Source organism: Ruegeria sp. CDSA236 (assembly GCF_059611285.1).
Genome location: NZ_JBXWPG010000003.1, coordinates 57,173 through 387,138 on the forward strand (window position 1 = coordinate 57,173; position 329,966 = coordinate 387,138).

Consider the following 329,966-nt stretch of genomic DNA (forward strand, 5'->3'; position numbering starts at 1 on the left):
TGAAATCTGCGATCACCGCGTCCAGCGGTACACCGTCACCGGTGATCAGAATGCCAGTCTGGCCAGTAGCTCGGAAGGTCGACTTCATGCCACGCTTGCGCATCTCGGCATCCATGGCCATCGCGGTGTACATCTTGCCAACCGAACAATCGGTGCCCACGGCAAGACAGCGCTTACCTTTACGTTTGATTCCGTTGGCGATTGGATAGTCGACCGACGGAACCCGCACATCATGCAGCTTGCGGCCTGTTGCTTCGGCGACTGCGACTAGATCGGGTTCATCACACAAAAGGTTGTGCAGGCCCGAGGCCAGGTCGAAACCTTCCTCCAACGCCATGACCAGCACCTTTTTCCATTCCTGACTGATCACACCGCCACGATTGGCCACGCCAATGACCAAAGTCTTGGCCCCGGCCTCTTTGGCCTTAGCAAGGGACATGTCGGTCAGGCCCAGATCGGCTTTACAGCCCTCCATCCGGTATTGACCCACGGCGTTTTCCGGACGCCAGTCCTTGATTCCAACGGCAACCTTGGCCGCCAGCTGGTCGGGCGCATCGCCCAAAAACAACAGATACGGTGTCTCGATCATTGCGGTGCACTCCTTTGATTCTGGCGCAGGCTATGGGACGGGCAAGGCGAGTGTTTCTCGATTTCGCCCAGCATCGCTGGATCCCGCAGGAAAATTTCGCGCAAATATCGTAGCTTGCGCAAAATTCTTTCAAGTTTTTAAAGCGATTAAACTTTAATCACCAGAGACATGGCGCATTGCGGCGAATGCTGCGACTGCATTGCCGCAGATGCACAAACGTGCTTGCGGAGACCTGCGCAATTTAATACCTCATAAGACAACAAAATCGCAATTTCCTTTCCTGCACGAGGTCCAGATGAGCTTTCGCATTCAACCCGCCGCCCCCGCGCGCCCTAACCGTTGTCAGTTGTTCGGCCCCGGGTCGAACACCAAGCTCTTCCCCAAGATGGCGGCCTCTGCGGCGGATGTGATCAATCTTGATCTTGAGGATTCGGTTGCACCATCTGACAAGGACACAGCGCGTGCCAATGTCATCGAGGCGCTGAACACCCTCGATTGGAGCACTAAATACATGTCCGTACGAATCAACGGGCTGGATACGCCTTACTGGTACCGCGATGTCGTGGATGTGATGGAGCAGGCCGGAGATCGACTGGACCAGATCATGATCCCCAAGGTCGGTTGTGCGGCGGATGTCTATGCGGTGGACGCGTTGGTCACCGCCATCGAACGCGCAAAAGGCCGTACTAAACCGATCAGCTTTGAGGTCATCATCGAATCCGCAGCTGGCCTCGCCCATGTCGAAGAAATCGCTGCCTCGTCCCCCCGGATGCAAGCCATGAGCCTTGGGGCAGCCGACTTTGCGGCCTCGATGGGCATGCAGACAACTGGCATCGGCGGCACGCAGGAAAATTATTACATGCTGCGCGAAGGTGAAAAACACTGGTCCGACCCGTGGCACTGGGCGCAGGCCGCCATCGTTGCCGCCTGCCGCACCCATGGCGTGCTGCCGGTGGATGGACCGTTCGGCGATTTCAGCGATGACGAAGGCTATATCGCGCAGGCCAAACGTTCTGCCACTTTGGGCATGGTCGGCAAATGGGCAATCCACCCCAAACAGATCGCGCTGGCCAACCAGGTCTTCACCCCCTCGGACGAGGCGGTGTCAGAGGCCCGCGAAATCTTGGCCGCCATGGAGCAAGCCAAGGCCATTGGCGAAGGTGCGACGGTCTACAAAGGGCGTCTGGTCGATATCGCCTCGATCAAACAGGCCGAGGTGATCGTGGCCCAGGCCGAATTGATCGCGGCCAACAGCTAAACGTAAAAAGGCGCCCCACCGGGCGCCTTTCTCTTACCGTCCGAAGACATCATTGGGTGTCCAGGTGAACCTTTCGCCCTTTTTCCCAGATTTCATCATCAGACAGGATGTCCCGAGCTTCTGGAAATAGATGATCTTGAGCGCGTACCACCCGGCTTTGGGCACATCGACTTCGGTCCGCTGATTGGCCTCGCAGCCCTGAATGCCCGAGACTTGTCCAATGTTCTGGCCTCCGACGAATGCCTCTATCCCGTCATTTGACCACGTTTCCAACTCGTAGATTCCAGCAGAGTCGAACCGCATGTACCCCGTAATTTCGGCGGCGACATTGTAAGCGCCGTCAAACGTCATGACGTCCTGACCCTTACTGGTGTCCCTGTAATCCAAGCCCCGCAACGGTTGTCCGGGCTGCGCTTTAGACAGCATGCTTTTTGCATGGCTCAGATCTCGGATCTTCTTGTGTTGATTGCCAGTGCCAAAGTAGTTCACATTCAATCCCGCCTTGGGGCTGGGCTGTGGGTTGGCAGGTTGCAGCTTTAACGGAGCTGCCAAAGATGCTCCCGCAATCATCACCAAAGTTGCGACCAGTGCTCCGGTCCGAACAAGTTTCATCGTCTTCTCCCTGAATACGACCGGTTGGGGTTGTCCCCATTTTTGGTCAAATCTTTGGCAAGACAGTAAAACGTGAATCCAACTCCGGCAAGCCGGTACAGAATCATCTTTCCAATGTCAGGCCCGCATATCCTTGGGCGAGCCCATGACGACATAGGACGTGATCGACGTGACATGGGGCAAAGTCCCCAGAACTTCGGTGTGAAAAGTTTTGTAAGACGACAGATCGGCACATTCCACGCGCAACAGGTATTCGATCGTGCCGGTGATGTTATGGCACTCCACCACCTCAGGCGCGCGCTGCAATGCACGCTCGAACCCTTCCTGAGCGGCCTTTGTATGTTCGCCCAGCCCCACGCCAATATAGGCGACAAAGCCGATGCCCAGCGCAGGTGGGTTCAATACAGCACGATAGCCCGAGATCACGCCCGCGCGCTCTAATTCCTGAACACGGCGCAAACAGGCCGAGGCTGACAGCCCGACCCGATCGGCCAATTCAAGGTTGCTTATCCGCCCATCACGTGTCAGCTCACGCAATATATGGCGATTTATATCATCCAACTTGATCATTAATTGCAGAATTACCGCAATAACCAGCGCAAACGCAATTTCATTTGGGCGGATTCCATCAATTATCTGCGCTATGAACCCTGAATTGCTATTTGCCCTCGTCACCTTTGCCTTCGTCTCGTCGATCACGCCGGGACCCAATAACCTGATGCTGATGGCCTCGGGCGCGAATTTCGGGTTTCGACGCACAATCCCACATATGTTCGGAATCGGGTTGGGCTTTACAGTCATGGTCCTTCTGGTCGGAACAGGGCTGGTACAGGTGTTTGATGCCTATCCGATCAGCTATACCGTGTTGAAAGCGGCTTCAGTCGCATACCTGCTGTATCTGGCATGGAAAATCGCGCATTCGGTCCCAGCCGAAGCGGGCGCGCCTGCGGGAACACCGATGACGTTTTTACAGGCCGCAGCATTCCAATGGGTCAATCCAAAAGCCTGGGCCATGGCCCTGACAGCAACAACCGTATACACCCCCGACCGCACCTTGAACGCCATCGTCATTGTCGCGATTGTTTTCGGCGCAATCAATTTGCCCTCGGTCAGCACGTGGACGGTGCTTGGGCAGCAAATGGCGCGAGTACTCACGAATCCGCGCCGGTTGATGCTGTTCAACTGGGTGATGGCGGGGCTGCTAGTCGCGTCGCTCTACCCTGTTCTGTGGTCGGGGTAAGAGCGTATACAGGCCTGCAACTGCTTGACGAATGCCGGCACCCTTGCCAACCCTTCAGATCTTGCTGAGTTGCATCCGACGCGACGTCAGGCCATATAGCAGAGAACTTCCGCGTTAAGAGGCGTCATGACCCAGTATTTGGAATTCGAAAAACCCTTGGCCGAGATCGAAGGAAAGGCCGAGGAACTGCGTGCACTGGCGCGCGCCAATGAAGAGATGGATGTGGCCGCAGAGGCCGCCGCTTTGGACGCCAAGGCTGAAAAGCTGTTGGACGAACTCTATGCCGATCTGACGCCATGGAGAAAATGTCAGGTCGCTCGTCACCCTGGACGTCCCCATTGCAAAGACTACGTGGAAGATCTGTTCACCGAATTCACACCTCTGGCAGGCGATCGGAATTTTGCTGACGACCTGGCCGTGATCGGCGGTCTGGCGCGGTTCAACGATCAACCTGTTATGGTGATCGGCCACGAAAAGGGCAGCGACACCAAATCGCGCATCGAACGCAATTTCGGAATGGCTCGCCCCGAAGGGTATCGCAAGGCTGTCCGACTGATGGAGATGGCAGGACGCTTTGGACTGCCGGTTATCACCTTGATCGACACGGCTGGCGCCTATCCCGGCAAAGGCGCCGAAGAGCGCGGCCAGTCCGAGGCGATTGCCCGCTCGACCGAAATGTGCCTGAAGATCGGCGTCCCGTTGGTCTCGGTCATCATCGGCGAAGGTGGATCAGGCGGTGCGGTGGCTTTTGCAACGGCAAACCGTGTCGCGATGCTGGAACATTCGGTCTATTCGGTCATTTCACCCGAAGGCTGCGCCTCGATCCTTTGGAAAGATTCAGAGAAAATGCGCGAAGCAGCCGAAGCGTTGCGGCTGACCGCGCAAGACCTGCACAAGCTGGGCGTTTGCGACCGGATCATTTCGGAACCCAAAGGCGGCGCACATCGTGATCGCGCCGCGACCGTGGACTCCGTGCGGGATGCAATTACGGCGATGCTCAAGGATCTGGACGGCAAGGATTCTGCCGCCCTGATCAGAGATCGTCGTCAAAAATTCCTCGACATCGGCTCAAAAGGGCTGGCTGCGTAACCCTCCTCAGCCCCCCAACTGCCTCAGCAGCGCAACTGAGGGCTCTCCGGTCGCGGGCAGCCCATTGGCCCGCTGGTACGCAGAAATCGCGGATGTCGTGTTTTTACCGACTACACCATCTGCGCCTTCGGTGTCGTACCCGGCGGATGTCAGGCGGCGCTGTAGCTCTTTGCGATCTTCAAGCGTCAGACCAGTCGCATCCGGTCCGAAAGAGGCCTGGAACGGCGCGCCTCCGGCAATCCGGTCTGATAGATGCCCTACCCCGATCGCGTAGCTGTCCGAGTTATTATACCGTTTGATCACCTGAAAATTGCGGAACACGGCAATGCGGGGCCCTGGTACCTGAGGTTGCAGCACGGCAACCGGCGTGCCCGAGACCGTCCCGGCCTCACCGCCCCAGGGCTGTCCACGCACCCAACCGGAACGCGCCAGATAAGCCGCCGTTGATGCCAGCGAATCCGTTGGATCGTCGGACCAGATATCGCGCCGTCCATCGCCGGTGAAATCCACAGCATAGGCCAGATAAGAGGTCGGGATGAACTGCGTGTGCCCCATGGCACCGGCCCAGCTACCTGTCATGTTGGCAGATGTCGTGTCACCGTTCTGCAGGATCTTCATCGCCGCTATCAGCTGGCTTTCAAAGAACTGCCCGCGCCGACCGTCATAGGCCAACGTCGACAGGGCCGATACAACAGGCACATCACCGCGCCGCGCACCATAGCGGCTTTCCAGCCCCCAAATCGCCACGACAACTTCTTTGTCGACGCCGTACTGCGCCTCGATCTGAGACAGCGTTCCCGCATGACGCACCAGCATTTGCTTGCCGGTCGCGATCCGTTCATCCGAGGTTGCAATCGCCAGGTAGTCTTCAAGCGACCTCTTGAACTCGACCTGATTTCGGTCCCGCTCGATCACTCCGGGCAGATATCCGGCGCCCTGGAAGGCGCGGTTAATTGTGCTTTGCGAAATCCCTTGTGCGGCCGCGCGGCTTTTGAAGCCCGCGACCCAGGCGTCCCAGCCCGCGTTCCGAACCGGTTGCATGCGCGCGGCCGGCGCCGAAGAAGGCACGCCATCCGTACAGGCAACCAACAAGCCGGAGCCCAGCCCAAGGGAAAATAACCGTCGATCAATCATGGTTGAAAACTGCTCTTATTGTGATTTCTCACAGCCTAGCGCAGAGAAATCGCCGGGGCCAGAACAGCGATACCGAACCGGGCGATTTCGGCAGCTTCGGCAACAAGCCGCTTAGCTGACCAGCATCCGCAGGCCCTGTGTAACATCCGAGCGAACCGCAAGGCGCAAACCCGGCTCATCCCCGGCCTTTAGCGCCGCAATTATCAGCTTGTGGTGATGCGGTGGTTCCGTTCGCCGCAGCCGCCCATAAAGCGCGCGCATCGTCGGCCCAAGCTGCAACCACACGGTTTCGGCAATCGCCAGCATCGCAGGGGCCTGCGCCCGCAGATACAGAGTTCGGTGAAACTCCAGATTGGTGCGAATATATCCAACGGCATCACGTTTGGTGACCATCTCGGCCACCGTCATGTTGATGCTCTGCAATCGGTCAATCAGGGCAATATGCGCACGCGGCAATGCCCGGCTGGCCAGCTCGACCTCAAGCAAGGCCCGCAGCGCAGCAAGCTCCTCGATCCGGTCATTGGTCAGCTCGGGCGTCGAGACGCGGCCCGAGGAAGACAGAAACAACGCCCCTTCAGCCGCAAGCCGACGCACCGCCTCTCGGGCCGGTGTCATTGAGACACCAAACTCTTTGCCAATTCCCCGTAAGGTCAGTGCCTGACCGGGGGCGATATCACCATGCATGATGCGGGATCGCAGGGCCCGGTACACCCGGTCATGCGTTGCGGTCTGCGTTTCCGAGGGGCGTGCGTTCAACATGTCTCTATGTGATCACAAACACCGCACAGGTCAACTCGCAGGCGTGTCAAATCTGTACTGGTGCAGCTGCGCCCCGTTGTCGCGCAGCCAGCGCCGCTGTTCTTTGTAATCTCCGAATAACCGCTCGACCTGGGCCCAAAAGGCTGGGGAATGGTTCATCTCGGCCAGATGCGCCACCTCATGTGCAGCAACATAATGCAGGACGTCTGGTGGAGCGAGAATCAGCCGCCAGGAAAACATCAACCCACCCTCAGAACTGCATGATCCCCAGCGCGATCGGGTATCCCGAATAGAGATGCTGGCATAAGCCCTACCCAACATCGCTGCGTAGTCATCACATGCGCCGGTCAGCCGGTCGCGTGCCAGTTCTTTCAAAAAGCGCGCCAAACGTCGCGCTTCAGCGCCTTCAGGTACTGAAATCTGATCCGCCTGCAACAGAACGCGTCGGCCCGTTGCCCGGACAATGCGCCGTTGGGTGCCCTCAACAGGAATATGCTGCCCAAATTGAACCACCGAGGGGTCTGGCCGATCACTCAGGTGCTGCCGAATCCAGCTTTCTTTTTGGCGGGCAAAGTTCAACGCATCGGATTCAGCAACGCCATTTGGATAGGTCAGTGTAACACGCCCGTCCAACTGGGATATACGCAGACTGATCCGCCGTGCCCGCGCCGATTTGCGCAATGTCAGCGGCACCGGAGGCGATCCTGGCAGTGCGTGATCTCCCATAGGTCTGTTTCTCCTGCTCAAAGGCTTTGACAGTGCCCGCTGCTTGTGGCACCTGACCTGAATCGTCGATACGACTCACCTGATATCAAGGGGATTGGACATGCCCAAGGAAGAATGGGGTGTAAAGCGCGTTTGCCCGACCACCGGTAAACGGTTTTATGACCTGAACAAAGACCCGATCGTTAGCCCTTATACCGGCGAGATCGTGGAACTCGAAACCGGTAAAAGCCGGATGATCGCAGCAGATGCAGAAGATGCTGCATCGGCCAAGGCGCGTGAAAACGCGCCTGAGGAAGAACTGGTTCTGGATGACGACGACGAAGTCGAAGTCGATCTGGATGATGATCTGCTGGATGACGATGATGACAGCAGTGATGAAGTTCCGCTGGACGACATCACTGACATTCCAGCAGAGGACGATAGCTGATCACGGTCAGAGGCGGCCTCGCGCCGCCTCGCGCCATTTGCAATCTGGTTTCAAAATTTTAACGGCGACGCCTGTTTTTGGACTTGCGCTTAGCGCCACTGTCTCATAAACGTCCGCCCACTGCTTCTGCAGTACCTGTATGGGGCCTTAGCTCAGTTGGGAGAGCGCTTGCATGGCATGCAAGAGGTCAGGGGTTCGACTCCCCTAGGCTCCACCAAAACCTAATTCAGATAATTTGCGTCACTTAAGAATCTGAATGGAAAAGATAATTCACCGGTTCGAAGATCCGATTTGGAAGAGTAACTTCCCTTCTGAACAAATAGCATTCTAAGCAGAGCTCTCTTGCCCCTATAGTCGCTTTTTTCCATACTTTCCAAGATTTTGACAGAATTTCGGCGACCGGTTCGAACATCTCTTCAAAATTCCTTTGCGGAACTTCGAAATTTTCCAACTTCCGCTTGAGCTCTTCCTGCTTCATCGTCTGTCTGGCTACAGGAATGGCAACCCACACGTTGCGGACTTTTCCGCCGCTCCACCCATGATTGACAATATCTGGTCTGTAGCACATTGCGACAATAGTGACGTGTGCTTGTTTCAAGTTTCAATCCTGGCCGCTTTGATCGGATTGGGCCTTGTAGTAAGGAATCTTGGAATTGCGGCCTGATCCAGGCAATATTGCCAAATCAAAGCGGTCTCAATCGAGTGCTGCGCCCACCCCAGAGTTTGGTGCGGTAATGTTTACCGCTGTCAACTCAGCCAAGGATGGGCGAGACAGACATCCCCTAGCCCAATACTGCTGTAACCGCGCGCAGAGTTGCCGCGACGACGGTATCAGCTTCTTCACGACTCAGGCAAAACGGTGGCGCGAAGCCCAAGATGTCGCCTTGCGGCATAGCGCGTGCGATGACCTTATCCTGTGCCAAAAGAGCGGCTGAGACTTGCGGGCCGATCTTGTCCGCGGAGTCAAAGAAGGTGCGGCTATCTTTATCCTTCACGAACTCGACCGCGCACAACATTCCTTCGCCGCGCACATCACCGACATTGGCGTGTGCTGACAGTGCATCCTTCATCGACTGCTTCAGATAAGCACCGACTTTGCCTGCGTTTTCGATCAGGTTCAGATCATCAATCAGTTTGAGGTTTGCCACACCGGCCGCGGCCCCGATCGGGTGTGCCGAATAGGTCCAGCCGTGGCCGATGGCGCCGTTTTCATCCGTGCCCTGTTCCAGCACCTTCCACACTTTTTCAGAAACAATCGAACCTGACAGCGGCGCGTAGGCCGAGGTGAGGCCTTTGGCGATGGTGATGATATCGGATTCCAAGCCGTAATGCTCAGAGCCGAACATGCTGCCCAGGCGGCCAAACCCGGTCACAACCTCATCGGCAACCAACAGGATGTCATGCTTGCGCAATACGGTCTGGATGGCGGCCCAGTAACCTTCGGGCGGGGGCACGATACCACCGGTTCCCAGCACCGGCTCGCCAATAAACGCGGCGATTGTATCAGCGCCTTCACGTTCAATCAGCGCCTCCAGTTCAGTAACGCAATGCGCGACGAATTCGGCTTCGCTTTGGTCCAGATTATCGCGGCGGAAATAATAGGGCGCTTCGGTATGAACCACCTGCGTGAGCGGCAGATCGAACTTTTTGTGGAATAGTTCCAGCCCAGTCAGCGACCCGGTGACAAGGCCCGAGCCATGATACCCGCGCCAGCGCGAGATGATCTTTTTCTTTTCGGGGCGACCCAGGATATTGTTGTAATACCATATTAATTTGACGTTGGTTTCATTTGCATCTGAACCACCCAGGCCGAAATAGACCTTGGACATATTCGAAGGCGCGCGATCAAGGATCATCTTGGACAGGGTGATGGAGGCTTCTGTGCCGTGGCCTACGTAGGAATGATAATAGGCCAACTCGCGGGCTTGATCCGCAATCGCTTCGGCAATTTCCTGACGGCCATAGCCCACATTCACGCAATAAAGTCCTGCAAAGGCGTCCAGCAATTTGGTACCATCACGGTCTTCGATATGGACCCCGCTTGCGGTTTTGATCACACGGGTCGCTGTTTCGCCCCGCGCGTGCTGGGCCAGATGAGTGGAGGGATGGAAGAAGTTCTCGCGGTCCCATTGGTCAAGTTGATCGTTCTTCAGCATCTTTTCACTCCTCATGCCCAGTCGCGGCAGACATATTTGATTTCGGTAAACTCTTCCATTCCCCGTCTTGCCCCTTCACGGCCCAGACCGGATTGTTTGGTGCCGCCAAAGGGGATCGGCGCGCCGGTGACCTTGGTGCGGTTCACCGCCACCATGCCAAATTGCAATTCACGAGATACGCGGTAAATACGGCGTGGGTCATGGCTGTGCAGATACGCAACCAGACCGTATTCGGTGTCATTGGCCCGGGCGATCACCTCTTCTTCGGTATCAAAGGGCGCAATGGCCGCCACAGGGCCAAATGTTTCCTCTGACATAAGCACGGCATCGGCGGGCACGTCGGTCAGAACCGTGGGCTGATAAAACAGCGGGCCGAGAGGATCCCTTGCACCTCCGCACGCCAGTTTGGCCCCCTTGGCCAGCGCATCGGCGACATGTTCTTCCTGCTTTTGAACCGCCTTTTCATTCATCAGAGGGCCGATATCGGGGTCGTCCATACCGATGCCAAGGGACAGCCTGCGGGTCGCTTCGGTGAACTGCGAGCAGAATGCGTCATAAATTGAGCGCTCCACAAATATCCGATTGGCGCCAAGACAGTCCTGCCCGGATGTGGCGAATTTGGCCTTGATCGTTTCAGAAACCGCAATTTCAAGATCGGCCCCTTTGAACACAATCACCGGTGCATGCCCGCCTAGTTCCATTACAAGTTTTTTCACTGTGTCGGCGGACTGACGGTAAAGTAACCGTCCGATTTCGGTGGAGCCTGTGAACGAGAGTGCCCGAACACGGGTGTCTTTCGTCCAAGGTTCGACCACGGTCGAGGCCTGGCCGGTGACCACGTTGAACACGCCCGCCGGAATACCCGCCTTTTCCGCCAGTTCAGCCAACGCGAGGGCCGAAAACGGGGTTTCACCTGAGGGGTGAGCCACAACCGTACATCCCACTGCCATGGCTGCTGCTGCTTTGCGGGTCAGCATGGCAGCAGGGAAATTCCACGGTGTGATCATTGCCACCACCCCAACCGGCTCTAGCCAAACCTCGACCTCGGCATCGGGCAGATGGCTGGTGACGCCTTCAACATTGGGTCGCTTGGCCTCTTCGGCGTAGAATTCTACAAAAGACGCGGCATAATCAATTTCACCGCGCGCCTCGGACAGGGGCTTGCCCTGTTCCAGTACCATGATCCGTGCCAGATCTTCTTTGTGGTGCAGCATCAGGTCGAACCAACGGCGCAGAATGGCGGATCGGTCTTGTGGCAAGAGGCCCGACCAGGTCGGAAAGGCAGCTTGTGCCGCATCCACGGCGGCTGAGGATTCCTCTGCCGAAAGGCTGGCGGCCTCACCGATAACATCGCCAGTTGCCGGATCGGTGACGCGGATGGTGTAACCCGACGAAGCTGCACACCATTTACCATTCACATAGGAAAAACTGCGCGCCAAAGATTTGTCAGCAATATCATCGCGCGCAGAAAGTGCAGTGTCTTTCATGGATACCTCTCCCTCGATGCCCGACAATGTCGGGCATTACAGGCAAAGGATGAGACCAAATTTCAGGGCCAAAGCAGAGTATTCTACTGCCAACCATCTCTCAGGCAGAGGGTTACTCCTGCCATCCAGCAATGAGGGAAATCGGCGGAACGCCCTGCCCCTTCACTGGTTTGGTGACAATATAGGTAAAATATTTTTCCAGACCTATGTCAGCATTGAGCATTTCATCAATCAGGCGTTGATAGGCATCGATATCGCGCGTCACGATTTGCAGGATGTAATCAAATCCTCCGCCAAGCGCCCAGCAGGCCAACACTTCTTCATAGCGTTGCATTGCGGCCTCAAAAGCCTGAAAGCTGGCAGCGGTATGATCGGACAGTTCGGCCGCAACAAAAACAGTTACATGTGGCCCAAGTTTGCGCAGGTTGATCTCGGCTCTATATCGCTTGATCAACCCGGCTTTTTCCAACTTTTTCAGCCGCTCCCAGCAGGGGGTGGGCGACAGGCCAACGCGGTCGGCCAAAGCCGTTTTTGTGATGCGCCCGTCGGTTGAAAGCACCCGTAGAATATCCAGATCGCGGGCGTCTAGCCGCATGGTCTCACCTCCGGGGAATAAAGTTATCCAACGTTCAACCCGATCACCGCCGCGCAATCGCCCGCTTTGATGAGACCGGGAAAGTGGCGACTGATCAAAAGGCCCGTAACTTTGGCACGGTATTCAATCGGGGCAATCCCGGTGCGATCAACGGGCCAAATGCGGGCCACAACATCGCCTTGGTTGACCTGTTCACCAAGATCAACCATCGGCTCGTAGAGGCCATCGTTTTCCGAGAACACGAAGCAGTTACCATCGGGCATATCCAGGCGCACGGTTGGATCAATCTGCATCTCGCCCTTCAGAATTCCTGCGTGGATCAGCACATTGCGCAGGCCCTTTTTTGCAACGGCAATCGACTTGGCTGTGGCAGAGCCACCACCGCCCAATTCTGTTGAAACCAGAACCTTACCCATATCTTCGACCGCGGTGTCGTACATTCCGACATTGTCGATCTCCAGTAGCTGCACCGAATAGGGGGCGTTAAAGGCGGCCATCGCGGCGAAACAGGCCGCTTCATTGGCTTTATCTTCAAGGATATGGGCCGCCGCGAAGGGCACGAAATCCAGCGTTTTTCCGCCTGAGTGAAAATCCACCGCAATATCGGCCATTGGCAAAAGAACGCGCTGGAAATAGTCGGCAATCTTTTCGGTTGGGGTGCCATCTGGCCGGCCCGGAAAGGCACGGTTCATATTGCCTTTGTCGATGGGGGACGTGCGTAACCCGGCGCGAAAAGCGGGATAATTGAAGGCAGGCACGATGATCACGCGTCCGGTGATGTCCTCGGGCTTTAGCGTAACCGTCAGTTCTTGCAACGCCACGGGCCCTTCATATTCATCGCCATGGTTGGCGCCGGTCAGCAAAGCCGTAGGCCCATCTCCGTTTTTGATAACCGTTAGCGGGATCATAATTGACCCCCATGCACTGTCATCCCGGCTGTAAGGCAGCCGTAGGAAACCGTGGTGGATACCATCGCTATCCAGCGGGATCGTCGGGGAAATTGGGTTGGGTGTCATTACTCAGTCCTTCACAACCATTTTGCGGGGCACGTTGGCCAGGCACTCATGGCCGGTTCTGGTGATGCGGATGCTTTCAGTAATCTCAAAACCCCAATCCTCCATCCAGAGGCCGGTCATGAAGTGCAGGGTCATGTTCTCCTGCAGAACCGTCTTGTCGCCAGGGCGAAGCGAGAAGGTCCGCTCGCCCCAGTCAGGCGGGTAGCTGACACCGATCGGGTAACCGGTGCGGTTATCTTTGGTGATCCCGTATTTCTTTAGCACGCTGAAGAAGGCATTGGCGACATCCTCGCAGAGGTTGCCCTCTTTTGCAGCCTCCAGCCCGGCCTCCATGCCCTCAAGCACAGCCTTTTCAGCGTCGAGGAATGTTTGCGTGGGCTTTCCAAGGAAGACCGTGCGCGACAGCGGGCAGTGGTAGCGTTTGACGACACCTGCGATCTCGAAAAACGTGCCTTCGCCGGATTTCATTGGCTGATCGTCCCATGTCAAATGCGGGGCTGAGGCATCCGCGCCTGAGGGCAAAAGTGGCACCAGCGCGGGATAGTCTCCGCCCGCACCGATCTGTGCGTCATAGCGTAAGGCCGCATCATAGATTTCCGCCACCAGATCGCATTTGCGGATGCCCGGCTCGACCTTTTCAAAGATACGTTCATGCATACGGCCCACAATGCGGCCTGCTTGGCGCATGTATTCCAGCTCGGTTTCAGATTTTACCGCGCGCTGCCAGTTGACCAACGCAGTCGCATCGGAAAATTTGGCATTTGGCATGTGGTGCTGTAGCGCGGCAAAGGCCGCAGCTGTGAACCAGTAGTTGTCCATCTCAACGCCGATATGGCCCTTATCCAGCTTACGATCGGCCAGCTGTGCCGACAGGTAGTCCATCGGGTGACGTTCGGTGGATTGTACATAATGGTCCGGGTAACCGATGATATTGGCGGGATCCATAAAGCAGGTGCGAAGCGCGCCATTGGCATCTTGTCCACGGCCGTACCAGACCGGCTCGCCAGTGAGACTCAGCACTACGCATTGATGCACGTAAAAAGACCAACCGTCATAGCCGGTCAACCAGTTCATGTTCGAAGGGTCCGTCACGATCAGAAGGTCAAGCCCACGTTCGGCCATGGCGGCGCGGGTTTTTGCAATGCGCTGGCTGAACTCATCGCGTGAGAAGTGGAGTTTTGGTTCTGGCATAGAATTAATCCGTTGTTAGCTTGAAAACGTGGTGCCTTTGCCTGAGTTTTCCGCGCGCTGGCGAGCAAGCGTGGCAATGGCGGTGTCTTGGACACCCGTACCTGTCAGGTCAGCAATAATGATGTCACTGTCGGATTGTCGCCCCGGCGCCTTGTCGGAGGTGATATCACCCAGTTCAGCAAACCTGCCATCAGCCGGGAAAATGCCTACCGCAATGGCGCTGCGCAGCTCGCCTTTGAGGGCGCATTGGGCTTGGCTGTCGGGCACATAGAGCGTTGCCTTGGCAAGACAACCCGGGTCAAGCTCGACCTTGTGTTCCTGATCCGAACCCATCGCAATGACAAGCTGCCCCGGTTGCAGCCAGTCCGCTTTGATCAGCGGAATGTCCGAAGGGGTTGTCGTGACGATGATATCTGCCGAGGACACGGCACCCGCCCTATCAGTGCTGGCCGTGACGTCGACCCCAAGTTCTTCGCGAAGGCTGGAAGCCAAGGTTTCGGCCTTGGCCGCATCCCGCGCCCAGATCACAGCGCTTTCGATGCCGCGCACAAGGGTCAGCGCCTTGAGTTGTAGCTTCGCCTGCACACCAGCACCGATGATACACGCGCGTGTCGCGTCCTCGCGCGCAAGGTGGCGCGCAGATACCGCTCCTGCAGCGGCGGTGCGCACATCCGTGAGATAACCATTATCCAGAAGCAAAGCTTCCAGGACGCCAGTGGTGCTTGAGAATAGCACCATCAAGCCTGATGTGCTGGGCAGGCCCAGCTTGGGATTATCGAAAAAGCCGGGACTCATCTTCATGGCAAAGCTGTCTATGCCGGGGACATAAGCAGACTTTACACATACCTCGCCATTATGATCGGGGACCATCAGTGTCATGATCGGCGGCATGATAACCTTGCCCCCGGCGAGCGTCGTAAAGCCCTGTTCGATGCAGTCCACCGCGTCCATATCCAGTGGCACCAGATCTCGCAGTTCGGCCTCGGTCAGTATTTTGATCTCCGGCATCCTACCCCTCCGCCGTCACATCTACATCTTCGCCGGAAATGATCCGGTGATGCAGCTGCATGTCGATGTTTTGCCCCGAGATCAGCGCGACGCACCGACCTGGGTCTTTGATTTTTCCCGCCAGAAGCGCGGCAATGCCGACGCTGCCGGACCCTTCAATGATCTGACGTTCCTGCCAATAGGCGTGACGGATGGCAGCAGCAATCTCGGTCTCGGTCACAAGAATCAGATCATCAACAAAGGCACGAGTCATGGCAAAAGTGTGCTGGTTGTCCAATCCAACCCCACCGCCCAGCGAGTCGGCCAGTGTCGACAGTTCTTCGACCAGAACCGGTTTCCCCGCCTTCTGGCTTTCATACATAGCCGCCCCGCGCTCCATCGAAATTCCGATAACGCGGACCTGCGGATTAACCGCCTTCATCACCATCCCGACGCCGGAAATCAGCCCGCCGCCCGACAGCGGCACCAGAACCGTTTCAAGATCCGGGGATTGTTCCAGCATTTCCAGTGCAACGGTGCTTTGCCCGGCAATGATATCGCGATGATCAAACGGGGGAAGCATGACCATCCCATCGGCGACCAGCCTGTCAACTTCTACCTGTGCGTCATCCTGAGAACGCCCGACAATGCGCACCTCTGCGCCTTGCGCCTTGATGCCGTCCACCTTGTTTTGCGGCACCAGTTCCGACATGCAGATGATACACCGCACCCCGGCCTGCTTTGCCGCATAGGCCAAACCGCGCCCGTGATTGCCCGTCGATACACCCACCACACCTTTGGCGCGCTGCGCATCGCTAAGTGACAACACAGCATTGGATGCCCCGCGCAGCTTGAAACTGCCGGTAATCTGGCCTTGCTCCAGCTTGAGGCGAATATCACCGCCGGTGGCTTTGCTGAGCGCGTCTGACGACACCGTCGGCGTGACCCGGATCGACTGTGCGATCCGCGCGCGCGCAGCAAAACTATCCTGAAGTGTGATTTCAGAGCTCATCTCTTGTCCTGACTTTTTTCCTATTTACTGAACAACATACCGCCCGCGGGATAATCCGAAGTAATCCCAAGATGCCTCATGCAGCGCCAAACCATCGCCTGATTGGAGGTAACAACCGGTTTGCCAAGTCGGGCCTCCAATTGTGCGACACATGGGGCGGCACGCACCGCCGTACAGGAAATAAAAAGCGCATCAGCATCGGGATCGCACGCAGCAACACCACCTTCGATAATGCTGTCCATTGAGACGCGCGCCATGTCGCGATCATCGGACAATCCAAAGCAAACAGCGTTCACCACGTCGAGGCCGTGTTGCGAGAAATAGGTGACCAGAGAATCCGTCACATCCTGCGTATAGGGCGTAAGAACGCTTACTTTTTTTACCCCCAAAGCCTCAAATGCATCAAAGGCTGCCGAGCTGGGTGTGACGCATGGCGTGCCCGGCTTTGCGCTGTTCATGTGCTCGGCCACTTTGTCGTTCCCCAAAACTACCGAAGCTGCCGTGCATCCATAGACCAATACATCTAGCGCCTCGCCAGGCAGGATCTCTGCTGCGGCATCGGTCAGCAGCGGCCCTGTCTTCAAAAGGCTTTCATGTGTGGTTGGGTTTTCAAACCCGATCCGGTTTACATATACGCCCACATCATGCCCTTGCAGAATGCGTGCGAAGTCAGTTTCCGTCGTATGATCCGTGGCCAGCGTGACCAGCCCGATACGATGTGTGACAGGGCGAGCATCCAGCGCGAGAGCCACAGACGAAGTCGAAGATTGTATATCCAAAGCCATTGCCATCCTCACACCACCAGAACCGGGCATTGCGCAAGGCTGGTCACTTTGTGAGAGACGCTGCCCAGCAAATAGCCCTCAATCGATCCCAATCCCCGGCTGCCCATGACGATCAGGTCATTCTCATGTTCTTTGGAAAAGCTGACGATAGTCCGCGCCGTTGGCCCGCCTTTGACAAAGGCCCGGATGTTCTCGCACCCCGCCTCGCGCGCAATGGACGCGCCGCGTTCAGCAGTTATCTTTGCGTGATCGCGCATGATCCCGTCAATATCATCAGGCTTTTCTGCATCGATGACATACATCGATCCTTCCAGTATCGAATGATGACGGTAGAGCGTCAGTACCAACATTTCCGCATCACACAACCTAGCCAATTCAGCGGCTTTGCGAAGGGCGGCCTCTGATCCTTCAGACCCGTCAAAAGCAGCGAGTATTGATTTGAACATTTGTCGCTCCTTTTATTTGTTAAATGCGATGTCGCGCAAAAACAGTGCCACCTGCGGGAAGAAGATCATCAAGACCGAGACACTCAAAAGCATGATCACGAAAGGCGGCGTTCCTCTGATTACTTCCAGATAGGGACGTTTGAACACCGCTACCGCCGTGAAGATATCGCATCCGAACGGCGGGGTGGCCGAGCCGATGGCGGCCTGCAATGTGATCAAAGTGCCGACCAGAATTGGGTCCAGCCCGGTTTTCTCGACCACGGGCGCAAAGATCGGAACAAAGATCAAGATGACCACGATGGGATCCACGAACATACAGCCGATGAAGAACGCAATCGCGATTGTGAACAGGACGCCGATCTGCCCCATTTCATCAATGCCAAGAGCGCCCAAAATCTGTTGCGGTATCTGCGCGAATGACAGAACCCAGGCAAAGGCAGCACCTGCACCCACCAAAATAAAAACTACCGCCGTTACCATGCCCGTTGACAGGGCGACCTGGTATAGGCCGGTGATTTTCATTGTTTTGAAAATGAAGACTTCCAGCAACACCGCATAGGCCACGCTGATTGCTGCGGCTTCGGTCGGGCTGAAAACGCCGAAGAAGATGCCGCCGATGATCAGAACCGGGAAACCCAGCGGCCACAAGGCCCGTTTCACCGCTGCCGCGCGTTCGCACCATGTGGCGGCCGGTTCAGTGGGGACGTCATTTATTTTGGCGTAGATCATACTGTAGACCGAGAACATGAACAGGATTAACAATCCGGGCCCTATGCCCGCGATGAACAGTTCAGGGATGGAGGCCTTGGCAACTACACCGTAGATGATCATCCCAATACTGGGCGGGATCAGGAACGCGATGTCACTTGAGTTGACGATCAGGGCCAAAATGAAAGAATCCTTGTAGCCACCTTTCAGCATTCGGGGCCTGAGTGGCGTTCCCACCGCAACGACCGTGGCTTGGGTGGACCCGGACACGGCACCGAACAATGCGCAAGCCGCAGCTGTACTGACGGCCAACCCCCCTCGAACATGGCGAACAAAGGCCATGACCATATCAATCAGCCGCCCTGCGGACTGGCCACGTGTCATGATATCCGCTGCCAGAATGAACATAGGCACGGCGATCAATGAAGAGGGCCGGATACCACCCAACATTTGCTGAATCATAAACTCGGTTTTGTCGATTGTGCCAAACAACTCGATCACGCCGATGAACGCGCCGGCAATGAGGGGTACCATCATCGGGAAACCCATAAGCAGCAGGACAACCATTGCGGAAAACATTAAGAGTGCCATGGTTAAAGCTCCACTTCCAGTTCCCGCGCATCTGCTTCTCGCAGATCAGTTGACAGGTAGATTTCAGGTTCCTGAAGATTTTTGATGAAAGTGAGCGCGTATTGAACCCCGGTCACAAACAGCCCAATTGGCACCCAGAGGTAGCTGAGATAAACAGGGAATCCGAGGGCAGGATAGACCCGCCCCTTGGCGTACATGCTGATGATGTATTGCACAGCGTACCACGCCAAGAGCAGCAACAGCACAGCGGTGACTCCCGTGACTACAACCATCAAGATTTTTCTGACCCGTTCGGGTAACGCGTCTGAGATGGCGGACATGCGGATATGCCGACCATGGCGCGCGGCGTAGCCGATACCAGCAAATGTCACCAACAATATGAATATACTGTTCAACTCTTCGGCGAATATAATGGAGTGGTTGAAAACAAACCGGCTGATGACATTTGCGATGGTGTTGACTGCCATCAGAATGACGCCTGTGGCCATGATCACCCGCTCAAGCGCAGCGATCCCCTTGTCAATGCCATCAACAATTCCGGCAAGGCCCGACTTTTTCTGCGTCGTTTCGCTCATATTCCCCCCGAACATTCGCAATATAGGCTGATCGCCGGTTTACTATTTCCAAATTGCAGGCCCGAACTATGGTTCTGGGCCTGCACCGATTTTTCAGATGAACACATCGCAAACGTGATGGATGCCTGTGGCAAAGCGCTACTGCTGCGCAGCCGCTAGATCCTTCTTCATTTGCTCGAGGATGGCAGCGCCACGTTCGCCCGCTCTTTCGACAAAGGCTGCTTCGACCGCTTTTGCACGTTCTTTAAAGGGTGCACGCTCTTCCTCGGTTAGCCGGTTTATTGTGTAGCCCGGATTGCTCTCCTGAATTTTTGCCAGACCGGTTGCATCCAGTTCGACGGCAACATCAAGAATATAATCGAGTGCGACTTGCGACGCATTCTGAACAAGTTCTTTGTCCGCATCGCTTAGCGCGTCGTAAAACTCTGCATTTGCCATCACAGCAGTCGTGTACTGACCATGTCCGGTATAGGTCATCACATTAGTCAGGTTATCCAGATCATAGGCCTCGATCCAAATTGCCGGGTTTTCTTGCCCGTCAACCATTTTAGTTTTCAGTCCGCCGATCAGCTCGCCCCAAGGCATGGCAATCGGGGAAGCGCCAAAGGCCGTGTAAGTCTCCAAAAGCAATGGTGAGGTCATGGTCCGAATTTTCATACCTTCCAAATCGGCAGGTGTCCGAAATTCCTCCATTGTGGTGACCACCATTTCACCTTCCGGGAACACCGACAACAATTCCAATCCCTGTTCGCGATAGATATCGTGGAACATCTCGTTTACAGCGACGCCTTCTTTGAAAAACTTGCGCACGACTTGAGGGTCCGTCGGCTGGATATATGGCACCAGAAAGGCTTCGGCTTCTGGGATCAACGCACCAGTGAAACCTGGAGATTGATCAATGAACTGCAGCAATCCAGCCTGTGCCTGCTCCATGGCGTCGGCCGATTCACCAAGCGTACCCACAGGATAAATCTGGACTGTGTGATCCGAGTTGGCTTCGATTTCCTCTTTGAACTTGGTGGCGTACAGGCCTTGCGGATCTGTCAGCCCCTCTTCCATCGCATAGCGCCAATTGTCCGCATAAGCGGCAGTTGAGGTTAGCAATGCAGCAGCAAGGGGTGCGCAGACGCGCAGGGCAAAACGTGCAGTCTTGGTCATCATATCCTCCCAGATATCACCTTCTTTGTTAGTGATGTTCCACCACATCCCGAAGATTGTACTGCGAGTCAATTATTATATTGTTGCGCTACATTCTAATAAGCGAATTGCGGCAAAGGCTCGCGTGGGCGCAAAAGTAAACCGGCCAGAAGCTTCAGAGCTTGGCGAAAACGTTCGATTTCGCGAATGCTTCCCACCGAAATGCGCACTGCATTTGTTGCGGTAGCCTTGGGAGAAAGGAATGGGCTTTCGGGGGACACCGCAACATTTAGTTCGCGGGCATGGGCGACAAAACTGTTGGAATCCCAATCTGGAGGGAGCTGCAACCAAAGATGCAAACTGGCCGGATGGCCCGTCCATTTAAAACCAGCAAGCTCTTGCGTTGCTATGTGATACCGCTTGACTATTTCTGCGCGCTGCCAATCCGCCAGCGCTTGTGCTGTGCCATCTTCCACCCAGCGTGAGGCAAGTTCGCAGATTAGCGGCGTTGCCATCCAACCAAATACGATCAGTCTCGCTGTCAAGGCAGGAAGCAAATGGTCCGGAGCAACGGCATAGCCCGCACGCAACCCGCTGACCGTGCATTTGGTGAACGTCGTCAGGTAGACCGACAGTTCTGGTGCGAACATCGAAACAGGCGGCTGGCGATCCACTGCGACCGGACCAAACGCATCGTTTTCAATAATATGCAGCCTATGTTTGCGGGCGATTGCAGCAATTTGGCGCCGACGTTCCTCTGGCATCATATGTACATTAGGGTTGGCAAGAGATGGCAATAAATACAATGCTTTAGGGGACTTATCAACGCACGCCTTTTCCAATGCATCGGGCAGGATTCCGTGCTCATCAGTTTCAAGGCCAACATGTCGGTATCCGAAATATGCGACACTCGAAACCAAGAGGTGATGCGTGACCATATCTGACAGAATGACGTCGCCAGGACGCAATATCGCAGACATTGCTGCCGACATTCCATGCGTTACCCCGTTCGTCATGAGGACTGAATCTGCATTTGTCTCAAGGCCGCAATGTGAAAGCCATTTGACTCCCGTTTTTCGGTGAGTTTCGTGGCCTACATTCGGGCGTGTAGAAAGATATATTGCCGGGTCGAGCCCGGCATGCAAAGTCCTCAGCGTTGATTGCATCGCCTCAACATGCAGGCCATTAAACAAGGGGCGCGAAATCGACATGTCGAACAAGTTTCGAGGTTCTGACTCCAACTTGAATGGCTGTCCGTCGGTTTTGTCAGTGTCGACAACATAGCTGCCACGCCCAATCTGACCATCGATCAGGTTTTGGCGACGCAGAATGTCGTAAGCTTTGCTGACGGTATTAACGCTCAACCTCAGGTCATCGGCCAGTTTCCGGTGTGTGGGTAATTTCTGTCCAGGTGACAAACTGCCGTCTTCGATCGCGCCTGCAATCATCGTGGCAAGGCTCGTATGCAGCGGTGAACTCAGCGTATCTCGGGATGGTTTCCAATTTGTCATGCGACAATAGTAACCAATTCGAATTCGCGAACAAGCAGATCAATCACCAAGAGCTTCACAGGGGTCGGAATTACAGCTTTTTCTATGTGTCTCCCTTGAAAAGAAAGTAATTGCTGTGACCGTGGATCTATCACTTAGTTTTCCTGAAGATCTCAACACGTCAGTATGCGCGGATTGTCCGGGACTGGATGAAGCCCATTGGCTTCGAGGCCAGCGCCTAAGGAACTCCATCAATGCGCCGGACCAAAGTCACGCAGTTCTACAAGAAAAGACAGAAAGTCTTCGGGCGATTCAGTTGCTCTTGGTTCATGCAAAGATGGTAAGCACGGTTCGGCATCTGAGCGTCGAGCTTGAAGACGCCTTTGCCATCGCAGCAGCAATCGAGATCAAGAGCTTGTAGACCAATTTTGAACCGGCCATCTGCTGCTGCGCATCTCATCGAACCTGCTGTTCGTTGCTAGCGCAAATTCTAACCCACCCCCAACTCGCAAGTTGAGGGATTTTTGCTCCGCGTCGCATAGAGAACAGACACGCGTTTAGCGACGTTTCTACAAGATGAGATGTCCTCGGCTGATTCCATACCTCAATCTACGGATCGCATCCTTGCAGGAGTTGCACTGATGCTTGGATTTTGCCTCACCGCTCCTTTGCTGGACGTAGCTGCAAAACTCGCGTCGGCTAGCGTACCAGTTGGGCAGATTACGGCTGCTCGCTTTGTAGTGCAGTGCGTGTTGATGGCCCCGTTCGTCTGGATAATGGGGCTGTCGTTGCATGTAGCGCGAGGCAAATTGATCGTACTCGCATTCCGCTCATTACTTTTGCTGTTCGCAACTTTTTGCTTCATTGCTGCCATCCGTGTGATGCCACTCGCCGATGCGTTGGCAATCGTGTTTGTGGCCCCGTTCATTGTCTTGTTGGTTGGTAAGTTTTACCTTGGTGAAGACGTAGGTCCGCGTCGTGTCGGGGCAGCTCTTGTCGGGTTTGTTGGAGTAATGTTCGTCATCCAGCCCAGTTTCGCGGCCTTCGGCGCGGTTGCAATAATTCCGCTTGGTACGGCAGTTGCTTTCGCTTTCTACATTCTTGTGACGCGAGGATTGTCACGTCGGATGCATCCCGTGGCTCTGCAATTCCACACTGGCCTGATTGCCAGCCTGTTTTCCATTCCAATCTTAATATTTGCGCAAGGCTCTGGTTCGGAGCTGTTCGATCCTGTTTGGCCGACAGACATCGCTTTGTTGTGGCTGTTGGGAGCTGGTTTTTTTGCAACGGTGAGCCACATGATGATGACCTATGCGCTTTCGTTCGCGCCTTCAGCCACATTGGCACCTTTGCAGTACTTTGAGCTGCCGGTAGCGACCCTGTTCGGCTATCTTGTCTTCAATGACTTTCCGAACACGCTTAGCCTACTTGGTATTGCAATCATCATCAGTGCAGGGTTGTACATGATTCATCGCGAAAGAGTCGTAGCCAGACAATTGGTCACAGAACGTGCAGCACCTCCAATCTAAAACTACTCTCTCTCGCGGCCCATTTCAGACATTTAAGCAAAGCAGAATTTGGGATCACCGCTTCCGCCGAGCTAGCCCCCGGTACATTGCACAACATCGAACGGCTACGGCCCTTCACAAACCAGCGGGAAGGCACCGATTTCCGGAATCGTGAGCGTGCCTACAGTGACGGATTTGTCTCCTTCGACAGCGGTTATCAATCGAACCGAGGCAACGATCCGACTGTATTCGGGATCGGCAAAGTCGATTACAGTACGCATATCGACATCGGCCCCCTGTGCCACGATGATTGGTATCGCACCATCGACTTCAGTAAGGCTCCAGTGTTTGCCGTCTGCGTGAATGGTCGCGCTTACAACTGCGAGACCAGGGACAGTTCCCAATCCGACATCAAATACAGCGCCTGATCCATAAGGGGCCTCGCAATACAGCCCGACAGTTGCGAATGCCGAGGTTGCCGAGAGGAGAGCTAAGAGCGTCAGTGCAGTAGTTCTGATCATGAACTTTCCTTTTCGTTCGCAATCCGGTCAAAATATATCTTTGGTTCAAAGTTCTCAATAAGCGCGTCTGAACGCAGATCAAAGAAGCAGAAACACCGGCACCCTCAAACCACTACGTTGCCCCAAATTAATGGCACCGCACGGCTGGAACTTGGCTGGTTCCAGTGAGATTCTGCGCGTCGGAGCGGACATCCAACTTCAGCGCAGCAGCGAAAGCAAAGATTTGCATCATCCATTTCTCTGGATGTCGACATTGTCAAAAATGTGGACAACGCTCCGCCCGGCTTTCTAGGTGAAGTTGGACACGACCTCACACACACGTTAGCCTTAAATTCAGAGCGGTACGACAAACGTTAAGGAGACCGTTTTGCGTTTATTTATGTGGATCGCCGCCACACTGCTATGCGGTTCGCTCGCCACTGCCGAGGAACGGCTGGCGATGGTTATTGGGATCGACAGCTATGAAAATATTAACGACCTGCAAAAGGCAGGCAATGACGCTCGAGCCGTCTCTGCCACGCTGAGCGAACTCGGATTCGTGGTCACCGAACTGATCGACCCCGAGCGGCTGGACCTGCGGCGCGGCCTTGTAGATTTCTCTCGCCAGATCAGTCCTGGAGACGAGGTCGTGTTCTACTTTGCAGGACACGGCATCGAAGTAGAAGGTCGCAATTACCTGCTGCCCACCGACGTACCCCAAGTGCGTCCGGGCGAAGAAGATTTTGTGACCGGCGAAAGCATCGCTGCTGACCAGATCCTTGATGTAATCCAGTCCCGCGGTGCGCGCGTGGCACTGATGATACTCGATGCCTGCCGCGACAACCCATTCCCCACCCAAGGTACCCGGTCCGTGGGCCGCTCGAGCGGGCTATCGCGAATGGAGCCGGCCGAAGGGGCCTTCGTCCTCTTTTCTGCCGGTACAGGCCAGACTGCACTGGACCGACTGTCGGACAATGACCCAAACCCCAACTCGGTCTTCACTCGCTCCCTGCTGGAGCGGATGACCACACCCGGCCTACCTCTGAACGAGCTAGTGCGCCTTGTGCGGACCGACGTGCGTAAACTGGCTGCCAGTGTGAACCACAACCAGTTCCCAGCTTACTACGACCAGCTACAGGGCACATTTACCTTTGAGCGCGGCGGCCCCGCCCCGCTCCCAGTAACTGTTCCAACGCCCCAACCCTCTGCCCCTCAGATCAGCCCATGCGACGCGGCACGCGCTGACTGGGAAGTGCTACAAACCACGTCTAGCACCTCCGCGCTGGAAGCGTTCATGACCATGCACGCGGGCTGCCCCATCTATGCCGCCGCTGCTCAGGACCGGATCGACACGCTCAGTGCCGCTACCCAACCCGCCGAAAGGGCCGTGGCACCAGTGCCTTCGCCGCCCAGCACCTGCGAACAGCTTTGGTACTCGCGCAACCTCATCTTTCATAACAACGGCTTCTGCTTTCAGTCCACGCGTGCGCGGGCTGCCTTTGACACAAGCCAATGCACCACTCGAAACCCGCGCCTGACAGCAGCCGAACAAGGCGAGGTGCAGCGTCTGCAAGCGCTCGAAAGGGCCAATGGATGCTAATATCGCGGCTAGTCGCTGTCTCTCTTGCGCTTGGACTCTTGCCGAGTTTTGCGCGTGCAGATGGCTGCGTCCCCCGCGATTTTCTGGCGATGCCATTACCGCAGGGTCGGTCCGCAATCGCCACAGCACTTGAGACCGCATATCCCGGCCTGACCGTCGACGAAGCAGCGAAAACGCTGACAACGGGCGGCCAGACGCTGCCACTTGGCGCGGCTCATAACGGTCCGCCGAAGGAACGGCTGGCGAACGCCTCCATCATCGACCAGTTCGCGCAGATTTATCCGTTGACCTTTGACCTCGCGGCGCGTGACACACCCTGGTTCGACCCAGGCCGCGCCCGCAACGACGCCTTCTTCCGCGCACTTTATGGGCAAACAGAAACTCAGGTTGCAGCCCGGCTCTGGCGCGCAGAATACCAGGGGCCGAAGCGCCGCGCCCGTTTTGCCTTGAACAGCCACCACTGCGCTGCACATCAATTACAAGCTGCGTTCGATGCGATGGCTGCCAGTGGTGAGGATTTTGACCCATATTTCACCCAAGTCGGCGGAAGCTTTAACTGGCGTCGTATCGCTGGCACGCCACGGCTAAGCGCGCACAGTTTTGGTATCGCGGTCGACTTCAACACGCAGCTTGGCGGCTATTGGCGCTGGTCAGGCGCTCCTGAAGGCAACGCCGGGGCCTACGAAAATCAATACCCAGTTGCGCTCGTTCAGCAAATGGAACGCTTTGGGTTTATCTGGGGAGGCAAATGGCACCACTTCGATGGAATGCACTTTGAGTACCGACCCGAACTCATCTTATACGCACGCCTCAAAACGGGTTCACAAAACAACTGAGTCGCGCTTATCCTTGTCTGTCAAGACTCCTGGGTGGACACACACAATGAAGAACCTGACATCAGCGGCCTCCATTTGCATCGCGTGTGCCCTCGTCGCACCGCCGGTTTTTGCGGATTGCGGGTTTTGCGCCGAAAAGGTCACTTTGAACGAACTGCTCGCGAAATGCTATCTCAAGCGGCTGAACGACGAACGCTTGGCGGCATCACAGAACAACTCAGAGGTGCACCTTGTTGATTTGTCCGCATGTGGTTTAGATCGCAGTGCGACTGCGCTTCCGGACGTGCAAACCGATGGAGGGGGGCCGGTGCAGCTGGACCAGGCGTTTCTAATACCCGAACCGGCGCTTGATTGTCTTGCGCGCGAGGTCGAAACCGCGCAATTCGAAAAGGACAAAACACTGACATTTGAGGTCCGCGTTGACTGCTCCAACTGACAAACGGTCGATTAGGCGTACGCGTTCCAATGATCTGGACCCGGGCGCAGCCGAACTTTCCGGTGTTCTTGAATCTGTACAGGCGGACGAGGATGTCGAACCAGGAGACGACGGCCCGCTTGGCCGCCGAATTGCCACCGCCGACACGGCCCCCGCGCCTAAAACCGCATGGGAACGAATTGAGAGCACCTTTCGCCTTTTGTCACTGATCGCTATTGCCGCCTCGGCCGGGGTCTCGGCGTTGAACTTCTATCAGGGCTACCTCGACACAAAAAAGGAGCGCTCCATCGAGTTGATGTCGGACTGGCAGAAAACCGGTGCACGCGAAACATACACCCAACTAGGCAACGTTCTGATCCCCGCAATCAAAGCTGCGGGCGAAGTACCCGCGGACTTGCCCGAGCGAGCACGGCAACTGGCCCGTAAGCAGATCGGTGCGAACCTATTGGAAAATCTCAAAACAGGCGATGCAGATACACTCAAAGAAATCGAAGCGCAGATCGACACAGTAGTTGTGTTTTTCAGCGAGGTTGAATTTTGTTTACGTGCCGACCTTTGCAATACTCCTTTGCTCAAAGACTATTTTGGCACGGAAGTGACCTTATTTTGGGACTATTTTCAGGCCTACGCCTTTGAACAACGCGCCGGTCTATACCCAACCTACGGGGACGCGGTAGAAGCGCTGGCTATCAGCTTTGCAAGCCCATGAACGACGTTACGAAACGGCGCATATACTGAGGACCAACTTTTCCCAATAAAGATAATGTCGGCCCAAAAGAGACATTCCCCACCCGCGCGCGATGCTACGTTCGCAACCAGCGCTGCCCACCCCAGCCAGACACCGCAGCGCGTCAGACATGAGTTTCGCCAGAATATCGCCGGTAGCCGGCCAGACCGATGCTCTCGCCAGCAAGGGCAGTTACAACATCTGGATCAATACACAAACTCACGCGTCGATGAGCAGGTCTTGGGAAACCATATTTCCGACTTGGAGTATTTGCTGCGAGAGTGGCGAGAAGACCTCGACTATTCGACGGATTGAAATGCAGCAAATCGAACAACGGCCAATGCACAAAGCAAATACGATGTGACTAACCTTCCAGAAGATTGATGCGACCACTGAATCCCAACGTAAGTTCCTCTACTATGCGATCGTCGGCGTTGGCACTGCTGCGACCTGTGTTGCCGTTTGGCCGCTAATCAGTTGCTAGGCCCGACTGATAGAAATCAAAATAGACCCGGACTCTCTGCATCTGATGAAAATCGCGTGTCGGACAAGAGCGGCGAATTCCCCATCACGGAAATCAGCGTTGTAATTTCCTTTAGAACGGCGTGGCGCATAATGAAGCCGCAGGCGTTGTCTTGTGTGTTCCGCTGCATTAGCGTCCGGAATCATGGTCATCCGACGATACACATTTGCGCTATTGACGAGTCTTCTGGTCATTCTCGCCGGATTTGGTGGCGAGTCTCATGCCTGCGTCGGGCTTCACTGCGGGGACCATATGCAATCGGCAGGACACTCCGCCGCGGTGAAAAGCATCCCTGACATCTCGGCCCAAAGCAGCCATCACGACACGGATAATGCCGGTACCGGAGAGTGTAACCCCTTGCTTTGCCAAGCCGTCGTACTGATCTCGCAGAACAGCCAAGTCGTGTGGAATCAATATCAGCTTGACCGAGAGTTCCAGATTGGATCCCAATCCAAGTTGACTGAACCAGATAGCCCCTACAGACCCCCTGACCTTTGAAGCTGCCAAGATCCGCGCGCGCCTAAGTGACCGGCCCTTGCGGCTGTTTGCGATGTGCCGCAGCACTTCCAGCCTCCACAAAGTCAGGTTCAACCCATGAAGAAAAGTCACTTGTTAATCGGCGCTTGCGTCGTCTCGGCTGTTGCCGCTTTCATAGTTTTTCGTTCAGACCCAATCGAAGAATCCAGCCTTCAGGCGACAGTTTCAAGAGTCGACCTAGTCGCAATTCAGATGCCACCTATTGAGGGCAATGCAGCAATCGGCCAGCGGGTCTTTGATGCCTCCTGTGCCACTTGCCACGGAGTCAATGCGGTCGGAATTGACGGCGCAGGACCGCCACTGATCCACAAGATATACGAACCTAGTCACCACGCTGATGAAGCGTTTCAGAGGGCGGTTTCACAGGGTGTAAGAAGTCACCATTGGCAGTTTGGAGACATGCCGCCCGTCGACGGCTTGACGCGAGGTGACGTCGCTATGGTGATCGCCTACATTCGTGAAATCCAGCGCGCCAACGGAATAAATTGAGGATAGGCCCATGAAGAAGATTGTAATGCTTATACTCTTGGCTGCGCTCCCCAGTTTTGCGCTGGCGCATTCCAAGGTCACAGAAACAACACCTGCAGACGGAACCACAGTAACGACTGTGCCTGCTGAAGTTGGCCTCAATTTCTCGAAAGACATCCGGCTGACCCGGATAGAGATGGCACACGAAGAACACGGGGCAGTACGACTGGATTTGGGCGACCAGGCAAGATTTGCTCAGAAGTTCAAAATTCCATTGCCAGGCAATGGCGCGGGCACCTATGTCATCGAGTGGCGCGGTTTAGGTGAGGACGGTCATGCGATGCAGGGCGCGTTTACCTTTACTGTGGAATGAGCATGCCAGACATCTGGGGAATTGCTGCAATCCTCGCAAAGCTAGCACTCTATATCGGCTTTGCGGGGGCCACTGGCCTTGTGGTCGTTAAGTGTCTCTATTCCAGCTTGGTCACACCGATAAGCCTGGCGATGAAACGCCAATCCATGGCCTTGGCATGGCTTGCTCTCATTGCGACGGCACTGGGGTTCATGCTTCGTGGAGCCCTCTTGACGGGCGGAGCGGATGGGCTGGTCGACCCCGAGATGCTTGGATTACTCTGGCAGACATCCGTAGGCGATGTATTTGTTTATCGAGTGATAGGCGCAGCAATGATCCTTGTCGGATTGTCTGTTCCGCGCTTTGGTTTAGGGATCGCACTTGTGGGTGGCACGATGGCTCTGTGGTCCTTTGCACAGATCGGGCACCTATCGGATCTAGAGAATTTTGGTACCCAACTCTTGTTACTAGCACACCTGCTCTGTGTAGCTTTCTGGGTAGGCATCTTCAGCCCGCTGCGGAGTATGGCTCTTCAACCTGAGCAAATTGCAGCTGCTGCTGCACTTGGGCATAGGTTTGGCCAAGCTGCGGCACTGATGGTACCCGCATTGATCGTCGCAGGTTTCTGGATGGCTTTGTTGCTTGTTGGTGATATCCGAGCGCTCATTTCCACTGGTTATGGGCAGGCCCTGTTGCTCAAAGTACTATTTGTAGGGCTGCTATTGATCCTAGCCGCCGCGAACAAGCTTCGATTTGTTCCGGCAATGCTGGACGGAGATACCAAGGCAGCGCAGCACCTCGCCCGATCCATCGAAGTTGAGGCGCTGATCGTTCTGGCGGTGCTGACAACTACGGCTACACTAACAACCGTTCTGACGCTTCCGAATTGAGGTAGGTGGAGATGACCAGGCACTTATTTATTTTGGTCCTATGCAGCATTTATTCCAGCGTTGCCGCGGATCATACGTTTACAGACAGAGACGTGGCGAATGGACAGAGGCTCTACGTAGATCAATGCGCCGCGTGCCACGGCGTTAACCTGGAAGGCCAACCCAACTGGCAAACACCGGGTGAAGACGGTGTGTTGCCTGCTCCACCACATGACGTGACCGGGCACACATGGCACCATGATAGCCTGCTTTTGTTTGACTACACCAAATTCGGCGGTGCAAAGACACTGGCCGCACGCGGCGTCAAGAATTTCAACAGTGGCATGCCAGGTTTCGAAGGCACTTTGACTGATGACGGTATTTGGGATGTTCTGGCCTATATCCGTTCCACATGGCCGAAAGATATTCAGCAGGTACAAGCCAGTCGCAACCTCGCACACGACTAGAGGCAGGCCAACACGATTATCACAGACATCATCTGTGCGGGATACCTGAACGTTAGCAAATCGCAATGTTCAGGAGGAACTATTTTCCGGAGCTCGAAATCCCAAAAGCCTTTCGATATTTGGGAATGAAAATATCTTTCCCCTTTATCTTGCGTGTGATCCAGTCACCCACTGTCGCAAAAAGCCAACTGCTGCCGATGACTGGGCCAAGGGGCACCAGAATGGGTGCTTTTTTCCAGGGCGCGTAGGGTTTTTGACTTTCAACGGGTGCGCCCTCGATTACTTTCTTAAGCGTTTTGATCAGCCACGGATTCTGCCGTGCCGTTGCTACGATTGTCATTCCGTCGCCAATGTCGGCAATGTCACCGCCGACGAAGACATTCGGATAGCTTGACGGTCGCAACCATTTGTCGGTTTTGACCCTACCCAATGCATCAGCCGACACGCCCGGAAGGCTTTGAACCAAAGACGATTGGGGTTTCGATCCAACCACCGGAAATATAAGATCTGCCGCAATCACTCTACCGTCGGTCAAGCTCACGGATCCTTCGTAGGGCCGATCCAAATGGCGTAAATCCTGCGCCCTCTGGCCGAGAATGACAGTGACGCCCAGCCGTTCCAACTTACCTTTGAGCTGCGCGCCTAGCTTGGCCGGGTACTTGGGAAACAAGGTATCATCCGACGAAACCAGGGTGATGGATTTACCCGGATGTGCCGAGGCTGTTTCGCCCGCAAGCTCTGTACCGACAGCGCCTGCCCCTACGATCACAACTGAATTCGCCTTGGCCAGTTGCGCGCTGACGTCTTTGCTCGCTTGCTGAAAATCCGCAATGCTGCCACCCGACGGCTTGAACGGCGCTGCATAGGATGATCCGGTGGCGATCAGGATATAGTCCGCCGGAAAGACAGCTCCAGATTCTAAAGTGACCTCGGTTTCAGAAACCGAAACGGCGCGCCCGCGCACGACCTTACCCGATTGCAGCAGATTGTCGTATGGCAGGATGATCTGGTCCAGCAAGGCGGGTTCAACCAGCGCGCGGATCGCTGCAGGCGGATGCACGAACGCTTCGCGTTGCTCAATCAGGGTGACGTCCGCGCAAGCGTCCAGTTCCCGGGCAACTTCAAACCCGACATAGCCCCCGCCAATGATCACAATTTTCTTCTTCGCCATAGGGTCCCCCCGTTGCGGCATAACGTTCTGACCACTATCTAAAATTGCACGTTCACACGAACAAGTACGGTCATCTAGGATACTGCCTTGAAACATGATGAGTTATAGGATCATTGTCAGATCGAAGCATTGATCTCGGCGATCTCAGGTCGATGGAAGCTGTTGATCATCTACTGGCTTTCGCAGGGGGACTGCCGGTTCAACCAGCTTCAGCGAAACCTCGGGCGCATCACACATCGAACGTTAACGCGCCAGCTGACCGAGTTGCAGACGACGGGCTTTGTCTCTCGCAAAGACTTCAAGACCATACTGCCGCATGTCGAATACAGCCTCACACCTCTGGGTCAAAGCCTGCTTCCACTGCTGTATGAGATGCATCAATGGGCGGCGCAGAATGCGGACAAGTTACCGGAACCGAAAGATCTTTCGAAACAACTAGGGCGATGACCCAGCCCCTTGAACCGGGGCCAGGCATCTGAAGGGGTAAGACCAAGATCTATGTCAAAGACCGACCAATATCTCTGGCAACCATGTCGCCACTTCGGGGATCAGGATGATGACCACAAGAACCAGCATTTGCGCCCCTACAAAGGGCAACACGCCGCGATACATCTGCCCATAGCTCATGTCACGCGGAGCGATTGATCGAAGATAGAAAATCGACGGTGCCATTGGCGGTGTCAGATACGAAGTCTGAATCACCACTAGAACCATCATGGCAAACCAGATCGGATCAATTCCGGCGGATTTCACGATCGGGGCAAAGATCGGAATGAAAATCAGAACGATCGACACCCAGTCCAGTACAAAGCCCGCGAAAAAGACCACCAACAAAAAGAATGCGATGATACCGGCATTGCCATACCCGATCCCGGCAACGGTATCGCGCACCAGCTGTCCGCCTCCGGTGACCGCAAAGATGCTGGTGAACATCGTTCCTCCGGCCACGATCAACATGATCATAGCGGTGATGCGCAGGGTCACATTCAGTGCCTCGGACATCAGTTTCAGGTTTAGTTCCCGAAACATCAAAGCCAGCAGGATCGTACCGGCGGCCCCGACTGCGGCAGCTTCGGTGGCCGAGGCAACACCGGCCAGAAGCGAGCCCAGCACCAGGACAATCAATGCCAGCGGGGGCAACAATGCCGTCAACGTCACCTTCATCTTACGGCCGGTTGGCATCGCGCGCTCTGCCTGTGGCAACGGAGGAGCGTCAGCAGGTCGGACCATGCTGCGCACCAAAATATAAAGCACGAAGAACACCACCATCAGCAAGCCGGGCAGGATAGATGCGGCAAACAGCTTGCCAATCGACAGCTGCGCAATCGACGCATAGACGACCACAATGACCGAGGGTGGAATTATTGTCCCCAGTGAGCCCCCTGCACAGATTGTTCCCGCGATGAGGTCATTACGATAACCCGCTTTGGTCATGGCTGGGATGGCCATCAACCCCACAACTATCTCGACCGCACCTACAACGCCGGATGCGGCGGCGAAAACTGCGCACATTGCAATCGTCGACAGCGCCAATCCACCGGGCAAGCCGCCCAGCCACAACTGCAGTGCAAAGAACAGACGTTTCGCGATCCCCGAACGCTCAAGTATCGCCCCCATGAAAATGAACAGAGGGATTGCTGCCAGTACGAAATTCGAAGCCGTATGAAGCAGCGGACCATAAAGCTGCAAAAAGATCAGCTCACCGAACACCATGTAGCCAAAGGCGACGGAGATGATGATGAGCGAAAAGGCCACCGGCACTCCGGCAAAGACCAACACAAAAAGGGCTGCAAACATCAGTAATGGTGTCATTGGTTTTCTTCCATGCCGTCCAGTTCGCCCGGTGCCTCACCAGGGTTCTTGCGCCCCGAAAGCAACTTGATCGCCTCAGCCAGGAATTGCAGCGCCAAGGCCGCCAGACCAACGGCGATGACCGTGTAAAACGGCCAAACAACCGGCGCCCAGGGGCTGACGCTTTCGACCTCTCCGGTGTTCAGTGCTTTCCAGGCTTTTTTGCTTGCAACCCAGGCAAAGATGGTCGTGATCGGTGTCATGACCAACAGAAAGACAGCACCGTTCAACAGCTGCTGCGCCCGCATCGGCATACGCTGAGACAGAAAGTCGATCCTGACATGCACGTCACAGCGCAGGGCATAAGCCGCCCCAAGCAGAAAAACCGAACCGTTCAGCATGTACGAGATATCAAACGCCCAAAGCGTCGGCGCACCAAACGCATAGCGAGCAACAACCTCGTACAGCATTGCCACGATCAGGGCAAAAATTACGCATCGACCCAGCAGGGCCAGCGCCCCGGCAATCGCGTCGATGACTCTGAGAATAGTGGTCATGTATGTCCCCGGAAACGGATGACCGGCACGAATATCCGGTCATCCAACCAATGTCAGGGCAGAGCCTATTCGGCGCTGTCGCGAACCAAATAACCCGAATTCTCGGCCCAGTTCGCTTGATAGGTGAGGTAGCTGTCCAGAACCTCTTGCATCCGGGCGCTTCCGTCTTCGGCTTTTTTGGCAGCCTGGCTACGGGCCCAATCGCGCCCGGCGGCGCGGATCTTTTCGGATTCCGCTGGTACCATGTTGATGATTTCAACTTTGGTATCGCGGAAGGCAGCCATGGCTTGAATGTCCGCGTGACCGAAATGTGTGAAGCTTTCGTATGTTGTCAGCTTGGCCGCTGCGGTAACCTGAAGCTTGATATCCTCGGGCAGAGCATCCCAAGTTTCCTGTTTGACGAAGACTTCCCACAGAAAGGACGGCTGATGCACGCCGGGCATGATCATATAGGGCGCAACCTCGTGGAAACCTTCAGAGATATTGCCTCCTGGTGTCGACCATTCGACCGCGTCCACACCCTTACGCTGCAGCAAAGTGTAGATTTCATTTCCCGGGACAACCGTCGGAACGCCGCCAAAGCTTTCCTGTAGAACAGCGGCCCATGCGCCCGAGGTCCGGTATTTGACGCCCTTCAGATCGCTGGTTGTTTCGATCTTGACGTTCGAATGCGCCATCACTTCGGACGTACCGACCCCAACGACCAGCGTGTGCAGACCCATTTCTTCGCGGCGGAAATCCTGCAGCATCTGCTCACCGCCGCCTTCATAGATCCAGTGCAGGGTCGCCTCGCCGGACATGCCACCGGGGAAGCTGGCGAAAACGGCATTGGTCGGGTCCTGGTTTACCAGATAAGACGGCGTGGAATGTCCGGCTTCGACGATGCCGTCCTGAACTACTTCATACGCCTTGAAGGCCGGGGCCAGAACGCCCGCGCCAAAAGGTTGGACATGCATGCGCCCCGCGGTCAGTGTGTCCACATTAGCCGCAAATCGTTCCATGAAGTTCTGGTAAAAGAATGAACCTTCACCAATCGCTGCGGTCATCTTCCATTCAATTTCTGAGGCGCTTGCGGGCATTGCAAGCGTGGCTGTTACCGCCAGGGCGGCAAAGTTCGAGAAGAGTTTCATCTTGTCCTCCTGTTATGGGCCAAAGCCCGATTTTGCACGTCGAATGACGCGGAATTTCCGGTGATCTGCTTCTATGGCAGAGTGTTGCGGATGATACGGAACAGCCGATCTTGGTGTCCCTGCCCGGCCCCGTTCACCGGGGCCAAAGCCTTTGATATGGCCGAGGAAATTTCTAGCCTCTGCCCTGTGGTTCACCGCTTATTGCGTCGAGCCTTCCAGATCTTCGGGGCTGAGTGCGGCGGGCATGTTCTGATATGCTACGGGTCGCAGCCAACGGCGAATGGCCATTGTGCCGACGCTTGTTGCGCCGAAATTCGTGCTGGCAGGATAAGGCCCCCCGTGGACCATGGACCCCACCACCTCGACCCCGGTTGGGAAGCCGTTGAACAGCAACCGCCCGGCCTTGCGCTCCAGAATCGGGAAGAGTTGCTGCGCCAGCGCAGTGTCGCTGTCATCCATCTGGATCGTGGCGGTAAGTTGCCCGTCCAGCTGGGCTGACAAGGCAACCATCTCTTTTTCCGAGCTGACGCGCACAATCAGCGATGCGGGCCCAAACACTTCTTCGCTGAGGCTGGGATCAGCCAGAAACGCTTCGGCATCGGTTTCGAATAGCGCCGGTTCAGCTGAACGGCCTGCCGTGGAACCTTGATGGATCGTGCGCACGGCAGGATGTTCGGCCAAATGCGATTGGCCGGATCGAAATGCCTCGGCAATCCCATCGGTCAGCATGGTCTGTGACGGCACTGTACTCAGGGCACTCGCAGCAGCATCGATAAATTGGTCAGCATCATCGCCTGTGATCATCACGGCAACGCCCGGATTGGTGCAAAACTGCCCTGCCCCCATGGTCATCGACCCCGCCCAGGCTTTGCCGATCTCTTCACCTCTGGCGACCATAGCGTTTGGAAGAACAAACATCGGATTGACCGAGCCCAATTCACCAAAGAACGGGATCGGGTCTGGGCGGCTTGCGCAGAGGTCAAACAGCGCCCTGCCTCCGGCCAGCCCACCGGTAAAGCCCACGGCACGGATTGCCGGATGCTTTACCAATGCTTCTCCGATGCTGCGGTCCCCACCTTGCACCAATGAGAATACGCCGTCGGGCATACCGATCGCCCTGGCCGCCGCGTGGATGGCATCAGCGACGATTTCGCCGGTGCCCGGATGGGCGGGGTGGCCTTTGACCACGACCGGGCAACCTGCGGCCAGTGCCGATGCGGTGTCACCTCCGGCAACCGAAAATGCCAAGGGGAAGTTCGAGGCGCCAAAAACAGCCACCGGGCCAACCGGGCGCTGCATCATCTTGATGTCAGGACGTGGGGCGGGTTGGCGATCCGGCATCGCCAGATCATGGCGGCGCTCTAGATACGCACCATCCTGGACGAATTCGGCAAACATGCGCAACTGACCAACCGTGCGTCCCCGCTCGCCTTGAAGACGCATCTCGGGCAGACCGGTTTCTGCACTGCCAATGCTGGTGATGGCCTCGGCACGGGCCTCGATCTCATTCGCGATAGCATTCAGGAACCTGGCCCGATCCCCTCGGCTGCGATTGGCGTAATCTCCAAAGGCGGCCTCGGCCAGGGTACAGGCCTGATCAACCAACTCAGGCGTTCCCGCAGCAAAGTTGCTCCCCTCACCCGAAACGGGGCTGGAGGCAAAGCTTTCATCAGCTCCAACCCACCGACCGCCAATCAAGTGCTGACCGCGAAAAACATATCCATTATTCAACGACATACCCAATCCTCACGCTGCATTTTGCGCCGAAGAACCGGCCTGACTGCTCCAGTTCTCGTACCAGGTACGGAACAGTATGAACTGTTGTTCAACATAGCCGCGCTGGCTGTCAGTAAGGGCATCTGTTTCGTTGAAATGATGCGTGTATTCGGGATGACCCGTCATAACCATTAAGTGTTTGTAGTAGAGCACAAGATCGGTGCCTTCGTCGAAGGACGACAAAACGCCCAAAGCCGCCTCAAGCTCCAACGCCCGGGCACGCGCGTTGGCATTGCCCTTGGCCGCCGCCTGACACAAATCCACCAGATGCAGAATCTCATCGGGCAGCACATTCCCGATCCCAGTGATGGCGCCGGTTGCGCCACAATTCACGATCCCGTGGAACACCGCGGTATCCACGCCGACCATCAGGGAAACATTGTCATCACCGCTGGTGATGTTTTCGGACGCATAGCGCAGATCTTCGGCGCCGCCGAATTCCTTGTAACCGATCAGGTTCGGGTGGTCCTTGCGCAGATCAAAGAACAGGTCCGCACGGGTGGTAAATCCGTAATAAGGGCTGTTGTAGATCACTGCGGGAAGATCCGGTGCTGCGGCCAGAATGCCTTTGAAGTGGTGCCGCTGCGCAGTCATGGACGCGCCGCGTGACAGTACACGGGGAATGACCATCAAGCCGCTGGCGCCCACTTTCTGCGCGTGTGCGGCATGCTGGATTGCCAAGGCCGAATTGATCGCGCCTGTTCCCACGATCACCGGGATACCAGCCCCGACCAACGCCTCGACGCCCTGCATACGTTGCGCATCGGTCAAAAGGGGCCAATCACCCATCGAGCCACAATAGACAACCGCGGACATGCCCGTCTCGATCAGCTCATGACCTTTACGCACAAGCGCCTCAAAGTCAGGACTGCGATCCGCGCGACAGGGCGTCATCAGGGCCGGGATGCATCCGGAAAAGACATTCGGGTTCACGATTTGGGTCTCCGTATTTTTTTGCCGGGCCGGTGGATTGCCCCACCGGGTTAGGGATTCGTGTAATCTTGCCGTCAGTCTACTTTAAATATTTTATTTGTCGACAAATTTTCGACAAGAAGGAATAAGGCCCTAAAATACGTGAAAACAACCGGTTTTTGGCTGGGATTAACACTCGACTTAGCACCGGTACGTGTGGCAAAATTGATGTGCGAACGCAGATGGACCGCGATCCAGCGGCTAGGGAATGCTCTGACATGGAAAAACGAAAGCCGGTCGAAGCCGGCCGCAAACGTGGATCAGGCGTTCAGTTCGTCTATGAAACCCTGCGGGACGAAATCATCGACCTCGCCCTTGCGCCCGGCAGCGCCATAGACGAGGCCAAGCTGAGCGAGCGGTTCTCGATGTCGCGCACCCCGATCCGTGAAGCCCTTGTCAGGCTGACGTCGGAAGGGTTGGTGGCGACACTGCCAAACCGCGCGAGCATCGTGGCGCCCATAGACTTTTTGAATCTTCACACATTCTTTGATGCGATGACCCTGATGTATCGCGTTACAACCCGGCTGGCCGCCGAATACCGAACGGACCAGGATCTGTGCGACATTCGCATGCGGCAGCAGGAATTTTCGGATGCAGCTGCCAAAAATGACGTTCTGACCATGATCGCAAAAAATGCAGAGCTTCATAATGCAATCGCCAAAGCAGGGCGCAACCCATATTACGAAAGCCTGACGCGCAGATTGCTGAACGAAGGGCAACGGATCATGCGGCCCTATTATTCGTCTTTTGGGGATCGGTTACCGGATCGGTATTCCCTGGAACACGACGACATAATCGCAGCTATAGCGGCCCAGGACATCACCGAGGCCGACCGATTGGCGAGCGCCCATGCGGAACAAATCGTACAGAACATCCGCGACATGATCTCGGCGGATCGGCGTCACGCTATCAAACTCTGATTTTGTTTCGCTAGATACTAAGCCGTTGGAAAAATTGAGGGGTTTGAAGGCTTATATCCAGATCTTCCCAAATAAATTTACCTCTGCTAAAAAAAATTTTGATATTTCCTCTGCGATCCGGTTGAATGCGCGGCAACCCACGATTCCGGGAGACAGGGAATGAACGCAGCAAACGCGCGCGACAAATCAAAGCCGAAGGGCACGCCGACCGAGCTGGGGCAGGCAATTCGCAGGCGGCGCAAGGCGATGGGCCTGACTTTGGACAAGGTCGCACAGACCTCTGATCTGACAACGGGCTTTCTGTCTCAGGTCGAGCGCGGCCTGAGCTCACCCTCGCTGACCTCGCTGATGGCGATTGCCGCTGCACTTCAAACCAGCATCGAAAAGCTGCTCAGCGTACCCGAGGTGTTCAGCGAATATGTGGCAAAGGACAACCGCCAGACATATTCCCTGGGTATGCGGGGCAGGTTTTATGAGAAGCTGGGCCCTGGTTTTACCGGTGCATTGTTCAACCCACAGATCGTTCATCGCCCCCCGGGGCACGTTTCCGAAAAGATGCGGCATGAGGGCGAGGCGTTTTGCTATCTGATCTCGGGACGGCTTGAATATCACCTTGGTGACAAGGTTTTCATTATGTCGCCAGGTGACGTCGTTCACCACGACACATCTACCCGTCATTTCTCAGTCGTATTGGGGGACGTAGAAGCCGTAGAGCTTTGGGTAACAACCTCTCCGATCAATGATTCCGGCTTTGTGGCAAGTTAAATTGACCAACCGAACAGAGGTCAGCCTAAATACATTTGGCCATTTTTCACCCACTACTAAAAAAAGCTTTAGTATTGTTAAGAATCGGATATGGTCGCCCCGAGCATGAATTCATTCTGCGGGAGGACTGATTATGAAATTGAAGACGGTTTTGGGACTAACCGTTGCCGCCACCCTGGCCATGCCTGCTTTGGCACAGGAAAGAGGCGGCACACTCAACTTTGCACGCTATGACGGGTCGCGCCTGATTGATCCGATCTATGCGGATCGCAACCCTGATATCTGGATGGTCGGCAGCCTGTTCGACACCCTGCTGCGGAGCAGTGCCGACGGCAATTCCGTCGAACCCGGCCTTGCTGAGACCTATACAGTCTCTGACGATGGTAAAACGGTTTCGCTGACCCTGCGCGAGGGGATCAAATTCGCAAACGGTACGCCCATGTCAGGTGACGACGTAGTCTTTTCCCTCGACCGAGCGCGCAATCCCGACCTGAGCCCCTGGGCTGGCTTGCTGGGTGCGATCGACGCGGTTACCGCCGATGGAAACGCGATCACGGTTGCCCTTGGCAGCCCGGATCCAACCATCCTGTCCATGCTGGCCACATTCAACACGGCAATCGTGTCCAAAGCGGCCTTTGAGGCCGCAGAAGGTGCAACAGATCAGGAAAAATCCGCTGCGATATTTGCCGCCACAGCCGCCGGAGTAGGCTCTGGCCCCTTCTATCTGTGTGGCTTTGAACAAGGTGCATCGATGGATTTCTGCGCCAATGAAAACTATTGGCGCATGGGCGCAGACGGCAAAGCTCTGCCGTATCTGGATGCCGTACATTTTGAGATCATCCCGGATGACGCTACCCGCATCCTGAGTTTGCAGGCCGGAGAAGTTGATGCCGCAGAATTCATACCATTCAGCCGTGTGGCCGAGCTGGAGCAGGATTCCAACATCAACATGAACCTCTATCCGTCGACGCGGATCATCTATTCGCCAATCAATACGCGCGATAGCCGAGCCGATGGTTCTGCCAACCCACTGGCCGACGCCCGCGTCCGGCAGGCGCTGAACTATGGCACCAACAAAGAAGCGTTGATCGGGCTGGTACTGCATGGCGCGGGTCAACCGATGAGCTCGCCGTTGATGGCCAAGGCTACCCAATATGCCGCCGACATGACCCCGCTCTATGGCTATGACGTGGACAAGGCCAAGGCATTGTTGGCCGAGGCCGGGTTTGCCGATGGAACCGAAATCACCTTTACCACGCTGGCAGGTTCTGCGGACGATGCGACCATCTTTGCGGCGCTTCAGCAGATGTGGGCTCCTCTGGGCGTCGATCTTGTGGTCGAGCAAGTGGACGGCGCAACACGCGGCGCAAAGAACCGATCAGGTGAGTTTGACATTCACACCTATGGCTGGGTCAACGATGTAAATGATCCCAGTCAGGTGGTGGGCTGGCTGGGCCACACACCCACGGCCAAGGCGGTAGGAACCGGCTGGGAAAACGCCGAGTTTAACACCCTGTTCGACGAAGCCGCCGGTGAAATGGACGCCGAGGCGCGCAAAGCGAAATTCGCCCGAATGCAAGAGCTATATGCCGAGGCAGCCCCCCTGCTGTTCATGTATGAGACCCCCTTTGCCGTTGCAGTTGGCTCGGCTGTCGAAGGCTATGTCCAGACCCCTCTGGGCAACAATATCTTCGATCAAGCAACCGTCAGCCGCTAAGGTAAGACCCCTGGTCCCGCCGCTTTCAGGCGGCGGGACAAATTTGCGGAGCTCGCTTTGTCCAGCCTGTCCTATATCTTCAAACGACTCCTGATGATGATCCCGACCTTTTTCCTGGTCATGATTATTATTTTTCTTCTTGTTCGATTGCTACCGGGGGACCCTGCCATTGCGATGGCCGGTGATCGTGCCTCGGACGCCGACATCCAGGCCATCCGTGAACGGCTTGGGTTGACCGAACCTATGCTGGTGCAATTCTGGCTGTTCCTTACCAACACCGTGCAGGGCGATCTGGGTCGGTCCATCCTGATGCGCTCGGATGTGATCAATGTGATTTCTGACCGGCTTCCTATCACTGTCTTCCTGACTGTGTATTCGGTGGTTTTGTCGCTGCTGATTGCCGGTCCGCTGGCCTTTGTTGCTGCGCTCAACCGGGGCCGCTGGCCTGATGCGGTGATCCGCACCGTCTTTCAGATCGGGCTGTCGATGCCGGTGTTCTATATTGGCCTCGTTCTGTTGACCTTTCTGGCAGCACAGCTGCGCCTGTTTCCGGTCGGAGGATATGGCGACACCTTTACCGAGCGGCTCTATCACCTGTTCCTGCCTTCAGTGACCGTAGCGCTTTACACCTCGGCCATCATCATGCGGAACCTGCGCAGCGCGATTATCGAGGTTCTGGACGCCGAATATGTCCAGTTCGCGCGTGCCAAAGGCCTGCCGCCTCGTTTGGTTCTGGGTCGCCACGTCCTGCGCAATGCGCTGATTTCCACGGTAACCCTGCTGGGCCTGTCCATCGGCAATCTGATGAGCGGGACATTGGTCACCGAAACCGTATTCGCCGTGCCCGGAATGGGGCGCCTGATGCTCGAGGCTATCTTTGCCCGCGACTACCCCCTGATTCAGGGGCTGACCCTGACATTTGCTGTTCTGGTTTCCGTGGTTTTCCTGATGACCGACCTGTTTCAGAGTCGCCTTGACCCAAGGATGCGCCTGCAATGAGTGACGCGACCTTCAACAGCACCTCGCAGCGCCCCACCTTCATGCAGCGGGCCTTGCGCAAACCTGGGTTCGTGGCCGGGTGCATCATCATCGGGTTTTCGGTGCTGCTTGCCCTGTTTCCCGGCGTATTCGCGCCCTATGACCCAAGCGCAATCGACTATCTGGCCCTGCGCCAACCACCATCCTGGGCACATCCGTTCGGCACAGATCTGTTAGGGCGCGACAGCCTATCCCGCGTCATCTGGGCCTATCAGGTCAACATGCAGATGGCAATTTTCGGGACTGTATTCGCATTGGTCACTGGTATAACTGTTGGCGCGCTGGTCGGGTATTATCGCGGCATCGCGGACATGATCTTTGGCCGCATCGTTGACGCTGTAATCACCTTTCCTTTCCTGGTTCTTGTCATTGCCGTGGTTGCGGTTCTAGGGCCGGGCCTGATCAACATGTATATCGCGATTTCAGTTGTTTACTGGGTCTATTATGCGCGCCTGATGCGGGCCGAGGTAATCGCTCAAACGGGGAATGACTATGCCTCGGCCGGGGTGGTGATGGGATATTCCGACAGCCGCATCATCTTCCGCCACCTGCTGCCAAACGCGATAACACCGGTTATTGTCTATTGGATGACTGACATGGCGCTGGTGATCTTGCTGGGGTCATCCCTTGGCTATCTGGGGTTGGGGGCGCAACCACCGCAGGCCGAATGGGGCGTGCTGATCGCCGAAGGGCGCAACTTTATCTCGACCGCCTGGTGGCTGAGCCTGATGCCCGGCATCGCCATCGTTCTGACCGGCCTTGGCTTTTCGCTTTTGGGCGATGGGCTTGCCGATCTGCTGAGACCGCGGGGATAGCGATGCAGGACCAAACGAAACTTCTAGAAGTAACCGGGCTAAGCACAACCTTTCACAAGAACGGTCGAGCGTTGCCTGCGCTTCGCGATGTCAGTTTCGGCGTGAACCGGGGTGAGGTTTTGGGGCTGGTCGGCGAAAGCGGTTCGGGCAAGAGCGTCACGTTGCGCTCGATCATAGGGCTGGCGCGCCGCTATGGCGACGTGACCGGCCAGGTGCGCTGGAATGGGCGTGATCTGATATCCATGTCAGACAGGGCTCTTCGTCGGTTTCAGGGTCGCGAAATCGCGATGATTTTTCAGGAACCGATGACCTCGCTGAACCCGCTGCTGACAGTGGGACTGCAACTGGAAGAGACCCTGCGTGCCCATACCGACCTGCCCCGCGCCGCGCGCTTGGATCGGGCAATCGAAATGCTGGACCTTGTCGGCATTCCCTCGGCAGCGCAACGCTTGAAGGATTATCCTCACCAATTTTCCGGCGGAATGCGCCAGCGGGTCATGATCGCAATAGCGCTTGCCGCAGAACCCAAACTGTTGCTGGCGGATGAACCCACCACAGCACTGGACGTGACCATTCAGGCGCAGATCCTCGATCTGATCCTGCGACTGGCGCAGGATATGGATATGGGGGTTGTGCTGGTCACCCATGATCTTGGCGTGGTTGCCCAGACTTGCGACAACGTGGCCGTTATGTATGCGGGGCGGATCGTCGAACAAGGGCCGGTCCGCGATGTGCTGCGGGCACCGCATCACCCCTACACTGTGCGTCTGATGCGGTCTGTGCCCGAAAACATCGCTCCTCGCACGCCGCTATATTCTGTTCCCGGAGTGCCGCCGGCACTGGATGCCCTGCCTGCCGGATGCGCGTTTGCACTGCGCTGTGCCGCCTGCATAGAGGCCTGCACGCAAGAGCGCCCAGCGATGACCCTGATCACCGATCAAAGACGGGTCGCCTGTTTCAACCCGATAACCAAAACCCAAGGGAACGCCGCATGACTGCCCTGATGCAAATCCGCGACCTGCATCTGCGGTTCCCAATGGGCCGCAGCATCGGCGATGTCATTACGCGGCGTCCTGGTCGCGAAGTACGGGCGCTGAATGGTGTCAGCCTAGATTTGACCCGCGGCGAAACTTTGGGCGTCGTCGGAGAGTCCGGGTGTGGAAAGTCCACACTAGCCCGGTGTATCGTGCGCCTTCATAAGCCCAGCGACGGTTCAATCCACTTTGAAGGTCAGGACATATTCGACGGCGAAATCAAAGCTGACCGCACCTATAACCGCCGGGTTCAGATGATGTTCCAGGACCCCTATTCATCGCTCAATCCCCGGATGACGACAGGGCAAATTCTGGCCGAAGCCCTGAGCGTTCACAACATGCGCCCAGAAGCAGAAATTCCCGACCGTGTGGCCGAGTTGCTTGATCTGGTCCGCCTTCCGAAGGACGCGCAAGACAAGCTGCCGCACGAATTCTCCGGAGGTCAGCGTCAGCGGATCGCCATTGCGCGCGCATTGGCGGTCGAACCCGAAGTTCTGATTGCGGACGAACTGGTCTCGGCACTAGATGTTTCGGTTCAGGCGCAGGTGGTAAACCTGTTGCTGGACCTGCAGCGGGAACTTGATCTGACAATCCTGTTTGTGGCCCATGACCTGCGGCTTGTCCGTCATGTTTCAAACCGGGTCGCGGTAATCTACCTTGGGCGGATCGTTGAAATCGGCGACAGCGAAACCTTGTTTTCCGCCCCCTCCCACCCTTACAGCCAAGCTCTGCTTTCAGCCGCGCCTTCGCTGAACCCCGACAACCGGGGCACCGTCAAGCGGCTTGAGGGAGAGCTGCCTTCACCGCTGAACATGCCCTCAGGGTGCCCATTCCATGTCCGGTGCCCTCACGCCAGCAACATATGCAAAGCCAAAGTGCCTGCCCTGCTGCCTTTTGAAAATCGTGGCGAGGTCGCCTGTCACCATGTTGAAGAGATAAATGCCGATGCTTGATGCCCCCGGAACCGACCGATCCGCGATTGTTTCGGCCTTGCGCGCAGAGCTTAAAGCACAAGGTCTGGATGCCTTTATCGTGCCCCGCTACGACGCACATCAGGGCGAATATGTTGCCCCTCATGATGAACGCCTCGCCTTTGTAACTGGCTTCAGCGGCTCGGCAGGCATGGCCATCGTCACACCCGAAACTGTCGCTTTATTTGTCGATGGCCGCTATGTGGTGCAGGCTGCAAACCAGTGTGCCGAGGCTGTTTTCTCGCACCATCATCTGTTTAACGAGCCGCCCGAATACTGGCTGGCCGCCGTTGCACAGAAAGGATGGAAAATCGGCTTTGACTCGATGCACCTACCGCCGGTCTGGTTTGACCGATTTGAGCACGGGCTGGAAGGCAGCGGTGCCGCGATGGTAGCGACGGCTTCAAATCCGGTCGATGCAATCTGGACCGACCAACCCGCTGCCCCCCAAGGACAGATCGAGCCATTTCCACTTCAGTTTTCGGGCCGGGCGGCGGGTGATAAGATCTCGGATCTGGCCACAGAGCTAACACGCCGAGAGGCCGACTTGCTGGTGGAAACTCAGCCCGACAACATCGCCTGGCTGCTTAATGTGCGTGGCTCAGACGTGGCTTTCAACCCTGTTCCCAACTCTTTCCTTCTGTTGCAAAGCTCGGGCCAAGTGCACTGGTTCGTGTCTGACCAAAAACTGGATGCCGATGTCACTGACCACATGCCGGAAAATGTTTCGGTTCAGGCGCCGGATGGTTTTCTGTCTACACTCAGTGATCTCACAGCGCCCGGCCAGGCTGTGATTTTCGACCCCGATTTTTCGCCGACGGCGGTCAAACAAGTGCTGGAGCGTACCGGAGCGAAGGGCGTGCCGGTCAACGGATTGTTAAGCAAAACCAAAGCCCGCAAGAATACAACGGAACTGGAAGGGTTGCGCGCTTGCCATATCCGGGACGGGATCGCCTGGACCGAATTCTGCGCCTGGCTGGCGGGTCAGGTACAGAAACAGGCTGAACCGGTGACCGAGCGTAAAGCAGAACAGCGGGTATTGGCCTTCCGCCGCGCTCAGGATGGGTTCATCCACGAAAGCTTCAACACAATCTCGGCCGCCGATGGCAATGCCGCGATGTGCCATTACGCGACCGAGGTCGACAATACCGTTCCGATCCAACCGCGGGGCACATACCTGCTGGATTCCGGGGGGCAGTACGACACCGGCACAACGGATGCCACGCGCAGCTTTTCGTTCGGGCCTCAGCGGCCTGATGGATATGACCGGGCCTATACCGCAGTGTTCAAGGCCTTTCACGCTCTGGCCACGCTGCGCTTTCCTGCAGGCACACAGGGCCATCACATTGATGCAATCTGTCGCCGCCCGCTGTGGGATCTGGGATTGGATTATGACCACGGTACGGGTCATGGAATTGGCCACCGGTTGTCTGTCCATGAACATCCGCAGCGCATTGGCAAACCTTACAACCCGGTCGACCTGATGCCTGGCATGGTTATGTCGATCGAGCCGGGATATTACGAGGCCGGCAGGTTCGGCATTCGCATCGAAAACCTGTTCGAGATTGTCGAGGCAGATGACGGATTTCTGGAGTTCTCGAACATGACCTGGATCCCGATCCAGACGGATATGTTGATGCCAGATATGCTGAACCAGTCAGAAATTGACTGGATCAATGACTATCATGCCAAGGTTCTCAGACAGGTCGGGCCGCATCTTTCGCCTCTGGCCCTTAGATGGGCCCAGACGGCCTGTGCAACGCTGACCAAATAAACCTGAGTTTTGCCATCAGACCACCGTTCGAGGCGTCTTTCCGGCAAATACAGGCTGGACCCGGGCACCCTGATATTCGCCTACGTTATCCAACCAGTCCAGAAACAGGCGCGTGTTTCCAACGATGTAAGGGACAAAGCCGAAATCCGGTCGATTACCGGCCAGCTTTTGAACCAATGAACCCGTTTGCAACACGAAGATCGCGCCCCCTACCACAACGGCGGCGCTGATTGTGGGCGAGGCTGCGATCTCATGGCTTTGGGTTCCGGCCACCCAAAGAGCAAATGCCAGACGCGTCATCGCCACCGTATCCGTGACGCGGCGCAAGCCTGGAAGGAAATAGGTGGATAGAGCCGTCGTGCATACAATGACAGCCATATAGATCAGGCCGACAACAACCGGGACGGGCAATCCGAAACGCGTTGCATCTATATGTGAGTAAAGAGCGAAACCTGAGGCAAAAGCCAGAGCCGCAATCAGCGACAACCGCCGTCTTTCGAGACTTAGATGCCTTGTGACTCTATTCACTGCGTCGACCCTCATGTTTTGTTGAGGATCTGTTTGAAAGATGAATTTGTGATTGATCTGACGAAATAGCGGCGGAAGTTTGTCTTTGTCTCCCCTCACCATTCAATCGGTCGCCCAAATGACTTGGTTACGCCCTGCACGTTGGCCTTTTCACTCTGGTACGAGTACTAAATCCAGCGCGATTTAGGCCGCTGCTACTCGCTTCGGCGGCCCTGTGATTTCAGAAAAGAAGTTTGGCAGAATTCTCACCTCCTATGGTGAAAATCGCTCATATTCATTCCGCTGGGCCCGTTTCAATGTCGCTTGCCTTCAGGATAAATGTGCTGTCGCTTCAATTTCCAACAAGGCCTCGTCTTCGACCAAACCCGCCACGATGATCATTGACATCGCAGGAAAATGCCTGCCGAAAACCTCACGATAGGCGGCCCCAACTTCGGCTTGCAGGGACAGATATTCGCGTTTGTCTGTTACGAACCAGGTCAGGCGGGTCACATCGCGGGCCGAGCCACCAGCGGCCTCGACAATATCAACGATATTCTGCAGCGCCTGTTTCATCTGTCCGATGAACCCGCCGCTGACAAATTTCTTGTTCGCGTCCCATCCTATTTGCCCGCCGATATGTAACGTTCCATCTTTGGTCAAAACGCCATTGGCATATCCTTTGGCAGGCAACCAGCCGTAGGGGTGAATTGTCTTGTGGCTCATAGCGCGTCGTCCCTGAATGCCTCGAGTTTTTTACGGATGTCTGCGGGCCAGGCCGTTGGACCGCCCTTTGAATCTACATGAACAAGCGTTGCTACGCTTGTCAGTCGCTCCTCTTGCGCACAACTGGCCACGACCGAGTATTCGGCTGAACTGCGTCCGATCTTTGTGATCTTCATCCGGAATATCAAATGGTCACCGTGACGGCTGGGCGCTGAAAATCGGGTTTGTATCTGTGCGGTAGGCACTGCGCCAACAGGATGAATCTCTTCAAACGGTTTGCATAGCACCTGTTCGAAATAGGTCTCAACGCAATCATTGATCATCTCGAAATAGCGCGGAAAAAAGACAATCCCCGCCGGGTCGCAATGTTTGAACAGAACCTTTTGGTGGAATTCAAAAGTCATCAGACCCCCACATATTTTTCTGTGATGTCATGACCAAGATCCACCATCGCGCCAGACCAGACTGTTTTACCGCGCTCAAGAATGACCGCGCGGTCAGACACCAGCGCCAACTCTTTCAGAGACTTGTCGATCAACAGGATCGAAACATTGGTTTCCTGTTTCAGGCGATGCAAGACCGACCAGATTTCCTGTCGCACGATCGGAGCCAGCCCTTCGGTTGCTTCATCGAGGATCAAGAGCTGCGGATTTGTCATCAGGGCGCGCCCGATAGCCAGCATCTGTTGTTCTCCGCCGGATAGTGAGGCTGCCCCTTGGCCCTGACGTTCCTCTAGCCGTGGGAACAGTTCAGCCACCTTCTGCAATGTCCACTCGCCGGGTCTGGCAGCGGCGATCAGATTCTCGCGCACCGTCAGGTCGGCAAAGCACCGGCGCCCCTCGGGTACCAGCCCGACACCAAGACGCGCGACCTTATAGCTGGGTAGAGCGTGCAGATTCTGATTGTTCAGCGACAGGGTGCCCTCGGACCGGATCATCCGGCAAATGGCTTTGACAGTCGTGGTCTTGCCCATCCCATTGCGCCCCATAAGGGCTGTAACCTCGCCCTGCGCCAGAGAAAGATCGACACCAAATAACGCCTGACTGACACCGTACGTCGCGGTCAGGTTTTTTACCCGCAACAAAGTCATGCCTCATCCCCCAGATAGGCATCGCGCACCTCACGGCTTGCGCGGATTTCATCTGCCGTCCCGGTTGCAATCACCTTGCCATAGACCAATACGCTGATCCGGTCAGCCAGCGCAAAAACGGCGTCCATATCATGTTCGACAAGCAGGATGGGCGCCTCTTCCCGCAGACCGTCAAGAAACCCGGTCAACCGCTTGGACCCTCCAGCGCCAAGCCCGGCCATCGGTTCATCCATGACAAAGACCCGAGGTGACAAAGTCAAAGCCACGGCGACTTCAAGCTGGCGGCGTTGACCATGGCTGAGATTTGCGCAACGCGTTTCGCGTTCATCGCCCAGGCCCACCCTTTCCAGCGCAGCCTCGGCCCTTTCGAGCAGCTCTGGCCGTTTCAAGGCAGGTTTCCAGAACCGCCATACGAGGTTTTCCGCACCCATGGCGCTCAACACGACGTTTTCCAGAATCGTATCTTCCATGCACAGTTCCGATATCTGGAACGTCCGCCCCATCCCTGCCCTTGCCCGCTTTTGCGTGCCAAGGTCCGACACATCCTGTCCGCACAGCAAAACACGCCCCGAATCCGGTTGCAAACCTCCGCAGATCTGCTGGATCAACGTGGATTTTCCCGCTCCATTCGGACCAATGATGGCGTGGATCTCTCCTGGCCTGAGATCAATCGAGACGTTATCCGTAGCCTTTAACGCACCAAAGCTTTTGTTCAGACTCTCGGTGGCAAGGACCGGATCAGACATGTGCCCCCTCTTTCCCGGTTAGCAGCCCAATCAGGCCACCGCGACCAAACAGAACGATGCACAGCAGAACAACACCCAAATATACATGCCAGAAATCGGTTAGTTCGCCCAGAAAATGCTCGAGCGCGACAAACACGCAAGCCCCAATTACCGGACCCATCAGGCGTCCGACACCTCCGATGATTATCAGCACAATCAATTCGCCCGAAAGCTGCCAACTGAACATAGACGGCGAAACGAACCGGTTGAGATCGGCAAACAGCGCCCCGGCCAGACCAGTGACAGCGCCGGACAGAACAAAGGCCAGAAGTTTCAGCCGCATGGGGTTCAATCCCACGGTCTCGACCCGCGCCGTAGATTGCCGCGTCGCATTAAGAGCCAGCCCGAATGGCGCGGCTTGCATCCGCGCAAACAGGAACAGGACGAGACATAGCAGCGCGAAACAGATGCCGTAAAACTGGATCGGATCCAATGTGTTGAGGCCGGGAAAACCGTTGCGAACATAGATGGATAATCCGTCTTCGCCCCCGTATTGCGCCCAAGAAATCGCGAAGTAGTAAAACATCTGTCCGAAGGCCAGCGTAATCATGATGAAATAAACGCCTGACGTTCTTAGGGACAGAAGACCGACGAAAAAGGCAGCAATGCCCGAAGTAAGCATCGCAACTATCCAGATCACGGGCATGGATTTACTGCCTTCGATAGAAATCAAGCCCAGATCCAGTGCCGTGTAGGTCTGCGCGTGATAGGTCAGAATGCCCATCGCATAGCCGCCGATCCCGAAGAAAACAGCATGGCCAAAGCTGACCAACCCCCCAATTCCCAGGATGACATTCAGACCAACCGCTGCAAGCGCCAAGATCACCGCCCGCGTCACAAGCGTGATTGTGAAGGGCTGGTCCACGGCCAGCGCCCAAAGGGGCAGCGCCAGCAGGCCGGCGATCATCAGGCCATTGATGTATCTTTCATTCATTCTCATGCGCGGGCTCCGAACAGACCTGTTGGGCGCCAGATCAGGACCAATCCCATCAGGACATAGATTCCCATTGATGCCAGAGCCGAGCCGCTTTTCTGAGCGGCTCCCGGTTCCATGAACAGTTTGAACAGCTCGGGCAGGAAAACCCCGCCCAGCGTGTCGGTTAGCCCAACCAACAGCGCCCCGATGAACGCCCCTCGAACCGAGCCTATGCCACCGATTACGATAACCACGAAGGCCAGGATCAGAACAGGTTCACCCATGCCCACCTGTACCGACTGAATTGCCCCAACCAAAGCACCGGCAAGCCCCGCCAGCCCCGCCCCTAGTGCAAATACCAACGTGTAAAGTTTCGAGATGTCGACGCCCAGTGCGGCAATCATTTCCCGGTCGTTCTTACCGGCCCGTATCTGCACACCCAAACGCGTGCGTTCGATCAGGGCCCACAAACCTACTGCAACAGCAAGACCAGTCCCGATCAGGGTTAGGCGATAGAGGGGATATTCGATCCCGCCCTGCAGCGTGATCGGACCCGAAAGTGCCGCTGGAATATCCAGGAACAATGGGAAAGACCCAAAGACCCACCTTGTCCCTTCGGAAAAGATCAGGATCAGTGCAAAGGTGGCCAGAACCTGATCCAAATGTGGTGCCTGATAAAGCCGCCGGATAACGAGCATTTCTACGATCACCCCTGCCAGTGCGGCCGCAGCCAGAGCAGCAATCAGAGCAAGCAGAAATGACCCGGTCGCCCCTGCAACTGCTGCAGCGGCAAATGCACCCACCATGTACAAAGAGCCATGGGCCAGGTTGATCAGGCCCATCACCCCGAAGATCAGCGTCAGGCCAGCAGCCATCAAAAACAACATGACGCCGAACTGCAGCCCGTTCAGGATCTGCTCGATAATCAGGATCGAGGACATGGAAACTCCGGTGATCTGCCCGCCCACTTTTAGGGGCAGGCAGAAATTCAGTTACATTTTGCAATCGGCCGCGTAGGCATCAGAGTGGTTTTCAAGAGCTACGCCAAGGATCTTATTGGTAAATACATCACCTTCTTTGATCACTTCGCGCGCATAGATGGTCTGAACCGGATGATGGTTCGGGCCAAAGCTGAAATCCCCTCGTGTGCTGTTGAAATCCGCCGCCCTCAGCGCTTCGCGGAAGGCATCCGCATCTGACGGGTCAGCCTTGTCAAGCGCGGCAAGCAACAGGTTAGCGGTATCGAATCCCTGACTGGCGTAAAGCGAGGGCAGACGTCCGTATTCTGCCTGAAAGCTTTCAACAAAGGCAGCGTTGGTCGGGTTGTCGATATCCTTGTTCCACTGCGAAGTGTTCACCACGCCCAGCGCCGCATCGCCTACCGCCTGCAGAATGCCCTGATCAAAGCTGAAGGCTGGGCCAACAACTGGAAGATCGATCCCGCTGTCGGCATATTGCTTCAGAAACGAAATCCCCATCCCGCCGGGCAGGAAGAAAAAGACGCTATCCGCATCGCTTGCGCGGATTTGCGCGATTTCAGCTGCATAATCAGTCTGGCCAAGCTCGGTATAGATCTCACCGGCCAGATCACCTTCGAAAAAGCGTTTATAGCCAGTCAGCGCGTCGACACCCGCCGGGTAATTCGGAGCAAGTATGAAGCTGCTCTTGTAACCCGCACCATTGGCGTATGCGCCCGCGGCCTCGTGCAGGTTGTCGTTCTGCCAGGCAACGTTGAAATAGTTCTGGTGACAGCCCTTCCCCGCCAGAGGTGACGGGCCCGCATTGGGTGACAGATAGAAAACGTCCTGGTTCACGGCGGCTGGCACAACCGCCATCGCCAGGTTTGACCAGATGATACCGGTCATCACATCTACACGTTCGGATTGGATCATCTTGTCTGACAGCTGTACCGCGATATCCGGTTTGCGCTGGTCGTCTTCGATCACCACCTCGATATCATCCCGCCCCGATTGAGCAATCGCAAGCATGAACCCATCCCGTACGTCGATGCCCAAACCGGCCCCGCCGCCTGAAAGCGTTGTGATCATCCCCACCTTAACTTCCGCTGTAACACCCGTCGCGCACAGCGCAGTGATCGCTGCAGCCGCCAATAGTCTCTTCATCGTCTTCTCCCTTCGTTGGCCCTATGAACGCGATTTATGTCATTATTCTCAACGTTCGGTCTATGCCTTTGGCAATTCGGTCTTTTTCTTACATTCTTTCTGCCCGCTATATTCTACATACATTGATCATGATTTCAGGCGGAAACGCTGGATTTTTCCGGTCGCGGTTTTGGGCAAACCATCGCAGAACCGGATCGAGCGCGGGTATTTATACGGGGCAATCATAGATTTCACATGAGCCTGAAGGGCTTCGCGCATAGCGTCATCAGCCGTACCTGAAGCCAGAACAACATGTGCTTGGACAATATGACCCCTCTCAGCATCTGGGACGCCGATCACCGCGCATTCCGCAACGGCTTCATGCGCCAGAAGTGCGGCTTCGACTTCGGGTCCGGCTATGTTGTATCCGGCCGAGATAATCATGTCGTCATTGCGCGCAGAAAAATGAAAATACCCCTCTGCGTCCCGATAAAAGCTGTCACCAGTGATATTCCACCCATCTGTCACATAACCCGCCTGCCGCTTATCATTCAGATACCGGCACCCTGTCGGACCACGAACAGCCAGGCGTCCGATATCCCCAACTGCAGCTTCAGTTCCGTCTGGGTTTAGTACTTTGGCCTCATATCCGGTAACCGGCCTGCCGGTACTGGCTGGGCGGTGATCGTCAAACCGGTTTGAAATAAAGATGTGCAACATCTCGGTCGCGCCGATCCCGTCGAGCATTGGTTTGCCTGTCTTGGAAATCCACTCGTCATAGATTGGCTGCGGTAAGGTCTCGCCCGCCGACACAGCCGCACGCAGACTAGACAGATCTACACCGTCATCCATCGCCTGCAGCATGACCCGATAGGCGGTTGGCGCAGTGAAACAGACAGTCGCTTTGTATTTTTCGATTATCTCGATCATGCCCGCAGGCGAGGCTTGTTCTAACAGGGTTGCAGTCGCGCCGAACCGCAACGGAAACACCGCCAAACCACCCAACCCGAATGTGAAGGCCAAAGGTGGAGAACCAACAAAAACGTCCTCCGGAACGACCTGCAACACCTCACGCGCATAGCTGTCGGCAATGATCAGAATATCTCTGTGAAAATGCATGGTGGCCTTGGGCTCACCTGTCGAGCCGGAGGTGAAACCCAACAAGGCCACGTCGTCGCGCCCGGTTTTAACGCAATCGAACTGTACCGGTTTTTCAAGTGCTAGACGATCAAGCTCGGCATCGTGGTTTGAAGTTCCGTCGAACCCGACAACCCGCTGCAGGAACCGGCTATCACTGGCGCAGGACTGCATTTCGTCGATCAGCCGGGTATCACATAATGCAAACTGGATTTCCGCCTTATCGACAGTTTTCATCAGTTCTGCAGCGCGCAACATCGGCATAGTATTGACGACAACCGCTCCCACCTTGGTTGCGGCAAGCCAGCACGCAACCATTGCCGGATTGTTAGCCGATCGGATCAGCACCCGGTTTCCCGGCTCGACCCCCAAGTCATCGACCAATACATGTGCCAGCCTGTTGGTCCAGTCGCTGAGCTCTTTATATGTTCGTTGCCGACCATTGCCGATCAAAGCGGTATGATCACCAAAGCCCTTGGCAACCATGGCATCGGTCAGCTCATATGCTGCATTCACATGATCGGAATATGCAAAACCCGCCAACAGGAAGTCGGGCCACTGATCCTGGGGGGGCAGGTTATCGCGGCTGAACGTGTCGGTATGTGCAGACGGTCCAAGCATCACCTTCCCTCCATGTGCGCGGCCATCGTCTGACGTGCAATGATTACTTTTTGAACGTCCGAGGCGCCCTCGTAGATGCGCAAGGCACGGATTTCTCGGTACAGAGATTCAACCGCCATCCCAGAACGCACCCCGTCGCCACCAAACAACTGAACCGCCTTGTCGATAATCAACTGTGCCTGATCGGTAGCAAACAACTTGGCCATCGCCGCCTCACGTGTGATGCGCGCCGCTCCGCTGTCCTTGGCCCACGCTGCCCGATAGATCAAAAGCGCCGAAGCATCGACATCTAATGCCATCTCGGCGATGTGCCCCTGCACCATCTGCAAATCAAACAACGGGGCGCCTTGCACCTGCCGTTCCGATACCCGTGTCAGCGCCTCATCTAGCGCGCGTCGTGCAAATCCCAGGGCAGCGGCGGCCACTGTCGGGCGGAACAGATCTAGCACAGACATTGCAATACGAAATCCTGCGCCAGCTTGACCGATCATCGCGCTAGCCGGCACACGCACTTCATTGAAACGCAAAGTCGCCAATGGGTGTGGCGCGATTGTGTCCAGGCGCCCGACAACTTCGAAACCCTTCAGATCAGGAGTGATGATAAAAGCTGACAACCCTTTGGCCCCGGGTGCCTCGCCAGTACGGGCGAACAGGGTGTAGACATCTGCGATACCCCCGTTCGATATCCATGTCTTTTCACCGTTCAGGACAAAGTCGTTGCCATCACGGATAGCCGTCATTGTCGAATTTGCCACATCCGACCCCGATTGAGGTTCAGTCAATGCAAAGGCCGCGATAGCCTGACCAGAGCGCGTTTGCGGCAGCCAATGCGCCTTTTGGCCTTTTGAGCCGAACAACGAGATCGCTCCGGTTCCAAGCCCCTGCATTGCAAAGGCGAAATCGGCCAACCCATCATGGCGGGCAAGTGTTTCACGGCTGAGGCACAGCGTCCTGACATCCAAATGGCCGCTTTCGTCCGAAGTAGGCTGCAGCAGCCCGGCGTCGCCCAGCTGGCGGACCAGATCGCGACAAGCCTGGTCCGGGTCGCCATGGTCAATAGTCAGTCCCCGAGCAACCTCTTGCACCCGATCCGCCCAGCCCCGGTGATGAGGGTCAAAGAATGGCCACGAAAGAAAGCTCTGATCTGCCATCAATCGCCCTCGAATACTGGTTTGTCTTTTGCAACAAAGGCCTTGTAGGCGCGTTCAAAATCTCCGGTTTGCATACAGATCGCCTGGGCCTGCGCCTCTGCTTCGATTGCCTGTTCGATCGACATAGACCACTCCTGCGCCAGCATGGTCTTGGTCATCATATGCGCAAAATTGGGGCCAGCCACGATACGGTCAGCCAGAGATTGCGTGGTAGCGTCAAGCTCGGATGGATCAGCCACCGCATTGTAGAACCCCCAGGAAAGCCCCTCATCAGCGGTCATGCTGCGTCCGGTATAGAGCAGTTCGGCCGTACGCCCCTGCCCGATGATACGGGGCAGGATGGCGCAGGCCCCCATATCGCACCCTGCCAGCCCCACCCGAGTGAACAGGAATGCACATTTGGCCTGCGGGGTGGCGATACGCAAATCCGAGGCCATAGCGATGATGGCCCCGGCCCCCACGCAAATACCGTCCACCGCAGCAATCACCGGCTTGCCACAATTCACAATCGCCTTGACGAGATCTCCGGTCATTCGCGTGAAGAGCAACAGGTCCTTCATCTTCATGCGCGTTAGCGGACCGATGATTTCGTGCACATCGCCGCCCGAGCTGAAATTGCCACCATTTGAGGCGAACACCACTGCATCTACCTCTTCTGAATAGACCAGATCCCTGAACCAATCGCGCAGTTCGGCATAGCTGTCGAAGGTCAAAGGGTTCTTACGCTCTGGTCGGTTCAGTGCAATCGTTGCAACCCGGTTCCGGATTTCGCAGCGAAAATGTTTGACGTCACTAGCCATCGATTTCCTCCGAAATAGTGAGTTCGGTTGTCAGAGTGCGGGCGTCCTCGGCGGAAAACTGACCAAGCATATCGGATATCCACGCCTCATGCGCCGCGGCCTGACGTGCGAATTCCTCGCATCCTTTTTGTGTCATGCGTACGCGATGGGCACGACGATCTCCAGGCACAGGTACGCGCACTAGCAGGCCGTCATCAGCCAGCCGATCCACGATTCCGGTCACATTCCCGTTCGAAACGCGCAGCGCACCCGAGATTTCGCTCATCTTCAGCCCATCTTCGAACCGCGACAGGGCTGCCATCACGTCGAAGCGCGGCAGTGTCGTGTCGAACTCTACCCTGAGGTTCTCTCTTAGCGCAGCCTCGATGCCACGCGTGGTCTTGAGCAGCCGCAGCCATAACCGCAATCTCTCTTTGGATGGATCTTCCAATGGTGCTTGAAGCGGGTTTGGGTTCATATCTCGCCTCCGGACAGGCTAAGCGCGTGGCCATTGACTGAATTTGCCGCATCCGAGGACAACCACCGCACGGCACCTGCTACGTCTTCGACCTGGATGAAACGACCCTGTGGGTTTATCTTTTTCAGACTTTTCACCGCATTTTCCGCGCTCATTCCCGTCTTCTCGACGATGTTCGCAATCGAACGATCCAGCATCGGCGTTTCCACAAACCCCGGACAAACCGCATTGACAGTGATGCCCGTCGCCGCAAGTTCGACCGCCAGAGACCGCGTCAGCCCGACCACCGCATGTTTTGTCGCACAATAGCCGGATACATAAGGATAGCCCTTCAAACCGGCGGTGGACGCGATGGCAATCAGACGGCCCGCTCCAGCGGCGTGCATGTCAGGTAAAGCCGCCTGCCAAAGATTGAAAACACCCACCAGATTCACATCCGTCAGGGTCCGCAGATCATCGGCTGTCATCCGATGAAACGGAAGCGAATGGGCCGCGCCGGCATTCGCAATCGCTATTGAAATTGGGCCGCGTTCTGCCCGTGCTGTTTCAATAGCAGCTAGGACCTGCTTGTCATCGGTCACATCACAAAGGACATACGGCAAAGCTTGCTGCTGGAGCTTGGCCTCTGTACGGCCCAAAATGGTAACGACTGCTCCGCCATTCGCGAAATCTTGGGCTATAGCCGCACCAACGCCGGTGCCGCCGCCGGTTATGACGACATGTTTCATACTTCACCCGCCGTTTCCGCCATGCGATCTGCCAGGCGCCAAGCCTGATCCCGCCCGGCTTCATAGGGGCGGGGCCAAGTTTCCTGCCGGTCCCCCAACGCCGTAGCCGCGTGCAAGGTCCAGTACGGATCGTCCAGATGAGGCCGGGCAAGGCACACCAGATCCGCACGACCGGCCATGAGAATCGAATTTACGTGATCGGCTTCATAGATGTTCCCCACCGCCATAGTACTGATGCCGCATTCGTTTCTAATGCGGTCCGCGAAAGGGGTCTGGAACATACGGCCGTAAACCGGGTTGGCATCGGTCGAAGTCTGCCCGGCGGAAACATCGACTATATCTGCACCCGCCGCATCGAACATCGCCGCTATATCCACAGCTTGTTGCGGCGTCACACCAGTAGGTCCGACCCAGTCATTGGCAGAAATGCGCACCGCCATCGGCTTATCTTTGGGCCAGATCGACCGCATAGCTGAAAAAACTTCAAGCGGATAACGCATACGGTTTTCAAGACTACCCCCATACATGTCGTCGCGCGTGTTCGACAAAGGAGAGATAAAGGACGAGATGAGGTAGCCATGCGCCGCATGCAGTTCGATCATGTCAAACCCAGCACGATCTGCCATCCGGGTTGCGGTCACAAATTGGGACGTGACCCTATCCATATCTGCACGATCCATCGCGCTGGGCACAGCGTTACCGTCGGACCAAGGGATCGCCGAAGCTGATATCAAAGGCCAGTTTCCTTCCTTCAGCGGCTGGTCCATTCCTTCCCACCCGATGCAGGTTGAACCTTTGCGGCCCGAATGGCCGATTTGACAGCATATTTTGGCGTCGGTTTCCGCATGGACAAATTCGGTGAGTCGAGCCCATGCGGCCTCGTGTTCGGGCTCATAAAGCCCCGGGCATCCTGGAGTGATCCGGCCTTCGGCGCTGACACAGGTCATTTCGGTGTATACCAGCCCGGCGCCACCTTTGGCCCTTTCACCGTAATGGATCAGGTGCCAGTCAACCGGGCACCCATCAACCGCCTTGTACTGTGCCATGGGTGACACCACGATCCGGTTCTTCAACTGCATCCCCCGCAGGCGAAATGGCGCAAACATCGGGGGCCGGGCCGGACCATCAACCGCGCCCCCAGACTGTTGCATGAACCATGCCTCGGCATGCCCCAGCCAGTTGGCATCGCGTTGGCGCAGGTTCTCGTGGCTGATCCGCTGAGACCGTGTCAGCATCGCGTAATTCAACTGAACCGAATCCTGATCGAGGTAACGTTCGACATTCTCGAACCATTCGACCGAGTTCCGCGCTGCCGATTGCAGGCGCAACACTTCAAGACGACGCTCGTCCTCATACCGCGCGAAAGCCGCTTCAAGCGTATCTTCTTTATGGAGGAAGTCAGCCAGCGCTATAGCGCTTTCCAGTGCCAGCTTTGTTCCCGAGCCAATGGAAAAATGTGCAGTCGCTGCGGCATCTCCCAGCAATACCAGGTTTTTGTAACTCCATTTTTCGCACAAGACCCTAGGAAACCGCAGCCAGGCCGAGCCGCGGATATGACTGGCATTGCTCATCAAGGGATGGCCGCCCAAATGATCTTTGAAAATGTCTTCGCACAAAGCGATGGACTCTTGCTTGGTCATCTCACCAAACCCAAAAGCATCGAAGGTCTGTTGCGAGCATTCCACGATGAAAGTCGCCGTATCCCGGTCGAACTGATAGGCATGTGCCCAGACCCAGCCCTTTGGCGTTTCCTCAAAAATAAAGGTGAAGGCGTCGTCAAACTTCTGATGCGTACCCAGCCAGACGAACTGACACCGTCGTTGGTCTATATCGGGTCGAAAAACATCTGCGAACTCGGCCCGTGATTTGGAGTTCAGCCCGTCCGAAGCCACAACGACGTCGAAGTTCATCATATAGTCCGAGGCTGATGCCGCCTCGGTCTCAAAGCGCATCTCGACACCAAGCTCGCGCGCTCGGTCTTGCAAAATGAGCAGCAGTTGCTTGCGTCCGATCCCGCAAAATCCGTGGCCGCTGGACACGGTGCGCTGACCTTTATGCACAAGTGCTACGTCATCCCAATAGGCAAAGTGTTTACGTATCACCGCCGCGCTGGCTGCGTCATTGGCTGCAAGATTATCCAGCGTCTCATCTGACAACACGACGCCCCAGCCAAAGGTGTCATCCGGGCGGTTTCGCTCGATAACAACCACTTCGGCATCCGGATCGCGGAGCTTCATTGAAATCCCGAAATAGAGGCCAGCCGGCCCGCCGCCGAGACATGCAACACGCATCGTTACCTTCCCCCCATTCGCAGCTTTACCTGAAACGCTAGACCAGGTGGCGCATCCCTTCAAGTAAAAATATTTTATACTTGAAGTTTCTACATTCTGAATATCCAACCACAAAATCGCGACGGGTTGGTATTTTCCTGAGCCTAGCCCGCACCGGTTTGCCTGCGACAAAGCAATCAATCTCTGTAAGCGGTTACATTTCGCTTTCGCCTAGACGGCGCAGAGCTTACACATATTTGCAAAATCAAATTTCAGGTTTGACAATGCCAAAGGCAAAAACTGCACCGACCCTGGAGGATGTTGCGAAACTCGCGGGCGTATCGACCGCCACGGTTTCACGTTGCCTCAATTCTCCGAACCTGGTGGTGCAGGCTACGCGTGATCGGGTTCAGTCTGCCGTTGACGCTTTGGGATACACGCCGAATTTTGCCGCACGTGTTATGGCTGCCAGACGGTCGCACACCATCGGCGCCATCATTCCCACCATGGAAAACGCGATCTTTGCGCGTGGACTTCAGGCCTTTCAGGAAGAGCTGCGCCAGCATGGCTATACCCTGCTTGTCTCTAGTTCGGCCTATCAGCCTGAGATCGAAGAAGAGCAGATACGCAACCTGGTCGCACGGGGGGCGGATGGGTTGCTGCTGATCGGGCATGATCGAGACTCGCGGATCTATGACTATCTCGCAAAGCGCAGGATTCCAGTTCTGATAGCCTGGTCGTTTCAGGCAGACGCACCAGTCCCTTCGGTCGGATTTGACAACCGTGCGGCCATGGCCGAACTGGCAAATCAAGTGATCAAGCTGGGTCACCGAACCCTGGGTATGATTTCTGGTGTCAGCACCGGAAACGACCGTGCCCGACTGAGGATCGAAGGGGTGCAAGAAGCAATGCGCCGCAACAACATCCCAAATGACCGGCTGACGATCGTAGAAACGCCATATGAAATCGAAAACGGGGCAGAGGCGTTTTCCCGTCTGATGTCTCGGCAAGATCGACCAACAGCGGTGCTGTGCGGGAACGATGTTCTGGCTATCGGTGCGTCGCGCCGGGCCAAGGAGATGGGGCTTAGAGTTCCTCAGGACGTCTCCGTCACAGGGTTCGACGATATCGAACTGGCGCAGATCACCGATCCAGGCTTGACGACCGTGCATGTCCCACATCGGGAAATGGGTCGACGGGCTGCGCTGGAACTGGTTGGATTGATCGAAAAGCCCACCGAAAGTTGCAATGTACAGTTGCGAACCAATTTGGTCGAACGCCAATCGCTGGGGCGCCCCGGCTGACTTCAGGCGGCCTCATTCTCCATGGTGCGAAACTCACCTTTCAACCAGGCGTGACTTGCGCACATCGGGTCGGTAAAATGTTGACGAATAAGCTTTCCCATCGCTCTCTGGATTAGCTTCGAAGTGGTCTCGGGGTATACGTCGGTCGTGAATAAAGACACTGTTCTTACAAAGTTTCGGCCGGGAAATGGCACCACCCGAACTTGGTCGTGAAATCTGTGGGCCCTATGAAAACTTGCGGCCGTGGTGATGGTCCAACCGGTGCCTTCAGCGACCAATCCTATGATCGACTGATTGCATTCCAGTTCGAACCTGTTGGGCAGATCAAATTTACCTCGCCTGAGCTGTATCTCAATTTGCTTGCCGATCACGTAATCACGCGAATAGCGCAGCAACGGCAATTCTGCGTTTGATGAAAACATCTCCTCGGGCATGCCACTGAACGCTCCGGGCAAAACAACGATAAAAGGGTCGCGCATCAACGGGTATTCGATCAGGCCCTCGGTCCGTTCGAACGGTCGGGTCGCCACCCCTGCATCCAGCTTATGTTCCTGCAACTTGGCAATGATCTCATGGCTGGGGCGTGTGAAATGCCGAAAACTGCAGCGCGGCAAAGCATGCGCAAGAAACCGAAACAGGTCTGGCGAGATTTGATTGTCGAAATCATCAATCAGTGCCAGCCTCAAATCCGTCGCATGGCGCCAGTTACCCGACCGGATCTCCGCCTCGGCCTTTTTCAAAACAATCAGCCCATCGCGGACATGGCGCGCATAGACTTCACCGGCAGGTGTCAGACCCATTGGACGACGCCCGTGATCCACCAAATCAATGCCCAACGCGGTCTCAAGGCTTCGTAGGTGATTGGAAACCGTGCTGATAGACAAACCGGTTTCCGATGCGACCTGTTGGATCGATCCTGACTTTGCGACCAACTGAAAAACTTCCAGCCAGCGGAGGCTTAGCGACTTTGGCACATTTACAGTCCGTTGTTTCGATTACATCAAAACTAGCGAAACAAAGAACGCCCCTCATTGCAATGAGGAACTTGCAACCCGTTCTGCCTCAAGCCCGGAGCCTGCTATGGTCCGGGTCATAGGGCGAAGGTGCGATCACCGTTGCGTTGACCCGTATTCCACAGTGATCCAACTCTATCTTGCACCCGAATTCTGCAAGTTGCGGATCGACAAATCCATGGGCAAGATTGAGGCCGGTGCGGTGCCCCCACTCGCCCGAGGTGATTGTTCCGACAACCGTGTCACCCAGCATCAGCGAAGCCCCGGCATGGGCAGGTCCCTGTCCTGTTTCCAACCGGAGCGGCACGAGTTTTCTCCGCGGCCCATCAGCATCACGGTTCAGCAAGGCATCGCGCCCGATGAAGTCGCCCTTTTCCAACCTCACAAACCGATTCAGTCCTGTTTCAAAAGGATTAAACTCGGTGATCAAATCAGCCTTCCAGTGCAGGAACGTCTTTTCCATCCGCATGGAGTCAATCGCCCGAGCGCCAAACAACTTGAGGCCGAAGCGCTCTCCAGCCCGCCGCAGCGCCAGATATGCGCTATAAAGCGAAGGGTTGGGAACGTGGATTTCATATGCCAGTTCGCCAGAAAAACTTACCGCCATCACCGTTGCTGGAGCGAAGCCAACAAAGCACTCCCTGACGCTCAGCCATGGAAAAGCTGCCGGGGACCAATCACCGCGCGCGCTGGACGCCAGCACATCACGTGATTTCGGGCCGGCAAGGATCAGAATGGTGTAGTCGTTGGTCAGACTGCGTAAATGCACGTCTTCATCAGGGTAGCGGTTATGCTTTAGCCAATCCATATCGTGGAATTCACTTGCCGCCGCCGAGCCATACCAGACCCGGGCAGGGCCGCGATCGCTGGCGGGCAGGTTCGCCACAGTCGCTTCGGCTTTGACCATCCCGTGATGGTTCAAAAGATAGCCCAGCCCAACCCTGCCGTCGCGGCGCGTGACAGCACCGCAAAACAGACGATCCAGAAAGGCATGCCGATCCGCGCCAGTAATCTCGATACGGTTGAAACCATTCACCTCGGACAACCCGACATTGGACTGAACATTTGCCACCTCGGCCCCGACCAAATCATAGGTTTCGTCAAAATCGAAACTGAGGGTCGGTTCAAAGCTGGGGTCAGGCTTGATGTAATCCACCCTTTCCCATCCATTGACGACAGTGAATTCGGCGCCCTCGGCCGCCAGAACCGGGGTCAAAGCAGTGGTCTTAGCAGGCCTCCCCGCGGGGCGGTGTTCATGCGGGAGATGAAAGCGAAATTCGTTTTGATAATCCTCAACTGCCTTCAGTGCCGTCAGCTCCACATTCGCGTGGTCTGTGAACCGGCGCGGATCCAGGCACCAGGTGTCATAACAGGCCTCTCCATGCACAATCTGCTGGGCCAGCAACCAGCCGTGGCCACCGCCCTCACCTAACCCCGCCCGCAGGCCGATGATACAGAAGGCGTTGCGCTTGCCCGGGATCGGCCCGACAAGCGGCGCACCATCAATCGTGTAGGTGATCGGCCCATTGACGACGGTGTGAATCCCGGCCTCCAACAGAGCAGGCATCCGGGCAAAAGCGCCCTCCAGCACATCCGAGACACGGTCCAGATCGTCCGGGCACAGTGCATTGACAAAATTTGGATCGATCCCGTCCATGCCCCAGGTCTTGCAGCCCTGTTCATAGAACCCCAGCAAGAGGCCGTTCTTTTCTTGTCGACAGTAGAAATCGCTGATCGGACATCGCAGCAAAGGCATTCGGTGGCCGGCATCGCGGATTTCAGGAATATCTTCTGTCAGAAAATACTGATGCTCCATCGAGGCCACGGGGTGGTGCACCCCCATCAAGGCGCCCACTTCGTTCACACGATATCCGCAGGCATTCACCACGATGTCACAGTCGATATCACCGTGTTCGGTCTGTACCGTCCAAGTGTCATCCTTGTGCTGGATCAACCCGACAACCGGGGTATTCCGGTACACTTCGGCCCCGGCCAAACGTGCAGCCCGGGCCAACGCCTGACACAGCTGAGCCGGATCAATATCCCCGTCCGAGGGATCCCACAGCCCACCAATCAGGTTTTCGGTCGAGATCAGAGGGTGCCGCCGAGCGCATTCTTCGGCATCAATAACCTCGAAATGGACATCCATCCCCCGGGCCATCGAAGCGAAATGTCGGTATCCCTGCATTTGCGCTTGGGTGTTCGCCAACCTGATTCCGCCGTCACCATGGTGGTAATTGATGGGATAGTCGGGATTCGCAGACAGGTCTTGGTACAGTTTGATCGAATGGGATTTCAGTCCAACCATGGTCTGGTTTGTTCCAAAATTCGTCACCTGCGCGGCTGAATGCCAAGTGGTACCAGAGGTCAACTCGTTTCGTTCGACCAGGACGACATCTGCCCATCCTTCTTGCGTCAGGTGATACAGAGTTGAGCACCCTGCGATCCCGCCACCAATTACCACTACTTTTGTCCGCGACTTCATTGGCTTTGCTCCTCTGAACCCCAATAGGTTTTGCTGAAAACGGGTCTTCGCAACAGCTTACGAATGGCTTGTGCTGAAAAATCGAAACTACGATTGAGGATTCTGAAAGGCGCATTTCTCTTTTGCAGAGACCCCGCATCGCCCTTTACGGTTCCGGGAATTCTGACATGAAAAGGATTGGGCGTTGTCAAAGGGCAGTAAAAGAAGCGGTCGAAATGCGCGTCTTGCGCAACGCGCAGCAGAGCCCGCCATAGATCCGTGCCCCCCCGGTCAAGCCGGTGGTCGCTTTCAACCTTTGACACAGTCCGAAGTCAAACAAATATACAATACCGCCTTAAGGCTGCTGGAAACTCTCGGCATGGGCGAGGTCCCGGACAGGCTGGCCAACGATCTGCGGTCAGCCGGTGCACAATCCGGACAGCAAGGGCGGCTGCTATTTCCTCGAAACATGGTTGAAGACGCTATTGGGTCCGCTGCCAAGACTTTCTCGTTTCATGGCCGGGACGAAGCGCGCTCGATCGAAGTGGGCGGAAATCGTGTGTTCTTTGGCACCGGCGGTGCGGCGGTGCAGACGCTGGATCTGGAGAGCGGTCACTATCGCCCCTCCACGCTGGCCGATCTGCATGATTTCACGCGGCTTCAAGATACGCTGGCCAATGTCAGCTGGTTCACGCGCTGCTGTGTCGCAACCGATTTGCCCGATGTTTTCGATCTGGATGTGAACACAGTTTACGCGCTGGTGCGCAATACCACCAAACCGATTGCCACATCGTTTACCCTTGCCGAACATGTGGCCCCGATCGTCGAAATGCTCGACATCGTTGCAGGCGGGCCGGGTGAGTTCGCCAAGCGACCGTTTCTGAAGGCCCATATCAGCCCGGTGATTTCACCGCTGCGCTATGGCGAGGATGCGGTGGACGTTGTCTATGAATGTATCGCCCATAACATCCCGATGTCCTGTATCACCGCCGCACAGGCGGGCGCCACTGCACCGGCGACACTCGCCGGGTTTCTGGCGCAATCTTTGGCCGAGACGCTGGCCAGCCTTGTCATGGTCAATGCGATCAAACCCGGTTTTCCGATGGTGTTTTCCAACTGGCCTTTCATCGTTGATTTGCGCACGGGTTCTTTCGCAGGCGGCAGTGGCGAGACCGCCATTCTAAACGCGGCGTCGGCGCAGATCACCAACGCACTGGGGCTGCCTTCGGGTGTGGCCGCCTCGATGACTGATGCGAAAGCTGTCGACGCACAGTACGGAGCCGAGAAAGGAATGACTTCGCTCGCTGCGGCGCTGGCTGGCGGCAATCTGATCTACGAAAGCTCGGGCATGACCGCTTCGTTGCTGGGCGCCAGTTTCGAAGGGTTCGTTCTTGACGACGAAATGCACTCTCACACCTATCGCGCTTTGCGCGGCATCGAAGTGACCGACGAAAACCTGGGATTCGACGCCATTTGTCATGCGGTACTGGGCGACGGTCATTTTCTGGGAAGCGCCCACACCTATGCTGCGATGGAACGGGATTACTTCTATCCAGCGCTGGCTGACCGGAACGAACCCCGGACATGGCAGACCGATGGGGCCGCCGATGCGTGGACGGTTGCCCGCCGGCACGCAAAGGACATCCTGGCACGACATCATCCGCAATACCTGACCGAAGAACAGGACGCTGAAATCCGCAGACGGTTTCGCATTCTCTATTAGACTTACGTCGACCGACTCTAGCCAGTAGGCTTGCAGCACATACACTCAGATGAGGCCCTCATGACAAACCCCTTCTTTCAGCCGGTCTCGGCAATGGAGCTTGCGCGTTTCGCTGGTGTCCCCACGTTCATGCGCCTTCCCGAACTGACCCCCAAGGACGACCGGATCAACGAAGTTGATATTGGGATCATCGGGATCCCGTGGGATGGCGGCACCACAAACCGCCCCGGCGCGCGGCACGGGCCTCGGCAGTTGCGCGACTATTCGACCATGATCCGCGCAATGAACCCGGTCACCGGTGTAGCCCCTTTTGCCATGGTGAATTGCGCCGATCTGGGTGATGTCGCGCCGAACCCGGTGGACATCGAAGACACCATGAACCGAGTCACGTCTTTCTATGACGATCTGACCGAACGGGGCATAACGCCGCTAACCGCGGGCGGCGACCACCTGACCACCCTGCCCGTCTTGCGCGCTCTGGCCAAGTCGGAGCCATTAGGCCTTATTCAATTCGACAGCCACACCGACCTGTTCGACAGCTATTTCGGTGGCTACAAATACACCCATGGCACACCGTTTCGTCGTGCCGTTGAAGAGGGCCTTGTGGACCCCAAGCGCTTTGTCCAAGTCGGCATACGCGGGACGGCCTATAACACAGACGATATCGATTGGGCCGAGGCACAGGGCATCCGCATCATCCGCATCGAAGAACTGTTCGACCGCGGCATTGACGATGTCATGGCCGAGGTGCGCGGGATCGTCGGAACAGGTCAGACCTATTGCACCTATGACATCGACTTTGTGGACCCCACCTATGCCCCCGGCACCGGCACGCCAGAGATCGGCGGGCCGAACAGTTTTCAGGCGCAGCAGGTGATCCGCCAGTTAAGCGGTGTCAATTTGGTTGGTGCTGATCTGGTTGAGGTCGCGCCACCCTTCGATGCCGCTGGGGGCACGGCCTGGCTGGGCATCTCACTAATGTTCGAGCTACTGTGTGTTCTGGCACAGGCCGTAGACGCCCGCCGCTAACCGGTGTTTTCGGCAATCATCGAGATCATCTCGAACATCACCGCCGCCGCAGTCAGGGCGGTGATGTTGTTGGGGCTGTCCTTAGTGGGCATCATGCAAACAACGTCACCGCCGACAATGTTCAAACCGCGCGCGGCACGCAGGATACCCACGGCTTCGTCAATGTCGAACCCCTTTTCGCCCGGCTCCAGATTGGACACCGCCGGAGCGATTGTCGGGTCAAGGCAATCCAGATCGAAGGTGATATAGACCGGGCGATCACCTAGAACCTCTTTGGTCTGCGCCACTACATCTGCAAGCCCGCGCTGACGAAATTCGCGCATGGTGACGATGTTGTACCCATAGTCGTAAGAAGGCTGCAACCAGTCCAGGCTGCGCGGATGGCCTCGCAGGCCGATCTGCATCGAACGGGTAGGATCAACCTGCCCCTGATCAGCCAGATAAGCCCCCCAATGAGCGGCCGACTTCTTTGCCCCCAAAAAGTGATCGACCTTTGTAAACACATCCGTATGGGCATCCAGGTGCAGAAAACTGATCGGCTCTCCTCCGGCCAGCTTCCCACATCCCAGCGCCTGTACGATCCCGCCGGTAATGGAATGGTCACCGCCAACGGATACCGGGCGCGCACCTGCCGCATCTATGTCCTTGTAAAAGGCGGTAATGCGTTCGATGCAGTCTTCGTTATCGTTGGCGCGCGGAAAGGGTACATCACCGACATCGGCAATCTTCGCGCGGCTCCAGGGGTCGATCTCAAAAACCGAATGGACCCTGCGCTGTACCGCCGAGACATTCCGCAAGGCGCGCGGGCCCAGATGCTGATCCCTTTCGGTTGTCCCGTTTCCGGTCGAATGCGGCACACCGACAAGTGCAATATCCCGCCCCTCAGGTCCGATATTGGGGCAGCGAAACATCGTCGGTATGCCCCACCAGTACAAATTGTCCATCATGGACTGCTCATAGCGGTCGACCATTTCATCCTCCGGTAAAAAAATGCCCCCGGCCTGGGCCGAGGGCATAGAAGTTCAGATTCTTTCGTCTTCTCGCCGGAATGCACCCTGAACAATACGGTCCATGACCATAGCAAGGAACAAAATGGCAAAGCCGCCCAACAGGCCGGGACCCTTGGCTGCGTATTGCAACGCCTCAAGGATTTCCTTGCCCAGCCCTCCGCCACCGATCAGCGAAATGATCACCACCATCGATAGGCACATCAGGATGGTCTGGTTCACCCCGGTCATAATCGACGGCAAGGCCAGAGGTATCTCGACATCCTTCAACAGCTGCCATTTCGAGGCCCCAAAAGCCACAGCAGCCTCTTTGATACTGTCGGGCACTCCGCGCATGCCCAGCGCGGTCAGTCGGATGACCGGCGGCATGCCAAAGATGATCGTTGCCAGAATGCCGGGCGGGTTGCCGGTGCCAAAGAAGGCGATAATCGGGATCAGATAGACGAAGGCCGGCAAAGTCTGCATCAAGTCCAGCACGGGCTCTGCCGCGCGGTAGGCACGCCTGGACTTGCCAAACCAAATGCCCAGTGGAATGCCAAAAACAACGCATAACAGCACCGCCGCACCGACCAGCGCCACGGTTTCCATCGCCACATCCCAATATCCCAGCAAGGCGATATAGGCCAATGAAGACGCCGTGAAGATCGCCACTCGGGGGCCTGCAGCCCGCCAAGCCGTCACACATATCACCAACATCACAACCGGCCAAGGCGACCCGATCAGCGCAATGGTCAGGGCATCCAGAACCGACCGAACCCCAGCGACGATCCCATCGAATACGTCCCCGCCAGCAAGAGCGGCCGCATCTATCTGCGCCTCCATCCAGCTTGCAAGGTTTGAAAACAGGGTCCCGCCGCCCTCACCCAATATCAGTGCGGACACTTCTTTTTCGGGGAATGCATCCAACATGGCCATCGACGCATTGACCGTGAATTTGTAGACAATCAACGGCCCAATCGCCGCAACAAGCACAGCCCCCAGCACCATATTTCGCCTGGACTGGCCACTTTCGGTACTATCCGGATCGGTCCGCCATTTTGAATACTGTTTTTCATAGACGCGGTCGGCATAGAAGCCCTGTGCCAGTTTGAAGACCAGCAGCATCAGCAATCCGGTGATCATGATGCTCAGCGCTTCAGACTGCGCGGCCGCGGCTTTTCCAAAGCTGGTATCGGCGGCTTTCTGGATGTTCTCTGCCAGCTTGGTAAAGCGGTCGATATCGGCCTTTTCTGTCGCGTCAGCCGCCCGGGCCAACAGCTCGTCTGCGCGCGCTTGCTGACGTTCGGCACGTTCCGCCATATCAGCACCCGGGTTGCCCCAGGCACCGCGCCCGATCTGTACCCAGGCGATGATTTCAAGGATCAGGAAGGTCCAGAACATCCCCCATATCGCCCGCGATGCCGACCAAAATGGCCCCAGAACCGCAGCCCAGCGGTTGAACGTATTCGGAACCGCACTGGTTGCGTCATGGATCTTGTGAAACGCCCTGACGTAATAGTCCCCGTTCGGACCTGCGAATTCGTGGATCGAGCGATCCAGCGCCTCGTGGTCGACCTCGATATCCGAGGCGGCGGTGACTTTCACTTCGGTGGTTGCATCAGTCATTTTTGCCCCCCTGAATTCCGCGCAGCAGGCGCGGTTTGGTGACGACGCCGACGTCTTGCCCTGCATCGGTGATGATCACCGGCAGGTCCGTGTCGACAGCCAGGTCGATCAACTGATCCAGATCGGCCCCCTCATCCGCGCGCGGCGCGCCGTCGGTCGGGCCGGAATAGCTGTCCAGTGGCTCCATGATCGAGTGTGCCTTGACCAGTTTCAACTTGGAAATGCCCTGAACAAACTCGCGCACATAGTCATCGGCCGGATTCATCACGATGTCTTCCGGTGTGCCGATCTGAACGATGACACCATCTTTCATGATCGCAATCCGGTGGCCAATGCGGATAGCTTCGTCCAGATCATGGGTGATGAACAATGTGGTCTTCTGCAACTGGGCGACCAGCGCTTTGAACTGGTCCTGCAACTGCAGCCTGATCAGCGGATCGAGCGCAGAAAAGGGCTCGTCCATTAACAGGATTTCCGGATCAGAGGCCAGCGCGCGGGCAATTCCAACACGCTGCTGCATCCCGCCCGACAATTCTTTGGGCAGGCGATCTTCGTACCCGGTCAGGTCCACCAGACCCAGCGCATGGTCCGAGACTGCCCAGCGCTTGGATTTGGACACTTTTCGAATTTCCAAAGGATAGGCCACATTGTCTCTGACAGATCGGTGCGGCATCAGCGCCATATGCTGGAAAACCATCCCGATCTGCTGCGCGCGGATACGGCGCAGCTCAGCCTCGGATATTTTGGATACGTCCTGGCCCAGAATCTCGATCTTGCCTGAGGTCGGCTCGATCAAGCGGTTCACGTGGCGCACCAGCGTGGATTTCCCGGATCCCGAAAGACCCATAATGCAGAAGATTTCGCCGCGCGGGACTTCGAAAGACGCACCCTGTACGCCGACCACACAATTATACCTTTCAAGAACTTCAGGCTTTCCAATCCCTTCATCCCGTACTGCGGTCATGGCCTCCTCTGCCCGCGCACCGAAAATCTTCCAGACATCTGTCAGCTTAACGACTGTTTCGGTCATACTTGCCCCTTCAATGCAAAACAGGCCGCCAGGCATTCCCGGCGGCCTATCTGTAATTCAGTTCCGAGCGTTACCGATCACTCTGACATCCAGTTCAGAACCGCATCTTCGTTCGCACCGACCCATTCTTCGGCATATGCGAGCGGCTCTTTGCCATCTATGACAAGCGCATAAGTCATGGCCGAGACAGCGGCAGTATCCAGTTTCATGTTGGACAACAGCCGAGCAACCTCGGGGTACTCATCCTCAAGAGATTTGGCATAGTGAAGGTGCAGATAGGCCAAATCCCAGGCGACACCTGCTTCGGATTTCTCCAGCCAATCCGGATCATCCGTGGGCTGCAGGACATTCCATTTTGCCGCGTCATAGGCTGGCTCTTCCAGGATCTGAAGATCATGCAGTTCAAACACGTAATGCGGCGTATAGCAGAAACCCACCCAAGGCTCACCCGCTTTGATCGCGTTATCAAGGTTCGCATAGGCGACGGTTTCGTCTATCTCGGTCAATTCCATGACCTGGTCATAGCCATATGATTTGGCCCGGATTTTCTCGACATTGGTCGACGCCCAGCCGGGGGCACCGATCCATACTTCGCCCTGCCCGTCGCCATTGCTGTCGAACAGTGCCGCGATGTCGGGATTGGTCAGGTCGTCAATGGACCGGATATCATTGGCATCAGCGGTCGCTTTGTCGACACACATTCCTTGAAACGCCTCAACGCCATTGGAATTGAAGGTAACTGTACCCTTTTCGGTTACATAGGTGTCATGCAGGTTCTGCTGGTTCGGCATCCACACTTCGGGGTGTACGTGCATGGCGCCGGAATCCATCGCCTCGAACACGATCGGGTTGGTGCCATTCTGAAGCTCGACCTCTAGCCCCAGATTTTGTTCGATCGCAACCTTTAGAATGTGCGCTGTTGCATTTACCGATGGCCAGTTCGGCACACCGATCACAATGTCAGCAGCAAAAGCAGGCACAGCGACCATCATCGACGCGCCTCCCAGTAACATAGTGAGTTTGTTCATATTATTTCTCCGTGTTGGGCGTTCGAGGCGCTGTTCTTCTTACCCTCTGGGCAGCGGTACGCCTGTCAAACGACATCGGGATGACGTTCCATCCCCCTTTCTTAGCCAGTTACCGGGCGCGCCGGTTTGACAGGAAAATTCAAACATGCCGACACATGACCCATCAAGAACAACATGCCACAAATCGATATATGCGTCTTTCTCGAATATTAGTTTCGGTTTATTCTGATCTTGATCGATATGACGCCTGAAATAGGTGCAGCCGATTCTTGAGTGGGCTTGTCTGCCATCAATATCCCCTAAGCGGCGCCATCTCAGACAGGGGCACAGATTTTATCCAGTCAGTCCTCAGATCCCAGTACAAGATCCTGCTTCAGGATGAAGTCCCCAAACGCGTCCGTCAGCGTTTGAAAGCGCGAGCGTTGCGAGACATAAAGATACACCTGCCTTTGATCTTCGAGATCAGCTATAGGACGGAAGACGATAGCCTCAGGAAGAGACCGTGCAACGGTTTGCGGCAAAACCGTCACCCATTCCTCGGTGCGCACCAATGCGATCAGTGAATGGGTGTTCTGAATGGTCACACCGGCCTTCGAAATCGCCGCGTGAAACCGCGGGGACTGAACCAGATCGCACAGAGCATTGCGTATGAAGGGAACCGAAGCCACCTGTTCGATGGTTGGCATCTCCGATTGCTGTGCCAGCGGGTGAGCAGCCGTGCAAACCACCCCAAACCTGTCTTCGAACAAGGGCGTGGCTGTGACCCCGTTTAGCGCAAGATATCCGGATGCAATGCCGATATCCGCTTTTCCTTGCACAACCGCGTCCAGTACCTGCTGTGTATCGGTATCGCGGAGCTCGATCCTGATATCGGGGAAATGGCTATTCATGTGACTCAGCACCTTGGGAAAGGCAAGAGCCGCCACCGACGGCACAGACACGATCCGCAACAGGCCGTACTCTGCGCTGGCTATTGCCTCGATATCCTGAACTGTTTGATCGAACTGTCTGACCTGCTTCAAAGCCAAATCATGAACCTGCCGACCCACTTCTGACAGTCGATTTTTGCGCTCTCCCTCGAACAGCTTCTTACCCAGGTGCTCCTCAAGCTGCTTCAGCGTCATCGACACCGCCGATTGCGTTCGTCCAAGACGGTCGGCGGCCTCGGTCAGATTACCAGTCTGCACAACCGTGCAAAAACTGCGCAGTGTTTCAATCTTGATCGCCATACTTCAGTTTTTCTGCAATTTGTTTCATTTAATTGAGTTTGACTGATGTTCGCCAAAAAATCCATCCTAGGTCAAATGAAATCGCACTGGGGCGTAACGTGACACAACTGAATCTGATTGCTGGCGAATGGCTGGCAGGTGAGTCTGAAATCGAAAACCGCAATCCTTCGGACCTGAGCGATCTGGTCGGCATGTTTGCACAGGCCAGCGCTGACCAGCTTGAAGCGACGCTGGATCAAGCCCGTGTTGCACAGGCTGAATGGGCCGCCTATGGCATCGAACGGAAGCAAGCCGTTCTGAACGCTATCGGCAATGAAATGATGGCCCGGGCCGAAGAACTGGGTACGCTCTTGGCGCGCGAAGAAGGCAAGCCGCTGGCCGAAGGCAAAGGCGAAGTGTTCCGCGCCGGGCAGTTCTTTACCTACTACGCAGCTGAATGCCTGCGTCAAATCGGTGAGAACGCGGATTCTGTGCGCCCCGATATCGAAGTAGACGTTCGCCGCGAAGCTGTCGGCGTTGTCGCCATCATCAGCCCATGGAACTTCCCTACCGCGACTGCCTCGTGGAAGATTGCTCCAGCACTGTGCTATGGCAACGCGGTTGTGTGGAAACCCGCCAACATCACCCCGGCATCCGCTGTCGCACTGACCGAAATCATCGAACGTCAGGACATCCCCAAAGGTCTGTTCAGTCTGGTCATGGGTTCGGGGCGCAGCATCGGGCAACGCCTGGTCGAAAGCCCCAAGGTCAATGCAATTTCCTTTACCGGGTCAGTCCCGGTCGGCAAGGGTATCGCAGCAGCCGCCATCCAGAACCTGACCAAAGTTCAGATGGAAATGGGATCAAAAAACGCGCTGGCTGTGATGGACGATGCCGATCTGGATCTGGCCGTTACTCTGGCATTGGGAGGAGCGTTTGGCGGCACCGGACAGAAATGTACGGCGTCTTCGCGCCTTGTTGTGCATGCGGGTATCCATGACGCGTTTGTCGAAAAGCTGGTGGCCGGTGCGCAAGCGATGAAGGTCGGCCACGCTCTGGAGGAAGGCGTGCAGATGGGTCCCGTCGTCAGCCAACAGCAGCTGAGCGAAAACCTGGCCTATGTTGATCTGGGCAAATCCGAAGGGGCCGAGCTGGCCTGTGGCGGAACCCGGCTGGAGATGCCTCATGACGGGTTCTACATGTCGCCGGGCGTGTTTCTGAACACCAACAACGACATGCGCATCAACCGCGAAGAAATGTTCGCGCCCCTGACCAGTGTCATCAAGGTTGGCAACTATGACGAAGCGCTGAGCGTCGTCAACGACACCAACTTTGGCCTGACCTCGGGCATCGTGACCAAATCGCTGGCCCGCGCCACGCATTTCCGTCGCAATGCGCGCACTGGTGTTGTGACTGTGAACCTGCCCACTGCAGGCACCGATTACCACGTGCCTTTTGGCGGCCGCGGCGACAGCTCTTACGGGCCGCGCGAACAGGGTAAGGCTGCGGCCGAGTTCTATACCACGGTCAAAACCGCCTATATCAGCGCGGGCCCCGTGTGATGCGGATCGACGGGCTACAATATGCCAACTGGTCGGAAAAGATTTTCCGCCAACTGCGTGACGGGGGCGTGGACGCGATCCACGTCACCATCTCGTACCACGAGAACTTTCGCGAAACGGTACTGAATTTCGAGAAATGGAACCGCTGGTTCGAACAATACCCGGACCTGATCATGAAAGGGCGCTGGGCCAGCGATATCGATACGGCTCGTAAAACGGGCCGGACGGCTGTGTTCTTTGGCTTTCAGAACCCCTCGCCCATCGAAGACGATATCGGGCTAGTCGAAATCCTGCACGATCTTGGCGCCCGTTTCATGCAGCTGACCTATAACAACCAGTCCTTGCTGGCGACCGGCTGTTATGAGGCCGAAGACACAGGCATCACCCGTATGGGCAAGCAGGTGATCAAAGAGATGAACCGCGTAGGTCTTGTAGTGGACATGAGCCATTCGGCGGACCGTTCCACCATCGAGGCCGCTGAATTGTCCGAGCGTCCCATAGCCATCACACACGCGAACCCGTATGATTGGTCGCCCGCGCTGCGTAACAAGCGCGACGATGTCATTCGTGCGGTGACGGAAAACGGCGGGATGCTTGGCTTTTCGGTTTATCCTCACCATCTGAAAGATAAATCCGACTGCACGCTGGACAGTTTTTGCGAGATGATCGCACGCGCCGCCGACAAATACGGCGCGCAGCATCTGGGGATCGGCACAGACCTGTGTCAGGATCAACCCGACAGCATTGTGGAATGGATGCGGGTTGGCCGCTGGACCAAGGAAATCGACTATGGCGAGGGATCCGCTTCGGCACCAGGCTTTCCGCCCATGCCGGGCTGGTTTCAGGACAACCGAGATTTTGGGAACATCGAACAAGGGTTACGCGCGACCGGCCTGAACGATGACGAAGTGGCCGGGATCATGGGCAGGAATTGGTATCAGTTCTTCGCCGAGAACTTCGTCCCACAAGGGTAACACTATGAATACACGCGTGCAGACTGAAAATGTCAGACGTGATCCCGCGATGGTCATGCGGCTGTCGCGGCTGGGATCGCTGCATCAATGCCGTCTCAGCTTTATGCGGCAACTGACCCGCCGTATGGCGCAGGAAAACTGGAGTTTTTCCCGCCCTGCGTTCGAGATTGACGAACACGGCGTCGGCCATGCGGTCTATACCGCGCAAGGCCCTGATCACGCATATTCTCTTGTGGCGTTTGCCCATGATCTGCCGCCCGAAAAACGCTCGGACCGGGTCATCGCCGAGGCCTGGGATGCCACCTTCGCGCTATTTGACGGCATTCCGACGGCGGATGATATTCACCGCCTGTCGCAAAATGTACCAGTGCAAGAGGCCGGTCGCGTCAGCGAGTCAGAACTGTCATTGTCGCGCGCCAACCGGTCAGTCCGCCTGTGGGCACATGTGGTCGACCGTCTGGCCGCTGGTCAACAACCTGATCTGGAACAGATTTATCAGGTTGGCTACCTGATGCGGACAACCGCCGTGTATGGTTCCGGCAAGTTTGGGGCTGCAGATCGCGAGAAAACAGCCAGTCGCCCCGAGGTCAACGGCCCGTTCCAGACCGAGATGTTGTCGGTCTACCTGACCCGGACCTTTGTGCGCGATCTGGTGCAGCATATGGCCCAAGTGAAGGGCGGCGATCAAACCGCGCAGTTAGATCCGCAGATCGCCAGTTGGCTCGGCATTGGCAATTCCACAGGTCTGGGCATGGCCCCGTTCATCGTCAACCATCCGATCTTGTTCAATAACTGGATCATGGCGCGAGAGGAGGCCATCGCCCGTGTACGGTCGCTCTTGAGCGCCTCGGAAGATGAGGCCCGTCAATTCCGTGGCATCTATGATCGTAGCAAACTCTCGATGTCCTGGTGGCAGTCTGAGCATCCGGTCCAGCGCGATAAGCTGGCGGCGCTCGACAACGATCTGCAGGCAATCTCTGGGTATCTGGACAGGGATGATCTGACGCAGAACCAACCCTGGGATCGGTTGATCCTGTGGTCGCAATCCGCGCTGAGCGAGGAGGGCCAGGAACTGCTCGCCTCGCTTATCCTTGAGCCCTATGGCGAATTGGTCGATGGGCTGAGCTGTTGTATGGCCGACAGCAATTCAAGTGCCCATGTGATTGATGGATCAATGTCGGTAGGCGCTGCGCGCGATCTGATCAGTAACAGTTTTGGCTGGGCCTTGGATCTGGATTGGAACGCAGCGGAAAACTGTGCGCGGGCCTGGTATGTCTCCGAGGAGAAGCTGGAGCCGCGACTGGGTGAGCGCTTTGAGGAACCGATAGCCGGTTACGAACAGCCCCTTGCCCCGGCCCGTGACGCCGCGATGGCGTTTAAGGCACTTGCCGAATGGGATACTCGCTCCTCCGTTGCAGAGTTTCTGCTGCGCCATCCTGAACATCGCCACACCCTGCGCCGCGCTCAAATGAGCCGAGTAGCCCCCTATGGTGAAATCCACGACAATACGATCAGCGCCACTGTCCTGCCTATCGACATGCTGCGGGCCAAGCTGTCGTTTTTTGGGGCAACCCATTTTGACCCCCGGTCGGACCGCTGGGTGCGGATCTGCATGTATTCCGGCGCACCATATCCTGATGAGTTAACGCCGGAAAATGCCGATCTTTGGGTTTATCCGGAGTTGCCGCAATGACCTATTCACTGAACGAGATCGAAGCCACCTCTAAACGCGCCGCCCGAGGGGCAGGTTATGCCTGGGGTCTGGCAGAAGAGGCCGCCAAGGCCACACGCTGGTTGTGCGGGCATGGGCTGGACGGGACTACAGAGCTGGCCCACCTGCTGGACTTGGGTTTGGCTGCGGCGCCGGCAGATCACAGACCAGATGCGATGCAGGGCCCATGGCAGGGCAAGGGCGCTTTGTGCCCTCTGGCCACTGGCACCTTGCTGTCGGATTGTGCCGAACAGCTGCGCGCCGGACCGGTTGAGATGGCCAACATTGCAATCCCTGCACTGTTACTGCCCTTTGCTGCCTATGCGGCACGTGAACTCAAGGGCTGTGTGGTGCTTGATTGTGATGGGCATCTGGCGGCATGTGATGGGTATTCCGTGTCGACCCCAGATACCTTACCCGCCCAGGCGCGCAGGGTGGTGGTTTCGCTGGGGGAACAGCGCACAGGCCCCCGCCCACATCAGACCCGCGCCGCCCCGACTGATCAGGCTTGGGCAACGCTGAATCGCTTTGCCCACCGCACCTATGCCCCCGCAACCGAGGAATCCCGCCTGCTGGGTGCAGGGGCCGGGCTTTCTGATAATGACTGATGAGGTACTGATTTGACCGAGACCCGGACCCTTACTCTGAACGAAATCGAAGACCTGTCGTTTCGCGCGCTTGTTGCTGCGGGGACTTCACCGGAAAACGCCCGCCCGCTGGCGGTTGCGACCGCGGCAACCGAGGCGGACGGCGTGGCAAGCCATGGGCTGGCCTATATCCCGATCTATTGTGAGCATGTCCAATGTGGCAAGGTCGACGGTCTTGCCAAACCGGTCATGACACGGCCCAAGCCAGGTGTAGTTACCGTAGATGCCGCAACCGGATTTGCCCATTCAGCCATCGATCTCGGGTATGAGACGCTGATCACCGCTGCGCGCGAACAGGGCGTTGCCGTGCTGAGCATCTGCAACAGCTATAACTGCGGCGTGCTGGGCTATCACACCTATCGTCTGGCACAGGCCGGGCTTGTCGGGCTTGGTTTTACCAACGCGCCAGCCTCGATCGCGCCATCGGGTGGCGCAAAGCCGGTTGTAGGGACCAACCCCTTTTCCGTTGCCGTACCCGGTACAGATGGGCAACCCGCCCTGCTGATCGATCAAAGCGCCAGCACAATCGCCAAGAGCGAGGTCATGAAACATGCCAGAGAAGGAAGGCCGATCCCCGTTGGGTGGGCATTGGACGCCGAGGGCAATCCGACCACTGATCCCAATGTGGGCCTCAAGGGCTCCATGGCACCTTCTGGTGGGTACAAGGGCGTCGGTGTGGCCCTTCTGACCGAAGTTATGGCGGCCGCTCTTACAGGGGCCACTCTGGGCATCAACGCCTCGCCCTTTTCAGGAACCGCTGGCGGCCCGCCCAAGACCGGACAGTTTTTCATTGCGATCGACCCTGTGGCGACATCGTCGTCGGGTGGCTTTGCTCAGGGCATCGAGGAACTCGTCGGCGCCATTCGATCGCAAGACGATGCACATTTGCCTGGCGATGGCCGACGCGCAAAACGCGTCGCATCGGCCACACAAGGCGTGGCTGTAAATATTGCGACCCTTGAAAAGATCGAGACCATCTTGGGATAAGCCGGTTTTATTAGCCCGCAATCAGATTCTTTCTGGTTCGGGCACCCTTACTCAAACCTTCTGACCCAGCACCAATTTTCAGAACGGCTTCTAGGCCTTTAGCCAAAATTCGACCCGGACGCAGCAGGCTCATTTTTCGTATTTCATGCTTTAGCGCAGAAAAAAACGGGGTTGACTCAAATCGCACTCCATATTTAGTTCGGTAACAGAACGAATAAATGGAATCGACGTGGCAACGCAGACAAAAATCTCTCGACGAATGTCTCAAAGTGCGGTCGTTCAGGCGATTGCGACCTATGGGCCCATTTCGCGCGCCAGCGTGTCGAAGCTGACCGGTCTTTCGAAACAGACAATCTCGGAAATTGTCGGAAACCTAGAAAGCGATGGCTGGGTGCGGACAGTCGGTCAGACCGAGGGGCATGTCGGGCGCCGCGCCGTGGTATATGAAATCGCTCCGGATGCGGCAACGGTCGCCAGCGTCGATCTGGGTGGAACAAAGATCAGGGTCGCACTATGCGATTTGACCGGTCGCGTTCTGGCCGAGCGCGTAGAGCCGACAGAACAAAGCGGCGGCAGACAAGTGGTCGATCAGGTTGCCCGTATGGTTCGCGCAACCGCTGACGACCCCCAATGCCCGTCAGGCGAATTGAAAATAGCTGTCGTCGGTGTCCCAGGCGTGCCGGACAGCAGGACCCGCGCGGTCCTGATGGCGCCTAACATAGCCGGGCTGGATCAGATTGATCTTGCTGGCACTTTGAACGAACGGCTTGGGATAGAAATCCTTGTCGAAAATGACGTGAACCTTGCCGCTCTGGGCGAGCATTGGATGGACCATCGAAGCGACCAGGATGATCTGGTCTTCGTTTCCGTCGGAACCGGAATTGGTGCAGGAATCGTCGTCGGAGGTATTTTGCTGCGTGGCGCATCTGGTGCAGCTGGCGAAATAGGTTTTCTTCCCTTTGGTGCCGATCCCATTGCAAAGGAAAGCCATAAAATAGGCGCGCTGGAACGCGTAACCGCCACCGATGCAATCATCGGCGAATACAGGATGCTTACGGGCAAAACTTGCTCAGTTCCTGCGATCTTTGAGGCTGCCAATAACGGCGACAAAGCAGCCGAGCAAACGCTGGACAATGTCGCTTATCAGATCGCGCGGGCTTCGGCGTCGATTGTAGCGGTCCTTGATCCGTCCCTTATCGTGATGGGGGGCTCTATCGGCGCGCGTGACGAGTTGATGCACCGGATCAGACGCTTTGCCGCCCAGTGCTACCCCCGTGAAATAGAGATCCAGCCCTCAAAGCTGGGTCCGTATGCTGCCCTTGCCGGAGGTGTGTCTATAGCCCTGTCGCACCTACATATTTCTCTTTTCGCCGAGGGTCAGAAGGGTGCCGAGATCAACGTACCACCTCCAGCGCTCGATACCTTCAAGGCAAGTATGTCATGACCGCTATGGCTCTTTCAGAACGCTTGCGTCAAGAACAGGATGCTGATGCAGACCTGACTCTGTTGCGCAATGCCCTGTCCATCGAAAGCGTGACGGGCAATGAAACACGTTTTGCGCGTTTTCTGGACCAGCAACTTATGGCCCTGGGCCTGAATACCGGACGGGGCTGTTTCGCGGGTGAACGCGAAAATGTCTGGGGAATTGCTTCTGTGGAGGGACCCAACCTCATGATTTTGGGCCATACGGATACGGTGCATGTCCGGGGCTGGGAGGAATATTGGGAAGACGATGCACGCAAAAATCCATTCGGCGCGGCCCAACAGGACGGGCACATCTGGTCGCGTGGGGCAAGCGACCTCAAGGGTGGGATTTGCGCTGCGATTGCCGGGTATCGCCTGCTGCAAAAACTTGGCGTTATGCCTTCAGCCAGTCTGACCTTTGCCTTCATCGGTGACGAAGAAAGCGGTGAACCTGGCAGCGGCGTCAGCGCCGGGGCGAAAGATCTGGTTGGACGTATCAAGTCCGACGAAATCCCCCGTCCTGATTTCGCGATCTATGTCGAGCCAACGAGTTTGGACATTTATTCCGCCCAGATCGGGTTCTTTATCGCCGAGATCACGATAACTGGAAAAACAGCGTATTTCGGCCGACCCGAATTGGGGGTCGATGCATTGAAAGCAACGCATACGCTTCTGTCGAAAATCTGGGATCATGAAAAAGAACTGAACGCGGGCCCGCGTCATGACCTTGTCGGTGCCTCTTCTGTTCTGGTGACGCATATCAATGGCGGCGGGTTTATCGCAGTGCCCGGAGAATGCAGGCTCTCACTGATCCGGAAACTTAGACCTGGCGAAATGCTTGATGATGCAGTGGCAGCATTGGAAACAGCGCTTGGCCTGGATCGCCTACCTACAGGTATAGAGGTGTGCATCGACTACCCAGCCGGTCGTGATCATCCCAAGGGCGGCTCACCAGTTGAAAACGACCCCGATACTGAGGCGGTTCGCCTGTTGCAGAGCTGTGTACAGCAAACTCAGTCCCGAAAAGTAGAAATCGGCGGCGCGCCCTACTGGTCTGAGATGCCATTTTTAACAGAACAGATCGGCTGTCCAACCGTTTACTGCGCACCGGGTGATATCGCCGTGGCGCATACTTTTGAAGAACGAATTGAGGTCGAAGAATACCTCGCCGCCGTCCGGGCCTTTGCGCTTTTCATAGCGCAGTTCGGTGCGTCGGACACGCTCGTAATGCATCCAACCTGAGGAGGACAAACATGTCACTTGTTAGAAGCACATTTGCCGCTACCGCGATGTTCGCGCTGGCGGGCAGCTTATACGCCGAAACCATCGGTCCAGCGGGGGAAAGTGCCACCCCTTCATCAATGGTTGTTGTCGCTGATGATGATGTCGAAAAGGTGAAAGAGGCTGGATATTCAGCTGCTTTGCTGTGGCATGACCAATCCGACTTTGTGAATGCGGTAACAGCAGGTGCCAGCGATGAATTTGCGCGTCTGGGGATCGAGGTCGTCGCCGTGACAAGCGCAGGATTTGATGCTGCAAAACAACGTAGCGATATCGAGACGGTCATGGCCAAATCGCCCAATATCATTCTGTCGCTTCCTCTGGACCCGGTGACCTCTGCCGCAGCGTTTGCAGAGGCAAAAGAGGCCGGAGTTGCCCTAAGTTTCCTCTCGAACCTGCCGGCCGGCTACAAGCACCCGGACGACTATGCGGCAATCGTGACGGATGATCTGTTTCAGATGGGCAAACAAGCGGCGGATGCGCTTGCGGCTGCCATGGGCAATGAAGGAACAGTTGGATGGATTTATCACGACGCAGATTATTATGTGACCAATCAGCGCGACAACGCTTTCAAGACCACGATTGAGAACGACTATCCGAACATCACAATCGTTGCAGAACAAGGCATTTCTGATCCTGCGCGCGCCGAAGAGATTGCCAATGCTATGCTGCTGAAAAACCCAGACCTGGGTGGAATCTACGTAACCTGGGCTGGTCCGGCAGAGGGTATTCTTGCAGCGCTGCGGACGAACGGAAACACCTCGACCAAGATCGTGACATTGGATCTGTCAGAGCCGATTGCCCTTGATATGGTTCAGGGTGGGAATGTCGCGGCGATTGTTGCCGATGAAGCCTATGAACTGGGGCGTGCAATGGCCGCCAGTGCCGTGCTCGACCTGCTGGGCGAGGACGTACCATCCTTTGTTGTAGCCCCTGCATTGACAGTGACAGCGGACAACGTTGCCGATGGATGGCAAAACTCGCTGAATATTGATGCACCAGCCAGTCTGACATCGAAGTAGAGACCTGATGGGCAGGTCGCCTCTGGCGACCTGCCGCAACCGGATATTCCCAGAGGCATCCATGGAACAGGCTTTTCAACGTATGCGCGACTTGGATCTACAGCGCTGCGTCATTTATTTCGGCTTTCTTGCGATCTTTCTGTTTTTTGGGATCACTCTCTACGATGACGGGTTTCTGACCAGTCGGAATCTGACAAATATCGTCCTTCAGACAGCCCCAGCCACGATCATGGCCATCGGATTGGTCTTTGCCCTGTCAGCCGGAGAGATCGACCTGAGTTTTGGCTCTGTCGTTGCAGTTGCAGCCCTCTCGGCAGCTGTTGCGATGCAGAACGGCCCAATGATCCTGGGTGTCGCAGCGGGGCTTGGCGCAGGCATTCTGATCGGCGCGTTCAATGGTGCATTGGTGGCCTATCTGCGGTTGCCATCATTTCTGGTGACCTTGGCCACCATGGGTTTATTTGCCGGAATTGCGCGTTCGATGACCAATCTGCGATCCATTCCTGTAGTTAACGGGACTTTCACCGGGGTCTTCGGCTCGGGCAAGCTGTTTGGTGTACCTTCACTTGTTATCTGGACCGTGATTGCAGTGCTGATTGGCCATGTCATCTACCGACACACACGTTTTGGCGCACACGTTCTGGCCGTTGGAGACAATGCCCGCGCAGCCCAAGTCTCTGGCATCAGGGTTCCCCGTATCCGGCTGATGGTTCTAACCTTGTGCGGTGCAACCGCTGGGCTGGCTGGTTTGCTCTATGCCGGGCGTATTCAAGCCGCCAAATATACAATGGGCGAAAGCGATCTGATGACGGTCATTGCCGCTGTCATCGTAGGTGGCACTGCGCTTAATGGCGGCAAGGGATCCATAATAGGTGCGCTTTTGGGCTCGCTCATGATGGGAATGCTGAATAACGGGCTGATCCTGATGGGGCTTCAGGTCTCGGACCAGATGATCGTACGCGGGCTGATCATACTGATCGCCGTAGCAATTTCACTCCGCGAAATCCGCCGATAGACACCGGAGCAACCCAATGTTTCTTGATCTTCTCATACGCCGCAACCCCAAGTTCATCGAGGCTGCCATGGCCTTGCATCAACAAGGGAAGATCCCCGCAAACGCCTATTTGCTTGACCTGGATGCCGTCGAACGCAACGCGCGCCTTTTCTCTGATGTGGCCCGTAGGCATGGCCTTACAACTTTTGCCATGACCAAACAGGTGGGCCGCCATTCCGGCTTTTGTCAGGCGGTCATGCGCGGTGGCATCAGCCGGTCCGTCGCCGTGGATATGGCCTGCGCCTTGGCATGTGACCGCGCTGGCTTAAGGACAGGTCATTTGGGTCACCTTGTACAGGTGCCCCGCCAAGAAGCTCTCTTCGCCGCAGCCAAACTACGCCCGGACTATTGGACGGTATTCTCGGACAACAAGGCAAAAGAGGCGGCAGACGCCTCTGCTCGGGCCGAGAGAGAACAGGCACTGATGGCGCGCATCCAGACCGAAGGGGATACGTTCTATCGTGGCCACGAGGGGGGATTTGACGCGAATGATATCTTGGCGGTGGCCGACTGTTTGGATGCGCTGCAGGGCGGGCGCTTTGCAGGCATTACGACCTTTCCCGCCCTGCTTTTCGACCAGGATGACCGCAAGGTTGTGCCGACCCCAAACCTCCACACGCTCAACATGGCTGCAGAAGCTCTGGCGCGTGCTGGGCGTACGGAGGTCGAAATCAATGCCCCCGGAACGACATCTTCAGCTGTTCTTCCAGCATTAGCCGAAGCCGGGGCCACGCAGGTTGAACCGGGCAATGGCCTACATGGCACGACGCCTCTCCATGCGGTAGAAGACCTTCCTGAGGATCCGGCCGTACTTTACCTTTCCGAGGTCTCGCACCATCACGGCGGGAAAGCCTATTGCTTTGGCGGCGGGCTCTATATCGATCCGGTTTTCCCGAAATACCAGGTTCGGGCGCTGGTCAGCAGCAGCCCGACAATCAGCCGGTCAGCCCTGCGAAATGTCGAAATTCCTGATTATTCCGCAATAGATTACTACGCCATGATCGACAGCGACAGTGATCAAAACCCCGCACCAGGCGACACGGTTGTCTTCGGTTTCCGTGGGCAGGCCTTTGTGACCCGCGCTTTGGTTGCCGGGATAAAAGGCGTAGACAGCGGAATGCCAGAGCTTACCTCAATCGAAAACGGCTTTGGCGACCACGTCAGCTGGCCGGGAGCATTTGCGCAATGACTCCGGTTCTTTCCCTCAAGCAAATCCACAAATCTTTTGGCGGAGTGGTCGCAATCCAGAATTTTTCACTGGACCTCTACCCCGGTGAAATCGTGGCTCTGGTCGGTGATAATGGCGCGGGTAAATCCACGCTCGTCAAGATCATCTCTGGCGTGCATCGACCAACCAGCGGCGAGATCGCGCTCGACGGCGAAGAAGTCGGTTTTTCGGATGCTAGCGCGGCTCGATCACATGGTATTGAGGTGGTCTATCAGGACCTCGCATTGGCTGACGAACAGCCGGTTTATATGAACATGTTTCTGGGCCGCGAACTGACGCGCAAACCCTTTGGACTGCTGGATAAAGCACGCATGCGTGCCGAAACCCAAAGCCTTGTTGATCAGCTTGACGTGCGCATCCCCTCTGAGCGCGCAGCCATACGTGATTTGAGCGGAGGCCAAAGACAGGGCATTGCTATCGCGCGAGCAACCCATTGGGCCAGCAAATTGATCCTTCTGGATGAACCCACTGCAGCACTTGGCGTTGCAGAGACTGCGAAGGTTGAGGACCTTGTCGCGTCACTTAAGGATCGCAATCTGGCAATTTTGATAATCAGCCATTCCCTGGATCAGGTTTTTCGTCTTGCCGACCGCATCTGCGTTTTACGCCGGGGTGAACAGATAGGCGTCAGGACAACTGCCGAGACCGACAAGAACGAAATTGTCGCCATGATCACCGGTGTTCATAGTTGATGGCGCAAAGCGCAGCCGTGTCCCCATCTTTACGAAGGGGCCCTTTGGCTCGATCGGATATGACACCTATCGCTGCCCGATGATTTCGAAAGTATAATCTCGTCTCACCCCTGCCGGAGGTGGCGGGAAGGGTGCAGCCGCTTTTACCTGGGCAAGGGCGACCTGATCCAACCGCTTTGATCCTGAACTGCGTACTATTCCAACCGCCTGCAATGTCCCGTTCTCAGCTATTCGAAAGACCACCAACGCGGCACCTCGAATATTGGCGCTCTTTCTCCGGGCGCGGATAATCTTGCGTTTAATCTGTCCGGCATAGTTGCTGGCGTCAGCATTGCCGGATGCGGTCAGCGCTGACGTGGATGTAGCAACATTTGCCGCGCCTTTCGTGGTTTTCCCGGTGGCGTCACCTTTTTTCCCCGATTGTTTCGCGTTGCCATGCGCGGTGGCAGTTTGATTGCTTGCCTGTTTCTTCGGTTCCGGCGGCTTGGCATCCTCGGTCGGCGACACCGAAGCAGCATCACCCTGTCTGTTCGGTGTTTCAGCGTCCTGAGGCCTGAGAGGGCTTGGCGCAACAGCGGTCGCGGCCGTAGCGCTGCTCACAACCGGGCTGAGAGTTTGCGGCGACGTTGTGCGCTGCTGCTTGACAGGGCGGGCCTTGGGTTGCAACCGATGAGGTGCTGCCGGTTTCTTGCGCGTGCTGGCCGGTGCTGGTGCATTTGTTCCGGCGACGAAGTCCTTGAATACAGATCCCAGCGCGGCGGCCCTCTCCTCTCCGCCACCTTCGACCTGCACCTGTTCAGCGGTCGAATAATCCAAAAGCGCAAGGCCATGTGTCGCTACGGCCAATGCGACAGAAATCACAACTACCACGCGGGATTTGGTTATCACCGTAATCCCCTTTCGGTCACGACATAAACCTGACTTGCACCCAACCCGCTCAAGTCATCGCTGATCTGTTTGAGCGTGACTGCAGGCAAGGATCGATCCGGCACGATCCGAACCGCATCAAGGGGCAGATCAACAGCCGCCCTCTCGACATAGGCCGCAGCATTGGTCAGCTCTGCCCCGCGATATTCAAGTGTGCCATCGGCGCGAATAACCAAAGCATCAGGCGGCTCGCGTCCCTCCAGATCCATCGTTTCGACAAGCTGAACCGATCCGTTGAGCGGCGGCGTAAGGGTGCCTGCGATCATGAAGAATATGAGCATCAGGAACACGACATTGATCAGCGCGATGGTTGGATCTCGGCTTTGTCTGGGCTTCGATTTCAACTGCATCAGCCCAAAACCTGAGTGCGCAGGTTTTCGACAGGTGCCAGCCCGATGAGCAGATCAATCAGCTGCTGAGAGGTTGCCCTCGGACCCAGGCTGATGAGCGCGATTTGGGATTTGGCGTCGAGCAGCATTGGAGCCACCTGCGCCAATGGTACAGGCGCACCATCGACCAGAATTCGGTCTGCATCCAGTTTAATAAACCGGATGGCTTGGTCTGGCTCCGCGCCGCCGACTGAGGCCGTCGAAAACTGAATCTCGGCGAATTTCGAGAATGTGGATGTCAGCATGAAAAACAACAGCAGCAAAAAGATGACATCTATAAGCGACGTCATTGACAGGCGTTTGCGCCGCTTTCTTTGCACATTAAGCGCCATGTACCAGCGCCGTAATTGACGCCCCTGCCGTTTGCTCGGTCTCCTCGGCATGGCCGGGGGCAAATATTGTTCTGAGCGCACGGTTGGCAAAGACGCGTTCCCGGTTCACGCGGGCCTCAAACCAGGTCAGGATCAGTGACGTCGGCATGGCTACAGCCAGCCCTGCTGCTGTTGTCATCAGCGCCACCCAGATGCCCCCAGCCAGCAACGATGGGTCAACAGCGTTGCCTGCCCCCTGCAGGGTCTGGAAGGCTTCGATCATGCCCAGCACTGTGCCGAACAATCCAAGCAGGGGCGCAAGTTGCGAGACGATGTCCAGCACGTTGAGACCCTGTTCCAGTTTTGCAAATCGCGTCTCAGCCTCGGCATCGACCCGTTCGGACAAGGTGCGATCATTCCCGGACAATGCCATTGCGATCACCGGCGCCAGGTAACTACGGCTTTTGTTCAGGTATATTCTGGCGGCCGTGGGGTCTTCTCGGTCCCATGCGTCGATCGCCCTTGACAATTCGACGTGACGGCCGACTCCCGCCGCTTTGTATTGCCAGATTTTGTAAAAGACCAAGGCGAGGGTCGCGATTGAGGCTGCAATCAGGATCGCCACCACCGGGCCCCCTAATTGCAGGATTTCCATCAGTTTTTGCAGCATTTCGGACATAGCTTTATCCAATCATCTCAGTTTCAAGGCGGCTTTTTAGACTGAGGCCATTCATGCAGGCATCTTTGTTACCGCTCTGGGTCATGCATTCCTGCACGCCGTTGAACAGAATCCGGCTGATCTGGTCACAGGCCATGTCGGTGAATTGAAACTGCCTGACCCGTGGGCGGCCTGCGGGCAGTTCTTCGAAATCCAGCAGGGTAATTAACGCGACCGCACCGTTTTTGCCAAACAGGACGGTTTCATAGACCGCACCGTTGATGTCGACCTCATGCATATTTTCGGCGACAAAGCTGAGCAGACAGTTTTGCCCCCTTGCTTCGGCAGAGCTGAGTTCGATTGATACGCCGCCAGTCTTGGGCACGTCTTCTGCGCTGGCGATCCCTGCCCCCAAGACTGAGAGCAGGGTCGACAGGACAGCGCTGGCTTTGTTTGCTGCCGCACTTCGCATAACGGGTCCTTTCCTTGGGATCAGAAGGTTTTGGCCAGGCCGAGCTTGAAGGTCCGGCCCGTCGAATTGCGGGTCGACAGGTTCGGGCGGTAGTCCTTATCAAGGATGTTCTCGATACCGGCGCGCAGCTCAAAGCCTTCAAACACACCCTCTTGCGGCATGTAGGTCGCACGCAGAGAGTTTACTCCGTATCCCGCGGTCGCGTCCCCGCTCGAGTCCGTTCCGGCCCGGGCACCGAAGATTTCCCAGCTGACGTCCAACGTCTGACCGAACCGCTTGCCCAATGTCAGGCGCGCGGAATCCGACGGCTCATTCCGCCAACGCGAGTCATCGCCGGTGGCGCTGGTTTCCGTACCCGTCACGATGTTCGAGTTGAAATCGACGTAGAACCCACCCGCATTGGCATAAGAGGCTTCGATCTCGGCGCCTTTTGTTTCCACTTCGGACAGAGGTTGAGACGGGGTGCCAGAGACGTAGGAGGTGATATCCCACAGGGTCGTTTGATAGAAATTGACCTTGGCGCGGATCACGTCGCCCTCGGCAAACACGTCACCGCGATCATAGGAAAAACCAGCTTCCCACGTGCGGGATCTCTCGGGTTGCGTCATGTAAAGCGGCGTGCCCAGATCATCGATGATCGGCAGGCTTTCCGTGTAGGCCGCACCACCAAAGATCGCGAAACCGCTGTTGAACGCGTACCGCGCCGACAACCCGCCCATAAGCGCGTTGTTGTCATAGCTTTCGTTGAACGGGGCCGCGGCGTCATCATCACCGTCGATGTCCTGCGTCTCATATCGCACCGCGGGGGTAATCGTCAGATTGTCACCGATCTGCACATCGTCCACAGCAAACAGGGCAAATCGACGGTCGGTTCCACCCGGCGCCGATGCCGCGTCCAACCGTTCGCGGTTGATGAATTCAATCCCTGCCCGCAGATCATGCGAGGCGATGCCGGTCTGGAAATACGACGTGTTCTTGATCGTCAGCTTTGTCGTTTCATAGTTATGCGTGGCATCAGCCAGAGCCTGAATTCCAGGGAAGAATGGCGTGCCCTCAAGGCTGGAAGACCCGGAAACATAGCTGCTTTCGATCGCCTGCTCAGAATAGCTGAGGTTCACATCCAGATCGACCAGATCATTTCCAACGGGTTGATATTGATACCGCAGGATACCGATCTTTGTTTCGATATCACGGTCTACATTACCAAAGGCATCCGACGTGGTGCCAAACGAGTCATAAGGGACGTCGCGCTCTTCAGATGTGGACTGGTTGTAGGATGCGGTGAACGAATGTTCGAGATCGTTGCCGAAGCTGTATTTGCCCTTAGCCAGAAGCGACGGCAGCGTGAACGCGCTGTTGCCGATCGTATTGCCGTTTCCATCCTCCTGATCGTCCTGATCCCGATAGGCGTAGTTGAACAGAAATTCCGTTTGGGTATTCGGCTGCCAAGCCAGGATAGAGGACGAGGCAAATCCGTTACCGTTGGAATACCCTTCAAAGGTTTGACGGAAACGGAAACCCGGCTCTCCACCGGTGAAATCTGACGCGCCCTTGGTTTCCAGCTGAACGACACCACCAACAACCCCGGACCCATATTCGAATGAACCGACAGTGCCCCGAATGACCGAGACGCTTTTGTAAAGCTGGGGGTCAGTAAAAAGCTGGTTGCCGATCCGATACAGCTCTTCCGCGCCCGTTGTGGCACCATCGACCAGGATCAGTACCTTCTGGTCGGTTCCGAACGTGCCGTTTGCACCATAGCCGCGAATATTGATGCCCGATCCCTGAGGGGTCGAGCCGTTCACCAGGCTTACCCCCGGAACCGAGTCGATCAGCTCTGCAACCGTATTGGCCTGCCGGTCGTTGATCTCTTCCTGATCAATATTTGTGACCGGCACGGCAGTGTCTGTCTGAATCTCTCGTTTGCTTTCCCCAAGTATCAGGGTGCCCAGGAAACCATCGTCTTGTTCTTGCGCCATAGCGCCAGCCGCAATCATGCTGAGGCACGAAGCCGTTCCCAGCAAAGCTATCTTCCGTATTTGCACACGCATCTCTGTCCCTTCGAAACAGTAGGAGGACCTGAAATGCTTGCGCCATGCTGGCTTTGGTCAGTCTGTTTTATTGTTTTTTAGACTCGCCGATTTTGGCGACTTGTGCTCGTTAATAAAGGTTACTAAAACAGTCAACAATAAATCGCAGTCGTTCTGACGGCTCTTGCCAGCGGGCAGCCGAGGAAATCGGCAGCCGGGCCAGCACCTCCGAAAATCAACTCGTAAGATGGGAAACCCCATGACGGAACAGGTGCCTAACACCCCCGATCAAATTCGCGCAGCCTATGCGCAAAACAGCGGTAAGCGTGACCGCGATCTGGCAGAATCGCTTGGATTGACCGAAGGGCAGCTGGTTGCAGCCTTCGCTGGGCTGGACGTAACGCGGCTGTCGGCTAGCCTTGATGACATTTTCCCAATGCTCAACGGGTTGGGAGAGGTCATGGCGTTGACGCGCAATATCTCCTGCGTGATCGAAAAGGTCGGACAATACGACAATTACCATTCGGGCGCGCATGCCTCGATGGTTCTGACGGATGAGATTGATTTGCGCATGTTTCCCAGCCACTGGGTCCATGCCTTTGCGATCGAACGCAAAACCGACAGCGGTGTGAAACGCTCGCTTCAGGTCTTTGATGCCGCAGGCGATGCGGTGCACAAGATATTCCTGCGCGAAGGATCGGATCTGGACCATTGGGATAAGCTTGTCAGCGCCCTTGCGTCTGAGGACCAATCGCAAACTCTTGATTTAGAACCGCGCCGACCGACCGAAGCGCCCAAGGCCAACCCCGAAAAGACGGAAATCCTACGTGCGGAATGGGCCAAGATGACGGACACCCACCAGTTCATGCGCTTGACCTCAAAGCTCAAGATGAACCGATTGGGGGCCTATCGCATCGCCGGCCAACCGCTTGTCAGGGAACTGACGCCGTCGGTAATATCACCAATGTTCGAACAGGTGTGCGACAAGGAAATTGAGGTGATGATCTTTGTTGGCAATCGTGGATGTATCGAAATTCACGGTGGCCTTATCGGAACGATCAAGCAGATGGGACCCTGGTTCAATGTGCTTGACCCGCGTTTCAATCTGCATCTGAGGACGGACCATATTGCAGAGGTCTGGGCTGTCACCAAACCGACTCAGCGCGGCCCCGCCGTCTCGGTCGAGGCGTTCGATGCAGAAGGTGGGCTGATCTTCCAGATATTTGGTCAGCGCACCGGCGATACCGACCATCGCCCAATCTGGAATGAGTTAGTTGCCGCACTTGAACCCCAACCCGAGGCCGCGCTGACATGAACAGGATGCGAGTGATCTGGCCTGCCTTGGCTATGCTGCTAAGTACACAGGTCGCGCAGGCTGCGGACGACGAACCAAAGCGGATCATCGCGATCGGCAGTTCCATCACTGAAATCGTCTACGCTCTGGGTCAGCAAGACAGGCTTGTTGGTCGCGACCGAACATCAACCTACCCGACAGAAGCGATGAACCTGCCCGATATCGGATACCGACGCGCGCTGTCGCCCGAAGGCGTTTTGTCGGTAGAACCAGACTTGGTCCTGGCGCTTGAAGGTTCAGGACCACCAGAGGCGATTGCGGTTCTGCAGGAAGCGGGCGTGCAATACGTCACGATCAAGGATGGGTTCTCTCTGGAAGGCGTGGTCGAAAAAATCCAAACCGTTGGGGCCGTGCTGGGAGCTGACGTTGCTGCCGAGGGATTGGCAGCGCAAACCATACGCCAGATCAATCAGGCGGAATTGGCGGCTAGTAGTGCCGCAGGATCCAACCCGAAACGGGTTCTGTTTGTTCTGTCGGTGCAGGATAACCGGATCACAGTGGGAGGTGTGGATACCCAAGCAGACAGCATCATTCGATTGGCTGGCGGTGTAAATGCCGCCGCCAAAGTGTCAGGTTACAAGCCAATGACGCCCGAAGCGCTGGTGTCGGCTGCGCCTGATGTCATCCTTATGATGGATCGGCGGGGTGATAATAATACCGAGGATGCCGCGCTCTTTTCACTGCCCGCAGTCAAGCTGACCCCGGCGGGCCAGAACAAGATGCTGATCCGCATGCAGGGTGCATATCTTCTTGGGTTTGGCCCTAGAACCGCCAGTGCCATTTCTGATCTGTCAGCAGCCCTGCAGGATGAAGGTGGCTCATGACGCTGACGTTGGATCATATGAGCGCCGAGGCACCTGGGTACAATCGGCGAGCAACCGCACGGCGGGTTACTTTGGCCTTACTGGTATTGCTTGGCCTAACCAGCGCCGCAAGCATTTCAGTCGGTGCTTCGGATGCGTCGTTAAACATGGCGGTGATCGACCTAATCAATGGGCGGTCCCTGTCTGACCTGAATCGGATTGTCCTTTGGGACATACGCTTGCCCCGGCTTGCCATGGGGATTCTGGTCGGTGCCGCACTGGCTGTTTCAGGGGTGGTCATGCAAGGGCTTTTCCGAAACCCGTTGGCGGACCCCGGAATTGTCGGCGTCAGCGCGGGCGCAGGTCTGGGCGCAATTTCAGCCATCATGCTTGGCAGCCACGTGCCAGTGTCGGTTTTGGTCTGGACCGGAAACGGGTTAGTGGCCATTGCTGCTTTTCTTGGTGGCTGGGCGTCTGTTCTGATCCTATACCGTGTCTCGACCAGCGGAGGGCGGACATCGGTCGCAACTATGCTACTGGCCGGCATTGCATTAGGTGCCTTATCCGGCGCTGCATCGGGTGTTCTGGTCTACATGGCCGATGATCAGCAATTACGCGACCTGACGTTCTGGGGAATGGGATCGTTAGCTGGGGCAACCTGGACCAAAATCGCCTCGGCTGCGCCTATCATTTTGGTTGCCCTTGCAAGCACACAATTTCTGGCTCGCGCGCTTAACGGTCTGGCGATGGGAGAGGCGGTGGCCCATCACATGGGCATCCCGGTTCAGCGCAGCAAGAACATTGCCATTCTGGCCGTTGCCGGGGCCACCGGGGCCGCTGTTGCCGTGTCCGGCGGCATCGGGTTCATCGGAATTGTGGTCCCCCATTTGCTACGGCTGGCCACGGGGCCGGACCACCACAGGCTTTTGATGAATTCCGCCCTGCTGGGTGCCAGTCTGCTGCTATGCGCCGACATGATCAGCCGGGTCGTGGTGGCCCCGGCGGAACTGCCAATCGGGATCGTCACGGCAATTCTCGGCGCACCGGTCTTTCTTTGGATCCTCCTGCGCCGCCACGGCATTATGGGAATGTAAATCATGCAAGGTAAGAACATCTGCGTCAGCCTGGGCCGAAAGGACATCTTGCACGACGTGAATTTCAAGGCCGATCCCGGTCATGTCACCGCAATCATCGGGCCCAACGGATCGGGCAAATCGACCTTACTAAAGGCATTGGCCGGAGAGATTGCCTCGACCGGAACCGTCACCCTGAACGGCCACGACATCTCAGAGTTAAAGCCCTGGCAACTGGCCGCGAAACGGGGCGTGCTGCCACAATCGACCAGCGTGGCCTTTCCTTTCAAAGTGCACGAGATTGTCAGACTGGGGCTGGCAAACGGGTTGGCCGCACAAGATGACGGTTCGGTCACTACCGCCCTGGCACATGTCGACCTAGCCGGGTTCGAGCAGAGGTCTTACCAGACCCTGTCCGGGGGTGAGCAGCAGCGCGTACAGTTAGCCCGTGTTTTGACGCAGGTCTGGCAGGCACAACGGGCCGATCATCCCAGCTGGCTTTTACTGGACGAACCGGTTGCCAGCCTGGATATCGCGCATCAATTTACGGTCCTTGGTATCGCAAGCGATTTTGCCGCCCAAGGTGGAGGTGTGGTGGTGGTGATGCACGATCTGAACCTCACCGCGCTATTTGCAGACTGTGTTTACGTGATGTCACAGGGCACTGTCTGGGGCTCTGGCACACCTTCAAATATCCTCACCGATGACCTTATGCAGCAAGTTTACGGCATCAACCTACCGATCGGCATGGTGCCGACCGGCCCGCTTCCTTTTGTGCTGCCTCAGGCAATGCGTAAATGCATTGAGGCTTGATGTTGTGCAAACAGATACGTTGCCTCAGACAGCGCGGGTCAATCCTCCGTCAACGCGCAAGTTTTGACCCGTCATATAGCCACCGCCTTCAGACGCCAGCCATGAGACAAGCGAAGAGACCTCCGCAGCATGACCGTAACGTCCCATCGGAATCCGAGCTTTGCGGTCTTCTGTTTCGGGCAAGCTGTCGATGAAACCTGGCAGGATGTTATTCATGCGAATATTCTCTGCGGCATATTTATCGGAATAGAGTTTGGCAAAGGCGGCCAATCCTGCCCGGAAGACGCCTGATGTTGGAAACAGCGGATCGGGCTCGAACGCCGCGAAAGTAGAGATGTTGATAATCACCCCCCTGCCCTGTTGCTGCATCAAGGGTGTCACCAGCCGTGTTGGGCGGATCACATTCATCAGATAGACCTCCATCCCCTGATGCCAGTCATCGTCACCGATCTCTAATACGGGCCCTTTCGGGCCATGACCGGCGGAATTGACCAAGACATCGACGCGGCCCCAACGCTCCGTCGCGCCCGTGACCAAAGCAGTCAGATCGTCACCACTGAGGTTAGAACCAGTGACGCCAAAACCACCCAGCTCGGCGCCGAGTGCTTCGCCTTTACCCGAAGAAGAGAGGATCCCGACTTTGAAGCCATCTTTGGCAAGCCGGCGTGCCGCGTCAGCCCCCATGCCACTCCCGCCCGCGGTAATCAAAGCTACTTTTTCTACTGCCATCTGACGATTCCCCTTATGTATTCTGCGAAAATATCCTGTTTCGATGGGTCGTTCGATTGAGATTTGATGTTTCATTACAGTAGAAATACTATTGTCTCATGGCTGATCTTCCTCCCCTCAACGGTTTACGGGCTTTCGAAGTCGCTGGGCGCCGCCTCAGTTTCCGCGCCGCTGCCGATGAGTTGGGCGTAACACAAGGGGCGGTGGCGCAGCAGGTGCGACTGCTGGAAGCTCACCTAGAAGTCACATTGTTCGAAAGGGTGCCCAAAGGATTGGAGTTCACCTCGGTTGGCCGTAGCTATCACGCACGTATATCGGTTGCCTTTGCGAGCCTTAGATCAGCAACCGCCGAGCTAAAGCCGGAACCGGACAAGGTTATAATAAGCGTCACCCCGACTTTTGCTGCCAGATGGTTGATCCCGAATTTGCCGGACTTTGCTGAGAGCCATCCGGAAATCGACTTGCGGATCATGGCCACTGAAAAAGTTTCCAGCTTTCACAGCGACGGGATCGACCTTGCCGTCCGGCAGGGATCGCCGCCGTTTGGCGCCGCGCTTCGGGCGGCGCTTATTTTCAGGCAAGAGGTGATTGCCGTCGCCGCACCCGAGTTTATCAGCGACGGATTCAATCCGTTAACACCAGATGACCTTGCACGCCTGCCCAAAATTCATGACACGCATGACCTTTGGCCGCGATACCTTGCAGACCTTGGGGTTCGTGACAAATCGCAACGCGGCCTTCGATTAAGCCAGACAGCGCTTGCGGTTGACGCTGCGATCGCGCGGCAGGGTGTGGCCCTTGTCAGCCGTTTCATGGTTTCCCGAGATCTTGAGGCAGGACGCCTGGTAGAGGTTGGTGCGGCAAGAGACATCGGTGGTAGCGATTTTTACCTCCTCATAGAGCGTTCGGCCGCAAACCAACACGCGGTGATGCAAGTCGTAAACTGGCTAAAATCGCGGTCGGCGAAAGAAACGTGATCGGCTTTCGATTCCTGCAAAGCGCACGCATGCGCGTCTGAAATGAAGGGCTGCTTAGGTTTCCCAACGCTTCCCAATTCAGGGTCTTAGTGCTCTCGAACCTGCGGGCAAACACCTCGAGCCGCTGGCGTAGTCGAACACAGCATCCGGGGCAAAATAGTTCGTAACGGCATCCGGATCGTGTGCGTTAGAGGCATTACCGACGGCATTCACATTTGTTCAGTTGCTTCAGGTCAGTTTCGTCCGACCAACCTGAGCAAGCGCACTGGACAACTCTTCGCTGAGGATATTCCACAGTCTATGCAAACCTTCTTCGCCGGCCGCGGCGATGGCAAATTGCAATACGCGGCCAAAAAACACGTAATTTGCACTCTGATCGAGGGCTTTCAGAACGTCTTCGCCAGATCGTAAGCCACTGTCGTAGAATAGCGGAAAATCCGCACCAACGCTGTCTCGTATCCGGCCCAGCGCGTGAACGGCAGCGGGTGCGCTTTCAAGTTGCCGTGCGCCATGATTTGACACTTGAATGGCGTCAACGCCTTCGGATTTCAGCTGCAGCGCATCCTCGGCGTTGGTCACGCCTTTTACTACCAGGTTGCCCTGCCACAAATCGCGCAGAGCCTTCAATGTTGTCCAAGTCGCCCTCGCGCGGCTTTCGGTGCGGTCGAATTCAAAGCCCGGCATCTCGAAATTTGCCATCTGCGGACGACCTGCGGCAAGTGACATAAGCGACCATTGCGGGTGCAGGGCAAAGTCCAGAAACTGGCGTGGGCCGATACGAAACGGCATGGTAAAACCATGGCGCAACTCACGCGGTCGGCGACCAACCTCGGGCACGTCGACGGTTACGATCAGGGTTTCGTATCCGGCATCTTGCGCCCGCTTTGCCAGCTTGAATGACCCCGTTCCGTCCCCGCTGAAATAAAGCTGGAACCACGCGTGCCCTTCGGCAACCTCAATCATTTTTTCCAGCGGGGTTGAGGCCACGGTCGAGACCCCCAAAGGCACGGATTCGCGCGCGGCCAACCGCGCCAGCATCAGATCGGCACCGGGTCTGGACAAATTACACATGCCCATCGGCGCAATGCCAAAGGGCCGCTTGGCGATCTTGCCAAACAGCGGCATGTCCAAAGACCGATGGCTGACATCTTTCAGTATCCGGGGTTCAAGGCAAATGTCATCCAGAGCAGCGCGGTTACGCGCAGCCCCCGTTTCTGACCCTGCGGCCCCATCGATATAGTCAAACACCATCCAAGGCAGACGTGCCTTGGCCAAACGCCGCGCATCCTCACTGGAATGAATTCGCGCGGCGCGGTTCATCAACCAGCCACCGCTTTCATAAAGCGATCCTTGATGATCACCGGGTCCATTGTAATGACTGGCATCTTGGCATTTCCGCTGTCGCATTTCACGATCATGACCGTGCCGACCTGTGCGTCCATCGCCTCTTGCAATGCTTTGCCGGTATCAACATCCTGTACTTCAACGACATTATCACATCCGGCCGCACGCGCCATGCCCGCCAGATCGGTTTTACGCCCTGTATAGGTCGGCTGATCACCGGTTGATCCATATGATCCGTTGTCGATAACCATCAGGATGAAATTCGGAGGCATATTGTTCCCGATGGTTGGCAAGGTGCCCAGATTGGTCAACACCGACCCGTCCCCATCGATTGAGATCACGGTTTTAGGCTGCACCAGCGCCAGACCCAGCCCGATGGACGAGGCAAGGCCCATAGTGCCCAGCATGTAGAAATTCGTTGGTTGATCGTCGATGGCATGCAGCTCTTGGCTGGGAATGCCGATGTTACACACCACCAGCTGATCTCGGAGTTGAGGTGCAATTTCCTTGAGGATTTCAGAACGGATCATTGGTCGCCATAGCCTCCCCAGAAATTGGCATCGGTCAGGATTGCCACGGGTTTGTTGCACATAAAGGTATACTTCAGGATCATATCCAGCTCTTCCACATCCTTCTGGTGATGGAAGTGGTAGGTGGGGATATTCATCTGCGCCAGCAGCGCCTTGGTATGCACCGCCATTTCCACCTGGCACGCCACAGGTTCGCGGAGCTCTCCGCGGTAGCTGATCAACATCGGCAGAGGCATCCGGTAATACTGGATCAACGTCGCAAGAGTGTTGATCGTCACCCCAATGGCTGTGTTCTGCATGATGATCGCAGGGCGTTTTCCACCCATCCACGCACCGGCACACAGGCCCATGCCCTCGTCTTCCTTGTTCGACGGAATATGGAAGATATCGGGGTGTTGGTCAATTTCCTCGATAACGCCCGCAAGCTGTTTGCAGGGCACCGTCGTCACGAACGAGATGTCATTCGCGACAAGATCGTCGGTGATCTTCTTGTCTATGTTCATGTTACAGAAAGGCCTTTCTTGAAAGGAGAGGAGAGCGTCATCAAGAGGACGCGCGATGCACATGGACGGCACAGCCTGCGTGCCGCACGACGCGAGCAGCTGTGGAGCCCAGGAAATAATCTCTCAGACCAGGTTTGTGGGATCCAAGCACGATGCAATCGATGCCATGAGCCTCGGAATAGTCAATGATAGTGCGGGCCGAATGTCCTTTTACAATCACAGGCGTGACACCGGGATGTCCAGACAATTTGCCCTCAAGATCAGCACGCGCTTTTTCAAACCCGGCGGCAACCATTTCTTCGTCCAGATACGCACTGACAGAGCCTTGGGGCGCCTCATGAACGTGAAGGGCGAAGATCTGGGCATCTTTTGCACGCAGCGCGTTGGCTATCTCAAGTGTATGAGTCGACACGCCATGGTCCAGCGCCATGGGGACGAGGATTTTATGGTACATGAAGTGTCTCCATTTGGTTGGTGATCATAAGTGTCAGGCCCACGGGTCGAGGATGATTTTGGGGGCTGCAACCACTCCCGATCGTAGATCGGCAAATGCCTGCGGTCCATCATTCAGGCTGCGATGTTCTGCCCAGTCTAGCGGGCCAAGCGCACCATCGAAAAGCGCGGTGCAGGTTTCCCGGAAGTCCTCCGGTGTGTAGGTATAGGTTCCGATGAACGTCACCTCTTGCAAGGTCATCCGCCGGATATCGAGGCCACCCGTGTCTTCGCCCAGGCCGATGTGGACAATGACACCCCCCGGTTCAGCCATGGCAGAAGCTGCCGCGCGTGTTGCCGCGTATCCGACGGCGTCGACCACGATGCCGTACTGCCCTGCCCCTGCGGGTACAGATTTCACTAGGCATTCATCTTCCAGGAATGTGCGTCGCTTGTCGCTTGGTTCAGCAACGGTTACGTCATCGACCCCTTGTGCCTTGAGGGCAAGGGCCGCAGCAAGGCCAATGGCCCCGCCGCCCAGCACAAGCGCCGTGCGGCTGGCACCCGGATCAAGCGCCATCAGTCCCAACCGTATGGAATGCCAACTGACGGCCAGAGGTTCGGCCAGTGCAGCCTTTTGCAACGGAACATGATCCGGCACCACGATAAGATTGCTGCCTTGCATTGCCACATATTGAGCAAAGGCTCCTTCGCGCGGCGGCATGGAAATGATCATACGGTCCGGGCACAGATTATCGCGGCCCGTCTGACACGCGGGACAGGTGCCACAACTGACCAGCGGGTTGATCGTGACCCGTTCGCCGTCACGGGCGCCGCCTTCAATCACACCTGCGGCCTCATGGCCAAGGATCAGGGGCGCAGGGCGCCTGTCGTCGTGGCCAAGATAGGCATGCATGTCCGATCCGCAGATGCCCGAGGCTTCGATACGAACCAGCGACTGGCCCTGACCGACTGTCGGGTTGGGGACTTCGCGCACACCAAGCGTTTCGACACCTTCGTAGACCAACGCTTTCATTTTGCTGTGAACCCTCCGTCGACCATCAAGGTTTGTCCGGTCACGTAACCGGACGCGTCCGAGCAGAGAAACAGCATGGGGCCGTCCATGTCATCCAAACGGCCATTGCGTCCGATGCAGGTCTGGGCGGCATTGCGCGTGGCTCGGTTCGGATCGGCAAAGACGGTCTCGGTCAGCTCTGTCGGAAAAAACCCAGGCCCAATCGCATTGGCTGTGATGCCATAAGTCGACCACGCCTCGGCCATAGCGCGGGTCAGTTGGGCAATGCCCGCCTTGGTCGTCCCATAGGCGATGCCACCGGGAAAAGCGCGCGTGGTTTGGAGCGATGCAAAATTCACGATCCGCCCCCACCTCTTGGCCTTCATCGCGGGCACCAACGCCTGGCTCAGAAAAAACGGAGCCGAGATGTTTAGCGCCACGGTCTGATCCCAACCTTCTGGTGTCACGTCATCCGCCGTCTGACGGGTGTTGATGCCAGCGGCGTGCACAATGATGTCTGGCGCTCCGAACGGTGCGCTGACCGCTTCTACCAAGTGTGGGAGTGCATCACGGTCGGCGACATCCGCTGCAACGTAGTCCACATCTTCGCCGACCTCGTTTTGCAAGCGCTGCAGGGCGTCCTCGCGCCGGGCTACGCCCACCACGCGGGCCCCGGCACTTGCCAGTGCGATGACCGCACGCCGCCCGAGGCCGGAGCTGGCGCCGGTTACACAGGCCACGCGGCCAGTCAGGTCGAACAGAGATCGTGGATCAGCCATTTGCAGTCAGGTCGAACGCTTCATCCGGGAAATACTTGGCCAGACGAACATCCGCAGCACGGGCGTGCCCTTCCATCCCCTCAAGGCGGGAAATGCGCGCTGTGGCTTCGGCCACCTGCTTGGCACCTTCGCGTGTGGCGCGCTGCCAAGTGACGATCTTCATGTATTTATGGACCGACAAACCGCCGGTATAATTCGCGGCCCCTGACGTTGGCAGCACATGGTTGGTGCCCGTTGCCTTGTCGCCATAGGAAACGGTTGTCTCTTCCCCAAGGAACAGCGAGCCGTAACAGGTGAGCCGATCAAGCCACCAATCCAGATCTTCGGCCTGTACCGTCAGATGTTCGGGCGCGTAATCATCGGAGCACGCGGCCATTTCCTCGCGGTCTGGACATACGATTACTTCGGCATAGTCGCGCCAGGCGGCAAAGGCGTTGTCGCGGTTCACTTCGGGCAGATCATCGATCAGGGCAGGCACAAGCTCCATCACCTTTTCGGCCAACACCCGGTCATCTGTGACCAGCCAAACAGGCGAATTATAGCCATGCTCGGCCTGGCTGACCAAATCCGTTGCCACGATATGTGGATCAGCGGTCGCATCCGCCAGGATCAAACTGTCCGTTGGGCCCGCGATCATGTCGATCCCGACACGGCCAAAAAGAATGCGCTTGGCTTCGGCAACAAACTGATTGCCGGGGCCCACGAGGATGTTGGCCTTGGGCAGGCCAAACAGTCCGAACGTCATTGCAGCCACACCCTGAACGCCACCAAGTGCCATAATCTTGTCCGCGCCACATAGGTTCGCGGCATAAATGATGGCCGGGGCAACTCCTACACCGGGACGGGGTGGCGAACAGGCGGTAATGTGACGACAACCTGCAACTTTGGCCGTTGTTACAGTCATGATGGCCGATGCAATGTGGCTATAGCGACCGCCGGGCACATAACAGCCCGCCGCATCAACAGGGATAGCCTTTTGCCCCGCAATCATGCCCGGTACGATTTCAACCTCGACATCGGATACTGTGGCCTTTTGCGCCTCGGCAAACCGTTTGACGTTGTCATGCGCAAACCGGATGTCCGCTTTCAGCCTCTCCGGCACAAGCGCTCCTGCCGCCTCGATTTCTTCGGCGGTCAACAGGACATTGCCCTCGTACCGATCGAACTTGGCGGCGTATTCCATAGCCTTTGCATCTCCGCCTGCCTCAATATCAGCCAGAATTGTCCTGACCGTCTCGTGGACTTCGGAAGCATCCGATTTAGCGGTTAGGGTCGCTTTTTTCAGGTATTCACGTTTCATCTTAGCGAGGTCCTACTTGTAGATTTCGGGCAAGAACGTAGTCGAAATCGCTGGCATATAAGCAATCAGCAACACAACCAAGAACATGCAAAGAACAAAGGGAACGGCACGGGCGGCAATCTTGAGGATGGATTCCCCGGTTATGCCAGACACCACGAACAGGTTGAGCCCCAATGGCGGCGTGATGAAGCCTACGCCAAGAGCTGTGATCATCATGATGCAGAACTGTATCTCGTTCATGCCGATGTTGTCCGCGAGTGGTTTCAGGATAGGCGCAAGGATCACGATATTCGGCGTGGTTTCCATAACGCAACCGGCGGCGATCAGGATTCCGATCATCAGCAGGATCAGTAACCATGGTTCATCCGTCAGCCCGGTCACCGATGTCACAAAACCTTGCGGAACGCCCATGATGGCCAGCGCTTCGGCCAGCGGAGCCGAGAAAGCGATTATGGGAAGGATGACGCCGTTCACCTTTGCCGAACTGACCAGCATGGCGGGAAAATCCGCAAGGGACAGCGTCCGCAGAATAAAGCCCATGATGATTGTCACGACGACGGCCGTTGCACCCGCTTCTGTTGGTGTCAGGCGGCCCGAGAATATGCCGTAAAAGATGATGCCCGGCACGATAAACGCATACCAACCGGATTTTAGAGCACGGCCCAAATTACCCAACCATTCGGCCATCGTCATCTGTCCGCCACCTTCATAGGCGTAGATGCGGTTCACGATCAGGTTCGTGATCAGGATCGACAACAGGATCGCGATCCCCGGGATCAAGGCCGCAAGGAACAGGGTCGATGCGGATATCCCCAGAACAAGGCCGATGATGATATAGGCGATCGACGGTGGGATCAAAATGCCGGTACAGGCGCCCGCCGCCACCAGAGCGCAGGCATAGGGACGCGGATAGCCGCTTTCGACCAAGCGTGCGATAGTCATACGTCCGACCGCGGCCGCACCAGCTGCGTCCGATCCCGAAATGGCCGCGAACATGCCACAGACAAGAACCGTCGCAGACCCGAAACCACCTTTGGTGAAACACGTCAATGCCTCGGCAACATCAAGGAATTTTCGACTGAGCCCGGTTCGGACCAGCACGTCCCCTGTCAGGATAAACAGCGGCACCGCGGTCAGCGCAAAGGCATCAATGCCGGTGAACAGCTTTTCACCAACAAGGCTCAGGGGAAGGTCGCCGGACATGACCAACATCAGGATCGCCGAGGTCCCGATGGCGGCCCAAACCGGAACCGCCAGAGCAATCAGCGAGACGAATATGATAACGGGCAGATAGAAATCCCAACCCAGCTCGACGGTTTGATCAAAGGTTTGCCAAAGCATTCAAATCATCCCTCAATCAAAGAGTGTGTCGCCCTCAAAAACGGGTTTGCCCGTTCTGAGAGAATGGATGTCGCGCAGTAGGGATTGAATCAGCCGCAATATGATCAAGCCGAACCCCAATGGAACCGCCATCAGGAACCATACTTTGGAAATGCGCAGCCCGTCCGTGACCGACCCGAATTTGGCAGACACATGCACGGCTTCGTAGGACCAATAGAGGGCAATCACAGCAACACCGAACATCACCAGGTCGCCAAAGATATACAGCAAAGCCTTCGGACGCGGCCCAAGGTAGTGCATCAGCACGTCAATGCGGATATGCGCGCGCTCTTTCACTGCAGCCGCAGCACCAATCCATGCGAGATAGATGAAGGAGTACCGCACAATTTCTTCGCCCCAGATCGAGGAAAAAGAGAATATTTCCCGGCGCAGCACCTCGATCGCCATGGTGATGACAAGCATCACGTAGAAGACCAGAAGCAACCAACGCTCGGCGTCTCTATCAATTCGGCGCAAAAAGCTCATGTGAGAACCTGCTGATTTGCCTAGCAAAACGCACCGCGCTGACGCGTTTGGATTTCACTGAGGCGGGAGAATATTGGTGATCGGGCGCGCGTGGAGGCACGCCCGACCCGACAGTTAAGCGTCATGCACGTAGTACTTGCCTTGGGTACCTGCGGCTTCTTCCATCTTGGCGAAGTTGTCCATGGACCCGGCCAGATCGATCTTGAACTCGTCCCATTCGGACCGTTGGTAGCCACCAGCGGCTTTCCATTCGGCCAGTTGCTCTTCGCTGAGCGAGTGGAATTCGACACCTGCTTTGATCAGTTCGGCCATAGCGTAGGCGCGGGCCGATGGCACTTTGGCAAGGTTCTGGTGCGAGGTCATCTCGGACCCCCACATGATCCCTTCCTGCACGTCGGCGGGCATTGAGTTAAACCATTCCAGGTTGCACGAATAAACTTGGCTGTCTGGCACGGCCTGGGTGAAAGTCACATGGCTCAGGATATCTTTGAAACCAAAGACTTCGAGCGCACCCACGGACGGGTCAAGCGCGTCAGCGACGCCCTGTTTGATCGCAGACGGGGTTTCTCCCCAGGCCACAGGCGTCGGATTTGCACCAACCATGCGGTAGTATTGCTGCAGCATCTTCGAGCCGGGAACGCGGAACTTGACGCCGGACAGGTCGCCTGGTGTCAAGACCGGTCCGGGGCCACCCTTGCGGATGGCAACGACACGGGGGTCGATGTTGATATAAAACAGCGCCTTGAAGCCGTTCTCCTCAACCTTCGGCTCGACCGTGTCCTTCCAGAACTGCGAGTTGACGAGGTTTGTGAAACGCTGGTTTGACCCGCACAGATACGGCATGTTGATCAGGTCAACGGTCGAGGCAAATGGCGCGAAGTTCGAAAGCGAATGCTGTGCTGCCTGAATTGTGCCACCCTGCACCGCCTGCACCAGCGCGCCGCCTGCACCCAGCTGCCCGCCAGGCGCGAGTTTGACATAGACCTTGCCGTTGGTCGCGTTCTGGATGTTTTCCTTCAGGTCCAGCTGCATGATTGGATAACCACGCGACGCACCGACCGGATAGGCAGTTGCCAGAACCATGATATGGTCCGCTGCAGCCTCGCGGTCGCGCTCTTCGCTGGCACTTTGCGCTGCAGCTTCAGTTGACCACAACGTCCCCGCAGCACCAGCTACCATGGCCGCCGTGAAGCCGCCTGTTGCCGTCAATTTCAGAAAATTTCGGCGTGCTGCCGACGCAAGGTCCTTGCGATCTTTGTCCATTATGTTTCCTCCCAGAAATCCTTAGCTGCCGTTCTTTTTGTTTCGGTCAGCCTCTTTTTGAAGAATGGCGACGACAAACAATATCGACGCGGCAAACAGAACCAGCATTTCGCCCACGTCCCCAAGGAATGCGCTTGCTGCAAAGGCCCCCAGAGCGACGTTGGCGAAGTAGATGACAAAGACGATCAGCGAGGCGGTAAGGAACATAAAACAGGATCCGAAAAGGTTGCAGTTCTGAGCGACACTGTAAGCGCTTACATTTGATTCGTGCAAGCGCTTACATTTGAGGCACATTTTTTGGCGCTCTCGGCGATTGCGGACAGGAAGACCCCAAGCAGCGACCAAAGTAATACTATTATGGTCGGATACATTCTGAAAATTCATCATGTTAGCCAAGTCGCCGTACAACAAGAACGGTGGGCCGGGTTCCACACCGCTGCATCAGCCGATGCGCGGGATGTCAAAACCCCCGACCGTGAACTTATGGAGAAATTCAATGAATGAGATGACCAATCTGCAGGCGGTAACGAGTATCTCGCCCTTTGCATCCCGCTATGGCAATTTGATCGGAGGCGAATTTTGCAAGCCAAAGGCAGGCCGGTACTTTGACAATCTAAGCCCGATTCCCGTCCAGCCCATTGGCCAGATCGCACGGTCTGATGCTTCAGTCGTTGAGGCCGCGCTGGACCCAGCGCATTCGGCTGCCGATACCTGAGGTTCGACCAGCGTGACCGAGCGTGCGAATGTTCTCACGCGGATAGTGCAAAAGCTGGCAGACAATCTGGAGCTGCTAGCTATTGCGTGGTTCTGAATCCGGCCAAGCAACGCCAGCGACAATCATGGTGATCTGTGAACTGATCGCGGATATCCTGCCTGCTGGCGTGTTGAATGTTGTTAACGGATTTGGCCTTGAGGCGGGTATAGGGCCCTGCGGCGTTCATTTCGCATATAATACGTTTTCTTCAATTCTGATTGAATTCTCTCAAGACACTGAAGCCTGACGGTTTTGACCGCCAATCAATGCCTAACCTCGTTACGAACCATGACGAACTCAAAGCCAAACTATATGGCAGAGCGGTTGGAGAAGGCTCATGCCATCGCCGAATTCACTGACCTGTATATGACAGAAATTGCATTGGCCTGTGGATTTGTTTCCTGTACGACGCTTTCGCAGCGATACAAGCAAAGATTTAGTAGAACGCCAATCGATCAGCGCATAAAGCAGAGCGCATAGAGGTGCAAAATCATATGTGTCTACAAGGCGTTTTCGCTGATTGCGACGAGTTATGACAGTACATGCGATCCTCATCGTACTGTTTGCGGCTTTCCTTCATGCGCTGTGGAATGCGGTCGTAAAGGGCGCGCCTGACAAGGCCATTATGTTGGGATTAATCTCGATCGGGCATGCCATACCTGCGCTTGCCGTGCTTCCTTTTACGGGCTTTCCAGTAATGGCTGCAATTCCATACATTATTGGTTCCACCTTGATTCATTGGGGATACTACTGGTTTCTCAACACCGCCTACCGTTACGGCGATTTATCGGTGGTGTACCCCATCTCGCGCGGGATAACGCCCATATTAGTGGCGTTGGGAGCGGTCTTTCTTGCCGGTGAATTCCTTCCTCCGGGCGCGTGGATCGGTATTGTCTGCATTTCGGCCGGCATCGGTTGCCTGTCTTTTGGCGGACTTGGAAAGGGAACGAACTGGGTAGGCATCGCGGCGGCATTCGGAACTGGTTTGATGATTGCTTCCTACTCTCTGGTTGACGGTATTGGCGTGAGACTCTCAGGGAATACGCTTGGATATATCACGGTATTGTTCGTGGCCGAGATCTTCGTGGCGGGGTTCATCTTCTCGACTCGGTGGGACCGCCTCATCGCACTTCCAAAGAGATATGTCTGGTCAGGTTTAGCAGGAGGAATCATTTCCGGCTTAGCCTATGGTCTGGTGCTCTATGTTAAGAGTTTCGCGCCGTTGGGTGTTGTATCAGCGCTCCGAGAAAGTTCGGTCATCTTCGCTTCAATAATAGGTGTGATGTGGTTTGGTGAGGGTCCAAAATCCAACAGGCTCCTGGCGGCGATAATCGTGGCAGTTGGAATTGTGGTTCTGGCCCTAACAAGATGACGTACAAGTTGGACTAAGGAGAAGGAAGTTGCGGGATAACGAGTCCAAGGCGCAGGTCTTTAACTTCGGATAAGGTCGCCGCACGTATCTTATAGCCCGCGAGGCGCTTCTTGCCAGCTTCAGGGAGTTCTTTGGACCAGCTATAGTACAGACTCTGAGCAATGCCTGCCCGGCAGCACAGCTCCACAATGCTGCCTTCGCCCTTGCGCTTGTCCAGAACGATCCAGATCTTCTCTTCCGCTGAATAGTGCTTGCGGGTAGCACGACGGATATCCTTGACGATCTTTTAGCCGTGGCTCTTACGTGTTCTGGGTTTCTATCTCACCTCCACTCCTTGGCGGGTACGATGTGCCAGAAAATCTCTCTTATCAAATCGACCTGTACTGTCCCGCAAGTGCTGACGTCAGACATTTGCGAAGGTATTTGCGAGCACTATGACAGTCATGTTCGATTGGCGGCTGGTCAGTCGACAGGTAGCAGTATGTAGCCTCGGATTTCGTAGCCCACCGCCCGTTCGATGGGCCAATGCCGAAGCGCACTGATTTGAACGAAACTCCTGGGTGACTGGTGCAGGGAGAGTTCCTATCTCATATCAATGGGGTATGACACTCAATTCCGAGCGCTAAGGCGGATTGCCTTACATAGGTTTTGCTTATGATGTGGAAGGTATAATCGATTTTTCTTGATCTATTTATCTGTCACACTGCCGGGGCATGGAACTGCAAATAAGCGCTGCTCAAGAATGGCGTTCCCGAGAATAATCAACCGACAGAGGATCACGATGAAACATAAGACCAAATTTCTTGCAGCCCTGGCCGTAAGCTCCTTGACTGCTACAGTTGCGTTATCTGAAACCGAATTGACAGTTTACACAGCCGTCGAAGCTGAAGACCTGGCGCGCTACGCTGAGACGTTCAATGCGAGCAATCCGGACATCAAAATCAACTGGGTCCGGGATTCGACCGGGATCATCACCGCCAAACTGTTGGCCGAGAGGGACAACCCTCAGGCAGACGTCGTGTGGGGTCTCGCAGCCACTTCGCTTTTGTTGCTCAAGTCCGAAGGTATGCTGGAGCCTTACGCGCCTGCGGGTGTTGGCGACCTAGACGCGAAATTTGTCGATGGCGACAATCCTCCGGCGTGGGTTGGCATGGACGCTTGGGTTGCCGCAGTTTGCTACAATACCGTCGAGGCCGAGAAAGCGGGATTGACGCCGCCGACATCGTGGAAGGATCTTACAGACCCCATGTATAAGGATCAGGTGATTATGCCAAATCCGAACTCGTCGGGCACTGGTTTCCTTGATGTTTCAAGTTGGCTGCAGATGTTCGGCGAAGAAGGCGGCTGGGAGTACATGGACGGATTGCACGAGAACATCGCGCGATATACCCACTCTGGTTCAAAGCCGTGCAAACTGGCTGCTGCAGGTGAGATCCCGATTGGCATCTCTTTTGCTTTCCGTGGTGCTAAGTCGAAAGCTGATGGTGCGCCGCTTGAGATCATTGTCCCGTCAGAAGGTGTCGGCTGGGACATGGAAGCGACCGCTATTGTTGCCGGTACTGCAAATCTCGAAGCCGCGCAGAAACTGGTTGATTTCACCGTCACCAAGGAAGCCAACGAGATGTACAACACAGGGTACGCCGTTGTCGCCTATCCTGGCGTCGCAAAACCGGTCGAGCACTTCCCTGAAGGTCTTCTGGATGCGATGATCGACAACGACTTTGAATTTGCCGCCAACAACCGCGCGGCGATACTGAAAGAATGGCAGTCTCGCTATGACGGGAAGTCTGAAGCGAAGTAAACCAACCTGCAGAAGAGGTGTAAGCACCTCTTCTGCACACCACTCTATTTTTCCAAACAACGCGACCAGCGCGCCCGGCTTCAACCGGCCCAGATCGGCCGTTCCCGAGGTGCAGATATGAGGACCGCTCCCGTGCTTCAGAAAACCCCACCCGGTGAACTGTATCTAAGCATCCAGAATTTGTGGAAGGCGTTCGGCAGCTTTCTTGCACTCAAGGACATATCCCTCGAAATCAATGAAGGCGAATTTGTCTGCTTTCTGGGGCCGTCGGGTTGCGGCAAAACAACCTTGCTCCGGGCGATTGCGGGTCTCGATCTGCAAACCAAGGGCACTGTCATGCAAGACGGCAAGGATGTGTCAAATCTGCCGCCGTCAGAGCGTGATTTCGGGATTGTTTTCCAGTCTTACGCCTTGTTCCCGAACTTGACGATCGAAAAGAACATTGCTTTCGGCCTGGAAAACACTGGTCGCAGCAAATCGGATATTGCCGTTCGTGTCAGCGAACTGCTTCATTTGGTCGGGCTGTCTGAACAGGGTAAAAAGTATCCTGCGCAATTGTCCGGTGGCCAGCAGCAGCGGATTGCGTTGGCCCGCGCCATTGCGACCAACCCCGGTCTCTTGTTGCTGGATGAGCCGCTTTCGGCATTGGACGCAAAGGTGCGCGTCCATCTACGTCACGAAATCAAAGAGCTGCAGCGCAAACTGGGTGTGACTACTGTGATGGTTACGCATGATCAGGAAGAAGCGCTGGCGATGGCGGACCGGATCGTGGTCATGAATCATGGGGTTATCGAGCAGGTGGGGTCACCTACAGAAATTTACCGAGAACCCGCAAACTTGTTCGTGGCAGACTTCATCGGGGAAATGAACCAGATCCAGTCTCAGGTCACCAAGGGTGGTCGACTGAGTGTCGGCGAAAAGACCTTTGCGTGCCTCAGCCACACGTACAACGACGGAATGCCAGCGATTGCGGCGATCCGACCGGAGGATATCATCCCGCATGAGGCTGGTTATCTCGATACCGGCGGCAACAGGAATTGCATCGACGTCACTCTCGATGAAATGGAATTCCTCGGTTCATTCTGGCGATGCCGCTTAAGCAACGAGCGATTTGGATCTTCGGAACTGATCGCAGATTTTTCGATCAATGCCGTGCGCCGCCTAGAACTGGAAGAGGGTAGGACCATGGTGATTGAACTGCCCGAAAACCGGCTAATGGCCTTTGATGTTCCGGAGACGGCAGCATGAGCGAGATTTCAACCAACCCGGGGACTCTTCCAGCTGGGCCTGACATCAAACCCAAGCTCAGCAGGGATGACATCCTGATGCGCGGCAGCATGTTCGTGATCGCACTCTATCTGGTCGCGACGTTGGTCCTGCCGCTTTACACGATGCTTTCCAAGTCATTCTCGACCTATCGGATGGAGTTGTCACAATACGAGTTTCAGGTCAGTGACGAAGCGGGGCAATTTGACGGAACCATCCTGTCAGCCGACACACTGAACGAACAAATCGGGGCTTTTTCAGGCACCGATCTGTCTACCGGCTCAGACGGGCGGCTATCGGTAACCGAGCTTTTTCCCGATTTCAGCTTTCGCAGTCCGGTCATGTACCAAATCCGTAACACAAGCGACACCGGGCGGTTTCTTGTCGGTTCTACGCTGCAAGACAATACGGATTGGGTCACGCTCGATTCCAATCAGTTCCGGCGGGTTCAGCTGAGGCCAGTTCAATCGCGAGGCTTGGAAAATTTCGTCAACTACTTCTCAACCCCGGCACTGTTCAATTCTATCAAGAACTCCCTTTGGATTTCTGTAATTAGCACCATTGTCACAGTAACTTTGGCGTTCTGGTTCGCTTATGCGCTGAACCGGAGTTGCATGCGGTTCAAGGGTGTGTTTCGTCTGATTGCGATGGCTCCGATCCTGGTGCCTTCGCTGTTGCCCGGGATCGCGCTGGTCTATCTGTTCGGCAATCAGGGCATGATAAAAGAGTTGCTGTTCGGCGCCAGTATCTATGGTCCGATTGGCATCGTGATAGGCTCGGTGTTCTTCACCTTCCCGCACGCCTTCCTAATCATTTCAACGGCACTGGCGATCTCTGATGCACGACTATACGAAGCTGCGGTCAGCCTGCGTTCAACGCCGTGGCGTACTTTTTGGACGGTCACCGTTCCCGGCGCGCGATATGGTCTGATCTCGGCCGCTTTCGTTGTATTTAATCTGGTCATAACTGATTTTGGTCTGCCAAAAGTGATTGGAGGTCAGTTCAACGTTCTGGCAGTTGATATCTACAAGCAGGTGATCGGCCAGCAGAACTTTGAAATGGGTGCCGTAGTCTCGGTCGTTCTGGTGATCCCGGCAATCCTGGCGTTCGCGATCGACCGCATGGTGCAATCAAAGCAGGTTGCCTTATTGTCGGCCCGGTCGGTCCCGTACCAGCCAACCCCAAATCGAAAGGCAGATCGGTTCTTTCTAGTCTATTGCTGTCTGATCGGTTTGTTCATCGTTGGGCTGTTGGCTGTGTGCCAATTCGCGGCGCTCATCAAGTTTTGGCCCTACGACCTGAGCCTGAGCCTGAAGAACTACGATTTCAACAAGATGGATGGTGGCGGTTGGGGCTCCTACATTAACTCGATCAAGCTGGCGCTTTTGACGGCGGTGATCGGTACTTCAGTCGTCTTCTTTGGTGCCTATCTGGTTGAAAAGTCGAACGGGTTCAGAACAGGTCGATCGATCTTTCAGATGTTCGCGATGCTGCCAATGGCGATCCCGGGCATGGTACTGGGGCTGTCATACATCTTCTTCTTCAATAGCCCGTCTAATCCGCTGAACGGTATCTACGGAACAATGGCAATTTTGGTGATCTGTACGGTGACACACTTCTATACTGTGTCGCACCTGACGGCAGTGACAGCGCTCAAGCAGATGGACAGAGAATTCGAGTCGGTATCAGCCTCGCTCAAGCAACCGACGATGAAGTTGTTTGCCCGTGTCACGGTCCCTGTTTGCCTGCCAGCCGTGCTGGACATATCAATCTATCTGTTCGTAAACGCAATGACGACGGTATCTGCGGTTGTGTTCCTATACTCGCCCAAAACCACGTTGGCATCTATTGCAGTGCTAAACATGGACGATGCGGGCGATATTGCGCCGGCTGCCGCAATGGGGATGATGATCTTCTACACAAACGCCGCAGCGCGGATCATCCACCTGATTGCTTCCAAAGGCGTCCTCGGTCGCACGCAAGCCTGGCGAACCCGCTAACAAGAAAACCCATTTAGGCATCTCCCCACCGATCACTGATTGGTGGGGTTTTGTTTTTCTTCTAGAACAGAATTGGCGAATTTCATGAAGGCGCGAATGGTCTTCACCTCACGCCGTTGGGAGAGATAGATCATACTTTCTCCCATTTGCAGGTCGACGTCTTGCAACTTGATTTGTCTGAGACGGTCGTCGTGACCGTATTCTGCCTGGGACACGAACCCGATACCTGCACCTGATGCCACCAACTCTCTGACGGCCTCTCTTCCTTCGGCCACAATCGCCGGTTTCAGCGGCACCCCCCGTTTACTGGCTTCATCTTCGAGCTTTTGACGTGTTTTTGATCCCTGTTCCCTGAAGATGAGAGGCAACTCCGCCAACTCTGCGAGGGACAATGTAGGTTTTGAGGCGAGAAGCAAACTGCGGGCCGTGAATGCCACGATCTCGGTCGAACCGAGGCTAAGAACGCTCATGTCCTTGCCGGGAGACACGCTGCCAACAACACCAATTTCTGCGTTGTAAGATCTGAGTTCCTCCAAAATGTCCTCGGTGTTGCCAGCGCGGACGGTAATCGTAATGTTTGAATATTTTTCTCGGAACGGCCCCAGAAAGTCGGTCAAGTGGTGCGCGGAATCGGCAAGGATCCGCAGCTCGCCGTCGATCGCAGCCCTCGTTTCTGACAGATAGTCCTCTATCTGATCCTCGATCTCAAAATACTGTTTGGTGTACCGGTAAAGCTGCGTCCCCTCCGGGGTTAGGTTCACTCTTTTTCGCTCACGCTTGAACAACAACAAATCATGATCCTGCTCAAGTTTGCGAACCTGCTCTGAGATTGCTGGCTGCGTCAAAAAAAGCGCCTCTGCAGCACGCGAAAACCCACCATATTTGGCCACGAAATGAAAGGCTTTGAGCTGGCTATGTCGCATTTCAAACTCCTGAAGGTTCGAGCATAGGCTGAGCTTATAATTAGATTGATATTTGCAATTTCACATATAGCTGCGGTTGCTGCAACTGTGTCTTTGAAACGTTGATCTGGAGCTTGGTTATGACGTCTTCTTTTCCTCAAATTGAACAACCGCGTCTCGGCGAGCCCTATCTACTAACTCCTGGCCCCTTGACCACGTCATACGCCGTGAAAGAAGCCATGTTGAGGGATTGGGGAAGCTGGGATGATGACTTCCGGGGTATGACCCAGGAGTTGCGCTCCAGTCTTTTGGCATTGCTTGGCGAGGGCGCCGATGAGTTTGACTGTGTACCGATGCAGGGGAGCGGATCGTTTTCAGTAGAGGCGATGCTGGCTTCGTTCATTCCGCGCGATGGCAAGGCATTGGTGCTGGCCAATGGCGCTTACGGTCAACGCTCGGCGCAAACGCTCGAGTATCTGGAACGCGATCATGTTGTCTTGGACAAGGGCGACTATCTGCCGCCGCGTGGTTCAGAAGTTGCCGAGATTCTGGCGAATGATTCCGCGATCACCCATGTCGTTGCTATCCACTGCGAAACAAGCTCGGGCATTCTGAATCCGGTAGAGGAAATATCGGAGGCGGTTTACGCCGCTGGTCGCAAACTTCTTGTCGACTCAATGTCAGCCTTTGGTGCGATCGAGTTGAAGCCTACGGAAGTCCGCTATGAGGCAATGGTTTCGTCCGCCAACAAGTGTATTGAGGGTGTTCCGGGGTTTGGGTTCATAATCGCGCGCAAGAACGAGCTTGAGGATGCCAAGGGTAACAGTCATTCGCTGTCTCTGGACGTTCACGCGCAGTGGGCGCATATGAACAAAACCGGTCAATGGCGATTTACGCCGCCCACCCATGTGGTTGCCGCTTTCATCGAAGCCCTCAGGGCACATGCGGCTGAGGGCGGCGTTTCCGGTCGCGGAGCCCGATACACCAGCAACAGGGATGTTGTGGTCGCCGGCATGCGTGAGCTGGGTTTCGAAACTCTGCTCGACAATCGCTGGCTGAGCCCAATCATCGTAACATTCTTCTGCCCGGCCGATGAAAACTTTGTCTTTGATCAGTTCTACAAACTGATGAAAGAAAAAGGGTTCATCATTTACCCGGGCAAGTTGACCGTCGTCGACAGCTTCCGCGTTGGGTGCATCGGTCAGATGGACGACAAGGTTATGCGGAAAGTTGTAATTGCCGCCAAGGAAACTCTGGAAAAAATGGGTGTGTCGAGTGCCACACCTCCTCTCCAAGCTTTAGAAGAACGCGCCAAACTGGCCGCTTAAGGATCAAGGAACAAACCAAATGACCATCCACACCCCTGTTGAAGCCAACGAGCGTGTCTACCCGATGCCCAAAGTGCCCGCCATTGCCATCTGCCTTGACGGCTGTGAGCCGGAATATCTGGACAAAGCTATTGCTGACGGTCTGATGCCGACGCTCAAGCGGATGCGCGAAACCGGCACTGACCGGCTGGCCCATTCGGTGATCCCGTCGTTTACTAACCCTAACAACCTCAGCATTGCGACTGGCCGTCCGCCTATCGTGCACGGCATCTGTGGAAACTATCTGATTGATCCGGACAGTGGTGAAGAAGTGATGATGAACGATGTGCGCTTTTTGCGTGCACCGACCGTGTTCAAGCAGTTCTATGACGCTGGCGCCAAGGTGGCCATAGTCACCGCGAAGGACAAGCTGCGCGCGTTGTTGGGGGCGGGTCTAAAGTTCGACGACGACCGGGCCAAATGCTTCTCTGCGGAAAAGTCCGACACGTCGACCCAGGCTGAGCATGGTCAGGAGAAAGCAAGCGCATGGTTGGGCATGGCCCAACCCGAGGTCTATTCGGCAGAGTTGTCCGAGTTTGTCTTTGCTGCGGGTGTCAAATTGCTGAAAGAGTGGAAACCAGATGTGATGTATCTGACCACCACCGACTACGTGCAGCACAAATACGCACCCGATCAGGCCGAGGCCAAGGCATTCTATGAGATGTTTGACAAATATCTGACCGAACTGGACGCCATGGGCGCTGCCATCGTGGTCACCGCCGACCACGGCATGAAGCCCAAGCACCACGCCGATGGCTCGCCCAGCGTGGTATATGTGCAGGATCTGGTGGATGAATGGCTGGGCAAGGACGCGGCCCGTGTCATCTTGCCGATAACGGACCCCTATGTGGTGCACCACGGCGCACTCGGGTCGTTTGCCACCTGCTATCTACCCGAAGACGCGGATCGCAATGACATCATCGGCAAACTGAAAGCTACACCCGGCATCACTCATGTTTTGACCAAAGAAGAGGCGATCAAGCGTTTTGAACTGCCCGGTGACCGCATTGGTGATATTGTGATGGTCTCGGGTGAGAACATCTGTATCGGTACCTCTGAAGACCGCCACGATCTGGCCGCTCTCAACGAGCCGCTGCGCAGCCACGGTGGACTGACCGAGCAGGAAGTTCCTTTCATCGTAAACCGGGTTATCGACTTGGGGACTGCGCCCGAGTTGCGCAATTTTGATGCGTTTTTCTATGCAACCACAGCGGCGGCGCAGTAATCCATGAAAGATCAAACCATGTCGAAAATCGAAATCCGCAATGAAGGAATGCGCATCGGGGGCGAGATCGTCTTTACCGACGAAACGGTGCCGGTTCTGTACCCATACACAAACGAGATTGTCGGGCATGTACCCGCCGGCAAGGCAGAACATGCGCGCAAAGCGTTCGAAATCGCGGCGAATTACACTCCAAAGCTCACACGGTATGAGCGCAGCCAGATCCTGCAGCGTGCGGGCGAGTTGATTGGTGAACGTCGTGAATACCTTGCCAAATGGCTGACGTTGGAACTGGGTATCTGTCACCAGCATGCGATTTATGAGACCAAGCGTGCACAAGATGTCTATCAGTTCGCCGCCGCTGAGGCGATGAAGGATGATGGCGAGATCTTTTCATGCGACCTGACCCATAATGGCAAAGATCGAAAAATATTCACCATGCGCGAGCCTGTGAATGCGATTTCGGCAATCACACCATTCAATCATCCGCTTAACATGGTCAGCCACAAGATCGCGCCATCAATCGCGACCAACAACTGCATGGTGTGTAAGCCGACGGAACTGACGCCACTGACGGCGCTGACATTAGCTGACATCCTCTACGACGCGGGTCTGCCACCCGAGATGTTCCAAGTGGTTACCGGCTGGCCAGGTGACATTGGCGATGAGATGATCACCAATGACAACATCGACATCATCACATTCACCGGCGGCGTGCCGGTGGGTAAGATGATCGCCGAAAAAGGCGTTTACAAGCGGCAAGCTCTGGAACTGGGGGGCAATGACCCTCTGATCGTTTTGAACGATCTTTCTGACGCGGACCTTGAGAAGGCCGCGACCATTGCAGTGGCAGGCGCCACAGGCAATTCGGGTCAGCGCTGCACTGCGATCAAACGTATTCTGGTGCAAGAAAGCGTGGCCGACAAGTTTGTGCCATTGGTTCTGGAAAAGGCGAAGCAGATCAAGTTCGGCGACCCACAAGACCCCGAGACCGAACTGGGCTGTGTCATCCATGACAAGGCAGCTGAACTATTCGAAAAACGCGTTTACATGGCCGAGGCCGACGGCGCAGAAATCCTCTATCATCCGGGCCGTCAGGGCGCACTACTGCCGCCCATCGTTGTCGATAAGGTCCCCCATGACAGCGAGCTGGTGATGGAAGAAACCTTTGGCCCCATTGTGCCCATCGTTCGGGTTCCGGACAATGACGACGAGGTGATGCGTATTTCGAACGGTACCGAATTCGGCCTCAGCTCAGGCGTCTGTACGAACGACTTGAACCGTGCGATTGCCTTTATCAACGGTCTGAACGTGGGCACCTGCAACATTTGGGAACAACCCGGATACCGTATCGAAATGTCCCCCTTCGGAGGCATCAAGGACAGCGGTAATGGGGTCAAAGAAGGTGTCATCGAGGCAATGAAGTTTTTTACTAACGTAAAAACTTACTCGCTGCCCTGGCCACGCTAGTTTTTGTGCCCCGTCCCGACCCGGGTCGGGGCACCACAAGTTCCTCCCTGGTACTGGCGGACTTTGCGAGGTCCGCATTTTTTCACAAGCGGCGTTGAGGAAAAAGCATGTCACAAATCGTCCACACGGAAGGCGAATCCAATACTTCCAGCGCGCGAAAAGCATGGATGAAGGAATCTATAGGGCCTAAATCTTCACCCTTGCTGAAACGCGACGCTAACGCGTTTCTCCACCAGTCACTGTCCTCGCCATGCGTTAGCACCATTGCCAAAGCTGAGGGGATTTGGGTCGAAGACCTGGACGGCCGCCGTTACATGGATTTCCATGGCAATTCAGTGCATCATATCGGTTACGGACATCCCCGTTTGATCACCGCGATCAAGGCGCAACTGGATGACCTGTCTTTCGCACCCCGTCGCTTCACCAATGATCCCGCGGTTGAATTGGCCGAAAAGCTCGCCGAAATCGCGCCAGACGACCTTGGGAAAATGCTGTTTACGACCGGCGGCTCTGATGCAAACGAGGTCGCTCTCAAGATAGCGCGCGCTGCCACCGGTCGGTTCAAAACAATTAGCTTCTGGGATGCCTTCCACGGTGCCGGTTTTGGCGCCGCAAGCGTCGGCGGCGAGGCGACATTTCGCAGCCATATAGCCGGCCCGCTTCTCCCGGGTGCAGAGCACGTGGCACCTTTTGCCTGTTACCGATGCCCGTACAATCACGCCGGCCCAGATACCTGTGGGTTGGCTTGTGCAAAAATGGTCGAGTTCGTTCTAGAACGCGAGGGAGACGTAGCTGCGGTCATCGCTGAGCCTATGCGCGCGGTGCCTTATGTGCCGCCACCGGGCTTCTGGAAAGCTGTGCGGGAGGCGTGTAATCGTCACGGGGCTCTCTTGATCATGGACGAGATTCCCACGGGGCTTGGAAAGACCGGCAAGATGTTTGCCTTTGAGCATGACGAGATTATCCCTGACATCGTCACCTTGGGTAAGGCACTTGGCGGAGGCATCCTGCCGATTGCAGCTTGTATCGCGCGAACCAAACTAGACGTCTGCGGAGACTTTGCCATTGGACATTATACACACGAAAAAAACCCGGTGACTGCACGCGCCGCGCTTACCACAATACAAATCATCGAAGATGAAGGGTTGGTTGACCGGGCGGCTGAGTTGGGCGAGCACGCTATGGATCGTCTGATGGGCGAGCTTCAGAACATCCCGATCGTCGGTGACATTCGCGGCCGTGGTCTGATGTTTGGTGTCGAAATTGTCGATGACCGTGCCGACAAGACACCTGGAAATGCACGAGCCGAGCGGATCTATTATGCTTGTTTGGAAGCTGGCCTAAGCTACAAAATCAGTCAGGGGTGTGTGCTTACATTGTCACCGCCGCTAACGATCACGCGCAAGGATCTCGACTGTGCAATCGGCATTGTTGTCAACGCGATTAAGGACGAATGTTGATCTTTGTGGCCATACCTTTAGAGCAATTCACGCCGTTGCTCTCTCTGCTTCCAGGAAAACAGTGGTCAATGGACGTGGAGATCAATTCTCAATTATGGTGCCAAGGGCCACTGCCTACCACCAAGAAAGTGTATGCGTTTCCCCGATGGAACAGACGCGTCCGATTTATTTCAGCAAACTCGGGCGCTGAGCGTTTTATCGAAATTACTCGGCCGCAAAATCACCGGGTCGGTCTCCGGTCGTTGGTTGGCAGGATTGCAGCGCACCCTGTTATTCCAAGCAAACCGTGGGAGTGAGGTAGAGCATGGCGATAGTCAGCTTTTTAATCAGCCTTGCTGGCGCGACGATGTTGCTGCTTTTTGCAGTTCGAATGGTACGCACTGGAATTGAGCGCAGCTATGGAGCGTCGTTCCAGCGCGTTTTGACGCGACAGCACAGTTACCTGCAGGCCTCACTTGTGGGTCTGATGATGGCGGTTGTACTGCAAAGTTCGGCGGCAGTGGCGCTGTTGACCTCTGGGTTTGCTGCCAGTGGAATGTTGAGTTTTCCTGCCGGTCTGGCGATTGTGCTCGGAGGCGATCTGGGTTCAGCACTGATCATCCAGATTCTTACTTTCCGGTTGGACTGGCTTATTCCAATGCTGCTGGCGATTGGCGGTTATCTATTCGTCAAGACCGAAGCCAAAAAAGCCCGACAGCTAGGGCGCATTCTGATGGGCGTTGCCTTTATCCTGATCTCACTTCGGTTCCTTCGTGAGGCGATGGATCCAATTCGGGACAGTGCATTTTTACCCGCAGTGGCGGATTACTTGTCGCGCGACTATATCACTGCATTTCTTGTCGGGAGTGCCTTAGCCTTCGTCATGCATTCCTCGGTAGCGGCCATCCTTATGTGTGTGACACTTGTGCAAATTGGAGCGATCCCATTTGCCGCCGGAATGTCTTTGGTTTTTGGCGCGAACTTTGGCTCGGCCTTCATTCCGGTATGGCTAACCCGAGGAATGCCAGTGACGGCCCGACGAATACCCTATGCAAATTTGGCGCTGCGAGGAAGTTGGGCGTTGGCTAGTTTGTTTGCAGCAAATTTTGCCCTACGAACCGGGCTTTTGGGCGACCCGCAAGGGGGGCAAATGCTAGTCAACGTGCATCTTGCTTTCAACCTGTCGCTTTTGGTTTTAGCCCTTCCGTTTTGTGGACACTGGCAGAACTTGCTCGAAAGGCTCTTGCCAAACCAGCAGAAAGTACAGAAGTCGCAACCCGCACAACCGGTCAGCGCATTGGACATGAAAGACGTGGCAAATCCCAATCAGGCCTTGCCGAGCCTCAAGCGTGAGCTGCTGCGGATGAGCGATCTTCTCGAAACCATGTTCCGTCCTGCTCTTGAACTTTACCGCAGCGGAGACAAAGAACAGATCCGGTCAGTTCAGGCCATTGACGAGGACGTAAACCGGTGCCTCTCGGGTATTCGAGCCTTTGTCGCCGCGATACCCCCTGAGCTATATGAAAAACACGATGCTAAAACCGCGCGCGACCTTATGGAGTTTGCGATCAGGCTTGAAACGGCGGGTGACGTTGTCGCCAAACGCCTGACTGTATTGGCCGGTGAAATGCGGGCCAAAGGCTCTAGCTTTTCGCAAGATGGCTGGTCTGAACTTGTTCAGATGCATGAAGGTATTCTTGCAAACATGAAACTGGCATCAAATGTACTTGTTTCAGACGATCTGGAAAGCGCCCGGCTTCTCAGCCTTGAGAAAACCGAAATCAAACGCGTGGAACGTGAAAGCCGCAAGCGTCACCTGCGCCGGTTGCAGCATGGAACAACGGAAAGCTTCGAAACCAGTGATATTCATCTAGAGACATTGCGGGCTTTCCGGGAGTTCAACAGTCATATTGCATCGATTGCTTACCCGGTCCTTTACCAGAACGGTCAACTTCTCGAGACACGATTGATCAACGAAATTGCTGAATAGGCCCGGGCCGGTCTCAATGCGAAGACAAGAAAAGCGCGAGAACAAAGGCGACTGGAAACACCGAAGTGAGTTCGTTCTCGAAATCAAATTTTGAAATTGTTCAGTGTCTTCCAAAACCTGAGCCCAACACTGCGCAGTGCACAAGGGTCTAAGTAACCGGATCGAAGGATCCCACCAATCAACCCGAAAACGCGAAAAGATCATCGGTCCCGACAAGTCACTCTGGCAGACTCAGAGATTTCTGGTTGCCCATGACCAGATCACCATCAGCTCCCGTCTCCCCGCTATCAACTTACTTCAGCTTTATACCACCATGCCCGATCAGATGCCTGCCAGTTTTGGATCAGCTATGCCCGCGAAATGTCCTCCTGACGACATAGGCGCCGACGTTCTTCAATCTTGCTCAAGCAAGCTGGCAATCCCGGCAGAGTTCTTAGGTATTGGATATTCCGTTCTAGTACCATTCATCCGGCATTCGCGCTTTGCGTTCTGACACGAAGTCTTCAAGCGCGGCTTGTATGCCGGGTTTCATTTCAGGACGCTGGTAATCGTTCAACATCTGATGCCACCGCGCAGTGGCGCGTTGATCTGACGTGAGAGCACCATTTTCAGACCAGGTCTCGAATGGCCCTGCGTCAGAAATTTGTGGCTCATAATTTGCTGCCGCATAGTGGCGCAGCGTGTGTTTGGTCGACAGGAAATTTTCGCCCGGGCCCGTTTCAAAATAGGCATCACGGCCAAATGCCTCCTCATTCGTTTCGAAGCCCTTCAGCAGTTTCAGCATCGCGCCACAGTGGTCTAGATCCATGATGAATTTCTCGTAGGACATCACAAGCCCACCTTCGAGCCAGCCTGCCGCATGCCAGACCTGATGGGCTCCGGACAAAAGCGTGGACCACATGGCACCGGTGCTGTCCTGCATCGCTTGCCCATCTGGCGCATTGGAGGCGGTGATCTGCCCACCGCCAGAGCGCACAGGTACGCCAAGCCTTCGTCCCAATTGTGTCAGCGCCATCGTGGTCATGTTCGCCTCGGGCGATCCAAAGGTTAGAGCGCCCGTGCGCAAGTTCATTGTGGAGTGGAACGAGCCGAACACCACCGGACAACCGGGGCGCACCAGTTGCGCAAGCGCAATGCCAACCATCGCTTCTGCCAGAGTTTGCGCCGCCACCGCCGCTGGCGAAAGCGGCCCCATGGCACCCGCGAAAATCGCAGGGGAGACGCAGACACATTGGCCTGCCTCCGCATAGATACGCAGAGCCGTCGACATGGTATCATCATAAATCAATGGCGAATTGACGTTGATATTGGCCTGCATCACCGCGTGGTGCTCCATGAAGTCGCGTCCAAAGACGAGGCGTGCCATCTCGATACCGTCACGCACGCGCTCGGGTGCCGTAACAGAGCCCATAAAGGGCTTGGTTGAGAGTGTCAGATGCGCCAGCATCATGTCCAAATGCCGTTTATTCACCGGCACATCTGTCGGTTCGACAACCGTGCCGCCGGAATGATGCAAGGCAGCCGCACTGTAGGCCAGTTTGACGAAATTGCGGAAATCCTTCAGCGTCGAATATCGTCGGCCCTTCACCAGATCGCTGACAAAGGGAGAGCCGTATCCCGGCATCAGCACAACGTTGTCACCACCAAGTGTCACCGTTCTGACCGGGTCTCGGCCATGCAATTGAAATTCACTTGGGGCCGTAGCGCAAAGCGCGCGGACGTGCCCCGGTTCAAACCGCACGCGTTCGCCATCGATGCGGGCACCCGTTTGGGCGAAGTGATCCAGTGCCGTTCGATCCCCCCGAAACTCGACGCCAATATTGCTTAGAATCCAATCGGCTTGATCTTCGATCCGGGCCAATACCGTTTCACTTAGTAGATTGTATGCAGGTATCCTGCGACCCGTGAACGGTGTGCTCTCAGAAGGGGCAATACTACGGGCCAAGCGGCGCCTGCGCGCGCGGCCGCGGTGCCCCGCCGGTGTCGGTGTTTTTGCTTTTGCGTTCAACAAGTCCAACGTCATCTCATTGCTCCACGAGCTAGAGTGCGGTTGTCGACCTTAAAAACATGTTTGAAAATCGAAAAAAACTACTCTTAACGTTTAGAAAATTTGTACACTAAGAATATGAGTACCCGATTTCATCACCATGACTTACTCAGGCTATTTGCCGAGATTGCTCGTTATTCCAGCTTCTCGACGGCAGCATCGGCGCTCAACATGACAAAGGGCGCCATCAGCTATCAGATCAAAACGCTTGAAGCCGATCTTGGGATGATCCTGTTCCAGCGCACATCGCGTGGTGTCACACTCACTGGTGAAGGATTAAAACTGCTCGCGATCTGCCAGACCCGATACGAAGAAATCGAAGCTGAAATTCATGCATTAAAGGGGATTTCAACGCGTTCTCTAACCGTTGGGGTCTCGACCTATTTCGCTGCGCGCTGGCTGTCGCCACGCCTGATGTCATTCATGCAAAGCCACCCGGACGTGCAGATTCGCATTCAACCGATGATCGAGTTTTCAGAAGCTGAGATGCAGGATGTGGATCTTGCAATCAGGTGGGGTAACGGGAATTGGATCGGCGGCACCGTTACTCCGTTCATGCCCATGCCGCCCTATCCTGTGGGTGACCGGGCGGCAGCTGACCTAGTGATAAAGTTAGGAATGAAAGAGGCAATATCGCATCTTACGCTGCTGAGAGATCGTGATGACAGCAACGCCTGGTCTGATTGGCTGAACGTCGCAAAGCTTCCCCGACAATCAAGGCGAGATGCGCTAATCGTTCCTGACCCAAATGTCCGGGCGCAAGCAGTCATCGACGGACAGGGAATAGCTTTGATGGATGATCTGGTTCGGGACGATCTAAATGCTGAAAGACTGTTTCGGTTGTCGGAAACCGATCTGCCCGACTATGGGTATTTTTTGGTTCAACCGCATAGCTCCGCTCCAACCGGCGCAGTTCACTCCTTCTCGGACTGGATTCTGGGTCAATCGTAGCAGTCATTCCCCTTGAGTATCCTCAGAGCCGTTATTATACGACATATAAATAAATCACAGGGACCCAGAGGATGCCCACAGGACATATCATGATGGCAATGAGCCTAGACGGTTTTGTCGCAAGGCCAGATCACAGGCTGGACTGGTTGGAAAAGCAACCCACTGCCGACGAAGATCACGGGTTCGCTGCGTTTCAGAGTAGCGTCGACGTGATCGTGATGGGGTCCGGATCGTACCGGACAGTTCTGGGATTTGGGGAGTGGCCTTACAAGAAACCAGTGGTGGTTCTCAGTCGCTCAATGAAACCCTCAGGCATTCCAGATGAGCTGCGCGAAAGAGTTGAAGTTTCAGACAAAACACCCACCGATTTGATGGAGGACTTTGGCGCGCGTGGTTACAATCGAGTTTATGTGGATGGCGGTGCAATCATCCAATCCTTCCTCAAAGCCGGGCTGATTGAGGACATGCGGATTACCTTGGTTCCCATTCTGATTGGTGAAGGCATTCGGATCTTTGGTGAAACAGAAGGTGACGTTGATCTGGAATTGGTTTCGGTTAGCAGCTTTTCCTCCGGTCTGGTAGATCTCGATTACAGACTGAAAACCAGGTGACGAAAGCTTCTCCACCAGGGCGACCGTCAAAGGCTGCACAGCGCCTTTCGAAGCAAGTGATCCTGCAGGCCGCATTGCCGATCGTCCAAAGCAAAGGTGTTGATGCGCTATCGTTTCGCATACTTGCCGATCAGCTTGACGTCACTCCGATGGCCGTGACCTATCACGCAGGTAGCAAGAAGCAACTATTGTCCGATCTGGTGGAACTTGCCTTTGCAGGCGTCTTGGATGGAGTGAATGGTGGCAACCCGGTCAAACGCGCCCGCTGCATTATGGCGGCTTACCATGGTTGCGCTTTGAAGAACGCCAATCTACTCCGTGCAATCCTAGACGATGTAACGCTCATGAGCGCGGACCTCATGAACGTGGCCGAGGAATTAAAGGTCAGCACGGACCAACTCGAATACAGCGATGGCGGTGATGTTCTTGTTCACGTGCTGATCGACTATGCACATGGGTTTGTGCTCTCAGCCTCGAGCGGAGAAGACAATCCCCTGACAATAGACGATTTTCTGCGGGGGGTTGACTGGATTCTTGCGCAAGCGGCGGGTGACTTCGCGGAGACGTGATATGAAAACATGCCCATCAGAGGGTGTCCTCAAGCAATGAGCAGTTTGCGTCATTCAATTCTGACCCTAACGTCAAGTATTTCTGCCCCAAGGCTACTAACTTTCATCGAGGCTGAGGCTTATGTCTCAAATGAGTTCGGTTTGCCAAAGGACTGATAGTAGGTGGTTAGCTGCTTTCGTGTTCTCGATTGTTTTCGGCTCGAGGGAGGTGCGTTATCGCCAACCACGGCTTAAATGCTTCATACGATGCCTCAGGCACCTAGCCTCGCCGATGTATCCTCTATGGCGTTGCCTTCCGCCATTCGGCAGAACGCTTGTCGCCAACCTTGAGCCAGTTCTTTCATCTGAGACAACACCTCGGCATCTTCTGGCAGAATGCGACGAGTCAACCTTGCACGTGTGACGGCCAATACAGACCAATTTGGATTTAACCTTTCAACCAAGGTGATCCGATCACCGGTGCCAACTTCGCCAGGTTCGAGCACACGATAGTACCATCCGGTTCGGCCCGTCTTCTGAAACTGGTAAGGCATTTCCTTGCGCCCCGTATGTAGCCCGAGTTTCCAGCACGGTTGCCGCCCCTGACTGATTTGAACAACCGCCGTACCCAGAGACAGGATGTCGCCAATGCAGAGGTTTTCCTCGGTCAGCCCCGTTGTTGAAATGTTCTCACCGAACGCCGCTGGCAGTGTGCCGGGTGCCATTAGGCCCTCTGCTTGCCAAGCCGAATAGTGATCAAAAGCATAATGATGGATGGCTTTGTCTTCGCCTCCATGCACGGTCAAATCTGCCTGTGCATCCTCGGAAAATCCGAGCGAGGTAATCAACTGCCGCCCGTCCACCCTGTCTTTTTGAATGGCCGATGGCGGTTTGCCTTCCCAACAATCTTTGACCGCTCCGACAAATATGCCGTCGATGTTCGCCGATAAATCAAAATGGTTCATCTGGCTTCCTCGTGCTCGATACAGATCTTGTCTTTTTCACCGACGTCCAATGATACACCCAACAGTTTGCAGAAACCGTTTTCCGTCGTGGCATCATGGTATGTGCAGGATTTGCATTGGCCGAATGACCGACCTCCATTTGCGGCCAAAGCCAGACTGAGGCTTTGCATCAACCCCTGCTCAAGCATGGCTTGGTTTTCTACGGGCATATCTCCAATTGCCTGTGCAACAGGGTTCGGCTGACGTACAATTTTGACCCCCTCCTTGGTCAGGTCATAAGAGATCGACCGTTGATCAAGCTCTTTGCGTTGCTCTTCTACATAGCCCTTGCGCGCCAAAGCCTTGAGCGTTTGTGACATCGTTCCACGGGTTGTTCCGATATACTCTGCAACTTGCGACGGCGAGCGCGAAAACATGTTCGCCTCTGCGAGGTATTCCAGCGCCATCCTCTGAGTCGGGTTCAAATCTCCCGCCCATCCTTCGGAAGCATCAATACGGGCCAAACGGTTGATTAGCGTGCGTATGCAGTGGTCTGTGTTCATAACACTTTTAGTAGCGAGTCGAAATTATAGTTGCAATGCATTTCTCACTATAGTAGCGACTCGATATTATTTGATTGGAGACACTCATGAAACTCTCAACGCTCACTTCTACTTTGGCGCTGGTCATCGGAAGCACGGTTCTTGCTGATGGGAACCATGCCATCCATCAAGATGGCGCCATCATATCTTCGCCGGACGCCAGTAAAGTCGCGGACTTTGACATTCTGGCAGCGCATGCGCATCGCAATGGAAACACGGTCACTTTTCACATGACAACGAATGGGACGGCTGGCGCCTCGGTTCCGGTGGCAACCGGAGAGGTCGGTGGATCAGACGTCTGGTCATATGTCTGGCCTACTTCTTTGGACCCTTCGGCCGTTGGGTTCGAAGGCGGCACAGGCATCCTTGCAATGGCCGCAACCAGTCATCCAGATTTTGATGACACACCGCTTTTTGACGAGAACGGCGACGGAGATCCGGCGAATGACGGTATCGAATGGCACAGCCACTGGGTTGTGTTGACCCCGACCGAAGCGTGCGGGCCCGACGCGCTTGCCGTACGGGACATCCCCGAAGGTTCCACGCCGAAGCTACCTGCAACATGGCCTGGGTTCCCGATCTTTCTGGACAGCCCAGGGTTTACACCGCTGTTTGATGGGCCCGAAATTGTGGTGAACGCAGACTTTGCCAGCGACGTAGAACTGGATGGTGTCGCTTACGATGGTGTCACTTCTGCATTGCGAGTGAACGCTAACATCCATGCGCCCTTGCTGTGCGTCACAGATGTTTTCGACGTCGCATCCGGCGACCTGAGCCTGCCGGGGAAGCTTCACTGACATTCGACTACGCAGCCGCCGAACCCAAGACGGCTGCGTGTTATTGAGGGCAATGAAAATGCAAACACCAGAACTAGACGTTTCGGAATGGTTTAACACAGACACACCCCTTACCTTAGGCGGTCTAAGGGGACGGGTTGTTGTTATTGAGGCATTTCAAATGTTGTGCCCGGGATGCGTCCTGCATGGTATTCCCTTGGTGCAATCAATTCAAAAAACGTTTCCTGAAGAAAAGGTAGCCGTGATTGGCTTGCATACTGTGTTCGAGCATCACGACGCCATGACACCGGTGTCTCTGAAAGCCTTCCTGCACGAATATCGCATCACCTTCCCTGTCGGCGTGGACAGGCAGGGGGTGGGGCAATTGCCAAACACGATGTCCCGCTTTCGCATGCGCGGTACACCAAGCCTTGTCTTGTTGGATCAGTCGGGACGGATCGTTGTGCATCACCTTGGACAGGTCTCAGAACTGCAGTTGGGGTCTGAGATTGGCAGTCTTCTGACACGACGGGCCGCATCGGTAACAAGCAATCCCGCCACCGTCAATCAAAGCGAAGGCGCATCAGGTAGCTGCAATGTGTGAGCCGGCCAATGCGCCCGCGTATGGAAACCGTCTTTCCCCAAGGTCGTCGCCAAAAGGCTGTTTAGCCACACGCAGCGACGGAATACCCGATCACACCAAACGGTGCCCGCCGTCGAATACCCCGCAGTATCAGGCAGGCCCCCGAAGATCGGGGGCTTGCCAATTGTCTTTACGCGGGGAACCCACTTTCATCGGTCAAACCAAGAGCCCTTGCTACACCGGCACCATATGCAGGATCTGCCTTGAGACAGTTCGATATGTGGCGGATCTGAATTTCTCTTTGTGCAGCCCCGATTGCGCGGGCAGTGTTTTCGAACAGTACTTCTTGCTGCTCTGGCGTCATCAGGCGGAACAAATCACCGGGCTGCGAGAAGTAGTCATCATCCTCGCGGTGGTTCCAATGATCCGCAGCACCTTCGATGGACAAAGGTGGTTCAGAGAAATCCGGTTGCTCGGACCATTCGCCATGCATGTTGGGCTCATAGCCAATCCGAGATCCGGCATTGCCGTCGACCCTCATCGCGCCATCACGATGGTAGGAATGATACGGGCAACGAGGCGCATTCACAGGGATCTGGGAATGGTTGACACCCAACCGATACCGCTGAGTGTCACCATAAGAAAACAGACGTCCTTGCAACATCTTGTCCGGCGAAAAGCTGATACCAGGCACGATTGTAGAGGGGGCGAAGGCTGCTTGTTCAACCTCGGCAAAGTAGTTCTCAGGGTTCCGGTTCAATTCCAGCTCGCCAACCTCAATCAACGGATAATCCCCATGTGGCCAAACCTTGGTCAGATCAAACGGGTTGAGGTGATATGTACCCGCATCCTTCTCTGGCATGACTTGGACATAAAGCGTCCATTTAGGAAAATCGCCGTTTTCAATTGCGTCAAAAAGATCACGCTGGTGGCTTTCACGGTCACCGGAGATGATCTGTGCTGCTTCCTCGTCGGTGAGGTTTTTTATCCCCTGTTGCGTTTTGAAATGGAATTTGACCCAGAACCGCTCGTTGTCCGAGTTGATAAAACTGAACGTGTGGCTGCCAAAGCCGTGCATGTGTCTGTAGGTGGCCGGAATCCCCCGATCAGACATAACAATCGTCACCTGAAGCAAGGCTTCGGGAAGGCTGGTCCAGAAATCCCAATTGTTATCCGCACTGCGCATGTTCGTCCGCGGATCGCGTTTGACGGCATGGTTGAGATCGGGAAACTTCAGCGGATCGCGAAGGAAGAACACAGGGGTGTTGTTGCCCACAAGATCCCAGTTGCCCTCTTCCGTATAAAACTTGATAGCGAAGCCGCGGATATCCCGTTCTGCATCCGCTGCGCCGCGTTCCCCTGCAACGGTCGAGAACCGCAGGAAGAGATCCGTCTTCTTGCCAACATCAGAGAACATTTTGGCACGCGTATACTGGGTGATGTCATGGGTCACTTTGAATGTGCCGTAAGCGCCGGATCCTTTGGCATGCATCCGACGTTCGGGGATCACCTCGCGATCAAAGTGGGCCATCTTCTCGAGAAACCAAACATCTTGAAGCAGCGCAGGTCCACGCGGCCCCGCCGTCAGTGTGTGTTGGTTGTCAGGCACTGGCGCGCCAAATGCGGTGGTCAGCTTCGATTTACTCGTCATGTCAATCTCCTGAGTTGGTATTGGCAGGACAAAACCGAAAACCGCCAAATTACTCCAACTTATATAAATTATCCGATCGATAATCAGAGGTGATGCATGGTTAGAAGAACCTCAGTCGCCGGCCTTTCACTCAGAGATCTTGAGTACATTCAAAGCATTGCCGAAGAAGGTCATTTTGGCCGGGCGGCTGATATCTGTGGGGTTTCACAACCTGCAATCAGCCAACAGATATCCAAGCTGGAGGCGCGCCTTGGCTTTTCGATATTCGAACGCCACGGACGGCATATTTCGTTGACGCAAAATGGCCAGATAGTTCTGCAAAAAGCAGAAATCCTTCTGACAGAAGCCCGTGAACTGCTGGAATTGTCGCTGAGCCTAAGTGACAATCTGGAGGGAGAGTTAAAATTTGGTGTACTTCCAACACTTGGGCCTTACTTGCTGCCGCTTATCCTCAAGTCTCTCAAAAATGCGTACCCCAATCTCCAGTTGTCATTGTTCGAAGAACCCACTCACGTTCTTGAAGAGATGCTCGTCAGGAGGACGCTGGACGCTGCACTGATTGCGACGGCCCCGAAACAGCCTGTACTGAGAGCGCTTCCGTTGTTTCACGAACCATTTGTTTTTGCCTGCCCCAAGGATCTGGACTTCAGACCCAATGAGAAAGTTCGCTGGTCCAAGGTTCTGTCCTCTCAGCTCGTTCTGCTTTCTCAAGAGCACTGCCTAAGGGATCAGACCGTAGCATTTTGCGATCGGATTGACCGACCTAGACAGAGGGTGGCGAGCAGCCTTGAAATGCTCCGGCAAATGGTCGCACTCGGAGAGGGTTGTGCGCTGTTTCCGGCATTGTCTGTGAGTGGCCCTGATCGTTTCGGCGGCTTGGCAACGACACATCCCATTGCTGATGGGATCTTTGGCCGTTCTATCAGACTGGCATGGCGCGACAGCGACCCGCGCGCAGGGTCGCTTGAACACTTCGGGACTTTCATTCAGACGCTTATGGCCGCTCCGGATATGACGCGATATTTGAACGGAAATGCCTAGAGCGAGACCAGCCAAGGTTGGGATAGGCTTTGCTGATGACGTGGGTGCCTCCTCCCGACGACATCGCAATGTGCTAATGTGATGTTTGTTTAAGCCATCAACAAAGCCACCCAAAGATCAAATTCGGCTGATGCCCTACATTGAGCCGCCTTCTGACGTCGAACGTTCATCACATTTTTAGTCCAACTGTGACGGTTGGGTCTGGTTCATTCAATTCTGACCCAAACATCAAGGATTTCTAACCCAGAACGAACATCAACCCCTCATCGACGCTGCGATAAATGTCTCAAATGAGCCCAACCTGTCCCTTGCGCTTTCTCACAGCCAACTTGCAGTGGGAGAAATAGTCATTCATGCGGCGAGCAGCTATACTGGCACTGGTTTTTCATAAGCACCCGGACTTTCCTGCCTTTCGGTTGGAAGGCAAAAAGTGTGCTCGACCACGGTTTTCCGTTGGAGCTCTTAAGGTGAAAATTCTGTGATCTAATAACCCAATAATTGGGTGAGTTTTTTCCGATCAACTTTGGACCTGTGCCGTTTGTCCATAGGCATTTTTTTCACATGGGTCACATTGGCAACACCGAATTCCTGCGCCAGGCTATTCCAGTTTGAAAGCTGATCCGCGTCGCCTTCAATGCATAAAATCGGACGCCCATCGAAACTCATGAGCGCGCTGTTCGTCACGCTCGGCCATTGCCGGGCAGCTACTTCGATTGCAAAAGGAAAGGTTTGACCAGCCGGGGTTGTCACATCGCTCCCCAGTCTGCCCCACAGCCACAATCGCCCCTGATCATCTAACCGACCCGCGTCACCGGTTCGATGCCAAATCGTAGTACCGTCTTTGATTTTGTTTTCCTTGGAGTGTGCGAGATCAAGATAGCCATCATTTACATGATCGCCCGCCACCTGAACTTCATCGTCCTGAATTCGGAGTTTGATTTTCGAAACCGGATGCCCAACAAGAAGCCCCTTGCCCGCCGCCATTTCAAGTTGATCAACTTCGGTGATTTCCCGCGCATCAAGATGCGCAATCGGTTCAGCTTCGGTTGACCCATAGACACAGACCACGTCCAGACCGGAATTGGCGAGAAGCCTTTCAATCAGGTCAGGGAATACCGGACCGCCGCCGGTGAAGACTGTGTGCAGCCGGCCCGTATCCTTACGCTGTGCAAGTTTTTCGCACAACGACGGAGGGATCAAAAGACGGGTCACTTGCTGCTTCGATATCCAGCCCGCAAACTGTTCGGAGGATAGTCGATCCAGATTGCTCATTCTCCAATTCGGCAGAACTGTCGTGCGCCCAGCCGCCAGGTTGATCAGGGTGAACACCGGAAACGCTACCAGATCCCGTTCAACTGCATCACTGTCCAGAAGCGGCGCAATGGCATCATGTTGTGCCATCAGAAACGCGTGGCTGCGGGGGATGGCCTTGGCCTGACCTGTAGTGCCGGATGTAAAGGAAATGAGCGCCGTGTCACCGTCTTGAACGGGCGCGACGCTCAGATCACCCCGGGCGGTGCCTGGTAGTAAAAGGCGCAGCCTCAAGAGTTCCGGCACAACAAACCTGAGCAACGCAAAATAACCCGACGCGCAAAAAGCCTTGGGCCGGGTCGTTCTCGCTGCATGACGCAGCCCCGCGAGTCCCATCGCGGGTTCAGGCAAAACCACCGTTGCGCCCAACGACCACAAGGCCGCAAGACTAGCGTAGAGATCAGCGTTGACCGGCATCGCCAGAAGAACGCGGTCGCCACGCCCAATCCCCTTACGTCTCCACTTTCTGGCTATTTGCTGCGCGCGTATCTGCACATCACGAAAGGTGACTTCGCGACCGCTGCCTTCAACAATGGCCGTCCGGTCCGGGTGTCTATCAACCGCTACGGCAAATTGATCCAACAAGTTAGTCATCCAGGCGCAGTCCTAACAGGTTGTACCGTCGAAATACGGTGGCCCCTTCAACAACACTGCGATCCGCGGATTGGTTGTCATCATGGATCAGCGCGTGGATAGCGGAATCAAAGCCTAGCTTCAGAGCAGACTTGTGGAAATGACTGGCCAAATGGCGACCCGCACCACGCTCAAGGCTTGCATAAGTTTTCAGGATCGCGGCTGTTGGGTTTGGGCCTTCAGCATAGTTCGGAATACCAAACAGAAAGCCCGCTAATGAGCTGTCGGGACGGCGGGCAAAAAAGATAAGCTCGCGCTTCAACATCGGAACGACAGGCATATACATTGCAAGAAAATCGCGCTCAGAAATAGGTTTATAGAAAGCGTTTCGAGAAAAAGCCTCGACAGATAGTTGATACACCTGCCGGAACAACTCCTCAGGGTTGGTTCCGTCCCAGGGTTCTACGTCGAACCCATCAACTGCAGCTAGAGACGAATTGGCCGTTTGCGCCAATGATACTCGCGCCGAGAAATACTTGCTGATGGCGGCAAATCCTGCCGCCCTAAACACATCGGGCTCATGTGACTTGTGCGTCGGCTCCATTAAAAAGGGTGCTGATCCGTCACTGTCCGATACAAACCGATAGCTGTGCCATGTATCACCGGACATAGGTCCAATTATCCGATCAACCCCGGCGTACCGGACCCGTCCAATAGCCGTTTGTAGTACCTCCAGACCGGCCTCTGGGGTCTCGCACGAGAAGTCGCCTATTGTTGCAGCTGGGGCACCATCCCAATCAGGGCCCTGCAGATAAACAGATAGTTTGGCGCCTTTGGTCTGAATGTTTTCTTTCGTCATGATACAACTCCGGCAACAATCCCGCCGTCAATAGACCCTGCTATGGACCAGATGTAATAGGCAAGCGGAGGTAACAGCGCCAAAAGCGTGAGCCTCGAAACGCGATTCTTTTGGAGCCAATGCGGAAGCACCAAGGGCACAATCGCCATAAATGCGAGTGATACAAGTGAGAACGCGGTCAAAGGCTCGGCCCAGTTTGATTGGTCAGAATTCAGGGAAACCGCCCAGGTACGGATTAGAAACAGAACAGCGGCAGCAAGCGGTATCGCAATAGGAATGGCACGCAGCGCCACAGCTGTGAGCCCCATGGCCAACCCCATTGCACTCATTCCAAAAAAGGATATTGCATCCCATCCCGTTGCATTTCCCGCTGCAAGCCAGCCGAACCCTATTAGCCCCAAGGCGGCTACGATGTCCAAATCGGGGAACTTACTGTCACAAGGAGAAGCAGTACGCGCCCAGCCGTGTGCCGCGAGAACCATGATCGGCAGTACTGTATTTTGCAGTTTCGCGGTCGCCAGCAGCAGAAAAACCGCAACAACATACACACGGGTCGTATGTTTGGTCAGGCCCAGCTTGGTTCCCACCACCCCAAAACTGGCAAGTGCGGCAAAGAACAAAATGGCCAGCAAAGCCAGCTCTGCCAAGGAGCTGTAGTAGTGAACTTTCAAAAAAATCAGCAAGCCAAGCGGCAGGAACAAGTTGTCAAACCCCCGCCAGCTTTGTGCCTCGACCAATGTGCCAAAGGCCGCAACCATAAGGCACAGCATCATGATGTTGGACGGTGGGAGTTTCGACGAAAACAAGAAGCAGATGATCGCAACCAATAGAGTTACGACAAAAAACACCACTGACCCTTCTAGGCTTTTTTCGCCATCTTCGACCACATAGCGTTTGGTCCCGTACGTGGTCCCGGCAAGCGCGGCTGCGGCATCAGCCAGTGTTAAAACGGCGATCGGAAGCACGTAATACAGGGTGTTTTCCCCGGCCAGCAACAAGCAAAGCCCAACGGATAGCGCCAACAGGAAATCGCCGTATGACGTGCGCTCGACGCTGTGTAGGGTTGCGCCCAGACCTTGTGAGAACCGGGGCAGGCGCAAGATCAGCATGACGATCAGCGTTACCCCGATTAGCATGTATATTGGCCAGCGTTCCGGAAAAATCCACGGCAGAACCAGTGTAAAGAGTCCGGTTCCAACATGCATCAGTTTACGTTGCACTTCTGCGCTCAAGCCGACCTTTTGCGCCAGCCATCGGACAACGGCCATCAATCCCAACAGGGCCGCAACAGACGCCAAGGCCAGTAAAATCTGGGCCTGGATGCTCACGAAAGCACCTCTTCCACGACGAAATCCGAGTAGAAAAACGCCATGTCACGTGACTTCAGTCGATCCTCAGTCGTGCGATGTGTTTCAACTTCGCTCCTGTATCGCGCAGGCACGCGGCGCGGTGCCATCATGTTCCAATACACGAGACGTGCCTTGGGCGCGGCAGCTGACAGGATCGAGCCATAGACTTGCTCAAATACATCGGGCGACATGTATTCGAAAATGTCAGACAGGTTGAACCCATTGGCTTTTTCACCGGTCGAGACAAAAGCCTCTAATGATCCCGGACGGATATCGAGACGATCCAGGCGGGTGCGGATCGTATCAAAATGCTCGGGCCGCCATGCCATCGGCAACGCGTCTCCGTGCGTGCCTTTCAGAATCCAGTGCAAATAGGGATTCTGTGACGGGTCGGTATCAACGCCCGCATGGCGAATACGACGAGCCACATGCTGGGCCGGGCTGCCCTCGACGTGATCGAAAAACGCCTTATCGCGGCCCATGCGCCCCATCACAAAGCGGGAAAAGAACACATTCAACAACAGCCGCCATCTGAAGGTGTCAAAGCGCGTATCGAAAAAAACCTCGCGCGCCTCAGGTGACCGAGGCGTAAAAACGTCATCAATCGTACGTCGGGAATGCACAAACGGCAAAAGCCGGGTGCGGAAGATGCGAAAATACCGCTCGAACTTGCCAACCCCGCCTGCCCCGTAACGTTCCACGTCAGGGACAAAATTTCTCCAGAAGGTTCGGGTTTCAGGGTCGGTATCCTGCAAAGCTCGCTCCAGCAGGGCTGCTCTCCTCTTGCTGGGCTGCGATCCCGTCAGCTCCAGAAACTCGGGATGTGTCAGGGTCTGGAAAGCGCCAATTCGTAGCTTTAGGCAGGCGATTTGTGCTGGCGACAAATCGACAACCACAACTTTCGCTGGATCGAGTATCAACATAGCCAGCGCATTATCCCCGGCCGAGCAGATGGATACCAGCGTCCCCCCCGCACAATCGCCCAGCGCGTCGGTCAAAACGTCTGCATCTTCCCACAGCTGTGCATAGCGGATGTGATCAAAATCAGCCTTGCCTTCGATTTCACTATGCCCCATCGCACCGTTCCACCTTGCCACTTGCCCCGTCGACCGACAGGGTTTCGCCATCCTTGATCCAATGAGTGGCCCCTTTCAGACCGACCACACATGGGATTCCCAACTCTCGCGCCACTATTGCGGAATGCGACAAAAGTGACCCCCGTTCCACAACAATGGCCGAGGCGTTCGAAAATACTGCGATCCAGCCCGGATCGGTGTAACGCGCCACGAGGATGTCACCAGGTTGCAGCGCCTCAGTCCGCGGGTCACGGATCACACGGGCCTTTGCGATAACTTGTCCAGCTGAACAGCCGGTACCGGATTTTATCCGCTCCGGATCACTGTCTACCTCTTCTATTTCCGCCCAAATCGGAGCAATGGCGGGACCTCGAATTTCTATACGTTCTGGCGGATCCGGACGCTGGGACGCAGCGGATTCTTCGCGCTGACGCTGCGCGACTATGGTTTTCAGATTAGGCGATAGGCTGAACCCTTCGACGGCTCCCAAGACTTCATACGTCGTCAGATGAAATACGTCGCGGGGTTCCGCAAGCAGCCCCCTTGCCGAAAACTCTCGACCAATTCCCAGAAAAACACGTCTGGCATGGCCAAAAATACGGGTGCGTTCAAAGCGCAGGTTTTCACGGTCACGTACGCGGCCCTTGGCCCAGCCTACGAACCATTTGGATAGGTAGCGTTTCAGCGGATTGCCGGGAAACAGGGTTTTCCAATCCGGCTCGGTGCCGATGTGTCGCTTACCCTCGGGACGGGCGGCACTGGCTGCGACGGCCATCAACAGGCTGGTGGGATCATCGCGCAGCGGAATGCTCTCCAGCTTCAACTCCTCAGTGCATCGATCCCCGAATTTATCGAGATAAGATCTAACCTCGGCTTCGATCTCAGGGTAAGGAGCAAGGGTTTCCAACCGGCATTCCGCGCCTAGCTGATCAGCAATCCCGACCTCGCGGACCAAGCCGGCCATGCGGGCAATACGCTGCGCCGGTTCGGCTGAGACGATATCACCCTGACCAATCATGACGTCGTTATGCAGCAACAGCCCGTCTTCACCCAACCACTTGAGCAGCAAGTTGCGCGATGCCCCAAACGCGATCATGCAAAGGAAATCATTGATAAGCGGCGCATCCCAGCGATCTAGAAGAGTGCTTTCGATCTGACGATACTCGGCGACCAGTTCGGTCGCATTCGCAGCTTCTATGTCCAGACCACGGTCCAGAACATCGTTCAGCCTGACATAGAATTTACGCCGCGTGCGCGGCAAACGCACGGCCTGCCAGATCAGACTGCCCGCTACCGTCGCTAGTTTGGCGTATTCCAGTATCTTGCGCACACCTCTGGCAGGAGCAGGTCCAATGCCATCTGTAATCTCGCGGGGCATGGGTTCGGACACACCCATCATCGTTTCCATGTAATCGCGATTCAGCGAGAACCCCGGCAGCAACGCCAGCGCCCGATACCAGTTGACCAGATTGTAGTAGACACGCCCATCAATACGCCCAAGAAAATTGTCGAATATGGCTGAGTTCTGCGCGACGGTTTTATTCGAAACGCCCAGAAGCCGCACAAAAGCGCGATAAACCCGTGAGTAGACGTGCAGTGCAAAAGAATAGGTCAGTGGACTGACCATGCCCGGATAGCTTTCGACGATGTTCGAATTGTCAAAAATGGTAAGTACATCATCCGGCACCGCCACTGGTCGCAGCTCGGTCGTAATCGGCCGAGCCTGAAGAATGTGCAGCCCATCCGCATCGAACGCCCATTCGATGTCTTGCGGGACGCCAAAAGCCTCTTCCGCTTTGCGCGCCAGCATCGCAACCTGCAGTACCTGATCCGGTGTCAAAACCTGAGGCGTGGTTTGTGCGCACTCGGGCTGTTTGGCTTGATCAATAATCCAATCCTCACCATCGACTTCACCTGCTACCAGCGCATCGCCTAAACCTTTGATGGCAGACACGACAACGGTGTTTCGCTGCCCTGTCACTGGATCGGCCGAAAAAGCAACACCCGCGGTCGTCGCCTCAATCATGCGCTGTACGATTATCGCGGGCGCTTCTGCCTCGCCCCCGGATTTGACCGAGCGATAAGTGGCGATTGTATCCGCAAACCCCGATTGCCAAACCTGTTTTGCCGCCTGTATGACCTTGCTACCGGTGACATTCAAAACCGTATCAAACTGACCTGCATGGCTGTGTTCTACACCATCTTCGGCCCGACCGGAACTACGCACTGCATAATACCCCGGACCCAACGCATCCAGTGCAGCGCCAAGCGCCTTACTCAACCCACGTGCTGCGACAGGCCCTGTCTTACCTGCACGGAATGCGGCATCGGTGATAACAAAAAACGCAGGTGGATTGAATCCGCGACGAGCGAGGTTTGATAGCGCAGCGGCTTTTCCTCCGACCACTGTTGGGTCAGTCGCATCGGATTGATTGATGATAAGGGTCATCTAAAGCCTCCGATCAGGAACGGCAGAAAGCCCGCAGTGGCATAGCAGAAAAATACCCATAGTCCCGCGATTGCGTCCATCCTGTCCTGTGCCTTGGGTGTTGGAGCTTTCGCATAGCTGCGTGCCGCAAGACCACAAGGCACGAAAGCAGCGGCCCCGACCAATACGGTTAACCAACCAGCTCCAGACGCAAACCCCGTGCCAACCAGAAACACGAATGACAGCACAACGCAGCACAGCCAAATGATAGCGGCGCGGCGATACCCCCAAAGACCGGAATAGGTGTCCACCCCGACAATTTCGTTTTCGGGCGACCATAGCTTGCGACCGATCTCAAGAACGCAGCCATTCACGAAAGACAACGCCAGAAATAACCACAGCTTTGATGCGGCCCCTCCGGCCGGAAGCCATTCGATGCTGGTCAGCAGCAAGTCGATCAGCGGCATGATCGCCATATGACTGACGAGATAAAGAACTGGGCGCGCCTTTAACCAGGTTGGCACCCCGAACTCGGCCGTCATTGCCGCCAGCCATACCCAAACCAAAAAAAGGCACCACAGAACCGGGAGGTACCAAAACCATGCAGCGGCGGCGGCCATGGGTAGAGTCAGCAAGCCAAGGACAAGCACCTCAGCCGGGGACACCAGCCCTCGGGGTATCGGTCGCTCGGGCCGGTAGCGGCGGTCGTCCTCGGCATCCTTGAATTCGTCGCAAACGCGCATCTGGAAAAACAGCGCCATCGCCAGTACGAACCCCACCACAAAGGCAGACCACTCGGGCAATGGTCGATCAGCAAGCCGGGCCGATACGCAGATACTTGCTGCTGAAAACACCAGCAAAAGCGGTACAGTTTTCTTCAGTGGGAAGCGTTCGGATTGATATATCCACAGTCGAGCCAGCAGAGTCATCTTTGGCGGGCCAAACTTTCATGGGCTCGCGTGAAATGCCCCGCAGCGATTGCAGCGACAATCGATATTTCTCCGCACAGGCATATGGCGGCAGCCACTTCGGCCAGCGCCGTGCCGTGGCCGGCGCCTTTCAATCCCAGAATGTTCAGTGCCGCAGTCTGGCTGGGCAAACCGGTACCACCGCCCACGGAGCCGACAAGGATGTTCGGGAGCGTCACGGAGCAGAAAAGATCATCCCCTCTGGGCTCCATCCGCGTCACCCCCATCGCGCTTTCAGCGACACAAGCCGCGTCCTGCCCAGTTGCTATGTAAAAGGCAGCAAGCCCATTGGCATAATGGGCCTGAGCTCCAAGCTGACCCGACAGATGTGACCCAAGATTGGCGACCCGACCATAAGCCAGCATGGCATCCACGGTGGTGCCAAGCGTCTTTTCCACGACGTCCGCAGGCAAGGTTACCGACGCGCTAACCTTTCGGCCACGACCCGTTACCAATCCAAGCGCCGAGGCTTTTTTGTCGCCTGAAAAATTTCCCTCAATATACCAGTTCTCAATTGGAACTGGACAGTCTTTGGTGATGGTGCAACACAGAGCATCCGTTGCAATGGTTACCATGTTCTGACCGGCCGCATCACCTGTGGTGTAGCGGCAAATCAGAAAGACGATATTTGTGTCTATGAAAGGCTCCAGCGAGACAAGTTTACCATGCCAGGTTGTGGCATCAGCCGCCGCCTGGAGTTCATCGACATTGCTGACCACCCAATCCACGAACTGACCGGCCTGCAAAAGGCTTTCGAACACAAAGGCCGGCGTACGCAAAACACCTTCATACAAAACAGCTGTGCTGACCCCACCAGACCGGCCAGCTGCAAAGGCCCCCCGCGCATAAGAGGCAACAAGCGCGGCCTCAGTCGTCGCCAGAGGCACATAAAAATCCCCGTTGGCGTTCATACCGTTCATGCGCAAAGGCCCGACGATGCCAACTGGCACTTTCACAGTTCCAATGAAGTTTTCAATATTGGCGCTGTAGGTTTCAGATGCCTCGACTGTTGCAGGATCCGCAATCAATGCCTGATCTGCGCCGCTTGCCTTGGGCTTTAGATGATCCCAGAACCGCGCAACAGTCTTACGGTCAGCCTTGCGAGAGGGGCGTAAAGGCGAAAACACTTCGTCGCTTGGGGCCATCTGCTGTGGCGTGCGTTCAACATCATATCGCATTTTGATGCGCCGCAGCATCTCCCGCACATGAAATGGAATGATCAAATGGCAGCTCCAATAAACGCTGTGCAAACGGCTGCAGATTGAATTCTGCGCCGGCTGCACCCTAACAAGAAAGTATGCGATTTCCAGCGAATACATCCAGTTGGAGATTGTGAGTGATCCTACCTTTTTGAGTTGCTCGGCCCCAGACACAGGCCCGGCATTTGCTTATCGGTCTTTGGAGACGGGGATATTGACAGGTTGTGTCACGCTCATGATCACGCCCTCACTAGACAGGATGTCTGGTTGACGCGGGCGTCGCGATACCCTTGACCATGGGCTTCGACGCCGCTCGCCAATAGCCGTAGCCCATGATCCCGGCACCGGCGAATGCGTTGCCCAAGGTGACATACGTCAAATTGTGGGCGGCTCCGGCCAGAGTGATGCTGTCGGGATGATCAGAGAGCAGCGCCAGTGAAAATACGGTCATGTTCGCAACGCTGTGTTCAAACCCGGCAGCGATAAATGCATACAGGCACCAGAAGATGACGATGCATTTGGTAACATCGTCTTTTGCGCGCGCCGAACACCACAAGGCGAGACAAACCAGCCAATTGCACAGGATCGCTTTGGCGAACAGCTCCAACTCAGTGCCGTGCATCTTCTTGGCGGCTACCTTGTAAAGCAAAGCGTCTTCTCCTGCTCCCAGGATAAGTCCGCCACCGCCTACGACGAACAGCAACGTCAACAATATGGCCCCGATCAGATTTCCTGCCCAACTGACAAACCAACAGCGCAGCACATCCGACCACGCAATACTTTTGGCAAGCAATCCGTGCGTCATGTACATGGTGTGACCGGTGAACAGCTCGGCCCCTGCAAAGACCACAAGGGTCAAGGCGATACCGAAGCTAGCCCCCATGACGATGGGACGGATGGATGGATCCCCGCCCTGCCCCACGGAAAAGATCAGCAGGATGCCCGCCCCAACAAACGCGCCTGCCTTTACTGCGAGGATCAGAAAGGCGATTGGATCTGCTCGCAGGTTGACGCTTTTCTTTTGCGCCAGTTCTGCAAACCCAATGACTGTGTCAGCATAGGTCATTTCGTATTACACTCCACAGCTTGCGCAGCTGGTCGCATTCGACCTTTGGCCGTTTGGAATTCCAAACAGGATCGGGATAGCCCAGAGACAGGCCAAGCCAGCAGCGAGGTAGAGAAAGGCCATGCCCAGATCCTTCTGAGCCGAGACCAGGTAGGAGTTGCAGATCCTGACAGGTGCATGCGTGTACAGAAATCCCAGCACGCCCAGCATCGACAGCGCATTCGCCTTCAGAAACCCCCTCAGGACCGGGCCCAGCCTGGGCCAGGACACCCTTAGAGGAACGCCCAACAACAGTGGCAAGCTTAGGTATTTGGCAATTTCGCCCGTCGATGTCAGCGCCCAATCGACATTTCGCGGAAGCATCCAGAACAGAAAGACGGTTAAGGCGACAAGCAGCAATGGAACCGCCCATTCTTGCCGAACCTGCCTGTTCCAGGCTAACAAAACCCCGGCCAAAACCAGCAATGGCATCTGCACCAAGACATGCTGGATCGGGCTTTCAATGACCGCATAACGAAGTGCGACAGCTTCGGCCGCCGCGAGGAAGGCACGACCAAGCAACTTCATGAGTTGCGCTCCTCCAAATGGTTTAGAACAGCGTCGATCGCATCGGTATCAAACACCGCCGAAAATCTGCCGTCGCTGTCAATCACATGGATCGCGGCATTGTGCTGAAACCCGCCCCACTCATCCGGGATGACAGTCACGTCAAACAGCTTCAACAATGCCGGCAACTCTTCCGGCCTAGGCCGCGCGACGGTCCACATTTTGCCATCTGCCTCATGGGCCTCTCCATAAACTGCCATCTGCTCTGGTGTATCCCGCTCAGGATCGAAGCTGACCGAGATCATCCGGACGGGCATTTCACGCAGCTCCAGTTGATCCCGGATCTCGGCAAAATCCGCTGCAGCAATCTGACAGATGTCGCCACAGACAGTGTAGATGAACTCGACCAGAACCACCTCTTTCCCTTGCGGTGACAGAGGCAGCAACTGACCTGACATATCTTCCAGTTGCAGGGCTGGAACTGGACGTGGAGCGCGTTCCACATCCAGTCTCCGCGCGGCTTCGCTAGTGAATGCCTGCACTCCGTCAGTGGCATGCCAGAGTGTTCCCAAGCCTATGCTTGCGACAAGAACCGAGGGAAGAGCGCGGACCATCATCAGCCGTTGCTCCGCCCAAGACGCAGCACAAAGCGCAGAACAAAGAGCAACGTTCCCAACACAACAAGCCCGCTGAACAAAGTGCCAATGCGGTCATGGGTCAGCCATTCTTCGTAGTGCACCGCCCAACGGCGGGGAATCGAAGCCGCGCCAGAGAACAGAAACACTGTCACAAACCCAGCAGCACCCGCGAGGTAGGTCACAAAGGCGACACGGTCCAACCCGCTCATCTGGGCGATCGTTTTGCCACGGACCAGCCAGGCCATGAAACCAAAGGCCATCGCCACCTCGCCCAGCAGCAGGTAGGTGTGGAAATGCCCCGGGACCCACATAGTGTTGTGCATCACCTTGTTCACGCTGATCATTCCATCGATCGACGCGGGGATTGAGCCAACCGCCCAGCCTGCCACGGACAGAACCAGCAGCGAGGACGTCAGATCCCAGGTCATTTTTGAGCCGCGCACGTAGAGGAATGTGGAAAACGCCGTGACCGCGATGAGGGGAATGCCGCTGAAGTAAGAAACCAATTGCCCGACCACCAACATCCAGGGTGGCATGACCACATCCTGAAGCAGATGGTGCCAGTATACAGCCATCACGAAGATCAATACCGCATTCCAGGCTATCGCAAACAGTCGGTTCGATTTCCAAGGCTTGCCGGTGTATTCCGGCAGGATTTCATAAACCGCAGTCACTGCCATATAGATCGAGGCATTGATGAAAACGTGGCCAAAGAAATAGATCAGGTTCTTGGCCAGCAGCGCATTTACTTCAAATCCTGGGACCAGCAGGTGGACAAGGCTTGCCACCAAAACCGCTGCGCCCAGGATGATCCCGATCGAATTGAATACGGTCACTGCAGCTGCTGCGACGATGGTTGGCGGTGGAGGGTTCTTGTCCTCACGCCCAAGGATCAGGTTCCAGCCCAAGGCCCGTACAAGGCTACCATAGCGGGCATGAATCTGGCGACCGAGCTCCAGATAGTACAACAAAAATCCTACGCCGATCGAAACATATCCAAGCATAAACGCAGCCGCTGCACCTGCCTCCCACGCTCCGCCGGACATTGCCGGTAACGGATACAGGAATGTCCATGCGCCGCCATATCCGCCGATGAAGATCGAGCCCAAGATCAAGGCCACGCCCAACAAAAACAGGGCAAGGAATGCCCAAAAAATTCTTGGCGTCAGAACTATGTGACGTCCGCAAAAATACCACATGATCGCGGCGCCAGACAGCGCCGCTGTACCGACCATTCCGGCACCATGGGCCGTCAGGAGCTGATAGAACAATGCAGGATCCACTTCTATCCATTGACCCTGCGCGGCGCGCATGATCAGGCCAAAGACCATCATCAAGGCAAAAACCACGCCTGAAAGGATCATCGTGAGCTTGACCGCTCCGGTTTGAGGTTCAGCGGCGATTGATTTCCCCGCAAAAGGTTCAGATGCAGTGCTCATTCAGTCCTCCACCGCGACGACTTCGAATTCGTTGACCATGTCCTGATGCGCCACTCCGCAGAACTCCATGCACAGGATTTGGTAGGAGCCTGGATCATCGAACGTATACGTAACTTCGGTTGTGTAGCCCGGGATCACCTGGACCTGCGTCAGAAGGCGAAGATCTGAGGTGTAAATGCCCAATCCGTGGGTAACGTCTTCGGTCGTGGCGCTAAAATTTATGGGTATTCCAGCGGGGATCTCGACGGTGTCGATATCCCACCACCACTGCCCGCTGGTGATAGAGACGGTCAAGGCGTCGTCTGTGCTGGCTACGGCATGCGGCCACGGTCGCAATGTGCCAACCGCAACAATTACGCCGACAATCGTCATTGCCCAGATCAAGCCCGAACGTTTCGAGTTGGCCTTGGGTCCGGGTTCCGACCCATCCGAAGCCCGCACGGCCAACCAGAAGACAAGTGACAGCACTGCCATCAGGATCAGCGAGATCAATAACACAACGGGCTGCATGAGCCATCTCCTATATTAGGTATTATAAATACCCAATATAAAGGTAAGAAAAAGATGTCAATAAAATAGGCATTTTCAAAGCCTATTATTTATGGGAAGAATAACCATGCAAATTACCAAGTTCTCCGACTATGCCCTGCGCATCCTGATCCATCTTGCCACCCACGAAGAAGGGTTGATGTCGACGCGTGAGATCGCGGCTATGCAAAACTTGCCCTTTAATCACCTGGCCAAGATCTCGCAGTGGCTTACACACGAGGGCTATGTAGAATCCATGCGTGGGCGCAACGGTGGCATGCGTATGGCCCTACCTCCCAATGCGATATCGATTGGCGGCCTGCTGCGTAAATCCGAACGCGGCACACCTTTGGTGGAATGCATGAAGGAAGACGGCGGCTGTTGCGTAATGACGCCCGCTTGTGGATTGTTGCCAATTCTGAACGAAGCTCAGGAGGCGTTTTTTGCTGCCTTGGACACCAAGACTTTACAGGACGTATTGGAAGGAAACCGTGGCATGAAAAACCTGATCCGAGCGTTGGAAGTCAGTCATGCGCTGGCATCAAGCGATTAATACGCAAACTGTAGTCCTATAATAATTTGATTGTTACTTGACCGCGCCAGGCACAGCCTTTTCAATCGCCTGCCCTTCCCATGCCTCGAAAGCCATGGAAAGGTGCCATGCTTTGAACCCGATGTAGCCGACCAGAAGGACCAGTATCATCAGATACATTGCCCTTCGGAAACGTGGATTTTCTTCAACTTGGTGCATCTTCTGCATTCCACAGTAGATACAACGTGAGCATTCGAATCTGGGCGTCGCTCAGACGTCCTTCCCACGCAGGCATCACACCTTGCCGACCGTGATAAATGCTATGGTAAATCTCATCCCGGTCGCCTCCATAGATCCAGCGCTCATCACCCAGATCGGGCGCGCCGATTTCATAGCCCCCGCGCCCGTCATCGCCATGACAGGCCGCGCAGTTTTCTTCGAAGATCAATCTACCGGCGCCAGCCGCCGTCGCATCATGCTGCTTTCCAGAGAGGGCCAAGACAAATTCTGTAACCTCTTCAACCTGCTGCTTTTCGATCATGCCGTCTGCGCCAAACGCCAACATCTGTGCAATCCGTGTATCGTCATGCTGCGCATTGATCCCATAACGTATGGTCGCCTCAACCTCTTCCGGTGCGCCTGACCACAACCAATGTCCGTCTACCAGATTGGGAAAACCAGGTTGCCCTTTCAGATCATTCCGGTGACAAGCGGCACAATTGTCAGCGTAAAGCTTGGAAATCGACGCGCTATACCTTGCCTCCAGTGTTGGGTCTGCGGCCAGTTCTTCGAGATCCTGTGACGCAAAAGGCGCAAATGTCATTTCACGATCAGCATTCGCTTGCTGAATTTCTGCAACAACCTCTGATCGGGATGAATACCCCAACAGCCCTTTTGCATAGTCGCGCGCACCTGGGAAGGATGGGTAGAACACCCAATACAGTGCTGCGATGATGATACTGATCCACAAAGCCCATCGGGCCGCCCAGGGAACAGGTGTGTCCAACTCTTTGATACCGTCCCACTCGTGGCCGGTCAGATCAGTACCGGAAACCGGATCCTTTTCCTTTAGCGCCACGGCTGATCCTCCTGATGGTCCAGCGGAGATAGCGCAGCGTCATCGTAGACTTTTCGCCGTGAGGGCCAGTAGGTCCAGACAACTGCGGCAAGGAAGACGACCAGCAGGTAGATTGCACCCCAGGTCTTGGAGAAGACAAGAACGGTATCATGTGTCATCGATTAATCTCCTCGTGATCTACCGAATCCAGATCGGCCAATGTGCCAAGAACCTGCAGATAGGCCACAAGGGCATCCATTTCCGTCAACTCACTCGGGTGCCCGTCGTAATCCCTGACCTGAACGTTTTCACCGTAACTTTCTTGCAGTTCACCTTCATAATATTGCTCGGCATCTGCTTGCCATGCAGCATCCTTTTCCGCATTTTCGATCTGAGCATCTGTGTAAGGCACCCCGGCGCGGCTAAGGGCTCTTAAAGAGGCAGGCAGGTGGCCTGTTTCCAGCCGCGCGTCAGACAAAAACGCATAACCAGGCATGATCGAGCCTTCCACCAGCTCTCGTGGCGCTTCCAGATGCGCCACATGCCATGCGTCAGAGTATTTACCGCCAACTCGCGCCAAGTCCGGCCCTGTACGTTTCGAGCCCCATTGGAACGGGTGGTCATACATGCTTTCGGCGGCCAGGCTGTAGTGCCCATAGCGTTCGATGTCCGACCGTAGGGTGCGGATCATTTGACTGTGGCAGGCATAGCAGCCCTCGCGCACATAAATATCGCGCCCTGCCAGTTCCAGCGGAGTATAGGGCCGCATACCGTCGACTTCTTCCACCGTGTTTTCGATGGTGAACAAAGGGGCGATTTCAACAATGCCACCGATTGATGCAACCAGCAGGATGGCCATGGCAAAGCCAAGTGAGTGGCGTTCGAGCTTTTGGTGTTGTGTACTCATGGGCTGCTACTCCGCCGGCTGGACCAAAGGTCCGGATTGCCTGGTCTCGGCTTGCTGCGGCCCACTGACCGTCATGTAGATGTTGTATGCACCGATGCACGCTCCGATTAGATACAGCAGCCCCCCGATCGCACGGGCGACATAGTAAGGATGCATCGCGATCACACTGTCGAGGAAGGAATAAAGAAACGCACCATCCGCATCATAGGTTTGCCACATCAGTGATTGTGTGATGCCACTGTTCCACATTGCGCCGACGTAAATCAGCGTCCCGCTCAGGGCGAGCCAGAAGTGCCATGCCTCCAGCCGCATTGAATACACGCCATCTCGTTTCCAAATCCAGGGCACCATTTTATACATGGCACCAAAGGTGATGAAGGCGACCCAGCCCAACGCGCCGGCATGTACGTGGCCGACGGTCCAATCCGTGTAGTGGCTCAGCGAATTGACCGGACGGATCGCCATGAACGAACCTTCGAATGTCGACAGTCCGTAGAACAGAATCGCGACCATCATGAACCGGACCGCCGGATCCGTCCGGACCTTGTCCCAAGCCCCGTTGATCGTAAGGATTCCGTTGAACACAGAGGCCCAGCTGGGGACCAGCAGGATGATCGACATGGTCATGCCAAGGTACTGAACCCAGTCCGGTAGTGCCGTGTAGTGAAGGTGATGTGAACCAGCCCAAAGATACAAGAAGGTGATCCCCCAGAAGCCAACAATTGACATTCGGTAAGAGTAGATCGGCCGGTTCACAGCCTTGGGCAAGAAGTAATACAGCATCCCTAGGAACCCGGCGGTCAGCAGGAAGCCAACAGCATTGTGCCCATACCACCATTGCGTCATTGCATCCTGTGTGCCGGAAAATAGCGAGTAGCTTTTGGGATAGGCAATGGAAACCGGAACCGAGAGGTTGTTCACCGTATGCAGCATCGCGATGACGACGATAAAGGCCAGGTAGTACCAGTTAGCCACATAGATATGCGGTTCAGCCCGGCGAGAGAGCGTCTTTAGGTACAGACCTAGATAACCAACCCAGACGATCAGCAAAACCAGATCCATATACCATTCCGGTTCGGCATATTCCTTGGATTGGGTGATCCCCAAGGGGTAGCCGGTCGCCGCAAGGACCATGAACAGATTGTACCCCCAGAACACCATCCAGGGCAGCGATTCACTGGCCAATCTGGCGCGCGAGGTACGTTGGACCACATAAAACGACGTCGCGATTAACGCGTTGCCGCCAAAACCAAAAATCACGGCAGATGTATGAACCGGGCGCAAACGGCCGAAGTTCGACCAGAACATATCGCCGTTCAGTGCTGGAAACGCCAACTGCCAGGCGAGGATATCGCCAACCGTGAACCCTATGATTGCCCAAATCAGCGCGGCGATGACACCAAACCGAATGACCTTGTCATTGTATTCTAAAGGGATGTCCTTTGGGGCCTCGCTCAAACGGTTGATCATCCACATCAACCCCCAACCAGCGGCTATTGCGATCAACCAACCATGCAGCACGTAGGCGGTAGGAACCCCCCAGCCAAGTATGGCTACGCCACCGACAAAGATCAAAGCAAGGGCACACAGGACGGCAGCATCCTCAAGAAAACTCTCACGCTGCATCGGGCGCCTCCTGCCGGTGGAAGCGTACTTCAAACTCGACTTCGCCAATCGGATTCACCGAATGAGTTTCCTGTGGTGCGAACACAGCAGTATCCCCTGCGCCCAGAAGTAGGTCATCCTTGTCATCCCGGCACAGTAGAAGCTGCCCATGTTGCACAGCCAATTGACCCCAGACACCCGCTTTGGTGCTGTGATCTTTGCGCAGCTTTTCTGGCAATGTCTCATGCGTGAACCGCGAGGTCGCATAGTGCACCACGCCTTTTGGAAGCGCTTCGGTCATTTATGCATCTCCATGAAAAAGCTCGACATAAGCATGCCAGGTCGCGTACCCGAGCAATGGGAACACCACGACCAAACCCAGTAGCCCGGACAGTATTCCAACCAAAGTCAAAAGAGTGATGATGGCTCCCCAGCACAAGCAAAGCTTGAAGTTGTGAGTGGTGGCGTTAAAGCTGAGCCCCATAGCCGAGAAGCCATCGATCTGGCGGTCGATCAGCATTGGCAATGAAAACGCTGACACCGCAAACCCTAATGCCGCAAACAGCCCGCCAACGAATGATCCTGCGATCAACAGCGCCCATCCTGATGACGTAGTAATCAGCAAAAGCAGCGTATCTGCGAAGCTTGAGAATGGGCGCAGCCCGTAGACTATGGCGAACATAACTGTGGCCGCGCGAATCCAGATTAGGGCAAAAACCATCAGTATGACGCCCACCAACGTAATCTGACCCGTGGCCGCTCTGAGCCCTGTTTTACCGCTTGCTACGGAATAAAGACCAATCGTTGCAAGTGGTCCGACCAAAACGCCGCCAGCTAGCAAAGGCAACAAAACCCAACCAAGATCGTTGAGCATCAGGGCCGCAATGCAAATCCACCCCAGAACTACGAGTGAACCACCGTAAAGCAAGGAATATCCCGGGTTGCGTTTCACGTCGCCCCAGCCCGCCTGCAGCCAACGTTTGACAACGCGTGCGGGAGGATCAGAGATGACCTGAGCTTTGGTATAGACAGAGACCGTCATGACAACACCGGCGGAGCGTCAGCCTCTCGACGAAAGTTCTCAATTCCGAATGACAAGCCCTTACCGATCCTCCTGGCCAAATGTGAGAACGCTTCGGCGGTTGCAGGTTTAAGGGCTTTTTTTGCGGTGTCTTCGAACAGGTCGAGCCACACGCGAAAATGTTCTGGCAGGATTTCAGAGTTCGCCAGGTGAACCTGCATCGGGTTACCCGAATAGCCTGTCTCTCGTAGAATGGCGCCGCGCCAAAAGGCTGCGATCTTTTCTTCGTGTTCCGGCCAATCTTCGATTGCCCTGTCAAATACCGGCCCCAGATCAGGATGCACTCTGATGCGCGCATAGAACCGGTTGACCAAAGTCGCGATTTCATCCGCTGTGATGTCAAACATATGTGGCCGAATTGGCATGGTACGAGTCATCGGATCTACCTTAACGATACGCCTCACTATCTGCGCACGATAATAGGTATTGTCAATACCTATTATCGTGTGAATGGTACGACCTACATCAAGGGGAAAGGCGCGTGGGTCTATCTTTACCCAGCCGTCGACAACCACGGCAAAACGCTCGACGGAATAGAAGTGGTTCACATAATCCGCAAAGGACAAATCACGCCCGGTGTCTGTCCGTTTCGGCAATTTAAGGAGCTGTCGGCTTAGTCCGCCGGTGCAAAGATATCACTGTGGCAAGTTAAAACTTCGCAACAGATCCCGTCCGGTTTATTGCGCCGATGATAACCTGATTTGCCGACGGAAGCCGGCAGGTGAGAGGCCGATTTCCCTCTTGAAAACGCGTGCAAAAGCAGAATCCGATGCGTATCCAGCGCGTTCTGCCGCATCCGAAACAGAACTTGATGGGTCAGTAAGACAGCGTTTGGCGATCTCCAGCCGCCAAGCTGTTACGTATTGCATTGGCGACATCGCCATCTTTTTCTGAAACTGAACGGCAAAGTTTGTTCGTGACATGCCTGCAATGCGCGCCATTGTTTCTATCGTCCAGGATGCGCTTGGATCCTTGTGAAACGCGTCAAGAGCCCGAGCCAGATGGTGATCAGAGAATCCGTTCAAGCCCCACCTCGAGGATTCGTCACTTTCCACAAACGAACGTATGGCCTGCGCAAGTATGGCTTCTGACATCTTCAAAGCAATGAGATCGCCACCGAGGCGAAGACCCCCGGCCTCATCTCCGATCATGCGCAGTGTCGCCTCCATCCATTTTCCAGCGGATTCCCCGTAATTCCTGAGGTGAATGATCGGTGGAAGGCGTTCCAACAGTATATGTTTTGCATGAGGGTCGAATGAAAAATGGCCGCAGATAAGTTGCGTGTCACGTTCATCGCCGTCGCCGCCGTAAACCAGAACCCCAGTCCCAGTGTATCCCGACCGTTCGATGACCGTGTCCAGCGGCAAAACTGCATCTCTCGTTTCAGCCGCGCAGTACAACTTGTGTGACGCGCCATGCGGAACAATCAACAGATCGCCCTGCTCCAGCCCCACCACTTTTTCATATCCTTCAACTTCGATCAGGCAATTGCCCCTATGAGCAAAATGAAATCGGGCGACGTTATTGAACTTGGGAACTTCAATCCCCCAAGGGGTGGTCAACGAAGTTCGAAAATAGAGCGCGCCTTGAACAGACAGTTTCGTAAGGATATCGCTAAGCAAATCAAGCATGCATTTTCATGGCAGTATTTGGCGTTTTTGTACAGTAGCTTGAACGATCTGCACAGAAAATCGAACGTTCCCGCATATATCTCACTTCCCGGTTCGGATTACTCCTATTGCCATCGTAACACTCAGTGGAGTCTCCAAAATGAAGAAACTGATTTCCGCATTTGCTGTGGCACTTGCCATGACTGGCGCTCAAGCCTCTGCGCAGGACGTCGCCGAGATGAGCGATCTCGAATACGCTCACATTGCCTATACGGCCGATAACATCGACATTCGGTATGCCTATCTGGCGCTGGCTTTGTCGTCGAACCCCGACATCCATGAATTCGCAAACACGATGATCCGCGACCATACTGCCGTGAACGAAGCGGCCTTGGGCCTGCTCGAAAAACTGGGCGCGTCAGCGCAGGACAATGCGTTCAGCCAAACGCTGAATGCCAATGCCGAAGAGATCATCGATGGCTTCGTCAAGCTGCGTGGAGCAGAGTTTGATGCCGCTTATGCAGCCAATGAATTGGCCTATCACCAGGCGGTGAATGATCTGGTGGAGAACACAATGATCCCCAATATCGACAATGCCGAGGTGAAGGCTCTGTTCGAGCAGGGACTTGAGATCTTTAAAGCCCATGAAGGCCACGCCGAAATGATGGTCGAGGCACTGCAGTGATGGGAAAAGCCCATTCACGCCGTCGCGTAATGGTTGGAGCGGTCGCATCGGCGGCCGTTCTCGCTTTAACCCGAACGCGGGCCCTGGCGGCAGAACCAGTAGTCCACGAAGTCAGCATCAAAGCATTCGCATTCACGCCAAAGCTTCTGAACGTGTCTGTTGGTGATACCATTCAATGGACCAATGAAGATCTGGCGCCACATACGGCCACGGCAGATGAGTTCGGATGGGACACTGGGGAGATCCCAAACGGTGTCAGCGCCAAAGTTGAGGTTACTAAAGGTATGGAAACAAAATATTTCTGTGCGTTTCATCCACATATGAAGGGAACAATAGTGATCATGTGATTTGACTCATTGGATCGACTGAACGAAAGCGGACTATGATGCAGGGCGCAGCATATGGAGCTTTGGGCTTCGCGCCTTCCAGCTTCTGTTGGGGCACACAAAGATGGACAGCACGGTCAGGTATCTTGGTGTTGAACTTGAAGATGCCCTGGCTATTGCTGAAGCCATTGAAATACAATATCTCTGGGCCGCTCTCGCAGGCAGCCCGATGCGGACCGTCATCGCAACTTCAAGTGCTGCGATGCAGTGTTCTCAAAATCCGGCGATGGTCACGAGCAATATGCGACTTCACTGCACGGAAGTGAATGAGTGCTTTTATTGGCATATTCTTTCGACAGAAACTCGGGTGACTCGAAGAAAGTGGATTTCTGTCTGGCAAACACTGTTTTGTGTTCTGACACCCTATCCACTAGGGATGGTGTTGCATTTAGCAGGAAGCGAGCCGACCTATGCATAACATCATTGCACGAAGAAACTTCGCCGTTGCGGTAGCCGAAGAGGCGGGCGCGCTTGCACTAGAGTATTTTGCTTCCAGAGACACCTTGGTCATTGATCAAAAAGGCGCACAAGACTGGGTCAGCGAGGCGGATCGCAACGTCGAAACCTTCATTCGTCAAAAGATTATGAACTCTTTTCCCGATGATGGGATTTATGGCGAAGAACACGCCGAAAAAGCTGGCTCCAGCGGTTTTGACTGGGTGATCGATCCGATTGATGGGACAACGAACTTCGTCAATGGCATTCCGGCCTGGACGATTGTCTTAGCGGGCGTCTCAGACAGTCAGACGCAGGTCGGTGTGATTTTCGAGCCAAACGTTGGTGAAACTTACGTGGCGGTCCGAGGCGAAGGTGCCACTTTGAATGGACACGCCATGCAGGTTGCCTCAAGCGTGGAACTTGCAAGTGGAACCGTCTCAATTGGCTATTCGAACCGGGTCGAAGCATCAAAGGTCATTCCGGTGATTGCGGCCCTTATCGAACGTGGCGCTCTCTATCATCGCAATGCAAGCGGTGCGCTTTCGCTGGCCTATGTCGCGGCGGGACGTCTATTGGGGTACATTGAAGAGCACATGAACGCCTGGGATTGCCTCGCCGGTCAGTTGATGATCGCCGAAGCAGGTGGCGAGATCGAGGATCAAGACGCCGACGGGATGATCCGGGACGGTGGTCGCGTGATCGCTGGCACACCGGCCGTGTTCGAGACCTTGAAAATGATCTGCGACGACGCTTGGAACGAATGACGTCGTTCAGGTAATCGGGCTCGACCCGAATTCAGGTTGAAGAGTTTTAATATCCGCGCGCCAGAAGTGGCCCTGCCCAGGTTGCACAAACAGCCGATCGATTTTCTTCCCTGCAAGATGGCATCAAAGCGGTGTTCCGACCGCGCCGTGGTTTAAAATGGCCAAGTCTCTTCTGTCGTGGTTTTTGACGATTGACAGGACTGTTCGAACGATACGCAGTTGCGCAGCATGGGCAGTTTCCCAACTGCAGAAGCTGGACTTGGGGGCCTTGAAGAAGGTGTAAGCAGCGGACCTTGAATATCGAGGGAGGAAGGAACCCGGTAGTGCTTCGGTCGTTCTCTCCCAACCCAGGTTCGGAATTCGTGACCAGCCCCAAAGGCTTTGCAAGGATAGCGTCTGTATCGGACGCTTTTCGCTCGGTACTGGACCAGATATCTGTCACGCTAGACATGGTCTTACTTTGTGAAAATGTGTCGGCTCGGGCGCGGCCAATTTCACTCAAACCCTATTCGGTGACTGGTTTCTCTGGCTCAAGGACGACCTCCGGGTGAGAGACGACTAAAAGTTTACCCACGTCACCCTTCCGGCAACAGAACGGGGCCACGTTCGGCAAAAGACATTTTGACTTCCGAGCCGATTTCCAGTGGCTCGTCCACGTCGTCCTGCACAGCAAATACCTGCCCGAAGGCACCGGCCAGAGTGTACTCCATCCGCACGCCAACATAGGTCGCCTTGGCAACTTTGGCCGGGATGCCGATATCAGATCCAATCAATATCCGTGACGGGCGCACGGCCAGTGTTGCGGGACCAGGCGTTAGGCCACGAGAGGGGAGTGTGTGTTGATAGCCCTCGATTTCGATCGTGGCTAAATCGCCTTTGACGGAATAAATAGTGCAGCTGATCAGGTTAGCCTCACCAATGAAATCGGCCACAAACCGGTCAACCGGCGCATCATAGAGTTTACGCGGCGTGCCGATCTGTGCGATGGCAGCGTTGCGCATGACGACAATCTCATCTGAAACGGCAAGGGCTTCTTCCTGATCGTGAGTCACATAGACGACGGTCAAACCGAGATCTTGCTGAATGGCGCGGATATCTTCGCGCACCTGGCGGCGCAGTTTTGCATCGAGGTTTGAGAGAGGTTCGTCAAAGAGCAAAACCTGCGGTTCCAAAACCAACGCACGAGCGACGGCAACGCGCTGTTGCTGCCCCCCGGAGAGTTCACTTGGCAAACGGTTGTCGAAGCCCTTCAGGCCAACCAAGTCTAACCCATGCAGCGCGCGCGATCGGGACTCGCGCTTGTCGAAGCCGGAAAAGGTCAACCCATACATGACGTTTTCCAGCACGCTCATATGAGGAAAAAGCGCGTAGGATTGGAATACCATCGACACGTCACGGTCGGTAGCGGGTAATTTGGTCACGTCTCGGTCGCCGATCAGAATTCGGCCCGAGGTCGCCATTTCCAGACCTGCGATCATGCGCAACGTCGTCGTTTTGCCGCAACCAGAAGGGCCCAAAAGCGTCACCAACTTGCCGGCCTGGACGTGTAGATCGATGCTGTCGACAGCCACCACATCCCTGCCGAACACTTTCGAAACCCCCTCGAAACGAACAGGCGCGGCTTTATTTGCTATAGTCGTTTCGGTCATGTCGTTTTCTCTGTCCCGAGTTGTGTACGTCGCCCGATCTGAACACGGCCCACGAGGATTTGTAACATCCCGACTGCCGCCAACATCACGAAGATCAGCGTTGTGGAATATGCGATTGCAAGACCGTAATCGTTGTTTTCGACCCGACCGATAATGTAGCTGGTAGCCATGTCATACTCTGCTGAAACAAGGAATATCACCGCCGAAATCGCCGTCATGGCCCGGACAAAACTGTAAACCAGCGCAGCTAGGATAGCGGGCCGTAAAAGAGGAAGAATTACCCGCCTGAAAGTCTGCCAGGAATTTGCACCGAGCGTCAGCGAAGACTCGTCAAGCGACTTGTCTAATTGTGACATAGACGCAATACCCGCGCGAACCCCAACCGGCATATTGCGGAAGATAAAGCTGACGACAAGGATAACGCCTGTGCCAGTGATCTCGATCGGGGGCACGTTGAATGCCAGGATATAGCTGACGCCAATAACCGTGCCGGGAATGGCGAAAGAGAGCATCGTACCAAACTCAAACGCATTCTTTCCCGCAAAACTTTGCCGTGTCAGCAGATAGGCAGTGACCAACCCTACGGCGGCCGTCAACGGTGCGGCAATGGCAGCAATGGTGATTGTGGTCCAGAAACTGTCCCAGGCGGCTCCGGTCCAGCGAATACCTTCTTCTTCGAAGCGAACCGAAAAGGCTGTGACGTAGTGCTTGAACGTCAGCGAGTTATCAACGCCCCACAGTTCGACGATACTTCCATAGATGATCATCCCGTAAACCACGGCAGTGAAAACCGCCCAGGCAATTGCAATGCCCAGAACCGGTATGGCAAGGCCGCGCGGCATCAAGGGGTGCACACCCGCGTCGCCCTTGCCGGAAACGGTGGTATAACTCTTTTTCCCCAGCCACGCGCGCTGCGCATAGAAGGCGGAAAGTGTGAAGAACAAGAGCACCATGGCCAGAACAGCAGCACGGCCCTGATCGTATTGCGCTCCGACGATGGCGAAGAAAATCTCGGTCGACAGCACATCGAAATTCCCGCCCAAAACAAGCGGGTTGCCAAAATCGGCCATGGATTCGATGAACCCAAGCAGGAAGGCATTGGCCAGGCCGGGACGCATCAGAGGCAGGGACACGGTTTTGAATGTTTGCCAACGATTGGCTCGAAGGGTTTGGGCGGCCTCTTCCATCGAAGGTGACACCCCTTCGACCACCCCGATCAAAACCAGAAAGGCGATCGGCGTAAATGCCAGAGTCTGAGCGATCAGCACCCCGGGCATGCCATAAAGCCAGCGCGTAGGCTGCACACCAAATATCTCAGCAACAAATTTGGTGACCGAACCGGAAAGCCCAAACAGCAGGATCAGTGCAAGACCAATCACGAAGGGCGGTGTGATAATCGGCAAAACTGTCAACGCGCGCATCCCGCGTTTAAAACGAAAACCTGACCGTGTGACGACAAGTGCAAAACATAGTCCAAGTGCCGTCGTGATGAAGCCCACAAGAACTGCAAGAAACAGAGAGTTCCACGCGGCGCCGCATTTGGCACCGGCAAAACAGCCCAAACCCCAAAGTCGGTCATCAAAGAATTTCGAGGCAAAAACCGAAACTGAATAGGCACCATCTTCGGTAACGAAGGCGGCAAACAACATCTTCGCAATTGGAAAGAAGACGAAAATTGTAACAATGGTGATTACGCCGCCAATTGCACTGACGACGAAAACGTCGCCGTTGATGGCACCGCGCGCCGCAATACCCTGAGTTAAAAGGAACAGGAACGCTGTGGCGCAGATCATCGCGCCGTATCCCATGCCGAACTGGCGGATCTTCGGTTCTCCGAACAGCGCCTTCATCCAGTCGAAATTGAACCCGCGAATGCCAATTGAGAACCCTTGCGCAATCAGCCAGCCAAAACCCAAGGCACCAGCCAAAATCAGGATACGTGCATATTGTGGATCGGACTTTGGTTTGCCGAGTATCAACAAAGGCAAGGTAAGCGGGACCAAAAGCGGCGTAAGCCACAGCTTTTCGCCCTGTCCGATCAGGAAAGCGGCAGGCGCATAATCTTCATCGAACGGATATCCATCGACCAGCCATACGAATGACCAAATGCCATCCTCCACCATGAACCATGGCAGCAGGCAGAATCCGACCCACCCGGCAACAATCCAGAAGATCAGAACCGGGTGGTTCGTTTTTGGTGTGGTGTCAGTCACTTACTGTGGCAGTACTGAGACCTCTTCGTCCCATTTCTGCAAGAGACGCTTGCGTTCGTCAGACGAGCCGTACTTTTTGAAGTCATAGTCAATAAGCTTGATCTGGCTCATGTCAGGTGCGCTTTCAGAGGTCTCCGAATTTTTGTTGGACGGAACCTGGAAGGCGTTAACCTCAAGCGCAAGGTTCTGGGCCTCGGGGCTGAGGGCCCAGTCATAGAACTTTTTGGCTTCTTCTTCATTTCGAGCGCCATCAATGATCGACATCGAGCCGATCTCATAGCCTGTGCCCTCGCATGGGGCCACGACCTTGACCGGAAAACCTGATACGGCCTGCTTGACCGCATCATGCATGAAGACGATACCGATGGTGTTCTCACCCCGGCCGGCGGCCTTGATTGGGGCTGAACCCGACTTGGTGTATTGGTTGATATTCGAATGTAGGCCCTTCATGAACTCAAAGCCGTCGTCTTCGCCAAATATCTGAACCATCGAGGCAAGCGTCGTATAAGCGGTGCCCGAGGAATTCGGGTTCGCCATTTGCACGTGCCCTTTATACTCGGGCTTCAGCAAGTCTTTCCAACATGCGGGCTCGGGCAAGCTGTTCGCGGCCAAGAGGTCGGAGTTATAACCGTAGCCGAGTGCGCCTGAATAAATTCCGATGGTTTTGTTACCTGCACTTTCAGCCTGCGAGATCGCCCAGTCGTGAAGCTGGTCACGCATCGGCGACACGTATTCCATCGTCAGGCCTTCTTCGGCGGCTTGCAAATGGGGATCACCGGTACCGCCCCACCATACATCGCCTTTAGGGTTAGAACTTTCCGCGCGAATTTGTGCAAACGTCTCGCCCGAGGACTTGCGGGTCATATTGACGTCTATGCCGGTGGCATCCTCGAAACTGCGCGCCATGAGTTGACACCAATCTTCCTGTGCCGAGCAGTAAAACGTCAGCTTCTCAGCTTGGGCCGCAGTTAGCGAAGCCGCAAATGCTATCAGCGATCCCGCCAGCGTCGTCGTCAGATTTTTCAATTTCTTTCCTCCCCTATGTGTCGTGCCGAAATTTTCAGCGCGATACTCGTCAATTCGTCGCTAGTGGCGGTCGCTCTAAGTCGCTAGTTGATCTAATTGCGTTGGCCAGATCAACATCCGACCAGCCTCCCAATGACAGAAGCAATCTCAACACTGTACTGCTGGTTCTGCAAGAAAATTCAACGAGCATTGGTTTTCTGCACCGGTGGGTTTTGAACCGCCAAGCCTGTTTACAGCACCAAGTTTGAGTATCGGGAGCGTATTTTGATGTCGCATTGTTTAGGCAGCCCTTTGCTGAGGCGGCCGCTTCCTCCAGCGTAGAGCAAGCATCGTATTTCGAACTTAAGATCTGCTTTTCGTCTGCAAACTAGGTCTCTGTGCGAGTGCTGCGAACTTCTGCTTTCCTGAAGGTTTTTCGATGCGGGCCGAGGTACAGCTTTGCCTTCGCCGCAACTGATGAAAAATGCTCGAAGCGCAGCTCAGGCTGAACAGCAAATACGCATAGCGTCGAGAATCGCGGCGTGCATATTGCGGCCTGCGATCGCGTCACCAATTCGGGCCAGATAGAACTGGCCATCCGGCTCGTCTTCCCTGAACGGGAATGAACCATTGATCAGCGCCTTGTGATCAACCTGCCCAAGGTTTCGCGAACTTGGCTTTAGATCGTGATAGAGCGCGTCCGTCGGGATTAGACCTTGCTCGACAACCACGTGGTCGACAAGACGCTTGGTGATATCACCGGTCAAGACATTGCGCAGGCTGGCGCACACCCGGTTTCCCTCTTGGCTTAGAGCACGGAGTTCGTGGAGGCAGGTAAAGGTCACCCCGTTGGCTGCCAGATCGCGCAAAGCAACGGCAGAGGTCGTTGGGCCAAGGTCATGCAGAATCGCCCGGTCGGGGGTCACAAGTTCGACGCTGTGGCCAGCGCCTGCCAACATGTCGGCAGTGACTGCCGCGGGATGGTCTCCAATCTCGTCGAACAATAGAACTTCGCCCGAGACACGCGCTTCTCCTGACAGAACCTCCCAACTGGAGAGCGCCAGATCGCCGCCCGGAATGGATACTGGCTCGGGCCATCCTCCGGTAGCAACAATGACTAATTCCGGGGCTTCTCTAAGCACGTCACCAGCCTCGACATAGGTATTCATGCGAAGATCAACACCAAGGGTGGTAACCTCGGAAATCAACCAATCGGCAACACCCCATATCTGCCTGCGTGTCCCGCCCTTGGCTGCCAAAACAAGCTGCCCCCCCAGCCGATCTGACGCCTCGAACAAAACCACATCGTGACCGCGCAAGGCACTGACCCGCGCTGCCTCCAGCCCGCCAGGTCCGCCGCCGACGACAACCACCTTCCTTCGGGTGCGGCTGGCAGGAATGACATGGGGTAAAGTTTGCTCCCGCCCGGTGGCGGCATTGTGTCCGCACACGGCGGGCTTGCCCTGATTGACCCGGTCCACGCAATACCCGAGGCCAACACAGGTACGGATACGATCCTCTTCCCCGCGTGCCAGTTTTGCCACCAAATAAGGATCAGCCATTTGGGCGCGCGTCATGCCGACCAGATCGACATGGCCGCCTGTAACCGCGTGGCGAGCCGTTGCAATGTCTGCGATGCCGCCTGCATGCAGAATCGGCAGGTTGACGGCTTCGCGGATGCGTCCGGCCACAGTAATATGCGGAGCGGCTGGCAGACCCATAGGACGCACCCATTCAGCAAGGCCAAGGTCATCGTAGGGTGCCCCGACCAGGATGTTGAGCAGGTCGACATGGCCACTATCTTCCAGCATCCGGGCGGCGGCAATGCAGTCCTCGGCGCTCAGCCCGCCCTCAATCAACTCATCGCCGGTGATGCGCATGGACAGTATGAACTTCGGACCGACCTCTGCGCGCACCGCATCCAATACCTGCAGGGTCAGGCGCATGCGGTTCTTCAACGTTCCACCAAAGGCATCGTCGCGTTGGTTGGTGAGTGGAGACAGAAACTGGCCCAGCAAATGCGAGTGGGACAGAAGCTCGATCCCATCGAACCCGCCCCGCTGACAACGTCGCGCCGCAGCGGCATAATCGCCGATCACTCGTTCAATGTCCTCTTGTTCCATTGCTTTGGGAAAGGCGCGGTGCGCGCGTTCGCGAACGCCGGACGGGGCAATAACCGGCAACCAATGCCCATCATCCCAAGCAGTGCGGCGTCCCATATGAGTGATTTGACACATGATAGCGGCCCCATGCAGATGCACGCCATCCGTGAGCTTCCGAAACCAGGGAACGATACTGTCGTCGCCGGCATAAAGCTGGCCGAATACCGAGGGGCTGTCGGCAGCGATATTTGTCGATCCTCCGATCATTGTCAGGGCGACGCCACCCTTGGCCTTTTCTTCGTGATACAGCCTGTAACGGTCTCGCGGATGACCATCTTCGACGTAATTGGGCGCGTGAGAGGTGCTGACGATACGGTTGCGCAGCGTCAGGTGCTTGAGCTGAAACGGATCAAGTAGTTTCGCCATGATCAACTCCCTTCGGTAATGACACCGGTCTAAAAACAGCTCCGGGTCGGGCCCGTTTGACAGCTTCTGTGACTGACAACGTTCGCTGTCAAAGCTATGCTACTTGGGAAATACGGGGAGAGAGTTCACTGTTTCCGACACTGATCCACAAAATGACGACCAGACCAAGAAAGGTGGAACGTCACTGACCTTTGACTCAATTGACAGCCAAAACCTCAATGAGTCGGAGGATCACGTCATTCAATTCTAACCTAAACATTGGGCATTTCTGACCCAGAAAGTATACGGTTAGAGTCTCAAATGAGCCCTAGCCATGGGGTCCAATCCTATTGAGACATGGCGTTAAGGATGAAAAGGGTAATACTCAAGGAGTTTCATGAACGCGTTGCTTAGCCGCCGAACCCCGCCGCCTCGGGAAGCCACGTGGATAAAGATGGGAATGCAAAGACGAGGATCAGGCCCAGCAGCATTAGCGCTGCATATGGCAAGGCGCCGCGAATGACCTCGTACAAAGGGGCTTTGGCAATGCCCTTGATGACGAAGAGATTCATCCCCACGGGAGGTGTGATCAGCGCAAGTTCGAGGTTGATCATTAGAAGGATGCCGTACCAAATTGGATCGATCCCCAATGCCAGCATGACAGGAAAAACGATTGGCGTCGTGATCAGGATGATCGAGATGGTCTCCAAAAACATGCCCAGCACCAGAATGAGTAGCATGACGGCTACGACAAACATGGCGGGGCTGAGGCCCATTGCCGTCACTTGTTCGACGATCTCTATGGGCAGGCGAATAATGGTTACGGCGTGACCAAACAGTGCCGCAGCAGCCAGGATCATGAACAGCATCGCCGTTGTGCCTACAGTCTCAAACGCAGTCACCCAAAGGTCGTTCAGACCGAAATTGCGGTAAACAACTACGCTGATGAACAGCGCGTAAAGGCAGCCAATAGAAGCTGCTTCAGTGGCCGTAAATACTCCGAGGTAGATTCCACCCAAAACCACCGGTGGCATCAACAAAGCCCAGATCGACTGTCTCATACGTGACCAAATAACGCCCATACCTGCAAATGGTTGAGAGACAACTGTGCCCCCAAACCCAGCGCTGACCATCGCCCAAACCGCGAATATGACAGCCATCATGATACCCGGCACCAACCCGGCTGGGAAAAGAGCTCCGATCGAGGCCTCGGTTACAATGGCATAGAGAATAAGAGGCCCAGAGGGAGGAATTAGAATCCCGAGCGTACCGCCCGCTGCAATCACACCGTAGGAATAGCTGGGGCTGTAGTTGAAGCGCTTCATCTACGGGATAGCGGTCGAGCCAATAGTTAAGTGCTGTGGCTACAGACGAACCGGAAATGGCTGCGAATATGGTGCAGGAGAGGATCGTGGCGACCCCAAGTCCACCACGCAAATGGCCGACCATTGCATTTGCTGCATCGTAAAGGTCCTTAATTGCCCAATAGCAGCCATTGATCGTGTATGCAGAGAACGTCAGCGATGAACCCATTTTGTGAGTCCGGTTTTCATGCTGCGTGCGCTCGCGGCGTGGGAAATGCTGCGGTAGCGTAAAGTATGGTGCTGTCGGGCAGCGGGAAAAGCCGCCATTCATGCAGAGTGCAGCAAGGATCAGGGACTGAATTTACGCACTGCGGACAAAGCGGACTTCTGCCGATAGTTTACTATCGTCTTCTGATCACATACTGGTATCATCAAGCCCGGCAAAAGGTCTGATCTGTCCGGAGGAGCAGACGCTCGCTTAAATGCCGCGAATATTGGCATCGGACCCAGGTGAAATCAAAGTGCAACCGTGCATAACACCGCGCAGTTCGGCGAGGCCGCGCATTCTGCCTATGAGCGGGTAGCCGGGCTGGGAAGGACGAGTGAGATCGTCCAGCAAAGCGTGGCCATGGTCCGGGCGCATGGGAATCTCATAATCTGATCGCCCCTGATTGCGGCGCCGCGTTTCTTCGACCATCAAGGCGCGAATTGTTGCAACCATATCTGTGTCTCCTGCCAAATGTTCAGACTCGGAAAAACTATGGCGATTGCGGTCGCTTGAACCGTCCCGCACGGTATTGCGAAGATGTACAAAGTGGATCCGATGGCCGTGCTGAGCAATGAAGGATACTGGGTCGAAGTCTTCGGCAACACCCAATGACCCGGTGCATAGCGTTGCTCCGTTTGCCGGGCTGTCAACGGCATCCAACACGGTCGCGTAATCACTTTGCGACGACATGACCCGTGGAAGCCCAAGCAGTGGAAAAGGTGGGTCATCTGGATGGCAACAGAGCCGGACACCGAGGTCTTCGGCCGTTGGAACAACCTCGGAAAGGAAATCAACCAGGTTGGAGCGGAGGGTTTCGGGCGTCACGCCAACATATGCGTCGAGGTTTCGTTTCACGTCCTCAAGAGACCAATTGTCGTTCGCCCCCGGCAAACCAGCGACGATATTGTTCGACAGTTTCAGGCGATCTCCATCACCCAGATCTGCAAACCGGGCCCGTGCGGCTTCTATGATCACCGCTGAATAATCTTGCTCCGCGCGTTGCCTGCATAGGATGAAACAATCGAACATGACAAAATCAAAGAGATCAAACCGCATTGCGTGCCCACCATGTGGCAGCGGATGGCTCAGGTCTGTGCGCGTCCAATCCAGCACTGGCATGAAGTTGTAGCAGACTGTGTGAATGCCACATTCGGCCAAATTACGTAGGCTTTCCTTGTACATTTCAAGGTGTTGCCTTACCGGGCCGGTTTGCGATTTGATCGCTTCGGACACCGGAACGCTTTCAACAACGTCCCAGGTCAATCCAGATGGAACGCCTCCGGGCTGCTCAATCTGTTGCTGCCGCTCTTTGATGTGCTCGACTGACCAAACCTCTCCTGTTGGAACATGGTGCAAGGCTGAGACGATGCCGGTTGCACCGGTTTGCCTGATTTCGCCAATGGAGATCGCATCAGAAGGGCCAAACCAGCGCCAAGTCTGTTTCATGATCTTGCTACTCCTTGATCAAGACGTATCACTAACCCGTCTCATCCTTACCAAGATCTAAGTTAACCGGGACGAGTGCGCCTTTGTGACGGACGACATGGCCTGCCAGACGACACCCCTTGCGTATGCCTGTTGCCAAATCATCCTGCCTAACAACGCTTACCAAGACACCTGCATTGAAACTGTCCCCTGCCGCAGTGGTATCGACAATGCCCCTCGCTGGATCAACGCCTACCTCTCCACGTTGACCTGCTTTTTGAAAAACCACAGGCTGCGCGCTGTTCTTGACGACAATCTGATCGACACCAGCCTTTGCATACCGATCCAGCGTCGCAATTGAATCGCCGTCCCCGAACCATACGGCTTCGTCATCATAAGATGGCAGAACGATATCGGATTGCGCAGCAGCTTTCATAACTGTGTCTGTCATTTCCTGCGGCGTAGACCAAAGCTGTGGTCTTAGATTTGTATCAAAGGCAACAGTCGTTCCGGATGCACGTGCACGACGCAACGCATCGAACAGCATTTCGCGTGATTGTGGATCGAGAATAGCGAGGGTTATTCCAGAAAAGTAGATTAAGTCTGCGCCCTTAACTGCCCGCCCGAGTGCAATCTCGTCGACCGCAAGTTGCCTGGCGGCAGAGTCGCTGCGCCAGTATGAAAAACTGCGCTCACCATTGCTGAGATGGATGAGATATAGCCCAATCGTTTTGCCCGCAATGACTTGGACGTGCGTGTCGGATATCCTGCTGTCTTTCATGAACGCCCGCAGATCCTGCGAAATCGCATCATCTCCGACAGCCGTCAGATAGTTGACGTCGATATCTGCGGCGATTTGTGCAAGATACCATGCTGTATTGAAGGTATCGCCCGCAAAACCAAGCTTGAATTCACCAAACCGTTCAGATGGGGCAAGTTCTGCCATGCATTCGCCGATTGCCAGTACACGCATATCAGTTACAGAAAATCATCGCGGCGGGGCGTGAAACTGTCGACCAATGTCCCAGGTTCCAGGCATGTGCAGCAATGGGTTTGGCCGGGCGGGATGACAAAACTTTCACCGGGGCCAAACTCTTGTTCGTGCTCACCCAATGTAAACCGAAATCGACCGCTTTCGACATAGGTCGCCTGCACATGCGGATGGCTGTGTAGAGCACCAATCGCCCCGGTCGCGTAAAACCGGAAGGCAACAACCATGAGGTCAGAATGATCAGATAGCACCTGCCGCGTGACATGTTCACCTGTAGAGACGATCGGGAAATTGGGCACAGGTTCTCTCCTTGCTTGTTAGGAAAACAGCATGCCACCGTTGAGATCAATGTTTGCGCCCGTGATGAAGGCACTGTCCTCGCAGGCCAGAAATAAAACGAGATTTGCAGCGTCATCGACATGACCCTGACGCTTTAGCGGTGCGTTGGCTTCAAAGCCGCGTCGACCAGCATCAGGTGTATGAACATTGTGAAAATCGGTATCGATCATGCCAGGACAAAGTGCATTCACACGAATGTCTGGGCCGACCTCTTTTGCCAAACCGCGTGTCATGGTCATGACCGCGCCCTTGGCTGTGGCATAGGCGACGGCACCCGGTCCACCACCATCGCGCCCGGCCTGACTGGCGAGATTGACGATAGTTCCAGACGTCATCCTGGACAGGCAAGCCTGCGTCATCAGGAATGTGCTGGTCAGATTCAGGCTCATCACGGCGTCCCAATGTTCAACAGACATTTCCGCAATGGTTTTGCGGGCGATCAGACCGCCTGCATTATTGACCAGAATATCGACGCCGCCAAAGGTTTCGACCGTGCGATACACAAGCGCGTCAACATCCGCCTTCTTGTTCAGGTCACCCTGCACGGCAATCGCCTTACCACCGTTGGCTTCGATTGCGGCAACAGCTTCATCCGCGCCGTTTGAGCTGGAAAAATAGTTGATCGCAACATTTGCGCCTTCAGAGGCGAGTTTGATCGCAACCGCGCGGCCAATATCACGGCCTCCTCCGGTTACAATGGCGGTTTTACCTGCAAGTTTCATGTCGGTCCTTCCTATTACAAAGCGCCAGCTTCGCTTGTGTCACGGGTTTCAGTTGGCGGCCCTCTCAGAGCGCTCACAGCGCAAGTTGAGACGCCATTATCGGAACGCCCCCGGCATAACTGCCTTTGGGAGCCACAGAATGATTTCGGGGAATGCCGCCAACAGAATGAGGATGACCAGCATTGGGGCAAGGATAAGCACGACCTCACGCAGGACTTGCACAACGTTTAGGCCGCCGATCGCTGCAGAGATGAGCAAACACAAGCCGTATGGCGGTGTCACCAGCCCGAAGGCAAGCGAGACAATGCCGATGATAGCGAAGGCGATCGGATCAACCCCACCCGCCTGCGCCACGGGCATCAGAACCGTGCCAAGAATGATGATTGTCGGGATTGCATCGATGAACAGGCCAAAGAGAAGAAACAGAAGGGCAATCAAGATAGCCGTTCCAAATGCCCCGAACTCCCAAGCAGTCAGAACACTGACAATCAGGCGCGGCGCATCGTAGAACGACAGTAGCCATCCGAATGCCGAGGCGGTGCCGATCGCAAACAGAGAGATGGCTGCAAATCGTGCGGTGTCATAGAGGATCGAACCCAAATCTCTGACAGTGACCGTCCGATAGACAAACATACCCAAGATCAGCGCATAACCCGCCGCAATGATTGCACTTTCAGTTGGTGTGACAAGACCACCTACAATACCGCCAATCACAAAGACCGGTGTCAAAAGGGCCAGTGCGGCGCCTTTCCAAGCGGCCCAGAATTCACCCCAGTTCGGCGTCGCCGTCACCGGGTAATTGCGGGCTTTTGCGAAACCATAGACCGTAGCCATCAAGGCGAGGCCAATCATCAGGCCCGGAATCGCGCCGCCCAAAAACAATGCGCCGACAGAGACCTGCATGACTCCGCCCCAAACGATCATCAAAATCGACGGCGGGATGATGACCCCCATCACCGAAGAGCAGGCCGTGATAGCAACGGCAAACCGCGTGTCGTACCCCTCTTTCTGCATGGCTGGGATCAGGATTTTTCCGATACCCGCCGCATCTGCTGTGGAAGATCCGGAGATACCAGCGAACAGCATCGACACAGCGACATTTACATGACCCAATCCGCCGGGCATCCAGCCGGTTAGCACACGGGCCAGTTCGATCAGCCGGTCGGTTACTTTGCCGGAATTCATCAGGTTGGCCGCCAGTAGAAAGAATGGAACGGCCAATAAGATGAAGGAGTTATAGGATTGGAACATCCGATCCAGCACGATGAACGGGGTCAGCCGCAGCTCAAGCAACACAACCGGGAGGGTCGCCAAACCCAATGCGAATGCCACTGGGATGCGGATGAAAATCAGCACCAGAAAGCCAGCAATAAGCATCGTGGCGGCAGTTGCAGTATCGAGGATCATGTCTGGCTGCTCTCTCGGTTTAGATATTTCGCGATGGTTTCGGACAACCGGTAGCCTGACAGGAGAAACCAAAACCCTCCAGCAATCGGGACCGATACGTGCGTGATCGCGAGGTTTGCACGCATCATTACAGATCGTTGGTTGCCCCCAAATTCGGTGTACTCGATGCCGTAAAATAGGAAGAAGCCCCCAAAAATCATGATGGCAACATGCACAACACCGTCTTGGAGGAGCCGCGGGAGTGAGCCAGTCGCATCCCGGGTGATCCGCACGTCAAAATGCGTGCCGTCCCAAACAGCGACAATAGACCCGATCATCACAATCCAGACGAACAGGAACGTCGCCAGTTCTTCGGTCCAAAGATAAGTTGGGATCAAACCGGTGTAGCGAGAGACAACTTGCATCGCGACCGGTATCGCCAATGCCCCCATCATCACGCCAAGCAATATACGAAGCCCAGTGCAGAACCTATCCAGATATTTTCCAAGCATGTTCCACCCTACATCGCAATGTGACGCGCCAAGCGCATCGGGATTTATGCCAACGGGCGAGTTTGATTACTTACTCGCCCGTCAGCTGGGAGATCACATTCCGCGAACGTTGTTGAGCAGTTCTGTCGCGCCCAGCTCTTCGGCATAGGCGTCCTGCACTGGCTGAACCAGTTCCAGCATTTTCTCGCGACCCTCAAACTCATGCACTTCGATCTGACCTGCGTCGATCATTGCCTGAAGTTTTTCGCCGTCCTGACCGCTCTCCAACGCGCGGCCAAAAGCACCGGCCTCGGTGCCGGCATCCATGATAGCGGCTTGCAACTCAGCAGGCAGTTCATCGAAGATTTTTGCTGACATCACAATTGGGCGCACAGTGATCGTGTGCTGGGTCAATGAGACATGCGGCGCGACTTCGTAGAACTTCAGGTTCTGGATCGAGGCTGCTTCGTTTTCGAACCCGGCAATAACGCCTGTTTGGATTGCGTTATAGACTTCGTTGTAGGCAATGGCAGATGGTGCCGCGCCAACAGCTGAGAAAGTCTGCGCCTGAATTGGGGCCCCCATGACGCGCATGCGGTGTCCGGCAAGTTCATCCATGTTTGTGATGGGCTCGGCTGAGGCCAGGTTCCGCACACCGCCGCCATGATACCCAACAATCACAATGCCAGCGGCTTCGCGCAGATCATCCTCAAGAGGTTTCAGCGCATCCGATGAAAGCACCGCATCCCAGTGTTCAAGATCACGGAACAGGAAAGGCATATCCATCAAAGGAATGGACTCTGAAAACACCGCCATGTTGGACGGGGCAAGGATCGTATAATCTACGGCGACACCTTGGTTGAGGTAGGTGACGTAATCGGATTCAACCCCAAGCTCACCATTCAGGCGCAGATCAAATTCGACCTCGCCATCATATTTCTCTGCGACCAGTCGTTCAAACTCGCGCAAGGTCTTAGTGAATGCATGTTCTTCATCAAACATGCTTGCCCCGCGCAGTGTGACATCAGCTTGCGCGGTCGAAACCCCGCCCAACAAAACAGCCGTCACAGCCAACGTCTTTAGTGAAAAATTGAACATTCTATCCTCCCAGATCAGGTTCAGGTCTTGTTTTCTTCCAGTCGTCTTTGACCGGCGATCGTGTTCGAAACCTTACAAGTGTTCACGCCAGATCAGCCTTCACCCCAATTTGGATGATCTGATTTCCTCCCAGCTAGCACACTTGCTCCGCCCTCGTTGATGGGCACACCCAACACGATAACTGGGATACTAGTCAACATAAATTTTCTAGATGCTCTTTAGATATGTGATATTTTCCTTTTAGAACAATGAATATAATGTAACCTAGTATCCTAATTTGCTCTATTAATTCTCTCTCTGATCTGCCACAATGTCGCCAAACAGAGGTTGGAAAACAAAAAATGGCAGCTTTGGGAACCCTTGAACGTACGACAAGTAGCGATGTCGTCTTTGACGAACTGTTTGGACAAATCACCCGTCTGGAGCTGCTTCCAGGGACAAAGATATCCGAAACGGATGTTGCGAAATCATTCGGGTTTTCACGCCAGCCTGTGCGCGAGGCTTTCACGCGACTTTCCAACCTCAATCTCCTTTTGGTGCGGCCACAACGCGCGACAGTTGTTCGACCGTTCTCACGCCAGCTCATCGCGAATGCCCGCTTTGTGCGTGCCGCAGTCGAATTGGAGGTCATCCGCACTGCCGTGTCAGATCGCGACAAGTCGGTAGACGCGGCATTAAAAGCTAACCTTCGTGAACAGGCGGATGCAATCTCAGCAGAAGATGTCAATTTGTTCCATGATCTGGACTACCAGTTTCACAAACTGCTTTGCGCCTCGGCCAAACAGGCGTTTGCGTTTGAAATCATCGCCGAAAACAAAGCACAGGTTGACCGCCTTTGCATGCTGGCGTTAACCAGCAAAGAAGCAATGGATGATTTGTATCTGGATCATCAATCTCTTTTAAAGGCCCTGTTCAGCGGGGATGCGTGGGCGGCGGATCAAGTCCTTCGTACGCATCTTGACCGTTTGACGCCAACCATTCAGGCGATCTACACAACGCATAACGCATACTTTGATGAATAGGTGGCTAGATATCGGATGGCTTTTCGCCTCATTGCCCTAGTCTAAATTCATACATATTAATATCGAGTAGTTTAAAAAAACCGCATGAACAAATTGCGGGTCAGCGGTTTTTCCCGCCTTTCACAGAAACTGATCCTGTCAACCACGCAAATGTTGCGGACTAGGGTATCTGCAACGCCAGCTTAACGCTTGGCAAAAGAAAGCAGCAAGGAGCTCTCAAATGTTTGATCTTGTTGTGGGGATCGCAACGTCGACTGCCGTATTGGTGCGACCAAACATCTTTGGAATGTGCTGTTGAGCCTGACGCAAGTTCTATCGGGCTGCTAACCCAGCGCAATCAGCCTAATACTTACAATGAATGACCGCTATCGCTAGAGTGTTGGCCTTGTTCGCCACCGCAGCGAAAGTCCGATTTCCGCCCCTTGTGCCGAAAGCTATGTGTTGCAAATGGAGATAGCGGTGGCTTATCCCCCGCACCACATTCTACCGCTGGTATGATCGGTATCTGCAGCGCGGTGAGGCTGGTTTGCATGATCAATCACCAAAGCCAAATCATGTCTGGAACCGGGTGCCCACCGAAGTGAAGCGCAAGGTTGTGGATCTCGCTCTGAAAGAGACGGAGCTGTCGTCGCGCGAGCTGGCCGCCACGTTCACCGATCAAGAGCGCTATTTTGTGTCGGAATCTACAGTGTATCGCACGCTCAAGGCGCATGACCTGATCACCAGCCCTGCCATCATCGTGCTGAAAGCCGCGAATGCGTTTGAGCATAAGACAACAGCCATCAACCAGCTTTGGCAGACCAACTTTACCTATCTCAAGGTTCTGGGTCGGGGCTGGTTTTATCTCAGCACAATTCTGGACGATTACAGCCGCTACATCATCTCATGGAAGCTCTGCACGAACATGCGGGCTGAGGATGTGACAGAACCCTCGATTTAGCCTTGCAGGCCTCCGGATGTGATCAGGCCCATATCGTCCACAAACCAAGACTGCTCAGTGACAACGGCTCAAGTTATGTCTCTGGCGATTTGGCTGAATGGTTGAAGGACAAAGGCATGAAACACAGTCGTGGTGCGCCGTGTCATCCGCAGACCCAAGGTAAAATCGAACGATGGCATCAAACTTTGAAGAACCGCATCTTATTGGAAAACTACTTCCTGCCAGGTGATCTCGCGGCCCAGATCGAAGCCTTCGTCGATCACTACAACCATCAGCGATATCACGAGAGCCTAAACAACGTCACACCCGCCTATGTCTACTTCGGGCGTGACCAAGCCATTCTGGAATAACGAGAACGGATCAAACGGAAGACGTTCGAAGCTCGGCGTTTGCGTCACAGCCAGCGCGCAGCTTAATCACACAAATCAGATGAGCCGAACACTCACTTAGTTTACGCCGCTCTTGGTTCCAAAAACTCTGACGACGGACACTCAATATGCGGAAAAGCTGATGGCACAGGAAACCGGCGGGAAAGACCCGGACCAACGCGACGGGTCCTGATCCCGGGTTTGCGTGCAAATTTGAAAAGGAATTGCTGGACCTCGCTCTTCCCACAGTAAGCAGCAAAAGCAGCGGCGCCGAAAAACATCAACAGGGACCGCCAATGCTTTTGGGCCAGCATCTTCACCTCCTCCCGAAGATGCTGGCCCAATCCAAGTCTGCAATCGGAGCGACAAGGCGATGGTCCATCTCAGACATCATCAAGACTTTGCCATTCGCCGACTCTATCCAGCCGACCAAAACGAGATCTGCGAGCACTTTCGACGGCTCGACGCCGAAGCTCGGCGCGCGCGGTTCTGGTGGACTGTCAGCGACGAGAGTCTGACGACCTACGTTCAGAGCATTCCTCATTATGACAGCATTCTCTGTGGCGCGTTTGCAAAAGGGCGTCGGAGGGGCGTCGCCGAACTCCGCGGTGACGACCAGACCGGATCTACAAAGACGGAAGCCGCCTTTTCTGTCGAACCTGATTGGCAAAACATCGGAATTGGTGATGCGCTGTTCGAGCGTATTATCGCAATCGCGCGGAAGTGGGGCATCAGTTCAATTGAAATGATGTGCCTGCGAGAGAACCGCCGCATGAGGCATCTTGCAGCAAAGCACAATGCTCGGCTGTGCATCGATCAGGGCGTTGCTAAAGCCGTTTTGCATCCAAACTGGTCATCGCCCTCCTCCCAAGCCGCAGAAATCGTTGGTGAAGTCAGGGGATTTCGCTTGTTCATTTGAGTGGGGGGAGAAGCAAACGTCCCGAAACGTTGCGTTAGCACATACTCGAAAACTCTCAAAGTCCCGCAAAGTGGACCAAGCACCGTTCTTGCCGGCTAGGCTCTCATCAAATGCCCGAAAGAGATCTAAGGTGCGACACGACCTCGTCCGAACCGTGGCCGGCTTTCAGGCAGGCAAATACCACCGGCAGATCGCCCCGCATTCTCGCGGCGTCTCGGCGCATGACGTCCAAAGATGCCCCCACATGAGGGGCAAGGTCGGTTTTATTGATGACTAGGATGTCTGACCTGGTGATTGCGGGGCCACCCTTGCGTGGGATTTCCTCGCCTGCGGCCACGTCGATCACATAGATTGTCAGGTCCGCCAACTCCGGGCTGAAGGTGGCCGATAGGTTGTCGCCACCGGATTCGATCAGGACGACCTCTACGTCGGGGTGACGCAGCCGCATCTCGGCCACGGCAGCCAGGTTGATCGACGCGTCTTCGCGAATCGCCGTATGAGGACAGCCACCGGTTTCCACTCCAATCACGCGATCCGAAGGCAGGATTTGCATGCGCATCAGAGCTTCGGCGTCTTCTTGTGTGTAGATGTCGTTGGTGATGACGCCGATCGAGTGATCGTCTTTCAAAAGTTCGGCAAGCCTCGCGGTCAGGGTCGTCTTTCCTGCACCGACCGGGCCGCCGATACCGATGCGCAAGGGGCCGTTGAGTTGTGTCATGATTGGAAGAGCCTCGGTTCAAGAGTTTCGTGGGCCATCGCGGAGATGTCTGAGAAAAAGGCGTTGCCAAAAACGTCCGTGGTGTCCGCATTTCTCGTGTCTTCGGCGACCTGAAGGCAAAAGGGCTGCAAGTTCAGGATCACCCGTTGACCGGCCGTCTGCCCGATGGGGCTCAGGCGGATGGCCGAGGAGGTCAGGTTTGCGACAAAGGCCTGCAGATAGAGAACGGCAGTCGTATCGATATCCAGCTCTGCCAATCTAGCGGCGCGACCGACGGCAACGGGCAACAGCATGTCAGGCAGCGCCAAACCCCAGACAGCATTAACCGTCGCAACAAAGGCAGCGCCCTGCCTTTCAGCTTCGCGCAGACGCTCTTGAGCGGTGGCAAAGGATCGTGCTTTCGCGTCCATCTCCAATGGGTCGTCGGCAGCATAAGCCAGCCGCATCCAGATCGCATCAGCGCGACCTGAGCCATCACTCAGGCAATCTCTCAGCCAGTCTTCCAAACTGGTCGCGTCGGCAATCCAACCCTCGTTGATCGCTGTCTCAAGTCCGTGCGAATAGGCGAAGGCCCCCACTGGAAACGCGGGCGACAGCCATTGGGTCAGCGTCAGTAAGTGCGCATCAATGGGCGTGGGCATGGGCCGAGTGTCCGTGATCGTGCGCATGGGTGCGCCCGTGACCATAGGCGCCGCCTTCCGGAGTGAAGGGTTCGGTGACTTGGGTCGCTGTGGCACCGAGGTGGCTCAGCATATGAGCGATGACGGGATCATCCTGGATCAAAAGGCGGGTCGCCTCGATCTGACAAGGTGTGTGGCGGTTGCCGATGTGCCAGGCGAGGCGGGGCAGGTCTTGCCCGGAAACGGCCAAGAGGTTTTCGGGTGCCGCCGTCACTTTAACCAGACGTCCATCGCCCAGTTCCAGCACGTCGCCATCGTTCAGAGATACGGTCTGTTCGAAGTCCGCGACAAAGGACCAGCCTTCGGTCGTTGTCAGTTTCTTTCGCCGGAAAAATCGGGCGTCGTAGGTCAACGCGCAGTCCGCTATCGCATTGTCTGATGTGCCAACGGGATGGAGCGTTTGTGCAAGTGGAAGATCGGTCATGGGGCCTCAATATAGAAAATACCGCTGCGCCATGGGCAGCTCGGTTGCAGGTTGGCAGGTCAGCAATTCGCCATCAGCCCGCACCTCATAGGTTTCGGGGTGCACTTCGACCTCGGGCATGGCGTCGTTCAGGACAAGATCCGCTTTGCCGATACCGCGCGTGTTCTCCACCGGCAAACTTGTCTTGGCCAATCCAAGCGCATCTCCCAGTCCTTCGGAGTGTGCCGCCTCGGAAACAAAGGTCACGGCATTGGCTTCCAGAGAGCGGCCAAAGGCCCCGAACATCGGGCGAGTATAGACCGGCTGCGGTGTCGGGATTGAAGCGTTTGGATCGCCCATCTGCGCACACACAATGCTGCCGCCCATAAGGATCATCTCAGGCTTCACACCGAAAAACGCCGGGTTCCATAGGACCAGATCGGCGCGTTTGCCTTCTTCGATCGAACCGATGTGCTTTGACAGCCCGTGTGCAATGGCCGGGTTGATCGTGTATTTCGCGATATAGCGACGGACGCGGAAATTGTCGTTGTCGCCGACCTCCTCGGCCAAGGCGCCCCGCTGTTTCTTCATCTTGTCAGCGGTTTGCCAGGTGCGAATGATCACTTCGCCCACACGCCCCATGGCCTGGCTGTCTGAAGCGATGATCGAGAACGCCCCCATGTCGTGCAGGATGTCTTCGGCGGCGATGGTCTCGCGCCGGATGCGGCTTTCGGCGAAAGCCACATCCTCTGGGATGGATTTGTCCAGGTGATGGCAGACCATCAGCATGTCCAGATGTTCGTCCACTGTATTGACCGTAAAAGGTCGGGTCGGGTTGGTCGACGACGGCAGAACATGGGCCTCGCCACAGATCTTGATGATGTCAGGGGCATGGCCGCCCCCTGCGCCTTCGGTGTGGAAGGCGTGGATGGTGCGGCCCCTTATGGCGGCGATGGTGTTTTCGACAAAGCCGGATTCGTTCAGCGTGTCGGTGTGGATCATCACCTGAACGTCCATGTCGTCCGCCACAGATAGGCAACAGTCGATTGCGCCGGGCGTCGTGCCCCAATCCTCATGCAGCTTCAACGCGCAGGCACCGCCCTTGACCTGTTCCTCTAAAGCGGCGGGGAGCGACGCATTCCCCTTTCCCGCAAAGGCGAGGTTCATCGGAAACGCATCCGCCGCCTGCAGCATCCGCCCAATGTGCCACGGTCCCGGTGTGCAGGTCGTGGCCAGCGTGCCATGGGCCGGGCCAGTGCCGCCGCCCAGCATTGTGGTTAGACCAGAATACAGAGCATCCTCGATCTGCTGCGGGCAGATGAAATGAATGTGGCTGTCGAACCCACCGGCCGTCAGGATCTTGCCTTCGCCAGCGATGGCTTCAGTGCCAGGGCCGACGATGATGTCGACGCCGGGTTGTGTGTCTGGGTTGCCCGCCTTGCCGATCTTGTGGATCTCGCCGTCTTTCAAACCGACGTCCGCTTTGTAGATGCCGGTTGCGTCCACGATCAGCGCGTTGGTGATAACGGTATCCACCGCACCCTCGGCGCGCGTGGTCTGAGCCTGACCCATGCCGTCACGGATCACCTTGCCGCCACCGAATTTGACTTCTTCGCCGTAGGGACCTGTCAGGTCCTTTTCCACTTCAATGATCAGGTCAGTATCGGCCAGTCGCAACTTGTCGCCGGTGGTGGGGCCGAACATGGCGGCGTAGTCAGAGCGGGGGATTTGGGTGGGCATCAGAGATCTCCCATCACAAGCTGGTTGAACCCGAAGACACGCCGTGCGCCGCCAATCTGGATCAGTTGCACCTCGCGCCGTTGACCGGGTTCAAACCGCACGGCTGTCCCGGCTGCGATATCCAGACGCATGCCGCGTGCGGCGTCGCGGTCGAAATCGAGCGCCGCGTTGGCCTCGCCGAAATGGTAGTGTGAGCCGACCTGCACCGGTCGGTCGCCCGTATTGGCGATCATTAGTGTGATCGGCTCCGCCCCTGCGTTCAGAGTGACCTCACCCTCCGCCGGAAAGAGTTCGCCGGGGATCATTGGCGTCTGCGGACACGGACCGCCTTGCGCTTGGCCAAAACAACCGCAGCGCCGATCAGCATCAAGGCGACGGGCACAGCCCAATCCCCCGAATGCTCATGTGGGAGGCTTGCGGGGTGGGCCAAGGCGGGCGAGGCCAAAAACAAGGCGGGAATAGCGTAACGCATGAGAGACTCCTATCGGATGGGATTGTGGACGGTGACCAGCTTGGTGCCGTCCGGAAAGGTGGCTTCGACCTGCACTTCGTGGATCATCTCGGGGATGCCTTCCATGCAGTCATCGCGGGTGATGACCACGGCGCCTACCTCCATCATGTCGGCGACCGAGCGGCCATCGCGAGCGCCTTCGACGACCGTGTCGGTGATCAGCGCGATGGCCTCGGGGTGGTTCAGCTTGACGCCACGGGCAAGGCGCTTGCGGGCCACTTCGGCAGCCATGGCGATCAGCAGTTTGTCTTTTTCGCGGGGGTTGAGTTGCATGGATCAAAGGCTCCAGGATTTCGGCAGGGTGGTTTCGGTCAGGCGTTCCAGCACCGGCACCAACCATTGGCGCAACAGATAGGAATCGGCGGCAAGAAGTCGGATGGTCAAAAGATCGGGCGCGACAAGGCTTGCGCCGCCCGTCTTTGGCAACAGCTGTCGGATGATCAGCAAAAGCGCCTCGGCACGCGGGCCGAAGTAAAGGGCGCTGGCAAGGGCGGTCATGCCGCCTGCGATGGCCGGACGGTCAAGACTGGCGCTGATTGATCCGGTCAGGTTGATGCGATCCCAATAGATTGGGCGACCATCGTGGCGCAGGGTGATCCGGTCGCGAAAACTGCCCGAGATACGGGTTTCGCCCATGGCGCGGCGACCGAAGACGACGGGTTCGACCAGCACGGCCTCGGTTCCGTCGGTGACGTCCACGTCAAGGCGACGGTTAAGACAACCGCCGTCAAACATGATCAACTCTTGCGGCAACCAATGCAGTACCGCGCCCTTGGCGACAGACAGGCGCGTGCTGACACACGCAGCGCCAGAAGTGCTGCGATAGGCACGTTCTGCGGCTTGGGTTGTCAGGATCAGGTGGCTGTCCGGCCCGGCGCTGGCCGAAGCCTCAAACCGGTCGCCGCCTGTTAATCCGCCCGAAGTGTTCAGCACAATGGCTTCGACGGCATCCTTGCGACGCGGAAAAGCCACCTTGCTAGCGCCCGAGGTTCTGAAGCGGTCTATGCCCGTACGTCCGTCACGGCATTTGGTCGACAAGGTCATGGCACCGATGGATCTCGGGGCGGTGTTCGCCTCTCGTGATGCCAGATGTGGTTGACCCATGCGTTTGTCGCCCCCGGTACTCGACCCGCATGGTTCACCATGCAGATTGGGGGGTGATCCACCGCTGCGCGCCGGGAAAAAGACCAATCCCGGAGTTCTGCCTATTTGCTGTGCGAAAGTAACCCCACTCGCCCAGAAGTTCAGCAATGATGAGATGCCGACACGGAAATGCCTGAATGACGTGTCGAACGGGTGACAGGGACTTCGTCTGTTAAGTGTGCGTTAGCCATAAGGTGGCAGAAAGCTTGATTGCTGACTTCTAGGTCGTTCATGATCGGATCATGAGCAGTTTGAAAACCTTTCTGGTCCTGCTTCTTATCCTACCGAAGCAAAGTCTGGCGGCAGATGATCCCCTGATGTCTTCATTCGCGGCATGTGCAGGACGGTTCTCGGCCGAGTTGGAACATTCCTGGCTTATGAATGATGACCGCACGGATCAGATCGCGCATCGCCGGGCGCAGTTCATCGACCTTCTGAACGCGACGGTGCCCGACGATCAACGACGTCATGCGCTTCACCTGCGTATCGACGCCAAGATGGCGCATGCGCAATTGCTGACCGCCGCCAGCTTCTCACGCGATGCGGATCGCTCCAAATGGGCGGTGCGGCGTGCCCGGGCCGAGATCGGCTATTGCACAGGATTCTTGCTTGAAAGCTGAAACGCCCAAAGATTTGGCGTTTCTTTCGCACAATAAAATGGCGAACCCGCGAAAGTCTGCGCAATTTTTGACGGATTGACGCCAGGGGCCGTTTTTCAACCCCCGCCGATCTCGCAGTCGCAGCAATTTCCATGGAACGACTTCTTCCGGGATCACACAAATCCCGTTGAACGTGCGATGGTGCTGGCCTTGCAATTCCAAAACACCACCGCACTCCGCAATTAGATTGCGTGGGGGGCATATGGGGGATCACACCCTTGAAAGCAACGCTTCCCCGCGCAGTGCCTGAAGGAAAACTGCGATGAAAAAGACACTTCTTAGTTCTGCCGCCGTCCTGGCCGCTTCGATGCTGCCGGCCATGGCGCAAGACTGCCCGATCAAGGTGGGAGTGCTGCACTCCCTGTCCGGAACCATGGCGATTTCAGAAACAACACTAAAAGACACGATGGAAATGCTGATCGAACAGCAAAACGCCAAAGGCGGCGTTCTGGGCTGCGAGTTGGAGGCCGTCGTGGTCGACCCGGCGTCGGACTGGCCGCTCTTTGCCGAAAAAGCGCGCGAGCTGATTTCGGTACACGAGGTTGACGTGATTTTCGGCAACTGGACATCCGTGTCGCGGAAATCGGTTCTACCTGTGATCGAAGAGTTGAACGGACTTCTGTTCTATCCGGTTCAATATGAAGGCGAGGAATCCTCAAAAAACGTCTTCTACACCGGCGCCGCCCCCAACCAGCAGGCAATCCCGGCGACGGATTACTTTCTGGAAGAACTTGGCGTTGAGAAATTCGCGCTTCTGGGCACCGACTATGTTTACCCCCGGACGACGAACAACATTCTGGAAAGCTATCTTCAGCAGAAGGGCATCGCCGAGAACGACATCTTCGTCAACTACACGCCCTTTGGTCATTCTGACTGGTCCAAGATCGTCTCGGACGTCGTGGCTCTTGGTGCGGATGGCAAGAAAGTCGGCGTGATTTCAACGATCAACGGCGACGCAAACGTGGGCTTCTACAAGGAACTCGCGGCTGCTGGCATCAGCGCCGACGACATTCCCGTTGTGGCCTTCTCGGTCGGCGAGGAAGAATTGTCGGGTCTCGACACCACCAACCTTGTTGGTCACCTCGCAGCCTGGAATTACTTCCAGTCAGCAGATACCGATGCCAACGCCGAATGGGTCGAGGCCTGGAAAGCCCGCATGGGCGACGAGCGTGTGACGAATGACCCGATGGAGGCGCATTACATCGGCTTCAACATGTGGGTGAATGCGGCGACCGAAGCAGGTACCACCGACGTCGATGCCGTGCGCACCGCCTTGTACGGGCAGGAATTCCCGAACCTGACTGGTGGCACCGCTGTCATGCTGCCGAACCACCACTTGGCCAAGCCGGTTCTGATCGGCGAGATCACCGAGGATGGTCAGTTCGACATCATCAGCCAGACGGAGGAAGTGCCGGGCGATGCCTGGACGGATTTCCTGCCGGAATCGGCGGTGCTGAAATCCGATTGGGCGGAACTCGATTGCGGGATGTACAACACCGAAACGTCGTCCTGCGTTCAGATCAAGTCGAACTACTAAGCATGGTGGGTTGAAAACCCACCCTACGGGTGCGGCGCATGTCGCCCCCAGAACGCCTTACGGGGGCTGAACTATCCATGTCGATTATACGTCGGTTCAACATCGGTTTCATGTCGGTGCTTCTATGCGCTCTTGCCTTGCCACTTTCGGCGCAGAACGCCGAGGCGCCGATCCAGCAACTCTTGCAAGAACATGGCGAAATCATCGCCAAATCCTCGCGCAAGACCATCGGTCCTGCCATCGACGCGCTTGCCGCCAGTGGTCTGGCCGAGGCCCAGGTCGTGCTGGAACGCTGGCAAAACAAAGAGATGTGGCGCGACAAGGACACCGGGCTTTTCGTCTATGGCGAAGCCTCGGGCAAGGAATTGACGGCGTTTGACTTTGCCGATGGCGCGGAACTTGGCACTTTCGTTGCCCGTGACTTCAAACAGTTGAAACCCAACAGCGGCATTCGCGGCATGATCGGCGCGGCCCTGGTGCAATTCCAACTATCAGGGTCCTTTGCCGAAAAGATGCAGGCCCTGAATGCGATCGAGCGTGACTCGGAGGTGTCCCATCTCGCGGCCCTGACCAAAGTTCTGCCCAACGAAACGGACCAGTCTGTGCAAAGTCGCATGGAACGCCTTCAGGGACTTTTGACAATCCGCTTCGGCGCGACCGACGAGGAGAGGATTGCTGCCATCCAGCGGTTTGACGGCGATCTTGGTGTCGATGTCCGGGCCGCATTGAACCCGCTTTTGGCCGTGGAGGTCGAGGCTTCGGCACAAGCACCCGAGGGCGATGACATCGCCCGCATCCTGACCGTCGGCAGCGACGACCTGCCGCGCGAGTCCGCCTATGATCTTCTGGTTGCCGCCGATCTGGCGAAACCCCGGATCAGCCGGTACGACAAGCGGAACGCGCTTTTGGCCAACATCTCGAAGGGATCGGTCGCGGGGGTTCAGGTGGCGACCCTGAACAGCGAAGACGCACGCGACCTTGCTTATGAAGCTTTGGCCGAACAGGGCGTGGTAGACCCCGTGGCCACCGAAACCGAGGTGGACGAAACGCTGGCAGGCTTCACGTTCTACGAACGCTACAGCGGCTCGCCTTCAGTGGCCGTTGCCGCGGCGGCGGTGCTGACGGGCATCGAAAACAAGGTGGCATTCAACCAGGCATTTGACCTTGGCCTTGACGCCCTGTCTCTCGCTTCGATCTACTTTCTTGCCGCCATCGGTCTTGCTATCACCTTTGGGGTGATGCGCGTGATCAACATGGCCCATGGCGAGTTCATCATGATGGGCGCCTACACCGGCTACGTCGTCCAGCAGATCATCCCGGATTACACGATTTCCATTATCGTCGCCTTGCCGCTGGCCTTTGCCGTCACCTTCGGCGCAGGGGTCACGATGGAACGGCTAGTGATCCGCCACCTCTACCATCGCCCTCTGGAGACGCTTCTGGCGACTTTCGGGATTTCCATTGCCATGCAACAGATCGCCAAGAACATCTTCGGCACGCAAGCGCGGCCCCTCACCTCGCCCGGTTGGCTGGACGGATCGCTGGTGTTCAATGACATCGTGTCGATCAGCTATATCCGGATCGCGATTTTCGTTTTGGCGCTTTCGTTCATGGCGCTATTCCTTTTCGTCATGAACCGCACTCGATTGGGGCTGGAAGTGCGGGCGGTGACGCAGAACCCCCGCATGGCGGCCTCGATGGGGATCAACCCCGACAGGATCAACATGCTGACATTCGGCTTCGGCTCGGGTATTGCCGGGATTGCGGGTGTGGCGATTGGGCTTTACGCCAAAGTGACCAGCGAGATGGGCGCGGACTATATCGTGCAAAGCTTCATGACCGTGGTCGTGGGCGGCGTTGGCAACATCTGGGGCACGCTTCTGGGCGCGACCATGGTTGGCTCGCTGCAAAAAGGGATCGAATGGCTGAACCCCTCGAACACACTGGCCGCACAGACCTATATGATCCTCTTCATCATCCTCTTCATCCAATTCCGGCCGCGCGGGATCATCGCGCTTAAAGGCCGGGCGGCGGAGGCATGAGCATGGCGGAACTGACAGCAGGCCCTGTGCGTCGCACACCTTTCGTGGTGCGTTATCCGTCGGTGCTTATCTTTCTGGCCTGTCTGGGGCTGTTCACCCTGGGCGTGACGATCCTGTCCGAAGGGTTCGGTATCGGCGTCATCTCGACCAGTTTCGTTAAGACCCTGGGCAAGACCCTGTGCCTCTGCCTCGTCGCGCTGGCGATGGATCTGGTCTGGGGCTATTGCGGTATCCTGTCCCTTGGGCACATGGCCTTCTTCGGAATGGGCGGTTACGCGATAGGCATGTGGCTGATGTACGAGCGGACGCGTCTGATCGTCGTCGAAAGCCTCGCCGCCGGAGGGCTGCCGCCAACGCCCGAAGAGGTCTCCAGCGGGATCGCTGGCCAGATCTTCGGTGTCGTCGGAGCCTCGGAATTTCCGCCGATCTGGGCCTTTGCCCATTCTCTGCCGCTGCAACTGGCCGCCGTCGTACTGGCGCCGGGGCTTCTGGCGCTGGTCTTTGGCTGGCTGGCCTTCCGCAGCCGGGTGACAGGTGTGTACCTTTCGATCCTGACGCAGGCGATGACGCTGGCGCTGTCACTGTACCTGTTCCAAAACGACAGCGGATTGCGCGGCAACAACGGTCTGTCAGGCCTGCAGAATCTGCCGGGGTTGGAGAGCACTAGTCAGGCCATCGTTTCGGTCTGGTTCCTTTGGGCCTCGGCCCTGGCCTTGGGGCTTGGATACCTGCTGGCGACATGGATGGTGTCGGGCAAGTTCGGCTCGGTCCTCAGGGGCATTCGGGACGACGAAGCGCGGGTGCGCTTCCTTGGCTATCCAGTCGAGGCGTTCAAGCTGTTTGTCTTCACCGTATCGGCCGTGCTCGCTGGCATTGCAGGCGCAATCTACTACCCACAGGCGGGCATCATCAACCCGGCGGAACTGGCGCCGATTGCCTCGATCTATCTGGCGGTCTGGGTGGCCATCGGCGGGCGTGGGCGATTGTACGGAGCCGTGATCGGCGCAGCTTTCGTCTCGCTCTTGTCGACCTGGTTTACCGGCGGGCAAGCCCCTGACCTGAACATCGCCGGGTATCGCATTCAATGGGTCGATTGGTGGACCGTCCTGTTGGGGCTGTCCTTCGTGGCGGTTACGCTTTTCGCACCGAAAGGCATTGGAGGGCTGGTCGACGCCTTGGCAGCGCGTCGCAACCCCAATCGGCATGGGCGCGACCTGGGGCCGGGCCACGGTTCTTTGAGAGAAAAGGAGGCAGATGCATGAGCGCGCTTCTTGAAGTCTCGGGCGTGTCGGTCAGCTTTGACGGGTTCAAGGCGCTGAACAACCTGTCGTTCAGCATTGACAGGGCCGAATTGCGGGCGGTCATCGGCCCGAACGGCGCGGGCAAGACCACCTTCATGGATGTGGTGACCGGTAAAACCCGGCCTGACGAGGGCCATGTGCTTTGGGGCGAACCGCCCGTGTCTTTGCTGGGCAAATCGGAAAGCAAGATCGCCATGGAAGGGGTCGGGCGCAAGTTCCAGCGACCCACGGTGTTTGAGGATCAGACGGTTCAAGACAACCTGATGATGGCGCTGAAAAAGTCGCGGTCGCCGCTGGCCGTGCTGCTGTTCAAACCCGAAACACCGGACTTTGCCCGGGTCGAAGAACTGGCGGATGTCATTGGGCTGGACGCGGTTCTGTCACGGAAATCTGGCGAGTTGTCCCACGGGCAAAAGCAATGGTTGGAGATCGGGATGCTCTTGGCACAGGAACCGAAGCTGTTGCTGGTGGACGAACCTGCGGCAGGCATGACGACCGCAGAACGTCAGAAGACCACGCAAATTCTGCGGGACGCGGCGAAGACCCGCGCTGTCGTCGTAGTGGAACACGACATGGATTTCGTGCGGCGTTTGGATTGCAAAGTGACCGTGCTGCACGAAGGCTCGGTTCTGGCCGAAGGCTCGATCGATCACGTCACCAAGAACCAGCAAGTCATCGAGGTGTACCTTGGCCGATAGTTTCCTCAGCATCCGCGATCTGACGCTGCACTATGGCGGCAGCCAAATTCTGAACGGCGTGGATTTCGACGCGGCCCAGGGCGAGGTCACCTGCTTGATGGGCACCAATGGCGTAGGCAAGACGTCGCTGTTAAAGGCGCTGGCGGGCACCCATCCCCGGTCGGGGGGCGACTATGATCTGGACGGCCAAAGCATCGGAAAGCTGAAGGCCTTTGACCTTGCGCGGAAGGGCGTTGCCTATGTGCCCCAGGGGCGCGAGATCTTTCCGTTTTTGACGGTGCAGGAAAACCTTGAGACGGGATTTGCCTGCCTGCCAAGTGGCGAACGCAAGGTGAAGGACGAGATTTTTGATCTGTTCCCCATTCTGAAGAAGTTCCTGCAACGGCGGGGCGGTGACCTTTCAGGCGGCCAGCAACAGCAACTGGCGATCGCGCGCGCGCTGGTGTCGAACCCGAAAGTGCTTCTTCTGGATGAACCGACCGAAGGTATCCAGCCGAACGTCATCCAGCAGATCGGCGGCACCATCCGCATTTTGAAGGAACGCGGGAACATCGCTATCGTCCTAGTCGAACAGTATCTGTCCTTCGCCTATGATCTTGGGGATGCCTTCGTCGTGATGGAGCGCGGTGCCGTCAAACTGAGCGCGCGAAAGCCGGAACTATCACTCGAAAAGCTGACCGCAAGCACGTCTTTGTAGTACGCAATGGCAGGGTGATCTGTATACTATTCTTCCCTTCATAACCGGTTTCGCCGCTTCAAGGCCGTAAGTCTGTTCCAAACCGGCGAACGGCAAGTGCCATTCACCGACGCGGGTCAGATTTCAATCTGCTCCGCAATAGTGAGAGCATCTTCCAACTCAACGCCAAGGTAACGCACTGTACTGTCAATCTTAGTGTGACCCAGCAAAAGCTGCACTGCACGGAGATTCCCTGTCTTACGGTAAATCTCCGCTGCTTTGGTTCGGCGGAGTGAATGGGTTCCGTAACCGCTCGGTTCCAATCCAATCGCTGTCACCCAATCCCGGACAAGCCGACCAAACTGACGCGTTGAGATATGGGGTCGCTCGAGGAAACGGCTCGGAAACATGAAGCTACAGCCCATCATCTTTGGCGACTTGACCCAAGCATGAACCGTATCCCGTGTGTTTTCCGTCAGTTCGAATTGTACTGGTTTCTTGGTTTTGCTCTGGACCACTGAAACCCGTTCTCGAGCACGATCATCTTTGACCAGATCGGTCACGGCAAGCCTAACCAAATCGCATCCACGCAGCTTGCTATCAATGGCGACGTTGAACAGCGCAAGATCGCGCAGATTTCCGGCGAGTTCGAGCCGAGCACGGATCGCCCAGACCTGCTTGGGAAACAAGGGGCGTTTCTGGCCGATGATCCGCCCCTTGTTCCATGCTCTGCGCTTTGGGGTGACTGCGGGAAGTTGAGCTCTAGGCATAATGTGCCCTCCAATCCGCCCTCCGCACCCAATCATCGGCACCGCGCCAACGAGGCACTTGTACAATCGAATCGGATGCCTGCTGTCCGAAGCCCACTCTACTTGAGTTCTCGGTGCAGGCATTGAACCGCTTTGAGTTCGTTGGCGGACATAGGTTGTGATGCACCCCAGAACGGAATCAAGGCGCGTCAGCCCCACCGTGGAAGCACCGGTCCGGTGGGCCGACGCTTGCACAGATTTTCACGGATCACTGCTTCAGTCTACATCCCGTGAATCCGGGCGCACATTCTTGCTATGCAATATTTGAATGGCCGAATTCAGCGCTGCGCCGTGACACAAGAATTTGTGCGTGCCCAAAATTTTCCGTGTTGCGAGCGCACGCAGCGAAAAAATCCAAGGTACAGGTTGGGCTCTGAGCGATGGTCGCTACCCGTTGCCGGAATTCCCGCTGCCAGACAGCGAACGACGCATGCTCACTTTTGCGGCCTGAGAAACACGAATTTATACAGGTGGTTCGGACGGAAATGCGTTGTCCAGACGAAGGGACGCTATCAGACCGCGAAGGGACCCCGGGTTTCTGCGGCACCGCATGGCCGTGAAGAGCCCAGTTCGGCCAAGGCTGCAAAGTCGAAGAACGGCTGCTCATGGGGTTTAAAGAGATGTTTCCAACCGTTCGCAGAAAAGCCCCTTTGGCTCCGAGGCGAACGTCAAAAGCATGCGGCCAACCATTCACAAAATGCCGCTGACGCCTGTTTTTCGCGGAGGCCCGTATTTCGTTGGATGACATAATGTGACTGACCATTCGCGATGGGGTCACCGACAATATTGATGGCGCGCCCTGCGGCGATGGCCTGTTGTGCGAACCGTTCGAACATAATCGCGCAGCCGTTCTCCGCGGCGGCCAATTCACAGGCCGCGACCGAGGTGTCAACGATGATGCGGGGAGAAATCCTGTCAATTGGCAGGCCGTTGGCGGATAAATAACGCGCCCAATGGTCGTCAAAGCCCAGAACGTGAATGGCATCAAGTTGCATCAGATCCGCGGGCCTTTGGACTTTCGTTGATGTCTGCACCCCGCAGACGGGCAGGATTCTCTCGTCCGACAGCTTGACCATGCGTGGGTTTGCGTGGGTCTGCGCGGCGAGCAAAATCTCGACATCGACGGGGTGTTTTTCCAGCACATTTTGCCACAGCGACGTTTCAAGCTTGATCACGATTTGCGGGTGTTCATCTTGAAAGGTGGACAGCTTCGGCGTCAGCCAGATGATCATCGCCGCAGAGGCGCGCACAACGATGGTCGTTTCTAGCTCCGGCCCAAAAAGCCCGCTGGTCGAAAACGCGATGTGTTCAAGCGCCTCACGCACCGAAATCAGATAGGCTTGCCCGATATCCGTAAGCTGCAGGCTTTTGGCGCGGCGGATGAACAGGTTTTGCCCCAGCTTGGTCTCCAGCGCCTTGATATGTTGGCTGACGGCGGTTTGCGTCAGGCCCAATTCATGGCTTGCGGCGGTAAAGCTCTGGTGGCGGGCCGCGGCCTCAAACGTGCGCAGCCAATTCAGATTGAGATTCTGTTTCACCCGTGTGGCATAAGATATTTATGTGCTTGAGGGCAATTCGTTTCGTTTATCTTCTGCCAACTGCTCGTCTATCAATGGGTAACGGGCCCGCGTCTGCCCGATTTCCAAAGGAGAGTGCGATGTCAAAGACCGTTTTTGGTACCCATGCTGACATGGCCCTGAACCTCGTCGATCTTGCGCGTTATCCAATTGCTGATCTGGATAAGGGCGCGGGTGCGGCGTTCCTGAAGGACTGTCAGGACCACATGGAGGCGTACGGCTGGTGCAATCTGGATGGCTTCATCCGCGCGGACGCATTGGCCGCCCTTGAGGACGAATCCAGCAGCCTTTTGCCCGGTGCCGAGGTGCTGACAATCAAACGCAACATCTATCAAGGTGCGATTGATCCGTCCTTGCCCGAAGATGATCCGCGACGTCGCGAATACACCCATGTGGCTACTCAGCTTGCCGATGACCAGATACCGGCAGATACGTTGATCCAGCAGTTATATAAGTCGGATGTCCTGACGGACTTCGTTCGCCGTGTGCAGAAAAAGACCGTGTTGCATCGTTGTGCAGATGAGTTTCAGGCACTGAATGTTGTCGCACTTTACCCCGGCAGTTGGCATGCATGGCATTATGATACAACCGAATGTACCGTGACGTTGCTTTTGAAAGCAGCTGAAAGCGGTGGCGATTTTGCATTCTTGCCAAATTCGCGCACAGATGAGGCCGAAGACCGTGACGCCGTGGACCGGTTATTGGCGGGGGATATGTCCCATGCGCATAAATTCGATCGTGGGGCCGGGACGTTTACACTGTTCCGTGGCGGATATTCCTTGCACGGTGTGACCGAAGTGTTCGGCGCGCATCCCAGAGTTACGGCAATTATGACCTATGATGAACAAAAAGGTCGTGTCATCAGCGACGACATCAACGTACGCATCTATGGCACACGCGTTGAAAAAATCCTTGAGGATCGTAGGGCCGCACTGGCGCAGGCTAAAGGAATATCACAATGAAAACCGCTCTCCTCGTTATTGATGTGCAAATGGCGCTCGCCCATGACGATGCTGCTGGGGCCGCGCGGTCTTGCCCTGAAGCGTCTGACAATATTGGACGTTTGCTGTCGCAATTCCGCGCATCTGGTGACAAGATCATCCACATCCACCACCACGGCACAGATGCGGATGATCCGTTTCACCCAGATGCACCGGGTTCTGCCGTTCAACCGTTTGCCGCACCTCAGAACGGCGAACAAGTGATCGTCAAACACGCCTCTAGTGCATTTGGTGGCACCACGCTTTTAGCTGATTTGCAGGGCGCGGGCATTGAACGGGTCGTCATCTGCGGTGCGACCGCCAATCATTGTGCTGAATCCGCCGCACGCTCGGCCAGCAGCCTTGGGTTTGATATGATCTATGCCTCTGATGCGGTCTGGGCCTATGACGCAACCGGTCCAGACGGGGTTGCCCATACCGCCGCGCAAATCCACTCGGTGACCCTTGCAAACCTTCACGGCGAATTTGGTGCGGTCCAATCGACCGACGAAATCCTCGCCGCTTGATTTCAGGAGACGCACACATGCGCATTGGTTTTATCGGGCTTGGCACGATGGGTGGGGCGGCGGCCCTGAACCTGATCAAGGGCGGGCATCAGCTGGCCGTTTGTGATCTGGACGCTAAGCGCGCCGAACGGCATCTGGCGCTTGGGGCGACGTGGGCTGATACGCCCGCCATGGCCGCCAAAGATGCCGATATCGTCTTTACTATGGTGTTTGGTCCCAAGCAGATCGAACAGGTGGTTCGGGGTCAAAACGGTCTACTGTCGGCGATGGGGGCGGGGCAGGTTTGGGTTGATATGACAACCAACCAACCGACCCTGGCACGAGCACTTGGAAGCGCATTGGCAGCCAAGGGCGTCCAGCCGGTCGACGCCCCGGTATCAGGCGCGGTTGATGGCGCACGTGCAGGCAATATGCCGCAATTTGCCGGCGGCGACGAGGACACGATCGAGCGTATCCGCCCCGTGATGGAGCTGATGGGGCCGATGCACTACATGGGCCAAAGCGGCAACGGGTCAATCACCAAACTTGCCAGCAACCAACTTTGGGCGATCCACGCCACCGCGATGGGAGAGGCATTGGTCATGGCCGTAAAATCCGGCGTTGAATTGCCCCGAGCATGGGAAGCTCTGAAAATTGGGGCCAGCGATAGCTGGTGTATGCACCATGATGCGCCGTCGGTCTTTGCAGGGCACTACGATCCATCTTTCACGCTAGACCTGTGCCAAAAAGACTTGGGGCTCATTGTCGAGGCCTGCGATGACGCAGGAACACCGGCCCCCGCGACACGTCTGGTCTGCGCGCAATTTGAAAAAGCGCGAAAAACCTACGGCGGCGACAAGGGCGAACTGCACGTAATCAAGCTGGAAGAAGATGCCGCCGGTGTGTCACTGCGTACGGATGGTGACTGGGTGCCCCATTGGGAGAAATAGCGATCCAGGCCACTTTGGTATGCCCCAACCGAAGTCAGTTGCTGACTTTGGCACCGTTTCAGCAAAAGTCGGCATTGTCCGCGACCTGTAAATTCCCACCTTAAAGAATGCTGCGCGGTGCGCGAACGGCCAGAATGGCCGCCGCACCGCAACATGAGAAGTTGCGCGGGTGCCGAAAAATCCTAGCTGCGAGCGCACGCAGAAAAAAATAGCAACGACTGGTGGGGGCTCAAACCAGTCATCTGACGGTTTCAGTAGGTTATCGGTTCGGTTCAGACAGTATGAAGGCCTGCTATGCAGGACAATGCCGACATTGGATTTTCCTGCTTTGCTGATGCAGCATTCTCTCGCACGTGCGGCACCACCATTGATACGATGCAGCGCATGTCGCCGAACCAGTCGTTCGCGGTCGTTGATTTGCAGCAAACCGAAAACATTTCGACAAGTTTTCAATTGGCGACTTGAAATAACAACTCGTATCCCACAAGCATTCAGCAAATCATTTTCGCTTTCGTTGAACGCCTAACGACGGACGTTATTTGGCTTAAGTGAAATAGTTTAAAGGATAATAATGCACGCAGTCGTTTTGTTTTTTTCGCTTGTCCTCTTGGTGTTTGCTGGAGCTGCTCAAGCTCAGAGCGTTATCACTCTTTCTGAGAAAGGCGGATTACACGCAGCTTACGTAGTTCCGGTAGACGACCTCGACCGTGTGGACGTGCAGCTAATTGTTCTCTCGGGGGCGTATGACGATCCGGAACCATCCGGTACGGCGCATCTGACTGAACATCTGGCCGCGTTTTCAGCGGATGCTACCATTCTGAGAAAGCCCCGAGAGCGTGATATCCATGCGACAACGCACAACGTATCTACTGTCTACACTAATTCTGGCGTTCCTTCCGACATAGAAATGCTGTTGCGGCTGTCTCGGGCGGTTCTTGACACCCCAACACTGCCGAAAGGATTTGCGGAAAGCGAAATTGATATCGTTCAGCGTGAAACACTGCTACGCGAAAGACAGTCTCCGCTTCGCTGGCTCCGAAGAATTGCGCTTCAAAACCTCTATGGCACTCTGCGTGGTCGGGCAAATAACACCATTGAAGATCTTCCCAAATTGAACCTTGAGAAGGCCTATCAGTTTCACGAAACACACTATGTGCCATCCAATGTGACGTTAATCGTGTCGGGGAAAATTGACCCTGATAAAGCCGAAGAACTCGTTGCACGTATATTTGGGGACACAGAACCTTCTGAGGTTCCTCAGAAGCCCTGGTTAGACCACAAACCGGATCCCGAGCTCAAGTTTATTGAGCGCATTAGGTCGGACAAGCTGGCGCATGACACAGTCCAGTTTGCGAAATTCGTGGACTTCGAAGATCGGTCAACCAGCATCGAGATGCAGGGCGCATTTTTCATCGCCATCGATATTTTGAACGAAAGGCTATACAAGGCCCTGTACTATCAAGACGAGCGTGTTTTCAGCGTCGATGCTGACTGGTATTTTGCCAAGAATGCTGATCTAGAACTTACCATAGATTTGCACCTGATGCCTGGCTTCAGCTTGGACCCGGCGCACAGCCATCTGACAGAAACTCTGGCGAATTTGTTGAACGAACCAATCACCAGGGACGAAATCAATCAAGCACGCCAGACGCAGGTCGTTGGAGCCCGGAATGCCGCGCGCCGACCCGTAGAGTTTCTATCATTTCTGAAGAATGTGGCTTCTGATGGCTTCCCACCTGTCACACCGTCAGTATTTGTCGAGATCTTGAACGATACGACAGATCAGGACGTTATTGATTTTGCCGAAAAGGTCATCAAGCCATCAGCCACATCAGTCGTGTTGGCCGAAAAAGCAGAGTAACATGCAAGCATTCAAAAGCCGGTTCACTTCCTCTCTCTTAATGGTTCTCAGCCTGCTGTCAGCGCAGCAGGTCCGAGCAGAGCTGATCGCAACGACTGGCGATGCGAATATTGTTTATCTGATGCCACTAGAAAACGGCATCTCAGAACTCACCTTGGTTTGGCCAATTGATCGGCCAACAACAGAACGGGTGGCCGCGTTGCGCGCTGGTCTCGCAAGTATCGTGTCAGGAGGAACATCAAGCCGTTCCTCCCACAAAATTGCTAAATACAAGCAGTTGAAGGGGATCAGGTATTACGTCGAAACAAGTCGCCATAGTCTGATGCTCACTGTTTCGGCGCCAAATGAAGTCTTTCCAGAGACCATCGTCCACCTCGAAAATCTATTGCTTGAGCCGGAATACTCCGACGGCTGGTATGCAAGAGAGCTGCGGTATTCCAGCCCAATCAAGTCTACCAGGACCAGAATGCCAGAACATGTTCTGGATGAAGTGGCGGATTTCCTAGAGTACGAACCTGACGAAGCAGAAACCGAGGTTTGGGATGGCCAATTTCGTTTCGGTCAACCCATTCAGGCAATCCTAAGATCTGGAGATGAAGAAGTAGAACGCCGCACCATTCGACTGGTTAACAATCTTCCCCGCCCGAAGGGAAAGTGGGAACTGCCTTTTGCAAAATGGGCTGAAGCGTTGATTGGCACGGATGTGGATGACTTCACCCTTCCAGCGGGTGTCATTCACTTTGCCGATCCCGACTCTTCCGAGATGCTGATCCTTTTTGTCAAAGCAGAGGAGTTTGCGGACGAGGCTGACCAAGTTGGAACAAATGTCTTGGTGGATTACATTGGCGCAAACCAAGGGTCTGAGATGTTTCGGATAATCCGCCAGGAAATGCGTGCGGCTTACGATCCACGTTCAGATTTCGTTGTCATGGGGAAGAGAAAGGCGATTATCTCACTGAGCGCAACAGTTGAGGCGGTAAGATGGCCAGAGATCTATGAGAAAATAAAGGAAATCTATCAGAGTGTCCGCAGCGGGAAGATTGAACAAGAAGGTTTAGAGATTCAGTTCGGTCAGTTGGACCGGGCTTACTATCGCGATTTTTTCACTGAGCCTGTCTGGGGAACGCGGCAATACCTGCACGAGTACCCCGAGGGCGCTGACGGGACTATCGAAATTCCACTTTTTGGCGTGTTCCAAACACTGTCATTGGAGGAGACGGCAGCAATCTCACATGAGCTTTTGCCGCCTTTGGAGGATTTCCTTCTTATTCTGATCGGAGGAGGAAACTCTCCTCTGGACCCCTTGCAATCAAAAGGTTTCTGCTCGATGCCGAAAAGCACCCCATTGAGGTTTTGCCTTGATGTGCTTTCGAATGCTGAAAACCTATAGGTCAAATGCAATTGTAGTTGGCCTTTAAAAGGAAGCACTAGCCCCTGCAAAGCTCAATTGCCGCGCAAAGCAGTCATAAGTGTTTAGTGCTGTATTGTGCAAATTGGGCGCAGAGCCAGGTTTCGCCGCTTGCGGCGCCAAAGTTCGCTCCTGCCATGCGAACGACAGTACATCGACCGTGACAGTGGAAGATAAGAGGCTTGACCTATTCTGCCGATGGCTGGTTCCGTTCCATCTGCGCCAAGTTGCCTACTGCATTGGCAATCGGCCGCAGCGAGCCCATAGCGTGAATACGATTTTCACGCTGCGCGTGCTCGCAACGCCAATTTCACTCCGTCGTCTTTGTGTCCCATGCTGGGCATCCAGCATTCGACTTGGAGCACCTGCCACAAAACGACTCAGCGGATCACGTGGACAGAACAATTGGCGTGGTGAACGACCCGGTTCGCAGTCGACCCAATAAACATGTTCTCGATCCCCGGCTTGTGTGAGGCCAGCACTATGCAATCGATGCCATTTTCATTTGCGAAATCAACGATCGCTCGGCCAGCGCTCCCCGAGATAAGCCGCGGTTTCGCCCCCGGTAGCTCTGCAGCGTTCCGATGTAAGCCTTCCTGAAGCTCTTTTCGCGTGTTGGCCAGAACTTCCTCGGGTATCTGGGATGCCACATATGCAGGGACCGGCTCCTGCACATGGAGCACTGTGAATTCCGCATCGGCATTCGCTAGCAAACGAGCAGCTTCAAAAGAGGCCTGTGTATCGTGATCTTTGTCCAGCGCGACTGGAATCAGAATGTTCTTATACATGTTAGTGACCTTCGATTGCTCCAGCTACGATCATTCCGGCCTCCGCGGTGATACGGCACTCTAAACCGGTTCGGATTTCGAAGACTTACCCGCTTTCTTTGCTGTGCTTGCAACATCATCTATTGTTTTTTCCACAGCTTCGGCTTCGGTTTCCGCTGCAAATGCTGCACATCGGGCAACTGTTTCGAACCATTCCTGAGCGTCAGCCACGAGGCGTTCGGCTGAATGCTTCTGCCACTCTGCTATGGATTGCAGTGCTTTCGCCCGATCAGTCGGGTCTGCAGCAGACGCCGAGCGCGCAGCTTCTAGCGCGGTTCGAACAGCCTCGTGACGCCTCTCAAACCAATGTTGAGCAAAGGCCTCTGCCTCTTTCAGTGATTTCTCCTGCGTGTCCCAGAATTGCTCAAGCTGAGCGCCTAAAAACGGATTGGCCGTAGTAGTCGGCTGCATCTGCTTGAAAACATCCACAAGTGGGTTGGAGTAACTTGATTTTGGCTTCTCTTCAGGCATCGGAGATTCCTCCTCATCTTCCCAATGCTGAATCTTACCATATCCAGTAGAAAATAACCTTAATGTAGATCAACCGGCGTCAACAAACGTGGGCAGTGGTGATCTACAATCTAATGGCAGCATTTGTACCAACCTACTCGATTTGAATAGACTCCAGATAATAGATCACATTTGCCAACGGCACACCTGCGAACATCGGCTGGCCGTCAGGCATGGTCAGCGCAACTTTTTGATCCGAATCCAAAGCCGGTCCAAAAATGGGCATTTCTCCGCCATGCGCGAGCAATGGTGCGCGACCATCGATTTGACGCGCCACCGCCTCAATCGGAAAAACACCGTCGTTTTGGGCCGCAAGCCTGGTCAAATCAGGCGTCCTTATTGCCAGCATCTCCGCCATTGGACCATCTCCAGTGGCCTCGAAACCATGGCATTGCCAGCAATAGGTTCTGTAGAGATTGTTTCCGTTTTGAAGGTCAATATCCTGCGCCAGTGCAGCACTTGCAGCAAATATTGACAAAAGAAGTCCGCGATAAACTGGCATCTGTACCTCCTCGAACGTCAGCATTTCGCGTTTAGACTACGCGGTAATGAATGAACGCTTCATTGATCTCGCTCATATTCAGCATTTGAGTACCAGCTGGGAAAGACTGCGACGAAAGTAAGTACACTGCAGTCGGTTCCGCTTGGCTGGTCGGTTCTTGGCGACCAATGACATAGATCAATTCAAAAAGGTACATTACATAGTAAAGCATGAATGTTTCAGCGGGATTGCCGTTCATCGCCTGCATCCAAATCAAACATGGTGATAAGCGGAATTGCAAAAGCGTGGAAATTCCACCGCAGGGGCTCAGAATGAATGGTGGCGAGCCCCTCGTTAGTGACTGGTGTACTTAACCGCGCTGTAGCTTCGGTACACAGGCGTTTGTTCATTGAGGAGTGAAGCCAATGCATACGGCCGATCCACCGACACCAAAACTCCGACGCGCGCTTACTGCCCCGTTGCTTACGCTTTACGGGCTAGGTGTCACCGTCGGTGCGGGAATCTATGTGCTTGTCGGTGCTACCGCCGAGGTCGCTGGTCCTTACGCCGCTGTTTCGTTTCTCATTGCAGCGCTCGTCGTTTCGCTGACGGCTTTGTCGTACGCCGAACTCGCGACACGTTATCCCGTAAGCGCGGGAGAAGCGGCATACGTCGAAGCGGGGTTTCAAAGAAACTGGATTGCCGTGTTGGTGGGTCTCGCCGTCGCTGCTTCGGGAGTGATATCGGCTTCGGCCGTTGCGATTGGAGCGGCCTCCTATCTTCACACCCTGACCAACCTTGGCACCACGTTGCTTACGATCGGCATCGTGTCGGTTATGGGACTGATTGCACTCTGGGGCATTGCGCAATCAGTATTTGTGGCGGCAGTGATCACGATCATCGAGATTTCGGGGCTTCTGTTTGTGATTGGCTGGGGCATGTCCGTGCAAGATCCGCAAGGCTATGCGTTCAGCGCGACGATTCCAAGTTTTGAGATCAACGCTTGGCGGGGCATTTTCGCGGCGTCGCTTCTGGCTTTCTTTGCCTTTGTTGGATTCGAGGACATGGCAAACGTCGCCGAAGAAGTAAAAGACCCAGTTCGCACAATTCCTAAGGCAATTCTGCTGACGCTCGTTCTGGCGACGGGTCTGTATCTGGCGACCTCAATTACGGTCCTGCTTGTTGTTCCTATCGATACCTTGTCGACTTCGACTGCCCCGCTTGCTTTGGTTTTTTCAAATGCACCCGAAGTAATCAAACAGGGGTTTGCCGCAGTCGCAGTCGTTGCAACAGTCAATGGCGTCCTGATCCAGATGATCATGGCGTCGCGGGTAATCTACGGCCTTGCCGACCGGGATCATCTGCCAAAAATACTGGCGAGTGTCCCGCAGGTAACCCAGACACCAGTCGTCGCAACCCTGCTGGTTGTGGCGCTAATCCTTCTACTGACCCAAACACTGCCGATCAGCACCCTAGCAGAACGCACATCTCAGATCGTCTTGGGGGTGTTTGTGCTAGTCAATTTCTCGCTGATCTTTTTGAAGTTGAAACCGGATTCAACCCGACAACATTTCCACGTACCTCTTGTCGTGCCAATCCTTGGTGTGCTGACCAGCACCCTGCTTTTCGGCGCCGGGTTTCTTTGAGAGAAAATCCGACGGCGTTAGGTCGCCAGAACGGGATCCGAATAACGTATGAACACTGATCGACCTACACTTGGAAGGCGGCTCTCTGACTGGTGGCACCGGACATTCGTTGATCTGGTCGCGCAATTACAATGGTCCTACATGCCACCGTTAATGGTGTACTTCGCGGCCGGAGTTTCAGGACTGACATCCGTCGTTGGCGCGTTTTTCCTCAAGGACTATCTGAATCTATCTGCTGCTTTCGTGGCGGGCTTGGCATTTTGGGCCGGATTGCCCTGGATTTTGAAAATGCCGCTTGGGCATCTGGTGGATCTGTTCTGGCGTTGGAAATCGCTGCTGATATTGGTTGGCGCGTCTCTTATCACGGCCTCGTTGCTTATCATGTATGGACTTGTGACCGCGCCTGCCCAGATGGCCGGGGTCATGCTGCCTGAGCATTGGTATGTCGTTGCCTTGATACTGGCACCTTCTGGTTATGCCATTCAGGACGTCGTGGCAGATGCCATGACGGTCGAAGCGGTACCACAAACCAACCAAGACGGGTTCGCGTTTACGCATGAAGAAGTTCGTGCCCGCCACACTACCATGCAGACCCTGGGCAGGATTGCGATCATATCCGGGTTTGCGGGAGTCGCAGCGGTTAACATCTGGATTTTTTCGGGCGCGGAGGATCTGGATAAAAGCGATCGTTTGGTTCTCTACGGTCAGGTCTATCTCGTCGCTCTGGTTGTCCCCTTACTGTCGATCAGCGGAGTGGTTCTTCATGCTCTGATACAGCGTCGCCTCGTTAGTCTTGGGCACCTTCCACACAAACCGGATCAAGCCACCGAAGTAAGGTGGCCAATACTGCTGGGAGGTCTCGCGTTTGTTGTACTCAGCGTTGTGTTGGGAACCGCAAATTTCGCCTTTGCGCAAGAGACTGTTTTTGCGGTTTCGCTCACGGTCATTCTCTATCTCATGTCACGGCTGCTAAGGGAACTGGAGTCGAAACAGGCCAAGGTTCTGATCGGGACGGCGACAATCATTTTCGTTTTTCGCGCGGTCCCGTTGCCTGGTCCGGGATTGACCTGGTTCGAAATCGACGAGCTTGGGTTCGACGAACAGTTTCTGGCAATTCTTGCGCTCCTGACCTCACTACTAGCGCTGCTTGGCCTGATCATCCTCAGGCCGTTTATGGCCAGTCGTTCCATCGCGCAGGTGGTGGTACTGCTCACCATTGCCGCCGGAGTGCTGGCCCTGCCTAACCTTGCTTTGTACTACGGAGTGCATGAATGGACGGCCACGCACACAGGCGGGGTCGTGGATGCAAGGTTCATCGCCATACTCGACACAGCCGTCGAGTCACCGCTGGGTCAGATCGCGATGGTCCCGATGCTGGCCTGGATCGCACGTAACGCCCCGACACACCTCAAGGCGACCTTTTTTGCTGTCATGGCCTCTTTCACCAACATGGCATTGTCGGCAAGCAGCTTGGGCACAAAATACCTAAACCAGGTATTTGTCGTGACTCGTGTCGTTACCGAACCCAGAACGGGTACAGTTGCATCCATCGCTGACTATAGCCACTTAGGGAATTTGCTGATTACCGTGGGCCTGATCTCTGTCATAGTCCCACTGATTATGGTTCTTCTTGTGCAAAATTCACCATATCGGACAGGCGAATGAATACGCGGATCAGTCGCTTTCATTGAGAAGTGTCTTGAGGTGCGACACCGGAACGCCAATATTCGAACCACCAAACTCGGGTAAGATTGCGGCGTTGATCGCAACCACCTTACCGTTTCGGTTCAACGCAGGTCCCCCGCTTCCTCCAGTTGTGGTCTCTGCATCATAAACAATGGCGCCGGGACTGGTCTGGGCTACGATTCCCCGGCTGGCCAGGGGCCGGATTTTATTTTGTTCCGAAAGATGGGTCGCAATTGTCCAGAAATCCACGGCGCCTTTATTCTCTAGCGTTTTCAGAAAGCCCGGACCGGCCTGCGCGATAAGAGCCTTCAGGCCGGTTGGATATCCAAGCAGGAAAACTTCCTCTCCCGCTCGCGGCGGCTCATCTGCAAGTAACAGCCCAAGTCCCCGAACGCGTGTGGAGTCGATAGAGAGAAGCGCCAGATCTGCGGTTTCGCTTGCTTTATGCAAGACAGCCTTAATTGGTACAGTTTGATCAGGCAAATAGACCAGCAAACTCAGCATCTCGGCCTCCAGCGCTGCGGCCTGAAGGGCTTGTGCACGGTCGCCAGTGGTCCAGGGCAAGGCGACATGACGGTTGGTCACCAACAGAGGCGGGTCCTGTAGAAGAAACCCGGTTCCGGTAAACTGAAACTCAGCAGGTTCGCCCATCGCATCTGGTTCGAGCCACGGTTGTCCAAATGGCGTTTGCAGATTCTTTCCATCGGGGCCAACCACATGCCGCAGCAATTTCCCGCTTTTGATCTGCCGCAATCCATAGGCGCCCTGGACGAACGCGACGGAACGTGTAGAGGCTGTGATAATCCGCGTTGATGCGCCTGCGCGTTCCTCCAGCGTGCCAAGACGCTGCTCAGTGGACAGCACCTGACTCTCGAAAGCATCTTTGAGTGCACCCAAATCCTCTGGCGTCAACGAGTCTTCCCGGGTCTGTGCCAGCATAACGGCAACCGCTTCGATCTTATGGGATTCTCGTTCCAGGCTGTCCGCCAGCTTCCTGTCGTTCTGAAACAGTAAATACCCAAATACGGCGATCAGAAGAATTGCGCCAATAACGGTGATCCTGAAGAGAATTGTGGTTTGTGATGCTAGCCGACGCCCACTGTCGCGCAGTGCACCGGAAATTTTTCTTGGAAAGGGTCGACGGCTTGTTCTCGCATATGCGTACGCGTCGCTTAGGATATCCTCGACCGTGCGATGTGCAGGGAATGAGTGGTCGCACACCCTGTAGCGGGACATCGGGCCTTTTTCGCCGAATTCGATCATGTCGCCGTGCCTGAGGTCAACCGAAGCGACCTTGTGACCATTGACCCAGATATTCCGATCAGACAACGCGTTTAACGTGTAACCGTCATTTGACCACTGAAGAGTCGCAATGTCTTCGTCATAAGCTGGCACATCTTCTTTCGGTCTCAGCCTCAAGGTACGGTCCGGACTAACCGAGGCTGACACAGCGTTGTCGGCAAGCCAGACTACAGTCCCACGAGACGGGCCGGTCAAGCTCTCCAGGAATGCACGGACATTACCTGTATCAACTCCTGTGTCGCCTTGGTCCGGTGTCCGCATGGCCCATCTCTGTTTAATAGCGCTATACCCACTCTATCATGGGCAACCTCGAAACTTCCACGTTTGGCAATAAAGCACACAATCAGAGTATGCCCGGGCGCGGTTCTCCGGCGGTTAATTGTTACCGTCGAGTTAATTGCAAATAGGTGATGCTATCAGGAGAGGTCCAATGACCGACAGGCCTTCTATACATGTTGACCCGATCATGGTGAACGTGCGTGATCTTCTTCTGGCCACGTAGTGTCAATCGATGGTCCTTGATTTGGATGTTTTGCTGGGACTGTTTGCCTTCAAGCATCTGAACCTCCTCCTTTAGTGCTATAACGGCGAGGCAGTATTGTGCCAAAATACGGGCGCGGCCATTGATCTTACGCAAGCGGGTGTTCTGTCAGCCGCCTAGTTTTGCTCAGGTGCAAAAACTTATTTAGGTCTCTTGCGCAACCGAGCGTCTAAAAAGCAGCAGACTTGTTGCCAGAAGGATCGCGCCCAAGCACGCCATCCATACGAACTCTGCCCAGACCGTCTCGATCCCGGCACCTTTGAAAATGATGGACTGACTGGCTGACATGTAGTGGCGGGATGGGAGGATAGATGTTCCGATCTGAAGCCAGCCGGGCTGCCCTTCGATTGGCGTCTCTCCTCCTGACAGCATCAACATTGGAAGCACCGTCAGCATAACCAAAAGTGCGAATTGAGCCATTGAGCGCGCAATCGTCGCAAGAAACACCCCAAGCGCCGTCGCCGTGAAGAGAAAGAGAGCTGTGCCAATTAAAAACAACACCTTCGATCCCGCGATGCTGATCCCCAGGAAGTCTTGCATAACAAAGGTCAGCGATAGGGCGGTCGCTACCAGAACCACCGCAGCGTTTGCCCAGATCTTGGCGACCGCAATGTCAAATGGGGTAAGCGGCATCGCCAGCAGGTGTTCGATTGTTCCATGCTCGCGCTCACGGATCATGGCAGCACCGGTAAGGATTGTGGTCAGCCACATGATCTGGCCGATCAACGCGACGATACCGGCGAAACGAACAGTGTCGCGATTTGGATTAAATGCGCTGCGCACAATGATATCGATGGGCGGCGGGTCTAACAATTCTGCACCGATGGCAAAGCGCTGGATCTCGGCGCTCAAGATATTGATAATGTAGTTTGCTCCAATTCCGGCCTGCTCCATCGCTGTCGCATCGATCAAAACCTGAATTTCTGGCGCGCGCCCGGCTCGAACATCTTTCTCGAACCCTGGTGGCACTGCGACTACAAACAGGAAATGCCCTGCATCCATCTTTTCGGCCCCGGTGCCCGGTGCGATCTGAACAACGGGTTGGAATTCAGGCGGAAAAAACGCTGAGGCAAGCGAGCGTGAAAGCGGCGAGCCATCTTCGTCGGCAAATGCAATGGATGCATTGTTGACCGAGTTTGAAACGCCCGTTGCCTCCATTACGGGCGCCAGCGTGAATGACCAGACAAGCAGCGCCATCATCACCCAGTCGCGCCGAAGGCTCATCATTTCTTTCAAACCAAGCCAGAATATGCGGGACAATCGTTGCATTCACTTCTCCTGCGCTCGGAGTAACAGTGCAGCGATCAAGGTTAGCGCGGGCCCGAAACAGGCTAGGGCCAGAAGGTCGGGGGCAAGTGCATCCCAGCTAAGACCTTTGGTGAACGCGCCGACGTTTAGATGCAGGAAATAGGATGAAGGCCAAAGCGATCCAATCGTCTGAGCGCCGCCTTCCAACGTCGAGATCGGTTGTAGCAGCCCGGAGAATTGAATGGTCGGCACCACCGACGCGATAGCGGTGGCAAAAGTTGCGGCCACCTGGCTCGACGTTATGGTCGCAATAAGCAATCCATAAGATGTGGTTGCCCAAACATATAGGAAAGCACCAATTGCAAGCGGCACCGGATTTCCTTTTAGGGGCACGCCAAAAATGAAGATCGTCATCGCTGCCAAAAGTAGGAAATTGACGAACGCTATCACAATGTAGGGGATCTGTTTGCCAACCAGAAATTCGAGCCGCGTCGTTGGCGTTGCGTAGAAATTGGTGATCGTGCCCAACTCTTTCTCCCGCGCGACACTAACAGCCATCAAAACGGCCGGCAGCATTATCAACAGGATCGCAGGCATGGCAGGGGCCATTGCAGCGATACTTTCAAAGCTTTGATTGTATCGGAAGCGCGGTTCGATGCGGGCGATTTCGACCGACTGCTCGCCACTTTGGCGGGCCATTACTTCCAGAAACGTACTGTGAAGCCCGGCCACATAGCCCTCTATTGTCTCACCCTTGAACGGTATCGCACCGTCCACAATTGCCAAGACTTCAGTTGGCTCGCCGGCGCGCAACTTGCGACCAAAATCGGGTGGGAGTTCGACAACCAGCGAGATGTCTCCTTTGGCCAACCGCTCGCGGCCGTCTTCAAAACTGGCCAGAGGCACCGTGGGGTTGAAATAGCGGGAACCAGAAATCTCGGCGATATAGGTACGACTCTCAGGCGATTGAGACAGGTCGAGCACCGCGAAATCCAGGTCTTCTATGTCCAAAGTGATCCCATAGCAAAAGACCAACATCAGGATCACCGAGCCAAGGAAAGCAAAAGCCAAACGGACGCGATCGCGCAGAACCTCGGTTGTTTCGCGCCGTGCATAGGCCAGTATGCGCCCGATACTTCCGGCAGCGCCCGGGTTGACAGCATCAACCGAAATTTTGGGTGCTGCTACCGGCTCAGGCGGCTCGACGGCCTCCAGGACAGAGATGAACGCACCTTCCAGACTGTCCGACTGCGCCGTTGCGATCAACTCATCTGGTGTACCTTCAGCTAATACCCGGCCTGCATGCATGAAAGAAACGCGATCACAGCGCTCTGCTTCGGTCATGAAATGTGTCGAGACGAAAATCGTTACATCATCGTCTCGCGACAGCTCGATTAACAGCGCCCAAAACGAGTCGCGCGCCTCGGGGTCCACGCCCGAGGTTGGCTCATCCAGGATCAACACCCGAGGCCGGTGGATCACGGCGACGGCAAGGGAAAGACGCTGCTTGATACCCAGCGGAAGCGCCGACGCCAGCGTGCCCATATGTGCCTTAAGGCCGAAACGTTCGGCCAATTCATCAATGCGTTCTACACGATCTTTGATCGCAAAGATGCGGGCGTGCAACTGGAGGTTTTGTTGAACGGTCAGCTCACCATAAAGCGAGAATGCCTGGCTCATATACCCGATCTCGCGGCGCATCCTAAGATCGCGCGCATCCACCGGTCTGCCGAACAGCAGCGCCTCTCCCTCACTTGCTGGCAGAAGACCTGTCAGCATTTTCATGGTGGTTGACTTGCCGCAGCCGTTTGATCCGAGGAAGCCAAAGATTTCGCCTCGGTGGATCGAGAATTCGACGTTGTCGACGGCAGTAAAATCGCCAAAGCGCCGGGTCAACCCACGCGCCGTGATTACCGCGTCTGCGCCTTGATGGTGCATAGGTACCTTGTTCGACACAAACCGGGGTTCCCCTCGTGCCTGTAGCTGCCTGTAAGATGTTTCAAGATCCCGGGCTTTACCCTTCAGCTTGGCAGGGGGGCCGTGAAATATCACCCGACCGGCATCCATCGCTACTATAAAATCGAATTGTTCGGCTTCCTCCATATAGGCCGTTGAAACCAGTATGGAGAGACCGGGCGTTTCTTCTCGGACCGCGTCTATCAGCGCCCAGAATTGGCGCCGCGACAGGGGATCAATTCCGGTCGTCGGTTCGTCCAGTACCAGAAACTTAGGGTCGTGGATCAGCGCACAACACAGTCCAAGTTTCTGCTTCATTCCGCCCGAAAGTTTGCCCATAAGCCGGTCCGAAAAGGGCGCAAGTCCGGTCGCTGACAGCAAGGCCGCGATCCTGATTTCACGCTCCTGTTGCCCTTGTCCGAAAAGACGTGAAAAGAACTCGAGATTCTCACGCACAGACAGTTCCGCGTATAAGTTGCGGCCCAACCCCTGCGGCATAAATGCGATCGCCGGGCACACGCGGTGACGGTGCGCGCGGTCACCTATTGATCCCCCGAGAACATCAATTTCCCCGGACTGAAGTTGCTTTGCGCCGGTAATCAATCCCAGCAGCGTTGACTTGCCAACCCCGTCTGGCCCGATCAATCCGATAAGCTGGCCAGTTGGCAGAACCAGCGAAAGGTTATCCAACGCAACATGCTGTCGGTACGTGTGTGTGACACCGTTGATGCAGAAACCCGATGAGCCCCCCTCGGCGCTCATTCGAACAGCTCGGGTGGAATTCGTCTATCCAGATCGTCTGGCCACGCGCCATCGGAAGTAAGTCGGATCACTGCAATGCCGCGAAGGCCGGTCTTCACATGCTCAATCCGCGCCGTAACCAAATCCCTGGGAATGCGAACCCGAACGCGAAACACCAGCTGCTCCCGTTCGCTCAAAGTTTCTACCTGCTTGGGAGTGAATTGAGCTTCGGGAGAGACGAAGGTTACGGTTGCTGGGATGGCAAATTCCGGCAACGCATCAAGCACGATGCGCGCCTCGGCACCGATGGGCAAAAGCCCCGCTTCGCGTGCAGGCAGGAAGACCTCCATATAGACGTTTTCCAAACTGAGTAACGTCAAGATCGGTTCGCCCGCTCCAACGACCTCGCCGGGCTCGGCCAGTCGATACAGAATACGCCCCGGCATGGGAGCGATGAGGGAACCATCCTCTATTTGTTCCGCAATCCGGCGCACCTCGGCCTCTGCGGCGGCAATCTGGCTATCCGCCGTTGCAACCCGGGCCTTGGCCGCGCCCAGCACGGCATCCGCAACCTGAAACGCGGTTTCACGATCCTCAAAGACAGTCATCGAGATATTCTGACCGGCCAGCAACGCCTTGGCCCGGTCAAGCTCCTGCGAAGCGCGACGCTGCTGGCTTTCTCGCTGGATGACCACGGCTTCGGCTTCGGCCTTGGTTTGGCGCGCCAGCGCAACCTGGGCACTGGCACGGTCAAGGGCTGCAGATAATTCATCTGTATCCATTTCAACCAGCAGTTCACCCGAAGCAACCAGGCTGCCCTCTGCTGCTATGACCCGAGCAACGCGCCCGGCAAAGGTTGGAGCGATTTCTACTTGTTCAGCCTCGATCCGCCCATTGCCCTGTACAAACCCAGCCGGCAATTCATCACTGTCTTCTGCGACGAAAAAATAAACAGCTGCACCTGCAAGTAGGAGCGCTATGGCGATCAGAATTGCGCGTACGTTCTTTCTCATGGCCCCGCGCACATTAGTTAATTTTCTATTCTAATTTAGCTCGCTCTCGAAGTGATGCCTTGAGTTGGATCAAACAGGTTCTATCTGATGATTGTCCAAGTGCTTATCGGGTACGAAGTTGAGGCACAGGTCTGGTTGTTGACCCACATCCATGGCCCAATGAGGCTTTCGGGGTGTGACTCTCTATGACGGCTGCGCCGAATTGGTCGCAATGATGCGCAAGGGCAAGCATCCCGTAGTCGAAATAAATGCCCAGTTGTCCATCTGTCGTGTCAAAGCTCTTACGAGTCACGCTTCCAACGTTCAGGTAAAACCAACACTGCGTCAGCGTTGCTGGCTGTCGTTCCTACTTCGGCAACATGAAGAACTCTTCAAGTACAATTTTCCCATCTGCTACCGAATAAACTGCGATCTCGCTCAAGGTCATGTGTTGCCCTGTAGCCTTCTGCGTTACGTTAACCTTATATCGTACACCGAAGCGGTTTGGGGGATGAACATAGGGGCCATCCACGTCGAATTCGACGATTTCATGAGCTGCCAGCCAGTCCTCTCTTTTTCCCTTGATAGCATCCCGGCCCTTGGTGATGCGAAACTGTCGAACCGGAGGCACAACCGCCTCAATAGATTGAGCGTTTTCTGCATACATTTCACCAACGTTTGCAAGACCTCTGCGATCCCGCATTGCCTGAACGAATGTTCGTCCAATCTCGACTAATTCTTCCATAATAGCCCCCCAATTTCAGCCTCAACTGTATCACATCTTACCTTTGCCAATCTTGACAGGGATCAATAAAATTAGATGTTCGCGAAGGATTCAGATCAGGATCGAGAGGACGACTTGCACAGTGGAAATGAGCGGCCCAATTCCCGGCGCCGTCTTCAGCCAGTGCGCTATTAGACAACGCCTTCAGAACCAACTGTTTCCGTTCATTTCGCTCCGGTGGGTGCTTAAATCGAAGAAGCGGATCTTACCGATTTGTTCCGCCAAGATAAGCAAACCAATAGGCCAAGGCAACTCCTCCCGCCCCGCCGACAATGTTACCCAGAGTGACCCATAGCAGATTGGCCGCCGCTGCGAAAACCGGCACAGTTGCTCCCGCAGCCCAGCCCTGCGGGAAGAAATACATGTTCGCAATCGAATGCTCGAGCCCCAGCAGCACAAATGCTGAGACGGGCCACAAGACCGCTAGAATTTTTCCAGCGACGCTGCGGGCGGCGAAGGACAGCCATACGGCAAGGCAAACCAGCCCGTTGCACAATGCGCCGCGGGCGAAAGCCTCCATCGGTTCCAACCCCGCTTTGGCATCGGCTACCCTTATGGCAGTGCTACCCATCGGCCCATCAAGCAAGCCGGTCAGGGCGAAAGCTAATGCAAGCACAACGGCACCCACGAAGTTACCAACGTAGACGATACCCCAACTTCGGAACAGCAGCCGCAGCGGTATCTTGCGATCGACCGCTGCTATCACCATCAGAACATTGCCGGTGAATAATTCTGCACCACCTGCGATCACCAGGATAAGGCCCAGGGAAAACACTGCTCCTCCCAGAACGCGGATCGGCCCTGAAGCGCTGTCTGCCCCCGTGACCGCCATCGTATAGGCCGCTGCGCCAAACCCTATGAATGCTCCAGCCAGCATCGCAAGAACGAACATGGGTGCTAGTGGCAGCTTTGCCTTTGCGACCCCGGCAGTCTCAACTAACGTTGCAATTTCAGCGGGTTTATGAGCATCGAACAGGGCCGGGGGGTTCATGTGGCGCTCCAGAGTTGGCACGAGTTTACGTAGCAGGAAGTTTAAGCCTGTCTTCTGACCTTGAACTAACGCGCAAATAAAACCGGAAGCCTATCTGTTCCCTCTGAGTTCGGATAGTTCCACCTAACACAGTTTGGCGCGCGGTCATGGCCATAGGTACCCTTGAGATCCACTTCAGCTTCCGCTTTCGCGAGATCTCAATGCAGAACTTTTCGATCCTCATCGTTTAGCGCCGATTGGGGCCAAGTTTGAAATTCAGGCAACGGTTAAAACAGCACAAGTGGCATTCCGACTGATGCCTAGAGAGGTGCTCCCTTGAATTAGGCTACCAATGCTTCCCAATCCACGGCGGCCCGTCACAATCAGGTCAGCTGTGCATTGCTCCGCACATGCGATGATCTGGTCGACGGGATCACCGCGTTGGGTATGCGTTTGCGAAACCGTCTGATTGTACTCTTCGACAATCTCTCTACCAGCGGAAATAATCTTGTTTGCTGCCTGATGCACCTCTTCGTCTGAAGGCATTGTCGTGACGGCGTGATAGCCAGCCAATGCGCCCATTGCGAACGCCACGGTTTGGGGTTGAGGTGTATGAACAAGGTGAATTTGGGAGCCATATTTGCTTGAAATATCACAGGCAACGCGCAGAGCTGCTTCTGACGCCTCAGATCCATCCAAGCCAACTACGATCTTTTTGAACATGTTGCACTCCCTCCTTAGTGAGGGGTTAGTATGGGCGAGCTTGCAGTAGTTAACTTTGACTCAAATCAACACATTTCACTGCAGGTTCGAGCGTAGTCGTCCGTCTATTTCCAGAAGATATACGGTAACTGAACCAATTTTGAAAAATGTTAGGAGTTGCAAACGGGTCATCTCAAAGGGGTAACAGCGCATAATTATTGCGAAAAACCTCGCGCAGACGCTACATTTTTTCAAAGGGTATCAAGTTAAGCCCAATGATAAAGATCAAGGGAAATGGCGAGAAGAATTGCTATTAGGGGCGTGCGTTTCAGTTCGTTTGGTAGATTGCCCACGACACGAGATTCAATCTTATTTCTGAGGAAAACAACGATGCCTTCCTCTCCGCCTTGGGTTCGCCCAGTTACGATAGCCGCAGCACTCTTTGGTCTCCTTACCATTTTCTCAGGAGGAACAGCCCTGTTTGGGGGCGCTGCTGCCAGTGCTGCAGTCGGAGATGCAGTTCCATTCGTGCTTTGGTTCAATTTTCTGGCTGGATTTATCTATTTGTTAGGCGCTTTTGCGCTCTATAAATCCACAATCTGGGCACAACGAATTGCCTGGTTGCTTGGCTTATCTACACTATTGGTGTTCGTTGTTCTGATACTAGTGGCACTTAGTGGAACGCCGTTTGAATGGCGAACGGTCGGCGCAATGACCATACGCAGTGCATTCTGGTTAACTGTAGCTTTCGCGCTTTCCAAAACCGCATAAGCCAGCCAATGGGTGCCTCACCCGCGCCCAAATAACTTGGCAAGACAGGCACTTTTGATTGGGATCAAGGGCCGAAACGAGCTGTTTCGACATAGTTGGTGCGTTTTTCGAACCGATTTGCAGGAGGATCGGAATGACTGTGCTGATTGCCTACGGTACCCTAGAAGGCCAAACGGCTAAGATTGCGGATTTATCAACGATGTGGTCAGAGAAACTAGCTACGAAACGAAGCTGATCAACGCCGGCGGTCACCCCCGCTGTCTGTCTCAGCGGCAGCTTGAATAGCACTTTGGTCGACAGGCAGAATTGGATCGTCGCATTCGAAAAGACCGGCTGTGACAAGGCCGACCTTCGTGCGCCGCGAGCCAGGTCATGTCCTTGTCCAGCCAGACAAGAAGTGAGCCGCGCTCCTTAGGCGCAGCATTGTAGTCGGACCAATACGTGACGCGTTAACGGGCGGAAGATGGCTTACTCATCCACACCGTTTAACCTTATGGATTCGCGTTGTGAATCCCTCGCTGCGAGAGATATGCAACAACGCCCATGTTCGTGAGAACATAGCGGTCTAACTATCAGAAGGTAATTTAAGATGAGATTGATACTCGCGATTTTGCTTCCGTTTGTGGTGTTTTTCACGATCCAACGCCCTTTTCAGGGCTTTTTCTGCCTGCTCTGCGTATTCCCCGTGAATTGCCGCGTGAATCCCAATAAAGCTGCCGCCCAATCTTGTTGACAACGTGCATCCAGACCGATGGCCTCTAATCGCCGTGCCACAGGCTACTTGGCAGGAAGGCCACACGGCAGACTTTCGCCGCGCATGCATCAACAAGACCTACAAACGGCGGCAATGCACTTGAAGCAGACCCTTAATCCAAGATGCAGTGTTGTGGAGCTTTGGACAGTGGCTATACGGACAAAGCTGCCATCGGGAAATAAAACCAAAATGGCAGCATTTTCTTATATGGCGGTCAATGCCCCCCCCAGTTTGTCCACTCATACGCAACAACATTAACCGAACGTGAACAATGTATTCTCAGAGTGTTCAACCGTTATCGTTCATAATTCCTTACTCAGGGCCGATCAATGCGTGCCCGGATGCACTGAAGGGGAATAGCATGATCAATACTGCCAATGAGGGTGCGCCTAGCATTCCTACAGCAATGCAATCCTCGCGCACCGTCTCAGGCGGTGAATTGTCAAGCATCACGAATTCGAGCAACGGTCGCTTCCCTCCTATCGAAAATGCACTGTCTGAACTATTCAACAATGAGCGGCTAAAAGAGGCGAAACGAGGCGTCTGATCTCTCAACAGAACGTCTGCGTATATCCCAAGTCACGTGGTGTTGTCTGGGATGTAGTGAAACCCGCTCCGGATCGGAGCGGGTTTTTTTATTTGTGATGTTGTTATGCCTGCTGGCTCGGGTCTATTTGACCTGGTGATTGATTGGACAATCAGCAATCAGCTTTCAAGACCAAGCAGAGTTTTTACGGCAGCCTCGACCTCATCCGTCACAGGCTTGTTGGCGGCAGCCTCCAACGCTTCACGCTCGGTCTGCGGTTGATTCTCTACAGCCTCAGTCAGCGCATCGACTTCTGCCACCGTATCGTTGTAGTCGACCGCAGCCTGCCGTTCGGCGCCTAGGTCTTCGGCCGTATCGAGGGCTCCCTGAAGTTCGTCATTGGCGTCCTTAAGCTCTGCTTCAATATCAGGATCTGTGCCCCCGGCATCGGCAAGAGCGTCCTCAAGCTCGTTCACGCGATCCTGCTTCTCCTGAACATCTGTCAGAGCCGCATCAAGGTCCTCTTCGATCTCAGAGACCGGGCGGTCCGGCGGGGTCATGCCATCCAGCTGTGCCTGTGTTTCCGCAAGCTCCTCACGCAATTCATCTCCGGCCAGAACTGCGTCACGAAATGCGGCGATGCGGCCTACACGGGAATTAGGAGAGGCGTTCTTGAGAGCATTCTCATTAGCGTTGGCGGCGTTCAGTGCGCCTAGTTCAGATGGGTGCACGCCAAGCAGATCCGCCATCTTGTACCCTTTTGGTTTCGGGGCGGGGCGAATTGCTTTGGCCGCTTTGTCTGTTGGTTGACTTTTGTGCGCGGTCTTTGCGGTTGTGGTTTTAGCCTTCGTCTTTTTGCCCCCAAACAGGTCTTTCAAAGAAAACTTGTTTTTTCCCGATGACTTTGACTTACCAGCGTTGGAAGATTTCCGGTTAGATTTTCCGGCCGCTTTATCACTATCGCTTATGGACGCACCAGATCCGCCATTACCGTTTCCGCCACCATTGCCGTTTCCACCGCCATTGCCATTACCGCCGCCGTTTCCGTTACCGCCGCCGTTGCCCCCTTTGGCATAAGCAGCATCAGGAAACGCGACAGCTCCGACAATCGCGGTCGAGCCCAGCAGGGCGATGGCAATAGCAGAGGCTTTTAGCAGGTTGATCGGTTTGGTGTTCATAATGGTCCTCGTTCATCAGGTGCGATTCTCGTCTGTCACGGTAATCAGCGGCGAGCAGACGCAAAAACTGGGTGCCGAAAACAGAATCCGACACCCCTGATCTAAACCCATCATCGTTGAACCCACGCGTAACTGGCTGTTCACCGTAGGTTCACATAGAAATCGGTAGATTGAGCCGGCGTTTTCGCAGTAATGAGTGACAAGGATGAAAAAGCTTATTGCCATTGCCTGTCTACTTGCCTTTCTCCACCCCGGAGAGGGACAGGCTGCTGCACGTGAGTTGACGCAATCCGAGTTGCGCAAGGCGACAACCTCAGGCAGTGCCATTCGTTTGAAAAAAGTAATCAAAGGCGTTGAAAAGGCTTTTGGTGGAACGCCAGTTGACGCGCGCGCCTTTCAGGCTGACAGGCTATATTACCGTATTCTCGTCAAGAAACCGGATGGTATAATCGTTAGTGTCATCGTCAACGCTCAGACGGGTGTTGTTGTCTCCAACCGATCCGTTGTTGGCCGCCAGATTTCTGAAGCTGCCCGCGCTGCGCCGGGTAAATCCGGCAAGGGCGCTTCGCAGGGGAAATCTGCAAACAAAGGCAACAGCGGCGGTAACTCCGGTGGCAATGGTGGCGGTAATTCCGGTGGTAACGGTGGCGGTAATTCCGGTGGCAACGGCGGCGGTAACTCCGGTGGTAATGGCGGAGGTAACTCCGGTGGTAATGGCGGAGGTAACGGCGGGGGCAAAAAGTAATGGTTATACTTCCATTTGCTCGCCTATAGTCCTTAAGTATGAGAGTATTGCTGGCAGAAGACGAACCGCACCTCTGCGAACAGATCAAAAAACTCCTGAACGCAGAAGGCCGCGTTGTGGATGTCGCCAATAGTGGGCTCGACGCCCTGCATCTGGGTGCGACCGAACCATATGACATGATCATCCTTGACCTCGGCCTTCCAGAGCGCGACGGCATTTCGATTCTGCGCGAATGGCGCAACGAGGGTGTCAAAACACCGGTGCTGATTCTGACTGCCCGCGATGGCTGGAGCGAAAGGGTCGACGGCCTGGATGCGGGCGCAGATGACTATATGACCAAACCGTTCCACATGCCCGAACTGGCCGCGCGTGTTCGCGCCATCCTGCGACGGCAAAGTGGACAGCTAAATCCCGTGATTGAAATGGGAAACGTCATTCTGGATACCCGTAACGGCCGGGTGACAGCCGATGGCGTGCCGGTTGACCTGACTGCTCAAGAAATCGCGGTGCTGACTTATCTGGCGCATAATTCTGGTCGGATGATTTCACGATCAGAACTTTCAGAGCATATCTATGAATACGATGGAGACCGGGATTCGAACACTATCGCCGTATTTGTTACCCGTCTGCGCAAGAAGCTTGGCACTGACCTGATCACAACGGTTCGGGGTCGTGGATATATGATCGATTCGGCCTGATGTTATCGCTGCGACAACGGGCATTGCTGGGGGGAATTGCATCTGGGGCCGTGTCTGTGGGCGTAGGCACACTGGCGGTTTTCTCATACATTGATGCACGGGTGTCCAACCGGTTCGACTCTGCGCTGCTGGATCGTCACACACAGCTGGTTGTCGGGCTGAATGTCACAACCGAAAACCCGGATGCCCTACGGGATCTGATATTTGACCCGGCTTATGGCACCCCCTATTCCGGACGGTACTGGCAGGTCAGCAGCGCCGACGGTGTGGTCTTCACCTCTCGCTCGCTGTTTGATGAGGTCATCGCGGAACCCCCCGGCATTCCCGATATCCCCACACTCTGGGACACAAGCGGCCCGGAGAATGAAGTGCTGCGCAGCGCTTTTCAGAAGATCACTTATGAAGATGGCACGGTATGGGGCGTCAGCGTCGCCGAAAGTCAGGCTCAACTCGTGGCCGAGCGGCGCGCGGCGCAGAAAAGCCTGCTGCCGGTGTTTGGCCTAGTTGGCCTGATCGGTTTAGCCGGCTCGTTGTTTCTGATTTCAGTTGTTCTGGGACCATTGCGAAAGCTGCGTACGGATGTGGCCCATCGCTGGGATCAAGACGAAGACCTTAGGCCAACAGATTACCCCGAAGAGGTCTCGCCATTGGTCGAGGACCTGAACCAGCTGTTGCGTCGGAACCGCGAGATCGTCTCGGGTTCGCGCCGCCAGGCCGCAGATCTGGCACACGCATTGAAAACTCCTACAGCCATATTGCGCAATGAACTTGTGACATTGTCCAACGCCGGAGCGGTGACAGATACCGCACAAGAGGCGCTGGACAGGATCGATGCTCAACTTGGTCGATCTCTGGCCAGGCTGCGGGCTTTGAACGCTGCTGACCTGACCCATTCGCGGACCGATCTGTCTAACTCCATCAAGCGTCTGGCGCGGCTGTTCTCGGCCATGGCGGACCGCGAAGGCAAATCGCTGCAGATTGATGGCGATCCGGGTCTTTGGGTGCGCATGGATACGCAGGACATAGAAGAGATTTTGGGCAACCTTCTGGACAATGCGGTCAAATGGTGTCGAAGCACGGTACGGCTGACCGCGAAACGTAAGCAGAAATGTATCGAAATCAGTATCGAGGATGACGGTCCGGGAATTCCTGAAGACGCCCACCGCGAAGCCTTGCGATCCGGCGGTCGACTGGACACCTCGGTCGTTGGTAGCGGGCTTGGGCTGGCGATCGCGGTCGACTTACTGAAAGCCTACGATGCCAGACTAGATCTGGACCGCTCTGAATCGCTGGGTGGGTTGGTGTGTCGGATAGTGATCCCGACCTGAAGTCGCCCGGAATCTGATCTGCAAAGTGTCGTTTGAACAATTCGCAACTTTAACTACCAATGGGCCCGAACCTGTCGTCTGACGATCTCAGTAGGTCATCGGGTTGGTTCAGACCGCACAAAGTCGGCCTAATGGACGAAGCAGGCGTTCGACTGGGTTCACATTTTCAGAAAAATGAAGGCGCTTTTTTTCTGCGCATTGGATCGGGCGATCAAAAGTTACAGCCAAAATACTTCTGTGAAGGTAAACCGATAGGAAGAACTGCCGAAGACAATGTACTCAGTCAAAAAGCCAAATTGCTTAAGTGAGGGACTCTGTGACTTCTGAGAACGCCTTAATTTATCTGTCTGACGACGACCTCGGGGGTTTAGGCATCCAACCTTCGGAAGTTGCCGATGCCATCGAGGCTGCTTTAATAGCCAAGGCAGACGGAAAGCTTCACACTTCTCCCAAGACAGTCATTTTGCCCGGCGATGGGCGCTACGCAATGTCTACATTGGCAATGGGAGATGATGGATTCATCGTGACCAAGCAGGTTACAGTGTGTCCGGAAAATCCGGCGAGGGGTTATCCCGCGATAAACGGTGCCATCATGGTTATGGATGCGCAAACCGGACTGCTTCGCGCGGTCTTGGGAGCGAATTGGATTACGGCAAACAGAACTGCGGCTCTGTCAGTGGTGGCAGCGCGTCGGCTTGCTGACCCTCATGCCGAGACAGTGGCTTTTGTGGGCGCGGGCGTGCAGGCTCACTCCCATCTAGCTGCGTTTTCAGAACTGTTTCCCTTGAAACGAATCCGCGTGTTCGGGCGAGGTAAAGAGAATGCCGACAAGCTTTGTCGTTATGCTAGGGGCATGGGTCTCGAAGCTGAAACATGCGCCGATGCCAAGGACGCTTTGAGTGATGCCGATCTGATAGTGACATCGATAACGTTGGACTACTCCATTGAACCCTTCTTGGATGCCCGATGGCTGAAGCCGACTGCCTTCGCCACCATAACTGATGCGTGCATCCCGTGGGTGCCGGCGCACATGATTGGTTTCAAAACGGTAATTGTCGACGACCGTTTGCAGGAGCTGGAAAGCGACAAGCCGATGTTGCAATACGAGCAAATTGCTGGCGACTTGACGGAATTGGTCGCTGGCAAAGTCGACGTCCGAGCACGCAATAAACCGGCGGCTTTTGCTTTCAGAGGGATTTCATTGGGGGATTATGCTGCTTCGGTCCTCGCAGTTCGCCGGTTCACCGAAAAACCCGTGAAGTGAGCCCAAAGACATGAACACCCACTTTGTAATTAGATACCGGAATGGTCGCTTTGGGCGCAGATACGCCATTCTCTGCGATCAGTTCAATTAGTTGGTCGCAGCCCAAAGCGGGCATTTGCCACTGAGCTTTGCAAATTCAACTGCGCGGGACGGGAGTTACTATTGGTGCTGAAGGTTTGAACGCACGCTCCGAGCGCTTCGCCACGGCAAGAATGTAAGAAAGAAATTGACCGTGAAAAGCAAGCAAGCTGAAACAGCACTCTTTAAGGAAGCAGGCGCCACCGCACACTTTCGGGCAAAACAGGTTTAACCCAAGGTGTTGCCGGTGATGAAGGTGTACGAACTTTCGACCAGATCGATGACGAATTCCAACTCTTCTGGTGTGGTTGGAGTATAGATCATGACAAAGCCGCTCCATCCGGGGCGTTGATCAGCCCAAGGGTGAGCTACGGCCCAGCCAGCCTCAATTGCTTTTCGCGCCAATGCTGGGTCGAGCGAAGCGTGCAAGCTGCCATCAGGATGCATATGCGCAAACTCAAACCCACCGACGATAGAGCTCGGTCGAGACAACAACATGCCGGGATCAAGCTGAAAGCCAATCGCGCCAGGTAGTGATATGCGTGTGGGGCCAAGTGTGACCCCTGGGAATTGCGCAACTCGCTCCAGCAATAGCTGGGACAAATCGGCATCAATTTCGACACCAATCTGAGTATGCGGTACGCCGCTTGTTGTTTCCGGACGGGGCGAGGTGCGCTCCGGGAACGCGTACTCTTGCGCATATGCCAAAGGGCTCGTGACCGCCGCTACTGCGACAACAGCAAATATTTTCGGGAAAATATCCATATTGTTGGCGACCCCGTCAAAAGTTAAGAAAGAGCGCTCCGAGCAGTTTCAGCGCACTTGCACACATCATTCAGCCTTTAACGCTTCGATATTGATCAAGAGCTCTATTTCGTCGCTCACCGCAGGTGCAAACGCCCCAAGTCCGAATTCTGACCGCACGATAGTCGCCGTGGCTGCCAGCCCCAAGGTTGGCGTGCCCTCTTTTGGGCCAAACGGGTATGGCGCTGACTTGTTAAGCGTTGTTTCCAGAACAACAGGTTTGGTGACGCCATTCATGGTCAGGTCGCCAGAAATATTCGCGGAATTGTCCCCGGTCACTTCAATGCTGGTTGAGGCGAATGTGACCACGTCACCGTCACTCGCGCTAAAAAAGTCATCGGACATGAAGTGTTGCAAACGGGCATCCCAGCCCGTGATCATGGATTTTACAGGCATAGACGCTTTGACAGATGACGCAGACGGATCATCTTCGTCGAACTCAATCTCACCGCTAAAACCTGAGAACATTCCATATGTTTCTGAGAACCCGATGTGGTTGTAGCTGAACAATACCTGGCTGTGTCCAGGATCCAACTCGTAAGTGCCACTCTCGGACAATGCGGTTGTCGCGCCCATCGATAAGATTACCGCCAGCGGGGTTGCTGCCACTTTGAACATTGATCCGCTCCCATTTTGACAAGACGTGTTTGCGAAATTGAATTTTGGGATTTAGTTTTTAGCTTGCCATACTTTTAGGACAAAATGTTCTACTATGCAACTAAATGTTCTATAGGAGGGGTGATTGAAAGAAGATCCTAGGCTGATCGCCACACGACAGACCGCGCTTGATGCTGCGCAAAAGATACTAATGGATGAAGGCGTGCTGCACGTAACTCATGGCTCAGTATCGAAGGCAACGGGCATTTCGCGCAGCACACTTTACAGACACTGGCCAGATGCGCGCAGTCTGCGTGATGCAGCGTTCAGGCGCATCGCAACACCGCCGAACATACCGCCCAAAACCGATGGCCCGCTACGATCTGACCTGCGCTGGCTACTCGGTGTACTGATGGGAGCCTTGAATGACACACCATGGGGCCAAATCGCGCCTCAGGTGGTCGCTGCTGCGTCCAACGATGCAGAAGCGAGGTTGGTGATCACTGAATTTATGAAAGACAGGTTCGCAAGTGTTGAAGCAGTATTTGCAGCCGCAATAGGCCGCGGTGAGATCACCGCTGACGTCCCGGTTGACCAACTCATAGAACTAGCAGTCGCAGCACCTTATTTCCGCAAACTCATACGTCACGAGGCACTGGACGAAGATTGGTTGGATCAACATGTTGATCTGCTTTGCAATATAGCGAAAACCAATTCGGGACATTGAACATCGCCTGAATTTGCAGACAAAGCGACCAAGAAGCCTAACGATCTCCAAGATCGCGGTGGGGCTACGTTCGCTGCGTGACATCAGCACGTCGCATGGTCAAAACGAACCGCTACTCACAACGTTGATGTCTGTACCCTGATTTGTCGCTGCCGCTCATTCCTATTGCAACATGAACACCTTGGGCTCAGTGTTGCCATTCTCCGCAGCAAGCATGATAGGCCGCTAGCAGCCCAAAGCGGACCTTCAAGACAGGAATTTGCAGTTTCGTTGATGCGAGCCTACCCGCCGTTCGCTACTCTCGCATAAAAAGCATTCACAGTCTCGGTTAGCGGCCATTCAACAACGCTTGCCATGAATTGACTTTTGGTGCGAAGGAAGCTTTCGCTTGGATCTATGTTAGGCTCAGGATGCATTGATTTTCGCTGCGCTGCGTGATTCACGGCTCCAAAAACGGAGCGATGACATGAACGACCTCTATTGGCTGACAGACGAGCATATGGCCATGCTTTCCCCTTTCTTCCTGAAGTCGCACGGTAGGCCACGGGTCGATGATAGAAGGGTGCTAAGCGGGATTATCTTCATCAATCGCAATGGGTTGCGTTGGCGAGATGTGCCCTGGGAATCCGGACCTAAAAAGACGCTCTACAGCCGGTGGAAGCGTTGGAGCGAGAAAGGCATCTTCGCACGGATGATGGCTGGTCTGGCTGCCGAGCATGGTGAAAAGAAGATGGTTATGATCGACGCCACATATCTAAAAGCCCATCGCACGGCGTCCAGCTTGGGCATCAAAAAGGGGGGCATGGCCGCCTGATTGGCAGAACCAAGGCGGCATGAATACCAAGCTGCATGCTATTTGTGATAGCTAAGGTCGCCCGCTCAACCTGTTTGTTGCTGCCGGGCAAGTCAGCGATTACATCGATGCTCGGGCTCTGCTCAGCAGCATATTAAACGTGGATTGGCTGCTCGGGGATCGCGGCTATGACGCCGACTGGTTCCGTGAAGCGCTAAAAGACAAAAGCATACGCGCCTGCATCCCAGGCCGTATGCAACGCAAGACACCGGTCAAATACGATAAGCGAAAGTACAACGTCGCAACCGGATCGAGATCATGTTCGGCAGGCTCAAGGATTGGAGGCGCGTGGCGACACGCTATGACCGTAGTCCCAAGGTCTTCCTCTCAGCCTTCGCACTCGAGGCAACCGTTATGTACTGGTTATGAATCCTGACCCTAAGTAGAATTGGTCAAGTTGAGAACACTGTCGGTTTCAGCGCCAAGCCTTGTTGCAACTAACTTCATTGAGCCGCCTGGCGCTCTTTTTCCGGCCAGAATTCATCTACCACGACATATGCGATGATTACAAAGAAGGCGGCGCTGGCAACTTGCAAAACTCGAATGATGCTCTTGACGTCAGCCTCGTCTGAAAACGGCGCAACCGACCCGCCGTATACAATCAGAGCCGTTGTAATAGCAGAGCCGGCAGCGGCGGCGAGTGGGGCTTGAGATTTACCGAGTGCTCCGAGTGTCAGGCAAAAGAAAAAACACAGCAGAATGGGCGTTAGAATAACCGGAGCTATTACGTTTATCTCATAGCAAATGATGGATACTGCCGCCCCAAGAAGGTTTGCCGTCAGCATTGCTTTTGCAACTGTTTTGCCTGCAGCGGGCATTGCCGCAAGTTGCTGGCTCAGCAGGGCGACAAAAAACAAAACAAGTAGTGCAGATGCGCCGGAAACAAAAAACGCCAAGGCAAACGGCACTGTTACAAGCGACATCCTGACTATTCGGCGATGTGGGTCGAAGTTCGGCGACGATGCGGCCTTCTTCTGGGCCGCTGTTTGAGGTTCGGCGGGGATCAGCGCGAACATTAGCGTCGATACGAAGCCCGCAAACAGCAGATTCAAAGGTATCCAATACACAAGCACCAAGGCCAGATCCTGGGATTGCAGAACCAAGTTTGGGATCATCAATGCCCCCATGAGAGCTATGACACCGGGTAATACTCCGGCGCCGGAAACTGACCACATGAAAGACAGGATTATTCCAATCGCCACCAGCATCAGAAATACAAGCGGATATGGTGAGAAGATTGACGACATCAGGAACGAAATGAACATCAATCCAATAGAGAAGACAAAGAGCTTAGCAAATGCGGCCAAAGGCAATGCGGCAGGTGCTTGCAGAAAAAGGGCGGCGAACACCGCCCCGACGACGGCGAGCGGCCACCCAAGAAATAGGCCCAATGAAAAGACGCCGGTAACACCCAGCGCAAGCCGGGTGACAGAGCGTTGGTCCTCAGTACGCATAGGACAGAATTGAAACCACGCGGATGTAGGTGCGACCTACGAGGTTCAGCAACGAGTTGTCGCTTAGGTACATGATCACATCGGCTTGCCCATTCAGTTGAAAGCGAAGGTCATCTTCGGTGCTTCCGGCTTCATAGCCGGGTAAAACGATCCTGACTGGGAATCTCTCAGGCTCTCGTAAAAAACCTTTGGTGCTTGGCGGGCTCGCCAATTGCCCAGGCACATCACCGCCGCTTAGGGAAACCGCCGAACTAAAGCTCTCAATGACGCCCGGAATAACCTGACCTGGATGCATGTCCAACACTACATCAACCGGAGACCCTATCGAGGCTCTTCCTAGGTTGTTCTCGGAAAAATACGCCTCAATCCAGACGTCAGTTGCGTCCAGAAACGTCAACAGATCCTGACCGGATCGCGCATATGTTCCGGGGGCTATCAGCAAATTAGAGATGACACCTGTCGCCGGAGCGCGCAACTCAGTCCACTCAAGGTTAAGCTCTGCATCCGCCAAGGCGGCCAACGCGCGCTGGATTTTCGGGTTTTCGATTCCGTCGTCACCAAGTCTCTGTTTTGCTTTTTCCAGATCTGCTTTTGCGTTCTCATAGTTTGCCTCGGACTCTGCCAGTTGCCCTCGCGCATCATCGGCCTTTGAGACGGCAATCAACCCTTTCTTTTCGAGCGCAAATACGCGTTCTGTTTGAATGCGCATCGTATCCAGATCGCTCTGCGCCCTTGCCAGTTTGGCCTGTGCCGCTCTTACTTCTGCCGAAGATGCGCCGACTTCTTGAGTGGCTGCTTCGAGATCAGCTTCCGCCTTGTCGCGCTGAATCTCGTAGGGTCGCGCATCGATCCGGACAAGGACATCTCCGGCCGAGACAATCTGACCATTTTCGACCAATACTTCAGTCACGGTGCCAGTCACCTGAGGGACGATCTGAGTCGCCACGGCTTTTACTCTGGCGTTCCCGGTAAATGGCGTTTTCCGATCAGCGACCAAATACCAGACAAGGAAAATCAGAATGACAGCCAGGGTTGTCCATATCGTTTTCCTCATTTCGTCGTACCATCAGCAACACCCTCGGCTTCGGGCGAGGTATCAATCCAAACCTTGAACAGCTCATAGAAGACAGCAAAGAGAACCGGCCCCATAAAGACGCCGATCAAACCGTACGCCATCATACCTCCGAGAACACCGATGAGGATGACCAACATAGGAGTCTCGAGGCCTTTTGAGATGAACACGGGTCTTAGGAAACTGTCCATTATAGTGACGGGAACAGCCAGTATGGTGAAGATCAAAGCAGTTCCGCCGGACATGGAACTCCATGCGTAGATAATTACCGGTATAAGAACCAATCCGGGCCCGATTTGGATAATCGAGAGTATCAGGCAGATGAATGCCAACGTGGCGGCCGAAGAAATCCCAAACAAAGCCAACAGTATCCAAACGCAGACCGCTTGAATGGCAGCTACGCCAATCACGCCTTTTGTAACGTTCCGAATTGTTGCGCCTGCCAGTGTTACGAATTCTCCACCGCGCGGAGCGAAAACACGGTTGGCAAAGCGCTGAAGACCCTGGACCATATTTGGCCCGGGGCTGAACAACGCCCCCATAATCAATACGGACAGAGCTAAGCCAAGAAGCCCGATGCCGATGCCCAACACCTTTCCAAACAGCGACTTGGTGATCTCAAGGATTTGCGCGCCATATTTCGTAAGCGCGCCGTCAAGATTGCGCTCAAACATCCCCCAGACATCGGAAATTTTGTCTCCAACCAATGGCAATTCCTTGAGGCCCTCGGGCGCAGGGGGGACTTTCAACTCACCCTTGTCAGCTTGTTCCGCGAATTCAGCCCCTAGTTCTGCAGCACCAGACACCGCAGTTGCGACAGGCCCGAGGGTCAGAACAAGGCCCAGCAAAACCAAGATCGTCGTGGCAAGCTTTTTCCGACCTCCCAGCTTGGACTGCAGCCAATCAAATGCCGGGTAAAGCGCCACACAGAGGATAGTTGCCCAGATAACCACGCTTGCAAGCGGGGCCACCATGACCAGAGCGCTGTAGAGAAATAGTCCGAGAAAGAGCAATCGTATCGCTAGATCGACAATCTTTGCGTCCTGTGTCTTTTCCATTCCATCCCTCCATATATTTTTTTGAATGTTATACTCAAAAAACATAATATGTATATTTTTTTGAGTTTTAGTGATCATCTATCAGCTTGAAGGCGCAAATGAATCCAGGCCGCGGTTTGAGATGCACAGACGGGCCAATGCCTGTGCAGGAACTCGGTTTGGCTCATTTGAGTGCAGTCTATTAGTCCGCTTTTTTGTCGTCTTGGGACAAGATTGTATCTGCCACTGTGGTCGCCGCGGTCACGAAGACACCGAGGCCCACGATGATGTAAATCATTGTGAAGATCTTCCCTGCCGCGGTTTCAGGTGAGAAGTCACCAAACCCTACGGTCGAAATTGTCACTACAGAAAAGTAGATTGAGTCGAGCCAACTCCAACCCTCGACAAAGTGGTAAAAGACCGAGGCCCATAAAATCATTCCAACCGTGAAGGCAAGAATGCCTTTCACTCTACCGTCTTTGAAAGCGACGCCTATCCCACGTGTTATTCTAGTTAGTGAGTTCATCCTGTCCTCGTTGTTTGAAGAATTCACATATAACAGTAATTAGATAAATGTGGGAAATCGAAGAAATCTGGCTGCCAATAGCTTGGGAATGCGTCGAGCCGCTGAAGTCGCAACCCCTGCAACGTGTCCAGTTCTGGTCGGTCAAACTCGCTTCAAGCCAGCTGATTGGAAGCTGGGTCAGCGGTACAAAAGTTATTTTGTCATCTACCCGTGATTTAGCTGTCCGACCAAATCAGCGAGAGTTATCAGCTGTACGGTCAAGATCATTCAGAGGTCGGGAAATTTACCGACCATATAATCCATTAACCTAACAAATAAATGGTTTAGGTTGCCCAAGGTATGAATCGGAACATTAGGAGAAAAGCGTGCGGTACGTTGCAAAAGGTGTATTTGTTTGTTGCGCTGTCGCGTTTGTGGCTGTGTTAGCAGCTTGGCTTTTCCTGTCTTCTACGTTGTTTTCTTCTGTAAGGACCACCTTCGTTGAAAACCTGATCTCCAAGAAACTTGGTCAGGACGTCATCATAGAGGATGAAGTGCGTCTAGGCCTTGGCCGGCACTTGCAGGTGTCAGCGGCGGGGCTGGTACTACCCGGTTCGCGGAGAGCGAACGAGAATCTGGCAGCAATCGACGAAATAGAGTTCGAAATTTCCACGCGCGACCTCTGGAACAGTAATCTATCGCTGAGCAACCTTTCTCTCTCGGGCGTTCACCTGAACCTGATCACAGGCAAAGACGGCGTCGGAAACTGGCAGTCCCTTTCCCTATCAGATGTAGAAGCCGGGCAAGCTGCTAAGTCTCCTAAAATGCCTTTGGCTGGAGTTCTAACGGACCATAAAATTGACCTGACCGATATCACCGTTTTCTACCGAAATGATCTAAACGGGCTTGAGCTGGATCTGAAGCTTTCTGAGCTGCTTCTAAAACGCGATACGGAAACCGACGTTGCGACCGCAGTTGGGACCGGTTCGCTAAACGGAGAGAGGTTTGATCTGAACGCGACATTCCCTGCGGAAGACCCGTTTCAGGTAGCGGTGAACTTCGAACAGATTTCGATTACCGCAGAGGAATCCCCCATAGAAGACGGGCTGCAAGTGAAGACGACCCTAGAGGTTGTAGAACTTGGCCAGCTTCTCGATATCCTGAAGATTGACCGTGTCCTGGAAGGTTCAGGAAGTATTGGTGCAACATTCAAATCGGTCGACGGCGTTGCTCGGATTGATGATCTAAGTGTTTTGACGGAGTTGGATGGCGGGCAAAGCCTCTCGCTGACAGGACAAATCGGAGAATTGGGGAACCCGGAAGACGTATCGCTGACAACCCGCATTCGGTTGTACCCTGAAGATGCTGAACCGGGCACAGCCGCATCGCGGTATGATCTTAAACTTATCGCGGTCGACATGGTTATCGACAGCGTCCCCGGGCAGATTCCGCAGCGGCAAATGGTCATTAAGACCAACGGATTCACATTGGACACGTCTGGCGAGGGTCCGCCTCCGATCAAGTTCTCCGAACTTTCCAGAACACCAGAGGGCGCCTTAAGGGTCGGAAGCATCAACTTGAGAATTGGGAACCCGGCTGATCCGTTTATCATTTTGGACGGTTCGGTCGATGACGCGCTGCAGTTACAAGGAATATCAGCAGAAGGTCTAATGGATATTCCGGCAAGCAGTTTGATCTCACCAGAACTGTTAGGACCGGACGACCAACTCGGCAGATTTTCCGGCGACTTTCATTTGAATGGCGATATCAATCAGCTATCGCTGACGAATTTGGATGGCAGGACAAGCGAAACGGAAGTCTGGAACCTCGAAGTACATGGCACTGTGAAGAATGTACTCAAATTCGAGGACCTGGATTTAGCAATTGATGTCGAAGTCCCGTCAGGAGCGAACCTTTTGGAGGCACTATCGCTTGAACGCGTGGAAACCGGACAGGCTCGCCTTGAGATTGACCTCGCTAGCGAAGGCACCGATTGGAACGCGAGTGCCAATGTCGAGGTTTCTGAATCTGTCCTGGAAATTGTCGCCGATCTTGATGATGCAACAAGTGATCCTGTGCTGAACGGTTCCATAGAGAGTGACTTGATAAAGATAGATCATATTCGAACTATCATTCAGGCCGCCGCACAGTTGCGGAAGCTAGGCGGTATGGAGCCCGACGAGGAAGACGTCAATCAAGAAGCAGATGACACTGGCCCTTTGAGAGATGTGACGCTTAAACCAATAGGGCGTTCAGTTCTTTTGTCCGGTATGGATATGGATGTCGACATTGACCTTCGGCACATAGAGGGCGCCAAAGGCATTAGCAGTTTGCAGAGCGAACTGACGCTTAACAAAAATGAGCTTAAGGCCGGACCTTTGAAATTTGAATACGGTGGCGCTCATTTCGACGTCAGCGGGCAAATGGATCTATCGAACGACGCTCACCTGCTCACGTTGACCGGCAAGGCAGGCGGCTGGCAGCTGGATGATATTCTTCACGGTCTGAACTTCAAAAAAGGTGCAAGCGGTACGATCTATGCAGATTTTTCGGTGTCAGGAGGAACCGATTCACCCAAGCACTTTGCCAACAGCATGAACGGCAACGCCACAGTTTCATTGCGTGATGGCTCGATCGAGACCCAGCTTTTGGATTTGGCGGGGCTGGGTGTGCTACCTTGGGTGTTTACCAAAGAAAAACAAAAGGTTGCTCCGATCGTGTGCTTGCGCGCGCCGATTAGTATCTCCAATGGAAGTATTTCGACGAAACAAACCACCTTGGAAACGGATCATGTCCAAGTTGTCGTTTTTGGCGGGGTCGATGTGGCTGGCAAGGTCTTGGATTTAGATCTACAGCCCCGCAAGATTGGCGAACCTCTTTCGAAAAGCCCCTGGCCAGTGACTCTAAAAGGCCCGCTAGCTAAGCCGAAAATCAAGGTCAAGGACGGCCCGAAGCGACTGAAACGATCAGATGGTGCAGACAAAATGCCTGCCAAAAGAAAACTCTGCGTCCCGGATATTTTGCAACTGCAGTAGTAGTAGTGGAGGCAGTTGGTTCAGGAATAAATCTAGAATTAAAGAAAGATTGCAGTGCTCCCGAAAAGGGATTTCCGTTTTGAGCCCAGACTTACCGGATGCTGCACGATGTACTAATGTCAGCTTTTTAGAGATGACATTGCACTTGTCAAAATGACATGTATAATGTCGTTATGAAGGCAGAACAACTTCACCAACTGATTTGGATGTCACGCCCCTTGATGCAGGCCGCAGAAGCCTGCGTTGAAACGGGCTTGGTCGGAACCAACCTAACAGTCCGGATGCGCGCCGTTCTGGAGATGCTGGACAAATACGGAGAGCAGACCGTCCCAGAGATTGCGGCAAGACTCGAAATCAAACGGCAATACGTTCAGATCATGTGCAATGAGACGCTGGCCTCAGGTCTGGTCGAGCACCGCCCAAATCCTCGCCACAAGCGGTCTCCTGTCCTGACGTTGACCGATCACGGTCGCACCCTCATTGAAGAGATCATTTCGAACGAAATGAAGCTTATGGAGAGGGTTGGTGCGAACCTACGCAGTGAGAGCATTTCCACGGCGCTTGAGGTCGTGCTCACAGTGACGGACAGACTAAAAACCCAAGCGGGAGAGAGCGAATGACTTTCGGTGTTATCTTGGCCACCGCGGTCTTGCTCCTAATTCTCTGGCTCGCCAACGGTATAAGACGCATTGGCGCGGTCAGTGTAGGAGAAACGATATCGGACCGGAATGGATCAGCACTACTGCTGATTGATCTACAGTCGGTATTCTGGGAGCGCGGTCCGTACTCGAACGCCGCAAAAGAAGCCGCCGCAGGTGTCATTCTTTCGGAAGTAGAAGCTGCGAAAGCGCAAGGCCATCCCGTCATCGCCGTGCGTCAGGAATGGTCGATCCCTTCAACCAAGGCAGTGGCAAAACTTTTGATGAAAGGGCAGGCGATAGAGGGCAGCGACGGGACCGAAATTGCCGAGGTTTTTACATCTCTACCCGACCATGTGCTTGTTAAGCGCGTGCAGGACGCATTCGAAATGGGCGAACTGGATGCTCTTTTAGAGAGTTACGACGTCGGCAGGCTGCGCCTTGTTGGTTTGGACTTGAATTACTGTGTGCAAAAGACGGCGCTGGCGGCCAGAAAACGAGGCTATGACGTCACCGTCGTGAAAGAGGGGGCGCTCGCAGCCGCACCGACGGAAAGCGCTGAAAAGAAGATGTCGTCAGCAGGTGTGGCCATTTGCTGAGCGGACATTGATCTTTCAAGCGCAAACGGCAGCTTCGTCCCGCTCAGCAGACGTTCAACGAGTTTAGAGGAACGTCTGCCTTGAGCCCAAAGCGGAATTGCTTTGCCACGAACATTGGCAGCTAAAGAAACGCAAGTAACTAACTCCGCGGATATGAAGGTGACCGTTTGCTGAATGCGCGACAGGTATTTGAGCATTACCTTTTTAGTTGTGCGTGTATGCCTGTACCTATGCTTTCTATTCATTAAGGCTTTTCAAAATCTGACGAATGGGCTGACAGAAGCAACCCACCGAGCTAACTTCATTGCAAAGAGGAGGGGTGAATGGGAAGACGTCTCACGACGGTATTGGCCGCCGACATTGTGGGCTATTCCGCGCTGATGGATCAGGACCGTACTGGCACAGTCGCTGCATTAAAGACCTTCCGTGAGGACACGTTTCTCCCGATCGTGGAAGATACCAATGGTTCACTGATCAAAAGCATGGGTGACGGCTGGATCGTCGAGTTTCAATCACCATCTGAAGCAGCAGCTTGCGCGATTGCAGTTCAGTCCGCCCTCAAACCTGACCACATCAAACTGCGCATCGGGGTTCACACAGGGGAAGTGGTAACCGATGGCGATGACATTTTCGGCGACGGCATCAATGTTGCGGCGCGTCTGGAGGCTCTCGCGAAGCCGGGACAAGTGCTCTTTTCGGATACGTCACATAACAGCCTTGACCGTAACGATGCGGGATTATTCGACGGCGGAGAGCAAACCGAACTGAAAAACATCACGCGCCATGTTGGAATCTGGTGTTGGCCAAAGGGTACGAAAGCCAATCTCGCGATCAAAGCGGATGTGAGGCCAGGAATCGCAGTGCTCCCATTCGACAATATGTCGGGTGATCCGGAGCAGGAGTTCTTTGCCGATGGCATAACGGAAGACATCATAACTGAGCTATCTCGGTTTCGTTGGTTGATGGTCGTCGCACGAAACTCTTCTTTTGCTTATAAGGGGAAAAGCACGGACATCCGCGACGTGGGCCGCGACCTAGGGGTTCGGTATGTACTGGAAGGCTCCGTTCGGCGTTCCGGGCAGCGCGTCCGCATCACGGGACAGCTCATAGATACCGAAAATGGGAGCCATTTGTGGGCGGACCGCTTTGACGGTGTGCTCGACGACATCTTTGATCTTCAAGATCAAGTCACCGAAGACGTAGTTACAGCTATTGAACCATCGGTGCGGCACGCTGAAACAAATCGTGCGCGTGCAAAGCCCACCAAGGACTTACAGGCATACGAGCTCTACCTCCGAGCATTATCACATTTCCACTTGCTGACTGACCAAGACAACATAGAGGCAATACGACTAACAAAACTGGCTTTGGATCGAGATCCGGAATACGCCTCCGCAGCGGGCTTGCTAGCATGGCTTCATATCCAACGTCTTGTGCAAGGTTTGGAGCCTGTAGATCAGGGACCCAAGTCAGCTGTCGCGGCCGCAGAGCAGGTGCTGCGGAGCGATCGCGCGGACGGCATTGCAAAGGCTTATGCCGCACATTCGATCTCTATGCTGGCACAGGACCTGTCCCGCGCGCGGACAGCCTTTAAGGAAGCATTGTCGGAAAATCCCAACGCGGCGACGGTCCACATGCTCGCCGCTGCAAATCTTTATTTGCTGAATCGCCCTGACAAGGCGCTGGAACATGCAGTCCGGTCTGTCGAACTCAGCCCGTGTGATCCATTGCGGCACGCCGCTTTCATGGGACAGGGTGCCGCCTTGTTTCACTTGGGACGTTATGAGGAAGCCGCGCAGGCCTGTCGCGAAGCCTTGTCTGTGCGTGCAACCTTCCTGATGAGCCACCTGATGCTGATTGCCTCGCTCGCTGAGCTCGATGACATAGATGCGGCAAAAACAGCGGCTGTCAAATTGAACGAGATCGCTCCGAATGCGGCTTCGATAACCGAGACAACACGTTTACCATTATTCTCTATTCCAACCTGCGCTGATCGCTGGCGCAGCGGGTGGAAAAAAGCAGGGTTGCAAGTGTGAAGGCAAACGGCACCCCCCCCCGGTTCCGACAACCATGCATTCGGTAAAGGATATTTCGCCTTTGTCTTGAAAATCAGTCGCTGACCAAAACTCTGCCTGGCTGGCCCTCCTCATGGACACGGAACACCAAAATGGTTGCCCCTTCGTCCCCTGAGCGAGCGGTGTGCACTTTTTTCAACGGAACGACGCCTACGTCACCTGAAAAAGCTTCTTGTTCGCCTTCGCCGTCTAGGATGAGGGTGACGCTGCCCTGCAGAATGTAGGCAAATTCTTCACCGGGATGCCAATGCATTGGTAAAGTGAGGTTTGGTGGTAGGGCAACATGGCTCACGACAACCTCCAAGCCCTCAGTGCTTTTGAGCGACTCGGTTAGCAAGTCCTGAATAAGCGGTTTTTGCAAAGTCGCTGGATCCCGCACATCGTGCGACATAGCCGCTGCGGCACCAGTCACGACAATCAAAAAAGCTAATATGATTGGTTTCCACATCTAATCCCCTCCCACTTTTAGAAGATGATGGCATTGGGACCTTTTCGAAATCAATGCTGGTGTGCACGCGGTTAACTGCGACGTTCCAAATTGTTGTGTCAAAGGCTGTTCCAGGGTCCGCAAAGTTCGCGCAGCGCTTCTTAGTGGACGGTGCGGCGAGTGGCGGCTTAGCCCTGCAGACCGTGAGTTACCGTTCTACAGGATTTCGCACGCTCGACGAACGGCAGCTAGACACACACTATTCAGCACTTCGCCGTGGTGACGGCGGAGTGCTCTTTCCACTATCTCTCAAGATTCTGCTTTGGACTCACAACAGGCTCCGGTGCCGTTGCAGAAAGGTCCCCTGCCCCACCAATAGCTGATCATGCGGACGGCCCAAATCAGTCGACACGCCTTTACACGACTGAACAGATAATGACGCCAGCTATCTATGCTTTTGGTCGCCGTTGCTTATTCATGAATGGCACGCATCTTGCATCTTTGTCTAAGCCGCACCGGCAAACCGCGCTCAAAAATCATCCCCTGCAATTCAAACCTGTCCAGGAAGCCACAGGACGATAGCAGGGAACGCAACGAGCATTGCGATCGTCGCTGCATCCGCCAGAAAGAAAGGCGTTACACCTTTAAAAACATCCTGAACGCTTAGGTCATCACGCACGCCAGCCACTACAAAGCAATTCAGCCCGATAGGTGGGGTGATCAGGCAGAATTCGGCCATTTTTACGACCAGAATACCGAACCAGATGGCACACATCGGTCCGGACATACCGAAGGTACTGTCGGCTGCGCTTACGGCCTCGCCACCGTTCAGCGCCATGACTGCGGGATAAACAACCGGCAACGTCAGCAACAACATTCCGATCGCATCCATGAACATGCCCAGAACGGCATAAGCCAGAAGGATGCAGACCAAGATCAGCATTGGCGACATCTCAAGCGAGGTGATCCAGTCGGAGAACGCGATGGGTAGTTCGGCAAAACCCAAGAACCGGACGTAAACTAACACGCCCCAGATGATGGTAAAGATCATGACGCTCAGCTTGGCTGTCTCCAGCAACGCGTCTTTCAGCTCAGACCAGCGCATGCCTTGGTAAAGAGCCATCAGAAAGACAACGAAAGCACCGATTGCACCACCCTCGGTTGGCGTGCCCCAAGCATCGCCTCCGAATGGGTTGTAGACAAAGAAGATGATGGTAACGACGACAAACAAGATAGGCAGTGCGGGCGGAAGAGACATGAAACGCTCTTTCCATGTAAAGCCTGAGACTGCGGGACCAAAGTCTTTGATCACAACAGCCATGCCAATGATCAGCAAGCCATAGATCAAAGCTGAGAACATGCCCGGAATGAAACCGGCTAACAGCAGTTTGCCCACGTCCTGTTCCACGATAATCGCGTATATGACCAAAATGGCCGAAGGAGGGATGAGCGACGCCAATGTGCCGCCTGCAGCGACGACACCTGCAGCAAAGCGCTTGTCGTAGCCGATCTTCAGCATCTCGGGGATGGCGATGCGGGCGAAAACGGCGGATGTGGCAACCGAGGCTCCTGAAACCGCAGCGAACCCGGCGGTCGCGAAAACGGTCGAAACCGCCAGCCCGCCTGGAACCCAGGCGAGCCATCGCTTGGCGGCTTCGAACAGCGCTTTAGTCAGGCCCGCGTAATAGGCGAGGTAGCCAATAAGGATGAAGGTCGGGATAAGGCTAAGCGCTTGGCTTGAAATCTTGGAGTGCGGCACCTGCCCCGCTGTTTTGACGGCCACAGTCACAGCCTTGCCGAACCGCGCCGGGTCGTACCCAAACTTGGCCCAGAAGATCCAGATCAGGCCAACCATTCCGGCCGTTGCGGCAGCAAATGCCACGCGCATACCCAGCACCACAAGAACAAGCATTCCGCCCGAGACGATCAGACCAATTTCAATGGGTTCCATCAGAATTTATCTCAGTTGTCGTGGCCCGAGACATGCTCGGCTTCCATTGCAGCCTGGGTGGCGGCATCGGGAATCAACGGGACGGCGATAGGCGGCTGGTCAGGATGGCGAATCGCACGACCGTAGGCACAGAGCTGCAGAAAGAGCCTTAGGCAAAGCACGCTAAAGGCGACGGGGGCCAACAGCTTTGCGGGCCACAGCGGGATACCTATGTCGATCGAGCTGTCGCGGCTCCAGAGTGGAGCACCAAGGTCAAAGCTGCGTGCGAAATGCGCCCAGCTCCCCCAGATCAGCAAGACGATCAGCGCCAGAATGACAGCGGTCGTGATAAACTCAACGATATAGAGCGTCCGGCCTCTAAGCGCTCCAACGACCATGTCCATTCGTATGTGGCCGCCATCGCGCTGCGCATAGGAAATCCCCATGAAGGCGATCAACGGCATGGCCTGCTCGATCCAGTCCACGTAACCAGAAAGTGGCGCATTGGCGAAATTCCGACCACCAACGGAGACTACGGCCATGACCATCAGCGAGAAAACTGCAAGACCGCTGATCAGAGCCAGAAAGCTTTCCAGTTTGTAGAGATGTTTATCGAGAATGCTGAGACGGCTGTCGTTGGACAGCACCTGGGATGACCCGGCCATCGTTGTACTCCGCTGTCAGGAAAGAAAGAACCCGACGCCAATCAAGCTGACGCCGGGCAGTGAGTGGATTAGCTGCCATTAGCGATCTTCCCGGTCACAAGGTCATAAAGCTCTTGTGCTGGCAGGCCACGCTCGGTGTTTTCTGCAATCCAGGCCTCGGCCGCAGGGGCGGCAGCAGCTTCTTTGAACGCTGCGATTTCTTCATCACTGAAAGTGACCCGTTCGATGCCGTGCTGATCCAACTCAGGGCCCCACGCTTCCATCGTTTTGGTCTGGTAGTGGCTCACGTAGTGATCCAGTGCCTCTTCCACCGATCCCAGTAGAGCTTCGCGGTGTTCGTCAGATAGATCTTCCAGTGCCAGCGTGTTCACCACGACAGGGCAGTTGACGGTGCCGGGGTTGAAGTTCGTTGTCCACCAAGTGCCATTTTCAATGGTACCAAAGGACATATGCGCGTGTGGCGCAAAGCTGACCGCTTTGACGATGCCGCTGTCCATTGCCTGACGCACTTCGGATGCAGACATTGAGGTCGGAACGGCCCCAACCGTCTCCATCGCTTTACCGATACCGCCGGTGGCGCGCACACTCAGACCTTCAAAATCGGTCAGAGATTTCGGCGCGTCACCTACCCCGACAAGGTTGTACTGCGGTAGCGGAGACGGCATCAGCAGAGTCGCGTCCCAGCGGGCCAGATCCTCGACAACGGCTGGATGTTGATAAACGGCCATCGACAGGTCAATTTCCTGTTCAAGGGATGTCACGCCCAGAAACGGCAGTTCCAAGACAGTGATCGAGGGGTTCTTGTCGCGGTGATAGCCAGCGCAGAACTGGGCCATTTCAAACGCGCCAATCGAAATCCCATCGAGGTTTTCTTTGTTCTTCGACAGGCCACCATAACTGATGTTCAGGGTAAACTCACCGTTGGTCTTTTCGTTCACCAGTTCAGCCAGCTTTTCGACATGCTCTGTGAAAGCACGACGCTTGCCCCACAGGGATACGTTCCATTCGACAGCCAGTGCTTCGGATGCAACGGTCAGCGACAAGGCGGCAACGGCCGCCCGGTTAAGGTGTTTGCGCATAGTGGCTCCTCCCAGATCATGCAATTCGTTTGGGCGGAGTATTCAGAATGCGCGGTGTCCTGACTATGAAGGAAAATGCGCGCGTTTTCCCGGGCGCCCTGCGGATTTCCGCAGAGCTGTTTTCGCCTACAACAGAGCCTCTTTATCGAGACCAAGTTTGACGATCTTTTCGTTGAGCGTCCGGCGGCCAATCCCAAGCGCTTCGGCGGCGGCATCCATGCGGCCTTTATGCGCCTTGATGGCTTTGCCGATGAGCTCGCGTTCAAAAGCGGCAACGGCATCGCGCAGGGTATCCGGCACTTCGTCGAAGTGCTGATCGCTTTGGATAGCCTGCGCCAACGAACCGCCTCCGCGCCGGGCCGCCAATATGCGCCGTTCGCAGACATGGCGCAATTCACGCACATTGCCGGGCCAGTCATGTGCAAGCAGAGCCGCCAAATCGTCCTGATCAAGTTCTGGTACGTCTATCTCATAAACCTGCGCGTATTCGTTTAAGAAATGCGTTGCCAACAGAACCAGATCATCCCGTCTTTGTCTAAGCGGGGGTAAGGACAGGACGACAGTATTCAATCGAAACAAAAGGTCCTGACGCAGGCGGCCTTGCTCGGCCGCCAGTACAACGTCTTCGTTGGTTGCTGACACGACCCTGAAGCTTACCGGCACCGGCGACACCGCCCCCACCGGCAGCACTTGTTGATCTTCGATGACCCTTAACAGCTTGGCCTGCGCCGCTGGTGGGCACGAGCAGATTTCATCCAGAAACAAGGTCCCACCCGATGCCGCCCCAAGCCTTCCGTCGGATTCACCCGCGACGCCGAACATTTCCGCTTCAAATGTATCGGCCGACAATGCGGCGCAATTCAGCGCCAGAAACGGTGCCTCCGGCGAGCGGCCCAAATCATGTAAAGCATGAGCAACCAGCTCTTTCCCGGTGCCCGTATCTCCCTGCAACAAAACCGCAACCGATGTATCAGCAAGATCAAGTACTTCTTGTCGCAAGTCTGTAATGGCGTCCGTTTGGCCCAGCAGGATGCGGTCAAGGCCTGACAGTTTGAACAGCCGGTCTTTGAGGCGGGCATTACTTCTTCGCATTCGGTATTGTTCGGCCGCGTGCCTCAGCACCGTAAGCAATCGCCGTGGTTCATATGGCTTTTCGATGAACCCATATGCCCCGTCCTGTATGGCCTGAACGGCCATCGGGATGTCACCATGCGCCGAAATCAGTACGACCGGAGGCGCCACATGCCTGTCCAGGCTGGTCAGCAATTCAAGTCCCGACATGCCGGGCATACGCACGTCGGACAGAATGACATCGGGCGAGGCGTTAGCCAGATGTTCCGTCACCTGGGTCGCGCGTGGCAAGGCGTTGACAGACCAGTCGGCGGCTTCGAGCAACTCGACAAGAGATTGTCGCATCGATTTGTCATCATCAACGACCAAAACTTTGAAGGGTTGCTGCAGGTTCATTCGTCCGTTTCTTCAGTATTTGAGGCTATCGGGAAGGTGACACGGAAAATTGTTCCGCCGCCATTTCGATTTCTGGCCGTCATTGTGCCATCGTGATCTTTGACAATGCTGGTGGAAATGGCCAGTCCCAAGCCCATGCCTCTCCCGCTCTCTCTTGTGGTTACAAATGGCTCTTGCAACTCTGCCAGCGTTGCCTCGCCCAACCCGTGACCGTTGTCTTGAATTTCCAACACGACCTCATCATCAGAAGCCATGACAGCGATATGGATTTCAGGCGCATCCGCTTCATCCGTAGCATCTATGGCATTGCGCAAAAGATTTGTGATGACCTGTTCGATCCGCAGGGCACTGCCCCGGATAAACGCCGGACCAGTCGACGCATCAATTGAGATTTTCACCTTGCCCTGTTCGATGTTTGGGGCAACCAGAGCCAACGCGGCATTAACCGAAGTGCGTAAGTCTACGTCGTCGAACGCCTCACTCTCCGACCGTGCAAAAAACCGTAACTGGCGTGTGATCCCTTCCATTCTGTCAACCAGGTTGCCGATTTTTTGTGGCAGCTTGGTTTCACCGGAAGATGAAATCTCTGCAGCCACCAGATGATTGCGCATCGCCGCGATGGGCTGGCCCAGCTCATGCGTGACCGACGCGGATAGTTGCCCAAGAGCGGCCAGTCGGCTTGCGCGCTCCAACTCGCCCTGGGTGCGTTTGAGGCTCCGCTCGGCAGTTTTGCGGTCGTCGATTTCGATGGCAAGCCTTTCATTTGCTTCGCGCAGCATTGCTTCTTCCTCTTCGGACCGCGCCAAGGCAGCGCTTACACGTCTCGCACGTTGTATCTGGAAGAAGATAAATGTGAGCCCCGCCAAGAGGACAAAAACTGCAGTTACAAGCCAACTGCGCGCTACAGCCTGATCGTCACTTGCAAAATAGTGAAGCGACCAGCCATGAGGCAAATCCGTTGCTGCAAGATGCAAGCGCTTCGTCCCCACAATTCTGGCCTGATCTCCCGGCAACTCAACCCAATCCAACGCATCTAAGGCTTGCCCCGGAAACTGCCGGGCGTTTCGAATTCGCTCTCGCTGTGGTTCTGACAATGGCGTCAACGCGCGATATTGCCAATCCGAGTTCGAAGAAAGCAGAACGACACCGTCTTCATTGGCCAAAAGAACCTGTTCGCCCGAGTTTTTCCAACTATCCTGAAGATTAGAGAAATCGATCTTAATCGCTATGACGCCAGTTGAATCTCCCTGGTCGTCAAGCACTGCGTTGGCGATGAAGTATCCTGGCAGACCAGTCGTCGCCCCGATGGCATAGAAGCGGCCCTGTTTGCCAGAAATGGCACTTTGGAAATACGGGCGGAAAGCGTAGTTCTGGCCAACAAAGCTCTCTGTGTTGCGGTAGTTCGATGCGGAAATCGTGATCCCGTCTTCGTCCATCAGGTAGATAGCATCCAGCTCCGCCCGCTCCGCAAAATCCTCAAGGCGTCGGTTTAAAGCTCCGGTGCCGTCTCCTTCGGCTGTTCCAATTACAAAGGAATCCTGTGACAGCACATATGTGAGGTGGGAAAATCGTTCGAGTTCGCTGTTTACCGAACTTTGGTAGAGAGAGAGCCGGCCCTGAGCTTTCGAAAGCTCCTCCGAAACGAAGTACTGGTAAGAAATCAAATAAAGGCCAATGCTGGCGGCAATGGCTACCAAAATACCTACAATATACGAAGCTGATCGCATTGAATGCCCATGAACTGCGACAGCATAGGATCACAGTAAGTTTTAGCCGTCCATCCCAAGAGTTCTAATCCGATATTTGGATGTTCAGGCCAAACAAGAATGACCGAGTAATTTGAGAACGCGAAGCAATAAACGAACCCGCCGAAACAACTATGTGCATTGCGCAAACAGACTCGACCCAGAGCCGACATCCAGCAGCCAACCGAGTTGCTGCGGTCGCAGCCCGCATTCCGGACATTCACGGGACACGCTGAGAGCACAGGTCGGTCTAAGGTGTGAAGGACGGAGTTGCCGACCAAAAACCAAAGATCAAGATCAAGATCAAGATCAAGATCAAGATCGGCTTATAAGGTTTTGGTTCTGGATCCTGTTGCATCCGCTTGAGTGACCCCATCAAGAATCCAGCCTAAAGCAAGCATGAACCGTTCGCCGCCGTCTCTGGTTGCATAGGTTTGCATGTTCTTTTGTAATATCGGGGTATCCTCGGGCGCGAGTTGCTTGCCCAACTCCTCACGTATCTGCGGTGGCCGGGTGAGATCGTTGGCGATCGATCCGATGAGTAGCATGGTAATTGCGTCACTCGCTTCGGCGATGGCCCTACCGCTGAACCCACCCGCCCTGAGACATTCAAACATCAGCTCTGTCGTGGTGGCGGTTCCGGGGCCGATGATAGCCTGGCGGACAAAGATCATGCCCGCACCAGGTGTTTCCAATAGCCGCTTTCGAACCTCCTCCAAAAAATCGAGTAAGCGGTCTCTCCAATCTTCCCCTATTCGCAGACCCTGCGCGGCTGCAAGAAAGAGGCTATCAACTGCGAGGGTGGCGAGTTGGTTCTTGTCGTCGATATGATGATAGATCGCCATGGCTGAAACACCGCATTCTTCTGCCACGCGACGCATTGTAAGTGCAGATGGGTCGCTTGACTTCAAAACGACAAGGGACGCTTCAACAATTTTGCCCACCGTTAAGTCACGGCGTTTGTTTGTTTTTTTCGATCGCATAGTGGGTTTGTGCATTTCTTTATTTTACATTGTATAATTAAATATACAAGATAAAGTTATGTGAATTCGACTTGGGAGGAATGCATGAGTCTGGAAGGTTTGCAAGTTGGTGTGATCGGTGGCAGCATCGCAGGCTGCGCCGCAGCAACAGCGTTGACCCGAGCTGGCTGCAATGTGGACGTGTTCGAACGATCCTCAAAAGGGCTGATGGACCGCGGGTCCGGCATCGGCATTCCGGGCCCTCTACGCGCCACGCTTATGGACAAGGGATATCTTCCTAAGAATTTCCCAAGTTGCGAGATGAAATCGCGTTGGTGGCAGTTTCCCGATGGAAGTCGTGACGGAAAGCGCTTGTGGACCCAAGCGACCCCCGCCTTCGCCAATAACTGGGGGAACCTGTGGCGTGCGCTGCGGGAAACAGTCTCCGATGACATCTATCACGAGGGCAAGATGCTCTTGGATTTCGCAGAGACTGCAAATGGAGTCACAGTGACCCTCCAGGACGGTGAGACGCGTGACTTTGATCTTCTCATAGGCGCGGATGGATACAACTCTGCGGTGCGCCAAAAGATGCATCCCCACATCGAAACGGACTACGCAGGCTATGTGCTGTGGCGCGGGAACTATCCTGAGGCAGAGTGTGCCGACACCCATTTGATTGAGGCGATCGACAAAGAGACGGCCTGGTTGACTGTCCCTTTTTCGGGCGGACACGGAGTCCTTTACATGATCCCGAATTTTGACGGCAGCGCCGCGACCGGGCAACGCCGTGTGAATTGGGCAGTGTACGCATCCTGTCCTGAAGCACAACCGTTGAACGGCGTCGAATCTATTCCCCCAGGCAGTGTCACGATGGCGGCGTTCGCCGAGCTTCAGATGCTGTTGAACGATCACTTTCCACCCGCCATTCGCAGCCTCCTCGCCCAAACCCGCCACAAAGACGTGTCGATACAGCCGATCTATGACAGCATCGTCGATACCTATGTCAGCAAAAGAACGCTGCTGATTGGCGATGCAGGAACAATGACCCGCCCGCACACCGCAAGCGGGGCTACAAAGGCATTAGAAGACGCGCTGGCGCTGGAAATGCTTGCGGTCGCAGCCAAAGATCTACCTGACCTGCTCAAAAGCTACGACGCCCAACGATGCGGGCAAGCAAAAACCCTCAGTCAAATTGGCCGACGTATTGGCCAGATGCAGGTCGTTGAAACCCCTAATTGGGAGGATATGTCGCCAAAGGATTTTGAGGATCTGCACTCTGCGATCCTGTCAGGTGACAAGCTCTATCTCTACGGTGAGGAAGCGTAAGCCGAAGTGGCGGGCATGACTGGTCCAATTTTGAGCAGCCTTAGAAACTTGATACAGCGGATCTTCTTAAGCGTTTATCGCCCATAATCCACAAGGCGGGCGCCCGCTTTTCGATGGTGACTGGACAGTCTAGGCTTCTTGCAGCCCCCGGTGTCGCCGCAGCATATTGGCGGCGAGGACTATGCGCGCGGATCACGGCCCTTTCCGGACATACAGTATACGATAACGATACTGCGGTCGCAGCCCGCATTTCTGCCGTTCGCTTCAGGCGCAAAACCCACAACATTGCGCTCGAAATCTGGCGCTGTGACGCGGCGATGAAACCGGCCATTGGTGCAGCGCGCAGCGAGGCTGGAACGATCAATTCACACAGTGCGGACGAAGCTGCCGGTTGCTGAACGTCTGCTTCCCGTTAACGCTGAATCTCAGACAATCCACCCAAAGACATACCCCGCCCCGAGCGACCCCAGAATTGCAAGCAACAGATAGAGCATGAACGGTTTAAATCTGAGCACTGGTGCAATGGCCATCGCACCCCAGATGCTGACAACACCGCCCGAGACAAGGAAAGCCATCGCCGCGCCTTCGGACATGCCGTTGTCGATCAACCCGCGTGTCAGCGGGAGCGCAGCGTAACCGTCGATATAGGCCGGGGCACCGACAAAGACAGCGGCGGGTATGGCCCACCATTTGTCTTCGCCAACATATGCTGCCAGTGCGCCCGGCGTCAGTGCGGCGTTTAAGGCATACTCGGCGGCAAATGCCGGGATCAGGCAGGTCAGGATCAGCCGCGTGGTCGCCCAGAACTGTCTGCTGAAAGAATGCCTTCGTGCCTCAGACCGCCATACCCATGGATCAAAGGGTTGATCCCTGCCGCATCGTGCGGCACTCAGTTGGCGCGCAAGACCATTGTCTCGAAGCGCGCTCATTGCCCAAGGTGTCTTGGCGAATAGCCCTGTGATCACGCCCCCGAATACGCCTAATCCGAAAGCTGCAAGTGTTTTGCCGATCGCAAAGCTCAAACCCAGTGTCGCGGCTGTTGTCGCGAGCATCGCCGGATCAGTTATTGGGGAGGACAGCCAGAATGCCATGATCGGAGCGAGTGGCACGCCCGCTGCCAGCAATCCGGCCATTAAGGGCAGCACCGTCACACCGCAGACCGGCGTGATGGCTCCGATGAGCGATGCAGCCAAAACCGTTCGCAACGTCCTGCCCTCGAACGCGCCAGCGATATGGGTATCCGCGCCGCTGGCGATGATCCAAGCTGCTAGAACTATGCCCGGAATGACAATGGGGGCAACGACAATTAGACCCCATAAGACGAACCTTGCTGCGTTTGCGGCGTGTTCCGGCCAGACAAGACCGACGCCCGCCAACATCAGCAGAGACAGGCCCCATATCAGGGGTTTCCAGTTGGATGGTCGGTCGGAGTCGGTTTGATCGGACATGGGATACTCCTCTGACCTTGAAAAATAGTGCGGCGCGAGGCATCTGTGAAACGCATAGTTTCAATTTCCGATATTGGAAAAACAAATGGAAAACCTGGATAGCGATCTTTTGCGAACCTTCGTCGCCGTGGCTGATGCCGGAAGCGTCACAGAAGGCGCCGCTCGTATCCACCGGTCGCAGTCCGCAACAAGCCTTCAAATCAAGCGCCTTGAAGGGATTCTTGGTCAGCCGGTCTTTGACCGACATGGCCGCGGGGTGGTCCTGAGCGACACGGGACGAAAGCTATTTCCAGTCGCGCAGGAGGTGACGGCACGTCTCGACGCGGCACTACGGGAGATTTCCCAGAACACTGTAAGCGGGAAACTACGTTTGGGGATACCCGACGATCACGGGCGAACCAAACTCGCCGAGATCATTGCGTCCTTCACCCGTCATCACCCAAAAGTCGAACTGGATATCACCTGCGCCCTGAGCACAAGTTTTCCCGAGGCCCTCGACAAAGGTTCGCTGGACCTTGCGGTCTATGAGGTCGAAAACCCGTCCAGCCAAGAGGAAGTTCTTTATGAAGACCCAACTTGTTGGGTGTCGTCGGCGCGCCGGAATTTTCAGATCGATGAAAGCCTTCCGGTGGCCCTATTCGATCATGCGTGCTGGTGGCGCGACGCGGCAGTCAGTTCATTGCAAGCCCGCGGAGAGCCATATCGCCTTGTATATTCCAGCCAGAGCGTCTCTGGCGTGATCGCAGCGGTTGAGGCTGGGATTGCAGTAGGTCTACTTGGTCGCTCGTCGCTTCACGCAGGTCTATCGGTGGTGAACGACGCATTGGACTTCGGAAACACACCTGCCTCCAAGCTGGTGATGGCATCCAGCAAGCCGAAAGAACAAGGGCCTCAAGACGCTATGAAGGAGGCGATCCGAGCCGCATTTATGGCCAAGCCATAAAAAACTGACTTTCGCTGCGTTCTGTCAAATGGGCAGGTCGGACTCGGTTCCTGACATCGGAGGCGGCGCGGCATCCTGTGGTATGACGTTTGTGTCAACGTCGGGTTGTCGTTTTGGGAGGGCATGGCGGATCGGAGGATTAGTCATGGAAATACCAAACTTACCTGCCATTCGCGCACTTCGGCCAGCCTGGAACAAGGGCCGCATTGTCGGTCAGAAGCGGCCACTGAAACCTAAGCATGGCTGGGCAATCCGGGTGCGGCTTGAATTGGCAGAGAACCATCGTGATCTTGCTCTGTTCAATATGGCAATCGACAGCAAGCTTCGCCGCTGCGACCTTGTGAAGATGAAAGTATTGGATGTACTGGCGTCAGGCCAGATCAGGGAACGCGCCTCAGTGCTGCAGAACAAGACGCAGAAGTCAGTTCGGTTTGAGATATCGGATGGCACCCACACATCCGTCGAGAAATGGATGGAATACGAATTGATGGTCGGATCAGAGTATCTTTGGCTAGGCTGTTCTCATGAGCGCCTTCACATATCGCCACGTCAATATGCGTGGATTGTTCGGGACTGGGTCACGTCGATCGGACTGGAAGTCAGTGCATAGGGCACGCATTCGATGCGGCGAACGAAAGTCACTCAGATCTACAAGAAGACTGGCAACTTTCGCGCCGTTCAGCTTCTGTTCGGGCACACAAAGATGAACAGTACAGTCAGGTATCTTGGCGTTGAACTTGAGGGTGCCTTGGCCATTGATGAAGCTATTGAAATCAAACATCTCTGGGCCGCCTACACGGTCGGCCCTTACCGGTCACTCGACATGTCTTCACGATGCTGCGGTTGCAGCCCACTTTGCGGTCATTCGCTACGACAGCAATATCTCAACACAAGCGAACTCACAGAACGCGGGACGAAGCTGCCGGTTGCTGTCCAGCAGAATTGCCATGTAGTTGAACGACGAAGCTTGCCTTCGAGAGGCTAGATCAAGTGGCGCCGACACTCGCTTCTCGAAGCAGGAACCTTTGAATTTTGCCGCTGGGTGTCTTTGGCAGTTCTTCAACGAATTCGATAAGCCGAGGATAGGCGTGTGCAGAAAGGCGCTGTTTTACATAATCCTTCAGCTCTGCAGCTAACTCCTCATTACCTTCTGTGCCTTCCGCCAGTACGACCACCGCTTTCACTATTTCGGTCCGTTCCTTGTCCGGCACGCCTACGACTGCCGCCTCCGTCACAGAAGGGTGTTCAATCAGAGCGCTTTCAACGTCAAACGGTCCGATGCGGTAACCCGAAGAGGTGATAACGTCGTCGTTCCGCCCTACGAAAGTAATACATCCGTGTTCGTCCCGCTCCACCGTGTCCCCGGTAAGATAGTATCCGTTCTCGATCGATTTGTTGCCCTTGTTCAGGTAGCCGCTAAAGAACAAGAGAGGTGAATCCTCGGTGTTGACGGCCAATTGACCAGGCTCATTGAAATCAGCGATGCTGCCATCCTCGGCCAGAACCTCGACCCTGTATCCCGGCATAACATAGCCGGCCGATCCCGGACGGACCGGATGTTCGAGCCCGTGATGATTATTCACCAGCATACCCGTTTCGGTCTGCCCATAGTGATCTTTGATCGGCGCATTCAGTTCGGTCTCGAACCAGCGGATGACTTCGGGGTTTAGCGGCTCGCCTGCGCTGCTGATGCACCGGATCTGATCGCGCAGCTGTGACGCGCGCTCGGTTCCGGCGGCGATGATTAGTCGAAACGCAGTGGGCGCGCCTGCAAAGTTAGTCACATTCAATCTCGAAATCACGTCATATGTACTGTCCACTGTGAATGGCCCCTCGACCAGAGTGGTTGCATGACCCAATAGTAGCGGGCCGATCAACGCATAGTATAGACCATAGGCCCAGCCCGGATCGGCAATGTTCCAGAAAACATCCTCATGCCGCAGACCGATCCCTTCGATCATGTAAGATCTAAAGGCAGGCAGAGCTTTTAGGGGCACGGGAACTCCTTTTGCGGGACCTGTAGTTCCAGATGTCGCCATCATGAACATCAGGTCATCGCCGTTCCGCAATACCGGGACGAACTCAGGCGATTGCGAGGCCATTGCCCGGCGGAAATCAATGTCTCCCCCAACAACCTCTTGTCGCGTGTCAGCAATCATCGCGACAGGCGGGCAACCTTCCACTTCGTTGAGCTTTTTGCGGTTCGCGGCGTCAGTCACAACCATCTTCGCGCCGCTCATGGTCAAACGGTCCTGAATGGCCTTGGGCCCAAAGGCTGTAAACAAAGGTTGATAGGCAGCGCCAGCTCGGAGGGCGCCAAGAACAACCGTCACAAGATCCGGGGTGCGCGGAAACAGACCCGCCACGATGTCACCGGGTTGGATACCTTGTTCTTTCAGCAAGTTGGCGAAGCGTGCAGCTTCATCGCGCAACTGTCTAAAGTCGCGGGTCTCATAGTGCCCGTCCAATGCAATCCAGTTCAAAGCCAGGGGATTGCCCTGCAAATGGACATCACAACATTCTACGCATGCATTGATCCCGTCGCTGAAATTACCGAAAAAGACAGACTTCGCGACGTCCAGATCAAATTTCTCCACCGCTTTGGAGTATTCTGGGGAAGTCCCAGAGTCAGAATTCGATTCCATCAAAACGTATTCCTCCAAATGCAGCCCTAAATTACCTTGCACTCAAATAGGTCGAATTTCCACGTTGGAGATTACGCGAACATCTGCGCGCCACGAGTGGTCCATTCAGTCCCGAACCAAAGCTCGATTTGGCACGAGACGGTAGGGCAACGGTCCAATGCATGACAGATGAAATGGGAGTGAGCCGACGCTCGTTACAGAGAAACCTAAACGCGTCAAGATTCACATTTTCGGGGATACGCGACCAGGCTGTAAATCATGCAGCATTGCTCGTGCAAATGGTCTAGGTCAAGGCAGGCTCGTTCGACCATCGGAACTTTGCCTCTCAGCGAATTTCATCGAACTGGTCATTGAAGGCCGCGCTGGAATGCGAAAATTGAGCAGCCCATTTACTGCGGTTGGTTTGAACAATAAGAATGGCTGTCAATCCTGACGTCAATTTTAGAAAACGCGGGAGCATTCCCGCTACACGGAGCAATGACAAATCAACTACTTGCCTGCGAGTTGGAATTTAAGAGCACACCATGCAAAACGTGGTAGTTCACGAAGATTCTACCCTGCGTAACGGTTTTTCCTGATCTTGCTCAGACGGTACCTGTTGCGATTTTTAAATGATCATTTTAATATGCTCCGATGGGTAGACCACGATCATATTCACGCGAAGCTGTAGTTGAAAAAGCCATGGGTGTTTTTTGGCAAAACGGCTACAAAGCTGCATCGATAAGTGACGTTGTCCGCGAAACCGGGCTGAACACGGCCAGCATGTACAAGGAGTTTGGAGACAAGGAAGGATTGTTCTCAGCAGCTTTGGATCATTACCGCGATCATGTTATCGGGCCGCGCTATCGTATTTTGATCGACAACCCTAACTTAGAGGGCGTCGAAATGTTTCTCCGAAACGTTTTTGTGGGGGCCGCCAAGTCGGAATACAAGGGCTGCCTGATGATGAACCACCTTGCACAAAAGCATGTGATAAGTCCTGAGGCCGCAAAGCAAGTGGGCGCGTTCTGCGCAGAAGTCGAGTCATTGGTTGAAACCGCTCTTCGTAATGCCCAGGCGGATGGAGACATCGGGGCGGAGAAGGACACGGCGCAGCTTGCAAGCTTTGTGGTTTTTTGCGTTCACGGGACCGTCTTGTATGGGCGGCACGACGAAAAAAAGCACGTGATACCAAATTTTTACGACTTTATCATGAGGGAAATTCGCGAGTGAAGTTCATCCTTCATTTATTTTAAAATTGATTTTTTAAAATAAATGTTCTAAAACCACCCCATCCAGACGGAATTGAAGGCAACGACACGCTGGACGTAAGTGAAACAGGGATAGGAGAAACAAGATGAGTATTTCCGAAACGGCTATGGCCTTCTTTGATGCATGCGAAACAGGCAAAGGCTGGAACGTTTGCAAGACATACTGTCAGGACGGTGCCGCTTTTACATGTGAAGCCGACGCATTGGCCGATATCTCGACAATCGAAGGTTATACAGCTTGGACCGCTGGAATCTTGACCCCAATCCCAGATGGCAATTACGACATCACCTCATTCTCGACTGATCACGAACGCAACATCGTAACGGCCACAGCAGTATTCAGCGGCAAACAAACCGGTGAAGGTGGACCAGTTCCTGCCACCGGCAAAGAAATCGCAACCAACTATGCCTACGTTATGGAATTTGAAGGTGATAAGATCGCCCGAATGACCAAAATCTGGAATGATGGGCACTCTCTAAAACAACTCGGATGGGAGTAGTGACGTCGCTATAGCGGCGGCGCCATTTAGGGGCTGTTTTGCGGAACTTGGTAACCACTTCGGGCTCTCACCGGCAACTTTCCGTCTGAGCTCCAGCCTACACACCATGATGACCGTCTAAGGCGCATTTGGACCCAAAGTGGTTTTGAACCCTTTGTAGGTCAAAATAACCACGCCAAACACTCTTTTGGGGAGCGTGCCATGTCAACACAAACTGGATATCTGTTGATCGCCGACATTTCCGGCTACACAAAATTTTTGACCACTTCGGAAATGGATCACGCTAATCCGATTTTGCATTCCTTGCTGGGCGTACTGGTCGAACAGGTGGGTGATCCGCTCCATTTCTGGAAAACCGAAGGCGATGCCGTTCTGGCATATTCGACGCGGCAGGATTTCCCCTCCGGCGAGACCTTCCTGACCATCTGCGAGAATCTCTACAACGCATTTGCTCTTCGTCGGCAGGACATAATTGCCAACACAACCTGTACCTGCAACGCGTGTGCCAATGTCGGAGGGCTGGATTTGAAGGTTATCGCCCATCATGGCCAGTTCGAAGAAATGCAACTTGGCCCGGTAAAAGACTTTTCCGGCGCCGACGTTGTTCTGGTCCACCGAATGGCCAAGACGAACGTTGCTGAAGCCACCGGTGTGCGCAGTTACGCGCTGTTCAGCGAGGCCGCTGCAAACGCAATGGATATCAAAGGCATAGTGGAACCGTTTTCACAGGACATCGAACATTTTGGCGAGGTTTCGATGAAGGTCTACGATTTGGCTAAATCTTGGGAACGTTTGCGTGCCAACCGCGAGCGCCATTTTCTGACCGAAGAAGACGGCGTTTGGACGTTCCTCCATCATTTCGACGCCCCAATTGCAGTCGTTTGGGAGGCGTTGGTCGCGCCGGAACTAAAGCTGAAATGGATGAACCGTGTACAGGAAATCACCGTCGACAGCCCACAAGGGCGTCTCGGCAATGGGGCGGGATATCATTGCTCTCACGAATTGGCGGACTTTTTCTATCGCATCACTGATTGGGAACCGTTCGACTATTTCTCGACCTGCATCCAGGATCCGGCGCGCACTGGAGTAAGCCTGCCCGAGACATATCAGCTGACGCAAACGAACTCTGGCACCGACTTGCGATACACAATCGGTCAAGCGACGGATGCCGAAGGCAATAGGTCGGAAATCTCAGAACAGGAGGTTTCATCGTTCCTGGCAGAATTCTGGGCCACATCGTTTTCTGATCTGGACGAACAACTCAACGCCTCGAAGTAAGAGCGCTTTGTTGGGACGGCTTACATTGCGTCGGCAACCGCGAAATGCTGCTCTCTGTGATGTGTATGATGTCTGACGCCATCGCCTACCGAACATTGGAGCAACAGTAACGTTTTCCCATGCCCTGCTTCCCACGATCAATCCAACGGCCCTACCCCTCATAAACTCAGGGACAACATTTCACTCAGGGATTTCCACGGTTCCTACTATGTGGGTTCGCCTCAAAGGTAGTGCTTGGTACATCGACACAATGTCCGTCGTGGCTATGCCCTCGCCAGTCATCCCATCATAGCGCCCGGTTCCGACGATAATTTCCCAAGAGTTTGCCGCGCCTTTTTCCCCTGCTTTCCAACGCATAGTGAAAGTGTCTTCGCCCTCACCAAAAATGCATATTCCGGAGATTGAGTTGGTCCCATCTTGGTAACCGAACCCCGATCCAAGGCATCGAGCAAGCCCGCCGTCAACAGGACCTTCGATAACTTCAAATCCTCCTTTGTTGTCGGCGATGTGGAAAATATGATCACCAAGGTCAAAGTTTTCCTGAGAAAGCGGATAGAAATTATTAAGCTCGATGCGTTGCTCCTCGGCACTGGTCGCAGTACTAGTAGCGGCCAAGACCGAGATCAAAATTAGGTATTTCATTAAGGCCTCCTAAGGCTCCATTCACCTTAAGAGTATTAGTGACATTAGCAAACGACGGGCATGTTAATTACGGCTATTCATGTGCGCCCGCTCGTCTCGACCCGCCAGTATGTGCGAATTGTCCGGGAATGGGTGAAGCCCATAGACCTTGAGGCGAGCACCAACGGAACGCATTCTAAGAGGTGAACCAAGGTTACTCAGATCTGCAGAAACATTGACAATCTGCGCAATAAGCGACTTCTGCCTGGACATACAAAATTGGATAGGACGGTACGGTATTCTGGCCTAGAGTTGGAGGACACATTGGCCATCGCGGAAGCTTTTGAAATTTAGAGCCACAGGGTCGTTTTCCTAGACGGCCCAAACCGGACATTGGCTACAGCGTGGTGATGCTGCGGTCGCAACCCACTTTCCGGACATTCGCTGCGAGAGCGAAGCCCCTGGCGCGCTGAGCACATACAACACAAGACTTGTCGGACTTTCCCAAAGCCCCTTAACTTAAACGGAAGTTACCTACTGGTTCTTGTTGGTGCTAGTAACCGCACGCCAACCTTCCTTTGGCGGCCTGTCTAGCAGGTCTTGGGCGCGGGTCATCATGGCGACTGAGGCGGGGTCTCCGTTTCGCGCCTGGTCTGCGGCCGCGAATGCGGCAACGGCCTCTTCAAACCGCCCTGTCCGATAATGTGTAAGGCCTCGTTCATAAGCCTCTATCCAGGCAAATGATCCAACACGCCCATCCGCCATCGCGATCAGTTCGTAGACCACCAGCTCTTCAACACGTCCAAACACGGTAAGCGTGTCCAACTCACGGACCACGATTGCGTCAGCGGCCTGTCGCCTCGTTTCCGGCCCGACCAGGATCAGCGTTCCATAGTCTTTGTTGGCCCCTTCCAACCGACTGGCAACGTTCACGACATCACCAATCGCGGTGTAGTTCAACCGCTGCTCTGATCCGATATTTCCGACCAGAGCCTCGCCGCTGTTCACCCCGATCCTGACGCGTAGGGGGTTGCCGGCCTCATCTTCAATTCCGGACGCGCCCACGGCGGCGACAAGGTCCAGCGCTGCGCGGCAAGCATTTTCAGCGTGATTGGCATCTTTACGCGGCGCCCCCCAAAACGCCATCACGGCATCGCCAATAAACTTGTCGATCGTCCCACCGTTTTGAGTAATGGCCGCTGAGGCTGCGCTGAAGAAGGGCTCCATCAGCTGGACAATATTTGGGCCAAGTTTTTCGGACAGCCCTGTGAAACCCGCTACATCGCAAAACAACACAGAGATCTGTTTCATTTCTCCGCCCGGCTGTATCTTGATGCCCTCAGCAACCAGCATACGCACGAGATCGGTGGGCACGTATTTTCGGAAAGCGGACAAACCAGCGGCCATGCTCGCGGTTGCCGCAGAAAGATTGGCAAGCTCAGACAGTCTGGAGGGTCTGCGCTCAATGCGTTCGACGTCAAAGCGTTCGATTTTGCCAAGATCTTCGGCGATGCGTGCCAACGGATTTGCGACAATGCTTCGGATCAGCCAGATCGCCAGCCCGGTTGCGACGACTACCACACCGATCAAAACGTATATCAAGTTTATCAGCGCTTCATCGATGCTCGACAGAAACGCCGCTTCGGGTATGACCGTGGCAACGCGCCAGCCGTAAAACCCCAGTGGCGTCAGCGCCACCGCATAAGGCACGCCGTCGATGACGACACGTTTCGTCAACGTGCCCTGGGCATTCGCCTGGGGGTCTGCCAACAACCTTTCGCCTGAGATCATGGCAACTTCATAAAGCTTCCCTTCGCCCATTCGCGCCGGGGTAATCTCATCCGCTTCTGCATCAGGTACCGCAATAACTTTGCCGTCAGCGTTCAGAATAAATGCCGCGCCGAATTCGCCGGGCGCAAGCGTGGCGAGAAAACGTGACAAACGATCCGTTTCGATTGCAACAGCCAGAACACCTTGCCGCGTTCGGTTGACGTCTATCGGACCAGCAAAGGCGTAAACGGTTTTTTTACTATCCGGAAGGTCGCGCGTTTCGATCCACCCCGCAGAGCTGAGCCCCATGAAGTTTTCAAACCAGGCGTGTTCGCGCGGATCATAGGATGTTTCAGTAAAGGCCCGCTCCTCGAACTGAATGTCACCCGGGATAAAGATGTAGCGATCCCTCCGCAGCATTCGATCGCGGATTCCCTTGTCGATTTCAATCATCTCAAGCCCGCCGTCACCTAAACGGTGCGACGCGAAAAAATTGCCATCGGGCCAGCCAAAGAACATCCATGAGATATTCAGCTGCGCCTGCAGTTGCGACAGAAAAACAAACTCGCGCTTGTCGGCCTGTCGCGTCGCGATGACGTTCTGGACAAAGATCGTGCGAACGGCTGCCCAGGCGGCTTCGGCCGACCTAAGCGTCACCCCCACCTCGATGCGGACAGTGTTCGCGATCTGGCCGTTGATTTCAGCTGCAAGCATGCGGCTATTGTCGCGCGCAGTCGTCCACCATAGGGAATGGACAATAAAGGTCGACACTCCGATAGACACAGCCACCAGAATTGACACAGCGATGCCCACGCTAAGTCGCACTTAAATCTCCGCCAAATTACTCATATTCTTCAGTATTGAATTGAGATTGCTAGGAGGGCACAACTTTTTTAGACCTATCCCGAAATCTCACGCAACTGTTAGGTAGCAGCAAAGGATTGTGTTGAAGCGGGCGCTTGAACATTGACTACTGTAGCTGACCTTTGCGATTTTTCCAGACGCTGTGTGCAAATGAACGGGCGGCCCGAACCTGCCATTGGCAGATTTGTCCCACCACTGCGCTGCAGCTCATCAAAGGAGACATTCGCCGCAGCCACAAAATCGGCAGGTCTACGAACTAACAGCTCGCGAAAGGAATCTGCCGTTCATCTACTCTGCCCTTCCGACCGCATATTGCGGGAAGAGCCACCGTTGGTCCGAATTCGCAAGTTCGGTATGATCTTAGCGGCTTTGTCGCAAAATTCTCTGAAGTGTGAGGGCTGGTTGGAATTTACTAAGTTCAAGCGGTTTGGTTCGCAAACTGCTTGAACGGGCAGATTCCGACTCCGAACTGACCCTTTCTGATCATCTGCGCAACTTCAATCCCATCGAGCGTTGCAGAGGCGGACGCAGTTTCGCTTCTGGCGACGTGCCTTGTCGGCAATCAATGGCGCATATTTGACGATCCAACGGTTCAGCGTCGCGTGATCAACCTTAACTCTGCGCTCAGCCAGGATTTCTTCCAGATCCCGATACGACACTGAGTAGCGCAGATAGGAAAACACCTCGTGCAAGATCACATCTTTTGGGAAATGCGAGCCCTTGAATGAGATCGTCACCGGATGCTCCTGTCAATTTTGGGCTGGTCAAAAATATTGTTTTCTCCAGTGACAGAATAATTAAGTCTATTGAGAACCAGTACCGCCAACTACTAATCCAAGTATATAAGGGCGCTTCTTGATAAACGTGGCCTTTGTGCCGAATGGGCAAAGCATTGGTTTTTCACCCGTCGCGCAAACAAACCGCACCAGGGAATGGCGAACGACATCTAATCTGATCTCTAAACGGCGGCGGCTGCTACCTGAAGGGTGCGTTGTGGGCTAACACTTGCCAGATCTCAGGCGTTAGCCCTGGATGCTAGCATTGGATCGAGTTCCCTTTCAGCACATAGAAGCCAGCCATCTAGCGCGCTCCTGTAGAAAACTTGACAGTTACCGGGTTTGCGCCTTTGACGCGCAGCTCCGCCACATGCTCACCTAGCTTGGGTACATCGATCCAAGCATCCAGATCTTTGGCGACCTTCTTGCCGTCCAGATACCATTCAACAGATTTTGCTTCGGTGCGGCCAGTGAATGTACCCCAGAGATGCAGCGGTCGGTCCGGGCGCACCACTTGCCCCTCAGAGGGGTGAATAATGGCGAGTTCGGGTGGCGCTGGTGGCAGTTTAACTTGCTTGGTGTCTGCCGTTGCGGTGAAGTAACCGTCATGAGCAAGGACCCTAATCCAAACCTTGTCGACCGGAATGGTGTTGGGGTCGATCTCTACGCTGTTACCTCTCGCACCAACCCTGAGCCCGTTCCAGCGTTCACCATCAGAAGACCATTGCAGCCAAATATCGGGATCGTAACTACGCTTGGCCCCGGTCGTTTTCCAGGAAACCTTTAGACCAGACTTGCCAATGCTGGCTTCAGCCGAAGCCAATTTAACCGGCCGTGTCGGTCGCTTGCGCTCCCATACGACTGCGTCCCCCTGGCAGATGCGGATTGCAATTCCAGAGCCGACATCGCCCATTGCCGCAATGAAACTATACGGCGGTTTAGGCGGATCCTTTTTATCGCCTCCGCCGCAACCGCAGCCATCGCCATTGGCGTCGTGATTATCCATTGTGAACACCGGCGCAGATGAGATCACCTCGTCCTTGTCCCCGATCAACTGCAAAACTAGATCGGTACGCGCGCCAGACATCCGCAAGGGCCGGGTTGGAACCCGTACGAGGCTTGCGACCGAGACCTGCATGTCTTTGCCGACCTCACCCACGATCGTCACGAAAGGACGCATCTGGTCTTGCCGATCGACTTCCATGGCGCCTGCCCCCACCGAATTGCCGCCAGACACGCCCGTTGCCAGCACTACCGGGTCAAATTCGGCGCGGTTCAGCATATAGTTATGCGTAAAGATCGAGACCCACCGGGGGCCGCAATAACCCATCAGATCCTCACTGTTGGCCGGCCGGTGTATTGTCCCGTCATTTGTGTCGAGCCCGTATTCGCCGATGCTCGCATCCGAATAGACAGTGTTGCCATTGCTATCGGTCGTTGTCATGCCGGTATCGTAAGGCTCGTAAAGCGGGTAGCTCGCGTTCGGCGTGCCGACCGTGCCACATGGGGCATGTGGTAAACCCGCCTGATGGCCCAACTCATGCGCTAACGTGACCGGGCTACCGGACAAGCCAGCGCCGTTGCCGCCGCTGGCGCATCCTGTGTTGCCATGCGAGCGCGGGATCGCCGCATTGACCAGTCCATAGTAAAGCCAATCGCCCTGATTACCGTCATTCGTGCGCGCGTTAGCCACGAAATTCAGGATCGGCGTCCAGTTGGGATCGCACCCCCCCGCTGGGAAATTGTTGTTTGTCAGACCTTGTGTTGTTGTCTGACTGTCGATGATCCGCACGTTGGGCGTACTGCCTACCGGGAAAACCCGAAGGGCAAAGCTGGTATCAGCGGCAACTTGCGCTGCGTTGGGGGCAGGCAAGGTAATATTGGCGCCGCCGCCCATCGGTGGACCGTTATAGCCAATTGTGACGGCTGCAACGCGCAACTCTTGCTCAAGGTCGACATCAACAAGCTGTTGGGCCGTGCCGCTGCCTCCATAGCAATCGTCTGGCGACGAGACAGTGATAGAAAGGCGCAAGAGCCCGGTCATCACGTTGGCAGGGATAATGAAGTTCAGCGTCGCATCAATGTCGCGTCTCTCTGCGTCGTAGCTCGAGAAACTGTCCTGCGCTGTCACCGGGGCATTGGTCGGAACGATATTGGCCACCGTGGACCAGATCCCACCAACCCGGCGTTCCACTTGAAGTGTGCCACTGACATTGCCGAGCTGCCCATTATCGAAATTCGGATCCTGCCCACTGCGCAGATATGTCCGCACCCAGGCCGATTTATTGGCAACAAGTTGAAGGGAGTTGTCCGGGCCGCGGTCAGCTGGATCAGTCAGATGCTGGTTGGCTCGGAAATACTGTATCGCCTGCGTTACCTCGACCCCGTCGATGGATAGATCCGGCGGGTTCTGGAAAACGAGGTCTAAGCCCTGACTTACTGTAGGAGGTTTACATTTACCGGTCACGACGATTTCGACCCGCACTCGGGTCGTTTGGTCGAAGTCAGTCTGATCGAAGTCCCAGCGTCCCAGATCGGGGGCCGGTGAAATCTGCGCAATGGCAGCGCCGGTGTCTGTATTGACGATGCGCACAGTCACTGAGTCAGCGGCGCAGACCTTCCAGCGGATTTTCAGAACCTCGCCGGGTAACAGGCAGTCGTCGTTCTGATGCCCTTTGACGATAAACTTGAGAATGTCAGCGCTTGTGCCTTCGAACTCAGCCAACATCGTGCCGCTTTTTCGATAGTCCAGGAAACGATCGCAGACGCTGATCGTTTGGGTCGGAGGAATGATCGCCAAACCACATCCTGCACTGGACGGGACGATCACGCAGATGCGTTCGTCTGACCACGAGGTCGGCACAGCGATCGGACCGGGGTTCATCGTGCCATGCTGGGTGAACTGCACTTGCCCCGCAATATCGCCAAACCCGCACCCGCAGATCGCAACCGTGTCACCGGGGCAGGCACGCTCTGGGTTGATCTTGGTCACGGTGTAGCATTCGATACTGCACCAGTTTCTATAGGCATCCGTGATGCAATCCAGGATGGGCTGGCGGACACAAGTTTGACAGCAAGGCATTTGTCCACAAGGGGTTTGACCGGTGCAGATGCACATCACATATTCGAGCAGATCCTTAAAATGACGCCCTGCGTGCGGCTTCTTGCAGATCAGGTTGACAGCTGCTTCATGAAGCGCGGTCAACACCTGGAACCGGCAACGTTGTTCAAGCAGCGCGCCGACGTATTTGATCATTGTTGGTCTGTGACCACAGGATACATGCATGGCCGCAAAGACCATCAAGCTCATGTCTTTGTCAGCGATCAGGGACTTACCGGTCGGGCAGACATGGTCGGAACAGCACACCGGGTTGGGTTTGGATTTGATGGGCTTACAGCTGTCATCATTACAGTCGTCGGAAAAAATGTCCTGCAAGATACCGCCTGCATCATCCCCGGATGCGCCGCCACAGCCACAGCCTGTTGGCGACGTGGCACAAAGAGCATTGAGTACATCCACATAGCGCCCCTTGGCAGCGACGTCTCCGTTCAGAACACTCCAGGCATCACTAAGCGAGTTGTCAAAAATCGCAAGCGTCGGGCGGATGCACTCAAAGAAGTGAGTGCGCTTGCGCAGCAACCGATCAGCATCCGCAAGCTCAAGCGCTTCCTCAATGTCATCGAGAACGCTTTCTGGCAAAAACGGCTTATCCGGTGCAGCCCAGCTTAACGGGCGCCTCAGGTGACACGCCAGCTTCTTTGCTGGGATGGCGACGTCGATTTTAATATCGTCGGTGCAGGAACAATCCTCAATCTTGAGCCGGGCTTTATGGATGCGCACGCCATCGCGGTCGCGCAGCTTTATCCGCAATTCCATCGGACCTGCACATCGACAGTCTTCGGGTATTTTCGACGAATCCACTATGAGCACAAATCGGCCATCGGCGGCCGTCAGGACGCATCCAAGATCGATTTTACAGCCATCTCGCTTGCGCCAGCCATCCCCAAATACCGCTTGAATCTTGACCAATATACCGTGTACGGGCTGACCGTTTTCCTGTTGGGTGACACGACCGAAAACAGATTGAATAAGACTGGACATAGCTAAAGTAAGCCTCCGTTTTAAAAATGAACTTCTGTCAATTTCTCTTGGGAATTGCGCCAAATAGGACGCTTTACACCAATCTCGACCAAGTGTGATTTGCAAATTTGGAATAGTGTTAATGCTGCTTAAATATGCTTTTATTTTGCTCCAAAATACCCAAAATGTCAATCAGGTGCCACCTAGGGCATCGCCGCTCGGAGGCATTAACAGCAATGGACACCGCACTCCTTCCGCACGGTGCCAAGTGCAATATGCCGCACAGCTCTGATGTGAAGAACTGGTTATTGTGCAATTTTACCGCGCACGCAGCCAAAAGCACTGAGCGGCCCATAAGAGACATTCGGCACCCTGCTGGCATTCTGCGGTCGCAGCCCGCATTCCGATCAGTCGCTGCAAGTGCAAATTTTGGCGCTACTCGAACTCACACATTGCAGGACAAAGCCCGCTTTCGCTGCGAATGCGCCTACGGCTGCTTTCGGAAATTGGCCGGGCTGAAAGGCTCTTATCCGTAATAGAGCTGTGACGTTTGAATTTGTTACTTTTTGCCTTATTGGACGGCCATAGAAACTCGATCGTGTCTTGGGGAGCATCCGAATTTGCGTGCATATTCCCGCGAAAACTGGGCCGAGCTTTCGTATCCGACGCCATAGGCAATCTCGGACACTTTCGACCCGGTTGTGCGCAGCTCGTTGCGGGCCTGCATCAACCGCAGGTCCTTTTGGTATTGCAAGGGAGACGTTCCAGTGACCGCCTTGAACTGCTCAAAAAAGGCCGAGTTGCTCATACCAACACGCCCGGCAAGCTCGGGAACACTCAGTGACCGACCCAGATCAGAGCGGATTTCGTGTGTCGCTGCAAAGATTCTGCTGGCCACGTTTTCATGCCACACCAGTTTCTGAAGCGTGCCGCCATGCTTGCCAATCAACAGGCGGGCATGGATTTCCCGCGCTGTTATGGGGGCGAGCATGCACCGTGTCTCATCGGTTTCGCACTGTTGGAAATAGCGCAACAGCGCGTCCTGTAACGCATCATCCGTATCTGCGAGGCAAATCGAAAACGGGTCCGATACACGGGCACCAGATGACGGTGGCAGCGACGACGCCAAGGCGCGCATCACATCCAGATCCAAAGGGAATACGAGTGCGACATAGGGATGCTCGGGCGTTGCGTTGGTGACCTGCGAGACCACGGGCAAGGCATTGCTGACGATCAGTGATTGCCCAGCCCCAACTGTCAGGATTCTCGTGCTGGTGCCAACCTCCTTTGCGCCCTGCAGCACCGCACACAAAAGAGGACGGTAGACATTGGCCTCTTGTTGGGTTGGCGTCGGATGGGTCAGGAACACCGTTCCGCTTTCTTCATGCTGAAGAACGCCCTGGCCGATCCCTTTCTGGTCAAGCAGTGTCGAAACGTAGTCCAACAAATCCTGGGGTTCCATGTCCGCCTCCCTTGGTTTGTCCTCCTTTAGCATGGGCGCAGCCTTATTTCTTAAAAAAACTCCGTTTCTGGAGAAATGTGCTAATTTTTTGGAGAATAGAAAAAGATTCCCACAGAATTCTTGAGTATTATGCGCAAAGGCATCAGGGGATCAAAGATATGAAGACCATTCTAATTACCGGCGCGTCGTCCGGTATCGGCGCGGCAACGGCCCGGTATTTTCAGGCCAGGGGATGGAACGTCGTTGCCACGATGCGGACCCCTACCCGCGGCTCGGATCTTGCCAATTTGGAGAACGTCCACCTGGTGCGGCTGGACGTGACGGATGCCGACTCAATCGCGACGGCCGTGGCAGGGGGCATCGAACGCTTTGGACAGATCGACGTTTTGCTGAACAATGCAGGCTATGGGGCCTATGGCGCGCTCGAAGCCTTTACGATGGACCGCATCCGACGCCAGTTCGACACCAACGTGATCGGCTTGATGGAGGTGACCAAAGCGGTGCTTCCCCACTTTCGTCAAAACCGTTCCGGCACGGTGATCAATATCTCGTCCATCGGTGGGCAGATCACCTTCCCGCTGGGCGCGCTTTATCATGGCACCAAGTTTGCGGTGGAAGGTCTGTCTGAAGCCCTGCACTACGAGTTGGAACCGTTGGGCATACGGGTGCGTATTGTTCAGCCTGGCATGATCCAGACGAATTTCGGCGGCAGCTCGTTCGATTTTGCGATGGATGAAAATCTGTCAGACTACGTGCCGATGGCCGAAGCTATGGGGCGCCTGTTCGGCAAACTCGCATCGAACCCTTCTGCGCCAGAGACGGTTGCCGAGGTGATTTGGGACGCGGCCAACAACACCGGCGACCGTTTGCGGTATCGCGCAGGACCTGATGCCGAGGCTTTGCTGGATGCCCGCAAACAACAAGACGATGCGGCGTTTATCGGGGGCATTAAACAAAAGATGGCGCCCTGAAACACGACGTGACCCGTCATCAAGAGAGGGAACAACATGTACCAAAAAGCAATCGATAAAGGCGGCCTGGCCGTTGTCACCGGGGCGGCAAGTGGCGTGGGCTTCGCTGTGGCCAAACGGTTCTTGCAGGCGGGTCTGGGTGTTGTGCTGGTCGATTTTCCGGGAGAGGCGCTGGACAAAGCCGAGCCGGATTTGATCGAACTGGCGGATACGTCCCAGACGGTTCGGGCGATCCCCGCGGACGTGACCAACGCCGCAGCCATGACGGATCTCGCCGATCAGGTCTTTGAACTCGGAGAGGTGGCTGTCTTGATGAACAATGCCGGGATTGCGTTGCCGACCGGCAGTTGGGAAAACAGCGAGAACTGGCGGAAACTGATAGAGGTCAATCTGTTTGGCGTCATGAACGGAGTGCACGCCTTCCTGCCGCGGATGATCGCCGCAGCGCGCCCTGCCGTGGTCATCAACACAGGCTCGAAACAGGGGATCACCACGCCGCCCGGAAACGCCGCCTATAACACCAGCAAGGCCGCTGTGAAGGTCATGACCGAGATGCTGGCCCACGAGCTGCGCGAGGCGGGTGCCGAGATCAGCGCCCATTTGTTTGTGCCCGGCTTTACCTACACGGGCATGATCCAGAAGTTCATGCCCGAAAAGCCCGCGGCGGCATGGTCAAGCGACGAGGCGATCGACTATCTGCTGCAGCGCATGTCGAACGGAGATTTCTATATTCTCTGCCCCGACAACGATGTCTCAGAAGCCCGCGACAGGAAACGCGTCGAATGGGCCTTGGGTGATATTATCCATAACCGGCCCGCGCTGTCGCGCTGGCATCCTGGCTATGCGGATGCCTTTGCCGCCCACGAGGTCTCGGAATAGCCGCTCCATAAGTGCGGCCGTAAATGGAGCCAACAAAACTGCTATCCAAATCACAAGGCTTACACCTCGTCGAAATACCTAGCGGACATTCGTACGAAGCGCGGCATCTGAGACTTCGGGCTCTCCTTAAACCTATGCCGCGACTTGCACCGAGGGCCGCTCTGGTACGAAACGACTTTTGCGGCACGCGTGTGAACAGACAAAACGCGGGACAATCCGGACACTTGGATGAATGGCGACGACGCGCATTTCTGCACATCGTTCCGATCGGCTAGGCAACGACCGCCGAGGTCACGACAGACGGAATTGGCACGTCCCATTCAGGACCCGCACCGTGCTTTGCCAGAACTTTGGCCACAACTGCCGCTCGGATTGCGGCCGAATTCGTTGTAGGTTGAGGGCGCAAAAGGGCGCCACCTCGGGCCGTTCCTTCAAGAAAGAAATCGAACGGTGCGCCCGGATCACTAACCTGCCATTTCGACGCGACGAAGGTTTGATGGCAATCTGAAAAACCGGCCTTGGCGAGTACGGGAAAGGCGATAGTCGGATCGGCATAATCATTTGCCCCGGGACCCGGTGGCAAGGCAATCTCTGGCGACCCGTGTTCCTCAATGGCGCCAAAAACATACCCCAGTGCAGTGTCAACTTCGGGCCCGCACCACACCGAATACGCCAGCCGACCGCCGTCGCGCAAAACACGGCGAACTTCTGCCAACACTTTCGGGGGGTCCGGCATATGCGGCATCCCAAAGCCAATTGTTACAGCGTCAAACGTATTGTCTTCAAAGCTCAAGGCCATCGCATCGCCTTCAACGAACTGAGCCTGTGGCACCGCCAGCCGCGCCATCTCAAGCATGGCGGGTGAGAAATCAAGGCCCGTTACGCGAGCACCTGTGTTGAAAAGGCCTGCGGATACATTGCCATGTCCGCAGCACAAATCGAGCACACGAGTGTCCGGTCCAGCACAAACCGCAGCGACCAGGTGTGGGACAACCATGTCCGCCGCCTTGGCAAACACCTCGGCATAGGACTGTGCCACATCGTACTTGGCCCATTCGCGCCTTTCGAGGGCGGCAAATGTGTCCTGTTCCTGATTGTCAGGCATCCAACATCTCCTCAGTCGCCACGTTTCGGAGGACCGCCGAAAGGGGCAAATTGTCAAGTTCGCCAAATGAAATGGGCATTCGCCGTCATTTGCGGGTAGGTTGCTTTGGGTGCAAAGCAGTCGATTGATGCGGTATCAAAACCCCATTTTTTGGTTCGCTTCGTGAATTGTACAGCGTGTGGGACTAAATTAACTTCCATCGCACCTATTCTGCAGCAGCGCTTCTGCAATAACACGATGCTCGGATGGGGACCTCTGCCCTAGCCAGCGCTTGGTCAAGCAACTCCGCGACGTGGCGCCGCTCAACCTCTTCTCCGCGGGCCTCAAGGCACTCGTGCAGCCCGTGGAGCGACCAGACGTTGCGCGGGTGTTGAACCGGGCGTGGCAGGGTATCATCTAGACCCAGATCTGCGCGGTAGATCGGCTCGGCCTCGGCGAACCGGCCCTGATCCATCAGCAGGGCAGCCAACGCATGCCGCGGTGGTTGCATCCAGCCCCAGGGTTCATCGTAGACCAGCCCGTCAGACGCAGCGATGGCCGCCTCCAGACGTAGAAGGCCGTTCTCAACCTCGCCTGATTTGTATAGCAACTCGCCTTCGGCCATAGCCGCCGCAATTTTCAAGACGTCGCGGGCTTCGTTGTTGAACATGAAGCGATCCTCGCCGACCTTATCCTGTGCAGCACGGAATTCCGCAAATGCCGCGCGGGCCTCGTCGATGCGCCCCAGGTTGGCCAGGGCGACGGTGCGCCCGTAAAGGGTCAGCGCGGTAGTGAAGCAAAAGAGCGCCTGATCTTCAGGAAGCGTCTCATCCAACAGCGCCTGCCACATGCCGAACCGCACCAACACGTGAATACGCATACCCCAGAAGGCTTCAAACAATACGGGAAGGTACGCGACCGTTTCGCGCGGCAGGACTTCCTGCAGCCGCGTTGCAGCGGCAAGCGCCTGCGACTTTCGCCCCATGAACATCGCGCCGTAGGCCTCAAAGTGGATGTTATGCAAACGGTAGACAGTATAGAAATTCTGGGCTCCCGCGTAGGCTTCATATGCTTCGTCAACTTCCGCGGCCCGGTGATTTCGCCAAATGACATTCTGGTAGTCACCACACAGCACGTCGATGTGCGTCCCCATATGCACCAGATGCCCGGAATCCGGCACAAGATCCAGCAGGCGATCCCCATGCGACAGGGCCAGCTCGGGCCAGGGCGACATCTCCATTAGGTGGATATAGAGGTGCAACAACCCCGGATGGTCCCAAGCACCAGCGTTGTTTGAGAATGCGGTTTCGAGAACGTTTCGCGCCTCTTCTGTCGATGCGCCGTCTGAAGGTTGATTTTTCTCAATGTCCCAAAGCCCCCAGGGGGTGCGATTCATGAGCGCCTCAGCAAACACTGTCGCCACCTCAAGGTCGTTCGGGTGGGCCGCGTAGATCGGGCACATCGCATCAGCGAATGCGTCGTTCCACGGACCGAAATCCTCGACTTCCGGGTCGGTCGGATACCGCGCCGTGAGCGCCTCGATCATCGCCGCGGCGACTGTGTTGATGCCTGCTTGCGCCTTGGCCGTCGACAGGGCTTCGTGCGCTTCTTTCAGGACCGAGATCCGCTCCTCAAGCTCGAAAAAATCCCACTCTTTGTTGTAGTTTGGACCAATCGCAAAGGCCAACCCCCAATAGGCCCACGCACAGGCGCGATCCGCTGCAATCGCCTTGCGAAAACAATCCGCCGCCTCTTCGTGGTTGAAGCCAAAGGTCCAGTTCAGACCGCGGTCGAACCACGTTTGCGCTTCATTTGATGCGGATGCGCCGGGCCGTGAATAGGTCCCAAGGTCGAAATAGCTCATGCGTCCCCCCCCAAGCATTTGAAAATGAACATCTTATTCAAAACCGTCAAATTTCGAACGATCGCGTTCGACGTCCTTCTGAACGGTCTAGCGGCGTGCAGGCCACTTCATCTCCAATCAATGGAGATGAGCAGAGATTACATTTCTCGGTCCCATTTTCCAACACCCAGCCGGAATTGACATGCGCGAAGTTGGCTTTTGATGACCCAAAATGGTGATTTCGAGTGATCGGCCCAGAAAACCCAATTCTCCGATATAGGCGTAGATAGATAAAGGCCGCTTTGGACTCTCTGCTGACGACTCATAGCCAATAGATGACGAGAGCTGCGAGGGCGATTGCTGAGAGGAAGACCTTCGGGCACCTGTCGTAACGGGTTGCCACACGGCGCCAATCCTTGAGCCTGCCAAACATGATCTCGATCCGGTTGCGGCGTTTGTATCGGCGCTTGTCGTACTTCACCGTTGTCTTGCGCTGCTTCCGACCGGGGATACAAGCGCGTATCCCTTTGTCTTGCAACGCTTTTCGGTGCCAATCGGCATCGTACCCGCGATCTCCGAGTAGCCAATCGACATTCGGTATGCCGCTGAACAGAGCCCGAGCACCGATGTAGTCGCTGACCTGTCCTGCGGTTATGAACAGGTTCAGCGGGCGTCCCTGACTGTCGCAGATGGCGTGCAGTTTGGTGTTCAAGCCGCCCTTGGTTCGGCCAATCAGGCGTCCACGCCCCCCTTTTTGACGCCCATGCTGGTCGCTGTCCGATGAGCCTTCAGATAGGTCGCGTCGATCATTACAGTCTTCTGTTCGCCGTGCTCGGCGGCCAGACCGGCCATCATTCGCGCGAAGATGCCCTTGTCGCTCCACCGTTTCCATCGATTGTACAGCGTCTTGTGCGGTCCATAGGCGGCAGGGGCATCCCACCACCGCAAACCTCCGATTGATGAAGATAATCCCGCTCAACACACGCCTGTCATCGACGCGCGGCTTGCCGTGGGGCTTCGGGAAAAACGGCTCCAGACGCGCCATTTGCGCATCCGTAAGTCAGAAGAGATCAGACATGTTCACCGCTCGTTTTTGAACCGTGAATCACGCCGCAAAACGGAAATCAATGGGTCCAGACCCTAACAATCAACTTGGACCAGTCAGATGAGGCTGTTCAATGTCTGCTTCCAATTCGGCAATACGAAACCGTCGTTTTCTATGATCGTAGTTAGGGAACTCACTTATGCTCCGTATTTTTTAACGCGGATTACATCGAGGGGAAACGCTTCGCTGCACAGGCGACCAAACCTATGCAGCGGCCCATTCAGCTCGCTGAGGCAAGTGATTTCTTGGGATCGTAAAACGGGATCGGCACGACAGTGCACATACGCATTTCGCTCAACTTATCTACCTGTAGGACCCCGCCTGATGCTGCGTAGTCGATGCTGATCATCGCAAGTGAGATGTTCTTTTCCAGTCTTGGGGAATAGATCGCAGACGTGACCGCGCCGACCTGCACGCCACCCTTGATAATGGGCCAAAAGAAATCATTGGATCCGATAAAAGGATCACCGTCAATTTCCAGACCGATTAGCTGTTGCGACACGCCCTGTTCCTTGATCTTGGTTAAGGCCGCCTTGCTGACAAAATCAGCCTCCGTGTCCAGATCGACAAGACGCCCCATACCCAGCTCATAGGGGTTGTTCGCAAGGTTCATATCCGCGTGATACGACAACATGCCCGCCTCGATCCGGCGAATGCTCGATGTATGGCCGGGCTTGAGACCCAAAGGAGTGCCAACGACCATCAGATGTTCCCAAAGCCGGTCACCTTGTGATCCGTCGCGCAGGAAAATCTCGTAACCAAGCTCGCTTGACCATCCGGTGCGTGAAATAATCAAAGGCACGCCGTCCCAGTCAAATTCCATGAACCGGTAGTATTTGAGCTCGGTCGGGGCATCGCCAAAGGCTGCGCGCAGAACGTCGCGGGATTTGGGGCCTTGCAGCTGCAACGGTGACACGTCGGGTTCGGAAATCTCCACATCCATGCCGGAATTCACCGCAATACCGCGCGCCCAGAGAAGGACGTCACTGTCCGCAATAGACAGCCAAAAATGATCCTCGGCCAGTTTCAGAAGAATCGGATCGTTGATGATCCCGCCGCTCTGGTCGGTAATCAGTACGTATTTACATTGTCCGACCTCACATTTCGAAAGATCACGGCAGCTGAGGAATTGGGTGAACTTTGCCGCGTCCGGTCCTTTGATCTCGACCTGACGCTCGACAGAGACGTCACACAGGATCGCCTCATTGACCAGATTCCAGAAATTCTGCCTCGGATCGCCAAAATCGCGGGGGATGTACATGTGGTTGTAGACGGAAAATCCTTTGCCCCCCCACCGCAAGGCTGCGTCGGAGTAAGGGGATTTTCGGACCTGTGTTCCGAAGCTGAACTGGGCAAAGCTAAGTTCATGGGATATGACGTGTATCCAGTTAATTGTGTGGGAGGTCAGCTATTTGCGCGGACCAAATCTCGGAGTTCGTTTTTGCGGATTTTTCCGGTAATGGTCTTGGGCAGCTCACCAAAGATCACCTTCTTTGGCCGCTGGTATCCCGCAAGACGGGCTTTGGCGTGCGCCAGAAGCTCATCCTCGGTGGCCTCGCCGGAAAGCTCCACAAAGGCACAAGGCACTTCGCCCCATTTCTCATTCGGCATCGCCACGACGGCACAGAGGCTGACGGCAGGATGCGAATAAAGCGCCTTTTCCACCTCGATGGACGAAATGTTTTCGCCGCCCGAGATGATGATGTCCTTGGACCGGTCGCGAATCTCGATATAGCCATCGGGATGCTGCACCGCGATGTCACCCGACCAGAACCAGCCATCCTTGAAGGCTTTGGCGGTTTCCTCGGGCGCTTTCAGATAGCCCTTCATGACGATGTTGCCGCGAAAGACAATTTCGCCCAGCGTTTCACCATCCCATGGCACGGGCGCACATGTGTCGGGGTTCAGGACCAGCACGTCTTCCTACAATTCATACGCGACGCCTTGGCGGGCTTTCAGGCTTGCCTGTTCTTCCGCTGGCAGTGCTGCCCAATCGGGTTTTTCCGCGCAAACCACCGCGGGGCCATAGACCTCAGTCAGGCCATAGACATGGGTGATCGAGATGCCCATCGCCTCCATTCCTGCAATCACACTGGCCGGAGGTGGGGCGGCGGCGGTCATCATATTGATGTATTGCGGGAAGTCGCGTTTTTCCTCTGCGCCCGAGATCATCGACATGATGATCGGCGCTCCGCAAAGATGGGTGACGCCATGATCGGCGAAGGCGTTATAAATCGCGTCGGCCCTTGGCGCACGTAGGAACACATGCGTCCCGGCCAGCATGGTGATTGTTCAGGGAAAGCACCAGCCATTGCAGTGGAACAGCGGCAGCGTCCACAGGTAAACCGGATGATGCCGCATTTCCCATGTGACGACATTGTTGACCGCGTTGGTCCAGGCGCCACGATGGGAATAGACAACACCCTTGGGCCCTCCTGTGGTGCCTGACGTATAGTTCAGAGCAAGTGCGTCCCACTCATCCTCCGGCAAGGAATAGGCAAAATCCGGGTCGCCTTCCGCCAGCAGCGCATCATAGGTCAACGTGCCGATTTTCTCGCCGCCCGGGCCTTCACTATCCTCGATATCGATGACCAACAGGTCACGGCCCGATTGGGCGACGGCCTCAGTGGCCAGATCGGAAAATTCGGTATCGACCAACAAAACCCTGGCGTCGCCGTGATCCAGAATATAAGCGATCGTGCCCGCGTCCAGCCGCGTGTTGTTCGCGTTCAGAACCGCGCCCAGCATGGGCACAGCCAGCGCGCATTCCAGCGCCTCGGGGATATTCGGCGCAATCAGGGCGACGGTATCGCCCTTGCCGATATCGCGTTTGGCCAGGGCAGAGGCCAGCCGTTTGCAACGTTCCGCGACCTCGCCCCAGTTGCGCCGGATGTGGCCATGGATTTGCGCCGGAAGCTCTGGATGCACGCGCTCGACGCGTTTGAGGATCGAAACCGGTGACAGGGCGGTGTGGTTCGCTGCATTACGGGCAAGCTCCGGGCCCTCGTAGATCATTCCCCGGTCCATTTAGGCATCGGTTCTTTGCGGGTGAAGGCCCCGATACCGGCCTCGGCATCTTTGGCCATCATGTTTTCCGCCATCGTGCGACCGGCAAAGGCGTAGGCCTCTTCCAGCGGCATTTCGAGCTGTTCGTAATAGGCACGCTTGCCGATCTTGACGGCGGACGGCGATTTGTAGGCAATGATCCTAGCCATTTCTGTGGATGCCGCTTCCAGTTCCGCCAAGGGCACCACGCGGTTGACCAACCCCATTTCGGCGACGCGGGCTGCGGGCAGGAATTCCCCCAAAAGCAACATTTCCATCGCCAGCTTGCGCGGCACATTGCGCGAAAGCGCGACCATCGGGGTTGAGCAAAATAGCCCGATATTCACGCCCGATGTTGCGAAAGTTGCGTTGTCGGCGGCCACCGCCAGATCACAGGACGCAACAAGCTGACACCCCGCCGCTGTGGCAATCCCTTTGACCTCGGCGATTACAGGTTGCGGCAAGCGCACCACCCGAAGCATCATCGCCGAACACGTCGCAAACAGGTCTTGGAAATACTGAAACCCACCGTCGGCATCCGCCCGGCGCGCCGACACTTCTTTGAGGTTATGACCCGCGCAAAAGTGATTGCCGCCGGTACGCAAGATCACTGCTTTGACACTGCGATCTTCTGCGATTTCGTCAAATGTGTCAGACAGAGCGCGTAGCATCGCCTCTGACAACGCATTAATCGACTTGGGCGCGTTCAGAGTCAGAACGGTAACGCCATCGATGTCAGCCCGCAGGATCAAATCATCGTTTTGCATTTCGCCCTCATAGGCCATTGAGTGGAACTTTCAGCATAGGTGCGCCGCTTTCGTCGCACGGGATTTCGCCGGCCCGCATATTCACTTGCAGGGACGGTATGATCAGTTTGGGCATCGCCAGCTGCGCGTCACGCTCCGTCCGGAACTTGATGAAATCTTCGCGCGATTTGCCAGCACCCACATGGATGTTGTCGGCACGTTGCTGGCCAATTGTGGTCTCCCACGCGATGGCGCGCCCACCGGGGCCATAGTCGTGGCAGATGAACAGGCGCATCTCGCCCGGCAGGCTCAGCACGGTTTGGATAGAATCGTAAAGCTGCCCTGCATCACCACCCGGAAAGTCTGCGCGGGCTGAGCCGCCGTCAGGCATAAAGAGCGTGTCACCGGCAAAGGCGGCGTCGCCAATCACATGCACCATGCAGGCTGGTGTGTGGCCCGGCGTGGCAATCACAAAGGCCGTCATTTCGCCAATGGTGTAGGTGTCACCATCCTCGAACAAAGCATCAAACTGCGACCCGTCGCGTTGAAATTCCGTGCCTTCGTTGAAGATTTTGCCGAAGGTGTCCTGAATTTCGATGATGCCTGCACCAACGCCAATTTTGCCACCCAGCCTATCCTGAATTTAGGGTGCAGCAGACAGGTGATCGGCATGGACATGGGTTTCAATGATCCACTCCACCGACAAGCCTTGTGACTGGATGGCGTCGATCAAAGCGATCGGCACTGTCGTAAGTGATCCGCCCGGCGGCGTAATCCATATCCAGAACGCTGTCGATTATTGCACAGGCGTTAGATGCGGGGTCTTTCACGACATAAGAAATCGTGTTGCAGGCAGGATCAAAGAACCCTTCGACACTAGGCTTTGCTGCCATATTGAGATTTGGGAAATTTGTTGAAGGTTCCATGATTTATTCCAGCGCGCCCCCGGCCTTTTTCCAGGCGCCAACGCCTCCGGTCAGGTTCACAACGGGCGACAGTCCCATATCCATGGCCACCACCGCCGCCATGGCAGAACGCCCACCCGATGCGCAATAGAACACGTAAGTCTTATCTTGACTGAACTCCGGCTTGTGCGCAGGACTTTCCGGGTCGATGTGGAATTCCATCATGCCGCGCGACGATGCGACAGCACCCTCAATGACGCCGGTTTTGGCCTATTCCGTACCATCGCGCTGATCGACAAAAACGTGATCGAGCGAGCCTACCAAGGCCAATGCCTCTTCGGCACTGATCGCAGGCACCGCTTTCGTGGCCACCTTTACGATGTCTTTCGCGCTTTTGGTGATCGTCTGAGCCATGTTTGGTTTCCTTTTTCGATTGGTTTTGAGCCAGTCCAATAGTGCGTCGAGCGGCCAATTTATGGCACCGCTACAGCCGTATGCGCAGGCAGAGGCCACATGAGTTTCTGTGCCGCTCTCAGTCAAATTGCGAGATCAAGACGGGGCTTCCAGAACGGGCGGAACAGCTCGATCTTGGGGCAGCGGTTCATCACCACCTTCAGCCCCGCTTCTTCGGCAAGCGCGGCCGCGCGGTCATCATAAACGCCGATTTGGCCCCAAAGCACCTTGGCGCCGATTGCAATGGCTTTCTCGGTGATCGCGTAAAGTTCCTCTTTCGGGCGGAAGACCTCGACCATATCCACGGGCCGGTCGATCTCTTCCAGCGAATGAACGACAGGTATGCCGCGAATTTCGATCAGCTTTGGGTTTGGATTGACAGGGATCATGTCATAGCCCGTTTCGTGCAGCACACGCAGCACGCCATAGCTGAACTTGGTCTTGTCGCCACTGGCCCCCACCATCGCAATGGTTTTGACCGAACGCAGGATGTCCGCCAGATATTCGGGCGCGTAATCATACAGGTGATCGATGTCAGCTTCGGGCATTTAAGCCTCCTTAGGGGTCGCGATATCCGCCTTCAGCTCATGCGGCTCCAGCGGATCAAGGAAGGGGTTGCGATAAAGTTTGTCGTGGCTTTCGACGCCGATTTCCAATATGCAATCGCTCACCGCGCGGGCCACACACAGCAGAACATAGCCATTGTTGATCTGGCGATTGTTCAACGCCACTTGCCTGCGCTGATCCACTTCGCCAGCTGTCAGTTTGGCCGCACAGGTGATGCAGCCGCCGTATTTGCAGCCATAGGGCAGATCGACTCCCTGTTCGCGTAAAGCGTCCAGCAACGGACGGCGGGCGTCGACCTGATAGGTCGCATCATCGCGGTTGGCGATTGTGATTGTGCGGGTTTCGCTCACAGCCAGATGTCGCTTGTACAATCGCCACCGGGATAGCGGGTTTCATGGCAGCGGCTTGGTCCGTTTGGCTCTTTGCCAAAATCAACAACGAAATCTTCGTTGATTTTCATACCGCCGTTTTCGACATCACAGTCGATCATCAGCATGACACCGCCCTGGGTGCGAATTTCCGGATAGAACTGGTTGTCCCAGGTCGAGAACAGCGAGGTCGTGACATAAAGCCGTTTGCCATCAAGCGAGAGCTGATACATTTGCGGCCCGCCTGCCACTTTGACGCCATTGACCTCGGGCGCTTTGCCCAAAAGCCCGCCCATCCAAACCTGCCCGGTCAAAACAGGATTATGCGGGTCAGAGATGTCGTACTGGCGCATATCGCCGTGCAACCAGTTATTGAGGTAAAGGTATTTGTCGTCCATCGATACAAGGATGGCCGACATCACACCGGGCACGGGAATAGGCCATTCGGGATGCGGTTCATTCTCCACATCAATGATCTTTTCCCATTCCCATTTCCCAGCTTCGGACTTCCAGAAATGGATGACATTGGCGCTAAGCGCGGCACCGCAGAACCCATGTGTACTGTCAGGATCATGCAGAAACTTTACCTCCAGCGGGATCAGGCCGTCTTCGCCGAGATACATCGTCTCGACCGGCACCTTTTTCTCAAAATCCCAGATGTGCAGGCGGCGACCGTATTTCAGGTGGCCCACTTCTTCCAAATCAAACCCTGGCATGAATGTGTTGGGTGCGGCCCATTCGGAACTGACCATCACGTTATGGCGCGGCTGGTACCAGAAGTCATAACCAAACGGGATATCGCCCATTGAGTTTTCCCAACGACCAACGATCTCGAATTCTTTGTTGAGGTGCAGATAACCACCGGGCGCTTCGCCCTGTGCGTCACCTAAGAAGGAAATGATGATCTCAGAGCCCAAACAATGCACGGTGTGTGGGCCGCTCAGATTGGTTTTTGACTTGATCTCGGCCCCGTCAATCACCTTATGAAGGCGTGGAGCAAACGGGTCCGTCGCGGTGTCGATCACATGGATATTGTTGGACCGCACGCCTGGCACCAGCAGGTATTTACGGCTCATGCCAGCGTCGTCGTGGCAGGAAGAACAGGCATTCCAGCCCATGTGATGCAATTCATCCCCGATGCCGGGCATCTCTAAGCGATGGATGACTTGTGAATAGGTCGGGCTTTCCGGGTCGGCGTCCACGGTGGCTAGGTAGTCCGGCCTTTGAATGCCGGTGCCGGTGTAGATGGCAATTGTGTACAAGAGTTTTTCACGCGGCGCTTTGATCGCCTCGGCAGGGCTTGCATACCCCGGGCCACAACATGCTCCGTCCATCTTCACATTCCTCCCTTGCGATCATTTGAAGATTCTCGTAAATCGATAAAAAGATTCTCGCAAGGTAAAAATATGCATCTGGAACGCCTGACATTCATCCTCGAAGTTGTTGGACAAAAGGGCGAGACTACAGTGGCCGAGATTTGCGCTCATTCTGACCTGCCTAAGCCGTCTGCCTACCGGTTGGTGCAGGACCTCGTCGGTGTTGGTCTACTGGAACCTGTTGCCCGTGGTACATTCACAATCGGCTCCCGCCTGAAGCGGATCACGAAAAGTGACCACTCTGACCGTGCACTGCTAGAGGTGATTGCGCCTGCGCTAAAGCAAGCCGCTAAACAATATGGCACCGCATTTTTCCTGTCCCGTCTGCGCGGAAAATCCGTGGAAATTATTCACGTTGAAACACCTGACACTGGGGTCTCCTATCTCCATCCCGGTTTGGGGAAACGACCCTTGCATGCCTGTTCCTGCTCTAAGGCCGTTGCTGCATTCTCACCCGACTTGTTTTTGACCAGCGAAATGGAAGGCCGGCTGCGCGCCTACACCGAATTCACCCTGACAAACGTGCAGGACTTGGAAGCCGAGTTTGACACCATTCGCAATCGCGGCTTCGCAGAATGCGTGGAAGAGATTGAGCGCGGCATGTGTTCGGTGGCAGCTCCCCTTGCGCCAAGCGGGCCAGGTTCCACGATGTCCATCGGTGCAACCGGATCGGTACGGGTCTTTACGCCAGCGTTCCGCGAAAAACTTGGTCCCCAGATCTCCCTTATTGCGCGTGAAATGTCTGCAAATTTGGGTTGGGACGCGGCGCAGGATGCCAAAATATCAGGCTAACTTTTAGGTGGTCTTCGAATGTGGGCCTCTTCTAAATCTGATCTGAACTGACCTCCGCTCCACACAAACAAAAAAAGCAACGCCGGACGTTCGAACGTCTCGCAGCATCAGTCAGTAAGGGCTCAGAGCCGACCTCAGATGCGGCGCGGCATCTGCCAGTTTCGCAGAACTAGCATCGTGGCAGAACGGCCCATAAGAGACATTCTACAACCGAGCGGATTACTGAAATACAGCGTTGCAAACCGGCGTTTGCTGCCCGTGCATACCCATTCGCAGCAAAATCTACACTATCCGGGAAAGACCGGTATTGGTCACGACAGCGGTCGTTCTAACATTTTGGCTGCAGACAAGCTGTCAGGCGGTACAAAAATCTCGCAGTATCGAGTTAAAGAGCCCCGGCTTCTCTAAATGCGTCGCGTGAGCACATCCAGGTATCACGGCGAGGTTGGCGTCGGGAATTGATTGCCACAATTGTTCGGTTTGGCTCCATGGATAGGTCCGATCCCGGTCACCCCAAACCACCAACGTACGGGTCATGATATCCGCCAAATGTTTGGCGCCGCTCCAACTTTCCATTGCGTCGAGCCCAATTAGCATGGTTTGCAGGCTGCATTGTTCTGCAATCATAGCACAGTCCTCATAGGCCGCAGCTTTTCCCCGATCAAGAAACCAGGTTGCCGCAATACGTCTGGCTGTGGCTCTTGGTCCTTCTGTATTGGCCCGATGCTTTGAGGTGTCGATTGTCTCAAACCGGCCGGGTAAAATGCCGATTGTTCCGGTTCCGTACAGCACCAACTGGTCGATGCGGTCGGGTGCACGGGCAACCATTTCCTGAACGATCATCCCGCCCATTGAATGGCCGATCAGGATAAACCGCTCAATCCCACGCGCGCTTAATTCTCTCAGCGCCCACTCGGCAAAGCCCGCAATACTGGCGGGGGCCTCGAGATGTGCGTTTTCACCAAATCCCGGTAGATCCAGGGCCACGACATTGAAACCGGCCAGAGCATCGACTTGCCCCAACCAATGCCGACTGCCGCCCAAAAATCCATGGACGAATACGACAGGTGTCATTTGCGCCCACCCTGTACAATGCGATCAAGGATCATGGCGCAGAAAAGGATCGCAAACCCGGCGAGGATGCCTTGGCCCACATTGGCATATTGCAACGCTTCCAGCACGTCCTCACCCAGCCCCTTGGCGCCAATCAGCGAGGCCACGACGACCATCGCCAGCGACAACATAATCGTCTGGTTGATCCCCGCGCGGATCGATGGGCTTGCTAATGGAAGATCTACCTTAGTGAGCAAGTACCACTTATTGGCACCGAAACTAATAGCTGCTTCGCGCACGCTTTCTGGTACACCACGCAGACCAAGAACGGTCAATCGTACCACCGGTGTGCCGCCAAAAATCATCGTGACCACAACCGCCGCTGGCTTTCCAACGCCGAAGAACGCAATCACAGGCACCATGAACACGAAGGCTGGCATGGTTTGCATGAAATCCATGATCGGCTGGATAAACGCATAGAACCGTGGGCGACGGGCAGCAAACATGCCGAGCGGAATTCCGATAACAATCGACAGACACGCCGCTGTCCCCAACAAGGCCAGCGTCGTCATGGCACCTTCCCAGAAACCCAGCAGGCCCATATAGGCCAGAAATGCGCCCGAATAGATCGCCGTTCTGATGCCCGCTGTCAGCCAGGTCAGCAGAATAATCAAGCTCGCAATCACGATCCATGGCGTCTGAACCAGTATGACCTCTAGCGCATCCAACAGAGTGCGGATGCCGAATGTCAGCCCATCAAAGAAGGTCTCGCTGTTGCGTACGCACCAGGCGATGAAATCTTCTACCCAAGTGATACTGGTCAGGCGGATGTTTGGGTCTGTCGGAAAATGGCTAAGCAGTGAAAAGCGCCCTGGGAAGCTGTAATGCAACATTGCCGCGGCGACGATTAACGCCATGAAGATTGCGCTGAACACGATCTGCGACACCGGCATGGCCGAACGGATCGAACGATCCGATAGCCACTCCGAGAAACGCGCCTCAAGCGCCCAGTTCGCCACCTGTGACTGTATGAATTTGATGATGATCAGTATGATCAGGCCGGTTAGAATGATGTAAGGACCTTCAGCTGCCATCGCCTCGGCCTCGGCACGGATACCCCCTATGTTTTCTTCAAGCGAGTCCACCGTTCGCTGATAGACATCGATCTTGTCCGAATTGTTTTCGATAGCCGCCGCCAATTGCTGACGGCGCAGTTCAAGCGTCCCTTCAATCGATGCAATACGCTCCATTGCCTCGGCTGCCAGATCGCCGAACAACCCTCGCGCAATCTGCACAAAGGCTATTGTTTCGAGGATCAGAAATGGTAACGCCCATGACCACAGACCTCGCGCACCGAACCAGACCGGACCAAACAATCCGGCCATCAGATTGAAAGTTGGTGTAAAGCGGGACGATGCACCAATCTTGTCGAAATTACGGATGTAGTAGTCAGGGCTGGTGCGCACAAATGTGCGAATGTTTTCACGCCGCTCTTCGGCATAGGCAAGGGCCGCTTCGCTTTCGGTATCTTCCAGCGGGTTCACATCAGAAATGCTCATGACACTTCGGTCCCTTCGATCACGGTGCGCAACAGATCGGCACGGGTTATGACGCCAACATCCACGCCGCCGTCCTCCACAAGGATTGCGCTACTGTTGTCGATCGCCAGATTGATCAGCGTGCTCAGATTTTCGTCTTCATTCACGCGCGGGGCATCCGACGGTAGCGGTCCATGGGCCGCAATATGTTCTGGAATTGGCCGCATGACCGCATGGGCGCGCACAACTTTGAGGCGTGAAATACCCGCAACGAAATCAGCCACATAGTCATCAGCGGGGTTCATCACGATGTCTTCGGCTGTCCCGATCTGCACCACCTTGCCGTCCCGCATGATGGCGATCCGATTGCCGATGCGGACGGCTTCATCAAGGTCATGGGTAATGAAGATCGTAGTCTTCTTGAGAATCTTGCTCAGCCGGATGAATTCATCCTGTAATTGTCGCCGGATCAGCGGATCAAGGGCCGAAAACGGTTCATCCATCAAAAGCACGTCGGGGTTGGCGGCCAAGGCGCGGGCCAGACCCACACGTTGTTGCATGCCACCGGACAGCTCGTGTGCGAACTTTGACCCCCAGGCGCCCAGTTCGACAATATCGAGAATAGCAGCAGCCTGACGCATGCGTTCATTCTTGCTGACCTGTCGGATTTCCAGTGGCATTGCCACGTTATCCAACACCGACCGATGCGGCATCAGCGCAAAGTTCTGAAACACCATACCGATTTTGTTGTTGCGAAACTGCTGAAGCTCTTTTGGCCCCAAGGCCATGACATCAGTGCCTTCGATTTCGATCTTACCAGCTGTCGGCTCCAGCAGTCGGTTGAAATGGCGAACCAGGGTGGATTTACCGCTGCCTGACAGACCCATGATGCAAAAAATCTCACCCCGGTTTACCGACAGGCTGACATCAGCGACGCCGACAACACAGTTGTATTCGGCCAGCACTTGGGACTTGTCCAACCCGCGGTCGCGGATCGCCTGCAGCGCCACCTCGGGTCTGCCTCCGAAAATTTTCCAGACATTCGAAATTTCGATAACGGTGTCGTCGCTCATAGGTCCTCCAGAGATCTGCTTTTGGGTGGCGCCAGCAGATGCCGCCACCCTGTTTCTGGAAGTGGGATCAGAGACCCAGCCAAGCGTCGACGCGATCCGGGTTCGCATCGACCCATTCGCGGGCAACCTCTGCCGGATCGCGACCTTTGCCGCTGATCTCATAGGCGAAACCGCTGACATCATCTGCAGTCAATGCGAAATTCGCGAAGAAATCAGCAATCGCAGGTGAGCGGTCTGGCAACGTATTGGACCATGCGATCTGGACGTTCTTCAGGGCGTCTTTGGTGGCAACACTGGATTTGCTATACCAATCCGGATCGTCCGATGGCTGCACCATCACGTATTTTGCCGGGTCGAACGTCGGCTCGCTCAGCATTTGAACGTCGAACATGTACCAGACCGCGTGTGGCTTATAGCAATAGAAGGCATAGCCCTCGCCTTTGGCGATGCTGTCTTTGATGCGCGCGGTCTTCACGCTTTCTTCTGCACGCACGGGCTCGATGAAATCAAGCAGACCGTAGTCGCGCGTTTTAACCTCATTCACATTGGCCGAGGCCCAGCCCGGGGCGCCAATCCACATCTCACCCTTGCCATTGCCGTCGCTATCCATCAGGGCAGCGACGTCAGGGCGGCCCAGATCAGCTATGTCGGTGATATTGTTGGCCTCACCAAAGGCCTTGCTGACGCAAAAACCCTGATTGCCTTCGTAGGGGTTCGAGGACAATGTTACCGTACCGGCCTCGTCGACATATTTCTTGGTAAAGCTCTCCTGATTGGGCAGCCACACATCTGGATGCACGTCGATGTCACCTTTGCCCTGATCCATGGCTTGAAAGATGGTTGCATTGTTACCGGGCACATATTCAACCGTCCCGCCGATGCGCGTTTCAACAACGGCACCCAGAAGATGAGCGATTGCCTGCGCCCCGGTCCAAGACGGCACACCGATTTTAACCTCTTCCGCCGCGAATGCGGGCATCGCATAGATACCTACCGCCGCTGCCATACCAAATGCCTTTAGCTTGTTTCTCATGATAGTCTCCTCTGTTGAATTGCGCCGTATTTTGGCGTCGTTTTTTTTAGTCAATCTCATTCACATCACTCGGCGGTGTCGTACAAAGTCGTCTCGGGCTGCGACTTCGGACGGAAGGGGAAAAGGGGGACAAACCGCCAGGCCCTAGCTTAAAGTCTAGAGCATGAGGTTTTCTGAGGGCCAATTCGAACATTTCATCAAACTATTCCCGAAATGCATAGTTTTGAGTATGCTCGACCAATGCTTCCTTGGAAATGCAGGTACACACATTGGATTTGAACTGGCTGCGCGACTTTGAATGCCTCGCCCGGACACTGAACTTCACCCGAGCCTCCGATGAACGCAACATCACACAATCCGCATTCAGTCGTAGAATCAAAGCGTTGGAGAGCTGGGTCGGGCTGCCTCTGGTCAATCGCGCCACCTATCCTGTTCAATTGACAGAAGCAGGTCAACAATTCTTGCCGGTCGCTTTAGCGGCGATCTCACAACTGTCAGAATCCCGTCAATCGCTGCGGGATGCCGATCGTGGGGATAGCCGTTTCATCCGGTTTTCGGTCCTCCACACGATCGCGGTTAATTTTTTGGCAAGTCGCATCGAAGAGTTGCAGATGCAAATTCCCGATCTGCGCACTCGAGTATTGTCCGATTCCCTAAGCACCTGCTGTGACCTGTTGGTCGAGGGCGCAGTGGACATTCTCTTGTGTTACAATCACCACTCGGTTTCACCGATGATTGATGAAACCGCATTTGAGCGAAAAGACCTTTTAAAGGATCGTCTGGTACCAGTGGCTACAGCTGATTCAGCGCGTGCCATGTGTTGGAGTCTCGCAGAGCAGGATGGCCCACCCATCCCCTATCTAGCATATGATCGTTCTTCGTTTTTAGGCATGGTTGTAGAAAATACCATAGACCGCAAACCCCTGAACGCCGAGACGATTTATGTTGATAGTCTGGTTGAGACAATCAAGAGACGCCTGATTACCGGAAGCGGCTTTGCCTGGATGCCCGAAACTGCGATTTCGCCAGAGCTGGACGCGGGATTGCTGGTGCCAATCGGCGATGACGCGTGGTGTGCCACCTTGACGATTTCCGCATTTGCCAATCCGGCGACCTTTGATCAGACAGCGCAACAGCTTTGGGACCAATTATGAACAAAGGTATCTGTTGACTTACAGATTGCCTCCGAACGCTGTGGCGCACTTATTCAATCGCCTAAACTTGCCCTGCGTGGGAAAATTCGACAATCGCCTGGACAAGCAGGTCAATCGTATCAATGGCATTGACCTCGGCCGCAACACTATCAGCGATGAGCGAGAATTCTGAGCAAGCCACAAGCTGCAGGTCGGCCCCTGCGGCAACAAGTTCTTTCGAGGCAACTCTTAGTGTTTCGCGCGCCTCTTCGCACGGACCGTCCGTCTTAATTTTCCGGATCGCTGCAAGCATCTTTTCATCACCTGCGGGCCAAACCACCGACAGCCCGCGCCTGTGCAACGCAGTCTCGAATAGATAAGTACGTTGTACGGCTGGCGAGGCAAGCATTCCGATACATCCCCCTGACCCAAGCGCCCGAGCTGCATATTCAGCTGCCAGTTCGATCAAGTTCAGCATGGGGATGTCCACGGAATCCGTAATCGCCTTGGCATAGTGATGGGCGGTGTTGCACGGCATCGCCAGCGCTAAGGCTCCAGCATCTTCAAGCCGTCGCGCCATAGCGGCAAGCGTCGGCCCCGGATCCTCGCCGACGCACTCGAGCAGATGACGAACCCGCGATGGCACCTGCGGGTTCATGTCGATCAACAAAGGTATGTGGTCTTGGTCATCAGTTGCGGGTACTGCCGCCACCAGCTTGCGCTGGAGAAGGATAGTCGCTTCGGGGCCCATACCGCCAAGAATTCCAACCGGGCACAGTGTCATGGTTCAGACAGTCACCCAGCGGTTTTGATGATCAAAGGCAAAATCATACCCCCCAAGGGCTGCGGCACCCCCAGTGTGCAGGAACACAATCCGTTGGCCGTTGAACTCACCCTTGCGGGCAAGATCAATCAGACCGGCTGCGCCCTTGGCTGAATAGCACGGATCGAGAAGGATGCCTTCGAGCTCTGCAAACATCTGGATCGCCTCTATGCCACTTGTCGTTGGCAGGCCATAGCCCTCGCCGACATAGTCAGTATTGGCCTTCACGTCTTCGCGCTTGACCACACCTGCGCAGCCCAGTTTTTCAGCGGTTTTGCAGGCGAGGTCAAAAACCATCTGTTCTTGCTTGGGCTGAGGCGCCCTTGTGCCGATGCCCAGCACGGGCACCTGCGCATTCATGGCACACATGCCAGTCACCAACCCGGCCTGCGTTCCTGAAGAACCGGTTGCATGCACCAATCTGTCAATTTGCAAACCACTGTTATTTGCTTGTGCCAACAGTTCAAAGGCCGCGTTAACATAGCCAAGTGCGCCGGTCGGGTTCGATCCGCCGCCAGGGATGACATAGACATTGTGCCCTTCCGCGCGCTTCTTCTCGGCTGCTTTTTCCATCTCACCCGGCATGTCATGGCCGCCGGGAAACTTCTCGGTGGTTGCGCCATGCAAATGGTCTAGCAGGACGTTACCGTTCGTATTGTAGTTTCCATTTTGGTAACCGGTGCGATCCTCCAAAAGGATGTGACAGGCAAGCCCCAGCTTGGCGGCAAATGCAGCCGTCTGCCGACCGTGGTTGGTTTGCGTGGCCCCTTGGGTCATCACCATGTCGGCACCCTGCGCCTCGGCCTCAGCCATTAGGAATTCAAGCTTGCGGGTCTTGTTGCCACCGGTCGACATACCAGTGCAATCATCGCGTTTGATCCATATTTCGACCCCCAGCTCTTTTGACAATCGAGTCATGTGTTCGAGCGGTGTTGGAAGATGGGCAAGATGCAGGCGGGGAAAACGGGCAAGGTGCATGTCATGGTTCCTAATATTTGCTTTTGTCAAGTTACTACGCGCTGAGGCACATTCCTAATTCGAACTTCGGTACATAAATTGCGGGAATTGCATGTTGTCACGAACTGCACTATCGATCCGCCATGCGTCTTGAGTGGATCGATGATATATTGGCCGTGCTTGATAGCGGCTCTCTCGCCCGCGCCGCTGAAAAGCGATTGCTGACGCAATCTGCGTTTACTCGGCGGGTGCGGCTTATCGAAGACAACATCGGCGCAACGCTGTTTGATCGCCGCCGCAAGCCAGTCTCTTTGATGCCAGGCGTGCGGGAACTGGAATTTGAATTACGTGAACTCAGCACCCGGCTGCAGAGGCTTCGACACACCTTAAAGACAGCGAGTGATCAGACAGGCAAATCGCTGTCTTTTGTTTGCCAACACGCGCTTACCACGACAATTTCACCCGAAATTGTTCGCGTTTTAACTGAAGCTGGCGAAATCTCGGTTCGTGTTCGTTCAGGAAATCAAGACGAGTGCCTGATGCATCTGATTTCAAAAGAAGTTGATTTTGCCATCATGTACGCGGTGCCTGATGACAGTATTCAAGAACCCGTTAACGCGTTTGAAACCAAAACACTCGGGATGGATACTTTGATTCCAGTCTGTGCGCCTACTGTGCGCACGCAAGTGACGGAAGACGTAATTCCTACAATCAGCTACCCGCCCGAAGTCTTTCTCGGGCAGGTCTATTCCAGAATGATTGCGCCGCGATTACCTGAAGGTAAAACCGCAGTACCCAGGGCTGAAACCGCACTTACGTTGGCCATACTACAATACGCCTTGAATGAAATCGGCATCGCGTGGTTGCCCCGCTCTCTAGTGGCGACCCACCTTTCTGAGGGCGCGCTTGTGTGTATTGACGACGTGCTGCCCACACAGCTTCTGGCAATCAGGGTAGTCCGCTTGGCAGAATCTCAGCCAGATCACGCAGAGCAAATATGGAAACAACTTGAAGACATTTTAAGTTTCTAGTTTTCCCGCTGCACTCTCTATCCCAAATGGCAAGCCGCCCCTAATCAGAAGGGCATGATTTTCCCTTACACACCCTTCGCCAGACCGAAAAAAAACAAAGCCCACACGCAAAACGCTTCGTTATCGCAAAAAACTGCTACATCCTAAGCACCTGATCCTGGCAGCAGTCGTCTCTCGAACGTGCCCAGCTGCCAAAGAAGCGATACAAGCGAGTGGCCACTTTGACTGTTGTGGTTTTTGAAATTCGAATACGCGGCGAACGTCTGCTTCCCGCCCATTTTTTAGAAAAACAACGTGTTCTGGCGCAAAGAGTTACGGCGCAGCCCACACCGTCGCACTTGTCTTGGGGCCAGCGGGATTTGGACTAGCCAAACGCCCCTGGCCATCAGGGGAAAGACGCTGCCTTCCCCCTCGGGCAACCCTATTAGACAGAACCGTGTCCTCGGCTGTGCCTGCGGGCCGCGCCACCCCCGTCGAAAAGCATTGCCTCGCACCTTCCCGCGTTCGCCACGTGGCAGATTAGCAGGAACAGGCAGCTTCGCTGTCAGACCTACAAATCAGCTCTGATTTTCCAAGAGGAGGGATCAGATCAAACCAAACTGTCTGCGGGAGTATGAAATGGGGGCGGCGTGCTAGTTGATGACGCAAAGGTCAAATTCAACTGATGTCCAACGTTGGGGGCGCCTTCTGATGTCGAACATTCACTGCTTTTGTGGTCCAACTATGACAGTTGGGTCAGGTTCGTGTGACGTTCAACAGGAAACCAGTGGCGGACCGAGGAGGATTCGAACCCCCGACCCCTTGATTCGTAGTCAAGTACTCTATCCAGCTGAGCTATCGGTCCGCGTTGGTGAGGCGCTATGTAGACCCGGCATTCGGGACGTGCAAGTCGATTCTGTAAAAATAATTCAAAAAGCCCCATCGCCCCGCGGGAGGCGAATTTCAAAGGTGGTACCTGTTGACCCTGTCTCGGTCAGAACAAGGTCACCCCCATGGCCCCGCAACAGTTCCTGTGAGATCGCCAAGCCCAGACCCGACCCGCCTTTGCGGACGCCACCCTGAAAGGGTGTGAACAGATTTTCACGCGCTTTGGCCGGCAGGCCCGGCCCTGTGTCGCTGATCTGAATACACCAGTTGGCGTCCTGCTCTTGCCCGGACAGGGTGATCCGACCGGGCTTTCCTGATGCAACCAGCGCCTGACGAGCATTTCGAACGAGGTTCATCATGACACGGAAAATCTGTTCAGGATCAGCTCGTACGACCAACTCTTCCGGCACATCATTGATGATCTCGACACAGGCATCGGCAACGGCAAGTTTCTCGCTAGCAACCACATCCTCGGCCACAATGCGGAGCGGAATCAAAGTAAGCGACGGTGCAGGTTCTTCAGCGCGGCCAAATGCCAATGTGCTTTCGCACAGGGTTACCGCTCGGGTGATCGAGTTCACCAGCTTAGGGGCCATGCGACGCACCAACGGGTCTTCGCTGGATTCGATCCGGTCGGTAAACAGCTGGGCCGAGGTCAGGATGTTGCGCAGATCGTGGCTCACCTTGGCCACAGCCCCGCCCAGCTGCGCCAGACGCTCGCGCTGTTTCAGGGCCTGGGTCAGTTCGGTTTGCAACTGTTTTAGCGCCTCTTCGGCCTCGCGCAGCTCGGTCACTTTGGAATCCGGTGAGATGATTCCACGGGCATCTTCGGGGGCGCTGGCATAGCGCTGCATATATCCGACAACGCTTTTGATGGGCTTTACCAGAACCACCCGAACCGCAAGAAACAGGAAAAAAGCCGTGATGATCGAAATCACAAATGACAGGCCCAGAATGCGTAACCCATAATCCGTCATCGCCATACGCAAAGGCATGCTGTCAGTCGTCACCTCAATCAGCAGACCTGCGCCTTTCACAGGCTCGCCAATAACACGGATGACTTCATTTTCCGGCGTGAACAACCGCACGACAGCATCCCGGATCAAAACCCATGGTCGCGCGTCACGCAGGTCATAGGTCTTGCTGATCTGCCCTGGAATAGGAGAGGACAGCATCAACTGGCGCATCTCGTCTCGCCGCAGAACCACGTTATAGACGCCCGCATTGGCCAGCAGTTCAGCCTCAAGGTCCTCGGCCAGCATATCATCGGCCAACAAAGCGAGCGATGCGATCTGAGCGCGCTCCAGCCGGTTCAGCAGGAAATCTTCGCGGAATCGCGCAATCGAAGGGACAAAAATCAGAACCTCGGCCAACATCACGAAGACCGTCGTCAGGATCAGAAATCGGCCTGACAGCGAGTTCACATTGCTCTCCCTTCCAGGTCAGGGCATCCAGCGCTGGACGAACCTGACTACGCGTTTAACCGTTTGATTCTCAAACAGCCTTGGAGAGAAATAAGCGCCCGCCACCCGTTTGTTAAGCTCTCCAATCGTCGGATAGGGCGAAACCATCGCGGCGACCTGCCCCATCTTCAGATTATTGGCCAAGGCCAGCGACCACAAGTTGATCAGTTCGCCCGCCTGATGACCAACGATTGTGGCCCCCACCGGACGGCCTTTGACGACCATGACCTTGATGAAACCATTCGTTTTACGCTCGGAAATGGCGCGGTCGTTGTGGTGATAGTCAAACCGCGCAATTTCCATCTTATCGCCATGCTCGGCGCGCGCCTGCACCTCGGTCAGGCCAACCTGCGCCAGCTCGGGGTCGGTGTAGGTCGCCCAGGGGATATGTGCGGTTTTCGCCTTGGAGGGCAGCCCAAACAGCGCCGAACGAATGATAATCCCCGCGTGATAGCCCGCCACATGAGTGAATTGCAGCCCACCCGCGACATCTCCGATCGCATAGACCCTGCGGTTCGTGGTGCGCAGGGTGTCGTCGACCTTGATGCCGGTTCGGATGGGCTCGATCCCGGCAGCGGCAAGGTTGAGGCGGTCGGTATTGGCCTTTCGCCCCGCAGCCAGCAGCAGATGCGTGCCCGAGAAGATCTCGCCGTTCTCGGTCACCACCTCAACCGCGCCATCGGAGCCGCGAATCTGTGCCACCATCGCCTGTTCATGGATCGCAACGCCCTCGGCGCGCAGGCTGTCCAGCACGACCTCTGCCGCCTCGGGATCATCCTTGCCCAACGCCTTCTGCCCTTCGATGACTGTGACCTTGCAACCGAGCCGAATATGCGCCTGCGCCATCTCCATACCGATGGGGCCGCCGCCGATGATCAGCAGATGATCGGGCTTGTCGCGCAGATCAAAGATAGTCTCGTTGGTATAATACGGCACCTTGTCCAAACCGGGTATCGGCGGGACCAAGGGGGATGAACCTGTTGCAATCACAACCCGCCGCGCGGTGATCAGGTGATCCCCCGCCTGAACCTGTGTCGGAGAGACGAAGCTGCCAAATTCCCGGATCACCTTGACACCAAAGCTTTCGAACCGCTCTTGGCTGTCCATCGGCTCAATCTGCGCAATCACATCATGCACGTGGTCTTTGGCGGCGGCGTAATCCACCTGTGGCACCACATCCGCCACACCCAGCGCCGAGGCATGCGCCTGCCCATAGGCGGCCTTGCCGCTAGCAATCAGGGCCTTGGACGGGACGCAGCCGAAATTCAGACAATCGCCGCCCATCTTGTGACCTTCCAGCAGGATCACATCCGCACCCATCTGGCTCGCCCCCGCGGCGACCGACAGCCCACCTGACCCGGCCCCGATCACCAGGATATCGGATTTCAGTTCTTGCATGATCAGCTGTCCTTTTGGCCGCGCAGCGTTTTGATCAGAATGGGCAGAGCCGCCAGCACACACAAGCCGATGATGGGGCCGATGACAAAAGGCTCCCACAGCAGTGAGACATCCGGCGTTTCACCTCGGTCGAATACACCGCCCAGCCCGACGCCGATCCAAGTATAAACGATGCCACCGGGAATGATGCCCAGCGCCGTGGTGAACAGAAAGTTGCGGAACTTCACCCCCACCAGCGCCGGCACCAGATTGGCCACAAAGAACGGAACCACCGGGACAAGGCGCAGCAGGAACAGGACCGAGATCTCATTCTCGCGCAGGCCGTCCTTCAGCTTTTTGATGGTGCCTTCCGAGGCTTCAAGCCGTGCTGTCAACGACGCACCTAAGCCCCAGCGCGCCGCCAGAAAGATCGCCGAGGCGCCGATGGTTGCCGAAAAGATGTTGAAGACCGTGCCTGCGAACAGTCCGAACAGGAACCCGCCGGTCATCGAGGCCACCGCAGCGCCAGGCAGCGAAAAGGCAACGATGGCAATGTAGATCGCGATGAATGCGCCTGCCATTGCCCAGTAATTGGCGTCACGCCAGCCCAACAGGGCCTCTCGGTTGTCGCGCAGGGTCTCAAAAGTCAGGTAATCACCCAAGGTAAAGAACCCCACGGCGGCAACGGAAAGAATCACCAGCAAAGGAATATGTCGCGCAAGCCCGCTGCGCGGGGCCTGAGTTGTATCGCTCATAATGGTGTCCGGTTTTGTGCGTCTCATTCTGGCCTCAACATGCGACGTCACGCGACCGGGCAACAGGGGCCTCACGCTGCCTTGATCTTTTCGACAGTGAATGTGAGGGTTTTGTGCCTAAAATCCGTATTTTTGAAATCTTTTACCGCGCGGGATTATAGAATTGTTGCAAAAGGCTGCAAAACTCCCACCAAGGGGTTTGACTTACCCCCCGCTTGGCAGTAGAGGACGGGCTTCGAACACCACGGGCAGGCGAATCCGCGCTGCACCCGACCGAATAGATTGGAGACGGAGCGATGAAACGCACCTATCAGCCTTCGAACCTGGTTCGCAAACGCCGCCACGGTTTCCGCGCGCGCATGGCCACCAAGGCCGGCCGCAAGATCCTGAACTCGCGCCGCGCACGTGGCCGCAAGTCGCTGAGCGCATAAACCGCTCACCGATCAGGTTATGAACATGACGCCGCCGGAGGCCCCTGAGGATGGTAAGAACCAACCTGGGGATACGCCCCCGGCGGCGTCCGTTTGCGCATCCGAAACTTTGACCATTCTCAGGAAACGATCCGAATTCCTGAACGCTGCGCGTGCGCGTCGGCAGGGCACATCATCAATGATGGTGCAGGCGCGTAAACGCGCCGAGGGCGAGGCGGACGGGATTCGCGTCGGCTTCACCTGTTCCAAAAAGGTCGGCAATGCCGTGGCTCGCAACCGGGCCAAGCGACGCCTGCGCGAAGCTGCGCGCGCGGTACTGCCTGAGAAGGGGCAGGACGGCTGGGATTACGTGCTGATCGGTCGCGCCGATGTCACAGCCGGACGCCCCTATGCGGCGCTGCTGGATGATTTGCGCTATGCTCTGCGAAAAGTCCATGCTGCGCGGAAATGACATTGCTCTCGCATATCCTTGCCTTACCCATTCGGGCGTACCGGTTGCTGTTCAGCCCTTGGGTCGGGTTCAACTGCCGCTATCAGCCTACATGCTCGGCCTATGCGTTGGAGGCACTGGAAAAACACGGTGCCATCAAGGGCACATGGCTGGCCGCGCGACGGATTGGGCGTTGCCACCCTTTGGGTGGTGACGGGTATGATCCGGTTCCGGACCGTGAAGATCCCTCCTGACCCGTCGTCGGACTTGACCGGAGCGCACCTTCGCTGAACAGTTGTGCTGTTCAATTCGAGGGCCAGATGACATCTGACGCGCGCCATTCCCTACCCACGCATGACGTTCTGAATCAGCCGCCTGTGCGAGCAGATTTAGACCTTTGGGCCTCTGACCCAGTACTGCAAAATGTGGCAGGCGCGCGAAGCTCTATTCTTCGCAACTATGGTGCAGACCTTGGGCGTGCTGCAGTCAGAGACATGGCGCGCGAGGCCAATTTCCACTCCCCAGAACTTGTGCTGTTTGACCAAGGTGGACGCCGCCTGGATGAAGTGCGTTTCACTCATTCATACCATCACCTGATGCAACTCAGTCAATCATCCGGATACGCAGCCGTTGCCTGGTCTGACCTCCCGAATGGTCACGCCACCCACGCCGCCATGGTCTACCTTGCCAGTCAGGTCGAACCCGGACATTGCTGCCCGCTGACGATGACTTACGCAGCCGTTCCAGCACTTGCGGCGAATGAAGAGATTGCCTCGATCTGGGTTCCCAGATTGACGGAATGGAACCACGATTCCTCTATCGCTCCTATCGCCTCCAAAAAAAGCGCCACGCTGGGTATGGCGATGACTGAGAAACAGGGCGGCTCGGACATTCGCGCCAATACCACGACGGCCACACGCGACGGAGATCACTGGCGGTTGCGCGGGCATAAATGGTTCTGCTCGGCCCCGATGTCCGACGGTTTCCTGACACTTGCCCAGACCCCCGGCGGTCTGACCTGTTTCCTTGTGCCCCGCTGGCTGGACGGCGAACGCAATGCAATCCACCTGATGCGGCTGAAGAACAAGCTGGGCAATCGGTCCAACGCCTCGGCCGAGATTGAATACCATGATGCGCTGGCCTATCAGCTTGGAGATGAGGGCGCGGGTGTGCGCACAATCCTGGAGATGGTGCATCACACACGGCTCGACACTGCAATGGCCCCGGCAGGTCTGATGCGGGCGGCCCTCAGCGAAGCGCATTACTGGGTCAGCCATCGCAGCGCCTTTCAGCGCCGGTTGATTGACCAACCCCTGATGCGCATCGTTCTGGCCGATCTCGTGCTGGACTGGGAGGGGGCGCTGACACTGGGAATGCGTGTGGCGCAGGCTTTTGACGGTCATACACCCGAGGATAAAGCCCTTTCCCGCATCGCTGTTGCACTCGCCAAATTCCTCAACAACAAACGCTGTCCAGCCGTCGTGGTCGAAGCCATGGAGGTGTTGGGCGGCATGGGCTATGTCGAGGACACCCCCCTGCCCCTGCTCTACCGTGAAGCCCCTTTGAACGGCATCTGGGAAGGTTCGGGCAATGTGATCTGTCTGGATATCCTGCGCACCCTGGCGCGCGACCCCTTGGCCGCCCAGGTCCTGCAGGCCGAGCTTGAGGCGGCAACCGGAGTGAACCGCCACTATGATGCGGCGCTGAGGGACCACCGCGCCCGCTGGACCAATATCCCACCCGAAGCCGAGGCGCGCTGGTTTGCGGAGCGCACTGCCTTGCTGCTGACGGCCTCTCAACTGATACGCCAAGCGCCCGAGCCGGTCGCTGATGGATTTGTGGCGTCTCGGCTGACAGGTAACAATGGCCGCATCCCCGGTTCGGTGTCCGGGCTGGACACTGGTGCCCTGCTTGCGCGGTTGGGCTGACCCGCACACTTGCCCGGATACGCCATCTGCTGTAGGGCCAGCGCATGTTTGACGAAGCTGACGATATCCATCCGCTGTTTGCCGGCGCGCCTTCGACCACCGAGTTCAAGAAGCTGCGCAAACGCATCGTGCGCCACACCCGCGAAGCCATCGAACACTATGGCATGGTGGACCCGTCCGCGCATGAGAAAGACGGCAAACCACCCCGTTGGTTGGTCTGCCTGTCAGGCGGTAAGGACAGCTATACCTTGCTAGCGGTTCTGTACGAGCTGAAATGGCGCGGCCTACTACCGGTCGATCTGCTGGCTTGCAATCTGGATCAGGGCCAACCGGGTTTTCCCGCTACCGTCCTACCCGAGTTTCTGGAACGCATGGGTGTACCGCACCGCATCGAATATCAGGACACTTACTCGGTCGTCATGGACAAGGTTCCCCAAGGCCGCACCTTTTGCGCGCTATGTTCGCGCCTGCGCCGGGGCAACCTGTACCGCATCGCGCGGGAAGAGGGCTGCTCGGCCGTGGTGCTGGGTCATCACCGTGACGACATCCTTGAGACGTTTTTCATGAACCTGTTCCACGGCGGCCGTCTAGCAACGATGCCGCCAAAGCTGGTGAACGAAGAAGGCGACCTGTTCGTCTTTCGCCCCCTTGCCCATGTCGCCGAGGCGGATTGCGAGAAATTTGCCAATGCGATGAACTACCCGATCATTCCTTGTGACCTGTGCGGCAGCCAGGACGGGTTACAACGCCAACAGGTCAAACAGATTCTCGATCAGTGGGAAAAAAACAGCCCCGGACGGCGGCAAGTGATGTTCCGCGCCTTAACCAATGCGCGCCCTTCGCACCTTTTGGACCCGAAATTGTTTGATTTTGTTAATCTTTCCATCAATTCGAACGAAAAAACTGAAAAAACGGATGATATTCCACAGCTGCGTTAACGAGTGACTCAGACTGATTTTCTACGGTTTGACCTGAGCGCAAGATGCTCAAGGTAAAGGCGAAGACGAACCGATGAGGAAATCTGTTTCCGTTGATCAATTTCTCGATACTCTCACCACATATCTGAGTGGCCCGCCGGTGCTGGCCTTTGCTCCCGCCATTTCGCTTGCGGCTTTCTGGATCGGTGGAGAACGTGCGCTTGTCGTTGTGGCACTAAGCCTTCCGTTGCTGATCGTCGCCTTCGCCTCAGTCAGACGCACGCAAACTGCACGCATCTCTCCACTGCACCATCACGGAAGACTCGCGCCAACGGATAAGTTTGCCGCCGAACTTGAAAATTTCTTTGACCGTACCGATCACGATAACATGGGATCGGCTTGTATGATTATGGCCTTAGACGGGTTCACAGAATTTGTTGACCTGCACGGAAATGCGGCCGCGACCCATCTGTCCAGCCAATTTTGTGACCGCATCTTCTCGGTCATTCGAACCGGCGATATTGCGACACGATTAGACGAGTGCAGAATCGCCATCGGCCTGCGCCCGTCACAGCATCTCGATCTCGAAGCCTGTATTCAGATGTCGGGCCGCATCCAATCCGCCGTTGAAGAGCCGATCACCCTAAACGGCACCACTGCCTATGTCTCGTGTTCAATCGGTTTTTGCCTGCAATCCGCAATTCGCGGATCCGGGTTTGAAAATTGGATTGATGCCGCATCTGCTGCGCTATGCGAAGCTCAGCGTAATGGGCCCTCAACGATCCGCGCCTTTTCAAACGAAACCCGCCGTAGATCCAATATCAGGGCCAACCTTCGCAAAGAGTTCGAGGCTGCGCTGGACAACGGACAAATCCGCCCCTGGTTTCAGCCTCAGGTTTCCACAGATACAGGGCGGGTTACGGGGTTTGAAGCCCTGGCCCGCTGGGAGCACCCGCAAAAAGGCATCTTGAACCCACAGATATTTCTGCCTTTTGCCGAACAGGCCGAGCTGATGGAGAGGCTTGGCCAGACGATGCGGCATCATGCATTCTCCGCGATGTGCGACTGGGGCCGGAACGGGATTCACGTCCCACGAATCGGAATCAACTTTTCTTCGGACGAGCTACGAGACCCCGCTCTGCTGGACCGATTGAAATGGGAAATGGACCAAAACGACCTGACGCCCGACCGACTGGCTGTCGAAATTCTGGAAACCGTGTTTTCGCGACGTCCGGACGATGTGATTACCCGCAACGTGACCAGCCTTGCAGCACTTGGCTGTTGTATCGATCTGGATGATTTCGGCACTGGACATGCCTCGATCGCCTCGATCAAACGGTTTGATGTGACGCGGATCAAGATAGACCGAACTTTTGTGGCCAAGGCGGACAGTGATGCATCGCAACAACAATTGGTCAGTGCAATTCTGACTATGGCCGAAAGGTTGAATGTGGAAACACTCGCCGAGGGTGTTGAAACCACCGGTGAGCACGCGTTGATGGCACAGCTAGGTTGTGACCACGTTCAAGGCTTTGGCATTGGCAAGCCCATGCCGTTCGAAAAGACCATGGATTGGATCTCGGCCCACCAGAACAAAGTCAAAGGCATTCCCAAGATTGGACGGCAAGCGGGTTCCTGATCGCAGGTTTTCACCACAAAAGCCCAATCTGGAACCATAAGGCGGGCGAATCCGCTTGACCTTTGGGGCTGCACTCTGTTGAACCCACCGGGTGTGTTTCACTGCTTAAGGTGGCTGTCCCAGATGGACGATCAGAACAAGAATCTCATCCTCGCAACCGCGCTCAGCTTTGTCGTGATCCTGGTTTGGTTCGTGCTGTTTCCACCGCCCGAGCAAACCACCATTACTGATCAGGCTGAAATCAGCGCCATCGAAAGCGATGAGGTTCAGACCCCCAGCGCCTCGAGCGCGGGTACCGTAGGCGAAGCCACGGCGAGCGCAGAAGAAACGCTGCCCGGGTCCGAGGCCGCGCGGATCAAGATCGACACGCCCCGCCTTGAGGGCAGCCTGTCGTTGTCCGGTGGCCGCATCGATGAATTGTACCTGAAGGATTATAAAGTCTCGATCCAGGACGACGCACCGATTGTCGAACTGTTCTCTCCGGTCGGATCTGAATCTGCATATTATGCGCTCTACGGATGGGCGCCTGGCGCTGGTGTCACCGGCACGGACGTACCCGGGCCGAACACGGTCTGGATGGTCGAAAATGGTGAAACACTTGGGGTGAACGCTCCAGTTACGTTGAAGTGGGAGAATGGCAATGGCCTGACCTTCCGCCGTACCATCTCGGTAGACGAGAACTATATGTTCGAAGTCACACAAGCGGTGGAAAACAACACACAAGCCGAGGTCGGCATGGCGCCATATGGCATCCTCGCCCGCCATGGCATCGGCGAAGATGGCGACCTGCCCGGACTGAAGAATTTCTTCATCCTGCATGAAGGCGTGATGGTCATGGCCGACGGTGTTCTGGATGAAATCGACTATGGCGATGTGCGCGACTTTGATATTGATCCGAACGAACGGGCGCAAGCCGAGGTCTTTCAGGTCAAAGACGGTGGCTGGGTCGGCTTTACTGATCACTATTGGATGACCACCCTGATCCCGGCTGAGAGCGCGACCTTCAAGGCAGCAGCCAAATACGATGCCCGTCGCAAGATCTATCAGACGGAAACTGTACTGCCGACATTGCTTGTCGCACCTGGGGCTACTGAAGAGGTCACAACCCAGCTGTTTGCCGGTGCCAAAGAATGGGAAACCATTCGTGAATATCAGGCCGAAGGCGTTCAAAAGTTCATCGACAGCATCGACTGGGGCTGGTTCTATTTCCTGACCAAGCCGATCTTCTGGCTGCTGCACAACATTAACGCCCAGATCGGCAACATGGGCTGGTCGATCATCGGCCTGACCCTGATCATCAAGGCGATCTTGTTCCCGCTGGCGTTCAAGTCCTATGTCTCGATGGCGAAGATGAAGGAACTGCAGCCGCAGATGGAGGCCCTGAAAGAGGCCGCTGGTGACGATCGTCAGAAAATGCAGCAAGGTATGATGGAACTGTACAAGAAGGAAAAGGTTAACCCCGCCGCGGGCTGTTTGCCGATCCTGATGCAGATCCCTATCTTCTTCTCGCTGTATAAGGTGATCTTTGTCACCATCGAACTGCGTCAAGCACCGTGGTTTGGCCCGTTTCAGGATCTCAGCGCACCGGATCCAACGTCAATCATGAACTTCTTCGGCTGGCTGCCTTGGGCCGGGCCGCAACCTGACACCCTTATGGCGCTGATCTTCATCGGCATCCTGCCACTGTTGCTGGGGATTTCGATGTGGCTGCAGCAAAAGCTGAACCCGGCACCAACAGACGCGACACAGGCAATGATCTTTGCCTGGATGCCCTGGGTCTTCATGTTCATGCTCGGTGGGTTTGCCAGCGGCCTTGTGGTGTACTGGATCGCGAACAACACGATCACCTTTACCCAACAGTATCTGATCATGCGCAGCCAAGGTTATAAACCGGATGTATTTGGCAACATCAAATCCGGTTTCAAGCGCGCCGCTAAGACGGATGACAAATGACGGCTGAAGTCACCCATATTTGGCGGCATCCTATGAAAAGCCACGGCCACGAAGCCGTGCAGACCGTGACAGTGACCCCCGGGCAGACAATGCCCGGGGATCGCGTTTGGGCAGTTGCGCACGAAGCGTCAAAGGCCGATGGCACGAAATGGGTACCTTGCGTCAATTTCAGCCGAGGGTCAAAAGCCCCAGTTCTGATGGCCATTTCCGCCAAGCTGGATGCGGATCTGCTGACCCTGACCCACCCCGATCGCCCCGATCTAACCTTTGACCCGGATCGGGAACAGGACGTTTTTCTGGATTGGGTGCGCCCGCTGATGCCCGCGGACAGGGCGGCATCTGCCCGGATCGTTCGAATACCAGGGCGTGGGATGACAGACAGCGATTTCCCGTCAATCAGCCTATGCAACATGGCCTCTCACCGGGCGGTTGAACAAAAACTGGGGCAAGACCTGTCAATCAAACGCTGGCGCGGTAACATCTGGTTCGATGGCCTGCCCCTATGGGAAGAATTCGACTGGCTCGACCGCGAGTTGCAAATCGGTGAGGCCGTGTTCCGCGTCCGCGAGCGGATTGTGCGCTGTTTGGCGACCACTGCGAACCCCGATACCGGCGACCGCGATGCCGACACTTTGGGCGCGCTGAACAGCTGGGGCCATCAGGATTTCGGCATCTATACCGAAGTGGTCCGCGGCGGGCTAATCTCGGTCGGTGACAAGGTGATACCGTTATGAGCACCCTACCCTTCCCTCTGGCCCAAGATCCCGATGAATTCTCGTTGGAGCGCGGGCGCAAGCTGTTTGCAGGCCCGTCCGAGTTCGTCAAAGGCGTTGTCGCCATGAGTGGGCTGCCCGACCCTGACCGGCTTGAGGTCTGTTTCGCAGGCCGTTCAAATGTTGGCAAGTCCAGTTTGATCAATGCGCTGACCGGAACCAAGGGGTTGGCGCGCGCGTCGAACACGCCGGGTCGGACGCAGGAAATCAACTTTTTCACCCAGGGCCCAGAGCTATATCTGGTCGACCTTCCCGGCTATGGCTATGCCAATGCGCCGGTTAAGGTGGTGGAAAAGTGGCAGCGGTTGCTGAAACAATATCTCAGTGGCCGACAGACCCTGCGCCGGGCCTTTGTCCTGGTTGACGCGCGCCATGGGGTAAAGCCTGTTGATGCCGAGATCATGAAGCTGCTGGACACCAGTGCCGTAACCTTTCAATGCGTGCTGACCAAGGCAGACAAGGTCAAGGCCAATGAACGCGAAAAGGTTCTGAACCAGGTCCGCTCGGCCCTGTCAAAACACCCCGCCGCTTTCCCCGAAATCGTGCTGACGTCGTCCGAAAAAGGGGATGGTATCCCAACGTTGCGCTCGATCATCACGCATCTGGAATAGCTTGGCCCTTGGCAGCACCTTTCAAAGGCCCTAACACGGTGGGCCAGAGGGACCTTAGCCATGAAGACAAGAGATATGAACCGGGATTGGATCGCCACCGCCGCCACATTGAACAGCGCACTGCCCTATCTGCAGCGCTATGACGGGGCCATTGTCGTCATCAAGCTGGGCGGACACGCCATGGGCAGCGATGAAGCGATGGAAAGCTTTGCCCGTGACGTGGTTCTGATGCGCCAAGTGGGCATCAACCCGGTTGTGGTACATGGCGGCGGTCCCATGATCAACGCGATGCTGGACAAGCTCGATATCCAATCCGATTTCGTGAACGGTAAGCGTGTGACGGACAAGGCGACTGTCGAAGTGGTCGAGATGGTCCTGTCCGGCCTCGTGAACAAACGCATTGTTCAGGCCATCAACGGACAGGGAGGGACTGCGGTTGGCCTGTCGGGCAAGGACGCCAACCTGATGATCTGTGATCAAACCGATGCTTCGCTGGGGTTTGTTGGCTCTCCTTCCGAGATGAAACCCGAAATCCTGCACGATCTGTTTACGCATGACGTGATCCCGGTAATTGCGCCTCTGGGCGCTGGGCGCGAAGGTGAGACGTTCAACGTCAACGGTGACACCGCCGCCGGTGCCATCGCCTCGGCCTTGAAGGCAGACCGTCTGCTGTTGCTGACCGACGTATCAGGCGTCAAGAACGCTGCCGGAGAGGTCGTGACCGAGCTAAAAGCCGGTCAGATCCGCGAGATGACCCTGGACGGGACCATCGCAGGCGGAATGATCCCCAAGACCGAAACGGCGCTGGACGCACTACATAGTGGGGTACGGGCCGTAGTCATACTGGATGGGCGCGCGCCCAATGCGGTGCTACTGGAACTGTTCACCGAACACGGAGCTGGGTCGCTGATCCGACCCGATTGATCGACTGCGACGGAGGTGACATGACAGAACAAACCGCACCTTCTCCGAACATTTATCAACGTGTCGACAGCGCGGCAGCTGAGGTTGGGCTTATCGTGATGGGTGCATTGCATCCTGGGCGCGCTAATGCCAAGCAATTGGACAGCGGCACCCTGATCCTGCTAGGTGCAGGGCCCACGTTCTGGCCTGTTTTGAAATCAGCCCCTGAATGGCAAGGTCCCGACCCTGTTGACCGGTGGTCGTACCGCGTCGTCAATCAGATGGCGCAGGATTTGGGGGCGCAAGCCTATTTCCCATTCGGTGGCCCACCCTATGTGCCGTTTATCGACTGGGCGCTGAAATCGGGGCGTACATTCAGCAGCCCTGTTGGCGCCTTGGTGCATGACACGGTCGGTATGATGATCTCGTATCGCGGCGCGCTGCATTTTGATGAGGAATTCGAGATTCCCGGTGCCCATAACTCATCGCCCTGTGTTACATGCGATGCCCCTTGCGCTCAGACCTGCCCAGTCGGGGCCCTGAACACCCACAGCTTCTATGACGTTGAGGCCTGCCACGGGCATCTGAACACAGAGCAGGGCCAAACCTGCATGACCGGTGGCTGCCTTGCGCGCCTGGCCTGCCCTCTCAGCCCCGGGGCCGGGCGGGACCCAGAACAATCCGCCCACCACATGAGGTCTTTTCACCCGTCATGACTCGCACCCTGATCCTGACCCGCCATGCCAAATCCAGTTGGGATGAGCCGACGCTCAGCGATCATGATCGGCCATTGAACAAGCGTGGGCGCAAATCAGCACCCGCCGTGGCCGACTGGCTGCGCAGCAACGGCTGGCTGCCGGATGAGGTTCTCAGCTCTACCGCTGTCAGAACCCGCGAGACATGGGACAGGATGGGGTTGCACGCCGATCCGATCCGGTTCGAGCGCGCGCTGTATCTGGCCGGTCCTGATCTCATGATGCGGGTCCTGTCGCAGGCTACGGGTCAAACCGTGCTGATGCTGGGCCACAACCCCGGGATCGCTGAATTCGCCAGACAGCTTGTGCGGCAGGCGCCAGATCACGGCCGTTTCGATGACTACCCGACCTGCGCAACAACAGTCATACAGTTCGAGATCAACTCCTGGGCCGCGCTTCGGTGGCACAGTGGGGATGTCTTGGGGTTCGTCATTCCACGCGAGTTGCCGGAATAAAAAAGGCGGGGCAAAAACCCCGCCTTTCATGGTTCTTCCGATCGGGATCAGTGACCCAAAATCTGGCTCAGGAACAGCTTGGTCCGCTCGCTTTGTGGGTTGTTGAAGAACTCTTCTGGTTCGTTCTGTTCCACAATCTGACCGGCATCCATAAAGATCACGCGGTTGGCGACCTGACGGGCAAAACCCATCTCGTGGGTCACACAAAGCATGGTCATGCCTTCTTCGGCCAGCTCGATCATAGTGTCGAGCACCTCTTTGATCATCTCAGGGTCCAGCGCCGATGTAGGTTCGTCGAACAACATGATCCGCGGCATCATGCAGAGCGAACGGGCAATCGCAACACGCTGCTGCTGACCACCCGAAAGCTGGCCAGGATACTTGTCGGCCTGTTCTGGGATTTTCACCTTCTCTAGGAAGTGCATCGCACGCTCTTCAGCCTCTTTCCTGGGCGTCTTGCGCACCCAGATCGGGGCCAGCGTACAGTTTTCCAGAATGGTTAGATGCGGGAAGAGGTTGAAGTGCTGGAACACCATCCCGACCTCGGACCGGATCTTGTCGATGTTTTTCAGGTCATTCGACAGTTCCGTCCCATCCACCATGATCGTGCCTTGCTGGTGTTCCTCCAGCGCGTTCAGACAGCGGATCAGGGTGGACTTACCCGACCCTGACGGCCCCGCGATAACAATCCTCTCGCCCTGATTGACGGTCAAATTGATGTCGCGCAGCACATGGAAAGACCCATACCACTTGTTCATGTTGTTGATTTCGATGGCGACCTCGTCGCTCACCTGCATCTTGGATCGGTCGATTTCGCGGTCTATTGCAAGTTCAGACATGTGTTGAACTCCTTAACGATGGCCAGTCTGAAGCTTGCGCTCCAGATACATGGAATAACGGGACATGGAGAAGCAGACGACGAAGAACAGCGCGCCGATAAAAGCGAACAGTTCCCAGTAGATGCCGTTCCAAGCGGTATCAGCGCGGATCGCGTTGGCAAGGCCAAGCACGTCGAACAGTCCGATGATCGACACCAGAACCGTATCCTTGAAGATCCCGATGAATGTGCTCACGATGCCCGGAATTGAGATTTTCAGGGCTTGCGGCATGATGATCAAACGCTGTGCCTGCCAGTAGTTCAGGCCCAAACTGTCGGCGCCCTCGTACTGACCTCGTGGCAATGCAGCCAGGCCACCCCGGATCACTTCGGCCATATAGGCGGCTGAGAACAGGGTCATCATGATCATCACCCGCAGGATGATGTCAAAATTGGTGCCTGGTGGCAGGAACAGGTTCAACAGCAGCGAGGCCACGAACAGTAGCGTGATCAGCGGCACGCCGCGAATGAACTCGATAAAGCCCACACACATGTATTTGACGATAAGAAGGTCCGACTGACGGCCCAGCGCCAACACGATACCGATCGGCAGCGAGACACCGATGGCCACAACACCCAGCAGGATCGCCAGCATGAAACCACCGAACTGACGACTTTGCACGGCTTCGATACCGATCGGCAGGATCGAATCCATGGCACCAACGAAATAGCTCGATAGAAACAGCCACCAGATCAACGCAGCCACTGCACCACCGATCATCCCGAGCAATTCGCTTTGTTGCTTGCTGACGACGGTGTAGACGGCCCAGCCGGCAACAAATCCAAGTGCCGCCGACAATGGCCCCCAGATGGTACCACCCCACATCAACCAAGGCATCAGGAAGGGGTAGATCGCGCTAAAGATCAGCAACTTGCTCGGAACACGGTCCGAATACAGCACTGGTGCCAGAGCAACCAGCAACAGAACAAGCGCCAGAATCGGCCGCCAGTACAGATGGCTCGGGTAGAATCCGAACAACAGCTGCAGCCAGCGATCATTGATGACAGCCCAGCAAGCATGACCATGGGTGTCTCCCCAGGTTGCCATCATGATCTCACGGCACTCAGTCAGTGAATTGGCATTCCAGACGGATTGGAACGTCCATGGCAGAACGCCCGACAACACATAGTAGATCGCATAGAGCGAAACCAAAGTCAGGATCGAATTGAACCAACCAGAAAACAGATTGTGCTTAACCCAACCTACTATTCCCACTTCGGACGCTGGTGGCGCTTTCTCCGGCAACATTTCCGCGCGGACAAATGAAACATCACTCATATTACCGCTCCACCAATTTGACACTATTGTTGTACCAGTTCATCACTGCCGAGATGCTCAGCGAGATGCACAGATAGACCAGCATCAGCAGTAGAACGCATTCCAGCTCGCGGCCGGTTTGGTTCATGGTGATGCCACCCAAGGTACCTGTGATATCCATATATCCCACCGCAATCGCCAGAGACGAGTTCTTGGTCAGGTTCAGGTAGTTCGAGATCATTGGCGGGATGATCACGCGCAACGCTTGCGGCAGGATCACCAGACGCATAATCCGGCTCGGGCGTATACCCAGCGCGGCGGCGGCCTCGGTCTGCCCCTTGGAAATGGCGAGAATTCCGGCCCGCACGATCTCAGCGATGAAAGCTGCAGTGTAAAGGGACAGGGCCAACCACAATGCGATAAGCGAGTTCCGCAAATGGGTGCCGCCTTTGAAGTTGAACCCTTTCAGTTCCGGGTATCCCAAATGGAATCCCAACGCAGTCAGCAGGATCAACATCGGCACAAACAGTATACCCAACTGAATATGCCAGATGGTTGGGCGATCACCAGTTGCTTCCTGTTTTGCAGCGGCATTAGCGGATACTTTGCGCATTACAAAAATGCTGCCCGCCAAAACGACCAGAAAGGCAACCAGATCCAATGAAATGTCGAAGCGTAAGCTGGACGCACCAAACAAGTGGATATCGCCAAGACTGCGTGAAAACAGGAGCTCTGGGATATAGACACCGCGATTGGTGACGGCGACAGAGTTGAAAAAATCCATCGTGGCCGTCGGGGTTTCGCCTCGGAATGCATTGGGTGCCGGCAAACCTTCGATCAGAATGGCCATAGCCAGAACGATCCAAAGCAGCACAGGCACGTTACGGAACATCTCGACATAAACAGTCATGATCCGCGCGATCAACCAGTTGTTTGAAAGCCGCAATACACCAACGAAAACACCGATAATCGTCGCCGTGATACAGCCGAGAACTGCAACAACAAGTGTGTTTAGCAATCCGATAAGCCCAGCACGCAAGTGGCTGTCTCGAGAATCGTATTCCAGCAGGCGTTGGTTGATATCGTAACTTGCAGGTTCGCCGAAGAACCCGAATTCTACGGGTTTACCAAGTGCTTCGAGGTTCTGAATGGTGTTGGAAATGATCCAGGCTGCCAAAAGCATGAAACCGATCATTGCAATGACCTGGATGGTCGCAGATCGGTACCGCGTATCGTAAAGGAGCATGGACAGCCGGAACTGCTCCTTTGGCGGGTCAGTGAGAGTCGACATGACCTATGTATATCCCCGTGTCATCCCGTTATTCGCAGACAGAGTTGATCTCTGTTCAATCTAACCGGGACTGTTTCTTATGGATTGAAAAAGGGCGCAGGATGAACTGCGCCCTCTTCAATGGATATTAGCGGAACGGCGGCGAGTACAGCAGGCCGCCATCGGTCCACTGACCGTTCAGGCCGCGTGCCAGACCGATTGGGGTTTCTTCACCGATGTTCTTGGCAAAGACCTCACCATAGTTACCACCCGCCTTGATGGCGCGCATTGCCCACTGTGCGTCCAGACCCAGCATCTCACCCAGAGTGCCTTCGCTGCCCAGCAGACGGTTCACTTCGGGGTTGTCGGTGCCAGCAGACATCTCGTCGATGTTCGCCGAGGTCACACCCAGCTCTTCAGCCGAAACCAGTGCGTTCAGTGTCCAGCGAACAACGTCGCCCCACTCGTGGTCGCCATGACGGACCAGAGGGCCCAGCGGCTCTTTCGAGATGATTTCGGGCAGCAGGATGTGATCACCGGGGTTTTCGAACGTGGCGCGTGTTGCGGCCAGGCCCGATGCGTCGGTGGTGTAGACGTCACATGCGCCAGCCAGATACTGCTGCTGCGCTTCTGCGTTGGTTTCGATCGGAACCGGCTCGTAGCTGATGTTGTTCGAGCGGAAGAAATCCGCCAGGTTCAGCTCGGTGGTGGTGCCGGTCTGGATGCAGACAGTCGCGCCGTCCAGTTCCTTGGCCGAGCTTACGCCCAGCGCTTTGGGAACCATAAAGCCCTGACCGTCGTAATAGTTTACACCGACGAATTCGAACTTCAGGTCTACGTCGCGGCTGAAGGTCCATGTGGTGTTCCGGGCCAGCATGTCGATTTCGCCCGAAGCCAGCGCGGTAAAGCGTGTCTTACCTGTGGTCGGAACGAATTCAACGGCGCTTGCGTCACCCAGAACCGCAGCGGCAACGGCGCGGCACAACGAAACGTCAAAGCCCTGCCATTCACCATTTGCGTCGGGCGCGGCAAAGCCGACCAGACCGGTGGTCACACCGCAGTTCAGCTTACCGCGCGCCTTGACGTCGTCCACGGTTCCCGCCATGGCTGCGCCTGCGGCCAGACCGGCAACTGTGGCCGCGCCCAAGATTACGGATTTTTTCATTTTTACCTCTTCCTGATTGTCCATCCCGTTCAGGGACGGTTCTATCCGGCACCTCAGGTACCAGAAAGGTTTCCCCAAAGGTGTCTCCCCTTTAGTGCGCACGAGTTTGGTCGCATTCATAAACAAACGTCAAGGGTCGGATCAGGGAAAACGATGGATCAACTCACAGATGTCCATCAGAGCGGTAAAAATTCAGAAATCTAAGATCAATCAGAGACGTCGTAGAAGCGTTTAGCGTGTAAAAAGGCAGAACGTTTGACTTCGGCTGCTTCATGCGCCTCGTCGTCATGGCCCCATTGTTCGATTTGCCACAGCTCGTCCAACCGCGAAATCCGCCAGATCTCTTGCGCATCACACCAATCGGAAGTGGCCGCAAACCCAAGGATCAACGAGCCCGAAAGGCTGACCAGGTCGTGGAAGGCAGCCAGTTGGAAGTTGTTGAAATCATGCACTCGCCGGCGCAACTGATCCAGCGCCGCCACGTCTTGCGGCTGATGCAGGATACCTGTGACGGGCCGCAGGCGAACCGACATGGCTTCCGCGGCCCAGTCCAACACCGGGTCCCACTGTTCAGCTTGCCGCTGCTGCAACTCTTGCGGGTGAGCGGCGCGATAGCACAGCAAATCCGAATCGCCATAATCGGCCAGCATGTCTGCAACTTCGGCGTGCTGAATCTGTACCTTGTCGATGGCTGCATTGGCCGAACGCGTGTAGGGCATCGTCCCTGGGTCAACCTGTTCTTCCTGCGCGTCCCATTCGGCCGCAATGGCCTGAGCCATCGGCAAGGTCGGCAGGATAAGTCCGGCCCGCGCAGGTGTTTTGACCCTACGACCGTCCAATTCGACCGTAAATCCGCCATCGGCCTCTACCACCTGACATGCAGTCCAAAATCGTTTCGGTTTCCAGTCACTCATGTCTTCAGGTCCAGATATCGTCCAGTGCGCCCGGCAACTGGTCAAACGTTTCGATAGTACGAGAGGCGGCGGCCAGAGAGGGTCGTTCGTGATACCCCCAGGTTACGCCAATTCCGGTGACACCGGCGGCGGCGGCCATATCCATGTCGAATCGGGTATCCCCGATCATGACCGTATCAACCGCATCGACGCCGGTTTCGGCCCTTGCCGTGTCGATCATCGAAGGATGCGGTTTTGACGGGTGGTGATCTGCGACCTGCCGGGTCACGAAATAGCCTTGCAGACCGTGACCTTCGATCAAAGCATCCAGACCACGTTGCGATTTGCCTGTCGCCACGCCCAGCAGAACCTCGGGGATCGCATGTAGCGCCTCGACGACCTCGCGCGCGCCGGGATAAAGCGGCGAGCTGGCCATTCCCTGTTCCAGTCGATGCGCGTGATAGGCCTGTTTATAGCCCTCTACCAACCGTGCCTGATCCGCAGCAGAACACTCGGGCACCAACTGCGCCATGGCTTGTGGCAGAGATAATCCGACTATGGACAAGATCCCCGCCCTATCCGGAACAGGCAGAGACAAGGCATCAAAGCTGGCGGTCATGGCCGCAACAATGCTGCTTTGGCTATCGACCAGGGTACCGTCCACATCAAATAGTACCAGACGCAAGGGTCTGCTCATTGCAGAGACTCGAACGGATCATCCGCAGCCAGGTCTTCGGCCCATCCGAATGTGTCCCAGCTGTGTTTCATATGATCGGGCAAGGGTGCGGTGACCGTGATCTTCTTACGCGTCACCGGGTGCTGAAACGAAGCCTGCCGCGCATGCAGGTGCAGCTTTTTGCTGATCACACCTCCCAACTGCGCACCCCAGCCATCGCCAAGGTTCTCTTGACCCGAACCGCCGTATTTTCCATCCCCGATGATTGGATGCCCAATCGCTGCCATATGCGCACGCAACTGATGAGTGCGGCCGGTGATCGGCTCCATCGCGACCCAGGCGGCGCGTCCGGCCACGCGGTATAGCGTAGCGTAAAGTGTATGGGCCCGCTTCGCGCCTGGCGTATCGTTGATTTCGTTAAGATGAACGGGGATCATCTTTTCGCCCTCGCCCTGGCTGCCATGGCCCGGGGCCTTGACCAAACCGGTCTTGATCTCGCCCAGATAAGGGGTCGGCACCCCAGCGACTAGAGCCCAATATATCTTGCGCGTGTCCCGGTGACGGAAAGCGGCGGTCAGTGCTTTGGCGGCCTCGCGTGTGCGGGCCAGCAACAGCACGCCCGAGGTATCCTTGTCCAGTCGGTGCACCAATCGGGGGTTTTCGTCATATCCAAAGCGCAGCGCCTCGGACAGCCCGTCCACATGCCGGGTCTGGCCGCTGCCGCCTTGCACCGGCAATCCTTGCGGTTTGTTCAGCGCGATCACGAGGTCATCGCGATAGATCACGCAAGCCTGCATCATCTTCACATCCGCATCGGTGATCCGCGGCTTGACCTCGACCGGCTTGTGATCCGCATCGGGCAGGGGCGGCACGCGCACGACCTGACCGACCTCAAGCCGGGTCGAGGCCTTGGCCCGTCCGCCATCCACACGCAGTTCGCCCTTGCGGCACATTTTTTCGATGCGCCCTTGGCTGACATGCGGAAACAGGCGCCGCAGCCAGCGGTCCACCCGCTGGTCGCCATCCCCAACCGCAACTGTAATCATCTGCACGCCACTCATGCCATTGCCCCTTGCGCCGCGCGGCAGACCCGCCCGGACGACGCTGTAAACATTGTCCCAGAAAACATGCGCGTCTGTCGCGCGCATCGGCCAAAGAGTCAAGCCGGGCTAGTCTGGTTTCCGTTGCGAACGCAGCTTGGCAAAGTAGTCCAGCCGTTTCTTCAGCTCTCGCTCGAACCCGCGTTCGACCGGTTGATACAGAACCGGGCGCGGTATGGTTTCGGGAAAGTAGTTCTGGCCGGAGAACCCATCCTCGGCATCGTGATCATAGGCATAGCCCGCGCCATAGCCCTGATCCTTCATCAAAGAGGTCGGCGCGTTCAGGATATGCTTGGGCGGCGGCTCGCTGCCCGATTGCTTGGCCAGACGCATCGCCGCCTTATAGCCCACATAGGCCCCGTTCGATTTCGGCGCCAGCGCCAGATAGACCAGCGCCTGCGCCAACGCCAGCTCGCCCTCGGGGCTGCCCAAGCGTTCGTAGGTTTCCCAGGACTGCAGACAGATCGCCTGAGCCTGCGGATCAGCCAGACCAATGTCCTCGACCGCCATTCGCGTGATCCGGCGCGCCAAATACCTTGGGTCCTCGCCTCCCGTCAGCATTCGCGCGAACCAGTACAGGGCGGCATCGGGGTCGGACCCCCGCACCGATTTATGCAGAGCCGAGATCAGGTTGTAATGCTCATCTCCAGATTTGTCGTATTTCGCGGCACGGCGCATGAGCCGGGTCGACAGGGCTTCAAGGTCCAGCGTGCCCTCAACTTTCCACGCGGCCACCTGTTCGATCAGGTTCAACAGCGCGCGCCCGTCGCCATCGGCCATTTCTTGCAGCGCACCACGGGCCGCAGAGTCCAGTGGCAACCCACGGTCCAGTTCCTGCTCAGCGCGTTGCGTCAGGCGTTCTAGATCGGCAGGGCTGAGCCCTTCCAACACCAACACCTGTGCTCGGCTGAGCACAGCGGCGTTCAGCTCGAACGATGGATTTTCCGTGGTCGCCCCGACCAGGAGGATCGTACCATCCTCCATATGCGGCAGAAACCCGTCCTGCTGCGCCTTGTTGAAGCGATGGATTTCGTCAACGAACAGCAACGTCCCCTGCCCGTTCTGACGCCGGATCTTCGCAGCTTCGAACACTTTCTTCAGGTCGGGAACACCAGTAAAGATGGCACTGATCTGCACAAAATTCAGGTCCGTCTCTTGCGCCAAAAGCCGCGCGATCGTGGTCTTGCCGACACCGGGCGGCCCCCAGAATATCAGGCTCGACAGACTGCCCGAGGCCAGCATCACGCCCAAAGGCGCATCCGGGCCCAACACCTGTTCCTGCCCGATCACCTCGGCCAGCGTTTGCGGGCGCAATCTGTCGGCCAGCGGGCGATGTACAGGTGGCGCAGGGTCAGGTGACCCGGTATCGAAAAGGTCACTCATCCGGTCACAGCCTGAACCGCAAGGAAACCGGCCGCCCGCCCCTGAGGATATCCAGATTGATCCGACGCCCCGGATCGGTCAGCGCCTTCACGACATCAGCAGGTCGCTCGACCCGCGCGCCGTTTATCCCATCGACCACATCGCCCGGACGCAGCCCGGACCGACCGCCATAGCGGCCCGCGTCGACCACAACCACCCCCGTCTGCGACAGCAAAAGCCCCAGCCGCGCGATAACAGCAGGGTTGATCCGCGACACGGTCAGGCCTGGCATCACGGTTTCATCGTTCAGCGTCGTCACTTCCGCTGCCGGAACCTCGGGCGCTTTGACCAAAGCGACCTCAAGTTCAGCTCGGTCCTCGCCGCGCAGTCGCGTCACCACCGACGTGCCGCCCACACCGGCCACTGACATGCGGAATTTCATCTCTGCCGGCGAGTTCACCTCATCCCCGTCGACATGGGTCACGACGTCCCCAACCTGCAACCCTGCCTCGGCCAACGGGCTGAGCGCATGGAGATCCGAAATCACCACACCCTGTGGGATGACCAAGCCCAGAGACTCAGCGATATCCGCACTCATGTGCTGCCCTGCCATTCCGGCCCAGGGGCTGACAAAACTGTCATTGCCGGCCTGCGCTTGCCGCAGGAATTCGGCAACCAGATTGGCAGGGATGGCAAAGCCGATCCCGTTCGATCCGCCAGAACGTGTCAGGATCGAGGTGTTGATGCCAATCAGATCACCGTTTACATCGATCAGCGCCCCGCCCGAATTGCCGGGATTGATCGCCGCGTCCGTCTGAATGAAATAGCCCCGCGCATTGCCCGTCGCCGTACCGGTCCGCGCCAGCCCCGAGATAATGCCCGATGATACCGTCTGCCCGACGCCGAACGGGTTGCCGATGGCCAGAGCCAATTCACCCACCTCAACCAAATCGGAATCCCGCATGTCGATCGAAGGCAACGCCTCGGCATCTTTCAGACGCAGAATGGCGATGTCGCTTTCCTGATCGCCCAGAACCACCTCGGCCGAAAACTCGCGCCGGTCCGTCGTGACGACCCGTATTTCTGTCGCTGAACCAACAACATGATAGTTAGAGACCACATAACCGTCATCCGTCAGGATCACACCCGACCCCAGCGAATTCTGAACGCGCGGTCGCGGTTCGCCAAAGCCGCCGCCAAAGAAATCCTGAAAGAACGGGTCAGAGAACAGTGAATTCGAGCGCCCTTCGCGCACGATCTTGGCGTAGATATTCACCACAGCCGGCGCGGCCTGTTTCACCACCGGCGCAAACCCTAGGCTTATTTCGGCCTGAGAACGTGGCACCCTGGTTTCCGCCGCGGCAGAGGCAGACAAAAGCGATAAAGCGAAGGCCGTGGCGCGAAGCATCATAGTTCCCGAAAATTTTTGGACTGTTTTGGATATGCGGCGCGATGTCTGGGTTTGCAAGCGCGGTATTGGAGTTTCTGCCAGACTTCAGTCATCACCACCCTGACAAGATAAAGCCAGTCCAGCCACATTTGACATGTCCGACCGCCTGACTACGACGTTCATAGTCAGACGGTTAGGTATTAGCTGAGCTGTCTCGGTTTCAAGCGAACCGATCTGTATGCCAAAACGACAAGCGTAAGTATGGCACCCTGCCCTACGAGTACTGCGGGCCAGATCAGGGGAAACTGCTCGTCTGCGTACTTTTGCGGTCCGAAGGAAACCGAAGCAAGAAGTGCTGCTAAAAGTGTCAGGCATATACCGGCCTTTGTTTCCGTGGCGCCAAGGAGGATCGCAGCGCAGGCTGCGCTGAGTGCGGCTCCAATAAAAGGCGCGATCCCAAACAGTGGTGTAGCTGTGGGCGGATGTGGCGGTACTCCGGCATAGAGAGCGCTCAGCATAACGATCTGCAAAACGATAAGTGTCAACAAAGCAGCATTGGCCGCCCGATCTTTCTCATAAATCAAATTCGCCTCCTTTTTCCGTAACAAAGTGTACGGTTGCGTTAAGCCGTAACCCAATGTACGGCTTAGTGTCAACACCATTCAGGAGGCCAGATTGAAAGATCACCTACGCACTGCCCGGCAGGAACAGATCGAAACAGCGGCTTATGAACTGCTCGCAGAAAAAGGTTTCGCGGGAACTTCGATGCTGAGCATCGCCAAACGTGCCCGCTGCTCAAACGAAACGCTCTACAACTGGTATGGCGATAAGCTTGGCTTGTTCCGCACCATGGTGTCACGAAACGCTGCGGAAGCAAAAACGTTGCTTGAAAACGCGCTTGCACAGCGTGAAGCCTCGATCGAAACACTCGACGCCTTTGGGCCGGTATTGCTGGATATCATATTGGGCGAGAAGGCAGTTTCTCTGAATCGCGCGGCCGCAGCTGACGCAACCGGCCAACTAGGTAAAGCCTTGTCAGAGGCGGGTCGGGAAACAATTTCCCCTCTCCTGGCACAGCTGTTTGAAGCTGCCAGAACCAATGGAGAGCTAATCAGCGACGATATTTCGGACGTGGTTGATTTGTATTTGGGATTGTTGATTGGTGATCTTCAGATCCAGCGCGCGATCGGGCGCACAGAAAAACCCGATCCAGGAACATTGGCAAGGCGCGCAGAAGCAGCAACCAGACATTTGCAAACGCTTCTCGGGCCCTGACTAAAGCTGAAACATACCAAGAGCAGAGCGGACTTGCGACTGGCTCCATAAGAAAAACCCCCGCGTCCGAGACACGGGGGTTTTCACATGAAAGCCGGGCTTTCTTATTCTTCGTCTGCGGCCTCTTCGGCGGCGGTACGCGCTTTGTCTGCAGCGCCTTTGGCGTCCAGATCGCGGTCAACGAATTCGATGATCGCCATCGGGGCCATGTCACCATAGCGGAAGCCTGCTTTCAGGATGCGGACATAACCTCCCTGACGCTCGGCGTAACGGGGGCCCAGGATTTCGAACAGCTTTGCGACGTCTTTGTCTTCTTTCAGCTGCGATGCGGCCTGACGACGGGCGTGCAGGTCGCCGCGCTTGCCCAGAGTGATCAGTTTTTCAACGATCGGGCGCAGTTCTTTTGCCTTGGGCAAAGTTGTTTTGATCTGCTCATGTTCGATGAGCGAGCCAGCCATATTCGCAAACAGAGCCTTACGGTGCTCATGAGTACGATTCAGGCGGCGGTAACCACGTGCGTGACGCATTTTCTAGTTCCTTCTTCAGCGTTTTGCTTTGTCTGGCCGGCGATGCGTGTCACCGGCTCTCCTTGGGGCATGATTGCCCGTGCATTCCCCGCAAGCGCGGGCATTGGGAAGACGCGCTTAAAACGCGTCTTCGAATTTCTTCGCCAGATCTTCGATGTTGTCAGGCGGCCAATCCTCGACATCCATGCCGAGGTGCAGACCCATGCCGGACAGCACTTCTTTGATCTCGTTCAGCGACTTGCGGCCGAAGTTAGGGGTGCGCAGCATCTCGGCTTCGGTCTTCTGGATCAGATCGCCAATGTAGACGATATTGTCGTTCTTCAGGCAGTTTGCCGAACGGACCGACAGTTCCAACTCATCTACTTTCTTCAGCAGCAGCGGGTTGAACTCCAGACCATCATCCTCGTCCTGACGACCAGCCGCTTCCGGCTCATCGAAGTTGACGAAGATCGACAGCTGATCCTGCAGGATGCGCGCAGCATAGGCCAACGCGTCCTCGGGGGTGATCGAACCGTCAGTCTCAATCTTCAGGGTCAGCTTGTCATAGTCTAGAACCTGACCTTCACGCGTCGGCTGAACATCATAGGCGACCTTTTTAACCGGCGAATAGATCGCGTCGATCGGGATCAGGCCGATAGGTGCATCTTCTGGCTTGTTCTTTTCAGCCGAAACATAGCCCTTACCGGTGTTGACGGTCAGTTCCATGAACAGGTCGGCACCATCATCCAGGTGACAGATGACGTGATCGCGGTTCAGAACCTCGATGCCAGCGCTTTCGCTGATGTCGCCTGCGGTGACGATTGCCGGGCCTTTAGCATTGATCGACAGACGCTTGGGGCCTTCGACCTCCATGCGCAGGGCAACCTGCTTAAGGTTCAAAATGATGTCGGTGACGTCTTCACGCACGCCTGCAACCGAACTGAATTCGTGCAGGACGTTGTCGATCTGAACGCTGGTGATGGCCGCACCTTGCAGCGAGCTCATCAGAACGCGGCGCAGCGCGTTACCCAAAGTCAGACCAAAGCCACGTTCCAGCGGTTCCGCAACCAGCGTTGCCTGGCGCGCAGGGTCGTTGCCCGGCTTGCTTTCCAGCTGGGTCGGCTTGATCAATTCTGCCCAATTCTTGTGGATCATGTAATCCCTCCATTCCTGTCCGCGCCCCATGACCAACAAGGTGCAGACGCCCGAGGTTCAAAATGACGTGCTGGGGCCGTGCGAAAACGCGGGCCCCAGCTCAATTCTAATTCGCTTAGACGCGGCGGCGCTTCGGCGGGCGGCAACCATTATGAGCGATCGGCGTCACGTCGCGGATCGACGTGATGTTGAAGCCCACTGCAGCCAGCGCGCGCAGAGCCGATTCACGACCCGAACCGGGACCCTGAACTTCGACTTCCAGCGTCTTGACGCCGTGATCCTGCGCCTTTTTACCTGCGTCTTCCGCAGCCATCTGAGCAGCATACGGTGTAGATTTACGCGACCCTTTGAACCCCATGGTCCCGGCCGACGACCATGCAATGGCGTTGCCTTGCACGTCTGAGATCAGGATCTTGGTGTTGTTGAAGGTCGAATTCACATGGGCCACGCCCGATGCGATATTCTTGCGCTCTTTTTTCTTGGTACGAGTCTTTTCGCGTGCCATCGGTCAGACCCTCCTTATTTCTTCTTGCCAGCAATGGCCTTTGCGGGGCCTTTGCGGGTACGAGCGTTGGTATGGGTACGCTGACCGCGAACGGGCAGGTTACGACGATGACGCAGACCGCGGTAGCAACCCAAATCCATCAGGCGCTTGACGTTCATCTGAACTTCGCGACGCAGGTCACCTTCGACGGTGAAGTTTGCGTCGATATGTTCGCGGATGGCCAGAACTTCGGAATCCGACAGCTCATTGACGCGACGGTGCGCTTCAATGCCTACGGCTTCGCAGATGGCCTGCGCCGAGGTGTTGCCGATACCGGTGATATATGTGAGGGCGATAGGTACCCGCTTTGCAGTCGGGATGTTTACGCCGGCAATACGTGCCACGTGTCACTTTCCTTTTTGTTGCGGTTCCGTAGCTCCGGAACCTTTTTTCACAACACTTGACCGTGGCAGTGACGCCAGAGGGCCCAGTATTATTCGAGGTGGTCGGGGCAGTTAGGACGAATCCCGCCTGCGATCTTGATTCCCTTTAGGGATGGGGGTCGATATGGGCTTTTGCGCTTGGCGTCAAGGCCATATTGGAGCTAGCCGAGTACGGCCTCGATCGACGCAGTCACTTCCTTGATATCGGCCAACCCATTGACCGGGCGAAGATCGCCTTTGGCGTAGTAATAACCAATCAGCGGCGACGTCTTTTTGTAGTACTCCATCAACCGCGTGCGCAGGCTGTCTTCGTTGTCGTCAGCGCGACGCGTGAACTCTTTTTGCTCACCACAGTTGGTGCAGCGACCATCTGCCGGAATCGGCTTGGTCTTGTCATTGTAGACCTCGCCACAGCCCGAACAGGTCGAACGTGCGGTGATCCGATCCACTAGGGCATCGTCATCCACCCGCATCTCGATCACAGTGTGCAGTGACTGGCCCAGCTTGGTCAGCAAAGCCGCCAATGCGTCGGCTTGTGCCAATGTGCGCGGAAAACCGTCAAAGATGAAACCGGCACCGGTTTCGGTGGTCAGCTTCTCTTCGATCAGGCCGATGACAATCTCATCGGTGACCAGCTTGCCGGCATCCATGATGGCTGCAACCTTCAGGCCCATCTCGGTGCCCGAGGTTTTGGCTTCGCGCAGCATGTCTCCCGTGCTCAGCTGCACCATGCCGCGTGTTTCAACAAGATGACGCGCTTGCGTTCCTTTACCCGCCCCCGGGGGGCCCAGAAGAATGATATTCATCGACGAGCGGGTCCCTTCCTGCCGCGTTTCTTACCCTTCCCGCGCAGTTGGGACTTTTCGATAAGCCCTTCGTATTGATGCGCCAGCAGGTGGCTCTGAACCTGTTGGATCGTATCCATGGTCACAGAGACGATAATCAGAACCGAAGTACCACCGAAATAGAACGGAATGGCAAACTGGCCCCGCAGGATTTCAGGCAGCAAACAAACCGCCGCCAGATAAGCCGAACCCAGAACCAGAACGCGGTTGACCACGTATTCCAGATACTCGGCGGTTTTCTTACCCGGACGGATACCCGGCACAAAACCGTTCTGCTTTTTCAGGTTATCCGCCACGTCATCCGGTTTGAACGACACGTTGAACGTGTAGAAATAGGCAAAGAACACGATCATCGACGCAAAGAACAGCAGGTACAGAGGCTGACCAGGTCCAAAATTGGCCAGCAGCCAGGACATGATCGGCCCGTTGGTCGCACCCGATGAGAAGGTTGAGATCGTCACCGGCAGCAGCAGCAAAGAGCTGGCGAAGATCGCCGGGATAACGCCGGCCGGGTTCACTTTGACCGGCAGGTGGCTCGAGCCGCCCTCATAGATCTTCATACCGGCCTGACGGCGCGGGTATTGAATGTGGATCTTGCGCAGGGCGCGTTCCATGAACACCACAAAGGTGATCACCGCGATCACCATGACGATCACACCGATGATCACTGCGGGGCTGATTGCGCCGCTGCGGCCACTGGCAAAGAACTGCGCCAGCGCTGCCGGAACCTCGGCGATGATGCCAACGAAAATAATCAGAGAGATACCGTTGCCGATGCCGCGCGCGGTGATCTGCTCACCCAGCCACATCAGGAACATGGTGCCGCCAACCAGTGTAATCATAGTCGACAGGCGGAAATAGAGGCCCGGATCGGTCGCCAAATCGCCCGACTCCAGCGAAACGGCCAAGCCATAGGCCTGAACAGTGGCCAGCGCCACGGTGCCGAAACGGGTATATTGGTTGATCTTCTTACGACCCTGCTCGCCCTCTTTCTTGAGCTGTTCGAGCGCGGGAACCATCGAGGTCAGCAGCTGAATGATGATCGAGGCCGAGATGTAAGGCATGATGCCGAGGGCAAAGATACCCATCCGCCCAAGCGCCCCGCCGGTGAACATCGAAACCATACCGCCGATGCCCTGCCCCGCTTGCTCCATGAACTCACGCAGGGCCTGTCCGTCGATCCCCGGCACCGGTATAAAAGTGCCCAGGCGATAGACGATCAACAAACCCAGTGTGAACAGGATGCGGTTGCGCAGATCGGTGGCTTTGCCCAAAGCAGCCCAGCTAGTGTTGGCTGCCATTTGTTCTGCTGCTGATACCATAAATCGGTCTCTCTTATGAAAACACCGCCCGGAACCGTTTTCCGGCTCGGGCGGCGTCTTGGAAAACTCTGAGGTCTATGTAAGCGGGTCTTGGCCCGCTCACAAGCGCTTACTCTGCCGCAGCGGCTTTTGTGACCGTCAGTGAACCGCCTGCTTTTTCGACTGCCTCAACGGCAGCTTTCGAAGCACCAGTTACTTCCAGGGTCACCTTGGCGCTGATTTCGCCTTTGGCCAGAACGCGGATACCGTCCAGTTTACGGCGAACCAGACCGGATGCAACCAGTGCGTCCTCGGTGATCGCAGCTTTGGCGTCCAGCTTACCGGCGTCGACGAATTTCTGGATCAGGCCCAGGTTGATAACGGCAAACGCTTTGCGGTTTGGCTTGTTAAAGCCGCGCTTGGGCAGGCGTTGGTACAGCGGCATCTGACCGCCTTCGTAGCCATTGATGGCTACACCCGAACGGGATTTCTGACCTTTTATACCACGGCCACCCATTTTACCTTTGCCGGAACCGGGACCACGGCCGACGCGGGTCCGTTTCGGTGTGGCGCCTGGGTTGTCGCGCAATTCATTCAGTTTCATTTCGCTTCTCCTTCGCCGGAAATGACCCCGAAGCGTGATGGGTCAAACACGGCATTTCTTGGTTTTGATTCTTGCGGCGCAGTACGCCACCGGAGCCCGATACAGCTTTGTGGCTGAGGATGCAAGTTTTGAAGTGAACAACGCCCAAACTGTCTAGCCTTCAGCATTTTGGATTGGCGCGTCCAGTGGATTAATCCGGTGTTTGGCCAGAAGCTTACCCACCAGGCTATCTGGATCTGGCAGGCCATTATACCTGTTCCTAAGGATCGAACGCATCCGGCGACCATAAAAGTGAATGGAAACTGTGTCCTCGTGGAAGAACCTGGATAAATCGGCGTTTGGGCGTGCCAAAGCGCGCCGTCTGGTAAAGTTCACCGGATAGAACACATGCTCAGGCAGAACAAATTGGTGTTCGCCGGTTTGCCGTAAAGCCCAGGCAAAGGCTGACGGACCCCATGCGCCCCAATATTGCGAGGGCACATTGATCGGATCACCTGCATCCTGTGCCGCACGAAGGGGTTCCTGATATCGTTTGGGCAGCCATGGCGGAATCCGATACGGGTCCGTTGTATATTCGATGAGCAGATCCAGCGCCGGGCTGTCTGACGGAATGCCCAATACGCCGATCGCAATCTCTCCTTCGAGCATTCCGTAAAAATGCCCGGTCTCCGTTGTGAAAGGACGCATGCAATAGGCGTCCGTATCCGCCCATATCAAATCGGGCTCCTGCGCCAACATGCGGTATCGGAACTTGTCCGAATGCGGCGCCGGGCTACCAGTACGGCTATGCGCAATGAATTCTGTGCCAGGCATCACATCGCGCGCATCGCGGGTATCCACACCTTCAGGTATCCCGGAGACATTCCCATAGGTGTAGAGGCGAACGGATTGACCGGTATCCAGATAGGATTTGATGCAGAGCTGCTCGAGAAAGCTCAGCGGGCCATCCACCCACAACATGCCGATCTGGTAGTCTCGCACTGTGTCAGCCTCGTCATCGCGTTATTGGGACATAGCCCCCTCTAATAATTCTCATGGAAAATTTCCAAACGATCCACAATGCAGAGCGACCAATTTCACCGTGCCTGTGCCTTTCAAGCACGCAGAATCAAAAGAGGCGCCAAATGGCGCCTCGGTGTTGTTCAGCTTGCCAGGTTCTCAGCAGTAGACGTGCTTATGCGCAATATCACTTATATCGCACCGGCGGATACCAATGTCGTTCAGTTCACGATCAGTCAGGTTCTGAAGCTCTGAATAGGTGCGGCCGAATTCGGCGCGCAGGGCATAGGCCTCTTTCACGCGTGCGATCAGAGTTGCGATGCGGGCGGTCAGACCAAAGCCTTCGCGGGAAAAAGTTGCTGTGTTTGCCATTTCTATATTCCTTTCTAAACCGGAGCGTATTCTCCAGATTTCGTTTGCGTTCCTATTTGGGACAAAGCTCAAATAAGAACGCCAGATAACGCTAACAACAGAAGATTCGGTCTGGCCGGTATGCATTGGGGGAATGGCAGTGAAAACACTGTTTAGACATCCCACTACAGGCTTTCGTTGAAATAGACCTGTGGATTTCTCGGCTAAAGATATGATCTATCAAATTTATATATTTTAATATCTTTTTTCTTTTACGGACCCATATTTTCACTATTCTATCACATATCCGTGAACTATCGGGCTATTTCGGCCTGTTTTACCATTTTCGCCTCGCACGTTTAGGGCGTCCTCGACTTCATGAATGAGGATACTCCATGCCTTTGGTTTCAAGCGTTATTAGAAGGTTGCGCTGGATTCAGCGCCGTCCTTCCTTGAAGCAATCGGCAAACCTGTTGCGCAACGTTCGGGGCTATCTTCTTCACTCTCAACAAGCCGCCCCGCTGCCGTCTCTGGTGAAAATTGATATTTCGCCGCTGTGCTCACTAGCCTGTCCACATTGCGTCCATGCGAACCCGTCCCGACGCAACCGGCCATTACTCAGCGATCAGAATTTCGGAAAGCAGGACAAACTCAGCCTTCAGCAGTACCGGCATATCATTGGCCAGATCAAAGATCGCGCGCTTGGTGTAAGCCTGTTCTACTATGGCGATCCTCTGGCACACCCGGACCTCAACGACATGATCCGGGCCACGACCGCAGCCGGTTTGGAAAGCCATATCACCACCCATTTCAGCTATCGGCTAAAAGCCGAGAGGGTTCATGACCTGGTCGATGCCGGGCTTAGCCATATCACAATCTCAGTTGATGGCGCGACGCAGGAAAGCTTTCAGGTTACCCGTGTTCGCGGACGCCTGGATTTCGTTCTGAACAACCTGCGACTACTGGCTGGCTATAAAAAGAGGAAGGGTCTGAAATCTCCGTTCATAGAAATACAGCATATCTCTTTCCCCCATCACGCCGAGGATGAACTGGATCAGGTGAAGGCCATTGTAGACGAGATTGGTATCGACGCCTTTACCACGTTTGAAGGGCTACGGTTCGATGCAAATGGAGATCTGTACAACGTCGTAGACGACGATCCCGATCGGATTGAAAATGGCCCGCCCCTGTCATCATCCCTCACCCCAAGGTGCCATTGGCCCCACAGCAGCACTGTCATTCGCTTTGATGGCGATGTGATTCCCTGCTGTCTCTGGCGATCCGGCCGCCAATATGTTTCCGACAAGAACCGTGATCCGCATGTGTTGGGAAATGTTTTCGACCAACCACTTGAAACCATCTGGAACAACGAAAAATACAAAGCTCTGCGCCGGCAGGTCTGGAACCCGCGTGCTCATTCCAAACGCGAAGCAGCAGCCAGTTTTTGCGATGGATGCCCCAGGCTGTACGAAAAACCAGGCAGAGAACCCCCGTTGCGCCATGAAGTCGACATTGAGTTTGCAGAAAAAAAGACGCTCGGGTCATAGCCGAATTTGCGCCGAGGCACTGAACAGCACCATATGACGAGCCGGAAAAAAGACGACCGGCCAAACAAGAAAACGCCCCCGATCAGATCGGAGGCGTTTTTAAGTCTTCAAAGAACTCGCGATTAGCCGCGTTCTTCGATGATCTCTACCAGATGCGGGATCTTGTTGACCATGCCGCGGACCGAAGGAGTATCCTCCAGCTCACGGGTTTTGTGCATCTTGTTCAAGCCCAGACCGATCAGGGTCGCGCGCTGTTCGGCGGGGCGGCGGATCGGGGAACCGATCTGCTTGACGACGATGGTTTTTGCCATGGGTCGCTCTCCTTATGCTTCTGCTTCAGCAGCAACAGGCGCTTCGTCCCGCTTGGGCAGGATGTCAGCAACTTTCTTGCCGCGACGCTGTGCAACCGAACGCGGGCTCTGCTCTTTTTGCAGGCCGTTGATGGTGGCGCGGATCATGTTGTACGGGTTCTGCGAGCCCAACGACTTGGACACAACGTCCTTGACGCCCAGCATTTCGAACACAGCACGCATCGGACCACCGGCGATGATACCAGTACCTTCAGGTGCCGAGCGCATAACCACTTTACCGGCGCCGTGACGGCCTTCGATATCGTGGTGCAGGGTCCGACCTTCGCGCAGCTGCACGCGGATCATCTGACGCTTGGCTTGTTCAGTTGCCTTACGGATGGCCTCGGGTACTTCTTTTGCTTTACCCTTGCCAAAGCCGACGCGGCCCTTCTGATCGCCGACAACCACCAGAGCGGCGAAGCCAAAGCGCTTACCACCTTTTACGGTTTTCGACACGCGGTTGATCGCGACCAGACGGTCTGCGAATTCCGGAGTTTCGTCGCGGTCGCGGCCACGGCCCCGACGGTTTTCACGTTCTGCCATTTGGCATCCCTTTTCTCATGTGGCGCATTACGGCGCCGTTGTTTCAATCCAAGTGAGCCTCGACTATTGCCGAGGCCCCCGGATCATCGGGGCAGCTGAGGCGCTGCCCGCAAGTCTTAGATCTTCAGACCACCTTCACGCGCAGCGTCGGCGACAGCCTTCACTTTGCCGTGGAACAGGAAGCCGCCACGATCGAAATAAGCCTCTTCGACGCCTGCCTTCTTGGCACGCTCGGCGATGGCTGCGCCCACTTTCGTAGCCGCTTCGACGTTGTTTGTGCCAACTACACCCAGATCTTTTTCCAGGGTCGAGGCCGAGGCCAGGGTCACACCACGAACGTCGTCGATCAGCTGAGCGCTGATGTTCTTGTTCGAACGGTGAACCGACAGGCGTACACGACCTGCATTGACCTTGCGAAGTTTGTTCCGAACGCGCAGGCGGCGCTTCAGAAACAGGGTTCTTTTGCTGTTTGCCATTGTTTGCGTCCTTACTTCTTCTTGCCTTCTTTGCGGAAGATGAATTCGCCCTTATAGCGGATACCCTTGCCTTTATACGGCTCGGGACGGCGCCATTCGCGGATTTTCGCCGCGACTTCGCCCACCTGCTGCTGGTCGTTACCTTCCACAATGATCACGGTCTGCTTCGGTGCGGTGATGGTGACACCTTCCGGAGCAACGAAATCAACGTCGTGGCTGTAGCCCAGGTTCAGCTTCAGGGTGTTCCCCTGCATCTGAGCCCGGTAACCAACACCCTGGATCTCCAGCTCTTTTTTGAAGCCTTCGGTCACACCGGTTACCAGATTGGCAACCATGGTGCGGCTCATGCCCCATTGCTGGCGGGCACGTTTGGACATGCCACGCGGGTTGATTTGAACCACATTGTCTTCGACCGACAGCGTAACGTCATCAGTCGCAGTGAAGCTACGGGCACCTTTCGGGCCTTTGACTTCGATGGTCTGGCCGGAAACCGAGGCGGTTACACCGCTGGGCAGTTCGACCGGACGTTTACCAATACGAGACATTGACAGACCTCCTTAGAAGACGGTGCAGAGCACTTCGCCGCCAACATTGTTGGAGCGTGCATTCTGGTCCGACATCACACCTTTCGGAGTGCTGACAATCGACACACCCAGACCCTGACGGACCTGCGGGATGTCATTGACGCCCATGTATACGCGACGACCGGGCTTGGAGACCCGCTTCAACTCGCGAATGACAGGGGTGCCTTCGTAGTATTTCAGGCTGATTTCGATGGCCGGATGACCGTTTTCACCGGTCATCTTTTCGTAGCCACGGATGTAACCTTCGTCCGCCAGCACGTCCAGAACCCAGGCGCGCAGTTTCGACGCCGGAGTGTTTACAGTGGACTTGCCGCGCATTTGCGCGTTGCGGATACGGGTGAGCATATCGCCGATAGGATCGTTCATATCTATGTCTCCCTTACCAGCTCGATTTCACCATGCCGGGGATCTGACCTGCAGAACCCAGCTCGCGCAGCATGATACGGCTGACCTTCAGCTTACGATAGTAAGCATGAGGACGACCTGTCAGCTGACAGCGGTTGTGAAGACGAGTTGCCGAGCTGTTGCGCGGCAGTTTCGCCAGTTTCAGACGCGCTTTGAAACGCTCTTCCATCGGCTTGCTCTCGTCATTCGCGATTTCTTTCAGCTCGGCACGCTTTGCGGCATATTTGGCCACCAGGCGTTCGCGCTTCTTCTCGCGTTCGATCATTGCTTTTTTAGCCATGTCTCAATCCTCCCGGCGCTTAAGCGTTGAACGGCATGTTGAACGCTTTCAACAGGCTTTTCGCTTCAGCGTCGGTTTTCGCTGTGGTGGCAATTACGATATCCAGGCCCCAGACCTCGTCGACCTTGTCGAAGTCGATTTCCGGGAACACGATGTGCTCTTTCATGCCCATGGCAAAGTTGCCACGACCATCGAAAGAAGGCTTAACACCGCGGAAGTCACGAACGCGCGGCAGCGCGATGGTGATCAGACGATCCAGGAATTCATACATCCGGTCACCGCGCAGGGTAACTTTCGCACCCAGCGGCATGTCTTCACGGACGCGGAAACCCGCGATCGACTTCTTCGCCAGTGTTGCAACAGCCTTTTGGCCTGCAATCGCGGTCAGATCTTCAACAGCGGCTTTCGCCTTCTTCGAGTCTCTGACGGCCTCTGCACCACAACCGATGTTCAGAACGATCTTTTCCAGCTTGGGCAGCTGCATATCGCTCTTGTAACCGAACTCTTCTTTCAGAGCGGCACGGATGGTTTCAGCGTACTGAGCTTTCAGACGCGGGGTGTAGGTTGCGGTATCAAGCATCGATCACGTCCCCCGTGGTCTTGGCAAAACGAACCTTCTTGTCACCTTCCATGCGGAAGCCAACGCGGGTTGCTTTACCGTTTTTGTCCAGCAGAGCCAGGTTCGACAGCTCAATCGGGTTTGCCTGAGGCAGGCGACCACCTTGCGAGGTCTGTGACTGGCGGGTGTGGCGAATGGCGATGTTCACGCCATCAACAACGGCTTTACCGGCTTTCGGGTCGACCGAGGTGATAGTTCCCTCTTTGCCCTTGTCCTTGCCAGCCAGCACGACGACCTTGTCGCCTTTGCGGAGTTTAGCAGCCATGATTACAGCACCTCCGGAGCAAGCGAGATGATTTTCATGAAGTTTTTCGCGCGCAGTTCACGAACAACAGGGCCAAAGATACGGGTACCTACGGGCTCGTTGTTGTTGTTCAGAATGACGGCGGCGTTGCGATCGAAACGGATCGCGGTGCCGTCTTCGCGACGGACTTCTTTGGCGGTGCGTACGACGACGGCCTTACGGACGTCACCTTTCTTTACGCGGCCGCGTGGGATGGCTTCCTTCACCGAGACGACAATGATGTCGCCTACAGAGGCGTATTTACGCTTGGAACCACCCAGGACCTTGATGCACTGAACTCGGCGTGCGCCGGAGTTGTCAGCGACATCCAGATTGGTCTGCATCTGGATCATGTGGTTTCTCCCGACCTGTGGGGGCTGGTCTTGTTAGATCCCCCAGGGTTTCGACAAATGGGAAAATCCCGGAGGCTTACGCTTCCAGAACTTCCCAACGTTTCGTCTTCGATTTCGGCGCGCATTCGATGATGCGAACTGTATCGCCGACCTTGAAGGCGTTCTTTTCATCGTGAGCCCGGTATTTCTTGGACTTACGGATGGTTTTCTTCAGAACCGGATGCGTAAAGCGGCGCTCGACGGATACGGTTACAGTCTGTGCGTTGGCATCGCTCGTTACGGTGCCGGAAAGGATACGCTTAGGCATAGGATTACTCCTCCGATGCCGCAGCAGCGGCCTTTTCGTTCAGGATGGTTTTAACGCGGGCGGCGTTGCGGCGGGCCGCTTTGATGCCAGCGGTGCTTTCCATCTGACCGGTTGCCTGTTGAAAGCGCAGGTTAAAGCTTTCTTTCTTCAGGTTGGCCAGTTCCTCGCGGAGCTGGTCAGGGGTCTTGTCACGCAGTTCTTGGGCGTTCATCGCCTTTTCCTTTGCTCAAAACACCAGAAGGCCCCTATGCAGGGTCACCTTTGACCTGGTGGATGAATGATAGACATACGAATCCCCCGACTCGGCCGGGGGAACGCAAGATGCCGCTCTATAGGGGGTTCTGGGGTGGGTGGCAAGGGAAAGTATGGAGGATTGATCGAGAGGCCGTTTTTAGCGCTCTGCTCACTTGAGCAACCAGCGACGGGCACGAGATGTTTGAACCGAATTTGGAAGCCTATTCGCTCTTGGAGCGAATTCCATCGAAACCTCTTCCCCAAACCAATCCAGAGTTCGGCAGCATATGCGCCTGCTTCAAAACTATCTTTAGCTCTGGAGAATACAACACCTTTACCGTTCGTTCGTCATCCCCTGATACATGCTCACGCACCAGAACTTCCCAAACTTTGTATTTACACGTTCCAACCCGTTCAATTCGATTTTTCTGGAACTCAACCGTTACAGTGCCGAGTAAGGCTTCTTTATCGCCATCTTGTATCGTGAAGCCTGACTGCCACTCTTTTTGCTGCTCTAGGTCATCTAAGGAACTAACTGATTGCTCGTATGAACGCTTTGAGGCGGTGAACTTCATAAAGGTCTCGCCGAACAGCAAAGGATGCGCGTAGTGGCTAGCGAAACCTATGCGCCTAGAGTCTTCGGTTCTTAACTCAACGACAAACCCCGTCTCAACAACGGTTTGAACTCGTAAAAGCCATGTTCCGCCATAGTCCAACCAGACGCCTTTACCGACATCTACACGGGTTGGGCACGTCGCAAGTGCAGGTGCGACGGCCAACGCCAAAAAAAGTGAAACCGCTAGTACAACCTTTGCTGGTTTTGGCGCGCCCATGGTTTACCCCCACAAAATAGAAAAGCTGGCATTAATCCCGCCACCCTAGGCCTCGTTGACAGGTGCGTTGAATGCACCAGCCATTACAGCATGTAGACATCCCACTCACAAACGCAAAACGCGGCCTCGTTTGCACGAGACCGCGTCTTCAACTGTCTAAGTCTGAGTGACTTACGCCAGAGCGATGTTCACAGCCGACTCACGACCGTCACGGCCGGGTTCGATGTCGAACGTTACTTTCTGGTCGTCGGCCAGGCCGGTCAGACCCGAGCGCTCGACAGCAGAGATGTGTACAAACACGTCTTTGCCACCGGTCTCCGGTGCGATGAAGCCAAAACCTTTAGTTGTGTTGAACCATTTTACGGTGCCGTTGGCCATATCCGTAGTCTCCTAGTAAATTGCTGTCCGCGGAATTGCGACAGCGCGGCGTTGTCGGTCTGGATCGAAAGACTGAACGCCGATATTCGGGAGACAGTGGTCGAAAAAGAAAAACGTAAGCGCCCCCCACATCGTTTATCTGACGACACAATGCAAGAACTTTTCACACATTCCTTTGAATCAGAGTCCCTTAAACGACCGTGCTAGTCCCATTTATAGTTAAAGCTGACGGAAATCCGCTCATCCTCGGCCATGTTCATCGGCACCTCGTGGCGCAACCAGCTCTCCCATAGAAAGACATCGCCAACCTGAGGCTTCACATAGATGAATGGCTGCAGGTCCCGACGCCCCCCTTTCATACGCGTGGGCGCTGCCATCATGCGGCCCGAGCGCGGGTCTTCAAGCTTCAGCGCGCTAGCGCCTTCGGGCATCGAAACATAAGTCGTGCCCGAGATCACGCTGTGTGGGTGCAGGTGGCTGGAGTGCATTCCGCCCTCGGGCAAAATGTTGATCCAAAGGTCTTCAAGCTTTAGTTCACCCTCACCCAGATCAAACTCCAGATCCTTAGCAAAAGCTGCAACGTGCTGGTCCAGCACCTTAACCAGATCGGCAAAGATCGGAAACCGCCAGGGCAGATCCGTCAGCGAGGCATAGCTGGTATAACCGGGATAGCCGTTTTCTTCGCACCATTCCTGCCCGGCCTCATCATCCTCGGCGATGACAAGACAGGAGCTTTCCAGCTCCTCCGGGTCGATCTTGGGATCAAACTCGGACAAAGCTGCGCGATAGAGACGGGTGACAAAAAGTGATTCAATCTGTGCCATGGGCCTGTCTTAAACCAGCCTCTCGATGAAGGCGATGGGTGTTTTGCGAGGCTGTCGCGGGGGCAGCGCCATCAAACCAAAAACCCCCGCCGGATTCCCGACGGGGGTCAATCTTGTCGCGAGCGGGGTCGCCCCCGGGTCGCTTACCAGTCTTCGCGAACCACGACGCGAGTCTTGATCGGCAGCTTCATCGCAGCCAGGCGCAGGGCCTCGCGGGCGATGTCGTCATTGACGCCGTCGATTTCGAACATCACGCGGCCAGGCTTGACTTTGCATGCCCAGCGGTCGACCGAACCTTTACCTTTACCCATACGAACTTCGATCGGCTTAGCCGTAACCGGAGTGTCGGGGAAGATGCGGATCCAGACACGGCCCTGACGCTTCATGTGACGCGTCATGGCACGACGTGCAGCTTCGATCTGGCGTGCAGTTACACGCTCAGGCTCAAGAGCTTTCAGTCCATAGGTGCCAAAGTTCAGATCAGAGCCGCCCTTGGCTTCACCCTTGATCCGGCCTTTGTGCATCTTGCGGAATTTAGTACGCTTTGGTTGAAGCATATCTTTCCCTCCTTAGCGACGACCGCCACCAGCACCACGAGGTGCAGGGCCGTCCTGGAGTTCCTGTGCTTTACGGTCACGTGCCTGCGGATCGTGCTCCATGATCTCACCTTTGAAGATCCAGACCTTGATCCCGATGATCCCATAAGGAGTCATCGCTTCGGCTTGTGCGTAATCGATGTCGGCGCGCAGCGTGTGCAGAGGCACACGGCCTTCGCGGTACCACTCGGTCCGTGCGATTTCTGCGCCACCCAGACGGCCAGCGACGTTCACCCGGATACCCAGAGAGCCCATACGCATGGCGTTCTGAACAGACCGCTTCATCGCGCGACGGAACGAAACCCGGCGCTCCAGCTGCTGAGCGATAGACTCGGCAACCAGCTGCGCGTCAAGCTCGGGCTTGCGCACTTCGACGATGTTCAGGTGCAATTCGCTGTCTGTCATCAGGGCGATTTTCTTGCGCAGAACTTCAATGTCCGCGCCTTTCTTGCCGATGATGACACCCGGACGTGCAGTGTGGATCGTAACGCGGCACTTCTTGTGCGGACGTTCGATGATCACACGAGCGATGCCGGCTTGCTTGCACTCTTTGTTGATGAACTCACGGATCTTCAGATCTTCCAGCAGAAGATCACCGTAGTCCTTGGTGTCGGCGTACCAGCGGCTGTCCCAGGTGCGGTTCACCTGAAGGCGCATGCCGATCGGATTTACTTTATGACCCATTAGGCTTGCTCCTCAACTTGACGCACCTTGATGGTGATCTCCGAGAACGGCTTCATGATCTTGCCGAAACGGCCACGGGCCCGGGGGCGACCGCGTTTCATGACCAGGTTCTTACCAACCCATGCTTCGGCAACGATCAGCTCGTCGACGTCCAGGTTGTGGTTGTTCTCAGCGTTGGCGATTGCGGACTGCAGGCACTTTTTGACGTCCTGCGCGACACGCTTGTTCGAGAAAGTCAGGTCGGTCAGAGCCTTCTCAACTTTCTTGCCGCGGATCATCTGCGCAACCAGGTTCAGTTTCTGCGGGCTGGTACGGAGCATGCGCGTTTTTGCCATTGCTTCGTTTTCAGCCACGCGGCGGGGGTTCTTTTCCTTGCCCATGACTTACTTCCGTTTCGCTTTTTTGTCAGCGGCGTGACCGTAATAGGTACGAGTTGGCGAATACTCACCGAACTTCTGACCGATCATGTCTTCCGAGACGTTGACGGGGATATGCTTCTGGCCGTTGTACACACCAAAGGTCAGACCCACGAACTGGGGCAGAATGGTGGAACGACGCGACCAGATTTTGATAACTTCGTTGCGGCCCGACTCGCGCGCTGCTTCGGCTTTTTTCAGCACGTAAGCATCGACGAAAGGACCCTTCCAAACAGAGCGAGACATGGATTAACGTCCCTTCTTCTTGGCGTGCCGCGAGCGGATGATCAGCTTCTGGGACGCTTTGTTTTTGTTGCGAGTACGCTTACCCTTGGTGTCCTTACCCCAAGGCGTAACCGGTGTACGGCCACCCGAGGTACGACCTTCACCACCACCGTGCGGGTGATCGATCGGGTTCATTGCGACACCACGAACCGACGGACGCACGCCTTTGTGGCGCATACGACCGGCTTTACCGAGGTTCTGGTTGCTGTTGTCGGGGTTGGACACGGCACCAACGGTGGCCATGCATTCCTGACGGACCATGCGCAGCTCGCCCGAGCTCAGACGGATCTGAGCATAACCGCCATCGCGGCCTACGAATTGCGCGTAAGTACCGGCCGCACGTGCGATCTGACCGCCTTTACCAGGCTTCATCTCGATGTTGTGGACGATGGTACCAATAGGCATACCCGAGAACGGCATTGCGTTGCCCGGCTTGATGTCGGCCTTGGCCGAAGCCACAACCTTGTCACCAACAGCCAGACGCTGCGGAGCCAGGATATATGCCTGCTCGCCGTCTTCGTATTTTACCAGTGCGATAAACGCGGTCCGGTTCGGGTCATATTCGATCCGCTCGACGGTTGCCGCGACATCAAATTTATTCCGTTTGAAGTCAACGATCCGGTAGAGACGCTTTGCGCCACCGCCGCGGCGGCGTGAAGTGATCCGTCCGGTGTTGTTCCGGCCGCCCGATTTGGTCAAACCCTCAGTGAGAGACTTGACCGGACGTCCTTTCCAAAGCTCCGAACGGTCGATCAGCACCAGCCCGCGCTGGCCCGGCGTCGTCGGCTTGTACGACTTGAGTGCCATGCTTTCTGTCTTCCGTTTAGCAAGTGCAGGGATTTCCCCGCTATGTGATAGGCCCCCGTAGGTGCCAAGGGTATAGGGCCCCGAAGGTCCCCGGTTACAAATATCAGAAGCCCCGGAACGAATCCGAGGCCGCAAGATTGGGTGCATATAGCCGTGTTGGGGGTGGGTGTCTAGTGGGGGGCGCTGGATTTTCGCGTCCCACCAAGGTTCGCTTGTTGGGGTGTGCGAAGCATTAAAACACTCCACTACAAGTTTTGGGTGGGATACTTTCGGATAATGCCAAAATAACTGCTTTACCCAACTCCAACTCAATTCTCCTGGTGACCCTGCGCTTTCAACTCTCGCACAATGCGGAATCCGACCCACGGTCCCCAATAGTCTTCTGGTTGGCCTACACGCCGAGCTGGGCGAGCCAATTCTACAGATCCTCCGTACGAGCCCCCCTTACCAACGCGCTTACAGCCAAGCGGTCGAATCGAAGCAGCGAGGTATCGACCCGAAGTGGCAAAAACGAGATGCCCTTCGCTCCAACACGATCTTGTCGTTTCAGATACGTTTCCAGACATATGACGCAGCCCCCAAGAATTTGCAGCATCCAACTCATCCACTGCAACAGGCCGTTTTTCGTTCCCGGGGTCTCTTCTCCACACCTTCCTGCCATCTTCGATTTCTCGCCAATAGACAGAAAAGTTGGCTTGTTCCCGTGTCAGTGAATCACCTTGTGCAAAGATTGTTTTTGCTCCTGCCCGGGCAGCGTATTCCCATTCTACTTCGGTAGGGAGTCGGTAGACCTTGGCACCTACCTTGTCATTTAGCCATGCTAAGTAGTCTTGCATTTCGGTGTAGGTGACAGCGGTGATCGGGCTGCGTGGATGGTCTTGGTAGGGGCCGTTTCTAAGTCGAAAGCGTATACGTGCGTCGGCCTCATCTACGCACCTTCTCTCGGCGACGCAAGCGGACCACTCCTCTCGAGTAACTTCGGTAAGACCCATTGCAATCGGAACATCAATTGTAACGTCGTGTTTTGGGGTCTCGCTGACGAATGTGTCATAGGGGTCTGGGACTTCATCGGGATCAATGTTTAGACCAATCTTGAAACGACGATGCGCTTCCCTCGCCTCTTTTTCAGTTGATCCGAACGAAAAATACCCCTTAGGCAAAACAACCATTGATGGACATGCTTCGCACTCCTGAAACGCATCAAAATCTGAAACCACTTGGCTTTTGGAGATGAAATAGCTCTCATCCGCGAAAGTCGGCGAAACATGAAAGAGCGCGATGAAACCCACCTGCAAAAGGAAAAGTCTGAAGAGGCACATACTGCCCAACCCCTATCAATTCTTCTAAGGACGCTCAGCTCGAGAGTTTAAGCGGCCTTATGGTTTGATCGAATAGCCGTTGCACCCGAATAAGCCGAGATTGGACCGTATCCCCTCCCCAATAATCCGCTTTCACTGGAGCCTTTTTCTCTTTTCAATGACGGTTCGATACGAGACCACTGGACACGTCGATGGCGTTACCCTCTTCTAGGGTCACTTATGCTTTCTTAACGTCTTTCCGCCCACACAACCGGCCTCGCAAGATCACTTCTTGTCGCGCGCGGCCTTCTCTTCTTTGGTCAGCTTGGCGTTCCAGACATTCTTGCTCAAACCCAGCTCAGCGGGCGCGGGTTTGGTTTTGCCGATGCTGACTTTGCCTCCTTTATCCAGGAACTCCTGAATAAGGGCCTCATCTGTTGTTTCTTTGGGGACATGTTTCATAAGAGCGACCGTATCCGCATCACACGCCGGGGGCAACGACCGGATTTCCGGCTATCGTTCACACCCTCTGAACAAGCCCGTCACCCATACAGCGCGCGCGCTTCGGCAAAGGACAACAGGCGGCGGTTTTTCTCATCCCACAGGTGCAGCCGCGCGTTGGCAAGACTCTCGCGAATGGTCATCCGGTTGCTGTTGGCCAACTCGTCATGATCCCGCAGCACCTCGGTCAGGCGATAGAACGGGATGCGGCTGTACAGATGGTGTACGTGGTGGATGCCGATATTGGCCGTGAACCACTGCAATACGGATGGCAGGATGTAATGCGAACTTCCGTGCAGGGCGGCCTCGTGCAGTTGCCAGTCCTGATCCGGGTCCCATTGCGTCTCTTCGAATTGGTGTTGGACATAGAACAACCAGACGCCAGCGGTCGCGGCGATAAGGGTCGAGGGCAGGAAAATCAGCAGCACCGGCATCAGGCCACCAAAATAGTAGATGGCCCCCAGTGCGGCCAGAATGGCCAGGTTCGTCGCCATCGCGCTGACCCAGAATTTCGGAATACCAGTCAAACCAAGCGGGAGGCGGTTTTGAAACAGGAACAGATAGCCGGGCCCAAAGCCAAACAGGGTGATCGGGTGGCGATAGAGCCGGTAAAATAACCGGTTCAAGGGCGTCAGCGCCCGGTATTCGGCCACCGTCAGCGTATGGATGTCCCCCATCCCGCGCTTATCCAGATTGCCAGATGAGTTGTGATGCGAGGAATGTGTGCGCCGCCAAACATCGTAAGGCGTCAACGTCAGCACCCCGAGCCCCCGACCGACCCAGTCACTGACCGTCCGGTTCGTAAAAAATGCCCCGTGACCGCAATCGTGCTGAATGGCAAACAGGCGCAGCAGAAAGGCCGCGTTCAGAACCGAGATCGCAAGCGCCAGCCAATAGCTCACCGACAAAGACATCCAGGCCAAGGCCCAAAGCGCTATGAAGGGAACACAGGTAACCCCCAGCTCGAACCAGCTACGCGGTTGGCTTGGCTCACGATATTTGGCCAGCGTCGACACCCAGTCCCGCGCGACAGTCACATCCGGGTTGTCCCGGGTCGAGAGAGTGGATTGGGTCATGCGCCTGCCATATCGTTTGTTTGTTCCATACCGGATAGACGACCCCACCGGCATAGCAATCATTTTCTGTTCGAGACGCTGGGAATGGCGCTCAACTTTTGGTGTCACTACCTAAAGAAAAACCCCCGCTTTCGCGGGGGTCTTAATGGTTTGTCCAAAGACAGGCCCGATCAAAGACCGGTGGAAATGTCGATGGTGTTACCCTCTTCAAGGGTCACATATGCTTTTTTGACGTCTTTCCGCTTGCCCAACTGGCCGCGGAACCGCTTGACCTTGCCTTTGGTCACAGAGGTGTTCACCGCTTTGACCTTCACACCAAACAGTGCCTCAACGGCCTCTTTGATCTGTGGCTTGTTGCTGTCAATCGCAACCTCAAAGACAACCGCGCCGTTTTCGGACGCCATGGTCGACTTTTCGGTGATGATCGGCTTGCGGATCACGTCGTAGTGTTCTGCCTTCGCGCTCATTTCAGTCGAGCCTCCAGTGCTTCGACAGCCGCTTTGGTGAGCACCAGAGTGTCACGCTTGAGGATGTCATAAACGTTTGCACCCATCGACGGCAGGATATCCAGACCTTCGATGTTGCGCGACGCCTTCAGGAACCCTTCGTTCACGGTCGCCCCGTCGATGACCAGAGCGCGTTTCCAACCCAGGTTTGCAACCTGCTTGGCCAGAGCGGCGGTCTTGCCTTCGGCTTCAGCGTTCTCGATCACAACCAGCTCACCAGCTGCCATTTTGGCAGACAGCGCGTGGCGCAGACCAAGTTTACGGAACTTTTTCGGCAGGTCATGACCATGCGAACGTACGACCGGACCTTTGTAAACGCCACCACCCCGGAAGATCGGTGCCGAACGGGCGCCGTGGCGTGCGCCACCGGTGCCTTTTTGGCGATAGATCTTCTTGGTTGAGTAGGACACTTCCGAGCGGGTCTTGACCTTGTGGGTGCCAGCCTGCGCGTTGTTACGCTGCCAACGGACCACACGGTGCAGGATGTCCGCGCGCGGCTCCAGGCCGAACAGGTCTGCATCCAGCTCGATGTTGCCGGCTTTGCCGCCGTCCAGTTTGATTACATCAAGTTTCATGCTTCACCACCTTCCGCGGGAGCTTCTTCCGCAGGTGCTTCGGTTGCAGCCGATTTCACAGCAGCCGGGAAAGGCAGGCCTTCCGGTGCTTTCTTCTTGACGGCGTCCTTGACGGTAACCCAACCGGATTTCGGTCCGGGAACGGCGCCTTTGATGAAGACCAGACCACGGTCGGCGTCGGTTTTGACGACTTCCAGGTTCTGGGTGGTTACACGGGCAGCACCCATGTGACCGGCCATCTTTTTGCCTTTGAAAACTTTGCCCGGATCCTGACACTGGCCAGTTGAACCGTGCGAACGGTGGCTGATCGAAACACCGTGCGAGGCGCGAAGACCACCGAAGTTCCAGCGCTTCATTGCACCGGCAAAGCCTTTACCGATCGAAGTACCCGAAACGTCAACTTTCTGACCTTCCAGGAAATGTTCTGCCGAAATCTCGGCGCCAACTTCAATCAAGCCATCTTCAGAGACGCGGAACTCGACCAGCTTACGCTTGGGTTCAACCTTGGCAGCGGCATAGTGACCGCGCATGGCTTTCGAGGTGCGTTTTGCCTTGGCAGCACCGGCACCCAGCTGAACAGCAGTATAGCCGTCCTTCTCGTCCGTGCGCTGTGCAACAACCTGCAGGTTGTCCAGGTGAAGAACGGTCACAGGGATCTGCTTGCCGTCTTCCATGAACAGGCGGGTCATGCCGACTTTTTTTGCGATAATACCAGAGCGCATAATCTATACCCTCCGATCTTACGACTGCAGCTTGATCTCGACGTCCACACCAGCAGCGAGGTCGAGCTTCATCAGCGCGTCAACGGTCTGGGGGGTCGGATCAACGATGTCGAGCAGACGCTTGTGCGTACGGATCTCGAACTGGTCGCGGGATTTCTTGTCGACGTGAGGACCACGGAGAACCGTGAACTTCTCGATCTTGTTCGGCAGCGGGATCGGGCCGCGCACATTCGCGCCGGTCCGCTTAGCAGTGTTGACGATCTCTTGCGTGCTGGCATCCAGAACGCGATAGTCAAATGCCTTCAGCCGAATACGGATATTTTGGCTTTGCATAATAACAGCCTTTTATCAGGCGTTGAGGTTGAGAGGAGGACAAGCGCGCATCGCCAACCCTCATCGAACCCAAAAGGCGGGAATCACCCCGCCTTGATGTTCTTATAGAGAACTCGCGCGATCTACAGGGGTGTGAGGGGTTTGGCAAGGGGGGAAGTTCAAACAAGTCGAATGCGCTCACCTGGCTCATACCCTATGCGTAGATTTTCTGAATTTGGGTGTCGTGACAAGATCAACTCAATCTAAAATGGTCCACCAGATTCCTGTACTGAATGCTTAGGGATTTTCTTGGACAGACACAAAAAGCCAAAGCAAGATAATTGCCCCAAACGGGTTGATAAACAGTGCTGCCACTTGCCAAAGTAATCGATTTTGTCCGCGCCGCTCTGCCATATCCCCCACTAGCGCAAACAGTTGCCAGATCGCCCAGAGCAAAAAGGCCAAAAACAAGAGGATGAATATTGCTTCCATCGTGTGTCTTCACTCTGCCCTTGTTCGTAACGTTCGATATGTCATCAGTGCAACTGAGGCGATACATGTTTCTAACTTCAAATTGTTTGAGGCTTGCACGACCTCTTTCAGATTTGTGGGCGCAGAGTAACCTCATCTCGATCCGAACCTCTGTAAAGGCCGTCCTTTGAGGAGCGGCCACTTTCACGGATAGCGAAAAGCGGGGCGTCTCCCAGCGCGATTGGCTCAACGCCTTCGCGGGCAACACAACTCGCGTTGCATGCGGAAAGATGCCCTTAGACTATGTCTTGGCTACCCGTGCCGCCATACGAGACAGTCTGGTATCCTGATAGTCGAACACTGAGCTTTCGAATGGGGCAAAAATGGCATCGCAATCGGTCGCTTCTGCAGACGGTGGCCTGACGAATTCGTGTAGCTCAAACCCGTGATCTGCCATCGCGGCGACAAAATCGCTGAACCTATAACCGCCGTGATACCGGCGCCGTACAGAGACTTCAGCCAATACAAAGGTGCATTTTTTCAGCATCTCCGATGCACCTTTAATAACCTCGATTTCAAAACCTTCCGTGTCGATTTTCAATCCGAAAGGTTCCTTGTAGGAAGACGCAATCTCATCCAGTGTTTTTACCGGGACTTGTCGCTCTTCAACTTGCGAGGTGTGCTGGATTGCCGCTTCGTCAAACTCCTGCATCGTTGCCCGTGTGCCGAGCCAACGATCGCCAACTGTTGGAATTCGAAGAGTCGTCTGTCCGCTTTCGGCACCAACTCCGCAAGCATGGAAATCAAAATCGATCTTGTCGCCCCAGTTTTTCCGTACCTTGGTTTCGTAATCCGAAATGGGCTCAACCAACACAAACTTGGCTGCAGGGAAAGCTTCGTACAAATGCTCGGTTCCCGAGGCCACCCCGACATCGAATACTGTCTCGACCTCAAAACCCAGATTACCGATATAGGCACCCGTCTCCTTCATTGGCGAAACCTGATATCCTCGCCGCTTCAGGCGTTTGGACAGTCGTTCTACGGTTTCGTCCATGTCGAAGTATCCTTCTTGCGGTTTCGCCCGATGCAATCCACTGAAACCAACTAGAGAGCACTTCAACGGCAAAAGCGCAATCTGGTATACTGTGTCGCTGGCAAGCTAGCCTAGGCGTGGCGAAATGCTATCGACCCGGGCCGTCCCCGACCAGTTCAACTTTTCTGAAAGTTACTCAAGCGGTTTCCGTTTGCCATGCGGGGCATCTTATGACCATGAACGCGTGCATCAAACAGGAAACAGCGAGATCACTCCAATGATAGAACGCATCGAAACCGGCGAGAGATCGTCCAAAATCGTTAAACATAATGGTGTGGCCTATTTGACCGGGCAAGTCGCCGAAGGTGATACCATTCAGGAACAGGTGCGTATTTGCCTTGGGAAAATTGACGACCTGCTAGAGCGCGCAGGTTCATCACGGGAAAAGATGCTGCGTGTGACCATCTGGCTGGCCGATATGAAGGACTTTGCTGGTTTGAACGAGGTCTGGAATGCTTGGGTTCCTGCAGGATACGCACCTGCGAGGGCGTGTGGCGAAGCAAAACTAGCGCGGCCCGAACTGAAGGTGGAATTCATAGTGGACGCCGCATACGACTGAAGCATGCTGCTTCTTTAGGAATTCCCCCGTCTTGAACTACCAAATTCAAACAGAAAAAGCCCGCCCCGTTTGGGGCGGGCTTTTTTTGTTTCGACGGTTAGGTCTGAGAATATTCGACGAACGATCTCATCACCGCCTCCGATCACTCAACACTCATTGGTGTACGACATGGGTGCGTCGCGGGCTTGTCGAGATCAAACGAGAAAGGGCGCCGGATGGGCGCCCTTTCCATTTGATCATTCGCTTGCGCGAATTACTCGACGATTTTCGACACAACGCCGGCGCCGACGGTGCGGCCGCCTTCGCGGATGGCG

Annotated in this window: 329 protein-coding genes, 2 tRNA genes and 10 pseudogenes (1 of these 341 cut by a window edge); 122 read left to right on the plus strand and 219 right to left on the minus strand. The window is 55.4% G+C overall.

Annotated features, from left to right (window positions below; genetic code table 11):
- On the minus strand, positions 1 to 589 hold the 5' portion of the coding sequence (gene dgcN / locus AC2FLB_RS06280; RefSeq protein WP_496708863.1) for an N-acetyltransferase DgcN. The gene continues 413 nt to the left of window position 1, outside the view; 589 of the gene's 1,002 nt are visible here — the first part of the coding sequence; the start codon lies at positions 587 to 589; its stop codon lies off the left edge, out of view.
- Positions 590 to 884: 295 nt separating this feature from the next.
- On the opposite strand from dgcN, the gene AC2FLB_RS06285 reads away from it, so the two are divergent.
- Entirely contained in the window at positions 885 to 1,847 is a 963-nt protein-coding gene (locus AC2FLB_RS06285) for an L-malyl-CoA/beta-methylmalyl-CoA lyase (protein ID WP_496693025.1), read from the plus strand.
- Positions 1,848 to 1,880: 33 nt separating this feature from the next.
- On the opposite strand, the gene AC2FLB_RS06290 is transcribed toward AC2FLB_RS06285, so the two are convergent.
- Entirely contained in the window at positions 1,881 to 2,459 is a 579-nt protein-coding gene (locus tag AC2FLB_RS06290) for a PA14 domain-containing protein (protein WP_271950077.1), read from the minus strand.
- Positions 2,460 to 2,576: 117 nt separating this feature from the next.
- On the minus strand, positions 2,577 to 3,029 hold the full coding sequence (locus tag AC2FLB_RS06295) for an Lrp/AsnC family transcriptional regulator (RefSeq protein ID WP_281973130.1): 453 nt from the start codon (positions 3,027 to 3,029) through the stop codon (positions 2,577 to 2,579).
- 73 nt (positions 3,030 to 3,102) lie between these two features.
- Here AC2FLB_RS06295 and AC2FLB_RS06300 point away from each other — a divergent pair, with 73 nt between their 5' ends.
- Together AC2FLB_RS06300 and AC2FLB_RS06305 are read left to right on the plus strand one after the other, a co-directional pair.
- Entirely contained in the window at positions 3,103 to 3,699 is a 597-nt protein-coding gene (locus AC2FLB_RS06300) for a LysE family translocator (RefSeq protein WP_496693024.1), read from the plus strand.
- A gap of 126 nt (positions 3,700 to 3,825) precedes the next feature.
- Positions 3,826 to 4,788, plus strand: a complete 963-nt coding sequence (locus tag AC2FLB_RS06305; protein ID WP_142637885.1) for an acetyl-CoA carboxylase carboxyltransferase subunit alpha — start codon at positions 3,826 to 3,828, stop codon at positions 4,786 to 4,788.
- 6 nt (positions 4,789 to 4,794) lie between these two features.
- On the opposite strand, the gene AC2FLB_RS06310 is transcribed toward AC2FLB_RS06305, so the two are convergent.
- The 3 genes from AC2FLB_RS06310 to AC2FLB_RS06320 form a co-directional block, all read right to left on the minus strand.
- Positions 4,795 to 5,922: a lytic murein transglycosylase gene (locus AC2FLB_RS06310; protein ID WP_496693023.1), complete on the minus strand. Its 1,128-nt coding sequence runs from the start codon at positions 5,920 to 5,922 to the stop codon at positions 4,795 to 4,797.
- Positions 5,923 to 6,033: 111 nt separating this feature from the next.
- Positions 6,034 to 6,681 carry a GntR family transcriptional regulator gene (locus AC2FLB_RS06315; protein ID WP_496708864.1) on the minus strand — a complete coding sequence of 216 codons (648 nt, stop codon included), beginning with the start codon at positions 6,679 to 6,681 and terminating at the stop codon, positions 6,034 to 6,036.
- 30 nt (positions 6,682 to 6,711) lie between these two features.
- Complete coding sequence (locus tag AC2FLB_RS06320) at positions 6,712 to 7,407, minus strand: M48 family metallopeptidase (protein WP_496693021.1); 696 nt, start codon at positions 7,405 to 7,407, stop codon at positions 6,712 to 6,714.
- A gap of 100 nt (positions 7,408 to 7,507) precedes the next feature.
- On the opposite strand from AC2FLB_RS06320, the gene AC2FLB_RS06325 reads away from it, so the two are divergent.
- Both AC2FLB_RS06325 and AC2FLB_RS06330 read left to right on the plus strand, forming a co-directional pair.
- Positions 7,508 to 7,834, plus strand: a complete 327-nt coding sequence (locus tag AC2FLB_RS06325) for a TIGR02300 family protein (RefSeq protein ID WP_496693020.1) — start codon at positions 7,508 to 7,510, stop codon at positions 7,832 to 7,834.
- 141 nt (positions 7,835 to 7,975) lie between these two features.
- Positions 7,976 to 8,051 (plus strand) — tRNA-Ala (locus AC2FLB_RS06330).
- 27 nt (positions 8,052 to 8,078) lie between these two features.
- Here AC2FLB_RS06330 and AC2FLB_RS06335 read toward each other — a convergent pair.
- The 14 genes from AC2FLB_RS06335 to ehuR form a co-directional block, all read right to left on the minus strand.
- On the minus strand, positions 8,079 to 8,432 hold the full coding sequence (locus tag AC2FLB_RS06335; protein WP_496708865.1) for a hypothetical protein: 354 nt from the start codon (positions 8,430 to 8,432) through the stop codon (positions 8,079 to 8,081).
- 184 nt (positions 8,433 to 8,616) lie between these two features.
- The gene (locus AC2FLB_RS06340) at positions 8,617 to 9,990 is read right to left on the minus strand and encodes an aspartate aminotransferase family protein (protein ID WP_496696767.1); all 1,374 of its coding nucleotides are present in this window, start codon (positions 9,988 to 9,990) and stop codon (positions 8,617 to 8,619) included.
- 11 nt (positions 9,991 to 10,001) lie between these two features.
- Entirely contained in the window at positions 10,002 to 11,477 is a 1,476-nt protein-coding gene (locus AC2FLB_RS06345) for an NAD-dependent succinate-semialdehyde dehydrogenase (protein ID WP_496696765.1), read from the minus strand.
- A 112-nt stretch (positions 11,478 to 11,589) separates the two neighbouring features.
- Entirely contained in the window at positions 11,590 to 12,072 is a 483-nt protein-coding gene (locus AC2FLB_RS06350; protein WP_142637871.1) for an Lrp/AsnC family transcriptional regulator, read from the minus strand.
- 23 nt (positions 12,073 to 12,095) lie between these two features.
- On the minus strand, positions 12,096 to 13,088 hold the full coding sequence (gene doeB / locus AC2FLB_RS06355; protein WP_496708867.1) for a N(2)-acetyl-L-2,4-diaminobutanoate deacetylase DoeB: 993 nt from the start codon (positions 13,086 to 13,088) through the stop codon (positions 12,096 to 12,098).
- Positions 13,089 to 13,091: 3 nt separating this feature from the next.
- Complete coding sequence (gene doeA, locus AC2FLB_RS06360) at positions 13,092 to 14,279, minus strand: ectoine hydrolase DoeA (protein ID WP_496708868.1); 1,188 nt, start codon at positions 14,277 to 14,279, stop codon at positions 13,092 to 13,094.
- A gap of 15 nt (positions 14,280 to 14,294) precedes the next feature.
- Positions 14,295 to 15,287: an ectoine utilization protein EutC gene (eutC, locus tag AC2FLB_RS06365; protein ID WP_496696762.1), complete on the minus strand. Its 993-nt coding sequence runs from the start codon at positions 15,285 to 15,287 to the stop codon at positions 14,295 to 14,297.
- Position 15,288: 1 nt separating this feature from the next.
- Positions 15,289 to 16,278 (minus strand): hydroxyectoine utilization dehydratase EutB, encoded by a 990-nt coding sequence (gene eutB / locus AC2FLB_RS06370; protein ID WP_496708869.1) that lies wholly within the window; start codon positions 16,276 to 16,278, stop codon positions 15,289 to 15,291.
- Positions 16,279 to 16,298: 20 nt separating this feature from the next.
- Complete coding sequence (eutA, locus tag AC2FLB_RS06375; RefSeq protein ID WP_496701212.1) at positions 16,299 to 17,063, minus strand: ectoine utilization protein EutA; 765 nt, start codon at positions 17,061 to 17,063, stop codon at positions 16,299 to 16,301.
- A gap of 8 nt (positions 17,064 to 17,071) precedes the next feature.
- A complete protein-coding gene (locus AC2FLB_RS06380; protein ID WP_496693013.1) occupies positions 17,072 to 17,509 on the minus strand; it encodes a universal stress protein in 438 nt (145 codons plus the stop codon).
- 12 nt (positions 17,510 to 17,521) lie between these two features.
- Positions 17,522 to 18,808, minus strand: coding sequence for a TRAP transporter large permease (locus AC2FLB_RS06385; RefSeq protein WP_282027707.1), 1,287 nt, complete (start codon positions 18,806 to 18,808; stop codon positions 17,522 to 17,524).
- A 2-nt stretch (positions 18,809 to 18,810) separates the two neighbouring features.
- Positions 18,811 to 19,383 carry a TRAP transporter small permease gene (locus AC2FLB_RS06390; RefSeq protein ID WP_282022053.1) on the minus strand — a complete coding sequence of 191 codons (573 nt, stop codon included), beginning with the start codon at positions 19,381 to 19,383 and terminating at the stop codon, positions 18,811 to 18,813.
- 138 nt (positions 19,384 to 19,521) lie between these two features.
- Positions 19,522 to 20,541 carry a TRAP transporter substrate-binding protein DctP gene (gene dctP, locus AC2FLB_RS06395; RefSeq protein WP_271950046.1) on the minus strand — a complete coding sequence of 340 codons (1,020 nt, stop codon included), beginning with the start codon at positions 20,539 to 20,541 and terminating at the stop codon, positions 19,522 to 19,524.
- A gap of 95 nt (positions 20,542 to 20,636) precedes the next feature.
- Entirely contained in the window at positions 20,637 to 22,031 is a 1,395-nt protein-coding gene (gene ehuR, locus AC2FLB_RS06400; RefSeq protein ID WP_282022051.1) for a MocR-like ectoine utilization transcription factor EhuR, read from the minus strand.
- Positions 22,032 to 22,152: 121 nt separating this feature from the next.
- Between ehuR and AC2FLB_RS06405 the strand changes: the two genes are divergently transcribed.
- Both AC2FLB_RS06405 and AC2FLB_RS06410 read left to right on the plus strand, forming a co-directional pair.
- Positions 22,153 to 22,431 carry a hypothetical protein gene (locus AC2FLB_RS06405; RefSeq protein WP_496708870.1) on the plus strand — a complete coding sequence of 93 codons (279 nt, stop codon included), beginning with the start codon at positions 22,153 to 22,155 and terminating at the stop codon, positions 22,429 to 22,431.
- 160 nt (positions 22,432 to 22,591) lie between these two features.
- Entirely contained in the window at positions 22,592 to 23,539 is a 948-nt protein-coding gene (locus AC2FLB_RS06410; protein ID WP_334223312.1) for a DMT family transporter, read from the plus strand.
- A 104-nt stretch (positions 23,540 to 23,643) separates the two neighbouring features.
- Here the strand turns inward: AC2FLB_RS06410 and AC2FLB_RS06415 are convergent, their stop codons facing one another.
- Complete coding sequence (locus AC2FLB_RS06415) at positions 23,644 to 24,039, minus strand: hypothetical protein (protein WP_496708871.1); 396 nt, start codon at positions 24,037 to 24,039, stop codon at positions 23,644 to 23,646.
- A gap of 367 nt (positions 24,040 to 24,406) precedes the next feature.
- Between AC2FLB_RS06415 and AC2FLB_RS06420 the strand changes: the two genes are divergently transcribed.
- From AC2FLB_RS06420 to AC2FLB_RS06440, 5 genes are all read left to right on the plus strand, one after another.
- On the plus strand, positions 24,407 to 25,618 hold the full coding sequence (locus tag AC2FLB_RS06420; RefSeq protein WP_496701222.1) for a caspase family protein: 1,212 nt from the start codon (positions 24,407 to 24,409) through the stop codon (positions 25,616 to 25,618).
- Complete coding sequence (locus AC2FLB_RS06425) at positions 25,612 to 26,454, plus strand: M15 family metallopeptidase (protein WP_496708872.1); 843 nt, start codon at positions 25,612 to 25,614, stop codon at positions 26,452 to 26,454. The genes AC2FLB_RS06420 and AC2FLB_RS06425 overlap by 7 nt, the downstream gene beginning before the upstream one ends.
- A 46-nt stretch (positions 26,455 to 26,500) precedes the next feature.
- Positions 26,501 to 26,890, plus strand: coding sequence for a hypothetical protein (locus AC2FLB_RS06430; RefSeq protein WP_496693006.1), 390 nt, complete (start codon positions 26,501 to 26,503; stop codon positions 26,888 to 26,890).
- Positions 26,874 to 27,599 carry a hypothetical protein gene (locus tag AC2FLB_RS06435; protein WP_496708873.1) on the plus strand — a complete coding sequence of 242 codons (726 nt, stop codon included), beginning with the start codon at positions 26,874 to 26,876 and terminating at the stop codon, positions 27,597 to 27,599. Before AC2FLB_RS06430 ends, AC2FLB_RS06435 begins: the two co-directional genes overlap by 17 nt.
- A 397-nt stretch (positions 27,600 to 27,996) precedes the next feature.
- A complete protein-coding gene (locus AC2FLB_RS06440; protein ID WP_496693031.1) occupies positions 27,997 to 28,101 on the plus strand; it encodes a ubiquinol-cytochrome c reductase iron-sulfur subunit N-terminal domain-containing protein in 105 nt (34 codons plus the stop codon).
- A 210-nt stretch (positions 28,102 to 28,311) separates the two neighbouring features.
- Here the strand turns inward: AC2FLB_RS06440 and AC2FLB_RS06445 are convergent, their stop codons facing one another.
- Positions 28,312 to 28,749 carry a hypothetical protein gene (locus AC2FLB_RS06445; protein ID WP_496709006.1) on the minus strand — a complete coding sequence of 146 codons (438 nt, stop codon included), beginning with the start codon at positions 28,747 to 28,749 and terminating at the stop codon, positions 28,312 to 28,314.
- Between AC2FLB_RS06445 and AC2FLB_RS06450 the strand changes: the two genes are divergently transcribed.
- The 4 genes from AC2FLB_RS06450 to AC2FLB_RS06465 all read left to right on the plus strand — a co-directional run bounded on the left by AC2FLB_RS06450 (position 28,735) and on the right by AC2FLB_RS06465 (position 30,833).
- Positions 28,735 to 29,166, plus strand: a complete 432-nt coding sequence (locus AC2FLB_RS06450) for a c-type cytochrome (protein ID WP_496693003.1) — start codon at positions 28,735 to 28,737, stop codon at positions 29,164 to 29,166. The two genes, AC2FLB_RS06445 and AC2FLB_RS06450, sit on opposite strands and share 15 nt — an antisense overlap.
- A gap of 10 nt (positions 29,167 to 29,176) precedes the next feature.
- A complete protein-coding gene (locus tag AC2FLB_RS06455) occupies positions 29,177 to 29,518 on the plus strand; it encodes a copper resistance CopC family protein (RefSeq protein ID WP_281973150.1) in 342 nt (113 codons plus the stop codon).
- Entirely contained in the window at positions 29,515 to 30,387 is an 873-nt protein-coding gene (locus tag AC2FLB_RS06460; protein ID WP_496708874.1) for a CopD family protein, read from the plus strand. The genes AC2FLB_RS06455 and AC2FLB_RS06460 overlap by 4 nt, the downstream gene beginning before the upstream one ends.
- A gap of 92 nt (positions 30,388 to 30,479) precedes the next feature.
- Positions 30,480 to 30,833 (plus strand): c-type cytochrome, encoded by a 354-nt coding sequence (locus tag AC2FLB_RS06465; RefSeq protein ID WP_425595598.1) that lies wholly within the window; start codon positions 30,480 to 30,482, stop codon positions 30,831 to 30,833.
- Between the two features lie 79 nt (positions 30,834 to 30,912).
- Here the strand turns inward: AC2FLB_RS06465 and AC2FLB_RS06470 are convergent, their stop codons facing one another.
- Positions 30,913 to 32,004, minus strand: a complete 1,092-nt coding sequence (locus AC2FLB_RS06470; RefSeq protein WP_496702278.1) for an NAD(P)/FAD-dependent oxidoreductase — start codon at positions 32,002 to 32,004, stop codon at positions 30,913 to 30,915.
- A 129-nt stretch (positions 32,005 to 32,133) separates the two neighbouring features.
- On the opposite strand from AC2FLB_RS06470, the gene AC2FLB_RS06475 reads away from it, so the two are divergent.
- Complete coding sequence (locus AC2FLB_RS06475; protein ID WP_496708875.1) at positions 32,134 to 32,451, plus strand: winged helix-turn-helix transcriptional regulator; 318 nt, start codon at positions 32,134 to 32,136, stop codon at positions 32,449 to 32,451.
- 54 nt (positions 32,452 to 32,505) lie between these two features.
- Here the strand turns inward: AC2FLB_RS06475 and AC2FLB_RS06480 are convergent, their stop codons facing one another.
- The 5 genes from AC2FLB_RS06480 to AC2FLB_RS06500 form a co-directional block, all read right to left on the minus strand.
- Entirely contained in the window at positions 32,506 to 33,816 is a 1,311-nt protein-coding gene (locus AC2FLB_RS06480) for a TRAP transporter large permease (protein ID WP_496702282.1), read from the minus strand.
- Entirely contained in the window at positions 33,813 to 34,352 is a 540-nt protein-coding gene (locus AC2FLB_RS06485) for a TRAP transporter small permease subunit (RefSeq protein WP_496708876.1), read from the minus strand. The genes AC2FLB_RS06480 and AC2FLB_RS06485 overlap by 4 nt, the downstream gene beginning before the upstream one ends.
- 65 nt (positions 34,353 to 34,417) lie before the next feature.
- A complete protein-coding gene (gene dctP, locus AC2FLB_RS06490; protein WP_496708877.1) occupies positions 34,418 to 35,482 on the minus strand; it encodes a TRAP transporter substrate-binding protein DctP in 1,065 nt (354 codons plus the stop codon).
- A gap of 198 nt (positions 35,483 to 35,680) precedes the next feature.
- Positions 35,681 to 37,219 carry an aldehyde dehydrogenase (NADP(+)) gene (locus AC2FLB_RS06495; RefSeq protein WP_496708878.1) on the minus strand — a complete coding sequence of 513 codons (1,539 nt, stop codon included), beginning with the start codon at positions 37,217 to 37,219 and terminating at the stop codon, positions 35,681 to 35,683.
- Between the two features lie 9 nt (positions 37,220 to 37,228).
- On the minus strand, positions 37,229 to 38,191 hold the full coding sequence (locus AC2FLB_RS06500; RefSeq protein WP_496708879.1) for a dihydrodipicolinate synthase family protein: 963 nt from the start codon (positions 38,189 to 38,191) through the stop codon (positions 37,229 to 37,231).
- 257 nt (positions 38,192 to 38,448) lie between these two features.
- Here AC2FLB_RS06500 and AC2FLB_RS06505 point away from each other — a divergent pair, with 257 nt between their 5' ends.
- The 8 genes from AC2FLB_RS06505 to AC2FLB_RS06540 all read left to right on the plus strand — a co-directional run bounded on the left by AC2FLB_RS06505 (position 38,449) and on the right by AC2FLB_RS06540 (position 47,264).
- Complete coding sequence (locus AC2FLB_RS06505) at positions 38,449 to 39,150, plus strand: GntR family transcriptional regulator (protein WP_496702286.1); 702 nt, start codon at positions 38,449 to 38,451, stop codon at positions 39,148 to 39,150.
- A 159-nt stretch (positions 39,151 to 39,309) separates the two neighbouring features.
- Entirely contained in the window at positions 39,310 to 39,915 is a 606-nt protein-coding gene (locus AC2FLB_RS06510; RefSeq protein ID WP_281973159.1) for a helix-turn-helix domain-containing protein, read from the plus strand.
- 133 nt (positions 39,916 to 40,048) lie between these two features.
- Positions 40,049 to 41,632 (plus strand): ABC transporter substrate-binding protein, encoded by a 1,584-nt coding sequence (locus AC2FLB_RS06515; RefSeq protein WP_496708880.1) that lies wholly within the window; start codon positions 40,049 to 40,051, stop codon positions 41,630 to 41,632.
- Positions 41,633 to 41,689: 57 nt separating this feature from the next.
- Positions 41,690 to 42,631: an ABC transporter permease gene (locus AC2FLB_RS06520; RefSeq protein ID WP_142637818.1), complete on the plus strand. Its 942-nt coding sequence runs from the start codon at positions 41,690 to 41,692 to the stop codon at positions 42,629 to 42,631.
- Positions 42,628 to 43,485 (plus strand): ABC transporter permease, encoded by an 858-nt coding sequence (locus tag AC2FLB_RS06525; protein WP_496708881.1) that lies wholly within the window; start codon positions 42,628 to 42,630, stop codon positions 43,483 to 43,485. Before AC2FLB_RS06520 ends, AC2FLB_RS06525 begins: the two co-directional genes overlap by 4 nt.
- A 2-nt stretch (positions 43,486 to 43,487) precedes the next feature.
- A complete protein-coding gene (locus AC2FLB_RS06530; RefSeq protein ID WP_496708882.1) occupies positions 43,488 to 44,480 on the plus strand; it encodes an ABC transporter ATP-binding protein in 993 nt (330 codons plus the stop codon).
- Complete coding sequence (locus AC2FLB_RS06535) at positions 44,477 to 45,472, plus strand: ABC transporter ATP-binding protein (protein WP_496708883.1); 996 nt, start codon at positions 44,477 to 44,479, stop codon at positions 45,470 to 45,472. The genes AC2FLB_RS06530 and AC2FLB_RS06535 overlap by 4 nt, the downstream gene beginning before the upstream one ends.
- Positions 45,465 to 47,264 (plus strand): aminopeptidase P family protein, encoded by a 1,800-nt coding sequence (locus AC2FLB_RS06540; protein ID WP_496708884.1) that lies wholly within the window; start codon positions 45,465 to 45,467, stop codon positions 47,262 to 47,264. The genes AC2FLB_RS06535 and AC2FLB_RS06540 overlap by 8 nt, the downstream gene beginning before the upstream one ends.
- 15 nt (positions 47,265 to 47,279) lie before the next feature.
- Here AC2FLB_RS06540 and AC2FLB_RS06545 read toward each other — a convergent pair whose 3' ends face one another.
- The 14 genes from AC2FLB_RS06545 to AC2FLB_RS06610 form a co-directional block, all read right to left on the minus strand.
- Positions 47,280 to 47,792, minus strand: coding sequence for a hypothetical protein (locus AC2FLB_RS06545; RefSeq protein ID WP_496702293.1), 513 nt, complete (start codon positions 47,790 to 47,792; stop codon positions 47,280 to 47,282).
- A gap of 309 nt (positions 47,793 to 48,101) precedes the next feature.
- The gene (locus AC2FLB_RS06550; protein ID WP_496705546.1) at positions 48,102 to 48,497 is read right to left on the minus strand and encodes a RidA family protein; all 396 of its coding nucleotides are present in this window, start codon (positions 48,495 to 48,497) and stop codon (positions 48,102 to 48,104) included.
- Entirely contained in the window at positions 48,494 to 48,901 is a 408-nt protein-coding gene (locus AC2FLB_RS06555) for an acyl-CoA thioesterase (RefSeq protein ID WP_496705547.1), read from the minus strand. The genes AC2FLB_RS06550 and AC2FLB_RS06555 overlap by 4 nt, the downstream gene beginning before the upstream one ends.
- The gene (locus AC2FLB_RS06560; protein ID WP_496708885.1) at positions 48,901 to 49,587 is read right to left on the minus strand and encodes an ABC transporter ATP-binding protein; all 687 of its coding nucleotides are present in this window, start codon (positions 49,585 to 49,587) and stop codon (positions 48,901 to 48,903) included. The genes AC2FLB_RS06555 and AC2FLB_RS06560 overlap by 1 nt, the downstream gene beginning before the upstream one ends.
- Positions 49,584 to 50,333, minus strand: coding sequence for an ABC transporter ATP-binding protein (locus tag AC2FLB_RS06565; protein ID WP_281995513.1), 750 nt, complete (start codon positions 50,331 to 50,333; stop codon positions 49,584 to 49,586). The genes AC2FLB_RS06560 and AC2FLB_RS06565 overlap by 4 nt, the downstream gene beginning before the upstream one ends.
- Entirely contained in the window at positions 50,326 to 51,306 is a 981-nt protein-coding gene (locus AC2FLB_RS06570; protein WP_496693030.1) for a branched-chain amino acid ABC transporter permease, read from the minus strand. Before AC2FLB_RS06570 ends, AC2FLB_RS06565 begins: the two co-directional genes overlap by 8 nt.
- 2 nt (positions 51,307 to 51,308) lie before the next feature.
- Complete coding sequence (locus AC2FLB_RS06575; RefSeq protein ID WP_496693029.1) at positions 51,309 to 52,229, minus strand: branched-chain amino acid ABC transporter permease; 921 nt, start codon at positions 52,227 to 52,229, stop codon at positions 51,309 to 51,311.
- A gap of 51 nt (positions 52,230 to 52,280) precedes the next feature.
- Positions 52,281 to 53,411 carry an ABC transporter substrate-binding protein gene (locus AC2FLB_RS06580; protein ID WP_496692990.1) on the minus strand — a complete coding sequence of 377 codons (1,131 nt, stop codon included), beginning with the start codon at positions 53,409 to 53,411 and terminating at the stop codon, positions 52,281 to 52,283.
- 126 nt (positions 53,412 to 53,537) lie between these two features.
- A complete protein-coding gene (locus tag AC2FLB_RS06585) occupies positions 53,538 to 55,148 on the minus strand; it encodes an AMP-binding protein (protein ID WP_496708886.1) in 1,611 nt (536 codons plus the stop codon).
- Positions 55,148 to 56,299 carry an acyl-CoA dehydrogenase family protein gene (locus AC2FLB_RS06590; protein ID WP_496708887.1) on the minus strand — a complete coding sequence of 384 codons (1,152 nt, stop codon included), beginning with the start codon at positions 56,297 to 56,299 and terminating at the stop codon, positions 55,148 to 55,150. The genes AC2FLB_RS06585 and AC2FLB_RS06590 overlap by 1 nt, the downstream gene beginning before the upstream one ends.
- On the minus strand, positions 56,299 to 57,099 hold the full coding sequence (locus tag AC2FLB_RS06595) for an enoyl-CoA hydratase family protein (protein ID WP_496708888.1): 801 nt from the start codon (positions 57,097 to 57,099) through the stop codon (positions 56,299 to 56,301). Before AC2FLB_RS06595 ends, AC2FLB_RS06590 begins: the two co-directional genes overlap by 1 nt.
- Positions 57,092 to 57,556 carry a MarR family winged helix-turn-helix transcriptional regulator gene (locus AC2FLB_RS06600; RefSeq protein WP_496696721.1) on the minus strand — a complete coding sequence of 155 codons (465 nt, stop codon included), beginning with the start codon at positions 57,554 to 57,556 and terminating at the stop codon, positions 57,092 to 57,094. Before AC2FLB_RS06600 ends, AC2FLB_RS06595 begins: the two co-directional genes overlap by 8 nt.
- The gene (locus AC2FLB_RS06605; protein WP_496708889.1) at positions 57,553 to 58,284 is read right to left on the minus strand and encodes an SDR family NAD(P)-dependent oxidoreductase; all 732 of its coding nucleotides are present in this window, start codon (positions 58,282 to 58,284) and stop codon (positions 57,553 to 57,555) included. The genes AC2FLB_RS06600 and AC2FLB_RS06605 overlap by 4 nt, the downstream gene beginning before the upstream one ends.
- Complete coding sequence (locus tag AC2FLB_RS06610) at positions 58,281 to 60,575, minus strand: bifunctional salicylyl-CoA 5-hydroxylase/oxidoreductase (RefSeq protein ID WP_496702303.1); 2,295 nt, start codon at positions 60,573 to 60,575, stop codon at positions 58,281 to 58,283. The genes AC2FLB_RS06605 and AC2FLB_RS06610 overlap by 4 nt, the downstream gene beginning before the upstream one ends.
- 263 nt (positions 60,576 to 60,838) lie before the next feature.
- On the opposite strand from AC2FLB_RS06610, the gene AC2FLB_RS06615 reads away from it, so the two are divergent.
- The gene (locus AC2FLB_RS06615) at positions 60,839 to 61,858 is read left to right on the plus strand and encodes a LacI family DNA-binding transcriptional regulator (RefSeq protein ID WP_281973175.1); all 1,020 of its coding nucleotides are present in this window, start codon (positions 60,839 to 60,841) and stop codon (positions 61,856 to 61,858) included.
- Between the two features lie 2 nt (positions 61,859 to 61,860).
- Here the strand turns inward: AC2FLB_RS06615 and AC2FLB_RS06620 are convergent, their stop codons facing one another.
- Complete coding sequence (locus AC2FLB_RS06620) at positions 61,861 to 62,832, minus strand: LysR family transcriptional regulator (protein WP_271949993.1); 972 nt, start codon at positions 62,830 to 62,832, stop codon at positions 61,861 to 61,863.
- 88 nt (positions 62,833 to 62,920) lie between these two features.
- Positions 62,921 to 65,356, minus strand: coding sequence for a GcvT family protein (locus tag AC2FLB_RS06625; protein ID WP_496708890.1), 2,436 nt, complete (start codon positions 65,354 to 65,356; stop codon positions 62,921 to 62,923).
- 184 nt (positions 65,357 to 65,540) lie between these two features.
- On the opposite strand from AC2FLB_RS06625, the gene AC2FLB_RS06630 reads away from it, so the two are divergent.
- Together AC2FLB_RS06630 and AC2FLB_RS06635 are read left to right on the plus strand one after the other, a co-directional pair.
- Complete coding sequence (locus tag AC2FLB_RS06630; protein ID WP_496708891.1) at positions 65,541 to 67,058, plus strand: trimethylamine methyltransferase family protein; 1,518 nt, start codon at positions 65,541 to 65,543, stop codon at positions 67,056 to 67,058.
- Positions 67,059 to 67,118: 60 nt separating this feature from the next.
- Positions 67,119 to 68,087 (plus strand): agmatinase, encoded by a 969-nt coding sequence (locus AC2FLB_RS06635; RefSeq protein WP_496692982.1) that lies wholly within the window; start codon positions 67,119 to 67,121, stop codon positions 68,085 to 68,087.
- On the opposite strand, the gene AC2FLB_RS06640 is transcribed toward AC2FLB_RS06635, so the two are convergent.
- From AC2FLB_RS06640 to AC2FLB_RS06660, 5 genes are all read right to left on the minus strand, one after another.
- Positions 68,084 to 69,058 carry an arginase family protein gene (locus AC2FLB_RS06640; protein WP_496708892.1) on the minus strand — a complete coding sequence of 325 codons (975 nt, stop codon included), beginning with the start codon at positions 69,056 to 69,058 and terminating at the stop codon, positions 68,084 to 68,086. The genes AC2FLB_RS06635 and AC2FLB_RS06640 overlap by 4 nt on opposite strands.
- Before the next feature lie 51 nt (positions 69,059 to 69,109).
- Positions 69,110 to 70,699: an ABC transporter permease gene (locus AC2FLB_RS06645; RefSeq protein ID WP_496708893.1), complete on the minus strand. Its 1,590-nt coding sequence runs from the start codon at positions 70,697 to 70,699 to the stop codon at positions 69,110 to 69,112.
- The gene (locus AC2FLB_RS06650; protein ID WP_142637767.1) at positions 70,692 to 71,729 is read right to left on the minus strand and encodes a quaternary amine ABC transporter ATP-binding protein; all 1,038 of its coding nucleotides are present in this window, start codon (positions 71,727 to 71,729) and stop codon (positions 70,692 to 70,694) included. The genes AC2FLB_RS06645 and AC2FLB_RS06650 overlap by 8 nt, the downstream gene beginning before the upstream one ends.
- A 77-nt stretch (positions 71,730 to 71,806) precedes the next feature.
- Positions 71,807 to 72,757: an ABC transporter substrate-binding protein gene (locus AC2FLB_RS06655; RefSeq protein ID WP_142637765.1), complete on the minus strand. Its 951-nt coding sequence runs from the start codon at positions 72,755 to 72,757 to the stop codon at positions 71,807 to 71,809.
- Between the two features lie 341 nt (positions 72,758 to 73,098).
- On the minus strand, positions 73,099 to 73,986 hold the full coding sequence (locus AC2FLB_RS06660; RefSeq protein WP_142637763.1) for a LysR family transcriptional regulator: 888 nt from the start codon (positions 73,984 to 73,986) through the stop codon (positions 73,099 to 73,101).
- 98 nt (positions 73,987 to 74,084) lie between these two features.
- On the opposite strand from AC2FLB_RS06660, the gene AC2FLB_RS06665 reads away from it, so the two are divergent.
- The 11 genes from AC2FLB_RS06665 (at position 74,085) to AC2FLB_RS06715 (ending at position 86,587) form a co-directional block, all read left to right on the plus strand.
- Entirely contained in the window at positions 74,085 to 75,527 is a 1,443-nt protein-coding gene (locus tag AC2FLB_RS06665) for an aldehyde dehydrogenase family protein (RefSeq protein ID WP_496708894.1), read from the plus strand.
- On the plus strand, positions 75,527 to 76,501 hold the full coding sequence (locus tag AC2FLB_RS06670; protein ID WP_142637759.1) for a membrane dipeptidase: 975 nt from the start codon (positions 75,527 to 75,529) through the stop codon (positions 76,499 to 76,501). Before AC2FLB_RS06665 ends, AC2FLB_RS06670 begins: the two co-directional genes overlap by 1 nt.
- Before the next feature lie 4 nt (positions 76,502 to 76,505).
- On the plus strand, positions 76,506 to 78,194 hold the full coding sequence (locus AC2FLB_RS06675; protein WP_496708895.1) for a hypothetical protein: 1,689 nt from the start codon (positions 76,506 to 76,508) through the stop codon (positions 78,192 to 78,194).
- Entirely contained in the window at positions 78,191 to 78,820 is a 630-nt protein-coding gene (locus AC2FLB_RS06680) for a DUF3726 domain-containing protein (protein ID WP_271949978.1), read from the plus strand. Before AC2FLB_RS06675 ends, AC2FLB_RS06680 begins: the two co-directional genes overlap by 4 nt.
- Positions 78,821 to 78,832: 12 nt before the next feature.
- On the plus strand, positions 78,833 to 79,846 hold the full coding sequence (locus tag AC2FLB_RS06685; RefSeq protein WP_271949976.1) for an Ldh family oxidoreductase: 1,014 nt from the start codon (positions 78,833 to 78,835) through the stop codon (positions 79,844 to 79,846).
- A gap of 259 nt (positions 79,847 to 80,105) precedes the next feature.
- Positions 80,106 to 81,290 (plus strand): ROK family transcriptional regulator, encoded by a 1,185-nt coding sequence (locus AC2FLB_RS06690; RefSeq protein ID WP_496708896.1) that lies wholly within the window; start codon positions 80,106 to 80,108, stop codon positions 81,288 to 81,290.
- Positions 81,287 to 82,552, plus strand: a complete 1,266-nt coding sequence (locus AC2FLB_RS06695; protein ID WP_496708897.1) for a M20 family metallopeptidase — start codon at positions 81,287 to 81,289, stop codon at positions 82,550 to 82,552. The genes AC2FLB_RS06690 and AC2FLB_RS06695 overlap by 4 nt, the downstream gene beginning before the upstream one ends.
- Before the next feature lie 11 nt (positions 82,553 to 82,563).
- Positions 82,564 to 83,613: a substrate-binding domain-containing protein gene (locus tag AC2FLB_RS06700; RefSeq protein ID WP_281973186.1), complete on the plus strand. Its 1,050-nt coding sequence runs from the start codon at positions 82,564 to 82,566 to the stop codon at positions 83,611 to 83,613.
- A 7-nt stretch (positions 83,614 to 83,620) separates the two neighbouring features.
- Positions 83,621 to 84,628 (plus strand): ABC transporter permease, encoded by a 1,008-nt coding sequence (locus AC2FLB_RS06705; protein ID WP_496708898.1) that lies wholly within the window; start codon positions 83,621 to 83,623, stop codon positions 84,626 to 84,628.
- A gap of 16 nt (positions 84,629 to 84,644) precedes the next feature.
- Positions 84,645 to 85,856: an alanine racemase gene (locus tag AC2FLB_RS06710; protein ID WP_496708899.1), complete on the plus strand. Its 1,212-nt coding sequence runs from the start codon at positions 84,645 to 84,647 to the stop codon at positions 85,854 to 85,856.
- Positions 85,853 to 86,587 (plus strand): ATP-binding cassette domain-containing protein, encoded by a 735-nt coding sequence (locus AC2FLB_RS06715; RefSeq protein WP_496692973.1) that lies wholly within the window; start codon positions 85,853 to 85,855, stop codon positions 86,585 to 86,587. The genes AC2FLB_RS06710 and AC2FLB_RS06715 overlap by 4 nt, the downstream gene beginning before the upstream one ends.
- 66 nt (positions 86,588 to 86,653) lie before the next feature.
- Here the strand turns inward: AC2FLB_RS06715 and AC2FLB_RS06720 are convergent, their stop codons facing one another.
- The 6 genes from AC2FLB_RS06720 to AC2FLB_RS06745 are packed head-to-tail and all read right to left on the minus strand — an operon-like array spanning position 86,654 to position 91,395.
- Positions 86,654 to 87,475, minus strand: a complete 822-nt coding sequence (locus tag AC2FLB_RS06720; RefSeq protein ID WP_496708900.1) for an energy transducer TonB — start codon at positions 87,473 to 87,475, stop codon at positions 86,654 to 86,656.
- Positions 87,472 to 87,864, minus strand: coding sequence for an ExbD/TolR family protein (locus AC2FLB_RS06725; protein ID WP_496708901.1), 393 nt, complete (start codon positions 87,862 to 87,864; stop codon positions 87,472 to 87,474). Before AC2FLB_RS06725 ends, AC2FLB_RS06720 begins: the two co-directional genes overlap by 4 nt.
- Positions 87,864 to 88,193 (minus strand): biopolymer transporter ExbD, encoded by a 330-nt coding sequence (locus tag AC2FLB_RS06730; RefSeq protein ID WP_496705571.1) that lies wholly within the window; start codon positions 88,191 to 88,193, stop codon positions 87,864 to 87,866. Before AC2FLB_RS06730 ends, AC2FLB_RS06725 begins: the two co-directional genes overlap by 1 nt.
- 31 nt (positions 88,194 to 88,224) lie before the next feature.
- On the minus strand, positions 88,225 to 88,893 hold the full coding sequence (locus AC2FLB_RS06735) for a MotA/TolQ/ExbB proton channel family protein (protein ID WP_496692969.1): 669 nt from the start codon (positions 88,891 to 88,893) through the stop codon (positions 88,225 to 88,227).
- Positions 88,894 to 88,897: 4 nt separating this feature from the next.
- Complete coding sequence (locus AC2FLB_RS06740; protein WP_496690031.1) at positions 88,898 to 89,344, minus strand: hypothetical protein; 447 nt, start codon at positions 89,342 to 89,344, stop codon at positions 88,898 to 88,900.
- Positions 89,345 to 89,364: 20 nt separating this feature from the next.
- Positions 89,365 to 91,395 carry a TonB-dependent receptor domain-containing protein gene (locus AC2FLB_RS06745; protein ID WP_496708902.1) on the minus strand — a complete coding sequence of 677 codons (2,031 nt, stop codon included), beginning with the start codon at positions 91,393 to 91,395 and terminating at the stop codon, positions 89,365 to 89,367.
- Between the two features lie 238 nt (positions 91,396 to 91,633).
- Here AC2FLB_RS06745 and AC2FLB_RS06750 point away from each other — a divergent pair, with 238 nt between their 5' ends.
- The 4 genes from AC2FLB_RS06750 to AC2FLB_RS06765 are packed head-to-tail and all read left to right on the plus strand — an operon-like array spanning position 91,634 to position 95,417.
- Positions 91,634 to 92,689, plus strand: a complete 1,056-nt coding sequence (locus AC2FLB_RS06750) for a hemin-degrading factor (protein WP_496708903.1) — start codon at positions 91,634 to 91,636, stop codon at positions 92,687 to 92,689.
- Complete coding sequence (locus AC2FLB_RS06755; protein WP_496692068.1) at positions 92,686 to 93,552, plus strand: heme/hemin ABC transporter substrate-binding protein; 867 nt, start codon at positions 92,686 to 92,688, stop codon at positions 93,550 to 93,552. The genes AC2FLB_RS06750 and AC2FLB_RS06755 overlap by 4 nt, the downstream gene beginning before the upstream one ends.
- A complete protein-coding gene (locus AC2FLB_RS06760) occupies positions 93,549 to 94,625 on the plus strand; it encodes a FecCD family ABC transporter permease (RefSeq protein WP_496692067.1) in 1,077 nt (358 codons plus the stop codon). The genes AC2FLB_RS06755 and AC2FLB_RS06760 overlap by 4 nt, the downstream gene beginning before the upstream one ends.
- Before the next feature lie 3 nt (positions 94,626 to 94,628).
- Positions 94,629 to 95,417, plus strand: coding sequence for a heme ABC transporter ATP-binding protein (locus tag AC2FLB_RS06765; RefSeq protein WP_496705581.1), 789 nt, complete (start codon positions 94,629 to 94,631; stop codon positions 95,415 to 95,417).
- A 24-nt stretch (positions 95,418 to 95,441) separates the two neighbouring features.
- Here the strand turns inward: AC2FLB_RS06765 and AC2FLB_RS06770 are convergent, their stop codons facing one another.
- Positions 95,442 to 96,146, minus strand: a complete 705-nt coding sequence (locus AC2FLB_RS06770; RefSeq protein ID WP_142637939.1) for an SDR family oxidoreductase — start codon at positions 96,144 to 96,146, stop codon at positions 95,442 to 95,444.
- Between the two features lie 98 nt (positions 96,147 to 96,244).
- Here AC2FLB_RS06770 and AC2FLB_RS06775 point away from each other — a divergent pair, with 98 nt between their 5' ends.
- Positions 96,245 to 97,123 carry a LysR substrate-binding domain-containing protein gene (locus AC2FLB_RS06775; RefSeq protein ID WP_496702325.1) on the plus strand — a complete coding sequence of 293 codons (879 nt, stop codon included), beginning with the start codon at positions 96,245 to 96,247 and terminating at the stop codon, positions 97,121 to 97,123.
- 228 nt (positions 97,124 to 97,351) lie between these two features.
- Here AC2FLB_RS06775 and AC2FLB_RS06780 read toward each other — a convergent pair whose 3' ends face one another.
- From AC2FLB_RS06780 to AC2FLB_RS06830, 11 genes are all read right to left on the minus strand, one after another.
- Positions 97,352 to 98,443 (minus strand): alpha-hydroxy acid oxidase, encoded by a 1,092-nt coding sequence (locus AC2FLB_RS06780; protein WP_496701291.1) that lies wholly within the window; start codon positions 98,441 to 98,443, stop codon positions 97,352 to 97,354.
- Positions 98,443 to 98,997, minus strand: a complete 555-nt coding sequence (gene comE / locus AC2FLB_RS06785) for a sulfopyruvate decarboxylase subunit beta (protein WP_496692063.1) — start codon at positions 98,995 to 98,997, stop codon at positions 98,443 to 98,445. Before comE ends, AC2FLB_RS06780 begins: the two co-directional genes overlap by 1 nt.
- Positions 98,994 to 99,500 (minus strand): sulfopyruvate decarboxylase subunit alpha, encoded by a 507-nt coding sequence (gene comD / locus AC2FLB_RS06790; protein WP_142637714.1) that lies wholly within the window; start codon positions 99,498 to 99,500, stop codon positions 98,994 to 98,996. Before comD ends, comE begins: the two co-directional genes overlap by 4 nt.
- A gap of 40 nt (positions 99,501 to 99,540) precedes the next feature.
- Complete coding sequence (locus AC2FLB_RS06795; RefSeq protein ID WP_281973199.1) at positions 99,541 to 99,954, minus strand: universal stress protein; 414 nt, start codon at positions 99,952 to 99,954, stop codon at positions 99,541 to 99,543.
- Positions 99,955 to 99,987: 33 nt separating this feature from the next.
- Positions 99,988 to 100,968: a zinc-dependent alcohol dehydrogenase gene (locus tag AC2FLB_RS06800; RefSeq protein ID WP_496708904.1), complete on the minus strand. Its 981-nt coding sequence runs from the start codon at positions 100,966 to 100,968 to the stop codon at positions 99,988 to 99,990.
- On the minus strand, positions 100,965 to 101,726 hold the full coding sequence (locus AC2FLB_RS06805; protein ID WP_496708905.1) for an SDR family NAD(P)-dependent oxidoreductase: 762 nt from the start codon (positions 101,724 to 101,726) through the stop codon (positions 100,965 to 100,967). The genes AC2FLB_RS06800 and AC2FLB_RS06805 overlap by 4 nt, the downstream gene beginning before the upstream one ends.
- Positions 101,719 to 103,026 carry a histidinol dehydrogenase gene (gene hisD, locus AC2FLB_RS06810; protein WP_496708906.1) on the minus strand — a complete coding sequence of 436 codons (1,308 nt, stop codon included), beginning with the start codon at positions 103,024 to 103,026 and terminating at the stop codon, positions 101,719 to 101,721. Before hisD ends, AC2FLB_RS06805 begins: the two co-directional genes overlap by 8 nt.
- Positions 103,027 to 103,038: 12 nt before the next feature.
- Positions 103,039 to 104,367 carry a TRAP transporter large permease gene (locus AC2FLB_RS06815; protein WP_142637703.1) on the minus strand — a complete coding sequence of 443 codons (1,329 nt, stop codon included), beginning with the start codon at positions 104,365 to 104,367 and terminating at the stop codon, positions 103,039 to 103,041.
- A gap of 12 nt (positions 104,368 to 104,379) precedes the next feature.
- A complete protein-coding gene (locus tag AC2FLB_RS06820) occupies positions 104,380 to 104,892 on the minus strand; it encodes a TRAP transporter small permease (protein ID WP_281973202.1) in 513 nt (170 codons plus the stop codon).
- Between the two features lie 114 nt (positions 104,893 to 105,006).
- Entirely contained in the window at positions 105,007 to 106,155 is a 1,149-nt protein-coding gene (locus AC2FLB_RS06825; protein WP_142637699.1) for a TRAP transporter substrate-binding protein, read from the minus strand.
- A 21-nt stretch (positions 106,156 to 106,176) separates the two neighbouring features.
- Complete coding sequence (locus AC2FLB_RS06830) at positions 106,177 to 106,362, minus strand: hypothetical protein (protein WP_142637697.1); 186 nt, start codon at positions 106,360 to 106,362, stop codon at positions 106,177 to 106,179.
- A gap of 289 nt (positions 106,363 to 106,651) precedes the next feature.
- Between AC2FLB_RS06830 and AC2FLB_RS06835 the strand changes: the two genes are divergently transcribed.
- Both AC2FLB_RS06835 and AC2FLB_RS06840 read left to right on the plus strand, forming a co-directional pair.
- Positions 106,652 to 106,870: a hypothetical protein gene (locus tag AC2FLB_RS06835; RefSeq protein WP_496708907.1), complete on the plus strand. Its 219-nt coding sequence runs from the start codon at positions 106,652 to 106,654 to the stop codon at positions 106,868 to 106,870.
- Between the two features lie 571 nt (positions 106,871 to 107,441).
- Positions 107,442 to 108,281 (plus strand): EamA family transporter, encoded by an 840-nt coding sequence (locus AC2FLB_RS06840; RefSeq protein WP_496701306.1) that lies wholly within the window; start codon positions 107,442 to 107,444, stop codon positions 108,279 to 108,281.
- Between the two features lie 49 nt (positions 108,282 to 108,330).
- Here the strand turns inward: AC2FLB_RS06840 and AC2FLB_RS06845 are convergent.
- Positions 108,331 to 108,564, minus strand: a pseudogene (locus AC2FLB_RS06845) (transposase); the annotation flags it as partial.
- 498 nt (positions 108,565 to 109,062) lie between these two features.
- Here AC2FLB_RS06845 and AC2FLB_RS06850 point away from each other — a divergent pair.
- The 3 genes from AC2FLB_RS06850 (at position 109,063) to AC2FLB_RS06860 (ending at position 113,348) form a co-directional block, all read left to right on the plus strand.
- Positions 109,063 to 110,082: a putative 2-aminoethylphosphonate ABC transporter substrate-binding protein gene (locus AC2FLB_RS06850; protein ID WP_281973206.1), complete on the plus strand. Its 1,020-nt coding sequence runs from the start codon at positions 109,063 to 109,065 to the stop codon at positions 110,080 to 110,082.
- Positions 110,083 to 110,199: 117 nt separating this feature from the next.
- On the plus strand, positions 110,200 to 111,330 hold the full coding sequence (locus AC2FLB_RS06855) for a putative 2-aminoethylphosphonate ABC transporter ATP-binding protein (RefSeq protein WP_496708908.1): 1,131 nt from the start codon (positions 110,200 to 110,202) through the stop codon (positions 111,328 to 111,330).
- A complete protein-coding gene (locus tag AC2FLB_RS06860) occupies positions 111,327 to 113,348 on the plus strand; it encodes a putative 2-aminoethylphosphonate ABC transporter permease subunit (protein ID WP_281973208.1) in 2,022 nt (673 codons plus the stop codon). The genes AC2FLB_RS06855 and AC2FLB_RS06860 overlap by 4 nt, the downstream gene beginning before the upstream one ends.
- Positions 113,349 to 113,380: 32 nt before the next feature.
- Here AC2FLB_RS06860 and AC2FLB_RS06865 read toward each other — a convergent pair whose 3' ends face one another.
- Positions 113,381 to 114,271, minus strand: a complete 891-nt coding sequence (locus AC2FLB_RS06865; protein ID WP_142637687.1) for a LysR substrate-binding domain-containing protein — start codon at positions 114,269 to 114,271, stop codon at positions 113,381 to 113,383.
- Between the two features lie 119 nt (positions 114,272 to 114,390).
- Between AC2FLB_RS06865 and AC2FLB_RS06870 the strand changes: the two genes are divergently transcribed.
- The 5 genes from AC2FLB_RS06870 (at position 114,391) to AC2FLB_RS06890 (ending at position 121,738) form a co-directional block, all read left to right on the plus strand.
- Entirely contained in the window at positions 114,391 to 115,578 is a 1,188-nt protein-coding gene (locus AC2FLB_RS06870) for a 2-aminoethylphosphonate--pyruvate transaminase (protein ID WP_496692054.1), read from the plus strand.
- Positions 115,579 to 115,597: 19 nt separating this feature from the next.
- Positions 115,598 to 116,842, plus strand: coding sequence for a phosphonoacetate hydrolase (phnA, locus tag AC2FLB_RS06875; protein ID WP_271949911.1), 1,245 nt, complete (start codon positions 115,598 to 115,600; stop codon positions 116,840 to 116,842).
- A gap of 3 nt (positions 116,843 to 116,845) precedes the next feature.
- Positions 116,846 to 118,309, plus strand: coding sequence for a phosphonoacetaldehyde dehydrogenase (gene phnY / locus AC2FLB_RS06880; protein ID WP_496692052.1), 1,464 nt, complete (start codon positions 116,846 to 116,848; stop codon positions 118,307 to 118,309).
- A 107-nt stretch (positions 118,310 to 118,416) separates the two neighbouring features.
- Complete coding sequence (gene pbfA / locus AC2FLB_RS06885; RefSeq protein WP_496702332.1) at positions 118,417 to 119,769, plus strand: (R)-1-hydroxy-2-aminoethylphosphonate ammonia-lyase; 1,353 nt, start codon at positions 118,417 to 118,419, stop codon at positions 119,767 to 119,769.
- A 304-nt stretch (positions 119,770 to 120,073) separates the two neighbouring features.
- On the plus strand, positions 120,074 to 121,738 hold the full coding sequence (locus AC2FLB_RS06890; RefSeq protein WP_496708909.1) for a Na/Pi cotransporter family protein: 1,665 nt from the start codon (positions 120,074 to 120,076) through the stop codon (positions 121,736 to 121,738).
- Positions 121,739 to 122,192: 454 nt separating this feature from the next.
- Here AC2FLB_RS06890 and AC2FLB_RS06895 read toward each other — a convergent pair whose 3' ends face one another.
- Positions 122,193 to 123,761, minus strand: coding sequence for a trimethylamine methyltransferase family protein (locus AC2FLB_RS06895; protein WP_496708910.1), 1,569 nt, complete (start codon positions 123,759 to 123,761; stop codon positions 122,193 to 122,195).
- A gap of 102 nt (positions 123,762 to 123,863) precedes the next feature.
- Here AC2FLB_RS06895 and AC2FLB_RS06900 point away from each other — a divergent pair, with 102 nt between their 5' ends.
- From AC2FLB_RS06900 to AC2FLB_RS06910, 3 genes are all read left to right on the plus strand, one after another.
- On the plus strand, positions 123,864 to 124,736 hold the full coding sequence (locus tag AC2FLB_RS06900; RefSeq protein ID WP_496708911.1) for a LysR substrate-binding domain-containing protein: 873 nt from the start codon (positions 123,864 to 123,866) through the stop codon (positions 124,734 to 124,736).
- A 71-nt stretch (positions 124,737 to 124,807) separates the two neighbouring features.
- Positions 124,808 to 125,347 carry a dihydrofolate reductase family protein gene (locus AC2FLB_RS06905; protein ID WP_142637673.1) on the plus strand — a complete coding sequence of 180 codons (540 nt, stop codon included), beginning with the start codon at positions 124,808 to 124,810 and terminating at the stop codon, positions 125,345 to 125,347.
- Complete coding sequence (locus tag AC2FLB_RS06910; protein ID WP_496708912.1) at positions 125,344 to 125,916, plus strand: TetR/AcrR family transcriptional regulator; 573 nt, start codon at positions 125,344 to 125,346, stop codon at positions 125,914 to 125,916. The genes AC2FLB_RS06905 and AC2FLB_RS06910 overlap by 4 nt, the downstream gene beginning before the upstream one ends.
- Positions 125,917 to 126,167: 251 nt before the next feature.
- Here AC2FLB_RS06910 and AC2FLB_RS06915 read toward each other — a convergent pair whose 3' ends face one another.
- Both AC2FLB_RS06915 and AC2FLB_RS06920 read right to left on the minus strand, forming a co-directional pair.
- Positions 126,168 to 126,860 (minus strand): MOSC domain-containing protein, encoded by a 693-nt coding sequence (locus AC2FLB_RS06915; RefSeq protein ID WP_496708913.1) that lies wholly within the window; start codon positions 126,858 to 126,860, stop codon positions 126,168 to 126,170.
- A complete protein-coding gene (locus tag AC2FLB_RS06920; RefSeq protein ID WP_496708914.1) occupies positions 126,857 to 127,402 on the minus strand; it encodes a MarR family winged helix-turn-helix transcriptional regulator in 546 nt (181 codons plus the stop codon). The genes AC2FLB_RS06915 and AC2FLB_RS06920 overlap by 4 nt, the downstream gene beginning before the upstream one ends.
- 86 nt (positions 127,403 to 127,488) lie before the next feature.
- On the opposite strand from AC2FLB_RS06920, the gene AC2FLB_RS06925 reads away from it, so the two are divergent.
- Both AC2FLB_RS06925 and AC2FLB_RS06930 read left to right on the plus strand, forming a co-directional pair.
- The gene (locus tag AC2FLB_RS06925; RefSeq protein ID WP_496708915.1) at positions 127,489 to 128,238 is read left to right on the plus strand and encodes a hypothetical protein; all 750 of its coding nucleotides are present in this window, start codon (positions 127,489 to 127,491) and stop codon (positions 128,236 to 128,238) included.
- Positions 128,239 to 128,290: 52 nt separating this feature from the next.
- Positions 128,291 to 128,821: a redoxin domain-containing protein gene (locus AC2FLB_RS06930; RefSeq protein WP_496708917.1), complete on the plus strand. Its 531-nt coding sequence runs from the start codon at positions 128,291 to 128,293 to the stop codon at positions 128,819 to 128,821.
- Positions 128,822 to 128,990: 169 nt separating this feature from the next.
- Here the strand turns inward: AC2FLB_RS06930 and AC2FLB_RS06935 are convergent, their stop codons facing one another.
- A complete protein-coding gene (locus AC2FLB_RS06935; protein WP_496696649.1) occupies positions 128,991 to 130,451 on the minus strand; it encodes a catalase in 1,461 nt (486 codons plus the stop codon).
- A gap of 96 nt (positions 130,452 to 130,547) precedes the next feature.
- Between AC2FLB_RS06935 and AC2FLB_RS06940 the strand changes: the two genes are divergently transcribed.
- Positions 130,548 to 131,492, plus strand: coding sequence for a hydrogen peroxide-inducible genes activator (locus AC2FLB_RS06940; RefSeq protein WP_496708918.1), 945 nt, complete (start codon positions 130,548 to 130,550; stop codon positions 131,490 to 131,492).
- Between the two features lie 483 nt (positions 131,493 to 131,975).
- Here the strand turns inward: AC2FLB_RS06940 and AC2FLB_RS06945 are convergent, their stop codons facing one another.
- The 12 genes from AC2FLB_RS06945 to AC2FLB_RS07000 form a co-directional block, all read right to left on the minus strand.
- Complete coding sequence (locus AC2FLB_RS06945) at positions 131,976 to 133,397, minus strand: AMP-binding protein (protein WP_496708919.1); 1,422 nt, start codon at positions 133,395 to 133,397, stop codon at positions 131,976 to 131,978.
- A complete protein-coding gene (locus AC2FLB_RS06950; RefSeq protein ID WP_496692038.1) occupies positions 133,390 to 134,235 on the minus strand; it encodes a hypothetical protein in 846 nt (281 codons plus the stop codon). The genes AC2FLB_RS06945 and AC2FLB_RS06950 overlap by 8 nt, the downstream gene beginning before the upstream one ends.
- A complete protein-coding gene (locus tag AC2FLB_RS06955; RefSeq protein WP_496708920.1) occupies positions 134,232 to 135,563 on the minus strand; it encodes a hypothetical protein in 1,332 nt (443 codons plus the stop codon). The genes AC2FLB_RS06950 and AC2FLB_RS06955 overlap by 4 nt, the downstream gene beginning before the upstream one ends.
- Positions 135,560 to 136,681 (minus strand): BtaA family protein, encoded by a 1,122-nt coding sequence (locus AC2FLB_RS06960; protein ID WP_496708921.1) that lies wholly within the window; start codon positions 136,679 to 136,681, stop codon positions 135,560 to 135,562. The genes AC2FLB_RS06955 and AC2FLB_RS06960 overlap by 4 nt, the downstream gene beginning before the upstream one ends.
- Positions 136,650 to 139,109 carry a PEP/pyruvate-binding domain-containing protein gene (locus AC2FLB_RS06965; protein WP_496708922.1) on the minus strand — a complete coding sequence of 820 codons (2,460 nt, stop codon included), beginning with the start codon at positions 139,107 to 139,109 and terminating at the stop codon, positions 136,650 to 136,652. The genes AC2FLB_RS06960 and AC2FLB_RS06965 overlap by 32 nt, the downstream gene beginning before the upstream one ends.
- Positions 139,106 to 140,017, minus strand: coding sequence for a UbiA family prenyltransferase (locus tag AC2FLB_RS06970; protein WP_496705615.1), 912 nt, complete (start codon positions 140,015 to 140,017; stop codon positions 139,106 to 139,108). The genes AC2FLB_RS06965 and AC2FLB_RS06970 overlap by 4 nt, the downstream gene beginning before the upstream one ends.
- On the minus strand, positions 140,014 to 141,234 hold the full coding sequence (locus AC2FLB_RS06975; RefSeq protein ID WP_496708923.1) for a hydroxymethylglutaryl-CoA reductase: 1,221 nt from the start codon (positions 141,232 to 141,234) through the stop codon (positions 140,014 to 140,016). The genes AC2FLB_RS06970 and AC2FLB_RS06975 overlap by 4 nt, the downstream gene beginning before the upstream one ends.
- 271 nt (positions 141,235 to 141,505) lie before the next feature.
- On the minus strand, positions 141,506 to 142,321 hold the full coding sequence (locus AC2FLB_RS06980; protein WP_496708924.1) for a formate/nitrite transporter family protein: 816 nt from the start codon (positions 142,319 to 142,321) through the stop codon (positions 141,506 to 141,508).
- Positions 142,322 to 142,327: 6 nt separating this feature from the next.
- Positions 142,328 to 142,888: a hypothetical protein gene (locus AC2FLB_RS06985; RefSeq protein ID WP_496692031.1), complete on the minus strand. Its 561-nt coding sequence runs from the start codon at positions 142,886 to 142,888 to the stop codon at positions 142,328 to 142,330.
- A complete protein-coding gene (locus AC2FLB_RS06990; protein WP_496708925.1) occupies positions 142,885 to 143,484 on the minus strand; it encodes an SCO family protein in 600 nt (199 codons plus the stop codon). Before AC2FLB_RS06990 ends, AC2FLB_RS06985 begins: the two co-directional genes overlap by 4 nt.
- Positions 143,484 to 144,944: a cbb3-type cytochrome c oxidase subunit I gene (locus AC2FLB_RS06995; protein ID WP_496708926.1), complete on the minus strand. Its 1,461-nt coding sequence runs from the start codon at positions 144,942 to 144,944 to the stop codon at positions 143,484 to 143,486. The genes AC2FLB_RS06990 and AC2FLB_RS06995 overlap by 1 nt, the downstream gene beginning before the upstream one ends.
- Positions 144,945 to 145,454 (minus strand): cupredoxin domain-containing protein, encoded by a 510-nt coding sequence (locus tag AC2FLB_RS07000; protein ID WP_496702365.1) that lies wholly within the window; start codon positions 145,452 to 145,454, stop codon positions 144,945 to 144,947. It abuts the gene before it with no gap.
- A gap of 106 nt (positions 145,455 to 145,560) precedes the next feature.
- Between AC2FLB_RS07000 and AC2FLB_RS07005 the strand changes: the two genes are divergently transcribed.
- Positions 145,561 to 146,025 carry an RrF2 family transcriptional regulator gene (locus tag AC2FLB_RS07005; RefSeq protein ID WP_281973916.1) on the plus strand — a complete coding sequence of 155 codons (465 nt, stop codon included), beginning with the start codon at positions 145,561 to 145,563 and terminating at the stop codon, positions 146,023 to 146,025.
- 33 nt (positions 146,026 to 146,058) lie between these two features.
- On the opposite strand, the gene AC2FLB_RS07010 is transcribed toward AC2FLB_RS07005, so the two are convergent.
- The 9 genes from AC2FLB_RS07010 to AC2FLB_RS07050 form a co-directional block, all read right to left on the minus strand.
- On the minus strand, positions 146,059 to 146,184 hold the full coding sequence (locus AC2FLB_RS07010) for a hypothetical protein (RefSeq protein ID WP_496708927.1): 126 nt from the start codon (positions 146,182 to 146,184) through the stop codon (positions 146,059 to 146,061).
- Positions 146,185 to 146,209: 25 nt separating this feature from the next.
- On the minus strand, positions 146,210 to 147,082 hold the full coding sequence (gene ccoP / locus AC2FLB_RS07015; RefSeq protein ID WP_496708928.1) for a cytochrome-c oxidase, cbb3-type subunit III: 873 nt from the start codon (positions 147,080 to 147,082) through the stop codon (positions 146,210 to 146,212).
- Complete coding sequence (locus tag AC2FLB_RS07020) at positions 147,073 to 147,240, minus strand: cbb3-type cytochrome c oxidase subunit 3 (RefSeq protein ID WP_496708929.1); 168 nt, start codon at positions 147,238 to 147,240, stop codon at positions 147,073 to 147,075. Before AC2FLB_RS07020 ends, ccoP begins: the two co-directional genes overlap by 10 nt.
- Complete coding sequence (gene ccoO / locus AC2FLB_RS07025) at positions 147,237 to 147,968, minus strand: cytochrome-c oxidase, cbb3-type subunit II (RefSeq protein WP_496690057.1); 732 nt, start codon at positions 147,966 to 147,968, stop codon at positions 147,237 to 147,239. The genes AC2FLB_RS07020 and ccoO overlap by 4 nt, the downstream gene beginning before the upstream one ends.
- Before the next feature lie 6 nt (positions 147,969 to 147,974).
- A complete protein-coding gene (ccoN, locus tag AC2FLB_RS07030; protein ID WP_496708930.1) occupies positions 147,975 to 149,594 on the minus strand; it encodes a cytochrome-c oxidase, cbb3-type subunit I in 1,620 nt (539 codons plus the stop codon).
- The gene (locus AC2FLB_RS07035) at positions 149,584 to 149,874 is read right to left on the minus strand and encodes a TehB family protein (protein ID WP_496702372.1); all 291 of its coding nucleotides are present in this window, start codon (positions 149,872 to 149,874) and stop codon (positions 149,584 to 149,586) included. The genes ccoN and AC2FLB_RS07035 overlap by 11 nt, the downstream gene beginning before the upstream one ends.
- On the minus strand, positions 149,875 to 150,615 hold the full coding sequence (locus AC2FLB_RS07040; protein ID WP_496708931.1) for a DUF2189 domain-containing protein: 741 nt from the start codon (positions 150,613 to 150,615) through the stop codon (positions 149,875 to 149,877).
- On the minus strand, positions 150,612 to 151,250 hold the full coding sequence (locus AC2FLB_RS07045; RefSeq protein WP_496708932.1) for a group III truncated hemoglobin: 639 nt from the start codon (positions 151,248 to 151,250) through the stop codon (positions 150,612 to 150,614). Before AC2FLB_RS07045 ends, AC2FLB_RS07040 begins: the two co-directional genes overlap by 4 nt.
- Positions 151,251 to 151,331: 81 nt before the next feature.
- Positions 151,332 to 152,285 carry an AraC family transcriptional regulator gene (locus tag AC2FLB_RS07050; RefSeq protein ID WP_496708933.1) on the minus strand — a complete coding sequence of 318 codons (954 nt, stop codon included), beginning with the start codon at positions 152,283 to 152,285 and terminating at the stop codon, positions 151,332 to 151,334.
- A 139-nt stretch (positions 152,286 to 152,424) separates the two neighbouring features.
- Between AC2FLB_RS07050 and AC2FLB_RS07055 the strand changes: the two genes are divergently transcribed.
- The 4 genes and pseudogenes from AC2FLB_RS07055 to AC2FLB_RS07070 all read left to right on the plus strand — a co-directional run bounded on the left by AC2FLB_RS07055 (position 152,425) and on the right by AC2FLB_RS07070 (position 154,537).
- A complete protein-coding gene (locus tag AC2FLB_RS07055; RefSeq protein ID WP_496692020.1) occupies positions 152,425 to 152,949 on the plus strand; it encodes a DUF4142 domain-containing protein in 525 nt (174 codons plus the stop codon).
- 29 nt (positions 152,950 to 152,978) lie between these two features.
- A complete protein-coding gene (locus AC2FLB_RS07060) occupies positions 152,979 to 153,296 on the plus strand; it encodes a cupredoxin domain-containing protein (protein WP_496692019.1) in 318 nt (105 codons plus the stop codon).
- A gap of 67 nt (positions 153,297 to 153,363) precedes the next feature.
- Positions 153,364 to 153,471 (plus strand): annotated as a pseudogene (locus tag AC2FLB_RS07065) (integrase); the annotation flags it as partial.
- Between the two features lie 274 nt (positions 153,472 to 153,745).
- Entirely contained in the window at positions 153,746 to 154,537 is a 792-nt protein-coding gene (locus tag AC2FLB_RS07070; protein WP_496701367.1) for an inositol monophosphatase family protein, read from the plus strand.
- Positions 154,538 to 155,112: 575 nt separating this feature from the next.
- Here AC2FLB_RS07070 and AC2FLB_RS07075 read toward each other — a convergent pair.
- The 13 genes and pseudogenes from AC2FLB_RS07075 to AC2FLB_RS07135 all read right to left on the minus strand — a co-directional run bounded on the left by AC2FLB_RS07075 (position 155,113) and on the right by AC2FLB_RS07135 (position 169,935).
- Entirely contained in the window at positions 155,113 to 156,186 is a 1,074-nt protein-coding gene (locus tag AC2FLB_RS07075) for an ABC transporter ATP-binding protein (protein WP_496708934.1), read from the minus strand.
- Entirely contained in the window at positions 156,183 to 158,399 is a 2,217-nt protein-coding gene (locus tag AC2FLB_RS07080) for an ABC transporter permease (protein ID WP_496692016.1), read from the minus strand. The genes AC2FLB_RS07075 and AC2FLB_RS07080 overlap by 4 nt, the downstream gene beginning before the upstream one ends.
- Entirely contained in the window at positions 158,400 to 159,425 is a 1,026-nt protein-coding gene (locus AC2FLB_RS07085) for an ABC transporter substrate-binding protein (protein WP_142637631.1), read from the minus strand.
- A gap of 479 nt (positions 159,426 to 159,904) precedes the next feature.
- A complete protein-coding gene (locus tag AC2FLB_RS07090; RefSeq protein WP_496692015.1) occupies positions 159,905 to 161,932 on the minus strand; it encodes an oxidoreductase in 2,028 nt (675 codons plus the stop codon).
- Positions 161,933 to 162,321: 389 nt separating this feature from the next.
- Positions 162,322 to 163,236 (minus strand): TRAP transporter large permease, encoded by a 915-nt coding sequence (locus AC2FLB_RS07095; protein ID WP_496708935.1) that lies wholly within the window; start codon positions 163,234 to 163,236, stop codon positions 162,322 to 162,324.
- 88 nt (positions 163,237 to 163,324) lie between these two features.
- Positions 163,325 to 163,546: pseudogene (locus tag AC2FLB_RS07100) on the minus strand (hypothetical protein); the annotation flags it as partial.
- A gap of 147 nt (positions 163,547 to 163,693) precedes the next feature.
- Positions 163,694 to 164,929: a mannonate dehydratase gene (gene uxuA / locus AC2FLB_RS07105; protein WP_496708936.1), complete on the minus strand. Its 1,236-nt coding sequence runs from the start codon at positions 164,927 to 164,929 to the stop codon at positions 163,694 to 163,696.
- A 31-nt stretch (positions 164,930 to 164,960) separates the two neighbouring features.
- Positions 164,961 to 165,881 (minus strand): sugar kinase, encoded by a 921-nt coding sequence (locus AC2FLB_RS07110; RefSeq protein WP_271952738.1) that lies wholly within the window; start codon positions 165,879 to 165,881, stop codon positions 164,961 to 164,963.
- A gap of 5 nt (positions 165,882 to 165,886) precedes the next feature.
- Entirely contained in the window at positions 165,887 to 166,198 is a 312-nt protein-coding gene (locus tag AC2FLB_RS07115; protein WP_496708937.1) for a cupin domain-containing protein, read from the minus strand.
- Positions 166,199 to 166,216: 18 nt separating this feature from the next.
- Positions 166,217 to 166,960 (minus strand): SDR family NAD(P)-dependent oxidoreductase, encoded by a 744-nt coding sequence (locus tag AC2FLB_RS07120; protein ID WP_271952733.1) that lies wholly within the window; start codon positions 166,958 to 166,960, stop codon positions 166,217 to 166,219.
- Positions 166,961 to 167,056: 96 nt separating this feature from the next.
- Positions 167,057 to 168,367 (minus strand): TRAP transporter large permease, encoded by a 1,311-nt coding sequence (locus AC2FLB_RS07125; protein WP_282022521.1) that lies wholly within the window; start codon positions 168,365 to 168,367, stop codon positions 167,057 to 167,059.
- A complete protein-coding gene (locus AC2FLB_RS07130; RefSeq protein WP_496701377.1) occupies positions 168,364 to 168,858 on the minus strand; it encodes a TRAP transporter small permease in 495 nt (164 codons plus the stop codon). Before AC2FLB_RS07130 ends, AC2FLB_RS07125 begins: the two co-directional genes overlap by 4 nt.
- A gap of 93 nt (positions 168,859 to 168,951) precedes the next feature.
- The gene (locus AC2FLB_RS07135) at positions 168,952 to 169,935 is read right to left on the minus strand and encodes a TRAP transporter substrate-binding protein (protein WP_496701379.1); all 984 of its coding nucleotides are present in this window, start codon (positions 169,933 to 169,935) and stop codon (positions 168,952 to 168,954) included.
- Positions 169,936 to 170,276: 341 nt separating this feature from the next.
- On the opposite strand from AC2FLB_RS07135, the gene AC2FLB_RS07140 reads away from it, so the two are divergent.
- The 3 genes and pseudogenes from AC2FLB_RS07140 to AC2FLB_RS07150 all read left to right on the plus strand — a co-directional run bounded on the left by AC2FLB_RS07140 (position 170,277) and on the right by AC2FLB_RS07150 (position 173,184).
- A complete protein-coding gene (locus AC2FLB_RS07140) occupies positions 170,277 to 170,957 on the plus strand; it encodes a GntR family transcriptional regulator (protein WP_271952726.1) in 681 nt (226 codons plus the stop codon).
- A 466-nt stretch (positions 170,958 to 171,423) separates the two neighbouring features.
- Positions 171,424 to 172,313 (plus strand): annotated as a pseudogene (locus AC2FLB_RS07145) (IS3 family transposase); the annotation flags it as partial.
- 325 nt (positions 172,314 to 172,638) lie between these two features.
- A complete protein-coding gene (locus AC2FLB_RS07150; RefSeq protein WP_496708938.1) occupies positions 172,639 to 173,184 on the plus strand; it encodes a GNAT family N-acetyltransferase in 546 nt (181 codons plus the stop codon).
- A gap of 106 nt (positions 173,185 to 173,290) precedes the next feature.
- On the opposite strand, the gene ureG is transcribed toward AC2FLB_RS07150, so the two are convergent.
- From ureG to AC2FLB_RS07190, 8 genes are read right to left on the minus strand one after another with little or no spacing between them, the layout of a single operon-like run.
- Positions 173,291 to 173,902 carry an urease accessory protein UreG gene (gene ureG / locus AC2FLB_RS07155; protein ID WP_142639053.1) on the minus strand — a complete coding sequence of 204 codons (612 nt, stop codon included), beginning with the start codon at positions 173,900 to 173,902 and terminating at the stop codon, positions 173,291 to 173,293.
- Entirely contained in the window at positions 173,899 to 174,543 is a 645-nt protein-coding gene (locus tag AC2FLB_RS07160) for an urease accessory protein UreF (RefSeq protein ID WP_496679840.1), read from the minus strand. The genes ureG and AC2FLB_RS07160 overlap by 4 nt, the downstream gene beginning before the upstream one ends.
- Positions 174,527 to 175,006 (minus strand): urease accessory protein UreE, encoded by a 480-nt coding sequence (locus tag AC2FLB_RS07165; protein WP_496708939.1) that lies wholly within the window; start codon positions 175,004 to 175,006, stop codon positions 174,527 to 174,529. Before AC2FLB_RS07165 ends, AC2FLB_RS07160 begins: the two co-directional genes overlap by 17 nt.
- 6 nt (positions 175,007 to 175,012) lie before the next feature.
- Positions 175,013 to 176,725: an urease subunit alpha gene (ureC, locus tag AC2FLB_RS07170; RefSeq protein ID WP_496708940.1), complete on the minus strand. Its 1,713-nt coding sequence runs from the start codon at positions 176,723 to 176,725 to the stop codon at positions 175,013 to 175,015.
- The gene (locus AC2FLB_RS07175) at positions 176,725 to 177,030 is read right to left on the minus strand and encodes an urease subunit beta (protein WP_496708941.1); all 306 of its coding nucleotides are present in this window, start codon (positions 177,028 to 177,030) and stop codon (positions 176,725 to 176,727) included. Before AC2FLB_RS07175 ends, ureC begins: the two co-directional genes overlap by 1 nt.
- The gene (locus AC2FLB_RS07180) at positions 177,027 to 177,197 is read right to left on the minus strand and encodes a hypothetical protein (protein WP_496708942.1); all 171 of its coding nucleotides are present in this window, start codon (positions 177,195 to 177,197) and stop codon (positions 177,027 to 177,029) included. The genes AC2FLB_RS07175 and AC2FLB_RS07180 overlap by 4 nt, the downstream gene beginning before the upstream one ends.
- Positions 177,198 to 177,206: 9 nt before the next feature.
- Entirely contained in the window at positions 177,207 to 177,509 is a 303-nt protein-coding gene (locus AC2FLB_RS07185; RefSeq protein WP_496708943.1) for an urease subunit gamma, read from the minus strand.
- 3 nt (positions 177,510 to 177,512) lie between these two features.
- Positions 177,513 to 178,340 (minus strand): urease accessory protein UreD, encoded by an 828-nt coding sequence (locus AC2FLB_RS07190; RefSeq protein ID WP_496708944.1) that lies wholly within the window; start codon positions 178,338 to 178,340, stop codon positions 177,513 to 177,515.
- Positions 178,341 to 178,621: 281 nt separating this feature from the next.
- Between AC2FLB_RS07190 and AC2FLB_RS07195 the strand changes: the two genes are divergently transcribed.
- The 6 genes from AC2FLB_RS07195 to urtE all read left to right on the plus strand — a co-directional run bounded on the left by AC2FLB_RS07195 (position 178,622) and on the right by urtE (position 185,313).
- On the plus strand, positions 178,622 to 178,999 hold the full coding sequence (locus AC2FLB_RS07195; RefSeq protein ID WP_496708945.1) for a hypothetical protein: 378 nt from the start codon (positions 178,622 to 178,624) through the stop codon (positions 178,997 to 178,999).
- A 301-nt stretch (positions 179,000 to 179,300) separates the two neighbouring features.
- A complete protein-coding gene (gene urtA, locus AC2FLB_RS07200; protein WP_496701388.1) occupies positions 179,301 to 180,575 on the plus strand; it encodes an urea ABC transporter substrate-binding protein in 1,275 nt (424 codons plus the stop codon).
- A gap of 110 nt (positions 180,576 to 180,685) precedes the next feature.
- Entirely contained in the window at positions 180,686 to 182,617 is a 1,932-nt protein-coding gene (gene urtB, locus AC2FLB_RS07205) for an urea ABC transporter permease subunit UrtB (RefSeq protein WP_496709003.1), read from the plus strand.
- A 2-nt stretch (positions 182,618 to 182,619) separates the two neighbouring features.
- Entirely contained in the window at positions 182,620 to 183,879 is a 1,260-nt protein-coding gene (urtC, locus tag AC2FLB_RS07210; protein WP_496705668.1) for an urea ABC transporter permease subunit UrtC, read from the plus strand.
- A complete protein-coding gene (urtD, locus tag AC2FLB_RS07215; RefSeq protein ID WP_142639072.1) occupies positions 183,876 to 184,616 on the plus strand; it encodes an urea ABC transporter ATP-binding protein UrtD in 741 nt (246 codons plus the stop codon). The genes urtC and urtD overlap by 4 nt, the downstream gene beginning before the upstream one ends.
- Entirely contained in the window at positions 184,606 to 185,313 is a 708-nt protein-coding gene (gene urtE, locus AC2FLB_RS07220; protein ID WP_142639074.1) for an urea ABC transporter ATP-binding subunit UrtE, read from the plus strand. The genes urtD and urtE overlap by 11 nt, the downstream gene beginning before the upstream one ends.
- A gap of 116 nt (positions 185,314 to 185,429) precedes the next feature.
- Here the strand turns inward: urtE and AC2FLB_RS07225 are convergent, their stop codons facing one another.
- On the minus strand, positions 185,430 to 186,062 hold the full coding sequence (locus AC2FLB_RS07225; protein WP_496702408.1) for a tyrosine-type recombinase/integrase: 633 nt from the start codon (positions 186,060 to 186,062) through the stop codon (positions 185,430 to 185,432).
- 707 nt (positions 186,063 to 186,769) lie between these two features.
- Positions 186,770 to 187,639, minus strand: coding sequence for a LysR family transcriptional regulator (locus AC2FLB_RS07230; RefSeq protein WP_496705670.1), 870 nt, complete (start codon positions 187,637 to 187,639; stop codon positions 186,770 to 186,772).
- 119 nt (positions 187,640 to 187,758) lie between these two features.
- Here AC2FLB_RS07230 and AC2FLB_RS07235 point away from each other — a divergent pair, with 119 nt between their 5' ends.
- From AC2FLB_RS07235 to AC2FLB_RS07260, 6 genes are all read left to right on the plus strand, one after another.
- On the plus strand, positions 187,759 to 188,640 hold the full coding sequence (locus AC2FLB_RS07235) for a HalD/BesD family halogenase (RefSeq protein WP_496708946.1): 882 nt from the start codon (positions 187,759 to 187,761) through the stop codon (positions 188,638 to 188,640).
- Positions 188,637 to 189,185, plus strand: coding sequence for an isochorismatase family protein (locus tag AC2FLB_RS07240; protein WP_496691999.1), 549 nt, complete (start codon positions 188,637 to 188,639; stop codon positions 189,183 to 189,185). Before AC2FLB_RS07235 ends, AC2FLB_RS07240 begins: the two co-directional genes overlap by 4 nt.
- A 17-nt stretch (positions 189,186 to 189,202) precedes the next feature.
- Positions 189,203 to 190,114: an NAD(P)-dependent oxidoreductase gene (locus AC2FLB_RS07245; RefSeq protein ID WP_496691998.1), complete on the plus strand. Its 912-nt coding sequence runs from the start codon at positions 189,203 to 189,205 to the stop codon at positions 190,112 to 190,114.
- A 294-nt stretch (positions 190,115 to 190,408) separates the two neighbouring features.
- Positions 190,409 to 190,579 carry a hypothetical protein gene (locus tag AC2FLB_RS07250; protein ID WP_496691997.1) on the plus strand — a complete coding sequence of 57 codons (171 nt, stop codon included), beginning with the start codon at positions 190,409 to 190,411 and terminating at the stop codon, positions 190,577 to 190,579.
- 106 nt (positions 190,580 to 190,685) lie between these two features.
- A complete protein-coding gene (locus tag AC2FLB_RS07255) occupies positions 190,686 to 191,975 on the plus strand; it encodes a M16 family metallopeptidase (protein ID WP_496702416.1) in 1,290 nt (429 codons plus the stop codon).
- Position 191,976: 1 nt separating this feature from the next.
- The gene (locus tag AC2FLB_RS07260; RefSeq protein ID WP_496702418.1) at positions 191,977 to 193,365 is read left to right on the plus strand and encodes a peptidase M16 family protein; all 1,389 of its coding nucleotides are present in this window, start codon (positions 191,977 to 191,979) and stop codon (positions 193,363 to 193,365) included.
- A 398-nt stretch (positions 193,366 to 193,763) separates the two neighbouring features.
- On the opposite strand, the gene AC2FLB_RS07265 is transcribed toward AC2FLB_RS07260, so the two are convergent.
- The 4 genes from AC2FLB_RS07265 to AC2FLB_RS07280 all read right to left on the minus strand — a co-directional run bounded on the left by AC2FLB_RS07265 (position 193,764) and on the right by AC2FLB_RS07280 (position 195,469).
- The gene (locus AC2FLB_RS07265; RefSeq protein WP_496708947.1) at positions 193,764 to 194,171 is read right to left on the minus strand and encodes a universal stress protein; all 408 of its coding nucleotides are present in this window, start codon (positions 194,169 to 194,171) and stop codon (positions 193,764 to 193,766) included.
- A 60-nt stretch (positions 194,172 to 194,231) separates the two neighbouring features.
- Positions 194,232 to 194,681 (minus strand): hypothetical protein, encoded by a 450-nt coding sequence (locus tag AC2FLB_RS07270; protein WP_496708948.1) that lies wholly within the window; start codon positions 194,679 to 194,681, stop codon positions 194,232 to 194,234.
- Positions 194,682 to 194,814: 133 nt separating this feature from the next.
- Positions 194,815 to 195,222, minus strand: coding sequence for a c-type cytochrome (locus AC2FLB_RS07275; RefSeq protein ID WP_282021708.1), 408 nt, complete (start codon positions 195,220 to 195,222; stop codon positions 194,815 to 194,817).
- A 31-nt stretch (positions 195,223 to 195,253) separates the two neighbouring features.
- Positions 195,254 to 195,469 carry a hypothetical protein gene (locus AC2FLB_RS07280; protein WP_496708949.1) on the minus strand — a complete coding sequence of 72 codons (216 nt, stop codon included), beginning with the start codon at positions 195,467 to 195,469 and terminating at the stop codon, positions 195,254 to 195,256.
- A gap of 157 nt (positions 195,470 to 195,626) precedes the next feature.
- Here AC2FLB_RS07280 and AC2FLB_RS07285 point away from each other — a divergent pair, with 157 nt between their 5' ends.
- Both AC2FLB_RS07285 and AC2FLB_RS07290 read left to right on the plus strand, forming a co-directional pair.
- Positions 195,627 to 196,847: an APC family permease gene (locus AC2FLB_RS07285; RefSeq protein WP_496708950.1), complete on the plus strand. Its 1,221-nt coding sequence runs from the start codon at positions 195,627 to 195,629 to the stop codon at positions 196,845 to 196,847.
- Between the two features lie 48 nt (positions 196,848 to 196,895).
- Complete coding sequence (locus AC2FLB_RS07290; RefSeq protein WP_496708951.1) at positions 196,896 to 198,512, plus strand: MFS transporter; 1,617 nt, start codon at positions 196,896 to 196,898, stop codon at positions 198,510 to 198,512.
- Between the two features lie 9 nt (positions 198,513 to 198,521).
- Here the strand turns inward: AC2FLB_RS07290 and AC2FLB_RS07295 are convergent, their stop codons facing one another.
- The 7 genes from AC2FLB_RS07295 to AC2FLB_RS07325 all read right to left on the minus strand — a co-directional run bounded on the left by AC2FLB_RS07295 (position 198,522) and on the right by AC2FLB_RS07325 (position 207,790).
- A complete protein-coding gene (locus tag AC2FLB_RS07295; protein WP_496708952.1) occupies positions 198,522 to 200,096 on the minus strand; it encodes a trypsin-like peptidase domain-containing protein in 1,575 nt (524 codons plus the stop codon).
- Between the two features lie 424 nt (positions 200,097 to 200,520).
- On the minus strand, positions 200,521 to 201,645 hold the full coding sequence (locus tag AC2FLB_RS07300) for an ABC transporter permease (protein ID WP_142636028.1): 1,125 nt from the start codon (positions 201,643 to 201,645) through the stop codon (positions 200,521 to 200,523).
- Complete coding sequence (gene rbbA / locus AC2FLB_RS07305; protein WP_496708953.1) at positions 201,646 to 204,342, minus strand: ribosome-associated ATPase/putative transporter RbbA; 2,697 nt, start codon at positions 204,340 to 204,342, stop codon at positions 201,646 to 201,648.
- On the minus strand, positions 204,339 to 205,334 hold the full coding sequence (locus tag AC2FLB_RS07310) for an HlyD family secretion protein (protein WP_142636032.1): 996 nt from the start codon (positions 205,332 to 205,334) through the stop codon (positions 204,339 to 204,341). Before AC2FLB_RS07310 ends, rbbA begins: the two co-directional genes overlap by 4 nt.
- Positions 205,335 to 205,680: 346 nt before the next feature.
- A complete protein-coding gene (locus tag AC2FLB_RS07315; protein WP_142636034.1) occupies positions 205,681 to 206,058 on the minus strand; it encodes a nuclear transport factor 2 family protein in 378 nt (125 codons plus the stop codon).
- A 244-nt stretch (positions 206,059 to 206,302) separates the two neighbouring features.
- On the minus strand, positions 206,303 to 207,088 hold the full coding sequence (locus AC2FLB_RS07320; protein WP_496708954.1) for a formate/nitrite transporter family protein: 786 nt from the start codon (positions 207,086 to 207,088) through the stop codon (positions 206,303 to 206,305).
- Between the two features lie 255 nt (positions 207,089 to 207,343).
- Positions 207,344 to 207,790, minus strand: a complete 447-nt coding sequence (locus AC2FLB_RS07325; protein ID WP_496708955.1) for a universal stress protein — start codon at positions 207,788 to 207,790, stop codon at positions 207,344 to 207,346.
- A 369-nt stretch (positions 207,791 to 208,159) separates the two neighbouring features.
- Here AC2FLB_RS07325 and AC2FLB_RS07330 point away from each other — a divergent pair, with 369 nt between their 5' ends.
- Entirely contained in the window at positions 208,160 to 208,540 is a 381-nt protein-coding gene (locus tag AC2FLB_RS07330; protein WP_496705689.1) for a hypothetical protein, read from the plus strand.
- A 228-nt stretch (positions 208,541 to 208,768) separates the two neighbouring features.
- Here AC2FLB_RS07330 and AC2FLB_RS07335 read toward each other — a convergent pair.
- Positions 208,769 to 209,016 (minus strand): annotated as a pseudogene (locus AC2FLB_RS07335) (transposase); the annotation flags it as partial.
- Between the two features lie 983 nt (positions 209,017 to 209,999).
- Positions 210,000 to 210,998, minus strand: coding sequence for a hypothetical protein (locus tag AC2FLB_RS07340; protein ID WP_496708956.1), 999 nt, complete (start codon positions 210,996 to 210,998; stop codon positions 210,000 to 210,002).
- A 205-nt stretch (positions 210,999 to 211,203) separates the two neighbouring features.
- Between AC2FLB_RS07340 and AC2FLB_RS07345 the strand changes: the two genes are divergently transcribed.
- The 5 genes from AC2FLB_RS07345 to AC2FLB_RS07365 all read left to right on the plus strand — a co-directional run bounded on the left by AC2FLB_RS07345 (position 211,204) and on the right by AC2FLB_RS07365 (position 215,033).
- On the plus strand, positions 211,204 to 211,743 hold the full coding sequence (locus tag AC2FLB_RS07345; protein WP_496691980.1) for a PepSY domain-containing protein: 540 nt from the start codon (positions 211,204 to 211,206) through the stop codon (positions 211,741 to 211,743).
- Positions 211,744 to 211,781: 38 nt separating this feature from the next.
- Complete coding sequence (locus AC2FLB_RS07350; protein ID WP_142636050.1) at positions 211,782 to 212,441, plus strand: response regulator transcription factor; 660 nt, start codon at positions 211,782 to 211,784, stop codon at positions 212,439 to 212,441.
- Positions 212,441 to 213,769: a sensor histidine kinase gene (locus tag AC2FLB_RS07355; RefSeq protein ID WP_496708957.1), complete on the plus strand. Its 1,329-nt coding sequence runs from the start codon at positions 212,441 to 212,443 to the stop codon at positions 213,767 to 213,769. The genes AC2FLB_RS07350 and AC2FLB_RS07355 overlap by 1 nt, the downstream gene beginning before the upstream one ends.
- A gap of 131 nt (positions 213,770 to 213,900) precedes the next feature.
- Entirely contained in the window at positions 213,901 to 214,077 is a 177-nt protein-coding gene (locus AC2FLB_RS07360; protein WP_496705695.1) for a hypothetical protein, read from the plus strand.
- Positions 214,078 to 214,085: 8 nt separating this feature from the next.
- Positions 214,086 to 215,033 (plus strand): ornithine cyclodeaminase family protein, encoded by a 948-nt coding sequence (locus AC2FLB_RS07365; protein ID WP_496691978.1) that lies wholly within the window; start codon positions 214,086 to 214,088, stop codon positions 215,031 to 215,033.
- A gap of 306 nt (positions 215,034 to 215,339) precedes the next feature.
- Here the strand turns inward: AC2FLB_RS07365 and AC2FLB_RS07370 are convergent, their stop codons facing one another.
- Together AC2FLB_RS07370 and AC2FLB_RS07375 are read right to left on the minus strand one after the other, a co-directional pair.
- A complete protein-coding gene (locus tag AC2FLB_RS07370) occupies positions 215,340 to 215,876 on the minus strand; it encodes a luciferase domain-containing protein (protein WP_496702438.1) in 537 nt (178 codons plus the stop codon).
- 66 nt (positions 215,877 to 215,942) lie between these two features.
- On the minus strand, positions 215,943 to 216,533 hold the full coding sequence (locus AC2FLB_RS07375; protein ID WP_496708958.1) for a YceI family protein: 591 nt from the start codon (positions 216,531 to 216,533) through the stop codon (positions 215,943 to 215,945).
- 124 nt (positions 216,534 to 216,657) lie between these two features.
- On the opposite strand from AC2FLB_RS07375, the gene AC2FLB_RS07380 reads away from it, so the two are divergent.
- Together AC2FLB_RS07380 and AC2FLB_RS07385 are read left to right on the plus strand one after the other, a co-directional pair.
- Entirely contained in the window at positions 216,658 to 217,239 is a 582-nt protein-coding gene (locus AC2FLB_RS07380) for a TetR-like C-terminal domain-containing protein (RefSeq protein ID WP_496702442.1), read from the plus strand.
- A gap of 466 nt (positions 217,240 to 217,705) precedes the next feature.
- Positions 217,706 to 218,461, plus strand: a pseudogene (locus AC2FLB_RS07385) (IS5 family transposase).
- A 74-nt stretch (positions 218,462 to 218,535) separates the two neighbouring features.
- Here AC2FLB_RS07385 and AC2FLB_RS07390 read toward each other — a convergent pair.
- From AC2FLB_RS07390 to AC2FLB_RS07405, 4 genes are all read right to left on the minus strand, one after another.
- Entirely contained in the window at positions 218,536 to 219,546 is a 1,011-nt protein-coding gene (locus tag AC2FLB_RS07390; RefSeq protein WP_496701436.1) for a DUF2955 domain-containing protein, read from the minus strand.
- Positions 219,536 to 220,600, minus strand: coding sequence for an HlyD family secretion protein (locus tag AC2FLB_RS07395; protein WP_496701438.1), 1,065 nt, complete (start codon positions 220,598 to 220,600; stop codon positions 219,536 to 219,538). The genes AC2FLB_RS07390 and AC2FLB_RS07395 overlap by 11 nt, the downstream gene beginning before the upstream one ends.
- On the minus strand, positions 220,597 to 221,754 hold the full coding sequence (locus AC2FLB_RS07400) for an AI-2E family transporter (protein ID WP_282027164.1): 1,158 nt from the start codon (positions 221,752 to 221,754) through the stop codon (positions 220,597 to 220,599). Before AC2FLB_RS07400 ends, AC2FLB_RS07395 begins: the two co-directional genes overlap by 4 nt.
- A 103-nt stretch (positions 221,755 to 221,857) precedes the next feature.
- The gene (locus tag AC2FLB_RS07405) at positions 221,858 to 222,124 is read right to left on the minus strand and encodes a potassium channel family protein (RefSeq protein WP_246097203.1); all 267 of its coding nucleotides are present in this window, start codon (positions 222,122 to 222,124) and stop codon (positions 221,858 to 221,860) included.
- A 422-nt stretch (positions 222,125 to 222,546) separates the two neighbouring features.
- Here AC2FLB_RS07405 and AC2FLB_RS07410 point away from each other — a divergent pair, with 422 nt between their 5' ends.
- The 4 genes from AC2FLB_RS07410 to AC2FLB_RS07425 all read left to right on the plus strand — a co-directional run bounded on the left by AC2FLB_RS07410 (position 222,547) and on the right by AC2FLB_RS07425 (position 228,468).
- Positions 222,547 to 225,195, plus strand: a complete 2,649-nt coding sequence (locus AC2FLB_RS07410; RefSeq protein WP_496708959.1) for an AsmA family protein — start codon at positions 222,547 to 222,549, stop codon at positions 225,193 to 225,195.
- A 206-nt stretch (positions 225,196 to 225,401) separates the two neighbouring features.
- Positions 225,402 to 225,815, plus strand: coding sequence for a MarR family winged helix-turn-helix transcriptional regulator (locus AC2FLB_RS07415; protein WP_496691971.1), 414 nt, complete (start codon positions 225,402 to 225,404; stop codon positions 225,813 to 225,815).
- Positions 225,812 to 226,432: a cysteine hydrolase family protein gene (locus AC2FLB_RS07420; protein WP_496691970.1), complete on the plus strand. Its 621-nt coding sequence runs from the start codon at positions 225,812 to 225,814 to the stop codon at positions 226,430 to 226,432. The genes AC2FLB_RS07415 and AC2FLB_RS07420 overlap by 4 nt, the downstream gene beginning before the upstream one ends.
- A 347-nt stretch (positions 226,433 to 226,779) precedes the next feature.
- Positions 226,780 to 228,468, plus strand: a complete 1,689-nt coding sequence (locus AC2FLB_RS07425) for an adenylate/guanylate cyclase domain-containing protein (RefSeq protein WP_496708960.1) — start codon at positions 226,780 to 226,782, stop codon at positions 228,466 to 228,468.
- Between the two features lie 73 nt (positions 228,469 to 228,541).
- Here the strand turns inward: AC2FLB_RS07425 and AC2FLB_RS07430 are convergent, their stop codons facing one another.
- The 7 genes from AC2FLB_RS07430 to AC2FLB_RS07460 form a co-directional block, all read right to left on the minus strand.
- On the minus strand, positions 228,542 to 228,955 hold the full coding sequence (locus tag AC2FLB_RS07430) for a cupin domain-containing protein (RefSeq protein WP_496691968.1): 414 nt from the start codon (positions 228,953 to 228,955) through the stop codon (positions 228,542 to 228,544).
- A gap of 529 nt (positions 228,956 to 229,484) precedes the next feature.
- Positions 229,485 to 230,885, minus strand: coding sequence for a TRAP transporter large permease (locus AC2FLB_RS07435; protein ID WP_496691967.1), 1,401 nt, complete (start codon positions 230,883 to 230,885; stop codon positions 229,485 to 229,487).
- 11 nt (positions 230,886 to 230,896) lie between these two features.
- The gene (locus AC2FLB_RS07440) at positions 230,897 to 231,529 is read right to left on the minus strand and encodes a TRAP transporter small permease subunit (RefSeq protein ID WP_496708961.1); all 633 of its coding nucleotides are present in this window, start codon (positions 231,527 to 231,529) and stop codon (positions 230,897 to 230,899) included.
- 68 nt (positions 231,530 to 231,597) lie between these two features.
- On the minus strand, positions 231,598 to 232,608 hold the full coding sequence (gene dctP, locus AC2FLB_RS07445; RefSeq protein WP_496708962.1) for a TRAP transporter substrate-binding protein DctP: 1,011 nt from the start codon (positions 232,606 to 232,608) through the stop codon (positions 231,598 to 231,600).
- Positions 232,609 to 232,734: 126 nt separating this feature from the next.
- Positions 232,735 to 234,075, minus strand: a complete 1,341-nt coding sequence (locus AC2FLB_RS07450) for a sigma-54-dependent transcriptional regulator (protein WP_496708963.1) — start codon at positions 234,073 to 234,075, stop codon at positions 232,735 to 232,737.
- Complete coding sequence (locus AC2FLB_RS07455) at positions 234,072 to 235,802, minus strand: sensor histidine kinase (protein ID WP_496708964.1); 1,731 nt, start codon at positions 235,800 to 235,802, stop codon at positions 234,072 to 234,074. The genes AC2FLB_RS07450 and AC2FLB_RS07455 overlap by 4 nt, the downstream gene beginning before the upstream one ends.
- A gap of 344 nt (positions 235,803 to 236,146) precedes the next feature.
- Positions 236,147 to 236,803 (minus strand): TetR/AcrR family transcriptional regulator, encoded by a 657-nt coding sequence (locus AC2FLB_RS07460; RefSeq protein WP_496708965.1) that lies wholly within the window; start codon positions 236,801 to 236,803, stop codon positions 236,147 to 236,149.
- An 84-nt stretch (positions 236,804 to 236,887) separates the two neighbouring features.
- Between AC2FLB_RS07460 and AC2FLB_RS07465 the strand changes: the two genes are divergently transcribed.
- Complete coding sequence (locus AC2FLB_RS07465) at positions 236,888 to 238,111, plus strand: FAD-dependent monooxygenase (protein ID WP_496708966.1); 1,224 nt, start codon at positions 236,888 to 236,890, stop codon at positions 238,109 to 238,111.
- Positions 238,112 to 238,536: 425 nt separating this feature from the next.
- Here the strand turns inward: AC2FLB_RS07465 and AC2FLB_RS07470 are convergent, their stop codons facing one another.
- Entirely contained in the window at positions 238,537 to 239,559 is a 1,023-nt protein-coding gene (locus tag AC2FLB_RS07470) for a permease (protein ID WP_496691960.1), read from the minus strand.
- An 85-nt stretch (positions 239,560 to 239,644) separates the two neighbouring features.
- On the opposite strand from AC2FLB_RS07470, the gene AC2FLB_RS07475 reads away from it, so the two are divergent.
- Together AC2FLB_RS07475 and AC2FLB_RS07480 are read left to right on the plus strand one after the other, a co-directional pair.
- A complete protein-coding gene (locus tag AC2FLB_RS07475; protein WP_496708967.1) occupies positions 239,645 to 240,502 on the plus strand; it encodes a LysR substrate-binding domain-containing protein in 858 nt (285 codons plus the stop codon).
- A 145-nt stretch (positions 240,503 to 240,647) separates the two neighbouring features.
- A pseudogene (locus AC2FLB_RS07480) lies at positions 240,648 to 241,277 on the plus strand (tyrosine-type recombinase/integrase); the annotation flags it as partial.
- 211 nt (positions 241,278 to 241,488) lie between these two features.
- Here the strand turns inward: AC2FLB_RS07480 and AC2FLB_RS07485 are convergent.
- The gene (locus AC2FLB_RS07485; RefSeq protein WP_496708968.1) at positions 241,489 to 242,985 is read right to left on the minus strand and encodes an AMP-binding protein; all 1,497 of its coding nucleotides are present in this window, start codon (positions 242,983 to 242,985) and stop codon (positions 241,489 to 241,491) included.
- An 843-nt stretch (positions 242,986 to 243,828) separates the two neighbouring features.
- Here AC2FLB_RS07485 and AC2FLB_RS07490 point away from each other — a divergent pair.
- The 3 genes from AC2FLB_RS07490 (at position 243,829) to AC2FLB_RS07500 (ending at position 246,175) form a co-directional block, all read left to right on the plus strand.
- Positions 243,829 to 244,359: a TetR/AcrR family transcriptional regulator gene (locus AC2FLB_RS07490; protein ID WP_496708969.1), complete on the plus strand. Its 531-nt coding sequence runs from the start codon at positions 243,829 to 243,831 to the stop codon at positions 244,357 to 244,359.
- A 124-nt stretch (positions 244,360 to 244,483) separates the two neighbouring features.
- Positions 244,484 to 244,897, plus strand: coding sequence for an ester cyclase (locus tag AC2FLB_RS07495; protein ID WP_496708970.1), 414 nt, complete (start codon positions 244,484 to 244,486; stop codon positions 244,895 to 244,897).
- A gap of 201 nt (positions 244,898 to 245,098) precedes the next feature.
- Positions 245,099 to 246,175 carry a DUF2652 domain-containing protein gene (locus tag AC2FLB_RS07500; protein ID WP_496708971.1) on the plus strand — a complete coding sequence of 359 codons (1,077 nt, stop codon included), beginning with the start codon at positions 245,099 to 245,101 and terminating at the stop codon, positions 246,173 to 246,175.
- Positions 246,176 to 246,355: 180 nt separating this feature from the next.
- On the opposite strand, the gene AC2FLB_RS07505 is transcribed toward AC2FLB_RS07500, so the two are convergent.
- From AC2FLB_RS07505 to AC2FLB_RS07520, 4 genes and pseudogenes are all read right to left on the minus strand, one after another.
- Positions 246,356 to 246,817 carry a hypothetical protein gene (locus tag AC2FLB_RS07505; RefSeq protein ID WP_496708972.1) on the minus strand — a complete coding sequence of 154 codons (462 nt, stop codon included), beginning with the start codon at positions 246,815 to 246,817 and terminating at the stop codon, positions 246,356 to 246,358.
- 513 nt (positions 246,818 to 247,330) lie between these two features.
- A complete protein-coding gene (locus AC2FLB_RS07510) occupies positions 247,331 to 249,391 on the minus strand; it encodes an adenylate/guanylate cyclase domain-containing protein (RefSeq protein ID WP_496708973.1) in 2,061 nt (686 codons plus the stop codon).
- Between the two features lie 572 nt (positions 249,392 to 249,963).
- Positions 249,964 to 250,167 (minus strand): annotated as a pseudogene (locus AC2FLB_RS07515) (IS6 family transposase); the annotation flags it as partial.
- Between the two features lie 343 nt (positions 250,168 to 250,510).
- Complete coding sequence (locus tag AC2FLB_RS07520) at positions 250,511 to 253,906, minus strand: hypothetical protein (RefSeq protein WP_496708974.1); 3,396 nt, start codon at positions 253,904 to 253,906, stop codon at positions 250,511 to 250,513.
- A gap of 42 nt (positions 253,907 to 253,948) precedes the next feature.
- On the opposite strand from AC2FLB_RS07520, the gene AC2FLB_RS07525 reads away from it, so the two are divergent.
- Positions 253,949 to 254,314, plus strand: coding sequence for a hypothetical protein (locus AC2FLB_RS07525; protein ID WP_496708975.1), 366 nt, complete (start codon positions 253,949 to 253,951; stop codon positions 254,312 to 254,314).
- A gap of 544 nt (positions 254,315 to 254,858) precedes the next feature.
- On the opposite strand, the gene AC2FLB_RS07530 is transcribed toward AC2FLB_RS07525, so the two are convergent.
- Entirely contained in the window at positions 254,859 to 255,749 is an 891-nt protein-coding gene (locus AC2FLB_RS07530; RefSeq protein WP_496691952.1) for an AraC family transcriptional regulator, read from the minus strand.
- A gap of 158 nt (positions 255,750 to 255,907) precedes the next feature.
- On the opposite strand from AC2FLB_RS07530, the gene AC2FLB_RS07535 reads away from it, so the two are divergent.
- Both AC2FLB_RS07535 and AC2FLB_RS07540 read left to right on the plus strand, forming a co-directional pair.
- Positions 255,908 to 256,720: an SDR family oxidoreductase gene (locus AC2FLB_RS07535; RefSeq protein WP_496708976.1), complete on the plus strand. Its 813-nt coding sequence runs from the start codon at positions 255,908 to 255,910 to the stop codon at positions 256,718 to 256,720.
- 36 nt (positions 256,721 to 256,756) lie between these two features.
- Positions 256,757 to 257,599, plus strand: a complete 843-nt coding sequence (locus AC2FLB_RS07540) for an SDR family NAD(P)-dependent oxidoreductase (protein WP_496708977.1) — start codon at positions 256,757 to 256,759, stop codon at positions 257,597 to 257,599.
- Positions 257,600 to 257,870: 271 nt separating this feature from the next.
- Here AC2FLB_RS07540 and AC2FLB_RS07545 read toward each other — a convergent pair whose 3' ends face one another.
- The 12 genes and pseudogenes from AC2FLB_RS07545 to AC2FLB_RS07600 form a co-directional block, all read right to left on the minus strand.
- A complete protein-coding gene (locus AC2FLB_RS07545; protein WP_496708978.1) occupies positions 257,871 to 258,704 on the minus strand; it encodes a class I SAM-dependent methyltransferase in 834 nt (277 codons plus the stop codon).
- A 205-nt stretch (positions 258,705 to 258,909) separates the two neighbouring features.
- Positions 258,910 to 260,547, minus strand: a complete 1,638-nt coding sequence (locus AC2FLB_RS07550) for a hypothetical protein (RefSeq protein ID WP_496708979.1) — start codon at positions 260,545 to 260,547, stop codon at positions 258,910 to 258,912.
- Between the two features lie 301 nt (positions 260,548 to 260,848).
- Positions 260,849 to 261,571, minus strand: coding sequence for an IS5 family transposase (locus AC2FLB_RS07555; RefSeq protein WP_496708980.1), 723 nt, complete (start codon positions 261,569 to 261,571; stop codon positions 260,849 to 260,851).
- A 280-nt stretch (positions 261,572 to 261,851) separates the two neighbouring features.
- Positions 261,852 to 262,892, minus strand: coding sequence for a glycine cleavage T C-terminal barrel domain-containing protein (locus AC2FLB_RS07560; protein ID WP_496708981.1), 1,041 nt, complete (start codon positions 262,890 to 262,892; stop codon positions 261,852 to 261,854).
- A 143-nt stretch (positions 262,893 to 263,035) separates the two neighbouring features.
- A pseudogene (locus tag AC2FLB_RS07565) lies at positions 263,036 to 264,646 on the minus strand (AMP-binding protein).
- Positions 264,643 to 265,443, minus strand: a complete 801-nt coding sequence (locus AC2FLB_RS07570; RefSeq protein ID WP_496708982.1) for an enoyl-CoA hydratase — start codon at positions 265,441 to 265,443, stop codon at positions 264,643 to 264,645. Before AC2FLB_RS07570 ends, AC2FLB_RS07565 begins: the two are co-directional and overlap by 4 nt.
- A gap of 7 nt (positions 265,444 to 265,450) precedes the next feature.
- Positions 265,451 to 266,348, minus strand: a pseudogene (locus AC2FLB_RS07575) (MBL fold metallo-hydrolase).
- 3 nt (positions 266,349 to 266,351) lie between these two features.
- Complete coding sequence (locus AC2FLB_RS07580) at positions 266,352 to 266,582, minus strand: rhodanese-like domain-containing protein (protein WP_345742134.1); 231 nt, start codon at positions 266,580 to 266,582, stop codon at positions 266,352 to 266,354.
- A 15-nt stretch (positions 266,583 to 266,597) separates the two neighbouring features.
- Positions 266,598 to 266,741 (minus strand): hypothetical protein, encoded by a 144-nt coding sequence (locus AC2FLB_RS07585; RefSeq protein WP_334223335.1) that lies wholly within the window; start codon positions 266,739 to 266,741, stop codon positions 266,598 to 266,600.
- Positions 266,742 to 266,863: 122 nt separating this feature from the next.
- Entirely contained in the window at positions 266,864 to 267,328 is a 465-nt protein-coding gene (locus AC2FLB_RS07590; protein WP_142640390.1) for a CoA-binding protein, read from the minus strand.
- Positions 267,329 to 267,697, minus strand: coding sequence for a 2Fe-2S iron-sulfur cluster-binding protein (locus tag AC2FLB_RS07595; protein ID WP_142640391.1), 369 nt, complete (start codon positions 267,695 to 267,697; stop codon positions 267,329 to 267,331).
- Positions 267,694 to 269,049 carry a selenium-binding family protein gene (locus tag AC2FLB_RS07600; protein ID WP_282022528.1) on the minus strand — a complete coding sequence of 452 codons (1,356 nt, stop codon included), beginning with the start codon at positions 269,047 to 269,049 and terminating at the stop codon, positions 267,694 to 267,696. The genes AC2FLB_RS07595 and AC2FLB_RS07600 overlap by 4 nt, the downstream gene beginning before the upstream one ends.
- A gap of 72 nt (positions 269,050 to 269,121) precedes the next feature.
- Here AC2FLB_RS07600 and AC2FLB_RS07605 point away from each other — a divergent pair, with 72 nt between their 5' ends.
- Complete coding sequence (locus AC2FLB_RS07605) at positions 269,122 to 269,883, plus strand: IclR family transcriptional regulator (RefSeq protein WP_496690604.1); 762 nt, start codon at positions 269,122 to 269,124, stop codon at positions 269,881 to 269,883.
- Between the two features lie 354 nt (positions 269,884 to 270,237).
- On the opposite strand, the gene AC2FLB_RS07610 is transcribed toward AC2FLB_RS07605, so the two are convergent.
- The 4 genes from AC2FLB_RS07610 to AC2FLB_RS07625 form a co-directional block, all read right to left on the minus strand.
- Positions 270,238 to 270,957 (minus strand): alpha/beta fold hydrolase, encoded by a 720-nt coding sequence (locus tag AC2FLB_RS07610; RefSeq protein ID WP_496705748.1) that lies wholly within the window; start codon positions 270,955 to 270,957, stop codon positions 270,238 to 270,240.
- On the minus strand, positions 270,954 to 272,495 hold the full coding sequence (locus tag AC2FLB_RS07615) for an ABC transporter permease (RefSeq protein ID WP_496691942.1): 1,542 nt from the start codon (positions 272,493 to 272,495) through the stop codon (positions 270,954 to 270,956). The genes AC2FLB_RS07610 and AC2FLB_RS07615 overlap by 4 nt, the downstream gene beginning before the upstream one ends.
- The gene (locus tag AC2FLB_RS07620; RefSeq protein WP_142639705.1) at positions 272,492 to 273,547 is read right to left on the minus strand and encodes a quaternary amine ABC transporter ATP-binding protein; all 1,056 of its coding nucleotides are present in this window, start codon (positions 273,545 to 273,547) and stop codon (positions 272,492 to 272,494) included. Before AC2FLB_RS07620 ends, AC2FLB_RS07615 begins: the two co-directional genes overlap by 4 nt.
- A 67-nt stretch (positions 273,548 to 273,614) precedes the next feature.
- Complete coding sequence (locus AC2FLB_RS07625; RefSeq protein ID WP_496708983.1) at positions 273,615 to 274,580, minus strand: ABC transporter substrate-binding protein; 966 nt, start codon at positions 274,578 to 274,580, stop codon at positions 273,615 to 273,617.
- A gap of 254 nt (positions 274,581 to 274,834) precedes the next feature.
- Between AC2FLB_RS07625 and AC2FLB_RS07630 the strand changes: the two genes are divergently transcribed.
- Positions 274,835 to 275,734, plus strand: coding sequence for a LysR family transcriptional regulator (locus AC2FLB_RS07630; RefSeq protein ID WP_496709004.1), 900 nt, complete (start codon positions 274,835 to 274,837; stop codon positions 275,732 to 275,734).
- A gap of 61 nt (positions 275,735 to 275,795) precedes the next feature.
- Here AC2FLB_RS07630 and cuyB read toward each other — a convergent pair whose 3' ends face one another.
- Together cuyB and cuyA are read right to left on the minus strand one after the other, a co-directional pair.
- Complete coding sequence (cuyB, locus tag AC2FLB_RS07635; RefSeq protein WP_496691939.1) at positions 275,796 to 276,497, minus strand: cysteate racemase; 702 nt, start codon at positions 276,495 to 276,497, stop codon at positions 275,796 to 275,798.
- Between the two features lie 3 nt (positions 276,498 to 276,500).
- The gene (cuyA, locus tag AC2FLB_RS07640; protein ID WP_496708984.1) at positions 276,501 to 277,514 is read right to left on the minus strand and encodes a D-cysteate sulfo-lyase; all 1,014 of its coding nucleotides are present in this window, start codon (positions 277,512 to 277,514) and stop codon (positions 276,501 to 276,503) included.
- A gap of 122 nt (positions 277,515 to 277,636) precedes the next feature.
- Here cuyA and AC2FLB_RS07645 point away from each other — a divergent pair, with 122 nt between their 5' ends.
- Entirely contained in the window at positions 277,637 to 278,524 is an 888-nt protein-coding gene (locus tag AC2FLB_RS07645; RefSeq protein WP_496708985.1) for a LysR family transcriptional regulator, read from the plus strand.
- 767 nt (positions 278,525 to 279,291) lie between these two features.
- Here AC2FLB_RS07645 and AC2FLB_RS07650 read toward each other — a convergent pair.
- From AC2FLB_RS07650 to AC2FLB_RS07665, 4 genes are all read right to left on the minus strand, one after another.
- A tRNA-Arg gene (locus AC2FLB_RS07650) sits at positions 279,292 to 279,368 on the minus strand.
- Between the two features lie 64 nt (positions 279,369 to 279,432).
- Positions 279,433 to 280,815, minus strand: a complete 1,383-nt coding sequence (locus AC2FLB_RS07655) for an ATP-binding protein (protein ID WP_496708986.1) — start codon at positions 280,813 to 280,815, stop codon at positions 279,433 to 279,435.
- Between the two features lie 18 nt (positions 280,816 to 280,833).
- The gene (locus AC2FLB_RS07660; RefSeq protein WP_496708987.1) at positions 280,834 to 282,252 is read right to left on the minus strand and encodes a dihydrolipoyl dehydrogenase family protein; all 1,419 of its coding nucleotides are present in this window, start codon (positions 282,250 to 282,252) and stop codon (positions 280,834 to 280,836) included.
- 2 nt (positions 282,253 to 282,254) lie between these two features.
- Positions 282,255 to 282,986 carry a TVP38/TMEM64 family protein gene (locus tag AC2FLB_RS07665; protein ID WP_496708988.1) on the minus strand — a complete coding sequence of 244 codons (732 nt, stop codon included), beginning with the start codon at positions 282,984 to 282,986 and terminating at the stop codon, positions 282,255 to 282,257.
- 296 nt (positions 282,987 to 283,282) lie between these two features.
- Between AC2FLB_RS07665 and rpmH the strand changes: the two genes are divergently transcribed.
- The 12 genes from rpmH (at position 283,283) to AC2FLB_RS07725 (ending at position 293,781) form a co-directional block, all read left to right on the plus strand.
- Positions 283,283 to 283,417, plus strand: coding sequence for a 50S ribosomal protein L34 (gene rpmH, locus AC2FLB_RS07670; RefSeq protein ID WP_005632162.1), 135 nt, complete (start codon positions 283,283 to 283,285; stop codon positions 283,415 to 283,417).
- A 25-nt stretch (positions 283,418 to 283,442) separates the two neighbouring features.
- Positions 283,443 to 283,868 carry a ribonuclease P protein component gene (gene rnpA / locus AC2FLB_RS07675; RefSeq protein ID WP_142639721.1) on the plus strand — a complete coding sequence of 142 codons (426 nt, stop codon included), beginning with the start codon at positions 283,443 to 283,445 and terminating at the stop codon, positions 283,866 to 283,868.
- Positions 283,865 to 284,101, plus strand: a complete 237-nt coding sequence (yidD, locus tag AC2FLB_RS07680; protein WP_281973741.1) for a membrane protein insertion efficiency factor YidD — start codon at positions 283,865 to 283,867, stop codon at positions 284,099 to 284,101. The genes rnpA and yidD overlap by 4 nt, the downstream gene beginning before the upstream one ends.
- 66 nt (positions 284,102 to 284,167) lie before the next feature.
- Positions 284,168 to 285,775, plus strand: coding sequence for an acyl-CoA dehydrogenase family protein (locus tag AC2FLB_RS07685; RefSeq protein ID WP_496691918.1), 1,608 nt, complete (start codon positions 284,168 to 284,170; stop codon positions 285,773 to 285,775).
- A gap of 44 nt (positions 285,776 to 285,819) precedes the next feature.
- Positions 285,820 to 286,713 carry a tRNA 2-thiocytidine(32) synthetase TtcA gene (ttcA, locus tag AC2FLB_RS07690; protein ID WP_496708989.1) on the plus strand — a complete coding sequence of 298 codons (894 nt, stop codon included), beginning with the start codon at positions 285,820 to 285,822 and terminating at the stop codon, positions 286,711 to 286,713.
- Between the two features lie 73 nt (positions 286,714 to 286,786).
- Complete coding sequence (locus AC2FLB_RS07695) at positions 286,787 to 288,331, plus strand: putative bifunctional diguanylate cyclase/phosphodiesterase (protein ID WP_496691916.1); 1,545 nt, start codon at positions 286,787 to 286,789, stop codon at positions 288,329 to 288,331.
- Positions 288,332 to 288,454: 123 nt separating this feature from the next.
- A complete protein-coding gene (yidC, locus tag AC2FLB_RS07700; protein ID WP_496708990.1) occupies positions 288,455 to 290,284 on the plus strand; it encodes a membrane protein insertase YidC in 1,830 nt (609 codons plus the stop codon).
- Positions 290,281 to 291,018 carry an MOSC domain-containing protein gene (locus tag AC2FLB_RS07705; protein ID WP_496708991.1) on the plus strand — a complete coding sequence of 246 codons (738 nt, stop codon included), beginning with the start codon at positions 290,281 to 290,283 and terminating at the stop codon, positions 291,016 to 291,018. Before yidC ends, AC2FLB_RS07705 begins: the two co-directional genes overlap by 4 nt.
- Entirely contained in the window at positions 291,015 to 291,668 is a 654-nt protein-coding gene (gene yihA, locus AC2FLB_RS07710) for a ribosome biogenesis GTP-binding protein YihA/YsxC (RefSeq protein ID WP_142639735.1), read from the plus strand. The genes AC2FLB_RS07705 and yihA overlap by 4 nt, the downstream gene beginning before the upstream one ends.
- Before the next feature lie 60 nt (positions 291,669 to 291,728).
- Entirely contained in the window at positions 291,729 to 292,592 is an 864-nt protein-coding gene (argB, locus tag AC2FLB_RS07715) for an acetylglutamate kinase (RefSeq protein WP_142639737.1), read from the plus strand.
- A 20-nt stretch (positions 292,593 to 292,612) separates the two neighbouring features.
- Positions 292,613 to 293,287, plus strand: a complete 675-nt coding sequence (locus tag AC2FLB_RS07720; protein WP_496708992.1) for a ferredoxin — start codon at positions 292,613 to 292,615, stop codon at positions 293,285 to 293,287.
- On the plus strand, positions 293,284 to 293,781 hold the full coding sequence (locus tag AC2FLB_RS07725; protein WP_496708993.1) for a SixA phosphatase family protein: 498 nt from the start codon (positions 293,284 to 293,286) through the stop codon (positions 293,779 to 293,781). The genes AC2FLB_RS07720 and AC2FLB_RS07725 overlap by 4 nt, the downstream gene beginning before the upstream one ends.
- Positions 293,782 to 293,828: 47 nt before the next feature.
- Here AC2FLB_RS07725 and AC2FLB_RS07730 read toward each other — a convergent pair whose 3' ends face one another.
- From AC2FLB_RS07730 to AC2FLB_RS07775, 10 genes are all read right to left on the minus strand, one after another.
- The gene (locus AC2FLB_RS07730) at positions 293,829 to 294,620 is read right to left on the minus strand and encodes an amino acid ABC transporter ATP-binding protein (protein ID WP_142639743.1); all 792 of its coding nucleotides are present in this window, start codon (positions 294,618 to 294,620) and stop codon (positions 293,829 to 293,831) included.
- A gap of 12 nt (positions 294,621 to 294,632) precedes the next feature.
- Complete coding sequence (locus tag AC2FLB_RS07735) at positions 294,633 to 295,937, minus strand: amino acid ABC transporter permease (RefSeq protein ID WP_142639745.1); 1,305 nt, start codon at positions 295,935 to 295,937, stop codon at positions 294,633 to 294,635.
- A gap of 1 nt (position 295,938) precedes the next feature.
- A complete protein-coding gene (locus tag AC2FLB_RS07740; protein WP_496691910.1) occupies positions 295,939 to 297,207 on the minus strand; it encodes an amino acid ABC transporter permease in 1,269 nt (422 codons plus the stop codon).
- A 127-nt stretch (positions 297,208 to 297,334) separates the two neighbouring features.
- Complete coding sequence (locus tag AC2FLB_RS07745) at positions 297,335 to 298,351, minus strand: amino acid ABC transporter substrate-binding protein (protein ID WP_142639749.1); 1,017 nt, start codon at positions 298,349 to 298,351, stop codon at positions 297,335 to 297,337.
- Positions 298,352 to 298,557: 206 nt separating this feature from the next.
- A complete protein-coding gene (locus AC2FLB_RS07750) occupies positions 298,558 to 299,265 on the minus strand; it encodes an ATP12 family chaperone protein (protein WP_496703472.1) in 708 nt (235 codons plus the stop codon).
- A 4-nt stretch (positions 299,266 to 299,269) separates the two neighbouring features.
- A complete protein-coding gene (locus AC2FLB_RS07755) occupies positions 299,270 to 299,941 on the minus strand; it encodes an HAD-IA family hydrolase (protein ID WP_496708994.1) in 672 nt (223 codons plus the stop codon).
- Positions 299,938 to 300,981, minus strand: a complete 1,044-nt coding sequence (locus tag AC2FLB_RS07760) for an RluA family pseudouridine synthase (protein ID WP_496709005.1) — start codon at positions 300,979 to 300,981, stop codon at positions 299,938 to 299,940. Before AC2FLB_RS07760 ends, AC2FLB_RS07755 begins: the two co-directional genes overlap by 4 nt.
- A gap of 108 nt (positions 300,982 to 301,089) precedes the next feature.
- Positions 301,090 to 302,403, minus strand: a complete 1,314-nt coding sequence (locus tag AC2FLB_RS07765; protein ID WP_496708995.1) for a replication-associated recombination protein A — start codon at positions 302,401 to 302,403, stop codon at positions 301,090 to 301,092.
- Positions 302,404 to 302,407: 4 nt separating this feature from the next.
- Complete coding sequence (locus AC2FLB_RS07770; RefSeq protein ID WP_281973751.1) at positions 302,408 to 303,790, minus strand: trypsin-like peptidase domain-containing protein; 1,383 nt, start codon at positions 303,788 to 303,790, stop codon at positions 302,408 to 302,410.
- 182 nt (positions 303,791 to 303,972) lie between these two features.
- On the minus strand, positions 303,973 to 304,356 hold the full coding sequence (locus tag AC2FLB_RS07775; protein WP_496708996.1) for a hypothetical protein: 384 nt from the start codon (positions 304,354 to 304,356) through the stop codon (positions 303,973 to 303,975).
- A 91-nt stretch (positions 304,357 to 304,447) separates the two neighbouring features.
- Here AC2FLB_RS07775 and AC2FLB_RS07780 point away from each other — a divergent pair, with 91 nt between their 5' ends.
- Positions 304,448 to 305,047 carry a TetR/AcrR family transcriptional regulator gene (locus AC2FLB_RS07780; protein WP_496708997.1) on the plus strand — a complete coding sequence of 200 codons (600 nt, stop codon included), beginning with the start codon at positions 304,448 to 304,450 and terminating at the stop codon, positions 305,045 to 305,047.
- A gap of 104 nt (positions 305,048 to 305,151) precedes the next feature.
- On the opposite strand, the gene rplQ is transcribed toward AC2FLB_RS07780, so the two are convergent.
- The 9 genes from rplQ to AC2FLB_RS07825 form a co-directional block, all read right to left on the minus strand.
- The gene (gene rplQ, locus AC2FLB_RS07785) at positions 305,152 to 305,574 is read right to left on the minus strand and encodes a 50S ribosomal protein L17 (RefSeq protein ID WP_142639761.1); all 423 of its coding nucleotides are present in this window, start codon (positions 305,572 to 305,574) and stop codon (positions 305,152 to 305,154) included.
- Positions 305,575 to 305,691: 117 nt separating this feature from the next.
- Positions 305,692 to 306,708 (minus strand): DNA-directed RNA polymerase subunit alpha, encoded by a 1,017-nt coding sequence (locus tag AC2FLB_RS07790; RefSeq protein ID WP_281995981.1) that lies wholly within the window; start codon positions 306,706 to 306,708, stop codon positions 305,692 to 305,694.
- Between the two features lie 115 nt (positions 306,709 to 306,823).
- Positions 306,824 to 307,213 carry a 30S ribosomal protein S11 gene (gene rpsK / locus AC2FLB_RS07795; RefSeq protein WP_037311698.1) on the minus strand — a complete coding sequence of 130 codons (390 nt, stop codon included), beginning with the start codon at positions 307,211 to 307,213 and terminating at the stop codon, positions 306,824 to 306,826.
- 14 nt (positions 307,214 to 307,227) lie between these two features.
- The gene (gene rpsM, locus AC2FLB_RS07800; protein ID WP_142639766.1) at positions 307,228 to 307,596 is read right to left on the minus strand and encodes a 30S ribosomal protein S13; all 369 of its coding nucleotides are present in this window, start codon (positions 307,594 to 307,596) and stop codon (positions 307,228 to 307,230) included.
- A gap of 200 nt (positions 307,597 to 307,796) precedes the next feature.
- On the minus strand, positions 307,797 to 308,441 hold the full coding sequence (locus AC2FLB_RS07805) for an adenylate kinase (protein WP_142639768.1): 645 nt from the start codon (positions 308,439 to 308,441) through the stop codon (positions 307,797 to 307,799).
- Positions 308,438 to 309,802 (minus strand): preprotein translocase subunit SecY, encoded by a 1,365-nt coding sequence (gene secY, locus AC2FLB_RS07810; RefSeq protein ID WP_271951986.1) that lies wholly within the window; start codon positions 309,800 to 309,802, stop codon positions 308,438 to 308,440. The genes AC2FLB_RS07805 and secY overlap by 4 nt, the downstream gene beginning before the upstream one ends.
- Before the next feature lie 109 nt (positions 309,803 to 309,911).
- Positions 309,912 to 310,385, minus strand: a complete 474-nt coding sequence (gene rplO / locus AC2FLB_RS07815) for a 50S ribosomal protein L15 (protein ID WP_142639772.1) — start codon at positions 310,383 to 310,385, stop codon at positions 309,912 to 309,914.
- Positions 310,386 to 310,538: 153 nt separating this feature from the next.
- Positions 310,539 to 311,366 (minus strand): hypothetical protein, encoded by an 828-nt coding sequence (locus AC2FLB_RS07820; protein WP_496703481.1) that lies wholly within the window; start codon positions 311,364 to 311,366, stop codon positions 310,539 to 310,541.
- A gap of 177 nt (positions 311,367 to 311,543) precedes the next feature.
- Positions 311,544 to 311,756, minus strand: coding sequence for a DUF1127 domain-containing protein (locus AC2FLB_RS07825; protein ID WP_496691902.1), 213 nt, complete (start codon positions 311,754 to 311,756; stop codon positions 311,544 to 311,546).
- A gap of 512 nt (positions 311,757 to 312,268) precedes the next feature.
- Between AC2FLB_RS07825 and AC2FLB_RS07830 the strand changes: the two genes are divergently transcribed.
- Positions 312,269 to 313,282: a radical SAM/SPASM domain-containing protein gene (locus tag AC2FLB_RS07830; protein ID WP_496708998.1), complete on the plus strand. Its 1,014-nt coding sequence runs from the start codon at positions 312,269 to 312,271 to the stop codon at positions 313,280 to 313,282.
- A 122-nt stretch (positions 313,283 to 313,404) separates the two neighbouring features.
- Here the strand turns inward: AC2FLB_RS07830 and rpmD are convergent, their stop codons facing one another.
- The 28 genes from rpmD to AC2FLB_RS07970 form a co-directional block, all read right to left on the minus strand.
- On the minus strand, positions 313,405 to 313,593 hold the full coding sequence (gene rpmD, locus AC2FLB_RS07835; protein ID WP_008757946.1) for a 50S ribosomal protein L30: 189 nt from the start codon (positions 313,591 to 313,593) through the stop codon (positions 313,405 to 313,407).
- A gap of 12 nt (positions 313,594 to 313,605) precedes the next feature.
- Positions 313,606 to 314,175, minus strand: coding sequence for a 30S ribosomal protein S5 (gene rpsE / locus AC2FLB_RS07840; protein WP_142639778.1), 570 nt, complete (start codon positions 314,173 to 314,175; stop codon positions 313,606 to 313,608).
- 116 nt (positions 314,176 to 314,291) lie between these two features.
- Complete coding sequence (gene rplR / locus AC2FLB_RS07845) at positions 314,292 to 314,651, minus strand: 50S ribosomal protein L18 (RefSeq protein ID WP_142639780.1); 360 nt, start codon at positions 314,649 to 314,651, stop codon at positions 314,292 to 314,294.
- Between the two features lie 11 nt (positions 314,652 to 314,662).
- On the minus strand, positions 314,663 to 315,196 hold the full coding sequence (rplF, locus tag AC2FLB_RS07850; RefSeq protein ID WP_058272374.1) for a 50S ribosomal protein L6: 534 nt from the start codon (positions 315,194 to 315,196) through the stop codon (positions 314,663 to 314,665).
- Positions 315,197 to 315,208: 12 nt separating this feature from the next.
- Positions 315,209 to 315,601, minus strand: coding sequence for a 30S ribosomal protein S8 (rpsH, locus tag AC2FLB_RS07855; protein ID WP_142639782.1), 393 nt, complete (start codon positions 315,599 to 315,601; stop codon positions 315,209 to 315,211).
- 13 nt (positions 315,602 to 315,614) lie between these two features.
- On the minus strand, positions 315,615 to 315,920 hold the full coding sequence (rpsN, locus tag AC2FLB_RS07860; RefSeq protein ID WP_142639784.1) for a 30S ribosomal protein S14: 306 nt from the start codon (positions 315,918 to 315,920) through the stop codon (positions 315,615 to 315,617).
- A 19-nt stretch (positions 315,921 to 315,939) separates the two neighbouring features.
- Positions 315,940 to 316,500 carry a 50S ribosomal protein L5 gene (gene rplE / locus AC2FLB_RS07865; RefSeq protein ID WP_142639786.1) on the minus strand — a complete coding sequence of 187 codons (561 nt, stop codon included), beginning with the start codon at positions 316,498 to 316,500 and terminating at the stop codon, positions 315,940 to 315,942.
- Entirely contained in the window at positions 316,493 to 316,804 is a 312-nt protein-coding gene (gene rplX, locus AC2FLB_RS07870; RefSeq protein ID WP_142639787.1) for a 50S ribosomal protein L24, read from the minus strand. Before rplX ends, rplE begins: the two co-directional genes overlap by 8 nt.
- A 2-nt stretch (positions 316,805 to 316,806) precedes the next feature.
- Complete coding sequence (gene rplN, locus AC2FLB_RS07875) at positions 316,807 to 317,175, minus strand: 50S ribosomal protein L14 (RefSeq protein WP_005621870.1); 369 nt, start codon at positions 317,173 to 317,175, stop codon at positions 316,807 to 316,809.
- Between the two features lie 76 nt (positions 317,176 to 317,251).
- Positions 317,252 to 317,482 carry a 30S ribosomal protein S17 gene (gene rpsQ / locus AC2FLB_RS07880; RefSeq protein ID WP_037311742.1) on the minus strand — a complete coding sequence of 77 codons (231 nt, stop codon included), beginning with the start codon at positions 317,480 to 317,482 and terminating at the stop codon, positions 317,252 to 317,254.
- A gap of 4 nt (positions 317,483 to 317,486) precedes the next feature.
- On the minus strand, positions 317,487 to 317,693 hold the full coding sequence (gene rpmC / locus AC2FLB_RS07885) for a 50S ribosomal protein L29 (RefSeq protein WP_074736205.1): 207 nt from the start codon (positions 317,691 to 317,693) through the stop codon (positions 317,487 to 317,489).
- A gap of 244 nt (positions 317,694 to 317,937) precedes the next feature.
- On the minus strand, positions 317,938 to 318,549 hold the full coding sequence (locus tag AC2FLB_RS07890; protein ID WP_142639789.1) for a hypothetical protein: 612 nt from the start codon (positions 318,547 to 318,549) through the stop codon (positions 317,938 to 317,940).
- A 171-nt stretch (positions 318,550 to 318,720) separates the two neighbouring features.
- Entirely contained in the window at positions 318,721 to 318,927 is a 207-nt protein-coding gene (locus AC2FLB_RS07895) for a cold-shock protein (protein WP_010437077.1), read from the minus strand.
- A 203-nt stretch (positions 318,928 to 319,130) separates the two neighbouring features.
- Positions 319,131 to 319,751, minus strand: coding sequence for a 2OG-Fe(II) oxygenase family protein (locus AC2FLB_RS07900; RefSeq protein WP_496708999.1), 621 nt, complete (start codon positions 319,749 to 319,751; stop codon positions 319,131 to 319,133).
- 143 nt (positions 319,752 to 319,894) lie between these two features.
- Entirely contained in the window at positions 319,895 to 320,308 is a 414-nt protein-coding gene (rplP, locus tag AC2FLB_RS07905) for a 50S ribosomal protein L16 (protein ID WP_085823145.1), read from the minus strand.
- Positions 320,309 to 320,320: 12 nt separating this feature from the next.
- The gene (gene rpsC, locus AC2FLB_RS07910; protein ID WP_037311761.1) at positions 320,321 to 321,031 is read right to left on the minus strand and encodes a 30S ribosomal protein S3; all 711 of its coding nucleotides are present in this window, start codon (positions 321,029 to 321,031) and stop codon (positions 320,321 to 320,323) included.
- Positions 321,031 to 321,411 (minus strand): 50S ribosomal protein L22, encoded by a 381-nt coding sequence (rplV, locus tag AC2FLB_RS07915; RefSeq protein ID WP_039538267.1) that lies wholly within the window; start codon positions 321,409 to 321,411, stop codon positions 321,031 to 321,033. Before rplV ends, rpsC begins: the two co-directional genes overlap by 1 nt.
- A gap of 3 nt (positions 321,412 to 321,414) precedes the next feature.
- On the minus strand, positions 321,415 to 321,693 hold the full coding sequence (rpsS, locus tag AC2FLB_RS07920) for a 30S ribosomal protein S19 (RefSeq protein ID WP_005980699.1): 279 nt from the start codon (positions 321,691 to 321,693) through the stop codon (positions 321,415 to 321,417).
- A gap of 3 nt (positions 321,694 to 321,696) precedes the next feature.
- Positions 321,697 to 322,539 carry a 50S ribosomal protein L2 gene (gene rplB / locus AC2FLB_RS07925; protein WP_008757664.1) on the minus strand — a complete coding sequence of 281 codons (843 nt, stop codon included), beginning with the start codon at positions 322,537 to 322,539 and terminating at the stop codon, positions 321,697 to 321,699.
- A gap of 308 nt (positions 322,540 to 322,847) precedes the next feature.
- The gene (locus AC2FLB_RS07930) at positions 322,848 to 323,858 is read right to left on the minus strand and encodes a formylglycine-generating enzyme family protein (RefSeq protein WP_496709000.1); all 1,011 of its coding nucleotides are present in this window, start codon (positions 323,856 to 323,858) and stop codon (positions 322,848 to 322,850) included.
- Between the two features lie 264 nt (positions 323,859 to 324,122).
- On the minus strand, positions 324,123 to 324,299 hold the full coding sequence (locus tag AC2FLB_RS07935; protein ID WP_176797675.1) for a hypothetical protein: 177 nt from the start codon (positions 324,297 to 324,299) through the stop codon (positions 324,123 to 324,125).
- An 80-nt stretch (positions 324,300 to 324,379) separates the two neighbouring features.
- Positions 324,380 to 325,414 (minus strand): fatty acid desaturase, encoded by a 1,035-nt coding sequence (locus tag AC2FLB_RS07940; protein WP_496691897.1) that lies wholly within the window; start codon positions 325,412 to 325,414, stop codon positions 324,380 to 324,382.
- A 170-nt stretch (positions 325,415 to 325,584) separates the two neighbouring features.
- Complete coding sequence (locus AC2FLB_RS07945; RefSeq protein WP_142639794.1) at positions 325,585 to 325,881, minus strand: 50S ribosomal protein L23; 297 nt, start codon at positions 325,879 to 325,881, stop codon at positions 325,585 to 325,587.
- Positions 325,878 to 326,495, minus strand: a complete 618-nt coding sequence (gene rplD / locus AC2FLB_RS07950) for a 50S ribosomal protein L4 (RefSeq protein WP_050605826.1) — start codon at positions 326,493 to 326,495, stop codon at positions 325,878 to 325,880. The genes AC2FLB_RS07945 and rplD overlap by 4 nt, the downstream gene beginning before the upstream one ends.
- Entirely contained in the window at positions 326,492 to 327,217 is a 726-nt protein-coding gene (gene rplC, locus AC2FLB_RS07955; RefSeq protein WP_142639796.1) for a 50S ribosomal protein L3, read from the minus strand. The genes rplD and rplC overlap by 4 nt, the downstream gene beginning before the upstream one ends.
- An 18-nt stretch (positions 327,218 to 327,235) precedes the next feature.
- Complete coding sequence (gene rpsJ / locus AC2FLB_RS07960; RefSeq protein WP_008756422.1) at positions 327,236 to 327,550, minus strand: 30S ribosomal protein S10; 315 nt, start codon at positions 327,548 to 327,550, stop codon at positions 327,236 to 327,238.
- A 276-nt stretch (positions 327,551 to 327,826) separates the two neighbouring features.
- Positions 327,827 to 328,021 carry a hypothetical protein gene (locus AC2FLB_RS07965; RefSeq protein ID WP_282022291.1) on the minus strand — a complete coding sequence of 65 codons (195 nt, stop codon included), beginning with the start codon at positions 328,019 to 328,021 and terminating at the stop codon, positions 327,827 to 327,829.
- A gap of 280 nt (positions 328,022 to 328,301) precedes the next feature.
- Entirely contained in the window at positions 328,302 to 329,054 is a 753-nt protein-coding gene (locus AC2FLB_RS07970; protein ID WP_271951961.1) for an FkbM family methyltransferase, read from the minus strand.
- A 256-nt stretch (positions 329,055 to 329,310) separates the two neighbouring features.
- Between AC2FLB_RS07970 and AC2FLB_RS07975 the strand changes: the two genes are divergently transcribed.
- A complete protein-coding gene (locus tag AC2FLB_RS07975; protein WP_142639802.1) occupies positions 329,311 to 329,652 on the plus strand; it encodes a RidA family protein in 342 nt (113 codons plus the stop codon).
- Positions 329,653 to 329,683: 31 nt separating this feature from the next.
- Positions 329,684 to 329,966 (plus strand): hypothetical protein (locus tag AC2FLB_RS07980; RefSeq protein ID WP_496709001.1); only part of this gene is annotated, 283 nt, incomplete at its 3' end.

What these genes read in the sequence shown, in the direction of transcription:
- AC2FLB_RS06285 (WP_496693025.1), top strand. Translation starts at nt 885, where the DNA reads ATGAGCTTTCGCATTCAACCCGCCGCCCCCGCGCGCCCTAACCGTTGT.
- AC2FLB_RS06290 (WP_271950077.1), bottom strand. Translation starts at nt 2,459, where the DNA reads ATGAAACTTGTTCGGACCGGAGCACTGGTCGCAACTTTGGTGATGATT.
- AC2FLB_RS06295 (WP_281973130.1), bottom strand. Translation starts at nt 3,029, where the DNA reads ATGATCAAGTTGGATGATATAAATCGCCATATATTGCGTGAGCTGACA.
- AC2FLB_RS06300 (WP_496693024.1), top strand. Translation starts at nt 3,103, where the DNA reads ATGAACCCTGAATTGCTATTTGCCCTCGTCACCTTTGCCTTCGTCTCG.
- AC2FLB_RS06305 (WP_142637885.1), top strand. Translation starts at nt 3,826, where the DNA reads ATGACCCAGTATTTGGAATTCGAAAAACCCTTGGCCGAGATCGAAGGA.
- AC2FLB_RS06310 (WP_496693023.1), bottom strand. Translation starts at nt 5,922, where the DNA reads ATGATTGATCGACGGTTATTTTCCCTTGGGCTGGGCTCCGGCTTGTTG.
- AC2FLB_RS06315 (WP_496708864.1), bottom strand. Translation starts at nt 6,681, where the DNA reads ATGTTGAACGCACGCCCCTCGGAAACGCAGACCGCAACGCATGACCGG.
- AC2FLB_RS06320 (WP_496693021.1), bottom strand. Translation starts at nt 7,407, where the DNA reads ATGGGAGATCACGCACTGCCAGGATCGCCTCCGGTGCCGCTGACATTG.
- AC2FLB_RS06325 (WP_496693020.1), top strand. Translation starts at nt 7,508, where the DNA reads ATGCCCAAGGAAGAATGGGGTGTAAAGCGCGTTTGCCCGACCACCGGT.
- AC2FLB_RS06340 (WP_496696767.1), bottom strand. Translation starts at nt 9,990, where the DNA reads ATGCTGAAGAACGATCAACTTGACCAATGGGACCGCGAGAACTTCTTC.
- AC2FLB_RS06345 (WP_496696765.1), bottom strand. Translation starts at nt 11,477, where the DNA reads ATGAAAGACACTGCACTTTCTGCGCGCGATGATATTGCTGACAAATCT.
- AC2FLB_RS06350 (WP_142637871.1), bottom strand. Translation starts at nt 12,072, where the DNA reads ATGCGGCTAGACGCCCGCGATCTGGATATTCTACGGGTGCTTTCAACC.
- doeB (WP_496708867.1), bottom strand. Translation starts at nt 13,088, where the DNA reads ATGACACCCAACCCAATTTCCCCGACGATCCCGCTGGATAGCGATGGT.
- doeA (WP_496708868.1), bottom strand. Translation starts at nt 14,279, where the DNA reads ATGCCAGAACCAAAACTCCACTTCTCACGCGATGAGTTCAGCCAGCGC.
- eutC (WP_496696762.1), bottom strand. Translation starts at nt 15,287, where the DNA reads ATGCCGGAGATCAAAATACTGACCGAGGCCGAACTGCGAGATCTGGTG.
- eutB (WP_496708869.1), bottom strand. Translation starts at nt 16,278, where the DNA reads ATGAGCTCTGAAATCACACTTCAGGATAGTTTTGCTGCGCGCGCGCGG.
- eutA (WP_496701212.1), bottom strand. Translation starts at nt 17,063, where the DNA reads ATGGCTTTGGATATACAATCTTCGACTTCGTCTGTGGCTCTCGCGCTG.
- AC2FLB_RS06380 (WP_496693013.1), bottom strand. Translation starts at nt 17,509, where the DNA reads ATGTTCAAATCAATACTCGCTGCTTTTGACGGGTCTGAAGGATCAGAG.
- AC2FLB_RS06385 (WP_282027707.1), bottom strand. Translation starts at nt 18,808, where the DNA reads ATGGCACTCTTAATGTTTTCCGCAATGGTTGTCCTGCTGCTTATGGGT.
- AC2FLB_RS06390 (WP_282022053.1), bottom strand. Translation starts at nt 19,383, where the DNA reads ATGAGCGAAACGACGCAGAAAAAGTCGGGCCTTGCCGGAATTGTTGAT.
- dctP (WP_271950046.1), bottom strand. Translation starts at nt 20,541, where the DNA reads ATGACCAAGACTGCACGTTTTGCCCTGCGCGTCTGCGCACCCCTTGCT.
- ehuR (WP_282022051.1), bottom strand. Translation starts at nt 22,031, where the DNA reads ATGACAAATTGGAAACCATCCCGAGATACGCTGAGTTCACCGCTGCAT.
- AC2FLB_RS06410 (WP_334223312.1), top strand. Translation starts at nt 22,592, where the DNA reads ATGTCCTCGGCTGATTCCATACCTCAATCTACGGATCGCATCCTTGCA.
- AC2FLB_RS06415 (WP_496708871.1), bottom strand. Translation starts at nt 24,039, where the DNA reads ATGATCAGAACTACTGCACTGACGCTCTTAGCTCTCCTCTCGGCAACC.
- AC2FLB_RS06425 (WP_496708872.1), top strand. Translation starts at nt 25,612, where the DNA reads ATGCTAATATCGCGGCTAGTCGCTGTCTCTCTTGCGCTTGGACTCTTG.
- AC2FLB_RS06430 (WP_496693006.1), top strand. Translation starts at nt 26,501, where the DNA reads ATGAAGAACCTGACATCAGCGGCCTCCATTTGCATCGCGTGTGCCCTC.
- AC2FLB_RS06450 (WP_496693003.1), top strand. Translation starts at nt 28,735, where the DNA reads ATGAAGAAAAGTCACTTGTTAATCGGCGCTTGCGTCGTCTCGGCTGTT.
- AC2FLB_RS06455 (WP_281973150.1), top strand. Translation starts at nt 29,177, where the DNA reads ATGAAGAAGATTGTAATGCTTATACTCTTGGCTGCGCTCCCCAGTTTT.
- AC2FLB_RS06460 (WP_496708874.1), top strand. Translation starts at nt 29,515, where the DNA reads ATGAGCATGCCAGACATCTGGGGAATTGCTGCAATCCTCGCAAAGCTA.
- AC2FLB_RS06470 (WP_496702278.1), bottom strand. Translation starts at nt 32,004, where the DNA reads ATGGCGAAGAAGAAAATTGTGATCATTGGCGGGGGCTATGTCGGGTTT.
- AC2FLB_RS06480 (WP_496702282.1), bottom strand. Translation starts at nt 33,816, where the DNA reads ATGACACCATTACTGATGTTTGCAGCCCTTTTTGTGTTGGTCTTTGCC.
- AC2FLB_RS06485 (WP_496708876.1), bottom strand. Translation starts at nt 34,352, where the DNA reads ATGACCACTATTCTCAGAGTCATCGACGCGATTGCCGGGGCGCTGGCC.
- dctP (WP_496708877.1), bottom strand. Translation starts at nt 35,482, where the DNA reads ATGAAACTCTTCTCGAACTTTGCCGCCCTGGCGGTAACAGCCACGCTT.
- AC2FLB_RS06495 (WP_496708878.1), bottom strand. Translation starts at nt 37,219, where the DNA reads ATGTCGTTGAATAATGGATATGTTTTTCGCGGTCAGCACTTGATTGGC.
- AC2FLB_RS06505 (WP_496702286.1), top strand. Translation starts at nt 38,449, where the DNA reads ATGGAAAAACGAAAGCCGGTCGAAGCCGGCCGCAAACGTGGATCAGGC.
- AC2FLB_RS06510 (WP_281973159.1), top strand. Translation starts at nt 39,310, where the DNA reads ATGAACGCAGCAAACGCGCGCGACAAATCAAAGCCGAAGGGCACGCCG.
- AC2FLB_RS06515 (WP_496708880.1), top strand. Translation starts at nt 40,049, where the DNA reads ATGAAATTGAAGACGGTTTTGGGACTAACCGTTGCCGCCACCCTGGCC.
- AC2FLB_RS06525 (WP_496708881.1), top strand. Translation starts at nt 42,628, where the DNA reads ATGAGTGACGCGACCTTCAACAGCACCTCGCAGCGCCCCACCTTCATG.
- AC2FLB_RS06530 (WP_496708882.1), top strand. Translation starts at nt 43,488, where the DNA reads ATGCAGGACCAAACGAAACTTCTAGAAGTAACCGGGCTAAGCACAACC.
- AC2FLB_RS06535 (WP_496708883.1), top strand. Translation starts at nt 44,477, where the DNA reads ATGACTGCCCTGATGCAAATCCGCGACCTGCATCTGCGGTTCCCAATG.
- AC2FLB_RS06540 (WP_496708884.1), top strand. Translation starts at nt 45,465, where the DNA reads ATGCTTGATGCCCCCGGAACCGACCGATCCGCGATTGTTTCGGCCTTG.
- AC2FLB_RS06550 (WP_496705546.1), bottom strand. Translation starts at nt 48,497, where the DNA reads ATGAGCCACAAGACAATTCACCCCTACGGCTGGTTGCCTGCCAAAGGA.
- AC2FLB_RS06555 (WP_496705547.1), bottom strand. Translation starts at nt 48,901, where the DNA reads ATGACTTTTGAATTCCACCAAAAGGTTCTGTTCAAACATTGCGACCCG.
- AC2FLB_RS06560 (WP_496708885.1), bottom strand. Translation starts at nt 49,587, where the DNA reads ATGACTTTGTTGCGGGTAAAAAACCTGACCGCGACGTACGGTGTCAGT.
- AC2FLB_RS06565 (WP_281995513.1), bottom strand. Translation starts at nt 50,333, where the DNA reads ATGTCTGATCCGGTCCTTGCCACCGAGAGTCTGAACAAAAGCTTTGGT.
- AC2FLB_RS06570 (WP_496693030.1), bottom strand. Translation starts at nt 51,306, where the DNA reads ATGAATGAAAGATACATCAATGGCCTGATGATCGCCGGCCTGCTGGCG.
- AC2FLB_RS06575 (WP_496693029.1), bottom strand. Translation starts at nt 52,229, where the DNA reads ATGTCCTCGATCCTGATTATCGAGCAGATCCTGAACGGGCTGCAGTTC.
- AC2FLB_RS06580 (WP_496692990.1), bottom strand. Translation starts at nt 53,411, where the DNA reads ATGAAGAGACTATTGGCGGCTGCAGCGATCACTGCGCTGTGCGCGACG.
- AC2FLB_RS06585 (WP_496708886.1), bottom strand. Translation starts at nt 55,148, where the DNA reads ATGCTTGGACCGTCTGCACATACCGACACGTTCAGCCGCGATAACCTG.
- AC2FLB_RS06590 (WP_496708887.1), bottom strand. Translation starts at nt 56,299, where the DNA reads ATGGCAGATCAGAGCTTTCTTTCGTGGCCATTCTTTGACCCTCATCAC.
- AC2FLB_RS06595 (WP_496708888.1), bottom strand. Translation starts at nt 57,099, where the DNA reads ATGGCTAGTGACGTCAAACATTTTCGCTGCGAAATCCGGAACCGGGTT.
- AC2FLB_RS06600 (WP_496696721.1), bottom strand. Translation starts at nt 57,556, where the DNA reads ATGAACCCAAACCCGCTTCAAGCACCATTGGAAGATCCATCCAAAGAG.
- AC2FLB_RS06605 (WP_496708889.1), bottom strand. Translation starts at nt 58,284, where the DNA reads ATGAAACATGTCGTCATAACCGGCGGCGGCACCGGCGTTGGTGCGGCT.
- AC2FLB_RS06610 (WP_496702303.1), bottom strand. Translation starts at nt 60,575, where the DNA reads ATGCGTGTTGCATGTCTCGGCGGCGGGCCGGCTGGCCTCTATTTCGGG.
- AC2FLB_RS06615 (WP_281973175.1), top strand. Translation starts at nt 60,839, where the DNA reads ATGCCAAAGGCAAAAACTGCACCGACCCTGGAGGATGTTGCGAAACTC.
- AC2FLB_RS06625 (WP_496708890.1), bottom strand. Translation starts at nt 65,356, where the DNA reads ATGAAGTCGCGGACAAAAGTAGTGGTAATTGGTGGCGGGATCGCAGGG.
- AC2FLB_RS06635 (WP_496692982.1), top strand. Translation starts at nt 67,119, where the DNA reads ATGACAAACCCCTTCTTTCAGCCGGTCTCGGCAATGGAGCTTGCGCGT.
- AC2FLB_RS06640 (WP_496708892.1), bottom strand. Translation starts at nt 69,058, where the DNA reads ATGGTCGACCGCTATGAGCAGTCCATGATGGACAATTTGTACTGGTGG.
- AC2FLB_RS06645 (WP_496708893.1), bottom strand. Translation starts at nt 70,699, where the DNA reads ATGACTGATGCAACCACCGAAGTGAAAGTCACCGCCGCCTCGGATATC.
- AC2FLB_RS06650 (WP_142637767.1), bottom strand. Translation starts at nt 71,729, where the DNA reads ATGACCGAAACAGTCGTTAAGCTGACAGATGTCTGGAAGATTTTCGGT.
- AC2FLB_RS06655 (WP_142637765.1), bottom strand. Translation starts at nt 72,757, where the DNA reads ATGAACAAACTCACTATGTTACTGGGAGGCGCGTCGATGATGGTCGCT.
- AC2FLB_RS06660 (WP_142637763.1), bottom strand. Translation starts at nt 73,986, where the DNA reads ATGGCGATCAAGATTGAAACACTGCGCAGTTTTTGCACGGTTGTGCAG.
- AC2FLB_RS06670 (WP_142637759.1), top strand. Translation starts at nt 75,527, where the DNA reads ATGCGGATCGACGGGCTACAATATGCCAACTGGTCGGAAAAGATTTTC.
- AC2FLB_RS06675 (WP_496708895.1), top strand. Translation starts at nt 76,506, where the DNA reads ATGAATACACGCGTGCAGACTGAAAATGTCAGACGTGATCCCGCGATG.
- AC2FLB_RS06680 (WP_271949978.1), top strand. Translation starts at nt 78,191, where the DNA reads ATGACCTATTCACTGAACGAGATCGAAGCCACCTCTAAACGCGCCGCC.
- AC2FLB_RS06690 (WP_496708896.1), top strand. Translation starts at nt 80,106, where the DNA reads ATGTCTCAAAGTGCGGTCGTTCAGGCGATTGCGACCTATGGGCCCATT.
- AC2FLB_RS06695 (WP_496708897.1), top strand. Translation starts at nt 81,287, where the DNA reads ATGACCGCTATGGCTCTTTCAGAACGCTTGCGTCAAGAACAGGATGCT.
- AC2FLB_RS06700 (WP_281973186.1), top strand. Translation starts at nt 82,564, where the DNA reads ATGTCACTTGTTAGAAGCACATTTGCCGCTACCGCGATGTTCGCGCTG.
- AC2FLB_RS06705 (WP_496708898.1), top strand. Translation starts at nt 83,621, where the DNA reads ATGGGCAGGTCGCCTCTGGCGACCTGCCGCAACCGGATATTCCCAGAG.
- AC2FLB_RS06710 (WP_496708899.1), top strand. Translation starts at nt 84,645, where the DNA reads ATGTTTCTTGATCTTCTCATACGCCGCAACCCCAAGTTCATCGAGGCT.
- AC2FLB_RS06715 (WP_496692973.1), top strand. Translation starts at nt 85,853, where the DNA reads ATGACTCCGGTTCTTTCCCTCAAGCAAATCCACAAATCTTTTGGCGGA.
- AC2FLB_RS06725 (WP_496708901.1), bottom strand. Translation starts at nt 87,864, where the DNA reads ATGCAGTTGAAATCGAAGCCCAGACAAAGCCGAGATCCAACCATCGCG.
- AC2FLB_RS06730 (WP_496705571.1), bottom strand. Translation starts at nt 88,193, where the DNA reads ATGACGTCGCTTATAGATGTCATCTTTTTGCTGCTGTTGTTTTTCATG.
- AC2FLB_RS06735 (WP_496692969.1), bottom strand. Translation starts at nt 88,893, where the DNA reads ATGTCCGAAATGCTGCAAAAACTGATGGAAATCCTGCAATTAGGGGGC.
- AC2FLB_RS06740 (WP_496690031.1), bottom strand. Translation starts at nt 89,344, where the DNA reads ATGCGAAGTGCGGCAGCAAACAAAGCCAGCGCTGTCCTGTCGACCCTG.
- AC2FLB_RS06745 (WP_496708902.1), bottom strand. Translation starts at nt 91,395, where the DNA reads ATGCGTGTGCAAATACGGAAGATAGCTTTGCTGGGAACGGCTTCGTGC.
- AC2FLB_RS06750 (WP_496708903.1), top strand. Translation starts at nt 91,634, where the DNA reads ATGACGGAACAGGTGCCTAACACCCCCGATCAAATTCGCGCAGCCTAT.
- AC2FLB_RS06755 (WP_496692068.1), top strand. Translation starts at nt 92,686, where the DNA reads ATGAACAGGATGCGAGTGATCTGGCCTGCCTTGGCTATGCTGCTAAGT.
- AC2FLB_RS06760 (WP_496692067.1), top strand. Translation starts at nt 93,549, where the DNA reads ATGACGCTGACGTTGGATCATATGAGCGCCGAGGCACCTGGGTACAAT.
- AC2FLB_RS06765 (WP_496705581.1), top strand. Translation starts at nt 94,629, where the DNA reads ATGCAAGGTAAGAACATCTGCGTCAGCCTGGGCCGAAAGGACATCTTG.
- AC2FLB_RS06770 (WP_142637939.1), bottom strand. Translation starts at nt 96,146, where the DNA reads ATGGCAGTAGAAAAAGTAGCTTTGATTACCGCGGGCGGGAGTGGCATG.
- AC2FLB_RS06775 (WP_496702325.1), top strand. Translation starts at nt 96,245, where the DNA reads ATGGCTGATCTTCCTCCCCTCAACGGTTTACGGGCTTTCGAAGTCGCT.
- AC2FLB_RS06780 (WP_496701291.1), bottom strand. Translation starts at nt 98,443, where the DNA reads ATGAACCGCGCCGCGCGAATTCATTCCAGTGAGGATGCGCGGCGTTTG.
- comE (WP_496692063.1), bottom strand. Translation starts at nt 98,997, where the DNA reads ATGATCCGTTCTGAAATCCTCAAGGAAATTGCACCTCAACTCCGAGAT.
- comD (WP_142637714.1), bottom strand. Translation starts at nt 99,500, where the DNA reads ATGAACATAGACAAGAAGATCACCGACGATCTTGTCGCGAATGACATC.
- AC2FLB_RS06795 (WP_281973199.1), bottom strand. Translation starts at nt 99,954, where the DNA reads ATGTACCATAAAATCCTCGTCCCCATGGCGCTGGACCATGGCGTGTCG.
- AC2FLB_RS06800 (WP_496708904.1), bottom strand. Translation starts at nt 100,968, where the DNA reads ATGAAAGCGTTGGTCTACGAAGGTGTCGAAACGCTTGGTGTGCGCGAA.
- AC2FLB_RS06805 (WP_496708905.1), bottom strand. Translation starts at nt 101,726, where the DNA reads ATGGCTGATCCACGATCTCTGTTCGACCTGACTGGCCGCGTGGCCTGT.
- hisD (WP_496708906.1), bottom strand. Translation starts at nt 103,026, where the DNA reads ATGAAACGTGAATACCTGAAAAAAGCGACCCTAACCGCTAAATCGGAT.
- AC2FLB_RS06815 (WP_142637703.1), bottom strand. Translation starts at nt 104,367, where the DNA reads ATGCTTTGGCAAACCTTTGATCAAACCGTCGAGCTGGGTTGGGATTTC.
- AC2FLB_RS06820 (WP_281973202.1), bottom strand. Translation starts at nt 104,892, where the DNA reads ATGAGCTTTTTGCGCCGAATTGATAGAGACGCCGAGCGTTGGTTGCTT.
- AC2FLB_RS06825 (WP_142637699.1), bottom strand. Translation starts at nt 106,155, where the DNA reads ATGGACAAAGATCGCAAGGACCTTGCGTCGGCAGCACGCCGAAATTTT.
- AC2FLB_RS06830 (WP_142637697.1), bottom strand. Translation starts at nt 106,362, where the DNA reads ATGTTCCTTACCGCCTCGCTGATCGTCTTTGTCATCTACTTCGCCAAC.
- AC2FLB_RS06835 (WP_496708907.1), top strand. Translation starts at nt 106,652, where the DNA reads ATGAATGAGATGACCAATCTGCAGGCGGTAACGAGTATCTCGCCCTTT.
- AC2FLB_RS06840 (WP_496701306.1), top strand. Translation starts at nt 107,442, where the DNA reads ATGACAGTACATGCGATCCTCATCGTACTGTTTGCGGCTTTCCTTCAT.
- AC2FLB_RS06850 (WP_281973206.1), top strand. Translation starts at nt 109,063, where the DNA reads ATGAAACATAAGACCAAATTTCTTGCAGCCCTGGCCGTAAGCTCCTTG.
- AC2FLB_RS06855 (WP_496708908.1), top strand. Translation starts at nt 110,200, where the DNA reads ATGAGGACCGCTCCCGTGCTTCAGAAAACCCCACCCGGTGAACTGTAT.
- AC2FLB_RS06860 (WP_281973208.1), top strand. Translation starts at nt 111,327, where the DNA reads ATGAGCGAGATTTCAACCAACCCGGGGACTCTTCCAGCTGGGCCTGAC.
- AC2FLB_RS06865 (WP_142637687.1), bottom strand. Translation starts at nt 114,271, where the DNA reads ATGCGACATAGCCAGCTCAAAGCCTTTCATTTCGTGGCCAAATATGGT.
- AC2FLB_RS06870 (WP_496692054.1), top strand. Translation starts at nt 114,391, where the DNA reads ATGACGTCTTCTTTTCCTCAAATTGAACAACCGCGTCTCGGCGAGCCC.
- phnA (WP_271949911.1), top strand. Translation starts at nt 115,598, where the DNA reads ATGACCATCCACACCCCTGTTGAAGCCAACGAGCGTGTCTACCCGATG.
- phnY (WP_496692052.1), top strand. Translation starts at nt 116,846, where the DNA reads ATGAAAGATCAAACCATGTCGAAAATCGAAATCCGCAATGAAGGAATG.
- pbfA (WP_496702332.1), top strand. Translation starts at nt 118,417, where the DNA reads ATGTCACAAATCGTCCACACGGAAGGCGAATCCAATACTTCCAGCGCG.
- AC2FLB_RS06890 (WP_496708909.1), top strand. Translation starts at nt 120,074, where the DNA reads ATGGCGATAGTCAGCTTTTTAATCAGCCTTGCTGGCGCGACGATGTTG.
- AC2FLB_RS06895 (WP_496708910.1), bottom strand. Translation starts at nt 123,761, where the DNA reads ATGACGTTGGACTTGTTGAACGCAAAAGCAAAAACACCGACACCGGCG.
- AC2FLB_RS06900 (WP_496708911.1), top strand. Translation starts at nt 123,864, where the DNA reads ATGAGTACCCGATTTCATCACCATGACTTACTCAGGCTATTTGCCGAG.
- AC2FLB_RS06905 (WP_142637673.1), top strand. Translation starts at nt 124,808, where the DNA reads ATGCCCACAGGACATATCATGATGGCAATGAGCCTAGACGGTTTTGTC.
- AC2FLB_RS06915 (WP_496708913.1), bottom strand. Translation starts at nt 126,860, where the DNA reads ATGAACCATTTTGATTTATCGGCGAACATCGACGGCATATTTGTCGGA.
- AC2FLB_RS06920 (WP_496708914.1), bottom strand. Translation starts at nt 127,402, where the DNA reads ATGAACACAGACCACTGCATACGCACGCTAATCAACCGTTTGGCCCGT.
- AC2FLB_RS06925 (WP_496708915.1), top strand. Translation starts at nt 127,489, where the DNA reads ATGAAACTCTCAACGCTCACTTCTACTTTGGCGCTGGTCATCGGAAGC.
- AC2FLB_RS06930 (WP_496708917.1), top strand. Translation starts at nt 128,291, where the DNA reads ATGAAAATGCAAACACCAGAACTAGACGTTTCGGAATGGTTTAACACA.
- AC2FLB_RS06935 (WP_496696649.1), bottom strand. Translation starts at nt 130,451, where the DNA reads ATGACGAGTAAATCGAAGCTGACCACCGCATTTGGCGCGCCAGTGCCT.
- AC2FLB_RS06940 (WP_496708918.1), top strand. Translation starts at nt 130,548, where the DNA reads ATGGTTAGAAGAACCTCAGTCGCCGGCCTTTCACTCAGAGATCTTGAG.
- AC2FLB_RS06945 (WP_496708919.1), bottom strand. Translation starts at nt 133,397, where the DNA reads ATGACTAACTTGTTGGATCAATTTGCCGTAGCGGTTGATAGACACCCG.
- AC2FLB_RS06950 (WP_496692038.1), bottom strand. Translation starts at nt 134,235, where the DNA reads ATGACGAAAGAAAACATTCAGACCAAAGGCGCCAAACTATCTGTTTAT.
- AC2FLB_RS06965 (WP_496708922.1), bottom strand. Translation starts at nt 139,109, where the DNA reads ATGACCCTTATCATCAATCAATCCGATGCGACTGACCCAACAGTGGTC.
- AC2FLB_RS06970 (WP_496705615.1), bottom strand. Translation starts at nt 140,017, where the DNA reads ATGACTCTGCTGGCTCGACTGTGGATATATCAATCCGAACGCTTCCCA.
- AC2FLB_RS06975 (WP_496708923.1), bottom strand. Translation starts at nt 141,234, where the DNA reads ATGCGATATGATGTTGAACGCACGCCACAGCAGATGGCCCCAAGCGAC.
- AC2FLB_RS06980 (WP_496708924.1), bottom strand. Translation starts at nt 142,321, where the DNA reads ATGACCTATGCTGACACAGTCATTGGGTTTGCAGAACTGGCGCAAAAG.
- AC2FLB_RS06985 (WP_496692031.1), bottom strand. Translation starts at nt 142,888, where the DNA reads ATGAAGTTGCTTGGTCGTGCCTTCCTCGCGGCGGCCGAAGCTGTCGCA.
- AC2FLB_RS06990 (WP_496708925.1), bottom strand. Translation starts at nt 143,484, where the DNA reads ATGATGGTCCGCGCTCTTCCCTCGGTTCTTGTCGCAAGCATAGGCTTG.
- AC2FLB_RS06995 (WP_496708926.1), bottom strand. Translation starts at nt 144,944, where the DNA reads ATGAGCACTGCATCTGAACCTTTTGCGGGGAAATCAATCGCCGCTGAA.
- AC2FLB_RS07000 (WP_496702365.1), bottom strand. Translation starts at nt 145,454, where the DNA reads ATGCAGCCCGTTGTGTTATTGATCTCGCTGATCCTGATGGCAGTGCTG.
- AC2FLB_RS07005 (WP_281973916.1), top strand. Translation starts at nt 145,561, where the DNA reads ATGCAAATTACCAAGTTCTCCGACTATGCCCTGCGCATCCTGATCCAT.
- AC2FLB_RS07010 (WP_496708927.1), bottom strand. Translation starts at nt 146,184, where the DNA reads ATGTATCTGATGATACTGGTCCTTCTGGTCGGCTACATCGGGTTCAAA.
- AC2FLB_RS07020 (WP_496708929.1), bottom strand. Translation starts at nt 147,240, where the DNA reads ATGACACATGATACCGTTCTTGTCTTCTCCAAGACCTGGGGTGCAATC.
- ccoO (WP_496690057.1), bottom strand. Translation starts at nt 147,968, where the DNA reads ATGAGTACACAACACCAAAAGCTCGAACGCCACTCACTTGGCTTTGCC.
- ccoN (WP_496708930.1), bottom strand. Translation starts at nt 149,594, where the DNA reads ATGCAGCGTGAGAGTTTTCTTGAGGATGCTGCCGTCCTGTGTGCCCTT.
- AC2FLB_RS07035 (WP_496702372.1), bottom strand. Translation starts at nt 149,874, where the DNA reads ATGACCGAAGCGCTTCCAAAAGGCGTGGTGCACTATGCGACCTCGCGG.
- AC2FLB_RS07040 (WP_496708931.1), bottom strand. Translation starts at nt 150,615, where the DNA reads ATGACGGTCTCTGTCTATACCAAAGCTCAGGTCATCTCTGATCCTCCC.
- AC2FLB_RS07050 (WP_496708933.1), bottom strand. Translation starts at nt 152,285, where the DNA reads ATGCTTGATTTGCTTAGCGATATCCTTACGAAACTGTCTGTTCAAGGC.
- AC2FLB_RS07055 (WP_496692020.1), top strand. Translation starts at nt 152,425, where the DNA reads ATGAAGAAACTGATTTCCGCATTTGCTGTGGCACTTGCCATGACTGGC.
- AC2FLB_RS07060 (WP_496692019.1), top strand. Translation starts at nt 152,979, where the DNA reads ATGGTTGGAGCGGTCGCATCGGCGGCCGTTCTCGCTTTAACCCGAACG.
- AC2FLB_RS07070 (WP_496701367.1), top strand. Translation starts at nt 153,746, where the DNA reads ATGCATAACATCATTGCACGAAGAAACTTCGCCGTTGCGGTAGCCGAA.
- AC2FLB_RS07075 (WP_496708934.1), bottom strand. Translation starts at nt 156,186, where the DNA reads ATGACCGAAACGACTATAGCAAATAAAGCCGCGCCTGTTCGTTTCGAG.
- AC2FLB_RS07090 (WP_496692015.1), bottom strand. Translation starts at nt 161,932, where the DNA reads ATGGCGAAACTACTTGATCCGTTTCAGCTCAAGCACCTGACGCTGCGC.
- AC2FLB_RS07095 (WP_496708935.1), bottom strand. Translation starts at nt 163,236, where the DNA reads ATGAAGCGCTTCAACTACAGCCCCAGCTATTCCTACGGTGTGATTGCA.
- uxuA (WP_496708936.1), bottom strand. Translation starts at nt 164,929, where the DNA reads ATGAAACAGACTTGGCGCTGGTTTGGCCCTTCTGATGCGATCTCCATT.
- AC2FLB_RS07110 (WP_271952738.1), bottom strand. Translation starts at nt 165,881, where the DNA reads ATGCGTGTACTGGCAATCGGCGAATGCATGGCAGAACTTGCCCCATCT.
- AC2FLB_RS07120 (WP_271952733.1), bottom strand. Translation starts at nt 166,960, where the DNA reads ATGAAACTTGCAGGTAAAACCGCCATTGTAACCGGAGGAGGCCGTGAT.
- AC2FLB_RS07125 (WP_282022521.1), bottom strand. Translation starts at nt 168,367, where the DNA reads ATGATCCTCGATACTGCAACTGCCGCCACGATGCTTATTGCTGGCTTT.
- AC2FLB_RS07130 (WP_496701377.1), bottom strand. Translation starts at nt 168,858, where the DNA reads ATGCTTGGAAAATATCTGGATAGGTTCTGCACTGGGCTTCGTATATTG.
- AC2FLB_RS07135 (WP_496701379.1), bottom strand. Translation starts at nt 169,935, where the DNA reads ATGTTCAATTTTTCACTAAAGACGTTGGCTGTGACGGCTGTTTTGTTG.
- AC2FLB_RS07140 (WP_271952726.1), top strand. Translation starts at nt 170,277, where the DNA reads ATGGCAGCTTTGGGAACCCTTGAACGTACGACAAGTAGCGATGTCGTC.
- AC2FLB_RS07150 (WP_496708938.1), top strand. Translation starts at nt 172,639, where the DNA reads ATGGTCCATCTCAGACATCATCAAGACTTTGCCATTCGCCGACTCTAT.
- ureG (WP_142639053.1), bottom strand. Translation starts at nt 173,902, where the DNA reads ATGACACAACTCAACGGCCCCTTGCGCATCGGTATCGGCGGCCCGGTC.
- AC2FLB_RS07160 (WP_496679840.1), bottom strand. Translation starts at nt 174,543, where the DNA reads ATGCCCACGCCCATTGATGCGCACTTACTGACGCTGACCCAATGGCTG.
- AC2FLB_RS07165 (WP_496708939.1), bottom strand. Translation starts at nt 175,006, where the DNA reads ATGACCGATCTTCCACTTGCACAAACGCTCCATCCCGTTGGCACATCA.
- ureC (WP_496708940.1), bottom strand. Translation starts at nt 176,725, where the DNA reads ATGCCCACCCAAATCCCCCGCTCTGACTACGCCGCCATGTTCGGCCCC.
- AC2FLB_RS07175 (WP_496708941.1), bottom strand. Translation starts at nt 177,030, where the DNA reads ATGATCCCCGGCGAACTCTTTCCGGCGGAGGGTGAGGTCACTCTGAAC.
- AC2FLB_RS07180 (WP_496708942.1), bottom strand. Translation starts at nt 177,197, where the DNA reads ATGCGTTACGCTATTCCCGCCTTGTTTTTGGCCTCGCCCGCCTTGGCC.
- AC2FLB_RS07185 (WP_496708943.1), bottom strand. Translation starts at nt 177,509, where the DNA reads ATGCAACTCAACCCCCGCGAAAAAGACAAACTGCTGATCGCCATGGCT.
- AC2FLB_RS07190 (WP_496708944.1), bottom strand. Translation starts at nt 178,340, where the DNA reads ATGGGTCAACCACATCTGGCATCACGAGAGGCGAACACCGCCCCGAGA.
- AC2FLB_RS07195 (WP_496708945.1), top strand. Translation starts at nt 178,622, where the DNA reads ATGAGCAGTTTGAAAACCTTTCTGGTCCTGCTTCTTATCCTACCGAAG.
- urtA (WP_496701388.1), top strand. Translation starts at nt 179,301, where the DNA reads ATGAAAAAGACACTTCTTAGTTCTGCCGCCGTCCTGGCCGCTTCGATG.
- urtB (WP_496709003.1), top strand. Translation starts at nt 180,686, where the DNA reads ATGTCGGTGCTTCTATGCGCTCTTGCCTTGCCACTTTCGGCGCAGAAC.
- urtC (WP_496705668.1), top strand. Translation starts at nt 182,620, where the DNA reads ATGGCGGAACTGACAGCAGGCCCTGTGCGTCGCACACCTTTCGTGGTG.
- urtD (WP_142639072.1), top strand. Translation starts at nt 183,876, where the DNA reads ATGAGCGCGCTTCTTGAAGTCTCGGGCGTGTCGGTCAGCTTTGACGGG.
- AC2FLB_RS07225 (WP_496702408.1), bottom strand. Translation starts at nt 186,062, where the DNA reads ATGCCTAGAGCTCAACTTCCCGCAGTCACCCCAAAGCGCAGAGCATGG.
- AC2FLB_RS07235 (WP_496708946.1), top strand. Translation starts at nt 187,759, where the DNA reads ATGTCAAAGACCGTTTTTGGTACCCATGCTGACATGGCCCTGAACCTC.
- AC2FLB_RS07240 (WP_496691999.1), top strand. Translation starts at nt 188,637, where the DNA reads ATGAAAACCGCTCTCCTCGTTATTGATGTGCAAATGGCGCTCGCCCAT.
- AC2FLB_RS07245 (WP_496691998.1), top strand. Translation starts at nt 189,203, where the DNA reads ATGCGCATTGGTTTTATCGGGCTTGGCACGATGGGTGGGGCGGCGGCC.
- AC2FLB_RS07250 (WP_496691997.1), top strand. Translation starts at nt 190,409, where the DNA reads ATGCAGGACAATGCCGACATTGGATTTTCCTGCTTTGCTGATGCAGCA.
- AC2FLB_RS07255 (WP_496702416.1), top strand. Translation starts at nt 190,686, where the DNA reads ATGCACGCAGTCGTTTTGTTTTTTTCGCTTGTCCTCTTGGTGTTTGCT.
- AC2FLB_RS07260 (WP_496702418.1), top strand. Translation starts at nt 191,977, where the DNA reads ATGCAAGCATTCAAAAGCCGGTTCACTTCCTCTCTCTTAATGGTTCTC.
- AC2FLB_RS07265 (WP_496708947.1), bottom strand. Translation starts at nt 194,171, where the DNA reads ATGTATAAGAACATTCTGATTCCAGTCGCGCTGGACAAAGATCACGAT.
- AC2FLB_RS07270 (WP_496708948.1), bottom strand. Translation starts at nt 194,681, where the DNA reads ATGCCTGAAGAGAAGCCAAAATCAAGTTACTCCAACCCACTTGTGGAT.
- AC2FLB_RS07275 (WP_282021708.1), bottom strand. Translation starts at nt 195,222, where the DNA reads ATGCCAGTTTATCGCGGACTTCTTTTGTCAATATTTGCTGCAAGTGCT.
- AC2FLB_RS07280 (WP_496708949.1), bottom strand. Translation starts at nt 195,469, where the DNA reads ATGCAGGCGATGAACGGCAATCCCGCTGAAACATTCATGCTTTACTAT.
- AC2FLB_RS07285 (WP_496708950.1), top strand. Translation starts at nt 195,627, where the DNA reads ATGCATACGGCCGATCCACCGACACCAAAACTCCGACGCGCGCTTACT.
- AC2FLB_RS07290 (WP_496708951.1), top strand. Translation starts at nt 196,896, where the DNA reads ATGAACACTGATCGACCTACACTTGGAAGGCGGCTCTCTGACTGGTGG.
- AC2FLB_RS07295 (WP_496708952.1), bottom strand. Translation starts at nt 200,096, where the DNA reads ATGCGGACACCGGACCAAGGCGACACAGGAGTTGATACAGGTAATGTC.
- AC2FLB_RS07300 (WP_142636028.1), bottom strand. Translation starts at nt 201,645, where the DNA reads ATGCAACGATTGTCCCGCATATTCTGGCTTGGTTTGAAAGAAATGATG.
- rbbA (WP_496708953.1), bottom strand. Translation starts at nt 204,342, where the DNA reads ATGAGCGCCGAGGGGGGCTCATCGGGTTTCTGCATCAACGGTGTCACA.
- AC2FLB_RS07310 (WP_142636032.1), bottom strand. Translation starts at nt 205,334, where the DNA reads ATGAGAAAGAACGTACGCGCAATTCTGATCGCCATAGCGCTCCTACTT.
- AC2FLB_RS07315 (WP_142636034.1), bottom strand. Translation starts at nt 206,058, where the DNA reads ATGGAAGAATTAGTCGAGATTGGACGAACATTCGTTCAGGCAATGCGG.
- AC2FLB_RS07320 (WP_496708954.1), bottom strand. Translation starts at nt 207,088, where the DNA reads ATGAACCCCCCGGCCCTGTTCGATGCTCATAAACCCGCTGAAATTGCA.
- AC2FLB_RS07325 (WP_496708955.1), bottom strand. Translation starts at nt 207,790, where the DNA reads ATGTTCAAAAAGATCGTAGTTGGCTTGGATGGATCTGAGGCGTCAGAA.
- AC2FLB_RS07330 (WP_496705689.1), top strand. Translation starts at nt 208,160, where the DNA reads ATGCCTTCCTCTCCGCCTTGGGTTCGCCCAGTTACGATAGCCGCAGCA.
- AC2FLB_RS07340 (WP_496708956.1), bottom strand. Translation starts at nt 210,998, where the DNA reads ATGAACACCAAACCGATCAACCTGCTAAAAGCCTCTGCTATTGCCATC.
- AC2FLB_RS07345 (WP_496691980.1), top strand. Translation starts at nt 211,204, where the DNA reads ATGAAAAAGCTTATTGCCATTGCCTGTCTACTTGCCTTTCTCCACCCC.
- AC2FLB_RS07350 (WP_142636050.1), top strand. Translation starts at nt 211,782, where the DNA reads ATGAGAGTATTGCTGGCAGAAGACGAACCGCACCTCTGCGAACAGATC.
- AC2FLB_RS07355 (WP_496708957.1), top strand. Translation starts at nt 212,441, where the DNA reads ATGTTATCGCTGCGACAACGGGCATTGCTGGGGGGAATTGCATCTGGG.
- AC2FLB_RS07360 (WP_496705695.1), top strand. Translation starts at nt 213,901, where the DNA reads ATGGACGAAGCAGGCGTTCGACTGGGTTCACATTTTCAGAAAAATGAA.
- AC2FLB_RS07370 (WP_496702438.1), bottom strand. Translation starts at nt 215,876, where the DNA reads ATGGATATTTTCCCGAAAATATTTGCTGTTGTCGCAGTAGCGGCGGTC.
- AC2FLB_RS07375 (WP_496708958.1), bottom strand. Translation starts at nt 216,533, where the DNA reads ATGTTCAAAGTGGCAGCAACCCCGCTGGCGGTAATCTTATCGATGGGC.
- AC2FLB_RS07390 (WP_496701436.1), bottom strand. Translation starts at nt 219,546, where the DNA reads ATGCGTACTGAGGACCAACGCTCTGTCACCCGGCTTGCGCTGGGTGTT.
- AC2FLB_RS07395 (WP_496701438.1), bottom strand. Translation starts at nt 220,600, where the DNA reads ATGAGGAAAACGATATGGACAACCCTGGCTGTCATTCTGATTTTCCTT.
- AC2FLB_RS07400 (WP_282027164.1), bottom strand. Translation starts at nt 221,754, where the DNA reads ATGATCACTAAAACTCAAAAAAATATACATATTATGTTTTTTGAGTAT.
- AC2FLB_RS07415 (WP_496691971.1), top strand. Translation starts at nt 225,402, where the DNA reads ATGTCACGCCCCTTGATGCAGGCCGCAGAAGCCTGCGTTGAAACGGGC.
- AC2FLB_RS07420 (WP_496691970.1), top strand. Translation starts at nt 225,812, where the DNA reads ATGACTTTCGGTGTTATCTTGGCCACCGCGGTCTTGCTCCTAATTCTC.
- AC2FLB_RS07430 (WP_496691968.1), bottom strand. Translation starts at nt 228,955, where the DNA reads ATGTGGAAACCAATCATATTAGCTTTTTTGATTGTCGTGACTGGTGCC.
- AC2FLB_RS07435 (WP_496691967.1), bottom strand. Translation starts at nt 230,885, where the DNA reads ATGGAACCCATTGAAATTGGTCTGATCGTCTCGGGCGGAATGCTTGTT.
- AC2FLB_RS07440 (WP_496708961.1), bottom strand. Translation starts at nt 231,529, where the DNA reads ATGGCCGGGTCATCCCAGGTGCTGTCCAACGACAGCCGTCTCAGCATT.
- dctP (WP_496708962.1), bottom strand. Translation starts at nt 232,608, where the DNA reads ATGCGCAAACACCTTAACCGGGCGGCCGTTGCCGCCTTGTCGCTGACC.
- AC2FLB_RS07450 (WP_496708963.1), bottom strand. Translation starts at nt 234,075, where the DNA reads ATGAACCTGCAGCAACCCTTCAAAGTTTTGGTCGTTGATGATGACAAA.
- AC2FLB_RS07455 (WP_496708964.1), bottom strand. Translation starts at nt 235,802, where the DNA reads ATGCGATCAGCTTCGTATATTGTAGGTATTTTGGTAGCCATTGCCGCC.
- AC2FLB_RS07460 (WP_496708965.1), bottom strand. Translation starts at nt 236,803, where the DNA reads ATGCGATCGAAAAAAACAAACAAACGCCGTGACTTAACGGTGGGCAAA.
- AC2FLB_RS07465 (WP_496708966.1), top strand. Translation starts at nt 236,888, where the DNA reads ATGAGTCTGGAAGGTTTGCAAGTTGGTGTGATCGGTGGCAGCATCGCA.
- AC2FLB_RS07470 (WP_496691960.1), bottom strand. Translation starts at nt 239,559, where the DNA reads ATGTCCGATCAAACCGACTCCGACCGACCATCCAACTGGAAACCCCTG.
- AC2FLB_RS07475 (WP_496708967.1), top strand. Translation starts at nt 239,645, where the DNA reads ATGGAAAACCTGGATAGCGATCTTTTGCGAACCTTCGTCGCCGTGGCT.
- AC2FLB_RS07490 (WP_496708969.1), top strand. Translation starts at nt 243,829, where the DNA reads ATGGGTGTTTTTTGGCAAAACGGCTACAAAGCTGCATCGATAAGTGAC.
- AC2FLB_RS07495 (WP_496708970.1), top strand. Translation starts at nt 244,484, where the DNA reads ATGAGTATTTCCGAAACGGCTATGGCCTTCTTTGATGCATGCGAAACA.
- AC2FLB_RS07500 (WP_496708971.1), top strand. Translation starts at nt 245,099, where the DNA reads ATGTCAACACAAACTGGATATCTGTTGATCGCCGACATTTCCGGCTAC.
- AC2FLB_RS07505 (WP_496708972.1), bottom strand. Translation starts at nt 246,817, where the DNA reads ATGAAATACCTAATTTTGATCTCGGTCTTGGCCGCTACTAGTACTGCG.
- AC2FLB_RS07530 (WP_496691952.1), bottom strand. Translation starts at nt 255,749, where the DNA reads ATGGAACCCCAGGATTTGTTGGACTACGTTTCGACACTGCTTGACCAG.
- AC2FLB_RS07535 (WP_496708976.1), top strand. Translation starts at nt 255,908, where the DNA reads ATGAAGACCATTCTAATTACCGGCGCGTCGTCCGGTATCGGCGCGGCA.
- AC2FLB_RS07540 (WP_496708977.1), top strand. Translation starts at nt 256,757, where the DNA reads ATGTACCAAAAAGCAATCGATAAAGGCGGCCTGGCCGTTGTCACCGGG.
- AC2FLB_RS07545 (WP_496708978.1), bottom strand. Translation starts at nt 258,704, where the DNA reads ATGCCTGACAATCAGGAACAGGACACATTTGCCGCCCTCGAAAGGCGC.
- AC2FLB_RS07550 (WP_496708979.1), bottom strand. Translation starts at nt 260,547, where the DNA reads ATGAGCTATTTCGACCTTGGGACCTATTCACGGCCCGGCGCATCCGCA.
- AC2FLB_RS07555 (WP_496708980.1), bottom strand. Translation starts at nt 261,571, where the DNA reads ATGGCGCGTCTGGAGCCGTTTTTCCCGAAGCCCCACGGCAAGCCGCGC.
- AC2FLB_RS07560 (WP_496708981.1), bottom strand. Translation starts at nt 262,892, where the DNA reads ATGTACATCCCCCGCGATTTTGGCGATCCGAGGCAGAATTTCTGGAAT.
- AC2FLB_RS07570 (WP_496708982.1), bottom strand. Translation starts at nt 265,443, where the DNA reads ATGCAAAACGATGATTTGATCCTGCGGGCTGACATCGATGGCGTTACC.
- AC2FLB_RS07585 (WP_334223335.1), bottom strand. Translation starts at nt 266,741, where the DNA reads ATGGCTCAGACGATCACCAAAAGCGCGAAAGACATCGTAAAGGTGGCC.
- AC2FLB_RS07590 (WP_142640390.1), bottom strand. Translation starts at nt 267,328, where the DNA reads ATGCCCGAAGCTGACATCGATCACCTGTATGATTACGCGCCCGAATAT.
- AC2FLB_RS07600 (WP_282022528.1), bottom strand. Translation starts at nt 269,049, where the DNA reads ATGGACGGAGCATGTTGTGGCCCGGGGTATGCAAGCCCTGCCGAGGCG.
- AC2FLB_RS07605 (WP_496690604.1), top strand. Translation starts at nt 269,122, where the DNA reads ATGCATCTGGAACGCCTGACATTCATCCTCGAAGTTGTTGGACAAAAG.
- AC2FLB_RS07610 (WP_496705748.1), bottom strand. Translation starts at nt 270,957, where the DNA reads ATGACACCTGTCGTATTCGTCCATGGATTTTTGGGCGGCAGTCGGCAT.
- AC2FLB_RS07615 (WP_496691942.1), bottom strand. Translation starts at nt 272,495, where the DNA reads ATGAGCATTTCTGATGTGAACCCGCTGGAAGATACCGAAAGCGAAGCG.
- AC2FLB_RS07620 (WP_142639705.1), bottom strand. Translation starts at nt 273,547, where the DNA reads ATGAGCGACGACACCGTTATCGAAATTTCGAATGTCTGGAAAATTTTC.
- AC2FLB_RS07625 (WP_496708983.1), bottom strand. Translation starts at nt 274,580, where the DNA reads ATGAGAAACAAGCTAAAGGCATTTGGTATGGCAGCGGCGGTAGGTATC.
- AC2FLB_RS07630 (WP_496709004.1), top strand. Translation starts at nt 274,835, where the DNA reads ATGCAGGTACACACATTGGATTTGAACTGGCTGCGCGACTTTGAATGC.
- cuyB (WP_496691939.1), bottom strand. Translation starts at nt 276,497, where the DNA reads ATGACACTGTGCCCGGTTGGAATTCTTGGCGGTATGGGCCCCGAAGCG.
- cuyA (WP_496708984.1), bottom strand. Translation starts at nt 277,514, where the DNA reads ATGCACCTTGCCCGTTTTCCCCGCCTGCATCTTGCCCATCTTCCAACA.
- AC2FLB_RS07645 (WP_496708985.1), top strand. Translation starts at nt 277,637, where the DNA reads ATGCGTCTTGAGTGGATCGATGATATATTGGCCGTGCTTGATAGCGGC.
- AC2FLB_RS07660 (WP_496708987.1), bottom strand. Translation starts at nt 282,252, where the DNA reads ATGCAAGAACTGAAATCCGATATCCTGGTGATCGGGGCCGGGTCAGGT.
- AC2FLB_RS07665 (WP_496708988.1), bottom strand. Translation starts at nt 282,986, where the DNA reads ATGAGCGATACAACTCAGGCCCCGCGCAGCGGGCTTGCGCGACATATT.
- rpmH (WP_005632162.1), top strand. Translation starts at nt 283,283, where the DNA reads ATGAAACGCACCTATCAGCCTTCGAACCTGGTTCGCAAACGCCGCCAC.
- rnpA (WP_142639721.1), top strand. Translation starts at nt 283,443, where the DNA reads ATGACGCCGCCGGAGGCCCCTGAGGATGGTAAGAACCAACCTGGGGAT.
- yidD (WP_281973741.1), top strand. Translation starts at nt 283,865, where the DNA reads ATGACATTGCTCTCGCATATCCTTGCCTTACCCATTCGGGCGTACCGG.
- AC2FLB_RS07685 (WP_496691918.1), top strand. Translation starts at nt 284,168, where the DNA reads ATGACATCTGACGCGCGCCATTCCCTACCCACGCATGACGTTCTGAAT.
- ttcA (WP_496708989.1), top strand. Translation starts at nt 285,820, where the DNA reads ATGTTTGACGAAGCTGACGATATCCATCCGCTGTTTGCCGGCGCGCCT.
- AC2FLB_RS07695 (WP_496691916.1), top strand. Translation starts at nt 286,787, where the DNA reads ATGAGGAAATCTGTTTCCGTTGATCAATTTCTCGATACTCTCACCACA.
- yidC (WP_496708990.1), top strand. Translation starts at nt 288,455, where the DNA reads ATGGACGATCAGAACAAGAATCTCATCCTCGCAACCGCGCTCAGCTTT.
- AC2FLB_RS07705 (WP_496708991.1), top strand. Translation starts at nt 290,281, where the DNA reads ATGACGGCTGAAGTCACCCATATTTGGCGGCATCCTATGAAAAGCCAC.
- yihA (WP_142639735.1), top strand. Translation starts at nt 291,015, where the DNA reads ATGAGCACCCTACCCTTCCCTCTGGCCCAAGATCCCGATGAATTCTCG.
- argB (WP_142639737.1), top strand. Translation starts at nt 291,729, where the DNA reads ATGAAGACAAGAGATATGAACCGGGATTGGATCGCCACCGCCGCCACA.
- AC2FLB_RS07720 (WP_496708992.1), top strand. Translation starts at nt 292,613, where the DNA reads ATGACAGAACAAACCGCACCTTCTCCGAACATTTATCAACGTGTCGAC.
- AC2FLB_RS07725 (WP_496708993.1), top strand. Translation starts at nt 293,284, where the DNA reads ATGACTCGCACCCTGATCCTGACCCGCCATGCCAAATCCAGTTGGGAT.
- AC2FLB_RS07730 (WP_142639743.1), bottom strand. Translation starts at nt 294,620, where the DNA reads ATGTCTGAACTTGCAATAGACCGCGAAATCGACCGATCCAAGATGCAG.
- AC2FLB_RS07735 (WP_142639745.1), bottom strand. Translation starts at nt 295,937, where the DNA reads ATGAGTGATGTTTCATTTGTCCGCGCGGAAATGTTGCCGGAGAAAGCG.
- AC2FLB_RS07740 (WP_496691910.1), bottom strand. Translation starts at nt 297,207, where the DNA reads ATGTCGACTCTCACTGACCCGCCAAAGGAGCAGTTCCGGCTGTCCATG.
- AC2FLB_RS07745 (WP_142639749.1), bottom strand. Translation starts at nt 298,351, where the DNA reads ATGAAAAAATCCGTAATCTTGGGCGCGGCCACAGTTGCCGGTCTGGCC.
- AC2FLB_RS07750 (WP_496703472.1), bottom strand. Translation starts at nt 299,265, where the DNA reads ATGAGTGACTGGAAACCGAAACGATTTTGGACTGCATGTCAGGTGGTA.
- AC2FLB_RS07755 (WP_496708994.1), bottom strand. Translation starts at nt 299,941, where the DNA reads ATGAGCAGACCCTTGCGTCTGGTACTATTTGATGTGGACGGTACCCTG.
- AC2FLB_RS07760 (WP_496709005.1), bottom strand. Translation starts at nt 300,981, where the DNA reads ATGAGTGGCGTGCAGATGATTACAGTTGCGGTTGGGGATGGCGACCAG.
- AC2FLB_RS07765 (WP_496708995.1), bottom strand. Translation starts at nt 302,403, where the DNA reads ATGAGTGACCTTTTCGATACCGGGTCACCTGACCCTGCGCCACCTGTA.
- AC2FLB_RS07770 (WP_281973751.1), bottom strand. Translation starts at nt 303,790, where the DNA reads ATGCTTCGCGCCACGGCCTTCGCTTTATCGCTTTTGTCTGCCTCTGCC.
- rplQ (WP_142639761.1), bottom strand. Translation starts at nt 305,574, where the DNA reads ATGCGTCACGCACGTGGTTACCGCCGCCTGAATCGTACTCATGAGCAC.
- AC2FLB_RS07790 (WP_281995981.1), bottom strand. Translation starts at nt 306,708, where the DNA reads ATGATCCACAAGAATTGGGCAGAATTGATCAAGCCGACCCAGCTGGAA.
- rpsK (WP_037311698.1), bottom strand. Translation starts at nt 307,213, where the DNA reads ATGGCACGCGAAAAGACTCGTACCAAGAAAAAAGAGCGCAAGAATATC.
- AC2FLB_RS07805 (WP_142639768.1), bottom strand. Translation starts at nt 308,441, where the DNA reads ATGAATATCATTCTTCTGGGCCCCCCGGGGGCGGGTAAAGGAACGCAA.
- secY (WP_271951986.1), bottom strand. Translation starts at nt 309,802, where the DNA reads ATGGTATCAGCAGCAGAACAAATGGCAGCCAACACTAGCTGGGCTGCT.
- rplO (WP_142639772.1), bottom strand. Translation starts at nt 310,385, where the DNA reads ATGAAACTGAATGAATTGCGCGACAACCCAGGCGCCACACCGAAACGG.
- AC2FLB_RS07825 (WP_496691902.1), bottom strand. Translation starts at nt 311,756, where the DNA reads ATGGCAAACACAGCAACTTTTTCCCGCGAAGGCTTTGGTCTGACCGCC.
- rpmD (WP_008757946.1), bottom strand. Translation starts at nt 313,593, where the DNA reads ATGGCAAAAACCATCGTCGTCAAGCAGATCGGTTCCCCGATCCGCCGC.
- rpsE (WP_142639778.1), bottom strand. Translation starts at nt 314,175, where the DNA reads ATGGCAGAACGTGAAAACCGTCGGGGCCGTGGCCGCGACCGCGACGAA.
- rplR (WP_142639780.1), bottom strand. Translation starts at nt 314,651, where the DNA reads ATGGCAAACAGCAAAAGAACCCTGTTTCTGAAGCGCCGCCTGCGCGTT.
- rplF (WP_058272374.1), bottom strand. Translation starts at nt 315,196, where the DNA reads ATGTCTCGTATTGGTAAACGTCCGGTCGAACTGCCCAGCGGTGTAACC.
- rpsH (WP_142639782.1), bottom strand. Translation starts at nt 315,601, where the DNA reads ATGAACGATCCTATCGGCGATATGCTCACCCGTATCCGCAACGCGCAA.
- rpsN (WP_142639784.1), bottom strand. Translation starts at nt 315,920, where the DNA reads ATGGCTAAAAAAGCAATGATCGAACGCGAGAAGAAGCGCGAACGCCTG.
- rplE (WP_142639786.1), bottom strand. Translation starts at nt 316,500, where the DNA reads ATGCTTGATACCGCAACCTACACCCCGCGTCTGAAAGCTCAGTACGCT.
- rplX (WP_142639787.1), bottom strand. Translation starts at nt 316,804, where the DNA reads ATGGCTGCTAAACTCCGCAAAGGCGACAAGGTCGTCGTGCTGGCTGGC.
- rplN (WP_005621870.1), bottom strand. Translation starts at nt 317,175, where the DNA reads ATGATCCAGATGCAGACCAATCTGGATGTCGCTGACAACTCCGGCGCA.
- rpsQ (WP_037311742.1), bottom strand. Translation starts at nt 317,482, where the DNA reads ATGCCTAAGCGTATCCTTTCCGGCACCGTAACGAGCGATGCCAACGCA.
- rpmC (WP_074736205.1), bottom strand. Translation starts at nt 317,693, where the DNA reads ATGAACGCCCAAGAACTGCGTGACAAGACCCCTGACCAGCTCCGCGAG.
- AC2FLB_RS07890 (WP_142639789.1), bottom strand. Translation starts at nt 318,549, where the DNA reads ATGGGCGCGCCAAAACCAGCAAAGGTTGTACTAGCGGTTTCACTTTTT.
- AC2FLB_RS07895 (WP_010437077.1), bottom strand. Translation starts at nt 318,927, where the DNA reads ATGGCCAACGGCACCGTAAAATGGTTCAACACAACTAAAGGTTTTGGC.
- AC2FLB_RS07900 (WP_496708999.1), bottom strand. Translation starts at nt 319,751, where the DNA reads ATGGCACAGATTGAATCACTTTTTGTCACCCGTCTCTATCGCGCAGCT.
- rplP (WP_085823145.1), bottom strand. Translation starts at nt 320,308, where the DNA reads ATGCTTCAACCAAAGCGTACTAAATTCCGCAAGATGCACAAAGGCCGG.
- rpsC (WP_037311761.1), bottom strand. Translation starts at nt 321,031, where the DNA reads ATGGGTCATAAAGTAAATCCGATCGGCATGCGCCTTCAGGTGAACCGC.
- rplV (WP_039538267.1), bottom strand. Translation starts at nt 321,411, where the DNA reads ATGGGCAAGGAAAAGAACCCCCGCCGCGTGGCTGAAAACGAAGCAATG.
- rpsS (WP_005980699.1), bottom strand. Translation starts at nt 321,693, where the DNA reads ATGTCTCGCTCTGTTTGGAAGGGTCCTTTCGTCGATGCTTACGTGCTG.
- rplB (WP_008757664.1), bottom strand. Translation starts at nt 322,539, where the DNA reads ATGGCACTCAAGTCGTACAAGCCGACGACGCCGGGCCAGCGCGGGCTG.
- AC2FLB_RS07930 (WP_496709000.1), bottom strand. Translation starts at nt 323,858, where the DNA reads ATGTGCCTCTTCAGACTTTTCCTTTTGCAGGTGGGTTTCATCGCGCTC.
- AC2FLB_RS07935 (WP_176797675.1), bottom strand. Translation starts at nt 324,299, where the DNA reads ATGAAACATGTCCCCAAAGAAACAACAGATGAGGCCCTTATTCAGGAG.
- AC2FLB_RS07940 (WP_496691897.1), bottom strand. Translation starts at nt 325,414, where the DNA reads ATGACCCAATCCACTCTCTCGACCCGGGACAACCCGGATGTGACTGTC.
- AC2FLB_RS07945 (WP_142639794.1), bottom strand. Translation starts at nt 325,881, where the DNA reads ATGAGCGCGAAGGCAGAACACTACGACGTGATCCGCAAGCCGATCATC.
- rplD (WP_050605826.1), bottom strand. Translation starts at nt 326,495, where the DNA reads ATGAAACTTGATGTAATCAAACTGGACGGCGGCAAAGCCGGCAACATC.
- rplC (WP_142639796.1), bottom strand. Translation starts at nt 327,217, where the DNA reads ATGCGCTCTGGTATTATCGCAAAAAAAGTCGGCATGACCCGCCTGTTC.
- rpsJ (WP_008756422.1), bottom strand. Translation starts at nt 327,550, where the DNA reads ATGCAAAGCCAAAATATCCGTATTCGGCTGAAGGCATTTGACTATCGC.
- AC2FLB_RS07965 (WP_282022291.1), bottom strand. Translation starts at nt 328,021, where the DNA reads ATGGAAGCAATATTCATCCTCTTGTTTTTGGCCTTTTTGCTCTGGGCG.
- AC2FLB_RS07970 (WP_271951961.1), bottom strand. Translation starts at nt 329,054, where the DNA reads ATGGACGAAACCGTAGAACGACTGTCCAAACGCCTGAAGCGGCGAGGA.
- AC2FLB_RS07975 (WP_142639802.1), top strand. Translation starts at nt 329,311, where the DNA reads ATGATAGAACGCATCGAAACCGGCGAGAGATCGTCCAAAATCGTTAAA.